445 protein-coding genes, 5 tRNA genes, 1 other RNA gene, 8 pseudogenes and 2 riboswitches (2 of these 461 running past the window's edge) are annotated in these 449599 nt (G+C 63.4%); of the genes and pseudogenes, 263 read left to right on the plus strand and 196 right to left on the minus strand.

The genetic code is table 11. The features are described from left to right. The 14 genes from murG to EB230_RS16505 form a co-directional block, all read left to right on the plus strand. Positions 1–776, plus strand: the 3' portion of a protein-coding gene (gene murG, locus EB230_RS16440) for an undecaprenyldiphospho-muramoylpentapeptide beta-N-acetylglucosaminyltransferase (protein ID WP_172373217.1). 352 nt of this gene lie to the left of the window's left edge; 776 of the gene's 1128 nt are visible here — the last part of the coding sequence; its start codon lies off the left edge, out of view; the stop codon is at positions 774–776. After that, the gene (murC, locus tag EB230_RS16445; protein ID WP_172373219.1) at positions 773–2173 is read left to right on the plus strand and encodes a UDP-N-acetylmuramate--L-alanine ligase; all 1401 of its coding nucleotides are present in this window, start codon (positions 773–775) and stop codon (positions 2171–2173) included. Before murG ends, murC begins: the two co-directional genes overlap by 4 nt. Then, positions 2170–3135: a UDP-N-acetylmuramate dehydrogenase gene (murB, locus tag EB230_RS16450; RefSeq protein ID WP_172373221.1), complete on the plus strand. Its 966-nt coding sequence runs from the start codon at positions 2170–2172 to the stop codon at positions 3133–3135. Before murC ends, murB begins: the two co-directional genes overlap by 4 nt. Before the next feature lie 302 nt (positions 3136–3437). Next, positions 3438–4364, plus strand: coding sequence for a D-alanine--D-alanine ligase (locus EB230_RS16455; RefSeq protein ID WP_056573258.1), 927 nt, complete (start codon positions 3438–3440; stop codon positions 4362–4364). After that, entirely contained in the window at positions 4352–5293 is a 942-nt protein-coding gene (locus tag EB230_RS16460; RefSeq protein ID WP_172373223.1) for a cell division protein FtsQ/DivIB, read from the plus strand. The genes EB230_RS16455 and EB230_RS16460 overlap by 13 nt, the downstream gene beginning before the upstream one ends. Then, on the plus strand, positions 5290–6597 hold the full coding sequence (gene ftsA, locus EB230_RS16465) for a cell division protein FtsA (RefSeq protein ID WP_010910249.1): 1308 nt from the start codon (positions 5290–5292) through the stop codon (positions 6595–6597). Before EB230_RS16460 ends, ftsA begins: the two co-directional genes overlap by 4 nt. 66 nt (positions 6598–6663) lie before the next feature. Continuing rightward, on the plus strand, positions 6664–8352 hold the full coding sequence (gene ftsZ, locus EB230_RS16470; protein WP_056573252.1) for a cell division protein FtsZ: 1689 nt from the start codon (positions 6664–6666) through the stop codon (positions 8350–8352). A gap of 279 nt (positions 8353–8631) precedes the next feature. Beyond that, positions 8632–9582 carry a UDP-3-O-acyl-N-acetylglucosamine deacetylase gene (gene lpxC, locus EB230_RS16475; protein WP_056573250.1) on the plus strand — a complete coding sequence of 317 codons (951 nt, stop codon included), beginning with the start codon at positions 8632–8634 and terminating at the stop codon, positions 9580–9582. 264 nt (positions 9583–9846) lie between these two features. Continuing rightward, positions 9847–10716: an outer membrane protein assembly factor BamD gene (locus EB230_RS16480; RefSeq protein ID WP_056573247.1), complete on the plus strand. Its 870-nt coding sequence runs from the start codon at positions 9847–9849 to the stop codon at positions 10714–10716. A gap of 308 nt (positions 10717–11024) precedes the next feature. Continuing rightward, on the plus strand, positions 11025–12698 hold the full coding sequence (recN, locus tag EB230_RS16485; protein WP_056573244.1) for a DNA repair protein RecN: 1674 nt from the start codon (positions 11025–11027) through the stop codon (positions 12696–12698). 111 nt (positions 12699–12809) lie between these two features. Next, on the plus strand, positions 12810–15014 hold the full coding sequence (gene ligA, locus EB230_RS16490) for an NAD-dependent DNA ligase LigA (RefSeq protein ID WP_056573533.1): 2205 nt from the start codon (positions 12810–12812) through the stop codon (positions 15012–15014). Continuing rightward, positions 15014–15706, plus strand: a complete 693-nt coding sequence (locus EB230_RS16495; RefSeq protein ID WP_056573241.1) for a TIGR02453 family protein — start codon at positions 15014–15016, stop codon at positions 15704–15706. Before ligA ends, EB230_RS16495 begins: the two co-directional genes overlap by 1 nt. A gap of 156 nt (positions 15707–15862) precedes the next feature. Beyond that, the gene (locus EB230_RS16500; protein WP_056573530.1) at positions 15863–16591 is read left to right on the plus strand and encodes an AzlC family ABC transporter permease; all 729 of its coding nucleotides are present in this window, start codon (positions 15863–15865) and stop codon (positions 16589–16591) included. Beyond that, positions 16588–16884: an AzlD family protein gene (locus EB230_RS16505; protein WP_056573238.1), complete on the plus strand. Its 297-nt coding sequence runs from the start codon at positions 16588–16590 to the stop codon at positions 16882–16884. Before EB230_RS16500 ends, EB230_RS16505 begins: the two co-directional genes overlap by 4 nt. A gap of 65 nt (positions 16885–16949) precedes the next feature. Here EB230_RS16505 and EB230_RS16510 read toward each other — a convergent pair whose 3' ends face one another. After that, a complete protein-coding gene (locus EB230_RS16510; RefSeq protein WP_056573235.1) occupies positions 16950–18794 on the minus strand; it encodes an aminopeptidase P family protein in 1845 nt (614 codons plus the stop codon). Between the two features lie 756 nt (positions 18795–19550). Between EB230_RS16510 and EB230_RS16515 the strand changes: the two genes are divergently transcribed. Further along, entirely contained in the window at positions 19551–22478 is a 2928-nt protein-coding gene (locus EB230_RS16515) for an autotransporter domain-containing protein (protein ID WP_162258929.1), read from the plus strand. A gap of 199 nt (positions 22479–22677) precedes the next feature. Here the strand turns inward: EB230_RS16515 and EB230_RS16520 are convergent, their stop codons facing one another. Next, the gene (locus EB230_RS16520) at positions 22678–23550 is read right to left on the minus strand and encodes a 50S ribosomal protein L11 methyltransferase (RefSeq protein WP_056573229.1); all 873 of its coding nucleotides are present in this window, start codon (positions 23548–23550) and stop codon (positions 22678–22680) included. Positions 23551–23635: 85 nt separating this feature from the next. Then, entirely contained in the window at positions 23636–24214 is a 579-nt protein-coding gene (locus tag EB230_RS16525) for an SCO family protein (RefSeq protein WP_056573228.1), read from the minus strand. A gap of 189 nt (positions 24215–24403) precedes the next feature. Between EB230_RS16525 and EB230_RS16530 the strand changes: the two genes are divergently transcribed. The 3 genes from EB230_RS16530 (at position 24404) to EB230_RS16540 (ending at position 26414) form a co-directional block, all read left to right on the plus strand. Further along, positions 24404–24907 carry a CreA family protein gene (locus tag EB230_RS16530; protein WP_056573225.1) on the plus strand — a complete coding sequence of 168 codons (504 nt, stop codon included), beginning with the start codon at positions 24404–24406 and terminating at the stop codon, positions 24905–24907. A gap of 86 nt (positions 24908–24993) precedes the next feature. Continuing rightward, positions 24994–25635 carry a DapH/DapD/GlmU-related protein gene (locus EB230_RS16535; RefSeq protein WP_056573222.1) on the plus strand — a complete coding sequence of 214 codons (642 nt, stop codon included), beginning with the start codon at positions 24994–24996 and terminating at the stop codon, positions 25633–25635. A 353-nt stretch (positions 25636–25988) separates the two neighbouring features. Then, the gene (locus tag EB230_RS16540; RefSeq protein WP_056573219.1) at positions 25989–26414 is read left to right on the plus strand and encodes a low affinity iron permease family protein; all 426 of its coding nucleotides are present in this window, start codon (positions 25989–25991) and stop codon (positions 26412–26414) included. A gap of 11 nt (positions 26415–26425) precedes the next feature. Here EB230_RS16540 and EB230_RS16545 read toward each other — a convergent pair whose 3' ends face one another. Further along, the gene (locus EB230_RS16545; protein WP_056573217.1) at positions 26426–27292 is read right to left on the minus strand and encodes an SDR family NAD(P)-dependent oxidoreductase; all 867 of its coding nucleotides are present in this window, start codon (positions 27290–27292) and stop codon (positions 26426–26428) included. 135 nt (positions 27293–27427) lie between these two features. Here EB230_RS16545 and EB230_RS16550 point away from each other — a divergent pair, with 135 nt between their 5' ends. After that, on the plus strand, positions 27428–27709 hold the full coding sequence (locus tag EB230_RS16550) for a hypothetical protein (RefSeq protein ID WP_056573213.1): 282 nt from the start codon (positions 27428–27430) through the stop codon (positions 27707–27709). 15 nt (positions 27710–27724) lie between these two features. Here the strand turns inward: EB230_RS16550 and EB230_RS16555 are convergent, their stop codons facing one another. Beyond that, positions 27725–28300 (minus strand): TMEM175 family protein, encoded by a 576-nt coding sequence (locus tag EB230_RS16555; protein ID WP_056573210.1) that lies wholly within the window; start codon positions 28298–28300, stop codon positions 27725–27727. Positions 28301–28538: 238 nt separating this feature from the next. Here EB230_RS16555 and EB230_RS16560 point away from each other — a divergent pair, with 238 nt between their 5' ends. After that, the gene (locus EB230_RS16560; protein ID WP_056573526.1) at positions 28539–28949 is read left to right on the plus strand and encodes an SH3 domain-containing protein; all 411 of its coding nucleotides are present in this window, start codon (positions 28539–28541) and stop codon (positions 28947–28949) included. 67 nt (positions 28950–29016) lie between these two features. Here the strand turns inward: EB230_RS16560 and EB230_RS16565 are convergent, their stop codons facing one another. Beyond that, the gene (locus tag EB230_RS16565; protein ID WP_056573207.1) at positions 29017–30489 is read right to left on the minus strand and encodes an MATE family efflux transporter; all 1473 of its coding nucleotides are present in this window, start codon (positions 30487–30489) and stop codon (positions 29017–29019) included. 482 nt (positions 30490–30971) lie between these two features. On the opposite strand from EB230_RS16565, the pseudogene EB230_RS32645 reads away from it, so the two are divergent. Then, positions 30972–31465, plus strand: a pseudogene (locus EB230_RS32645) (L,D-transpeptidase); the annotation flags it as partial. Between the two features lie 192 nt (positions 31466–31657). On the opposite strand, the gene EB230_RS16575 reads toward EB230_RS32645, so the two are convergent. Next, on the minus strand, positions 31658–33133 hold the full coding sequence (locus EB230_RS16575) for an esterase-like activity of phytase family protein (protein WP_056573200.1): 1476 nt from the start codon (positions 33131–33133) through the stop codon (positions 31658–31660). A 296-nt stretch (positions 33134–33429) separates the two neighbouring features. Here EB230_RS16575 and EB230_RS16580 point away from each other — a divergent pair, with 296 nt between their 5' ends. Together EB230_RS16580 and EB230_RS16585 are read left to right on the plus strand one after the other, a co-directional pair. Beyond that, positions 33430–35841 (plus strand): FAD-dependent oxidoreductase, encoded by a 2412-nt coding sequence (locus tag EB230_RS16580; protein WP_172373225.1) that lies wholly within the window; start codon positions 33430–33432, stop codon positions 35839–35841. Positions 35842–35853: 12 nt separating this feature from the next. Beyond that, the gene (locus EB230_RS16585; RefSeq protein WP_056573194.1) at positions 35854–37407 is read left to right on the plus strand and encodes a trimethylamine methyltransferase family protein; all 1554 of its coding nucleotides are present in this window, start codon (positions 35854–35856) and stop codon (positions 37405–37407) included. An 88-nt stretch (positions 37408–37495) separates the two neighbouring features. Here the strand turns inward: EB230_RS16585 and EB230_RS16590 are convergent, their stop codons facing one another. The 5 genes from EB230_RS16590 to EB230_RS16610 all read right to left on the minus strand — a co-directional run bounded on the left by EB230_RS16590 (position 37496) and on the right by EB230_RS16610 (position 43082). Then, positions 37496–38830 carry a nitrate/sulfonate/bicarbonate ABC transporter ATP-binding protein gene (locus tag EB230_RS16590; RefSeq protein ID WP_056573191.1) on the minus strand — a complete coding sequence of 445 codons (1335 nt, stop codon included), beginning with the start codon at positions 38828–38830 and terminating at the stop codon, positions 37496–37498. Positions 38831–38855: 25 nt separating this feature from the next. Further along, on the minus strand, positions 38856–40610 hold the full coding sequence (locus tag EB230_RS16595; protein ID WP_172373227.1) for an ABC transporter permease subunit: 1755 nt from the start codon (positions 40608–40610) through the stop codon (positions 38856–38858). A 153-nt stretch (positions 40611–40763) separates the two neighbouring features. Next, positions 40764–41015 carry a hypothetical protein gene (locus EB230_RS16600; protein ID WP_156394433.1) on the minus strand — a complete coding sequence of 84 codons (252 nt, stop codon included), beginning with the start codon at positions 41013–41015 and terminating at the stop codon, positions 40764–40766. Between the two features lie 364 nt (positions 41016–41379). Next, positions 41380–42015 carry a response regulator transcription factor gene (locus EB230_RS16605; protein ID WP_056573185.1) on the minus strand — a complete coding sequence of 212 codons (636 nt, stop codon included), beginning with the start codon at positions 42013–42015 and terminating at the stop codon, positions 41380–41382. Next, positions 42012–43082 carry an ATP-binding protein gene (locus EB230_RS16610; RefSeq protein ID WP_172373229.1) on the minus strand — a complete coding sequence of 357 codons (1071 nt, stop codon included), beginning with the start codon at positions 43080–43082 and terminating at the stop codon, positions 42012–42014. Before EB230_RS16610 ends, EB230_RS16605 begins: the two co-directional genes overlap by 4 nt. Positions 43083–43260: 178 nt before the next feature. On the opposite strand from EB230_RS16610, the gene EB230_RS16615 reads away from it, so the two are divergent. After that, a complete protein-coding gene (locus EB230_RS16615; RefSeq protein ID WP_056573522.1) occupies positions 43261–44016 on the plus strand; it encodes a DUF4239 domain-containing protein in 756 nt (251 codons plus the stop codon). A gap of 53 nt (positions 44017–44069) precedes the next feature. Then, on the plus strand, positions 44070–44384 hold the full coding sequence (locus EB230_RS16620) for a hypothetical protein (RefSeq protein WP_056573180.1): 315 nt from the start codon (positions 44070–44072) through the stop codon (positions 44382–44384). 40 nt (positions 44385–44424) lie between these two features. Here the strand turns inward: EB230_RS16620 and EB230_RS16625 are convergent, their stop codons facing one another. Then, positions 44425–47091, minus strand: a complete 2667-nt coding sequence (locus EB230_RS16625; RefSeq protein ID WP_056573177.1) for a UvrD-helicase domain-containing protein — start codon at positions 47089–47091, stop codon at positions 44425–44427. Positions 47092–47351: 260 nt separating this feature from the next. Here EB230_RS16625 and EB230_RS16630 point away from each other — a divergent pair, with 260 nt between their 5' ends. Further along, the gene (locus EB230_RS16630) at positions 47352–49670 is read left to right on the plus strand and encodes a glucose/quinate/shikimate family membrane-bound PQQ-dependent dehydrogenase (protein WP_281410904.1); all 2319 of its coding nucleotides are present in this window, start codon (positions 47352–47354) and stop codon (positions 49668–49670) included. Positions 49671–49709: 39 nt separating this feature from the next. Here the strand turns inward: EB230_RS16630 and EB230_RS16635 are convergent, their stop codons facing one another. Together EB230_RS16635 and EB230_RS16640 are read right to left on the minus strand one after the other, a co-directional pair. Beyond that, a complete protein-coding gene (locus EB230_RS16635) occupies positions 49710–50147 on the minus strand; it encodes a hypothetical protein (RefSeq protein WP_056573171.1) in 438 nt (145 codons plus the stop codon). Between the two features lie 9 nt (positions 50148–50156). Beyond that, the gene (locus EB230_RS16640) at positions 50157–50312 is read right to left on the minus strand and encodes a hypothetical protein (RefSeq protein WP_081295088.1); all 156 of its coding nucleotides are present in this window, start codon (positions 50310–50312) and stop codon (positions 50157–50159) included. A gap of 265 nt (positions 50313–50577) precedes the next feature. Here EB230_RS16640 and EB230_RS16645 point away from each other — a divergent pair, with 265 nt between their 5' ends. Then, complete coding sequence (locus EB230_RS16645; protein WP_056573168.1) at positions 50578–51471, plus strand: dienelactone hydrolase family protein; 894 nt, start codon at positions 50578–50580, stop codon at positions 51469–51471. Positions 51472–51475: 4 nt separating this feature from the next. On the opposite strand, the gene EB230_RS16650 is transcribed toward EB230_RS16645, so the two are convergent. The 3 genes from EB230_RS16650 to EB230_RS16660 form a co-directional block, all read right to left on the minus strand. Beyond that, positions 51476–51922: a response regulator gene (locus tag EB230_RS16650; protein ID WP_056573166.1), complete on the minus strand. Its 447-nt coding sequence runs from the start codon at positions 51920–51922 to the stop codon at positions 51476–51478. Then, positions 51915–53066, minus strand: coding sequence for a histidine kinase dimerization/phosphoacceptor domain -containing protein (locus EB230_RS16655; RefSeq protein WP_281410905.1), 1152 nt, complete (start codon positions 53064–53066; stop codon positions 51915–51917). Before EB230_RS16655 ends, EB230_RS16650 begins: the two co-directional genes overlap by 8 nt. Positions 53067–53209: 143 nt before the next feature. Continuing rightward, on the minus strand, positions 53210–54118 hold the full coding sequence (locus tag EB230_RS16660) for a DMT family transporter (RefSeq protein WP_172373231.1): 909 nt from the start codon (positions 54116–54118) through the stop codon (positions 53210–53212). An 89-nt stretch (positions 54119–54207) separates the two neighbouring features. On the opposite strand from EB230_RS16660, the gene EB230_RS16665 reads away from it, so the two are divergent. After that, positions 54208–54687 (plus strand): Lrp/AsnC family transcriptional regulator, encoded by a 480-nt coding sequence (locus tag EB230_RS16665; RefSeq protein WP_081295126.1) that lies wholly within the window; start codon positions 54208–54210, stop codon positions 54685–54687. Between the two features lie 52 nt (positions 54688–54739). On the opposite strand, the gene EB230_RS16670 is transcribed toward EB230_RS16665, so the two are convergent. Both EB230_RS16670 and EB230_RS16675 read right to left on the minus strand, forming a co-directional pair. Next, the gene (locus tag EB230_RS16670) at positions 54740–54937 is read right to left on the minus strand and encodes a hypothetical protein (protein ID WP_056573157.1); all 198 of its coding nucleotides are present in this window, start codon (positions 54935–54937) and stop codon (positions 54740–54742) included. Between the two features lie 260 nt (positions 54938–55197). After that, entirely contained in the window at positions 55198–55677 is a 480-nt protein-coding gene (locus EB230_RS16675; RefSeq protein WP_056573155.1) for a thioesterase family protein, read from the minus strand. A gap of 185 nt (positions 55678–55862) precedes the next feature. Between EB230_RS16675 and EB230_RS16680 the strand changes: the two genes are divergently transcribed. Next, positions 55863–57278, plus strand: a complete 1416-nt coding sequence (locus tag EB230_RS16680; protein ID WP_172373234.1) for an FAD-linked oxidase C-terminal domain-containing protein — start codon at positions 55863–55865, stop codon at positions 57276–57278. Positions 57279–57374: 96 nt separating this feature from the next. After that, positions 57375–57896, plus strand: coding sequence for a hypothetical protein (locus EB230_RS16685; RefSeq protein WP_172373236.1), 522 nt, complete (start codon positions 57375–57377; stop codon positions 57894–57896). Positions 57897–57930: 34 nt separating this feature from the next. Here EB230_RS16685 and EB230_RS16690 read toward each other — a convergent pair whose 3' ends face one another. Beyond that, complete coding sequence (locus EB230_RS16690) at positions 57931–58917, minus strand: Dyp-type peroxidase (protein WP_172373238.1); 987 nt, start codon at positions 58915–58917, stop codon at positions 57931–57933. A 132-nt stretch (positions 58918–59049) separates the two neighbouring features. Between EB230_RS16690 and EB230_RS16695 the strand changes: the two genes are divergently transcribed. Further along, positions 59050–62982: an AsmA family protein gene (locus EB230_RS16695; protein ID WP_056573146.1), complete on the plus strand. Its 3933-nt coding sequence runs from the start codon at positions 59050–59052 to the stop codon at positions 62980–62982. 79 nt (positions 62983–63061) lie between these two features. Here EB230_RS16695 and EB230_RS16700 read toward each other — a convergent pair whose 3' ends face one another. From EB230_RS16700 to EB230_RS16710, 3 genes are all read right to left on the minus strand, one after another. Next, positions 63062–63949, minus strand: coding sequence for an RNA polymerase sigma factor (locus EB230_RS16700; RefSeq protein WP_056573143.1), 888 nt, complete (start codon positions 63947–63949; stop codon positions 63062–63064). Positions 63950–63982: 33 nt separating this feature from the next. Next, positions 63983–64288, minus strand: coding sequence for a hypothetical protein (locus EB230_RS16705; RefSeq protein ID WP_056573141.1), 306 nt, complete (start codon positions 64286–64288; stop codon positions 63983–63985). A gap of 125 nt (positions 64289–64413) precedes the next feature. Further along, positions 64414–64851 carry a helix-turn-helix domain-containing protein gene (locus EB230_RS16710; RefSeq protein WP_056573138.1) on the minus strand — a complete coding sequence of 146 codons (438 nt, stop codon included), beginning with the start codon at positions 64849–64851 and terminating at the stop codon, positions 64414–64416. A gap of 150 nt (positions 64852–65001) precedes the next feature. Here EB230_RS16710 and EB230_RS16715 point away from each other — a divergent pair, with 150 nt between their 5' ends. Beyond that, positions 65002–66804, plus strand: coding sequence for a chloride channel protein (locus tag EB230_RS16715; protein WP_081295089.1), 1803 nt, complete (start codon positions 65002–65004; stop codon positions 66802–66804). On the opposite strand, the gene EB230_RS16720 is transcribed toward EB230_RS16715, so the two are convergent. From EB230_RS16720 to EB230_RS16735, 4 genes are all read right to left on the minus strand, one after another. Beyond that, positions 66801–67022 carry a ribbon-helix-helix domain-containing protein gene (locus tag EB230_RS16720; RefSeq protein ID WP_056573132.1) on the minus strand — a complete coding sequence of 74 codons (222 nt, stop codon included), beginning with the start codon at positions 67020–67022 and terminating at the stop codon, positions 66801–66803. The two genes, EB230_RS16715 and EB230_RS16720, sit on opposite strands and share 4 nt — an antisense overlap. Positions 67023–67032: 10 nt before the next feature. Further along, positions 67033–67227 (minus strand): DUF4169 family protein, encoded by a 195-nt coding sequence (locus tag EB230_RS16725; protein WP_056573129.1) that lies wholly within the window; start codon positions 67225–67227, stop codon positions 67033–67035. A gap of 17 nt (positions 67228–67244) precedes the next feature. Then, positions 67245–67781: an SspB family protein gene (locus EB230_RS16730; protein WP_056573125.1), complete on the minus strand. Its 537-nt coding sequence runs from the start codon at positions 67779–67781 to the stop codon at positions 67245–67247. Positions 67782–67927: 146 nt separating this feature from the next. Further along, entirely contained in the window at positions 67928–68617 is a 690-nt protein-coding gene (locus tag EB230_RS16735) for a TetR/AcrR family transcriptional regulator (protein ID WP_056573122.1), read from the minus strand. Between the two features lie 189 nt (positions 68618–68806). Between EB230_RS16735 and EB230_RS16740 the strand changes: the two genes are divergently transcribed. Then, positions 68807–70012 (plus strand): multidrug effflux MFS transporter, encoded by a 1206-nt coding sequence (locus EB230_RS16740; RefSeq protein ID WP_056573119.1) that lies wholly within the window; start codon positions 68807–68809, stop codon positions 70010–70012. A gap of 60 nt (positions 70013–70072) precedes the next feature. On the opposite strand, the gene EB230_RS16745 is transcribed toward EB230_RS16740, so the two are convergent. Next, positions 70073–70627, minus strand: coding sequence for an AAA family ATPase (locus EB230_RS16745; RefSeq protein ID WP_244494103.1), 555 nt, complete (start codon positions 70625–70627; stop codon positions 70073–70075). Between the two features lie 105 nt (positions 70628–70732). After that, positions 70733–71093: a transfer-messenger RNA gene (gene ssrA, locus EB230_RS16750) on the minus strand. A 168-nt stretch (positions 71094–71261) separates the two neighbouring features. On the opposite strand from ssrA, the gene EB230_RS16755 reads away from it, so the two are divergent. Both EB230_RS16755 and EB230_RS16760 read left to right on the plus strand, forming a co-directional pair. After that, complete coding sequence (locus tag EB230_RS16755) at positions 71262–71573, plus strand: DUF2853 family protein (protein ID WP_056573114.1); 312 nt, start codon at positions 71262–71264, stop codon at positions 71571–71573. A gap of 361 nt (positions 71574–71934) precedes the next feature. Beyond that, entirely contained in the window at positions 71935–72729 is a 795-nt protein-coding gene (locus tag EB230_RS16760) for a thymidylate synthase (protein WP_056573111.1), read from the plus strand. Between the two features lie 16 nt (positions 72730–72745). Here the strand turns inward: EB230_RS16760 and EB230_RS16765 are convergent. Both EB230_RS16765 and EB230_RS16770 read right to left on the minus strand, forming a co-directional pair. Then, a pseudogene (locus EB230_RS16765) lies at positions 72746–72931 on the minus strand (tRNA (N6-threonylcarbamoyladenosine(37)-N6)-methyltransferase TrmO); the annotation flags it as partial. Positions 72932–72936: 5 nt separating this feature from the next. Continuing rightward, positions 72937–73146: a molybdopterin-binding protein gene (locus EB230_RS16770; protein WP_056573106.1), complete on the minus strand. Its 210-nt coding sequence runs from the start codon at positions 73144–73146 to the stop codon at positions 72937–72939. 211 nt (positions 73147–73357) lie between these two features. Here EB230_RS16770 and modA point away from each other — a divergent pair, with 211 nt between their 5' ends. The 4 genes from modA to EB230_RS16790 all read left to right on the plus strand — a co-directional run bounded on the left by modA (position 73358) and on the right by EB230_RS16790 (position 76409). Beyond that, positions 73358–74152, plus strand: coding sequence for a molybdate ABC transporter substrate-binding protein (gene modA, locus EB230_RS16775; protein ID WP_056573103.1), 795 nt, complete (start codon positions 73358–73360; stop codon positions 74150–74152). A 20-nt stretch (positions 74153–74172) separates the two neighbouring features. After that, positions 74173–74877 carry a molybdate ABC transporter permease subunit gene (gene modB, locus EB230_RS16780; protein WP_056573100.1) on the plus strand — a complete coding sequence of 235 codons (705 nt, stop codon included), beginning with the start codon at positions 74173–74175 and terminating at the stop codon, positions 74875–74877. Then, positions 74874–75986, plus strand: coding sequence for a molybdenum ABC transporter ATP-binding protein (modC, locus tag EB230_RS16785; protein ID WP_172373240.1), 1113 nt, complete (start codon positions 74874–74876; stop codon positions 75984–75986). The genes modB and modC overlap by 4 nt, the downstream gene beginning before the upstream one ends. An 81-nt stretch (positions 75987–76067) precedes the next feature. After that, on the plus strand, positions 76068–76409 hold the full coding sequence (locus EB230_RS16790) for a winged helix-turn-helix domain-containing protein (protein ID WP_056573094.1): 342 nt from the start codon (positions 76068–76070) through the stop codon (positions 76407–76409). A gap of 75 nt (positions 76410–76484) precedes the next feature. On the opposite strand, the gene cobF is transcribed toward EB230_RS16790, so the two are convergent. Then, positions 76485–77246 carry a precorrin-6A synthase (deacetylating) gene (gene cobF, locus EB230_RS16795; protein WP_172373242.1) on the minus strand — a complete coding sequence of 254 codons (762 nt, stop codon included), beginning with the start codon at positions 77244–77246 and terminating at the stop codon, positions 76485–76487. A 129-nt stretch (positions 77247–77375) separates the two neighbouring features. Between cobF and EB230_RS16800 the strand changes: the two genes are divergently transcribed. The 6 genes and pseudogenes from EB230_RS16800 to EB230_RS16825 all read left to right on the plus strand — a co-directional run bounded on the left by EB230_RS16800 (position 77376) and on the right by EB230_RS16825 (position 83023). After that, on the plus strand, positions 77376–78395 hold the full coding sequence (locus tag EB230_RS16800) for a DUF4424 domain-containing protein (RefSeq protein ID WP_056573087.1): 1020 nt from the start codon (positions 77376–77378) through the stop codon (positions 78393–78395). Continuing rightward, positions 78395–78913, plus strand: a complete 519-nt coding sequence (locus EB230_RS16805; protein ID WP_056573083.1) for a dihydrofolate reductase — start codon at positions 78395–78397, stop codon at positions 78911–78913. The genes EB230_RS16800 and EB230_RS16805 overlap by 1 nt, the downstream gene beginning before the upstream one ends. 168 nt (positions 78914–79081) lie before the next feature. Then, positions 79082–80195, plus strand: a pseudogene (gene hflK, locus EB230_RS16810) (FtsH protease activity modulator HflK). After that, on the plus strand, positions 80195–81166 hold the full coding sequence (locus EB230_RS16815) for a protease modulator HflC (RefSeq protein WP_172373244.1): 972 nt from the start codon (positions 80195–80197) through the stop codon (positions 81164–81166). The pseudogene hflK and the gene EB230_RS16815 overlap by 1 nt, the downstream one beginning before the upstream one ends. 3 nt (positions 81167–81169) lie before the next feature. Further along, positions 81170–81358: a DUF2065 domain-containing protein gene (locus EB230_RS16820; RefSeq protein ID WP_056573074.1), complete on the plus strand. Its 189-nt coding sequence runs from the start codon at positions 81170–81172 to the stop codon at positions 81356–81358. 150 nt (positions 81359–81508) lie between these two features. Then, complete coding sequence (locus tag EB230_RS16825; RefSeq protein WP_056573072.1) at positions 81509–83023, plus strand: DegQ family serine endoprotease; 1515 nt, start codon at positions 81509–81511, stop codon at positions 83021–83023. Between the two features lie 32 nt (positions 83024–83055). Here EB230_RS16825 and EB230_RS16830 read toward each other — a convergent pair whose 3' ends face one another. Beyond that, positions 83056–83628, minus strand: a complete 573-nt coding sequence (locus EB230_RS16830; protein WP_172373246.1) for a GNAT family N-acetyltransferase — start codon at positions 83626–83628, stop codon at positions 83056–83058. After that, entirely contained in the window at positions 83625–84512 is an 888-nt protein-coding gene (gene serB, locus EB230_RS16835; protein ID WP_081295090.1) for a phosphoserine phosphatase SerB, read from the minus strand. Before serB ends, EB230_RS16830 begins: the two co-directional genes overlap by 4 nt. Here serB and miaA point away from each other — a divergent pair. After that, a complete protein-coding gene (miaA, locus tag EB230_RS16840; protein ID WP_172373248.1) occupies positions 84502–85467 on the plus strand; it encodes a tRNA (adenosine(37)-N6)-dimethylallyltransferase MiaA in 966 nt (321 codons plus the stop codon). The two genes, serB and miaA, sit on opposite strands and share 11 nt — an antisense overlap. A 105-nt stretch (positions 85468–85572) precedes the next feature. Next, the gene (locus EB230_RS16845) at positions 85573–86364 is read left to right on the plus strand and encodes a GGDEF domain-containing protein (RefSeq protein ID WP_056573060.1); all 792 of its coding nucleotides are present in this window, start codon (positions 85573–85575) and stop codon (positions 86362–86364) included. Between the two features lie 227 nt (positions 86365–86591). On the opposite strand, the gene EB230_RS16850 is transcribed toward EB230_RS16845, so the two are convergent. Continuing rightward, positions 86592–88424, minus strand: coding sequence for an ATP-binding protein (locus EB230_RS16850; RefSeq protein ID WP_172373250.1), 1833 nt, complete (start codon positions 88422–88424; stop codon positions 86592–86594). Between the two features lie 154 nt (positions 88425–88578). Here EB230_RS16850 and EB230_RS16855 point away from each other — a divergent pair, with 154 nt between their 5' ends. The 3 genes from EB230_RS16855 to EB230_RS16865 are packed head-to-tail and all read left to right on the plus strand — an operon-like array spanning position 88579 to position 90029. Continuing rightward, on the plus strand, positions 88579–89142 hold the full coding sequence (locus tag EB230_RS16855) for an XRE family transcriptional regulator (RefSeq protein WP_172373252.1): 564 nt from the start codon (positions 88579–88581) through the stop codon (positions 89140–89142). 4 nt (positions 89143–89146) lie between these two features. Next, positions 89147–89455 (plus strand): hypothetical protein, encoded by a 309-nt coding sequence (locus EB230_RS16860; protein WP_172373254.1) that lies wholly within the window; start codon positions 89147–89149, stop codon positions 89453–89455. Positions 89456–89501: 46 nt separating this feature from the next. Then, positions 89502–90029, plus strand: coding sequence for an N-acetyltransferase (locus EB230_RS16865; protein WP_172373256.1), 528 nt, complete (start codon positions 89502–89504; stop codon positions 90027–90029). A gap of 12 nt (positions 90030–90041) precedes the next feature. Here EB230_RS16865 and EB230_RS16870 read toward each other — a convergent pair whose 3' ends face one another. Continuing rightward, a complete protein-coding gene (locus tag EB230_RS16870; protein ID WP_056573048.1) occupies positions 90042–90929 on the minus strand; it encodes a LysR family transcriptional regulator in 888 nt (295 codons plus the stop codon). 121 nt (positions 90930–91050) lie between these two features. Here EB230_RS16870 and EB230_RS16875 point away from each other — a divergent pair, with 121 nt between their 5' ends. Together EB230_RS16875 and EB230_RS16880 are read left to right on the plus strand one after the other, a co-directional pair. Continuing rightward, a complete protein-coding gene (locus EB230_RS16875) occupies positions 91051–92202 on the plus strand; it encodes a gamma-butyrobetaine dioxygenase (protein ID WP_172373258.1) in 1152 nt (383 codons plus the stop codon). Then, positions 92199–92783 carry an HD domain-containing protein gene (locus EB230_RS16880; protein WP_056573046.1) on the plus strand — a complete coding sequence of 195 codons (585 nt, stop codon included), beginning with the start codon at positions 92199–92201 and terminating at the stop codon, positions 92781–92783. The genes EB230_RS16875 and EB230_RS16880 overlap by 4 nt, the downstream gene beginning before the upstream one ends. Positions 92784–93010: 227 nt before the next feature. On the opposite strand, the gene EB230_RS16885 is transcribed toward EB230_RS16880, so the two are convergent. The 3 genes from EB230_RS16885 to EB230_RS16895 form a co-directional block, all read right to left on the minus strand. Next, complete coding sequence (locus EB230_RS16885; RefSeq protein WP_056573042.1) at positions 93011–94819, minus strand: NAD(P)/FAD-dependent oxidoreductase; 1809 nt, start codon at positions 94817–94819, stop codon at positions 93011–93013. A 26-nt stretch (positions 94820–94845) separates the two neighbouring features. Beyond that, a complete protein-coding gene (locus EB230_RS16890; RefSeq protein ID WP_172375097.1) occupies positions 94846–95916 on the minus strand; it encodes a 2,3-butanediol dehydrogenase in 1071 nt (356 codons plus the stop codon). A 213-nt stretch (positions 95917–96129) separates the two neighbouring features. Beyond that, a complete protein-coding gene (locus EB230_RS16895; protein ID WP_056573038.1) occupies positions 96130–98052 on the minus strand; it encodes a sigma-54-dependent Fis family transcriptional regulator in 1923 nt (640 codons plus the stop codon). 354 nt (positions 98053–98406) lie between these two features. Here EB230_RS16895 and EB230_RS16900 point away from each other — a divergent pair, with 354 nt between their 5' ends. Then, positions 98407–100188, plus strand: a complete 1782-nt coding sequence (locus tag EB230_RS16900; protein WP_172373260.1) for an acetolactate synthase 3 large subunit — start codon at positions 98407–98409, stop codon at positions 100186–100188. A 77-nt stretch (positions 100189–100265) separates the two neighbouring features. Continuing rightward, positions 100266–100841, plus strand: a complete 576-nt coding sequence (ilvN, locus tag EB230_RS16905; protein WP_010910160.1) for an acetolactate synthase small subunit — start codon at positions 100266–100268, stop codon at positions 100839–100841. A gap of 22 nt (positions 100842–100863) precedes the next feature. Here the strand turns inward: ilvN and EB230_RS16910 are convergent, their stop codons facing one another. After that, positions 100864–101259 carry a metalloregulator ArsR/SmtB family transcription factor gene (locus EB230_RS16910; protein WP_056573030.1) on the minus strand — a complete coding sequence of 132 codons (396 nt, stop codon included), beginning with the start codon at positions 101257–101259 and terminating at the stop codon, positions 100864–100866. Positions 101260–101445: 186 nt separating this feature from the next. On the opposite strand from EB230_RS16910, the gene EB230_RS16915 reads away from it, so the two are divergent. The 8 genes from EB230_RS16915 to EB230_RS16950 all read left to right on the plus strand — a co-directional run bounded on the left by EB230_RS16915 (position 101446) and on the right by EB230_RS16950 (position 110807). After that, entirely contained in the window at positions 101446–102405 is a 960-nt protein-coding gene (locus EB230_RS16915; protein ID WP_065005572.1) for an acyl-CoA desaturase, read from the plus strand. 123 nt (positions 102406–102528) lie between these two features. Next, on the plus strand, positions 102529–103125 hold the full coding sequence (locus EB230_RS16920) for a LysE family translocator (RefSeq protein ID WP_056573508.1): 597 nt from the start codon (positions 102529–102531) through the stop codon (positions 103123–103125). A 216-nt stretch (positions 103126–103341) separates the two neighbouring features. Continuing rightward, on the plus strand, positions 103342–104607 hold the full coding sequence (locus EB230_RS16925; RefSeq protein WP_172375099.1) for an efflux RND transporter periplasmic adaptor subunit: 1266 nt from the start codon (positions 103342–103344) through the stop codon (positions 104605–104607). After that, a complete protein-coding gene (locus EB230_RS16930) occupies positions 104604–107765 on the plus strand; it encodes an efflux RND transporter permease subunit (RefSeq protein ID WP_056573023.1) in 3162 nt (1053 codons plus the stop codon). Before EB230_RS16925 ends, EB230_RS16930 begins: the two co-directional genes overlap by 4 nt. A 76-nt stretch (positions 107766–107841) precedes the next feature. Next, positions 107842–108447, plus strand: a complete 606-nt coding sequence (nthA, locus tag EB230_RS16935) for a nitrile hydratase subunit alpha (protein WP_172373262.1) — start codon at positions 107842–107844, stop codon at positions 108445–108447. Beyond that, positions 108444–109103, plus strand: a complete 660-nt coding sequence (gene nthB / locus EB230_RS16940; protein WP_172373264.1) for a nitrile hydratase subunit beta — start codon at positions 108444–108446, stop codon at positions 109101–109103. The genes nthA and nthB overlap by 4 nt, the downstream gene beginning before the upstream one ends. Next, complete coding sequence (locus EB230_RS16945; RefSeq protein ID WP_172373266.1) at positions 109090–109455, plus strand: nitrile hydratase accessory protein; 366 nt, start codon at positions 109090–109092, stop codon at positions 109453–109455. Before nthB ends, EB230_RS16945 begins: the two co-directional genes overlap by 14 nt. Positions 109456–109679: 224 nt before the next feature. Next, positions 109680–110807 (plus strand): ATP-dependent RecD-like DNA helicase, encoded by a 1128-nt coding sequence (locus EB230_RS16950; protein ID WP_140775885.1) that lies wholly within the window; start codon positions 109680–109682, stop codon positions 110805–110807. On the opposite strand, the gene EB230_RS16955 is transcribed toward EB230_RS16950, so the two are convergent. Next, the gene (locus EB230_RS16955) at positions 110808–111227 is read right to left on the minus strand and encodes an STAS/SEC14 domain-containing protein (protein ID WP_172373268.1); all 420 of its coding nucleotides are present in this window, start codon (positions 111225–111227) and stop codon (positions 110808–110810) included. A 158-nt stretch (positions 111228–111385) separates the two neighbouring features. Between EB230_RS16955 and EB230_RS16960 the strand changes: the two genes are divergently transcribed. The 3 genes from EB230_RS16960 (at position 111386) to EB230_RS16970 (ending at position 115224) form a co-directional block, all read left to right on the plus strand. Beyond that, positions 111386–112126: a pyridoxine 5'-phosphate synthase gene (locus EB230_RS16960; protein ID WP_056573004.1), complete on the plus strand. Its 741-nt coding sequence runs from the start codon at positions 111386–111388 to the stop codon at positions 112124–112126. A 103-nt stretch (positions 112127–112229) separates the two neighbouring features. Beyond that, the gene (locus EB230_RS16965; protein ID WP_056573000.1) at positions 112230–114149 is read left to right on the plus strand and encodes a potassium transporter Kup; all 1920 of its coding nucleotides are present in this window, start codon (positions 112230–112232) and stop codon (positions 114147–114149) included. Positions 114150–114189: 40 nt separating this feature from the next. Further along, positions 114190–115224 (plus strand): aldehyde reductase, encoded by a 1035-nt coding sequence (locus tag EB230_RS16970; protein WP_172373270.1) that lies wholly within the window; start codon positions 114190–114192, stop codon positions 115222–115224. A 34-nt stretch (positions 115225–115258) separates the two neighbouring features. On the opposite strand, the gene EB230_RS16975 is transcribed toward EB230_RS16970, so the two are convergent. Further along, entirely contained in the window at positions 115259–116149 is an 891-nt protein-coding gene (locus EB230_RS16975) for an SDR family oxidoreductase (protein WP_056572994.1), read from the minus strand. Positions 116150–116283: 134 nt separating this feature from the next. Here EB230_RS16975 and EB230_RS16980 point away from each other — a divergent pair, with 134 nt between their 5' ends. The 3 genes from EB230_RS16980 to EB230_RS16990 all read left to right on the plus strand — a co-directional run bounded on the left by EB230_RS16980 (position 116284) and on the right by EB230_RS16990 (position 120878). Next, positions 116284–116694, plus strand: coding sequence for a helix-turn-helix domain-containing protein (locus EB230_RS16980; protein WP_056572991.1), 411 nt, complete (start codon positions 116284–116286; stop codon positions 116692–116694). A gap of 52 nt (positions 116695–116746) precedes the next feature. Then, the gene (locus tag EB230_RS16985) at positions 116747–118033 is read left to right on the plus strand and encodes an NAD(P)/FAD-dependent oxidoreductase (RefSeq protein WP_172373272.1); all 1287 of its coding nucleotides are present in this window, start codon (positions 116747–116749) and stop codon (positions 118031–118033) included. 64 nt (positions 118034–118097) lie between these two features. Then, positions 118098–120878, plus strand: a complete 2781-nt coding sequence (locus EB230_RS16990) for a CHAT domain-containing tetratricopeptide repeat protein (protein ID WP_065005574.1) — start codon at positions 118098–118100, stop codon at positions 120876–120878. 33 nt (positions 120879–120911) lie between these two features. On the opposite strand, the gene EB230_RS16995 is transcribed toward EB230_RS16990, so the two are convergent. Continuing rightward, positions 120912–121643 carry a glutathione S-transferase family protein gene (locus EB230_RS16995; RefSeq protein ID WP_172373274.1) on the minus strand — a complete coding sequence of 244 codons (732 nt, stop codon included), beginning with the start codon at positions 121641–121643 and terminating at the stop codon, positions 120912–120914. Between the two features lie 99 nt (positions 121644–121742). Here EB230_RS16995 and EB230_RS17000 point away from each other — a divergent pair, with 99 nt between their 5' ends. The 3 genes from EB230_RS17000 to ilvC all read left to right on the plus strand — a co-directional run bounded on the left by EB230_RS17000 (position 121743) and on the right by ilvC (position 124051). Then, on the plus strand, positions 121743–122201 hold the full coding sequence (locus EB230_RS17000; protein WP_056572978.1) for a MarR family winged helix-turn-helix transcriptional regulator: 459 nt from the start codon (positions 121743–121745) through the stop codon (positions 122199–122201). A 152-nt stretch (positions 122202–122353) separates the two neighbouring features. Then, positions 122354–123013, plus strand: coding sequence for a TetR/AcrR family transcriptional regulator (locus EB230_RS17005; RefSeq protein WP_172373276.1), 660 nt, complete (start codon positions 122354–122356; stop codon positions 123011–123013). An 18-nt stretch (positions 123014–123031) separates the two neighbouring features. Beyond that, entirely contained in the window at positions 123032–124051 is a 1020-nt protein-coding gene (gene ilvC / locus EB230_RS17010; RefSeq protein WP_010910140.1) for a ketol-acid reductoisomerase, read from the plus strand. Positions 124052–124220: 169 nt separating this feature from the next. Here the strand turns inward: ilvC and EB230_RS17015 are convergent, their stop codons facing one another. Next, complete coding sequence (locus EB230_RS17015) at positions 124221–124784, minus strand: BA14K family protein (protein WP_056572971.1); 564 nt, start codon at positions 124782–124784, stop codon at positions 124221–124223. Between the two features lie 188 nt (positions 124785–124972). On the opposite strand from EB230_RS17015, the gene EB230_RS17020 reads away from it, so the two are divergent. Genes EB230_RS17020 through EB230_RS33050 form a run of 3 tightly spaced genes read left to right on the plus strand, consistent with a single transcriptional unit; the run spans position 124973 to position 127001 of the window. Further along, positions 124973–126085: an endonuclease/exonuclease/phosphatase family protein gene (locus tag EB230_RS17020; protein WP_056572968.1), complete on the plus strand. Its 1113-nt coding sequence runs from the start codon at positions 124973–124975 to the stop codon at positions 126083–126085. Positions 126086–126109: 24 nt separating this feature from the next. Next, positions 126110–126823, plus strand: coding sequence for a hypothetical protein (locus tag EB230_RS17025; RefSeq protein WP_172373278.1), 714 nt, complete (start codon positions 126110–126112; stop codon positions 126821–126823). Between the two features lie 13 nt (positions 126824–126836). Next, positions 126837–127001, plus strand: coding sequence for a hypothetical protein (locus EB230_RS33050; RefSeq protein WP_155772525.1), 165 nt, complete (start codon positions 126837–126839; stop codon positions 126999–127001). A gap of 168 nt (positions 127002–127169) precedes the next feature. On the opposite strand, the gene EB230_RS17035 is transcribed toward EB230_RS33050, so the two are convergent. Genes EB230_RS17035 through EB230_RS17045 form a run of 3 tightly spaced genes read right to left on the minus strand, consistent with a single transcriptional unit; the run spans position 127170 to position 130392 of the window. Then, positions 127170–128387 (minus strand): ABC transporter permease, encoded by a 1218-nt coding sequence (locus EB230_RS17035; protein WP_172373280.1) that lies wholly within the window; start codon positions 128385–128387, stop codon positions 127170–127172. 2 nt (positions 128388–128389) lie between these two features. Continuing rightward, positions 128390–129097: an ABC transporter ATP-binding protein gene (locus EB230_RS17040; protein WP_056572959.1), complete on the minus strand. Its 708-nt coding sequence runs from the start codon at positions 129095–129097 to the stop codon at positions 128390–128392. Between the two features lie 5 nt (positions 129098–129102). Next, positions 129103–130392 (minus strand): efflux RND transporter periplasmic adaptor subunit, encoded by a 1290-nt coding sequence (locus EB230_RS17045; RefSeq protein WP_056572956.1) that lies wholly within the window; start codon positions 130390–130392, stop codon positions 129103–129105. A 100-nt stretch (positions 130393–130492) separates the two neighbouring features. Here EB230_RS17045 and EB230_RS17050 point away from each other — a divergent pair, with 100 nt between their 5' ends. Next, a complete protein-coding gene (locus tag EB230_RS17050) occupies positions 130493–131401 on the plus strand; it encodes a PhzF family phenazine biosynthesis protein (protein WP_172373282.1) in 909 nt (302 codons plus the stop codon). Between the two features lie 106 nt (positions 131402–131507). Next, positions 131508–131583, plus strand: a tRNA-Lys gene (locus EB230_RS17055). A gap of 100 nt (positions 131584–131683) precedes the next feature. On the opposite strand, the gene EB230_RS17060 is transcribed toward EB230_RS17055, so the two are convergent. The 13 genes from EB230_RS17060 to EB230_RS17120 form a co-directional block, all read right to left on the minus strand. Further along, positions 131684–132184: a DUF1643 domain-containing protein gene (locus tag EB230_RS17060; RefSeq protein WP_172373284.1), complete on the minus strand. Its 501-nt coding sequence runs from the start codon at positions 132182–132184 to the stop codon at positions 131684–131686. Further along, positions 132181–132615 carry a hypothetical protein gene (locus tag EB230_RS17065; protein ID WP_172373286.1) on the minus strand — a complete coding sequence of 145 codons (435 nt, stop codon included), beginning with the start codon at positions 132613–132615 and terminating at the stop codon, positions 132181–132183. The genes EB230_RS17060 and EB230_RS17065 overlap by 4 nt, the downstream gene beginning before the upstream one ends. Positions 132616–132626: 11 nt before the next feature. After that, a complete protein-coding gene (locus tag EB230_RS17070) occupies positions 132627–132839 on the minus strand; it encodes a hypothetical protein (RefSeq protein ID WP_172373288.1) in 213 nt (70 codons plus the stop codon). Between the two features lie 14 nt (positions 132840–132853). Beyond that, a complete protein-coding gene (locus EB230_RS17075) occupies positions 132854–132997 on the minus strand; it encodes a hypothetical protein (RefSeq protein ID WP_172373298.1) in 144 nt (47 codons plus the stop codon). After that, the gene (locus EB230_RS17080; protein ID WP_172373301.1) at positions 132994–133227 is read right to left on the minus strand and encodes a hypothetical protein; all 234 of its coding nucleotides are present in this window, start codon (positions 133225–133227) and stop codon (positions 132994–132996) included. Before EB230_RS17080 ends, EB230_RS17075 begins: the two co-directional genes overlap by 4 nt. Continuing rightward, complete coding sequence (locus EB230_RS17085) at positions 133224–133478, minus strand: hypothetical protein (protein WP_172373303.1); 255 nt, start codon at positions 133476–133478, stop codon at positions 133224–133226. Before EB230_RS17085 ends, EB230_RS17080 begins: the two co-directional genes overlap by 4 nt. After that, the gene (locus EB230_RS17090; protein ID WP_172373305.1) at positions 133475–133717 is read right to left on the minus strand and encodes a hypothetical protein; all 243 of its coding nucleotides are present in this window, start codon (positions 133715–133717) and stop codon (positions 133475–133477) included. Before EB230_RS17090 ends, EB230_RS17085 begins: the two co-directional genes overlap by 4 nt. Beyond that, positions 133714–133914 (minus strand): hypothetical protein, encoded by a 201-nt coding sequence (locus EB230_RS17095; protein WP_172373307.1) that lies wholly within the window; start codon positions 133912–133914, stop codon positions 133714–133716. Before EB230_RS17095 ends, EB230_RS17090 begins: the two co-directional genes overlap by 4 nt. Before the next feature lies 1 nt (position 133915). Further along, entirely contained in the window at positions 133916–134278 is a 363-nt protein-coding gene (locus EB230_RS32655; RefSeq protein ID WP_246738805.1) for a helix-turn-helix domain-containing protein, read from the minus strand. A 9-nt stretch (positions 134279–134287) separates the two neighbouring features. After that, on the minus strand, positions 134288–135247 hold the full coding sequence (locus EB230_RS17105; protein ID WP_172373309.1) for a hypothetical protein: 960 nt from the start codon (positions 135245–135247) through the stop codon (positions 134288–134290). Continuing rightward, on the minus strand, positions 135248–136249 hold the full coding sequence (locus tag EB230_RS17110) for a YqaJ viral recombinase family protein (RefSeq protein ID WP_172373311.1): 1002 nt from the start codon (positions 136247–136249) through the stop codon (positions 135248–135250). After that, entirely contained in the window at positions 136246–136734 is a 489-nt protein-coding gene (locus tag EB230_RS17115; protein WP_172373313.1) for a hypothetical protein, read from the minus strand. Before EB230_RS17115 ends, EB230_RS17110 begins: the two co-directional genes overlap by 4 nt. 126 nt (positions 136735–136860) lie before the next feature. After that, positions 136861–137484, minus strand: coding sequence for a helix-turn-helix transcriptional regulator (locus tag EB230_RS17120; protein WP_172373315.1), 624 nt, complete (start codon positions 137482–137484; stop codon positions 136861–136863). Positions 137485–137566: 82 nt separating this feature from the next. Between EB230_RS17120 and EB230_RS17125 the strand changes: the two genes are divergently transcribed. From EB230_RS17125 to EB230_RS17190, 14 genes are all read left to right on the plus strand, one after another. Next, positions 137567–137800: a hypothetical protein gene (locus EB230_RS17125; RefSeq protein WP_172373316.1), complete on the plus strand. Its 234-nt coding sequence runs from the start codon at positions 137567–137569 to the stop codon at positions 137798–137800. Positions 137801–138118: 318 nt separating this feature from the next. Beyond that, the gene (locus EB230_RS17130) at positions 138119–139774 is read left to right on the plus strand and encodes a DNA methyltransferase (protein ID WP_172373317.1); all 1656 of its coding nucleotides are present in this window, start codon (positions 138119–138121) and stop codon (positions 139772–139774) included. A gap of 36 nt (positions 139775–139810) precedes the next feature. Further along, positions 139811–140299: a hypothetical protein gene (locus EB230_RS17135; RefSeq protein WP_172373318.1), complete on the plus strand. Its 489-nt coding sequence runs from the start codon at positions 139811–139813 to the stop codon at positions 140297–140299. Next, entirely contained in the window at positions 140300–141781 is a 1482-nt protein-coding gene (locus EB230_RS17140) for a DEAD/DEAH box helicase (protein ID WP_172373319.1), read from the plus strand. An 11-nt stretch (positions 141782–141792) separates the two neighbouring features. After that, positions 141793–142077, plus strand: a complete 285-nt coding sequence (locus EB230_RS17145) for a hypothetical protein (protein ID WP_172373320.1) — start codon at positions 141793–141795, stop codon at positions 142075–142077. After that, positions 142070–142912 carry a hypothetical protein gene (locus EB230_RS17150; RefSeq protein WP_172373321.1) on the plus strand — a complete coding sequence of 281 codons (843 nt, stop codon included), beginning with the start codon at positions 142070–142072 and terminating at the stop codon, positions 142910–142912. Before EB230_RS17145 ends, EB230_RS17150 begins: the two co-directional genes overlap by 8 nt. Beyond that, entirely contained in the window at positions 142909–143331 is a 423-nt protein-coding gene (locus EB230_RS17155) for a hypothetical protein (RefSeq protein ID WP_172373323.1), read from the plus strand. The genes EB230_RS17150 and EB230_RS17155 overlap by 4 nt, the downstream gene beginning before the upstream one ends. Continuing rightward, positions 143318–146206, plus strand: a complete 2889-nt coding sequence (locus EB230_RS17160; RefSeq protein WP_172373325.1) for a toprim domain-containing protein — start codon at positions 143318–143320, stop codon at positions 146204–146206. Before EB230_RS17155 ends, EB230_RS17160 begins: the two co-directional genes overlap by 14 nt. A gap of 160 nt (positions 146207–146366) precedes the next feature. Further along, positions 146367–146672 carry a hypothetical protein gene (locus tag EB230_RS17165; RefSeq protein WP_172373326.1) on the plus strand — a complete coding sequence of 102 codons (306 nt, stop codon included), beginning with the start codon at positions 146367–146369 and terminating at the stop codon, positions 146670–146672. A gap of 99 nt (positions 146673–146771) precedes the next feature. Then, a tRNA-Met gene (locus EB230_RS17170) sits at positions 146772–146848 on the plus strand. Between the two features lie 29 nt (positions 146849–146877). Further along, positions 146878–147156, plus strand: coding sequence for a hypothetical protein (locus EB230_RS17175; protein WP_172373327.1), 279 nt, complete (start codon positions 146878–146880; stop codon positions 147154–147156). After that, positions 147156–148679: an SGNH/GDSL hydrolase family protein gene (locus tag EB230_RS17180; RefSeq protein ID WP_172373328.1), complete on the plus strand. Its 1524-nt coding sequence runs from the start codon at positions 147156–147158 to the stop codon at positions 148677–148679. Before EB230_RS17175 ends, EB230_RS17180 begins: the two co-directional genes overlap by 1 nt. Positions 148680–148722: 43 nt before the next feature. Further along, positions 148723–149010 carry a hypothetical protein gene (locus EB230_RS17185; RefSeq protein ID WP_172373329.1) on the plus strand — a complete coding sequence of 96 codons (288 nt, stop codon included), beginning with the start codon at positions 148723–148725 and terminating at the stop codon, positions 149008–149010. A gap of 60 nt (positions 149011–149070) precedes the next feature. Continuing rightward, positions 149071–149322, plus strand: coding sequence for a hypothetical protein (locus EB230_RS17190; protein ID WP_172373330.1), 252 nt, complete (start codon positions 149071–149073; stop codon positions 149320–149322). Here EB230_RS17190 and EB230_RS17195 read toward each other — a convergent pair. From EB230_RS17195 to EB230_RS17275, 17 genes are all read right to left on the minus strand, one after another. Next, complete coding sequence (locus EB230_RS17195) at positions 149319–150173, minus strand: hypothetical protein (RefSeq protein ID WP_172373331.1); 855 nt, start codon at positions 150171–150173, stop codon at positions 149319–149321. The genes EB230_RS17190 and EB230_RS17195 overlap by 4 nt on opposite strands. A gap of 274 nt (positions 150174–150447) precedes the next feature. Continuing rightward, complete coding sequence (locus EB230_RS17200; protein ID WP_172373332.1) at positions 150448–150624, minus strand: hypothetical protein; 177 nt, start codon at positions 150622–150624, stop codon at positions 150448–150450. Between the two features lie 95 nt (positions 150625–150719). Then, entirely contained in the window at positions 150720–151067 is a 348-nt protein-coding gene (locus EB230_RS17205; protein ID WP_172373334.1) for a hypothetical protein, read from the minus strand. A 3-nt stretch (positions 151068–151070) separates the two neighbouring features. After that, the gene (locus EB230_RS17210) at positions 151071–151280 is read right to left on the minus strand and encodes a hypothetical protein (protein ID WP_172370957.1); all 210 of its coding nucleotides are present in this window, start codon (positions 151278–151280) and stop codon (positions 151071–151073) included. A gap of 11 nt (positions 151281–151291) precedes the next feature. Further along, on the minus strand, positions 151292–151531 hold the full coding sequence (locus tag EB230_RS17215) for a hypothetical protein (RefSeq protein WP_172373336.1): 240 nt from the start codon (positions 151529–151531) through the stop codon (positions 151292–151294). Between the two features lie 57 nt (positions 151532–151588). Further along, entirely contained in the window at positions 151589–151906 is a 318-nt protein-coding gene (locus EB230_RS17220; protein ID WP_172373338.1) for a hypothetical protein, read from the minus strand. A 488-nt stretch (positions 151907–152394) separates the two neighbouring features. Then, positions 152395–152688: a hypothetical protein gene (locus tag EB230_RS17225; protein WP_172373340.1), complete on the minus strand. Its 294-nt coding sequence runs from the start codon at positions 152686–152688 to the stop codon at positions 152395–152397. 41 nt (positions 152689–152729) lie between these two features. Next, a complete protein-coding gene (locus EB230_RS17230) occupies positions 152730–153164 on the minus strand; it encodes a hypothetical protein (RefSeq protein ID WP_172373342.1) in 435 nt (144 codons plus the stop codon). Positions 153165–153335: 171 nt separating this feature from the next. After that, entirely contained in the window at positions 153336–153647 is a 312-nt protein-coding gene (locus EB230_RS17235) for a hypothetical protein (protein ID WP_172373344.1), read from the minus strand. Positions 153648–153651: 4 nt separating this feature from the next. Beyond that, positions 153652–154515 carry a DUF6011 domain-containing protein gene (locus EB230_RS17240; RefSeq protein WP_172373346.1) on the minus strand — a complete coding sequence of 288 codons (864 nt, stop codon included), beginning with the start codon at positions 154513–154515 and terminating at the stop codon, positions 153652–153654. 97 nt (positions 154516–154612) lie between these two features. After that, on the minus strand, positions 154613–154801 hold the full coding sequence (locus tag EB230_RS17245) for a hypothetical protein (protein ID WP_172373348.1): 189 nt from the start codon (positions 154799–154801) through the stop codon (positions 154613–154615). Between the two features lie 62 nt (positions 154802–154863). Next, positions 154864–155325 carry a hypothetical protein gene (locus EB230_RS17250; protein ID WP_172373350.1) on the minus strand — a complete coding sequence of 154 codons (462 nt, stop codon included), beginning with the start codon at positions 155323–155325 and terminating at the stop codon, positions 154864–154866. An 89-nt stretch (positions 155326–155414) separates the two neighbouring features. Further along, positions 155415–155735: a hypothetical protein gene (locus tag EB230_RS17255; protein WP_172373352.1), complete on the minus strand. Its 321-nt coding sequence runs from the start codon at positions 155733–155735 to the stop codon at positions 155415–155417. Next, a complete protein-coding gene (locus EB230_RS17260; protein WP_172373354.1) occupies positions 155732–156295 on the minus strand; it encodes a hypothetical protein in 564 nt (187 codons plus the stop codon). Before EB230_RS17260 ends, EB230_RS17255 begins: the two co-directional genes overlap by 4 nt. An 11-nt stretch (positions 156296–156306) precedes the next feature. Next, entirely contained in the window at positions 156307–156552 is a 246-nt protein-coding gene (locus EB230_RS17265; protein ID WP_172373356.1) for a hypothetical protein, read from the minus strand. Next, complete coding sequence (locus EB230_RS17270; protein WP_172373358.1) at positions 156549–156812, minus strand: hypothetical protein; 264 nt, start codon at positions 156810–156812, stop codon at positions 156549–156551. The genes EB230_RS17265 and EB230_RS17270 overlap by 4 nt, the downstream gene beginning before the upstream one ends. After that, positions 156809–156976: a hypothetical protein gene (locus tag EB230_RS17275; protein ID WP_172373360.1), complete on the minus strand. Its 168-nt coding sequence runs from the start codon at positions 156974–156976 to the stop codon at positions 156809–156811. The genes EB230_RS17270 and EB230_RS17275 overlap by 4 nt, the downstream gene beginning before the upstream one ends. Positions 156977–157498: 522 nt before the next feature. Here EB230_RS17275 and EB230_RS17280 point away from each other — a divergent pair. The 3 genes from EB230_RS17280 (at position 157499) to EB230_RS17290 (ending at position 159701) form a co-directional block, all read left to right on the plus strand. Beyond that, on the plus strand, positions 157499–157726 hold the full coding sequence (locus EB230_RS17280) for a hypothetical protein (RefSeq protein ID WP_172373362.1): 228 nt from the start codon (positions 157499–157501) through the stop codon (positions 157724–157726). Positions 157727–157735: 9 nt separating this feature from the next. Next, on the plus strand, positions 157736–158284 hold the full coding sequence (locus EB230_RS17285) for a phage tail protein (RefSeq protein ID WP_172373364.1): 549 nt from the start codon (positions 157736–157738) through the stop codon (positions 158282–158284). 454 nt (positions 158285–158738) lie between these two features. Further along, positions 158739–159701 carry a glycosyltransferase family 4 protein gene (locus EB230_RS17290; RefSeq protein ID WP_172373366.1) on the plus strand — a complete coding sequence of 321 codons (963 nt, stop codon included), beginning with the start codon at positions 158739–158741 and terminating at the stop codon, positions 159699–159701. On the opposite strand, the gene EB230_RS17295 is transcribed toward EB230_RS17290, so the two are convergent. Next, positions 159698–160597 (minus strand): ATP-dependent DNA ligase, encoded by a 900-nt coding sequence (locus EB230_RS17295; protein ID WP_172373368.1) that lies wholly within the window; start codon positions 160595–160597, stop codon positions 159698–159700. The two genes, EB230_RS17290 and EB230_RS17295, sit on opposite strands and share 4 nt — an antisense overlap. 147 nt (positions 160598–160744) lie before the next feature. Between EB230_RS17295 and EB230_RS17300 the strand changes: the two genes are divergently transcribed. Further along, positions 160745–161533 (plus strand): hypothetical protein, encoded by a 789-nt coding sequence (locus EB230_RS17300; protein ID WP_172373370.1) that lies wholly within the window; start codon positions 160745–160747, stop codon positions 161531–161533. 92 nt (positions 161534–161625) lie between these two features. On the opposite strand, the gene EB230_RS17305 is transcribed toward EB230_RS17300, so the two are convergent. Continuing rightward, positions 161626–162426: a DUF3489 domain-containing protein gene (locus EB230_RS17305; protein WP_172373372.1), complete on the minus strand. Its 801-nt coding sequence runs from the start codon at positions 162424–162426 to the stop codon at positions 161626–161628. A 90-nt stretch (positions 162427–162516) separates the two neighbouring features. Between EB230_RS17305 and EB230_RS17310 the strand changes: the two genes are divergently transcribed. The 29 genes and pseudogenes from EB230_RS17310 to EB230_RS17460 all read left to right on the plus strand — a co-directional run bounded on the left by EB230_RS17310 (position 162517) and on the right by EB230_RS17460 (position 186734). Next, positions 162517–163080, plus strand: a complete 564-nt coding sequence (locus EB230_RS17310; RefSeq protein ID WP_172373374.1) for a hypothetical protein — start codon at positions 162517–162519, stop codon at positions 163078–163080. Then, positions 163074–165029 carry a phage terminase large subunit family protein gene (locus EB230_RS17315; RefSeq protein ID WP_246738806.1) on the plus strand — a complete coding sequence of 652 codons (1956 nt, stop codon included), beginning with the start codon at positions 163074–163076 and terminating at the stop codon, positions 165027–165029. Before EB230_RS17310 ends, EB230_RS17315 begins: the two co-directional genes overlap by 7 nt. A 5-nt stretch (positions 165030–165034) precedes the next feature. Next, entirely contained in the window at positions 165035–165250 is a 216-nt protein-coding gene (locus EB230_RS17320; RefSeq protein ID WP_172373375.1) for a hypothetical protein, read from the plus strand. Beyond that, the gene (locus EB230_RS17325; RefSeq protein ID WP_172373376.1) at positions 165250–166779 is read left to right on the plus strand and encodes a phage portal protein; all 1530 of its coding nucleotides are present in this window, start codon (positions 165250–165252) and stop codon (positions 166777–166779) included. The genes EB230_RS17320 and EB230_RS17325 overlap by 1 nt, the downstream gene beginning before the upstream one ends. After that, positions 166769–168139, plus strand: a complete 1371-nt coding sequence (locus EB230_RS17330) for a S49 family peptidase (protein WP_172373377.1) — start codon at positions 166769–166771, stop codon at positions 168137–168139. Before EB230_RS17325 ends, EB230_RS17330 begins: the two co-directional genes overlap by 11 nt. 24 nt (positions 168140–168163) lie before the next feature. Then, complete coding sequence (locus EB230_RS17335) at positions 168164–168808, plus strand: head decoration protein (protein ID WP_172373378.1); 645 nt, start codon at positions 168164–168166, stop codon at positions 168806–168808. 32 nt (positions 168809–168840) lie between these two features. Next, positions 168841–169923 (plus strand): major capsid protein, encoded by a 1083-nt coding sequence (locus EB230_RS17340; RefSeq protein WP_172373379.1) that lies wholly within the window; start codon positions 168841–168843, stop codon positions 169921–169923. 39 nt (positions 169924–169962) lie between these two features. Continuing rightward, a complete protein-coding gene (locus tag EB230_RS17345; protein WP_172373380.1) occupies positions 169963–170265 on the plus strand; it encodes a hypothetical protein in 303 nt (100 codons plus the stop codon). Positions 170266–170267: 2 nt separating this feature from the next. Beyond that, on the plus strand, positions 170268–170819 hold the full coding sequence (locus tag EB230_RS17350) for a hypothetical protein (RefSeq protein WP_172373381.1): 552 nt from the start codon (positions 170268–170270) through the stop codon (positions 170817–170819). Then, complete coding sequence (locus EB230_RS17355) at positions 170819–171388, plus strand: phage baseplate assembly protein V (RefSeq protein WP_172373383.1); 570 nt, start codon at positions 170819–170821, stop codon at positions 171386–171388. Before EB230_RS17350 ends, EB230_RS17355 begins: the two co-directional genes overlap by 1 nt. Positions 171389–171399: 11 nt before the next feature. Beyond that, positions 171400–171738 (plus strand): GPW/gp25 family protein, encoded by a 339-nt coding sequence (locus tag EB230_RS17360; protein ID WP_172373385.1) that lies wholly within the window; start codon positions 171400–171402, stop codon positions 171736–171738. After that, positions 171735–172583: a baseplate J/gp47 family protein gene (locus EB230_RS17365; RefSeq protein ID WP_172373387.1), complete on the plus strand. Its 849-nt coding sequence runs from the start codon at positions 171735–171737 to the stop codon at positions 172581–172583. Before EB230_RS17360 ends, EB230_RS17365 begins: the two co-directional genes overlap by 4 nt. Then, a complete protein-coding gene (locus EB230_RS17370) occupies positions 172580–173677 on the plus strand; it encodes a phage tail protein (protein ID WP_172373389.1) in 1098 nt (365 codons plus the stop codon). Before EB230_RS17365 ends, EB230_RS17370 begins: the two co-directional genes overlap by 4 nt. 2 nt (positions 173678–173679) lie before the next feature. Then, complete coding sequence (locus tag EB230_RS32985) at positions 173680–174702, plus strand: DUF4815 domain-containing protein (RefSeq protein WP_172373391.1); 1023 nt, start codon at positions 173680–173682, stop codon at positions 174700–174702. A gap of 90 nt (positions 174703–174792) precedes the next feature. After that, positions 174793–176901, plus strand: a pseudogene (locus EB230_RS32660) (DUF4815 domain-containing protein); the annotation flags it as partial. Between the two features lie 9 nt (positions 176902–176910). Next, complete coding sequence (locus tag EB230_RS17390; protein ID WP_172373392.1) at positions 176911–178257, plus strand: hypothetical protein; 1347 nt, start codon at positions 176911–176913, stop codon at positions 178255–178257. Between the two features lie 12 nt (positions 178258–178269). Further along, the gene (locus EB230_RS17395; RefSeq protein ID WP_172373393.1) at positions 178270–178617 is read left to right on the plus strand and encodes a hypothetical protein; all 348 of its coding nucleotides are present in this window, start codon (positions 178270–178272) and stop codon (positions 178615–178617) included. Positions 178618–178704: 87 nt separating this feature from the next. Further along, positions 178705–180102 (plus strand): phage tail sheath subtilisin-like domain-containing protein, encoded by a 1398-nt coding sequence (locus EB230_RS17400; RefSeq protein WP_172373395.1) that lies wholly within the window; start codon positions 178705–178707, stop codon positions 180100–180102. Then, complete coding sequence (locus tag EB230_RS17405; protein WP_172373397.1) at positions 180099–180611, plus strand: phage major tail tube protein; 513 nt, start codon at positions 180099–180101, stop codon at positions 180609–180611. Before EB230_RS17400 ends, EB230_RS17405 begins: the two co-directional genes overlap by 4 nt. Before the next feature lie 12 nt (positions 180612–180623). Further along, positions 180624–180896, plus strand: a complete 273-nt coding sequence (locus EB230_RS17410) for a phage tail assembly protein (RefSeq protein WP_172373398.1) — start codon at positions 180624–180626, stop codon at positions 180894–180896. A 139-nt stretch (positions 180897–181035) separates the two neighbouring features. After that, positions 181036–182913: a phage tail tape measure protein gene (locus tag EB230_RS17420; protein WP_172373401.1), complete on the plus strand. Its 1878-nt coding sequence runs from the start codon at positions 181036–181038 to the stop codon at positions 182911–182913. A gap of 4 nt (positions 182914–182917) precedes the next feature. Next, positions 182918–183316 (plus strand): phage tail protein, encoded by a 399-nt coding sequence (locus tag EB230_RS17425; RefSeq protein WP_246738807.1) that lies wholly within the window; start codon positions 182918–182920, stop codon positions 183314–183316. Positions 183317–183381: 65 nt separating this feature from the next. Next, positions 183382–183594, plus strand: coding sequence for a tail protein X (locus tag EB230_RS17430; protein WP_172373403.1), 213 nt, complete (start codon positions 183382–183384; stop codon positions 183592–183594). A gap of 2 nt (positions 183595–183596) precedes the next feature. Beyond that, positions 183597–184856, plus strand: a complete 1260-nt coding sequence (locus tag EB230_RS17435) for a contractile injection system protein, VgrG/Pvc8 family (protein ID WP_172373404.1) — start codon at positions 183597–183599, stop codon at positions 184854–184856. A gap of 10 nt (positions 184857–184866) precedes the next feature. After that, the gene (locus EB230_RS17440; RefSeq protein WP_172373406.1) at positions 184867–185127 is read left to right on the plus strand and encodes a hypothetical protein; all 261 of its coding nucleotides are present in this window, start codon (positions 184867–184869) and stop codon (positions 185125–185127) included. Next, positions 185087–185734 (plus strand): glycoside hydrolase family protein, encoded by a 648-nt coding sequence (locus EB230_RS17445; protein WP_246738808.1) that lies wholly within the window; start codon positions 185087–185089, stop codon positions 185732–185734. The genes EB230_RS17440 and EB230_RS17445 overlap by 41 nt, the downstream gene beginning before the upstream one ends. A 97-nt stretch (positions 185735–185831) precedes the next feature. Beyond that, a complete protein-coding gene (locus EB230_RS17450) occupies positions 185832–186194 on the plus strand; it encodes a hypothetical protein (protein WP_172373407.1) in 363 nt (120 codons plus the stop codon). A gap of 4 nt (positions 186195–186198) precedes the next feature. Next, positions 186199–186393: a hypothetical protein gene (locus tag EB230_RS17455; RefSeq protein WP_172373410.1), complete on the plus strand. Its 195-nt coding sequence runs from the start codon at positions 186199–186201 to the stop codon at positions 186391–186393. Between the two features lie 2 nt (positions 186394–186395). Then, positions 186396–186734, plus strand: a complete 339-nt coding sequence (locus EB230_RS17460; protein ID WP_281410924.1) for a DUF1515 family protein — start codon at positions 186396–186398, stop codon at positions 186732–186734. Positions 186735–186742: 8 nt separating this feature from the next. Here EB230_RS17460 and EB230_RS17465 read toward each other — a convergent pair whose 3' ends face one another. From EB230_RS17465 to cbiE, 11 genes are all read right to left on the minus strand, one after another. Next, entirely contained in the window at positions 186743–187009 is a 267-nt protein-coding gene (locus EB230_RS17465) for a hypothetical protein (protein WP_210261320.1), read from the minus strand. Between the two features lie 16 nt (positions 187010–187025). After that, complete coding sequence (locus EB230_RS17470; RefSeq protein WP_172373416.1) at positions 187026–188192, minus strand: site-specific integrase; 1167 nt, start codon at positions 188190–188192, stop codon at positions 187026–187028. A 1-nt stretch (position 188193) separates the two neighbouring features. Next, positions 188194–189510 carry a hypothetical protein gene (locus EB230_RS17475; RefSeq protein ID WP_172373418.1) on the minus strand — a complete coding sequence of 439 codons (1317 nt, stop codon included), beginning with the start codon at positions 189508–189510 and terminating at the stop codon, positions 188194–188196. Between the two features lie 290 nt (positions 189511–189800). Then, entirely contained in the window at positions 189801–190031 is a 231-nt protein-coding gene (locus EB230_RS17480; RefSeq protein ID WP_172373420.1) for a hypothetical protein, read from the minus strand. Between the two features lie 95 nt (positions 190032–190126). Continuing rightward, a complete protein-coding gene (gene cobT / locus EB230_RS17485; protein ID WP_172373422.1) occupies positions 190127–191137 on the minus strand; it encodes a nicotinate-nucleotide--dimethylbenzimidazole phosphoribosyltransferase in 1011 nt (336 codons plus the stop codon). Positions 191138–191185: 48 nt separating this feature from the next. Next, positions 191186–191962, minus strand: coding sequence for an adenosylcobinamide-GDP ribazoletransferase (locus EB230_RS17490; protein WP_172373423.1), 777 nt, complete (start codon positions 191960–191962; stop codon positions 191186–191188). Beyond that, positions 191959–193278, minus strand: a complete 1320-nt coding sequence (locus EB230_RS17495; protein WP_056572934.1) for a cobyrinate a,c-diamide synthase — start codon at positions 193276–193278, stop codon at positions 191959–191961. Before EB230_RS17495 ends, EB230_RS17490 begins: the two co-directional genes overlap by 4 nt. Then, a complete protein-coding gene (gene cobA, locus EB230_RS17500) occupies positions 193275–194093 on the minus strand; it encodes a uroporphyrinogen-III C-methyltransferase (protein WP_056572931.1) in 819 nt (272 codons plus the stop codon). Before cobA ends, EB230_RS17495 begins: the two co-directional genes overlap by 4 nt. After that, the gene (gene cobM / locus EB230_RS17505; protein ID WP_056572928.1) at positions 194090–194854 is read right to left on the minus strand and encodes a precorrin-4 C(11)-methyltransferase; all 765 of its coding nucleotides are present in this window, start codon (positions 194852–194854) and stop codon (positions 194090–194092) included. The genes cobA and cobM overlap by 4 nt, the downstream gene beginning before the upstream one ends. Beyond that, entirely contained in the window at positions 194851–195237 is a 387-nt protein-coding gene (locus EB230_RS17510) for a cobalamin biosynthesis protein (RefSeq protein ID WP_172373424.1), read from the minus strand. The genes cobM and EB230_RS17510 overlap by 4 nt, the downstream gene beginning before the upstream one ends. After that, positions 195234–196475: a precorrin-6y C5,15-methyltransferase (decarboxylating) subunit CbiE gene (cbiE, locus tag EB230_RS17515; protein ID WP_172373425.1), complete on the minus strand. Its 1242-nt coding sequence runs from the start codon at positions 196473–196475 to the stop codon at positions 195234–195236. Before cbiE ends, EB230_RS17510 begins: the two co-directional genes overlap by 4 nt. Position 196476: 1 nt before the next feature. On the opposite strand from cbiE, the gene EB230_RS17520 reads away from it, so the two are divergent. After that, positions 196477–197253 (plus strand): cobalt-precorrin-6A reductase, encoded by a 777-nt coding sequence (locus tag EB230_RS17520; protein ID WP_056572921.1) that lies wholly within the window; start codon positions 196477–196479, stop codon positions 197251–197253. On the opposite strand, the gene EB230_RS17525 is transcribed toward EB230_RS17520, so the two are convergent. From EB230_RS17525 to EB230_RS17560, 9 genes and pseudogenes are all read right to left on the minus strand, one after another. Further along, on the minus strand, positions 197217–197981 hold the full coding sequence (locus EB230_RS17525) for a precorrin-3B C(17)-methyltransferase (RefSeq protein ID WP_172373426.1): 765 nt from the start codon (positions 197979–197981) through the stop codon (positions 197217–197219). The genes EB230_RS17520 and EB230_RS17525 overlap by 37 nt on opposite strands. Further along, a complete protein-coding gene (locus EB230_RS17530; protein WP_056572915.1) occupies positions 197978–198736 on the minus strand; it encodes a precorrin-2 C(20)-methyltransferase in 759 nt (252 codons plus the stop codon). Before EB230_RS17530 ends, EB230_RS17525 begins: the two co-directional genes overlap by 4 nt. Then, positions 198733–199365: a precorrin-8X methylmutase gene (locus EB230_RS17535; protein ID WP_172373427.1), complete on the minus strand. Its 633-nt coding sequence runs from the start codon at positions 199363–199365 to the stop codon at positions 198733–198735. Before EB230_RS17535 ends, EB230_RS17530 begins: the two co-directional genes overlap by 4 nt. A 2-nt stretch (positions 199366–199367) precedes the next feature. Next, positions 199368–200888: a precorrin-3B synthase gene (gene cobG / locus EB230_RS17540; RefSeq protein ID WP_172373428.1), complete on the minus strand. Its 1521-nt coding sequence runs from the start codon at positions 200886–200888 to the stop codon at positions 199368–199370. Further along, positions 200885–203665 carry a cobaltochelatase subunit CobN gene (gene cobN, locus EB230_RS17545; RefSeq protein WP_246738809.1) on the minus strand — a complete coding sequence of 927 codons (2781 nt, stop codon included), beginning with the start codon at positions 203663–203665 and terminating at the stop codon, positions 200885–200887. Before cobN ends, cobG begins: the two co-directional genes overlap by 4 nt. Before the next feature lie 149 nt (positions 203666–203814). Continuing rightward, a pseudogene (locus EB230_RS32670) lies at positions 203815–204369 on the minus strand (cobaltochelatase subunit CobN); the annotation flags it as partial. Between the two features lie 19 nt (positions 204370–204388). Beyond that, a complete protein-coding gene (cobW, locus tag EB230_RS17550; RefSeq protein WP_172373429.1) occupies positions 204389–205441 on the minus strand; it encodes a cobalamin biosynthesis protein CobW in 1053 nt (350 codons plus the stop codon). Positions 205442–205443: 2 nt separating this feature from the next. Further along, on the minus strand, positions 205444–205872 hold the full coding sequence (locus tag EB230_RS17555; RefSeq protein ID WP_172373430.1) for a DUF1636 family protein: 429 nt from the start codon (positions 205870–205872) through the stop codon (positions 205444–205446). A gap of 39 nt (positions 205873–205911) precedes the next feature. Next, positions 205912–206117: riboswitch (cobalamin riboswitch) on the minus strand. A 29-nt stretch (positions 206118–206146) separates the two neighbouring features. Then, positions 206147–207346, minus strand: a complete 1200-nt coding sequence (locus tag EB230_RS17560) for a winged helix-turn-helix domain-containing protein (RefSeq protein WP_172373432.1) — start codon at positions 207344–207346, stop codon at positions 206147–206149. 388 nt (positions 207347–207734) lie between these two features. On the opposite strand from EB230_RS17560, the gene EB230_RS17565 reads away from it, so the two are divergent. The 23 genes from EB230_RS17565 to EB230_RS17675 all read left to right on the plus strand — a co-directional run bounded on the left by EB230_RS17565 (position 207735) and on the right by EB230_RS17675 (position 232723). Continuing rightward, positions 207735–208100 (plus strand): NADH-quinone oxidoreductase subunit A, encoded by a 366-nt coding sequence (locus tag EB230_RS17565; RefSeq protein ID WP_010910112.1) that lies wholly within the window; start codon positions 207735–207737, stop codon positions 208098–208100. Continuing rightward, positions 208091–208672 carry an NADH-quinone oxidoreductase subunit B gene (locus EB230_RS17570; RefSeq protein ID WP_015317338.1) on the plus strand — a complete coding sequence of 194 codons (582 nt, stop codon included), beginning with the start codon at positions 208091–208093 and terminating at the stop codon, positions 208670–208672. The genes EB230_RS17565 and EB230_RS17570 overlap by 10 nt, the downstream gene beginning before the upstream one ends. A gap of 4 nt (positions 208673–208676) precedes the next feature. Continuing rightward, positions 208677–209282 (plus strand): NADH-quinone oxidoreductase subunit C, encoded by a 606-nt coding sequence (locus EB230_RS17575; protein ID WP_172373434.1) that lies wholly within the window; start codon positions 208677–208679, stop codon positions 209280–209282. 9 nt (positions 209283–209291) lie between these two features. After that, positions 209292–210482, plus strand: coding sequence for an NADH-quinone oxidoreductase subunit D (locus EB230_RS17580; protein ID WP_027044896.1), 1191 nt, complete (start codon positions 209292–209294; stop codon positions 210480–210482). Continuing rightward, positions 210483–211763, plus strand: coding sequence for an NADH-quinone oxidoreductase subunit E (locus tag EB230_RS17585; protein ID WP_172373436.1), 1281 nt, complete (start codon positions 210483–210485; stop codon positions 211761–211763). 10 nt (positions 211764–211773) lie between these two features. Continuing rightward, on the plus strand, positions 211774–213078 hold the full coding sequence (nuoF, locus tag EB230_RS17590) for an NADH-quinone oxidoreductase subunit NuoF (RefSeq protein ID WP_056572885.1): 1305 nt from the start codon (positions 211774–211776) through the stop codon (positions 213076–213078). Positions 213079–213154: 76 nt separating this feature from the next. Then, positions 213155–213850 (plus strand): NADH-ubiquinone dehydrogenase, encoded by a 696-nt coding sequence (locus EB230_RS17595; RefSeq protein ID WP_056572882.1) that lies wholly within the window; start codon positions 213155–213157, stop codon positions 213848–213850. A gap of 73 nt (positions 213851–213923) precedes the next feature. After that, on the plus strand, positions 213924–216005 hold the full coding sequence (gene nuoG, locus EB230_RS17600) for an NADH-quinone oxidoreductase subunit NuoG (protein WP_172373438.1): 2082 nt from the start codon (positions 213924–213926) through the stop codon (positions 216003–216005). 2 nt (positions 216006–216007) lie between these two features. Next, complete coding sequence (gene nuoH / locus EB230_RS17605; protein ID WP_056572876.1) at positions 216008–217051, plus strand: NADH-quinone oxidoreductase subunit NuoH; 1044 nt, start codon at positions 216008–216010, stop codon at positions 217049–217051. Further along, positions 217051–217542, plus strand: coding sequence for an NADH-quinone oxidoreductase subunit NuoI (gene nuoI, locus EB230_RS17610; protein WP_172373440.1), 492 nt, complete (start codon positions 217051–217053; stop codon positions 217540–217542). Before nuoH ends, nuoI begins: the two co-directional genes overlap by 1 nt. A 130-nt stretch (positions 217543–217672) precedes the next feature. Further along, the gene (locus EB230_RS17615; protein WP_056572873.1) at positions 217673–218293 is read left to right on the plus strand and encodes an NADH-quinone oxidoreductase subunit J; all 621 of its coding nucleotides are present in this window, start codon (positions 217673–217675) and stop codon (positions 218291–218293) included. A 1-nt stretch (position 218294) separates the two neighbouring features. After that, on the plus strand, positions 218295–218603 hold the full coding sequence (gene nuoK / locus EB230_RS17620; protein ID WP_019858930.1) for an NADH-quinone oxidoreductase subunit NuoK: 309 nt from the start codon (positions 218295–218297) through the stop codon (positions 218601–218603). A gap of 10 nt (positions 218604–218613) precedes the next feature. Further along, positions 218614–220587 carry an NADH-quinone oxidoreductase subunit L gene (gene nuoL, locus EB230_RS17625; protein ID WP_172373442.1) on the plus strand — a complete coding sequence of 658 codons (1974 nt, stop codon included), beginning with the start codon at positions 218614–218616 and terminating at the stop codon, positions 220585–220587. Next, a complete protein-coding gene (locus tag EB230_RS17630) occupies positions 220587–222092 on the plus strand; it encodes an NADH-quinone oxidoreductase subunit M (protein WP_056572867.1) in 1506 nt (501 codons plus the stop codon). The genes nuoL and EB230_RS17630 overlap by 1 nt, the downstream gene beginning before the upstream one ends. Before the next feature lie 18 nt (positions 222093–222110). Then, positions 222111–223547: an NADH-quinone oxidoreductase subunit NuoN gene (gene nuoN / locus EB230_RS17635; RefSeq protein WP_172373444.1), complete on the plus strand. Its 1437-nt coding sequence runs from the start codon at positions 222111–222113 to the stop codon at positions 223545–223547. A 4-nt stretch (positions 223548–223551) separates the two neighbouring features. After that, positions 223552–224373, plus strand: a complete 822-nt coding sequence (locus EB230_RS17640; protein WP_056572862.1) for a biotin--[acetyl-CoA-carboxylase] ligase — start codon at positions 223552–223554, stop codon at positions 224371–224373. Between the two features lie 93 nt (positions 224374–224466). Then, positions 224467–226137: a ribonuclease J gene (locus tag EB230_RS17645; RefSeq protein WP_056572858.1), complete on the plus strand. Its 1671-nt coding sequence runs from the start codon at positions 224467–224469 to the stop codon at positions 226135–226137. 77 nt (positions 226138–226214) lie between these two features. Further along, positions 226215–226619: a methylmalonyl-CoA epimerase gene (gene mce / locus EB230_RS17650; RefSeq protein ID WP_056572855.1), complete on the plus strand. Its 405-nt coding sequence runs from the start codon at positions 226215–226217 to the stop codon at positions 226617–226619. Continuing rightward, positions 226616–226900, plus strand: a complete 285-nt coding sequence (locus EB230_RS17655; RefSeq protein ID WP_010910093.1) for a DUF1467 family protein — start codon at positions 226616–226618, stop codon at positions 226898–226900. The genes mce and EB230_RS17655 overlap by 4 nt, the downstream gene beginning before the upstream one ends. 654 nt (positions 226901–227554) lie before the next feature. Then, the gene (proS, locus tag EB230_RS17660) at positions 227555–228883 is read left to right on the plus strand and encodes a proline--tRNA ligase (RefSeq protein ID WP_172373446.1); all 1329 of its coding nucleotides are present in this window, start codon (positions 227555–227557) and stop codon (positions 228881–228883) included. Then, entirely contained in the window at positions 228880–230166 is a 1287-nt protein-coding gene (locus EB230_RS17665; RefSeq protein ID WP_056572849.1) for a lipoprotein-releasing ABC transporter permease subunit, read from the plus strand. The genes proS and EB230_RS17665 overlap by 4 nt, the downstream gene beginning before the upstream one ends. Next, entirely contained in the window at positions 230166–230846 is a 681-nt protein-coding gene (locus EB230_RS17670) for an ABC transporter ATP-binding protein (protein WP_056572847.1), read from the plus strand. The genes EB230_RS17665 and EB230_RS17670 overlap by 1 nt, the downstream gene beginning before the upstream one ends. 626 nt (positions 230847–231472) lie before the next feature. Further along, positions 231473–232723 (plus strand): site-2 protease family protein, encoded by a 1251-nt coding sequence (locus EB230_RS17675; RefSeq protein ID WP_172373448.1) that lies wholly within the window; start codon positions 231473–231475, stop codon positions 232721–232723. A gap of 20 nt (positions 232724–232743) precedes the next feature. Here the strand turns inward: EB230_RS17675 and lipB are convergent, their stop codons facing one another. Beyond that, a complete protein-coding gene (gene lipB, locus EB230_RS17680; protein ID WP_172373450.1) occupies positions 232744–233487 on the minus strand; it encodes a lipoyl(octanoyl) transferase LipB in 744 nt (247 codons plus the stop codon). Between the two features lie 225 nt (positions 233488–233712). Here lipB and EB230_RS17685 point away from each other — a divergent pair. Continuing rightward, positions 233713–233797: transfer RNA gene (locus EB230_RS17685), tRNA-Leu, on the plus strand. An 85-nt stretch (positions 233798–233882) separates the two neighbouring features. On the opposite strand, the pseudogene EB230_RS33055 reads toward EB230_RS17685, so the two are convergent. From EB230_RS33055 to EB230_RS17710, 6 genes and pseudogenes are all read right to left on the minus strand, one after another. Then, positions 233883–234140, minus strand: a pseudogene (locus EB230_RS33055) (sensor histidine kinase); the annotation flags it as partial. A 52-nt stretch (positions 234141–234192) separates the two neighbouring features. Further along, the gene (gene sucD / locus EB230_RS17690; RefSeq protein WP_056572683.1) at positions 234193–235092 is read right to left on the minus strand and encodes a succinate--CoA ligase subunit alpha; all 900 of its coding nucleotides are present in this window, start codon (positions 235090–235092) and stop codon (positions 234193–234195) included. Positions 235093–235220: 128 nt separating this feature from the next. Continuing rightward, complete coding sequence (locus EB230_RS17695; protein WP_056572681.1) at positions 235221–236405, minus strand: malate--CoA ligase subunit beta; 1185 nt, start codon at positions 236403–236405, stop codon at positions 235221–235223. A 38-nt stretch (positions 236406–236443) separates the two neighbouring features. Then, positions 236444–237397 carry a CoA ester lyase gene (locus tag EB230_RS17700; protein ID WP_056572679.1) on the minus strand — a complete coding sequence of 318 codons (954 nt, stop codon included), beginning with the start codon at positions 237395–237397 and terminating at the stop codon, positions 236444–236446. Positions 237398–237408: 11 nt separating this feature from the next. Then, entirely contained in the window at positions 237409–238599 is a 1191-nt protein-coding gene (locus tag EB230_RS17705; protein WP_172373452.1) for an aminotransferase class V-fold PLP-dependent enzyme, read from the minus strand. Between the two features lie 123 nt (positions 238600–238722). Next, the gene (locus EB230_RS17710; RefSeq protein WP_056573493.1) at positions 238723–239343 is read right to left on the minus strand and encodes a response regulator transcription factor; all 621 of its coding nucleotides are present in this window, start codon (positions 239341–239343) and stop codon (positions 238723–238725) included. Between the two features lie 421 nt (positions 239344–239764). Here EB230_RS17710 and mgtE point away from each other — a divergent pair, with 421 nt between their 5' ends. Continuing rightward, positions 239765–241177, plus strand: a complete 1413-nt coding sequence (mgtE, locus tag EB230_RS17715; RefSeq protein WP_056572675.1) for a magnesium transporter — start codon at positions 239765–239767, stop codon at positions 241175–241177. A 136-nt stretch (positions 241178–241313) separates the two neighbouring features. Next, positions 241314–241700 (plus strand): MerR family DNA-binding transcriptional regulator, encoded by a 387-nt coding sequence (locus tag EB230_RS17720; protein WP_006203215.1) that lies wholly within the window; start codon positions 241314–241316, stop codon positions 241698–241700. Between the two features lie 6 nt (positions 241701–241706). Here the strand turns inward: EB230_RS17720 and EB230_RS17725 are convergent, their stop codons facing one another. Further along, positions 241707–242183 (minus strand): isoprenylcysteine carboxylmethyltransferase family protein, encoded by a 477-nt coding sequence (locus tag EB230_RS17725; protein WP_056572673.1) that lies wholly within the window; start codon positions 242181–242183, stop codon positions 241707–241709. After that, a complete protein-coding gene (locus EB230_RS17730) occupies positions 242180–243178 on the minus strand; it encodes a DUF1624 domain-containing protein (protein ID WP_056572671.1) in 999 nt (332 codons plus the stop codon). Before EB230_RS17730 ends, EB230_RS17725 begins: the two co-directional genes overlap by 4 nt. Positions 243179–243408: 230 nt before the next feature. Here EB230_RS17730 and EB230_RS17735 point away from each other — a divergent pair, with 230 nt between their 5' ends. Further along, the gene (locus tag EB230_RS17735) at positions 243409–244608 is read left to right on the plus strand and encodes an MFS transporter (RefSeq protein WP_172373454.1); all 1200 of its coding nucleotides are present in this window, start codon (positions 243409–243411) and stop codon (positions 244606–244608) included. 3 nt (positions 244609–244611) lie between these two features. Here the strand turns inward: EB230_RS17735 and EB230_RS17740 are convergent, their stop codons facing one another. Next, entirely contained in the window at positions 244612–245781 is a 1170-nt protein-coding gene (locus EB230_RS17740) for an aromatic ring-hydroxylating dioxygenase subunit alpha (protein ID WP_065005575.1), read from the minus strand. A 144-nt stretch (positions 245782–245925) separates the two neighbouring features. Next, a riboswitch (cobalamin riboswitch) is annotated at positions 245926–246124 on the plus strand. Positions 246125–246159: 35 nt separating this feature from the next. Between EB230_RS17740 and EB230_RS17745 the strand changes: the two genes are divergently transcribed. The 4 genes from EB230_RS17745 to cobO are packed head-to-tail and all read left to right on the plus strand — an operon-like array spanning position 246160 to position 248312. Continuing rightward, the gene (locus tag EB230_RS17745; protein WP_027029535.1) at positions 246160–246339 is read left to right on the plus strand and encodes a CbtB domain-containing protein; all 180 of its coding nucleotides are present in this window, start codon (positions 246160–246162) and stop codon (positions 246337–246339) included. Positions 246340–246354: 15 nt separating this feature from the next. Continuing rightward, positions 246355–247173, plus strand: a complete 819-nt coding sequence (locus EB230_RS17750) for a CbtA family protein (protein WP_056572665.1) — start codon at positions 246355–246357, stop codon at positions 247171–247173. After that, positions 247166–247681, plus strand: coding sequence for a bifunctional adenosylcobinamide kinase/adenosylcobinamide-phosphate guanylyltransferase (gene cobU / locus EB230_RS17755; RefSeq protein WP_056572663.1), 516 nt, complete (start codon positions 247166–247168; stop codon positions 247679–247681). The genes EB230_RS17750 and cobU overlap by 8 nt, the downstream gene beginning before the upstream one ends. 1 nt (position 247682) lies before the next feature. Continuing rightward, positions 247683–248312 carry a cob(I)yrinic acid a,c-diamide adenosyltransferase gene (gene cobO / locus EB230_RS17760; RefSeq protein WP_056572660.1) on the plus strand — a complete coding sequence of 210 codons (630 nt, stop codon included), beginning with the start codon at positions 247683–247685 and terminating at the stop codon, positions 248310–248312. Here the strand turns inward: cobO and cbiB are convergent. Beyond that, entirely contained in the window at positions 248309–249283 is a 975-nt protein-coding gene (gene cbiB, locus EB230_RS17765) for an adenosylcobinamide-phosphate synthase CbiB (protein WP_056572658.1), read from the minus strand. The two genes, cobO and cbiB, sit on opposite strands and share 4 nt — an antisense overlap. Between cbiB and cobD the strand changes: the two genes are divergently transcribed. Then, a complete protein-coding gene (cobD, locus tag EB230_RS17770; protein WP_081295094.1) occupies positions 249282–250328 on the plus strand; it encodes a threonine-phosphate decarboxylase CobD in 1047 nt (348 codons plus the stop codon). The two genes, cbiB and cobD, sit on opposite strands and share 2 nt — an antisense overlap. Then, positions 250325–250834 carry a tyrosine phosphatase family protein gene (locus EB230_RS17775; RefSeq protein WP_056572656.1) on the plus strand — a complete coding sequence of 170 codons (510 nt, stop codon included), beginning with the start codon at positions 250325–250327 and terminating at the stop codon, positions 250832–250834. Before cobD ends, EB230_RS17775 begins: the two co-directional genes overlap by 4 nt. A 24-nt stretch (positions 250835–250858) precedes the next feature. Here the strand turns inward: EB230_RS17775 and EB230_RS17780 are convergent. The 4 genes and pseudogenes from EB230_RS17780 to EB230_RS17795 all read right to left on the minus strand — a co-directional run bounded on the left by EB230_RS17780 (position 250859) and on the right by EB230_RS17795 (position 252885). After that, positions 250859–251145 (minus strand): annotated as a pseudogene (locus tag EB230_RS17780) (type II toxin-antitoxin system RelE/ParE family toxin). Continuing rightward, complete coding sequence (locus EB230_RS17785; protein WP_056573487.1) at positions 251145–251399, minus strand: type II toxin-antitoxin system ParD family antitoxin; 255 nt, start codon at positions 251397–251399, stop codon at positions 251145–251147. The pseudogene EB230_RS17780 and the gene EB230_RS17785 overlap by 1 nt, the downstream one beginning before the upstream one ends. A gap of 90 nt (positions 251400–251489) precedes the next feature. Then, positions 251490–252293, minus strand: coding sequence for a creatininase family protein (locus EB230_RS17790; RefSeq protein ID WP_056572655.1), 804 nt, complete (start codon positions 252291–252293; stop codon positions 251490–251492). A 208-nt stretch (positions 252294–252501) separates the two neighbouring features. Then, positions 252502–252885: a RidA family protein gene (locus EB230_RS17795; protein ID WP_056572653.1), complete on the minus strand. Its 384-nt coding sequence runs from the start codon at positions 252883–252885 to the stop codon at positions 252502–252504. Between the two features lie 267 nt (positions 252886–253152). Between EB230_RS17795 and EB230_RS17800 the strand changes: the two genes are divergently transcribed. The 7 genes and pseudogenes from EB230_RS17800 to EB230_RS17830 all read left to right on the plus strand — a co-directional run bounded on the left by EB230_RS17800 (position 253153) and on the right by EB230_RS17830 (position 259703). Next, positions 253153–254157, plus strand: a complete 1005-nt coding sequence (locus EB230_RS17800) for an ABC transporter substrate-binding protein (protein WP_056572651.1) — start codon at positions 253153–253155, stop codon at positions 254155–254157. Between the two features lie 11 nt (positions 254158–254168). Beyond that, positions 254169–254991 (plus strand): annotated as a pseudogene (locus EB230_RS17805) (ABC transporter ATP-binding protein). Then, positions 254978–255826: an ABC transporter permease gene (locus EB230_RS17810; protein WP_056572647.1), complete on the plus strand. Its 849-nt coding sequence runs from the start codon at positions 254978–254980 to the stop codon at positions 255824–255826. Before EB230_RS17805 ends, EB230_RS17810 begins: the two are co-directional and overlap by 14 nt. Positions 255827–255830: 4 nt before the next feature. Beyond that, positions 255831–257132, plus strand: coding sequence for a cytosine deaminase (locus EB230_RS17815; RefSeq protein ID WP_172373456.1), 1302 nt, complete (start codon positions 255831–255833; stop codon positions 257130–257132). Further along, complete coding sequence (locus tag EB230_RS17820) at positions 257132–258535, plus strand: FAD-binding oxidoreductase (RefSeq protein WP_056572642.1); 1404 nt, start codon at positions 257132–257134, stop codon at positions 258533–258535. Before EB230_RS17815 ends, EB230_RS17820 begins: the two co-directional genes overlap by 1 nt. Then, a complete protein-coding gene (locus tag EB230_RS17825) occupies positions 258535–259116 on the plus strand; it encodes an NAD(P)H-dependent oxidoreductase (protein ID WP_056572640.1) in 582 nt (193 codons plus the stop codon). Before EB230_RS17820 ends, EB230_RS17825 begins: the two co-directional genes overlap by 1 nt. Then, on the plus strand, positions 259116–259703 hold the full coding sequence (locus EB230_RS17830; RefSeq protein WP_056572638.1) for an NAD(P)H-dependent oxidoreductase: 588 nt from the start codon (positions 259116–259118) through the stop codon (positions 259701–259703). The genes EB230_RS17825 and EB230_RS17830 overlap by 1 nt, the downstream gene beginning before the upstream one ends. Positions 259704–259815: 112 nt before the next feature. Here EB230_RS17830 and EB230_RS17835 read toward each other — a convergent pair whose 3' ends face one another. The 5 genes from EB230_RS17835 to EB230_RS17855 are packed head-to-tail and all read right to left on the minus strand — an operon-like array spanning position 259816 to position 267466. Beyond that, positions 259816–262278, minus strand: a complete 2463-nt coding sequence (locus EB230_RS17835; protein WP_056572636.1) for an FAD-dependent oxidoreductase — start codon at positions 262276–262278, stop codon at positions 259816–259818. Continuing rightward, on the minus strand, positions 262275–263456 hold the full coding sequence (locus tag EB230_RS17840; protein WP_056572634.1) for a pyridoxal phosphate-dependent aminotransferase: 1182 nt from the start codon (positions 263454–263456) through the stop codon (positions 262275–262277). Before EB230_RS17840 ends, EB230_RS17835 begins: the two co-directional genes overlap by 4 nt. Continuing rightward, the gene (locus EB230_RS17845) at positions 263449–264354 is read right to left on the minus strand and encodes a homocysteine S-methyltransferase family protein (protein ID WP_056572632.1); all 906 of its coding nucleotides are present in this window, start codon (positions 264352–264354) and stop codon (positions 263449–263451) included. Before EB230_RS17845 ends, EB230_RS17840 begins: the two co-directional genes overlap by 8 nt. Beyond that, on the minus strand, positions 264351–266804 hold the full coding sequence (locus EB230_RS17850; protein WP_172373458.1) for an FAD-dependent oxidoreductase: 2454 nt from the start codon (positions 266802–266804) through the stop codon (positions 264351–264353). The genes EB230_RS17845 and EB230_RS17850 overlap by 4 nt, the downstream gene beginning before the upstream one ends. 20 nt (positions 266805–266824) lie before the next feature. Continuing rightward, a complete protein-coding gene (locus tag EB230_RS17855) occupies positions 266825–267466 on the minus strand; it encodes an XRE family transcriptional regulator (RefSeq protein WP_246738989.1) in 642 nt (213 codons plus the stop codon). Positions 267467–267593: 127 nt separating this feature from the next. On the opposite strand from EB230_RS17855, the gene EB230_RS17860 reads away from it, so the two are divergent. Next, positions 267594–268298, plus strand: coding sequence for a nitroreductase (locus EB230_RS17860; protein ID WP_056573483.1), 705 nt, complete (start codon positions 267594–267596; stop codon positions 268296–268298). Positions 268299–268326: 28 nt separating this feature from the next. On the opposite strand, the gene EB230_RS17865 is transcribed toward EB230_RS17860, so the two are convergent. Together EB230_RS17865 and EB230_RS17870 are read right to left on the minus strand one after the other, a co-directional pair. Beyond that, positions 268327–269769: an MFS transporter gene (locus tag EB230_RS17865; protein ID WP_056572627.1), complete on the minus strand. Its 1443-nt coding sequence runs from the start codon at positions 269767–269769 to the stop codon at positions 268327–268329. A gap of 165 nt (positions 269770–269934) precedes the next feature. Continuing rightward, on the minus strand, positions 269935–270831 hold the full coding sequence (locus EB230_RS17870; RefSeq protein WP_172373460.1) for a LysR family transcriptional regulator: 897 nt from the start codon (positions 270829–270831) through the stop codon (positions 269935–269937). An 86-nt stretch (positions 270832–270917) separates the two neighbouring features. On the opposite strand from EB230_RS17870, the gene EB230_RS17875 reads away from it, so the two are divergent. Together EB230_RS17875 and EB230_RS17880 are read left to right on the plus strand one after the other, a co-directional pair. Next, positions 270918–271430: a DMT family transporter gene (locus EB230_RS17875; protein ID WP_172373462.1), complete on the plus strand. Its 513-nt coding sequence runs from the start codon at positions 270918–270920 to the stop codon at positions 271428–271430. Further along, positions 271427–271837, plus strand: a complete 411-nt coding sequence (locus tag EB230_RS17880) for a VOC family protein (protein ID WP_172373464.1) — start codon at positions 271427–271429, stop codon at positions 271835–271837. Before EB230_RS17875 ends, EB230_RS17880 begins: the two co-directional genes overlap by 4 nt. A gap of 21 nt (positions 271838–271858) precedes the next feature. Here EB230_RS17880 and EB230_RS17885 read toward each other — a convergent pair whose 3' ends face one another. Genes EB230_RS17885 through EB230_RS17900 form a run of 4 tightly spaced genes read right to left on the minus strand, consistent with a single transcriptional unit; the run spans position 271859 to position 276995 of the window. Beyond that, entirely contained in the window at positions 271859–272446 is a 588-nt protein-coding gene (locus EB230_RS17885) for a sarcosine oxidase subunit gamma (protein ID WP_172373466.1), read from the minus strand. Beyond that, on the minus strand, positions 272439–275432 hold the full coding sequence (locus EB230_RS17890; protein ID WP_056572616.1) for a sarcosine oxidase subunit alpha: 2994 nt from the start codon (positions 275430–275432) through the stop codon (positions 272439–272441). The genes EB230_RS17885 and EB230_RS17890 overlap by 8 nt, the downstream gene beginning before the upstream one ends. Then, positions 275429–275725, minus strand: a complete 297-nt coding sequence (locus EB230_RS17895; RefSeq protein ID WP_172373467.1) for a sarcosine oxidase subunit delta — start codon at positions 275723–275725, stop codon at positions 275429–275431. Before EB230_RS17895 ends, EB230_RS17890 begins: the two co-directional genes overlap by 4 nt. Positions 275726–275735: 10 nt before the next feature. Beyond that, a complete protein-coding gene (locus EB230_RS17900) occupies positions 275736–276995 on the minus strand; it encodes a sarcosine oxidase subunit beta (RefSeq protein WP_172373468.1) in 1260 nt (419 codons plus the stop codon). 206 nt (positions 276996–277201) lie between these two features. Here EB230_RS17900 and EB230_RS17905 point away from each other — a divergent pair, with 206 nt between their 5' ends. The 15 genes from EB230_RS17905 (at position 277202) to EB230_RS17975 (ending at position 295164) form a co-directional block, all read left to right on the plus strand. After that, positions 277202–279691, plus strand: coding sequence for a mechanosensitive ion channel family protein (locus EB230_RS17905; RefSeq protein ID WP_172373469.1), 2490 nt, complete (start codon positions 277202–277204; stop codon positions 279689–279691). Positions 279692–279949: 258 nt separating this feature from the next. Next, positions 279950–280213 (plus strand): hypothetical protein, encoded by a 264-nt coding sequence (locus tag EB230_RS17910; RefSeq protein WP_032930670.1) that lies wholly within the window; start codon positions 279950–279952, stop codon positions 280211–280213. Between the two features lie 225 nt (positions 280214–280438). Continuing rightward, on the plus strand, positions 280439–281872 hold the full coding sequence (locus EB230_RS17915) for a UbiA family prenyltransferase (protein ID WP_172373470.1): 1434 nt from the start codon (positions 280439–280441) through the stop codon (positions 281870–281872). Positions 281873–281874: 2 nt separating this feature from the next. Further along, complete coding sequence (locus EB230_RS17920) at positions 281875–283224, plus strand: FAD-binding oxidoreductase (protein ID WP_172373471.1); 1350 nt, start codon at positions 281875–281877, stop codon at positions 283222–283224. 124 nt (positions 283225–283348) lie between these two features. After that, positions 283349–283783, plus strand: coding sequence for an EamA family transporter (locus tag EB230_RS17925; protein ID WP_172373472.1), 435 nt, complete (start codon positions 283349–283351; stop codon positions 283781–283783). Beyond that, positions 283780–284787, plus strand: coding sequence for an NAD(P)-dependent oxidoreductase (locus EB230_RS17930; protein WP_172373474.1), 1008 nt, complete (start codon positions 283780–283782; stop codon positions 284785–284787). Before EB230_RS17925 ends, EB230_RS17930 begins: the two co-directional genes overlap by 4 nt. A 103-nt stretch (positions 284788–284890) precedes the next feature. Next, complete coding sequence (locus tag EB230_RS17935; RefSeq protein WP_172375111.1) at positions 284891–286321, plus strand: aspartate aminotransferase family protein; 1431 nt, start codon at positions 284891–284893, stop codon at positions 286319–286321. Positions 286322–286343: 22 nt separating this feature from the next. Beyond that, positions 286344–287576, plus strand: a complete 1233-nt coding sequence (locus EB230_RS17940) for a DUF2029 domain-containing protein (protein ID WP_172373476.1) — start codon at positions 286344–286346, stop codon at positions 287574–287576. Then, positions 287573–288331, plus strand: coding sequence for an FkbM family methyltransferase (locus tag EB230_RS17945; RefSeq protein WP_172373478.1), 759 nt, complete (start codon positions 287573–287575; stop codon positions 288329–288331). Before EB230_RS17940 ends, EB230_RS17945 begins: the two co-directional genes overlap by 4 nt. A 150-nt stretch (positions 288332–288481) precedes the next feature. Next, on the plus strand, positions 288482–291043 hold the full coding sequence (locus EB230_RS17950) for an FAD-dependent oxidoreductase (protein ID WP_172373480.1): 2562 nt from the start codon (positions 288482–288484) through the stop codon (positions 291041–291043). Between the two features lie 93 nt (positions 291044–291136). Beyond that, positions 291137–291985: a DUF1194 domain-containing protein gene (locus EB230_RS17955; protein ID WP_172373482.1), complete on the plus strand. Its 849-nt coding sequence runs from the start codon at positions 291137–291139 to the stop codon at positions 291983–291985. Positions 291986–292075: 90 nt separating this feature from the next. Then, a complete protein-coding gene (locus EB230_RS17960) occupies positions 292076–292417 on the plus strand; it encodes a peptidase inhibitor family I36 protein (RefSeq protein WP_172373488.1) in 342 nt (113 codons plus the stop codon). A gap of 138 nt (positions 292418–292555) precedes the next feature. After that, complete coding sequence (locus EB230_RS17965) at positions 292556–293506, plus strand: ABC transporter substrate-binding protein (protein ID WP_056572593.1); 951 nt, start codon at positions 292556–292558, stop codon at positions 293504–293506. 90 nt (positions 293507–293596) lie between these two features. Continuing rightward, positions 293597–294370, plus strand: a complete 774-nt coding sequence (locus tag EB230_RS17970) for an ABC transporter permease (RefSeq protein ID WP_056572591.1) — start codon at positions 293597–293599, stop codon at positions 294368–294370. Next, the gene (locus EB230_RS17975; protein WP_172373489.1) at positions 294367–295164 is read left to right on the plus strand and encodes an ABC transporter ATP-binding protein; all 798 of its coding nucleotides are present in this window, start codon (positions 294367–294369) and stop codon (positions 295162–295164) included. Before EB230_RS17970 ends, EB230_RS17975 begins: the two co-directional genes overlap by 4 nt. A gap of 5 nt (positions 295165–295169) precedes the next feature. Here EB230_RS17975 and EB230_RS17980 read toward each other — a convergent pair whose 3' ends face one another. The 3 genes from EB230_RS17980 to EB230_RS17985 form a co-directional block, all read right to left on the minus strand. Then, entirely contained in the window at positions 295170–296171 is a 1002-nt protein-coding gene (locus tag EB230_RS17980; protein ID WP_056572589.1) for a GlxA family transcriptional regulator, read from the minus strand. 280 nt (positions 296172–296451) lie between these two features. Next, a complete protein-coding gene (locus EB230_RS32995; protein ID WP_081295128.1) occupies positions 296452–296586 on the minus strand; it encodes a hypothetical protein in 135 nt (44 codons plus the stop codon). A 341-nt stretch (positions 296587–296927) separates the two neighbouring features. Then, positions 296928–297113, minus strand: a complete 186-nt coding sequence (locus EB230_RS17985) for a hypothetical protein (RefSeq protein ID WP_027061621.1) — start codon at positions 297111–297113, stop codon at positions 296928–296930. A 222-nt stretch (positions 297114–297335) separates the two neighbouring features. On the opposite strand from EB230_RS17985, the gene EB230_RS17990 reads away from it, so the two are divergent. Beyond that, positions 297336–298235 (plus strand): LysR substrate-binding domain-containing protein, encoded by a 900-nt coding sequence (locus tag EB230_RS17990; protein ID WP_027043894.1) that lies wholly within the window; start codon positions 297336–297338, stop codon positions 298233–298235. 27 nt (positions 298236–298262) lie between these two features. Here the strand turns inward: EB230_RS17990 and EB230_RS17995 are convergent, their stop codons facing one another. From EB230_RS17995 to EB230_RS18005, 3 genes are all read right to left on the minus strand, one after another. Further along, entirely contained in the window at positions 298263–299216 is a 954-nt protein-coding gene (locus tag EB230_RS17995) for an alpha/beta hydrolase (RefSeq protein ID WP_172373490.1), read from the minus strand. Between the two features lie 232 nt (positions 299217–299448). Further along, positions 299449–299634: a hypothetical protein gene (locus EB230_RS18000; protein ID WP_056573465.1), complete on the minus strand. Its 186-nt coding sequence runs from the start codon at positions 299632–299634 to the stop codon at positions 299449–299451. A 189-nt stretch (positions 299635–299823) separates the two neighbouring features. Next, positions 299824–301893, minus strand: coding sequence for an ASKHA domain-containing protein (locus EB230_RS18005; protein WP_172373491.1), 2070 nt, complete (start codon positions 301891–301893; stop codon positions 299824–299826). A 71-nt stretch (positions 301894–301964) separates the two neighbouring features. Here EB230_RS18005 and EB230_RS18010 point away from each other — a divergent pair, with 71 nt between their 5' ends. Beyond that, positions 301965–302159, plus strand: coding sequence for a hypothetical protein (locus EB230_RS18010; RefSeq protein ID WP_172373492.1), 195 nt, complete (start codon positions 301965–301967; stop codon positions 302157–302159). A 79-nt stretch (positions 302160–302238) separates the two neighbouring features. On the opposite strand, the gene EB230_RS18015 is transcribed toward EB230_RS18010, so the two are convergent. The 6 genes from EB230_RS18015 to EB230_RS18040 all read right to left on the minus strand — a co-directional run bounded on the left by EB230_RS18015 (position 302239) and on the right by EB230_RS18040 (position 306925). Then, the gene (locus EB230_RS18015) at positions 302239–303213 is read right to left on the minus strand and encodes a methyltetrahydrofolate cobalamin methyltransferase (protein ID WP_056572581.1); all 975 of its coding nucleotides are present in this window, start codon (positions 303211–303213) and stop codon (positions 302239–302241) included. A gap of 82 nt (positions 303214–303295) precedes the next feature. Then, positions 303296–304387, minus strand: coding sequence for a methylenetetrahydrofolate reductase (locus EB230_RS18020; RefSeq protein ID WP_056572579.1), 1092 nt, complete (start codon positions 304385–304387; stop codon positions 303296–303298). Further along, on the minus strand, positions 304384–304980 hold the full coding sequence (locus tag EB230_RS18025; protein ID WP_056572577.1) for a methylenetetrahydrofolate reductase C-terminal domain-containing protein: 597 nt from the start codon (positions 304978–304980) through the stop codon (positions 304384–304386). Before EB230_RS18025 ends, EB230_RS18020 begins: the two co-directional genes overlap by 4 nt. Next, positions 304973–305275 (minus strand): virulence factor, encoded by a 303-nt coding sequence (locus EB230_RS18030; RefSeq protein ID WP_056572575.1) that lies wholly within the window; start codon positions 305273–305275, stop codon positions 304973–304975. Before EB230_RS18030 ends, EB230_RS18025 begins: the two co-directional genes overlap by 8 nt. Before the next feature lie 204 nt (positions 305276–305479). After that, a complete protein-coding gene (locus EB230_RS18035) occupies positions 305480–306262 on the minus strand; it encodes a formyl transferase (RefSeq protein ID WP_172373494.1) in 783 nt (260 codons plus the stop codon). An 87-nt stretch (positions 306263–306349) separates the two neighbouring features. Then, positions 306350–306925 (minus strand): DUF4893 domain-containing protein, encoded by a 576-nt coding sequence (locus tag EB230_RS18040; RefSeq protein ID WP_172373495.1) that lies wholly within the window; start codon positions 306923–306925, stop codon positions 306350–306352. 152 nt (positions 306926–307077) lie between these two features. Here EB230_RS18040 and EB230_RS18045 point away from each other — a divergent pair, with 152 nt between their 5' ends. Then, on the plus strand, positions 307078–308001 hold the full coding sequence (locus tag EB230_RS18045; RefSeq protein WP_056572571.1) for an NAD(P)-dependent oxidoreductase: 924 nt from the start codon (positions 307078–307080) through the stop codon (positions 307999–308001). A 7-nt stretch (positions 308002–308008) separates the two neighbouring features. On the opposite strand, the gene EB230_RS18050 is transcribed toward EB230_RS18045, so the two are convergent. Then, entirely contained in the window at positions 308009–308638 is a 630-nt protein-coding gene (locus EB230_RS18050) for a DUF1638 domain-containing protein (RefSeq protein ID WP_172373496.1), read from the minus strand. 54 nt (positions 308639–308692) lie between these two features. On the opposite strand from EB230_RS18050, the gene EB230_RS18055 reads away from it, so the two are divergent. Further along, entirely contained in the window at positions 308693–308830 is a 138-nt protein-coding gene (locus tag EB230_RS18055) for an entericidin A/B family lipoprotein (RefSeq protein WP_019858698.1), read from the plus strand. Between the two features lie 85 nt (positions 308831–308915). Here EB230_RS18055 and EB230_RS18060 read toward each other — a convergent pair whose 3' ends face one another. Then, complete coding sequence (locus EB230_RS18060) at positions 308916–309614, minus strand: B12-binding domain-containing protein (RefSeq protein ID WP_027046950.1); 699 nt, start codon at positions 309612–309614, stop codon at positions 308916–308918. Positions 309615–309904: 290 nt separating this feature from the next. On the opposite strand from EB230_RS18060, the gene EB230_RS18065 reads away from it, so the two are divergent. The 10 genes from EB230_RS18065 to EB230_RS18110 all read left to right on the plus strand — a co-directional run bounded on the left by EB230_RS18065 (position 309905) and on the right by EB230_RS18110 (position 319474). Continuing rightward, positions 309905–311479, plus strand: coding sequence for a trimethylamine methyltransferase family protein (locus EB230_RS18065; RefSeq protein ID WP_056572565.1), 1575 nt, complete (start codon positions 309905–309907; stop codon positions 311477–311479). A 97-nt stretch (positions 311480–311576) separates the two neighbouring features. Beyond that, the gene (locus EB230_RS18070) at positions 311577–312260 is read left to right on the plus strand and encodes a hypothetical protein (RefSeq protein ID WP_056572563.1); all 684 of its coding nucleotides are present in this window, start codon (positions 311577–311579) and stop codon (positions 312258–312260) included. Between the two features lie 102 nt (positions 312261–312362). Beyond that, complete coding sequence (locus tag EB230_RS18075) at positions 312363–313040, plus strand: FadR/GntR family transcriptional regulator (RefSeq protein ID WP_056572562.1); 678 nt, start codon at positions 312363–312365, stop codon at positions 313038–313040. Then, a complete protein-coding gene (locus tag EB230_RS18080; RefSeq protein ID WP_081295099.1) occupies positions 313037–314344 on the plus strand; it encodes an MFS transporter in 1308 nt (435 codons plus the stop codon). Before EB230_RS18075 ends, EB230_RS18080 begins: the two co-directional genes overlap by 4 nt. 144 nt (positions 314345–314488) lie before the next feature. Further along, entirely contained in the window at positions 314489–315226 is a 738-nt protein-coding gene (locus EB230_RS18085; RefSeq protein ID WP_056572560.1) for a dienelactone hydrolase family protein, read from the plus strand. 35 nt (positions 315227–315261) lie between these two features. Beyond that, on the plus strand, positions 315262–315459 hold the full coding sequence (locus EB230_RS18090) for a hypothetical protein (RefSeq protein WP_056572558.1): 198 nt from the start codon (positions 315262–315264) through the stop codon (positions 315457–315459). Between the two features lie 78 nt (positions 315460–315537). Beyond that, on the plus strand, positions 315538–316098 hold the full coding sequence (locus EB230_RS18095) for an RNA polymerase sigma factor (protein WP_056573459.1): 561 nt from the start codon (positions 315538–315540) through the stop codon (positions 316096–316098). A 2-nt stretch (positions 316099–316100) separates the two neighbouring features. Further along, on the plus strand, positions 316101–318215 hold the full coding sequence (locus EB230_RS18100; RefSeq protein ID WP_056572556.1) for a VWA domain-containing protein: 2115 nt from the start codon (positions 316101–316103) through the stop codon (positions 318213–318215). 160 nt (positions 318216–318375) lie between these two features. Then, on the plus strand, positions 318376–319071 hold the full coding sequence (locus EB230_RS18105) for a glutamine amidotransferase (protein ID WP_056572553.1): 696 nt from the start codon (positions 318376–318378) through the stop codon (positions 319069–319071). Between the two features lie 133 nt (positions 319072–319204). Then, positions 319205–319474: a hypothetical protein gene (locus EB230_RS18110; protein ID WP_056573457.1), complete on the plus strand. Its 270-nt coding sequence runs from the start codon at positions 319205–319207 to the stop codon at positions 319472–319474. A 15-nt stretch (positions 319475–319489) separates the two neighbouring features. Here the strand turns inward: EB230_RS18110 and bmt are convergent, their stop codons facing one another. The 3 genes from bmt to EB230_RS18125 form a co-directional block, all read right to left on the minus strand. Continuing rightward, the gene (bmt, locus tag EB230_RS18115; protein WP_056573454.1) at positions 319490–320512 is read right to left on the minus strand and encodes a betaine--homocysteine S-methyltransferase; all 1023 of its coding nucleotides are present in this window, start codon (positions 320510–320512) and stop codon (positions 319490–319492) included. A gap of 100 nt (positions 320513–320612) precedes the next feature. Then, entirely contained in the window at positions 320613–321215 is a 603-nt protein-coding gene (locus tag EB230_RS18120; RefSeq protein ID WP_056572551.1) for an urea carboxylase-associated family protein, read from the minus strand. Positions 321216–321268: 53 nt separating this feature from the next. Continuing rightward, positions 321269–322126 (minus strand): helix-turn-helix transcriptional regulator, encoded by an 858-nt coding sequence (locus EB230_RS18125; RefSeq protein ID WP_056572549.1) that lies wholly within the window; start codon positions 322124–322126, stop codon positions 321269–321271. A gap of 230 nt (positions 322127–322356) precedes the next feature. Here EB230_RS18125 and EB230_RS18130 point away from each other — a divergent pair, with 230 nt between their 5' ends. Beyond that, positions 322357–323367 (plus strand): fatty acid desaturase, encoded by a 1011-nt coding sequence (locus tag EB230_RS18130; RefSeq protein ID WP_056572547.1) that lies wholly within the window; start codon positions 322357–322359, stop codon positions 323365–323367. Positions 323368–323456: 89 nt separating this feature from the next. Then, a complete protein-coding gene (locus tag EB230_RS18135) occupies positions 323457–324257 on the plus strand; it encodes a PhnD/SsuA/transferrin family substrate-binding protein (protein WP_056572545.1) in 801 nt (266 codons plus the stop codon). On the opposite strand, the gene EB230_RS18140 is transcribed toward EB230_RS18135, so the two are convergent. The 3 genes from EB230_RS18140 to EB230_RS18150 all read right to left on the minus strand — a co-directional run bounded on the left by EB230_RS18140 (position 324249) and on the right by EB230_RS18150 (position 329833). Beyond that, a complete protein-coding gene (locus EB230_RS18140) occupies positions 324249–325604 on the minus strand; it encodes a Xaa-Pro peptidase family protein (protein ID WP_056572543.1) in 1356 nt (451 codons plus the stop codon). The genes EB230_RS18135 and EB230_RS18140 overlap by 9 nt on opposite strands. 9 nt (positions 325605–325613) lie before the next feature. After that, complete coding sequence (locus EB230_RS18145; RefSeq protein ID WP_056572541.1) at positions 325614–328184, minus strand: FAD-dependent oxidoreductase; 2571 nt, start codon at positions 328182–328184, stop codon at positions 325614–325616. A 71-nt stretch (positions 328185–328255) separates the two neighbouring features. After that, complete coding sequence (locus tag EB230_RS18150) at positions 328256–329833, minus strand: trimethylamine methyltransferase family protein (protein WP_056573452.1); 1578 nt, start codon at positions 329831–329833, stop codon at positions 328256–328258. A 257-nt stretch (positions 329834–330090) separates the two neighbouring features. Between EB230_RS18150 and EB230_RS18155 the strand changes: the two genes are divergently transcribed. The 6 genes from EB230_RS18155 to EB230_RS18180 all read left to right on the plus strand — a co-directional run bounded on the left by EB230_RS18155 (position 330091) and on the right by EB230_RS18180 (position 337448). Beyond that, positions 330091–331272 (plus strand): MFS transporter, encoded by a 1182-nt coding sequence (locus EB230_RS18155; RefSeq protein ID WP_056572539.1) that lies wholly within the window; start codon positions 330091–330093, stop codon positions 331270–331272. After that, positions 331269–332444: an MFS transporter gene (locus EB230_RS18160; protein WP_171883301.1), complete on the plus strand. Its 1176-nt coding sequence runs from the start codon at positions 331269–331271 to the stop codon at positions 332442–332444. The genes EB230_RS18155 and EB230_RS18160 overlap by 4 nt, the downstream gene beginning before the upstream one ends. A 73-nt stretch (positions 332445–332517) precedes the next feature. Next, positions 332518–334575, plus strand: coding sequence for a prolyl oligopeptidase family protein (locus EB230_RS18165; protein WP_056573446.1), 2058 nt, complete (start codon positions 332518–332520; stop codon positions 334573–334575). A 258-nt stretch (positions 334576–334833) separates the two neighbouring features. Then, entirely contained in the window at positions 334834–336213 is a 1380-nt protein-coding gene (locus tag EB230_RS18170; RefSeq protein WP_056572536.1) for an aspartate aminotransferase family protein, read from the plus strand. A 140-nt stretch (positions 336214–336353) separates the two neighbouring features. Further along, complete coding sequence (locus tag EB230_RS18175; RefSeq protein ID WP_056572534.1) at positions 336354–336719, plus strand: hypothetical protein; 366 nt, start codon at positions 336354–336356, stop codon at positions 336717–336719. Positions 336720–336803: 84 nt separating this feature from the next. Further along, positions 336804–337448, plus strand: coding sequence for a cytochrome c oxidase assembly factor Coa1 family protein (locus EB230_RS18180; RefSeq protein ID WP_056573443.1), 645 nt, complete (start codon positions 336804–336806; stop codon positions 337446–337448). Between the two features lie 280 nt (positions 337449–337728). Here the strand turns inward: EB230_RS18180 and mmsB are convergent, their stop codons facing one another. After that, complete coding sequence (gene mmsB / locus EB230_RS18185) at positions 337729–338613, minus strand: 3-hydroxyisobutyrate dehydrogenase (protein WP_056572533.1); 885 nt, start codon at positions 338611–338613, stop codon at positions 337729–337731. A 26-nt stretch (positions 338614–338639) separates the two neighbouring features. After that, complete coding sequence (locus EB230_RS18190; protein WP_056572531.1) at positions 338640–339806, minus strand: isobutyryl-CoA dehydrogenase; 1167 nt, start codon at positions 339804–339806, stop codon at positions 338640–338642. Positions 339807–339944: 138 nt separating this feature from the next. Between EB230_RS18190 and EB230_RS18195 the strand changes: the two genes are divergently transcribed. Next, positions 339945–340559, plus strand: coding sequence for a dimethylsulfonioproprionate lyase family protein (locus EB230_RS18195; protein WP_056572528.1), 615 nt, complete (start codon positions 339945–339947; stop codon positions 340557–340559). Beyond that, the gene (locus EB230_RS18200) at positions 340559–342034 is read left to right on the plus strand and encodes a cobyric acid synthase (RefSeq protein WP_056572526.1); all 1476 of its coding nucleotides are present in this window, start codon (positions 340559–340561) and stop codon (positions 342032–342034) included. Before EB230_RS18195 ends, EB230_RS18200 begins: the two co-directional genes overlap by 1 nt. Positions 342035–342186: 152 nt before the next feature. On the opposite strand, the gene EB230_RS18205 is transcribed toward EB230_RS18200, so the two are convergent. The 4 genes from EB230_RS18205 to EB230_RS18220 form a co-directional block, all read right to left on the minus strand. After that, positions 342187–342606, minus strand: coding sequence for a VOC family protein (locus EB230_RS18205; protein ID WP_056573440.1), 420 nt, complete (start codon positions 342604–342606; stop codon positions 342187–342189). Positions 342607–342733: 127 nt separating this feature from the next. Next, positions 342734–343564 (minus strand): AraC family transcriptional regulator, encoded by an 831-nt coding sequence (locus EB230_RS18210; protein ID WP_172373497.1) that lies wholly within the window; start codon positions 343562–343564, stop codon positions 342734–342736. Between the two features lie 100 nt (positions 343565–343664). After that, positions 343665–343835: a hypothetical protein gene (locus EB230_RS18215; protein ID WP_081295103.1), complete on the minus strand. Its 171-nt coding sequence runs from the start codon at positions 343833–343835 to the stop codon at positions 343665–343667. Between the two features lie 52 nt (positions 343836–343887). Beyond that, a complete protein-coding gene (locus EB230_RS18220) occupies positions 343888–344673 on the minus strand; it encodes a TSUP family transporter (RefSeq protein WP_056572522.1) in 786 nt (261 codons plus the stop codon). A 121-nt stretch (positions 344674–344794) separates the two neighbouring features. On the opposite strand from EB230_RS18220, the gene EB230_RS18225 reads away from it, so the two are divergent. Further along, entirely contained in the window at positions 344795–345226 is a 432-nt protein-coding gene (locus tag EB230_RS18225; protein ID WP_056572520.1) for a TerB family tellurite resistance protein, read from the plus strand. A 15-nt stretch (positions 345227–345241) separates the two neighbouring features. On the opposite strand, the gene EB230_RS18230 is transcribed toward EB230_RS18225, so the two are convergent. The 5 genes from EB230_RS18230 to EB230_RS18250 all read right to left on the minus strand — a co-directional run bounded on the left by EB230_RS18230 (position 345242) and on the right by EB230_RS18250 (position 351811). Further along, positions 345242–346864 carry a dipeptide ABC transporter ATP-binding protein gene (locus EB230_RS18230; protein ID WP_056572518.1) on the minus strand — a complete coding sequence of 541 codons (1623 nt, stop codon included), beginning with the start codon at positions 346862–346864 and terminating at the stop codon, positions 345242–345244. Continuing rightward, positions 346861–347730 (minus strand): ABC transporter permease, encoded by an 870-nt coding sequence (locus tag EB230_RS18235; RefSeq protein WP_056572516.1) that lies wholly within the window; start codon positions 347728–347730, stop codon positions 346861–346863. Before EB230_RS18235 ends, EB230_RS18230 begins: the two co-directional genes overlap by 4 nt. Further along, a complete protein-coding gene (locus EB230_RS18240) occupies positions 347727–348674 on the minus strand; it encodes an ABC transporter permease (RefSeq protein WP_056572515.1) in 948 nt (315 codons plus the stop codon). The genes EB230_RS18235 and EB230_RS18240 overlap by 4 nt, the downstream gene beginning before the upstream one ends. A gap of 255 nt (positions 348675–348929) precedes the next feature. Continuing rightward, a complete protein-coding gene (locus tag EB230_RS18245; protein ID WP_056572513.1) occupies positions 348930–350408 on the minus strand; it encodes an ABC transporter substrate-binding protein in 1479 nt (492 codons plus the stop codon). Between the two features lie 125 nt (positions 350409–350533). Next, entirely contained in the window at positions 350534–351811 is a 1278-nt protein-coding gene (locus EB230_RS18250) for an acetylornithine deacetylase/succinyl-diaminopimelate desuccinylase family protein (protein ID WP_056572511.1), read from the minus strand. Positions 351812–352032: 221 nt separating this feature from the next. Here EB230_RS18250 and EB230_RS18255 point away from each other — a divergent pair, with 221 nt between their 5' ends. Further along, entirely contained in the window at positions 352033–352464 is a 432-nt protein-coding gene (locus tag EB230_RS18255) for a L,D-transpeptidase (protein WP_056572510.1), read from the plus strand. A gap of 66 nt (positions 352465–352530) precedes the next feature. On the opposite strand, the gene EB230_RS18260 is transcribed toward EB230_RS18255, so the two are convergent. Genes EB230_RS18260 through EB230_RS18280 form a run of 5 tightly spaced genes read right to left on the minus strand, consistent with a single transcriptional unit; the run spans position 352531 to position 357449 of the window. Then, positions 352531–353514 carry a lipid A biosynthesis lauroyl acyltransferase gene (locus EB230_RS18260; RefSeq protein WP_056573437.1) on the minus strand — a complete coding sequence of 328 codons (984 nt, stop codon included), beginning with the start codon at positions 353512–353514 and terminating at the stop codon, positions 352531–352533. Positions 353515–353527: 13 nt separating this feature from the next. Further along, positions 353528–354556 (minus strand): zinc-binding dehydrogenase, encoded by a 1029-nt coding sequence (locus EB230_RS18265; protein ID WP_056572508.1) that lies wholly within the window; start codon positions 354554–354556, stop codon positions 353528–353530. A gap of 36 nt (positions 354557–354592) precedes the next feature. Next, on the minus strand, positions 354593–355870 hold the full coding sequence (locus tag EB230_RS18270) for a beta-ketoacyl-ACP synthase (protein ID WP_056572506.1): 1278 nt from the start codon (positions 355868–355870) through the stop codon (positions 354593–354595). Between the two features lie 50 nt (positions 355871–355920). Continuing rightward, positions 355921–357111 carry a beta-ketoacyl-ACP synthase gene (locus tag EB230_RS18275; RefSeq protein ID WP_056572504.1) on the minus strand — a complete coding sequence of 397 codons (1191 nt, stop codon included), beginning with the start codon at positions 357109–357111 and terminating at the stop codon, positions 355921–355923. A gap of 56 nt (positions 357112–357167) precedes the next feature. Further along, positions 357168–357449, minus strand: a complete 282-nt coding sequence (locus EB230_RS18280; protein WP_010909964.1) for an acyl carrier protein — start codon at positions 357447–357449, stop codon at positions 357168–357170. Between the two features lie 363 nt (positions 357450–357812). Here EB230_RS18280 and EB230_RS18285 point away from each other — a divergent pair, with 363 nt between their 5' ends. Together EB230_RS18285 and EB230_RS18290 are read left to right on the plus strand one after the other, a co-directional pair. Further along, complete coding sequence (locus EB230_RS18285) at positions 357813–358103, plus strand: hypothetical protein (protein ID WP_056572501.1); 291 nt, start codon at positions 357813–357815, stop codon at positions 358101–358103. Then, entirely contained in the window at positions 358087–358557 is a 471-nt protein-coding gene (locus tag EB230_RS18290; protein WP_056572499.1) for a hypothetical protein, read from the plus strand. Before EB230_RS18285 ends, EB230_RS18290 begins: the two co-directional genes overlap by 17 nt. On the opposite strand, the gene EB230_RS18295 is transcribed toward EB230_RS18290, so the two are convergent. Continuing rightward, a complete protein-coding gene (locus EB230_RS18295) occupies positions 358554–359102 on the minus strand; it encodes a histidine phosphatase family protein (RefSeq protein WP_056572497.1) in 549 nt (182 codons plus the stop codon). The genes EB230_RS18290 and EB230_RS18295 overlap by 4 nt on opposite strands. Positions 359103–359201: 99 nt before the next feature. Continuing rightward, complete coding sequence (locus EB230_RS18300; RefSeq protein WP_056572495.1) at positions 359202–362222, minus strand: caspase domain-containing protein; 3021 nt, start codon at positions 362220–362222, stop codon at positions 359202–359204. Positions 362223–362349: 127 nt separating this feature from the next. Here EB230_RS18300 and EB230_RS18305 point away from each other — a divergent pair, with 127 nt between their 5' ends. The 3 genes from EB230_RS18305 (at position 362350) to EB230_RS18315 (ending at position 366051) form a co-directional block, all read left to right on the plus strand. Continuing rightward, on the plus strand, positions 362350–363300 hold the full coding sequence (locus EB230_RS18305) for an AEC family transporter (RefSeq protein ID WP_056572492.1): 951 nt from the start codon (positions 362350–362352) through the stop codon (positions 363298–363300). A 178-nt stretch (positions 363301–363478) separates the two neighbouring features. Continuing rightward, positions 363479–364936, plus strand: a complete 1458-nt coding sequence (locus tag EB230_RS18310) for an NAD-dependent succinate-semialdehyde dehydrogenase (protein ID WP_056572490.1) — start codon at positions 363479–363481, stop codon at positions 364934–364936. A gap of 92 nt (positions 364937–365028) precedes the next feature. Beyond that, complete coding sequence (locus EB230_RS18315) at positions 365029–366051, plus strand: aldose epimerase family protein (protein WP_056572488.1); 1023 nt, start codon at positions 365029–365031, stop codon at positions 366049–366051. Between the two features lie 12 nt (positions 366052–366063). Here the strand turns inward: EB230_RS18315 and EB230_RS18320 are convergent, their stop codons facing one another. Next, complete coding sequence (locus EB230_RS18320; RefSeq protein ID WP_056572486.1) at positions 366064–366984, minus strand: sugar kinase; 921 nt, start codon at positions 366982–366984, stop codon at positions 366064–366066. Positions 366985–367135: 151 nt separating this feature from the next. On the opposite strand from EB230_RS18320, the gene EB230_RS18325 reads away from it, so the two are divergent. Both EB230_RS18325 and EB230_RS18330 read left to right on the plus strand, forming a co-directional pair. Continuing rightward, positions 367136–367585, plus strand: coding sequence for a FixH family protein (locus EB230_RS18325; protein WP_056572484.1), 450 nt, complete (start codon positions 367136–367138; stop codon positions 367583–367585). Between the two features lie 7 nt (positions 367586–367592). Then, the gene (locus EB230_RS18330) at positions 367593–368792 is read left to right on the plus strand and encodes a cytochrome c peroxidase (RefSeq protein ID WP_172373498.1); all 1200 of its coding nucleotides are present in this window, start codon (positions 367593–367595) and stop codon (positions 368790–368792) included. Positions 368793–368856: 64 nt separating this feature from the next. On the opposite strand, the gene EB230_RS18335 is transcribed toward EB230_RS18330, so the two are convergent. Then, entirely contained in the window at positions 368857–369309 is a 453-nt protein-coding gene (locus tag EB230_RS18335; protein WP_056572481.1) for an Lrp/AsnC ligand binding domain-containing protein, read from the minus strand. Positions 369310–369471: 162 nt separating this feature from the next. On the opposite strand from EB230_RS18335, the gene putA reads away from it, so the two are divergent. Continuing rightward, a complete protein-coding gene (gene putA / locus EB230_RS18340) occupies positions 369472–373080 on the plus strand; it encodes a bifunctional proline dehydrogenase/L-glutamate gamma-semialdehyde dehydrogenase PutA (RefSeq protein WP_172373499.1) in 3609 nt (1202 codons plus the stop codon). 191 nt (positions 373081–373271) lie between these two features. Here putA and EB230_RS18345 read toward each other — a convergent pair whose 3' ends face one another. The 5 genes from EB230_RS18345 to EB230_RS18360 all read right to left on the minus strand — a co-directional run bounded on the left by EB230_RS18345 (position 373272) and on the right by EB230_RS18360 (position 377443). After that, positions 373272–373586, minus strand: coding sequence for an antibiotic biosynthesis monooxygenase (locus EB230_RS18345; protein WP_056572477.1), 315 nt, complete (start codon positions 373584–373586; stop codon positions 373272–373274). Between the two features lie 57 nt (positions 373587–373643). Further along, the gene (locus tag EB230_RS18350) at positions 373644–374546 is read right to left on the minus strand and encodes a TonB family protein (RefSeq protein ID WP_246738810.1); all 903 of its coding nucleotides are present in this window, start codon (positions 374544–374546) and stop codon (positions 373644–373646) included. Next, the gene (locus tag EB230_RS32675) at positions 374486–374686 is read right to left on the minus strand and encodes a hypothetical protein (protein ID WP_246738811.1); all 201 of its coding nucleotides are present in this window, start codon (positions 374684–374686) and stop codon (positions 374486–374488) included. The genes EB230_RS18350 and EB230_RS32675 overlap by 61 nt, the downstream gene beginning before the upstream one ends. Positions 374687–374777: 91 nt before the next feature. Further along, positions 374778–375221, minus strand: a complete 444-nt coding sequence (locus EB230_RS18355) for a hypothetical protein (RefSeq protein WP_172373500.1) — start codon at positions 375219–375221, stop codon at positions 374778–374780. A 5-nt stretch (positions 375222–375226) separates the two neighbouring features. Beyond that, complete coding sequence (locus tag EB230_RS18360; protein ID WP_172375113.1) at positions 375227–377443, minus strand: TonB-dependent hemoglobin/transferrin/lactoferrin family receptor; 2217 nt, start codon at positions 377441–377443, stop codon at positions 375227–375229. A 199-nt stretch (positions 377444–377642) separates the two neighbouring features. On the opposite strand from EB230_RS18360, the gene hemP reads away from it, so the two are divergent. Genes hemP through EB230_RS18385 form a run of 5 tightly spaced genes read left to right on the plus strand, consistent with a single transcriptional unit; the run spans position 377643 to position 381761 of the window. Continuing rightward, positions 377643–377849 (plus strand): hemin uptake protein HemP, encoded by a 207-nt coding sequence (hemP, locus tag EB230_RS18365; RefSeq protein ID WP_010909946.1) that lies wholly within the window; start codon positions 377643–377645, stop codon positions 377847–377849. Between the two features lie 21 nt (positions 377850–377870). Then, positions 377871–378932 (plus strand): hemin-degrading factor, encoded by a 1062-nt coding sequence (locus EB230_RS18370; protein WP_172373502.1) that lies wholly within the window; start codon positions 377871–377873, stop codon positions 378930–378932. Between the two features lie 11 nt (positions 378933–378943). Continuing rightward, the gene (locus tag EB230_RS18375) at positions 378944–379834 is read left to right on the plus strand and encodes a hemin ABC transporter substrate-binding protein (RefSeq protein ID WP_172373503.1); all 891 of its coding nucleotides are present in this window, start codon (positions 378944–378946) and stop codon (positions 379832–379834) included. Between the two features lie 11 nt (positions 379835–379845). Further along, positions 379846–380946: an iron ABC transporter permease gene (locus EB230_RS18380; protein WP_056572469.1), complete on the plus strand. Its 1101-nt coding sequence runs from the start codon at positions 379846–379848 to the stop codon at positions 380944–380946. 23 nt (positions 380947–380969) lie between these two features. After that, positions 380970–381761, plus strand: coding sequence for a heme ABC transporter ATP-binding protein (locus EB230_RS18385; RefSeq protein ID WP_172373504.1), 792 nt, complete (start codon positions 380970–380972; stop codon positions 381759–381761). A gap of 60 nt (positions 381762–381821) precedes the next feature. On the opposite strand, the gene rirA is transcribed toward EB230_RS18385, so the two are convergent. Next, entirely contained in the window at positions 381822–382283 is a 462-nt protein-coding gene (gene rirA, locus EB230_RS18390) for an iron-responsive transcriptional regulator RirA (protein WP_056572465.1), read from the minus strand. A gap of 341 nt (positions 382284–382624) precedes the next feature. Between rirA and EB230_RS18395 the strand changes: the two genes are divergently transcribed. The 3 genes from EB230_RS18395 to EB230_RS18405 all read left to right on the plus strand — a co-directional run bounded on the left by EB230_RS18395 (position 382625) and on the right by EB230_RS18405 (position 385144). Further along, the gene (locus EB230_RS18395; protein ID WP_056572463.1) at positions 382625–383920 is read left to right on the plus strand and encodes a DUF445 domain-containing protein; all 1296 of its coding nucleotides are present in this window, start codon (positions 382625–382627) and stop codon (positions 383918–383920) included. A 96-nt stretch (positions 383921–384016) separates the two neighbouring features. After that, entirely contained in the window at positions 384017–384445 is a 429-nt protein-coding gene (locus tag EB230_RS18400) for a phasin family protein (RefSeq protein ID WP_056573427.1), read from the plus strand. A 201-nt stretch (positions 384446–384646) separates the two neighbouring features. After that, positions 384647–385144, plus strand: coding sequence for a MaoC family dehydratase (locus EB230_RS18405; RefSeq protein ID WP_027043813.1), 498 nt, complete (start codon positions 384647–384649; stop codon positions 385142–385144). A 28-nt stretch (positions 385145–385172) separates the two neighbouring features. Here the strand turns inward: EB230_RS18405 and cml are convergent, their stop codons facing one another. Then, the gene (gene cml / locus EB230_RS18410) at positions 385173–386375 is read right to left on the minus strand and encodes a CmlA/FloR family chloramphenicol efflux MFS transporter (RefSeq protein ID WP_172373505.1); all 1203 of its coding nucleotides are present in this window, start codon (positions 386373–386375) and stop codon (positions 385173–385175) included. Positions 386376–386598: 223 nt separating this feature from the next. Continuing rightward, positions 386599–388044 (minus strand): MFS transporter, encoded by a 1446-nt coding sequence (locus EB230_RS18415; protein WP_056572459.1) that lies wholly within the window; start codon positions 388042–388044, stop codon positions 386599–386601. Between the two features lie 128 nt (positions 388045–388172). On the opposite strand from EB230_RS18415, the gene EB230_RS18420 reads away from it, so the two are divergent. Continuing rightward, entirely contained in the window at positions 388173–389063 is an 891-nt protein-coding gene (locus EB230_RS18420; RefSeq protein WP_056572458.1) for a LysR family transcriptional regulator, read from the plus strand. Positions 389064–389065: 2 nt separating this feature from the next. Here the strand turns inward: EB230_RS18420 and EB230_RS18425 are convergent, their stop codons facing one another. Beyond that, a complete protein-coding gene (locus EB230_RS18425; protein WP_056572456.1) occupies positions 389066–390484 on the minus strand; it encodes a PLP-dependent aminotransferase family protein in 1419 nt (472 codons plus the stop codon). A 105-nt stretch (positions 390485–390589) separates the two neighbouring features. Between EB230_RS18425 and EB230_RS18430 the strand changes: the two genes are divergently transcribed. After that, a complete protein-coding gene (locus EB230_RS18430) occupies positions 390590–391453 on the plus strand; it encodes a DMT family transporter (protein WP_056572454.1) in 864 nt (287 codons plus the stop codon). Positions 391454–391474: 21 nt separating this feature from the next. On the opposite strand, the gene EB230_RS18435 is transcribed toward EB230_RS18430, so the two are convergent. Further along, positions 391475–392515: a zinc-dependent alcohol dehydrogenase family protein gene (locus EB230_RS18435; protein ID WP_056572452.1), complete on the minus strand. Its 1041-nt coding sequence runs from the start codon at positions 392513–392515 to the stop codon at positions 391475–391477. Positions 392516–392625: 110 nt separating this feature from the next. Continuing rightward, positions 392626–393087: a helix-turn-helix domain-containing protein gene (locus EB230_RS18440; protein WP_056572450.1), complete on the minus strand. Its 462-nt coding sequence runs from the start codon at positions 393085–393087 to the stop codon at positions 392626–392628. A 99-nt stretch (positions 393088–393186) separates the two neighbouring features. On the opposite strand from EB230_RS18440, the gene EB230_RS18445 reads away from it, so the two are divergent. After that, complete coding sequence (locus tag EB230_RS18445) at positions 393187–394431, plus strand: MFS transporter (protein ID WP_172373506.1); 1245 nt, start codon at positions 393187–393189, stop codon at positions 394429–394431. 5 nt (positions 394432–394436) lie between these two features. Here the strand turns inward: EB230_RS18445 and maiA are convergent, their stop codons facing one another. Together maiA and EB230_RS18455 are read right to left on the minus strand one after the other, a co-directional pair. Beyond that, positions 394437–395087 (minus strand): maleylacetoacetate isomerase, encoded by a 651-nt coding sequence (maiA, locus tag EB230_RS18450; RefSeq protein WP_056572446.1) that lies wholly within the window; start codon positions 395085–395087, stop codon positions 394437–394439. Between the two features lie 11 nt (positions 395088–395098). Beyond that, complete coding sequence (locus EB230_RS18455) at positions 395099–395797, minus strand: fumarylacetoacetate hydrolase family protein (RefSeq protein WP_056572444.1); 699 nt, start codon at positions 395795–395797, stop codon at positions 395099–395101. A gap of 233 nt (positions 395798–396030) precedes the next feature. Here EB230_RS18455 and EB230_RS18460 point away from each other — a divergent pair, with 233 nt between their 5' ends. Then, positions 396031–396714, plus strand: coding sequence for a response regulator transcription factor (locus EB230_RS18460; RefSeq protein ID WP_056572442.1), 684 nt, complete (start codon positions 396031–396033; stop codon positions 396712–396714). Positions 396715–396749: 35 nt separating this feature from the next. Here EB230_RS18460 and EB230_RS18465 read toward each other — a convergent pair whose 3' ends face one another. Further along, positions 396750–398090, minus strand: coding sequence for a hybrid sensor histidine kinase/response regulator (locus tag EB230_RS18465; RefSeq protein WP_056572439.1), 1341 nt, complete (start codon positions 398088–398090; stop codon positions 396750–396752). A gap of 14 nt (positions 398091–398104) precedes the next feature. Continuing rightward, positions 398105–399241, minus strand: a complete 1137-nt coding sequence (locus tag EB230_RS18470) for an FIST signal transduction protein (RefSeq protein WP_056572438.1) — start codon at positions 399239–399241, stop codon at positions 398105–398107. Positions 399242–399553: 312 nt separating this feature from the next. Here EB230_RS18470 and EB230_RS18475 point away from each other — a divergent pair, with 312 nt between their 5' ends. From EB230_RS18475 to EB230_RS18500, 6 genes are all read left to right on the plus strand, one after another. Further along, complete coding sequence (locus EB230_RS18475; protein ID WP_056572436.1) at positions 399554–400054, plus strand: (2Fe-2S)-binding protein; 501 nt, start codon at positions 399554–399556, stop codon at positions 400052–400054. 108 nt (positions 400055–400162) lie between these two features. After that, complete coding sequence (locus EB230_RS18480) at positions 400163–402514, plus strand: xanthine dehydrogenase family protein molybdopterin-binding subunit (protein ID WP_056572434.1); 2352 nt, start codon at positions 400163–400165, stop codon at positions 402512–402514. 12 nt (positions 402515–402526) lie between these two features. Further along, on the plus strand, positions 402527–403324 hold the full coding sequence (locus EB230_RS18485) for a xanthine dehydrogenase family protein subunit M (protein ID WP_172373507.1): 798 nt from the start codon (positions 402527–402529) through the stop codon (positions 403322–403324). A 271-nt stretch (positions 403325–403595) separates the two neighbouring features. Next, entirely contained in the window at positions 403596–404618 is a 1023-nt protein-coding gene (locus EB230_RS18490; protein ID WP_056572430.1) for an acyltransferase, read from the plus strand. Positions 404619–404799: 181 nt separating this feature from the next. Then, positions 404800–405051 (plus strand): hypothetical protein, encoded by a 252-nt coding sequence (locus EB230_RS18495; protein ID WP_056572428.1) that lies wholly within the window; start codon positions 404800–404802, stop codon positions 405049–405051. Between the two features lie 8 nt (positions 405052–405059). Continuing rightward, positions 405060–406034, plus strand: a complete 975-nt coding sequence (locus EB230_RS18500) for an acyltransferase (RefSeq protein WP_246738812.1) — start codon at positions 405060–405062, stop codon at positions 406032–406034. Positions 406035–406189: 155 nt separating this feature from the next. On the opposite strand, the gene EB230_RS18505 is transcribed toward EB230_RS18500, so the two are convergent. Together EB230_RS18505 and EB230_RS18510 are read right to left on the minus strand one after the other, a co-directional pair. Further along, on the minus strand, positions 406190–406678 hold the full coding sequence (locus EB230_RS18505; protein WP_172373509.1) for a GNAT family N-acetyltransferase: 489 nt from the start codon (positions 406676–406678) through the stop codon (positions 406190–406192). Then, entirely contained in the window at positions 406675–407433 is a 759-nt protein-coding gene (locus tag EB230_RS18510) for a copper homeostasis protein CutC (RefSeq protein WP_172373510.1), read from the minus strand. Before EB230_RS18510 ends, EB230_RS18505 begins: the two co-directional genes overlap by 4 nt. 273 nt (positions 407434–407706) lie before the next feature. On the opposite strand from EB230_RS18510, the gene EB230_RS18515 reads away from it, so the two are divergent. Next, positions 407707–408162, plus strand: a complete 456-nt coding sequence (locus EB230_RS18515; protein ID WP_172373512.1) for a carboxymuconolactone decarboxylase family protein — start codon at positions 407707–407709, stop codon at positions 408160–408162. Between the two features lie 84 nt (positions 408163–408246). Here the strand turns inward: EB230_RS18515 and EB230_RS18520 are convergent, their stop codons facing one another. Together EB230_RS18520 and EB230_RS18525 are read right to left on the minus strand one after the other, a co-directional pair. Then, positions 408247–408678 carry a cupin domain-containing protein gene (locus EB230_RS18520; RefSeq protein WP_056572418.1) on the minus strand — a complete coding sequence of 144 codons (432 nt, stop codon included), beginning with the start codon at positions 408676–408678 and terminating at the stop codon, positions 408247–408249. Positions 408679–408892: 214 nt separating this feature from the next. Next, on the minus strand, positions 408893–409252 hold the full coding sequence (locus EB230_RS18525) for a helix-turn-helix domain-containing protein (RefSeq protein ID WP_056573425.1): 360 nt from the start codon (positions 409250–409252) through the stop codon (positions 408893–408895). A 159-nt stretch (positions 409253–409411) separates the two neighbouring features. Here EB230_RS18525 and EB230_RS18530 point away from each other — a divergent pair, with 159 nt between their 5' ends. Beyond that, entirely contained in the window at positions 409412–410146 is a 735-nt protein-coding gene (locus tag EB230_RS18530) for an SDR family oxidoreductase (RefSeq protein WP_056573422.1), read from the plus strand. 375 nt (positions 410147–410521) lie between these two features. Then, positions 410522–410716, plus strand: coding sequence for a hypothetical protein (locus EB230_RS18535; protein ID WP_056572417.1), 195 nt, complete (start codon positions 410522–410524; stop codon positions 410714–410716). Positions 410717–410850: 134 nt separating this feature from the next. Here the strand turns inward: EB230_RS18535 and EB230_RS18540 are convergent. Next, positions 410851–410925: transfer RNA gene (locus EB230_RS18540), tRNA-Asn, on the minus strand. 222 nt (positions 410926–411147) lie between these two features. On the opposite strand from EB230_RS18540, the gene EB230_RS18545 reads away from it, so the two are divergent. From EB230_RS18545 to EB230_RS18565, 5 genes are all read left to right on the plus strand, one after another. Then, positions 411148–411408 carry a PGPGW domain-containing protein gene (locus tag EB230_RS18545; RefSeq protein WP_056572415.1) on the plus strand — a complete coding sequence of 87 codons (261 nt, stop codon included), beginning with the start codon at positions 411148–411150 and terminating at the stop codon, positions 411406–411408. A 512-nt stretch (positions 411409–411920) separates the two neighbouring features. Beyond that, positions 411921–411994, plus strand: a tRNA-Cys gene (locus EB230_RS18550). Positions 411995–412085: 91 nt separating this feature from the next. Further along, positions 412086–412754, plus strand: a complete 669-nt coding sequence (locus EB230_RS18555; RefSeq protein ID WP_172373516.1) for a protein-L-isoaspartate O-methyltransferase — start codon at positions 412086–412088, stop codon at positions 412752–412754. A gap of 168 nt (positions 412755–412922) precedes the next feature. Continuing rightward, positions 412923–414314 (plus strand): TolC family outer membrane protein, encoded by a 1392-nt coding sequence (locus EB230_RS18560; RefSeq protein WP_171883302.1) that lies wholly within the window; start codon positions 412923–412925, stop codon positions 414312–414314. A 216-nt stretch (positions 414315–414530) separates the two neighbouring features. Then, a complete protein-coding gene (locus EB230_RS18565) occupies positions 414531–415370 on the plus strand; it encodes a PopZ family protein (RefSeq protein WP_056572409.1) in 840 nt (279 codons plus the stop codon). 58 nt (positions 415371–415428) lie between these two features. Here the strand turns inward: EB230_RS18565 and EB230_RS18570 are convergent, their stop codons facing one another. Further along, a complete protein-coding gene (locus tag EB230_RS18570) occupies positions 415429–416061 on the minus strand; it encodes a VOC family protein (protein WP_172373518.1) in 633 nt (210 codons plus the stop codon). Between the two features lie 265 nt (positions 416062–416326). On the opposite strand from EB230_RS18570, the gene EB230_RS18575 reads away from it, so the two are divergent. The 5 genes from EB230_RS18575 to EB230_RS18595 all read left to right on the plus strand — a co-directional run bounded on the left by EB230_RS18575 (position 416327) and on the right by EB230_RS18595 (position 425066). Further along, on the plus strand, positions 416327–419110 hold the full coding sequence (locus EB230_RS18575; protein ID WP_056572405.1) for a valine--tRNA ligase: 2784 nt from the start codon (positions 416327–416329) through the stop codon (positions 419108–419110). Between the two features lie 357 nt (positions 419111–419467). Beyond that, positions 419468–420610 carry an outer membrane protein transport protein gene (locus EB230_RS18580; RefSeq protein ID WP_056572403.1) on the plus strand — a complete coding sequence of 381 codons (1143 nt, stop codon included), beginning with the start codon at positions 419468–419470 and terminating at the stop codon, positions 420608–420610. A 396-nt stretch (positions 420611–421006) separates the two neighbouring features. After that, positions 421007–422212 carry an OmpP1/FadL family transporter gene (locus tag EB230_RS18585; RefSeq protein WP_172375115.1) on the plus strand — a complete coding sequence of 402 codons (1206 nt, stop codon included), beginning with the start codon at positions 421007–421009 and terminating at the stop codon, positions 422210–422212. Between the two features lie 291 nt (positions 422213–422503). Further along, the gene (gene ilvD, locus EB230_RS18590; RefSeq protein ID WP_056572399.1) at positions 422504–424228 is read left to right on the plus strand and encodes a dihydroxy-acid dehydratase; all 1725 of its coding nucleotides are present in this window, start codon (positions 422504–422506) and stop codon (positions 424226–424228) included. Continuing rightward, positions 424215–425066: a tetratricopeptide repeat protein gene (locus EB230_RS18595; RefSeq protein ID WP_056572397.1), complete on the plus strand. Its 852-nt coding sequence runs from the start codon at positions 424215–424217 to the stop codon at positions 425064–425066. The genes ilvD and EB230_RS18595 overlap by 14 nt, the downstream gene beginning before the upstream one ends. A 522-nt stretch (positions 425067–425588) precedes the next feature. Here EB230_RS18595 and EB230_RS18600 read toward each other — a convergent pair. Continuing rightward, complete coding sequence (locus tag EB230_RS18600; RefSeq protein ID WP_056572395.1) at positions 425589–426209, minus strand: ChrR family anti-sigma-E factor; 621 nt, start codon at positions 426207–426209, stop codon at positions 425589–425591. Further along, positions 426206–426757 carry a sigma-70 family RNA polymerase sigma factor gene (locus tag EB230_RS18605; protein ID WP_056572393.1) on the minus strand — a complete coding sequence of 184 codons (552 nt, stop codon included), beginning with the start codon at positions 426755–426757 and terminating at the stop codon, positions 426206–426208. The genes EB230_RS18600 and EB230_RS18605 overlap by 4 nt, the downstream gene beginning before the upstream one ends. 212 nt (positions 426758–426969) lie before the next feature. Here EB230_RS18605 and EB230_RS18610 point away from each other — a divergent pair, with 212 nt between their 5' ends. Then, entirely contained in the window at positions 426970–427803 is an 834-nt protein-coding gene (locus tag EB230_RS18610; RefSeq protein WP_056572391.1) for a hypothetical protein, read from the plus strand. Next, positions 427803–428342 carry a sigma-70 family RNA polymerase sigma factor gene (locus EB230_RS18615; RefSeq protein WP_056572389.1) on the plus strand — a complete coding sequence of 180 codons (540 nt, stop codon included), beginning with the start codon at positions 427803–427805 and terminating at the stop codon, positions 428340–428342. The genes EB230_RS18610 and EB230_RS18615 overlap by 1 nt, the downstream gene beginning before the upstream one ends. A 335-nt stretch (positions 428343–428677) precedes the next feature. On the opposite strand, the gene EB230_RS18620 is transcribed toward EB230_RS18615, so the two are convergent. From EB230_RS18620 to erpA, 5 genes are all read right to left on the minus strand, one after another. Then, positions 428678–428905 carry a hypothetical protein gene (locus EB230_RS18620; protein WP_172373520.1) on the minus strand — a complete coding sequence of 76 codons (228 nt, stop codon included), beginning with the start codon at positions 428903–428905 and terminating at the stop codon, positions 428678–428680. A 167-nt stretch (positions 428906–429072) separates the two neighbouring features. After that, a complete protein-coding gene (locus EB230_RS18625; RefSeq protein WP_172373522.1) occupies positions 429073–429390 on the minus strand; it encodes a hypothetical protein in 318 nt (105 codons plus the stop codon). A gap of 89 nt (positions 429391–429479) precedes the next feature. After that, on the minus strand, positions 429480–430274 hold the full coding sequence (gene xth, locus EB230_RS18630) for an exodeoxyribonuclease III (protein ID WP_056572380.1): 795 nt from the start codon (positions 430272–430274) through the stop codon (positions 429480–429482). A 6-nt stretch (positions 430275–430280) separates the two neighbouring features. Further along, positions 430281–430673 carry a VOC family protein gene (locus tag EB230_RS18635; RefSeq protein WP_172373524.1) on the minus strand — a complete coding sequence of 131 codons (393 nt, stop codon included), beginning with the start codon at positions 430671–430673 and terminating at the stop codon, positions 430281–430283. 4 nt (positions 430674–430677) lie between these two features. Continuing rightward, positions 430678–431025, minus strand: a complete 348-nt coding sequence (gene erpA, locus EB230_RS18640; protein WP_013531288.1) for an iron-sulfur cluster insertion protein ErpA — start codon at positions 431023–431025, stop codon at positions 430678–430680. 87 nt (positions 431026–431112) lie between these two features. Between erpA and EB230_RS18645 the strand changes: the two genes are divergently transcribed. The 13 genes from EB230_RS18645 (at position 431113) to EB230_RS18705 (ending at position 447055) form a co-directional block, all read left to right on the plus strand. Continuing rightward, positions 431113–432327, plus strand: coding sequence for a deoxyguanosinetriphosphate triphosphohydrolase (locus EB230_RS18645; protein ID WP_056572376.1), 1215 nt, complete (start codon positions 431113–431115; stop codon positions 432325–432327). Positions 432328–432389: 62 nt separating this feature from the next. Further along, positions 432390–434147 (plus strand): arginine--tRNA ligase, encoded by a 1758-nt coding sequence (gene argS, locus EB230_RS18650; RefSeq protein ID WP_172373526.1) that lies wholly within the window; start codon positions 432390–432392, stop codon positions 434145–434147. A 103-nt stretch (positions 434148–434250) separates the two neighbouring features. Continuing rightward, positions 434251–437619, plus strand: a complete 3369-nt coding sequence (locus EB230_RS18655) for an SPOR domain-containing protein (protein ID WP_172373528.1) — start codon at positions 434251–434253, stop codon at positions 437617–437619. A 167-nt stretch (positions 437620–437786) separates the two neighbouring features. Next, positions 437787–438806, plus strand: a complete 1020-nt coding sequence (nagZ, locus tag EB230_RS18660; protein ID WP_056572371.1) for a beta-N-acetylhexosaminidase — start codon at positions 437787–437789, stop codon at positions 438804–438806. Between the two features lie 63 nt (positions 438807–438869). Further along, positions 438870–439673, plus strand: coding sequence for a ScpA family protein (locus EB230_RS18665; RefSeq protein WP_056573419.1), 804 nt, complete (start codon positions 438870–438872; stop codon positions 439671–439673). Next, a complete protein-coding gene (gene scpB / locus EB230_RS18670; protein WP_172373538.1) occupies positions 439670–440437 on the plus strand; it encodes an SMC-Scp complex subunit ScpB in 768 nt (255 codons plus the stop codon). Before EB230_RS18665 ends, scpB begins: the two co-directional genes overlap by 4 nt. Before the next feature lie 180 nt (positions 440438–440617). Continuing rightward, positions 440618–440839: a twin-arginine translocase TatA/TatE family subunit gene (locus EB230_RS18675; protein WP_010909892.1), complete on the plus strand. Its 222-nt coding sequence runs from the start codon at positions 440618–440620 to the stop codon at positions 440837–440839. A gap of 30 nt (positions 440840–440869) precedes the next feature. Further along, positions 440870–441619, plus strand: coding sequence for a Sec-independent protein translocase protein TatB (gene tatB, locus EB230_RS18680; RefSeq protein ID WP_065005580.1), 750 nt, complete (start codon positions 440870–440872; stop codon positions 441617–441619). After that, on the plus strand, positions 441616–442491 hold the full coding sequence (gene tatC / locus EB230_RS18685) for a twin-arginine translocase subunit TatC (RefSeq protein ID WP_019858559.1): 876 nt from the start codon (positions 441616–441618) through the stop codon (positions 442489–442491). The genes tatB and tatC overlap by 4 nt, the downstream gene beginning before the upstream one ends. A 191-nt stretch (positions 442492–442682) precedes the next feature. Continuing rightward, positions 442683–443987, plus strand: coding sequence for a serine--tRNA ligase (gene serS, locus EB230_RS18690; protein WP_056572367.1), 1305 nt, complete (start codon positions 442683–442685; stop codon positions 443985–443987). Then, on the plus strand, positions 443987–444745 hold the full coding sequence (gene surE / locus EB230_RS18695) for a 5'/3'-nucleotidase SurE (protein ID WP_056572365.1): 759 nt from the start codon (positions 443987–443989) through the stop codon (positions 444743–444745). Before serS ends, surE begins: the two co-directional genes overlap by 1 nt. Continuing rightward, entirely contained in the window at positions 444742–445395 is a 654-nt protein-coding gene (locus EB230_RS18700) for a protein-L-isoaspartate(D-aspartate) O-methyltransferase (RefSeq protein WP_056572364.1), read from the plus strand. Before surE ends, EB230_RS18700 begins: the two co-directional genes overlap by 4 nt. A 127-nt stretch (positions 445396–445522) precedes the next feature. Then, on the plus strand, positions 445523–447055 hold the full coding sequence (locus EB230_RS18705; RefSeq protein WP_172373540.1) for a peptidoglycan DD-metalloendopeptidase family protein: 1533 nt from the start codon (positions 445523–445525) through the stop codon (positions 447053–447055). A gap of 110 nt (positions 447056–447165) precedes the next feature. Here the strand turns inward: EB230_RS18705 and EB230_RS18710 are convergent, their stop codons facing one another. Then, entirely contained in the window at positions 447166–448056 is an 891-nt protein-coding gene (locus tag EB230_RS18710) for an NAD-dependent epimerase/dehydratase family protein (RefSeq protein ID WP_172373542.1), read from the minus strand. A 109-nt stretch (positions 448057–448165) separates the two neighbouring features. Between EB230_RS18710 and EB230_RS18715 the strand changes: the two genes are divergently transcribed. Next, on the plus strand, positions 448166–448987 hold the full coding sequence (locus EB230_RS18715; RefSeq protein WP_172373544.1) for an AraC family transcriptional regulator: 822 nt from the start codon (positions 448166–448168) through the stop codon (positions 448985–448987). A gap of 27 nt (positions 448988–449014) precedes the next feature. Here the strand turns inward: EB230_RS18715 and EB230_RS18720 are convergent, their stop codons facing one another. Then, positions 449015–449599: the 3' portion of an ATP-binding protein gene (locus tag EB230_RS18720; protein WP_056572356.1), read on the minus strand. 306 nt of this gene lie beyond the right edge of the window; the window shows 585 of its 891 coding nt (coding positions 307–891); the start codon falls outside the window, past its right edge; it ends in the stop codon at positions 449015–449017.

Below are 449599 nucleotides of genomic sequence, written 5' to 3' on the forward strand. Positions count from 1 at the left end.
CGCTGATCCACGAGCAGAACGCGGTGATGGGGCGCGCCAACCGGGCGCTGGCCGGCCGTGTCGATGCCATCGCCGGCGGCTTCCTGCCGCAGGATTCGAGCGCCGTTGGTGCCAAGACGGTGACGACAGGCAATCCCGTCAGGCCGGCTGTGCTGGAAGCGGCCAAGACACCCTACGTGGCGTCGACCGGGGGGCAGCCCTTCCGCCTGCTGGTGTTCGGCGGCAGCCAGGGCGCCCAATTCTTCTCCGATGCCATGCCGGGGGCTATCGCACTGCTTTCGGATGCGCAGCGCAAGCGGCTTGCGATCACCCAGCAGGCGCGCGCCGATGATGTGGCGCGGGTCAAGGCGGCCTATGCCGCCCTTGGCGTCGCCGTCGAGGTCTCGCCCTTCTTCACCGACATGGCGGCGCGCCTGGCGGCGGCGCATCTGGTGATTTCGCGCTCCGGCGCCTCGACCGTCTCGGAAATCGCCGTCATCGGCCGGCCGGCGCTGCTGGTGCCCTATCCCTATGCGCTCGACCACGATCAGGCGGCGAACGCGGCTGCCCTTGCCGCCGCCGGTGGCGGCGAGGTGCATCCGCAATCGACGCTGTCGCCCGAGCGTATCGCTGCCTTGGTTGGCGGTCTGATGGACAATCCCGATCGGCTGGCGGCGATGGCCGCTGGCGCGAAATCGGCCGGCAGGCCCGACGCGGCACGGTTGCTCGCCGATCTCACAGAGGCTATTGCGTCCCGCAAAAGCGTATCGGATTTCAAGAAGGGGACGCACGCATGAAGATGCCGCAGACCATCGGCCTTGTGCATTTCATCGGCATTGGCGGCATCGGCATGAGCGGCATTGCCGAGGTGCTGCACAATCTCGGCTACAAGGTGCAAGGGTCCGACCAGGCCGACAGCGCCAATGTGCAGCGGCTGCGTGACAAGGGCATCGAATGCTTCGTCGGCCACAAGGCCGAGAATCTCGGCGACGCCGAGGTCATCGTCGTTTCGACGGCGATCAAGAAATCCAATCCGGAGCTGAAGGCCGCGCGGGAAAAATTACTCCCCATCGTGCGTCGCGCCGAGATGCTGGCCGAGCTGATGCGCTTCCGCCAGGCGGTGGCGATCGGCGGCACGCACGGCAAGACGACGACGACCTCGATGGTCGCGACCCTGCTCGAAGCCGGCGGGCTCGATCCGACCGTCATCAATGGCGGCATCATCAATGCCTATGGCACCAATGCCCGCATGGGCGATGGCGAGTGGATGGTGGTCGAAGCCGACGAGAGCGACGGCACCTTCCTCAAGTTGCCCGCCGACATCGCCGTGGTCACCAACATCGATCCCGAGCATCTCGACCACTATGGCAGTTTCGACAATGTGCGCGAGGCGTTCCGCCAGTTCGTCGAGAACGTACCTTTCTACGGCTTCGGCGTGATGTGCACCGACCACCCGGAAGTCCAGGCGCTGGTCGGCCGCATCGAGGACCGCCGCGTCATCACCTATGGCGAAAACGCGCAGGCCGATGTGCGCTTCACCAACCACCGCATGGCCGGCGCGACCTCCGAGTTCGACGTGGTGATCCGCGACCGCAAGACCGGCAGCCAGAAGACGATAGACGGCCTGCGCCTGCCGATGCCCGGCCGGCACAATGTCTCGAACGCCACCGCGGCGATCGCCGTCGCGCATGAGCTCGGCCTGTCCGCCGAGGCGATCAAGAAGGGCCTGTCGTCCTTCGCCGGTGTCAAGCGCCGCTTCACCCATACGGGGTCCTGGAACGGCGTCGACGTGTTCGACGATTACGGCCACCATCCGGTCGAGATCTCGGCGGTGCTGAAGGCGGCGCGCAGCGCCACCAAGGGCCGCGTCATCGCCATCGCCCAGCCGCACCGTTTCACCCGGCTGCATGATTTGTTCAACGAGTTTTCGGCCTGCTTCAACGACGCCGATACGGTGATGGTCGCGCCTGTCTACGCTGCCGGCGAAGATCCGATCGACGGTGTCACGTCGGACGAACTGGTGTCGCGCATCCGCGCTGGCGGTCACCGCGACGCGCGCTACATAGAGGGGCCGGCCGATATCGCGCCAATCATCCGCGATTTGGCCAAGCCTGGTGATTTCGTTGTCTTTCTTGGTGCCGGCAACATCACCCAATGGGCCTATGCCTTGCCCAAGGAGCTTGCCGCCTCATGATGCACGGCCAGGCCCTGATCGACGGACTCGGCGACCGGCTTGCCGGCCTGCGCGGCCGTCTCACGCCGAATGCCGAGATGGACAAGATCACCTGGTTCCGCGCCGGCGGCCTGGCCGAGGTGCTGTTCCAGCCGGCGGACGAAGAAGATCTTGCCGCGTTCCTGCGCGCGGTTCCTGAAGAGATACCTCTCACCGTCGTTGGCATCGGCTCGAACCTGCTGGTCAGGGATGGCGGCATTCCGGGCTTCGTCATCAGGCTTTCGGCCAAGGGCTTTGGCGAGGCGGAGGTCGTTTCACCGATCAGGATAAGGGCCGGCGCGGCGACGCCCGACAAGCGCGTGGCCGCCCTGGCGCTGGAAGCGGGCATTGGCGGCTTCCATTTCTATCACGGCATTCCGGGCGCCGTTGGCGGCGCGCTCAGGATGAATGCCGGCGCCAATGGCGTCGAGACGCGCGAGCGCGTCGTCGAGGTGCGCGCGCTCGACCGCAAGGGCAATGTCCAGAGGCTGAGCAATGCCGAGATGGGCTATGCCTATCGCCATTCGGCGGCGCCCGCCGGGCTGATCTTCACATCGGCCGTGTTCGAGGGCTTCGCCGAGGACAAGGCCACGATCAAGGCGGCGATGGATGCGGTGCAAAACCATCGCGAGACCGTGCAGCCGATCCGCGAGAAGACCGGGGGCTCGACCTTCAAGAACCCGGAAGGCACGTCGGCCTGGAAGGAGATCGACAAGGCGGGCTGCCGCGGCCTGATGATCGGTGGCGCGCAGATGTCGCCGATGCACTGCAATTTCATGATCAACACCGGCACGGCGACCGGTTACGACCTCGAATATCTTGGCGAGACGGTGCGTGCGCGGGTGCTCGAACATTCCGGCATCCGGTTGCAGTGGGAGATCAAGCGCATCGGCAATTTCCGTGCCGGACATGCAGTGCAGGAATTTTTGGGCCAGCTGCTTTAGCGCCGGTTGAAGTTCATGTGATGGATGAACTTCAACGCGTTCCCAGAACGCACAAACCGTTGCTCCGGGGACTCAGTGACGCGGTTTTCGCATCCATTTTCTCAGAAAGTGAATCTCTCGGAATCATAAGTACTTGCCAGTGAATCAACTCTCTGATTCTCTGCTCGAAAGCGTTTCCTGATTTGAGTCGTTCGACGCGTTACCCGCGTTTTCCGTCTGGGGGGGGCATCCTGCCGGGAGACTCGGACTCAATGTTGCGGAAATCTTGGTTTTTGGTCCGCCGTGAGAGGGGATGACGGGGAATGAAAAGCAAGCATGTGGCCGTCCTGCTGGGAGGTTTTTCGTCCGAGCGGCCCGTGTCCCTGTCTTCCGGAAAGGCCTGTGCCGATGCTCTGGAGAAGGAAGGCTATCAGGTGACCCGCGTCGATGTGGGGCGCGATGTCGGTTCCGTGCTTGCCGAGCTCAAGCCTGACGTCGCCTTCAATGCGTTGCATGGCCCTTTCGGTGAGGATGGTACCATCCAGGGCATCCTCGAATATCTCGGCATTCCCTATACTCATTCCGGCGTGCTCGCCTCGGCGCTCGCCATGAACAAGGAGCAGGCGAAGAGGGTCGTCAAGTCGCTCGGCGTTCCCGTTGCCGAATCGAAGGTCGCCAATCGCTTTGCCATCCAGAACAAGCACCCGATGAAGCCGCCCTATGTGATCAAGCCGGTCAGCGAGGGGTCGAGCTTCGGTGTCGTTATCGTCTCCGAGGGGCAGTCTCATCCGCCGCAGGTCGTTGGGTCGTCCGAGTGGAAATATGGCGATACCGTCATGGTCGAGCGCTATATCCATGGGCGGGAGCTGACCTGCGCCGTCATGGGTGACGTGGCGCTTGGTGTCTGCGAGATCATTCCGACGGGGCATTCCTTCTACGATTACGATTCAAAATATGTCGCGGGCGGATCAAAACACGAATGCCCCGCAAAAGTTTCACCGAATATTTACCAAAAAATACAGACACTGGCGCTCAAGGCTCACCAAGCTGTCGGCTGTCGGGGCGTTTCCCGGTCGGACTTCCGTTATGACGATCGTCACTCCGAAAATGGCGAGGTTGTATGGCTCGAGGTCAACACTCAGCCGGGCATGACGCCGACGTCTTTGGTGCCTGAAATCGCAGCCCATGCCGGGCATTCGTTTGGTGAATTGTTGAGTTGGATGGTGGAGGACGCTTCGTGTCTGCGTTGAAATGGGGACAAGGCAAGGAGAGGGGCGCGGCTGGGCCGTCGCTGTTCGGCTTGTCGCTGTCATCGGGCCATTTCGTGCTGCCGCGCGTGCTTCGCCGCCCGGTGCGCATCCTGGCGCGCCTGGGCGATGGCGAATTCGAGGCGCCGCGTTTCTCCGCGGCGATGATGTCGGCGGTGCTGCTCGCTTCGAGTGGCGCCTATGGCGCCTATCTCGGCGGTCACGCAGATGGCATCATCCAGAGCATCACTGCCCGCACCGGCTTTGCCGTCGATCAAGTCAAGGTGGTCGGCAATCGCCAGACCTCCGAGATCGACATTCTCGACAGGCTCGAACTTGATGGCTGGACGTCGCTGATCGGCTTCGATGCCGAGGCCGCGCGCGAGCGCATTTCCAGCCTGCCCTGGATCGAGATGGCGGCGGTGCGCAAGGTCTACCCGCATACGCTGGAAGTGCGCGTCGAGGAACGCGAGGCCTTCGCGCTCTGGCAGCAGGGCAACGATCTCTCGGTCATCGAGAGGGATGGTGCCGTCATCGCGCCGTTCTCCGGCGGCAAGCAGGTGCTGCTGCCGCTGCTGATCGGCGAGGGCGCGCCGGCCAAGGCGCCCGACTTCCTGGCCAAGATCGAGAAATATCCCGACTTCGCGAGCCGCGTGAAAGGCTATATCCGCGTCGGCGACCGGCGCTGGGACCTGAAGCTGGACAATGGTATCACGGTCAAGCTGCCCGAGAATGACGAGGACCAGGCGCTCGCCGAACTGATCAAGATGGATCATGACAAGGGGCTGCTGTCGCGCGACATCGCCGCAGTCGACATGCGGCTCACCGACCGGCTGGTCGTCGAGCTGACGCCCGAGGCGGCGACTCAGCGCGAGGCCGCCCTCAACGAGAAGCCGAAAACCCTCAAGCGCAAGCCGGAGACGAAGATATGAGCTGGCTTGGCGGTTCTGGCGATGCCTCGTCGCGCCGGTCCGGCACCCTCACGGTGCTGGACGTCGGCTCGAACAAGGTCTGCTGCATGGTGGCCAAGCTCAAGCCGAACGATGACGGCAAGCTCTTGCGCGGCCGCTCGCACCGTATCCAGGTGATCGGCATCGGCCACCAGAAGTCGCAAGGCGTGAAGTCAGGCGTGGTCGTCGATCTCGACCGGGCCGAGCATGCCATCCGGCTGTCGGTCGATGCCGCCGAGCGCATGGCGGGACTGACGGTCGATTCGCTCATCGTCAACATGACCGCCGGCCGGCTGAAGAGCGAAGCTTTCTCCGCGACCATCAATCTCGGCGGCCATGAGGCGGATGAGGCCGACATCAAGCGGGTGCTCGGCGCCGGCGCCAAGCAGGCGCTCAAGGCCGAGCGCGAGGTGATCCATTCGTTGCCCGTCGGCTTCTCGCTGGATGCCGAACGCGGGGTGCGCGATCCGCGCGGCATGGTCGGCGACGCGCTCGGCGTCGACATGCATGTGCTGACGGGGGACGCGGCACCAATGCGCAATCTCGAGCTCTCCATCAACCGCTCGCATCTGTCGGTCGAGCGCATGGTGGCGACGCCCTATGCCAGCGGACTGGCGGCGCTCGTCGATGACGAGCTGGAACTGGGTGCTGCCTGCATCGACATGGGCGGCGGCACGACCACGATCTCGGTGTTTTCGGAAGGCAAGTTCGTCCATGGCGATGCCATCGCGATCGGTGGCAACCACGTCACGCTCGACATGGCCAAGGGGCTCTCGACCTCGCTCGATGCCGCCGAGCGGCTCAAGGTGATGCATGGCTCGGCGTTGCCGGGCAGCGCCGACGACCGCGACCTGGTTTCGATCCAGCCGATCGGCGATGACGGCGACGTGCCGCTGCAGATACCGCGTTCGGTGATGACGCGCATCGTGCGCGCCCGCATCGACGAGACGCTCGAATTGCTGCGCGACCGGCTGAACAAATCCGGCTACGGCAATGCGGTCGGCAAGCGCGTCGTGCTTACCGGCGGCGCCAGCCAGCTGGCCGGCCTGCCGGAAGCGGCGCGCCGCATCCTGGGGCGCAATGTGCGCATCGGCCGTCCGCTCGGCGTGGCGGGCCTGCCCGAAGCGGCGAAGGGGCCGGCGTTCTCGGCCGCCGTCGGGCTTCTGATCTATCCGCAGATGGCGAGTTTCGAGAGCCATCCGGCGAAAGGCATTTCCGGTCTCAGGATGACTGGAACGGGTGGAAAACTGCATCGCATGAGTCAGTGGTTGAGAGACAGTTTCTAATTGACGGGGACAGCCCCATAGGCGGCCGCGGCGGCGAAGCGGCGTGAAAGGCAAAGGACGGAGACAATGACCATCAATCTGCAGAAGCCGGACATCACCGAGCTTAAGCCGCGCATCACCGTGTTCGGTGTGGGCGGCGGCGGCGGCAATGCCGTGAACAACATGATCACCGCGGGCTTGCGCGGTGTCGAGTTCGTCGTGGCCAACACCGACGCGCAGGCGCTGACCATGTCGAAGGCCGACCGGCTGATCCAGCTTGGCGCGCATGTCACCGAAGGCCTCGGCGCCGGCTCGCAGCCGGAAGTCGGCCGCGCGGCGGCGGAAGAATGCATCGACGAGATCATCGATCACCTGTCCAACACCCATATGTGCTTCGTCACCGCCGGCATGGGCGGCGGCACCGGCACCGGTGCTGCTCCGGTTGTTGCCCGCGCGGCGCGCGAGAAGGGCATCCTCACCGTCGGCGTCGTCACCAAGCCGTTCCACTTCGAGGGCCAGCGCCGCATGAAGACGGCCGACATGGGCATCGAGGAACTGCAGAAATGCGTCGACACGCTGATCGTCATCCCCAACCAGAACCTGTTCCGGCTGGCCAATGACAAGACCACCTTCGCCGATGCCTTCGCCATGGCCGACCAGGTGCTCTATTCCGGTGTTGCCTGCATCACCGACCTGATGGTCAAGGAAGGCCTGATCAACCTCGACTTCGCCGACGTGCGCTCGGTGATGCGCGAGATGGGCAAGGCGATGATGGGCACAGGCGAGGCTTCGGGCGAGGGCCGCGCGATGGCCGCCGCCGAAGCCGCGATCGCCAACCCGCTGCTCGACGAGACCTCGATGAAGGGCGCCAAGGGCCTGCTGATCTCGATCACCGGCGGCCGCGACCTGACCCTGTTCGAAGTCGACGAAGCGGCGACCCGCATCCGCGAGGAAGTCGACCAGGACGCCAACATCATCCTGGGCGCCACCTTCGACGAGGAACTCGAAGGCGTCATCCGAGTCTCGGTCGTCGCCACCGGCATCGACAAGTCGGCGGCTGAAATTGCAGCCGCGCCGATCTCGATCCGTACGGCGCCGCAGAAGCCGGCCGCCCGTCCGGCCGTGGCCGCGGTGGAAAGCCGCCCGGCACCAGTCCAGCAGCCTGTCTATGAGCCGCGTGCCGCCGACCCGGTCGCCGAGGCCATCCAGCTGGCCGAGGCGAACGCCGCGGCCATGGCGCAGGCTCGCCCGGCCCCGGTCGCCCATGCGGATGATTTCCGCCCGCAGAGCAAGATCTTCCAGGCGCCCCCGGCACAGCCGCAGCCCATGCCGCAGCCGGTCGTCCAGCAGATGATGCAGCCGGCCCCGCAGCCGCGCGAAATACTGCGTGAGGTCCCGCAGCCGGTGGCGATGGCGCCGCAGCGCATGCCGCGCGTCGAGGACTTCCCGCCGGTGGTCAAGGCCGAGGTGGACGCCAAGAGCCGTCCGGCGGACCACGAGAACAACAGTGGACCGATGGGTCTGTTGAAGCGCCTGACCAATGGCCTGACCCGCCGCGAAGAGGAGCCGGCACGGCTGCAGCCAGCCCAGCCGCGCGAGCCCAAGCTGCGCCAGGCGGCTCCCGAAGTGCGCCGTCTTGCCAGCCAGGACGCGCAGCTCTACGCGCCGCGCCGCGGCCAGCTGGATGACCAGGGCCGCCTGACGCCGCAGACCAGGGCGACTCAGGACGACGATCAGCTGGAGATTCCGGCGTTCCTGCGCCGCCAGGCCAACTGAACCGTTAACGGACTGTAACAATCGTTAACAGGCAAGCAAGGAATTGCTTGCCTGTTAACGTTTTAAATGCTGTAAAATCAATCGGTTATGGCTCCGTACATGTTCCAGTTCGCGGTTACAAAGAGTAAGAAACCGTGATTTGGAGTCTCCCGACCGGGACATTATCTTCGCTGCCTACCATAGTCGGTCTGCCGGGATTTCGGGGAAGTGGCCCTGCCTGCCGATTTCACAAGAGCCGCGCCCTCGGGCTGGAGAAGCGGACCTAGGCATTTCGGGCTTATGGGGATTGTCTTGCACGACTACCAGACGACAGTGAAGACGCGCGCGTCGCTTACAGGCACCGGCGTTCACAGCGGCAAAGAAGTTTCCATCAGTTTCCTGCCCGCGGATGCCGATACCGGCATCGTGTTCCAGCTGATCGGTGGAGAAGGGCAGGGCCGCGAGTTCCGTGCTCTGTTTTCCGAGATCGGCGCCACCGACCTTTGCACCATGCTTGGCGATCCCTCGGGCGAGCATATCGCCACTGTCGAGCACATCATGGCCGCGCTGCTCGGGCTCGGCATCGACAATGTCCTCATCGAAATCGATGGCCACGAGGTTCCGATCCTCGATGGCAGCGCCATCGCCTTCGTGGAAGCCATAGACCAGGCGGGCATCGAGACGTTGCAGGTCAAGCGGCGCTACATCAGGGTCGTCAAGCCGGTCCGCATCGAGAACGGTGCGTCCTGGGCGGAGTTCAGGCCCTATGACGGCACCCGTTTCGAGATCGAGATCGATTTCGAAAGCCCGGCCATCGGCCGCCAGCTCTTCGCCTCGGATATCAATGCGGACATTTTCCGCCGTGATATCGCGCGCGCGCGCACCTTCGGCTTCATGAAGGATGTCGAACGGCTGTGGGCCGCCGGCTATGCGCTTGGCTCGTCGCTCGAGAACTCGCTGGTGATCGGCGACGACAACCGGGTCATCAACATGGGCGGCCTGCGTTATCCCAACGAATTCGTGCGTCACAAGACGCTCGACGCCATGGGCGACCTGGCGCTGGCCGGAGCCCGTTTCATAGGCTGTTTCCGCTCCTATCGCGGCGGCCACAGGCTGAACGCGGCCGCGCTGCGCCGCCTGCTGTCGGACCGCACGGCCTTCGAGATCGTCGAGACCACACGCCGCGAGCGTGGCCGCGCGGCGGAGATGAGCGCCGTCAATGCGCCGCTCTACGCGCCCTGGATGATCTGAGTCCCGCGACGTTTTCGCCCCGATGACGGGGGAGCCGAGTGTTGCAGGAATGCATCACCAGCAGGCGAAATTGCAGGGATGTCTCGGCGCAGGCCGGCCGCCACAAAAATGCGCGATTGGCTAGACATAGCGTTGCCGGGCAAGGCGGTTATGGTTTATGGCTGCTGCCGTCGATTAGTGCATGTCGCTCAAAAGTGGGGACCAATTTTGGGGCAGCAGCATGCAAGAGGCATTAAAATAACGCCGAAAGGGCGCAATCCAATCATGTTCTTCAAGCGAGTCGGTCAATCGAAAGCGCCCCAGCGGTCTGTTCTCCTGGCGCTTTCGCTGGTTGTTCCATCGCTCTTCCTGTCGGCCTGCATGTCGTCGGAGAAAGACATCGACCTGTCGACCTATGTCGACCAGACCGAGCCGGCCGACGTCCTCTACAATCAGGGCCTCGCCAACATGAACGCGGGGCGCCTGGATGAGGCGAGCAAGAAGTTCGACGCCGTCGATCGCCAGCATCCTTATTCGGAATGGGCCCGTAAATCGATGGTCATGGGCGCTTTCGCCGACTATCGAAAGGGCAGCTACGACGACGCTATTTCGTCGGCCAAGCGCTATCTGGCGCTTTATCCGTCCACCGATGACGCGCCCTATGCGCAGTACATCATCGGCCTGAGCTACTATCGCCAGATCAAGGACGTGACGCAGGATCAAAAGGAAGCACGCCAGACCCTGCAGACGATGCAGGATCTCGTGACGCGCTGGCCGAATTCGGAATATGTCGACGACGCCAAGGAGAAGATGCGCTTCGCCAACGACCAGCTCGCCGGCAAGGAAATGCAGATCGGGCGCTATTATCTGGAGCGCCGTGAATACATCGCCGCCGTCAAGCGCTTCCGCACCGTGGTGGAGAACTATTCCAACACGCGCCATGTCGAGGAAGCACTCGCCCGCCTGACCGAAAGCTATTACGCGATGGGGCTGACCTCGGAGGCCCAGACGGCAGCCGCCGTGCTCGGCACCAACTATCCCGACAGCCCATGGTACAAGGATTCCTACAAGCTCCTGCAGAGCAACGGACTGGCGCCGCGCGAGAATGCCGGATCGTGGATATCCAAGGCCGGAAAGCTGATCACCGGCGCCTGATACTGGAGCGGTTCGCCGATTAACGGAGACGGCGACCCGCTCTATCTCTTTGTTTTTGACGCAATTCCCCGTTTCACACTTTTCTTGGAATTGCTCTAGAGCGCGTCGCGGCGAAGCGCATTTTCGGATTGATCCGACGCTGAAACAAAAAGATAGTGCGGCGCTGCGACTCCGGTTGGTCGCGTGCCGCTTCACGGGCGGTTCTGTGGTTTGATTGAGCCGCTGAACCGTTCTATCTCTTGTTGACGCGATTCCGGACGGAAAGCCGTTACGCACTTTTCCTGGAATTGCTTGAGGTCCGGGTTCTGATGCTTTCCAGACTGTCGATCCGCGATATCGTCCTGATCGAGAAGCTGGATATCGACTTCCAGCCGGGCCTTTCCGTGCTGACGGGCGAAACCGGCGCCGGCAAATCCATCCTGCTCGATGCCCTGTCGCTGGCGCTTGGCGCGCGTGGCGACGCCTCGCTGGTGCGCCATGGCGCGGCACAAGGCCAGGTCATTGCCGTGTTCGATGTGCCGCGAAACCATCCGGTGCGCGCGCTGCTCGTCGAAAACGCCATCGAGGATGACGGCGACATCATCCTGCGCCGCGTGCAGACGGCGGACGGCCGCACCCGCGTCTTCGTCAACGACCAGCCATCCAGCGTGACCCTGATGCGCGATGTCGGCCGCGCGCTGGTCGAAATCCACGGCCAGCACGATGAGCGCGCCTTGGTCGATCCCGGAGCGCACCGGGATGTGCTCGACGCCTTCGGCGGCCATCTTGGCGCGGTTCGGTCGACCGGCGAGGCCTGGCGGCACTGGCGCGGCTGCGAGCAGGAACTTACGCGCCACCGCGCCAAGGTGGCGGCGGCGGCCCGCGAGGCCGACTATCTGCGCGCCGCGGTCGCGGAACTGACCAGGCTCGATCCGCAGCCCGGCGAGGAAACGGAACTTGCCGAACTGCGCGCCCACATGATGCGCGCCGAGAAGATCGCTTCCGAAATCCATGATGCGCAGGATGTGCTGTCCGGTCCGTCGTCACCCTTGCCGCAACTCGCCAGCCTGCTGAGGCGCCTGCAGCGCAAGGCGACGGAGGCGCCGGGCCTGCTCGAGGACGTGGTCAAGTCGCTCGACGAAGCCATGTTGTCTCTCGACGCGGCACAGTCTGGCGTCGAGGCAGCACTTCGAGCCACCGAATATGACCCGCAGCGACTGGAGAAGGCGGAGGAACGGCTGTTTTCGCTGCGCGCGGCTTCACGCAAGCACAGCGTTGCGGTCGACGATCTGGCGCAATTGCGCGACACGATGGTGGCGGACCTCGCCGATCTCGACGCTGGCGAGGAGCGGCTGCATGGGCTGGAAAAGCAGGCCGCCGCGGCGCGTGAAGCCTATGACATCGCCGCCGCGCAGCTTTCCTCGCTTCGTCACGCGGCGGCCGTTGGCCTGACCAAGGCCGTGATGGCCGAATTGCCCGCGCTGAAGCTCGAACGCGCAGCCTTCATCGTCGAGATGAAGAGCGAGGCCGAGACCCGCATGGAAGAGGGCATAGACCAGATCGAGTTCTGGGTGCGCACCAATCCCGGCACGCGGCCCGGGCCGATGATGAAGGTGGCGTCCGGCGGCGAGCTGTCGCGCTTCCTGCTGGCGTTGAAGGTGGCGCTGGCCGACCGTGGCTCGGCGCCGACACTGGTTTTCGACGAAATCGACACCGGCGTCGGTGGCGCCGTGGCAGACGCCATCGGCCAGAGGCTGGCGCGGCTGTCGAAGCGCGTGCAGGTGCTGTCGGTGACCCACGCGCCGCAGGTGGCGGCGCGCGCGGCGACGCATTTCCTGATCTCCAAATCGGGCGGCGCCGATCGTGTGGCGACCGGCATCGCCGAGATGGACAGGACGGCACGGCAGGAAGAGATCGCCCGCATGCTGGCCGGCGCAACGATCACCGACGAGGCACGCGCGGCCGCCGAGCGGCTGCTGCGCGAAAACACAAACGCGGCGTAACAATATCCGGCGTCACGGATCGAGTCAGGATATGGCTCCATGCTGCTGGTCGGGAATGATTTTCCCAAAATCCTGATCTATTGTGACGCGCCACCGTTCGGGGACAAAAGCATGTCGGAAAAACCTGTCGATTCGCTCAGCGAAAGCGAGGCTGAAGCAGAGCTGAAGCGCCTTGCGGAGGAGATCGCCGAGCACGACCGGCGCTACCATACCGAGGACGCGCCGATCATCACGGATGCCGAATATGACGCGCTTACGCGACGCAATCTTGCCATCGAACAGCGCTTTCCGGGGCTGGTGCGCGAGGATTCGCCGTCGCGCAGGGTGGGCGCACCGCCGGCGGAGGGTTTTGCCAAGGTGCGCCATGCCGTGCCGATGCTCAGCCTCGCCAAGGCCTATACCGACGAGGACGTCGCCGATTTCATCGAGCGCGGCCGGCGCTTCTTCGACCGCGACAAGGATCTCGACATCGCTTTCACCGCCGAGCCGAAGATCGACGGGCTGTCGGCGTCGCTGCGCTACGAAAAGGGCGTGTTCGTGCAAGGCGCGACGCGCGGCGATGGTGCCGTGGGCGAGGATATCACCGCCAATCTCAGGACCATCGCCGACATCCCCGCCAGGCTGAAAGGCTCGGGCTGGCCCGAAATCATCGAGATACGCGGCGAGGTCTACATGACCTATGCGGAATTCGAGGCGCTGAAGCAGCGTTCGGCGGCGGCCGGCGGCCAGGATTACGTCAATCCGCGCAACACGGCGGCCGGCTCGCTGCGCCAGAAGGATCCCTCCGTCACCGCCACCCGCAACCTCAAGTTCTTCGCCTATGCCTGGGGCTTCACGACGGCGGATCCGGCGCCGACCCAGTACGAATCGGTGCAAAAATTCGCCGATTGGGGGTTCAAGATCAGCCCCTTGATGGTGCGGGCGAAGTCGGTCGAGGAACTGGTGGCGCATTATCATCTGATCGAGGAGCAGCGCTCGTCGCTCGGCTATGACATTGACGGCGTCGTCTACAAGGTCGACCAGTTGGAGCTGCAGCGCCGCTGGGGTTTCGTCACCGGCGAGCCGCGCTGGGCCGTCGCCCATAAATTCCCGGCCGAACAGGCAATGACGACGGTCGAGAAGATCGACATACAGGTCGGCCGCACCGGCACGCTGGCGCCGGTCGCGCGGCTGGCCCCTGTCACCGTCGGCGGTGTCGTGGTCGAGAACGTCACGCTGCACAATGAGGATTACATCAAGGGTTTCGACAGCAACGGCCTGCCGATCCGCGACGGCATCGATGTGCGCATCGGCGACACGGTGGTGATCCAGCGCGCAGGGGACGTCATCCCGCAGATCGTCAGCGTCGTCGTCGACAAGCGTCCTGCCAATGCCGTGCCTTACGAGTTCCCGCACACCTGTCCGGTTTGCGGATCACCGGCGACGCGCGAGATCAACGAGAAGACCGGCAAGGAGGATTCCCGGCGGCGCTGTACGGGCGAGCTGATCTGCGCGGCACAAGCCGTGGAGCGATTGCGCCATTTCGTGTCACGTGGCGCCCTGGATATCGAGGGTCTGGGCGCGGAGAACATCGACACCTTCTTCAATGCCGGACTGATCAAGACAGCCGCCGATATCTTCACGCTCCGGGACCGTCGACCCGCCGTCACCAAGGCGCTTGCCGAGCGGCGAGAGGAGCAGGCCAGGCAGCGCGAGGCGGCGTCCGGCAAGACGCGCAAGAATGTGCGCAGCGTCGAGGATCGCAACTATGAGGGCCTCGACAAGCTGTTCGCGGCGATCGATTCGCGCCGCGAACCGGAGCTCGACCGCTTCATCTTCGCGCTCGGCATCCGCCATATCGGCGAGACGACGGCGGCCGTGCTTGCAAAGACCTTCTCGACCATCGAGGAACTGATCCGCGTCGGCAAGGAGACGGCGGCGGCGGAGGATCCGCATGCCGTTTTCCCGTCGATCAACGGCATTGGCGACACGGTGATCGACGCGCTGCGCGACTTCTTCGGCAATGAGCGCAATGACGACGTGCTCGACAAGCTGCTCGAACAGGTCAAGCCGAAGCCGTATATCGTCACCGTCTCGGCCGACAGCGAGGTCGCGGGCAAGACCATCGTCTTTACCGGCTCGCTGGAAAAGATGACCCGTTCCGAAGCCAAGGCGATGGCCGAGCGTCTCGGCGCCAAGGTCGCCGGTTCGGTTTCGGCCAAGACCGATCTGGTGGTGGCGGGACCGGGTGCCGGCTCCAAGCTCAAGCTTGCCGGTGAACTCGGCGTCGAAGTGATCGACGAGGACACCTGGCTGCAGCGGGTCGGCAAGGCGTGATGGACGGAGCGTTCAAAGGGTTCGGCCCGAAGGCCATTCCGTTCCTGAAGGCACTGGATTTCCATCAGAGCCGGGAGTGGTTCCTGGAAAACCGCGATTTGTTCGAACAGGAACTGCGCGATCCCCTGGGCGATCTCGTCGACACGCTGACGCAGCGTTTCGCCGATGCCGGACTTGGCCTGCGCGGCGACCGCAAGAAATCGCTGTTCCGCATCAATCGCGATGTGCGCTTCGCCAAGGACAAACGGCCCTACAACCGGCATGTCTCGGCCATCCTGTCACCGGACGGCACCAAGATGTCGCAAGGCGTCTTTTATGTTCATATCGGGCTGGAGCGTTGTTTTGCCGACGTCGCCTGGTGGAACCCGGAGCCGGCCTTGCTGCTCGCCATGCGCAAGGCGATCGCAACGCGGCCGGATACATTTCGCGGCCTGGCGGCCGCCTTGAAGAAGGACCGGCTTGGGCTGGAGGCGGAGGGTCGCATGAAGCGGACGCCGCGCGGCTTCGAGCATATAAGCGATCCCGATTTGGCCGAGGCCATCCGCAACCGGCATTTCGTGGTCCAGCACGTCATCGATCCAGCGGGAATCCATACGTCCGCGCTGGTCGAGGAACTCGTCGATTTCGTCATGCGTTCCAAGCCGCTGCTCGACTGGGGCAGGGAGATAGAGGGTGGCGCGGCGAAAGACTGATCCCGCGGTGACGATCATTTCCGCTGATCGTTTGGCTCAAGCGAATTCGTGTGACAAGGCACGGAGTGCCACCTACATACCGCCACTCCTTGTTGTTGTGCATGTCGTATTCCCAAAACGCTACGCACTTTGGGCGAGATGCATCAGGAGTGGTCGATGGCGACGGACGTGATCTCGCAGAGCGGCGGCAAGAGCGACTTCTGGCAAGGCGTGCGGCTCTCCATGCCTGTCGTGGTGGCGTCGGCGCCGTTCGCGGTGCTGTTCGGGGCGCTTGCCGTTGACCAGGGTTTCTCTGTCTTCGAAGCCTTCCTGATGAGCGCGCTTGTCTTCGGCGGCGCCAGCCAGATGGTCGGCATCCAGCTGTTCGGCCAGCATGTCGCGCCGTGGCTGATCGTGCTGTCGATCTTCGCCGTCAACTTCCGCCATGTGCTCTACTCGGCCGGCATCGGCCGGCGCATCGCGCACTGGCCCGTCATCAGCCAAGCTCTCGGCTACTTCATCCTCACCGATCCGCAATACGCCGTGACAGAAGCGCGGGCGCAATCGGGCCAGACCGTCAGCTTTGCCTGGTATCTGGGGCTCGGCCTGCCGGTCTATCTGTTCTGGATCGTCGAAAGCGCGCTTGGCGCGGTGTTCGGAAAGCTGATCCCCGATACGCACGCGCTGGGTATCGATTTCCTGCTGCCGATCTATTTTCTTGGCCTCGTCATGGGCTTTCGCAAACGGCCGCTGTGGCTGCCGGTGGTCATCGCCAGCGCCGCGGCGTCCATCATCGCCTACAAGACGGTTGGCTCGCCCTGGCATGTCTCGATCGGCGCTGTTGCCGGCGTTCTGCTCGCCGTCATCCTGCCGCCGCACCATAGCGGCGTTGGAGAGCGGCCATGAGCACGACGTTCTGGATCATCATCGCGGGCGCGATCGCCACTTATCTCACGCGCGTCGGCGGACATCTGGTCATCTCGCGCTTCGAGAACATTCATCCGCGCGTGGAAGCAGGCCTCAATGCGGTGCCGGCGGCGGTTCTGACCACGCTGGTGGCGCCTGAACTGTTGAATGCCGGACCGGCGGAATGGGCGGCATTGGTCGTCACGGCTGTTGTGTCACTGCGTGGCGGGCTGATGGCGATGTTTCTGGCCGGCGCGGCGGTGCTGATCCTCGCGCGGCAGTTCGTGGGATGATCTCGTAGGCGCGATCGGTTTGGGCCGTTGGCAGCGCCAGCCTTCCAAGCTGAATATAGGCCGCCTCAAATCTTCGCGTCATGCGGTAGCGGTGCTGTCGCCTTTTCCAGCCAGGCCAGGGTTTCGCCGTCGAGCATCGGTCCGATCTCGGCCAGCACACGGGCATGGTAGGCGTCGAGCCAATGCAGTTCTTCGCGCGTCAGCAGGTCTGAGCGCACCAGCCTGATGTCGATCGGCGCCAGCGTCAGCGTCTCGAAGCCGTGCATGGCGATGTCGCCGCCCTCGATCTGTTCAGGCGGCGTCACCAGGATGAGATTCTCGATGCGGATGCCATAGGCGCCTTCCTTGTAGTAACCCGGCTCGTTGGACAGCATCATGCCTTCGAGCAGCTTTTCTGTGCCGGTGCGGGCAATGCGCTGGGGTCCTTCATGCACGGCCAGATACGAGCCGACGCCATGGCCGGTGCCGTGGGCGAAGTCGCAGCCATGCTTCCACAGCGCCATGCGGGCGACGGCGTCGATCTCCGAACCGCGCGTGCCGGCGGGGAACCGCAACGTGGAAATGCCGATCATGCCTTTCAGCACCAGCGTGAAGCGCTCGCGCATCTCCTCGGTCGGCTGACCAATCGGCACGGTGCGGGTGATGTCCGTGGTGCCGTCCTGATATTGCGCGCCGGAATCGAGCAGGAACAGCTCGCCGGCCTGGAGCTTGCGGCTGGTGGCGCGCGACACGCGATAATGCATGATGGCGCCGTTCGGACCGGCGCCGGAAATGGTGTCGAAGGAGACGTCGCGCAGCGGCATCTGCGTTTCCTCGCCGGTCTGCCGGCGGCTCTCTTCCAGCCGGGTGACGACCGCGATCTCGTCGAGCGAGCCGGGCTTCTGCCGCTCCAGCCAGCACAAAAGCTTTGCCACCGCCGCGCCGTCACGGCGATGGGCGGCGCGCGAGCCGGCGATCTCGGCCTGGTTCTTGGTGGCGCGCGGGATGCGGGCCGGGTCGGGCGCGGCAATCACCGTACCGCCATTGTCCTCGACCAGCATGCGCAGCCTGTCGGCCGCAAGCACCGGGTCGAGCGCGATCTTGGCGCCGCCCTTGGCAAGCGCTGCGATCGCCGCCTCGAATTCGCCGGGCTCATGCGGATCGGCGAGCTGGGTGAGATAGGCCGCGACCTGGCGCGAGAATTTGCGCTTGTCCATGAACAGCTGGTGCGACCCGTCGGCGGCCAGGATGGCGAAGCCGAGCGCCAGCGGCGTGTGCGGCACGTCGCCGCCGCGGATGTTGAAGACCCAGGCGATGGAAGAGGGGTCGGTCAGCACCGCATGGGTGGCGCCGTCCCTGCCGATCGCCGTTGCCAGCCGCGCCAGCTTGTCCTTGGCGAGCTCGCCGGCAAAGCCGATCGGGTGCAGCTCGACCGGGGTCACGGGTGCGGCGGGCTGATCCTTCCAGATGATGTCGATCGGGTTTTTGTCGAGCGGCACCAGCACGGCGCCGGTCTTGTCGGCCGAGGCCTGCAGCGCCTTGACCTCGCCGATCGTGTGCAGCCATGGATCGAAGCCGAGCCGCGCGCCTTTGCCGATATTATCCTTGAGCCAGACGGCGGGCGGGTTGTCGACCAGGCTTTCGATCGAAAAAATGTCGAGATCGACCTCATTGCGCACCTGCAGCGTGTAGCGCCCGTCGACGAAGACGAAGGCGCGGTCGCGAAGCACGATGGCGACACCGGCCGAGCCGCTGAAGCCGGTCAGCCATTTCAGCCGTGCCGAACGATCGGCGACATATTCGCCCTGATGCTCGTCCGCGCGTGGCACGATAAAACCATCAAGGCCATTCGCGGCCAACCATTGGCGCAGCAGCGCCACGCGCGGCTTTCCGACTGCCGGGTCGCCGGCGGAATCGAAGGTCTGGAACATGGTGGGCCTCCTTGGTAGTCGCGCGACCGTAGCCTATGGGTCGGGAAAGCGGAATCGATTTCCCGACCGGCGAAAACTGCTACAGCGCCGCCTGGCTGACAACCAGATGGGGCTGGTCCAGCCGCAGTACGAGGGCTGGCTTGTCGTTGTTCATCCCCGACACAACGCGGCTTTGCTGCGCTGCCCGCCGGCACACGGGAATTGTAACCAGAAAAAGTCAGCAACGCCTGCTTTTTGAGCGTGCGTCACTTCGCATGGCAAGTTATCTGGTTCGGGTTTTCTTGTCTTGACAGCCGGGGGTGGGGGCCTTCCGGTCAAGGTTGGTTTCGGGGCCAGTTCCGGCACGCTGTTGAAAGTGATGATGCCGGCCGCGCGCCGTTTGCAGGGTCGATGTTGAAAATGAGGACTATGTCTTGAGCCAGTCAGTCGGCAAAAACCGTGCTTGTTCGCGGTCTGGCGTCTGGTGTGGCCAACTGTTGATCGATGCAAATTCGCGACGGATTTGCTCTGATTTCTTGTCTGGGCTCCGTGTTGCTCGGTTCCGGTAATCTATACGGCTTACATTCGCTTGTCTCTCGGCAGCGGGTTTCGTAGCGTCGCCACGGGCTTAAAGGGTCGATTCAGCCAATGGATGGTTGGTCGGGGGGATTGTGGATGAGATATTCTGTTTCCGCAGCGCGTGCCAAAGGCGATGGCGAGGTGAATGCGCGGCTTGCGGGCTCGCTTCGGTCGTCCACGTCGCTTCCGGCTCTGCTGATGGCCGGGCTGATTGCGGCCGCTGTAACGCCGATCATGTCAGGTGGCGCCTCGGCCGAGGATTTCGCTCACAACAGCGGCGATTGGGGTTCGGCTGCGAACTGGACTCCCGCAACGGTTCCCGACGGCGTCGAGGCGGTCGCGAACTTCAACCATGATGCGCCGGACCAGGGGCTCGGCTATACCGTTCTCCTGACTGGTGGACCCTATACGGTCGGCACGCTGAACTTGAATGCCACGAGCACCTCCGGCGGTTACCGGTTTTCAAGCGGCGTTTTGAATTTCCAGGCCTCTGGGCAGGCCTCGATCAACGTGCAGACGAACAATTTCATTTCCGACCTGGACGCCGGCGCCAGTTTCAATTTCGTTTCCGACACTGTCGTCACGGTCGATGCCGGTGCTCATTTTACGGCCGATGGAGTGATCTCCGGCGCAAGCCTCACCAAGAGCGGTGACGGCTTGCTGACCTTGAATGGCGCAAACACCTACACGGGCGGCACCAATCTCTATGGCGGCACGCTCAGCCTTGGCAACAATGCGGCGCTTGGGACGGGGGCTGTCTACGCCAACGGCGGCACCACCATCGACATCCAGAACGGCATCACGATCAACAATGACCTGATCATGTATGCCGGCATGAATCTGAATGTCGGCTCGGGAGCAACCGGAACCTATGCCGGTCAGATTTCGGAATTCAGCGATCCAACCGCGATCGTCAAGACCGGCGCCGGCACGCTTGTTTTGACCAACAACGGCAACAGTTTCAGCTCCGGCGCCATCATCGATGAGGGAACGATCCGGGTCACGGCCGATCACGCGCTGGGCACGGGTCCGATCACACTGGATGGCGGCACGTTGCAGGCGGGTGCAAACCTCAACCTTCCGAACGTCTCGATCCTTTTTGGCGCTGCGGGCGGCACCATCGACACCAACGGTTTTGACGTCAGCACGACCGCCAGCATGGGTGACAACGATACGCCGAGCGGGACATTCACCAAAACCGGCGCGGGAACGCTGACGGTCGACGGTTACGCCGGCAACAACAATTACGCTACGGCCACCGATGTCGCCCAAGGCACGCTGAAGGCGGCCACGACCAACATCTTCAGCGCGAACAGCGCCTATACGGTGGCAAGCGGCGCAACGCTTGATCTCAACAATTTCGACCAGGCGATCGGCTCGCTTGCCGGCGCGGGAGCGGTTACCAGCGGGACAGGAAAGCTGACGACCGGAGGCAATAATGGCTCGACGGTATTTTCGGGCGTCATCACAGGTACCAACGGACTGATCAAGGACGGGACGGGAACCTTCGAGCTGTCGGGTACGAACGCGTTGTCGGGCGGGACCAAGGTGAAGGCCGGCACCTTGCTGGTCTCAGGTTCGCTGGCCAGTTCTGCCGTTACGGTCGACAGTGGCGCCACGCTTGCCGGCGGCGGCACGGTTGGCTCATTCGATGCTTCCGGCACGGTCGCGCCCGGCAACAATGCGATCGGTACGCTGACCGTCAACGGCACCGCCAAGTTCGAGTCCGGCTCGACCTATGCGGTGGAACTCAATTCGGCTGGTCTTTCGGATCTGATCGACGCATCCGGTGCCGCTACCATTACCAATGGCGCAGGCTTGACGGTGACCAATATCGGGCAGAGTGGCCTGGTCGCGGGTACCCGCTACACGGTGCTCGAGGCCACCAGCGTCAGCGGAACGTTCACCCTGGTGAGCGATCCACAGGTCTCCGCCTTCGTAAGTCTGAGCACCACATCCGACGCAACCCATGCCTATGTCGACGTCACCCAGACAAAGAGCTTCGGCTCCGCCGGCCTGACGCCGAACCAGATCGCCACCGGCGCGGGGCTGGACAGTGCCGCCAGCAGCGCCTTGGTCAGCGCGGTGCTTGGCTTGCCAAGCGACGCTGCCGCGCAGGCCGCTTTCGACCAGCTCTCCGGTGAAGTCCACGCCTCGGCCAAGGGCATGCTCCTCCAGGACAGCCACTTCCTGCAGGACGCGGTGACGGCGCGCCTGCGTGGTGCCTTCGGCGACAGCGGCAAGACAGCTTCGCTGCCGGTCATGGCCTATGGCGAGGACGGCGTTCAGTCTGTGCCCGCCGACACCGATCGCTTCGCCGTCTGGTCGCAGGGGTTCGGGTCCTGGGGCGGTACCGACAGCGACGGCAATGCGGCCGCCTTCGACCGGTCGACGGGCGGCCTGCTGGTCGGCGCCGACGGCCTGGCCGGCGACTGGCGCATCGGCGTGGTCGGTGGCTACAGCCGCACCAGCTTCAATGCCGACGACAGGGCCTCGTCGGGCGACAGCGACAATTACCATCTCGGTCTCTATGGCGGGACCAATTGGGGCGCCATCGCCTTCCGCACCGGCGCCGCCTACACCTGGCACCGGATCTCGACGTCACGTTCAGTCGCGTTCCAGGGCTTCACCGACGGCCTGTCGGCCGACTACGACGCCGCGACCGCGCAAGCCTTCGGCGAGCTGGCCTACAAGACCGATGCCGGGCCGTTTGCTTTCGAGCCCTTCGCCAACCTTGCTTACGTAAACCTGCATACAGACGGCTTCGCGGAGGGCGGCACCGCGGCGCTGACCAGCGGCAGTTCGTCGTCGGATGCGACCTTCACCACGCTCGGCGTCAGAGCCTCCACCGACGTTACCATCGGCGGCGTGGCGGCGACCGCGCGCGGCATGTTCGGCTGGCGCCATGCCTTCGGCGATGTGACACCGCTGTCGACCGTCGCCTTTGCCGGCGGCGACGACTTCACAATCGCCGGTGCGCCGATCGCCAGGGATGCGATGTTGGTCGAAGCCGGCTTCGACGTGCAACTGGCGCGCAACGCGACACTCGGCCTGTCCTATGCCGGACAGTTCGGGCCGGATGCCTTCGACAACGGCTTCAAGGCCAATCTGGGCATTAGGTTCTAAGCGACCGGGCTTTTTGCTGTTGGGGTGGAACATCCATGCCGTGGCGAAGTTTTGAAAGGCCTGTTTCCCTCACAGGCGTCTGAAGCTGGTAGAAAACAGCATTCAAGGCTCCGCCGACTCCGGTCGGCGGAGTTTTGGCTTTTGGCAACAATTTCGGAACGGATCTTTCGACTGCGGGCGCTGCGGTGCTCGACCTGTCTCAATGCTTGAGATGGATCGTCACCCAGCCTTCGCGGTGCAAGGTGCGCACGTGCCGGAAATTCTGGCCGACATAGGCCGAGATGACGGCGTCGCGCTGGCGATCGAGAATGCCTGACAGCACGATCGAGCCGCCGAGCGCGATATGCCTGGCCATTTGCGGCGCCAGCCGCATCAGCGGCCGCGCCAATATGTTGGCGACGATGAGATCGAAGGGAGCACGCTTGCCAAAGATCGGGTGGTGAAAGCCCGGCGCGGTCACCGTTTCGACAAGCGCCTTGACATGGTTGAGCCGCGCATTGGCGGCGGCGACCTTCACCGCCACGGGATCGATGTCGGTGGCGAGCACCGGTATATGCGCCAGCTTGGCGACGGCGATGGCCAGCACCGCGCTGCCGGTGCCGAGGTCGAGCGCATTGCGGGGATGCTCGCGCCGCACCACCTTCTCCAGCATTTCCAGGCAGCCGGCGGTGGTGCCATGGTGGCCGGTGCCGAAGGCGAGGCCTGCCTCGATCTCGATGGCGAGTTCGCCACTGTGACGCTTTGTGCGATCATGTCCACCGTGGACGAAGAAACGGCCGGCGCGCACCGGTTTCAGGCCTTCCAGCGAACGCGCCACCCAGTCGATGTCGGGCAGTGCCTCGCGCTCGACCGGCTTCGACAAAGCGAGGCCGGCAAGAATGTCCTTCACTCGCGCCTCGACGGCGTCGACGTCGCCATCGGCGTAGAGCGAGACCTCGTGGATGTCCTTGTCCTCGTCGACTTCGAGCACGGCAATCGGCAAGCCTTCATCCTCGAAGGCCAACTCAAGCGCCGCGAAGACGCGCTCCGCCTCGATCTTTCCGGTGGTGAAATGGATCCGCGTCTGGGTCATCGGGAGTTTCTTATTCGGGCTTGATCTTTGGACAAACGGAACCGTTTGTCCAAGAAAACCGGTTTCCACTTTTCGGGATCAAACTCTAGCCCTTCGCGGCAAGACGCTTCAGCTTTTCGACCGCGGTGCTGGCGCTTTCGCCATAGGCGATCGTGCCGGCAAAGTCGCCCTTGCCGTTGAGCAGCAGCACCGAGGCGGTGTGGTCCATCGTATAGTCGCCGTCGCCGGTATCAACCTTCTTCCAGTAGATGCCGAACGACTTTGCCATGGCATGGACCTTGTCCGGGTCGCCTGTGATGCCGGTGATGCGGTCGGAGAAGTTGCTGACATAGGCGTTCATGACCGCCGGCGTATCACGCTCCGGGTCGACCGAGACGAAATAGGCGTGCAGGGTCTTGCCGTCGTCGCCGAGCGTCTTCAGCCAGCCGGAGAGTTCGAACAGCGTGGTCGGGCAAACCTCGGGACAGTGGGTGAAGCCGAAGAAGACGACGCTGGGCTGGCCCCTGAATGCCGCCTCGGTGATCGGCGCGCCTTTCTGGTCGACCAGGGTGAAGGGTGCGCCGAACGGTTCGCCGCCATAGTGGCCGCGATACCAGTCGAAGGTCAGCCAGCCGATGCCGGCCGCCATCAGGACGAGAATACCGACCAGGATAGAACGCATCATCAGAAAAGTCCGTCCGCAGAAATCATCGCGCCGGCTCAATGCCGCGCCGGTGCGACTGTCTTAGCGGTTCGGCCCCGCGCAGGCAAAGTGCCGCGTTGCCGCAACCGCGGTGGCGTTGACGCATCCGCTTGCAAAGCGGCACAACGCGCCCCACCTGAAACCGGCAACTCGAACCGCGGGAGACCTCCTTTGCGCAAACTGATTGGGCGAAAAGTGATCGGCGGCGCCTTGGCCGCATGCCTTGCGCTCGGCACCGGCGGCGCCGTCGCCGAGGAAGTCGGCAAGGTGGGCGTCGACTGGGTCGGCAACGACATCAAGATCGACGCGATCAAGGACCCCAAGGTGGATGGCGTGACCTGCCATGTCGCCTATTTCGACCGCAGCGTCATCGATCGCCTGCACAAGGGCAACTGGTTCGAGGATCCCAGCGATTCCTCGATCTCCTGCCGCCAGACCGGTCCTATCACCATCGGCAACATCGACATGAGCGAGGGCGGCGAGGAGGTGTTCAAGCAAGGCCTCAGCCTGATCTGGAAGAAGCAGGTGGTGAACCGCATCTACGACAAGGCCAACGAGACGTTGATCTACCTCTCGCATTCCCGCCAGGTGCAGAACGGCTCGGCGAAAATGTCGGTCACGACAGTGCCGCTCTACGGCCAGAACGTGGTGTGGAGCAAGGGCAAGCCGAACTAGGCGGGGTGGACGTCATTCGTGCTGATTGCCCCACGGACAATTGCTCCTGCCTTGCGGGAGCAATTGCTCTGACGTAAAGCCGCCGCATGGACCGTTCCGAAGACCTCGTCCTCAAGGCCCCCGAGCCGCGCATCCATCCGACCGCGGAACTCAAGGCATGCAAGCTTGGCCGCTACGCCTCGATCGGCGAGCGGGTGGTGCTGCGCGAAGTGAGCGTCGGCGACTTCTCCTATTTCGAGCGCCATGCCGAGGCTATCTATACGAGCATCGGCAAATTCTGCTCGATCGCCGCCAACAGCCGCATCAATGCGCTGGAACATCCGATCGAGCGGCTGACGCAGCACAAGGTCAGCTATCGGCCGAACGAGTATTTTCGTTGGCTGGGCGTCGATGCCGCGTTCCGCGAGCGGCGGCGAGCGAATGCCGTGACCATCGGCCATGACGTCTGGGTCGGCCACGGTGCGGTGATCATGCCTGGCATCACTGTCGGCAATGGTGCTGTCATCGGAGCCAATGCGGTGGTGACGCAGGACGTACCGTCCTACATGATCGTCGCCGGCGTGCCGGCGAAGCCGCTGCGACGGCGCTTTCCCCCGGCTGTCGCGGCACGGATCGAAGCGCTCGCCTGGTGGGACTGGCCGGTCGAGAAACTCGCCAGGGCGGTTCCCGACATCCAGGCAATGCCGATCGAGGCCTTCCTCGACCGTTGGGAAAACGACGCCGCCTAGAAGAGTCACCGTCTCAAGGAAGCGGCGAGCCACTCATGGCGCACAGGCTGCGAAGCAAGTTGCGGGAGGCGGAGCCGACCGTCTGTCAGTGTGCCGGTCGGCGCTTTTCTGGAAACCCCTTCCGCCATGCGGGGGTGGCGCGGCGGAAGGGGCTGGAGTTAAACCGCCGTGAAGCGGAAGGAACAGGCTCTCTGCCTGCATGGTTACCATGACATTAAACCGATAAGGTGTGTTTTCCGTAGAATGCTCCCATTGCGTGCATTCAATTGCGCCTGACGTATTTGTTGCCGGTGGGAACCTGGAACGGTCGTCGGTTGTTTCTCATCGCGGCAGCCATTGAGGGTTCTCGACAGATGGAAAAGCTTTTCACCAAGGTCGCCAACTGGGTCGCCCACATAGCCGGCCTACCGTTGACCTTCGCCGCTTGTGGCCTGATCGTCGTCGTCTGGGCGGCAAGCGGGCCGTTCTTCGGCTTCTCGGACACCTGGCAATTGGTGATCAACACCGGCACGACCATCATCACCTTCCTGATGGTGTTTCTCATCCAGAACACCCAGAACCGCGACGGCGCGGCGATCCAGGCCAAGCTCGATGAACTGATCCGGGTCAGCGAGGGCCACAACCGCTTCATCGGCATCGAGCACCTGACGGAATCCGAGGTCGAGGAGATCCGCGACAAATGCGAACGGGCGGCGCGACGGCATGACGAAAAGATCGCCGCCATGGCCGCGAAGAAGGCCGTGGCGCAAAAACGAGCTCCGAAGAAGCGTGCGGCCTGAGGACGTGAAGATCAGTTTTTCATGAAGGCCGCGAAGGCATCCTTGTGGTCCGGGTGCCAGCGCGACAAGGCGGGGCGGTTTTCGATGATGTCGCCGATCGCCCAGGCCATGCGCTTTTCGTCCACGGGGCGCGCCACGTCATTGTCCGGACACAGGATGTAGAAATCGCCGCTGACCAGCGATTCCAACATGAAATCAACAACCTGCTCGCCGGTCCAGGCACCGGCCGGTTTTTCCGTAGCACCCTCGGTGAGGCCGGTATAGGTGAAGCCGGGGATGAGCAGATGCGCCGACAGGCGGGCACCAGGCTCGTTGCGTAGCGCATGCGCCAGGCCTTCGGTGAATGTCTTCACGCCTGCCTTGGAGACATTGTAGGCAAGGTTGCCGGGCGGCGTGGTGATGCCTTGTTTGGAGCCGGTGTTGAGGATCAGGCCCGGTCTGGCCGATGCCAGCATGCGTGGCGCGAAGGCCTCCACGCCATGCACGACACCCCAGAAATTGATGTCGAGCAGCCGCTTCCACGCATCACGGTTTTCCCAGGGCTTGCCCGGGTTATCGCCGACACCGGCATTGTTCATCAGCAGCGAAATCTCGCCGAAGGCGCCGAATGCCCGGTCGGCGAGACGATCGACCTCATCGGCCTTCGAAACGTCCGATGCAACGGCAAGCACGGCGTCGTCGCCGGCAATGGCCGAGACTGCCCGGGAGGCATCGTCAAGGCGGGTCCCGGCGATGTCCGCGAGCACGATCCTCATGCCCATCAACGCAAGTCGTTTGGCGGCCGCCAGCCCAATGCCGCTCGCGGCGCCGGTGATGACGGCGGTGTTGCCGGGGCTGAGCGCGGGCAGGGCGGTCTGGATTTCGGCGTCGGTGATCATGAGCAACGGGATCCTTTTCTCGATGGCGCAGAACTTAGTGCCGGAACAGGCTTGCGCAAGCCTGCGTCGGCACGTGTCCGGGTTGACCGGGCTGGTCGAGGCTGCGCATGCTATCCTGGTAAAGGAGATTTTCTATTGACGGATTGGGTTGCAATTCTGAAGGAACAGACCGCCACCGGCGATCAGATGGGGCGAGAGGTGCCGCAGATGCTGGCCAACCCCGATATCAGCGAAGCCCAGGTGAAGACGCTGTTCTCGGCGTTGGAAAAGCAGGCCGAATTCGTCGAGAAACTGCGTATGGCGCTGGAGAAATTCGGCCATGATTTCTCGATCATCAAGGCAGCCGAACGGCTGGAGGAGCGCTATGCCGACCTTGCCGCTTCGGTGGCGGAAACGCTAAAGGCGATGCGTAAATAAGGCTGGTTTCCCGCGCTATTTCTCGAGAACGCGCGAAAAGCGCGTGTCCGGCACCAGCCACACCAGGGCGATGGCAACATAGAGGCCCACGCCGATCCACCGGTTGAGGAAGGCAAGCGCGATCGCCGCCAGGTAGCCGGCAAGCGAAAGCCTTCCCTTGCGGTCACTGCCGATTGCCTTGGCGAAGGCGGTATCCGGCCCATGCAGACGGTGCAGGGCGATGACCAGGATGCCGTAGGCGGTCGCACACATTGCAAGATCGAAACCGTAGACCGCGACCGGAACCGTGGCGAAATGGTTCTCGCCCATGAAAGCCGTCGTTACCGGCATCAGGGACAACCAGAACAACAGATGCAGGTTTGCCCACAGCACGCCACCATCGACGCGCTGCACGGTGTGGAACATGTTGTGCAGATTGTTCCAGTAGATGCCGACATTGATGAATGAGAGCACGTAGCACAGGAAGATCGGCAATTGCGGCGCCAGGGCGGAAAAGTCCTCGCCCTCCGGCACCTTGAGGTCCAGCACCATGATGGTGATGATGATGGCCACCACGCCGTCGGTGAATGCCTCGACCCTGCCTTTGCCCATGCTCACCGCCTCCGCCCGCAATGAATTGTCGAAAGACAGTAAACTGTTAGCGGAAGTTTCCGGGCCGATAAACGGCACTCGGGAAATTCCTCAACCATGTCCGGGAAAACTCCCTTGCCGAAGTTGCCGATGTGATGATCGGCCTTGGCCGGTTGTTGACTTTCCCGCTGTTTTCTCTCCCTTCTGATGCAACCCTTGGTCGAGCCGTCGAACGGCCGGGGACCGAATGGAGGGACTGATGAGATTTCGATTTCTGCTTGCGATAGCGACCATGCTGGCCGCCGTCTTCGGAACATCCGCCGCGGCCTTCGCCTACAGCGCTCATACCACGACAAATCTCAACGTGCGTAGCGGGCCCGGCGCGGGATACGCCAGGGTCGGGACGTTGCCGGCCGGCTTCAGGGTCGACGTGGCCGGCTGCCAGCCGGGTTGGTGCCGGATCCATGGCGGTGGTGTCAGCGGCTGGGCCAGTTCCGGTTATCTTTCGCGCGCCCATGTCGTTCGTCCGCCGATCGTCATCGTTCGTCCGCCGCATCATCGGCCGCCGCACTGGCACAAGCCGCCCCATCACCGTCCTCCGCACCATCGCCCGCCGCACAAGCCGCGGCCCGGCAAGTGCAAGATCGCGCCCGGCTTTCCCTGCAAATAGGGCAGATCTCGAATGCCGTAACGAAAAAGGGCTGCGTCATCCGCGGCCCTTTTTTCCTTGTCGGTGATCAGCCGTTCGGCGTTTCAGGCGCCATGTTCGCGCGCTCACGCGGCACGCCAAGCCCGGTATCCGGCGGCTCGCCGGCGGCCGGCCTGTCCTCGATCATGTGCATGGTGCGCCAGCCGCCGAAGCGGTAATAGGCCGCGGCCAGAACCAGCGAGGTGATCGAGCCAGCCGGAAAACTCCACCACAACGCTTCCTCGCCGATCACGCCGCGCATGAAATAGGCAAAGCCGGTGCGTATGACGAGCACCGAGATCACCAGGATGATCAGCGGCGGCATCACCGCACCGGTGGCGCGCACCGTGGCGAACAGCACGATGGTGACGCCGAACAGGATGAACGACCAGGACGCCACGGTGTTGATATGGGCGGCGATATCAATCGCCGCGCTGTCGCTGCTCAGGAACAGGCTGAGGATCGAGCGGTCGAAGAGCCACAACAGCGCAACGAGAGCGCCGGTCAGGACAAGGTTGAAGCCGACGCCGGAGGCGGCGACGCGGCCGATCCGGTCCCAGCGGCCGGCGCCGACATTCTGCGCCGCCATCGAGGAGACCGCGGCACCGATGGCGAGCGCCGGCATCTGGATGTAGGTCCACAGCTGCGCGGCGATGCCGTAGGCGGCGGCTACTTGCGAGCCGTAGGAATTGACGATGCCCATCACCGTCAGCGCCGCCGCCGAGATGACGATCATCTGCAGCCCCATCGGCACGCCCTTGAAGACGACAATGCGCAGCAAGGCGGGGTCGGGCCACAGCAGCGTGAGATTGGCGCCGGCCAGCCGCAGCGGATGCTTGCGCGCATAGAGCACGACAAGGATGGCGATGACGCTCACGGTCTGACCGATCAGCGTCGAAGTCGCCGATCCGGCGATGCCGAGTTCGGGGAAGGGGCCGATGCCGCGGATCAGCAGGGGGTTGAGCACGATATCGAGCACGACCGCCAGCGCCATGAAGAAGAAGGGCGTACGCGAATCGCCGGCGCCGCGCAGCACGGTCATGACGAAGGACAGAAGGTTCATCATCGGCACGGCGATGAAGATGATGCGCAGATAGGACCGCGCCAGCGGCAAGGCGTCCGCCGGTGTGCCAAGCGTGTTGAGGATGGCGTCGACCCAGATCCAGCCGCATACCGCGAAGACTATGGAAACGAGGAAGAAGAAGGTGGCGCTGGTGCCGACGATGCGGCGCGCCTCGGGCAGATCGCGGGCACCGACCGACTGCGCCACCAGGATGGTCGCCGCCATGCCGATGCCGAACACCGTGCCCAGGATCAGGAACAGGACGAGGTTGGCGTTGGAGGTGGCCGTCAGGGCCGATTCGCCAAGGAAACGGCCGACCCAGACGGCATTGATGGACCCGTTGAGCGACTGCAGCACGTTGGAGCCCAACACCGGCAAGGCAAACAGCAGCAGCGTGCGTGGGATCGGGCCGCTGGTCAGGTCGCCGGTGCGCCGGCGCGTGGGCATTTTTTCGGTCATGGCTGGAGGCTTATCCCAACTCGGTCCGCGATGATTGCCGATTCAACGGCACAGGTCGATGCGGCGTCGGAAAATTCCGCTTGGCGTATCTTGAGCGGTTCACAGCTTCACGAAGCGGCGAACCGCTCAATCGCCCTGTTCGACGCAATTACAAAGGGGGAAAGCGCTATGCGCTCTGCCCGGCAGACCGAACGCATCTTCCTGGACTTGCCTTGGTCCGATCATGTTCTCAAAGCTCCCGGAATGGGTATTGATCCCTAGGCGTGGGGTCCGCATATCCTTATCAAATATGGACAAGCCGGGGGGATCATGTCCGATATTCCGCTGTTTTCCGAGCGCCTGAGCCAGCGCGCTTTTCTGGGTGCGTCCGCTTTGAGCGCGGCCTCATGGCTCTTTCGGCCTGCACCACGACGGATGTGGCGACGCCACCGCCACCGGTTGCCGCGGCGCCGCCCGATGCGGCGTTCGGCGATGCCGCAAGCATGTACGCGGCGCGCACCGATGAGGGTTATCAGTTGCCGGCAATCCCGGTGGCCAGGCTCGATCCGAAGTTCGTGCGCCAGATCGTGGCCGACCCGACCGGAGAGAAACCCGGCACAATCGTCGTCGATGTCTCCGAGCACTTCCTGTATCTGGTGCGCGACGGCGGCAAGGCCATCCGCTACGGTGTCAGCCTCGGCAAGGCCGGTTTTGGATGGACCGGCAGCGCGGTGGTGCAGGCGCGGAAGAGTGGCCGGTGTGGACGCCGCCGCCGGAAATGATCCAGCGCCGGCCGGAACTGGCGAAATACAAGGACGGCATGCCGCCCGGCCCGCAGAGCCCGCTGGGCGCCCGCGCCCTCTATCTCTTCCGCGACGGCAAGGACACGATGTACCGGCTGCATGGCACGCCAGAGTGGGATTCCATCGGGAAGAACGCGTCGCCCGGCTGCGTGCGCTTCATGAACCAGGACATCATCGACCTCTACAGCCGCGTCGACGGCCCCGCACAGGTCTTCGTTCGACCGAACCTGTCGGCCGCCGGCAAGATCATGGCTGTGTCGAGCAGGACGGCAGAGCCGATCGACGCGGGCGTGCCGAAGGACGCGGAGTTCTTGAAATAGGCGTCCTCACGGTCAGCCGTTTGACGTCGTTGAGGCGGGCGCGCTGGGCGCCCGCCTTTTCAGGCGTTACTTCTTGGCGAGGCCGGGAAGCGTGACCTGATAGACCAGGAACATGGTGTCGACATCGGCGCCGTCGTCGGCCTTGTAGGGCGCCCCGACCTGGAAACCGTCCTGGGCAAGGAAGTCGTTGTCATTGGCGACGAACAGGAAATAATCGTCGGGCAGCTTCGGATCGAGCACGCTGGCCAGCGACATCGCTTCCCACTTCTCGGACAGGTTGTTTTGGTCGTTGGGGGCGCCATTGTGCAGGCCGAAGCGGCCAAGCTCGGCATTGTCGTTGATGTCGATGAACGGCGTCAGCTTGGCCGGCGTCACCGACGGGTCGAGTACGCCCTTGGGGGCGAGCGGCTTGTCAGCGGCATCGAAAGGACCGCCGGCAATGTCGGTGGCGGACGAGACATCGACGATGCTGATTTCGCGGTAGAGCGACGTATCGCCCTTCAGGCCCTGGCCGTTGCCGCTGTCGCGCGCCAGCATCAGGAACGCCGTGTCCGACAACGCCACGATCTCGCTCTGGGCGGCGACCTTGGTCTTGCCCTTGGCGTCCTTGAACACAGGCAGCGGCACGACATATTCGTGCGCCAGCTTGAGATGGGCGAGGTCGGAGGCGTCATAGACCAGCGCCCGTGTGTTCTGCCGGGTCGAAGCTGAATCGCCACCGTCCTGCCTAGTCGCCGATTGCAGCACGGCGATCAGGAACTTGCCGTCCGGCGTCATCGCCATGCCTTCCAGGCCCTGGTTGTTCTGGCGGCCGGTATCGGGATCCTTCGGATCGGGGTCGGCTGCACCTGGACCGGGATTGTCAGAGGAGAAGTTCGGTGCGCCCTTGCGCATCGGCACCAGGGCCGCCGGCGGCTGGGTCGCCGACATCAGGCGGCCTTGCGCCGAGAACCGGTAGATATTCGGGCCATATTCATCGGAGACGAACATCGAACCGTCGGGCAGCCGCACGACCGCCTCGTTGTCGAGGGCGAGCTTGCCGTTGGTGGCGGCGGGCAGCATCGGCATGTCGCCAGCCGCGGCGCGCACATCCGACAGCGGATCGAGGCCGGTGGCATCAGTGCCCTTGTCGTCGGTGAGCAGCAAGGTGTCGGCAAGCGTTGCCTTCACGCCTGTCTGTTCCTGGCCAGCAGCACCCGGTGCCGCCGGCGTGAACTCGATGCCGATGGTGTTGAGGCGCGGCCGGTAGTCCGTGGTGCCGGCGACGTTGTAACCGCGGTCCGGCAGCAACCAGAGCGAACCCTTGTAGGTGCCCGCGTCATGCGTCCAGCCGGCGACGTCGATCGACATGCCGGAGCCTGAGCCGAACGTCTCGCCGAACTTGTCGCGCTGGGCGGCAGGAATGCGGCCAACGCCCACCAGGCCCTTGTTGACAAAGCTGGTGGCGCCGACGGTCGCGGTGCTGTCGGCGAGCGCCGGCGTCAAGGCGGTGAACAAGGTCAGCGCGACGCCGAGCGCGACGGTTCGGTGCAGGTGTTTCATGGATGGTCCTCTTGGTGACGGATGTGACGGAGCGGCCGAAGAACGAAGAAGCTCAAGGAGGCGGCACATCGATGATGCCGCGCGCCGCTCCCCGGAAAGCGGTCTACGGCGCGAACATGATGCTTGCGTGACAGCGCGGCACGTATGCCCGCCCGCGTGTTCATTGCCCTGCGAGGACGTGCGCTCGGGGCGAGAATTAGATCACCCCGAATCCATTTCGAGTCAGCAGGCGCAGCACTAGACACTTATGTACAGCGCGTATATGGTGCGGCTTCTGACAGACCGGGAGGGAAGCCTTGAAGCCGCACTACCGCGCAGTCGTCATCGGGGGTGGGGTGGTCGGCGCCTCGGTGCTCTACCATCTGACGCGGTTCGGCTGGTCCGATGTCGCACTGATCGAGCGCGCCGAATTGACGGCCGGTTCGACCTGGCACGCGGCGGCCGGGTTTCATGCGCTCAATGCCGATCCCAACGTCGCGGCGCTGCAGGATTACACCATCAACCTCTATCGCGAGATCGAGGCCGAGTCCGGCCAGGACATCGGCCTGCACATGACCGGCGGCGTCAACATCGCCAGCGACCCCCAGCGTTGGGAGTGGCTGAAATCGGCCTGGGCGGTGTTCCAGTCGGTCGGCATCGAAACCGCGCGGCTGGTGACTCCCGAAGAGATCAAGGCGATCTGCCCGATCGTCGATGTCACCGGCGTGCTCGGCGGCCTGCATGATTCCAACGAAGGCCATCTCGACCCCTACGGCACCACGCATGCCTATGCTGGCGCCGCGAAGAAGCGCGGGGCCGAGGTGATCCTGCGCAACCGTGTCGTCGAATTGAAGTCCCGCGCGGACGGTCGCTGGGACGTCGTCACCGAACAGGGCACCATCGTCGCCGAGCATGTCGTCAACGCCGGCGGGCTCTGGGCCAAGCAGCTCGGACGCATGGCCGGCGTCGACCTGCCGGTGACGCCGATGGAGCACCATTATTTCGTCACCGAGGACATTACGGAGATCGCGGCACTTGACCGGGAGATCGGCATCGCCGTCGACCTCGACGGCTTCTCCTACCTGCGCCAGGAGCGCAAGGGCGTGCTGCTTGGCGTCTACGAGCAGAACCCGAAGCACTGGAACATGGACGGCGCGCCTTGGGACTACGGGATCGAGCTGATCCCGGAAGACATCGACCGCATCAGTCCCGAACTCGCCAAGGCGCATGAGCGCTTTCCCTGCCTGGCGAGCGCCGGCATCCGCAAATGGGTCAACGGCGCCTTCACCTTCACGCCGGACGGCAACCCTATCGTCGGACCGGTGCGCGGCCTGAAAAACTACTGGGTCGCCTGCGGCGTCATGGCCGGCTTCAGCCAGGGCGGCGGCGTCGGCAAATCGCTGGCCGAATGGATGATTTACGGCGAGCCGCAGGCCGACATTTTCGGCATGGACATCGCCCGCTATGGCGCCTTCGCCGCCAATCGCGAATATCTGAAGCAGACGACGCGGCAGTTCTATTCGCGCCGTTTCGTCATGACCTTTCCCAATGAGCGTCTGCCAGCCGGCAGGCCCTTGAAACGCCCCGGCGCCTATGACGGCATGAGTGCCGCGGGTTGCGAGTGGACCGCATCGTGGGGGCTGGAGATCCCGGCCTATTTCGCGCCGATGGGGTTTCGCGAAAGCACCACGCTCAAGCGGTCCAACGCCTTCGACATCGTCGGCGACGAGGCGCTGCAGGTCCGGCGTGCCGCTGGCCTCGTCGATATCTCGGCCTATTCACGTTATGCGGTGTCCGGCGCGAATGCGGAGGCATGGCTCGACCGGCTGCTGGCATGCAAGCTGCCGAAGGCGGGACAGGCGCGGCTGGCGCCGATGCTCGGGCCGGACGGGCGGCTGAAGGGCGACCTCACGGTAATCAACTGGGGCGGCGACGATTATTGGCTGATGGGTTCCTACTATCTCAGGGAATTCCACATGCGCTGGTTCGAGAGCCAGGCAGGAGAGGGCGTCACGGTCACAGACATTTCCGACGCAACGGGCGGCTTCCTGCTGACCGGGCCGAATGCGCGGAAAATCCTGGAGCGTACAACACATCAGGACGTCTCCGCCGCCGCACTGCCGTTCATGGCTTGCGGCACGTTCGACATCGGCATGGTGCGGGCGCGGGTTGCCCGCCTCTCTATCGCCGGCGAGCTCGGCTTCGAGATCAGTTGCCCGGTAACCATGCATGCCACGCTGCGCGACACGCTGCTTGCGGCCGGTGAAGATCTTGGCCTGGCCGAGGTCGGCTACTACGCGCTCAATGCGCTCAGGTTGGAGAAAAGCTTCGGCATCTGGTCACGCGAATTCACGCAGGGCTACACGCCAGGCGAGACCGGCCTCGACCGCTTCATCGCCTTCGACAAGGGCGATTTCGTCGGCCGCGAGGCGGCACTGACGGAACGCCAGGCAGGTACCTCGCGGCGGATCGTGACGCTGGAGATCGATGCCGTTGATGCCGACGCAAGCGGCTTCGAGCCGGTCTGGCGCGACGGCCGACGCATCGGCTTCGTCACTTCGGGCGGCTTTGGCTACACGATCGGCAAGAGCGTCGCGCTGGCGTTGGTCGACGACGATTTTGCCGAGGAGGGGACGGCGCTTTCGGTGCACATTGTCGGCGTCGAGCGGCCGGCACGGATCATCGCGGCCTCGCCCTACGATCCCTCGGGCAAGGCGATGCGGCAATGAGGAGGATTTTCGATGGTCGATGACGCGGCACGAGACGGCAGGCGCGAGCGCCGACGTGGACGCACCGGCGAGGCCGGCAGCGAGAGCAGCCGCCGGCCCAATTACCGGTTGCTGAAGAACCCGTTCCTGCCGCAGCCGATCTTTTCGGATGACCAGGTGGCTTCGATCCACGACACGGCGCTGCGCGTTCTGGAGGAGCTCGGCATCAAGGTGCTGCTGCCGCAGGCGCGTGACTATTTCGCCAGTGCCGGCGCGCTGGTCGACCCGGATACCGACATGGTACGCATCGGCCGCGACATGGTGGTGGCGGCTCTCGCCTCGGCGCCGAAGTCGATCCATGCCCAAGCCGGCGACCGTTCCCGCGACCTGACGCTGGAACTCGGGTCGATGACCTTCCTGGCCGGGTGCGGCGCGCCCAACGTCACCGATCTCGAACGTGGCCGGCGGCCGGGCACGCTGGCCGATTTCGAGGATCTGCTGCGGCTGGTGCAGCATTTCGACGTATTGCACATGCTAGGCCCCTGCATCGAACCGCAGGATGTCGACAACCGCTTTCGCCACTATGCCGTCAACCGCGCGCAACTGACGCTGTCCGACAAGTTCCCGTTCGTCTTCGCGCGCGGCACGCCGCAGGTCGAGGACGGTTTCGAGATGATCCGGCTGGCGCGTGGCCTGTCGCAGGACGAGTTCCTGGCAAACGCGCATTGCTACACCGTCATCAACACCAACTCGCCGCGCCAGCTCGACATTCCAATGGCGCAAGGCATCATCGATTTCGCCAGGGCCGGCCAGGTCTCCGTCATCACGCCGTTCTGCCTGGCGGGTGCAATGGCGCCGATCACGGTCGCCGGCGCGCTGGCGCTGCAGCATGCCGAGGCGCTGGCGGGCCTGACGCTGGCGCAGATCGTGCGGCCCGGCGCGCCGGTCGTCTACGGCTCCTTCTCCTCCAATGTCGACATGAAATCCGGAGCGCCGGCCTTCGGCACGCCGGAGCATGTCAAGGCAACGCTGGGTGCCGGCCAGCTGGCGCGCTTCACCGGACTGCCCTGGCGGTCCGGCGGCGGCAGTGCCGCCAACATCTCGGACGCGCAGGCAGCACACGAAACGCAGTTCGCGCTGTGGGGCTCGGTGCTGGCCGGAGCGACGATGTGCATCCATGCCGCCGGCTGGCTGGAAGGCGGCTTGAGCGTCTCCTTCGAGAAGATGATCACCGACATCGAGGCGCTGCAGACGGTCGCCGAACTCTGCGCCGCGACGCCGGGCGACGAGGATGCGATCGGCTTCGAGGCGATCGCCGAAGTGCAACCGGGCGGCCATTTCTTCTCGGCTGGCCACACCATGGCGCGCTACCGCACCGCCTTCTACGAACCGCTGGTGGCCGACTGGTCGAACTTCGGCAACTGGACGCAAAGTGGATCGAAGACGGCGAGCGAACGCGCCACCGGGGTCTGGCGGCGCGCGGTTGCCGATTTCGAGCCGCCGGCATCGGCTGCGGCCACATCAGGCGTGCTCGACGAATTCATCGCGCGGCGCACCGAAGAGGGCGGCGCGGCACCGGTTTCGTGAGCGGTAGCCGCGACACCCTTGGGAATTGCGCAAAGCAAGAGAAATGCGCTTTCCCTGGAAAACCGCTTCGCACTTATCCTGGGATTGCTCATGTCGGGTTGTCGAGCGTGAAAAGATCGCTCTCCTCGTCATAGGCAAAATATTCGGCATAGCGAGCCCAGCTGATGACGGCGCGCACCGTCTGGTCGGCATAGCCCTCGGACATGTGGTCCTCCAGTTCGTCGCGGAAGCGGCGGGCTGGCGCCTTGTGGTTGGCGCGTTCGTCGAGCACGCGGCGGATGTGGCCGGCCAGCGGCACATAGGTCGCGAGCTGCTGCGCGAACAATTGCTTGCGCGCGTCGACCTCGCTTTCGGCGAAGCGTTTGCCGGCCAGGGTCAATTGGATGTCGCCCTCGGCCAGTTCGGCAAAGCGCAGCAACTGAAGCGTTTCGGCGATTGGGAACAGGTCATCGATCTCGAGCTGCAGGCTGGCGGCCAGCGGCGGCAGATCGGCATGCCCCTTGTAAGGCGCCGCCGCGACCGCCTCGATCAGGCCCGCGAGCAGGTTGGTCGAAACGCGCGGCAGCACCATGGCGATACCCGAACCCGGGAAGACGCCGTCGCGGGCAGGGCTGCCCGGCTCCTTCCTGGCGGTCATGCGGGCATAGATGTCCTCGACCAGCGCGCGGAACGCCGGATCCAGCCGGTTGCGCGGCTGCGGTAGGTCGATCCTGAGCTCGGCGACGACGCGGCCCGGATTGGACGAGAAGATCAGCACGCGGTCGCACATCAGCACCGCCTCCTCGATGTTGTGCGTCACCATCAGGATCGACTCGATCGGCATGCGGCCTTCCGACCAGAGGTCGAGCAGGTCGGTGCGCAGCGTCTCGGCCGTCAGCACGTCGAGCGCCGAGAACGGCTCGTCCATCAACAGCACCTTGGGATGCACCACGAGGGCGCGGGCGAGCCCGACGCGCTGGCGCATGCCGCCCGACAGCTCCTTCGGATAGGCGTTCTCGAAACCGTCGAGGCCGATCAGGTCGATGGCCGACAGCGCGCGCTTGCGGCGCACTGCCGGCGAGACGCCCTGTGCCTCGAGCCCGAGTTCGACATTCTGCAGGACCGTCAGCCAGGGAAACAACGCAAAACTCTGAAAGACCATGGCGATGCCGTCCGGCGTGCCGGAGACAGCCTTGCCCTCGAAGGTGATGGCGCCCTGGCTCGGCCGGATCAGGCCGGCGATCGAGCGCAGCAAAGTAGACTTGCCGGACCCGGAGCGGCCAAGCAGGCCGACGATCTCGCCGGAACCCAGCGTCAGCCCGACCTGGTCGAGGACGATGAGCTTGCCGGCGCTGCCCTTGTCATAGGTCTGGCAGACGCCATGGACTTCGACGAGCGGCCGGTTCTTGGTGATGACAGCTTGGGTGATGACAGCCTGGTTCATGATCAGTCTCCTGAAAGAGTGGGGGTCAGTCGAGCCGCATGCGGCGTTCGGCGTAGACATAGAGCGGACGCCAGAGGGTGCGGTTGAAGAGGGTGACGAAGAGCGACATCACGGCGATGCCGAGGATGACGCGCGGAAAATCGCCGGCCTCGGTGGCCTTGGCGATGTAGGAGCCGAGCCCGAAGGCTTCGAGCCTGGTGTTGCCCCAGCTTGCCAGTTCGGCGACGATCGAGGCGTTCCACGAACCGCCGGAGGCGGTCAGCGCGCCAGTGATGTAATAGGGGAAAATCCCCGGCAGCATGACGTTCTTCCACCACGACCAGGACCGTATCTTGAAGACCCTGGCTGCCTCCTTGAGATCGGAAGGGAAGGCGCTGGCGCCGGCGATGACGTTGAACAGGATGTACCATTGCGTGCCCAGCACCATCAGCGGCGACAGCCAGATGCTGGGGTTGGCGCCGGTGGCAACGATGGCGATCACCGCGAACGGGAACAGTACGTTGGCGGGGAAGGCGGCGAGGAATTGCGCCAGCGGCTGTACGCGTTCGGCGACCGCCGGCCGCAAGCCGATCCAGACGCCGATCGGCACCCAGATCACGCTGGCCACGGCGATCAGCACGACCACGCGCAGCAAGGTGAGCAGGCCACCGCTGAAGGCTTCGGCCACATCGTTCCAGCCAAGGGTCTGCCTGAGATACAGGACCGTCTCGACCACGCCCCACAGGGCCACAATCAGCACCAGTCCCACCCAGGCGATGTCGAGCGCGCGCGAGAAGCGGCGCGATGCGGCGGACGCTGCCGGCATGGCACGCTTGCCCAGTCGTAGCAGCATGGCGCGCTGCCAGAGCCATACGATCGGCAATCCCACGGTCTGCAGCAACCGGGCCCGGCGCAGGATATCGTAGACCCAGGAGCGGGGCTTTTCCTGCCCGGCGGTCTGCTCGAAACGGAACTTGTCGGCCCAGGCGACAACGGGCCGGAACAGCAATTGGTCATAGAGCAGGATGAGCACGCCCATGGCCATCACGGCCCAGGCGACGGCCCTGAAATCCTGCTTGTCGATGGCGAGCGCCAGCCATGAGCCGATGCCAGGCAGTTGCACGGTGGTGGTGCCGACGGTGATGGCTTCCGAGGCGACGACGAAGAACCAGCCGCCGGACATCGACATCATCGTGTTCCAGACCAGGCCGGGGGCCGCGAACGGCGCCTCCAGCCGCCAGAACCGCTGCCAGGCCGACAGGCCGAAGCCACGGCTGACCTCATCGAGGTCGCCCGGCACCGTGCGCAGCGACTGGTAGAACGAGAACGCCATGTTCCAGGCCTGGCTGGTGAAGATGGCGAAGATAGCCGCGCATTCAGCGCCGAGCTGGCTGCCGGGAAACAGGCCCATGAAGAAGGTGACGGTGAAGGTCAGGAAGCCCAGCACCGGCACTGATTGCAGGATATCGAGCGCGGGAATGATCACCATCTCGGCACGGCGGCTCTTGGCGGCCAGCGTCGCCACGGTGAAGGTGAAGATCAGCGACACGATGATGGCAGCGAACATGCGCAGCGTGGTGCGCAGCGCGTATTCCGGCAGGTTGGCGAGATCGAGCGTCACCGGCGAGGTGGTGAGCAGTGTCGTTGGCGCGCGCATGCCGGCGGCGCCATGCGCCAGAAGCACCAGCAAGGCCACCAGCATGGCGAAGGCGACGGTGTCGTAGATGTTGGGAGCGATGCGTCCACGCGCGAGGGCCGCGGCCTCGCCCAGGGAATTGCGGTTGTGAGGCAGGAAGATCATGATGGGCCTCCGGATGATGGGCCGATTGCGGTATGGCTTGGGAGAAAGCCCGGATGGTTGCGGGCATGCGAAAGGCTTCGACCGGGAGGCGGTCGCGCCGGGCGCCAGGGCGCGGCCGTCAGCGCGGAGGTTTGGACGGCGTCGAAGAGGGGCTCAGGCGGCGTGCCGTGGCAGGGCCGTTCGACGACTGACGCCCTCTTCGGAAACGGGTTTTTGCTCCTGCGTCCAGCGGCACTCCAGGCGGCCGCTCACCGTGCCGCGTCGCCAGACGCAGACGAGCCGGGTCGGCGGCATGGTGAAGCCGGCCTCGCCCGCCAGGCCGCGCGTTGTTGCAACAGACGGCCGTACAGTTGAAGCGGAGCGCGCGAAGGGGCGCGCGCGGAGGGGAATGACATTGGTGTTCATGGCTCACCTCTCGCGGTCCGGCGGGACGGCAAGGCGAGCCGCAGGCGGGTTATGCCCTGCCGAGGCCCGACCGGCGCCACATGCCGGAAACCAAATCTGTTGATGGGGCCAGTGTCCGGACCGTGCCTGGGGCTTGATCCGGACAGCGACTGGGATAGCTGTCCATAACCTGTTCGATCTCGAGTTGATGCCTCGGTCAGCCGAAGCCACGCCGCCTTACGCCCATGGCTTGCAGCGTGTCAACGCGAGCGCCGGAATCTTAGGTATATGGCTTGATACCAAGGCATAAGGAGGCAGATCCCGTGGAAAGGGACGCGCTGGCAACGCATTGGAAAATAACGGCTTATCCGCCGGCTTGAAGGGGTCAGATTCCGAGCTTGGCGGCCATTTTGATAAGCTCGGCCAGCGAGCCGGCCTGCATCTTGCGCATGGCGCGGGCGCGGCGGACCTTGACGGTGATCTCGCTGACGCCGAGATCGCCAGCGACCTGCTTGTTGAGCCGTCCCTGGACCACCAGCGCGACGACGCCGCGCTCGCCTTCGCTCAGCGTCGCCAGGCGTTCGCGCAGGATATCAATCTCGGCTTTCTGCGTCCGCCGCGACCGGTCCTTGTCCAAGGCGGCGGCTATGGCATCGAGCAGGTCCTGTTCTCGGAACGGTTTTGGCAGGAAATCGACGGCTCCGGTCTTCATCGCCTGCACCGACATGGCGATATCGCCGTGACCGGTCATGATGATCACGGGCAGCGGCGCATCGGAACGAGCGAGCTCTTTCTGGAAGTCCATGCCGCTTTTGCCGGGCAGGCGCACGTCCAGCACAAGGCAGGAGGGGATGTCCGGCCGCGGCGCTCCCAGGAATTCGGCGACCGAACCGAAGCAGCTGATATCCAGCCCGACCGAGCGCAGCAGGCTGTCGAGCGCCTCGCGCATGGCGGGATCGTCGTCGATGACGAAAACGATCTGTTCCGGTTTGCTCGTTTCCGATCCGCTGGCTTGCTTCATTGGTTCGACCCGCGCGATCCTGTCCGGCCTGCCGGCAGCAAAAAGAAGAATGCGGCACCGCGCGGCATTGCCGGCTGGGCCCAGATGCGTCCGCCATGGCTTTCGATGATCGAGCGGCTGATGGCAAGCCCCATGCCCAGGCCCTCGGGCTTGGTGGTGTAGAAGGCGTCGAAGACATGGTCGAGCTGGACGCCGCTCAGGCCACGGCCTGAATCGCGGACTTCGATCACGATCTCGCCGGGCTTGCCGGCACTGGTGACGATTGTCACGTCGCGCTCCTGCTCGCCGCTCGTCGCCTCGATCGCGTTGAGAATGAGGTTGAGGATGACCTGCTGGATCTGCACCGGGTCGGCCTCGGCTCGAGGCAGCTTGCCGGCGAGTTCTGTCCGCAAGGAGACATGGCTTCTGCCGGCCTCGTTCTCCACCAGGGTCAGCGTCTCGGCTATCAGCTGATTGACATCCAGCCGGACGGCCTTGCCGGCTGCCTTGCGCGTCAGGTCGCGCAGGCGCCTGATCAGCTCACTGGCGCGTTCGGCATCCCTGACGATGCGCTCGGCCGCCTTGCCGGCCTCATCCGGGTTGCCAGCCGCCAGCCAGCGCCGGGCGGCGTTGCCGTTCAACACGATCGCCGCCAGCGGCTGGTTGAGTTCGTGGGCGATCGAGGCCGTCAACTCGCCCAGCATCGTCACCCGCGTGATGTGGGCGAGCTGTGCCTGTGCTTCGCGGGCGGACGCCTCAGCGGCGGCGGTGCGCAGCGCCAGATAGGCGGTGACGGCGATCGCCACCAGGCTGATGGCGCAGTTGATCACGCCTGCCGGCACCGAACCCGCCCGCGTGAGGAAAAAACTCAGCACGGTCAGCGCCATGCAGGCCGCCGCGACCATCGCCACGCCGCGCTGGTCGAGATAGCGCACCGCGATCAGGACAATGGCGACATAGAAGACCGCGACCGCGATCTCCAGATTGGTGATCGTGTCGGCGAGGAAGATCGCCGCCGCCAGCAGCACAAGCAGGGCCGGCAGCAGCGGCCGGCGCCAGAGGAGCGGCAAGGATGATCTTCCAGACATGCCGGCCTCCTTGCTGCTCGAATTGCCCTGTTTGCGGACAAGAGGACACTAGCGTGCCACCTTTTGGCCCGGCAAGGCGCTGCCATATCGCATTGGAACCACGAATACCCTCGACTTTCGCCTTCGATGGGTCGCCCTGGCATTGGCAATTGGTGCGTCCCGTGCAGAAATGCGCTTCATGCGCGAAGCCTTGATCGCATTGGTGATTTTCCTGTGCCTGGCGGCGTCGGCGTTCGCCAGCATGACGATCTGGCCGAGATTGCCGGCCAGGCATCGTGATGACGACACGAACACGGTGGTTAGGCTCGCCGCCAATCTGTTCGGGGTCATGACCTCGCTGATACTCGGCCTGATGATCAACTCGGCCAAGAACACCTTCGAATCGATCGATCACAACGTGCACGCCTATGCGACGGAGCTGATCCTGCTCGACAGGACCTTGCGCCAGTATGGCCCGGAAACCGACGCGGTGCGCCAACCATTGGTCGCCTATGTGCAGCGGGTGGTGGAGACCTCGTCGCAAGATAGCGAAACGACCATCGCCGCCAATCAGCTGTCCGAACGCCTGCTGACGGAGATTGGCGTGCGGCTGAATGGGCTGACCCCTCCCGACGCTGTACGCGGTTCCCTTCTGCAGGATGGACGCCAGCGCCTGCAGAAGGTGCTGGAACTGCGCTGGGTCCTTGTCGAGCAGTCGGAGGGTACGATTCCCTGGCCGCTGATCGCCATGCTGGTCACCTGGCTGGCGCTGATCTTCGCCAGTTTCGGGTTCAGGGCACCGAAGAATACAATCACCGCCGGAACCCTCATAGTATCGGCCGCGCTGATCGCCGGGGCGATCTACCTGATCCTGGACATGGATGTGGCGTTCTCCGGACCGATCCAGATTTCGTCGGCGCCGCTGGAAAGGGCATTGGCCGAATTGCAGCGATGATGCGGAACCGGCACCATTCCCAGGCATTCATGGAGTGAACCACGGAGGACGACATGGGTTTCGACCAGTATCACGAGCCGCCTGAAGAACTGCCGCAGAAGGTGCGGACCTTTGCCCGCATGATCACCTCGCTGATCGAGGAGGCGGAAGCGATCGGCTGGTACGAACAGCGCATTTCGGTGGAGAAGGACCCTCAGGCCAAGGCGATCATGAAGAACGCACAAGGCGAGGAGTTCAAGCATTTCGGCATGGATCTGGAATTCCTGCTGCGCCAGAAGAAGGACTGGCGGGCGGAACTGAAGGAAATCCTGTTCACGACGGGCGATATCGTCAAGGCCGGCGAGCGGGGGGAGAAGAAGGTGGATTGATTGCCTTCGCCGGCTTTGCGCGAAGCCCGCAGGGTTCGGTTCACACCGCCGCGACGAACCCGTCCAGCACGCGTTTCTGCCCTGCCTTGTCGAAGTCGATGGTCAGCTTGTTGCCCTCGATGGCCGAGATATTGCCGTTGCCGAACTTCTGGTGGAAGACGCGGTCGCCGACGCTGAAGGCGGACGGCGTGTCGGAGACGGATTTGGCGACCAGTTCGCCGTCGATGGTGCGGCCCTTTACGCTCGTGCGGCCGGCGCCGTAGCCGCTGTCTGTCTCGCCATAGCCGATGCGCTCGACCTGGTGGCCGGAGCGCGAACCCCAGTTGCGGTCTGTCGCCTCGGTGCGGTTGGCCTGCGCGCGCTGCCAGCCGGGCGTAGAATAGGTGTTGGAGAAGGCGCCGGATTTCTCGGTGCCGCCATTGTTGGCGCCAACATTGTCGAAGCGCGACGCGCCGTAGGGGTTCTGGCGGCCGCCGCGGCCGGAGGCGAATGAGCCGCCGCCGTAGGAATTGCCATAGCCGCCATAGCTGTTGCCGCTTTCCGCGACCTCGACATGGGCCTCCGGCAGCTCCTCGAGGAAGCGCGACGGGATGGTCGATTGCCAGAGCCCGTGGATGAGGCGGTTGGAGACGAACCAGATATGCAGGTTCTTCTTGGCCCGGGTGAGGCCGACATAGGCCAGCCGGCGCTCTTCCTCCAGCCCGGAGCGGCCGCCCTCATCGAGCGCGCGCTGGTGGGGAAAGAGGCCTTCCTCCCAGCCGGGGAGAAAAACCGTCTCGAATTCGAGGCCCTTGGCCGAATGCAGTGTCATGATGGAGACGGCGTCCTGCCCGGCATTCTGCTCGGCATCCATGACCAGCGCCACATGTTCGAGGAACGAGCGCAGCGACTCGTACTCCTCCATGGAGCGGATCAGTTCCTTCAGGTTCTCCAGCCGACCCGGCGCTTCGGCCGAGCGGTCGTTCTTCCACATGTCGGTATAGCCGCTCTCCTCGAGAATGGTCTCGGCGAGTTCGGTGTGCGGCTTGGTTTCCAGCGCCTTCTGCCAGCGCTCGAAATTGGCGGCCACTTCGCGCAAAGCGGCGCGCGGCTTCGGCTTCAACTCGTCGCTTTCGGCGAGATTGCCGGCGGCCTCCAGCATCGGAATGCGCAGGGCGCGCGCCGTGTCGTGGATCTGGCGTATGGTGGCTTCGCCCAGGCCGCGCTTCGGCACATTGACGATGCGCTCGAAGGCGAGGTCGTCGCCGCTGTTGGCAACGACGCGGAAGAAGGCCAGCGCGTCGCGGATTTCCATGCGCTCGTAGAAGCGCGGGCCGCCGATAACGCGGTAGTTCAGGCCGAGCGTGATGAAGCGGTCCTCGAAGGCGCGCATCTGGAAGGACGCCCGCACCAGGATCGCCATGTCGTTGAGATTATGCTTCTGGCGCTGATAGGCCTCGATGGTCTCGCCGATGGCACGGGCTTCCTCCTCGGAATCCCAGGCGGCGTGGACATTGACCTTGCCGTCCTCGGGGTCGTTGCGGTCAGTAAACAGCGTCTTGCCGAAACGGCCCTCATTGTGGGCGATGAGATGCGAAGCAGCGCCGAGTATATGCGCGGTCGAGCGGTAGTTGCGCTCGAGCCTTATGATGGTGGCGCCGGGAAAATCCTTGTCGAAGCGCAGGATGTTGTCGACCTCGGCGCCGCGCCAGCCATAGATCGACTGATCGTCGTCGCCGACGCAGCAGATGTTGACTTTGTTTTCGCTCACGGCCGCACGCGAGCTTCGCTCGCGGGCCTCCGCGGGGGCGGCTTGGCCGGCCGACGCCTGGTCGGGCTTGCGGCCTTCGGCCGATCGCAGATCCGTCGACGTTGACCCACGCCCGCTGTCCGACCGCTGTGCCAGCAGGCGCAGCCACATGTACTGGGCGGTGTTGGTGTCCTGGTATTCGTCGACGAGGATGTATTTGAAGCGCCGGTGATAGTCCTTCAGCACATCCGGATTGGCCCGGAAGATGCGGATCGGGTGACAGAGCAGGTCGCCGAAGTCGCAGGCGTTCAGCGTCTGCAGCCGCTCCTGATAGGCCTTGTAGAGCTCGCGGCCCTTGCCGTTGGCGAAGCTGCGTGCGTCGCCCTCGGGGATTTCGGCGGGGCCGAGGCCCTTGTTCTTCCAGCCGTCGATCATCTGCGCGAACTGTTTGGCCGGCCAGCGCTTGTCGTCGAGGCCCTCGGCCTGGATCAGCTGCTTGATCAGCCGCACGACATCGTCGGTGTCGAGGATGGTGAAGTCGGAACGCAGACCCGCGAGCTCGGCATGGCGGCGCAGCAGCTTCACGCCGATCGAGTGGAAGGTGCCCAGCCACGGCATGCCCTCGACATTGCCTTCGCCGATCAGAATGCCGATGCGCTGTTTCATCTCGCGCGCGGCCTTGTTGGTGAAGGTCACGGCCAGAATCTGCGAGGGGAAGGCTTTCCCCGTGGCGAGAATATGGGCGATGCGGGTGGTGAGCACGCGCGTCTTGCCGGTGCCGGCGCCGGCCAGCACCAGAACAGGACCCTCGGTGGTCTCCACCGCCAGCCTTTGTTCCGGATTCAGCCCCCGGAGATAGTCCGGCGCATTGTTGTGGCCGCCGCGGGCAGCCATGGCGCGCGCGGCAATGCCCGACGGGGCCGTGGGCCGCGCATTGGGTTCGTCGAAAAAGGGCATGTCTTCGGAAAAGCCGGACATCGTCCCCGAATGTAGTGATTCGGTTGGGAAAGACCAGAACTGTCTACGTTTTGTTCCCGGTAAAGCCGCTTATCCGGCCACCTTGGCACGCATGACGCTCAACCCGCCGCGCATTTGCAGCTAGACCGAGCACTGCCCCTGGGCCCGTGGCACAAGCTTGACAGGCGAGGCGGGCGGGAGAAAGTTGTGTGCCGGGCAGGAACGCAATGCCGGGTTGCCCATGGCCGCGAGAAGCGCGCAACAGTCGAAGGAGTATCATCTTGGCTGTAACCATCACCTCCCTTGTTCTCTTTCTCCTCGGTCTGACAATTGGCGCTGGCGGCATCTGGCTGGCCTCGCTGGGCGGCAGCTGGTACTACATCATATCGGGCCTCGCGTTCCTGATCACCGCATGGCTGTTCTACCGGCGCCGCTCCACCGCGCTGTGGCTCTACGCGGCGATCGTGCTCGGCACGCTGGCCTGGGCGGTGTGGGAAACCGGCTTCGACTGGTGGGAACTCGGCCCGCGCGGCGGCATCATCGTGCTGGTGGCGCTATGGCTGCTGACGCCGTGGGCGCGGCGGGGCCTTGCCGGTCCTGACGGGCGCGCGCCGCTGATCCTGGCCGTGCTGGCCTCACTGGCGGTGGCCGGCTATTCGATGACCACGGACCCGAAGGACATCGCCGGCGCGCTTGACACCGACAAGGTGACCCCCAACGCCAATCTCGGCGGCGACGTGCCGGCCGGCGAGTGGCACTTCTATGGCCGCACGCAATTCGGCCAGCGCTATTCGCCGCTCGACCAGATCACGCCGGACAATGTCGCCAATCTGCAGCCGGCCTGGACCTATCGCACCGGCGACGTGAAGGGGCCGGACGATGTCGGCGAGACCACATACCAGGTGACACCGCTCAAGATCGGCGACACGCTCTATATATGCACGCCGCACAATTTCGCCATCGCGGTCGACGCCGCGACCGGCAAGGAAAAATGGCGCTACGACCCCAAGATCAAGCTCGACAAGGACCGCCAGCACCAGACCTGCCGCGGCGTGTCCTATTATGCCGATGCCGCCGGCGCCGCCGGCCAGCCTTGCGCGACCCGCGTCTACCTGCCGACCTCGGATGCCCGGCTGATCGCGCTCGACGCCGCCAACGGGCAGGTCTGTCCCGCCTTCGCCGAGGCCGGCACACTCAATCTCTTGACCAACATGCCATACCCCAAATCAGGCTATTACTATTCGACCTCGGCGCCGCTGATCGCGGGCGGCAAGATCATCGTCGGCGGCGCGGTCAACGACAATTATTCGACGCAGGAGCCGTCGGGCGTTATCCGCGCCTATGATGCGAGCACGGGCAAGCTGCTGTGGAACTGGGATTCCGGCAATCCGGACCAGACGACGCCGCTGCCGGCCGGCCAGACCTACACCGCCAACTCGCCCAACATGTGGTCGACGCCGAGCGCCGACGAGAAGCTTGGCCTGCTTTACGTGCCGCTCGGCAACCAGACGCCGGACCAGCTCGGCGCCGGACGCAGCGCCAATGTCGAGAAGTTCTCCTCCTCGATCACCGCGCTCGATCTCAATACCGGGCAGTTGAAATGGGTGCGGCAGACGGTGCACCACGACCTGTGGGACATGGACGTGCCGGCGCAGCCGAGCCTGATCGACATCACCAAGGCCGACGGCACGATCGTGCCCGCGCTGGTCGGGCCGACCAAGCAGGGCGACCTCTATGTGCTCGACCGGCGCACCGGCGAGCCGGTGATCGCGGTCAAGGAAGTGCCGGCGCCCGGCGGCGCCATCGAGGGCGACCATGCGTCGCCGACGCAGCCTTCGTCCGATCTCTCCTTCAACCCGAAGCCGCTGATCGAAGCCGACATGTGGGGGATCACCATGTTCGACCAGCTGGCCTGCCGCATCGCCTTCCACAAACTGCGCTACGAAGGCCGCTATACGCCGCCCTCGGTGCAGGGATCGCTGATCTATCCCGGTAATTTCGGCACCTTCAACTGGGGTGGCGTAGCGGTCGATCCGGTGCGGCAGGTGATGTTCGGCATGCCGACCTATCTCGCCTTCACGTCCAGGCTCGTTCCGCGCGCCGACGTGCCGGCGCCGGGCGACGACACCAAGGGCAGCGAGCAGGGGCTCAACCGCAATGAAGGCGCGCCCTATGCGGTTGTGATGGGGCCGTTCCTGTCTCCCCTCGGCGTTCCCTGCCAGGCGCCACCGTGGGGGTATGTCGCCGGGGTGGATCTCAGGACCGGCACGATCAACTACAAGCACCGCAACGGCACCGTCTACGACATGACGCCACTGCCGCTGCCGCTGAAGGTCGGGGTGCCCGGCATTGGCGGGCCGATGATCACCGCCGGTGGCGTCGCCTTCCTTGGTGCCGCGGTCGACGATTATCTGCGCGCCTACGACCTGACGTCGGGCAAGCAGCTCTGGCGGGCGCGGCTGCCTGCCGGCGGTCAGTCGACGCCGATGACCTATACGGTCGCCGACGGACGCCAGTTCGTGGTCATCGTCGCCGGCGGCCACGGCTCGGTCGGCACCAAGCCAGGGGATTATGTGATGGCTTACGCGCTGCCCAAGTAGGCAGTGGGTTGCCTAGGGGCAAGCTCGGCGAATTGACGATCAGCCGAGCCCGAGATGGCTTTTCAGGCTGGGCACCGAGCCCAGCACCTGGTTGGTCAGATCGGGGCCGGCCGCGGCTTCGGCTTGCTGGACCAGCGTCTCGCCAGCCTTCTGGATCTGCGCCAGATCGAGGCCGGATGCCTTGAGGGCAGCGAGGCCGTTGACCAGCGCGCCCGCCTTCTCGCCGAGAACGCCGCCAAGCGCGCCTTGCAGCGAGGACAGGAAGCCGCCACCGCCGCCGGCAGGGGCGGCGGCCATGACGTCATATTTCTGTGCCAGTGCATCGGCGCCCGGAATCTTGGCGAAGAAGGATGAGGCGCTGGTGCCTTCCGCCTCGTGCTCCAGTACCGAGAAAATGGTGCCGACGACCTTTTCCGTCGTTGCCTGGTCAAGGCCGGCCTTCTGCGAAACGGTGTTCACGATATCCTGTACGTCCATGACTTCACCTCAACCCTTGGTTTTCGTGTTTGCCGGATGGCGCTGGCGGACGCGGACCTTGACCATGGACTTCCGGCTCGCCGCTACAAAGGCCGCGCGCATCGCCAGGATCGCGGCTGCGGCAACGATAAAGGCGGTTGCCAGGATCGGCGAGGGCATGGTCATCGGCGGCTTCCTTTCAGATCGATCCTTTCAGGACCGTGGCCGCGCCATGGGGCGGCCGTATGGTCAGTTTCCCCCACTATTGTGGCGGTGCCATCAAGATTTGTCGTCGATGACAAAATTGTGATGACGCCAATTGGGATGATGGCGCCGCGCCTTGCCGGAGAGACGGGGCGTCACCGCTCCGTGACTGGACGATGCAAGGCCCACCCCTATCTTGCGAACGACGGGACGTCGCATCGAGATAGCGAGACCGAGGAGTGCGCCAATGACCAAATCCACCGCCACCGACAAGCCCGCCATCACCCAGGCGATGATCGACGCCTATGACGAATACACGCATCTGACGCTCGACCGCCGGCGCTTCATGGAACAGCTGACCAGGCTTGCCGGATCGGGTGCCGCGGCGGCCGCGATCGCGCCGATGCTGGCGGCGAACTCCGCCCACGCGGCAATCGTCGCCGACAACGATCCGCGGGTGAAAGGCGAGGAGATCACCTATCCGGGCAGCGGCGGCGAGATGAAGGGCTATCTGGTCAAACCGGCAAACCAGGCCGGCAAGCTCGGCTCCGTCATCGTCATCCATGAAAACAGGGGGCTCAACCCGCATATACGCGACGTCGCCCGGCGCGTGGCGCTGGAGGGGTTCGTGGCGCTGGCGCCGGATTTCCTGTCGCCGCTTGGCGGCACACCCGCCGATGAGGACAAGGCGCGTGACATGTTCACGAAGCTCGACCCGGCGCAGACTGTCGCCAACGGCGTCGCGACCGTCGCTTTCCTGAAGGCCGACAAGGACGGCAATGGCAAGGTCGGCGCCATTGGCTTCTGCTGGGGCGGCGGCACGGCCAACATGCTGGCCGTCAATGCGCCGGATCTCGCGGCGAGCGTCGCCTATTACGGCATGCAGCCGAAGGCCGCCGATGTGTCGAAGATCAAGGCCGCGCTGCTGCTGCACTATGCCGGCCTCGACGATCGCACCAATGCCGGCATCGACGCCTTCAAGAAGGAGCTCGATGCCGCCCATGTCGAATACACGGTCTATGTTTATGAAGGCGCCAACCATGCCTTCAACAACGATACGTCGGCCGCGCGTTATGACAAGAAGGCGGCCGATCTCGCCTGGGGCAGGACGATCGCCTTCCTGAAGGAGAAACTGGCGTAGGACGTCAGGCCGCTGGCGCCCAGACCGCCGCGTAGGCCGGCGACAGGGTGAATCCGGCTGGACGTGTCGAAACCGGAGGCGGGCGGCGCACGCCCTCCTGCAGGTACCGCAACGCCGACGTCAGCCCGTTCATCGTATAGGGCTTGGCGATGACGCCGATAGCGCCGGCGAAATGGTCGGGGATTCGCTTCGGATTGGCGGTCATGAACACCACCATCGAACGTTTCTTTTCGCCGATATAGTGGGCCACGTCGACGCCGGTCGGACCGTCGGTAAGGTGGATGTCGACAAAGGCGATGTCGGCATCCGTGGACTCGACCATGCTTTTTGCTTCCGCCGAAGACGTCGCCCAGCCGACGACGCTATGGCCGGCTTCCTCGACAAGGCTTTCCAGTTCCATCGCCAACAGCGCTTCGTCCTCGACGATCAGGACCTTGAGTGGTTCAGTCATGGGAGTGTCCTTTTTGCTGCGGTTCGTTTGGCATCGAGATCACGACCTTGGTGCCGGGGCCGGCGTCACGCCATTCGATATCGGCGTGCAACTGGCGGGCGAGCGATTTGATTAGCCGCATGCCGAACGAGGCATCGCCATTGGCTTCGGCCATGCCGACGCCATCGTCCGAGACCTCGATGTTGAAATGGCCGTCGGGCTGGCTCATCTTGATGCCGATACGGCCCGCCGTGGTCCCGTCCGGCCCTTCCTTGAAAGCATGCTTCAAGGCATTGGTGACGAGTTCATTGACCATCAGCGCGACAGGCGTCGCCTTCTCTGCCGAAATCACAATGGGTTCGAGCTCAAGGTTCGACTTGATCCCGGATCGCCCCGACGCCGTCAGAAGATCCGTCACCAGGTCCTTGGCGAAATCCGAGACGTCGAACCGGCTGACATCCTTCGACTGGTAGAGCCGGCGATGCACGGTGCTGAGTGCCTCGATGCGCTCCAGCATGGTGGTCAACGAATGCCTGATCGCTTCATCCTTTATGGTCCGGCGCTGCATGATGATGAGCGATGAGATCATCTGCAGATTGTTTTTCACCCGATGATCGACTTCGTGCAGCAAGGTGGTTTGCGCCTCAAGGGCTGCTTCCAGCTCGGCGGTGCGTTCCTTCACCGCTTTCTCGAAGCGATCCTTGTCGGCGGTGATGCGATGTTCCGAGCGCTTGCGATCCGAGACATCGAGTTGCGAGGCGAAAAAGAACTGCACCTCGCCTTTGTCGTTGGAGACAGGGCTGATGTAGAGCGCGTTCCAGAAGGTCGAACCATCCTTGCGGTAATTCAGGATGTCGACGCTGACATCGGCGTTGTCCGCGATCGCCGCGCGGATTTGCTCGACAGCGGCCTTGTCGGTTTTCGGCCCCTGCAGGAAGCGGCAGTTCTTGCCCAGCACTTCCTGTCGCTCATAGCCGGTCAGCCGCAGGAAAGCGTCATTGGCAAAGACAATCGGGTTATCAGGCCGCCGAGGATCGGTGATGATCATCGACATACGGGTAGCGCGAATCGCCGCCGCGAACGGGTCGCCCTTGCCATGCTCGACATGAAGGTCATCCGTCATGTGCCAAGCGTCGGCAGGCTCCCTGGTCCGTTTCCAGTCCATGGTGTCACTCCAAGCCGTTTTCGTAGGGGACAACGGCTTAAAGGCGAAATTGGTTCAATCTTAAGCGTCTTGTCGCAGTCAGGCGAGATCGGGAACCGACCCGGCAGTTCTGCAAGCAGTTGAAGATAAAGGCTTTCCTGCGACTAGCCGCTGGGCGCAGGCTTGTGAAAGGCGACACCGGCAACCACCAGTGCGATGCCGAGGCAATCGATCAGGCTCGGAATCTGGCGCAGCACGACGATGCCGATCAGCGTTGCCGTGACCGGCAGCAGCGACAGCATCAGGGCGAAACTCGAGCGCGGCAACCGCGACATGGCAAGCTGGTCGCAGATATAGGGGATGACCGAGGAGCAGATACCGACGCCGATGGCGGCGACCAGCAGCGTCGGTGAGAAAAAGGCGGGCAGCGCATCCGCGAAGCCGATTGGCAGCACGACGACGAAGGCGACCGCCATGGCGGCGCCGAGGCCCGCAATGCCGTCGCCAGCGCCGGAACGGGCGACGCGGTGGCCGAGCACGATGTAGCCGACAAACAGCGCGCCGTTGAGGAAGGCCCAGAACAGGCCGACGGGATCATCGGACCATCTGACGTCGATGAGCATCAAGGTGCCGGCAACCGCGACGGCAAGGGCAGTCAGGTTGCGGACGCTCCTGAGGCCGACGAGCGCGACGCCGATGGTGCCGACGAATTCGATCGCCGCCACCAGCGAGATCGGCAAGCGGTCGAGCGCAAGGTAGAACGAGCAATTCATCACCGCCAGGCAGGCGCCGAAAGCCAGCAGCAGCAGGCGCGTTGCGGGATCGGCGCGAGTGAAGCTTCGCCAGGGGCGCGTCAGCGACGCGAAGATTAGCGCCGCTGTGGCGATGCGCAGCCACGCCATGCCGAGCACGCCGACATGCGGAAACAGCAGCACCGCGAAGGCCGGGCCGAGATAGTGGAAGATTGCGCTGACGCCGAACCAGACATGCGGCGGCAACCTTCCCGCCAGGGTGCCGAGCACGGGGCCGTTGATGGCAGGGCCGGCAGCTGGCGCTTGCGTCTGATCGTTCATCGGATCAGTATCGCAGGCAGTTTTTCTACTTGATATGGCGAATGGCCGAATTCTCCGGCAATTTCGCTCCCGAAAGAAAGGAGTTTTCGTTGAAGCGCCTTCGAACTGAAAATGCCGATCTCGACGCGGCGGATGTGAAAATCCTGCGCCTGCTGGAAACGGATGCGCGCACCAGCACGGCGGAGCTTGCGCGCTCGGTTGGCCTGTCGGCGCCCAGTGTCGCCGAGCGCATCAAGCGGCTGCAGGAGAATGGCGTCATCGAAGCCTATTGCGTCCGGATCAATCCCGCCGCGCTTGGCCTGACGCTGTCGGCGTGGCTGCGCATCCGGCCGGTGCCGGGACAATTGTCGATCGTCGCCGACATCATTCGCGAGCTGCCGGAGATCGCCCAATGCGACCGGGTGACCGGCGAGGATTGCTTCATCGCGCTCGCCCATGTCGGCTCGGTGGCCGAACTCGAACGGGTGATCGACCGCATCATCCCCTATGCGATGACGAATACGGCCATCATCCAGTCATCGCCGGTGGCGGCACGTTCACCGCTGGCGGCAGTCAGGCGACCGCCGTGAAACGGTACGACCCATTCGGTCGCCCGATTTTTCTGATGCCGACTCGCGGACGCTATGCGTGGCCGCGCTTCAGGCGGGCGCGCTTCAAAATGCTGCGCCAGCGGATCATGTCGAACGGGATCGGCTCGTTGTTGTTGGCGATATGGAAGATTTCATTGTCGACGTTCTTGATCGATCGCCAGAAATCATAGTCCGATATGCGCGGATCAGCGGCCAGCCTGTCCACCTCGACCTTGATGTCGGTTTTCATGCACGTCCCTCGAACCGGCTTCGCCCCGCCGCTCGTAAACAGCTCTATGCGGATGGTTTTCGACCGCTCCGCTGAGTCGTTCAACGGCTCAATTGGCTTGTTCCCGTTAAAACCTCGGTAAGGTTAATGCCGGTCCAAACCCGCTTCAAGCACCGCTGCCGGTGGATATCGGGGGCTCCGCGATTTTGAGTTCAGGGTGTGGCTTTGAAGTCAGACCCAATGCCTGGCCGTGCCGAATCCGCATGGATATCGGCTTCGCCCTACTTGCGTTTGATGCCGATCGCGCGGCCGGCACGCTCCGGCATGGGCAGCACCGAATGGGCGGCGCGCATGGCTTCGATCCTGGCCAGCACATCGGCGGGGAAGGGCGCGACCTTCGGCCCCGCCATGTCGACATGCAGCGACAGCGTCTCGGAAGTGGCGGCGAGCCAGCCGTCGACATGGCGGATTTCCTGATAGGACCTGAGCCGCTTCGCGTCATGGTCGATGAGTTGGAAGGAGACCGTGACCTTGTGGTCGAGATGCAGTTCCTGGACGTAGCAGACATGGACCTCGGCGGTGTAGATGGTGAGACGGCGCCCCTTCACATAGTCCAGCCCCATGCCCATCGCCTCGAAAGCCTCATCCGAGCAGCGGTCGAACAGGACGTTGTAATAGGCCATGTTGAGATGGCCGTTGTAATCGATCCAGTCTTTCTCGATGTCCATGGGCCTGGAGACGAAGGGGGCGGGGATGGGCATCGAAACTTCCTTGTTCTGGTGCTGGACAGAGTGTGACTGCGGAGGCTCTTTTGTTCTGACGCAATTCCCCAGGGAATGCGCATGCGGCTTTCCCAGGAAAAGCGCTTCGCACTTTTCCTGGAATTGCTTTAGGCATCCATAGCTGCAAAACAAGCGTGGGCGCTGGTCCATTCGCGGAGGAATTCATGGCTCTGAGCGACCTCAATCCGGTCGAACGCAACGAGGAAGGCATCGCGGCGGTGCTCGGCATCCTCAAGCAACAGCTGGGCGAGCGCTTCCAGACGGGGCAGGCCATCCGCTCGCAGCACGCGCACACCACCACCTATATCCCGACGCAGGCGCCCGACGGCGTCGCTTTCCCGGAGACGACGGCCGAGGTGCAGGAGATCGTGCGCGCCTGTGCGGCGCATCGCGTGCCGGTCATCGCCTTCGGTGTCGGCTCCTCGCTGGAAGGCCACACCAACGCGCCGGGCGGCGGCATTTCGGTCGACACGTCGCGCATGAACCGTATTCTTTCGGTCAACCCGCAAGATCTCGACTGCACGGTCGAGCCTGGCGTGACACGCGAGGATCTGAACCGGCATCTGCGCGACACCGGCCTGTTCTTTCCGATCGATCCGGGCGCCAATGCCTCGCTTGGCGGCATGGCGGCGACGCGGGCTTCCGGCACCAATGCGGTGCGCTACGGCACGATGCGCGAGAACGTGCTGTCGCTGACGGCGGTCATGGCGGACGGCGAGACGGTGACGACCGGCAAGCGGGCCAAAAAGAGTTCGGCCGGCTACGATTTGACCAGGCTGCTGGTCGGCTCGGAAGGCACACTCGGCATCATCACTTCGCTGACATTGAAGCTGCAAGGCATTCCGCAGGCAATCTCGGGCGGCGTCTGTCCGTTCCCGAGCGTAGAGGCGGCCTGCAACGCCGTCATCGCGACGATCCAGATGGGTATTCCGGTGGCGCGCATCGAACTGGTCAACGGGTTGCAGATGCGGGCGATGAAGAATTATTCCAAGCTCGACTATCCCGAGAGCCCGTGCCTGTTCGTCGAGTTCCATGGCAGCGACGCCAGCGTAGCCGAGCAAGCCGAGACGTTCGGCATGATCGCCGAGGAAAATGGCGGCGGCCCGTTCCTGTGGACCAGCGTTGCCGAGGAGCGCACCAAACTGTGGAAGGCCAGGCACGATGCCTACTGGTCGTCGCTGACGCTGCGGCCGGGCGCCAAGGGCCTGTCGACCGACGTGTGCGTGCCGATCTCGCGCTTTGCCGAATGTGTCACCGAAACCGAAGCCGACATCGCCGAGATGGGCCTGATCGCGCCGATCGTCGGCCATGCCGGCGACGGCAATTTCCACGTGCTGGTGCTGATGGATGTGAACGACCCGAACGAGATCGCGCTGTCGGAAAAGTTCGTCGCGCGGCTCAATCTGCGGGCGATCGCCATGGATGGCACCTGCACCGGCGAGCACGGCATTGGCCAGGGCAAGATCGGCTTCCTGCGCCGCGAACTCGGCCACGGCGTCGACATCATGCGCACCATCAAGCAGGCGCTGGACCCGCAAAACATCATGAACCCCGGCAAGATATTGCCCGATATGGGGTAGGGCCTCACGAAAAGGCTCGTCTTGACCGCGCCACCATTCGGGCCGACGCTCCGAGGCGGCCTGAAAGAACAGGCACGTCAGCTGAGGAGGACCGTGATGGCCATTTCACGCAAGGAAGAAGCGCGCGCGCTGAGCGCCGATGAAAGGGAACTGGTGGAAAAGTCGCACCATCCGGCGGTGCAGGACCTTTCCGACGCCGACCTTTCCGGTCTGGTCAAGCTACTGCGGGAGCGGCGCGACAAGGCGCAGACCGAAGCGCACCGCCGTCGGCGCGAGATTCGTGGCAAGGGTGCGCCGAAAGGCACTACACCTTCAAAGTCCGATAGTGGCTCGCAAGTGAAGCTGGCGGTGCTGGCCATGGCCATGCGGCGGCTGAATGGCGAGGCCGAACGGCGACGCCAACTGGCGGCCCGCGTTTCCCTGGTCGGGAACGCACGCAAGGCGCTGGCCTTGAAGCAAGGTGCGGCAGCGGATGGTCCCGCGCACAATTCACGCACAGCTCACAACGGTATGCGGGCCGTAGCCAATGAGCGGGCGCCAAAGCTGGTCCGTCCGGCCGAACTCGGCCGGCAGCGCAAGGCAGCCAAGGTGGCGCAAGCCAAGCGCGACGCACGCTGAGGTCCCTGCGGACAATGGCTGTCGGCCCGCCGCTTTACCGTGCGGCGGGAATTTGGTCCTGCGCGTTCTGGACAAGGGTTTGCAGCATGGGACGGGTTGGCGCGAAGAATGTCGTGCCGGTCTGCGGTGTCGAGACGTCGAGCAGCCGGTCGTAAGCCCCCGGCGGGTCGCCGACATACATGCGCTGCAGCATTTTCTCCGTGACCCAGAGGTACCTGCTATAGCCGATGAAGTAGGTGCCGAACTCGTTCTGCCCGGGCCTGCCGAACGGCATGTTGTCGCGCAATATGTCGTACTCGTTGCCGTCGGCATCCTCGATCGTGGCCAGCGACTTGTGCGATTTGCGTGGCGCGTCGTCATCATCGATCTCGATGTTGTCGATCTTGGTTCGGCCGATGATCGCCTCCTGCTCGGGCGTCGGAATGCGCGCCCAGGCCTGCATATCGTGCAGATATTTCTGGACGACGACATAGCTGCCGCCGGCAAAATGGCCGTCTTCGTCGCCCACGAGCGCCGAGGCGGGCAGGTCGAGGCCGGTCGGGTTGGCGGTGCCGTCGACGAAGCCGAGCAGGTCGCGGGCATCGAAGTAGCGAAAGCCGGTCACCTCGTCGACGACGGTCACATCGGGACCAAGCCTGTCGAGCAGGATACGCTCGAACTCGAAGCACATGTCGGGCCGTTCGGACCGGATGTGGAAGAGGAGGTCCCCCGGTGTCGAGGGCGCCGAGTGGACCGCTCCCTTGATCGGCGCGAATGGTTTCAGTTCCAGCGGCCGCCGGCCCGGGCTGAGACGGTCCCAGAGATCGCGGCCGATGCCGGAAATGCACGACAGGTGGCCGCCGAGGTCGCGGAACCCGACAGTCTTGACCAGGTCGTCAAGCTCGCCGAGCACGGAACAAACCTTGGCCAGGGCCGGCTGTTCCGCGGCGACCGTGACGACGAGGAAAATCGCCGATTGCGAAAGCGGAGCATCGACGCTCTGCGCATCGATCGGCACACGGTCCCAATTCTTGCTCGACATCCGATAATCTCCGCTTTTCCCGGATTTGTTTCAGATCGCCCAGGATGACGCAATACTGGATGAATTGCCTCTTTATCGACACGCGGATGCGGGTAGAGTGCGGCAGAATTTCAATCAACCTGTTCGGAGCTGATGCTCGCACGCCTGTTCGTGATCTTCGGTGGCTTGTTCGTTCTGGTGCTGTGCGCGGCGCTGGTGGGACCGTATTTTGTCGACTGGACCGGCTACCGCGCTCAGTTCGAGCGCGAGGCAAGCGCCGTCCTCGGCCGCAAGGTGACCGTGCAGGGCGACGCCACGGCCAGGCTGTTGCCATTCCCCTCGGTGACGTTCTCCAACGTCGCCGTCGCCGGTGGCCCCAACGGCCAGCCGGCCATGACCGTCGAGACGTTTTCGATGGATGCGGAACTGGCACCCTTCCTGCGCGGCGAGGTGCTGATCTTCGACATGCGGCTGGTGCACCCGAAGGCAACCATCGATATTGCCAATGACGGCACGGTCGACTGGGCGATACGGCCATCCTCGCCCTTCGATCTCAACCAGATCTCGATCGAGAAGCTGACGGTGACGGAGGGGCAGGTCGAACTGCGCCATGCGGCGGGCGGGCGCAGCCACGTCTTTTCCGAAATCAACTCGACCATTTCGGCCAAGTCGCTGGCCGGCCCATGGCGCATGGACGGCACGTTGCGGCTGGACGGGTTGCGCACCACTGTGGCGGCGTCGACCGGCAAGGCCGAAGGCAATGGCCAGATGCGGCTGCGGCTGAAGGCCGATCCCGATGCTTATCCGCTGGTCATCGAGACCGACGGCAATGCCGGCATCGTCAACGGCGCCGCCGTCTATTCCGGCCAGTTCAAGATTTCGAGTGCTGACAAGAATGGCGCCGACAAGAACAGCGCCCAACTGCGCGGCAACGATGGCGAGACGGTGAAGGTCAGCGCCGGCAAGCCCGATCCGGGTTTCCGGCTGAACGGCAAGTTCTCGCTCGACCACCAGAAGCTCGGCGTCGACGAATTCCGCTTCGAGACCGGACCGCTGGACAACCCCTATACAGCCGACGGCAAGGCCTCGGTCGATCTCGGCCAGAAGCCCAGCTTCGCCATCGAGGCCAATGGCGCGCAGGTACAGTTCGACGAGGCGGTCGGCGCCCAGGCCGGGGCCGGCCTGACGCTCGAACAGCGCATTGCCGGGCTGGAGCAAGCGCTGCTCGGGCTGCCGAAGCCGACCATACCCGGCACCGTCGAGGTGAAGCTGCCGGCGGTGGTGGCCGGCGATACGACGGTCCGCGACGTCCATCTTTCCGCCGAGCCGGTCGAAGGGGGCTGGTCGGTGAAATCACTCGCCGCGACCTTGCCCGGCCGCACGACGCTGGAGGCCAATGGCATGCTGAGCGTCGAGGACCATTTCGGCTTCACCGGCTCGCTGCTGCTGGCTGTGGCGCAGCCATCCGGTTTTGCCGCCTGGCTGTCGAAGGATGTCGACGAGGCGATCCGCCGTCTGCCCGCCGCCGGCTTCAAGGCCAAGGTCGATCTCTCCGAGAAGCGCCAGGCCTTCAGCGACCTCGAACTGATCCTGGGCAAGGCGAAGTTTTCCGGACGCATCGATTCCAGCCAGCCTGACGAAGCCAGGCCATCGGTGCTGATGCGGCTTGAAGGCGGCGAGCTTGACGTCGATGGGCTGGCGGCCTTCGCCTCGATCTTCGTCAGCGACAAGGGGGCCAACCGCTTTGCCGACCGCGATCTCGATTTCCAGATCAAGGCCGGGCCGGTCAGCGCCGGCGGGTTGACCGCCGACACGGTCGACACCGCGCTCAGGCTGCGTGACGGTTTGCTTGAAGTCGACCGGCTGTCGGTCGGCGGGCTGGCGGGCGCCTCGATCAGCGCCACGGGCCGGATCAAGGATTTCCCGGCGAGCCCCACCGGCAAGCTCGACGCTTCCGTCGTCGCTGTCGACCTCAAGCCGCTGATCGACGTTGCCACGCAGCATTATCCCGACAGTGCGGTGCTGAAGGGGCTGTCGAGCCGTGCCGCCGCCTATCCGGACCTGTTCCAGGATGCCCGTGTCGACCTTGTGGCGAGCGCCGCCGACAATGGCGACGGCACGACGGGATTGGCAGTAAGCGGGCAGGGTAACGCCGGAGGCTCGGCCTTTTCGGCTTCGCTGTCGGGGAAGGGCGCGCTGGACAGACTGCTTGAGGCACCGGTGACGCTGACCTTCAACGCCAAGAGCCCGGATGCCACGGCACTGCTGGCGCTTTACGGCCTGCCGGCGCTGCCGCTTGGCATGCTGGGCGAGGCACACACCGACATCCAGGCCAAAGGCACGCTTGGCGGCGGTCTCGCGACGACTTTCAGCCTTGTCGGCAACGATTTCAAGGCCGGCTTCGAAGGGACGATCGCCGACACGCCGCAAGGGCCAACCGCCAAAGGCAAGATCGATCTCGATGCCGCCGACATCGAACCCTGGCTGATGACGACAGGCATCGGCCTGCCGGGCATGGGAGCGGGCATGTCGACGTCGCTCTCGGCCCAGGGCGACTATGGCAACGGTCTGCTGGTGCTGGACAGTGTCAGCGGCGCCGTCAACGAAGCGGCGGTCTCCGGCGACGTCAATATCGACACCAAAGACGGCGTTCCGCATCTGGCCGGCGCGCTGGCGCTCGATGAGCTCGATCTCGATCCGATGGCCGTGGCGCTGTTCGGCGATTCCGCTTTCCTTGTCGACAAGAAGAACGGGGCCGACAAGAGCGCGAGCGACAAGGGCGGCGTTTGGCCGTCCTCGCCCTTCAGCCAGAAATCCAGCCTGCCGTTCACGGCCGACCTCGACCTGACGACATCAGCGCTTGCCGCCGGACCGTTCGCCACCGCCTATGACGCCGCCTTTTCGCTCAAGCTCGACAAGGAAGGCATCCGGGTTTCGGACCTCAAGGCGAAGCTTCTTGGTGGTGCGTTGACCGGCCTGTTCGAGCTGAAGAACAATGAAGGCACCGGGCTCTTCACCGGCCAGATGAAACTGGCGGGCGCCGACCTGGCGAACGTGTTGCCGGATGCCGGCGTTGGCGGCATCGGCGATTTCTCGACGACGCTGTCGACCAGCGGCAAGTCGGTCGATGCGATGATCGCCGCTCTGTCCGGCTCCGGTACCGCGACGCTGAGAAGCTTGCAGATCGCCGGCGTCAATCCCGATGCGTTCAGCGCCTTCCTGGCCAAGGCGGATGCGATCGGGCGCGACATCGACGTGGCAAAGACCGCCGGCTTCGCGCCCGGGATCGCGGCCGATGGCAGTTTCGCCGCCAAGGATGCCGACATCGCCTTCACGATTGCCGGCGGCACGCTGCGGGCGCCGCCGATCAGCCTTGAAAATCTCGCGGCGACCCTGTCCACCGACATCACGGCGGATCTCAACACCAGCACGGTCTCCGCCAAGGGCGCGATCACCTATCGGCCAGGCGACGAGGCACTGGTCGGTTCGGAGCCGGTCGTCAATTTCACCGCCGAAGGGCCTTTCGGCGCCGTCACGCGGCGGTTCGACAGCGAGCCGCTGGCGCAGTTCCTGACCCAGCGCGCGCTGGAAAGAGAGCAGCAGCGCGTCGAGGCGATGCAGGCGGCGCTGCTCGAAAAGCAGAGGCTGCGGCGCGAGGTGCGCTACTACGCTGCGTTGCAGGACGCGCGCGACAAGGCCGCCGAAGAGTTGCGCCGGCAGGAGGAAGCGGCGCGGCTGAAAGCCGAGGCGGACGCCAAGGCGAAAGCGGAGGCTGAAGCCCAGGCTGAAGCGAAAGCGAAGGCCGACGAAGAGGCGAAAGCCCAGGCCGATGCGAAAGCCGCGGCCGAGCAGCAAGCCGCCGACGAAGCCGCCAAGGCACAGGCCGAACAGGAGCGGCAGACGGCGGAAGAAGCGCTGCGCGTTGCTTCGCGGGAAAGGGCCAGGCTCGAGGCCGAACGCAAGGCCGCGGAACAGGCACCCAAGGTCGAGCGTGCGCCGCTGCCTGAGGCCAACGACAATCCACCGCCGGCCAAGCCGAAGTCCAATCCGTTCACGATCGACAATCTGCTGAAGTCGTTGCAGTAGGGCAGTAGGGCAGTAGGGCAGTAGGGCAGTAGGGCAGTAGGACAGGCCTTCCCAGTTGCTCTCCCGAAGGGCGATCGTCTCAGGGAACGAACAACTCGGCACCGTCGGCAACGTAGCGGGCGTGGCGGAAATCGCGGATGGCGGCGAGCTTGCCGTCCTGCCAGGCCAGCAGGATGAAATAGGCGGGTCGCGCCATTGGGTTGCCAGGATCGCGGACAAGGATTGCCGGCCTGTTTTCGACGAAGCCCGGCACAAGACGCCAATCCTGCACCCGGGAATAGTTGTTGAAGTAGGTGCCGACGTCCTTGCGGCCGTTGAGCCGTGTCCTGGCCACCAGTTCCAACCGCACCTCTTGCGCCAGCATGTCGCGCACCGCGTCGAAATCACGGGCATTGAAGCGGTCGATGTAAGCATCGAGCAGCAGTCGTTCAGTGGCGCCCAGCCTGGGAAGAGGGCGGTCGTCCGGTTCGTCGGCGATCCGGCGCAGCCGGTCGCGGCCGCGATGCAGTGCCGCCTTGATTGCAGGAATGCTGGTGTCGAGCATCGCGCTGATCTCCTGCAGGGAATAGCCCAGGACGTCCATCATGACGACGCTGCTTCGCTGTGCGACGGGAAGACGCATGAAGGTATGCAGCCCGGCGGCCGCGGCCTGACGATCGATGGTGGGGTTTACCGGGTCGACGATCATGTCGGGGTCCTCATCGGCGGTGGTCTTTTCGCGGGAGCGCCGGCGCAGGAAATCGAGCGCCGTATTGTGCGCGATGCGAAACAGCCAGCCTTCCGGATTGGCGATCGGGCCGGCGTTGGGCAACGCCTCGAATGCCTTGGCCAGCGCCTCCTGCAGCACGTCCTCGCCGTCGATGACCGAGCCCGTCATGCGGGCACAATAGCGGTGCAGCTTGGGGCGCAATTCCCCAGACAGGCGCTCAAAGAGCCGATGCTGCTCGCCGGGAATGGGAATGTTCATAAGCCTCCCGTTCGATGACGCCGTCTGCCCCTGTCACTCATCCAGCATCCGATAGCTGCCCACCACGGTCATCTCGTCGCGTTGCGGACGTTCGCTGCAGCGATCCCTGATGCCGTTTTGAAAAGCCTCGAATGCGGCCAATCCGGTGATGATCTCGGCATGGGCATCGGTTTCCGTCTCGACCAGATGGACGAAAGTCCCGTCGCCGGATCGCAAGGTCATGTAGCGAACGCCGTCCGGCGATTTGTCATGCAATTCCTGGAAGACCGCCTTGATCAGCCGCTCATTCTCGTCGGCTCGTTCGGGTTTGGTCTTGTAGCGTATCAGATGACGTTTCATCGCTGGGCTTCCTTTCGATTGCGTCTCTCCCTTTGAGGCCTTCATCCCCTGGACGTTGCGGCGAGGTCAAAGGATTCGGGCGCCGCAAAAAATCACCATGCCATCCGGCGCAAGACGCCTGCGCGTCACTCGCGACCCTGGTCGAGCAGGCGCCGCAGCATGGGTTCGATGCGAGAAAGCTCGTCGAGATGCGCCGCCGACAGTTCAGCCAGGCAATCGTCGGCGCGCTCGGTCAGCCGCAGCAGTACACGGCGGTGGTCATCCTTGTCCTGATCCCGTGTGACCAGGCCCGCCTCGCTGAGGCGATTGACCAGTTCGACGGCACTGTGGTGGCGGATGCGCAGGCGTTCCGCCAGGTCGCCAACCGTCACCGGTCCGCCGCCCGGAAATCCCTTGATCGCCAGCAGGGCCTGGTGCTGGCGCGGCGTCAGGCCGGCGTCTTCCGCCTGCACCTGGCTGAATTCGAGGAAGCGGCGGATCAGGTAGCGGAACTCGGACAGCCGCTGGTAGTCGGACTGTTTGATGGCGGGGCGAGATTTTCCGGGCTGCGTCATTCCAGACATTTGTTCCATTCCGGCAAAAGGCTCAAACGGTTTTGGTGCAGACCGGCTTGAATTTATATCGTATTACGATACATAGCGAGCCGACAAAGCCGGCTGGCATCTTCGCCCGTGCCACATATCCGAGATCCGGCCGCCGCCAGAAAGCCAGCCATGAAGCCCCATCATTCCGAAAACGGTCACTTGCGCGATTTCACCACCGACGCGCGGGTCTTGACCATTGCCACCATAGCCGTGGTGGTCGCCACGGCGGGGTTGTTCGCCGGCATCGTGCTTTTGAAACTGATCCGGCTCGCCACCAACATCGCCTATTTCGGCCAGTTCACGCTCGACGACCTGAAATTGCAGGACACGCCGCTCGGTTACGCCGCGGTGGTGGTGCCGGTGATAGGCGCACTGATCATCGGCCTGATGGCACGCTATGGCAGCGAGAAGATCCGTGGCCACGGCATTCCCGAGGCCATCGAGGCGATCCTACTCGGGCGCTCGAAGCTCGATGCCAAGGTTGCGATCCTGAAGCCGCTGTCATCGGCGATTTCGATCGGCTCGGGCGGACCCTTCGGCGCCGAGGGCCCGATCATCATGACCGGCGGCGCGATCGGCTCGCTGATCGCGCAGATGCTGCCGGTCACCGACAATGAGCGCAAGACGCTGCTGGTGGCGGGAGCGGCGGCGGGCATGACCACGGTGTTCGGCACGCCGATCGCCGCGATCATGCTGGCGGTGGAACTGCTTCTGTTCGAATGGACGCCGCGCAGCTTCATTCCGGTGGCGGTGGCGGCCATCGTGGCCGAGGTCGAGCGCACCGTGCTGCATTTGCCCGGGCCGATCTTTCCGTTCCAGGGCGGCATGGCGGTGTCGTTCACCGGGCTCGGCGGCTGGGTTCTGGTCGGCATCTGCGCCGGCCTGTTGTCGGGACTGCTCACCCAGATGGTCTATGCCTGCGAGGACGCCTTCCAGAAATTGCCGATCCACTGGATGTGGTGGCCGATGATCGGCGGCCTGATGGTCGGCGTCGGCGGCTTGATCGAACCACGGGCACTCGGTGTCGGCTACGACAACATCGCCGACATGCTGGATGGACGCACGATCGCCACCGCGGCGCTTCTCCTGCTCGTGGTCAAGGCGATCATCTGGTCGGTGGCGCTCGGCTCGGGAACATCCGGCGGCGTGCTGGCGCCACTGCTGATCATGGGTGGCGCGATGGGCGCTGTGCTTGCCGGGATACTGCCCGCGGCGGATCCGGGATTCTGGGCGCTGCTGGCCATGGCGGCCACGATGGGTGGCACGATGCGCGCGCCGCTGACGGCTACTTTCTTCGCCGTCGAGTTGACCGGCAACACGCATGTGCTGGTGCCGCTGATCGCGGCCTGTGCGGCGGCGCATGCCGTGACGGTGCTCCTGATGAAGCGTTCGATCCTGACCGAGAAGATCGCCAGGCGAGGGCACCACCTCGTGCGCGAATATCGTGTCGATCCGTTCGCGCTGACCAGGGTGCGCGAGGTGATGACGTCGCAGGTCGAGAGCGTGCCGGCGACGATGACGCTGCATGGCGCGGCGGCCTTCCTGACCGCGCCTGAGACACGCCATCCGAGTTTTCCCGTGATCGATGACAACGGGCAGGTGCTCGGTCTCATCGATCCGCCGGCGATCCTGCGCTGGCGCCGTGCCGGCACGCACAGGACCACGACGCTCGGCGAGTTGCTCGCCGGAACCAAGGTAACGCTCGCTTTTCCCGACGAATATCTGGAAGGTCTGTCCGACAAGCTGTTGATGGCCAACGTGTCGCATCTGCCGGTCGTCTCGCGCGAGGACGCAAAGCTGGTTGGCTATGTCGGCTGGAAGGATCTGATGCGCGTGCGCTCCAGAAAACAGGCCGAGGAGCGTGATCGTTCAACCTTGCTTGGCTTCGGCACCAGGCGCGGGAAAAAGACGGACCCGGTCGAGAGCGCCTAGATCGGTCCGCGCTTCACCCACTGCAGTACGTACAGCCTCAGCGCCGAGGACAGGTTGGTGTCACGGGGCCGGGTCTCGTCGACTTCGGCCACGAGTGCTGCGAGCGTCAGCTTTCTCTGCGCCGCGATCGCGACGAGATCGTCGTAGAAGGGTTTTTCGAGGGAATAGCTGGTGCGATGGCCGCGAATGGTCACGGAGCGCTTTTCGACGACGCTCACGGCCGAACGCTCATTGCTCGTCCTTGCCGAACGGCTCGAGGCGATGGCCTTCGACAAATTTTTCGGCCTTGTCGGCGACCTGCCGATCGCGTTGCTTGTCCGCCTTGGAACGGCCGTGCAGGATCCGGTTCTGTTCGGCGACGCGCAGCTTCTCGTCCCGCGCCCTCTGCTTGCGAGCCTGGCGGAGATTGACGATGTCGGCCATGGCGAGAGCCCGGGAGCCTATTTCTTGCGGAAGGCGTCGAGCGAAACCACTTCGGCGCCCTTGGTGCCGGCTTCAGCCGCGGCGGGCTTCTTCTCCGCTTCGGCGGCGGCCTTCTTCTCGGCCTTCGGCTTCTTCTCGGAGACGATGGTCAGCGGCTCGGGCGCGGGCGCGGCTGGTTCCTCATCGGGCTGGGCGTCGGTCTTGACGTCGAACTCGAGTTCGAAATTGACCGAGGGATCATAGAAGCCGCGCACGGCCGAGAATGGGATTTCCAGTTTCTCCGGCACGTCGGAGAAGGACAAGCCGACCTCGAAGCCGGTGTCCGTCACCTTCAGGTCCCAATACTGGAACTGGATGACGATGGTCATCTGCTCGGGATAGCGCTCACGCAACCGCGACGACACGCGCACGCCGGGCGCACCGGTCAGGAAGGTAATGAAGAAGTGGTGGTTGCCGGGAAGGCCGGTGCGTGCGACCTCGGCCAGGACCTTGCGCATGACGCCGCGCAACGCCTCCTGGGCCAGAATGTCGTAGCGGATGTGGTCGTCGGCCATGTGGTGGTCGGGTTCCGTTGAATCGTCCGCATAGCTGTAATCAAGCTTGAGCGCGGCGTAAACCGCATATAGATCACCGCCGCGTCGAAGCGAGGACTATTGCCAACGATTTGATCGGCAAGCCGGCTTCATGGCAACCGCAAATGTTATGCGTTAGCCAGCGTGGCGTGCTTTTTCGCGCTGGCCGCCGTGGGCCGCTTGCCGAAAGCGCGCAGGAAGGTGCGCACGCCGTTTGTCGCCGATTGCACCACCTCGTCCTCGCGCGGTGTGCCGCCGAGCATGAAGGTGGTCTGCAGTTCGGCATTGACGAGGCCGAGGAACTGGCGCGCCGCGACGTCGGGATCATCGATTACGAGATGGCCGCCATAGGCGAGGCGGGCGAGGCGGGCGGCGATTGCCGGCCATGTCCTGCCCGGGCCTTGCTCGCGCCATTCGGCAAACAATTCGGGATAGCGCTCACCTTCGGTCTGGATCAGCTTGCGCAGGAATTTTCCGTCGCGGTTGCAGATGCAGTTCTGGTTCAGGCGCACGGCAAAGCCGATCAGATCGGCTTCGAGGTCCCCTGGCTGGTCGGGAAAGGTGGCTATGGTGGCGAAGATGCCCACATTGCAGCGCTCGGTGAGGTCGCGCACAACGGCCATGAAGAGCTTTTCCTTGTCGCCGTGGTGGTTGTAGACGGTTTGGCGCGAGACGCCCGCCTCGGCGGCGATCAGGTCGATGTTGGCGCCGGCGAAGCCCTCGCGGCAGAACACGCTGGCGGCGGCGTCGACAATCGATACGCGCTTGGCCTCGTGGCCGCGTGGCGGGAAAGTGTCAGGAGAAACGCCCGGTCTCATGAAATTCTATATAGAGGTGATTGACGATTTGGACAAGAGTGTCTAAATTTCTGGACAGGATGCAAAGAGATTTCGCATCGAGGAGACGAATAGAATTCGCTCCCGGCGAGTCGGAATCTCGCGGTATGGACCGTCCTAGGGTTAGACGTCGCCTGGCGGCGGCAGCCAGATTCGAAAGAAGCCAATATCATGAGTCCCAAATTCCTCCGCATCGCGGTCGTGCTCGGCCTGTTGTCCGCCATCGGCCCGTTCGCGATCGACATGTATCTTCCCGCTCTGCCGTCGATCGGCGCGGATCTGCACGCCGGCACGGCCGCCGTGCAGATGAGCCTGCTGATCTTCTTTCTGTCGATGGGTTTCGGCCAGATCGTCGTCGGGCCGATCTCCGACATGGTCGGCCGCAAGCTGCCGCTCTATGGCGGCCTTGCACTGTTCATGGTCGGCGGCATCGGTTCGGCAATGGCGCCGACGATCGAGTGGCTGATCGCCTTCCGCTTCCTGCAAGGCCTTGGCGCCAGCGCCGGCATGGCCGTGCCGCGCGCGATCGTGCGCGACCTGCACACAGGCAATGAGGCGGCCAAGCTGATGTCCTTGCTGATGCTGGTGTTTTCGGTGTCGCCGATCCTGGCGCCGCTGACCGGCAGCCAGATCATCGAGAATTTCGGCTGGCGTGCCGTGTTCTGGACGGTGACCGGCGCGGCGGCCCTTGCCACCATCCTGCTCGCGACCTCGCTCAAGGAGACGCGGCCTGCGGAAGAACGCGTCGGTTCTTCCTTCGGAACCGCGCTTGCCGGCTACCGCTTCCTGATGGGGGACCGCAATTTCCTTGGCCTCGTGGCGATCGCCGGCTTCGGCATTGCGAGCTTCTTCGTCTATCTGTCGAGCTCGTCCTTCATCCTGATCGACCATTACGGGCTGTCGCCTTCGGTCTACAGCGTGTTCTTCTCGATCAATGCGGTCGCCTTCATCGGCATGTCGCAATTGACGGGAGTGCTGGCCGAGCGTTTCGGGCTGCGGCGCGTGGTGCGCGTCGCGGTGACCGGCTATGCCTCGACGATGGTGGTGCTGTTCGCGGTGATGGCGGCGGGTATCGACCGGCTCGATGTGATGGCGGCCCTGCTGTTCGTCGGCTACGGCTTCCTCGGCCTGGTTATCCCGACCACCTCGGTGCTGGCCATGGAAGAACATGGCGAGATCGCCGGCACGGCTTCGGCCTTGATGGGCACGCTGCACTTCGCCATCGGCGCGCTCGCCATGGGCGTCGCCGGGGTGTTCTTCGACGGCACGCCGCTGCCGATGGTCGCCGGCATCACGCTCTGCGCGGTGATTTCGTTCACGCTGGCCAAGGTCACGCTTGGCCGCTCGCACGAGGCGGTCGAGGCGCCGGCGGAATAAGCAAACCAAACGCATGAAAAAGGCCGGGTTCATCCCGGCCTTTTTCATGCCCACGGGGCCTTATGCCCGAAGGCCGGCCTCGCCGATGATGAAGCGGACGCGCTCCTCCACCGGCACGAGCGGCAGGGGCACAAGTTCGTACCCCAGTTCGGCATAGACGCCAGCCACCGAGTCATGGGTGCGCCTGGCTTCGTCGAGCGTCTGTTTGCGCTCTTTGTCCTGCGTAAAGATCTCCGGCCAGGGCGGCGCGATGAAGACACGGCGCGCATAGCGGAATTTCCGCGCCGCGCTGACGGCGTGATCCGGCACCGGCAGGCCGCAGAGCCTGAGGTACCCGATCGTGTCCGGCACGCCGCGATCGAAGAAGACCGGACCGGATTCGGCATGCGCGGCATGCCAGGAGCGCAGCTCCCAGGAAAGCATCAGTTCGGCGAAGAGCGCGCGATCCCGCCAGGCAAGGGCAGGGCCGCCGATCGCCACCTGATCGCGGATGATGCCGCGTCCGGCCTCCGGCGCCGTCGGAAACCCTGCTTGTTTCAGCGCCTCGATCAAGGTGGTCTTGCCGGAGCCCGGGCCGCCGGTCAGCACGAAGAATCGATCGGAATCGTTTTGCAATGTCCCATCCATGGAGAAGGGGGCGCACGCATGGCTGCCGAAGGCATGCGAAGGGGCCGCCAGCGGAAGCACCATTTTGCGTGACGCAAATTGAAGGGAGGGAGAAGTGGAGGTTTCTGTTGCCAGGTACCTCCGAACCCCGCCTAGAAGTGCGAACCCCTAGGGCTTGATTTGAAGCGTTCGCACTGCATTAAGCAGCGAGACGAGCTTCCGCATAGTTGTCGTTGGCAACTATAAGTTTAGCCCGATGACGGTGGTACAATGCCGGGCAAAAGTACGATCTTTACACCTTCGTCGATCCTATTTCGCCCCCATCAAAAACCGCTCTGTCTTCAACAGCGGCTTTTGGTGGAGGCGCCGGGTACCGCCCCCGGGTCCGAACGGCTTATTTCATCGCCCATTTATCGCCATAGTCGGTCAAGCCGACAAAACGAATATAGGGGGCGTTTGACTGAAATGAAAGGCCGCAATGGACCTTTGTCCCTGTGTCAAATTGCGACGGCAAGGGTTGACTTGGGAGCGGTCTCAACCGAAGCTTTGCGGGCGGTGAGGGATTATCGACCTAGCGCACGGATTGCGAAGCGCGCCACAGCCCTCATCGATCGGATCCGTGGCGCCGACGAGGGGAAATTTAATGGCCGACTATCTTGCAGACGTGAAGAAGTACGACGCGGGCGCCAGCGCCGAAATTGTCGAAAAGATCGTCAAGCATCTGGGCATTGCGCTCAGGAACCGCGATTCCTCGCTGGTGTCCTGCACGGACCCGAAGGAGCTTGAACGCGTCAAGGAGAGCTGGGTCGCCAAGAAGCTCGGCATCAGCGACGGCGCGAAAGCCGACGCCTCGATCGAGAAGACCTGCAAGGCCATGCACGCCGACAACACCAAGAGCCGGGTGACTTTCTACTATCTGGTGGCCAAGGATCTGGGCAAGCTCGGCTCGCTGTGACGCTCGCGCATCAGTTTGCGAAGGCTGGTACACCGCAGAATAGCCGCTCCAGCCTTGTTTTCACTTTATCGCGCGTCAGCGCTGCCCCTCATCTGGCTGCCGCCATCTTCTCCCCGTGAACGGGGAGAAGGACGCTGTTGTCGCCATTTTTGCCAATCGCCAACGTTGCAGAAATGGCGCGGCGAAGCGGCCCAGCTTCTTTCTCCCCGTCACTATACGGGGAGAAATGCCCGGCAGCGCAATGAGGGGCGGCGCAAACGTTTGGAAGAGTGGTTCGCAATCGCTACTTACGCCGTTTTGCTGTGTTCGGCCGCCGGTCTGGCCGCTATAATGCCCAAACACTCGAATCGAGCCGGAACCGATGCGCCAGTATCTCGACCTCTTGCAGCATGTGCTGGAAAACGGCGCCGATCGCGGCGACCGCACCGGCACCGGCACACGCTCCGTCTTCGGCTACCAGATGCGTTTCGATCTGGCGCGCGGCTTTCCCGTCACCACGACAAAGAAGCTGCATCTGAAGTCGATCATCCATGAACTGTTGTGGTTCCTGGCCGGCGACACCAACATCAAGTACCTGACCGACCACGGCGTCACGATCTGGGACGAATGGGCCGACGAGAACGGCGACCTTGGCCCCGTCTATGGCAAGCAATGGCGTTCCTGGCCGGATGGCCATGGCGGCTCGATCGACCAGATCGCGGGCCTTCTCAAGGAGATACGCCGCAATCCTCAATCGCGGCGATTGATTGTCTCTGCATGGAACCCCGCCGAGGTGGAAGCCATGGCACTGCCGCCATGCCACTGCCTGTTCCAGTTCTATGTCTCCGAGGGCCGGCTTTCCTGCCAGCTCTACCAGCGCTCCGCCGACATCTTCCTCGGCGTGCCGTTCAACATCGCGTCCTACGCGCTGCTGACGCTGATGGTGGCGCAGGTGACCGGGCTGAAGCCGGGCGACTTTGTCCACACGCTGGGTGACGCGCATCTCTACTCGAACCATTTCGAACAGGCGCGCGAACAATTGCGGCGCACGCCGAGGGCGCTGCCGACCATGTGGATCAACCCCGAGGTGAAGGACCTGTTCGCCTTCCGTTTCGAGGATTTCCGGCTGGAAAACTATGTCGCCGACGCCTCGATCAAGGCGCCCATCGCGGTCTGAAGTGTGCTGATATTCAGGGATCGAAGATTTCGATGCGGCAGACCGTGCCGTCGTCACTGCCCTGTCGCGGCGTGACCACGCGCGAGGCCCAGAGGGTGCGGACGACGCCGATGAACACCAGGCCGGCGTCGGTCGCCGGCGGTGCCTCGATCGCGACCTCGCTCGGCCGGATCCCGTTTTCCCGAACCGTCTCTGGCCGCAAGCGGTTCAGTCGATGCCGACCATCACATCCGAGGCCTTGACCACGGCATAGGCCTGCTTGCCCTTTTCGAGCTTGAGGTCGGCAACGGCTTCATTGGTGATCGAGGCGGTGACGATGGCGCCGCCGCCAATGTCGATCCTGACATGCGAGGTGGTGGCTCCCTTGACGATCTCGGTGATCGTCCCCTTGAGGACGTTGCGGGCGCTGACCTTCATCGGGCTCTCCTTTGCTTTCATGCATGTCGTTCGCTCAAAACCGAGGTCGCTTTTGGGCGACATGCATCAGGTTTCCTGCTCGTCCTACCAGAACAATCGACGCCGCACAGGCGTTTTCGCGAGGTGCCGGGCCTTCCCTTGTTATATTCATGCGGATATATCGGATGGCAGGCCGTGAGCCGCACGGATTTCAAACCAGGGAGAGTTTTCGATGACGCGCAAAGGTTTCGGGTTGAGGGCGATCGCCATTGGCGGTTTTGCGGCGACGCTGATGGCGGCGATGCCGGCCGCCCATGCGGAAGACAAGGTCGTGGTGTTCGCGGCGGCCAGCCTCAAGGATGCGCTCGATGCGGTGAACAAGGCCTGCGAGGCTGATGTCGGCGAGGCCGCGACCGTCTCCTATGCCGCGAGTTCGGCACTGGCCAAGCAGATCGAGGGCGGGGCACCGGCCGACGTCTTCATCTCGGCCGATCTCGACTGGATGAAATATCTCTCCGACAAGAAGCTGACCAAGCCGGACACCGAGGTGAAGCTGCTCGGCAACGAGATCGTGCTGGTGGCGCCGAAGGATTCGACGGTCGATGCCAGGATCGAGAAGGGTTTTGACCTCGCCGAGCTGGTCGGCGACGGCAAGCTCGCCATGGGCGATTTCAAGGCGGTGCCGGCCGGCAAATATGGCAAGGCGGCACTGGAATCGCTCGGCGTCTGGTCCTCGGTCGAAGGCAAGGTGGCGCAGGCCGAGAATGTGCGCGCGGCACTCAAGCTGGTTTCAACGGGCGAGGCCGCTCTCGGCATCGTCTACGCCACAGACGCGCACGCGGAAAAGGGCGTCAAGGTGGTCGGCACATTCCCGGAGGATTCGCATCCGCCGATCATCTATCCGGTTGCCCAGACCGCCGATTCAAAGGACAAGGATACGCCGGCTTTCCTGAAATGCCTGCAGTCCGCCAAGGCCGGCGCGCTTTTCAAGGAACAGGGCTTCACCGTGCTCACGCCGAGCAACTGAGACGGGTCTGACATCGCAATATGAACTGGCTGCTGGACCTCACTCCCGACGAATGGAATGCGGTCCGGCTGTCCGTCAAGGTGGCGACTGTGGCGATGCTCGCCAGCCTGCCGCCCGGCATATTGATCGCGCTGCTGCTTGCCCGAGGACAATTCTGGGGCAAGACGCTGCTCAACGGCGTTGTTCACCTGCCGTTGATCCTGCCGCCCGTGGTGACCGGCTATCTCCTGCTTTTGACTTTCGGCAAGCGCGGCCCGGCCGGTGCCTTCCTGGCCGAGCATTTCGGCATTGTCTTCTCTTTTCGCTGGACCGGTGCGGCACTTGCCTGCGGCGTCATGGGCTTTCCGCTGATGGTGCGGGCGATCCGGCTGTCGATCGAGGCGGTGGACCGCAAGATGGAGGCGGCGGCGGGCACGCTTGGCGCCAATCCCTTGTGGGTGTTTGGCACCATCACGCTACCACTGATCCTGCCAGGGCTGATCGCCGGTTCCATCCTGGCCTTCGCCAAGGCGATGGGGGAATTCGGCGCGACCATCACCTTCGTCTCCAACATCCCTGGCGAGACGCAGACGTTGCCGTCCGCGATCTACACTTTCACGCAGGTGCCGGGCGGCGATGAGGGCGCATTGCGGCTGACATTGATCTCGATCGTCATCTCGATGGCGGCACTGGTCGCCTCGGAGGTGCTGGCGCGGCGCGTCGGGCGGCGGATGGACATCGAATGAGCGTCATCGTCGACATCAGCCACCGGCTGGGCGATTTCGCCATCGAGGCCCGTTTCGAGAGCTCAGGGCGGCTCACAGCGCTGTTCGGCCCATCCGGTTCGGGCAAGACCACGCTCATCAACATGATCGCCGGGCTGATCCGGCCCGACAAGGGCCGCATCGAGGTCGACGGCCGCGTGCTGGTCGACACAGGTGCCGGCATTTTCGTGCCGAAGCACAAACGCCGCATCGGCATGGTGTTTCAAGATGCGCGCCTGTTCCCGCATATGAGCGTGGCCGGCAATCTGCGTTACGGCCGCTGGTTCACGCCGGCAAAGGAGCGCTATGCCGACATGGATGGCGTCGTCGACCTGCTCGGCATCGGCCCGCTGCTCGGGCGGCGCCCGGTAAAGCTGTCGGGCGGCGAGAAGCAGCGTGTGGCGATCGGCCGGGCGCTGCTGGCCAGCCCCCGATTACTGCTGATGGACGAGCCGCTGGCCTCGCTCGACGAGGCGCGCAAGGCCGAGATCCTGCCCTATATCGAGCGGCTGCGCGACGAGACGAAAATCCCGATCGTCTATGTCAGCCATTCGGTCGCCGAGGTGGCGCGGCTGGCCAGCGACGTGGTGATGCTGGCGCAAGGCAAGGTCGTCGCCAGTGGCCCGACCGAGGCCGTCATGCAAAGGCTCGACCTGTTGCCGGCTGAAGAGCGCGGCGAGGGTGGCGCCGTGCTGGACACGAAGGTGCTGCGTCACGACGAGGTGTTCGGCATGACCGTGCTCGGCTCGGCCGCCGGTGAAATCCGCGTGCCGCGCCTTGCGACGATGACAGGGGCTCGCGTGCGTGTCCGCATTCGTGCCCGCGATGTGATGATCGCGACCGAGAAACCGACAGGCCTCAGCGCGCTCAACATCCTGCCCGGCATGATTGTGGCGATCAGTCCGGGCGAGGGACCGACGGTCGAAGTCGGCATCGATTGCCATGGCGCGACCGTGCTGGCCCGCATCACCGAACAGTCGCGGCAGGCGCTGAAACTGCGGCTTGGCGGCAAGGTTTTCGCGGTGGTCAAGACAGTGAGCTTCGACCAGGCGAATACGGGGGCAGGCCTGCCCGCCGAGGCGGATGGATGAGTGCGCTATGTCTTTTTGGAATAGCGGTATCGGCGAAGACCTTCTACTATGGGGACCGGGCGTGAGCGAGGAGGAGCAAAAATGCCATCGCTGAGCTTGCGGATAAATCTCGATCCTGACGGGCGGATCGGTCCGGGCAAGATCGAGCTTCTGGAGCATATCGCCACCTTCGGCTCGATCTCGGCCGCCGCGCGCGGCATGGAGATGTCCTACAAGCACGCCTGGGACCTGGTCGAGGACATGAACCGGGTGTTCGGCAAGCCGCTGGTTGCGGCGCAGACCGGCGGCCGCAAGGGCGGCGGCGCGCAGCTGACGGCCATCGGCCTGGCGGTGGTCAGCCGGTTCCGCGCCATCGAGCGCGCGGCGACCGCCGCGGCGGCGGCTCACATGGATGCACTGCAGGCGGAGATCGACGCGGGGTGAGAGAATAGTCAGTAGTCAGTAGTCAGTAGTCAGTAGTCAGTAGGGAATGATGCCGGCTTCCCTACTCCCTACTCCCTACTCCTGCTTGCGCAGCAGATAAGTGTCCATGATCCAGCCCTTTTTCCGGCGGGCCTCCTCGCGGACCTTTTCAATTTCGGCACCGACATCGCCCAGGCGGCCCGAGACAAGAATCTCGTCCGGCGTGCCGAGATAGGCGCCCCAGTGAATGATGAGATCATGGTCGGCCAGCGTGTTGAAGGCGCATTTGCCGTCCAGCATGACGACTGTGCTGCCGGCATTTTCCGCAAGGCCTTCCTCGGTCAGCCGTCGCCCGGTGGTGACCAGAATGGAATCGCCGATGCGGTTCAGCGCTGTTTTATGACTGGCGGCAAGTGCCTGGATGGCGGTGATGCCGGGGATGACCTCCAGCTCGAAGGCGACATTCTCTCTCAGGCGCACCCGCCCGAGAATACGCAACGCGCTGTCGTAGAGCGAGGGATCGCCCCAGATCAGGAACGCGCCGCATCCGTCCTCGGCAATCTCGTCGCGGATCAGGGCTTCGTAGAGGACGGCGATGGCTTCGTGCCAGTCGTCGACGGTCGAACGGTAGGAGGATGTCGGTTCAGCGCGCACCGGCACGTCGAACTCGACCCGGCGTGATTTCGGGTTGGTGACGAAGCGGTCGCAGATCTCGCGCCGCAGGTCGGCGAGGTCGTTCTTTTTCGCGCCCTTGTCGGGGATGAACAGCACGTCGGCGCGGTTCAGGCCTGATATGGCCTGCACGGTCATGTGGTCGGGATTGCCGGCGCCGATGCCGATGACGAGAAGCTTGCGCATGGGCGAACTCCTGCCCGATCGCAACCCGCGTGTCCAGACCGCCACTGCGTGTCCATGCGAGCGGAAGGGCTTTGAAACGCCGCATTGAAACGGCTAGGGTCATCAGGCATTCTTGCCGAGGGGGCTTCGATGTTGCGATGTGTTCTGACTGCGGCGCTGGCGCTTTCCGCCGCGCCTGCCTTGGCCAACGATTCTGTTGCCGAACTCGGCACAGGCGGCCTGATCCTGTCGCGCAGCGACGCGGTCGCGATGCAAAGCGAGGACCTCTTCATCTCGCCCGAAAAGGTGACGGTCGACTACGTCTTCCACAACAACACCGATAGGGATGTCGATTCGATCGTCGCCTTCCCGATGCCGGACATTTCGGGCGATCCCGAAGAGATGCCGGCAATCCCTGAAAACCAGAGCGACAATTTCCTCGGCTTCGAGGTGACGATCGACGGTGTCGCGGCAAAGCCGCAACTCGAGCAGAAGGTGTTCGCGCTCGGCATCGACATCAGCGCCGACCTGAAGGCGCAGAATGTGCCGTTCAACCCGTTCGGCGACGCGGCCAAGGCGGCACTGGCGAAGTTGCCGAAGGCGGTGGCCGACGACTGGGTCGATCGCGGCATCATCATCGAGGATCCGGAAGGCGACAGCGACCCAGGCACCAACCCGTCCTACGCACCTTTCTGGCAATTGCGCTCGACCTATTGGTGGCGCTCGACCTTTCCGGCCAACAAGGACGTCCGTGTCTCGCACCGCTACAAGCCCAGCGTCGGCGGCACGTCATCGGTCAGCTTCTTCAGTGACGGCCATTTCCAGGGCGCATACGCCGCCTACAAGACCCGCTACTGCATGGACGACACGTTCGAGAACGCGGTGCGCAAGGCGGCGAAGGACAGTCCGGACGGTTACCCGAAATACTACGAAAGCCGCATCGCCTATATCCTGACCACGGGCGGCAACTGGGCGGCGGGCACCATCGGCAAGTTCAAGCTGACCATCGACAAGGGCAATGCGAAAGCCCTGGTCTCGTTCTGCGGCGACAACGTAAAAAAGGTCGGGCCGACGACCTTCCAGATGACGGCGGACGATTTCTACCCGGAGCACGACATTGACATCCTGCTGCTCGAACCGTCGAACAGCAATGGCGGGGACGCGAACTGATGCATGTCGCCATCTATGTCGCCATTGCCGAGAACGGCGTGATCGGGCGGGACGGCGGGTTGCCCTGGCGGCTCTCCACCGATCTCAAGCGTTTCAAGGCCGACACGATGGGTAAGCCCATCATCATGGGCCGCAAGACCTATGAAGGCATTGGCCGTCCGCTGCCGGGCAGGCTGAACATCGTGGTCACGCGCGACAAGACCTGGCGGGCCGAGGGCATCGAGGTGGCGCACACGCTGGAAGCCGCCATTCAGCTGGCAACCGTGCGCGGACGCTGCATGGCTGGCGTGGACGAGGTCTGCGTCATCGGCGGTGGCGAGATCTATGCCCAGGCGCTGCCGCTGGCCGACCGGCTGCACGTCACCCATGTGCTGGCCACCGTCGATGGCGATGCGCATTTTCCGCCGATCGACCCCGAGATATGGCGCATGGTCAGTGCGCAGGAGGTTCCGGCTGGAGAAAAGGACAGCCACGCAACGCGCTATTCGGTTTACGAGCGCCGCCGCCAGATACTTTGATAGACAAAACGTGCATTGAGGGACGACAAAGGGTCGCTACCGGGCCAAAAGGGATGATGTCGGCGGCGCATCGCGTTGAAAGCGCGCCGTGGCGTCCCTATAGAAGAACAACACTGGATTTGCGCCGTAACTCCGGCGCTTGAGGGAATTCCAAGCGAAAGGACATTCATGCCCTGGAACGACAAGAGTGGCGGAGGCGGCGGCCCGTGGGGCGGCGGCGGTAACAATCTGGGCCCCTGGGGGCAGGGGCCAAAGGGCAAGCGGCCCGCAGGGCTCGCCGCCCGACCTCGAAGACATCATTCGCCGCGGCCAGGACCGGCTGCGGCGCGCTCTGCCCGGTGGCGGCGGTGCCAGTCCGGCCGTTTTCGGACTGATCGCCGCGGTGCTGGTGGTGCTGTGGGCTTTCCAGGCGGTCTACACAGTGCAGCCGGACGAGGTCGCGGTCGAACTGCGTTTCGGCAAGCCGAAGGCCGAGCTTTCCCAGCCGGGGCTGCATTTCCATTGGTGGCCGCTTGAGACCGTCGAGACGGCCAAGATTTCCGAGCAACTCGTCGACATCGGCGGCGGCAACACCAGCGGCAACGGCCTGATGCTGTCGGGCGACCAGAACATCGTCAACGTGCAGTTTTCGGTGGCCTATCAGGTCTCCGATCCCCGCGCCTATCTGTTCGACGTCTCCGATCCGGACGGCATGCTGCGGCAGGTCGCCGAAAGCGCCATGCGCGAAGCCGTCGGCCGCAGGCCGGCGCAGGATATCTTCCGTGACGACCGCCAGGGCATAGCGGCCTCGGTGCGCGAGATCATCCAGACCACGCTCGATGGCTACAAGGCCGGCCTGCAGGTGAACGCCATCTCGATCGAGGACGCGGCGCCGCCACGCGAAGTGGCCGATGCCTTCGACGAAGTGCAGCGCGCCGAGCAGGACGAGGACAAGTTCGTCGAGCAGGCCAACCAGTATTCCAACCAGAAGCTCGGCCAGGCACGCGGCGAGGCCGCACAGGTCCGCGAAGACGCGGCCGCCTACAAGAACCGGGTGGTGCAGGAAGCCGAAGGTGAGGCGCAGCGCTTCATCTCGGTCTACGACGAATACGCCAAGGCGCCCGATGTCACGCGCAAGCGCCTCTATCTGGAAACCATGGAGAAGGTTCTGAAGGACTCGAGCAAGGTCATCGTCGAACAGGGCAACGGGCAAGGGGTCGTCCCCTACCTACCGCTGCCGGCATTGCAGCAGAAAGCGCCGGCTCCGGCCGCGCTTGGCGCGAACACGGGAGGTAACCAGTGATGGGCAACCGTCTCCCCGTTTTCGTCGTCATCGCGGCGGTCATCCTGTTCCTCATCTATTCCTCGGTTTTCGTGGTCAATGCGCGCCAGCAGGCGCTGGTGCTGCGCTTCGGCGAGATCGTCGACGTCAAGACCGAGCCCGGCATCTACTTCAAGGCGCCGTTCTCGTTCTTCGACGCCGACACGGTGCAGCTGATCGAGAACCGGGTGCTGCGCTTCGACCTCGACAACATCCGCGTCCAGGTTTCGGGCGGCAAGTTCTATGAGGTGGACGCTTTCATCGCCTATCGCATTTCGGATCCGCGCGTGTTCCGTGCCGCGGTGTCCGGCCAGATCGAACTGGCCGAGGCGCGGCTCAGGACCCGTCTCGACGCTGCCTTGCGCCGCGTCTACGGTCTGCGCGATTTCGAGGCCGCTCTCTCGGAAGAGCGTGCGGTGATGATGCGCGAAGTGCGCGATCAGCTCCGGCCCGACGCCACCTCGCTCGGCCTGCAGATCGAGGATGTCCGCATCCGCCGCACCGACCTGACCGCCGAGGTCTCGCAACAGACCTTCGACCGCATGAAGGCCGAGCGCCTGGCCGAGGCCGAAAGGCTGAGGGCACGCGGCAACGAAGCGGCGCAGCGCATCCGCGCCCGCGCCGACCGCGAAGTTGTCGAGATCATCGCCGAGGCGCAGAAGGAATCGGAAATCCTGCGCGGCGAGGGAGAGGCCCAGCGCAGCGCCACCTTCGCGCAAGCCTATCAGCGCGACCCGGCCTTCTTCGATTTCTACCGGTCGATGAACGCCTATGGCACGGCGCTGGACAGCACCGGGACGACCATGGTGCTGTCGCCGAGCTCGGAGTTCTTCCGCTACTTCCGCGATCCCGACGGCAAGGAAGGGCCGGCGAAACAGACGCCGCCGGCACCGGCCGCACCGGCGACGGCACCCGCAGCGCCGACGACACAACCCAACACCGGCCAGCAATAGCCGGTGCAGGACTTCTTCGCGGCGATAGGCCTGGTCCTTGTCATAGAGGGCCTGGTCTATGGCGGCTTTCCCGGTTTCGCGCGGAAGCTCGCGGGCGAGGTGCTGTCGATGCCGGAGAACGCATTGCGGATCGCGGGGCTGGTCGCCATCGCCATCGGGGTCGGCATCGTCTGGCTGGTGCGGGGCGGATGAGAACCACCGGTTTTCATCTTCGGCAAAACGGAGGATTTATCCTCCGCCGCTGGTCGTAGCCGCAAACGTGCCGTATTTTTTGCCAACATGGCGCAACGCGGTGTTTTTGCCGTTGCGCTTTCTCTTTCAGAAATACCGGGAGGCTTCTCGATGACATCAACACTCCTTTTGCGCGCAGCACGGCGGACATTCATAGCCGGCACGGCGGCACTTCTTGTCGGCACCGTCGCCTTCCCGTCCTTCGTGACGCCGACCTTCGCGGCCGACGGACCTGCTTCGGTGGCAGACCTCGCGGAAGGCCTGCTCGGCGCGGTGGTCAACATCTCGACCTCGCAGACGGTGAAGGGTACGGAAGGGCCGGGTGCCGTGCCGATGCCGCAGCTTCCAGAAGGGTCGCCCTTCCAGGACTTCTTCGACGATTTCTTCAAGAACCGCGGCGGCGACAAGGATAATGGCGCGCAGAAGGTGCAGTCGCTGGGATCCGGTTTCGTCATCGACGCCGAGCAAGGCATCGTCGTCACCAACAACCACGTGATTGCGGACGCCGACGACATCGAGGTCAATTTCTCCGATGGCGTGACGCTGAAGGCAAAGCTGGTCGGCACCGACACCAAGACCGACGTCGCGGTGCTCAAGGTCGATCCGAAAGGCCACAAGCTCACCGCGGTGAAGTTCGGCGATTCCACCAAGATGCGCGTCGGCGACTGGGTGATGGCGATCGGCAATCCGTTCGGCCTCGGCGGCACGGTCACGGTCGGCATCGTCTCGGCGCGCAACCGCGATATCAATTCCGGCCCCTATGACGATTTCATCCAGACCGATGCGGCAATCAACCGTGGCAATTCCGGCGGACCGCTGTTCAACAGCGCCGGCGAGGTCATCGGCATCAACACCGCGATCATTTCGCCCTCTGGCGGCTCGATCGGCATCGGCTTCTCCATCCCCTCGCAGCTCGCCTCGGGCGTCGTCGACCAGTTGCGCCAGTTTGGCGAGACGCGGCGCGGCTGGCTCGGCGTGCGCATCCAGCCGGTGACGGACGACATCGCCGAGAGCCTCGGCATGACGACCGCCAAGGGGGCGCTGGTGGCCGGCGTCATCAAGGGCGGACCTGTCGACAACGGCACCATCCAGGCCGGCGACGTCATCATCAAGTTCGACGGCAAGGACATCCATGAAATGCGCGACCTGCCGCGCGTCGTCGCCGAAAGCCCTGTCGGCAAGGCAGTCGACGTGCTGATCGTGCGCAAGGGCGTCGAGCAGACGGTGAAGGTGACGCTCGGCCGGCTCGAGGATGGCGAGAAGCTCGCCAGCGGGGAGAATGGCAACACCGACCAGGACAAGGGCGACAAGGCTCCGGCCGTTTCGACCGCCTCGGTGCTCGGCATGACGGTGGGCGAGCTCAATGACGAGACGCGCAAGAAATTCAGCATCGCCGCCGATGTCTCCGGCGTCGTCATCACGGACGTGGCCAAGGACTCGGCCGCCGCGGAGCGTGGCATCCAGCCGGGCGAGGTGATCACCGAGATCGCGCAGGAATCGGTCGCCACGCCCAAGGATGTCATGGACAGGATCGGCGCGCTGAAAGAGCAGGGGCGCAAGAACGCGCTTCTGATGCTGGCGTCGAAGACCGGCGAGTTGCGCTTCGTGACGATCCGGATGGATTGAGTTTTCAATCCACCGATCTATCAAAAAGGCGGCTAACGAGCCGCCTTTTTTCTTGCCTGCCAACCGTCGCGAGAGAGCCGATAGAGCACATGCCGCTTGAGCGCGGGATGGCTGTCGGGAATGCCGGGATGATCGAAGTCAGCCGATGGATCGGCCGTCATGCCGAGGCGTTTCATGACGGCGGTCGAACGGTGGTTTTCCGCGACGGCGAAGGAGACGATTTCGTCGAGACCAAGCGTCTCGAAACCGTAGGCAAGCCATGCCTCGGCGGCCTCGGTGACATAGCCCTTGCCCCAGAATTCCGGAGCCAGCCGCCAGCCGATTTCGATCGTGCCGACCGGCAGGACGTCCATGTCCTCGGTTCCTGATAGCCCGACAAAGCCGATGCAGTCGCCCGTGGCGGCAATCTCGGCCGCGGCGAAGCCATAGCCATCCTCATCGATCCATGCGCGGACCTCGTCCATCTTGGCGTCGGCGGCGGCGCGGTCGCGACGGAACGGGAAGAATTCCATGACGCGCTCGTCGGAATTGATGCGATGGAAGAGCTCGCGGTCGCGCTCTTCCCAGTTGCGCAGGACCAGCCGCTCGGTACGCATTGGTTTCATTGCGCAAATTCTTCCTGGCGATAGCCCTGCAAATAGAGCAAGGCCGTCAGGTCGCCATGGTCGATGCGCACCTTTGCCTGCGCCGCCACCGTTGGCTTGGCATGAAGCGCCACGCCGGTGCCGGCGAGGCGGATCATGTCGAGATCGTTGGCGCCGTCACCGACGGCGATGGCGTCGGCGGGTGTCAGTCCAAGGCGCGCCGAAATTTCGAGCAGCGCGTCGGCCTTGGCGGCGCGACCCAGGATCGGCTCGCCGACCAGGCCGGTGAAGTGTCCATCCTGTTCGAGCAGGCGGTTGGCGCGGTTTTCCTGAAAGCCGAGCATCGCCGCGATGCGTGTGGTGAAGACCTCGAAGCCGCCCGAGACCAGCGCTGTCCAGGCGCCGTTGGCGCGCATGGTCTGGACCAGTTCGCGGCCGCCCGAGGCCAATGTCAGCCGGTTGGCGACGATGCGGTCGACGACGGCGGCATCGAGCCCCTTCAACAGCGCGACGCGTTCGCGCAGAGCCGGTTCGAAGGCGATCTCGCCGTTCATCGACCGCGCGGTAATAGTGGCAACGCGATCCTTGACACCGATCTCGTCGGCCAGTTCGTCGATGCATTCCTGGTCGATCATGGTCGAATCCATGTCGGCGATGAGGATTTTCTTGCGACGCGTGTCCGCCTGCTGGACGGTCACGTCGACCGGTTCAGCGGCCAATGCGGCGCGCAAGGCGTCGGTGATCCCGGCGATGTCAGCCCCTTGCGGCAAGGCAAGATCGCAGGCAATGCCTTCGGCCAGCCAGACGACGGTGCTTGCGCCCACCGTCCGCGAGGCCATATTCGCAAGCGACCCCGACAGAGCGCGGTCAGCGGGACGGGAAACAAGCGTGGCAATGAGCGGCATCGAGAATTCCGGCGCGGATGCGGGCGAAGGCCGCGTGAAGAATGCGATCCTGATAGCCGGGCCGACCGCCAGCGGCAAGTCGGCGCTGGCGCTCGATCTGGCCGAACGCACAGGCGGCGTCATCGTCAACACCGATTCCATGCAAGGCTATTCGGTTCTCGACGTGCTGACCGCCAGGCCGCAACCGGCCGACCTCGCGCGGGTGCCGCATTTTCTCTACGGCCATGTCCATCCCGGTACCGCCTATTCGACCGGCGCGTGGCTACGCGACGTGATGAAACTCATCGACGACGGAGCGCTGTCGCGGCGGCCGGTCTTCGTCGGTGGCACGGGCCTCTATTTTCGCGCGCTGGCCGAAGGCATTTCGGAAATGCCCGATATTCCGCCGCGCATCCGCGACCGCTGGCGCTACGAGCTGAAAGAGCAAGGCGCGGTCAAGCTGCACGGGCTGCTGCTGCGCGAGGATTCGAGAGCCGCCATCCAGCTGAAGCCAACCGACAGCCAGCGCATCGTGCGTGCGCTCGAAGTGCTCGACGCCTCCGGCCGATCGATCCTGGAATGGCAGGCAGAGCGCGGCCGGCCGCTCATCGACAGGCAGACGGCCCGTTTCCTGGTCATCGAGCCGGATCGGGCCGCGCTGGTCGATCGCATCGAAAGGCGCTTCGACCAGATGCTGGACAAGGGCGCGCTGGAGGAGGTCAGGCAACTTGCAGCCCTTCGCCTCGATCCGGACCTGCCGGCGATGAAGGCGATCGGCGTTCGCGAACTGCAAGCGGCGATGGCCGGCCTATCCAGCTTTCCCGAAGCGATCGAGCGCGCCAAGATCGCTACCCGGCAATATGCCAAGCGGCAAGCGACCTGGTTTCGGCACCAACTGGGGCCGGAATGGCAAAGATTGCGCCGGGATGACGATCTCGAAACCACGATCCAAACACTTGTTGCTAATACAACTTAAAAAGTTGACCTAGAGGGAACGGTTCCCGTCGAGGTTGTCGGAGTTAACGCTCCGTAAGGCGGTCCGTGCCATAAGGTCGACGGGCACTTTTCCATTGGGGAGCAGATGCGTTTCCATAAGGCGGAATCCGCTTTTTTCGTCTTTATTTTCGTGATCCTGGCCGCTGGTCTGGTGACGCTGCACGCCTATGGACTCATGCAATCCTTCGCCACGGAACTCCATACCCAGTCGGGCCTGGACAAGGTCATCTACCTCAACAAGCTGTTGTTCGCGACCGGCGTTCTGCTCGCCACAGCGCTGTTTTTCGGCATCTTCTTCATCTACCCGCTGATCCGCAAACAGGCGACGGAAGAAGGTAAGCTGCGCGCCATGACGGTTTCGCTCAGCGCCCGCTCCGAAACGCTCGAGCACGCCGCCCTGACGGATGGCCTGACCGGCATGCAGAACAGGCGCTATTTCGATGATGCGCTGAAGGAATATCTCGAGGAGTTCCGGCGCATCGAGAAGCCGGTCGGGTTGATGATCCTCGATCTCGACCATTTCAAGCAGGTCAACGACACGCACGGCCATGACGTCGGCGACGAGGTGCTGAAGGCCGTCGCCAGCTGCCTGAAGGACATGACACGCTTCCACGATGTGGTGGCTCGATTGGGCGGTGAGGAGTTTGCCGTGGTCACGCCCAATATGGAGGCGGAACTGCTGGGCAAATTCGCCGAGCGCATCCGCAAGGCCATCGCCAACATGTCGATCCTCTCGGGCAATGTCAGGCTCAAGATCACCACCAGCGTCGGGCTCGCGGTCTGGGACCGGAAGGAAACGGCGGAGGAGTTCTACCGCCGCGCCGACCGCCAGCTCTATGAGGCGAAGAGGCAAGGCCGCAACCGCGTCTGCGCCTAAAATCCCGCCACTAAATTCGTGATGCTGGCCGCTTGATGCCGACTTCTGCGCTTCCGGTGCTCACGGACCAAAAGTCCGCTTCGCTCCGGTTCTCGAAGGCGACACCAACCGACTCAGCCTGACGAATTTCCTGACGGGATTTATCCAAGCTGGCGAACGAAGCCAGGTACTTGGATCCCTTGAGGTAAATTCTCAGAAGTATCGGCAGATGGACGTAGCGCCCAGACCTAGTCGTTCTGGGGGCGCAGGCCGAAGGTGGCGGGCTTCAGGCCGTAGCGCATGTCGAAATCGTCGTCCGACGGCACGCGGGCGGTCGCCGGCTTTCGATAGTCGGGGTCGCCGGCCTGGCGGCCGGAATCGACCACCTCGGCGAAGGCCATGGCCTGCGGAGTCGGTTTGGGCACGTTGCGCAGCCGCTCGACGATCGCCACCAGATCGACATCGTCGCCGGCCTTCGGCGCCTCGGCTTCTTCGCGTTTGGCCGTACCGGGCAGCAGGTGGGCGGGCAGCTTTTCAAACTTCAGCCGCATGGTCGTCGCCACGCCTTCGCCGAAGGCAATGGCCTCGCGCTGGCCCATGGACGACAGGAAGGCAAGCGTGGAGGCGGAAGAGTCGGCGATGGCCGAGCGGATGATCGCCTGGTCCTGCTCGTTGGCGAGCCGCATAGCGAAGAAGGTCGAGCATTGCGACAGGATGGTCGGGTCGAGCTCGCCCGGACGCTGGGTGACGACGCCGAGATAGCAGCCATATTTGCGGCCTTCCTTGGCGATGCGTGACAGGGCGTGCCGGGTCGGCGCGAAGCCGAGACGCGGATCGGCCGGCATGTAACGATACGCTTCCTCGCACAGAAACAGGAGCTGCAGCTTGCCCTCGCTCCACAGAGCGAGATCGAAGGCCAGGCGCGCCAGCACCGAGCACACGGAATTGACCACTTCGGAGGGCATGCCGGCCATCTCGAAGCAGGTCACCGGGCGGCCGTGATGCGGCACGCGGAAGATGTTGCCGATCGTCTCGTGGATGGTGTCCTCGATCAGGCGCGAGCTGAACATGAAGCGGTAGCGCGGATCGGCGGCAGCCGATTCGATGCGCGTCTTCAGCGACTTCAGGATCGGACGGTCGTTCTTGCTTTCGAGCATCCCCATGCGCTCGTCGATCTGCTTGAGCAGGTCTGCGATCCGGTAAGGCACCGGCGTATCGGCTGTCAGCGCATCGTTGCCGCGCCTGAGATAGGCGCCTGAATTCGGGTTGCGGTAGAGGTTCTTGGCGAGCGGAATAAGGTCGCGCAGAGCGTCGATCTCCTCCGGGACCGTCTCACGGCCACGGAACAGCACTTCGGCGAATTCCTCGAGCTTGAACATCCAGAACGGCAGGTCGAGAGTCTTGGAATCGACCTTGACGCAATATTCGGGCAAAGAGCCGGCGAACTCATTGTGCGGGTCGAGGATCAGGATGCGCAGGTCGGGCCGCGCCGCGATCGATTTGCGCAGCAGCAGCGAGACAGCGGTGGACTTGCCGACGCCCGTGGTGCCGACAATGGCGAAATGGCGCGCCAGCGTGTCGTCGATCGCGATGTTGGCGGCGATCCCTTCGTCCTGGGACAGCGAGCCGATGGTGATGGAATGGCGGCCGGCCAGATCGTAGACCGCCTGGAGATCACGGCTGCGGATCCGGTGCGCGACGGCGCCGATATGCGGATAGGTGGTAATGCCGCGGTCGAATATCGGCTTGGCGCCCGGCTCGGCGGGGTCCCGCACTTCGCCGATCAGCTCGATGCTGACCTCGATGGCGTTCTGGCCCTCACTGCTCCAGGCACGGTCCGACTTGCCTATGGCATAGACCAGGCCGACGGTTCGCGTCGTGCCCAGATTGATCGAGATCATCTTGCCGACCGTCCACAGGCCGGTGACCGCACCGTCGACATCGTCGGCATAAGCGCTGATGGTGGCGCGCGCGCCGTCGCATTGCACGACGTTGCCCAGGATGCGCCGGTCGTTCTGCTCTGCGTTGCGGCGCTCCTGCGATGTCGGTTCTCCGACGGAAGCTTCGCGTTCGACATACATGGACAGGCCAATCCCCATTTCCCTGGAGATCGGATCCTACCGAAGCGGGGTTAAGGTCGGATGAGGCTGGATGGTGTAGAGAGGATTAAGCGCCTGTTGAAAATTGTCACGAGAGGGCGCTTTTCCATCGTCGGAATTTCGTTATAATGGACGAATGGATGATATAGCGAACGATATTTCTACGACTATCGGCAGACGAATTCACACCGAAAGGACCATGCGGGACTGGTCGCTGGCCGAACTCGCCGAGCGGTCCGGTGTCTCCAAGGCGATGCTGAGCACGATCGAACGCGGCATGACCAGTCCGACGGCGTCCCTTCTGGTGCGTATTGCGGCGGCCTTCGACATGACGCTGTCGACCCTTATCGCCCGGGCGGAATTGCAAGGCGGCGGGCTGCTGCGCGAGGCCGACCAGCCGGTGTGGCGCGATCCGGACACAGACTATGTCAGGCGGCATTTGTCGCCGGCCTGCGACATGCCGCTCGAACTGATCAAGGTGCATCTGCCCGCGGGCGCCAGGGTCAGCCTGCCGGCGGCCTCCTACGCCTTCATCAAGCAGCAGATCTGGCTGATTTCCGGACAGCTCGAATTCACCGAGGGCGATGTGGTGCACAGGCTGGAGCCCGGCGACTGCCTGGCGCTCGGGGCGCCGTCGGACTGCATCTTCCATGCCCTGGGGGCGGGCGCCGACTATCTTGTCGCGCTGGTCAGGGGCTGACACGATGGCAAGACGACCAAAACGCTCCCACAATGGGGGGCCGCCTCTTGACGACTACAAGGGGCCGCCATGGGGCAAGGGTGATCCCTTTATCTTCCTGGCCTGGCAGGCCGCGCATGCCAAGGCATGGAAGGCGCCAAGCCACGAAATCATGCTGATGCGCATGGACAAGGCCGAGCGGCTGGGCCTGACCTATGAGGAATACACACTCGAGATCCTCGAGCGCGGACGGCATCTCAAGGAAGAAGACACCGAGCGCATCAGCGCCATCAAGGCGGCGCGCAAGCGGCGGCGCGTGCGCCATCTCGACTGATGCCGGCGCGCTATCGACCCCATTCATCGTTTCCAGAGGACTGGCCATGAATTCCATCGAGATCGGTGCCCTGAGCGCCAGTGCGGAAACACTGGCAAAGCTCGCTGACCTGCTGGTCGCGACAGTTGCCGGCGGTGGCTCTGTCAGCTTCATGCATCCGCTGGCGCCGGAAGCGGCAAGCGCATTCTGGGAGAGGTCGCTGGCGGCGGCGGCAAAAGGCGAAAGGGTGGTGCTTGGCGCATGGGACGGTCATGTCCTGGCCGGCACTGTCACCTTGCTGCTCGACTGCCCACCCAACCAGCCGCACCGGGCCGAAATCGCCAAGCTGATGACATCGGTCGAATACCGGGGCAAGGGCATCGGAACGCGCCTGATGCGGGCCGCGGAGCGTCTCGCCGTCGAGAGGGCGCGCACGCTGCTGGTTCTGGATACGGCGACGGAAGAGGGCGCGTCAGGCCTCTACGAAAAACTCGGTTTCACCCTGGCTGGGGAAATTCCGGACTATGCGCTGAAGCCGCATGGCGGGCTGACTGGCACGCTGATCTACTGGAAGCGGATCGGCGCCGGGTCGTGATGGCTCACGCCGTCACGCAGAGGCTTCCCTGGACAGGTAGCTCAGCAGCCACTGGCGGAAATCCTGTTCGGCACTGGTCAGGCGCGCGGTCGAGGCCCTGGTCAGGAAATGGCCTGAGGTGCTGGAGAGCTCGAAATCGGAAAGCGGCACCAGGCTTCTGCTCTTGAGCGCTGCGTCGACAAGCGGCCGCGACCCCAGAAGCACGCCGGCTCCAGAACTCGCCGCTTCCATGGCGGCGACAAAGCTGTCGAAGCGATGCGACCGTTGGGGGTGGCCGGCCAGTCCGGCCGCCGCGAACCATTCCGACCACATTTCGCGCGCGCCCGCGACCAGAAGCAGCGGCAGGGATGTCCAGTCGGCGGCACCGGCCAGGGCCGGATTTGCCACCGGCACAAGGCGTTCGGCGGTCAGCCTTTCGGCCTCGCGCCCGGGAAAGGATCCGTTGCCGAAACGGATGTCGAGCGCGGAGCCCGGCAAATCGTAGTCGGTCGGCCGGTGGATCGTCACCAAATCGAGCTGGATACGCGGCAGCGCTTCGGCGAGATCGGGCAGCGCTGGAACCAGTATCAGCAGGGCGAAGGAGATCGGCACCCGGATCGAGACGGTCTGGACGGCGCGCGGCTCGAACAGTTCCGTCGTGCTGCTGGAGATGGTGGCGAAGGCCGACTGGATGTGGGGCAGGTAGGCGGCGCCCTCGGGCGACAGGGCGACACCACGCGCAAGCCTTGAAAACAGCCGCGTCTTCAATCGTTCCTCGAGCAGCCGGATATGCTGGCTGACGGCGGCCTGGGTCAGGCCGAGTTCGGCCGCTGCCGCCGTGAAATTCGACAGTCGCGCCGCAGCCTCGAAACTGCGCAGCCAGTCGAGCGGGGGCACTGCGGGAATGGGCTTTTGAGGCATTATAAATTTATGGTCTTTGGCCAAAAAATGATAATTTGAGTTATGCCTTTCCTGTCGCCAACATGCAATCGAAACCTCACGGATCGGGCCGTGGGGCGCAACGGACAGGAACGGCATTCCCATGCTCACCCACGCGCTGGTTGGCGACGAAGGCAGGACAATCGAACTCGGCTGGCAAGACGGGAGGCGCGCGCGCTTTCACGCCATGTGGCTGCGTGACAATGCGCTCGACGACAAGACGCGCAGCGCCGGCAACGGCCAGCGCCTGATCACGATTCTCGACATTCCGGCCGAGACGAGGATTGGCGCGGCCACCATAAAGGCCGGTGCGCTGGAGGTCAGCTTCGTGCCGGAAGGAAAAACGGTCAGCTTTCCAGCGCAATGGCTGAGCGCAAACGCCTATGACCGCGACGAGCCCCGCGAGCCCGGCTGGACAGGCGATATCATCCAGCGCTGGACCAAGGCGACGATGCAGAATTCGGTACCGCGCGCCAGATACGCGGCGGCCCTTCACGGCCGCAGCGTCCTGCGCGAATGGCTTTCGGCGGTGAGGACCTACGGCTTTGCCGTGATGGACGGTCTGCCGGCTGAATCCGGCGCACTGTGCAAGGTCTCCGACCTGTTCGGTTACATCAGGGAGACCAATTACGGCCGCTGGTTCGAAGTGCGCGCGGAGGTCAACCCGAACAATCTCGCCTATACCAATCTCGGGCTTCAGGCACACACCGACAATCCCTACCGCGACCCGGTGCCGACGCTGCAGATCCTCTCGTGCATCGAGAATACGGTGGAGGGCGGCGAGTCGAGCGTGGTCGACGGTTTTGCCGTCGCGGCCGCGCTGCAGGCTGAAAACCCCGACGGCTTCCGGCTGTTGAGTTCCTGTCCGGCACGCTTCGAATATGCAGGCTCCTCGGGTGTGCGGCTGCAGGCGAAGCGGCCGATGATCGAACTCGGGCCGGATGGCGAACTCATCTGCATCCGCTTCAACAACCGCTCGCTGGCGCCTGTCGTCGACGTGCCGTTCGCCGACATGGATGCCTATTATGGCGCCTATCGCCGGTTCGCCCAGCTGATCGAGGATCCCTCTTTCGAGGTGACGTTCAAACTGGAAGCGGGGCAGGCCTTCATCGTCGACAACACGCGCGTCATGCATGCCCGCAAGGCGTTTTCCGGCACCGGAAAGCGCTGGCTGCAAGGCTGCTACGCCGACAAGGACGGCCTGTTGTCGACGCTTGCCGCGATCGAGTACAGCTTCAAGGAGGCGGCGGAATGAGCGGCCGGGATCTGAACGCCGACAACATCGTCGAGTTTATCGCCGACATCTTTGAGCGCCGGGGCGCCGAATCCTACCTCGGCGAGCCGGTGACGATGTCCGAGCACATGCTGCAGGGGGCATGGCTGGCGGAACAGGACGGCGCGCCCGACGCGCTGGTGGCAGCCGCGCTGCTGCACGACATCGGCCATTACACCAGCGAATTCGGCACCTATTCGCCCGACGATGTCGAGGACAAGCATCATGACGAGGCCGGAGGCGAAGTGCTGGCGCCGTTCTTCCCGCCTGTCATCGTCGAGTGCGTGAGGCTGCACGTCGCGGCCAAGCGCTATCTCTGCGCCACCGACCCGACCTATTTCTCCAAGCTGTCGCCGGCTTCGGTGCATACTCTGTCGCTGCAGGGCGGACCGATGAGCGCCGACGAGGTGGCCGACTTCCGCAAGAATCCTTTCCATGAGGAAGCGGTGCGTGTCCGCATCTGGGACGAGGGCGGCAAGATCGCGAACATGAAGACGCGGGCGTTTCGCGACTATGTGCCGTTGCTGCAGCGCGTCGTGCGCGATTTCGCCAATCGCGCCTGACCGCGGTCCATCACCGGGAAGGACAGCCCATGTGTTTCTGCTTCAATGGCGCAAACGCGCTGGCTGCATTCCGGTCGGAGACCTGTCGCGAGCGTTCGCCTGACGCGTCGTTTTTCGGCCCATTGTCGATCGCGCCTAGCTGAAACGAAGCACCCGCGCGGCGGAAGCGCCGCGCGGGGCCGGCCTTGCTGATCGCAGGAGAGGAGGGGACTCCTGGGGATAGGCAGCTAGGCCTTGTGGTGAACCTGTTGCAGCCCATAGACCGGCGTCGGCAAGCCGACCTGCCGTGCTTTCAGCTGCAGCGACAGATACTGCGAATAGTGGCGCGACTGGTGGAGGTTGCCGCCATGGAACCACAGTGCCTCCTGCTGGGTCGGCTTCCACATGTTGCGCTGCTCGCCTTCCCACGGGCCGGGATCCTTGGCGGTGTCGGAGCCAAGGCCCCAGACCTTGCCGACCTTGTCGGCCACCTCCTGCGAGATGAGGTCCGCGGCCCAGCCGTTCATCGAGCCATAGCCGGTGGCATAGATCACGAGGTCGGCCGGCAATTCGGTGCCATCGACGAATTTGACGCCGGTCTGGGTCAATTCCTGCACCGCGGCACCTGGACCGCTCTTGAGCTTGATCGAGCCGTCGATGACGAGATCGCAAGCGCCGACATCGATATAGTAACCCGAACCGCGGCGCAGGTATTTCATGAACAGGCCCGAACCGTCATCACCCCAGTCGAGCAGGAAGCCGGCCTTCTCCAGGTCCGCGTAGAACTTCGCGTCACGTTCCTTCATCTGCTGGTAAAGCGGAATCTGGAACTCGTGCATGATGCGGTAGGGCAGGGAGGCGAAGATCAGGTCGGCCTTGCGCGTCGTCATGCCGTTCTCGACCGCCTGCTCCGAATAGAGCCCGCCGAGCCCGATATCCATCAGCGTGTCGGACCTGACGATATGGGTGGAGGAGCGCTGCACCATGGTGACGTCGGCGCCTCCCTCCCACAGTGCCGCGCATATGTCATGGGCGGAGTTGTTGGAGCCGATGACCACGACCTTCTTGCCGCGGTACTTGTCTGGACCCGGATGGGTCGAGGAATGCTGCTGTTCGCCCTTGAAGATGTCCTGGCCCTTGTATTTCGGCCAGTTCGCCTTGCCGGACATGCCGGTCGCGAGCACCAGCTGCTTGGGCTTGAGCACGATCTCCTCGCCGTCGCGCTCTACGACGACGGTCCATTCCTTGGCCTTCTCGTCGTACCTGGCGGATTTGGCTGTTGTGGAGGACCAGTAGTTCAGCTCCATCACCTTCGTGTACATCTCAAGCCAGTCGCCGATCTTGTCCTTCGGCGCGAAGACCGGCCAGTTCTTGGGGAAGTCGATATAGGGCAGATGGTCGTACCAGACCGGATCATGCAGGCAGAGCGACTTGTAGCGCTTGCGCCAGGAATCGCCCGGGCGTTCGTTCTTTTCGATGATGATGGCCGGCACGCCGAGCTGGCGCAGGCGGGCACCCAGCGCAATGCCGCCCTGGCCGCCGCCGATGATCACGACATAGGGCTGTCTGCTGCGGCCGAGTTCGGCGATCTCGTCGTCACGCTCCTCGCGCCAGGATTTCCTGTCCTTGCCGTGACCATGCTTTGCTCCGAGCGGTCGGGTGAAGCCGGACTTCTCCTCGTGTCCCTTCAGTTCAGCCATGGTGGTGAGCAAGGTCCAGATAAGGTCGCCCTTGAAGCGCACCAGGCCGAAGCCGCGCGCCGCCCTTGTCTCGAAGGTGATCCAGGCAGTGGTGACACCGTCCGCCTCGCTTGCTTCCTCGCCTTCGGCGACCTTCCAGTCGCTTGGTCCGGTTTCAGCCAAGGTTGCCGTCAGCATGTCGCGGACCTGGTCCTGGCCCTCCATCGTCTTCAGGTTCCAGGTAAAGGTGACGAGATCGCGCCAGTAGCAATCCGCCTGGAAACAATTGGCGGCTGCGTCTATGTCGCCGTCCGCAAGCGCCTTGCCGAACTTGTCGAGCAGCGCCTGCGCCTTCGTGGTGGGGGTTCTCTCAAGCATGGTTTCTCCTCCGGTTGTCAAATTGATCAGGAAAGGTCGATGAGGATTTTCAGCTGGGTTCCGGCAGGATCGAGCAGGGCATCGAAACCGCCGGACACCGCCTCCGCAAGACGTATGCGCCTGGTGACCACCTTGGAGGCAGGCAACTGTCCCGAACTGATGAGACGGATGACACGCGGCCACAGATGCGTTGGATAGGCCCAGGAGCCGCGGATATCGACGTCCTTGAACGTGACCTGGAACCAGTCGAGCGGGTTCTCGTGCGGATGCAGGCCGGTTTGCACGACGACACCCTGCTTGCGCACAGCCGCGAGGCAAGCCTTCAGCGCATGTTCGTTGCCGACGCATTCGATGGCGATATCGCAACCGACACCGCCTTCGCTCGCGGCGCGCACCGCCTCATCCACCTTGTCCCGCTTCGGATTGAGTGTCACCACGCCAGGCAGGATCGAACGCGCCATCTCCAGCCTGGTGTCGTTCAGGTCGGAGATGAACAGTTGGGTTGCGCCCGCGGCGCGCGCGGCCAGCATCGTCAGAATGCCGATCGGGCCGGCGCCGGTGACCAGCACAGAGCTTCCCGCGCTTACCCCACCACGGTCGCAGGCATAGACGGCGACCGCGGTCGGCTCGACCAATGCGGCTTCCTCATCGGACATTTCGTCTGGGATGCGCTCGACATTGTAGTCGTTGAGCAAGGCGGCTTCCGCCATGCCGCCGCCGATCCAGCTCAAGCCCGCCAGCGCAAGCTTGTCGGACAGATGGTAGAGGCCGCGCGCGGCATAATAGTCTCCCGAGCGCGGCATGATCAGCGGCTGCACCGCCACGCGGTCGCCAACCGAGACAGAGGTCACGTCGTCGCCGACGGCCTCGATGACGCCGCCGAATTCATGTCCAAGCACCTGCACGCCGCTGGCGCCGGTGAACGGATGCGGCTCCGTCGGTATGAAGATCGGCCCGTAACTGTATTCATGCAGGTCGGTTCCGCAGATTCCGACAAACCTGTTGCGGAGAACAACCTGTCCCGGCCCCGGCCTTGCCGGCCTGGGAATGTCCTCGATGCGCAAATCCCTGGCGGCATGAAAGCGCAGGGCCTGCATGCTCCGCGCCGCGGCTGCAAGATTGACCGCGTTCTGTGTCATGGCTTCTCCTCCAAGTTCCATGTGGGTACCTGGAACGCGAAGCAAGCAGCATGCCAACCGTACTGCTGAGTCGGAAATCGTAATAAAATCAGCATCATCTAGCGGTTTCTGCTGTCATGGGCTGTTGCGGCGGTGTTGCGCGTGCCATGGCGCGCCACAGCGGACGCAACACTAATTGGGCGCGTCCAGCCGCAGCCGCTTCATGCGGCGATGCACCGTCGTGCGGTCGACACCAAGACGCCGCGCGGCCTCGGAGATGTTCCAGCCAGCGGCCGCGAGAGCATCCAGCAGTGCCGCACGCTCGTCCTCGGGCGACGGAGCGCGCAGGGCAACCAGTCTGGCGGGCGCAGCAAGCGGCGTCAGGTATGGCAATGCGAAGTCGGGCAGGTCGGCTGGCTCGATCATCCCGCCCTCGCAAAGCGTCACCGCCAGATCGATGGCGTTTACGAGTTCGCGGATGTTGCCGGGCCAGCGGTGACGGATCAGCGCCAGGCGCGCCGCGGGCGAGAGCTTGGCTGTCCGGCCGGCAAGGTGGGCGCGCTGATCCACCAGTCGGTCCAGCAGCCATTCGAAATCGGTGCGTTCGCGCAGCGCCGGCAAGGTCAGCGAGGCCGCGTTCAGCCGGTAGAACAGATCCTCGCGGAAACGTCCCTCTTCGACCAGCTTGCGCAGATCATGGTGCGAGGCCGAGATGATCTTGATGTCGACCTGTCGCGGCTCGATGCCGCCGACCGGGACCAGTTCGCGTTCGGCGATCACGCGCAGCAGCCGCGATTGCAGGGGGTAGGGCATGTCGCCGATCTCGTCGAGGAACAGCGTGCCGCCGTTGGCGGCCTCGATCAGTCCCTTGCGCCCCTTGGCGGCGGCTCCGGTAAAAGCACCGGCGACATGGCCAAAAAGTTCGCTCTCGATCAGATGTTCAGGAATGGCCGCGCAGTTGATGGCGACAAACGGGCCGGGCCGCTGCGCACAATCGTGGATCGCGCGGGCGAGATATTCCTTGCCGGAGCCGGTCTCGCCATGGATCAGGATGGGAATGGTCGTGCGCGCCAGCTTGGCGGCACGCAGTTGCGTGGCAGCCATCGCCGGATCGCCGCCGGAAAGGTCGCCGATAGGCTTCGGTACCGCCTCGACCGGCGCGCGGCGTCCGGTCGCCGGCTGCGGTTCGATGGCGTGCGCGAACAGCGCGCTGCCGCTGCGGCCGAACACCAGCCGCTCCTCGGTCGGGCGGCCGCGTGTCAGGCTCGGCAGATCGTCGACGCTGACATCGAGATAGCGCGAGATCGACTGGCCAATGGGGGAGGGCGAGTGCCGCCAGTCGACACCTCCGGCCTGCGCCAGAAGCAGCGCTCCGCCACGCGTCGTGCCAAGGATGCGGCCCGAGGCATCGAGGGCGATGGCCGCCTCGGGGTCGACGTCGAGGAATTCCGGCGAACGGGAAAAACGCAGCACCCATTCGGAGTGCATCTGGGCCATCAGATTGGCGAGCTCGATGCGCCGCGCGGAAGCCGTCACCAGGTGCAGCGCCAGGTTCTGGCTGATCTTCGGCTGCGGGGAGCGCAGCAGGGAAATGTCGAGCACAGCGGCGAGCTCGCCATTGGTGTCGAAGATCGGCGCGGCGGTGCAGGAGAGCGGCGTGTGGGTCGTGTCGAAATGGTCGGTCTGGTGGATCGTCATCGCCTCGCCAGTGACGATGCAGGAGCCGACACCGCAGGTTCCGGTGCGGCTTTCCGACCATTCGGAGCCGAGATAAAGCCCTGCCGTGCGCAACTGGTCCATGAACAGGGGATCACCGAGGAAGTCGACGGTGACGCCCTTCGCGTTTGCCAGCAGCAGCACATAGTTCTGGCCCGCCACCTGCTTGAAGAGGGTTTCCAGGCCGCTGCGGGCGATCGCGATCAGCCGCTCGGACTGTTCGCGATGTTCGCGCAACTGGGTATCGGGGACGATATAGGCTTCCGTCGGCCGGGCCGGGTCGAGCCGGTGGGTGTCCACACAGCGTAGCCAGGACTTGACCACGACATCGTCGCGGGCCGATGTCCTGCCGGACAGGACCTGCTCTATTTCCCGGATATGCTCCCGTTCGCCAGCCACGCGTCCTCCTCCCAAGGCAACGTTTAGCCTGGCATAGTGGTGCGACGGCCGCATGGGCTCAACTGTACTATGGTAGCGCGTGGCTTATCGCGTTATCGCGAGACGGGGCCGATCTCACAGGCGAGTGAATTCGCATTATCCCCCATTGACGAGCCCGCGACTCCACCTTTATGGTTCGCCACCATGAAAAAGGCACTCATTCTCGTAGGAAGGCGCGTGGGCAAGGCGGTGTAACCGCCGGGCGAAATCCTACCATGCGCAACACACAGGCTCCCTCGGGGGCCTTTTTTATTGCCTGAAACACGACTAAACGACCAGCAATCGCCAGATGGCGGACAGTACGGGACCAGACCGATGAGCAATGGACAGAACGGGCGACGTGAAATGACGGGCGCCGAAATGGTGGTGCAGGCGCTGAAGGACAATGGCGTCAAGCACGTCTTCGGCTATCCGGGCGGCGCGGTCCTTCCGATCTATGACGAGATTTTCCAGCAAGACGAGGTCGAGCACATTCTGGTGCGGCACGAACAAGGCGCGGGCCATGCGGCCGAGGGCTATGCACGCTCGACCGGCAAGGCCGGCGTCATGCTGGTGACTTCCGGCCCCGGTGCCACCAATGCGGTGACGCCGCTGCAGGACGCGCTGATGGATTCGATCCCGCTGGTCTGCCTGACGGGGCAGGTGCCGACCTCGCTCATCGGTTCCGATGCGTTCCAGGAGTGCGATACGGTCGGCATCACGCGGCCCTGCACCAAGCACAACTGGCTGGTGAAGGACGTCAATGAACTCGCGGCGACCATCCATGAGGCCTTCCATGTCGCGACGACCGGCCGGCCTGGTCCGGTGGTGGTCGACATTCCGAAGGACGTGCAGTTCGCCAAGGGGTTCTACGTCCCGCCGCAGATCGCGCCGCGCACCAGCTACCAGCCAAAGGTCCAGGGTGATCTGGAGAAGGTCAAGGCGGCGGTCGATCTGATGGCCAATGCCAAAAGGCCGATCATCTACAGCGGCGGCGGCGTGATCAATTCCGGTCCGGAAGCGAGCCACCTGTTGCGCGAGCTGGTCGACCTCACCGGTTTCCCGATCACCTCGACGCTGATGGGGCTCGGCGCCTATCCGGCGTCGGGCAAGAACTGGCTGGGCATGCTCGGCATGCACGGCACCTACGAAGCCAACATGGCCATGCATGATTGCGACGTGATGATCTGCATCGGCGCGCGCTTCGACGACCGTATCACCGGCCGGCTCAACGCGTTCTCGCCGAATTCACGCAAGATCCACATCGACATCGATCCGTCGTCGATCAACAAGAACGTGCACACCGAAGTGCCGATCATCGGCGACGTCGGCCGGGTGCTGGAGGATATGGTGCGGTTGTGGCGGGCAACCGCCAAGGCCGACAAGAAGGCGCTCTATCCCTGGTGGGAGCAGATCGCCAAATGGCGCGCGCGCGATTCACTGGCGTTCAAGATGAACAACGACGTGATCATGCCGCAATACGCCATCCAGCGGCTCTACGAACTGACCAAGGACATGGACACCTACATCACCACCGAGGTCGGCCAGCACCAGATGTGGGCGGCGCAGCACTATCATTTCGACAAGCCGAACCGCTGGATGACGTCAGGCGGGCTGGGCACGATGGGTTACGGCCTGCCGGCGGCGCTCGGCGTGCAGATCGCCCATCCCGACGCGCTGGTCGTCGACATTGCCGGCGACGCTTCGGTGCAGATGACGATGCAGGAGATGAGTGCGGCCGTGCAGCACGACGCGCCGATCAAGATCTTCATCCTCAACAACCAGTACATGGGCATGGTGCGCCAATGGCAGCAGTTGCTGCATGGCAACCGGCTGTCGCATTCCTACACCGAGGCGATGCCGGACTTCGTCAAGCTGGCCGAGGCCTATGGCGGCCACGGCATTCGCTGCGAGAAGCCGGACGAGCTGGACGATGCCATCAAGGAGATGATCTCGGTCAGGAAGCCGGTGCTGTTCGACTGCCGCGTGGCGACGCTTGCCAATTGCTTCCCGATGATCCCGTCAGGCAAGGCGCATAACGAGATGCTGTTGCCGGACGAGGCCACCGACGAGGCGGTGGCGAATGCCATCGACGCCAAGGGCCGGGAACTGGTGTAATCGACGAGCCAAGGCAGGGCTTGTCGAAAGAAGCCGTGCGAAAACAATAATCAGATCAAGAATTTGAGATCCATGTCATGAACGCACAGCACCTTCAACCGACCGGCTCCGCCTACTTCATCGCCAAGGAAACGGAGCGGCCGGAGATCCATACGCTTTCCGTGCTGGTCGACAACGAGCCCGGCGTGCTCGCCCGGGTCATCGGCCTGTTTTCCGGACGCGGCTACAACATCGAGAGCCTGACCGTCTCCGAGACCGAACATGAGAAGCACCTGTCGCGCATCACCATCGTGACGCGCGGCACGCCACATGTGATGGAGCAGATCAAGAACCAGCTCGAGCGCATCGTGCCGGTACACCGTGTGGTCGATCTGACTGTCCGCTCGCACGAGCTTGGGCAGGAGCGGCCGCTGGAGCGGGAACTGGCGCTGGTCAAGGTAGCCGGTTCCGGCGAGGCTCGCGTCGAGGCGCTGCGGCTGGCGGACGCCTTCCGCGCCAGCGTCATCGACGCCAACACCGAGCATTTCATCTTCGAGATCACCGGCAAGGGCTCGAAGCTCGACCAGTTCATCGCCATCATGAAGCCGCTCGGCCTGGTCGAGATCTGCCGCACCGGCGTGGCGGCGATGAACCGCGGCCCGCAAGGCATGTAAGGCCCGTCACGTCGGCGTCGGATCAGTCCTGGGGTTTTGCCGGCGGGACCTCGCTTTTGCCGCTGGCCAGGGCCTTGCTTTCCCTTTTCAGTGGACGTGACACGGGGCAGACATCCTGAACGAAGCCGTTCAGGGTGTTCACCAGGTTGTTCTCGACCAGCGAGTAGTGGATGAACTGTCCCTGCCGCTCCCTGGCGATGAGGCCTGCCGTCTCCAGAATGTTCAGGTGCTGCGAGATCGATGGCTTCGACATGTCGAAGCGCGCCGCGATCTCGCCCGCGGTCAGCGAGGAATGGGCGAGATAGGCCAGAATCCTGCGCCGGGGTGCCGAAGAGAGCGCCTCGAACACGCGCTGTATCGCGCCGCTGGCGCCGATGCCGGCCTCAGCGTCCGATGCCTGTTCAGTTTTCTCGACCACTTTGCGACCTCGTAATCACAGGCGCCATGGAGACGCTTGTCGGAATTTTCCGGACATCATTTAGACTATTGCCTAAATACCTAATCTGGGCATAATAGATGATTAGCTTACTGCCTAAATATGGCGCGAGGCGCCGAAAGACAAGGCTGTGGTTCGGAAAATGTTCATGCGAGGGAGGGGTTCCCGATGAAGACCATATCCACGGGCAGAATGATTTCTCGACAAGACAGCGACGCGCGCGATGGCAGGGTTGTCTGGATGCCGGCCAAGTCGATCTGGGTCGGCGCGATGACTGTCGTTGCCATCGTGTTCGGGCCGCTCACCTTCAGCTGGAGCGCCCTTGCGCTGTTCGTGGTGACGACAGCGGTGACGATCTGCGCCGGACACTCGGTCGGGATGCATCGCCTGCTCATCCATCGCTCGTTCAAGGTTCATATCTGGATCGAACACGCGCTGGTCTATCTCGGCGTGCTGGTCGGCATGGCCGGCCCGTTCGGAATGATCCATGCGCACGATATCCGCGACTGGGCGCAGCGGCAGACGGCCTGCCACGACCTGCATGCCCACCGCCAGCCCTTTTTCATCGACGCCTTCTGGCAGATGCATTGCGTGGTCGCCTTGCGCAATCCGCCTGACTTCGTCATCGAGCCGTCGATCCGGAATGACCGGTTCTACAAATTCCTCGAGCGCACCTGGATGCTGCAGCAGCTGCCATGGGCCATTGCCTTCCTGCTGCTTGGCGGCTGGAGCTGGGTGGTCTGGGGCATCGCGGTGCGTGTTTCCATGTCCCTCACAGGACATTGGCTGGTCGGGCATTTCGCGCATCGGAGCGGCGACCAGGGATGGTGTGTCGATGGCGTGGCGGTGCAGGGCTACAATCTGCCGCGTTTCGGTTTGGTGACGTTCGGGGAGAGTTTTCACGGCAACCATCACGCATTCCCCGAATCCGCCAGGCTTGGTCTTGAACGGGGACAGATCGACCTCGGCTGGATCTTCATCCGGGTTCTTGCCGGCCTTGGTCTCGCGCACAGCGTGAAACTTCCGGAAAATACTCCAAGACGGAAGGGGTTGCGCCGCCTGCGCGGCGGGCAGCCGGCCATGACTGCCGCCGACAACCGGCTGCCGGCGCCGTCTCACGTCAGATGAAGGCGTCCCGGGTTCGACGGGCTGAGTTACGATCGACATGGCCGGCGACTGCTGGACCAAAGGATTGCGGTTGCGTCTGACGTGTTCGCTATCTATGTCAGCATTGCTGACCTTGTGGACCCGATGTCACTCGACGCATTCCTCGCACTGCTCGTCTATGCCTTCGTGACCTCGATCACGCCGGGGCCGAACAACCTCATGCTCTTGGCCTCCGGCGTCAATTTCGGCATCACCAGGACGATCCCGCACATGCTGGGCATCAGCATCGGTTTTCTCGTCCTGTTGCTGGCCGTGGGTTTCGGCCTTGGCGCGGTGCTGACGGCGTTTCCGGCGCTGCACAATGTCCTCAAGGTCGCTGGCGCCGCCTATCTGCTCTACCTCGCATGGAAGATCGCCACGTCGCGCTCACTGAGCGGCAAGGGTGAGGCGGAAGCGCGGCCGATGCGCTTCATCGATGCGGCGGCATTCCAGTGGGTCAATCCCAAGGCCTGGGTGATGGCGATCACCGCCATGGCTGTCTACACGAACCCCGACCACCCCTTCATCTCGGTAGCGCTGATCTCGTTCGCCTTCGCCGTGGTCAACCTGCCCAGCGTCTCGGTGTGGGCGGGGTTCGGCACGGCGTTGCGTGGATTTCTGTCGGACCCGGTACGGTTGAAATGGTTCAACATCGCCATGGGCGTGCTGCTGGCGGCGACGCTGTGGCCGATGCTGAAATAGGGGTCCCGACGGTTCGACGAGCCTCGCCCCCCTGTGGCGGCGACCGGCTGCCCACCTATTGTGCAGTGCACATTAAATCTTCGTAATGCCGTGTTTTGGCCCTTTTCCGACAAATGCCTGTCCTATCTATTCGGCTAAATCGCGGCAATCAGCCGTGAACGAGCTATGATACGACCACCTGGCAACGGCGTGTCGGACGGAGAGGGTGCTTTGACGATACGTGGAAAAGTCATTCTTTCATTGCTTGCCGTCGCCTGTGCCGGCGGGGCCTGGCTCTATCTGTCTCCCGATACGCTGGGCAAGGTTGAGCAACTGGTCGGCGTAAAGCCGGTCGCCGTTGCGGGCAAATCGGCAACCGACGAGCCGGCGGCAGGGGACAAGCAGGCATCAGGCGGCGGTGGCGCCCGTTCGGCCTCGATCGTTTCGGCAACGGCAACGACGGCCGACTTCCCGATCCGTCGCTATGCCATCGGCTTCGTCTCCTCTCCGGCTGTGGTCAACATCAACGCGAGGGTCTCCAGCCAGATCGTGTCGATCGAGATCAAGGACGGGCAGATGGTGAAGGCGGGCGACACGCTGTTCTCGCTCGATGACCGCTCGCTGAAGGCGCAACTCGCCAAGGACCAAGCGGCACTTGCCAAGGACCAGGCGTTGCTCGCCAGCTCGAATTCCGATCTTCAGCGCGCCAAGGATCTTGTCGCCAAGCAGGCTGGTACCCAGCAGACCTATGATCAGGCCATTGCCGCGCAGAAGGGGGCGGCCGCGACCGTGGATGCCGACAAGGCGACGATCGATGCCGACAACGTCCAGCTTGGCTTTGCCACGATCACAGCCCCGATCTCGGGTCGGCTGGGCGCCGTCAACGTGTCGGTCGGCGATCTCGTCACGGTCAGCAATGGCAACAGCAGTACGGCAACACCGCTGGTGACGATCACCCAGATGGACCCGTTGCAGGTCAACTTCAATCTGCCGGAAAGCAACCTTGCGCTGTTGCACAAGGCGCTTGCCAATCCGCAGCAAGGCGCGGTGACGTTGACCAAGGACGGCGACCCGACGCCGATCGGCAAGGGCACGCTCGATTTCGTCGATTCCAGTGTCGACACCGCGTCGGGCACGATCGCGACGCGGGCGAGCATACCGAATGCCGATCTGTCGCTGTGGCCCGGCCAGTATGTCAATGTCGTCCTCGACGCCGGGATCATGCCGCAGATGACCTCCGTTCCGACCGTCGCGGTCCAGCCCAGCCAGAAGGGCCCGTTCGTCTATGTGGTCAAGCCGGACAGCACCGTCGAGATGCGGCCGGTGCAGGTGGCTCTGACCGAGGGCCAGAACAGCGCCATCAGCCAGGGGCTGAAAGCCGGCGAGAAAGTGGTCACGGAAGGCCAGACAAGGCTGAAGAATGGTGCCGCGGTGCATGAGGGCAACTCGACGGCCGCGCCCAAGGTGGCCGAGGCGACCAACGCCGGCGAGGCGGCCCGATGATCTCCGAATTCTGCATCCGCAGGCCCGTCGCCACCCTTCTGATGTCGTTCGCCCTCGTGCTGGGCGGGCTGTTTGCTTACAAGTTCCTGCCCGTGGCAGCACTGCCCAGCGCCGAATTTCCGGTGGTCAACGTCTCGGCTTCACTGCCGGGCGCGTCGCCGGAAACCATGGCGACATCGGTGGCGACGCCTCTGATCAAGCAGTTCGCCACCATCGCCGGCATCGATTCGATCTCGACCACGAATTCGCTCGGCCAGACTTCGATCGCCATCCAGTTCGTGCTTAACCGGGATATCGACGCAGCGGCGGCGGACGTGCAGGCGGCGATCGCGCGAACGCAGAAATCGCTGCCGCCGCAGATGACGGCGCCGCCGAGCTATCGCAAGGTCAATCCGGCCGACGCGCCGATCCTCTTGATGTCGCTGGTCAGCGACACGGTTCCATTGACCGAGCTCGACGCCTTCGCCGAGAACGTGATCTCGCCATCGCTGTCGACCATCGACGGTGTGGCGCAGGTCTCGATCTTCGGTCAGCAGAAATACGCGGTGCGCATCCAGATCGATCCGACAGCGCTTGCGGCGCGCGGCATCTCGATCGACCAGCTGCAGGCGGCGGTCGCGTCGGCCAACAGCAACACGCCGCTCGGCGTGCTGCAGAACAACAAGCAGCAGCTGACCATCACCGCCAACACACAGCTCACCGATGCCGCCGGCTTCTCCAACCTCATCATCGCCACCAAGAACGGCCACCCGGTGCGGCTGGGCGAGGTAACCCGTGTCGTCGATTCGGTGCAGACCACGACGACGGCGAGCTGGTACGATGGTACCCGCGCGATCATCATGGCCGTGCAGCGCCAGCCCGATGCCAACACCGTCGACGTCGTCGACAAGGTCAAGGCGATGTTGCCGTCCTTCCAGGACCAGATGCCGGCCGCCGCGCAGATCAAGCTGCTGAACGACCGTTCGACGTCGATCCGCCAGGCCGTCGACGACGTCCAGTTCACGCTGCTGTTGACCATCGCGCTGGTGGTCATGGTTATCTTCGTGTTCCTGCGTCGGGTGACGGCGACCATCATCCCGGCAGTGGCGGTGCCGATCTCGCTGATCGCCACGCTTGGCGCGATGTTCCTGTTCGGATTCTCCATCGACAACATATCGCTGATGGGCCTGACGCTTGCCGTGGGCCTCGTCGTCGACGATGCCATCGTGATGCTGGAAAACATCTTCCGGCACATGGAAGAGGATGGGTTGTCGGCCTTCGATGCCTCACTCAAGGGCGCGCGCGAAATCGGCTTCACCATCATCTCGATCTCGATCTCGCTGGTGGCGGTGTTCATCCCGGTGCTCCTGATGGGCGGCGTGATCGGACGCATCTTCAACGAGTTCGCCGTCGTGGTGACCGTCGCCATCCTGGCATCGATGTTCGTGTCGCTGACGCTGACGCCGATGCTGTGCTCGCGGCTGCTATCGGTCACGAAGGCCGATCGCGACAAGCATGGCGCTGGCCATAAGCGGGATATCGTCACGCGTGGCTACGACCGGGTTCTGACCTTCTGCCTGCGGCACACCTTCCTGGTGTTTCTCGTCTTCGTGGGCACGGCCGCGGCGTCGGTTTGGCTGATCCAGATCTCGCCCAAGGGCTTCTTCCCGCAAGAGGATATCGGCCAGATATCGGTGACGACCATCGCGCGCCAGGACATCTCGTTCGACGCCATGGCCAAGCTGCAGGGCCAGGTGGCCAGCGTCTTCTCGCATTCGCCCTATGTCGATCACGTGGCGTGGTCGGCGGGCAGCGGCAACAATGCGCTCAACCAGGGGCAGCTCTTCGTCCAGCTCAAGGGCAAGGACCAGCGTCCCAATATCGAGAAGGTGCTTTCGGATCTGCGCAAGCAACTGGCCGGCGTGGCGGGCATCGAGACCTACATGCAGCCGGTGCAAAATCTGAGGCTGGGGTCGCGTTCGTCGGCCAGCGCCTACCAGCTCGTGGTTCAGGGCCTCGATACCGGCCTGACCGATACGTGGGCGCAGAAGCTGAACGACGCCATGGCGGCCGACCACGCGACGTTCACCGACGTCACCAGCGACCTGCAAAACAATGCGCTGCAAGCATCGCTGGTGGTGGATCGCGACAAGGCCGCCCAGCTCGGCATCGACACCGACACGCTGCGCACCGCGCTCTATGGCGGGTTCGGCACCGACCAGGTTTCGACGATCTTCGGTTCGGCCGACAGCTACGAGGTCATCACCGAGCTCGATCCCAAGATCGAATGGTCGCCCGAGCGGATGCTTGCCATCCAGATGCGGACGGCGAGCGGCTCCCTGGTTCCGCTTGGCGCTTTCGCCCGGGTCGACCGCACGGCCGGCGCCCTGACCGTCAACCAGCTCGGCCAGCTTCCCGCCGTGACCATCTCCTACAATTTGCCGCAAGGCGTGGCGCTGGGTGACAGCGTGACCCGCATCAACGCGCTCAAAGAGCAGATCGGCATGCCGACGGAGATCTCGACCACCTTTGCCGGCACCGCCAAGACCTTCCAGGATTCACTGGCCAACCAGGGGCTTCTGGTCGGCGGCGCGATCCTGACCATCTATATCGTGCTGGGTATTCTCTACGAGAGCTTCATCCATCCGCTCACCATCCTCACCGGCCTGCCATCGGCTGTGCTCGGAGCGGTGGTTGCCCTGCGCTTCGCCGGCATGGATCTGTCCGTCATAGCGGTGATCGGCATCCTGATGCTGATCGGCATCGTCAAGAAGAACGGCATCATGATGGTCGACGTCGCGCTTGAATTGCGACGAGAGGGCATGTCGGCCAAGGAGTCCATTCACAAGGCCTGCCTGATGCGTTTCAGGCCGATCATGATGACGACGCTGGCGGCGCTGATGGGGACGTTCCCGATCGCGCTCGGCACCGGCGCCAGCGCCGAGCTGCGCCAGCCGCTGGGCGTTGCCGTTGTCGGCGGCCTGCTGGCTTCGCAGGCGCTGACCCTGTTCGTGACGCCGGTGATCTACGTCTACATGGAGAATTTCTCCGGCTGGCTGGTCGGGCTCATGCCGAAGCGCAAGGCTGAACTGAAGGTGGTCGACAATGGCGACCAGCCTTCATTGTTCGGCACCAATGACGACATCCGGGCGGAGCCGCAGAAGACAGCGGCCGAATAGCTGCCTGATGGCCTGGATAAAGCTTGCCCAAGCCGTGGCGCTTGCCGCCGGCGGATCGGAACCGTAGTTTGTGGCCATGTCCCATGATCATGACCACGACAATGAGCTCGACCCGTTCGCGGCGCGCGTGCGTGCGCTGGAAACCATCCTGACCCGCAAGGGGCTGATCGATCCGGCCGCGATCGACGTCATCGTCGATACCTACGAGACCAAGATCGGCCCGCGCAACGGCGCGAGGGTCGTGGCCAAGGCGTGGAACGATCCCGCCTATGCCGACTGGCTGAAGCGCGACGCGACGGCGGCGATTGAATCGCTGAGCTATACCGGCCGCCAGGGCGAGCACATGCAGGCGGTGTTCAACACTGGCGACACCCACAACCTCGTCGTCTGCACGCTGTGCTCGTGCTATCCATGGTCGGTACTTGGCCTGCCGCCGGTCTGGTACAAGGCTCCGCCCTATCGGTCGCGCGCGGTGATCGATCCGCGCGGCGTGCTGGAGGAATTCGGCCTGACGTTGCCGGCCGCAACCAAGATACGCGTCTGGGATTCAACGGCGGAACTGCGCTATCTCGTGGTGCCGATGCGGCCGGGCGGTACCGAGGGCTGGAGCGAGGAGCAATTGGCCGATCTGGTGAGCCGCGATGCAATGATCGGCACTGCCCTGGCGAAAGAGCCGGCATGAACGGGCCCCAGGATCTTGGCGGACAGATGGGGTTCGGGCCGGTCGCGCCCGAAAAGGACGAGCCCTGTTTCCACGCGGCCTGGGAGAGGCGGGCGCTCGGCGTCACGCTTTGCGCCGGCGCCATGGGAGCCTGGAATATCGATGAGAGCCGGCATGCGCGCGAATCGCTGCATCCGGCCGATTACTATTCCTCCAGCTACTATCAGATCTGGATAAAGGCGCTGGAGACCCTGCTCAAGCGCCATGGCTTCGTCAGCGAGCGCGATCTCGCTGCCGGCGAGGCGATCGATGCGGCGGCGATCCCGAAGCGGGTGCTGAAGGCCGAAAACGTGCCGGCGGTGCTGGCCAAGGGTGGTCCCTGCGACCGGCCCGTTGCCTCGCCGGCGCGGTTCAAGGCCGGCCAGCAGGTGCGGACGAAGAATTTCAACCCCACCGGTCACACACGGCTGCCGCGCTATGCGCGCGGCAAGCTGGGCAGGATCGAGGCGGTGCGCGACGGCTTCGTCTTTCCCGACACCAACGCGCACGGGCGAGGCGAGAACCCGCAATGGGTCTATACGGTGGTTTTCGACGGCACGGAGATCTGGGGCGAGGGCGCCGATCCGACGCTTGTCGTCTCGATCGACGCCTGGGAGAGCTATCTTGAGCCGGCCTGACGGGACCGCCGCCGATTTGCCCGTTGGCCTCGACGCGCCGGTTTTCGCCGAGCCTTGGCAGGCCGAGGCGTTCGCCATGACGGTGGCGCTGCACGACAAGGGCCTGTTTTCGTGGGGCGAATGGGCACAGGCGCTGTCGGCCGAGGTGAAGAAGCCGGGCGCCGCGACGGACGGACACGATTATTACGAGCATTGGCTGGCAGCGCTGGAGCGGCTGCTGGCGTCGAAGGGACTGGCCGCCACATCCGATGTCGACGCGATGGCCCGAGCCTGGGAGCGCGCCGCGCACGCCACGCCCCATGGCAGGCCGATCCTGCTCGAGAACGACCCGGAGTTCCAATCCGCGAGTTGAGCGGATGTCCAGGACCGCCCCAAATCCTCGTGCTCGCCTTCGCCGGCACAGCCTTGATTGCCCTCGGCTGACAGCAACGATGGCCGGGCGTCTGTCTTTTTGTTCTCTTTACGTTCTTGTGTGCGCCTGATAGCCTCAGCTGTCGGAGGCGCTCGGTGCGTCATTGACGGCAGTCGATTGGCGGCTGTCTTGTGTTTCGCTTGCGAATCCGGTCTGTCGCACTGATGGAATTCTCACCCCAACAGGACGAGGCGCTGCAGGCGGTTGCCCGCTGGCTGCAAGCCGGCAAGCCGCAGCTGTTCCGGCTGTTCGGCTATGCCGGCACCGGCAAGACGACGCTGGCACGCTATTTTGCCGAACATGTCGACGGCCAGGTGCAGTTCGCCGCCTTCACCGGCAAGGCGGCCCAGGTGCTGCGCTCCAAGGGGGCGGTCAATGCCCGTACCATCCATTCGTTGATCTACAGGCCCAAGGGTGAGGAATCGGTCGAGGACGAGGTCACCGGCAAGACCTCGATGTCGCCGACCTTCTCGCTCAACCGGCAGAGCCCGATCTCGCGCGCCAAGCTGGTGGTCATCGACGAATGCTCGATGGTCGACGAGCAGCTCGGCCGCGACCTCATGAGTTTCGGGACGCCGATCCTGGTACTGGGCGACCCCGGCCAGTTGCCACCGATTTCGGGCGGCGGCTTCTTCACCGATCACGAACCCGACTTCCTGCTCACCGAAATCCACCGGCAGGCGCGTGACAATCCGATCCTGCGCTTGGCGCTCGACGTGCGCGAAGGCCGCGAATTCATGCGCGGCGACTATGGCACGGCGCAGGTGATCGGCAAGGAAGACGTCAACCAGGAACTGGTGCTGAGGGCCGACCAGGTGCTGGTCGGCACCAACCGCACGCGTCGCCGCTACAACCAGCGCCTGCGCGAGCTCAAGGGCTTCAATGCCGACTATCCGCAGGCCGGCGACAAGCTCGTGTGCCTGCGCAACGATCCCGCCAAGGGGCTGCTCAATGGCTCGCTGTGGAAGGTGATGACTTCGTCGCGCGAGACGGTGAAGCCCGGTATCAACCTTCTGGTCTCGCCGGAGGAGGACGATCCGGACCGTGGCGTCGCCAAGATCAAGCTGCTCAAGGCGGCGTTCGAGGATCCCGACGCGGATATCCCCTGGCAGCAGAAGAAGCGCTTTGATGATTTCGACTATGGCTATGCGCTGACCGTGCACAAGGCGCAGGGCTCGCAGTGGAACGAGATCGTGCTGTTCGACGAGAGCTGGGCCTTCAAGGAAACCCGCCAGCGCTGGCTCTATACCGCTATCACCCGGGCCGCCGAGCGGCTGACCATCGTCAGGTAGCTACGACGAGGGCTTTTCCCGTACGCCGACTTGCCGGACACCGAGCCATTCCCAGGCCTCGTCTTCGTCCTCGGCCTTGAAATGCCTGAATTCGATGGGTGACGACGCGGGCAAGGCGTGCCGTGCGTCCGGCGTCCAGTCCGGTGCGCCGATCGCCGCGCAGCGGCCTATATGCTCCAGTGCATGGAGGGCGCCCAGTTTGAGGGTCTCTTCGGAGATGTCGGCCCAGTCGACGCCGTCATGATCGACCATGCGCACAGCCACGTCGATTCGCTGATGGAGCGCGTAGGCCGCTTCCAGCAGGCCAAACAGGTTTTCCGCATCGGCCGCCGAGACATGCCCGACCACATCGATTGCGAACAGGTCGTCGCGACCGGTGTCGATGCGACGGATCGCCGGCACGGATTGCAGGAAATTCACGGCGAGGCCTCCTTTGGAAGAGAGTTGGTCTTCTGGAACACTGGAAAGCCCTATCTGTTCCCGCCAAAGACGCTATAGATGCCCGGTCTCAAGCGCGCCCAGGCTGAACGGATGGCCGCGGCGCGCCGCTAACCCGCCTGTTTCACGGACACCAGCCCATGCCCGCAAAGCTTTCCGTCAACCTCAACGCCATCGCCATGCTGCGCAACCGGCGCGACTTGCCGTGGCCCAGCGTGATCGGCATCGGCCGGCTCGCCCTTGCCGCCGGAGCGCATGGGCTGACCGTCCATCCGCGTCCCGACGAGCGTCACACGCGGCATTCCGACCTGCCGGAGATCCGGGCGCTGATCGACGACGAGTTCCCGCAGGCTGAATTCAACATCGAGGGCTATCCGAGCGAGGATTTCCTGGCGCTTGTGGAAAAGCATCAGCCCGAACAGGTGACGCTGGTTCCCGATGAGCCGGCACAGGCAACCTCCGACCATGGCTGGAACTTCGCCGCCGACGCGGCGTTCCTGACACCAATCGTCAGGCGCCTGAAGAAGGGTGGTTTCAGGGTGTCGCTGTTCTCCGATGCCGATCCCGCCGGCATTGCGGCCGCGCGCGATACCGGTGCCGACCGGATCGAGCTCTATACCGGTCCCTATGGCAGCTGCCATTCCGATTCCGCAAAGGCGGCCAACGAGCTGGAAAGATTGGGGAAAACAGCCGATGCGGCATCCGCCGCCGGTCTCCAGGTCAATGCCGGGCACGATCTGACGGTGGGCAATCTGCCCGCTCTGGCGAGGCGCATTCCGGCATTGGCCGAAGTGTCAATCGGACATGGGTTGACAGCCGACGCGTTGGAGTATGGCATGGCCGGCACGGTGGGTCGGTTTCTCAGGGCTTGTGGGTGGTAATGATGGCAGCCTCGCGCACCAGGCATGGCAGCCATAACGTGACGGTACTTGATATTGCATCGCAGCAAGCGTAGAGCACCGCGCGCTTATCGGAGTGTCGTCCATGGCCCTTGCCAATACTGGTAGTGAGGCAGAACCCGTCGAACAATCGAGCCATCCGGAAATCGAGCAGCACAGCACCAAGGTGCTGATGCTGGGCGCGCTCGGCGTTGTCTATGGCGATATCGGCACCAGCCCGATCTACGCCTTTCGCGAGGCCCTGGTGGCGTCTTCGGGCGGTCAGGTCGCGGAGCGTGGCGATATATTGGGCGTGCTGTCGCTTATCATCTGGTCGCTGACGATCATCGTCACCATAAAATACATCATGTTCGTGCTGCGCGCCGACAATCGCGGCGAGGGCGGCGTGCTGTCGCTGATGGCGCTGGCGCGCGGCAGTTTCCCGAAGCGCTCGGCGGTGATCCTTGGCGTCGGCATCGTCGGCGCCTCGCTGTTCTTCGGCGACGCCGTCATCACGCCGGCGATTTCGGTGCTGTCGGCGGTCGAGGGCATGAACGTCGTTACCCCCACCTTCCAGCCCTATGTCGTGCCGCTGACGCTGGTGATTCTTGCCATGGTGTTCGCGGTGCAACGGTTTGGCACGGGCGGTGTGGGACTGGTCTTCGGTCCGGTGACCGCAGTCTGGTTCCTGGCTATCGGCCTGTCCGGGCTCAAGCACATCATCGCCGATCCGGAGATCCTGTGGGCGATCAGCCCGCACTATATCGTCGCCTTCCTGATTCATTCGCCAGATGTCGCCTTCGTCACCATCGGTGCCATCTTCCTCGCCGTCACCGGCGCCGAGGCTCTCTATGCCGATCTCGGCCATTTCGGCCGCAAGCCGATCGTGCTGGCCTGGCTGTCGATCGTGTTCCCTTGCCTGCTGCTCAACTATGCCGGGCAGGGCGCCTTTGTGCTGGCCAAGAACGGGGTGGTCGGCCATCCGTTCTTCGAGATGAACGAAGGCTGGATGCTTATCCCGATGGTGGTGCTGGCGACCGCCGCGACGGTCATCGCCAGCCAGGCGGTGATTTCGGGTGCCTTCTCGCTGACCAGGCAGGCGGTGCAGCTCAACATGCTGCCGCGGCTCGAAATCCTGCATACGTCGGAAAAACAGTCCGGCCAGATCTACATGCCGCGCGTCAACCTCTTGCTGGCGCTGGTGGTGATGCTGCTGGTGGTCGGGTTCGGCGAGTCCAGCAAGCTCGCCTCCGCTTATGGCATCTCGGTGACCGGCAACATGCTGGTGACGACAGTACTGCTCTATGTCGTCATGACGCGTATCTGGAAATGGCGGCTGAGGGTGGCAATCCCGCTGACCGCACTGTTTGCCTTAATCGACATCGGCTTCTTCGCTTCCAACATCGTCAAGGTGTTCGAGGGCGGCTGGGCCTCGCTGGCGGTGGCCTTCACCATTGTCACAGCCATGTGGACCTGGGTGCGCGGCAGCCGCTACCTGTTCGACAAGACCCGCCGTAACGAGATCCCGCTCGATTTCCTCGCCGGCAATCTGTTGAAGAAGAAGCCGCAGCTGGTGTCCGGCACCGCGGTGTTCCTGACCAGCGATCCGCTCAGCGCGCCGACAGCGCTCATGCACAGCCTGAAGCACTACAAGGTGCTGCATGAGCAGAACGTCATCCTTTCGGTGGTGACGGCGCCGCAGCCGGTGGTGCCCGATAGCGACCGGGTCAAGATGGAGACGGTCAACGAACTGTTCATGCGGGTGACACTGACGTTCGGCTACATGGAACAGCCCAATATTCCGCGCGCGCTGGCGATCTGCCGCAAGCAGGGCTGGAAGTTCGACATCATGACGACATCCTTCTTCCTGTCGCGCCGGTCGCTCAAGGCCTCGCCCAATTCCGGCATGCCGGTGTGGCAGGACCGGCTGTTCATCGGTCTGGCGCGCACGGCCGCCGACGCCACCGAATATTTCCAGATCCCGACCGGACGCGTGGTGGAAATCGGTACGCAGGTGGCGATCTGACGACCTTGATCGCCTCGACCTAAGCTGGTGGAGGGCGGGCATGAGCGGCGAATTGGTGCTTGTCACCGGCGGATCGGGTTTCCTCGGCGCCCATTGCATCCTTGAACTCCTGAAGGGCGGCTACCGCGTACGCACGACGGTGCGCAGCTCCAAGCGGAAAGCCGATGTGCTGGCCATGCTCAAGGCCGGCGGCATCGAGCCGGGCGACAGGCTGTCCTTCGCCATCGCCGACCTCACGGGTGACGCAGGCTGGGGGGAGGCCGTCGCCGATTGCGATTACGTGCTCCATGTCGCCTCGCCATTTCCGGCCAGCGTGCCCAAGCATGAGGACGATCTGATCATCCCGGCTCGCGAGGGTGCGCTGCGGGTGCTGCGGGCTGCGCGGGACGCTGGCGTCAAACGCGTCGTGCTGACCTCGTCCTTCGCGGCCATCGGCTATGGCAAGATGCCGCCCGGACCGTTCACCGAGGAGAACTGGACCGATCCGACGGGCAAGGTCAGCGCCTATGTGAAGTCCAAGACGCTTGCCGAGCGCGCGGCCTGGGATTTCATCGCTGCCGAGGGCGGCAGGCTGGAGTTGGCGGTCGTCAACCCGGTCGGCATCTTCGGACCGGTTCTCGGCGCCGACCATTCGACCTCCACCGAATTTGTCCAGCGGATGATGAACGGCGCCATGCCGGGGTTGCCGCGTCTGTCCTTCGGCGTGGTCGACGCACGCGACGTGGCGGACCTGCATGTGCGTGCCATGACCAATCCAGCCGCCAAGGGCGAGCGCTTCCTCGCGGTATCAGGCGACTTCATGACCGTGCGGGAAATCGCGCAGACCGTGAAGGCGCGGCTCGGCGACGCGGCGTCGCGCGTCTCGACGAGGCAGCTTCCCGATTGGCTGGTGCGGATCGTCGGATTGTTCAACGCCGAAGCCGCGCAACTGGTGACGGAACTGGGCAAGGTCAAGAATGCCACCAACGCCAAGGCGGTGCGTGTGCTCGGCTGGGCGCCGCGCTCGCGCGAAGACGCGCTGGCCGCCACCGGTGAGAGCCTGGTCCGGCTCGGCCTGCTCAAGACATCGAAGTAGCGCGGCGGGAGGGTGACCTCCCACCGCTCTGGTTTCAACCAGCCAGCGCGGCTTTGTTGGCTTCCAGGAACTGCTTCAGCGATACCGACTTTCGACCGGAAAGCGTCTCGACCGAATCCGTCACCATGCCAAGGCCGCCGGCGCGCGTGGCGGCGTCGAATGACACCAGAAGCTTGGCGATCGGCTCGGGAAGCCCTGCGGCCTTCATGCCCTCCGTCAGTGCTTCATCGGAGAGCTGGACGACCTGGATCGGCTTGCCGGTAGCTTCGGTGACAAGCGCGGCGACTTCGGCTGTCGTATAGGCCTTGGGGCCGGTCAGCGTGTAGGTCTTGCTGTCAACGGTTTGCGAGGCCAGCCCCGCGGCTATGGCCGCGGCGAGATCGTCGCGCGCTCCATAGGAAATGGCGCCGTCGCCCGCGGACGTATACCATTGGCCCGATGCGAGGATCTGCGGCACCGCCATGAAGAGGTTCTCGTCGTACCAGCCATTGCGGAAGATCGTGTAGGGGATGCCGCTCGCCTTGATCGCCTGCTCGGTATCGTAGTGGTCAGGCGCGAAGAGGACCGGCGAGCCCGGCTCAGTGTTGGGCAAGGAGGTGTAGAGCAGATGCTTGACACCGGCTTTTCCGGCAGCGGCGACCGCCGCCAGTTGCTGCTCGCGACGCTTTCCCTGGATCGCCAACTCGTTGGTCGAGATGATGAGCGCCCGGTCGGCGCCTTCGAAGGTCTTTGGCAGCGATGCCGTGTCATCGAAGTCCGCCTGGCGGACGGTGACCCCGCGCGCTGCAAGATCCGCAAGGTTGGCGGGCGTGCGCGTGGTGGCGATGATCCGGGCCGCCGGTACCTTGAATGTGTCCAGCAGGTGGTTGATGACGCTGCGGCCGAGCTGGCCGGAAGCGCCGGTGACGAGAAGGGTTGCGGTCATGGAGGATCCTGACATTGCGCCGAAAGGCGGTTCGGTTGCTGGTCTCAAAAAGAGACCAGCACTAAAATAGGAATTGACCCGGTGCCGTAAAGAAGGCAGTTTTTGGGGAGGTAGGCACAGGCAGGGAACCAGCCGTGGACAGCAAGATCATCAATCTGAAATCCAAACTCGACATCTACAAAGCCATGACCGGCGGCGGCAATCTCGCCGATTGCCCGGTCCGAGACGTCATCCAGGGGCTTAACGGCAAGTGGAGTTCGCTGTTGATGGCGGCGCTGGCCGAGCAGCCTTATCGCTTCGGCGAGTTGCGGCGGCTGGTTCCCGACATCTCGCAGCGCATGCTGACCCAGACGCTCTACGATCTGCAGCGCGACGGCTATGTGCATCGCGAAGTGTTCCCGACCAAGCCGCCGAGCGTCGAATATAGCCTCACCGATCTCGGGCGCTCGATGTTCGATGCATTGCAGCATTTGTTGCAGTGGGCCGAATTCAACCATGATGCGGTGCGCGCGGCACGGGCCGGCTTCGACGCAACACAGGCTTGAACAGCCGGACAGGGCCGGCGCCGCGACTTGATTTCGCACAGCGGCTGAAGGATTGTCCCGGCCAGTTCGGCTTGGGGGCATCAGCATTTCCTACGACATCGCAATTGCAGGCGCCGGCCCGGCGGGGCTGGCCATGGCGCTTTATCTCAAGCGGGCAGGGCACAGGGTCACCATCTTCGAGCGCTTCGAGAAGCCGAAGCCGGTCGGCTCCGGGCTGATCCTGCAGCCGACCGGCTTGACGGTTCTGGCCGATCTCGGCCTGCTCGACGATATCACGGCGCTTGGCGCTCGGATCGACCGGCTGCATGGCGCCGATGCCTCGACCGGCCGCACCGTGCTCGACGTTCGCTATGATGCCCACCGCGGCCGCCGTTTTGGGCTGGCGGTGCACCGGGCGGCCCTGTTCGGTACGCTTTTTCGCGCCGCCCGGCGCGAGGCGATCGTCATCGAGACCAGCGTCGAGATCGAGACCATGGAGGCCGGCGAACGGGCGACGCTGATCTGTGGCAATGGACGACGGGCAGGGCCGTTCGATCTAATCGTCGACGCCAGCGGCTCACGCTCGAAACTGCGACAGAGCGTGGCCAATGCAGGTGCGCCACGGCCGCTCAGCTATGGCGCGTTCTGGGCATCGCTCGGCTGGCGCGGCGAAGGGTTTGACGAGCACGCGCTCTTGCAGCGCTACGACAAGGCCAGCGTGATGATCGGCGTGCTGCCGATCGGCCGGCCGGAGCCCGGCGCCGAAAAAATGGCGGCCTTCTTCTGGAGCCTGAAGCCTGATGATGCCGACGCGGTGCGCGCTGCCGGCCTCGACGCCTGGAAGGAGAGGGTGGTGCGGCTGTGGCCGCAAAGCGAGGCGTTCACCCGCCAGATCGACAGTTTCGACCAATTGTCGCTGGCCCGCTACGGCCACCACACGATGAAGCTTCCGGTCGGCCGAAGATTGGCCGTCATCGGCGATGCCGCGCATTCGACCAGCCCGCAGCTTGGGCAAGGAGCCAACATGGCGCTGCTCGACGCGGCGGCGCTCAGCCATGCGCTGGCACGCACGCGGAGCGTCGAGGCAGCACTTGAGGCCTATGCCAAGGCGCGGCGCTGGCACGTGCGTGTGTTCCAGGCGCTGTCGCTGGCGTTCACGCCGTTCTACCAATCGGATTCCGTGGCGCTGCCCTTCATCCGCGACAGGCTGGTGGCGACCATCGCAAAGATCCCGCCGGCGCCGCGGCTTCTGGCTTCGATGGTCGCCGGCACGGTGATCGATCCGTTCAGGCGGGCAGGGCTGAGGGAAGCGCGATGGGATTTCGGACAAAATCCAGGTCATGGTACGACTGCATCATAGAGTTTTCGCCAAGCCGATCCGCGTGAACACAGTGATGTCCATAGCCCGAGGTCCGAGAGGCCTGATGCGCGTTGCGGCTTCGATGCTGGCGATGTTGATCGTCGCGCTGTCTATGCCGAAGGCATACGCCCAGACGACAAGCCAGCCGGGCCAACAGCACCCATCGGACGGCCAGGCCGCGCTGGCCGCCCGCATCGACGCTGCCTACAGACTGATGATGGACGCGGGACGCTTCGACGAAGGCTATGCGCAATTGCGGGCAGCGCTGCTCGCCACCGCCAGAAGCGACCTCTACGAATTCACCGTGGAGAGTTACTCGAACGCGGGCGCGACTTTCCTCAACAACCAGATCCTCGACGAAGCCGAGGAGATTTTTGCCGAGGGGCTGAAGACGAGGGCCATGCGGCAGGATGTCGCCAAGCGCGCCGACTTTTATCTCAACTACGCAATGCTGAAGCAGGCGGAGAAGGATTATCAGGGCTTCGTGTCAATGTGCGCGACAGCCACCAACTTGTACGCCCACTATCACGGCAAGGAGTCGCAGGAACTCCTGTATGCCAACGACGTGTTGGCGACCGGGGTCGCGGCGTTCGGTCAGATCGCTTCAGCCATCAACATCGAGCAGCGCAATCTGAAGTTGGCCGAGCAGGTAACCGGTACCGATGATCGTTTCATCTGGAAACTGCAGAACAATCTGGCCGACATGCTGCGCCAGATGGGAGCTCCGACACGCGCCTTGCACTATGATCTGGCCGTTCTGGAGAAGCGGATCGGCTACTACGGCCCGGACCACTTCAACGTTCTGGTCAGCGCCAACAACACCGCGCAGGACTATCTGGACCTTGGCAAATACGACGAGGCCTTGCGCCACTTCCAGCAGAACCGGGACATTGCCGTCGTTCTCAAGCAGGAAGGCAATCTGGTCGAACAGGCCGATGCTTGGGTGCTCTATACCAGGGTGCTCTCTGGTGTCCAGCCGCTCGATCAGCCAACGCTGGCACAGTTGCGGCAACTGACCACCGACCCGAACTATCCCGAGATACTGGCAATCAAGATCGCCAACCTGCTGGCCGCGCATTTCACTGCCGTGGGCGACACCGAAAGCAGCATGGCCCAACTCGAACGGGCCTATAGCGTCGCCGGATCGACTTACGGGGTGGTGCATCCGCTGACATTTGCCGCGCGCCAGGCGATGGCCAATCTCAAGGCAAGGAGGAATCCTGCCGCCGCGGCCGCCGATTTCGCTGCTCTCGACGATGACATGCTGCGTTGGAATTGGTTCCAGGTGAGCACATCAGGCAATCCCGTCGTTGCCGAGGCCAGCCGCGCCCTGGCCGACGACATGCTCTACGACTATGCGCGCCTCGCAAAGGACAATGCGTCGGTGGTGCCGGCGTTTGCTGAAGCCGTGCGCCGCTGGCCGACGCTTGAAAATAAAAAACGCGACCTGTTGCGCAGGCTATACCGCCTGATCGATCCGAACGATCTGGAGACACGGCACTTGATCGAGGCCGGGATCCGGCTGTCCCTGGCCTATCAGGAGGCGGCTTCCAGTGGTGACAGTTCCGATGATCCGGGTGCGGTGCAGCCCGACCAGGTTGAGGCGGCGTACCAGAAGGCCATCGCCAAAGCCATGGCCAAGTACAGTTTCAGCCAGGGCCTGGTGGACAAGCCGCTACCTTCTGCCGGCACCCTGCTGAAGCCAAACCAGGCGCTGATCGATTACTTCATCACCCGCAAGTGGCGGGCGGATCGGGAGAGCGCCGAACCGCTGGAAGACGAGCGCCTCTATGCGATCGTCACACGCAAGGACCAGCAGCCGCGCCTCTACGATCTCGGCGATCCGCGCAGGCTCATCCCGGCCGCTCGCGAAACACGCATGGCAAACCTGAGGTCGACGCGTTCCGCGCAGGAGCGCGGTGCCGTGACGTTGGTCGACCTGAACGCCACATTCACCGGGCTTTATGCCGGTCTGATCGGACCGCTGGAGCCGTCGCTCGGTGGCGCCGACACGCTCTTCGTGGTGCCGGACGGCAAACTGTTTTCGGTGCCGTTCCCCCTGCTGCAGGACGGCAAGGGCGCGACGCTTGATGACCGCTTCGCCGTGCGCATGCTGACGCGGCCGGAATCGCTGCTGAACGCCGGCGTCGGCCAGAGTCTTCCCAGGACCGGCAGAGCCCTGCTGGCCGGCGGGTTGGACTATGCGCGAGGTCCCGAAAAGGGGGCGGAGCCGTTGCCGGGCACCCGCAAGGAGGTGGATGCGATCGCCTCGATCCTGCGCGCCGATGACTATTCGGTCCATATGCTGACCGGAACGGCGGCCAGGGAGCGGACGCTGCGCGAGGCTATGGAGCAGGCGACGGTCGCGCATCTGGCCACCCACGGCGCTTATCGTGACGAGAAAGAGGGCGGGGTGGGCGGCGTGAACGCCCTTTGGCAGAGCCAGGTCGTGCTGTCGCAAGCCGGAGACCGGCAGTCGATGAAACGTGACGATGATGACGGCCGGCTCTATGGCATGGAGCTGATGAGCTGGGATCTGTCGGGGCTCGACCTGCTTGTCCTGTCCGCTTGTGAGACGGCGCGAGGCCAGGAGACATTCGTCGGTGGCTTGCGTGGCCTGCCGACGGCAATCAACATTGCCGGCGCCAAGCGCTCGTTGCTGACGCTGTGGCCGGTGGACGACGCCGGTACCGCCGCCTTCATGGTCGGGTTCTACCGTTATCTTGCCGACGGACAGACCTATCCGGAAGCACTTCGCCAGACCCGCCGCGATGCCCGCGCAGGCAAGATACCGGGCGCCCAGGATCCGAGGGTCTGGGCCGCCTTTGTCATGTTCGAGAACTGAGGCCGCCCAAGGCGAGTGATTGCTCGCGGGCGCTCACGCGGATCGCGCCAACGCAAATGATCCGGCTGCATCGCTTCGGCGGATGAGGCTCGACAGGAAAGATCCCTTCGCTTGCAGGAAGGCATGCAGGCGTTGCGGATAGTCCGGCGCCACGGCGTTCCTGATCGACGGTCGATCATTCAAGGCTTTCCGCCAGGCCTGGACGCGCGGCTTGCCGTCCAGGATGCCGAAATCGCCGATCCGGTCGAAAGCGTCGAGATATCTGAAAATCGGCCCGTACACCGCATCGACGAGCGAGAACCGGTTGCCGGCGAACCACGGGCCGCTCCGGTCGGCGTTGTCAGCGAGTTCGGCTTCGAGGCGCTCAAACATGGCGGATAGCGCACCGGATTCGGCAAGGAAGCCGGCTTCGGCCGGGGCTGAATAGAAGCGACCGATGGCGTTGAGGATGGCCGAGCCGTATTCGATCCAGGCACGGTGCCGGGCACGAGCGTAGGGATCGGCCGGGTGGAGCGCGCCGGCCTGCGTTTCCTCCAGGAATTCGAGGATGACCGCGGATTCGAAGACCACAGTCTCCTTGCCATCTTGCTGAACGCGCAGCAGCGGCACCTTGCCGAGCGGCGAGATCGCCTTGAACCACACAGGCTTGTCGGCGAGGTCGATGTCGACGCGTTCGAACGGCACGCCTTTCTCGGCCAGCGAGATCGCGGCGCGCTGGACATAGGGGCACAGAGGATGGCTGACGAGAACGAGTTTGTCGGACATGATTTGCCTTTCGATAGTCAATGCAATTGCATCTATGTAGATGCAATTGCATTGATCGTCAAGCTTGATGCATTTGCATCTATCGCCTAAAGGTAGGCCATGACCGAGAAAGCCACGCCTTCGCCGGAGGCCATCAAGGCCTGGGCTCGCCTGATGCGTGTTTCGCGCCAATTGGTGGAGCGTGCCGAAGACGCCCTGAAAGAGGGCGGCCTGCCGCCGCTTGCCTGGTACGATGTGCTGCATGAGCTGGCCGAGGCGGGCGAGGGGGGCTTGCGGCCATTTCAATTGATCGAGCGCACCCTGTTTGCACAGTACAACATTTCGCGGCTACTGGCGCGGCTTGAGGCCGACGGCCAGGTCGAGAAGCTGCCGGTGGCGGACGATGGCCGCGGCCAGACCATCCGCATCACAGCCAAGGGGCGCGAGACGCGCCGCCGGATGTGGGCCGTTTACGGGCGGTCGATCGCCGAACTAGTTGGCGCCAGGCTCTCACCGGACGAGCTGAAAACGGTGTCGGCCCTGCTTGGCCGGCTGCGTCATCCGCCTGCCGGCGATTGAGCATGGGCGCCGCGCGCGTTTCGCGGATACTAGCGGATATTTTCGTCATATCCCCTTGCGCCGAGCATCGGATTGCGCAATATGCCGAACCGTAACGTACGGTACGGCTTCCGGGTGACCCCAAGGCCTCTACCTGTGAACAGGAACAAAGCGTGTTGCTGGCAAACGCCGACATCGACAACAGCCAGGCGCTGACGGAGCGGCAGAAGGCCGTTCTGGATGCGGCGTTGCGGCTGCTGGTCGAGGAGGGCGATCATCTGACCATGACCGCCGTGGCGCGGCGGGCCAGTTGCTCCAAGGAAACGCTGTACAAGTGGTTTGGCGACCGTGACGGGCTGCTGACGGCGACCGTGCAGTGGCAGGCCTCCAAGGTGCGCGTGGCTTCCGTCGACGGCAAGGGGCTCGACCTTGCCTCGCTGACAGCAAGCCTCGAGCGCTTCGCCTCCGACTGGCTCAAGGTGATCTCCAGCGACACCTCGATCGCGCTCAACCGGGTGGCGGTCGGTCATGCCGGGTCGGGCAAGGACAATCTCGGCGCTGTTGTGCTGGAAAACGGCCGTTTCGCGCTGGCGAAGCGGCTGAAGCCGGTGCTCGAGGCGGGGCGCCAGGCCGGGCTTTTGGAATTCACGGATGCCGAGACGGCGTTCCGTACCTTTTTCGGGCTGGTCGCCCGCGACGTGCAGATCCGTCTGCTGCTAGGCGACCGGCTGGAATTGACTGAGGCGGCGATCGGCGGCGATGCCGCGCGGGCGACGCAGCAGTTTCTCGCTCTTCATGGAGCAAAAACCGGCCGCAAGGCCTCTGATTCATAAAACGGGAAGGAAGACAAAATGCGTGTCTATTACGATCGTGATGCCGATCTCAACCTGATCAAGGGCAAGAAGGTCGCCATCATCGGCTATGGCAGCCAGGGCCGGGCGCATGCGCTCAACCTCAAGGATTCCGGCGCCAAGGAAATCGCCATCGGCCTCAAGGCCGGTTCGGCGACCGCCAAGAAGGTGGAGGCCGACGGGCTCAAAGTGATGAGCGTCGCGGACGCCGCCAAATGGGCCGACCTGATGATGATGGCGACGCCCGACGAGCTGCAGGCCGACATCTACAAGAACGAGATCGCGCCGAACATCCGCGACGGTGCGGCGATCGCCTTCGCGCACGGCCTCAACGTGCATTTCGGCCTGATCGAGCCTAAGTCGACCGTCGACGTCGTCATGATCGCGCCGAAGGGCCCGGGCCACACGGTGCGCGGCGAATACCAGAAGGGCGGCGGCGTGCCGTGCCTGGTCGCCGTCAACCAGGACGCTTCGGGCAATGCGCTCGACCTGGCGCTCTCCTACGCCTGCGGCGTCGGTGGCGGCCGTTCGGGCATCATCGAGACCAATTTCCGCGAGGAATGCGAGACCGACCTGTTCGGCGAGCAGGTCGTGCTGTGCGGCGGCCTGGTCGAACTGATCCGCGCCGGCTTCGAGACGCTGGTGGAAGCCGGCTACGCGCCTGAAATGGCCTATTTCGAGTGCCTGCACGAAGTGAAGCTGATCGTCGACCTGATCTATGAAGGCGGCATCGCCAACATGAACTACTCGATCTCGAACACCGCCGAATGGGGCGAGTATGTCTCGGGCCCGCGCATCATCACCGCCGAGACCAAGGCCGAGATGAAGCGCGTGCTGAAGGACATCCAGACCGGCAAGTTCACGTCGGAATGGATGCAGGAATACCGTGCCGGCCTGTCGCGCTTCAAGGGTATCCGCCGCATGAATGACAGCCACCAGATCGAGGAAGTCGGCGCCAAGCTGCGCGCGATGATGCCGTGGATTTCCAAGAACAAGCTGGTCGACAAGGCCAAGAACTGAGCCGATCCACGTTTCTTGCCTTTGCGCGTCCTCGGGCTTCGCCTGCGGGCGCGCGGGGATCTCGAAGAACAAGCTGGTCGACAAGGCCAAGACCTGAGCGAAATCCACGCTCGACAATAGAAACGGCACCGTGAGGCGCCGTTTTTCATTTCCGGATCGTCCAGCCAACTTACCTATAGGGCGACCAGCACTGCTGGCGGGGACCGTTATAGGGCTGGAACGTGTTGTCCCAGGCGCGATACGACCGGTAGCGGTTGTAGCACCATTGCACATGGGCGTTGGAAAGCCGTCCGGCGCGATAATAGCGGCGCGGCGGCGGCGCATAGTAATCGTAGTTGTTGTAGTTGTTGTACATGCTGCCAAGGCCGAGCCCCAGGCCCAGGCCAAGGACCGCGGCGGCGCCGTCGTCATAGTAGCCGCCGTGGTAGTGGCGACGGCCATGGCGCCAGCGCCAGTTGTCGCCGCCGTTCCAGTTGCCGCCCCCATTCCAGTGCCGGTTTCCGTTCCAATGGCCCGACCGGCGCCAGCGCCAGTCATCGTTGAAGCCACGGTTATTGTTGTTGCCGCCGGCCCAGCTGTCACGAACCGGCGTGACCGTCGGCGCCGCGGTGCTCGTGGGAAGCGACAGGTCCGGCTGCAGGATCGGTCCGGCGGCGGACGGCGCCGTGATGCCGGAGACGATGCCAAGGGCTATCAGCCCGGACTTGATGGTGGAAGAAAAGAGCGAGTTCATTGCACTCTCCAAGAGATACAGCCCCACGCCTACCCTGGGAATGGGTCCAATGTGGATGTTAGCGTCTGAACGGCGGATGAACGGAAAGGTTCCGTCAACCATGGCGCGAATGCCGTCAGGACCAACCGATCCCTGCTTGTGGTCCTGCGATCTTGTTTTCTGGCGCTCTTGCAGGCAAAGGTCAGGGCATGTCGCTGCGCCTTGCCACCTTCAATGTCGAGAACCTGATGAACAGGTTCGATTTTTCCGGCTACCGCAACCAGCTCAACGAGGATCGGACGCTGGCGCTGTTCGATATCCAGAGCGAGGCCGAGTACAAGATGCTGGAACAGGCCCGCGCCATCGCGCAGTCCGACGACACGCGCCAGCTCTCGGCGTTGGCGATTGCCGCCACCCGGGCCGACATCATCTGCATGCAGGAGGTCGACAACATCGAGGCGCTGAAGGCCTTCGAATATGGCTACCTGTTCAAGATGGTGGGGCAGGGCTACCGGCAGAAATACACCACATCAGGCAATGATTCGCGCGGCATCGACGTCGCCGTGATGATGCGCAACGAGACCGCGCAGGGACAGCCGATCGAATTCGTGCGCATGACCAGCCATGCCTATGTCACCTACGAGCAGTTCGGGCTGCATACGCCGGAACTGGCGGCCCTCGGCAGCCAGGCCAATGAACGCATTTTCCGGCGCGACTGCCTGGAAGTCGACATCACCGTGGGCGGCCTGCCGCTGACGCTTTATCTCGTGCATTTCAAGTCGATGGGTCCGGCGCGCAACGGGCTTGACGGACGCGAGGCGACGATGCCGGTGCGCATGGCCGAGGCGCTGGCCGTGCGCCGGATCATCGAGGAGCGCTTCGGTGGCGACCATGCCGCCGACAAGCGCTGGGCGATCTGCGGCGACATGAACGATTACCGGCAGCGCGTGAAGATCGCCGGCGACGATGTCGACGGCTACCGTTTCGAGGTGGTCGACGAGAACCAGTCCTGCATCGACGTGCTGACGGCTGGCGGCTTCTGCGAAAATGTCGTCGAGCGGCGGCCGGAAATGAACCGCTGGACCTTCTATCACACACGCGGGCCTGAAGAGCGGCATCTTTGCCAGCTCGACTACATCCTGCTCTCCAGGGGACTGGCGGCGAAGAATGCCACCGCCGTTCCCGACATCATCCGCAACGGCCAGCCCTGGCGCACGATCTTTCCGGCGGGCCAGGAGGTCGAGCGCTTCCCGCGTGCCGGCTGGGACCGGCCGAAAGCGTCCGACCATTGCCCGGTGGCGATCACGCTGGACATGGCTTGATAAAGGGACTGGGGCTTGATTGGCATGAGTTTCGACCTGCCGCGCAATGTCATCCTGGCTGTCGATGCCGTCGACGTCCGGCTCGACCCCGGCCCGCATCCTTTCGCCAGGGATAATGCGGCGGCGATCGCCGAGAACTGGCAGCGCGAGATGGCAGCCAATCCCGCGCTGTTCGACGGCACGGTGGTGCTGCTGTCGCAACTTGCCTGGCGCGACAACCGCCTCGTCGGCCGCTGCCATGCGGTCAACTACTCCACCTTCATGCTCTGGCGGAAGCGGCCGGAGAATTCCGGCGCCGAGCACGCCTATGCCCATGCCGTGCTGGTGGCGGGCGACAATGCGCTGGTGGCGATCCGCATGGGGCCGCGGACGGTCAATGCCGGCCGTGTCTATTTCGCCGCCGGCTCGTTCGAGCCTGTCGATTTCCACGACGGGATGGTCGATGTCGATTTCAACATGATCCGCGAGGTGCGCGAAGAGACCGGTATCGACCTGACGGATGCCAGACGCGGCGTGCGCTGGCACGCCCTGTCGACAGCAAGCGGCACGGTGATCTTCCGCCGCTATCATGTCGATGACCTGGCCGATGAGGTCGCGCGCCGGATCTCGGCCTTCGTTGCCGCCGAAACCGATCCGGAGATCGAAGGACCGGTGATCATCCGCCACGCCGCCGACCTGCCGGAGGGGCTGTCGCCGCACATGAAGCCGCTGATCGAGTGGCATTTCGCCAACAGCTAGATTTGTCTCCGTCTTGATTCCGATCTCGCTGCTGGCGATACGCCAGACCTTCTCGTCGGGATATGTTCCCGTGTTGACCTGGGGTGGCCTGCGCGGCGGCGTTTCGGTGGCGCTGGCGCTGTCCTTGCCGGACAGCGCGGCCAAACCCGTGCTGCTGCCGCGACCTACGCGGTGGTGATCTTCTCGATCATCGTGCAGGGACTGACGATGAAATGGGTGATCGGCAGGACGACGGACCCGGCCAACGTGTAGCTTGCCCGGTTTTTCACAGGCCTTGTCGGCGCGGCGTGTGCCCGGCCGCGCGGGCAAGCGCCCCAGGGTTGGGGATAGCCGTTGAAGCTGCTGCCTATTCGTGCCGTAGCGCGTCGATCGGATCGAGCCTGGCGCCGCGCATTGCCGGGAAGAAGCCGAACACCATGCCGATCAGCGCCGAAAAGCCGACGGCGAGCAGAATGACGGCCGGGCTCGGCGCAAAGGGTATCATCAGCGTCAGCGAGGCGAGGCCGGCCAGTGCCAGGCCGATCAGGATGCCGATGATGCCGCCGAGCAGCGACAGCACCGTCGCCTCGACCAGGAACTGGATGAGGATATGTTTCTCGTGCGCGCCGATGGCGAGCCTGATGCCGATCTCGCGGGTGCGTTCCGTGACCGAGACCAGCATGATGTTCATGATGCCGATGCCGCCGACCAGCAGGCTGACGCCGGCGACGGCGCCGAGCATGCCGGTCATCGTGGTGGTGGCGCTGGCCATGGCGTCGGCGATCTGCGTCATGTCGCGGATCGCGAAATCGCTCTCACGGTCGGGCGTGATCCGGCGCGCGTCGCGCAAGATGTCCTCGACACGCGGCTGCAATTCGCTGGTCGGCGTGCGGTCGTCGGCGGCGATGTAGATGTTGTCGATGTCGCGGTTGCCGGCGATGCGGCGCTGATAGGCGTGCAGCGGCATCAGCACCACATTGTCCTGATCCTGTCCGAAGCCCGTATAGCCCTTGGGCTCGAGCAGGCCGATGATCTTGCAGGAGGTGCGGTTGACGCGGATGATCTCGCCCTCCGGGTCGCCGGCGCCAAAGAACTGCTGGCGCACCGTCTCGCCGATCAGGCAGACGCCGGTGCCCGAGCGGGTTTCGGAATCGCTGAACGGGCGGCCGGACACCAGCTTCCAGTCGCGTGCGTCGAGATAGGCGCTGTCGGTGCCGGTGACACCGGAGGTCAGGCTTTCGGTGCCGAAGATGACGCGGACCTGCTTCTGCGAGGCCGGCGAGATGGCGCGCGCGCCGGTCAGATGCGCGACCAGTGCGGCAAGGTCCTTCTCCGCCAGTGGCCGCACCACCTGGTCGAGCCCGCCCGGGCCGCCGGGACCGGCCGGGCGACCGGCACGGACGACCAGCAGGTTGCTGCCGAGCTTGGAGATGTCGGCCTTGACCTTCTGCGTGGTGCCGGAGCCGATGGTCAGCATCGCAATGACGGCGGCGACACCGATGACGATGCCGAGCAACGTCAGGAACGAGCGCAGTACGTTGCGGCGGATCGAGCGCAGCGAGAGGCGGACGGTTTCCCAGATCATGATCAGGCCACCTCGACATTCATGGTGTCCGAGGCGACGTGGCCGTCGAGGAAGCGGATGGTGCGCTCGGCATATTCGGCGACGTCGGCCTCATGCGTGACCATGGTGACGGTCAGGCCGAGCTCCTTGTTGAGCTTCGTCAGCAGTTCCATGATCTCATGCGTGCGGGCGGTATCGAGGTTGCCGGTCGGTTCGTCGGCGACGAGCAGCGTCGGGCGGGTGACGATGGCACGCGCGATCGCCACGCGCTGCTGCTGGCCGCCGGAAAGTTCCGCCGGCGTATGATGCTCGCGACCGACCAGGCCGACCTGGGCGAGTGCTTGCATGGCAAGGTCGCGCCGCTCGCGGGCGGCGACGCCGCGATAGATTAGCGGCAGTTCGACGTTTTCGGCGGCCGTGGTGCGCGCCAGCAGATTGTAGCCCTGGAAGACGAAGCCGACATAGAGGTTGCGCAGCATGGCGCGGCGGTTGCGGTCGAGCCGGCCGGCGTCGACGCCCATGAAGGAGTAGGTTCCGGCCGTCGGCGTGTCGAGGCAGCCGATGATGTTCATCGCCGTCGATTTGCCGGAGCCGGACGGCCCCATGATGGCGACGAATTCGCCGCGCCTGATGGCAAGGTCGACTCCGGCCAGCGCATGGACCTTGGCTTCGCCCTGGCCATAGCTCTTCCAGACCTTGTCGAAGGTGATGAGCGTCGCGCTAGCGGCCACGGCCGTCAGCTCCGCGGCTGCGAGGCGGTGATGACCTGCGCGCCTTCGTCCAGGCCGGAGGTGATCTCGGTCAGTTCGCCATCGGTCGAGCCGATCTTGACGTTGACCGGATGCGGCCGGCCGTTCTCCAGCACATACAGCGTGCGCGAGCCATCGGTCGGGGTCGTCGCCTGGCGCTGGCGGTTGCCGCCCGGACGACCCATGCGGCCGGTGAACAGGTCGCTGAGGCTCCAGCCACGCGCGGCCTGCTGCGCCGGGCGGTAGCGGAAGGCGGAGGAGGGCACGGTAAGCACGCCCTTGGCCTCCCTTGTGACGACGGAAACGGTGGCGGTCATGCCGGGCCGCAGCAGCAGCTCGTTGTTGTTGACCTCGAGCCGCGCATTGTAGGTGACGACGCCGTCTGTCGTGACCGAGGCATAGGAGATGTCGCGGATCTCGGCATCGAACGGCCGGTCGGGGAAGGCATCGACGGTGAAACGGGCATGCTGGCCTGTCTTGACGGCGCCGATGTCGGCCTCGTCGACCGCCGCCACCAGTTCCATGTTACGCAAATCGGCGGCGATGACGAACAGCACCGGCGCCTGCAGCGAGGAGGCGACCGTCTGGCCGGGGTCGACCGAGCGCGTCAGCACGATGCCGTCGATCGGGGCATAGATGGTGCTGTTGGCAAGGTCGGTCTGCTGCGATTTGAGATCGGCATTGGCGATGGCGAGATTAGCCTGGGCGCTGTCAAGCGCCGCCTTGGAGCGGTCGCGCGTCGCGGTTGCCGCCTCGAGCGACTGGTCGGTCGCCATGCCACGCTTGGTCAAGGCGGCCGCGCGCACCAGCGCGCTTTCGTTTTCGGCCAGCGTCACCGTGGCGTCCTCGACATTGGCGGCCGCCACTTTCGCGGAAGCCTCGGCCCGTTCGATCTGGACCTGCAGCTTGGCGGTGTCGAGGGCCGCCAGCACGTCGCCCTTCTTCACCTGCTGGTTCTCGTTGACCGAGACCGAGCGTATGATGCCGGAAAGCTGGCTGGAAATATCGACCTGGGTGAGCGGCTGCAGCGTGCCCGTCGCCGAAACCTGGACGGTCAGATCGGCCTTGGCGGCCGGCACGGTGGTGTAATCGATCCTGGCGGGCGTGGCCGCATACCATTGATAGAGGCCAAGACCGGCGGCAAGCACGATCAGGGTCAGTAGCGCATAGAGCCAACCACGCCGGCGCGTCTTGCGCAGACCCTGTCGGTCGAGCCCAAGCGCCGTCTCGATGGCGGAATCCGATTCCGTCTTTGGCAGATTGACAATCTGGTCCACGTCGGACCCCTATGATGCGTATGTCCCTATCTGTGCACAGATCAGGCTTACCGGTTCAAATATCAAATTAAATTTCGCCCATGTTGGGATTGAGGCAGGAATGCAAACCCGGAGTTACTTGCTTTACGATGTGTTTACGACCGAGCGACTGGCCGGAAACCCGCTGGCCGTGGTGTTGGATTGCAAAGGTCTGAACACGGCGGCGATGCAGGCCATCGCGCGCGAATTCAACCTGTCCGAATCGGTCTTTGTGCTGCCGCCGGACAACCCCAAGCACAAGAACCGCATCCGCATCTTCACGCCCGACTACGAAATGCCGTTCGCCGGCCATCCGACGGTTGGATCGGCAATCGCGCTTGCCGAACTGGCCGGCGAAGGCGGTGCCGGCATCTTCGTGCTGGAAGAGAACATCGGCCCGGTGCGCTGCGCCGTCAGCACGCACGATGGCAACACCTTCGCCGAGTTCGATCTGGCGAAACTGCCGGAACCGCTGAAGCTCGAGGCCGATCCGGAAGCGATCGGGGCAGCCCTTGGCCTGGCGCCGCACGAGATCGGCTTCGAGAATCACCGCGTCTCGTTCTGGTCGGCCGGCGTGCCCTATGTGACCATTCCGGTCGCCAATCTCGAGGCGGCGGGCCGCATCCGGCTGGACAACCAGGCCTGGTCGGAGCTGGCGCCGCGCAAGAGCGAATGGGCCTTCGCCAGCCCCTATGTCTATTGCCGCGAGACGGTGAACCACGAAAGCGCCTTTCATGTCCGCATGATCGTGCCCGGCACGCCGTCCTATGAGGATCCGGCGACCGGTTCTGCAGCGGCCGCCTTCGCCGGCGCCATCATGCATTTCGACGGCCCGACGGACGGCATTTCACAGTTGTGGATCGAGCAGGGGCTGGAGATGGGCCGGCCATCGCGCATCCGCCTGGAACTGACCGTGCAAGGTGGAAAACTGGCCTCGGCGCGCATTGGCGGCAACGCGGTGAAGGTGGCGGAGGGCAAGCTTTTCGTCTGATCGCATCGAGGGTTGGTCGATTTGTCGGGAAATGATTCCGGCAGGGCTAGACATGGCCGATGGTGGCGGCTATATGCCCGCCAACGCCGGTTTTTGCCGGCCGAGTGGGTGCGTAGCTCAGTTGGTAGAGCAGCTGACTCTTAATCAGCGGGTCCACAGTTCAATCCTGTGCGCACCCACCAAAGCTTTTCAATGCTTTAGTGGTGATCCGAGTGTAGGGCGAAAAACGTCCTGCCAACACTCTGCCAACAATTTTCAGGGCCGTATTTTGCCCGTTTGTTCTCACCGGAAAGCCCTCGGAATGGTGTCCGCGCTGATATAGAGCGGATGCCCCGGAAATCCGGCGGCTGTCACCTTGAGCGCGAGCGGCGCGGCGCCGGCCTGGCGCATCACGTCGAGGGCGAAAGCGCCTCGGCCGTTCAATGCCCCGTGGGTTCCCCATCCGCAAATCACCTTCTCGGCCTCACGGGCGATATCGCGCAACGCGTCATCGTTTCCCGGCCCTATCGGGTCCGCATGGCTGTACAGCGCTCGCGGGTCCGTAGAGCGTAGCGCGAAGATATTCCCGAGCACAAGGCCGCCGAAGCCCCAGGCCTTCGCGAAGCCGATGCACCGGCGAATGGTGGGGTCGTCTTTCGTCTCATCTGCCGTGCTCGGGTTGAGCAAGATGAAAGCGGCCTTCGGCCCGGCGGACCATCGGCGCTCTAAACGAAACCGCCACGTTCGACAGGGCGAAAACGTGGCGGGTTCGAAGCGGTTGTCGCTGGCGAATAGGTCACTCATTCCAGCGCCCCGACCTGGCGGGCGAGCAACATATATTTCTCAACCCTCAACCGCTTCGCCTCTTTGCCGGCGTCAAGCTCGGCGGCTGTCATGAGCGGAAAGATGCCCTCGGCGGCCAGCATATCGAAAACGGCTTGCAGGTCGACGCACTCTTCGGCGATGCGCTCGGCATTCGTAAGAGACTGGCCGGGCTGCACCTCGCCTAGGCCGAAGCGTAGGGCCTTGGAAACACGGTGCCCGATCTCGGCGCCTTCCTCGGCGAGACAGGAAAGCAAGTGCTCGCGGCGCGTCATCGGGCGCAGCCCGGCAATCGCCCGCATCACCGCTTCCGCCTGCCATTGTGTTAGCGAGCGGTCGCCCTTGTAACCTTCCGTGAGGCCTGGGTCGGCGATGGCGCGGAAGATGACGCTTAAGAGGTTGTCATTGTCCAAGCGAGGGGCTGTCATTCTGAAACCTCTATGGTGTGCCAGTCATCGCCGCGCACGTCCGCGCCTTTGGCGGTGAAGGGGAAGGGCGGGACATCGCCGAGCTTGTTCTTGTCGAAGACGACCAGCGCTTCGTCGGTGCCGTTCCAAGGGCAGATGGCGAGGCGCACGGTGCGCCTCGGGTTCCATTCCGCCCGCTGGACAGTGGCCCCGGCGAGCACCGCCGCCATGGCCTCGGGGAAGTTCAAAGCGAGTGCAGGACGTAGACGGCTAGAAGCTCGCCCACGATGGGCGCCAGTAGCGTAACCGCCACCAAGCCGAGGCCGGCGCCGATGATTCCGCCGAAGCCGTAGGCCATGCCATTGATGATGCGATCAATCGTGTTCATGTGCTGGTTTCTCCCATGATTTCGGTGATAGCCTCGGCGAGGGCTCGGGCGGTTTGTGACTTGAGCCGGGCGAGGTGAAGGGGCTTCCAATAGTTTTCGCCCATGGATTGGTGGTTCTCACGCGCGTAGGCGAGGTCGTCATTTAAGGCGGCCTGTTCCATGGCGACCTTTGCCTCGGCGGCATCGGCCTTGCGCATCGCGGCGGCGTGCAGGTCGGCGAGCGCGATCATTTGCTCCGCCTCCGCATGACGACATCGAAGCCGAGCGTTTGCGCCACGGCGACAAGGCACCCAAGGGTCGGCTCCCGCAATCCGCCCTGCCAGGCATAGAACGAATTCATGGATACCCCGGAGGTGTCTTCCATCTGAAAGATCGGCATCCCGAGGCGCTTCCGTTCCGCGTTGAGGGCCGCCATTGCCCGGCGCTGTTGATTGAGGTCGAATTCGTCAATCAGGCTGTAATCTTCTGGCGCCGTGGTCATTTCTCGCCTCGCGTCCGTTTCATTGGTTCAAGGCTCGGCGTCCTGCCGGCGTTGTAGTCGCTCACGATGGCGAGAAGTTCTTGCGGCCAGCGCTGTTTGCCGTTCCGGTCCGCGTAAACGACATGCGTCCCGGTTGAGGTGCGAGCGCGCAAAATCACGCGCTCGCCGGTGATGTCCGAAACCTCGGCGCCGAGGTCGGAAAGCCAGGACTCGAAGTGGGCGAGGTCGCGGACGGTCACAACAAACCCGCTTCCCGCGCCACCGCCGCCGGCACCGTCAAGACGTGCAGCGGGCCGGCCGGCGAGAGGTCCGCGTGGGCAAGAGAAATCCAGCCCTCGCGTCCCGTTTCATTGACCCGGACAAGGGCGCCCCGGTCGTAGCTGTCCACGACCTTAACGGTGCGCGTGAACAGTTCGCTATCGGCGGTTGCTTCCATGTCACTCCCCGTCATCGCGCGTCTTGGTGCGCTCTTTTGAAGTCACGAACTTTTCGATTGTCTCGGCCCGGTACAGGACTCGGCCCTGTTTCTTGACGTAGCCGGGGCCGGTCCCGAGCACCCGCCAGCGGGCAAGCGTTGCCTTGCTGACCCGGAGCACCCCGGCGACATCGTCACCGGTTAGAAGCACCTCGCCCGTGGCAGCAAAGGCCACGGCGCGAGCTTCGTTGTTCTGGCCGAGTGACAAGGCCAGGGCCTCGGTTTTCTCGACCACGCTGGCAACGGCCTTCTCGCATATCGCCAAGGCCCGGCGGGCGCCGGACGTAGCGATTTGAAGGTCGCGAACTAGATCAACGCCTGACATCGCGACTCCTTAAGACGGGCTGTAATCGTCTTCGCCTTCGGCATCGCCGAGGTCGAAAACATCGTCTGCACCGGCGGCGCGGTCGCCATCGCCGTCAACGTCTTCGTCTTCCAACACCACGCCATCGGCGTCATGCGGGGGAAGCTCCTCCGAGGCCGCTACGGCTTCGATGACGGTCGCGGCGGGCTTCGCCTTCGGCTTCGGCTTGTCCGCTGCCTTGGCCGCTGCCATGGCGGCGTGAACGCCCCTCGGCCTGCCCTCGGGCTTGCCTTCCGTCGCCGCGTCCACGACCTCGGCCGCTGGCGTGATGTCTTTGATCGCGGCCATGTCCATAGCCTCGTCGGCGGTCGTCATGCCGTTAAGGAGGTGCGGGGCGTATAGCTTGCCGAAGAACGCGGCGGACCGATACATCAGCATGAGATCGTCCATCGTCACCCACTTCGAACCGGGGCGGAAATACCAGCCTTCCGCTACCGCCATGGCGATGGACACGGTCGGGCCTTCAAGCACGTCGCCGGTGGCCTTCTCCGTCGCGTAGGCGGTGCAGACCTTGTTGACGATTGTTGCCTTCACGACGCGGCTTACCCGGTTGCCTTTCGGGCCGCTCCATTCCGTTTTGGAAACCTCTTGCTCGCCGAGGTTTTCTTTGCGGAAGCGGATCGGCGAGAACAGGCCGCAGGCGTTGAGGGCTGCGATGATGAATTGCGATGCCCAGGAAGGCCGGCCTTCGATCACGTTGAGGTTTTGCATGACCATGATGGGCGGGATCTGCATCCGGTTCGCCATGTCCAAAGCGATCAGGGCGTTACCCATGTTGCCCTCGCCCCGGTAGTTTTCGGGAACAAGGTTCGATGATGTCAGGGCTTTGCAAAGGCGCTGCCCGGCGGCGAAATCGGCCTCGCTTGAGAATACGGAAATAGCGCGGTGAGACGGTGGGGTCGCCAGGGCGACAGCTTGTCCGGTGGTCATTTAGTTCGAACCTTTCTTGGCCTTCACGGCCTTCGGCTTCGGCTTGGACAGCCGAAGATTGCGGTAGGTGGTTGCGGGGTAGTTGATCGTTGACGCTTCGCGGTGGACCGTTCCGGCGGAAAGCTTCCAGCCGCCGCCGAACACGGTTTCGGTGTCTTTGACGAAATCGAGCAATTCCGCCGCCGCGCGTTTCTTGTCTTCCTCGGCCGCCTTGAAGGTGAGGTCGGCGTCGTACTTCGCCGCCATGAGGGCGTTGAGTTTCACCGGGTCCAGCTCGGGTTCATCGCCGGGGTGGTCGAGGTCAAAGGACTTCGCGACCGTGGCGTGCCGGTAGAGCGTGCGGATCGTCTCATAGTCCGCGAGGTAGTCCGCCGGTGGCGCTTCGTTGCGAGCGACCCGGCCGTGCATGTCATCGACCCGGATGATGATTTCCGCGATCACTTCGGCGTCACGGTCCCGGCGGAATACCCGAACCGTATTGCCGCCGATGAGGCCGGCGAGAACGCCCCACTTGAAGCCCGTAACCGCGAGCTGGTGTTGCACCTGAAACTCGATATGCGGCGGCGCCTCTTCGTCCGACCAGTCTTTGCCGGCGATGAAGAAATCAACGTTCTTGATTTCCAGAACGCCGAAGCCGATTTCGGGGCGAGCCGGATCAATGATGACGTAGTCGGGCGAAGCCCCCATGCCTGCCACGGTCTTGGACCTGGCGTAGAGGAAGGGGTGGGCGTCAACGATTTGCCAACCATTGTCAGCGCAGACGCCTTGAGCGATTGCGTTTTGCAAACGCTTACCCCAAAGCATTCGCTCGTTTTCCTCGAATTCAACGGTGATGTTGCCCGCCATCCGGTGGAACATATCGAACGGCGTCATATAGGGGCTGCAGCCGAAGAGCGTCGCGGAACCGGTGGCGGTGATGTCCGGTTCCCGCAGCTTGTGCCACGTCGACTCTTTGCGCGGCCAGAACCATTCGGCATCGGGGGAATAGGGGGTCTTGCTCATGCCCGCGCCTCGGCCAGGGCGGCGGCAACAATGATGCTTCGGAAGGTGCGCCAGCGGCCGGAAGCGAAGATGCCAAAACTGTCCACGGCGGAACCTTCAAGCGGGACGGGGGTGCCGCCGTGCGCGGCCTCAAGCCAAGCCCTGTCAATGGCGACCTCATCGCCGATCAACCGGACCTCGGCGAGCAAGACGCCGAGCGGAACGGACGTGCCCACCGTCAGCTCGCGGTCGTCTTCATGGCGCTCGATATGGCCGTCGATGCTGCCGAGCCCGTCCACCTCGGCGGTAAGGTCATTCGGGCATTCCGTGCCTCCGGTGAGATAGAGGCCGTGCTTATCGAATGCGCCCACGCCATCGGCGTAAAACCACGCCGAGCGCCCCATAATGTCAACGGCGGGGCTGTCTTCCTTATCTCGAAACGGGCGAAGCGGCCCGACCTTTTTTCCGCTGCGCGAACGGTAAATCCTACCCGTTGAAACCAACATGCTACCCGAATCCTTTGTTTGCATTTTGCTAACTGTTTGTAATATGCAAACACGCTACGGGCGGCGTCAACCGGAAACTGCGACCGAATGATAAAATTTGAATTTATTAAGTGGGTAGCTGCTTTATCAGGCCGTCGCGGGCTTCATAAGCAATATTGGCGCATACCATTCGACCTCTGCCTCGGTAGACTCGGGGATGCCGAGGCCGAGCAAGGTATGCGAGCCCGGCGTGTATCCGCGCCGAATCGTGCGCAGCATTACTTCTCCGGACTTGGTGCCAACCACGCAACCGCGACCGATCATTCTATCGTCAGGCTCACGCCTGGCGCCAGAAACTACGATCCACCCGTCGAGGATATCCATTTTTGTTTGTGGCGTCCGCCATTGCAGGGCGGTCGAACCGGGCTCAACGTTCACGCCTATGTCAATCATGCGCTTTCGCTTGCCGTTGCCTTCTGTCTGGACCCGCGCGCTATCATCGATCCAGCCTTCAAAAGGCAGCATGTGCGGAGAGGTGGCGTCGCCGGCTTTGATGCCGTCCGTTCGAACGCCCATGCGTTCCATGACCTCGGAAACGGTGACGCCGAGAAGCCGCGCCATATCGGCGGCGTGGGCAAGAGAAAGCTTCCGCTTGCCGGCAAGCATGAGGCTCATGGTGGATTTGTCTATGCCGAGCATCCGGCCGAGGCCGGATTGCGAAAGCCGGTGCTCTTCAAGTTTCCGGCGGAACCAATCAACGTCGGGTTTCATAAGGCACTCCATACCATGCACTGCTACCACATCTGATTCCGTCCATATCAAAGTTGTTAACATTTAGCAAACGATATCAAACATGACAGTTAATTCCCCTTTGCAATTTGTCACGGATTTGTTTGCAAACGGCAGACGTGCCGAATTGGCACGGCTACTCGGGGTGAACCGCTCCACTATCACCGGTTGGGATAATGCGGAGCGCCGCCCCGATGGAATGGGCGGGACGATTCCCGCTGCTTACGTGCCGAAACTGCTTAAAATCGCTGCACAACGTGGGATCACGCTGGACCTATCGAAATTGTTCCCGAGTTGATCTTTCTAATTTGTCAGAAATTTGACTTGCTTCCGCTGGCCGAACATGGTTTGCATTTTGTCAACGCTTATCGGGTTATATCAAACGTGACACGACTCGCCGGACCTGGGGACTTTGTTTGCGAAGTGTGCGGCGGCCTCGCCGGCTTCGGTTACAATGTCAAATTGAGGGTCGGACGGCTCGGGAACTGGCGTTGCTTCGCCCATCGTGTTGACGAAACGCAAACGATTTATCAGGCCGAGCCGGTTGAGAAGCCGGCGCCGCCCCCACCGCCACCGGCGCCGCCGGTAGCTCCAAACCAAGGGGATCTCTTCTAGCATGACAGCCTCAACCGTCTTTCTGGATGGCCGCGTTACGCTGCTTTCCGGCGACTGCTTTGCTCGCCTTGACGATATCGCCGAGGGCTCCGTCGACGCCGTGGTGTGCGACCCGCCCTACCATCTAACCTCAATCGTCAACCGCTTCGGCGGTGATGACGCGGCGCCAGCGACGCCAAAGGAAGGCAGCGCCGGGGCCTACGCCAGGGCATCCGCCGGCTTCATGGGTAAGACATGGGACGGCGGCGACATCGCGTTCCGGCCGGACCTTTGGGCGAAGGTGCTTCGCGTGCTGAAACCCGGCGGCTACGTGGTCGCTTTCTCGGGCACCCGGACCTATCACGATATGGCGGTTGCCATCGCTCGCGCCGGCTTCGAAGTCCGCGACAACATTCTCAACATGCTCGCCTCGGATACGGCGGTTGTCCAGTTTCTCGAAAGCCTTTCCCCGGCACAGGTGGAAGCGTTTTTCAAATGCGTTGAGGATAGCCAATTCGGCGGAATGCTGGCGTGGTGCTACGGCACCGGATTCCCGAAAAGCCATAGTGTTTCGAAGGGCATTGACGACCATTTGTTCCGGCAATGGCTGGACGAAAACGAAGCCATCCGCGCCCGCTACAATCGCCTGACGAAATGGGCGAAGAGCCGGGACAAGCGCGGGATCTCAACCGGGCTTCGCGGCCGGATTGAAACAGCGTTCAAGCGCATCGGCGACTTTCGCGGCGAATTCCTCGGCAAAGAAACGCTTGTCAATGACATGCGCAATTCCGCTCTTTTGAACGTGGGTAAGGGCGAAGAGCGCCCCGCCTATGATCGGGATATCTATTCCACCGGTACGCCCGAGGCCGCCGAGTGGAATGGATGGGGCACCGCGCTTAAACCGGCGTGGGAACCGATATGCCTGGCTCGGAAACCGATGATCGGAACCGTGGCCGCCAACACCCTGGCGCACGGCACCGGCGGACTCAATGTGGACGCCTGCCGGATCGACGCCGAGAAGGCAACGGGATGGGGCGGCAAGGCCAGCGGCGGCGGTACCTGGACCGACGAAAACAGCGGCCTTTGCAAAGATGGTGACGCCCGCCCGGTGCAAGGCCGATACCCGGCGAATATCGTAACGGACGGGTCCGCCGAGGTGGAAGCCGCGTTTCCTACTGCAGCCGGGGCGCAAGGCCGCGTCACGGGCAGGGAAGGCAGCGCCAGCACCAAGAACACGCACGGGGAGTATAACCGGGCCGCCAGCGAACCACGCGGCGACGCGGGCTCTTCTGTCCGTTTCTTCTACAGCGCTAAGGCGGACGGCGACGACCGCCTCGGCTCGAAACACCCTACCGTGAAGCCGGTCGACTTGATGCGCTGGCTTGTCCGTCTTGTCTGCCGGAAGGGCGGCACAGTTCTTGACCCCTTCGCCGGAACGGGCACCACGGGTGAGGCCGCGTTTTGGGAGGGCTGCAACGCCATCCTGATAGAGCGCGAGGAAGAATATCAACGGGACATCGCGAAGCGCATGTCGCTTGTGCTCGCCGGTCCCGAAACCAAGAAACGGGCGCGAACCGAACTAGAGCCCGCCGAGGGCCTTCCGCTCTTCGGCGACGCCACCGTTGCCCACGTCTCGAAAATCAACGCCGCCCGCGAGCTGGCTATTGCCGCGAACTAAGCGTTTGCAAAACGCAAACGATTTGGAGAATCCTTCATGAAATGGACCGCTGAAAACAAGGCCGAGGCTGCACGCCTTTGGTCGACGGGAATGAATGGCCCCGAGATCGCCGAACTGGTCGGCGCCACCCCGGAAGAGCTGTACGGCCTGGCCAGGCGCAACCCCGTGCTGTTTCGCCCTCGGGGCCACGGCAAGACCCGCTTTCGCAAGACGGCGGCGCCGCCACAGGTGGAAGGGCCGGCGCCGAAGCCGTTCAAGTCAGCGTTTCCCGCTAAGGCGCCAGGCTATGCCGGTGTCCCGAAAGGCCGGCTCACCTCTTGCCAGTGTGAGTTTCCGCTTTGGGGCCATCACGAAGCGTTTGACGCCGAGACTTCGCTGTTTTGCGGAGCACCGCGGATTCCAGATAGCCGCATCCCGTATTGCGGTTTCCACGCCATCGCCACCGCCGGCAAAGGCACCCCGGTCGAGCGCCGCGCCATCCGTGACGCCATAGCGATGGACGCCCGCGAGACGGTGGCGGCTTAAATGGCCTTCGTCCTTCGCCCCTACCAGCAAGAGCTAATTGTCGAGACGCGGGACGCGCTTCGCGAGGTCAATTCCGTTCTTGTCCAGATGGCGACCGGCGGCGGCAAAACCGGCCTCGCCGCGTTCATGGCGTCATCGGCGGCGAAGCGCGGGAAACGCGTCATCTTCGGTGTCCATCGCCGCGAGCTGATCAAGCAAACCGCGCTCACCTTCGACAAGGTCGGCATACCCTACGGCATCATTGCTTCCGGCATGACAGGGGACCGCCGCCAGCCGGTGCAGATCGCCAGCATCCAAACCCTCGGCAAGAGGATGGATCAACACGGCACGCCCGACCTGTATGTGCCGGACGAAGCCCACCACGCCGGGGCGAAGACGTGGGCCGATATCATCGAAGAATACGCGAACAAGAAATCCAAGATTGTCGGGCTGTCCGCGACGCCGGAACGCCATGACGGCACCGGGCTAGGGAAGTGGTTCGGCCGGATGGTGCAGGGGCCGCCGGTCGCCTGGCTAATGGATCAAGGCTACCTCTCCACCTATCGCGTTTTTGCCCCGTCATCGCCCGACCTCGGCGGCATCAAGCGTTCCGGCGCCGACTTCAATAAGGCCGACCTTGAGAAGCGCATGGGCGCAACCGCGATCACGGGCAACGCGGTCGAGCATTACCGCCGGCTCGCGCATGGCCGTAAGGCGATGATCTTTTGCGTGTCCATCAAGCACAGCTTGAGCGTGGTCGAGCAGTTCCAAGCCGCCGGCTACACCGCTGCCCATATCGACGGCGACTCACCGGACCGCGACGCCATCCTTCGGGCCTACGAGCGCGGCACGATTCAGATCCTGTCATCGGTGGACCTTGTTTCCGAGGGCTTCGATTTGCCCGCGATTGAGGTCGCCATTCTGTTGCGGCCGACCCATTCGCTGGCGCTGTTCCTACAGCAAGTCGGCCGCGTCCTTCGCCCCGTCTACGCGCCAGGCTTCGACCTCGAAACCCAGGCGGGCCGCCTCATGGCGATAGCGGCGGGACCGAAGCCTTACGCCCTCATTCTCGACCACGCTGGAAACAGCATCCCGAAAGACCAAGGCGGACGCGGCCACGGCCTGCCCGATGACGACCGGGAATGGACGCTTGAGGGCCACAAGAAAAAGAAACGGGCGAAGGACGAAGACGACGACGATGAGCCGGCGGTGACGACCCGGCAGTGCCCGAACTGCTTCCGCGTCCATCAACCCGCGCCGGTGTGCCCGCAATGCCAGCACGTTTATCCATCCATGGGCCGGACGGTGAAAGAGCTGGCCGGCGAGCTGGCCGAGATCGACCGCACCGCCAGGGTCGAGGCGAAGAAACAACAAAGCTCGGCGAAGAGCTTGGAAGACTTAGTCGCGCTCGGAAAAATGCGCGGCATGAAGAATCCGCTCGGGTGGGCGAAGCACGTCCACGCCGCCCGAATGTCCAAATCCCAAACCCGCTACGTCAGATGAAAGGTACACCTATGGCACGCTCCTATTCCGATTACATCAAAACCGGCCAGATGACCGACCTACAGGCCATCAAGCACAACACCGTGCGGACCCAGGGACGTAAGGCGATCGCTGGCGTGCTGGCCTCCCACGTAAGCGACGGCTTGCCCGCCGATGCCGCAGCCTTCGGCATCCTCGATACCATCGCCGTCAAGATGGTGGAGTGGTATGGCCCCGCCGCTGCCGGCGAGGTGTTCCGTCACTACGCCACCGTTTGCGAGCGCCAGGTTGCCACCGGCGGCCCCGTCAATGGCTAAGGCGAGGGCAGTATTCGAGTCCGAGGCCGCGCTTTGCGCCGCCTTCATCGCCCGGTTGCCCGAGGGCTGGACCGCCTACCCGGAAACCGCCGGTTTCGATATCCTCTTGGTGCGCGATGTTGACGGCGCCCAAATCGGCGTTGAGGCGAAAATGACCCTCAACGCAAAGGTGTTGCTGCAGGCCGTGGACGGCATCTATTCGGGCCGAGGCGGCGAGCGTTGCGGGCCTGACTTCCGGGCCGCGTTGGTGCCGTCTGGCGCCGCCGGGGTCGAGCTGAAAACCGTTGCAAGCTACCTCGGCGTTGCGGTGATCGTCATGACAAGCGAGGCGGAACGCGAGGCCGAGGAAAAGGCATTCGCCGAAAAGTACGGGTTACCATACCGCCGAGCCCATTCAAATGATAAGCCGTGGTTCGCCCCGGAACTACCGGAAATCGGCGGCTACATCTGGCGCGAGATTTGGGCGGATCATTGCCCGGCGGAACGGTGCAAGGTTCCGGCCTATGTGCCCGATGTCGTGGCCGGCGCCTCGGGGCCTTCGCAGCTTTCGGAATGGAAGATTAAGGCGATCAAGATTTGCATAATCTTGGAACGCCGGGGCTTCGTCACCATCGCCGATTTCAAGAAAATCGGCATCGACCGGAAGCGCTGGCTTGATATGCGGTGGATCTCGCATAGCGAGGAACGGGGCAGCTACATCGCCGGCCGAAGCGCCTTGAACCTTCGCGTCGCCCATCCCGTGAACTTCGGGCAGATCGAGGCGGACTTTGACAAATGGAAGCCAGGCGAGGTCGAGCTTAAGGCCGAGCTCAAAGCTATGCCGGCGCTGCTATGAGCACCGGCACAAACCTTATGAATCGCTGCCTCATCGCGTTGTCCAAGGCGGGCGCTACGGTGTGGAGAAACACCACGGCATCGGGGTGGGCGGGCAAATCGTTTTCATTGTCGGCCGGCGAGAAATACACTGCCCGAGGTGGCGAGCGAGTCGTGCTTGACGCCTACCCCATCAAGGCCGGGCTATGCCTCGGGTCCGGCGATATCATCGGCCTCAACTCAATCGTCATCACGCCCGAAATGGTGGGCCGCCGGGTCGCGGTATTCGGCTCTTGGGAAGTGAAAGACGGGACGGGTCGACCGACGAAGGAACAAACCCATTTCGCGGGTTTCATCGCTGGCGCCGGTGGCATCGGTACGATCATTAGAAGTGAAGCGGAAGCGCTCGAAACCCTTAAGGCATACCGTGGCGGACAGTGACGACAACATTCTCGCTTTCATCGAAGCGATGCGTTCCGCCGGTGTCCACCTGGACACCGCCAACGCTCGGGGCTCATCCCATCCCATAGCGGACGGCAAGATACACCGCGCCAACGCCCAGGGAAAAAAACAGGCTAAAAATCAGCACGTATGGTATGTGTTGCATCTGGATTCCCCGGCCTCGGGTGCCTTCGGCGACCTGCAAACTGGCGTTCAAGATACTTGGACCGAAAAGCGGCCGTCGACAATGACAGCAGCGGAACGGGCCGCCCTGAAACAGCGCATGGTCGACACGCAACGCCAGCGTGACGAAGACCGGGCCAAGATGCACGCCGCCGCTGCCGCCGCCGCTGGCCTCATCATGGCAGAAACAGAGAAGGCCCCGGCGACGCACCCCTACCTCGCCAAAAAGGGGTTGCCGCCTTTCCCCGGCCTTCGCCGCCTCAAGAAAAATGTGCGGTACGTCATCGACCCCGAGGAAGAGCCCCGCACCGCGCGGGCCGGTAGCCTTGTCGTGCCGATCTTCACCCCGGCCGCCGAGCTGGTAAGCGTCCAGCTCATCGCCGATGACGGCACGAAACGCTTTCTCAAAGGCACCGCGAAAGAGGGGAACTATCATTCCATCGGCAAGAAACCGGATGAGGCGGGGGCTGTTATCGCCATCGCCGAGGGCTACAGCACGGCGGCTCGAGTCCACCAAGCGACCGGCTACCTCACCATTGCTGCTTTCGATGCGGGAAATCTCGCTTCGGTGTCAAAGGCGATCCGGGTGAAGTACCCGGAGGCCCGGTTGCTTTTCGCGGCGGACAATGACCGGTTCACGAAGATGCCGGACAACCGGATGAATCCGGGCCTCACGAAGGCTCGCGAAGCGGCGGAAACGGTCGGCGGTGTGGTGGCGGTCCCCGAGTTCGACCCCGCCGATATCGAGCTAACCGACTTCGATGATCTGGCACAGAAATACGGTCTTGACCGGGTTCGGGCAGTCATCGCCGCCGTGGTTGAACCGCCTCAATCCGGGGCGGACGAAAACCCGCCGCCGGCCGAGGATGGCGGCGGGTATGATCCAGCCGACCGAGACTACGGCCAGGACCACGCCGCCGAGCACGAAAGCCGCGAGGCGACCCCGAGTGGAAAAGACGGCGCGGCAGAACATCCGCTGGCAAGTTTCGGCGACCCTCATTTCCGATGCCTCGGCGTTGACGAAACCATGTGTTTTTTCCAGCCCGCGAACGTGGCGCAAGTGATCGGGCTCAACGCCTCGGCGCTGTCATCATCGAACATGATGCGGCTTGCCCCGCTGCAATGGTGGGAAATGGAATTCCCCGGAGCGAAAACGGGTGTCGATTGGAGCGCCGCGATCAACGCATGCATGCAGGCCTGCATGTTCCGCCGCAAGTTTGTACCGCACAATTCGGTGCGGGGGCGTGGCGCCTGGTTTGAAGGTGAAACCGCAATCTATCATGCCGGCGACCGCCTCATTGTGGACGGGGAGGAAACATCGTTTCACGAACATAGGAGCCGGTTCGTCTATGACGAAGGCGAGTCCATGGCTGTTGAAATGGATGCGCCTATCTCGACCGCCGAGGCACGTAAGTTCCTGGCCCTTTCCAAGAGCCTACGGTGGGTTTCGCCGCTGTCCGGGTACTTGCTCGCCGGTTGGTGCGTGGTGGCCCCGGTGTGCGGCTTCCTGAAATGGCGCCCCCATGTTTGGGTCAATGGCCCCTCCGGTTCCGGCAAGTCGACGGTGATGGATCAGATTGTGAAACGCTGCCTCGCCGCCACCGCGCTAAGCGTGGTCGGCAACACCACGGAAGCCGGCGTCCGAGGGGCGCTTGGCATGGATGCGCTGCCGATCATCTTTGACGAAGTTGAGCCGAAGGATCAGAACAACCAAAACCGCATCCGGGCTATTATGGATCTCGCGCGCGTCGCCGCATCCGAAGGCGACGGCCTCATTCTCAAAGGCACCGCAAACCAGAAGACGAAGGGTTTCCGCGCCCGATCAATGTTTGTGTTCGCTTCCATCGTCACGCAAATCGAAGGCTACGCCGACGAATCCCGCATCACTCAATTGACGCTCGCCGATCCGGCGCAGGACACGGAAGAGGAAAAGGCGATCAACAAAAAGCACTATGAAAAGTTGCTGTCCGATATCGTGGACCTTCTCACCCCGGCCTTTTCAAAGCGGCTTCTCGCTCGCACCATCAAGCACTTGCCGACCCTTCGGGCTTATGTCGATGTCTTCACGGTGGCGGCGGCGCAACACCTCGGAAGCCAGCGCTTAGGCGACCAGCTCGGGCCGATGCTTGCCGGCGCCTATCTGTTGAACAGCACGAAGCCGGTGACGGTGGAAGACGCCTTGATATGGCTTCGGGCCAATGACTGGACCGATCACAGCGCGAAGGGCGCCACCAAGGATTCCGATAGGTTCTTGCAGCATATCACCGGCTACTTGGTGCGGCACAACACGCCCGAGGGCGGCACCTGGGAGCGGACAATAGGCGAGCTTCTAGAGCTGGCGGCCTTCGCCGCCGATATGCTGCCGCTCAATGACGGATACAACACCAAAGAGCCGAATAAGAAAAAGCAATCTGCAATCGCGGCCTTGGCCCGCATGGGGGTTCGGGTCTGGCGGGGTCAAGAGGCCGGCCTATTGGTGGACATCACGACCTCGCACGAAAGCTTCAAGCGCCTGGTGTTGAAAAACACGGAATGGGCGTCTTCGAAGTACCGGGACATTCTCAAGGCGATCCCAGGCGCCAGGGCAGGGAAGGGGAACCGCTACTTTTCCAGCGGCATCAACACGCCGTTTGTGACGGTCCCGCTTAATGCCCTTCTCGGCGAACGGGAGCCCGGTGAAGACTTGGATTGAGCGTTGACAAAACGCAAACGACTCGCGTCTAGTGGGGATGCAAAAGCACTGTACAGCCCGGCGGAAACGGCTCGGCGAGAAGCAGCTACGGCCGAGGGGTGAGGCAGTTAATTCCCTTGGCATCAACCCTCGCCAATTCCGGCGAGTAACGAGGAACCAGATGAACAAGACCAGATTCCTTATGTCTGCACTTGCCGTTGTCGCGCTCGCCTTTTCGGTATGCTCGGCACCGGCGGCCGAGTTCGAACGCGTCACCATCGCATCCGTCAGCTATGAACAGCCGCCGCGCGCTGTTGCCGGTGCAGCCGACTTCGACTTCGCCATCATGACGGCATCCGAAGACGCGGCGCGAATGCCTATCGCAGCCGGCGCCAGGCGTCCCGCCGTCGCAACGTTTGCCCTCTACCGCATCGCCAAGCCGGCCGCCGGCTCGCATCGCCCCTACGCCGTGCCCTGGCAGGCCTGACCGCCTCGGATTACAGGATACGGAGTAAAGCCCGGCAGCGATGCCGGGTTTTTCGTGTCTAGCGTTGACATATTGCAAACGACTCGGGCTTAGTCATCCGGCGGGGTAGCGCAGTCTGGTAGCGCAATCGGTTCATGCCCGGTAGGTCGGCGGTTCAAATCCGCCTCCCGCAACCAATTCGCCCCGAGGGGGCAAGGGGAACGTTATGGCGACAGCAACATTTGCAACGGACCTTGCGGCGGGCGCTTGGACTCAAATCGCGGACGGCGCCACCTCGAAAACGGTTTGCATTCAAGCCGCGCAGATCCCGGCGGTAGCAATCGCCATCGCCGCCGCCGCCCCTCTCATCGGGTCCGCCGCCTTCGTGGTGCTTTCGCCATACAGCGACCGCGCGCTCACCCTTGACATCATTGCCGGCGACAAGGTTTTCGCCCGAGGGCTGGACCGGGCCTCGCAAATCCGTGGCTACACGGTCGGGGTGTAATGTTCGGGCTCCCTTCGCCCTTTAGCAATTCCGGCCTCGGGCGCGGGCTGGCTTTATCGCCGAAGTTGACAGGTCCGGTGGAACTAGCCGGCCCCGCTCTTGTGCTGCCCGCCACGGGGGCGGGCGGGGCAATCTATTCGACCAACGCGGTTGCCGGGTCCGCCCTGGCGTGCTGCCGCATCGTTCGCGCTTCCGATAGCGCTGAAATGGATATCGGCTATCGGGCGATCAGCCGCAAAATCGATATCGCCGCCGCCATGGCCTTCAAGGCTTCGCCGTCCGATGTGATCATGGTCAAGACGTGGTATGACCAAAGCGGCAACGGCAACCACGCCACGCAAGCGACGCAGCTCAACATGCCTCGGCTGTTGCCGGACCGGAACGCCATCGTTCTCGGCAGTAGGCGGGCCGACAATACCTTGGCGAATGCGATCCCGCGTTTCATGAACATGCCGGCGGGTGTGGCGATCGATCGTCTCGGAAACACCAAGCTTGCCGTCTTCGCCTCGTCAGTCTCGCTTCAAGGTCTGACGGCATACGAGTTTCCGGCAACCGCTCAATCCGACACGTTGCTGCTATCGTCCAGTAGCGCGATGTCAATTCGCTGGTATCCGGGCGCCGTCAATGACAAAACGCCCGTCGCTAAAGCCGTTCCCGAATTCTACGGCATGAGCAGCGGCGCCGCCGGAAGCGGCATCTTCCGCACAACCGGCGCGAAAAGCACGGTCACCGCTCCGGTCGCTCTTGCGATGGCCGGCGGCTATATCGGTTACACTTCTGTTGCCAGCCCTTGGAACAAAGCCGGGCGGCAAGATTATTCGTTGCTTGCGATCTATCCGAGCCAGTTGACGGACACCCAAATAACCGATGCCAGGACTGCGGCAATTGCTGCCTTCGGCGTCCCGACCAGCTTTGACAACAATTTCGCTTTCGTCGGCGATAGCATAACCGAGGGTGTCTATACGGACGATAACAAGACCCTCCCGGCCTTGGCTATGGCCCAGGTGACGGCAACGAATAAGGCTATTTGGAACCTCGGAATCGCCGGGCAAACCATGGCCCAAATCATCACCGGGCGGGCCGCTCGCGAGGCCATTCTGTACAGTGGCGCGATATCCGGCAAGAACGTGTTTCACCTATGGGCAGGAACAAATGACATCGTGGCGGGCACCGGCGTCGCCGCCGCCGTCATGGCAAATATTCAAACCTGGGTGGCGGCACAGAAGGCCCTCGGGGCAAGCGTCCGCATCGTTGTTGGAACGTGCCTTCCGAGGGTAGCGTTTGGCGCGGCGGGTAGCGCTAAGGATCTCGACCGCCAAGACCTCAACACCCAAATACGGAACAACGCGGCGGCCAACGGCTACACCGTGGCCGACTTCGCGGCGGACGCGGTGCTAGGCCTCATCGCCACCACGGCGAACACGGCGATCTACCCGGATGGAACGCACCTATCAGCGGCGGCGTATGAACAGTACGCGGCCCCTATTACTGCGGCCGCAATCGGAACCGCCCTCGCGGCTTAGTGAGGCCTTGCAAGACCTGGCGAAACGACGCTACGGTCCCGCGATGAAAAAGATCCTCGCCGCACTCTTCGCCGTTGTCGCCACCTCGGCGGCTGCAGATGAAATGACGATGACTCCCGCTATGACAAAGGCCGCGACGGCCTTGATACAAGAGCAGGGTTTCAATTGCCCCATCGTCAAGATGGTGTCCCGAAAGGGGCCAGGCGCCCGAGGTGCCGTTATGAAGGTGTGGTGCGGCCCCGATGACGGCAGCGACAACGTTTATTCCGACTTCACTTTCCGGCTCATCGCTAGGCCTAACGGCAACTTTGAGGTCGCGGAATGGCAGTAGACGCTTGACCGATGTTCCTGGTGTGTTCACATAGGAATAAATTCAGTCGGGTGATCTTGGATGCCGAGGCGATGGGCCAATGAGGTCGAGCTTGCCGCGCTCATACTGGCGCGGGCCAATGCGGGGAAGCGGGTGACGCTATCGGCGGATACCGCATTGTTCGTCGGCCTCAAGCTCATAACGGCCTCGGCGAAACCCACCGCCGCCGAGGTCGCGTTTATGATCTGCGATAGCAAATGTGAGCGGCCTTGCTACCCGTGCCAGGGCAAGGCGAACGCCATAGTTCGGGCCTACGGGCAGCGCGCCGGCTAGGCTGCGGCCTCGCGTATCGCGTTGAGGCGGCCCGCGAGCTTGCCGACCTCTTCCTGGCGCTTGCACCGCTCCCGATCAATGGCGATGTCTACAAGGCCGTGCAGGGCTCGCCCTTCGCTCGGGTGCCCGGCATCCTTAAGCACCGCGCGCACCGCGTCACATTCGGCGATGACATCGGCGAGCGCCAGCTTGCAAAGGTGGTCGGCGGAATCCGCGGTGCTTTCCTGGCCCGGCGCCGTGACCTTATAGCCGCACTCGGAAAGAGCCTGTAGCACCAAGTCCGTTGCGGCATATTCCATGCTCGGGCCTATGGGTTGATCGCCGCGAGATTGCGAGCGGTTCCGCCGCCGAACCGCCGAGCCGATGGCGATGCAGATATCATCGACCACGTATGGCCCGACCTCGGCGTAGTCCGGGTCGGCGATTATCGGCCCAGGTCCGGCACGCAACACCGCTTCGCGGTCCTCGGCGGACAGATCGGGGATCAAGGGAGCCGGACGCTTTGCCCGTCCATATTGTTGGCAGAACAGCGGCGAGGGTGGCGACGGATCGAAGGGGCCAGCCCGCATCAATTCTTGGAGATCCCGGTCGATGCTGGCGCCGTTGTGGCCCCATGCTGGTTTCAGCAACAGAACCATGGCGACAAGCTTGTCATGCGCGGCCAGGGCACGGGCTACAGCGGCGGCGCGCTCCTGTGCGTCATCGCCTACCATCATGGCAACGACCCCGCTGTCCGCCGTCACGTAGGCGTTGCGGGTGCCTGGAGCCGTTGCCAGCGAGCCAGGGAACACCTTGGACATCGGGGCATGGTCACCGCTCAACGATTCCTGCACCGCTTGGGATGCGTTCATGATCTTTCTTCTCCTACGATGGTGAGACGGCCGGCGCGGGCCATGGTGCTGATTTCGCAGATATCCCGCCACGCGCACCCGAAACCGAGGTGGACCCGAAGGCCGCGCGGTCGGCCGAAAAGGGAGTCGACGCGGGAAGTATGCTCGACCCGCTCGCCCTCGGCTGTAATCCATATGGGGCGCTCGCTGGTGAAGCCTGGCGCTCGGGTCCAGCCCTTGTCGACGCGAGCAACGTTCTCGGCGTGCATCGCCGGGCAGAACAGAACAGCGGGGCTCATAGCGGGGCGCCGAAGAGCATGGCGCCGAGCGGGACACCAAGCATGAAGGTTCCGAGGAAGAGGGCGAGGCCGGCGGACCCGAGGCCGAGGCGGAACAAAAGCGTGGCGAGATCCGCGCCGCTGAATTCGTGTTCCGCCAGCTCGGCGTCGGTGAAGTGGTGGGACTTGTTCATGCGCTTTCCCCGTTTTGATAACGCTACGAGTATCATGACGTTTGCATTTTGCAAACGCTTGGGCCACGAAAAAGGGCCGCCCTCGGCCCTCGTTTTCAGTCTTTGCGGCCGGCCTGCCCGTGATTGCTGAATTCGTAGTCGCTGCCATCGCCCGCGTCCGTCCCGCCCCGACAGTCTTTCTCGCTCAAACGTTCGTAACTCGCCGTTTGCCCGTCGACAGCGGTGAGGCCGTAACCGCTCGGCATCCGGGCCAGCGCGGCGACGATTTGGGAGGGCTTATTGACGGCGGCGAGCAAGAATTCCCAAACGTCCGGGTCAACGATCAACCCGCCGCTTTCGTCGGTGATGATGACGGGATCGCCATTGGCGTCGACTAGGTCAGTCATGCCGAGGGTGTAGGCGCGGCGCCAGGGCAGAGGCGCGGATTCCGGGGGGTTGATCATATTTCACCTATCTGCCGAGATAACTGGCGCCATGGAATAAGACCCGTGAGGCTTCACGGTTTCGGACCCGCCATAGGAACCGATGCGAAGGGTTTTGCCATCGACCGTCTTGATGGTCTTGGCGGTGCGGGAAGCAACGGTGATCGAAAACCAGCAATTGCTATCGCAGATTGAGCGGGTCTTGTAGGTCTTTCCGGCTTCGAAAGCGATCATTTTCGTTGCTCCTAAAAAAGGGAAAGCTGGACGGATGCAGCGGCGCGGATCGCCCGCTTCGCCAGGTAGGCGGTTGCCGCCTCGACCCGGTAGGCGCGTTCCGAGATCGCCGCCTCGATGTCGATTGCGTCCGAACGTTCCGCCCTGAAAATCCAGCCCGCGACCTCGGCGGGCATGAGCTGGCAGAGGTAGACGCCGTCGCGGTAAATCGCGGTGCGGGTCTTGGAAAGCTTTTCAGTTGTGTAGGCCACGGCGTCATTCCCTTGTTTCTAAGAGAACTATACATCACGAATATCGTCATGCAACCGCTAAATTGAGAATTCTCGATCTATTTCAACGTGTTCTGCCGGCCACATGGCGACGCAGTCGAGCGGGCTATTCTCGGGAACACCAGACAGAAAACAGCCGTACCTATCGAAGGCGCCGACACCCTCGGCGAAGAACCATGCGGAGCGTCCGACCGCGTCTTCGGTAGCGCCGTCCTCTTCGTCTCGGAACGGTCGGAACGGTCCGATCTTCATGCCGCCCCTGCCGACGAAGCTGCCGCCAGTGTAAACGCTGACTGCTTGCCCGCACCGCTGTTCGGTGATCGTCTGGTAGGTCTTATGCGGGCTGGCATGTGTCACGGCTGGTTCCTTTGGCGCACGCGGCGCCGGCTTTAGAAAGATCATGCACGCTAGGCAGGCCAATGGACGGCCAGCCCTTGGGGGTAGGAATATGTTCCTGTTCTGTTCGTATATCGGGTTTGAGCATAACTCAAGAAAAATCGTCGTTCTTATACGATCAGCCGAGCTAAACTTGCATCGAACCGCATTCCGAGTTGGGGCATCGGCACCAAGCCGGGGGTTAGCAACTTGTCGAGACGACAAGCCGGCACGCCTTTAGCCGCTTGCGCAGCATTGGACATACGCGCGCCGCCCCCGGCCAAAGCCATGGGGTGCGCGGCGCCGCCAAGCGTCACGCTGTCTCGGCGCCCAAAGGCGCCATAGTCTCGATCCGGGTTGCTAAGCCCGGAGAGGTAACTATCACAAAGCCGTGACGCCGCAATGTGGATAAGATGACAGTGCACAGGTTGTAACAATTCGTGATGCAACCTTAAGAAAAGCTAAGTACTTCACGCGTCGCTAATATGGCTTAAGGCGATGCAGCCGCCGCCACCGGACACGAAAACAACGGCGGTGTGACCTCTTAGGATCTCGGCGGGCGCCTTGATGACGCGAAGCACCGGGGCGCCTTCACGCGGACCCGTCCAACACCGGATGACATCGCCGACCGCATGGGTGGCGTTGAACGCGTCGCACGCCGCTTGCATCGCGGCTTGCGCCTCGGCGGCCTCTTTCTGGCGTTCCCGAGGGGTGAGTGCGGTTCCGCATGTCCGGCACCGCGCCGTTGCGTTCGGCGCGATCATGAAGCACTCGGGGCAAATCTTGCAGGGGATATCGCGCCGGCTCATGATGCCACCTCGGCGCGGCGCATCGCGTCTATGGCGTCAACCAAGGTGGCGCCATCATAGGGGCGGCCACAGGGGGAACCATCACGCATCCGTTGCGCGGTGTAGCCGTCAACGACATAGAGGAATTCGACGGAGCCGTGCAGCGTGTGTTGTTCCTCAAGCCAGGCGAGGCGGGCGGCGTCCGCATCAGGTTCGGGGAAGAGCACGGCGCGGAACTGGTCGCGCACGGCGCGGTTCGCTTCCGTGGCCTCAAGCTCGATTGAGATATGATCCCATTGCGTCCGGTGCGGCTTCATGTGCCAAACCATGGCGGCGAACACCGCGACTTGATCGCTCGAAGACATCGCGGCGAACACCTCGCCGAAGGCTTCCGCGTCCGCCTCTATGAACAGCGGCCGGCTACTCGATACGTCAACCTTGATCTTTGTCATTTCAATAGCCTCGGCTCGGGTTGTCGCAATATCCGCTGCGATCATAGTGTTGATGGAAGCGCCACCATCCGGTTCGGGAGGCGTCAACGACGCGGCGTAGCTCCCCGTCATACATTTCGACCTCGCCGGGGATCTCGGCGGGCTCGCTCGGGGCGGCGGGCTCGGCCATGGTCATGCCCCGAGGATGGCGCGGCGCATCCGCAAAATCTGTTCGTAGGTGAGGTCGGAAACGAACCTGTGATGAGCGGCGGCGACCTCGGGCCTGCCCTGGCGTTCGAAGGTGTGGCATTCCGCGAGCATGGCGTTGCGCACCTTCGCGGCGAGCAAGGCGTGTTCCGCGCTTCGGACTTCGGTATCGGTAAGTTCTATCGGGGACAGTTTGCCCATGTGGCGGCCTCCTAGTGTCCAGTTGCGAATGATGGGCGCGCCCCCGCCAGGTTTGCGAAGGGCGCGGCCGATGGCTTGAAATTCTTTGATCGTCATGGGGCTAGATGCCCCATTTCGTGGCACAGATCGGACCGATGCCGGCTTTGACTGATTCCGGGTCGGTAAGCTCGCGGCCACAGCAACCGCATTCCCCGGTGGACCGGCCGTAGTCGGTGGCGGCCTTCATCGGGTCCGTCGCGATGGCGCAAAGCAGGGCCAGGGTATCCGGCGCGGCTTCCCGGCGGGCTTCGAACTTGCCGGCAACGATCTTGCCCACATAGGCACCGGCGAGCGCCTTGTCGGTAACGTAGAGGGTGCCGGGGTGCTGTTTCGCTGGCTTGATGACGAGGCGCGAGGTGCGGAACACCGGCTTTTTCAGGCCGGCTGCAGTGGCGGTTGCGAAAAGGGCAGTGATACGATCAACGCCGACCTCGCCGGACTTCCCCGCGTTCTCGGCCGAGCGGGCAGCGGCACGGGCGGCTTGCGCTTCCTTCACCTTAGCCAGCGATGCCAGCGCGGCGACGACCTGGCCGTCTGTCAGGGTGCCATACTCTTCGAACTTGCCGAGCAATTCGCGGGCGAAGTTATGCCAGGAAGAAATTTCACGAAGGCCGGCCATCAAGGCGGGATTCGCGGAAGCAAACTCGGCCTTTCGTTCCGCCAGGTTCACCGCCTTCGTTACCTTGCCCTTGGCGGCGGCGGCAACACCCTTGGAAACCTTGCCCTTGCCCTTGCAGGCGAAACAGGCCTTCCAATCGTAGGACCGGGCCGAGCCCCATTGGCCGGAACCTTTGCACTTCGGGCAGGGGAACAAGGCGTCGCCGCCGTTGGCGAGGTGGGCGGCGGCGCGGATCGCCTCGGCGGTCTCGCGGACCACAGGGGCCGAGGTGTTCGGGTCGGTGTCAAAGTCTGCAAAGTCGATCATGGCGGGTTCCCGTTTGCGTTTCGATAACGCTATATACATAGCGAATATCATGTTTGCAATACGCAAACGATATGAGCGTGATCTTTTTTCGGGCGAGCTAGACCAGCGCGCCCACGATGTCGCCGGCTACCAGCTTCGATTTCTTGGATTTGTTCTTGATCGCCTTCCGAGCCAGGGCGTCGGCCACGGCTTGAATATTAATTGTGATCTCGATGTTGCGGCTAACAAAGCTCTTGGTGCCGTCATCCCAAACGCGGACGGCACGCTTAAAGGTGGGGTTTTGCATGGTGGGACTCCTGGTCGGTTGAGAAGGGCGAGGGCGGCGAGGTCGGCGCCGCCCCGTGGGGCTCACTTCTGGATTGCGGGAAGGATGACGGCGCCCGAGGTCTTCGCGGCGAGCTTGCGGGCGAGGTCGTGGCGGCCGCACCATCCCAGGTTATGCCAGATCGTCCAGTCGGTGGCCTCGATACGGGCGAGGTGAGCGGCAACCTTGGCCTCGGCGTATTCGGCGGCAGTGGTGGCGCCGGCCAGGTTTCCAATCGCCTCGGCGACGTCTCGGGCCTGGCGGTCGGTGTCCGCGCGGTAGTGCTCAAAGCTCATGAGGTTTTCGTGACGGCCGTCGCGGATGCAATCGAGGTAGTATTGACCATTCTTGGCATGAAAGCCGCGAGCGCTCTTCGTGGTGGCGGCCTCAACCGCTGCAACCTTGGAACGCTGGTAAACAACGGTGTGGGTGTAGGTGCGGTCGGCGGTGGTGCGCTTGTGCTCAACGCCGGCCGGGTCAATCGCGGTGTAAATGGTCTTAGGCATGTGGGCTTCCTCGTTTGCGGTTTCGATATGCATGATATACGCTATGAATATCGTGTTTGCAATACGCAAACGGTTGATTGTTGATCTTTTTATGTGACGGCCTCGGCCTTCGCGATGGCGGCGACAAGCGCGGCGATCCTTCGTTCGCAGTAGGTTGTAGCCGGGGCGCCTGGCTTAAGCTTGGTGCGCCGCGCCAGCTCGGCGGCGAGACAGCTTTTCGCGGCGGCCAGAAGCTCGGGGGCAGCGGCCATCAAATTGCCATCGGCGACGCGGTCGCCCCATTCGTAGGCCTCGCCCTCGGCGAAACGGCGTTCCGTCCAGATCGCGAGCCCGTTGTGCAGGTCGGCGATCCATGCGCGGTGTTTCCCATCGGCCCCGGCGACCCATGGGCCTTGTGTGTGCTTGCTCATGCGCGGGCGCCCTGCATGATGTTGGCAAGGTGAATAAGCAGCTCGGGATCGAGCAAGGCAACGAAGCGGATGGCATGGGCATCCTGGCCCTTGCCCTCAAGTTGCATCCGGTCCGCCGCATGTTCGATGGCGTGACGGATACGGGAGACGTGAGCGGCGCGCCACCTCGCCTCCGTCGCCTCTTCGGCGGCGGTGTAGGCGGCAACGGCGGCCCGAGCTAAGGCACCATCGGCGATGGCGGCGCGGATCGCGGCAACGATGGGGGCATGAGCCTTCGCGTGCTGGCTCACGGTGCGGTGCGGGAAGGACTCGGGGTTTTTGCGGCGGGTCGAGCCCTCGCCGAGCCATTCCGGGGCAACGCTGTTTTTGTGAATGAAGGCGTCGGGGCCGATGACGGTTCCGGCGGCTTCAAGCCAGACGAAGAATCGCGCGGGGCCATCGGTCCATTTCGCCAGAATGCGGGAGTGCTCAACTAATTCGCCCATCGCTTGGATTTCGAAGGCGGGCAAAGGGCGAGGTGTGGCGCGGCGAAGCGCGGCGGGGCTGTAATCTTGGCTCATGCGGGTTGCTCCTAGTGCTTGGTTGCGGTGGCGAAGAGGGCGAGGGCGGCGTTGATGCCGGCGGCCTGGTAGACCGGTGTTCCCGCTACAGAGGTGTAAGCGACCTCGATAATCCCGGCGGCCTTTGCGGCGCGGAACGCGGCGGCCGAGGCGGCGCGGCCGAACTGCCAGGAAAACAGGGCGGGGACCAAGCGGGCTTGCCCGGAGGCAACGGCGGCGCGGATCTCGGCGAGGGCGGCGGCTGTTGCGGGGCTCATGGCTTCACCTCGGCGAGACGGTCATAGATGCAACGATCATCGGTGTAGCCGCCCACACGGTAGCGGGCCGCGTTGCCCTCTTCCGTCTCGCCCTTGAGCGTTGAGACGTAGAACACGGCGCCCTCGGCCACGATGACGACATGCCCGAACGTGGTTTCTTCCGACCAGTAGGGGAGGCCGTAACCGTCAATCTTCTGGACGGGCTCGCGGAAACGCTCGATCTCGATTGCAGTGATTTTGCAGTAGCCGGCGGCGTTCATGCGGACACCCTGGCATCAACAAGAGCGGTGACAGCGGCGGAATGCAGCGCGTTTGCCTCGGCGCGGGTGAGGTTGAAATAGGTTTCAATCTCGGCGAGGCGGGAAACTTCCATGCAGTTGGTCGAGGCGCGAGCCGCCCAGGTCGCGGCCTCTTGCTTCGTCATCGTGGCGAGCTTAGCGCGGTTCGGGCAGTCGGAACGGGTAGAGAAGTAAATCATTGCCGGGGCTCGTCGTTTGCGTTTCGATAACGACGATATACGCTGCGAATATCGATGGCGCAAGCGGAAAGTTTGCAAAACGCGGACAATTCGGCGATCCCAGGCGCGATTTCCGCATACATCGGCAAAAATACACCCTGAAATAGGGCCTGAAATACACCTAAGTCGCTGTAATCGTTGCGCTTATATAATGTATGGATTTTTGCCCGAAAACATAGAGCTATACATGCATAGCGCATAGCGGGAGCGCATAGAGGCATGCGTATAAAGCTCTATTTATATATATATTTTCATACAAATACATTTATATATATAGAACAGGGGTTTAGCTGTATTTTTGGGGTGTATGAAGCGCCTTTTAGGAAAATAGACCTAATACACCTTTCGCGAAGCGGGACCGTTGACGAACAGCAAACGATTAGGCTTTATGTGCGGACAGCCCGACTCGTCCGAAGAGGAATTCCTGTAATGGTTGACTTGATCCGCAACATGGTTGTTTCCGATAAGGGTTCCGCGCGCCAGTTCCTCAAAGGGCCGGTGCCTTCGGACATCGGACCCGGCACGCTGGACCGGTTGCGCCGTGCCGGTGCCATCGCTGCCGAGGTTGATGAGATCGCCGAGGTCGCGCCTGCCCCGAAGGGCAAGGCGAAGACGGACGCGGGGCGCCTTGTCCCCGAACATGGCTCCGGTCCGTAATACCCCATCATGTCCGACCTAGAGATCAAGGTTGATTGGCAAACCGCAGAAGTCAAAGCCTTGATGAGACGGTTGCAGCCCCCGAGGCTGAACCAAGCGCTGTCAGTTGGTGTAAACACGACAGCGAAACAGGTCCGCACCTTCGCGGCTCGCACCGTAGCGAAGGCAGGCGGATTGAAGCGAGGTGATGTCGATCCCTCGATCCGTATCTTCCCGTATTCGCAGCCCTCAACCCTCACCGCTACAGTGCGAGGCAGTGGGCGCCCCATAGCGCTGGTGAAGTTCGCGGCGAGGCAGACGAAGCCAGGTGTAACCGCGAACGCCTGGGGGGTCCGCAAGCTCTACAAGAACACATTCATTGCCACGATGAAGTCGGGGCACCGGGGGGTATTCGTTCGGGAGACGAAGAAACGAAACCCGATCAAAGAACTATGGGGTGCCGGTGTCACCCAGGTAATGAGCCAAGCGATCACGATGGGGCAGATCGAGGTTGATGCACAAGCCCGCCTCACCGCCAACGTGGTCAGGCAGTTGAAGCGATACGCCTTCAAGGGTTAAGGGTTGAGCCATCAATTATATTGATGACTGCGAATGATGCGTCCTCATTGATCCCCGTTCCCAATACGATCAACACACCTCGGCCTCATCACGAATATCATAATGATTTCAATGGCTTATGAAATTCGAAGGTACTTCCGGGGCGGGTGTCATGTGAGGGGAGCGCTGCATCGCACGTTCTTGCTAGCGACAGAAATCCCGAAAAGCATATCCGAACTATTCACCCCGAATAGAAGCCATCGCTTTTTCGAATGCGTCCAAGGTACCGCGGGCTTTCTTCCCCGGCGGAATTCTTCAATCCGATCAATCTGTTGAGGTAGGGGTGGGACGTGAGGCCACGGCTGTGACGATATGCGCGTCAGAAATGGCTATGTGTTGCCGCCTCGAATTCTTGCGCTTGCAACCGTGCAGAAATATTATATGACGTGCCGCCAAGCAAAAGTACAGAAGATCAATGATCCATTTATTCAACGGGTTTCAAGACCAATTTGGGGGCAGCGATCTTGAGACTCTGGACCTCTATCATTTGTTGAGACGGGAAGCCGAGGTGCGGCTTTGGGCGGCATCCTCAAGGGCTTCCGCCGAACTGAAACGCCGGTATCCAATTCGTCGGATCTCGCCGCTTTCGCGAAGCGTGCCCGATGGCGGCACCTATGTATTTCTCGGCGCGCATTGGCGAAACAAGGTATGGCCTTATCTCATTCCGAAACCGCGCCGGTTGATCTATGTCTTCAACACCTTTCACCCGAAAGTCATCGAGCTAACGACGCGCATGCCTCGCATGCTTGGCTGGCCGGCCGCCGAGATGGTGCTGATTTCCGATTTCCAAAAGCGCTTGCTGCAAATCGAGGGCACCGTGCATCCCTCGCCGATAGATATCGGGCGGTTTTCGCGCGGCCCCTCCAAGCCGGAAAGACCTTTCACAGTCGGTCGGTTGAGCCGTGACGCGCCCGGCAAGCACCATGCGGACGACTTGCCACTCTACCGGGAACTGCTAGCGGATGGCGCCGCCATACGAATCCAAGGCGGGATGCCGATCAAGGACAAGCTCGCCCCGCACCCGCTGCTCGCGATCCTGCCGCAGGGGCAGTTTCCCGCCGAACAGTTTCTATCACAGGTCGACGCCTTCTATTATCGGACCGACCCGCATGTGGAGACGTTCGGGCGGGTGGTATTCGAAGCGATGGCTTGCGGCTTGCCCGTGGTCTGCCATTCGCATGGCGGCTATTCCGATCATATCAGGCATGGCGAAAACGGTTTCCTGTTCGAAACAACGGAACAGGCGGCGCGAATACTGGCTGACCTCAAGGCCGACCCGGCGCTACGGGCAGCGGTCGGCCTCAAGGCACGGCAGACCGTTGAGCAGATGTTTTCGCCCCAGGCACAACGGGAGCGGCTAGATTTCTACCTCCGCTAATTGACCGTTCCTGATCCTTTGTCGCCATCCTCCAAAAGAGCTTTCACAGATGCGTGCCGCAAAATCTCTTCGCCGCGCAAGTGCTTCACGGTCGCCATCAAACCCGGCTTGATCCATTGAGTCGAGGGGTGCCGTTTGTTCATGTAGGCGTCGGGCGGGGCGCCGCCAGCCTTGGCCTGGACCCGCTGCCAGAGACGTTCGCGCATCTCGCCGCCGAGGGTGACGAATGCGGAGCCGACATACTTGCGGGTGCCCGGTTCCGCGAATAGGGCCATGGCTGCTTTACCCCGCTCCCGCTCGACCCCGATGAGTTCAAGATCACTGTACATATAGCTTTTGATCTTCAACCAATTGGTGGTCGGACCGCTGCGATAAACGCTGTCCGCACGCTTCGAAACCATGCCCTCAAGCCCTGCCTGGTCAATGAGGTAGAAGATCGATTTCGCGTCGCCTGGCAACGTCTCGCTGAACTGAATCCGGCTGTTCGGCTTCATGATGCTGTAGAGCATTTCACGGCGCGCTTTGCAGCCGATGTCGCGGAGGTCGTGGCCGTTTAAGTGCAGGATATCGAAGGCGCCGAGGATGGCGGTATAAGGGTCTTTGTGAATGATGCTTTGCAGCTTGTGGAAATCCGGCTGCCCCTTCGCGTTGGTAGCAACCGCCTCGCCGTCTATGATCGCGGACTCGACGCCAAGCTCGCGCGCCGCTTCAATGACGCCAGTATATTTCGCGGTCCAGTCCGCGCCGCTACTTGAGTAGGCGCGGATATCATCGGGGCCGTTGATAACGATTTGGGTTCGGTAGCCGTCAAGCTTGATCTCATGGGTCCAGCCATCCCCAAGAGGCGGGCTGTCTACAAGCTTGGGCCTCATCGGCGGGATGAAAGCTAAACGCATGAACTGACTCATGAAAACACGATTCAATCAGCATTAGCTAAAATAGTTCCAGATCCTTTGCCCTGCCAGGGGGCGCGGTGCTAAGCGTGGCCGCAACGCCCTATAATTTAGTGGACGACCGGCCGCCCGGGATGCAAAAGGGTCGGCATGGGTGACAGGCTTGGCTACATCGCTTTTGGCGAGGATGAACTGTATGCGCGCGGAGCGCTCTTCAGTGCGCTGCGGTTGCTGCACTTCTGCCCCGACGCCAAGATCAAGGTCTTGACCGACCGGCCCAAGATTTTCAGTGGATACCCTGTCGAGACCATCGAATTGACCGCTGCGCGCATGCGCGAGATGTCTTTCGGCGATCGATATCTGTTCGGGATTAAGGCCGCCGGCATCATCCAGCTATTGCAGGACTGCGACCGCCTGTTTTTCATGGATACCGACATGTACACGGTCGGAGACATCTCCCGATGCTTCAAGAAGATATCGCCGACCCATTCCGTGATGCGCAAGTGCGAGGGAAGGCCGAAGAAGGAATACCGCAGTCTCGCCGGCAAGGGGCTTAAGCTTGGCGATCAGGTTCTAACCGGCGAAGAGCCCATGTGGAACAGCGGCGTTCTTGGCGTCCACAGCGCCAACATCCCAGCTCTAACCGACGCCTATCATGCCATCGAACGAATGATTGGCGTCGTGAAGGTCCACACTCCTGAGCAGTTTTGCATCGGCATAGCGCTTTCCCAAGGCGGCCGGTCGATCAGCGGCCATTGGCTCCCCATCCGCAACTACAACACCAGGGGCAGGAAACTTTTTGCCAGACAGCGCATAGACGCGTTCTTTCAGAGAATTGGTCAGCTTGGTGTCCGCGAACAGGCCGAACAGGCGGCCCGATATAGGGTTTGGAGAGCGCCGACCGACCTGTTCATGCAGCGGGGCATCTGGCATTTCTAGATACTCAGTCGATAAAAGCGTAGGCGAACGCCTCGACCAGCGCCTGCCCTCGGCCGATGGCCTTGACCCGGCGCCCCGCCATTCCACGGCCGCTACTGCGACGCGGGCGCTCGTGCCTGTACCTCGGCCGCCGGGATCACATAGCGGGTTTCTTCGCCCTTGATCTTTTTCGCAACGATGTTGTGGCCGCGCTTCCGAAGCGTGCCCGCGATGTAGCCGCGCAATGTGTGGGCCTGCCATTCGGTGGCCGCCATGAGGTCGCGAAGGGTGGCACCATCCGCCGTGGAAACAAGTTCAATGATCGTGTCGGCCTTGGTTGTCTTCGCCACCTTCGCCGGCTTCGGTTCCGCCGCGCGTGCAGCTCGGGCGGCGCGGCGCGCCGCGATCTCTTCCGGCGTTGACTTCGTGAGGGGGAGATCAGCAACAGCCGCCTTCATCGCGGGGAGGGTCATCGTACGGGGATCTATCACCTCGGCTTTGTGGGCCTTGCTGGCGACCGCCGCTTTCATGGCGGGGAATGACATCACCACGGCGCCGGCCTCAATCGCGTCGACGGCCGCTTGCTGGTATGGGCGAAGCGCCGCCACCTTGGCGACCTCTGCTTCGATGCCTTCGCCGGTTTCGCCGCCGGAAATCGTGGTGTGGCCTTCGATGCGCGCTGCCGTCACCTCGGCGAGCTTGCCGTTGACGTATGCCGTTGAACTGATCTCTTCGGGGATGCCGGTCGCCAGCACCTTGGTCGGGGCGGCGACGCCGGGATACCATTCGGCCTTGCCCTCTGCCACTTCGATAGGGCAGCGCTCGACGGGCTCATCGGCGATGTAGCCGGGAAACTTTGCCGCGAGCTGGCGGGCGAAACGCTTCGCATTTGACTTGACATTGTACGACTTCATTGTCGGTTCCGATTCAGCTAGAGTGTTTGCAATTCGCAAACGATATGTAGCGCGTAATATGCGCCATGTATATAGCTAGGATCAGAAATAGTGAGCGGCAGGAAGAAACTCGCGGGCATCAGCCTTGCCGCTTTTGCCCGAGAAATGGGCGTTACGCCTAACGCGGTGCGCCAAAGAGTGCAGCGGGGAAGCCTCGCCGGTTCCATCTTCCCCGATGGTTCCGTTGATTCCGTGGCGGCTCGGGTCCAATGGTTTGCAAATAGCAATCCAAACCAGCAACGCCGCAAGGTGGTTCCGAAGACTTCGAAGCTTTTTAAGTCCGGCGAAGAGGCCACGGAAAACAGCGAATACGACCTCAAGGTCGAGCGGATGCAGGTCGACCTTGAGGCCGCCAAGATCAACCTTGAACGGCTTAAGGAAACCACGGTCGACAGGGAAGAGGCGAGGCGCGCGATCCGCTCGCTTATGCGCGTCTTCCGAGCCGCCATGTTGAATTTCGCGAACCGCTACGCGTCCGATATCTCGGCGGTGGTCGAGGCCGACCCGGTCCAGCTTGCCGGTGCCCTTGAAGAGCACATGCGCCTCGCCCTGGCCGAACTGGCGAAGACGCGGGCACCGATGGACGCCGGCACCTTCGGGGACTCCGAGTGCTAAGCGAGGGCGCATTTGAATACCTGTTTGAGGAAGGGATCGCGGCTATCGAGCCGGACCCGCCTTTCACCGTTTCGGAATGGGCGGACGAACACCGCTATCTGACTTCGGTTTCGTCTTCCGAGCCGGGCAAGTGGCGGACCTCGCGCACCCCATACCTACGCGAGATTATGGACTCGCTGTCCACCTATTCGGCGATTGAAACCGTAGCGCTCATGAAGGGCGTGCAGATCGGCGCCTCGGAAGGCGGGTTCAACTTCGTCGGCTACACAATCCACCATTCGCCTGGGCCGATTATGTACGTGCTGCCCACCATCGACATGGCGAAAAAGTTTTCAAAGACCCGCATCGACCCGATGATTGCGGAAAGCCCGGCGCTCGCCGAAAAGATCAAGCCGGCCCGCTCGCGGGACTCCGGCAACACCGTCATGCAGAAGGATTTTGACGGCGGCGCCTTGTTCATGACGGGCGCGAATTCGGGTTCCGGCCTTCGCGGCTCCCCGGTGTCCCGCTTGGTGCTGGACGAAGTCGACGCCTACCCGGCATCAGCGGATGACGAAGGCGACCCCGCGATGCTGGCGATCAAGCGAACCGCGAACTTTCCGCGCCGCAAAATCTTCATCACCTCATCGCCAAAGCTCAAGCTCAACAGCCGCATCGCGAAGTCATTCGCCGAGGGCGACCAGCGCTATTACAACGTGAAGTGCGAGAAGTGCGGGACGGCACAGCCTATTGTATGGGCCGCGATCAAATGGGAGCCGGGGCACCCGGAATCCGCGGCTTTCGTCTGCCAGGCCACGGACCCCGTAACCGGCGAGTTTTGCGAACACCGGCATACCGAAGCCCGCAAAAAGTTTCTGCTATCGGAAGAGCGCGGCGCCGCCTGGGTGCCGACCGCTACACCGATCCGCCCGAACATTCGCAGCTATCACCTTTCCGCGCTGTATTCGCCTTGGTTCAAGTGGGCGGAATGCGTGTCTGAATTCATGGCGGCAAAGGACGACCCCGCGCTGCTGCAGATCTTCATCAACACCGTTCTCGGCGAGCCCTGGGAAGACACTGGCGGCGAGAAGGCGGACCCCGACACGCTCATGGCGAAGCGGGAAGTATTCTCGGGTTGCCCCGCCGGTGCCGCCTTGCTCACCGCTGGCGTTGATGTCCAGCCCGACCGCCTTGAGGCCGAGGTCGTAGCATGGGGCCGCGATGAGGAATCATGGTCCGTTGACTATCAGATCTTTATAGGTGACCCGTCTCAACAAGAGGTTTGGGATCAACTTGACGATTATCTGTTTCAGCGCTTCCCGCACCCCGCATTCCCGAACGGGATGGCGATAGCGGCGACCTCCGTCGATACCGGCGGCGCTAACACGCAAGACGTTTACCGGTTCGTCAAGCCGCGTGAGGGTCGCCGCATCTGGGGTATCAAGGGCTACGCGGGGCGCCGGCCGGTGTGGCCGAAGCGGCCGACCCGAAACAACAAGGGCAGGATCAACCTTTATCCTATCGGCGTGGACAGCGCGAAGGAAACGATCACGAAGCGGCTTGAGAAAACCGGGGCGCTGGTCAGCGGCGCCGGGGCCTGTCACTTCCCGATGGAACGCGACAAAGAATATTTCGATCAGTTGACGGCCGAGATTAAGAAAACCCGCTACGTCAAAGGCTTCAAAGACGTGTATTGGTGGAAGCCTGACCACGCCAGGAATGAGGCGCTTGACTGCCGCGTCTACGCCTACGCCTCATTGCAAGGGTTGATCGCCGCCGGCTTCGTCTTGAACCGGGAGGCCGCCAAGATTGAACGGATGCTTTCCGAGCTTGGCGTCGCACCCGCCGAACCCGAGCCCGAGCCCGGCGAGGATGACGCCGGTTCGCAACATCGTGGAATCACGCCGCCGAAGGCCGGTGTTAAGGTGAACCGGAAACGCCGTCGCGTCGTCGGCAGTCCGTTCATGTGATATCAATGACCGATTTGGAATTGCTACAGGCACAAAGGGCGGCGCTGCTTAAGGCGATGCGGTCGGGTGCGCTCATCGTTCGCCACGGCGACAAGAGCGTCCAATATCGCAGCATGGGCGAAATGAAAGACGCGCTCGCCGATATCGACAAAGAGATCGCGGCACTGGAAGGCAAGCCCAAGAACCGTGTGTTCTACCTAGATATTCGGCGGGGCTATTGATGAGCATTTTTTCCGGCATCGGCACCCGTGTCGCCAGCGCGTTTCGATTGAACGGCGGCGGCAACAATACGTTTGAGGCCGCCGGAAACGGCCGGCGCTTGCGCGGCTTCAACCCGTCTCGCAACCATATCAACGTCGCGATCCGCGCCGCCGGACCGAACCTGATAGCCCGCGCCCGATGGCTGTATGAGAATGACGGTTACGCCGGCAACGCCATTGACGAATGGACAAGCCACGCCGTTGGTGACGGCATCAAGCCTCGGCCCCGGCTCAAGAAAGAGCGCAAGGCACAAAAGGCCGCATTGCTCGCCCTGTTCACGAAGTGGACGGACGAAGCCGACGCCGAGGGGATGACCGACTACTATGGCATCCAAGCCAAGGCGGCCCGCGAAGCCTACATGGCCGGCGAATGTTTCATTCGAATCCGCGCTCGGCGCCGTTCCGATATGTGGACGGTCCCTTTTCAGTTGCAGTTGCTCCCGGCGGAAATGCTCGACCTCGCCTTCACGGCCAGTCTGCCCGGCGGTAATTTCATTGTGGCCGGGATCGAATTCAATGCCATCGGCGCCCGCGTCGCTTATCACTTCTGGCGCTTCCATCCGCACGATATCCGGCCGCCGATGGCGACGGCCAGCCGTGACCGGGTACGGGTGCCAGCGGCCGAAGTGCTGCACGTTTTTGACGGGCGCCAGGGCGGACAGATTCGCGGCGTGCCCCGCGTGGCCCGCGTGCTGGTCAAGATCTTCGGACTCGAGGTCTACGACGACGCCGAAATCGCGCGAAAGAACAACGCCGCCTTGTTCACGGCGTTTCTTATCGGTCGCGGTGAAAACCCGATCACCGTCAACGATGACGAAGGCACCGAAGAATATGACGCGCCAATCGCCGGCATGGAGCCCGGCGCAATCGTTGACCTCGGCAACGACAAAGACATCAAGTTTTCTTCGCCCGTGGAAGTTGGAGGGTCTTATGAGGCCTTCCAATATCGCACGACCTTGAAGATATCGGCGGGCCTCGGCGTGCCGTATTCCATTGTTACCGGCGATATGACCAAGGGCAACTTCTCCAACGTCCGCACCGCCATTGTCGCGTTTCGGCGCCGGATTTCGCAGTGGCAGAATCATACGCTGATCCATCAGCTTTGCCGGCCCATCTGGATTGCTTTTGTTGAGCGCGCCGTGATGGCCGGTCTTGTGGACCTTCCCGGCTATGACGTGGACCCGACCGAATATTGGGCTTGCGATCACTTGCCGCCCCGGCAGGAATGGCTTGACCCCGCAAAGGATATCGCGGCCGAAAAGGACGCAATCAAGGGCGGCCTCAAGAGCCGGACGCAAAGCATTGCGGAACGCGGGTACGACCGCGAAGACATGGACGATGAGATCGAGGAAGAGCGCGCCGAGGCGGCGGGCCGAAAGATGCCACTTGTGTTCGACACAGATGGCAGCGTGCCGGCGCCGAGCCCCGCACCTGGCGCCCCGGCTCCCGTCGAAGACAACAACCCGGAGGATCTTCAAAATGCCGCGTGATCTCCCGCTAGTTGCCAGTTTGCTTTTCGACACGCCGCTGTTGATCCATCGTGGCAAGGCGAACACCATCCTTAACGCGATTGGGCCGCGAATCCTCGACGGCCTCGCGGTGTCGGCAAGCGAGCTGCCGCGCGCTCCTCGCGAGGCGCGGGCAGGGCAGGGCCGAGCCTTCCGCAGTGGCGGCTACATGGCCGACAACGGTATCGCGGTGCTTCCGGTCTTGGGAACACTGATCCGGCGTGGCTCATGGATGGACTCGGAGTCCGGGCTTACCAGCTATTCCGCGCTGGCCGATGCGGTCACGGAAATTATGTACGACCCGGCGGTGCGCGGGCTCATGCTCGAGGTGGACTCACCCGGCGGCGAAGCGAACGGCTGCTTTGACCTGGCGCGCTTCATTCGTAGCGCCAGCGAGGCAACGGGAAAGCCCGTTTGGGGGCACGCGAACGAAGTGGCGGCCTCGGCCGGCTACGGCGTCATAAGTGCGGCGTCTAAAATTTGGGCTGCTACCACAAGCGAACTCGGTTCCATCGGTTGCCTCGCCGCGCATGTCGATGTCAGCGAAGCCGACAAGATGGCGGGCGTTCGCTGGACGTATATTTTCTACGGTGCCGAGAAGGCGGACGGCAACATGCATGAGCCCTTGAGCAACCGTGCCAGGGACGCGGTGCAGGCCGATGTTGACGCCCTCGGCGAAATGTTTGTGCAGCTCGTTTCGCAACATCGTGGAATCGACGCCGCAAAGATCCGTGCTACGGAAGCTTGCATGTATCGCGGTGTTGATGCGGTCGAGTCTGGTCTAGCCGATAACTCCGGCACCTTTGACGAAGCCCTTCAAGCATTTGCCGATAGCGTTGACGATTTGCAAACGGCATCGCCGCAAGTGTTGTCAAAATCGAAATTGAAAGTTGGACTCATGACGAAGGTTCTTTCCGCCGCCGAGAAGACCGCAGCCGAGGCCGAGACGGCCCGACTCGCTGCCGAGGCCGAGACGGCGCGCGTTGCAGCCGAAGCCGAAACCGCACGGATTGCAGCCGAGGCCGAGACGGCCCGACTCGCTGCCGAGGCGAACGCCACGGACGCCGAGAAGGCCACCAAGGCCGAACGTACCCGATGCGAAGGCCTCGCCTCCATCACTGCCCAGGCGGACCGCCTCGGCGTCACGTTCAACGTGACCGAAGCAATCACCAAGGGCATGAGCGTCGCCGACGCCCGCTCCAAGGTTCTGGACGCCGCCGCCGCTGGCGATGCGGCGCCCGTTTCCACCATCGCGCAGCCCAAGGCGATCGCCGAGGCGAGCAAGGTTCTTGACGCGGGCCAAAAGGTTTCCGCGTGGGCAAAGGCAATGAAGCGCCGGTAAGCGCGTCAATAGGAGTCGACCGAAATGACAACCGTTCTTTCTGAAAACCGCCGCGCCGGTGCCTACATCGTAAGCGAGTCCGATGGCGCGACCGGCGGGATGCGTTCCCGTGACGCTGGCTCCCTCACGGGCGCCGCCAAGCTGGTCGACGGAACCGTGCTCGGCCAGATTGCAGTTGCCGCCGCCGTTGCTGCCGCCAAGGCCGGCAACACCGGCAACGCCACGATCAGCGCGGTTGTCACCGGCCCCGGCGCGAAAGCCGGCGTCTATTCCGTGGAATTCACGGCGGCGACCAAGTTCGACGTGACCGACCCGGACGGCTTCAAAATCAAGTCCGGTGCCACCGGCGCCGCTTTCGCCGACGACCTCGGCTTCACCATCACGGTCGGCGCCACCCCGATGGTTGCAGGTGACGGATTCAACATCACCGTGGCCGCCGGCTCCAAGAAATTCAAGGCGTTCGACCCCGCCGCCGTGGACGGATCGCAGAACGCCCGCGCCGTTCTCTTCGGCAACGTCGACGCCACTCTCGCCGACAAGAACGTGGTCGTTTCGATGCGCGAAACCGAAGTCAACGCAAACGAACTCACCTGGCCCGCCGGCATTTCGGCACCGAACAAGGCGACCGCAATCGCGGCCCTCGCCACCAAAGGAATCATCGTTCGCTAAGGCAGCGACGGGGAAAACGGGGAACTCGCACTATGCATATGGATATCTTCAACGACGACGCCTTTTCCGCCGTCTCGATGACCCTTGCGCTTGAAGATTACGAATTCAAGCCGAACCTGATCGGCTCGATGAACCTCTTCGGCGAGGTTCCGATTTCAACCGAATCCGTCTCGGTCGAGCGCCGCGCCGGCAACGTTCTTTCCATCATTCAGACTTCGGAACGCGGCGCGCCGCTGGCCGAGGGCAAGACGGATCGAGCTTCGCTCCGCAAATATGACACCTCGCGCATCGCCAAGGGCCACACGCTCAAGGCATCCGAGATCCAGAACATGCGCGCGTTCGGCACGGAGTCCGACCTGGAAACCATGATCGGCTATGTCGGACGCTACGAACAGCGCCTTATCGGCGATGTTGAAATGACGTGGGAGAACATGCAGCTCGGCGCCTTGCAGGGCGTTGTTCTGGACGCGGACGGCACCGAAATCGTGAACTGGTTCACGGAATGGGGAATCCCGGTTCCTGCCGAAATCGACTTCGCGCTGGACACCGCAACCACGGACGTCGAGTCCGTCTGCCGTGGTGTCATCCGCGCCATGATGCACGCCGCAAAAGGCGCCTGGACGATGGGCACGCGGGTCGTAGGCCTGTGCGGCGACAGCTTCTTTGACAAGCTGACCCGCCACAAGCTGGTTCGCGAGGTCTACCTCAACACCTCGCAGGCACAGGCGTTGAACCGCGCCTTTGGTGTGGCGACGCAATCCGTCATCGCTTCCGGCTCCTATGCCACCTTCGATTTCGGCGGGATCATGTTCATCAACTATCGCGGCACCGACGATTTCAGTGACGCGGCGGCGCCGGGCACGAAACAGGGCCTCGGCATCCGGTCGACCAAGTGCAAGTTCTTCCCGATGGGTGCGCCCGATGTCTTCCAGAAGGCTTTCGCACCTGGCGAAGCCTTCGACATGGTCAACACCCTGGGGCGGCCGCTCTACGCGATGATGATCCGCGACAAAGACCGCAATTTTTGGGTGCGCCCCGAGGTCTATTCCTATCCGCTGTACATCTGCACGCGGCCGGAAATGCTCTTGACCGCCAAAGAAAAGGCCGCCGGCTAACCGCCGCCTGCCATGGATTGGAGCGGCCTCCTAGACGATATGACCGGCGTTGTTCGGGATACCTTCGGGGAGGCCGTTTTCGTCATCTACAAGCGCGGCGAGTCTGGCGAGATCAAGCCCGACCTCACCGCGATTTTCGATTATGAGCACGTTTCCCTTGAGGCTGGCGGCAGGGTGCCGACCACGTCCAAGATCCCGGTGCTTGATGTCCGCAACGCCGACCTCGGCTTTGACCCGATGCCGGATGACGAAGTGACGATTTCCGGCTTCGGCTCATTCCGCGTCATCGACACCTTTCCCGACTCTTCGAAGAACACGAAGCTGCACCTTCGGAAGAAATAGCGATGGCACCGCACCCGCGAAAGATCATCCGCGCCGCAGTTGCCGCCTTGCTGGCGACACCGGACGCGGCCGACCCGCCGGTGTTCCCCACGGCGGCCAAGGCTCGCTTTTACAATAGCCGAGACTTTCCCGCCGATGCCCGCACCATGCCCGTTGGCGTCGTCTATACCGGCAAAGATTTGATCGACCCGGACTACCGCCACGATGGCGGAATCCGGCGCCGGTTCTTGAAGCTCATCGTTGAGTGCTACGCGGTGGGTGATGAGGGCGCCGACGCCGTGGACGATTGCGCCTTTCAGGTCGAAACCTGGCTGCACGCGAATCCCACGCTCGGCAATCTGGTCGAGTGGTGTACGATTTTCGAGACGGACACCGCTTTTGCGGAGCAAGGCGAGGTCGCGCTTTGGACCGCGATTCTAACGTTCGATATCATCTATTATACGCAATTGATCGAAGTTGACGGCCGGCCGCCGACGACTGTCTTGCTCGGGTTTGACCCGGAAACCGGCCCCGGCAATGAGCCGCTTTATACCGATGTCACGGCGTTGATCTAATGCTTGAACGCCGGGCAAAGGACATCACGGATCTTGAACGGCGCATGTCGAACACCGTCCTTATCGGGAAGGTTTCGCAGGTCGATCACAAGAAAGCTCGATACCGGTTCAAGGCCGGCGAATTCGAAAGTGACTGGCTACCGTTTACCAGCGCCAGGGCGGGCAACACAAAGACCTATGACAGCCTAGACGTTGGCGAACAGGTTGTCGCTGTCTCGCCCTCTGGCGACCCGTCACAGGCCGTTATCGTGGGTTCCATCGCCACCGAAAAAAAGCAGGCAGCGGACAAGGGCAGCATTCACCGGACCATTTACCCGGACGGCACGGTCGTTGAATACGACGACGAAGCCAAGGCCTACAAAATGGACGTCGCCGAGGGCGGCAGCTTCGCCCTCAACATCGGCGGCGGGGCCTCGATACACGCCACCGGCGGCGAACTCAAAATCAAAGCGCCAGGCGGAATCCAAATCGAATCCCCGACGCTCACCCACAACGGGAAAGACATTTCCGAGCTGCACGAACATACCGGGGTCGAGCCCGGCGGCAGCAACACCGGCCCGGTAGCGTAGGGGAAAAGATCATGCGCGGAATGGACGCCACCACGGGCAAAGAGCTTGAAGGCCTCGCCCACCTGAAACAATCGATCACAGACATTCTCTCGACCCGCATCGGTACGCGGGTGATGCGCCGCGACTACGGTTCGGACATTCCCAATCTGGTTGATCGACCTGTTACGGCGGACTTCGCGGTCGATATCTATATGGCGCTCGCCGATGCCCTCGGCCGGTGGGAACCGCGCCTAAGATTGCGGGAAGCTTCGTTTAATCCACTCGGCGACGGGGTTATAGAATTTGGTCTAACCGGCGATTATTTGCCGGACGGGAAGATCATTTCTCTTAGCGGAATCGTTGTCAAATGACACAGGCGCAATATACGCTGGAAGGGCTCCCCGTCCCGGCGATTATTGCGACCCTCTCATACGAAGAAATCCGCCTCGCGACGATCAATAAACTTGTTGATATCGACCCGAGCTATTCCGCGTTGCTCGAAAGCGACCCGGCGATCAAAGTAATCGAGGCTTCATCCTATCAAGACATCGTTTTGCGCGCTCGCGTGAACGACGCCGCTCGGGCCAATCTGTTGTTCTTTGCCGCCGGGTCCGACCTTGACCATCTGGCGGCCTTTTATGACGTGCTTCGCCTCGTGGGCGAGACGGATTCTGCACTTCGCTCGCGAACCGTCTTGGCGATTCAAGGCCGGTCCACAGGCGGGACGGAAGAACGCTATAAGTTCATCGCCCGTACCGCAGATGTCCGGGTCAAAGACGTGGCGGTCTATCAAGTCGACGGCGGGCCGAAGCTTCGCGTCGCCCTGCTTTCCCTTGTGAACGGCGGCGTGCCGGATGCGCCCATGCTGGCCGCCGTGCTGGCCGCCGTGACCGCTACGGACGTTCGGGCCATCAACGATGTCATCGAAGTTGTGCCCGCTACCCAGGCGCCGCAAAACATCGTCTTGAATGTCTGGCTTCTGCCGAACGCGCCGCTTGCCATCATCGACTCAATGGAAACATTGATCCGTTCCGCATGGTTTGACGAAAGCGGAATCGGCTTCGACCTCAACCCTTCCTGGCTCGCGGCTCGGGTTCACCTTCCCGGCGTCTCAAAGGTTGAGGTTGTCACCCCGGCGGCGCCGGTAGTGGTGAGCGACAATCAAGCCGCCACGCTCGGCACCATCACCGCCAACTTTGCGGGGAGGTTGCGTTGAGCGCGCTTCACCTTCTCCCGAACAATGCGTCGCCTCTTGAGCGGGCGCTTTCCGAGTCGCTGGACCGGACACCCTATTTCGGGCCGCTCATTGATAGCATCGCCGGCCTGAAATACGGGGCCACCATCCCGGCGGCTTTCTCACCTTGGGTCGTCGCGGAATACGGCCTTGGCCCGATTTCTGAATTCTTCAACGACGATGATGAATTGATCGCCGCCGGCATCCCGTGGCAGCGGGTCCGGGGTACGCCGGCCGCCCTGTTCATGGCGCTGTCATGGATCGGCTACCTGGCGCCCGAGCTTGAAGACCAGAACGACCGGCGCCGGAAATGGAACCGCTATCAGATCGGTATGGGCTTGGTGCCCGTGGCCGAGCTGCCGGTGCTTCGCGACGCCGAATACCTGGCCGGCATTTCGGACCCGGCGCGGTCGCGTTTCATTCGCGGGTGGCACGGCTATAACGTCCGCGCCCTCGAATGGAGTGAACAGAAGTGGGGCGAAGCTCTTTGGAGCGATGACAGCGGAATCCGTCTTCCCGGCGGAACTGTCAAATGGAGTCACGGCGAAGAGATCGACGGAAGCATCATAGCAGACGCCGCCGACCGTACCGCCCTCGGCGTCAACGTCACCTTGGGCGAGGTGCTGAATTGGGGCGACTTCCCTTGGAATGTGCCTGGCGTCTCATGGGATGGCGTTACGGACGTCGCCGCCTTCAAGCTGTTTCTCATCGGCCGCCTGTCCGTCTACGTGGGCTTCTACGACGCCGCCGGTGACGCCATCGGCTACCGCCGGCCGGTTGCTGTCCGCGACGTCTCAGCAAGCCATGTAGGCGGCCCCGCCGGGCATGTGTTTGTTGAGGTTGAAGCACGCACCGATTTCGGCGACGGCGAAGGTGCGGTTTGCGCATCCATCGCCCTGGTCTTCCGCGCCCACAACATCGACGCCGAGAAGCCCGGCAAGCTTTGGCTTGGCCCGGAAGAAATCGAATTCGAAGACGGCTTTGAAGCCGACGACATGACCCTCGGGCCGGTTGCGGTTGATTTCGCATTCCGCCGCACCGTTCGGCAGCACGTCACGCTCACCTTGGAAATCTGAAAATGGCGAATGAAGAATTTCTAGTGTTCGACCCGGCTCTTCGCCCGGACCTCGCGGATATCTATGATCGTTCGAAGGTGAGCGACCCGCGCGAGCGCGTGCTTTACAGGGAACGGCATTTTGCCCAGGCCGGCGAGATCACCGAAGGGCTTTCCATCGAAGCCCGCAAGCGTACCAATATCGGCAATATGGTTGCCCATGACGGCGACCGGATCAAGGGTTGCGACGTCATCGTGGACCCGCTCACCGGCGCCACCACGATTGCGGCCGGCGAGGTCTATGTGCGCGGCGATGTCCGCCCGGTGGGCTCGGCGGCCTTCGTGGGCTTGCCCATCGTGGGAGACGTTGTTGTCGGCGTCCGTGTGCTGTCAACCGTCATCACGCATGAGGATGACGCCTCGCTTTTGGGGCTTCATGAGGAAGCCATAGTTTCGTTCGGCGAGCCTGGCGCGGCGCGCGAAGTTCTTTCGCTTTCGTGGGGATGGGATGGCGACGGCGAGGTCGGCGACCTTTACCGGGTCTACCAGATCCGAAACGGCTTCGTTGTTGACCAGACGCCGCCGCCGTCCCTTGCTGGCTTCAATGCCGCCATCGCACCCTATGACTATGATGCGCACGAAAACTATATCGCGCGCGGCTGCAGGGTAACGCCCCTCGGCCTTTCGGCGGGAAAGCAATGGTTTTCAATCGAGGAAGGCACCGCCAATATCCTCGGCTACAAGCGGACCCGGAACACCGCGACGCGCTTCGGCCAGACCGAAGAGCCGGACATTCTCAACATCGCTTCCGAGCCCCATACGTTCGATGACGGCGGCACCGGAACGGCGGTTATCACCCTCAACCGGACTCCGATCAATTCGGTTGCGACTGTCATCATCACGAAGGAAGTGACGGAAACGGTCGTGCGCGGTGGCGTGGCGAATACGTCTGACCTTCTCGGGCATACCAGCGTTGTGTCGGTTTCGCTGGTAAAGCAGGGCGCCACGACCTACGCCTCGCCGGCCAGCTACACCCTTTGCAAATGATCGCGTCGATTGGGCGGGGGCGGGGGCGGAACCGGCGGGCGGGTCGTCCTATGATGTCACCTACCGTTACTAGCGGAGGTTCCTTCGGTCGTAACGTCCACCGGGATCACCGTTGCCGGCGGCGTCACCGGCGGGCCTGTCTTCGTCACATACAATTACAATCTGCCCCGTCACGACCTCATCTGTCTCGATAGAGACGGCAATATCATTTACCTCAAGGGCATTCCGGCGATTGAACAGCCGCAGCCGCCGGCCCCGCCGGCTACGCTTCTGGCGCTTTGCGTGGTCGAAAACGATTGGTTCGGAACGCCCGCCGTCATCAACAACGGCATCCGAGCCTATCCGTTTTCCACCATCGACCGCATGTACAATCGGCTTGTCGACGCGCTTGACTTGATCGCGCTTTCACGCCTGCAAATGGACATCACCGCGCGCGAGCCGGTGGCAAAAAAAGGCGTCTTCGTTGATCCTCTCAACGACGACCGCTACCGCGATGCCGGCGAGGTCCAGAACGGCGCCGTGTTCAACGGCACGTTTCAGATTCCGATCATCCCGACTTTCCAATTCTTCTCGCTGCCGGCGCCGCAATATCTCAATTTCACCGAAGAGGTGTTGATTGCGCAGGAAGCGGTTACGGGTTGCACAAAGATCAATCCCTACCAGTCGTTTGCGCCACTGCCGGCCAAGATGACTTTGACGCCCTCGCAAGATTTCTGGACCGAAACGCAAGACACCTCGCTTTCGCCCGTTACTCAGGTGTTCGGCCAGGGCAACAAAAGCCGTGTCACGAATGTTGAGATTATCACCTCGACTCGCGAAGTTACGGCCCGGTTCCTTCGGCAGATCAATGTTGCTTTCACCATTGACGGGTTCGGCGTGGGCGAGGTTCTGCAAACCCTCACGTTTGACGGGATCGACGTGACGCCGGCCGGCCCGCTTGTGGGTGACGCCAGCGGCCAGGTTTCGGGGAGCTTCGTCATCCCGGCGAACGTTCCATCCGGCACCAAGCACGTCGCCGCCGTGGGCGCCGGTGGCGACTACGCCAACGCCGAGTTTACCGGACAGGGCCGAATTGAGATCACAACCAATCAACAGTTGACAACCATCCAGCGATTTCAGGAGTCGCCGCCTCGGGCGCCGTCTCTTGGCGGCGGACACGGCGGCGAAGGTGGCAGCCGAGGGCATACCGACCCGGTGGCACAGTCATTCCAGTTCACCGAAGGCCGGCATATCGCCTCTATCGAGGTGAAATTTTGCGCCATCGGCAACGCGGCGCAACCGGTGCTTTGCGAGATCGTCACGATGGACAACGGCTATCCTACCGCCGATGTCATCGCTCAAACCGAAGTCGACATGCATCTTGCCTTGGTCGGCCCCTGGCAAAAGTTCTCGTTTGACCCGCCCGTCTTCATCCCGGCGGGCGTTGAAACCGCCTTTGTGCTCAAGACGAATGATCCGAACCATTCGGTTTCGTTCGCTTCGCGCGGCGGCTTCGATGCCGCGCGGCAGGAATGGATCGGCGCGCAGCCCTACACCGTTGGCGTTCGCTTCTCGTCTTCCAATGCGACGACTTGGACAGCTCACCAAGACGAAGATTTGACGTTCCGTCTCAACGCCGCGAAGTTCAATCCGGTGGCGAAGACGATTGCCCTTGGCACCGTTACCGCCGTGAGCCTTTCGGATTTCATCGCCGAGGCACAGGTGTTTCTGCCCACCGGCGACACCCGGTTGCAATTCGAAATCGAGCCCATCGGCGAGGCGGCGGTGCGCATCGAGCCCGGCCAGGTGTGGGAGCGCCAAAGCTTCTTCACCGGCAATGCAGCTTTGCGCGCCATCCTGACGGGCACAGAGAAGGTTTCGCCCGTCATGGGCCGCGATGTACTCGCCATCAAAGGAACGATGCAGGCGAGCGGCGTATACATCAGCGACGCCTTTGCGTTCGGGGCGGCGATCCGCTTGGACGGCGTGATGAAAACGCGGCTTCCCGCCGGCTCGACCCTTACCGTCAACTACGACAAGGCCGACGATAATTGGCAAGCACTGCCCCAGGTCCTGGCCGCCGCGCTGACGGATGGCACCTTTGAGCGGACTTATCGGGTTACCGGCCTCACCGCCACACAGGGCCGGCTACGGCTCACCGCAACGGGCACCCCGGCGGCGCGCCCGGCTGTTTCCGATCTCCGCGCCTTTTCGATTTGAGGATGACCTATGACCATTGATGCAGTCACCGCGAACCGAAACTGGCAACTCCCGAATGGCGGAAACAATCTTGGGCACGATGTCGCCCGGCTCATCGCGGCTTTGCAGGCCGCAGACGTTGACGTCGCCGCCATCCTATCAACGCTTGTGCAAAAGGCGCCGCTGCTCAACGCGGCCTTGAGCGGCACGCCTACGGCGCCGACGCCCGGTGTTGCTGACAACTCGACCAAGATCGCAACTACGGCATGGGCTCGGCTCTACTTCGCCGATTTCATCGGCGCGGCACCGGCGGCGCTCGATACCATCGCCGAGCTTGCCGCCGCGCTGCAGAATGACCCGGCGGTTATCACCAACTTGACGACCTTGGTCGGCCAGAAAGCTTCCAAGGCTTCGAACCTCGCGGACCTCGCGGATCTCACCGTCGCCCGCACCAATCTTTCGGTCTACAGCAAGGCGGAAAACGCGTTGCGGTGGGCGCTCGACGTCATCGGCGCGGCGGCAAAAACTACGCTGGCGGGCGCCGATCTCTTCGGCATTTCCGACAGTGTTGGCGGCCTGATCAAACAGGTTTCATGGACGAACATTCTTGCCGGTGTCCTGGCCTATTTCAACGCCACGAATAAGGTGACGCCGATTGACGCGGACCGCGTTTGGATCGGCGATAGCACCGCCGCGAACATTCCGAAATACAGCACATGGACCCAGGTCAAGGCGTTCCTGAAAACCTACTTCGATACACTGTATCCATGGGTCGGGGCGGCGGTAGCCGGCGACGTCATTTACGCGGCCGGGGCAGGCACCTGGGGCAGGCTGGCGAAGAGCACAGATGGTCTGTTCCTGAAGCTGGTCGGGGGCTTCCCCTCTTGGGGTCCCGGCCGCACCGTCGCTACGGCGGTGGCCACAACTTCCGGTGTAGCAATAGACTTCACGGGAATCCCATCGTGGGCCAGTATTATTCACGTCGCCTATGCTGGTGTGTCGGGTAGCGGAACCAGTATGCTTCTACTTAGGCTAGGCACCGCTAGCGGCGTTGAAACGACTGGCTATGTTGGCGCCTCAGTGTATGCGGCTGGCACCGGAGCGAGCAGCGTCGGCACCAACCCAACATCTGGCTTCGCGCTGACTGGTAACGCTGTGGCGTCTGAGGCAAACAGCGGAGTTGTTACATTAACTCTTCTGGACGCCGCGACAAATCAATGGGCGTGCGGGATTAGCTTCGCCAATAATAGCGTCGCGTACTCTGGAGGCGGCGGTGGGCATAAGACGCTTGCAGGCGCTCTTGACCGGGTTAGGCTTACTACATTGAACGGCACAGACACGTTCGACGCTGGCAAAATCAATATCTCGTACAGCTAAGGAGCCAGGATCATGGAACGCATTGAAGTCAACCTGGCGACAGGCCAGACGACGACACACACAGACTTCTTCCCGGCGCCGCCGACGCCCCTCACTGAGGATGAGGCCAGGGCACTCCTTCCCGCACTCACTCCACGACAGCTCTGCATGATGCTGCCCGTCATCGGCCTATCGGAGGCCACCATAGAGGGGCTGATTTCCGCGATACCCGGTGACGATGAAAAGTTGCGGGCCGACATCGAGTGGCGCAAGGCGACAAGTTTCCGCCGGAACCATCCCCTTGTGCTTTCTCTCTCGGCGGCCCTTCAATTTGAGCCTTCCGAGCTTGATACGATTTGGCTTTACGCGTCCACAATCTGAAAGGGGTGCGGGTCAAACCCCGCATCCTTCGTTTGCGAAACGTCAACGCGGGCCTATAGCAAATCTTGACATCGGAGATTTGCAAATATGGCTGGTACCGAATTCCTGCACGGCGTTGAACTCATCGAAATCGATGACGGCCCGCGCGCGATCCGCACCGTTCGCTCTTCCGTCATCTTCATCGTTGGCACCGCGCCCGATGCTGACCCGCTGGCCTTCCCGATTGGGGAGCCCGTGCTCATCGCCGGTAGCCGTGGCGAAGCCGCCAAGCTGGACGTATCGGTCGGGAAAACCCGTCTCGGAACTTTGCCGAACGCGGTCGACCTCATCCTTGACCAGATCGGCGCCGTTATCGTGGTATGCCGGGTCGAGGAAGGCGCTGACTCGGGCGAAACCCTCGCCAACGTTCTTGAAGGTGTCCACGCCGCCATTGGTTCGCAATCGGCGGTAGGCGTGACCCCTCGCATTCTCATTGCCCCCGGCTTTACCGGCGAACGTCCGGTCGGTGTGGCCGGCCACGGTGCCATCACTCCCGGCGCCGGTGGCGCAAATGGCACCTTCCCGCTTGCCTTCACCGGCGGCACCGGGTCCGGCGCGGCCGGCAACTTCACGGTTGCGGGCGGCGCACTGACTGCGATCACCATTACCTCGGCGGGCCGTTATACGGTTGCCCCGGTGTTCTCTTTCGCCGCCTCGGCTGGCCTGGTGGGAGCGGCTTCTGCCGTCACGCTTGCCGCCACGGCGAACGCGGTTGTTGCCGAGCTGATCGGCATCGCGGAACGCCTTAAGGCCGTCATCATCGCGGACGGCCCGAACACCACGGACGCCGCCGCGCTCACCTATGCCGGCGACTTCGGCTCCAAGCGCGTCTATGTGATCGACCCAGGTGTCAAGGTCGCGCGCGGCGCCAATGTGAACAGCGAGCCGGCTTCGTCCACCGTGGCCGGCCTCATCGCCAAGACCGACAATGACCGCGGATTCTGGTGGTCGCCGTCAAACCAGAATATCAACGGTATCGTGGGCACGGATCGCCCCGTCGACTTCGCCTTGGGTGATTTCAACAGCCGCGCCAACCTTCTCAACGAAGGCAACGTCGCAACCATCATTCGCGAAGACGGGTTCCGGCTTTGGGGCAACCGCACCCTGTCCAGCGACCAGAAATTCGCCTTCCTGTCCGTTGTTCGCACGGCGGACATCATCAACGACTCCATCCTCCGCGCCCACCTTTGGGCCGTGGATCGCAACATCACGAAGACCTATATCGATGATGTTGAGGAGTCCGTGAACGCCTACATTCGCACGCTGGTTGCGATGGGCGCCCTCATCGGTGGCCGCTGCTACGCCGACCCGGACCTGAATTCGCCGGCCTCGATATCCGAGGGCAAGGTTTGGTTCAACATCGATTTCACGCCGCCTTACCCGGCCGAGCACGTCATTTTCCGCTCGCGCATCGTCAACGACTTCCTTGAGGATCTTGTGATATGAGCAACGTTACCGCCGCTCTTCCGCGCCAGCTCAAAGCTTTCAACCTCTACTATGACGGCAACTCGTTTGCGGGGCGCTGCGATTCCATCACGCCGCCGACGCTCACGTTGCTCTTGGAAGAGCACCGCGCCGGTGGCATGGACGGCCCGAAGAAACTTGATATGGGCATGGAAGCGATGACGGCGACGCTCGTCATTTCCGACTATGATCCCCGCCTTGTCAGTCTCTTCGGCGTGGACAACGTGCCGCTTGTCGCGCGTGGCGCCGTGCAGGCCCAAGGCAAGGCCGCCGAGCCCGTTGTGCTCAACATGCGCGGGATGCTGACCGCCATGGAATTGAGCGAGTGGAAGCCGGGCAGCAAGTCCCTCAAGACCCTCACCTATGAACTCGATTACTTCCGCTACCGCCAGGCCGACGTCGAGTACATGGAAATTGACATCATCAACATGGTGCGCCGCATCGGCGGCGTCGACCAGCTCGCGTCGCAACGCACGGCCATCGGCCTGTAAGGGAAGCATGACATGACGACCGATATTCGTAAGCAGACGAAGTACACGCTTCTCGACCCGATCACCCTTGAAGGGCGGGAGGTCAAAGAGGCGATGTTGCGGCGCATCAAGGGAAAGGATATTCGCGATATGGAACGCGAGGATTCCGGCCTGGATAAAACCGCGCTCATCATCTGCAGCCTCGCCGGCTGGCCGCCCGAGGCGTTTGACCTTCTGGACGCCGCCGATATCGAAGGCCTCACCAAGATCATTGAGGGTTTTATGGGGAGGCGGAAACGGGCGTAACGCTCGAGTCCGTCTCTAACCTCATGGCGGATATCGCTTCTATCTTCCATTGGCCGCCGTCCGAAATGTGGGAAATGGACCTTTCGGAAATCGCCATGTGGCGCAAGCTCGCCGCCGAGCGGAATAAGGCGAAAAGGTAATGGCCGGTAAGCCCGTAGCAGAAGCCGCCGTAAGGCTTACCCTGATTGACCGGATCTCCGGTCGGATCAAGGCGATACAGGCACGCCTTGCCGCTCTTAGCTCCCGCCTCGGGTTCGACCGCATCAGTTCTGCCGTCTCCCGGCTCGGCAATAGCTTGAATGGCCTCGGCGCCGGCCTGGCGCGAACCACGGGGCGGCTTTCTTCATTCATCGGACTCCTCGGCCTCGGCGCCTCGGGCGCTGTTGCTGGCGCCTTCGCGCTGGCGAAGAGCGCGTCGGACCTCGGCAGCGAGATCGGCGAAGCTTCGTTCAAGCTCGGGGTCGGCGTCGAGTCGCTACAGGAATACCGTTTCGCCGCGAAAATGAGCGGCGTTGAATCGGAGTCCCTGACCAAGGGGATTCAGAAGCTCGGGATCAACGCGTCGCTCGCCACCCGAGGCAACAAGATCATGGCAAAGAGCTTCAAGGCGCTCGGCATCCCGTTGAAAGACACCAACGGCAAGATGCGGACGACCGAAGCCATTCTAAACGATACCTTTACCGGGCTCTCAAAGATCAAAGACCCGTTGCGGCGCAACGCGCTGGCGTTCCAACTCTTCGGCAAGTCCGGCGTTGATCTCGTCAAGATGCTTTCGGACGGTTCCGAGGGCTTGGCGGAAATGCGCCATCAAGCCAGGCTTACCGGGTCCGTCATGAGCGAGCGCGCGGCAAAGGCGGCCGATTCCTTCGGCGACGATCTTGACGCCCTTTTGATCCGCATCAATGGCCTAAAGCTCTTCCTCGGCGTGCAGCTCTTGCCCGTCATGGATGAGGTTATCAAGACGACCACGGAATGGTTTGACGCCAACGCCGACTTAGTCCGGTCCACAATCTCGGATTGGGTCAAGACCTTCGCGCAAGTGCTTCGCGACCTCATGAATCCCGCCTCGGAAATCCGGGTCGAAATCCGGCACCTCGGCGAAAACCTTGATTGGTTCCTCGGCGTCATCAAGCCGGTTGTCGACTTCCTCGGCGGCCCGATGCAAGCGACGCTAATCGCGCTCGGATTGTGGACTGCGGCTCCGTTGCTCGCCGCGCTGGCGTCCGTTACCGCCGCGTTCATTACCCTCGGCGTCGCTATCATGGCGACCCCGGTAGGCTGGTTCCTCGCTGCTGTTGCTGCCATCGCTGGCGCCGCGTACCTCATCTATAAGAATTGGGATGCCATCGCCAAATTCTTCGGCGACTTTTGGGATTATGTCACCGGCCTGTTTTCGTCGGCCGTGGCCTATATCCAGTCCATTCCCGCGAAGCTCTATGACGTTGGCGCCGCGATGGTGGAGTCCATCTGGAATGGCCTTAAATCGAAGTGGGGCGATGTCGTTACCTGGCTGAAAGGTGCCGTGGCGGACCTCATCGGCTGGCTTCCCGACAGCATCAAATCGACCCTCGGCTTTGACTTGAGCACGGTGACCCCTGGCGGCCCTGCCACCGTCAAGGCGGCCGGCGCCGGTGCCGCCGTGGGTGCATTGGTTGCGCCCGTGGAACAGCGTCCGGCGGCGACACCAGCGTTCGCCCCTACCGCTGCCCCGATGCAAAACGTGATGGATGGTTTCGCCTCGGCGTGGCGTGACCTCATGACGCCGATTGGCGACCTCGGCAAGGGCGGCGGAAAGACGGACAAGGTCGAGGCCGGGACAGTCACCGCGAATAGCTTCGTGATGCCTGACCCTTTGATTGCTCATGAGCCTCAACAGGTCAACGCGCCGTTTAGCGTTACCCTGACCATCAACGCCCCCGGTGCGGACGCCAAGGCGATTGCATCGGCCGTCAACGGCGCCCTCGCTGCCCAGGCTTCCGCCCACGCCGCCGCTGTTCAATCAAGCCTTTCGGATTGATGCCATGTCAACGATGATGGGCCTCGGGCCGTTTCGTTTCAGCTTGTCAACGGCGGCCTACCAATCGCTTGTTCAAGCGGTTGAATATCGGTGGGTTTCGCAAGAGCGCATCGGCCGAGCCCCGGCGATGCAATTCGTCGGCCCCGGCCATACGTCGTTCACCTTGAGCGGGGTTGTCTATCCCGCCTTCCGTGGCGGCCTCGGGCAGTTGGACGCCATGAGGGCGATTGCCGCCACGGGCGCACCTCAAATGCTGGTTTCCGGCCTCGGCGGGATCTTCGGCCTTTTCGTCATCATGGGTGTCGATGAAACGCAAACGTTCTTTCTCAATAACGGCGCGCCTCGAAAGCAGGAATTCAATCTTGATCTCAAGAGCTACGGCGCGGACGGCGGCCTTTTCTAAGTATCGTGGGTACGGCGCATGAGTTGGTTCGGGTATAGTGTTGGCGAATTGCAAACGGGTGGCAAGTGGACATTTACCGCGCCAGCGACGGCGACATGGTCGATGAAATTTGCTGGCGCTTCTATGAGAAGGGCCAGCAACCCCTTGCTGTCGAGCGCGTCTATGAGGCGAACCAAGGTTTGGCCGCATCGGGGCCGGTGCTCACGGCCGGAACTCTTGTCAATCTGCCGGAACTTCCGCGCCCGGAAGCAACCCCGATAATTCGGATTTGGGGTTAGCTATGACCCCGTTCGCTTCGTTCTCATCGGATGGCAAAGACATCACCGGCGGCCTCGCGGATCGGCTGCTTTCCGTGCAGTGCCATGACGAAGCCGAAGACAAATCCGACCGGGTCACAATCGAGTTGGACGACCGCGCCCGTTGGAGCGATGGCGGCGTCGCGGCGCTGCCTCTCATCGGCTCAAACATCACCGTAACCCTCGGCTACAGGGAAGGGGAATCGGCCACGTTCGGCCCGTACCTCATTGACGACTTGGACGTGGGCTCGCCGCCTCGGGTGCTCAAGGTGACGGGCAGGGCGGCGGCGATGCCGAAGTCGTTCCGCACCCCGAAAACGAAGAGCTATCACCAAAAGACGGTCGGCGCGATCATGCAGGAAATCGCCGGTCGGAACGGATATGAGGCGAAGCTTGATCCGGCGCTGTCCGGTATCGTCATGCGCCATATCGATCAGCGCAACGAGTCCGATATGGCTTTCGCGACCCGGCTCGCCGCTATGCATGACGGCGTCGCCAGGCCCGTAGCTGGCAAGCTGGCGGTCGCGAAGCGCGGCACCGGCAAGAGCGTCACCGGCGAAGCCCTCGCCACGGTGACGCTTGTCGAGACGGATTGTTCGACGTTCTCATTCAAGTATTCCGCCCGTGACGAAGCCGGAGAGGCCGCCGGCCTTGATAACGGCGGCGGGGACTCCGCACAGGGCGCCGCCGGTGCCGCTGGCGAAACCGCCTCGGGGCAGGCCGATGGCGAATTCATCATAGACGTGCCTGGCGACGAGTCCGGCGGCGCTCAAGAAAAGGGCGGGGTCCGGGCGTTCTGGACGGATATCCGCACCGGCGAAACCAAAGAGGCCACGGCCGGCAAAGAGCCGTTCCATGATCTTCGCTACACCCATCACAACGAAGCCGAAGCACAGGCCGCCGCCGACTCCTACAAGAACAAGAGTGACCGTGGCAAAGCTTCGTTCTCTTGCACCATCGGCGGACGGCCAGGCGTGCAGGCCGAGGCAAAGCTGATCCTTTCCAACTTTCGGCCATACATTCCGGCGGAATGGCGGATCAAGACCGCGACCCATACCTTCAACGCCAGCGGCTACAGCACCGCCATTGACGCCGAGCTGTTCGCCGAAAAGCAGGCGGACGTTCCGGCCGGCGTGAAGAAAACCAAGCCCACGGACGACGACAAGATCGACCCGGATGCCCCGCCCGAGCCGGTGGAATCCACGTCGCCGACCGATGGCTTTATCATTGATGTTCCGAGCTAGGGGGCGCGCCATGACCCCGTTCCCTAAGCTCATTCCAAACGCGCGCAAGGTGGCGCGGCACGCGTACTCATTCCACCTCAATATTGCCGGCGCCGTGTCCGGCTTGCTGTTCTTCCTCGATACCGCCTGGCCGTATTTCTATGGCTATCTGCCGATCCCGGCGCCGCTCTTCGGGGCGCTCGCCGGCCTGTTCTCGGCCCTGGCGGGGATTTTCCGTTTCATCCCTCAACATGCCGTTTCAGGAAAGAGGCGCCGCCATGCCCGTAGGTAAGATCATCGCCACCAAGCGCGGCAAGTCCGCAATCGCAGCGGCCATCATCGCGGCCGGCGTTGGCGGCTGGCAATCGTATCGAGACACCACGCCCGAGGTTCTACCGCCGGCCGTCATCCTCGCTACCGACAATCTGATCCTGCCTTGGGAGGGCATGGTTTTGGCTTCGCATTGGGATCGCTTCGCCAAGATTTGGGACATCTGCGGCGGCATCACAAAGATCAACGGAAAGCCTGTCTCGGCCGGAATGCATTTCACGAAGGCGCAGTGCGAGCAGATGACCCGTGAGCAGATATTCCACGACTACTATTTGCCGCTGGTCAAAGGCGTTCCGAACTTCCTCAACTTCCCGATCAGTGTTCAAGCCGCCATGCTCTCGGGCGCCTACAATTTCGGCGTCGGTTCGGTGGCATCAAAGAAAGGCATGGCCGGATCGAGCGCCACCCGCTGGCATATGCAGGGGCAGTACCGCAAGGGCTGCGAAGCGCAGACCGCGTTTAACAAGGTCGGTATCACCGTTGTTGATGGCCTGGTGAAACGCCGTGAAATGGGCGACGCGCAGCGCATCGGCGAGGCCGAGCTTTGCGTGTCGGGGTTGCCGTCATGACCCTCAAGACCTTTGCGCTTCTCGGGGCGGGCGCTGCCATCGGCGCCGGCCTTGTTCTGGGTATCGAGGCCGCCGTGTTTTGGTGGTGGTTGGCACAATGACACAGGTCAAACTCATCGTCGCCGCCGTCCTGGCGGTTGCCTTCCTCGGGCTCTTCGGCGCCGCTGCCGTCTATCGCGGCAACGCCATCGCCGCCGAGGCGGAAACCGCTCGGGTACAAGGCAACCTCGATAGGGCCGTCGACGCCAACGCTGTCAGCACAGACACGATTGCCCGGATGCAAAAGCAGGATGCCGCCAACGACAAGATAGCGGCCGACCTCGCCCTCAAGCTCGCCGCTGCCAATTCCGCATTGATCGACAAGACAACGGCTCGCGCCGACCTGAAAGGCAAAGATGAAAACGCTCGCGCTTATCTTAACACTCCTGTCCCTGACAGCGTGCGCCGCCTTTACCCCTAAGCCGGTGGTCGTCGTCAAAACCGTTGTTGTGCGGGAGAAGATCCCGGCGAACTTGGTGCAGCCGTGCCCGAAGAAATGGCGCAAGGCGGGCGCGTGGATCACAGAAGATTTTGCGGTGCGCGGCGACGTCAACGAAGCCGGGCTAGATACGTGCTCGGCCCAGGTTGATGGCGTCCGCGAGTGGAATGCGGGGCTGTAGCGATGGCGCAAACTTCCGTAGAGCGCACCCTCGGCATATTGCTTGCCAAGGTCGAGGGCATCGAAAAGAGCATAGCGGACGGCGACAAGCACCGCGCCGTTGTCCACCGGCGCGTTGACGAAGTCGTTGAAAGCCTTGGCGGGTTGAGCACAGAAGTTGCCACCATGAAGGCCGATGTTGTCGACTCGAAAAAGATCACCGATGAGGTGAAGCAATGGAAGCAACGCGGGATCGGCGCGTTGTTCGTCTCAGGCGTGGCAGGCTCGGCCATCGGCGGCGTCGCCGTGGCGTTCGTCATCTATTGGTGGGAGGCCATTATGCGGGCCATCCGCGCGGCCTAGAGTGCGGTCTAGGCCGCTTTCTTCGGATAGCTAATGATCCGCGTTGGCAGATGCGCCCGCGCCGAGGCCGGCAGCATCACATAGATCCTCAAGAATTGGATCGCGTAGAAGGGCGGCGCCCCGCTGTCCTTCCGCTCGGTAAGCCAGCGGTTCACCTGTACCGGCGTCTTGCCGAGCAAGCCGGCAAGCTGTTTCTGTTCAAGCCCTGATTTCTTAAAGAGCAATTCGAATTCGCGTTGGTCGTCGGCTGCAGTGTTCATGCCCGGAATATACATTGTGCATAGTGCCCCATCAACGCCGCAATACCGCAACCTTGCCGCCGCCGGTCATTATTTCCTTGACCGATTCCGCCGCCGTGTCCGCCATCTTTTGAGCGGCACCGGTGAGAAGGAAGGCGTAGCGCTTGGTTGTGGACGGGTCCATATGCCCGAGCAAGTTTCCAACGTGGGACAGCTCGAGTCCACCGGACAGGCCGGCCGAGGCAAAGAACCGCCGAAGATCATGGCGGACCAAATTGTCGGTTATGTTTGCCGAGGCCATAAGCCGCTTCCACGGCTTCGTGACGTTCACCAAATGGTGGCCGTGAAGCCGTCCGCAAATGATCCACGGGTTGCGCCGGAGTCGAGGAATATCCTTCAAGACCTCGCGGGCCAGGCCGGACAGCGGAAGGATCTTCACTCCACTCTTGGAGTCCGGCAAATGCAGCCCGTCCGGCTTCACCCACTCCCACCGGGCGCTCATGATTTCGTTGAGGCGGGCGCCGGTGAAGCACAGAAGCTCAACCAAGCCGACGAAATGGGGGTCCGTCTCGCGCATCGCGTTGAGGGCGATCAACAGCCGTATGGCCTCGTCTGCCTGGGGCAACCGCTTCCGCTTCCGTTCTTTGTAGCGCTCGACATGCACCGGGTTAGATTTGCGAGGCCGCCAGCCCCATTTTTCGGCCAGATTGAAAGCCTTGTGCAGGCACGCCGCGACCCGGTTCGCTTGGTTCGGCGTCGCCCTCATCTTGTGGTGCAGGGCCTCGATATGCGACTCCGTCACGTCCGCCACGGCCATATCCGCGCCGAGGTGGGGGATGATGTGATTGACGTAGAGCGCGGCCACGTCTTCCGCCCACGACTTTTTGTTCTTGGTTGCGGAGTGCCGTTCCGCGTGCCACTCCCGTAGCTGATCGATCGTCGGGCGGCTCGCCGCCACGGCCTTTTCCCCGGCGGGATCTTCGCCCTTCGCCACTCGGGCCAAAACGTCTTTCGCCGTGGTCCGGGCCTGGGTCAGGGTGACGAAGCGGAAGTCGCCTATTTTGTATCCGCGCTGCTTCCCGGTCTTGGTGCGGTAGGACAGGTAATAGACCGCCTTGGTCGCGAGGTAACGAAGCCGAAGGCCTGGAACCTTCGGGTCGTTCCATGCCGTGCCAGAAGCGCCCGAGGCGGCCGGCCGGTCTTTCGTGTCCTCGGCCATGCTACACGCGCATAGGCATGAGAATGGCGAATTCGCCGGCCGGTCCGCCGACACCCTTGATCATAACAGGGTCGCCGGCCGAGGTGACGCCGAAGCTAAGGCGCCGCGTTCCGAAGGCTTTTGCCATGTCCTTAAAATAGCGGCCGTTCATCCCGAAGGGCTGGACACCGGCCGGCGGGCTACTCTGCAGCTTGGCGGACACCGTTCCGAAATCGGGATTGTTCGCGCTCGCCAACATGCCGCCCTCGCAGGGCTCCACCGTCACGGCGGCGCTGTTGCGCTCGCCCCGGACACCCTTGCACGCCTGATAGAGCTTGATGATCTTGGCGCCGTCCAATTCGAACTCTTTGAACGGACCCTTGGGAACGACGCGGCGCCAGTCCGGGAAGGTGCCGTCGATCAACTTTGTACGGATGACGAAATCGCCGAAGGCAAGTTCGGCCTTGGTATCGTCAACCGAAAGAGTGACCTCTTTGCCGGCGGCGAGGGCGGAGATTGCCTTGATGGCGGCTCGCGGAATGATGATGGTTTCACGGCTCTTGATAGGCGCGCTCGGCGTTGTCTGCCGTGATCCGAGGCGGTGGCCGTCCGTGGCGATGGCGCGCACCATGCCATCATCGTCGTTCCCGAATTCGAAGGCGACGCCGTTGAGGTAGTACCGGGTTTCTTCCGATGAAACGAAAGGGGCGGTGAGGCCGATAAGCCATGACATCACGCCCTCGGCGAGCGCGACGCGGCGGAAACCGGCATCGGAAAATTTCGGCCCGGTGAGGGTTGGCGCATCCTCGGCAAGCATGGGGACAATGGCGGCGCTGAAATCGCCACAGGTGAAGGTGACGCGGGCGTCGGTGGCTGTCTTGCTGATTACCACGGTGTCACCATCGGCGCCGCTCATGAAGCCCGCCAGCGTCTTCAATGGCACCGCGAAGGCATCGCCGGTACCGCAGGCGGGCAGCGTGGTTTCTATCGACATGTCGATGTCGAAGAGCGAGACGCTGAGCCGTTGCGCCGTGGCGTCCACGGAGAGAACAACGCACCCGAGGATCGGGATTGTGTAACGCGCCTCGCAGTGCGGTAGCAGGGCCGCCAGCGCGCGGCGGAACGGGCCGGCCTCCACTGTCACGGAAAGAGATATGCCGGGCTTGACGGGCGCCGCAGCGGCCTTGCCGATGGACCTTGAGGGCGATGAAACCGGCGAATTATCAGCGTGCATATCTTCAAGCATGGCGGCATCCCTATTGATTATTTGCAAACTTCGATATGCACGATGAATACGGAAGTGTTTGCATAATGTCAACGTCTGCCAACACATTGCCATCAAATTTTTGGCAGCGGGTGCTAATTGGTGCTATCGGATGAATGCCGGAAAGCCCGGATATGATACGCGTTGAGCGCATCCGTGGCCGCTTGAAATAGTGGGTTCGATAACTCTTAATCAGCGGGTCCACAGTTCAATCCTGTGCGCACCCACCAAATTCCTAGAAGACTTGGTGGAAAGACCCTGAAAAGCGAGACGCGTGTGGCGCGTCTCGGGCCAAGTGCTGCGGCTTTTCAACCAGCAACGCTATTTCGTGCTCATGATGATCTAATTGCGTGCAAAAATGCGGCTTAGAAATCGGCCGAACCGAAAAGCAATGTTCTTTTCTGCGCTTTCAGCTTCGCTAGCGTCAGTTCCGCCTTTCCCGCCCGAGAAATCGCTGATGAGCCACCAGAAGAAAACCAGGAAAACAACGAAAATCGCGGTGTCGGGCCGTGGCTGGAGTATCCATCGCGCCGAAGCACAATGGCAAGCACAACGGCAATAGCCACAGCAGCGGCAGCGGGATGGAGTTTTTTCATCCGCCAGATCTATTCGAGAATCGCCGTAGCAGGAAGATGCCACTCCTGCCGATGACGGGAGCGGCTTCACGGACCCAACCGTAGGAACTCCGAAGCTACTTCTCCGAGACCCCAGCCTCGGCAAAGCTCGCCATTCTCGCATGACACTCCAGTGCCGAGCGCACGATGTTGACGGCGAGGCAGGCGCCGGAGCCTTCGCCGAGCCTCATGCCGAGATCGAGCAATGGCGGCAGGCTGAGGGCTTCGAGCAGCCCGCGATGGCCCGATTCGGCCGAGACATGAGCCGCGATCGTGTGCGCGAGCCCCGTCGGGTGCAGCCTTGCCAGCGGGGCCGCGGCGGCGGTGCAGACGAAGCCGTCGAGCAGCACGGGTATGCCGAGATGGCGGGCGGCGAGCGTGGCGCCGAAGATGGCGGCGAGTTCGCGGCCACCAAGGACGGCGGCAACGCCCAGCGGATCGGCGAGGGTGGCGGCGTGGCGCTTGAGGCCGGCCTCGATGGCGACAACCTTGCGCTTCAGGCCGGCATCATCGACACCGGTGCCGCGCCCGGTCCACTTTTCCGCGCCGCCGCCGAACAGTGCCGCCGAAATGGCGGCCGCCGGCGTGGTGTTGCCGATGCCCATTTCGCCGAAGCAGATCAGATCGAGATCATCAGTCACCGCGTCGTAGCCGGCCGAGACGGCGGCGAGGAAGGCTTTCTCGTCCATTGCCGGCACTTGCGTGAAATCGCCCGTCGGATGGTCGAGGTCGAGCGGGATGACATCGAGTTCGGCGCCGGCGATGCGGGCGAGCTGGTTGATGGCGGCCCCGCCGCCGGCGAAGTTCGCCACCATCTGCACGGTGACTTCCGATGGGTAGGCCGACACACCTTGTGCGGTGACGCCGTGATTGCCGGCGAAGACGAACACTTTCACGCGGTCGAGTTTCGGCATGTCGCGGCCCTGCCAGCGCGCCAGCCATGCGGCGATGGTCTCCAGCCGGCCGAGGCTGCCTTGCGGCTTGGTCAGCGTGTCCTGGCGGCGGGCAACGGCTTTTGCTGCGGAATCGCTGCCAGCCGGGAGATCGAGGCAGGCGGCGCGCAATTCATCAAGAGATTTGAAGGGCATGGGGGCAAGGTCTCCGGAAAGGAATCAAGGGGAATCAGGCCAAGGGGATCAAGAGAGCGCGACGGAAGCGACAAGAAGCACCGCGACTTCGCTGACCTGTTGCAAGGCGCCGATCGTGTCGCCGGTCTGGCCACCGATCTGGTTGAGGCAAAGGGCATGGAAGGCGGCAAACAGCAGGCCGAGCAGGATGAGCGCGGCGATGGCGCCGCCGAGCCCGAGGAGAAGAAGCGGGATCGCGCCAAGCACGGCGCCGGCGATGGCGATTTCCTGCGAGACCGTACCGGCACCCGCCGACAGGCCATCGGACCGTGCCGGCGGCAACAGGTGCATGAACGCGCCAAGCACACCGCGCGAAGCGGCGTGGGCAGCCACGAGAGCGAAGAGGGCCTGCGTGGGGTCGACGAATTCCGAAAGCACGTTCCAGCGGATCAGCAACGACAGGGTCAGGGCTGCCGCGCCATAGGCACCAATGCGGCTGTCGCGCATGATGTCCAGCTTGCGGCCGCGCGATTTACCGCCGCCAAAGCCGTCGGCGACGTCGGACAGCCCGTCCTCGTGCAGGCAGCCGGTGGTGATAACGGTTGAAACAAGGGCAAGGGCGGCCGCCGGGCCCATGGCAAGGCCAAACCGTTCCGCCGTGGCAAAGACGATGGCGCCGATCAGGCCGACGACGAGGCCGGCGACCGGCGCTGCCCAGATCGCGGCGGCAAGGCCGCGGCCGCGAAAATCGAGGATGGGCAGAGGCAGGCGGGTGAAGAAGACCAGGCAGAGCGCCATGTCGTCGAGGATTTGCCGAGGCGAAAGGGTCAAATTCGGGAGCTTCATGCGCCGCCCCTCGCTATCGCATGGAAGAAGGTGCCGCTGACATGGCCGCGCCGATAGCCGGAGGCGCCGATCGGATTGCCCTGACCATCGGCGAGGTCGGCCAGCGGCTCGTCATTGCCGGTTGCCGTCATCTGCGCATAGTGGAATTCGTGGCCCCGGATCAACGCGCCCTGCACGCCCAGCGGGCAATCGGCGCGCAGTCGCGCCTCGCGGTAGCCAAGGTTCATCTTCCGCCTTGCAAAACTGGTGGAATGGCCAAGCAGGCCAAGCATTCCGTGCGTTTCGCCCGAGGCATCTTCCAGCGCCTGGCCAAGCACCATGAAGCCGCCGCACTCGCCATGCACGGGCTTGGTCGCGGCGAAGCGCGCCATTCCGGCCTTGAAAGTCTCCGACGCCGCGAGCCGGCCGGCGTGAAGCTCGGGATAGCCGCCGGGAAGCCAGCAGACGTCACAATCCTCGTCGGGCGCCTCGTCGGCGAGTGGCGAGAACGGAACGATTTCCGCGCCCGCCTTGCGCCAATAGCTGGCGACATGCGGGTAGAGGAAGGTGAAGGCGGCATCTTCCGCAAGGGCTATCCGCTGCCCGGGCGGCTGCAGCGCCTCGTCGAAGCCGCCTTCCGCCGGGGTGAGGGGCGTTGCCAGCGCCATGACCGCGTCGAGGTCGAGCGACTTCTCCGCCATGTTGGCAAGGCGGTCGAGATGCGCCATCAGATCATCATACTCGCCGGCCTGGACGAGACCGAGGTGCCGCTCGGGCAGGTTCAGGGTGGGGTCGCGCAAGATGGCGCCGACGACAGGCAGGCCGATCGCCTCGATCGCATCGCCGGAGAGCCGGCGGTGGCGCTCGCTGCCCAGCCGGTTGAGCACGACGCCGGCCATGCGCACATCCGGATCGTAAGTGGCAAAACCCTTGGCGACGGCCGCCGCGGTGGTCGACTGGCCGGACACGTCGAGCACAAGCAGCACCGGCAGGCCGTAGAGCCGGGCGAGATCGGCCGCCGAACCGGTTCGCCCCCGCGCGGCCGGAATGCCGTCGAACAGGCCCATGGCGCTTTCGAGGATGACAAAATCAGTATCGTCAGCCGCTTGTGCGGCGAGGGCGTTGAGCAGCGATGGCGGCATCGCCCAGCTGTCGAGATTGACGCCGGACAGGCCCGTGGCGGCCGTGTGGAAACCAGGATCTATATAGTCGGGTCCGGATTTGGCGCCCCGCACCTTCAGCCCGCGTCGGGTGAGCGCGCGCAGAATGCCGATGGTGACGCTGGTCTTGCCCGAGCCGGAGCGCGGGGCGCCGATGATGATGGCGCGGGCCGTCATGCCTTGCCCGCCAATGCGGCGCGCATGGCGACGATGCCACCGACGACGATCAGTGCCGGCGAGGCAAGGCCGGCGGCGGCCACTTCCTCGGCAATGGTGGCGAGCGTGGCGACGACGGTTCGCTCCCGCGGTGTCGTCGCGGCGACGATCACCGCCGCCGGCGTCGAGGGCGCCAGCCCGCCGTCGAGCAGCGCTGCCGCGATCAGCGGCAGGTTCGCCATGCCCATATAGACGACAACCGGCTGGCCGGTACGGGCGATTGCCGCCCAGTCGATGTCGTCGTCGGTGCCGGCGGCGTGGCCGGTCGCCAGGATCACCGCCTTGTTGATGCCGCGCATGGTGGCCGGGATGCCGGTTGCGGCCAGCGCGCTGAGGCCGGATGTCAGGCCGGGCAAAACCCGGAAAGGGATAGCTTCGCGCGCGAGCGCCAGGGCCTCTTCGCCGCCACGGCCGAAAATATAGGGATCGCCGCCTTTCAGCCTGACGACGCGGCGGCCTTCGCGCGCCAGCCGAACCAGAAGAGCGGTGATATCGTCCTGCTTCATCGAAGGCTGGCCGCCGCGTTTGCCGGCGTAGAACAGTTCGGCTGCCGATGCCACCGCCACGACATCGGGTGAGACCAGCGCATCATAGACCAGCGCATCCGCCTCGGCCAAGGCCGCCAGGACTTCCAGGGTCAGGCAGCCGGGGTCGCCGGGGCCGGCGCCGGCCAGCCAGACATGGCCCGGTTCCAGCGAACGCGGCTTGAAGTTCAGCCGGGCAAGCGCCTGTTCGAGCGTGGCGTGTTCGCCTGTGTTCCTGGTGCTGCCGCTCACAATCCGTCCCGTCCGCGAAAACGCCGCTGATAGTGGGCGTCGTACAATGAACTCTCGCCAAAGCCTTCCGCCGCAAGCGAGCGGCCGACGAAGATGATCGCCGTACGCTCCATCGGATCGGCGGCCAGTTGCGCCTCGATCGTTTCCAGCGTCCCCGTCAGCACGCGCTCATCCGGCCACGAGGCCCGGAAGACGATCGCCACCGGACAATCGCCGCCATAATGCGGCGTCAATTCGGCGACGACACGGTCGATGGCGTGGATGGCAAGATGGATGGCCAGCGTGGCGCCGGTGCGGCCGAAGCCGGCCAGCGTTTCGCCGGGCGGCATTTTCGAGGCGCGGCCGGAGATGCGGGTCAGCACCAGGCTTTGCGCCAGTTCGGGAATGGTCAACTCGCGGCGCAGCGCCGCCGCGGCCGCGGCGAAGGAAGGAACGCCCGGCGTCAGCGTGTAAGGGATGCCGTGTTTTTCCAGCCGGCGGATCTGCTCGGCGACCGCACTCCAAACCGACAGGTCGCCGGAATGCAGCCGCGCTACATCATGGCCGGCCTTGTGGGCCTCGACATAGGCGGCCTCTATCTCATCGAGCGACATCGGCGCGGTGTCGATCAGTTTGGTCCCGGGCGCGCAATGCTGCAGCAATTCGGGTGCGACGATGGAGCCGGCATGCAGGCAGACCGGACAGCTTGCCAGGAGCTTGGCACCGCGCAGCGTGATGAGGTCGGCGGCACCCGGACCGGCACCGATGAAATGAACGGTCATGGCGCGTCTCCGCTGATGGCGATGGCGCAGGTGACCGGGCCAAGCACGGTGCGAGGGCCAAGCAGTTTCGCACCGGCCCCGGCAACGGCGAGGGCCGCCGCTTCGGAAACCGAGGGCGTGCCGGCCAGTTCCTGCGAGAGGCTGGAATGGCTGAGCGTGCCTGGCGAGGCGGCTTGAAGCGCTGCGTCATCGACGATGACAACCGGGAGGTTCAGCGAGCGGCCAGCGGCGGCGATCGCGTCTTCATCCTTCTTGAGCGCCGCGGTGGCCAGTGCCGAAAGCGCCGTCATTGCCAACCCATGCGTTTCGATCGCGGTTTCAATCGCGGCAAGCACGTCCTCGACGCCAACGCCTTTGCGGCTGCCGATGCCCGCGACCATCATGGCTTCACCCAGTTCCATTGCGTGACTGGCATGGCTGGCCGCCATGCCTGCATCGAACCGACCGGCGAGGCGCGCGAAATGTCTATCCGGGTAAGATCGCCGCCCAGCTTCAGGTGCTGGGCGAGAAGCAGCGTTTCCATCTCCAGTGTCACCGCATTGGCGACCAGACGGCCACCGGGGCGCAGCGCCTTGATGGCGGTGTTCAAGACACCGGTGTCGCTGCCCCCGCCGCCGATGAAGATAGCGTCCGGCATCTCCAGCCCGGCAAGCGCCTTTGGCGCGTTGCCTTCCACCACCACCAGGCCCGGAACGCCGCAGGCGGCTGCATTGCGGTGGATGCGAGCGGCGCGGCCCGGGTCGGCCTCGATGGCGATGGCGCGCATCAAGCGGTGGGCGAGCATCCACTCGATGCCGATCGAGCCGGAGCCGGCGCCGATGTCCCACAGCAACTCGCCGCGCCTGGGCGCCAGTGTCGACAAGGTGACAGCGCGGATTTCCCGCTTGGTGATCTGGCCGTCATGGTCGAACAGATGATCGGCAAGGCCAATCGTAAGCGGCAGCACACGGCCTTGCGGGTTCGAATCAATTTCGACGGCCAGCACGTTGAGCGGATTGACGTTTTCGAGGTCGAAGGCATCGGCGCGTGCCATGCGCTGTTTCTCGTTCGGTCCGCCCAAAGCTTCCAGGACCGTCAGCCGCGATGCGCCGAAATCGAGTTCTGCGAGCAGGCGGGCAATTGCCGCCGGCGCGTCGCCGTCCGATGTCAGCGCCAGGATGCGTGCATTGGGCTGCAGCAGCGGCCGGATCAGGTCGAGCGGCCGGCCATGCAGCGAGACGGTCTCGATGTCCTGCAGCGCCCAGCCAAGGCGGGCGGCGGCCAGCGAGACGGCCGACGGCGCGGGGATGACATGCATCTCCCGCGGCTCGACCTTGCGGGCGAGGGTGGCGCCGACGCCGTGGAAAAAAGGATCGCCGGAGGCAAGCACGCAGACTTTGCGGCCCGCCAGCGCCAGCACGTCAGCCATCCCGGCATCGAAGGGCACCGGCCAGGGGCACGGCTCGCCCTTGGCGAAGGACGCGACCAGCGCCAGATGGCGCTTGCCGCCGAAGATGAACTCCGCGTCGGCGATCCGCTGCTTGGCCTCGTCGCCGAGACCCGCTAAACCGTCCTCGCCGATGCCGATCACCGTCAGCCATTTCGACGCATAGCCGGCTCCGCGCGGACTTTCAGCAGGCATGATGACCCACCGTATCCTGATCCTCGGCGGCACCACGGAAGCCCGGCAACTGGCTGGAAAGCTGGCGGTACGCGCTTCGGTCACGCTGTCGCTGGCTGGTCGCACCGAAAGCCCCGTGGCGCAAGGCGTGCCCGTGCGAACCGGAGGGTTTGGCGGCGCCGATGGCCTGGCCGCCTACCTCGAGGAGACAAGCACCGACCTGCTGATCGACGCCACGCATCCCTATGCGGCGCGAATCTCCGCCAATGCCGCGCAGGCGGCGCGCGCGGCCGGCGTGCCGATCTTGGCCCTGCGCCGTCCGGGCTGGGAGCCCATCGAAGGCGACCGCTGGACTGATGTCGATAGCGTCACCGAAGCCGTGCAGGCACTTGGACCGGCACCGCGCCGCGTCTTCCTGGCGCTTGGCCGACAGGAGGTGGCGGCCTTCGAAGCCGCGCCCCAGCACCATTACCTCATCCGCAGCGTCGATCCGGTCGAGCCGAAGCTCGCCGTGCCCGACGCCGACTACCTGCTGGCGCGCGGTCCGTTCCGCGAAGCTGACGAGCGAGCGCTGCTGGAAAGACACAGCATCGACGGTGTCGTGTCCAAGAACAGCGGCGGCGCCGCCACTTACGGCAAGATTGCCGCCGCGCGGGCGCTTGGTGTCGAGGTGATCATGGTCCGCAGGCCAATGTTGCCGGAGGTGCCTTCGGCTGAAACCGTCGAAGCGCTGGCCGCGATTGTCAACCAATTCGGGGCCGATCATTTTGTCGAACCCGATGCCGAACGCGGCGTGTAGACCAGCGCCGGCTTGTCCGCGCGCTTGATGATCCGGGTTTCCGGCGACCCGATGATGATGCAGGTCGCCATGTCGGCCTTTTGCGCATCGACGTCGGCCAGCAGATAAACCTCGATGCGCTCGTCCGGACGGCCGGCGGCGCGGCCGAAGATGACCGGCGTGGTGCCGGGCAGGATCGCGGTCAGGCATTCGAAAGCGCGGCCAAGCTGCCAGGGGCGGGCCTTGCTGATGGGGTTGTAGAGCGCGATGACGAAGCCTGCGCCGGCCGCCGCCAGCAGGCGCAGTTCGATCAGGTCCCACGGCTTCAAATTGTCGGACAGTGAGATGGCGCAGAAATCATGGCCGAGCGGTGCGCCGATGCGGGCGGCGACCGCCAGCATGGCGGTGACGCCGGGCACCACGGCAACGTCGATAGCCCGCCATTCAGCCGGGCCGGCCTCGATTGCCTCGCAAACCGCGGCCGCCATGGCAAAGACGCCAGGATCACCGCCGGAAACCACGGCGACGTCGTGGCCTTCCGCGGCCTTGGTCAAGGCGTCCTTGGAGCGGGCGAGTTCCTCACGGTTGTCGGAGGCAACGCGAGTCTGGTCCGGGCGCAGGTCCAGCCGGTCGAGATAGGGCTTGTAGCCATAGAAGAACTTCGCCTCGGCCACGGCGCGGCTTGCTTGCGGCGTGACCTGATCGGCATTGCCGGGCCCGAGGCCGATGACGGTCAGGCGGCCGCTCATGCCTGTGCTCCCAATGCCCCTGGCCGGCCGGACCAGCCGGCGACCAGCACGATGGCGAAATAGGGGGCCTTGTCGTCCTGCTTGTCGGCGAGCTTCATCGAGACGCTGCCGGCCATGGTGCCGCGCTCGACATAGACGGCGCGCGTCAGCTTGCCGGTGGCTTCGAGCGCCCGCCTGATCTTGGGCAGGTTGCGGCCGACCTTCATGATGACGGCGGCATCGGTGTCGGCCAGGCGACGCGTCAGCTCGAACTCGCTCATCGTGCCGGGCAAAACCGTCAGCACGTCGTCGCCCTGGACGATCGGCACACCGGTCTGCGACCAGCAGCCGGACATTGCGGTGACGCCTGGAATGACTTCGGTCGCGAAGCGATGGGCGAGGCGGACATGCAGATGCATGTAGGATCCGTAGAACAGCGGGTCGCCTTCGGACAACACGGCAACCATCCTGCCGGCGTCGAGGTGTTCGGCGACCTTTTCGGCCGACTCCTCGTAGAAACCGGTGATCTGCGATCGGTAATCGTCGTGATCCTTGTCGATCTCGGTGGTCACGGGATAGAGCAGCGGCAGTTCCAGCATATCTGGTCGGAAGCGTGCCTCGACGATGGCGCGCGCGTTGCTGTTGTTGCCGCGCTTGGCGAAGTAGGCGACGACATCGGCCTCGGCCAGGGCGCGCGCGGCCTTCAGTGTCAACAGTTCTGGATCGCCGGGACCCGTGCCGACGCCGACAAGTCGGCCTTTGGGGAGCGCGTTCACAGGCCGGGCCTCGCCAATGAATTGAGCGCGGCGGCCGTCATGGCGCTGCCGCCAAGCCGGCCACGCACGATGGCATAGGGCACGCCATAGGAATTCTCGGCCAATGCATCCTTGGATTCGGCGGCACCGACGAAGCCGACCGGCATGCCGATGATGGCCGCCGGCTTCGGCGCGCCGTCGCGCAATTTTTCCAGGAGATAGAACAGCGCGGTCGGCGCATTGCCGATGGCGACGACCGAACCGGCCATGCGCTCGCCCCACAGGTCGATCGCGGCGGCAGAACGGGTGTTGCCGATCGCTTTGGCGATGTCGTGCGTGCGCGGATCGCGCAGCGTGCAGATCACCTCGTTGCCGGCCGGCAGCCGGGCGCGGGTGACGCCATGCGAGACCATTTCGGCATCGCAGAAGATCGGCGCGCCGGCGGCGAGTGCCTGGCGCGCGGCGGTGACGAATTCAGGCGAGAAAACGAAATGGCTTGATGCTTCGACCTGGCCGCAGGCATGGATCATGCGGATGGCGACATCGGCCTCGGCTTCGGAGAAGCGTTTGAGGTCGGCCTCGGCGCGGATAATGGCGAAGGAGCGCTCGTAGATCGCCGTGCCGTCGTGGATGTAGTCGTAGGCGGCCATGCTCATTTCCGTTTTTTAGTTTGGGCCTGTTGGTAAGTCTCGGCGATTGCCGCCGGCCCAAGCCTTGTCAGGCAAGCAGCGGCGGTCTCGTCCTGAAATCGTGCACTGCGGATCACCGCCGCGACGCGACCGAAGCCGCGCGCGGCGTCATAGCCCGGCCTGTAGCCGGCAGGAAGAGCCTTTGCCGTCGCGTTCACGACAAGTCCGGCTCCATTTTCGTCGCCGACGATCGTGAGCGCCGCCGGGCCGGGATGTGCACAGCCCTTGGCACAGCCGGAAATGTGCAGCGTGAAGTCGAGAATGTCCGCGTTTTCGGCGGCGATCGTCTCGGCGATGTCACGCGTGGCGATGCGGCCGGAGGCGCAGGCCGGCGTGCCGGGGCAGGCGGCGATGCGGGTGCGCGGATCGGTGTGGGAGGTGACGAAGCCGAGGGCGGCGGCGGCTTGCTGGAGGCGATGGTTCGCTGACTGTGGTTGGCCGAGGAAGAGCAAGGCGCGGCCCGGGGCGAGGCGGATTTCGGTGGTGCCCAGCGTGAGGGCGCTTTGCGTGAGAGCGATGAGCTTGTCGGCTGGCATACTGCCGTAGGGGAGAGCAATGCCGAGGGCGAAAGTGTCGCCGGCCAAAGGGAAAAGGCCGATAGGTTTGCGCGAGGCGCCCCCCTCTGTCCTGCCGGACATCTCCCCCACAGGTGGGGAGATCGGCTGCCCTGCCGGCGGCGTTGTTCTTGCGAAAGCGGACGTGTGCTGAGCCGTTTCGGCGTTGGAAATGGGCGAGGCCGAGCACGAATGAGCAATCTCCCCCCTTGTGGGGGAGATGTCCGGCAGGACAGAGGGGGGCGCCACAGAATGCCAGCCTGCGAGAGATACCAATTGCCTCTCCGACAAATCCCTCGCATGCGCTTCGCGGCCCTTTTCAGCGACCATCCTGAGCGTAGCGACGGCTATGTCTCTAGCGGCATCGGCATCGACTGTTGCCAGCACCTTCGCGTTTCGGCCGTCACCGGCAACCGATACGCTCCAGACGATGTCGTTGTCGGCTCGCACCGCCTTCAGCCGCACATCGGCCGTCACCGCATCCATCGTCAATTGTCCGCCACCGTCGACAACCACCGAAACCTTCGGCCCCAGCCGTTGCGTCAGCCCAGCGTCCTCGACCGCCACCCTGACCCGCTCCGCCAGCGGTCGCGGATCGGCGATCTCGCGAGGATCGATGCCCGCCAACGGACTGGTCTCCACCGGCACGCCGGTCCGCACCGCAATGCCCAGCGCATCGACCTCCGCCGCTAGCAGTGCTGCGGTCTCCGCTGTAAGGCCGCGTATCTGCAGACTACCCCGCGCCGTCACCTCCATGATGCCGTTGCCGTGCCGCTGGGCGGAGTCCGCCAGCTCGATCAAGAGCTTCGGCGTCAATCCTTCAAAAGATGGGGCTCCGGCAACCGGGTTGAGCCGCACCAGCAGCCCATCGCCGGTCTGCATTGGTGCCGACAGGGCCGGACAGGCGCCCCGGCGCGAGAAGGCGTTCATGCCGCCACTCCCAGCACCTCTGCCTCGGCAATCAGCGCCGCGAGATCGTCGTCGATGGAATTGCGCAAGGGATGCCAGAGGCCGCGCCGTCGCGCGGAGAGAAAACGCTCGGCGATGACCTTCGCGGCGGCCGGGTTTTCGCGCAGGATGAAGGCGCGAACTTCCGCGTCGCCAACATAGGCGTCGTGCACGGCCTCGATCAGCGCGCCCGAAATGGCATGGGTGGTCTCGGCGAAGCCGACCAGCCGGTCGACCGTCTCGGCGAATTCGGAGGCGCCGCGCGGGCCGTGCCGCATCTGTCCGGCGATGAAACGCGCATTGACGGCGCGGGCGCGTACCACCCGCGAGACGGCCTCGCCGACCGAACGCGGCTTCGGCTTTTGCGGGTCTGTCGTGTCGAGGACGATGACGTCGGCATTCCGGCCGAGCGCTGCAAGTGCTGCCGAAAAGCCGCCGATGAAGGCGACGTCGGCGGAGCCTTCGAGAATGTCGCGGCCGGGGTCGTCGCCGGTGTGGACCAGAAGATCGGCTTCGGCGATGCGGGTTTCGAACGCGCCGGGCACCGAGACGCCTTCGCCGCCGGCACCGCCATAGGCATGCGAGGTGGCGTCGAGATAGGCGCGGCCGATTTCTTCGCGCGCTGCCCAGTCGCCGCTCGACAGGAGGTCCTCGACGCCGGCGCCGTAAGTGCCGGGCGAGGTGCCGAAAATGCGTGGGCTGATCTTGCCATCCGCTCGGGTCCGGGCCGCGAGCGGGTTTTCCGAATCCTCCTCGTCGCGCGCGGCGACGGCATTGGCGGCGGCGTCGATCAGCGCGATCTGGGTCGGGAACATGTCGCGGAACAGGCCCGATATGCGCCAGGTGACATCGACGCGCGGGCGGCCGAGCGTTGCCGGCGGCAGCACCTCGATGCCGGTGATGCGGCCGGTGGCGGCATCCCATTGCGGCCGGCAGCCCATCAGCGCCAGGCCTTGCGCGATTTCCTCGCCGCCGGTGCGCAGCGAGGCCGAGCCCCAGAGGTCGATCACCAGAGAGCGCGGCCAGTCGCCATGCGTTTGCATATAGCCGCGCACGACCTCTTCCGCCGCCGCCTTGCCCAGGTCATAGGCGGTCGGTGTCGGCATGGTGCGTGGATCCGACGTGAACAGGTTGCGGCCGGTGGGCAAAACATCGGAGCGCCCCCGCGCGGGCGCGCCGGCCGGTCCGGCCTTGACGTGGCGGCCATCGAGCGCGGCGAGCAGCGCCGACCTTTCAGTCTCGGCACTTTGGCGGCGCATGGCGTCAGGCTCACCATCGGGCGCGCGGCCGTAGATATGCAACCCATCCTTGATGGCGAAGTCCTTGAGGTCGCAGAGCCAGGCGTCGATGCGGCGCAGCGCCTCGTCGGGCGCGTCGGTCCTGGCGACGCCGGCTTCGGCGGCGAGGCCGGTCTTTTGCGCGGTGTCGACGATCAGCTTTGCCAGGCGGTCGCGGCGGCGGCGGTCGAGGCCATCTGCCTGGGCATATTCGTCAACCAGGCGTTCGAGTTTGTGCTGGTCGTCGTCCAGTCCCGCGCCGGCCAGCGGCGGCGGCAAATGGCCGAGCGTGACGGCGGCGATGCGCCGCTTGGCTTGCGCTGCTTCGCCTGGGTTGGAGACGATGAAGGGGTAGATGACGGGCAAGGGACCGGTGACGATCTCGGGAAAGCAGCTTTGCGAGAGTGCAACCGTCTTGCCCGGCAGCCATTCCAGCGTGCCGTGCGCGCCGACATGGATGAGCGCATGGACGCCGAGGGATTTGCGCAGCCACAGGCCAAACGCGATCAGGGCGTGGCGCGGGGGGAGCGTCGGGTCGTGATAGTCGGCGCGGCGGTCGGCGGAGCGGCCGCGGTCGGGGGCGAGGGCGACAGTAATGTTGCCGAAGGTGGCGGCGCGGAAGGGGAAGCTTGCTGAGATCGTTTGTGAAGGTCTGTGCGCCTGGCGCAACCCTGCCTCGTCTTCTGCCTTGCCCCAAGCGCCTTCGACCCCTGCGATTGCCGCAATCGGCAACTCTGTCGAGAAGGCAATATAGTTGTCTAACGTCAATCCAGTATCGCTGACTTCCAGCAAATCCAGCAGCGCGCGCGGCGTTTGCGGAATCCCTTCAACGGCATAGCCCTGTCCCTTCAGGTCATGCAGCATGGCCAGCACGCTCGACGGCACATCGAGGCCGACAGCATAGCCGGTACGGCCGGGAGCACTGGGATAGTCGGGGATCAGGATAGCCAGCTTGCGCCCGGCTCGAGGCGTCTCTCGCAGCTTGATGAAGGCCGCGACGCGGTCGGCCACCTGCGCCACGCGATCCGACTCGGGCCGGTTGGCGAAGGCACGGTGGCCAAGTGCGGGATCGACATCGCTTTCGCCCTTGAAGGAAATGGCGCCGGCGAGGATGCGGCCGTCCAGTTCTGGCAGCACGACATGCATGGCGAGGTCGGCGGGCGCCAGGCCGCGCTGGTTGTTTTCCCAGACGTCGCGGCGGGTGGTGGCGACGATGACCTGGAAGACGGGCACGCCGGCACGGTCGAACAGGGTTTCGACGCCGGGCTCGGCGCCTGACGCGAAGGCGGTCGCGGTGATGATGGCGGCGGGCTTCAGCACGGCGAACGCGGTTTCCACAAAGGCCAGTGACGGCGGGTCTTTCAGACTGGAGACGAAGATGGGGACCGGGAAAACGCCGCGCTGCCGCAGCGCTTCAAAAAGGGCATCGATCGGCGCGACATCGGCGGCGAGAAGCATCGAGCGGTAGAAGAGGATCGGCACGACCTTTCCCTCCCCCTCGAGGGGAGGGTGGCGGCAGAGCCGCCGGGTGGGGTCGGTTCGACCGGGCTCGGCGCTCTTGCGGTGCCTTCTGAGAGGACCCCACCCCCGGCCTGCGGCCGGACCCTCCCCTCGAGGGGGAGGGGGACGCCGCCGCGTGTGGGCTCGTAGTAGCCGGCTTTTGGCACTGCCACCGGCTCAACAACGGCCGCATCCTGGCCCGCCAGCCGCGCCAGCCGCTGCACCAGCGCGCTCATATTGGCCGGGCCGCCTTCGCGGAAATAGCCGAGCAGACTATCCAATTCCTCACGCGGCAGCGTCGAGGCTTCGATCAGCCTGAGATCCTCGTCGTGGCTTTCACCGGGAAGCAGCGCCAGTTTTATGCCGCGCTCGCGGGCGACCGAGGCCAACTGGTCGCAGCCATAGCGCCACCAATCATGGCCGCCGAGGATGCGCACCAGGATGATCTTGGCGTGGCGGGCGACGCTGTCGACCCAGAGGTCGACGGACATGGGATGGCGAAGGTCGCGCAATGCCGCCAGCCGCATCGAGGGCAGGCGGCCGGCATCGGCCTTCCACGCCGCCGCCAACCCGGCAAGATCGCTGTCGGTGAAGGACAGCGCCACGATATCCGCCGGCGTCTGCCGCAGATCGACCGGCTCGGCGAGATCGTCGAGCGAGGCGGACGTCGTGGTGAGGATATGCATCGCGGCCCGTGTCTGAAAATCAGCCGGCGAGTATACGCTCGATTGCCGGGCGGTTCAGCCCCTTGAGGCCGATGACGACCAGGCGCGAGCGGCGGTCGTCCTCGGCCGTCCAGGCGCGGTCATAGTAATGATTGACGCGCGGGCCGACGGCCTGCAGGAGGAGCCGCATCGGCTTGCCGCCGACCTCGACGAAACCTTTCACACGCAACACATTTTCTTCTTCGGCGACAGTGGCGACGCGCCTTGCCAGCTCGTCCGGATTGGCGATCGAAGAGATGTCGACGATGAAGGTGTCGAAGTCGTCGTGCTCGTGGTCGAAAGCGCCGTCATGATGGGATTTGCGGTTCTCGATATCGTCCTCGACGGCGAGACCGAGCCCGAGCAGTATGGAAGGGTCGACCTTGCCGTGCGAGGTCGGCACGATCTTCACGGCGCGGGCGGAATGTTCGTTGACGATGGCGTTGGCCCGGGCCGAACCGGCGGCGTCCATCAGGTCGCTCTTCGACAGTATGATCAGGTCCGCGCAGGCGATCTGATCCTCGAACACTTCCTCGACCGGGTCGTCATGGTCGAGGCTCTCATCCCCGGCGCGCTGCGCTTGCAAGGCGTCCATGTCGTTGGCGACGCGGCCTTCGGCCAAAGCAGGGCCGTCGACCACGGCGATCACGCCATCGACCGTCACGCGGCTCTTCACCGTCGGCCACTGGAACGCCTGGACCAGCGGCTTGGGCAGAGCGAGGCCCGAGGTTTCGATCAGGATGTGGTCGACCTTCGGCGTCAGCGACAGGATCTGGTCCAGCGCCGGCACGAAGTCGTCTGCCACGGTGCAGCAGATGCAGCCATTGGCCAGTTCAACGATGTTCTCCTCGGGGCAGGTGTCGATGCCGCAGCCTTTCAGGATTTCGCCGTCGATGCCGATGTCGCCGAACTCGTTGACGATAATGGCAATGCGCTTGCCGCCGGCGTTTTCCAGGAGATGGCGGACCAGCGTCGTCTTGCCGGCGCCGAGGAAGCCGGTGACGACGGTGCAGGGGACGCGGGAGAGATTGCCGGTCGAATTTGGGGCGCTCATGATCAATCCTTCAACAGGTCGAGGGGAGGAATGCGGGCCACGAGGCCGCGCTTGAGGGAATCGGGCCGGCCACGCCATGGAATGAGGCCGTCCGTCGAGGTGGCGAAGAGTTTGGCGCCGGTGACGAGGTCGGCGCCGCTGGCCGCGGTCAGGTCGCCGAAGACATAGCTCCAGCAGCCGTCGCGCAGGATGGCGGCGCTCAGCCGGCGCTTGCAATTGCCGAGGCATTCGACGGTGCGGACGCGGATGTTGTCATCGGCCGCGGCATGGCGCGTGTCCTCGGCCAGCAGTTCGCCGGCGCGGGGATGGGCGTCCGAGCCGGCCTCGTCGCGACAGGAGGCGCAGACGATGACCGTGACGCCGGTCAAGGCTTCGCTGTCGGCGGACGAATTGTCCGCTGTACCAGCCGAAAAACTGCCGTTCTGGTCCAAAAAGCCGGGCTCCTTGCCCGGAAACCCGCCGGGCGATCGGATTCTCTTGTCACAGACGGCAGGTCTCCTGGCTCGCGGGTCATCGCCTTGGGTGCCGCCTTCCCAGGAATCCCCAGTGGCTTTCGGCCTAGGCTCTTCGCTTACAGTTGCGGGGACAGCCGCGGATTTGAGATCTTTCACCTCGCACCGCATTCCCTCTTAGCCCCTGCCGTTGCGGGCAAGGGACCGTCTGGACGGGATTTAGGCTTTTGCAGGCAGCGGTGTCAACGCGAGCTTACGACATGGCGATGTCGGCCAGCGCCGGGCCCAGATCGCCTGCCGGCGTCACGTCCATGCGTTCAAGGCCAAGCCAGCCCTGCATCTGCTTCAATTCCTCGAAGAGCTGCGCGGCGGTTTCAGGCGGGGCGCCGGGCTCGGGGTAGGCGGCATGGACGCGCAGGACGCTCGCCGGCCGGTCCGCCTTGAGGTCGACGCGCGCGACGATCCGGTCGCCGAGCAGGAAGGGGAGGACGTAATAGCCGTATTGGCGCTTTTCAGCCGGCGTGTAGATCTCGATGCGGTAGTGGAAGTCAAACAGCCGCTCCGAACGCGAGCGCTCGAAGACGACCGGGTCGAACGGCGCCAACAGCGCGCGGGCCTCGATTTTCCGGGGCAGGCGGGCGTCCTTGTGAAGGTAGGCCGGCTTGTCCCAGCCTTCGACGCGCACCGGCAGCAATTCGCCCAACTCGACCAGTTCCTCCAGCCGGCCCTTCATATCGGCCGGCGACAGCCGGAAATAGTCGCGCAGGTCGCCTGACGTCGCCACGCCATGGGCGCGGGCGGAAATGCGCAGCAATTCGCGATGCGCGTCCTCGGCCGGGGGCACCGGCAGATCGAGGATCGCCTGCGGCAGCACGCGCTCCGGCAAATCATAGAAGCGCTCGAAGCCGCGACGGTGCGCCGTGGTGATGCGCCCGGCCCAGAACAGCCATTCGAAGGCGTGCTTGGCATGGCTCCAGCCCCACCAGCCGCCCGAACCTTTCTGGCCTTCGAGCGCCGAAGCGGCGATCGGGCCGCGCTCGACGACCGCGCGGTAGATGTCTTCTATATAGGCGGCGTGTTCGCGGCCCCATTTGGCCAGCCCCAGATACATTTCATCGCCTTGCTCGGCCCGCTGCATGCGCCAGCGCATCAGCGGGTAGGTCTCGACCGGCAGGAACGAGGCCTCATGCGCCCAGTATTCGAACACAGTGCGTTTGCGCGTCACGGCGGCATTGTCGAGCAAAGCGAGCGGGTAGGGGCCCAGGCGCGAATAGAGCGGCATATAATGAGCGCGCACCACCGCGCTGACGGAATCGATCTGCAGCAGGCCGGTGCGGGACAGCACACGGGCGAGATGACGGCGGTCGGGTGTGCCATTTGGGCGCGGATCGAGAAACCCTTGAGCGGCGAGTGCAATGCGGCGGGCCGCGGCAAGAGAGATCTTTTCCTTCATGCAGGCATCACTCCGAGGGGGCTTCGGCTGTGGGTCGGTCTTTGTCTGGGCAGCTTCTTGTCGCAAAACCGGCGTCCAGTTTTGCGGAACCTGCGTGGTGATTCCAACCCATGCTAGCAGGGTTTTGGCGGCAACCATGTCAGGAGAGAAAAGTGGAGTAAAAAGCGAAGGAAATCAAACAGGAGCGGATCGGACCAGTTTCTCCGGATATGCCGTCCAGGTCGGCGTTTTGAACAAGGTTTGACTTGCTTCGCTGGAAGTGCTGCGCTAACCCTCGCCGCGTTGCAGCATAGGCCCTTAAAACGGTTCAGCGGTTAAACTGTCACGCTTCCGCAATAAGGTCCGGTGCTGTAATCAACGTGGATTGGCGCCAACGGAAAGCCGCTGCATGAACGCACTTCTCAGTTCGTACCTGCCTATCGTCCTGTTCATAGGCGTGGCACTGGTCGTCGGCCTGGCGCTGCTGGCCGCCCCGTTCCTGGTGGCCTACCGCAATCCCGATCCCGAAAAGCTGTCCGCCTACGAGTGCGGTTTCAACTCGTTCGACGATGCCCGCATGAAATTCGACATCCGTTTCTACCTGGTGTCGATCCTGTTCATCATCTTCGACCTGGAAGTGGCCTTCCTGTTCCCCTGGGCCGTGTCCTTCTCGAAGATCGGCATGCTCGGCTTCTGGTCGATGATGGTGTTTTTGGCAGTGCTGACCATCGGCTTTGCCTATGAATGGAAAAAAGGAGCGCTGGAATGGGATTGAACGACAGTTCAGGCACCCTCGTCGCGCCGAAGCCGAAGGGCATCATCGATCCCAACACCGGCAGGCCGGTGGGGGAGGACGATCCCTTCTTCCTCGAAATCAACAATGAGCTTGCCGACAAGGGCTTCCTGGTCACCTCGACCGAGGCGCTGATCACCTGGGCGCGCAGCGGCTCGCTGATGTTCATGACCTTTGGCCTGGCGTGCTGCGCGGTCGAGATGATCCACACCTCGATGCCACGTTACGACTCGGAGCGGTTCGGTGTCGCGCCGCGCGCGTCTCCGCGCCAGTCCGACATCATGATCGTCGCCGGCACGCTGACCAACAAGATGGCGCCGGCGCTGCGCAAGGTCTACGACCAGATGCCGGAGCCTCGCTACGTCATCTCGATGGGCTCCTGCGCCAATGGCGGCGGTTACTACCACTATTCCTATTCGGTGGTGCGCGGCTGCGACCGCGTCGTGCCGGTCGACATCTATGTGCCCGGCTGCCCGCCGAGCGCCGAAGCTTTGCTCTACGGCATTCTTCTCCTGCAGAAGAAGATCCGCCGCACCGGCACGATCGAACGGTAAATCCATGGCAGCATCCCTGAGCGAACTGTCGACCTATCTCGGCGAAAAGCTGATCGGTCGTGTCAATGACGCGGTGCTCGCCTATGGCGAGCTCACCATCCATGTCGAGCCGCGCGACCTGGTCGAGGTGGTGACCTTCCTGCGCGACGATGCGCGCTGCCAGTTCATCTCGATCATCGATGTCTGTGGGGCTGATTATCCGTCGCGGGCCAAGCGCTTCGACGTTGTCTACCATCTGTTGTCGCCGAAGCAGAATGTCCGCATCCGCGTCAAGGTGCAGGCCGACGAGGAGACAATGGTGCCGTCGATCACCGGCGTCTATCCCGGCGCCGACTGGTTCGAGCGCGAGACCTACGATCTCTATGGCGTGCTGTTCTCGGGCCATCCCGACCTGCGCCGCCTGTTGACCGACTACGGTTTCGAAGGCCATCCGCTGCGCAAGGATTTCCCGCTGACCGGCTTCGTCGAGGTTCGCTACGACGACGAAGCCAAGCGCGTGATCTACGAGCCGGTCGAGCTCAAGCAGGAATTCCGCAATTTCGATTTTCTCTCGCCGTGGGAGGGGACGGATTACGTCCTGCCGGGCGACGAAAAAGCCAAGACGAATTGAGGCGCCACAATGGCTGAGACCTCCGTCCGCAATTTCAACATCAACTTCGGTCCGCAACATCCTGCGGCGCACGGCGTTTTGCGCCTGGTGCTGGAGCTGGACGGCGAAGTCGTCGATCGCGTCGATCCGCATATCGGGCTCTTGCATCGCGGCACGGAAAAGCTGATCGAGGCCAAGACCTATCTTCAGGCGGTGCCCTATCTCGACCGGCTCGATTATTGCGCGCCGATGAACCAGGAGCATGCCTTCGCGCTCGCGGCCGAGCGCCTGCTCGGTATCGAGGTGCCGAGGCGCGGCCAGCTGATCCGCGTGCTCTATTGCGAAATCGGCCGCATCATGTCGCACATCCTCAATGTGACGACGCAGGCCATGGACGTCGGCGCGCTGACGCCGCCACTGTGGGGCTTCGTCGAGCGCGAAAAGCTGATGGTGTTTTATGAGCGCGCCTCCGGCTCGCGCATGCATGCCGCCTATTTCCGCCCCGGCGGCGTCCATCAGGACCTGCCGCGTCAGCTGGTCGAGGACATCGGCAAGTGGATCGACCCGTTCCTCAAGTCGATCGATGATCTCGACAAGTTGCTGACCGGCAACCGCATCTTCAAGCAGCGCAATGTCGATATCGGCATTGTGTCGCTGGCCGATGCCTGGGCCTGGGGCTTTTCCGGCGTCATGGTGCGCGGCTCGGGCGCGCCCTGGGATCTGCGCAAGTCGCAGCCCTATGAATGCTATTCGGAAATGGATTTCGACATTCCGATCGGCAAGAACGGCGACTGCTACGACCGTTATCTCGTGCGCATGGAAGAAATGCGCCAGTCGGCGCGGATCATGCGCCAGTGCGTCGATCTCTTGCTCGGCAAGGAAAGCACCGGCCCGGTGTCGAACCTCGACGGCAAGGTGGTGCCGCCGAAGCGCCAGGCGATGAAGCGCTCGATGGAAGCGCTGATCCATCACTTCAAGCTCTACACCGAGGGCTATCGCGTTCCGGCCGGCGAGGTCTACGCGGCCGTCGAGGCGCCGAAGGGCGAGTTCGGCGTCTATCTGGTCTCCGACGGCTCCAACAAGCCATACCGCTGCAAGCTGCGCGCACCCGGTTTCGCGCATCTGCAAGCCATGGATTTCCTCTGCCGCGGCCACATGCTGGCCGACGTCACCGCCGTTCTCGGCTCCCTCGACATCGTGTTTGGTGAGGTCGATCGCTAAATGTCAGTCCGCCGTCTCGCAGAAGCCAGCGTCCAGCCCGCCTCCTTCGCCTTCAACCGGGCGAACGCGGCAGCGGCGAAGCAATGGATCAAGAAATACCCGAAAGGCCGCGAGCAGTCGGCGATCATTCCGTTGCTGATGATAGCGCAGGAACAGGAAGGCTGGGTGACCAAGGCGGCGATCGAGACGATCTCGGACATGCTCGGCATGCCCCGCATCCGCGGGCTCGAGGTCGCGACCTTCTACACGCAGTACCAGCTCAATCCGGTCGGCACGCGTGCGCATATCCAGGTCTGCGGCACCACGCCCTGCATGCTGCGCGGCTCGGAAGCGCTGATGGATGTCTGCCGCTCGCGGATCCATCACGACCAGTTCCACACCAACGACAAGGGCACCTTGTCGTGGGAAGAGGTCGAGTGCCTCGGCGCCTGCGTCAACGCGCCGATGGTGATGATCTTCAAGGACACGTTCGAGGACCTGACGCCGGAACGGCTGGCCGAAATCATCGATCTTTACGATGCGGGCAAGGGCGCTTCGGTAGCGCCTGGGCCGCAGAATGGCCGCACCGGCTCGGAGCCGGCCTCTGGTCTGACAACGCTGAAGAGCGAAAAGGCGATCCTCAAGTCGACCCGTGACAGGGAGGCGAGGGAGGCGGCAAAGGCCGCCAAGGCGGCGCCCGACGCGATCATTGCCGAGCCAGTTCCGGCACCCGCTGCCGCGCCCGTCGCGCCGTCCAATGCCAGCAAGCCGAAGACCGACGCGCCCGAAACCAGCCCAGCCTTGAAGACGCCTTCGGCGACCAAGGTGGCGCCTGCGGCGGAGAAGGCGGCGAGCGTTTCGGCGCCGCTGCACTCGGCCGCCAACGCCAACAAGGCAGCGCCCGAGGTTGAGCAGGTTGCCAAGCAGCGCAATGGTCCGAAGGCCAAGGCCGAACCGGCCGCTGCCTTCAAGGCGCCGGAAGCCAAGGTACCGGCCGCCAAGCCGGCGAAACCGTCGCTGGACGACAAGAACCGTCCGGCCGGCATCGACAGGCCGGCCGCGGTCGACGATCTCAAGCTGATCTCCGGCGTCGGCCCGAAGATCGAGGGCATCCTGCATACGCTGGGCATCTTCACCTTCGCGCAGGTCGCGTCGTGGAAGAAGGCGGAGCGCGAGTGGGTGGACGGCTATCTTTCCTTCCACGGCCGCATCGACCGCGACGACTGGGTCAAGCAGGCCAAGGCGCTCGCCAAGGGCGGCGTCGCCGAATACATCCGCGTTTTCGGCAAGAAGCCGGTCTGAGGGACGAAAAATGCTTCAGGACAAAGACCGCATCTTCACCAACATCTACGGCCTCTTCGACAAGTCGCTGGCCGGTGCGATGGCGCGCGGCGCCTGGGACAACACGCCCGGCATCGTCGCCAAGGGGCGCGAGTGGATCGTCAACGAGATGAAGGCGTCCGGCCTGCGCGGCCGTGGCGGCGCCGGCTTCCCGACGGGCCTCAAATGGTCGTTCATGCCCAAGCAGAGCGACGGCCGGCCGAGCTACCTCGTCATCAATGCCGACGAATCCGAGCCCGGCACCTGCAAGGACCGCGACATCCTGCGCAACGACCCGCACACGCTGGTCGAGGGGGCGCTGCTCGCCGGCTTCGCCATGGGCGCGGTCGCCGCCTACATCTATGTGCGCGGCGAGTTCATCCGCGAGCGCGAGGCGCTGCAGCGGGCCATCGAGGAGGCCTATGAGGCCAAGCTGATCGGCAAGAACAACACATCCGGCTACGACTTCGACGTCTACATGCATCATGGCGCCGGCGCCTATATCTGCGGCGAGGAAACCGCGCTGCTGGAAAGCCTCGAAGGCAAGAAGGGCCAGCCCAGGCTGAAGCCGCCATTCCCGGCCAATGTCGGCCTCTACGGCTGTCCGACCACCGTCAACAACGTCGAATCGATCGCGGTGGCGCCGACCATCCTGCGCCGGGGCGCGGCCTGGTTCTCGTCCTTCGGCCGACCCAACAATGTCGGCACCAAGCTCTTCTGCATCTCCGGCCACGTCAACAATCCGTGCACCGTCGAAGAGGCGATGTCGATCCCGTTCCGCGAGCTGATCGAGACGCATTGCGGCGGCATTCGGGGCGGCTGGGACAATCTCCTTGCGGTCATTCCAGGCGGCGCCTCGGTGCCGCTGGTGCCGGCCGAGCAGATCATCGACACGCCGATGGATTTCGATGCGCTGCGCGACCTCAAATCAGGCCTCGGCACGGCCGCCGTCATCGTCATGGACAAGTCGACCGACGTTGTGAAGGCGATCGCGAGGCTGTCGTACTTCTACAAGCACGAGAGCTGCGGCCAGTGCACGCCGTGCCGCGAAGGCACCGGCTGGATGTGGCGGGTGATGGAGCGGCTGGTGCGCGGCGAGGCGCAGAAGCGCGAGATCGACATGCTGCTCGACGTCACCAAGCAGGTCGAGGGCCACACGATCTGCGCGCTGGGCGACGCGGCCGCGTGGCCGATCCAAGGCCTGATGCGGCATTTCCGCGGCGAGGTGGAGCGGCGCATCGACGAGTTTTCGCGCAACGCGCACCGAGCCGAGCCAGTGATGGTGGCGGCGGAATAGAGTTTGTGACCGCGGGCGAGAGCCCGAAGCGAGAATAACGGGGCGGGGCGAGCGAAGAAACGACCAGGAGAATTCTATGGCGCCGTATTCGACACCCAACCCATTGATGCCCAATTTGGACCAGCTCGAGAAGATGAACCAGGACCTGACCAGGATGATGCCGAAGGAGATGGCCAGCGCCGTCAACCTTTTCGTGCACCCTGTCGCGGGTGCGGCGGCGATGTCGGCGCTCGGCATCGGGCTCGCCAACCATGCGTTCGGCGTCTGGATGGGCGCGCTTTCGGGAGCCGCCGAGGCATCGCAGCGGCTCATGCAGCCGCTGATCGAGGATTTCGAGGCACGCATCGAGCAGCTCGAGGACGCGAACTCGTCGTCCATCAAGGCGCGGGCGACGGCGAAGACGCTGATTGCCGAGGCGCAGTCCTTTGCGCAGGAGGTCACCGACATCGCCGCCAAGGAAGCCGCCACCACGGCGCCCGCGGTGAATGCCGCTCCGGCAACCGGCGAGCCCGCGGATGTGCTGCTGCCCGAAGATTTCAGGCAGCCCAAGACCATGGACAGGCCTGCGAGACCCTCCAACCTCAAGGCGATATCGGGCATCGGCCCGAAGCTGGAGAAGGTGCTGAACGGGCTTGGCATCTGGACATATGCCCAGATCGCCGCCTGGTCGCCGCAAGAGATCGCCTGGGTCGACGATTATCTGTCGTTCAACGGCCGCATCGGCCGCGACGACTGGACTGCCCAGGCGGCGGCGCTGGCCGCGAAGAAGTGAACGAAATGTCGGGCGCTGCGTCTGTCGCGCCCGGAAAATGAGATTGCGGGAAATCCGCAGGGGTTTGAAGCGAATGGCAAAGCTCAAGGTCGACGGGAAAGAGATCACTGTACCCGACCACTACACGCTGCTGCAGGCGGCGGAAGACGCGGGCGCGGAAGTGCCGCGCTTCTGCTTCCACGAGCGGCTGTCGATCGCCGGCAATTGCCGCATGTGCCTGATCGAGGTGAAAGGCGGGCCACCCAAGCCGCAGGCCTCCTGCGCCATGGGCGTGCGCGACCTGCGCCCCGGCCCCAATGGCGAGCCGCCGGAAATCTTCACCAACACGCCGATGGTCAAGAAGGCCCGGGAAGGCGTGATGGAATTCCTGCTGATCAACCATCCGCTGGACTGCCCGATCTGCGACCAGGGCGGCGAGTGCGACCTGCAGGACCAGGCGATGGCCTTCGGCGTCGATTCCTCGCGCTATCACGAGAACAAGCGGGCGGTCGAAGACAAGTATATCGGCCCGCTGGTCAAGACGGTGATGAACCGTTGCATCCACTGCACGCGCTGCGTCCGCTTCACCACCGAGGTTGCCGGCATTTCCGAGCTCGGCCTGATCGGCCGCGGCGAGGACGCCGAAATCACCACCTATCTCGAACAGGCGATGACCTCCGAGCTGCAGGGCAATGTCATCGATCTCTGCCCGGTCGGCGCTTTGACTTCCAAGCCCTTCGCCTTCCAGGCGCGGCCGTGGGAGCTGACCAAGACCGAATCCATCGACGTGATGGATGCGGTCGGCTCGGCGATCCGCATCGATAGCCGTGGCCGCGAAGTGATGCGCATCCTGCCGCGCGTCAACGAGCAGGTGAATGAGGAGTGGATTTCCGACAAGACCCGCTTCATCTGGGACGGCCTGCGCACGCAGCGCCTCGACCGCCCTTATGCGCGCAAGGACGGCAAGCTGGTTCCGGCAAGCTGGGCGGACGCGTTCGCGGCGATCAAGGATGCGGTATCGAAGACGACGCCCGAGAAGATCGGTGCCATTGCCGGCGATCTCGCGGCGGTCGAAGAGATCTACGCCCTGAAGCTCCTGATGGCTTCGCTCGGCTCGAAGAACATCGACTGCCGCCAGGATGGCGCCGCGCTCGACCCGTCGCTCGGACGCGCCAGCTATATCTTCAACCCGACCATCGAAGGCATCGAGCAGGCCGACGCGGTGCTGATCATCGGCGCCAATCCGCGCTTCGAAGCCTCCGTGCTCAATGCCCGCATCCGCAAGCGCTGGCGGGTCGGCAACCTGCCGGTCGGCGTCATCGGCGATGTCGGCGACACGCGCTATGACTACGAATTGCTGGGTGCCGGTCCGGATTCGCTCAAGGATCTGGCGGACGGCAATGGCAAATTCTTCCAGACGCTGAAGAAGGCGACGCATCCGCTGATCATCGTAGGCCAGGGCGCACTGGCGCGCGCCGATGGCGCGGCGGTGCTCGGCCAGGCGGCCAAGCTCGCCACGGCCGTAAACGCCGCTCGCGCCGACTGGAACGGCTTTGCCGTGCTGCACAATGCGGCGGCGCGCGTCGGCGGCCTCGATCTCGGCTTCGTGCCGGGCGAGGGCGGCAAGGACGTTGCCGGCATGCTGGGCGAAACGGACGTGCTGTTCCTGCTCGGCGCCGACGAGATCGACATGGGCAAGACCGGCGGCGCCTTCGTCGTCTATATCGGCACGCATGGCGATGCGGGCGCCCACCGCGCCAATGTCATCCTGCCGGCCGCGGCCTACACCGAAAAGTCGGCCACCTACGTCAACACCGAAGGGCGCGTGCAGCAGACCAACCGCGCCGGCTTCGCGCCAGGCGACGCGCGCGAGGACTGGGCGATCCTGCGGGCGCTGTCCGACGTTCTGGGCAAGAAACTGCCGTTCGATTCGCTGCCGCAGCTGCGGGCGAAGCTCTATGGCGAATACCCGCATCTGGCCCGCATCGACCAGGTCGCGGCCGGCAATGCCGAGGACATCGCCGGCGTGGCGAAGCTTGGCGGGCGGCTGAACAAGGGCACCTTCACGTCGCCGGTCAAGGATTTCTACCTGACCAACCCGATCGCGCGGGCGTCGGCCGTGATGGCTGAATGCTCGGCACTGGCCAAGAGCGGCTTCAAGCAGGCGGCGGAATAAGCATGGAAACCTTCTTCTCCTTCTACGTGCTGCCGGCGCTGCTGATCCTCTTGAAGTCAGTCGTGCTGATCGTCGTGCTGCTGGTCTTCGTCGCGTATATCCTCTACGCCGACCGCAAGATCTGGGCGGCGGTGCAGCTGCGCCGTGGCCCGAACGTGGTCGGCCCCTGGGGCACGCTGCAGGCTTTCGCCGATCTGTTGAAATTCGTCTTCAAGGAACCGGTCATCCCGTCAGGCGCCAACAAGGGCGTATTCCTTTTGGCGCCGCTGGTGTCGGCCGTGCTGGCGATCTCGGCCTGGGCGGTCATTCCAGTCAACCAGGGCTGGGCGATCGCCAACGTCAATGTCGGCATCCTCTATGTCTTCGCCATCTCCTCGCTCGAGGTCTATGGCGTGATCATGGGCGGCTGGGCGTCCAACTCGAAATATCCGTTCCTCGGCGCGCTGCGCTCGGCCGCGCAGATGGTGTCCTACGAAGTCTCGATCGGGTTCGTCATCGTCACCGTGCTGCTGACAGCCGGATCGCTCAACCTCAGCGATATCGTGCTGTCGCAGCAGGGCGGGCTTGGCACGAGGCTTGGCCTGCCCAACACCTTCCTCGACTGGAACTGGCTGGCCCTGTTCCCGATGTTCATCATCTTCTTCATCTCGGCGCTGGCCGAGACGAACCGGCCACCCTTCGACCTGGTCGAAGCCGAATCGGAACTGGTCGCCGGCCACATGGTCGAATATTCGTCGACGCCGTTCCTGCTGTTCTTCCTCGGCGAGTATGTCGCCATCGTGCTGATGTGCGCGCTGGCCACCATCCTGTTCCTCGGCGGCTGGCTGCCGCCCTTCGACTTCGCGCCCTTCACCTGGGTGCCCGGCGTCATCTGGTTCGTGCTGAAAGTCTGCTTCGTCTTCTTCGGCATCTCCATGGTGAAGGCCTTCGTGCCGCGCTACCGCTACGACCAGTTGATGCGGCTGGGCTGGAAAGTGTTCCTGCCGATCTCGCTGTTCATGGTGGTCGCCACCGCAGCCTTCCTCAAGATCACGGGGTTTGCGTGATGTCCCCTCTTTCCCAGGCCGCAAAATCGCTGTTGCTGCAGGATTTCGTCAGCGCCTTCTTCCTGTCGATGCGCCAGTTCTTCGCGCCGAAGGAGACGATCAACTATCCGCACGAGAAGGGGCCGACCAGCCCGCGCTTCCGTGGCGAGCACGCGCTGCGCCGCTATCCCAACGGCGAGGAACGCTGCATCGCCTGCAAATTGTGCGAGGCGATCTGCCCGGCGCAGGCCATCACCATCGAGGCCGGCCCGCGCCGCAATGACGGCACGCGCCGCACGGTGCGTTATGACATCGACATGGTGAAGTGCATCTATTGCGGCTTCTGCCAGGAAGCCTGCCCGGTCGACGCCATCGTCGAGGGGCCGAATTTCGAGTTCGCGACGGAGACGCGCGAGGAACTTTACTACGACAAGGACAAGCTGTTGGCGAATGGCGACCGGTGGGAGCGCGAACTGGCGCGCAACATCTCGCTGGACTCGCCCTACCGCTGATATTTGACGCATGGACGGGGCGAGGGGCCTCGTCTAAGGACACAACGAAACTTGCCGACCGGAGGCGGTGGCAAGCAAGATCGGGCAGGACGCAAGCGTCGTGCTCGGACAGGAACCCGGGGGAACCCCAATGCTGAGTGGACTAGAGGCGGCCTTTTTCTACCTCTTCGCCTTTGTCGCCGTGGCGTCGGCGTTCATGGTCATTTCGTCGCGCAACCCCGTGCATTCGGTGCTGTTCCTGATCCTGACCTTCTTCAACGCCGCCGGCCTGTTCATGCTGACCGGCGCCGAGTTCCTGGCGATGATCCTGCTCGTCGTCTATGTCGGCGCGGTCATGGTGCTGTTCCTGTTCGTCGTCATGATGCTCGACGTCGATTTCGCCGAACTGAAGAGCGGCGCGCTGCAGTACGCGCCGATCGGCGCCTTCGTCGGGCTGATTCTCGCAGCGGAACTGATCGTCGTGCTGGGCGGCTACACCTTCGCGCCGCAGCTCGCCTCGACGATCTCGAAACCCATTCCGGATCTCGCCACGCGCTCCAACACGGCCGCGCTCGGCGACATCCTCTATACCGACTACCTCTACTACTTCCAGATTTCGGGCCTCATCCTGCTGGTCGCCATGATCGGCGCCATCGTGCTGACGCTGCGCCACAAGGAAGGGGTCAAGCGGCAGTCGATCGCAGCCCAGGTCGGCCGCACGCCGGCCACCGGCATGGAAATCCGCAAGGTCAAGTCGGGCGAAGGAGTCTGAGATGGTCGTCGGCATCGCACACTATCTGACCGTATCGGCGATCCTGTTCACGCTCGGCGTGTTCGGTATCTTCCTGAACCGCAAGAACGTCATCGTCATCCTGATGTCGGTCGAGCTGATCCTGCTTGCGGTCAACATCAACTTTGTCGCCTTCTCGGCGGCGCTCGGCGATCTGGTCGGCCAGGTGTTCGCACTGTTCGTGCTGACGGTCGCGGCGGCCGAGGCGGCGATCGGACTTGCCATTCTCGTCGTCTTCTTCCGCAACCGCGGCTCGATCGCGGTCGAAGACGTGAACATGATGAAGGGTTGACGGAACCACCATGTATCAGGCCATCGTCTTCCTTCCACTGCTCGGCTTCCTGATCGTCGGCCTGTTCGGCACGTCGCTCGGCGCCAAGGCGTCCGAATACATCACCTCCGGCTTCCTGGTGATTTCGGCTGTTCTGTCGTGGGTTGCCTTCTTCAGCGTCGGCTTCGGCCATGGCGAGGTTTTCACCGTGCCGGTGCTGCACTGGATCCAGTCCGGCGGGCTGGACGTCTCCTGGGCGCTGCGCATCGACACGCTGACGGTGGTGATGCTGGTGGTGGTCAACACCGTGTCGGCGCTGGTCCACATCTATTCGATCGGCTACATGCACCACGATCCGAACCGGCCGCGCTTCTTCGCCTATCTGTCGCTGTTCACCTTCGCCATGCTGATGCTGGTGACGGCGGACAATCTGGTGCAGATGTTCTTCGGCTGGGAAGGGGTCGGCCTGGCGTCCTACCTGCTGATCGGCTTCTGGTACAAGAAGCCCTCGGCCAATGCCGCGGCCATCAAGGCCTTCGTTGTCAACCGCGTCGGCGATTTCGGCTTCGCGCTCGGCATCTTCGGCGTCTTCGTGCTGTTCGGCTCGGTCAATCTCGGCACCATCTTCGCCAACGCGGCAACGTTCATTCCGGCTGAAGGCGCCCCGCAAGGTGCCGCCGTGCTGACCTTCCTCGGCCATGCTCTGGACAAGCAGTCGGCAATGACCGTCGTCTGCCTGCTCCTGTTCATGGGCGCCATGGGCAAGTCGGCGCAGGTGCCGCTGCACACCTGGCTGCCGGACGCCATGGAAGGCCCGACGCCGGTCTCCGCGCTGATCCACGCCGCCACCATGGTGACGGCGGGCGTGTTCATGCTGGCGCGGTTGTCGCCCCTGTTCGAGCTGTCGCATTCGGCGCTGACGGTGGTGACCTTCATCGGCGCCTTCACCGCCTTCTTCGCGGCGACCGTCGGCCTGGTCCAGAACGACATCAAGCGTGTCATCGCCTATTCGACCTGCTCGCAGCTCGGCTACATGTTCGTGGCGCTCGGCGTCGGCGCCTATGGCGCGGCGATCTTCCACCTGTTCACGCACGCCTTTTTCAAGGCGCTGCTGTTCCTCGGTTCGGGCTCGGTCATCCACGCCGTCTCCGACGAGCAGGACATGCGCAAGATGGGCGGCCTGCGGTCACTGATCCCGACAACCTACTGGATGATGGTGATCGGCACGCTGGCGCTGACCGGCGTCGGCATTCCGGTGACCGTCATCGGCACAGCCGGTTTCTTCTCCAAGGACGCCATCATCGAGAGCGCCTTTGCCGGCCACAATTCGGTCGCCGGCCTTGCCTTCGTGCTGCTGGTCATCGCCGCGTGCTTCACCTCCTTCTATTCCTGGCGGCTGATCTTCATGACCTTCCACGGCAAGCCGCGGGCGAGCCACGAGGTGATGCACCATGTGCATGAATCGCCGCCGGTGATGCTGGTGCCGTTGTTCGTGCTGGCCGCCGGCGCGCTGTTTGCCGGCATCATCTTCCACAATTCGTTCATCGGCGAAGGCTATGCCGAGTTCTGGAAGGCTTCGCTGTTCACGCTGCCGGACAACCACATCCTGCACGAGATGCATGAACTGCCGCTGTGGGTCGAGCTCTCGCCCTTCATCGCCATGCTGATCGGTTTCGCGCTGGCCTGGAAGTTCTACATCCGCTCGCCGGAAATGCCCGTCAATCTCGCCGCGCGGCATCGCGGGCTCTATGCCTTCCTGCTCAACAAGTGGTATTTCGACGAGCTCTACGACTTCCTGTTCGTGCGGCCGGCCAAGCGCCTCGGCCATTTCCTGTGGAAGACCGGTGATGGCACCATCATCGATGGCCTGGGGCCGGACGGCATTTCGGCGCGCGTCGTCGATGTCACCAACCGCGTCGTCAAGCTGCAGACCGGCTACCTCTACCATTATGCCTTCGCCATGCTGATCGGCGTTGCCGCACTCGTCACCTGGATGATGCTCTGATGACCGCCTGGCCAATCCTCTCGCTGGTCACCTTCCTGCCGCTGGTTGGTGCGCTGCTGATCCTGTTCATCAACGATGACAGCGAAAACGCACGCCGCAACATCCGCGCCATTGCGCTGTTGACCACGACGTTCACGTTCATCATCTCGCTGTTCATCTGGACCGGCTTCGACAATTCGCAGGCGGGCTTCCAGTTCGTCGAAAAGGTCGCGTGGCTCGACTCCGGCATCTCCTACCACATGGGCGTCGACGGCATTTCGATGCTGTTCGTCATCCTGACGACCTTCCTGATGCCGCTGTGCATCCTGGCGTCGTGGGAATCGATCGAGAAGCGCGTCAAGGCCTACATGATCGCCTTCCTGCTGCTCGAGACGCTGATGATCGGCGTGTTCTGCGCGCTCGATATCGTGCTGTTCTACGTCTTCTTCGAGGCCGGCCTGATCCCGATGTTCATCATCATCGGCGTCTGGGGCGGCAAGCGGCGCGTCTACGCCTCGTTCAAGTTCTTCCTCTACACGCTCGCCGGCTCGGTGCTGATGCTGCTCGCCATCATGGCGATGTTCTATCAGTCCGGCACCACCGACATCCCGACGCTGTTGACCCACAACTTCCCGGCCAACATGCAGACCTGGCTATGGCTCGCCTTCTTCGCATCCTTCGCAGTGAAGATGCCGATGTGGCCGGTGCACACCTGGCTGCCGGATGCACACGTCGAGGCGCCAACCGCCGGTTCGGTCATCCTGGCCGGTATCCTCCTGAAAATGGGCGGGTACGGCTTCCTGCGCTTCTCCCTGCCGATGTTCCCGCTGGCATCCGAAATGTTCGCGCCGCTGGTCTTCACGCTCTCGGTCGTCGCCATCATCTACACCTCGCTGGTGGCGCTGATGCAGGAGGACATGAAGAAGCTGATCGCCTATTCGTCGGTTGCCCATATGGGCTTCGTCACCATGGGCATCTTCGCCATGAACCAGGAAGGCGTTCAGGGCGCGATCTTCCAGATGCTCAGCCACGGCCTCGTCTCGGGCGCGCTGTTCCTGTGCGTCGGCGTCATCTACGACCGCATGCACACGCGTGAGATCGATGCCTATGGCGGCCTGGTCAACAACATGCCGAAATACGCCACCGTGTTCCTGATCTTCACCATGGCCAATGTCGGCCTGCCGGGCACATCAGGCTTCATCGGCGAGTTCCTGACCATGCTGGGCGTGTTCCGGGTCAACACGTGGGTGGCATTCTTCGCCGCTACCGGCGTCATCCTGTCGGCGGCCTACGCGCTGTGGCTCTACCGCCGGGTGATCTTCGGCGCGCTGACCAAGGACAGCCTGAAGGGGCTGCTCGATCTTTCGGCGCGCGAGAAGGTCATCATCTACCCGCTGGTCGTGCTGGTCATCTTCTTCGGCGTCTATCCCGCTCCCGTCTTCGACGCGACGGCCCAATCGGTCAAGTCGCTCGTCACCAATGTCACCGCATCCATCGGCGCCGCGCAGACCGCGGCGGCGAACTGACCAGGGGTTTTGCGAACCATGACGCCGGACCTTCTCTCCAGCCTGTCGCTCTCGACGCCCGAGCTGATCCTTGCCATCGGCGCGCTCGCGCTGCTGATGGTCGGGGCCTATTCGCGCTCCAACACCGCCAATACGGTGAGCGGCCTTGCGGTCGCCGTTCTGGTTATCGCAGGCGTCTGGCTGATCTTCCGGACCGGGCAGGGCAACGCCTATGGCAATGCCTTCATCCAGGATCCCTTCGCTCGCTTCATGAAGGTGCTGTCGCTGGTCGGCTCGGCGGTGACGCTGATCATGTCGATGCGCTTTGCCAAGGCGGAGCGTTTCGACAAGTTCGAGTATCCGGTGCTGATCCTGCTGTGCACGCTGGGCATGATGCTGATGATCTCGGCCAACGGCATGATCGGGCTCTATCTCGGCCTCGAGCTGCAGTCACTGGCGATCTACGTGCTGGCGGCGATCAACCGCGACAATCTGCGTTCGACCGAGGCCGGCCTGAAATACTTCGTCCTCGGCGCGCTGTCGTCGGGCATGCTGCTGTATGGCATCAGCCTGGTCTATGGCTATACCGGCAACACCGGCTTCCAGGAAATCGCCACGGCGCTGGGCAGCGGCGAGCGCCAGCTGGGCCTCGTCTTCGGTCTGGTCTTCGTGCTGGCCGGCCTTGCCTTCAAGATCTCGGCGGTGCCGTTCCACATGTGGACGCCCGACGTCTATGAAGGCGCGCCGACACCGGTGACCGCGTTCCTGGCGGCGGCCCCCAAGATGGCGGCGATGGCGCTGATCGTGCGCGTCACCATGGGCGCGTTCAAGCCGATCGCCGCCGATTGGCAGCAGATCATCGTCTTCATCTCGATCGCCTCGATGGCGCTCGGCGCCTTTGCCGCGATCGGCCAGACCAACATCAAGCGGCTGATGGCCTATTCCTCGATCGGCCATATGGGCTACGCGCTGGTCGGCCTTGCCGCCAACAGCCAGGCCGGCGTGCGTGGCGTCGCCATCTACATGCTGATCTACCTGGTGATGACGCTGGGCACCTTCGCGTTCATCCTCGCCATGCGGCGCAAGGAAGGCAATGTCGAACAGATCAGCGACCTGGCCGGCCTAGCCTCGACCAACCCGGTCATGGCGACCATCCTGACCATCCTGATGTTCTCGCTGGCCGGCATCCCGCCGCTCGCCGGCTTCTGGGGGAAGTGGTACGTCTTCCTCGCCGCCATCAACGCCAACCTCTACGCGCTGGCGATCATAGGCGTGCTGGCCTCGGTGGTGGGCGCTTACTACTACCTGCGCATCATCAAGATCATGTGGTTCGACGAACCGGTCGGCGGCTTCGTCCCCATGGCCGGCGAATTGCGCCTCGTGCTCGGCGTCTCCGGCGCCTTCGTGCTGTTCTATGTGCTGATCGGCGGGCCGATCGGCACCTATGCCGAAGCCGCCGCCAAGACATTTTTCTGACGGGATGGCATTTCGGCTGGCCCCAACCTCGGCGTCGGAAGGCTTCCGGCTCGAGGCCCATGACAGCGTCGGCTCCACCAATACGGTGGCGCTGGACCACGCCCGGGCAGGCGACCCGGGCAAGCTGTGGGTCGTTTCCAAAAAGCAGGAAAGCGGGCGTGGCCGGCGCGGTCGTGCCTGGGTCTCGCCCGAAGGCAATCTGGCAGCGACCCTGCTTGTCATCACCGGCGGTGAACTTCGCCTTGCCGCGACGTTGGGTTTCGTCGCCGGTCTGTCGCTCGCCGATGCACTGGATGCCGTGGTGCCGAAAGGCCGCATCGCCATCGGACTTGATGGCGCAAGCCAGGGACAAAACCGTTTCGAGTTGAAATGGCCGAACGACGTTCTGGCCTCCGGCGCCAAGCTGGCCGGCATCCTGCTGGAGTCGGCGATGCTGGACGGCGGCCGTTTCGCCGTGGCGGTGGGCATCGGCGTCAATGTGGTGGCGCATCCCACGGATTTGCCGTATCCCGCGACATCACTCCAAGCGCTCGGCGCGACATGCGATGCCGAAACGCTGTTCCTGGCGCTGTCGGATGCCTGGAGCGAGAATGCCCGCCTGTGGGATGAGGGGCGCGGACTTTCAGCCATCAGGAGACGCTGGCTGGCGCGCGCGGCGGGACTCGGCGGCGAGGTTGCTGTCAGAATTGACGGTAATGTGGTGCGTGGGGTGTTCGAGACCATTGACGAGGATTGCCGTTTCGTGATCCGCGACGATGAAGGGGCGGTTCTGACGATCGCTGCCGGCGATGTGCATTTCGGCGCGGTGGCTTCCGCCGGGGTATAGTTTGTCCTTGCGCAATTCCGGACGGAAAATCGTTAGACGCTTTTCCTGGAATTGCTTTAACGGCTTGGCCTGAGGGCCAGGAAGGGAAAAATCATGGCGAAAGCGGAAAACGCCGAACTCGTCTTCGTGCCGCTCGGCGGTGTCGGCGAGATCGGTATGAACTTCGCCCTCTACGGCTACGGCCCGCCGAGCGCGCGCGAATGGATTGTCATCGATGTCGGTGTCACCTTTCCAGACGCGGCGCATCCGGGCGTCGACCTGATCCTGCCCGACACGCGCTTCATCGAGGAGAACCTCGCCAATCTGCGCGGCATCATCATCACCCACGCGCACGAGGATCATTACGGCGCGCTGCTCGACATCTGGCCGAAGCTGAAGGCGCCGGTGTGGATGACGCCGTTCAGCGCCGGGCTGCTGGAAGCCAAGCGCCAGGGCGAGCAGGGAGCAGCCAAGATCCCGCTGACGATCTACCGGGCTGGCGAGAAATTCACCGTCGGCCCGTTCGAGATCGAGGCCATTCCGGTGGCGCACTCCATCCCCGAGCCGATGTCGCTGGCCATCACCACGCCAGCTGGTACCGTCATCCACACAGGCGACTGGAAGATCGATCCGGAGCCGACGATCGGACCCAAGACCGACGAGGCGCGTTTCCGCGCCTATGGCGACAAGGGCGTGCTGGCGCTGATCTGCGATTCGACCAATGCGCTGCGCGAAGGCGAGTCGCCTTCGGAAGTCGCCGTCGGCGAGGGGCTGAAGGGCGTCATCCAGGCCGCCAAGGGCCGCGTCGCCGTGACCACCTTCTCCTCCAATGTCGGGCGCATCGTTTCCATCGCCAGGGCGGCACGCGATGCCGGCCGCCAATGCCTGGTGCTTGGCCGTTCGCTGAAGCGCGTCATCGATGTCGCCGACGAACTCGGCTATATGGACGGCCTTCCGGAGTTCATCGCCGAGGAGGATTTCGGCTTCATTCCGCGCGAAAACCTGGTCATCATCTGTACCGGCAGCCAAGGCGAGCCGCTGGCGGCACTTGCAAAACTGTCGCGCGACGAGATGAAATCGGTATCGCTGACGGCGGGTGACACGGTGGTGTTTTCCTCGCGCACCATTCCCGGCAATGAAAAGGCGATCCTCGAGATCAAGAACCGCCTTATCGATCTCGGCATCAAGATCATCGAGGACGGCGACGCGCTGGTGCATGTCTCCGGCCACCCCCGGCGCAGCGAGCTGCGCAAGATGTATGAATGGGTGCGCCCACAGATCGGCGTTCCCGTGCACGGCGAGGCGGCGCATCTGGTGGCGCAGGGATCGCTGATGTCGACCTCCGGCATCGGCCAGGTGGCGCAGGTGCGCGACGGCGATATGCTGAGGCTCGCCCCCGGTCCCGCCACCATCATCGACCAGGTGCCGTTCGGCCGCATCTACAAGGACGGCAAGCTGATCGGTACCGACCAGGCGATGGGCATCCGCGACCGGCGCAAATTGTCCTTTGCCGGCCATGTCGCGGTCAATGTCGTGCTGGACGACAAATATGAGCTGGCCGGCGATCCCGACCTGGTCGCCATCGGCGTCGCCGAGGCCGATGCCAGCGGCGAGACGCTCGAAGACCTGATGATCGATGCGGCGGTCGGCGCGGTCGACTCGATTCCCCGTCAGCGCCGGAAAGACCTGGACCTCGTGCAGGAGGCCGTGCGGCGCGCGGTGCGCGGTGCGGCCAACGAAGCCTGGGGCAAGAAGCCGCTGGTGACGGTGTTTGTTACGAGATGAAGGGAGGGGGCAGTAGGAATGCGGTCAGCTCTGATCCGTCTTCCCTATTGCCACACTGCCCTGATACGGAGCATTCCATGCTTGGACGGTTGAACCATGTCGCGCTTGCGGTGCCGGATCTGGCGGCGGCGGTTGCCGCCTACCGCAACACGCTGGGCGCCGAAGTGACGGAGCCGCAGGCTTTGCCGGAGCATGGCGTCACGGTGGTGTTCGTCAATGTCGGCAACACCAAGATCGAATTGCTGGAGCCCTTGGGCGAATGCTCGCCAATCGCGGCGTTCCTTGCGAAGAACCCGTCCGGCGGCATGCACCACCTCTGCTACGAGGTCGACGACATCCTGGCCGCGCGTGATCAGCTCAAGGCCGCTGGCGCTCGCGTGCTGGGCGACGGCAACCCGAAGACCGGTGCCCATGGCAAGCCGGTGCTGTTCCTGCATCCGAAGGATTTCTTCGGCACGCTGATCGAACTGGAGCAATCATGAGCTGGGTTTCGTTCACCGCCCTGTTTTTCGCGACGTGGTGGGTGGTGCTGTTCGCCGTCCTGCCGTTCAGCGTCAGGACACAGGACGACGATCATGACGTGACGCTGGGCACGGTTCCAAGCGCGCCGCGTGGCCCGCACATGCTGCGTGCGGTCATCCGCACCACCATCGCCACGGCGATCCTGATGGGCATTTTTTATGGCCTGACGCATGGCCTGGGATACAGCCTCAACGACATCCCGCACATCGTGCCGGATTTCGGCCAGACACCGGCAAAATAGAGCACCCGGCTAGGGCGCTTCGATACCGTACGAGCCGCAGCGGAAGGGATCGGGACGTCGCCATGCTTGGCGGCTCCATGCTTGCTGACGCAGGGTAAAGTAGCCTGGCAACTCGCCGCGCTAACCAGATGATTGCACAAAAAAAATGCAAGGCACGAGGCCTTGCAATTAAACGCGTCCGATCTGTTTCCGGTTTCCGGCGGCAGCGAGTAACCGCGCCTAGATCGCATCCTCCCAAGACTTTGACCGCGTAGGAGGGCAGATTTTTCTCCGCCCTCTCGGTTATCGCGGCACACTAGCCTAAGCCGAATGAAAATGTCACGAAGAATTTTGCCTCGAAACAGGCATTCTCGTGCTGCACTGCACAATAGTATGGCATGCCTTGCTTTCGAAACGACCAGTAAGGCAAAGAGGAGCTGTTGCGGCATGTTTTGAATTGACGTGCGCAAAGAATTCGAGGCCGAACGCCAAGAGGTTCGGTGGCTGAACTGCCCGCGCGGCTTGGCCCGGAAACCGGAGGTTTCCGGGCCGCAACGCGCTGATGTGCCGCGATGGCCGGGTTTCCATTCCGCCATGAAATGGCTATGAAGCCGGGTCAAGCAAGCCTGCGTCGCACCGATTCTGGCGCGACCATTCTCATTCACGGACCAGTCCATGCGTTTGTCGCGCTATTTCCTGCCTATCCTCAAAGAAAATCCGCGTGAGGCCGAGATCGTCTCGCACCGGCTGATGCTGCGTGCCGGCATGATCCGCCAGCAGGGGCAGGGCAGTTTTTCCTGGCTGCCACTCGGCAAGCGGGTGCTGGACAAGGTTTGCCAGATCATCCGCGAGGAGCAGAACCGCGCCGGCGCGCTGGAGATCCTGATGCCGACCATCCAGTCGGCCGATCTGTGGCGCGAAAGCGGCCGCTATGACGACTACGGCAAGGAGATGCTGCGCATCAAGGATCGCCAGGACCGCGACATGCTCTACGGCCCGACCAATGAGGAAGTGGTCACCGAGATCGTCCGCGCCTACGTCAAGTCCTACAAGGACCTGCCGCTCAATCTCTACCACATCCAATGGAAGTTCCGTGACGAGGTGCGGCCGCGCTTCGGCGTCATGCGCTCACGCGAATTCCTGATGAAGGACGCCTATTCCTTCGACCTCAACTTCGAAGGCGCGAGGGCGGCCTACAACAGGATGTTCGTGTCCTATCTCAGGACCTTCACGCGCATGGGCCTTCAGGCAATCCCGATGCGCGCCGACACCGGGCCGATCGGTGGCGATCTCAGCCACGAATTTATCATCCTGGCGGACACCGGCGAGAGCCAGGTCTATTGCGATCGCGATTATCTGTCGCTCCAGGTGCCTGGCGAAAACACCGACTTCGCCAATAACGCCGAGATATCGGACATCGTCAAAACCTGGACGACGCCTTATGCCGCCACCGACGAGATGCATGATGAGGCGGCGTGGGACAAGCTCGGCGAAGCGGACCGGGTCTCGGCTCGGGGCATCGAGGTTGGCCACATCTTCCATTTCGGCGACAAATATTCGAAGCCTATGGGCGCCAAGGTGACCGGGCCTGACGGCAAGGATCATTTCGTCTCCGGCGGCTCCTACGGCATCGGCCCGTCGCGGCTTGTCGCGGCGATCATCGAAGCCAGCCATGACGAGAACGGCATCATCTGGCCGGACGCCGTGGCGCCGTTCGACATCGGTCTGATCAACATGAAGGTGGGCGACGCCGACTGCGACCGCGTCTGTGACGAGCTCCATGCCGCCTTCGCAGCCAGCGGCAAGGATGTGCTCTATGACGACACCGACCAGCGACCGGGCGGCAAGTTCGCCACAGCCGACCTGATCGGCCTGCCCTGGCAGGTGATCGTCGGGCCGCGCGGCGTGGCCGCCGGCGAGGTCGAGATCAAGAATCGCAAGACCGGCGAGCGGGTGACGCTGCCGATCGCCGATGCCAAAAAACGCTTCGGTGCCGCCGCATGAGCGAGGCGGCTGCGGCAAGATCGGCGGGCGCCGGCCCTTTCTCCATATTCGAACGCACGGTGGCGTGGCGCTATTTGCGCTCGCGGCGCAAGGAGACGGTGATCTCGGTCATCGCCTCGATCTCCTTCCTCGGCATCATGCTGGGGGTGGCGACGCTGATCGTCGTCATGGCCGTGATGAACGGGTTCCGGGCCGAGCTTTTGACCCGCATCCTCGGCGTCAACGGCCATCTGATCGTGCAGCCGCTTGATTCGCCGCTCGAGGATTACGCCCAGGTCGCCGGCCGCATCAACGGCGTGCCCGGCATCAAATACGCCATCCCGCTGATCGACGGCCAGGTGCTGGCGCAAGGCAATGTCGGTGGCGGCACCGGCGCGCTGGTGCGCGGCATACGCGGAGAGGATCTCGGCAAGATCGCCATCGTCGCCAGCAACGTCAAACAAGGCACGCTCGCCGATTTCGACTCGGGCGAAGGCGTCGCCATCGGCAAGCGCATGGCCGAGAATCTCGGGCTGACGCTCGGCGACACCATCACCTTGATCTCGCCCGATGGTGACGTGACGCCGCTGGGCACCACGCCGCGCATGAAGGGCTACAAGATCGCGGCGATCTTCGAAGTCGGCATGTCGGAATATGACAGCTCCATCGTCTACATGCCGTTCTCGGAAGCGCAGCTCTATTTCAACATGGATGGACGCGCGCAGACGATCGAGATCTATGTCGACAATCCCGACAATGTCGACGCGCTGAAGCCGAAGGTGGAGGAGGCGGCGCAACGGCCCATCGACATCGTCGACTGGCGCCAGCGCAACGAGACCTTTTTTTCCGCCCTGCAGGTCGAGCGCAACGTCATGTTCATGATCCTGACGCTGATCGTGCTGGTGGCGGCGCTCAACATCATTTCCGGGCTGATCATGCTGGTGAAGGACAAGGGGCACGATATCGCCATCCTGCGCACCATGGGCGCCTCGCGCGGCGCGATCTTGCGCATTTTCCTGATGACCGGCGCGGCGATCGGCGTCACCGGCACGCTCGCTGGCGTGCTGCTCGGGGTGCTGATCTGCACCAACATCGAATCGATCCGGCAGTTCTTCTCCTGGATGACCGGCAAGGTGCTGTTCAATCCGGAGCTCTACTTCCTCAGCCAGCTGCCGGCGAAGATGGATCCGCGCGAGACCACCTATGTCATCATCATGGCGCTCGGCCTGTCGTTCCTGGCGACCGTGTTTCCGGCGTGGCGGGCCGCCCGCCTCGATCCGGTCGAAGCCTTGAGGTACGAGTAGTGGCCGAGGTCATTATCGAGCTGAAGAGCGTCGAGCGGCACTATGTCCAGGGGCCGCGCAAGCTCACCATCCTGAACGGCGCCGATTTCTCGCTGCGGCGCGGCGAGATGGTAGCGCTGGTTGCGCCGTCGGGCACCGGCAAGTCGACGCTGCTGCATACGGCCGGCCTGCTGGAGCGCCCCGATGCCGGCGACGTGATCCTGTCCGGACGGGCCTGCGGTCGGCTATCCGACGACGAGCGCACGTCGATCCGACGCAACGATGTCGGCTTCGTCTACCAGTTCCATCATCTGCTGCCCGAGTTTTCCGCGCTGGAAAACATCATGATGCCGCAGCTGATCAAGGGCCTGCCGCGCAAGGAAGCGGCCGAGCGCGCCGCTCAGCTGCTCGATTACATGCAGATCGGCAAGCGCGCCTCGCACCGGCCGGCCGAATTGTCCGGCGGTGAGCAGCAGCGCGTCGCCATCGCGCGTGCCGTTGCCAATGCGCCGCTGGTGCTGCTAGCCGACGAGCCGACTGGCAATCTCGATCCGGTCACCGCCTCCTATGTGTTCGAAGCCCTGGAGGCGCTGGTGCGGCAGTCGGGTCTGGCCGCGCTGATCGCCACCCACAATCACGAACTGGCATCGCGCATGGACCGGCGCGTCACGCTCGCCGACGGCAAGGTCGTGCCGCTGTAGGGCACGTCGATGTTCGCCGCGGGAGTGGGGCCAACCTGGACAAGCTCCGGCGAGATTTCCGCGAATGCAGGTTGCCGTCGGGGATTCTGGCCTCTCCGAAGGTCACCCGGGCTCAGAACCGCCAGTGAGCATTCCGTGCGATCAGGGTGGAAGAGATCGCGATCATCACCAGGATCAGCAGCCAGGTTACAAAGTTGCGCGAGAGGCGCCACCGGCGGCCTTGTCTCATGCGCTTTCGCCAGCGGTCAGCTTTATTGGCGCCTTCGTGTTGGCCCACGTTCATCACTCGGTATAGTTCCCGCAGCGTCAACCTTTTCTTAACCCTGCCAATCCGATCGCCGGAGATTTCGGATGCGGTTGGATTCTGCTCGTTGACTTTGAAACAAAATTAGAACAAATTGCGAACATATCAACAACAGGAGAGAGTTATGACCGATCTGGTTCAGGATGTCATCTCACTGGTTTGCATGAGCACATTCCTCATTTCCATGGCGATCTGGATCGGCGCCATGTGACCTGGCGGCGTTGATCGCTGCTGTTTCCGCCGTCAAGCGGACCGCTCCTCCGTTAAACCTTTCTTGCCGCCTCGACGCTAGGATGCGCCTCAAGGCAGGAGCAACGTCCAGGTGTCGCCCATCGTCACGGCCATTCTCGTGGCCAGCAATCTCGGGCTGATCTTTCTCTTGATGACCGCGCCGCTTGGTTTGCGCACGGTCAGGATGAGCCGCTTGATTGCGACGGACCGCCAGCGCCTCTGGCAGGCGCTGTGGCCGCTTGGCAGCGATGCCGGCTGGTCCGGCGAGATCCTGTCGGCGCAGCCGCTGGACGGGGAGAGCGTGTCCCGCATCATGCTGTCGTGGGAGGGCCGCGACGGCAAGCCGATCGAACGCAGGGCACGGTTTGACGATGTCGTCGAAGGCAGCCGCTTCTCGATGCGTGTCGTCGAGGATACCGCGCTCGACGCCTCGTTCTGGAAAGACTATCGCGAAACCGCCGAACTCGTCTCCGAAGACGGTGGCACGCGGGTGACGCTCAGCCAGACGGATCGCTACCGCGGCGTTGCCTTTCTGGTGTTCCGTTACTTCGCCATGCGCCGCGAGCTGTCCAAGCTGCAACGCTGGGCGCTAACCGGTCAGTATCGCAAGGGCGGCTGGTTCGAGCATCCGCTCAGCCAGGTTGGGTTTGCCGTGCTGTCGGCATTGATGCTGTGGCCGTTCTTCGGGCTCCACCTCGGCGGGCTGGCGCTCGCCTCGATCCTTACCTCGGTCGTGGCCCTGCATGAACTCGGCCATATGGCGGCGTTCCGGCTGATGGGCCACCGCAAGGCGCGGATGATCTTCATCCCGCTGCTCGGCGGGGTCGCCATTGGCGGCAGGCCTTACAACAGCCGTTTCGAAGTGGCCTTCGTGGCGCTGATGGGGGCGGGCTTCTCCGCCTTCCTGGTGCCGATCGTCATTGCCGCCAGCGCGCTTGCGGGCGGCGAGGGGCACAAGGCCGCGGCCGCGCTGCTGGCGGCGCTGGCGGGCTGCGCCGCCTTGTTCAACATCGCCAATCTGGTGCCGGTGTGGAAGTTCGACGGCGGCCAGGTGTTGCGCCAGATCTGTCCGGGGCCGATCGCACTGGCGCTGGCCTCGTTCTTCCTGCTCTCGGCTTTCCTGGCGGTGGGGTGGCGGGCCGGCTTTTCCTCCGGCTTCCTGCTCGCGGCGGGAGCCGTCTTTTCAATCCTCAGCCTGCTGACCATGGGCAGCGGAGTGAAGCCACGCCACGAGCTGGAACCGATCCGCACGGTCGACCGCTTCGCCATCGCCGGTGCGCTGCTGGCGGTGTTCGTCATCCATGGCTGCGGCGTGCTGTGGGCGTCGGCGCAGTTGCTTTGAACCTGTTGAACCCGAAAGGTTCAACCAGTCCTTCGGACTGGCTCGGCGGGCGCAGCCACGGCGGGACCGAAAACATCCTCGAAGGCTGATTTCAGCGCCAGATCGAGGTCGGCCATGCCAATGGGAAGGCCGAGGTCGACGAGGCTGGTGACACCGTGGTCCTGCACGCCGCAGGGCACGATGCCGCTGAAATGGTCGAGATCCGGTTCGACATTGATGGCGATGCCGTGAAAACTCACCCAGCGCCGCAGCCGGATACCTATCGCCGCGATCTTGTCCTCGGCCGGCGAACCGTCCGGCAAGGCAGGGCGATCGGGCCGCACCACCCAGACGCCGACCCGGTCCTCGCGGCGTTCGCCGCGCACGTTGAAGGCGGCGAGCGTGCCGATGATCCACTGTTCGAGCGCGGCGACGAAGGCGCGCACGTCCTCGCGCCGCCGTTTCAGGTCCAGCATGACATAAGCGACCCGCTGTCCCGGCCCATGATAAGTGTATTCGCCGCCGCGACCGGCCGAAAAGACCGGGAACCGGTCGGGATCGATCAGGTCCTCGACGCGCGCACTGGTGCCGGCGGTGTAGAGCGGCGGATGTTCGACCAGCCAGACCATTTCGCCGGCGGCCCCGCCGCGTATCGCCTCGGCACGCGCCTCCATGAAGGCAAGCGCATCGGGATAGGGGGTAAGGCCAGGCTCGATGCGCCACTCGACCGGTGCTGAACCGGGGAGCGGCAGGAACGACGTGGCGATCTGGCTGCGTTCTGTCATGGCTTTTCGTTTTTCACTTATGCCGTGGCGATCCGCTTGCACTTCGGGCGGCATGCATCCGTCTCCATATGGCGTCAATCGCTGGAAACGTCCAGTTCCGGCCCTTCATTCCAATCCTGTGGACCGTTATGCCAATCGCCTGAGATTATTGCGTGCGGCGCACTTGTTTCGCCGGAAACGATTTGCTACACGCCGCGAGCCGGTCGGTTCCGGCTCCTACCACGTGCGGTCGTGGCGGAATTGGTAGACGCGCAGCGTTGAGGTCGCTGTGGGGCAACCCGTGGAAGTTCGAGTCTTCTCGACCGCACCAATATTTCCCGAAGCGGGCCTTCGGATCTCGTGAAATCACCTCCGGCAATCCTGCGATCATCGGGCCCGAGTGCGGCGCCGCTCTGTAGCGGCTGGACGTTTGGTTCGTTCGGCAGATCGACGGTAACGACGAGGCCGGTTGGCTGGTTGTCGTGCAACTCGATGCTGCCGCCGTGGCCCTGGATCTGTCCGGAATAGGAAACCGCGAACCCGACATCGGAGAATTCGGCGCAGACGGTTTGCAGCACGCTGGCAATATCGGCCCGCTGCAGCTTTCCGTCGATACGTCGTTGCGCAGATAGGTCAGGGGTCTCGTCGATCAGATCCTCGATGTGCCGGACATCAATGTTCCTCCCGCAAAAATGTCTGGCGAGCGACTGCCCAGATTTCTTGAGATCACGCCGCCTTCTTCATCCGCGCCAGCGTATCGGCCACCACTTCGCCAAACGTCGACGGCGTCGGCACGATGATGACGCCTGCCTCCTTCAGGATTTCGACCTTCTCCTGCGCCGACTCGCCGAAGGCCGAGATGATGGCGCCGGCGTGGCCCATGCGGCGGCCTTTCGGAGCGGAGAGGCCGGCAATGTAGGCGATCAGGGGCTTGCGCATGTTGTCGCGCGCCCAGATCGCGGCTTCGGCTTCCTGCGGTCCGCCGATCTCACCGATCATCACCACGGCGTCGGTGTCGTCGTCCTGCTCGAAGAGTTTCAGCATGTCCTTGAAGGAGGAGCCGTTGATCGGGTCGCCGCCGATGCCGACGCTGGTCGACACGCCGATGCCGAGCGCCTTCATCTGCGAGGCCGCTTCGTAGCCGAGCGTGCCGGAGCGGCCGACAATGCCGACGCGGCCGGGCAGGTAGATAGAGCCTGGCATGATGCCCATCAGTGCTTGCCCGGGCGTGATGACGCCGGCGCAGTTCGGGCCGATCAGCCGCATGCGATCCTCGAAGCGGTAGCGGCGCATGTAGCGCTTGACCTGCATCATGTCCTGCGAGGGGATGCCGTCGGTGATGCAGACGCAGAGTTTTATGCCAGCATCGGCGGCCTCCATGATCGAATCGGCGGCGAAGGGCGGCGGCACGAAGACGATGCTCGCCTCGGCGCGGGTTTCGCGCACCGCGCCCTTGACGGTGTTGAAGACGGGCAGGCCGAGATGCGTCTGGCCGCCCTTGCCGGGGGTGACGCCGCCGACAAGCTTGGTGCCGTATCGCTTCATGTCCTCGGCATGGAAGCTGCCGATCTTGCCGGTGAAACCCTGGACGATGACCCGGGTGCTGCGGTTGAGCAGGATTGCCATTTTTTCGACCTCCCTAGAGCATGATGCCGAAAAGTGTGAAGAGGTTTTCGGGCGACATCATGCTCTATCTGTTTGATTTTAGAGACGGATTCAGATTTCAGGTCGAATCGACCTGAAATCATCCGACTCTAGGCTGCTTTTTTCTTGGCGGCCGCGCGCCAGGCGGCGACGGCTTTTTCGGCGGCTTCGGCAAGTGTGTCGGCGACGATCACCGCCTCGCCGGAATCGGCCAGGATGCGGCGTCCTTCCTCGGCCTTGGTGCCGGAGAGCCGCACCACCAGCGGTACGGTGACGCCGACCTCGCGTATCGCCTTGATGACGCCCTCCGCGACCCAGTCGCAGCGGTTGATGCCGGCGAAGATGTTGACCAGGATGGTCTCGACATTCTTGTCGCCGAGCACGGCGCGGAAGGATTTCGCCACCCGCTCCGGCGACGCCCCGCCGCCAATATCGAGGAAATTGGCAGGCTCGCCGCCGGCGATCTTGATCATGTCCATGGTCGCCATGGCGAGCCCCGCGCCATTGATGATGCAGCCGATGTTGCCGTCGAGGCCGACATAGGAGAGGCCACGGTCGCTGGCGAAGGTTTCGCGCGGGTCTTCCTGGCTCTTATCGCGCAGTTCGGAGATTTCCGGGCGGCGGAACAGCGCGTTCTCGTCGAACGACATCTTGGCGTCGAGCGCGATCAGATTGCCGTCGCGCGTCACCACCAGCGGATTGATCTCCAGCATGGAGGCGTCGTAGTCGCGGAACACCTGGTAGCAACTGAAGATGGTCTCGGTCGCCTTGCCGATCAGGTCATGATCGAGGCCCAGCCCAAAGGCGATCTCGCGGGCCTGGAAACGCTGCATGCCGACGCCGGGATCGACCGAGGTGCGCAGGATGGAATCAGGGGCCTTCTCGACGATGTCCTCGATTTCCATGCCGCCGGCGGCCGAGGCCACGATCATCACGCGCTCTTCCTTGCGGTCGAGGACGAAGCCGACATAGAGCTCCTGCGCGATATCGACCGCTTCCTCGAGATAGAGCCTGGAGATCAGCTTGCCGCGCGGGCCGGTCTGCTGGGTCACCAGCTTGCGCCCGAGCATCGCTTCGGCGGCGCTGGAGATTTCCTCGTCATTGGCGCACAGTTTTATGCCTCCGGCCTTGCCGCGGGCGCCTGAGTGAACCTGCGCCTTCAAGACCCATTTGCCGCCGCCGATCTCGCGCGCCCTGTAGGTCGCCTGTTCGGGGCTGTAAGCCAGCCCGCCGCGCGGCACATGCACGCCATGCCGGGCGAGCAGTTCCTTGGCCTGATATTCGTGGATGTCCATTGTTGTCCTCCCTGAACCGTCAATGTGTGGCGCGGTCGTTAGCTGGTCAGTTGGCCCGCGCGTTCGATGGCCTCGTTGACCACCAGAACATTGCGCGCCATGCGTTCCGAGGCGGCGTCGATCATCTTGCCGTCGAGTGCGGCGGCGCCTTTGCCCAGGGCCTCGGCTTCCTTGAGCACCTCGAGAATGCGCCTGGCACGCGCGACTTCCTTTTCCGGCGGCGAGAAGACGTCGTTGGCGAGCGCGATCTGCGAGGGGTGGATCGCCCATTTGCCTTCGATGCCGAGTGCCGCCGCGCGCTTGGCACCGGCGATGTAGCCCTCCGGATCGGAGAAATCGCCGAACGGTCCGTCGATGGCGCGCAAGCCATAGGCCCGGCAGGCGACGGTCATCCGCGACAGCGCGAAATGCCACTGGTCGCCGGGATAATCGGGATTGAGGCCGCCAATATTGACGGTGCGCGCCTTGCAGCTCGCCGCATAGTCGGCAACGCCGAAATGCATGGCTTCCAGCCGGCCAGGCGTCGCGGCAATCGCCTCGACATTGGCCATGCCGAGCGCGGTCTCGATCAGGGCTTCCAAGCCGACACGGGTCTTGAAACCCTTGGCCATCTCGATCTGGTTGACCATGGCCTCGACCATGTAGAGATCGGCCGGCACGCCGACTTTCGGCACCAGAATGGTGTCCAGCCGGTCGCCGGCCTGTTCCATCACGTCGACGACGTCGCGGTACATGTAGTGGGTGTCCAGCCCATTGATGCGCACCGAGACGGTCTTGCCCTTGGCGCGCCAGTCGATGTCGTTGAGCGCCTGGATGATGTTCTTGCGGGCGCGTTCCTTGTCGGGCGGTGCGACCGCGTCCTCGATGTCGAGGAAGACGAAGTCGGCGGCGCTGTTGGCTGCCTTGTCGATCATCTCCGGGCTGGAGCCGGGAACCGCCAGCTCGCTGCGCTGGAGTCTCAATTTCCTGAGGTGGTTGATGGTGTGGCTCATCGTCTGGTCCCTCAGGCGGCTTCGGCGACCGGCACGGCGGCCGAGGCGCGGAAATGCTGGATGGCGGCGCCGACGCCGGAGCCAGGGGCCAGCCGCACGCCGCAATCGAGCAGCGCCATTTCGGCCGCCGAAAGCGAGGCGAGCACCATCACCTCGTTCAGCCAGCCGAGATGGCCGATGCGGAAGACCTTGCCCATCACCTTGTTGAGGCCGCCGCCGAGCGAAGTCTGGTAGGTGCGGTAGGCGCGCTTGACGACGTCGCTGCTGTCGATGCCTTCAGGCACCAGAATGGCGCTCACCGTGTCGGAATGCCATTTCGGCGCCTTGGCGCAGAGTTTCAGGCTCCAGGCGTCGACCGCCTTGCGCACGCCTTCGGCGAGGCGATGATGGCGGGCAAAGATGTTCTCCAGCCCTTCCTCGGCGATCAGGTCGAGCGAAGCGCGCAGGCCGCGCAGCAGCTGCGTCGCCGGCGTATAAGGGAAGTAGCCGGCGTCGTTGGCGCGGATCATGTCCTCGAAGGAGAAGAAGCAGCGCCGGTGGGTGGCGCTCCTCGAAGCGACGAGCGCCTTCTTGCTCACCGACAGGAAGCCGAGACCGGCGGGCAGCATGAAGCCTTTCTGCGAGCCGCTGACGGCGCAGTCGACGCCCCATTCTTCCTGCCGGAAGTCGATCGAGCCGATCGACGAGACGCCGTCGACGAACAGCAGGGCAGGGTGGTTTGCGTCGTCAAGCGCGGCACGGCAGCCGGCGACATCGCTGGTCACGCCGGTCGCGGTCTCGTTCTGCGTGCAGAAGACGGCCTTGATGCGGTGCGTCTTGTCCGCTTTCAGCCGTTCGGCATAAAGCTCGAGCGGTACGCCGGTGCCCCATTCGCAGTCGATCACGTCGACCTCGAAGCCGAGGCGCTCGGCCATGTCGACCCACAAATGCGAGAACTGGCCGAAGCGCGACATCAGCACGCGGTCGCCGGGGCTGAGCACATTGGTCATCGCCGCTTCCCAGGCGCCTGTGCCGGAGGACGGGTAGATGAAGACGCGGCCGGTCTCGTTCTTGAAGACGCGTTTGATGTCCTCGAACAGCGGCAAGGTGAGATCGGGGAAGGACGCGGCGCGCATATCCTCCATCGGCAGGTTCATCGCCTGCCGGACCTGTTCGGGGATGTTGGTCGGCCCGGGAATGAAAAGATGGGTGAAACCGGCCATGATGCGAACTCCTCCTGATCCAGCAAAGCGGTGGGGGGAGTTTCGTTTCGACGGCTAAAGCCAACAACACCTTGGCGGGTAAGATCTCGCCGCGCGCGGGTGGGGCGGGCCTACCCGGTCAGCCTACCCGAAAGGCTGCTTCTGGGTACGCCTCTCTCGCGCATAGAGCGCGACGGCCATCGCCCGGTTACGGACGTCGAGCTTGTCGTAGAGATTCTTCAGGTGATACTTCACCGTGTTCTCGGAAATGCCGGTCCGCGTGGCGATCTGCAGATTGGTCCAGCCGTCGGAAAGCACCGCCAGCAGCTCGCGTTCGCGCACGGTGAGCTGCGCGAGCGGCGTGTCGTTGACCTTGTTGATGTCGATATAGGGGATGCAGATGCGTCCATGCGCGACCGCCAGGATCGTGTCGAAGATGATGGCTGGGTCGTCGAACTGGAAACAGTAGCCCTGGGCGCCGAGCCGCACGCATTGCTTCAGGATGCCGATATCATGGTCGTTGGAAAAGACGGTAATGCGCACGTCGAGCTTGCGGCTCTGGACCTCGGCCAGCACATCGGCGCCGTCCATGTCGGCGAGCTTCCAGCCGATGACAGCGACGTCAAACCCACCCTTCGCCGCCAGGTCCAGGAACTGCCTGCCGCTCTGCACGGTGTTCAACAGGTCGAAGCGGCCGTCGCATTCGAGCATTTCGCGCAGCGCCGATATGACGAATGGATTGCGCTCGGCGACGACAATGCGCATGCGCCGGTCGCCAACTGCCTTGCTTGTTTTCCCGGGCTTGCTGTTCAAGGGCCGTTTTTGTCCTGGGCTGGTTATCCGCAACGCACAGGTCAGGCTTCAGGCCTGGACCCGTATCATGACAATTCTGCCCCAATCGCGCCGGGGTGCTCTTTCCCCAGCGACATCGGCTGTCGCGCCGTCTGAAGCCGGGGATTGGCTGGTCCTTGATGGATAGGCATTGCCAGGCCCGGCATCCGCGATACACTCATAGGGCGACGTGGAGCAGGCGTTTCGTTTGATATTCCGTGCCTTAGAGCGATAAGTTCTCGGATCGAATCGCGTCTGTACGCGAGATGTCGATTTCCGAGAAACCGGTTTCCGCTTTAGGGGCCGATGCTCTAGACCTGAAGGCACAATTTTTCCGGGATGGCGGGAGGCGGTGGTGGAGGACAAGCAGACGACCTCCGCCAAGGCGGCTGACGATGCCCGGGCCGATATCTATGGCGAGGACGGTGCGGTCCTTCCGTCCTTCCTTGCCCAGATCGGGGCCGCGATCGCCGATCGCGATACGCTGACCCTCAAGCATGAAGTCGACCATCTGCACCAGTCGGAACTCGGCGACCTGATCGAGGCGCTGCATCCGGAACAGCGGCAGGCCCTCGTCGAGTTGCTGGGCACCGATTTCGACTTTTCCGCGCTGACCGAGGTCGACGAGGCGATCCGCATGGAGATCGTCGATCACCTGCCCAATGCACAGATCGCGCAGGCGGTGCAGGAACTCGATTCCGACGACGCGGTCTACATCCTCGAAGATCTCGAAAAGGAAGACCAGGACGAGATCCTGTCGCAGCTGCCGTTCACCGAACGGATCAGGCTGCGCCGCTCGCTCGACTATCCCGAAGAGACCGCCGGGCGGCGCATGCAGACCGAGTTCGTCGCGGTGCCGCCGTTCTGGACCATCGGCCAGACCATCGACTACATGCGCGAGGACAAGAACCTGCCTGAGCGCTTCAGCCAGATCTTCGTCATCGATCCGACCTTCAAGCTGTTGGGGGCCATCGACCTCGACCAGATCCTGCGTACCAAGCGCGCGGTCAAGGTCGAGGACGTCATGCACGAGACGCGCCACGCCATCCCGGCCACCATGGACCAGGAAGAGGCGGCGCGGGAGTTCGAGCAGTACGATCTCTTGTCAGCCGCGGTCGTGGACGAGAATGAGCGGCTGGTCGGCGTGCTGACCATCGACGATGTCGTCGACGTCATCCAGCAGGAAGCGGAGGAAGATCTGCTGCGCATGGGGGGCGTCGGCGACGAAGAACTCTCCGACACGGTGTTTGCGACCTCGCGCTCGCGCGTTCCCTGGCTGCTGGTCAACCTTGTCACGGCATTTCTGGCGGCGTCGGTGATCGGCTTGTTCGACCACACGATCGAGCGGATCGTGGCGCTCGCCGTGCTGATGCCGATCGTGGCCGGCATGGGCGGCAATGCCGGTTCGCAGACCATGACCGTCACCGTGCGGGCGCTGGCGACGAAGGACCTCGACATCTACAATGCCGCCCGCATCATCCGCCGCGAAATGGGCGTGGGCTTCATCAACGGCATCGTCTTTGCCGTTCTGATCGGCATCGTCGCCGCCGTCTGGTTTCGCGATCCCAATCTGGGCGGGATCATCGGAGCGGCGATGATCATCAATATGTTCGCGGCCGCACTTGCCGGCATCCTGATCCCGCTGCTGCTCGACCGGTTCAAGATCGACCCGGCCGTGGCGTCGGCGGTTTTCGTCACCACCGTCACCGACTGCGTCGGCTTTTTCGCTTTCCTTGGCCTCGCAAGCTGGTGGTTCGGCGTGAGGTAGTCGCCTCAATTGACTTTTACGTAAATGCCGTGCGAGGCTCGCGCGGGGGCCATGTCGATTCCGGCGGCCGAGGGTTTGGTTCGGACAGAAGGCGGCGCCGCGTGGCGGTCGCCCGGAATTCCGACTTGGAGTGACAATGCGGGAATATTATTCGATCACCGAACTGACCCGCGAATTCGACGTGTCGACGCGGACGCTGCGTTTCTATGAGGACGAAGGCCTGGTGCAGCCGGTGCGGCGCGGCCGCACTCGGCTGTTTCGTCCCTCCGACCGCCATCTCATCCGGCAGATCATGCGCGGCAAAAGGCTCGGCTTCTCGATCAACGAGATCCGCGAAATCATCCAGATGTACAAGGAGCCGCCGGGCGAGGTCGGGCAGCTCAAGCTTATGATCAAGCGCATCGAGGAAAAGCGCGAGGATCTGAGGCAAAAGCGCCGCGACCTCGAGGAGACACTGGCCGAACTCGACCAGGCCGAGGAGTCATGCGTCGAGCGGCTCGTGGAGCTTGGCGTCAACACCTGACGAAGCTCAAATCCAGCGCCGCACCCGCTTCGCGTAGTCGCGGTATTTCTTGCCGAATTTCGCCGCCAGTATCTTTTCCTCGCCCTCGATCGCCAGCTTCTGGGTGAGGAAGGCGGCGATGAAGGCAAAGAGCAGGAACCAGGCTATCCCCGTGACAAAGGCGACGCCGATCAACAGCAGTGTGTTGGCCAGATACATCGGGTTGCGGGTGACGCCGAAAGGGCCCGTCGTGACGAGATGGTCGGGCACGGCATTGGGATTGAGCGTTGTCCTGGCCCGCATCATGGTGCGGATGGCGGTGAACCAGAGTACGGCGACGCCGAACAATGCCACCCAGCCCGCCGCGAACAGGAGGTCGCCCAGGAGATCGCCGATCCAGGGCAGGGGGTAGAGCATGCCGAGGATGACGCTGACGGCGATCGCCGCGGTGTAGATAACCGGCGGCCACGGGATCACCCCGGGCTTCGGCTGGGTTTCGGTCATTGCGTTCCTCCCTCATCCATCTTGTCTTCGGTCTGGGCCGTGCAGCTGCCGGCCAGATCGCCCAGATGCGCCCTGAACTCCGCAGTCTGGTCGTTGTTCTCGAGCCGATCAAGAGATGCTTCGCCCTCGAGCGTCGTCAGCATGCAGCCGCAATAGCTCGAACAGAAGGTCGCGTTGCGCGTCTGCTCGCACGAGCGCTGGCAGGTTTTGAGGAAATTGACCTGCGGGGTTTCGACCTGGGCCGGCATCACTTGCGAGAACAGCCAGACGCAGCCGATCAGCAGCGGCTGATGGATCAGGTAGAAGGCGAGGCTGTGGCGGCCGATGAAGACCAGCGGATTGGCCCAGCGTCCGGGTTTGAGGTTCGCAAGGCGGGCTCGCATGCCGGATGCGGAGGCGAGTTTCGCCACTGCGATGCCGACAAGCACCGCGCCGAACCATGGAAACAGCGGCACATAGTCGTTGGATCGCGGATTGATCGCCGACAGGCCGATCCACCACAGCCAGGGATGATCCAGCGCCTCGAAGCGCAGATAGATGGGCGCGGCGATGACGAGCGCGGCAATGACAAGCGTCAGCAGCGCGGGCAGCCGCAGGAAGGCAAGGCCGAGCAGGCTGGCGAGCGCGATCTGGTGCAGGATGCCGAAGAAGATGAAGCCGTCAGGCGTGGCGATCCGCGTGACGACCGAAATGGCGATCGCCGCTCCGGCAACCATGGCGAACCGTTTCCAGAAGCCGTTCCAGCGGATTTGCCGGCCGTGGGCAAGGTACAGGCTGACGCCGACCAGGAACAGGAAGGTCGAGGCGATGCAGCGCGCATAGATCTTCCACCAGCCGAAGGCCGTGAGGCCCGGGTCGGTGTAGCCGAAGAATTCCAGGTCCCAGGTGAAATGGTAGCTCGCCATGGCCAGCAGCGCGATGCCGCGCACGATGTCGATGGCGACGATGCGCCGGGATGGCTCCGGAACGGGTACGGTCGGCGTATGGATGGTCATGGTCTCGCGATCTGATTCAGCCCCGCTTGAGGACTATCACGGTTGGACGGGACAGAAGAAGGCCGCGAGCAGCGGCATGGGCGATGTCTCTTGCATCAGGCGCCGCTTTAGGCCAGCGCCGGGAAGTCTTTGACCGACTTCGCTTTTTGCCGGATATGCGTCGGTTTCCTCTTAATCGCCCGGAAGTGGCCAAGGCAGATTTGGCCGGTGATTCTGCTTTTGGGGAAGCAATGTCCACCCATGTGCGCCATCCGATCTGGCTCCCGGCCCTCAAGGCCGCGGATGCGCGCACCTTCACCTCGCTCTACGCGGTGGAGTCCTTTGCCCGAGCCACGGTGTCGAGCGTCATCCCGATCCAGGCCTACGAGATCCTGCACAATGAGCAGATCGTCTCGATCCTCTATACCATCGTGGCGCTGCTCGGCCTGTCGGTGACCTTGTTCATGCCGATGCTGATCCGCCGCTTTGCCCGGCGCTGGGTCTATACGGCGGGCGCCTGCCTGCTCGCCATCGGGTCGCTGTTCTTCGTCACCCATACGCTTGCCGGGCAATTGGCCGGGATGCTGTGCCGGGTGATGGGCGCCAGCGCGCTGTCGATCACGCTCAATCTCTACATCATGGACCACATCCGCAAGACCGACTTCATGCAGGCCGAATCGCTGCGCATGGCGTGGTCGATGTTCGCCTGGACCGGCGGGCCGACGCTCGGCATCTTCCTGTATACACGCTTCGGTATCTACGCGGCGCATGGGGCGGTGGCAGTGTTCGCGCTGGCCTTGCTGGCGCTGTTCTGGACCTATCGGCTGGGCGACAACCAGTCGATCCGGCCCGGCAAGACCCGGCCTGCCAATCCGCTCGCCAATATCGGCCGCTTCGTCGCGCAGCCCAGATTGAGGCTCGCCTGGCTGATCGCCTTCGGCCGCTCCTGCTTCTGGACGACGTTCTTCGTCTATGGGCCGCTGTTCATGGTGATCACCGGGCAGGGCGATATCGCCGGCGGCCTCCTTGTTTCGGCCGGCAATGCGCTTTTGTTCATGGCGATCTTCTGGGGCAAGGCCGGAAAACGCTTTGGCGGCCGGCGCACCATGACATTTGCCTATTTCGCCATGTCGGCCATGCTGCTGGCCGCGGGCACGGTGGGAGTGACCGCACCGTTGTTGACCGGCGCTTTCCTGCTTGGTGGCGCGTTCTTCGCCATCGCGCTCGATGCCCTGGGGTCGACCGCCTTCATGCGTTCTGTGCGATCTTATGAACGGCCGCAGATGGCTGCGGTCTACCGCACCTATCTCGATTTTTCCGAACTGACGCCGCCGCTGGTCTATTCGGTGGTGCTGGCCTTCTTTGGACTGGGCTCGGTGTTCGTCACGCTCAGCCTGCTGGCGGCGGCGTGCGGCTTCGTGACCTGGCGCTACCTACCGAAGTCGCTGTGAGGATCACCGTGAAAGTGCCGCATGGCGCTCGCGCACCCAGTTGTGGAAGCGGTGCAGTTCATATTCCTCGGGCATCAGCACGCCGGCGGCGTGGCGCATCGAGCGCAGGCCTTTCTGATTGACCTCGCAGATCGCCGCGTCCTCCTCCAGCACCTGTGTGCCGAAGGCGATGATGTTGTCGATGTCGGTCGCGGCCAGCGCCTCGGGCGCGAACAGCCATTCGGCGACAAGTTCCGTCTGTTCCGGCCCGAGCGGTACCAGCCGAACTGTCCTGACATAGTCGACATGGCCGACGATGAACATCGAGGGTAGGCTGGTGGCGTAGGTCTGGCCGGCGGCGCGTTCGGCTGGCGTCAATCCCGAGAAGACCGGCCCATGGGTCTTGCCGTCGCTAGACCAGGTTTCGGCGCCAGCCCGCAGGCCACCGGAAAACTCCGGCGCGTCATTGTCGGCGTGGCGGGTCCATTCGGGGTCGTCATGCCGGCTCATCAGGCCGCGGCCATAGATCGGCACCAGCCGCGACAGGTCCTTGTGGACGCCCGGACAATGCAGGCACTCGTTGAAGTTCTCCCAAAAGATCTTCCAGTTGCAGTGCATCACCTTGCGCAGCACATGGCCTGCCACCAGCGTTTCCAGTGGCCAATTGCCGAGATTGCCGGAGGCGGGGTCGAAGGATGCCTGCGCCGAGCCGGCCGCATCTTCCTGCAAATTGATGAACACGAAGCCGCGCCAAACCGAGAGCGCGACGCGATAGAGCGGATGGTCGGCCTTGTCGAAGCCGTCCGGCAATGATTTCGACGGCACGCGCACGAGGTCGCCGCGCAGCGAATAGGACCAGGCATGATAGGGGCAGGTGATCAGCCGCGCCTTCAGCCGGCCCTCGCTCTCCTGGCAAAGCTGCGAGCCGCGATGCCGGCACGTGTTGTGGAAGGCACGCAACGCGCCGGTGTCGTCGCGCAGAACGATGATGTCCTGCGTGCCGATGCGGAATCGGCGAAAGGCCAGCGGCTGGGCCAGATCGGCCTCGCGGCAGACCAGCAGCCAGTTCTTGTACCAGATGGCATCGAGGTCCAGTTGATAGGCCGCTGCGTCCCAATAGGCCGATGAGGGCAGGGTGGGTTCGGTCTGGGTCAGGCCGTTATAGGGATCGCGCTCGCTGGCAATGGGCTGCATGGCTGGCTTCCTGTGAAGTGGCCAGCCGACACCCGGCCAGCATAATTGTCAATTGTGGCGCCGATGACCGCTGATGTTGCCGGCATGGCGTAATCGCGCTGGTTACCGGCGGAATTTGGTTTGCCGGAGGCGGTGATTCTGCCTATAGTCGCTGATGTCGTCGGTTCCATTTTGGAGCCAAGAGGGAATGCGGTGCGGGCTGACTTGTTGCCCAATGCCGTTGCTGCCCCCGCAACTGTGTGCGGTAGTCCTCTCCATATGCCACTGAAGATTTGTCTTCGGGAAGGTGGGGAAGGGCGCTGATCCGTGAGCCAGGAGACCTGCCGGCGACAGGAAACTGACTTCGATGCCCTCGGGTGGAGGGTGAAAGGACAAGACATGACTACCGCTTCCGTCTCCCTCGGCGCTTCCGTCTCCTCGCAGTCGCGCTTCATGCAGCTGGCGCTCGCCGCGCTGCTCGGCACCTTCATCATCGGCTTCGTCGGCTTCTCGCATATCGATGCGGTCCACAATGCCGGTCATGACAACCGGCATTCGATGGCGTTTCCCTGCCACTGACGAGGACCTGACATCATGAATCTGTTTCGCAACGTCGTGTTCATCGCGGCGATCGCGGGGCTCGTGGCCGGCGTCGTTCTCGCCTGCATGCAGGCCTATGCCACCGTGCCGCTGATCCTCAAGGCGGAAGTCTACGAACAGGCCGAAGGCGGCCACAGCCATGACCATGCCGCGGCACCCGCGGCCTCGGCTGATGCCGCCAGCGGCAACGCAATGAGTTCCGCCGCGCCAGCGGCATCGAATGCCATGAGCGCCGCCGCCCCGGCTCCGGCCGCAGCGGCAGCTCCGGCCGAGGACGAGGGCTGGGCGCCGGCCGACGGCTTCGAACGTTTTGCCTTCAACGTGGTGTCCAACGTCGTCACCGGCATCGGCTTCGCGCTGATCCTGGTCGCTGTTTCGGAATTCGCCGGCGGCATCGGCAACTGGCGCCAGGGCGTGTTCTGGGGCCTGGCCGGCTTTGCCGTGTTCACACTGGCGCCCGGCCTCGGCCTGCCGCCGGAACTGCCGGCCATGCCGGCGGCCGACCTCACGCAGCGCCAGATCTGGTGGGTGGCGACGGTGATCGCGACCGCCATCGGGCTTGGCCTGATCGCGTTCCGCAAGTCGCTGCCGCTTGCCATCCTTGCGGTGCTGCTGATCGTGGCGCCGCATATCGTCGGGGCGCCGCAGCCCGACAGCTTCGAGACACCGATCCCGGAAGGCCTGCACCACCAGTTCGTGGTGGCGGTGACGCTGACCAATCTGGTGTTCTGGCTGGTGCTTGGCGCTGTCGTCGGCGTTGTGCGCGGACGCTTCACCGGCACCGCGAACAGCCTGCGCGACAGCTTTGCCTGATCGCGGCAAGCTGACCTTCATCATCGGTGGTGCGCGCTCGGGAAAGAGCGCGCACGCCGAAACCCTGGCGACGGCGTTGCCCTCGCCGTGGGCCTATATCGCCACCGCGCAAGCCTATGACGACGAGATGCGCGAGCGCATAGCGCTGCACCGGTCGCGACGCGGGGCGGGCTGGGCCACCATCGATGCGCCGTTCGACCTTGCCGGCGCGCTCGAGGCTTTGCCCGATAGCCGCCCGGTGCTGATCGACTGCCTGACGCTGTGGCTGACCAATCACATGCTGGCAGACCACGACCTGGGGCTTGAATGCCGGGGGCTGGCGGATGTGTTGTCGCGGCCGCGCGGGCCGTGGTTCGTGGTATCCAACGAAGTCGGGCAGGGCATCGTGCCGGACAACGCACTGGCGCGCCGTTTTCGTGATGAGGCCGGCCGGCTCAACCAGCAGATCGCGGCGATCGCCCATACGGTGCTGCTGATGGTGGCGGGGCTGCCGCTCAAGGTGAAATGAGATGACCGATATCGACGGCAAGACCAACGAAGACCGGGACGAAGAGCGCCACCGCGCCAAGATGGCCAAACGCAAGGCGGTGCAGGACGCCGAGGTGGCGAGCAAGACGGTCGAGAAAGGACTGCTGATCGTCAACACCGGCCCTGGCAAGGGCAAGACGACAGCCGCCTTCGGCTTGGCGCTGCGGATGCTTGGCTATGGCAAGCGGGTCGGCGTCGTCCAGTTCATCAAGGGCAAGTGGCACACGGGCGAGAAGGATGCTTTCGCTGCCTTCGGCGACCGCGTCGTCTGGCACGCGATGGGCGAGGGCTTCACCTGGGAAACGCAGGATCTGAAGCGCGATATCGCGGCGGCGGAAGCCGCCTGGGCCAAGGCGCTGGAGCTGATCGCCGATCCCTCCATCAGCCTTGTGGTGCTCGACGAGCTCAACATAGCGCTGCGCTACGACTATCTCGATCTCGACACGGTGGTTGCTGCGTTGAAGGCTCGTCGCGAGGACCTGCATGTCGTCGTCACAGGCCGCAACGCCAAACCGGCGCTGGTCGAAGCGGCCGACCTGGTCACCGAGATGGGCGTGACCAAGCACCATTTTTCGGCAGGCGTGAAAGCCCAGCAGGGGATCGAGTTCTAGAACACCAGAACCGCGATCACCGAGACCAGGCCGAACAGCGCGATCAGCAGATAGTCGGCGACGCGGTAGAGTTTCAGCGCCCGCCTGATGTCGCCGCTGTCGACGTCGCGGCGGCCGCCTTCACCCATGAAAACATCGTCGACCAGCACGCCGCCATAGCTGCGCGGCCCGGCCAATGCCAGACCGAGCGCGCCGGCCATGGCCGCTTCCGGCCAGCCCGCGTTGGGCGAGCGGTGTTTTTTTGCGTCTCGCCACACCGCATGCCAGGCGCTGCGGGGATCAGCGTCCCCGACCAGGAAAGCCGCCAGCACGATCAGCAGCGCCGTCAGCCGAGAGGCTGGCAGGTTGATCCAGTCGTCGAAGCGCGCCGCCGCCCAGCCGAAAGCCTCGTGGCGCGGGGTGCGGTGGCCGATCATCGAATCGGCGGTGTTGGCGGCCTTGTAGGCGGCGCCGCCGGCCAGCCCGCCGACACCGGTCCAGAAGGCGGGAGCGACGATGCCGTCGGAAAAATTCTCCGCCAGGCTTTCGATCGCCGCACGGCAGACGGCGGCGCGGTCGAGCGCCTCGGGATCGCGGCCAACGATTCGCGAGACGGCGACACGGCCCATGGCCAGCCCGCCTGTATCGAGCGCGTCGGCGACGGATTCGACATGTTCGAAAAGGCTCTTCTGCGACAGAAGCGATGTCGCCAGAAGGGCGGCAACGACCAGTCCCAGGGGAACGAACCAGAGCAGGACAAGCTGTACGCAAAGGCCGATCGCCGCCGGCACCAGCACGATGACGAGAAGTGCCTGGACACCGCGTTGACGACGCAATGCGTCGGGATCAGTGGCGCGGTTGAGCCTGCGATCGAGAAAGGATATCAGCCTGCCGAACCACGTCACCGGATGGCCGATGGCGCGAAACAGCCAATCCGGGTAACCGAGGGCGAATTCGACGGCCAATGACAGGAAAGCGATCAGGACTGACATGAAGCTTCTTGAAGGAGCGGTGGACCATGGTGGAAGTCTCGGCCGGGCGAGGGTGCTTTTCCCCAACGCCGTATTGCCTTTCGTCGACCTCTCTACCGGTATCAATCCGCTCTCCTACCCGCTTTTCGACCTGCCCGCCACCTCGCTGTGGCGATTGCCGGAAGCCGGGCGGGCGCGTGAGCTGACAGGGATAGCGGCCAGGACGTACGGCGCGCCGTCGCCAGCCAACGTCGTCGCTGCGCCCGGCACGCAGATCCTGTTGCCGCGTGTGGCCTCGCGGGTCAGGCCCGGCAAGGCGTTGGTGCTGGGGCCGACCTACGCCGAACATGCGCGTGCCGCGGCGATCGCCGGTCACGAGGTGAGCGAAGTCAGCGATTTCGCGGCGCTGGCGCAGGCCGACCTTGCCGTCATCGTCAATCCCAACAATCCCGACGGTCGCGTCATCGAGCGCGACCGGCTGCTGGCGCTGGCCGCCGGACTGCGTGCAAAAGGCGGGCTGCTGGTCGTCGACGAAGCGTTCATGGATGTCGGCCCGCGCCAGCACAGCCTCGCCGGTGATGTCGGTCAAGGCGGCATCGTCGTGCTGCGTTCGTTCGGCAAGTTCTTCGGCCTGGCCGGCCTGCGGCTTGGCTTCGCGCTTTCGGATGCAGCGACGGTGGAAGCGCTGGAAACGCAATTCGGGCCATGGGCTGTTGCCGGCCCGGCGCTCGAATACGGCATCCGCGCGCTTGCCGATATCGGCTGGCAGGACGCCATGCGGGCCTCCCTGACGGATGCAGCGGCGCGGCTCGACTCATTGTTCGACCGTTTCGGCGTGCCTGTCGCGGGTGGCACCACTCTGTTCCGCTATCTCAGCCTGCCGGATGCCGCCGGCCTGTTTTCAGCGCTTGGCGAGCGTGGCGTCCTGCTTCGGCATTTCTCCGGGCGGCCGCATGTCCTGCGCGCCGGCCTGCCGGGGAGTCAGGAGGAATGGCTGCGGCTCGAATCGGCCCTTGCCGATTGGGCGGCGCGGCGCGAGGATCGATCAAGGGGTTCAAAACCATGATCCATGTCTGTTCGCTGTCGAAGGTCGAGGAGACGGTGGCCAGGACCGGTGCCGAGCGTATGCTGTCGCTGCTCTCCGTCGGAACGGATGTGAGGCGTCCGGCGTCGATAGCGAGGGAAAATCATCTGCATCTGGTCATGCACGATATCGAAGTGGCTCAGGACGGCATGACCATGCCGGGCGAGGAGCATGTCCGCAATCTGCTCGATTTCGCGCGCCGTTGGGACCGGGCGAAGCCGATGGTCGTGCATTGCTACGCCGGCATCAGCCGTTCGACGGCTTCGGCCTACATCATCGCAGCCGCGCTCGCGCCGAAGCGCGACGAGGTCGAACTGGCCCGGACGCTGCGGACACTGTCGCCCTCGGCGACACCTAACCCGAGACTCATTGCCGTGGCCGATGCGCTGCTTGAGCGCAACGGCCGCATGATCGAGGCGGTCCAGTCAATCGGGCGTGGCGCGGATGCCTTTGAAGGAACGCCGTTCGCGCTGAAGATCGACAGCTAGCTGTGTCCATATACCGCTGTAGGATTATCGAGTGCCTTCACTCGCCCAATCTTCTTGCCCGTGGCGTACCCGGACAATGAACACGTCGCCGTCGGCTTCGATCTGGTAGACGACAGATGGGCCTTGAAGGGATGGATACGCATTGGTGGCGACAATTCAAGCCGCTCCCGCGCCATTCGGGGACTGGCAGCGATCAGGTCGAAGATCGCGAATAACTCGTCATGATACTGTCTGGCCTGCACAGCGCCGAACAGGCGCACCCCTTGCTCGGCAATGTCCTCTTCCGCAGCTAAAGAAAGGCGAAATTTCATTACCCGTTGCCGGGTGGCTTTCCAGCGCGTTTGACCGCCTCCGTAAAAAGCGCGTCCCTGGATCGATTGCCGATGCCACTCTTCAAGCCGTCGTCGACAAAGCGCTGCATGGCGGCAATGTTGTCGTTGCGCTCCTGATCCCGACGGATCAGATCGCGCACATAGTCGCTCGCGTTGGCGTAGCGACCCGTTTCGGTTTGCGCCTCAACCCAATCCTTCATCGGATCGGGCAATGATACGTTCATTGTTGCCATGTCGGCCTCCATATCCCGTCCAGTATGATCTATTTTGGCAAATCTCATATGCGGGAGCGTTTTTGCGGAGGCGCAATTGTGGCTAGGCGGCTACTTCAGCCAATCGGCGAGCTTTGCCTTGCGCACATCCCTGAGCAGGCTGATGAACCCGTCGGCTTGATGTTCCGCTGTCAGCCGGCCTTTTTCCGATGTCGCGATGCTGGCATCGCCGACCACGCCGTTCGGGTTGAGATCGCCGGCGATCCACGCAAAGGCGTGGGTGCCCGTATGGCGCAGCAGCGAGAATTCCTTCTCGGCCCTGGCGACGTTGGAAACGAAATTCTCGGCCTTGGCCATGTCGACGAGATCTGGCCGGAAATGCAGCATCAGCGAGGTCTCGACATCGCCGCCATGGATTCCGTGACGATCCTCGAGTTCGGTATACATGCCGGCAGGCCGCCCAAAACGCTGCCAGCTCGTCTTCACCGCCAGCATCCTTTCGCGCACCCGCAATTCGCGCGTGATGATGCCCATGATCTCTTCATTGCCGCCATGCGAATTGACGACGATGAGCTTGCGCACGCCGGCGCGCGCGATCGATACGCCAAGTTCGGTCCAGGCCTCGACCAGCGTCCTTGCCGGCAAAGTGAGCGTGCCCGGCGCGTGCAGATGCTCGTTCGACTTGCCGACCGCCTGAACCGGCAGGATGCGGATGTCCAGATCGCCGGGCAGGCGGGCGATCACCGTGTCGAGCATGCCGTTCATGATCGAGGTATCGGTCGAGACGGGCAGATGCGGGCCGTGCTGCTCGATCGCCGCCACCGGCAGAACGGCGATCGTCGCCTCCGGATCGATCGAGGCGTATTCCGTCGTCCGGTAGTCACCCCACCACACACGTCTTTTTGTCTCGTTCATTTTGTGCCTCGACGGAATTGATCTGGCGCCGGCGCTGCCCCTCATCCTTACTCTCTCCCCGTGAAGAACGGGGGAGATCGTCGGAGCGGTTCCCTTCTCCCCGTCTCCATACGGGGAGAAGGTGCCGGCAGGCGGATGAGGGGCAGCGCCAACTTCGCGTGACTTTAGACTATTGGACTGTCGATTCGTAGGGTTTCACTGGCGCTTCTTACCCGGCGGCGACGGCTTCGACCTCGACCTTGAATTCGGGCCGGGCAAAGCCGGAAACGATCATCAGGGTCGAAGCCGGCGCCGGGCTTGAAAACAGCCGGTCGCGGACATCCATATAGGGCCGCAGATGCGCGCGGTCGGTGACGTAGGCGTTGATGCGCACGATATCCCCAAGTCCCAGCCCGGCCTCTCCAAGGATCGCCTCGATGTTGCGGAAGCAGAGCTCGGCCTGGGCGCTGGCATCCTCGGGAATCTGATCGTCCGCCGTGATGGCGACCTGGCCCGAGCACAGCACCAGCCGCTTGCCGGCGGGCACTTCGACGCCGTGGCTGTAGCGGGCAAAGGGAGGCTTGATCGACTTGGGGGTGAGGAATCTGAACACGGCAATCTCCTGGATGCCGTCAGCCTAAGGCCGTATTCACTACAGCTTCAAGATGGCTTGGGATGTCGCCGGTGCGATTGTGGACAGGCGTTCAAAAAATAGGCACGATGCCTCCGGTGCAGCACGACCTTTCCGGCTTTCGCAGATGGCTGTGGTGCAGGCGGGCGGGTCCCGGCGCGAGACGCCGGTGGCATGTGTCTTGCTTCTTGAATCTCTGGTGTCGAGCCTGGCGCGTGGCGCGCCGGAGCAAACAAAGGATGGTTGTCGATGTACGCAAAACAGAAGACCTCGGTGGCGGTGGTGGCCTTGCTTGCCGCCAGCACACTGGGGGCCGCGGCGAACGAAAAAGTGACCTTCGGCACCAATTGGCTGGCGGAGCCGGAGCATGGCGGATATTACCAGGCAGTGGCGGACGGCACCTATGCCGCTTGCGGCCTCGACGTCACCATCATGCAGGGCGGCCCGCAGGTCAGCGGCCGGCCGATGCTGCTGGCAGGCAAGATCGATTTCTACATGGGGGGCAACCTGCTGTCGGCCTTCGATGCCGTCCAGCAAGGCATTCCGATGCGCGTCGTGGCCGCCGATTTCCAGAAGGACCCGCAGGTTATCATGTCCCATCCCGGCGAGGGCTTGGACAAATGGGAAGACCTGAAGAACGCCGACCAGTACATTCTGGGCGACGAAGGCGTGCAGACCTTCTTCCAGTGGATGGTCACGGCGCTTGGCTTCGACGCCGCCAAGCGCGCACCCTACACCTACAACACCGCTCCCTTCCTCGCCAACAAGAAGTCGATCCAGCAGGGCTACGTCACGTCGGAGCCGTTCGCGGTCAAGAAGGAAGGCGGCTTCGTGCCCAACCAGTTTCTGCTCGCCGACTATGGCTGGGACACCTACTCGACGACGATCGAGGTGATGCAGGACACGATCGACAAGAAACCGGAAGTGGTCCAGTGTTTCGTCGATGGCTCCGCCAAGGGCTGGTACAAGTACCTCTACGGCGACAACAAGGCCGCCAACGACATGATCAAGAAAGACAATCCTGACATGACGGATGAGCAGATCGCCTTCTCGATCGAGCAGATGAAGAAGTTCGGGCTTGCCGATTCCGGCGACACCGAAAAGCTCGGCATCGGCGCCATGACCGATGCGCGGATCAAGAGCTTCTACGACAAGATGGTCAAGGCCAAGGTCACGCCTGACGGCATCGACATCACGAAGGCCTACACGCTGGCCTTCGTCAACAAGGGTGTCGGGCTCGAGCTGAAGAAATAGGCCAGCCCGGCATGATAGGGGAAAAGGTGGCGCAAGCGCCGGCCTTGGATATCGCTCCGACCTTGCTGGCGCTGCGCGGCGTCGGCAAGGTCTTTTCCAATGGCGTGACGGCGTTGAGCGATGTCGGCCTGACGATCCGGGAAGGCGATTTCCTCAGCCTGCTCGGGCCGTCCGGCTGCGGCAAGTCGACGGCGCTGCGGCTGATCGCCGGCCTGTCGACGCCGACCTCCGGCGTGCTCGACTGGCGCGGCGGCGGTTCGCTCGACCGCGCCAATATCGGCTTCGTCTTCCAGGAGCCGACATTGCTGCCCTGGGCCAGCGTCTTCGACAATGTCTGGCTGCCGCTGAGGCTGAAAGGCATTTCCCGAGCCAAGGCTGCCCCTGCGATAAATGAGATGCTGGCGCGGGTTCACCTGACCGGCTTCGAGGATGCCGTGCCGCGCGAACTGTCCGGTGGCATGAAGATGCGTGTGTCCATCGCGCGGGCCATGGTGACCAAGCCACGCGTGCTTTTGATGGACGAACCGTTCGCGGCGCTCGACGAGATCACCCGCTTCAAGCTCAACAACGATCTGCTGGAGCTTTGGCAGGACGAACGCTTCACCGTCGTCTTCGTCACCCACAGCGTCTTTGAGAGCGTGTTCCTTTCCAACCGCGTCGTCGTGATGGCGGCGCGGCCGGGCCGGGTGTTCGACGAACTTGCCATCGAGGCTCCCTATCCGCGCGACGAGGTGTTTCGCACCTCGCCGGACTATGCGGCGCTTTGCCGGCAAGCCTCGGACGTGCTGGTCAATGCCATCAATTCAACAGCGGGCGCATCATGACGGCCATTGACGGCACGTTGAAACTCGACCCGGAGGAAGCGCGCCGTGTGCGCCAGGAGCGGCTCGAGCGGGTCGGCCGTTGGGTACTGCCGCTGGCGATCATGATCCTGGCGATCTGGTTGTGGGACCGCATCTGCGTCTGGAACGAGATCCCGCAATATATCCTGCCGCGCCCCGGCGTGGTGCTGCAGACGCTCTACAGCGATGCCGGCCTGCTGTTCTCCTCGCTGCTGGTCACCTTGCGTATCACCTTTCTCAGCCTGGCCCTGGCCGTCATCGGCGGTGTTGGCCTGTCGGTGCTGTTCGCGCAGTCGAAATGGGTGGAGATGTCGTTCTTCCCCTTTGCCATCGTGCTGCAGGTGACGCCGATCGTGGCGATCTTTCCGCTGATCAATATCTATGTGAACAACCAGACGACCAAGCTTCTGCTGTGTGCCTGGATCGTCGCCTTCTTCCCGATCCTGTCCAACACCACGCTTGGCCTCAATTCCGTCGACCGCAATCTGCGCGACCTGTTCAAGCTCAACGGCGCGACGCGCTGGCAACAGCTGCGCTATCTCAGGCTGCCGGCCGCAATGCCGTATTTCCTCGGTGGCTTGAAGATCGCCGGCGGCCTGTCGCTGATCGGCGCCGTGGTGGCCGAGTTCGTCGCCGGCGCCACCGGCCAGTCGTCGGGGCTTGCCTCGCGCATCATCGAGGCCGGCTACCGGCTGAACGCGCCAAGGCTGTTCGCGGCGCTGTTCCTGATCTCGCTGACCGGGATCCTGATCTTCCTCGTGCTGTCGCTGATCTCACATCTCATTCTGCGGCGCTGGCACGAAAGCGCGCTGAAGCAGGAGCGGTAGGCCCTTGATTCCGAACACAGGTTCATACCATCTCGCCAACGCTCGCGTTCATGCGTCACTGACGCCCGGACTTGCCGCTGCCTTCGACAGCGACGGCTTTGCGCTCGCCGATATTTCCGTCGCTGACGACAAGATTTCCGGTATCACCGCGCATGGCCGATCAAAGGCGCCTGCCGATGCGATCGACCTTCACGGCCGCATCATCTTGCCCTGTTTCGTCGACTGCCATACGCATATCGACAAGGGCCATATCTGGCCGCGAAAACCCAATCCCGACGGCACCTTCATGGGAGCGTTGAACGCCACCGGCGCCGACCGCGTCGCGCGCTGGAGCGCGCAGGACGTGGCGCGGCGCATGGATTTTTCGCTGCGCTCGGCCTACGCGCATGGCACCAGGGCGCTGCGCACCCATCTCGACAGCGTCGCGCCGCAGGAGGAAATCTCCTGGCCTGTGTTCGAGACGATGCGCGAAACATGGCGCGGCCGCATCGAGTTGCAGGGCGCCTGCCTGCTCGGCATCGAGGGCGTGCGCGACAAGAAATGGTTCGACAGGCTGGCGAAGCGGGTTGCCGCCGCCAAGGGCGTGCTCGGCGTCGTCACCTATATGGTGCCGGACCTGGAAGAGCTGCTCGACCATGTCTTCGCGCAGGCGATCAAGCACGGGCTCGACCTCGATTTCCATGCCGACGAGACCGACGACATTGCCGCCATCTCGCTGAAGAAGATCGCCGAGGCAGCGCTTTGGAGCGGCTTCGAGGGCAATATCCTCGTCGGCCATTGCTGCTCCCTGGCACGGCAGCCCGATCTCGAGGTTCTGGACACGCTGGACAAGGTGGCGAAGGCCGGGTTGGCGATCGTTTCTCTGCCGATGTGCAATCTCTATCTGCAGGACCGGCGTGGCGACGCCACCACGCCGCGCTGGCGCGGCGTCACGCTGCTGCATGAGATGAAGGCGAGGGGCATTCCGGTAGCGGTCGCTTCCGACAACACACGCGATCCCTTCCATGCCTATGGCGACCTCGACATGCTGGAGGTCTATCGCATGGCGACGCGCATCCTGCATTTCGATCATCCGGTCGCCGACTGGCCGAAAGCGGTCGCCGCGACGCCGGCCAAGGTGATGCGGCTTGATGGTCTAGGCACGCTTGCCGCCGGCGGCGATGCCGATTTCATTCTGTTCAAAGGTCGTAGCTGGACGGAATTGCTGTCGCGGCCCGAATCGGATCGCATCGTCGTGCGCGCCGGACGCGCGATCGACCGGCAATTGCCCGACTATGCCGAGCTCGACGAACTGATGGTGGAATGATGGACGTTTCGGCGCTCAAACGTGATCTTGACGGGATAAAGCTCGACGACAATCCGGCCATCGTCCAGCAGAAGAGCCGCGACTTCTATTGGTACAGCCCGGTGCTGAAGCAACAGCTCGACCATGTCACAGGCGACCTGATCGTGACGCCGAAGAATGAGGCCGAACTGATCCGCGTACTCGCCGCCTGTCATCGGCATGGCGTGCCGGTGACGCCGCGCGGCAGCGGCACCGGCAATTATGGGCAGGCAATGCCGCTGTCGGGCGGTGTCGTGCTCAACCTCGCTGAGATGAACGAGATCAAGTCGATCGCGCCGGGGCGCGTGGTGACCGGGCCGGGCGCGGTGCTGGCCGACATTGACAAGGCGACACGGGCGCATTCCGGCCAGGAACTCAGGCTCTCGCCCTCCACCTACAATACCGCTTCGATCGGCGGCTTCATCGCCGGCGGTTCGGGCGGCGTTGGCTCGATCAATTTCGGCGGGTTGCGCGATTTCGGCAATGTGCTGCGCCTGCGCGTGGTGACGATGGAGGCCGAACCGAAAGTGCTCGAGCTCACCGGCGAGGATTTGCACAAGGTGACCCACGCCTACGGCACCAATGGCATCATCACGGAGGTCGAGATGCCGCTGACCGCGGCCTATGACTGGGTCGATGTCATTGTCGGCTTCGGTGCCTTCATGGACGCGGCGCGCTACGGCAATGCGCTGGCCTGCCAGGACGGCATCCTGACCAAGCTGATCACCCCGATCGCCGCACCCGTGCCGCAGCTCTATTTCAAGCGGCATCAGAAGTTTTTCAGGGAAGGGCAAAGCATCTGCGTCGTCATGGTGGCGCAGCATGGACTGGATGCTTTCCTTGCCTTCACCCGGCGCGTCGGCGGTGAGGTGATCTTCAACGCGGCCACAGCGACGCCGGATGAGAAAAAAGGCCTTCCGCCGGCCTACGAGCTGGCCTGGAACCACACCACGCTCAGGGCACTGCGTGTCGATCCCGACATCACCTATCTGCAATCGCTCTATCCCTTTCCCAACCAGTTGGCGCTGGTCGAGAAGATGGATACGATGTTTCCGGGCGAAGTGTTCTCGCATCTCGAATTCGTGCGGCTGGACGGCAACATCACCTGTTTCGGCCTGCCATTGGTGAAGTTCACCACGGAGGCGCGGCTCGACGAGATCGTGCGGCTGCATGAGGAGAATGGCTGCCCGATCTTCAACCCGCACCGCTATACGCTGGAGGAGGGCGGCATGAAGCAGACGGATGCCGTGCAGCTCGCCTTCAAGCGCGAGACCGACCCGCAAGGCCTGCTCAATCCCGGCAAGATGATCGCCTGGGAAAATCCGGACTACGACTATCGTTCGGGGCGAACCTTCCTGTTCAAGGGGCTGCAAAAGGCAGGCTGATGAACATCCTCGTCCTCTATGCCCATCCGGTCGAGACCAGCTTCAATGCCGGCCTGCACCGGTTGGTCGTCGAGCGGCTGATGGCGGCGGGCCATACGATCGATGATTGCGACCTCTACGCCGAGAATTTCGATCCAAGGCTGACGCGCCAGGAGAGGCTGGACTACCACGACCAGCGCGGCTCCGCGGACCCCGCGGCACCCTATGTCGAACGTCTGCTGCGGGCCGATGCGCTGGTGCTTTCCTATCCGGTGTGGAACTACGGATTTCCGGCGATCCTGAAGGGCTTCTTCGATCGTGTGTTCCTGCCTGGAGTGTCGTTCAAGCTGGTCGACGGCAAAGTGCAGCCGTCGCTGCACAACGTCCGTAAGGTCGCCGCCGTCACCACCTATGGCGGCACCCGGTTCCGCGCAGTGCTGATGGGCGATCCGCCGCGCAGGCTGATCAAGCGTATGCTGCGCGCGACGGTAAAGCCCGGCGCGCCGGTGACTTATCTCGCGCATTACGCGATGAACCTGTCGACCGACGAAACACGGAAATCCTTCATGACGAAGGTTGCGGCGAGCATGGATGCGTTCTGATGCGGGTCCTCGTGGTCTACTGCCATCCTGTGCCGGAGAGTTTTTGCGCAGCGATCCGCGACACCGCTCTTGATGTGCTGAAGGCAAGGGGCTGGGAGGTGCGGCTGCTCGATCTCTACGCCGAGAAATTCGATCCGGTGATGGGTTGTGACGAGCGGCGCACCTACAATGACCAGGCGCCGCGCGATCCCGCGCTGAAGCCGCATTTCGAACTGCTCGCCTGGGCCGACGCGATCCTGTTCGTCTATCCGACCTGGTGGTACGGGCTGCCGGCGATGCTCAAGGGCTGGCTTGACCGGGTGTGGGCGACCGATGTCGCCTTCAAGCTGCCGGCGGGCAAGGGGCGGATCACATCGCTGATGAGGCATGTCACCAAGGTCGGCGTCATCACCACCTGCGGCGCGCCGACCTGGTGGAGCGTCGTCGTCGGGCAGCCCGGACGCAAGACCTTGCTGCGCGGCATGCGGGCGCTGTGCGCGACACGCTGCAAGACGTTTTTCCTGGCGCATTATCTGATGGATGCCTCGACGCCGGCAACGAGAGCGGCGTTTCTGGCGAAGGTGCGGGCAAAGCTGGAGCGGTTTTGAGGAATTAGATGGCGGCAGCCAAACGAGGGGCAGCGCGAGCTTTCGAATGCTGGCGCTGCCCCTCATCCGCCCTTCGGGCACCTTCTCCCCGTAAACGGGGCGAAGGAAGGCGCTACATCTTCACCCGTTCCGCCTTCGGATCATACATCGGCTTCAGCGATGCCTCCGCCGCGAAACGCTCGCCGGCGATTTCTATCTCATAGGATGAAGCCAGCATATCGGCCTCGCTCTCGCCCGGGCACGGCACATAACCCAGTCCGATGGCTCCGCCGAGATGGTGGCCGTAATTGCCTGACGTGATCGGGCCGACGATCTTGCCGTCGCGCAGGATCGCTTCGTTGTGGAAGAGCTGGGGCTGTGGGTCCTTCAGGCGAAACTGGACCAGCCGGCGTGACAGGCCGGCATCCTTCTTCTTCAGCACGGCATCGCGGCCGATGAACTCGCCCTTGGCCGCCTTCACCGCGAAGCCGAGGCCTGCCTCCAGCACATTGTCCTCGTCGGTGATGTCGTGGCCGAAATGCCGGAAGGCTTTCTCGATACGACAGGAATCGAGCGTGTGCAGGCCGCAGAGCTTCAGGCCGACATCGGCGCCGGCCTCGTCGATCGCCTCGAAGACATGGGCGGCCTGGTCGGTCGAGACATAGAGCTCCCAGCCGAGTTCGCCGACATAGGTGACGCGGTGGGCGCGGGCGAGGCCCATGCCGATCTCGATCTCCTGGAACGTGCCGAACGGATTGTTCTCGTTGGAGAAATCGTTGGGGCTGACTTTCTGGATCAGCTTTCGCGCATCCGGGCCCATCAGGCAGAGCACGCTTTCGGCCGCGGTGACATCCGTGATGACCACGAATTCCTCGCCGACATGCCGGCGCAACCAGGCCAGATCGCGCTGCAGCGTGGCACCGGGGACGACGAGGAAATAGGCTGTATCCGACAGGCGCGAGACGGTGAGATCGCTCTCGATGCCGCCGCGCTGGTTGAGCATTTGCGTGTAGACGATCTTGCCCGGCGCCACGTCCATGTCGTTGGCGCACAGTTTTTGCAGGAAGGCACAGGCATCGCGGCCCTCTACACGGATCTTGCCGAACGAGGTCATGTCGAACAGACCGACCTTGTTGCGGACGGCCAAGTGCTCGTCGCGCTGGTTGTCGAACCAGTTCTGCCGCTTCCAGGAATAGCGGTATTCGCGTTCCTGGCCTTCGCGGGCGAACCAGTTGGCGCGCTCCCAGCCGGCGACCTCGCCGAAAACCGCGCCGCGCGCTTTCAAATGCTCATGCAGGGGCGAGCGCCTGACGTTGCGCGATGTCGCCATCTGCCGGTAGGGGAAATGGTCGGCATAGAGCAGGCCGAGCGTTTCGGAGACACGCTCCTTGAGATAGCGGCGGTTCTTCTGGAAGGGCTGGGCGCGGCGGATGTCGACTTCCCAGAGGTCGAAGGGTGCTTCGCCGTCGTTGATCCACTGCGCCAGCGCCATGCCGGCGCCGCCCGAAGAGACGATGCCGATCGAATTGTAGCCGGTCGCCATCCAGTAGCCCCGAAGTTCCGGCGCCTCGCCGAGATAATAGCGGTCGTCCGGCGTGAAACTTTCAGGGCCGTTGAAGAAGGTGTGGATGCCGGCGGTCGCCAGCATCGGCATGCGGTTGACGCCCATTTCGAGGATCGGCTCGAAATGGTCCATGTCCTCGGGCAACTGGTCGAAGCAGAAATCCTCGCGGATGCCGTCCATGCCCCATGGCTTGGCCACCGGCTCGAAAGCGCCGAGCATCATCTTGCCGGCATCTTCCTTGTAGTAGGCGCACTCATCGGGAACGCGCAGCACCGGCAGGCGGGAGAGGCCGGGGATCGGCTCGGTGACGAGATAGAAATGCTCGCAGGCGTGCAGAGGGATGGTGACACCGTTCTGACGCCCGAGTTCCCGGGCCCACATGCCGGCGCAGTTGACGACGATGTCGGCCTCGATGGTGCCCTGGTCCTCACCTTGCGCCCAGGACACGCCGGTGACACGGCCGGCTTTGGTGTGGACCTTGGTCACCTTCACATTCTCGACGATGGTGGCGCCGCGCTGGCGCGCGCCCTTGGCCAGCGCCATGGCGATGTTGGCGGGGTCGCACTGGCCGTCGAGCGGCAGATGCACGGCGCCGACGACGTCGGACACGTTGAGATGCGGGTACATCTCCTTGACCTCGTTGGGCGAAATCTCGCGCACATCGACATCGAAGGCACGGGCGAGCGACGCCTGCCGGTAGATCTCGTGCTTGCGCTCCTCGGTCAGCGCCACGGTGATCGAGCCGACCTGGCGCATGCCGGTGCCGACCTCGGTCTCGGCTTCCAGCTTGACGTAGAGGTCGGCTGAATATTTCGCCAGCCGCGTCATGTTCTGCGAGCCGCGCAACTGGCCGATCAGGCCGGCGGCGTGCCATGTCGTGCCCGAGGTCAGCTGCTTGCGCTCCAGAAGCACGATGTCGGTCCAGCCGAGCTTGGCCAGGTGATAGGCGACCGAACAGCCGGAAACGCCCCCGCCGATGATTACCGCCCTTGCTTTGGTAGGAATGGCTTTGGTGGGAATGGTCTTGGTCATGCGGCCTCGCGGCGATAGGTGGAAGCAAAGCGGCGCAGCCGGGCTGCCGCTTCTTGCAGCACGGGCTCCGGCTGGCAGAGGCTGATGCGGATGTGACCGGCGGCGGCTTCGCCGAAGCTGGAGCCCGGCATCACGCCGACCTTCTCCTTGTCGAGGAAGGCGAAGGCGAATTTCTCGTCGTCGGGTTCGACCGCGGATATGTCGAGCATGACATACATGCCGCCTTCGGAACCGCGCACGCTGACGTCATTCATGCCACGCACGGCGTCGAGGAAGACGGTGCGGCGCGCCGCGTAGCGCTCGGCGATGTCCTTCACGCCGTAGTGGTTCTCCAGCGCCTCGGCACAGGCGACCGAGATGAAGGCCGGGAGGCCGTAGGTCGTCACCAGATTGAGATTGATGAGCAGCGTGATCATCGCTTCAGGACCGGTCAGCCAGCCCATGCGCCAGCCGGTCATGCCATGGCTCTTGGACATGGAATTGATGACCAGCGTGCGTTCGGCCATGCCGGGCAATGAGCGCGGCGAGATGTGCTCGCCACCGCCCAGCGTCCAGTAGACCTCGTCCGACAGCAGCCAGAGGTCGTGCTCCCTGCAGATTTCGGCCAGCTGTTCGAGCCGCTCTCGCGAATAGACCGCACCGGTGGGGTTGTTCGGCGTGTTGATCAGGATGGCGCGCGTGTTGGGCTTGAGTGCGGCGCGGATCATGTCGACATGCGGCTGGAAACCATCCTCGGCCGGCGTCTCGACGACGGTGAAACCGGCACCCGCGGCACTGAACGTGTTGGGGTAGGTGGCGTAGTAGGGAGCAACGACGATGGCATGGTCGCCCTGGTCGAGCACGGCCTGCACGGCCGCGTAGAGGGCCGCCTGGCCGCCAGGCGTGGCGATCACCTGATCCGGTGTCGTCTCGACGCCGGTGCAGGCGCTGGAGGCTGCCGCCATCGCCTGGCGCAGGCGCGGCAGGCCGGGCAGCGGCGTGTAGTGGTGGTTGCTGCCGCGGACCGCGGCGACGCAAGCCTCGATCGTTTGGGAGGGCGTGTCGAAATCATGGTCGCCGACCGACAGCATGATGATGTCCTCGCCGGCTTCCTTGCGGGCCCAGGCGGCGGAATGGACTTCCCAGCCATCCTTGCCCGACGGGACAATGCCGGAAATGCGCGACGATGGTCTAGGCATGCAAAACTCCCGAAATTTCGTGACCATCCTGCCGCAGACGGTCGCGCAGCGCGGCAATGTGCGGTGGCCCGACTTCACAGCAGCCGCCGACGATTTCGGCACCTGCCTCCACCCAGCCGATCGCCTGCTCGGCATAGGCGTCCGGGCCGAGGTCGTGGCGAGCGTGCAGCACATCGACGGTGCCGCCGTGCTTGAGCGCCTCCGTGGAGGTGAAGCCGTTGGCATAGGCGCCGACCGGGCCGCCGAGATCGATCAGTTCAGGCAAGGCGGCGGCGATCGCTTCCGGGCGGCAGCAGTTGAGCAGCCGCGCCGCTATCGGCAGGCCATCGAGCGCGCCGGCCGCGGCGGCTATTGTTTCGCCGCTGCGCAGCCGTGGCGCGCCGTGATCGGCGAGCGTCCACGACACCCAGACGGGCTTGCCACTCTCCGAAGCCGCGGTGACGGCCGCGCGCGCTTCATCGGCCGAAGCCATGGTCTCGCACAGGAAGAGATCGATGCCGTCCGCCTGCTCGGCAACGATGCGGCGGTAGATCTCGAGCGTCTCCTGGTAAGAGATGGTCAGCGCCGGGGCGTAGCTGCCGAAAAGCGGCGACAGGCAGCCGGCGATCGCTGCGTCGCCGGCTGCGTCGCGAGCCTGCCTGGCCAGTTCGATGCCACGTTTCTGCAGGGGCTTGAACAGGTCATCAGCGCCCTCGCGCGCCAGGCGTTCGGGTGTCGCCGAATAGGTATTGATGGTGATGACCCGGGCGCCGGCACGGATGAATTCGGCATGCAGGTCGCGCACCAGATCGGGTTCGTCGATCAGCACCCTGGCCGACCACAATGGCGTCGGCTCCGATTTGCTGCGCCGGACCAGTTCCTGGCCCATACCACCGTCGGTGAGGATGACTTTCTTCACGCTCTCAGTCTTTCGTTCTTCGGATCCCACAAAGGTTCATCCTTCTGCACGACCGCCTTGAAACGGTCGCCGAAGATTTCGACCTCGACCGATGTGCCGGGCTCGGTCAAATCCATGCGCAACATGCCGAGCGCGATGGACTTGTCGATGCGATGGCCCCAGCCGCCCGACGTGGTCTCGCCGACGATCTGGCCGCCGTGCCAGAGCGTCGACATGTAGGGCGCGTCGCAATCGCCGGGATCTTCGACGACCAGCGTGACGAAACGCTTCTTCACGCCTTGCTGCTTTTCGTTCTGCAGTGCGGCCTTGCCACGGAAGTCGGGCTTTTCCCATTTGACGAAGCGCTCGAGGCCGCCTTGCAGGATCGAATAGTCGGTCGACAGATCGCTCTTCCAGGTTCGGTAGCCCTTCTCGAGCCGGAGCGAATCCAGCGCGTACATGCCGAACGGCTTCAGACCATGCTTCTGGCCGGCCGCCCAGATGGCGTCGAAGATGGCTGATGTGTCGCCGACCTTGGTGTGGATTTCCCAGCCGAGTTCGCCGGCGAAGGAGACGCGCACCAGCTTCACCCAGCGACCGGCTATTTCTGCTTCCTGGTGTGTCAGCCACGGCAAGGCGAGGTCGGCGTCGCAGACATCGGCGAGAATCTTGCGCGAGTTGGGGCCGGCCAGGATCTGGGTGGAATAGTCCTCGGTGCGGTCGGTCAGCGTGAAGGCCGCATCCCCAGGCATGCGCGATTTCAGCCACTCGAAATCATGCCATTGCGCGACGGCCGCGGTGATCAGCGTCATCTGGTCCTCGCCATGGCGCACCACCGACATTTCGGTGACGATGCGGCCCTTGTCGTCGGCGAAATAGACCAGCCCGATGCGGCCGGGCCTGGGCACCAGTCCGGTGACCTGCAGGCTCAGCCATTCGGCGGCACCGGGGCCTTCCAGGTTGAAGCGTGAGAACCCCGGCAGGTCGAGTATGCCGGCGGCGTCGCGCACCGCCAGGCACTCCTCGCGCACGCGGTGTTGCCAAGGCCCGTCGCGCCGGAAGGTCAGCGTCGCCTCCTCGGAAATGTCGTCGCCGGGCTGCGCGTACCATGTGGCGCGTTCCCAGCCATTGTAGGCGTCGAAGCGGCCGCCGAGCGCCTTGGTGCGGTTGTGGATCGGCGACAGTTTCCTGTCACGGCCTTCCGGCCAGGCATGGCGCGGGAACTGGATGGCGTATTCATTGCCGTAGATTTCCAGGCCCTTGGCGACGCAATAGTCCGGCGCCGAGGCAAAGGACGTGAAGCGGCGCGGGTCGCAGGACCACATGTCCCATTCGGTCTGGCCTTGCGTGACCCATTCGGCCAGCACCTTGCCGGCGCCGCCGCCCTGGGCGATGCCGAAGGTGAAGACGCAGGCCTCGAAGGCGTTGGGCACACCGGGCATCGGGCCGATCAGCGGGTTGCCGTCCGGCGCATAGGGGATCGGGCCGTTGATGACCTTGGACAGGCCGGCGGTGCCAAGGATCGGCACGCGGGCGACGGCATCGGCCAGGTAATGTTCCAGCCGGTCGAGATCGTCGGGGAAGAGTTGGAAGGAAAAGTCCTCCGGCATCGGATCGTTGGGGGTGGCCCAATGCGCGCGGCAATTGCGCTCATAGGGACCGAGATTCATGCCGGCCTTCTCCTGGCGCAGATAGTAGGAGGTATCGACGTCGCGCAGCAGGGGCAGCTTCCTGCCCTGTTCCTTCGACCACGCGGCGAGTTCGGGGATCTCCTCGAAGAGGATATACTGATGGCTCATTACCATCATCGGCACTTCGCGGCCGAACATTTTGCCCACTTCGGCGGCGCGGTAGCCGGCGGCGTTGACGACGATTTCGCAGCGGATCTCGCCTTGCGGCGTGGCAACCACCCATTCGTCCTTCTCACGGCGCACGCCGGTAACAGGGCAGAACCGGATGATCTTGGCGCCCATGTCGCGCGCGCCCTTGGCCAACGCCTGGGTCAACTGCGCCGGGTCGATGTCGCCGTCGCTCGGGTCGTAGAGCGCGCCTTCCAGATCGTGCGTCTCGATGAAGGGATAGCGGCGCTTGATCTCATCGACACCGACCACGTCGATGTCCATGCCCTGGTAGCGGCCCATGCCCTTGGCGCGCTGGAACTCCTGCATGCGCTCCTTCGAGTGGGCGAGACGCAGGGAACCGGTGACGTGATAGTTCATGGGATAGTCGACAGCGTCGGCCAGGCCCCGGTAAAGCTCGGTCGAATAGCGCTGCATGTTCATCAGCGACCATGACGAGGAGAAGGTCGGTACATTGCCGGCGGCATGCCAGGTCGAGCCGGAGGTCAGCTCGTTCTTCTCCAGAAGCACGCAATCGGTCCAACCCGCCTTGGCCAGATGATAGAGCGAGGAGGTGCCGACGACGCCACCTCCGATGATCACCACGCGTGCCGTGCTCGGCAAACCCGCCATGTTCTTCTCCCAAACTGAACTTAGTATACGGGTGGTGAAACCACCCAGATGATCACTGCGGGCTCGGTGCCCGGATTGCGCCAGCGATAGGGCTTGCCTTCGAAGCGGAAGGAATCGCCTTCGCCGAGCCGGTGCCAGACGCCCGCTATCTCGATTTCGAAAATACCCGAGGCGATATAGCCTGCTTCCTCGGTCGGTCGCAGTTGCTCGGTCTTCATCTCCGCGCCCGCCGCGAAGATCGAGCGCACCATCTCGAAGCTACCACCGAGATCGGGCGACAGGAGTTCTTCCACCAAGCCGGTCTCGCTGGTGCCAAGCGTGCGGCGCCGGCCGGCGCGCACGACCACGCCGCGTTCGCTCTCGACAGGCACGTCGTGGCTGAAGAACAGGCTGATCGGCACGCCGAACAGCTCGGCGAAGGCCCTGAGATCGCTCAGCGATGGCGTCGACAGGCCACGCTCGACCTGGCTGACCCAGCCGACCGAGCGGCCAAGTTTCAGCGCGATCTCAGCCAGCGTCAGCCCGCGCGCGCGACGCAGCGCCCTGATGTCGCCGGCCAGAACGCGTTCGTCAGGTCCCTGCAATGTTCGTGCGGTAGTGGAGGGCAAAAACGCTCTCTTTGTGAAAATTTCATCCCGAATTTCATGAGAAATCAAGCTCATGAAAAAATCAAGTGGATTTTCACCGATGCTCAAGATTTGCTTGCAGGATTTTGGCGGTTCATGCAAAGGCTCCGCCGCGAGCGGCGAGTGGGGACGTCCGATCGACAAAAAGGCTAAGGGACGGCCCATGCTGGAAAAGAAGGCTCGAATCGCGGGGGATGCCGAGATCGTCGACGAGGCGATCATGTCGCGCCGTTCCGTGCGCGCATTCCTGCCCGACATGATCGACGACGACACAATCCGGGACATTCTGGCGGTTGCGGCGCGCGCGCCGTCCGGCACCAACATGCAGCCGTGGCGGGTCTACGTCACCAAGGGCGAGACCAAGCAGCAGATCTCCGATGCCATCCTGAATTCCGGCATCCGCGCCGAAAAGGCCGACTGGGACGAGTATCGCTACTATCCCACCCAGTTCTTCGAGCCGTATCTTACCCGCCGCCGTGCGAACGGTTTTGGCCTCTACGGCGCGCTCGGGATAGGCCGCCGGGAGGTGGACAAGATGCGCGCCCAGCATGACCGTAACTTCGTCTTCTTCGACGCGCCGGTCGGCATGATCTTCACCATCGATCGCCGGCTCAACCAGGGCTCGTGGATCGACTACGGCATGTTCCTGCAGAACATCATGGTCGCGGCGCGGGGCCGGGGCCTGCACACGTGCCCGCAGGCGGCCTTCGCGCCCTATCACCGGCAGATCCGGCCAGTACTCAACATTCCCGACGAGGAGATTGTCGTCTGCGGCATGGCGCTTGGTTACGAAGACACCTCCAAGCCGGAAAACGCCTTCCGTACCGACCGCGTGCCGCTCGAAGAGTGGGTGACGTTCAGCGAATAGAGCGCCGCCGAAAAGACTTGGCCGTCGGCTATTCCGTGTTCATCTGCATGCCGTGCCCGCTGACATGGGCGCCGTCCTGCGGCGTCAGCTTGAGGTAGGCGAGCAGCGCGCAGAGCGTGATGGCGCCTTCGATCGCGAACAGGATCCGGAAATCATTGGTCACGGCAGGGCCGCCGCCGGCCAGGAACGACAGCATGGCCGCCGCAAGGCCGACGCTGATGGCCACCGCCAGCTGCCAGAGGATGTAATAAAGGGCGCTGAAGCGGGCCAGCTGTTCGGGGGCGATGTCGGAATAGGCGAGGTTTCCGGTCGAGGCCCACTGGATGGAGCGGAAGACGCCGAAAACAAAGATGTAGCCAAGCACGATCCAGACCGGCGTCGTGGCCTGCATCAAGGCGAAGCCCGCGACCATCGCCGCCACAACAGGCGTGTTGAAGACCAATACGCGGCGAAACCCGAACCGGTTGAGAACGCGTGGCATGAAGAAACGCATGACGACCGAGCCGAGCGCGGCAACGAAGGTCAGCGATCCCGCCTGCACCGCGCTCATGCCGAAGCCGAGCTGGAACATCAGCGGCAGCAGGAAGGCGACGGAACTGAGCCCGATCGTGTCCAGGCCGCCGCCGGTGAGAAACGAGATGCGGAAGGTGCGGATGCGCAGCAGCTTGAGGTCGAGCAGGGGATTGGCCACGCGCAGGCAGTAGAGCGAGGCAATCGACAGGATGACGACAGCCAGCGCCAGTTCACCGGCGATCATGCCGCCGGCGGCATCCTTGGCGGCAAGCGAGTCCATGCCGAAGACAAGCAGGACCATGCCGCTGCCGACGAGCAGGAAGCCTGGAAAATCGAAGCGCGTGCGCACCGGCTTGGTCACTGTCGGGAACAGTGAGGCGGCAAGGATCGCCGCCGCCAGCGCGAACGGCACATTGATGAAGAAGATCCAGCGCCAGGAAATGTAGGTGGTCAGCGCGCCGCCGACGAGCGGCCCGACCAGTGGTCCGGTCTGGCTGGCCACCGAGATATACATGTTGATCTTCAGCGTCCGGTTGCGCGGAAAGCTCGACAGGATGACGACCTGGCCGAGCGTGCCCATCAGCGCGCCGCCAAATCCCTGCAGCGCGCGGGCGCCGACCAGCGTCCAGATGTCGTTCGACAGGCCGCAGAGCGCCGATGAGGTGGCGAACACCAGCAAGGCAAAGCAGTAGACGTTGCGCAGGCCGAAGCGGTCGGCCGCCCAGCCGCCGAGCGGCATCGAGATGATCAGGCTGGCGACATAGACGGTGATCAAGAGGCCAAGCTGGCTGGGCGGGCGAGCGAGGCTTTCGCCGATGCCGGGCAGCGCCGTCACCACGACATTCTGGTCGAGGCTGGTCATGAACACGCCGCAAGCGACCGTCAGCGGCAGCAGAAGCAAGGCTCTGGCCGACACATCGGCGCGATCCGTGGCGCCGGCGGATATTTCTGCGGTCATGGGGATGTTCGAACCAAACGACTGTGCCGACTCTTAAGACGGGATTTGTACCCCTTGGACCGTTTGGGCGGCCGCGTGGTTCATCATGGGCGCCTGCGGCAGGATTCTCTAGCGGCAGAACGCCTTGGCGTTGATGCCAGAGCGCTCCTTACGCCGCTCTACCGTTCAACCGTCAAGCAGATGCTGAAGCCGCGACCGCAACCATTGGTGCGCCGGATCGCCATCGCGTCGCTTGTGCCAGATTTGCGTGAATTGAAAGGCCGGAACTTCGAAAGGTGGAGCGAAGACGCAGAGCCCATCGCCGGGCGCCGGCAGTATCCGGCTGGCGACTGTAAGCACCAGGTCGGTGCCGGCGATCAGGCGTGGCGCCACGCCCCAATGCGGGAGGACGAGACACAGCCGCCGCTTGTGACCCAATTCGGCCAGGGCCTTGTCGACCTCGCTCTGACGCTCGGGCCGCAAATCGACCAGGGCGTGCGGCCGCTCCAGATAGGTAGCAAGATCCATCGTTTGCCTGCCGCCAAGGCTTGCGGTATCGGCGAGACAGGCAAAGTGCTCGTCGAACAGCCGATGCGAGCGCACGGATCGGTCCAAGCCCGGAAAAACACCAAAGGCAAGATCGATCTCGCCGTCGATGATTTGCGAAACCATCACTTCGCGGCTCGCCTGGCTGACCACGAGGTCGACATTCGGTGCCCGCGCCCGCATGAGCGGCAGAAGGGCCGGCAGGATGACCGCGGCGCCATAGTCCGACATGGCGAGCCGAAACGTCCGGCGCTCCCTTGCCGGGTCGAAGCCGGCCGGTGCCAGAAGGTGCCGCATGCGATCGAGCGCCTCGGTGAGAGCCGGCGCGATTTCCATGGCGCGTGCCGTCGGCTCGAGGCCACCTTGCCGCCTGACCAGGAGCGGGTCGTCGATAAGGTGGCGCAGCCTGGCAAGCGCATGGCTGACGGCGGGCTGGCTTTTGTTCAACCGGATTGCCGCCCGCGAGACGTGGCGTTCGGCCAGCAAGGCCTCCAGCACGACGAGCAGGTTCAGATCGATACCAGCGAGATCATTCATTTGATGCATACTATGCGTATGAAAATGGAATTTCCATACGCAAGGTTGATGACCTAATTCGGCATGATCGATATGGAGATAAGATCATGCCCAGCAGTTTTTCCTTTCTGATCGCCGCCTTGCTGGCCGGGGCGGCCGTCCCGTTCCAGGCAGGGGCGAACGCGATGCTTGGCCGCCTGCTCGGTCACCCCCTCTGGGCAACCTTGGTCTCGCTGGGTGTTAGCGTTGTGCTGATCGTTCCGGTCATGATCGCTTTCAGGGTGCCGGTTCCGACCGTCGGGATGGCGCTCAAAGGTCCGTGGTGGATCTGGATCGGCGGTGCGGCAGGCGTGGTCTACATCACCGCCGCATTGCTTCTGGCGCCGAGACTCGGTGCCGCGAGCTTCATCGTCGCCGTCATTGCGGGCCAAATGGTCGCGTCGCTGGTCATCGATCATTTCGCCTTGATGAGCTTTGCCCATCGGCCGGTAAACATTGCTCGGTTTGCCGGATTTGCACTGATCATCGGCGGGCTCGTCGTGACGCAATGGGCAAGCGCGATTGCGCCACGGGCGGCCCAGTCCGATTTCAATCCGGTCCAAAAAGGAGACAGCAAATGAAAACTCATCCCGTTCTGCGCGTGGCGCGGCCAACGAACGATCTCGCCGAGGTAGCCCGCTTCTACCGGGATGGTCTCGGTCTCCAGGAGCTGTTTCGCTTCAGCGACCACGATGGCTTCGATGGCGTTATGCTCGGGCAGCCCGGCGACGCCTATCATTTCGAATTCACCCACGCGCATGGCCACGATGCCGGCAAGGCGCCCACGGCAGACAACCTGGTCGTCTTCTACATTCCGGATAGCGACGCCTGGGAAGCCGCCATCCAGCGCATGAAGGACCACGGCTATGCCACAGTTCCGTCTTTCAATCCCTATTGGGACAGGCATGGCGTTACCTTCGAGGATTGCGACGGCTACCGGGTTGTGCTGCAGAACACCGAATGGCGCGCCGTCGCGCAGCAATCGTAGTCGACACCGGGCGAGGTGGACTTATTGCACCTCGTAGCCGACTTCCTCGCTGGCATGGCAAAGCGCCTTCCAGAACGAACGCGCGAAGGAGCGGAAGACATAGATGTCGAACTGGTCGGCGCTGGTGCGCTGGATCTGGGCAAAGACGTCGTGATGGCTGGTCGAGCGGCCCGCGCCGATGGGGAAGGCCGGCAGCGCGAAGTCGATGGCGAAGAATTTCGCCAGCACCCACTCCGCTTTCGGTCCGGCGATGCGGATGGCGGTGCGGCCATGCGACAGGTCCGTCACGGTGCCGATGGCCGGTGTCACCGCCTTGGCAAAGGAAGCGGCCAAGCCTTCGGCTTCGTCGGCCACGGTGAATTTTCCCGGTGCGAAGCCGAACACCGATTTCACGCCGTCGCTCAGGCCGCCGCCGGCGCCATCGGGCAATGCAAGCCCGGTGACGGTGCGGATGGCCGCGATCAACTTCTTCTCCTCTCCCGGCCAGGCGGCGAGCTGCACGATCGAACCCGGCCGCGTTTCGGTCAGGAGGATCTCGACGCCATGTTCGAAATTACCGTGCGAGCCGACATGAAACTCCGGCTCGAGGGGGGATTGGCGCTCAACCATGCATGCGGGTCCCTTCCGGATCGTAGAAATGGTTGGAGACGATCTCGACCGGCCCGAAGCGGTTGCGCAACGGATCGGAGACATGGGCACGCGTGCCGTGCCGAGCCTTGCCGCCCTCGACCAGCGCCAGCGCGATATGCTTGCCGAGCGCCGGTGAATAGCAGCAGGCGGTGATGTGGCCGATCGAGCCGTGTGGATTGGCCTCGTCCAACGTCTCGACAATGTGCGCGCCGCCATTGAGCGGCCGGTTGTCCAGCGCGATCAGGCCGACCAGTTCCAGACGGTCGGACGCGATGAGGCCTTCGCGGTCCATCATGGCCGAGCCGATGAAGGGCTTCTTCTTCGACAGCATCCAGTCGAGATGCAGGTCGCGCGCCGTGGTGCGGCCGTCGATCTCGGCGCCGGTGACATGGCCTTTCTCGATGCGCATCGTGCCCAGTGCCTCGAGCCCGTAGGTGACCAGCCCGAACGGCTTGCCGGCGTCGATCAGCGCCTCCCAGACATGGGTGCCATGGCCGGCACCGCAATAGACCTCGAAGGCCATCTCACCGGAGAAAGACAGGCGGCAAATCATCACCGGAACGCCTGCTATCTCGCCGCGGACGATGCCCATGAAGGGCAGGGTCGCATTGTCGACGGCGGTGCCGGTGACACAGGAGGCCAGGATCTGCCTGGCCTTCGGTCCGCCGATCGCGGCGCCCGCCCATTCGTCGGTCACCGAAGTGACATGGACTTTCAGCTCCGGCCAGATCACGTCGAGGAAATATTCCAGATGCTGCATCACCTTGCCGGCGTTGGCCGTCGTGGTGGTCATCAGGAAATCCTGTTCGCCGAGCCGCCAGGTGGTGCCGTCGTCGAAGGCAAAGCCATCCTCGCGCAGCATCAGCCCGTAGCGGGCCTTGCCGACGGCGAGCGTCGAAAACATGTTGGTGTAGACGCGATCGAGGAAGGCGGCGGCGTCGGGGCCCTGCACGGCGATCTTGCCCAGCGTCGAGACATCGACGATGCCGGCGCTTTCACGCGTCGCCCTGGCCTCGCGCACATAGGCCTGCTCGACCGTTTCGCCTGAAAGCCCGTAGATCATCGGTCGGTACCAGAGGCCGGCGGAGTACATGGTCGCGCCATTGTCGAGGTGCCAGTCATGCATCGGCGTCAGCCGCTCAGGCTTCAGGTCGCCGAAGCGCTCGGCCGCAAGCGAGCCGATCGACACCGGCGCGAAGGGCGGCCGGAAGCGTGTCGTGCCGACTTCCGGGATCGGCTTGCCCAGCGCCTCGGCCATTATGGCAAGGCCGGGAATGTTGGAGCTCTTGCCCTGGTCGGTCGCCATGCCAAGCGTTGTGTAGCGCTTCAGGTGCTCGACCGAGACGAAGCCTTCGCGGTGCGCCAGCCTTACGTCCTCGGCCGTCACGTCATGCTGAAAGTCGACGAAGCTCTTGCCCTTGGCCCTGATTTCGAAGACGGGCGCCGGATCGGGGTCGCCGGCCACTGCTTCCACAGTGGGCAACGCCGCGGGCGTGCCTGTTCCACCCGCGGCGGCAAGACCGGCGGCGCGGCCTTCGGCGATCGCCTCGACCGTCGAAAAACTGCCGGTGAAGGCGCCGGCCCCGATCCATTTCTGTGTCGGTTTTGGCGGCAGGAAGGCTTGCCGTGCGGCATTCCATTCCGCTTTGGCACCGGCCTGGCTGGCCAGATGGATGGTCGGCGACCAGCCGCCCGACATCAGCAGGCAGTCGGCATGGATGCTTCGCTCATCGCCGGTGAGCGCCCCGGTGACCATGTCGAAACGCTGGACCTTGAAGCCGGAAAGCGCCTTGCCGCCCTCGGTGGCGACGACGGCGTGGCCGGCAAGGATCTCGGCTTCGGCCTCGGTGGCCAGCTTGCGCATCTCGGCCGAAAGTTCGGACCGGACGTCGACGACGGCTACGATTGCTGCCCCCGCATTTTTCAGGGCAACGGCCGCGCGATAGGCGCTGTCATTGTTGGTGAACAGGGCGATCCGTTCACCCGGCAGCACGCCGAACTCGTTGGCGTAGCGCTCGGCGGCATGGGCCAGCATCACGCCTGGCCTGTCGTTGCCCGGGAAGACCAGCGGCCGTTCGAAAGCGCCGGTTGCCAGCACCACGGATTTGGCACGGATTGCCCAATAACGATGGCGCGGCTCGCCCTTGGCGGGCTGTTCCTTGTGGTCGCTGACCCGCTCGAGCGCGGCGAGTGTATTGTTGTCGTAGTAGCCCCAGACCGTGGTGCGCGGCAAAAGCCGGACATTGTCGCGGCCTTCGAGCTGAGTGACGGTGCGGCGCGCCCAATCGGCGGCCGGCGCGCCATCGATGGTTTCCTCGGACCAGTTGGTCGAGCCGCCGAAACGCGGCTCGAGATCGGCCAGCATGACGCGCGCTCCCTGATCGGCGGCGGCCTTGGCGGCCATCAGGCCGGCGGGGCCGGAGCCGACCACCAGCACGTCGCAAAAGGCGTTCATGCGCTCATAGCGGGCCGGATCCTTCGCCGATCCGGCGCTGCCGAGACCGGCGGCGCGGCGGATGAAGTGCTCGCAGAACATCCAGAAACGCGTGCCCTTGAGCGGACCGATCACCGGACCCATGAAGGTCTTGTAGTAGAAGCCGGCGGACAGGATCTTGCCGCCGAGCTGGTTGACGGCATTGATGTCCCAGGCGAGCGACGGGAAGCGGTTCTGGCTGATCGCCACAAGCCCATCGTGGATCTCGACCATGGTCGCCGGGATGTTGGGTTCGCGCACCTCGCCCTTCAGCACCGTCACCAGCGCGTTGGGTTCCTCCACACCGGCAGTCAGCAGGCCGCGCGGGCGGTGGTACTTGAACGAGCGCCCGAAAAGCGTGACGCCCTTGGCCAGCAGCGCGGACGCCAGCGTGTCACCGGCATGGCCGGTATAGGCGACGCCATCGAAGGTGAAACGGATTGTCTTCAGCCGGTCGACGCGGCCGCCAGTGTCGGTGCGGCGCGGGCTCATGCCTTGTCCTCCGCCTTGCGGCGCGCGGTCGAGACATGGTCGCCGCGCACGAAGGCGACGCTCGAAATCTCATGCGTCAGCGTGTTGCGCACGACCCTGAGATGCGCGCGGCAGCCGCCGGAATGCTGCCAGATTTCATTGTGGTCGCCGGCCGGGTTCAGCCGGTCATAGACATAGGTATTCCAGGCCTCGAAATTCTGCGAGGCGGGGTCTGGACGTTCGCGGTTGCCGTCACCTTGATAGGTGAACTCGATGACGTCGCGCGGGCCGCAATAGGGGCAAGTGATGAGCACGGGATGTTTCCTAATGGAGCCGCGGGTTCGCGCCCTGGCCCTTGTCGTCGATGACGAGGCCGCGGTGGAAGCGGTCGAGGGTGAACGGCGCGTTGAAATCGTGCGGCTCATCCTTGGCGATGGTCCAGGCGAAGGTCCAGCCGGAAGCCGGCGTCGCCTTGAAGCCGCCATAGCACCAGCCGCAGTTGAGGTACATGCCGGGCAGGGGCCCCGTGGTGATGATCGGCGAGCCGTCCATCGACATGTCGCATACGCCGCCCCAGGAGCGCAGCATGCGTACACGGGCAAGGCCCGGGAACAGCGCCAGCATCTCGCTCATCACCTCATCGACGATGGGCAGGTTGCCGCGCTGGGCATAGCTGTTGTAGCCGTCGATGTCACCGCCATAGACAAGGCCGCCCTTGTCGGACTGTGACATGTAGAAATGGCCCATGCCGAAGGTCACCACGGTGTCTATGAAGGGTTTCAGCGATTCCGTCACGAAGGCCTGCAGCACATGGCTTTCGATCGGCATCGTCTCGATGCCGGCCAACTGCATGACGCGCCCGGTGCTGCCGGCCACCGCGACCGCCACTTTCCTGGCGCGGATATCGCCGCGTGACGTGGTGACGCCGGTGACGCGGTCGCCATCGCGCAGGAAGCCCGTGACCTCGCAATTCTCGATGATGTCGACGCCACGCCGGTCGGCGCCGCGCGCATAGCCCCAGGCCACCGCGTCGTGACGGGCGGTGCCGGCACGCCGCTGCATCAGGCCGCCGACCACCGGAAATCGTGCATCGCCGGAAATGTCGAGCGCCGGTATCAGGCGCTTGATTTCGGCGGGCGTCATCAGTTCGGCGTCGACGCCGAGATGGCGCATGGCGTTGCCGCGCCTAGCATAATCGTCGAACTGGGCAGGGGTGTGCGCCAGGTTCAGGCAGCCGCGTTGCGAGAACATGACATTGTAGTTGAGCTCGTGCGACAAGCCCTCCCACAGCTTCATCGAATGTTCGTAGAAGCGGGTGTTGGCGGGCAGCAGGTAGTTCGAGCGCACGGCCGTGGTGTTGCGGCCGACATTGCCGGAGCCGAGCCAGCCCTTTTCGAGCACGGCGACATTGGTGATGCCATGTTCCTTGGCCAGATAGTAGGCGGTGGCGAGCCCATGGCCGCCGCCGCCGATGATGATGACATCGTAGGAAGCCTTCGGGTCGGGCTTGCGCCAGGCCGGCTTCCAGTCCTTGTTTCCCTTGAGCGCGTTCGCAAGCAGCGAAAAGGCCGAGTACTCTGCCATCATTGTCATCCGGTTCGGGCGATGCGGCAGACTATAGAGCAGGCTGTATCCGCAAAGCCAATATTGCGCCATTGCCTTTCGACTGGCCGACGCTCGGATCGCGATCCGAACGCGATCGGATGCGACGGCTTGCCCCAAGATATGGCCGTCTTTATCAAGGACAGGCTTTTTGAATGCCTTTGCCGCCCGTGAGTCGCCAATACGTCATGCCTTTGAGATTGCTCCGCCTCGTTCTGATCCTCGCGCTGGTTATTTCGGCGCCGCCGTCGTTCGAGGCGATGGCGCAGGCGCTTGGTCAAGGCTCCGCCGGATTGATCACCGATCAACAGAAGGTCATCCAGGGCCTGACGGCCAAGACCGACGATCTCGAGAAGAAAATACAGCAGGACGGTGACGACGATTCCTCGCTCGTGGATATCCGCCTGCAACTGGAGGATTTGTCGCGGGCGGCATTGACCAGTGCGCTGGCGTTCCGTCCGCGACTGACCGAAATCAACAATCGCATCGAAGTGCTAGGCCCGCCGCCGGCCGCGGGCCAGCCGCAGGAGCCCGACATCGTGACCGGCGAGCGTCAGGCACTGGCGTCGGAAAAGGCCGAGATCAACGCGGTCGTCGCCAGCGCGCAGAACCTGTCGATCCGTATCAGCGGACTGATCGACAAGATCGGCAATATGCGCAGCGAGCTGTTCCGCAACCTTTTGACCAAGCGCTACGTCCTGTCGGACGCACTGAGCCCGCAGGTGTTTTCCGACGCCCAGGACGAATACGCCAATTTCTACAAGGCGGTGTCGTCATGGCTGAGCTTCGCTTTCAAGTTCAAGTTCCAGGCCATTTTGGCGGCAACCTTCGTGGCGCTCGGGCTGGCGCTGGTGCTGCTGGTCGGCGGCAGGCGCCTGTTCGGACGCGTGTTCGAGGCAGACCCTTCCAACGAAGACCCGTCCTATCTCAGCCGCTTGTCGGTGGCCTTCTGGTCTACCTTGCTGCCGACGCTGGCGGTCGGCGCGTTTCTCGGCTCGACCATCTTCTTTTTCAATTATTACAATGTGTTGCGCGGCGACATTGGCCTGTTTCTCAATGCGTTGGCGACCGCCATCGGGGTGGTGTTCTGCGTCAACCGGCTGACCAATGCGGCACTGTCTCCGCGACTGCCGAACTGGCGTCTCATCCCGGTCGAAACCGGGCCGGCGCGCTGGCTGGTGCGCCTGGCGACCGCCATGGCCGTGGTCATCAGCGCCAACACATTCCTGTCCATCATCAACGACAAGATGGGATCGCCGCTGTCGCTGACCATCGCGCGCAGTTTCGTCGCCACCATCGTCGTCGGCATCATCCTGATCCTCATGGCGATGCTGCGGCCGTTCAAGGCACGTGACGGAAGCTGGCGGCCTTGGCCGGCATGGCTGCGCTACCTGGCACTGGCGCTTGGCCTGTTCACCATCACCGCGGCCTTGCTCGGCTTCATCGGCCTTGCGCTGTTCGTCTCGCTGCAGGTCGTGGTCACCGGCACGGCGCTGATCACCGCCTATATCGGCTTCCTCTCGGCGCAGGCGATCGGCGAGGAGGGGGCGTTCGCCAACACCACTGTCGGGCGCTGGCTGTCGACCAATTCCAGCTATGAGGATACGGCACTCGACCAACTCGGCCTTGTCGTCAGTGTAGCCATCAATCTGCTGATCATTCTGGTTTTCCTGCCGCTGATCCTGCTGATGTGGGGCTTCCAGCCCGGCGACATCCAGGCCTGGGCTTACAAGCTGGCGACTGGGATCAATATCGGGTCGGTGACGATTTCGGTCACCGGCATCCTTTCGGGCATCGTCGTCTTCGTCATCGGCTATTTCCTGACGCGCTGGTTCCAGGGCTGGCTCGACGGTTCCGTCATGGCGCGCGGCAAGGTCGATACCGGGGTGCGAAACTCGATCCGGCTGGCGGTCGGCTATGCCGGTGTCGCGTTGGCGGCGCTCGTTGGCATCTCGGCCGCCGGCATCGATCTCTCCAGCCTGGCACTGGTCGCGGGCGCGCTCTCCCTCGGTATCGGTTTTGGCTTGCAGAACGTGGTGTCGAATTTCGTCTCCGGCCTGATCCTTCTGGCCGAACGGCCGTTCAAGGTCGGCGACTGGATCGTCGCCGGCGACATCAGCGGCACGGTCAGGAAGATCAGCGTACGTGCCACCGAGATCGAGACTTTCCAGCGGCAGTCGGTGATCCTGCCCAATTCGAACCTGATCAACAACGCCGTCGGCAACTGGACGCACCGCAACAAGCTCGGCCGTGTCGAGATCAAGGTCGGCGTCGCCTATGGAAGCGACGTCAAGCAGGTGCATGCCATCCTGCTGGAAATCGCGCGCAGCCATCCGCTGGTGCTCAAGAACCCCGAGCCCTTCGTGCTGTTTTCCAATTTCGGCGCCGCCGCGCTGGAATTCGAGATCCGCGTGTTCCTGGCCGATATTATGAACGGCAGCGCCGTGCAAAACGACATCCGCTTCTCCGTTCTCGAAAAATTCGACGACCAGCATATCGAGATACCGTCGACGCCCCGCGCTGTCGTCGAGACCAAGCATACGAAGGCCTGGCCTACCGACGACGACAAGATCGAGGCCGACTTTGCCGAACAGGAACTGGCCAAGGCAGAAGCGGCGGCTGAAGCGAAAAAGCAGGCGAAATCAGGACGCAAACCGCGCAAGCCCGATCCCGACTAGCGCATTTCACCGTTTCCCGGAAACGGCGAACCGCTTTTCTTCGCGTGTGCCGCCTTGGGCATCATATTGTGCCGGTCGGGCAAACTAACAGGAGCCAGGCGTGAACCGGCAACCGGCGTTGGAGAGTGCCAAAGCCAATTGCGGCATGAATACGGCATTCAGTTGCGGTTCAGCTTCCATCTCATATAAGCTCCCAAGCAAAGGGCGAAAATGCCTTGCGAAATGCAACAGAGGCGGTGGGAACACCGATATTGCACCATGTGGAAGTCTCTCGTCGCTGCCGTCGCCTTGCTCGCCGTGAGCGGTTCGGCTCATGCCGCCAGCGCGGTCAACAAGGACGCCGAGACCCGTACGCTGGTCGTGACGGAGGGCGGCAGCAAGACCGACCTTGCCCTGGCCGGCGGTGAAACCGTTGAATTCTGCCAGAACGGCTGCTTCGTCACCTTGCCGAACGGTGACCTCGAAGCCCTGACCGGTTCGGAGACCGTCGAAATTTCCGGCGGCGTCGCCCGCATCAAGTAATTCTGGCGGTATCATTGGAAAGGCCGGGTATTTGCCCGGCCTTTTATCGTTTCCAGTAGCCTTTGTTTAACAATGACGCCGGAAATACCGGCGCGGCAGCCGCCTGCAACCAGACGTTTTAACGTTCGTTACGTCATCCCCCGCTATACCGGCATCAAGACGCCGAAACGCGGCGCGCAACGGGATTCCGGTTTTCCGGATCATACGCTGGCAGGGCAGGACGGCATGGATGCGCGGTCGGACAGGAACGCAATACCGCTTGCGGTCGATCTCGACGGCACGCTGATCGCGACCGACCTGCTGTGGGAAGGCTTGTTCCTCCTCCTCAAGAAGAACCCGCTCTATATTTTCCTGGTGCCTTTCTGGGCGGCCGGCGGGCCGGCGCGGCTAAAGCAGGCGATCGCGCAGCGCATCGACATCGATCCCGCGTCGCTGCCCTATCGCGCGCCGCTGCTCGACCGGCTCCGGACCGAACATAGCGAAGGCCGCAAGATCGTGCTGGCGACCGGCACGCCGCGCAAATTCGCAGACGCCATTGCCCGCCATCTCGGCATTTTCGACCGTGTGCTGGCGACCGATGGTCTCGACAATCTCACCTCGGGCAAGAAGCGCGCCTCGCTGGTCGCGGCCTACGGCGATGGCGGCTTCGACTATGCCGGCAACAGCCGGCACGATCTCCAGGTCTTCGACGCCGCGCGCAATGCAATCGTCGTCGCGCCCGATCGTCACGCCGCACGCTGGCAGGCGGCGAATGGCGCCGAAACCATGCCGGCGCCCAAGCCGACCTTGCGGACCATCATCAAGATGCTGCGCGCGCACCAGTGGCTGAAGAACTCGCTGATCGCCGTGCCGATGGTGCTGTCGCACGAATACTTCAACACCAACATGATCTGGCAGTGCGTACTGGCGTTCATCTCGTTCAGCGCGGTGGCCTCGGCTATCTATATCCTGAACGATTTCTTCGACCTCGCGCTCGACCGCAAACACGCCACCAAGCGCAACAGGCCGTTCGCCAGCGGTGCGCTGTCGATCCCGTTCGGCCTTGGCGCGATCGCGGTGCTGCTGGCGGTCGGCGTCGGCGCCGGGCTGTTCCTGGCGCCTGAATTCCTGGCAGTCCTCGGCGGCTACATGGCCGTCACCACGGCCTATTCGTTGTCATTCAAGCGCATGCTGCTGGTCGACGTGCTGACGCTTGCCGGCCTCTACACCATCCGCGTGCTCGCCGGTGCCGCCGCGACCGGCGTCGATGTCTCGTTCTGGCTGCTCGCCTTCTCGATCTTCTTCTTCCTGTCGCTGGCGCTGGTGAAGCGTTTTGTCGAACTGCGCACCACCGCCATTCCGCCTGGTGAGCGCATCGCCGGCCGTGGCTATCGCACCGAAGACCAGGAGATCGTCGCCCAGGCCGGCATGGCGTCGGCCTTTTCCTCGGCGCTGGTGCTGGCGCTCTACATGGACAGTGTCGCGGTGCGCGAACTCTACCCGCATCCATGGCTGATCTGGCCGCTGCCGCCGATCGTGCTTTACCTCACCATGCGCGTCTGGATCCTGGCGCGCCGCGACGAGATGCATGACGACCCGGTCGTCTTCATCATCCGTGACTGGCGTAGCCAGATCGTGGTGCTGATCGGCGCGATGCTGCTGATCATCGGGGGCTGGTAGGCATGGTCGAACGCTTCCGGACCTTTGGCCTTGCCACGCCGCCCGCGCCGCATGCCATCCACGCCGATGACGCCATCGCGCTGCTGAAGGGCGGCCAGGCGAAGGAAGCATCGCTGCTGGCCTATGGCAATGGGCGTTCCTACGGCGATTCCTGCCAGAACCACGCCGGTGCGGTCGTCGACATGCGGACGCTGAACCGCATCCGGGCCTTCAATGCCGAGACCGGTGTGCTCGAAGCGGATGCCGGCGTGCTGCTGGCGGATATCATCGCGCACGCAGCACCTTACGGCTTCTTCCCGGCTGTCGTTCCGGGCACGCAATTCGTGACGCTCGGCGGCGCCATCGCCAATGATGTGCACGGCAAGAACCATCACCGGCGCGGCACGTTCGGCTGCCATGTCGAAAGTCTCACGCTGCTGCGGTCCGATGGAAAGACCCATCGCTGCTCGACATCAGACAATCCGCGCCTGTTCCGTGCGACGATCGGCGGCATGGGGCTGACCGGCCTCATCCTGTCCGCGTCGATCCGGTTGATGCGGGTGCCTTCGCTCGACATCGTCGAAAAGACGACACCGTTTCGCGACCTCGCCGAGTTCTTTGACCTCGCCGAAGCGGCGGACCAGGCCAATGAATATGCCGTCGCCTGGATCGATCAACTCGCCGGCGGCCGCAACAGCGGGCGTGGCCTGCTGTTTACCGGCAACCACGCCGAACGCGGCTCGCACGCGGCCTCCCGCGCCGGCGGCAAGCTGGCGATACCGTTCCAGCCGCCCTTCAATGTGCTCAGCCGGCCGTTCTTGACCGCTTTCAACGCCGCCTACCGATGGAAGAAGGGCCGCGCCACCGTGCCGCGCCAGACCGGCTACCACGGCTTTTTCTTCCCGCTCGACGGTGTGCGTGAATGGAACCGGCTTTATGGCCCCAGAGGGCTGTTTCAACATCAGAGCGTGGTGCCGGAGGAGGCTGCGCGCATCGTTGTGCCGGAGCTGCTGACAGCGGCCCGACGAGCCGGGCAGGGCTCCTTCCTCACCGTGCTGAAGCGTTTCGGCGGGGTCCGCTCGCCCGCGCTGCTGTCGTTCCCGCGACCGGGCTACACGCTGACGCTGGATTTCCCCAACAGGGGGGCGGCGACGCTTGCCCTGCTTGGCGAGCTCGACCGCATCACCATCGCGGCCGGCGGGGCGGTCAACCCTTACAAGGATGCGCGCATGAGTGCCGCGACCTTCGCTGCCTCCTTCGCCGACTGGCCGAGGCTGGAAGCGCTGCGCGACCCTGCCTTCATGTCCGATTTCTGGGCCCGCACGGCCGGCAGCATCGATCCGCGGCGGCGTGGAATCGAGGCCGCTGAATAGATAAATTTGGAATGAATCGTGGTTATCGAATGATTAATCGCTGAATTTACTCAAAACATTCTTGTGAGTTCACGATATCTTTTCAGGTTTGTATTAGTCGATGACACCGGGTGGGTGAGCTGGCATGAAATATATCGTCTTCATTCTCTTTACGGTCATGACCAATGCCGCCGCGCAGCTCATGCTGAAGCAAGGCATGATGTCGCTTGGGCCGATCTCGTTCGAAGGCGTCAATCCGCTCCTCAAGTTGCTGCAGATCGTCTTCAGCCCCTGGGTGTTCCTGGGCCTTTGCACCTTCGTGATTTCCATGGCTTCGCATCTTTACGTGCTGTCCAAGGTCGAGCTTTCCTTTGCCTATCCGTTCCTCAGCCTCGCCTATGTCGCTGTCGCCGTCTTCGCCTACTTCGTCTTTCGCGAAGACCTCAATGGCTGGCGCATCGCCGGCATCGCCTTCATCTGCGTCGGCACCGTGCTGATCGCCCAAAGCGGGCGAGGACATGAAGACCAGACCGCTTCCATCGCGCCCGACAAGATCCCTGCAAACGAGACCGTTCGATGAGACATGTGATTTTCGGCGGTGACGGCTTCGTCGGCCGTCACCTTGCCCCGAAGCTTGTGGCCGACGGCGAAGAGGTCGTCGTCGCCGACATCCTCAAAAGCGATCTGGCGCACTACCGCAATGTCGGCTTTGTCAAGTGCGACGTCACCGATCCGGCGTCGGTCGCCGCTGTCGGGCTCAAGGCCGACGACATGGTCTACAATCTGTCGGCCAAGATGCTGTCGCCGATCCAGGTGCGGGCCAAGCGGCACGACTTCTTCTTCCCGGTCAATTTCCACGGCACCGAGCACATCATGCAGGCCATGGACAGGGCTGGTACGCCAAAACTCGTTCACTACACGACCGATATGATCTACGGACACACGGTCACACAGCCCATGACCGAGGAGCATCCCGTCGCGCCGCTCGGCGAATATGGCTGGTCGAAGCAGAAGACCGAGGAGCTCGCCGCCGAATGGCGCAAGCGCGGCATGTCGATCTCGTTGTTCCGGCCGCGCCTGATCATCGGCCCCGGGCGGCTCGGCATATTGGAGAAACTGTTCAAGCTGATCGACTGGAGCCTTCCGGTGCCGATGATCGGCTCGGGCAAAAACCCCTATCAGTTCATCTCTGTGTTCGATTGCGCGGAAGCTGCGCGGGCCGCCTGGAAGGCCGGCGTGCCCAACGAGGCCTACAATCTGGGCTCACTCAATCCGCCACCGGTGAAGAAATTGCTCGGCGACCTGATCCGGCATGCCGGTTCGAAGTCGATCCTGATCCCGACACCGGGCTGGGCGGTCAAGCGCACGCTCGATCTGCTCGACCTCGTGAACATGCCGATCATGGACCCGGAGCAATATCTGATCGCCGACGAGGAATGCGTGCTTGACGTGTCCAAGGCCGAGCGCCAGCTCGGCTGGGTGCCGCAATATCGCGACGAGGACATGCTGATCGCCGCCTACAGCGAATACCGCGCCAAGAAGGCCGGGCACGCCGTCGCCACCAAACATGTGCCGGCCGAATAGGCGGCTCGCCAAACAGTTTTATGGCGCACGACGCTGGTCGTAGCGCGGACAGGAGATTGAAATGACCGTCATGGCCAAGCCTGAACACACGAATGCGCGTACCATGGTCAATGCGCCGGCGCTGTCGCCCGCCACCATCGCCAAGCCCGATCTGATCAGCGTCGAGCAGGCCAAGGCGATGGATGTCGCCCGCATGACCGACCTGTTCAAGGCGCATCTCAATCCCGGCCAGCTGCATTTCATGAAGCTGCTCGGCTTCCACAAGATCAAGATCGAGCGCGCCGAAGGCATGTTCTACATCGACCAGAACGGCCGCAAGATCCTCGATTTCTTTGGCGGCTTCGGCTCGCTGGCCTTCGGCCACAACCATCCGCGCCTGCTTGAGGCGCGCAAAAAGTTCCAGGAGGAAAAGCGCCAGGAGATCGCGATCGCCTTCATGTCGCAATATGCGGCGGCGCTGGCGCACAACATCGCCAAGTGTTCGCCCGGCGATCTCGACATGGTGTTTCTGGGTTCGTCCGGCTCGGAAGCGATGGAAGCGGCGGTAAAGCTCGCCGAGCGCGCCGCCGGCCCGAAGCGGCCGAAAATCGTCTATGCCGAGAATTCCTTCCACGGCAAGACCAAGGGCGTGCTTGGCATCACCGACGGCCAGCTCTACCGCGCCGACTTCAGGATGGCGGACAATACGGTGCGCATCCCCTTCGGCGACATCGAGGCGGTCGAGCGGCTGTTCCGCTCCGATCCCGAGGTCGGCGTCATCGTGCTTGAAACCATCCAGGGCGGTGGCGGCATCATCCAGGCAGAGGCGGAATACTGGCAGAAGCTGCGCGCCCTGTGCGACCAGCATGGCGTGCTGTGGGTGGCCGACGAAGTGCAGTGCGGCTATGGCCGTTCGGGCCGCTTCTATGCCTTCGAGCATTACGGCGTCGTGCCGGATGTGACGGCGCTCGCCAAGTCGCTCGGTGGCGGCAAGGCGGCGGTCGGCGCGATGATCGCCAGGCGCGAAATCTACATGAAGGCCTATGGCACGCCGAAGACCGCGATGATCCATGCCATGGCGACTTTCGGCGGCATGGGCGAGGCCTGCGTCACCTCGATCGAGGCGCTCAACGTGCTCTATGACGAGGGGCTGATCGACAACGCTGCTGTCACCGGCGATTATCTGCTGCAGCGGCTGCAGGCGCTCAAGGACAAATACCCGAAGATCATCAAGGATGTGCGCGGCAAGGGCCTTATGGTCGGCCTGGAGTTCCACGACTTCTCGCAGACCTTGCCGATGGTGCTCAGGCCCATCGTCAGCGTGCTCGACGACAAGCTGAAGGGTTCACTGTCGGGTTTTGTCGGCGCGCTTTTGCTGCGCGACTACGACGTGCTCGTTGCCTTCACCGAATACAACCGCAACGTCATCAGGCTCGAACCGCCGCTGATCTGCCGGCGCGAACATGTCGACCGCTTCGTCGATGCCTTCGACAGCCTGCTGTCACGCGGCATCGTGTCGATCGTGAAGGACTTCGTCAAAAGCCAAGTTCGCTAAGAAAAGCTCATTGGGCAGAACGATGCTGACCAAGTCTCCCGCTGCGAAAACCCCGCTCGACCGGCTCACCGAGACCGGTCTGGCCTGGGGCGAGGGGACCTATGCGCGGCTGGCCGCACCGATCGGCGCGGCGGCTTTCGCGCTCTATATCGTTCTGACCGCGTTCACGGCCTGGGTGATGCCCGACGCCAATTGGGACATGCTGCCTTACCTCGCAATATCCGAGGAAGGCACCTATCCCGATCCGCAGGCGCTGCATGATTATGCCTACAGCACGGTCAAAGCGGGTGTTTCGGCCGCCGATTACAAAACGCTCACCGATGATGGCGGCGGCTTCCGCAGCCACATGACGGAGAATGCCGCCGACTTCCATTCGCTGCTCGGCATGTATCGGATCAAGTTCCTCTACGCCGAGATGCTGTCGACGCTGAGCGCGGTGATGTCGCCGGTCGAGGCGATGCACCTCGTGCAGGTGTTTTCGGTGCTGCTGTTCGGCGCGATCGTGCTGCACTGGCTGCGCTGGGAAAAGGCCCTGGCCTTGGCACCGCTGATCGGCGCGGTGCTGATCATGGCTGACTTCGGCGATGCGGCGCGTGCCTCGACGCCGGACCTGCTCACGTCGGCGCTGCTGCTCGGCGGGCTCTACGCCTATGTCAGGGGCCGCGAGGCGGCGACTGCGATCATGCTTTTCCTCGCCTTCATGGTACGACCGGACAATATTGTGTTCCTTGCCATTTTCGCGGTGCTGCTGGTCGCCTTCCGGCAGCGGGCATGGGGTGCGTTGGCCGGGTTCGCCGCGTCCTTCGTTGCCTATTTCGCCATTTCGCACTGGGCCCATCATCCCGGCTGGTGGCCGCATCTGTGGTTCTCCAGCATCGAACAGCGCTACAATATGGACGGGTTCGAGCCGGCGTTCTCGGTCACCGCCTATCTCAGGGCATTTGCGACGTCGCTGCTGCGCGCCGTCAACCTGAACAGCTGGGTCGGTGTCTCCCTACTGGCGCTGGCCGGCTGGTTTGCCGCCGGCCGTGCCGGCTTTCGCCTCGAGCGACGTGCCGGCATCCTGTTCGCGGCGCTGGTGCTCGGTGCGCTGGCGAAGTTCACGGTCTTCCCGATCCACGACACGCGCATCTATTTCCCGCATCTGATCCCGCCCTTCCTGCTGCTGGCGGCGCCCTTCATGGCGCTGTGGGCGGCATCGGTTCGAGGCCAACACCGCGCGGCCTTGCACGTCATTCCCGGAGACAAGCCATGAGTTCGCTATCCAGCCTGGCGCGCATCGCCTTGTCGCTCGGTCTTCCCTCCGGCCTGCTCGATCGCGGGCCGTCGCTGCGCGGCACGAAATTCCTCGCCAGGGCGGCGCTGAAGGCGCGCTTCGGTGGGGCAGGGCGGCCGTTCCAGATGGTCAATGTCGGTGCCTGCGACGGCGCGCTGTTCGACGATGTCACGCCGTGGTTGCACAGGATTGCCGGTGCCCGCGCCATGCTGGTCGAGCCGATCCCGTACAATCAGAAGCGGCTGCGCGCCAACTATCCCGACACGGACCGCTTCATCATCGAGCCGGTGGCCGTCACAAAAACCAGGGGCACGATCACCGTCCACACTTTCGACGCGGCCGCCCTCGAGGCCGGCACGCTGCCGATCGAGTTCATCGGCTGCTCGTCGGTCACCGACACCAATCTGATGTCGGGCAAGAATGCCTGGGGCGAGGCGGACGCCAACTTCAACAAATTCGCGCCGCACCTCAGGGACATCGAGGTGCCGTCGGAAACCTTGCAGACGCTGCTCGACCGCAACGGCATCAGCCATATCGACGCCTTCCTCGTCGATTGCGAGGGCGCCGACTGGATGGTCTTCGAACAGCTCGACCTCAAGCGTTATCGCCCGGGCATGATCAAGGTGGAGGTCGGTGCATTGCCGGCGGCCGAAATCGGCCAGGTCGTGGTCAGGCTGAAGACCGCCGGCTATCAGGTCGGCTTCCAGGCCGAAGACATCTGGGCCTTCGCCTGACAGGTCGCGATTTCTCCTGATCCATATCGGGTCGCGCCGCACCTGCAGCGTGTCGCAAACAGGCGGTAGCGCCGTGCCTGTCGTCTGCATATTGTGCGCCGATCAAACGGGCGCCGAAGCTGCCCGCATTAGCATCTGGAGTCGCGGGCAATGGCAGAGTTTCCGAAAAAGGCGAAGGTCGTCATCATTGGCCTCGGCGGTATTGTCGGCGCGTCGATCGCCCATCACCTGATCGAGCGTGGCTGGACAGATATTGTCGGCATCGACAAATCGGGCATCCCGACCGACATCGGTTCGACCGCGCACGCTTCCGATTTCTGCTACACCACCAGCCATGATTTCCTGTCCTGCTGGACCACGCTTTACTCCATCGATTTCTACGAGAAGATGGGCCACTACGCCCGCATCGGCGGCCTTGAAGTGGCCCGTGTCGGCGACGACGGCCGCATGGACGAGATCAAGCGCAAGATCGCGTCGGCGAAAGCGTTCGGCACACGCGCCCGCCTGATCGAACCGGCCGAGATCAAGGAAAAGTTCCCGCTGATCGAACAGGAGATGGTCCAGGGCGGCCTCTGGGATCCGGACGCCGGCCTCGTCATTCCGCGCTCGCAGACCGTTGCCGGCAAGCTGGTCGACCAGGCGGAGGCGTCGGGCAAGCTGAAATCCTTCGCCAACACGCCGGCCAAGTCGCTCGTGGTCAAGGACGGCCGCATCAGCGCCGTGGTGACAGACCGCGGCACCATCGAGGCCGACTATGTCATCGTCTGTGCCGGCATCTGGGGCAGGCTGATCGCGGAAATGGTCGGCGAGGACCTGCCGGTCATGCCGATCGACCATCCGCTGACCTTCTTCGGGCCGTACAATGAGTTCGCCGGCACCGGCAAGGAGATCGGCTGGCCGCTGCTGCGCGACCAGGGCAACTCGGCCTATATGCGTGACACCGGCGATCCCAAGACCGCCGAAGGCGGGCAGATCGAATGGGGCTACTACGAAGAGACCAACCCGCGCCTTTGTCATCCGCGCGACCTGCTGGAGAAGGACCAGGCCCGCCTTTCGCCGTCGCAGCGCGATCTCGACATGGAGCAGATCCTGGCGCCGCTCGAGCGCGCCATGGAGTTGACGCCGATCCTGGGCGAACTCGGCTACAATGAAAGCCATTCCTTCAACGGCCTGCTGCAGGTGACGGCCGATGGCGGCCCGTCGATGGGCGAGAGCCAGAAGGTGAGGGGCCTGTGGTATGCCGTCGCCATCTGGGTCAAGGACGGGCCCGGCATGGGCAAGCTGATCGCCGACTGGATGACCGACGGCCGCACCGCGGTCGATCATCACGCCATCGACTATGCGCGCTTCTATCCGCACCAGACCAAGGAGCAGTTCATCTGGGACCGTTGCACCGAGACGGCGATGAAGGTCTACAATCCCGCGGTGCATCCGCGCGAACCGTTCTCCAAGGGCCGCAACATCAGGCGTTCGCCGTTCTGGGAGCGCGAGAAGGAACTCGGCGGCTACTTCATGGAACTAGGCGGCTGGGAGCGCGCCCATGGCTATGCCGCCAACGAGCATCTTCTCGAGAAGTACGGCAACCGGGTGCCGGTGCGCGAGAACGAGTGGGACAACCGCCATTTCTGGCGCGTCTCGAACGCCGAGCATCTGGCGATGAGCGAGGATTGCGGCATCGTCAATCTCTCGCATTTCTCCATGTATGACGTCGAAGGGCCCGACCATGTCGCGCTGCTGGAATGGCTGTGCGCGGCCAAGATCGGCGGCGACAACAACATCGGCAAGGGCATCTATACCCACTTCCTCGACGAGGAAGGCATGGTGCGCGCCGACTTCACCGTCATCCGCATGGCCGATCGCTGCCGTTTGATCGACGGCGCCGACGCCGGCCCGCGCGACTTCCGCTACATGCAGCGGACCGCGCAGGACAAGGGTTTTGACGTCACCATCACCGATGTGACGGAAAAGTACGTCACCATCGGCATCTGGGGGCCGAATGCCCGCGCGACCCTGCAGAAGGTGGTCGAGACTCCGGACGGGCTCTCCGTTGAAAATTTCCCCTTCGCCGCGATCAAGCCGATCCGGATCGGCGGCAAGGATGTCACCGCTTTCCGCATCTCCTATGTCGGCGAGCAGGGTTGGGAACTGCACATGCGCTATGAGGACGGGCTGGCCGTCTGGGACGCGCTGCGCACGACCGGCGTCATGCCGTTCGGCGTCGAGACCTATGCCAATACGCGCCGCATGGAAAAGAGCCTGCGGCTGCAGAACGCCGACCTTCTGACCGAGTACAATCTGCTCGAAGCCGATCTCGCGCGCCCGAAGGTCAAGGAGAATGATTTCTGCGGCAAGGCCAAGCACCTGGAGTATCGTGCCCGCGAACACCAGCCGGCGACTTTGTGCACGTTGGTGATGACCGAAAACACCGATTCGAAAGGTGTGGCGCGCTATCCCGTGGGCATCATGCCGGTGCTCGATCCCGCTACCGGCGAGACGCTGGTCGACGAACTCGGCCGCCGCTCCTTTACCACATCGGTCGCCTATGGCCCGACCATCGGCAAGAACATCGCGCTCGCCTACCTGCCGCATTCGTATGCGCAGGAAGGCCGCAAGCTCAAGGTGGAATATTTTGGCGAGACCTACCCGGTCGAAGTCGCCGGCGTTGGCTACAAGCCACTCTACGATCCGGAGAACCTCAAGCCGCGCAGTTGATCGGCTGATCGAGAGAAAGACCGATCGCAAAAGCCTGGCCTTTGGCCGGGCTTTTGTCTTTTTAACAGCGCCGTTTTGGCTTACCCTTCCGGCATGTCTGCTTTCCCGTACGCAAGACATCTCATTTCCGGCTGCGCCGCGCTGGCGCTGATGCTCTGGCCGGCCCGGGGATCCCGCGCGGACGAGCCGGTCGATGTGGAGCTGGTGCTGGCGGTGGATGTCTCGCTGTCCATGTCGGCCGATGAGCTCGAGATTCAGCGTCACGGCTACGCGGCGGCCCTGACGCATGACAATGTGCTGCAGGCAATCGCCGATGGCGCCTATGGCAAGATCGCCGTCACCTATGTGGAATGGGCCGGCACCACATGGCAACGCGTCATCGTGCCGTGGACTGTCATCGCCAACCGCGCCGATGCCGAGCGAGTGGTGGCGCAATTGTCCGCCCAGCCGCCCAACAGCGCGCGCCGCACCTCGATATCCGGCGCGCTGGAGTTCGGCAGCGATCTTTTCGCCGAAAGCGGCTACCAGGGAACAAGGCGGGTCATCGATATTTCGGGCGACGGACCCAACAATCAGGGTGCGCCGGTCAATCTCACCCGCGACGGGGTGGTCAGGCAAGGCATCGTCATCAACGGCCTGCCGCTGATGACCCGAGGCGGATTTTCGGGCGCCTATGACGTCAGTGATCTCGACCGTTACTACAGCGACTGCGTCATAGGCGGCCCCGGTGCCTTCATGATCCCGGTCAACGACTGGACGCAATTTCCCGAAGCCATCCGTCGCAAGCTGGTGCTGGAACTCGCCGGTCCGGCGTCACCGCAATGGGCGGCGGCGGAGGCGGACCATCCGCCAGTGGTGCTGGCGCAGGACAAGCCGGCCGCCGACTGCCAGATCGGCGAGAAAATGTGGCGCAACCGCAGCTGGATGCTGGACAGTCGCTAGGCCTGGGCGATGGCGCGGCAGGCATTGGCAAAACGGCCGCGCCGCGCTATCCAGCAGGTGGGGGCCGCGGTCGAAACCGAGGAAGATCAGATGAAACGTCTAGCCATTCTGACAGCTGTCGCGTCCGTGCTTTTTGCCGGCGGCGCCAGCGCCCAGTACAATGACCAGCCCGCCTGCGTCATGTTCGAGCATGTGAATTTTCGCGGGCGGTCGATCGAAATGGGCCCCGACGATTCGGTGAATTTTCGTCGTGGCCAGTTCTGGAACGACCGCGTGTCGTCGGTGTTCGTTCGCCGGGGCTGCACACTTGTGGCCTATGAGGATACGAATATGGGAGGTCAATCGATCGAGATCAGGCGCAGGGCCCGCGAGTTGGGCGGCGACTGGAACGATCGCATCTCGTCGGCCGAGTGCTATTGCGACGGCTATTGAGAGCGGCAGGGCTTCAGCCCTGTCGAGCGTCGGCGACGGGGCGTGCCTGCCGGCAGGCCGCCAAACACGTTCCTGTTGATTGACAAGCCGATTGGCGTCAGTGAACAATTCCCCCAGAGAAACAAAAGGGGAACTCATATGAACAGGACCACCATTTTTGCCGCCACTTTGACGCTTGCCGCTGGCCTCTCCGCCCCGGTGATGGCCGCCACATCGGTCACCATCGGCATCAGCGGCTGGACCGGCTTCGCACCGCTGACGCTTGCCAAGCAGGCGGGCCTCTTTGAGAAGCACGGCCTCGACGTGACCTTGAAGAAGGTGCCTCAGGCCAGCCGGCCGCTTGCCATCGCCAGCGGCGACCTGCAATGCGCCGCCACCACGGTCGAAACCTGGCTGGTGTGGAACGCCAGTGGGGTGACCACCAAGCAGATCTTCCAGCTCGACAAATCCTATGGCGCCGACGGCATTGTCGTGCGCAACGACATCAAGACCGTCGCCGATCTCAAGGGCAAGAACGTCGCCTCCTCGGCGCCGGGCACGTCGCCCTATTTCCTGCTCGCCTGGGTGCTGAACAAGAACGGCATGTCGACCAAGGACGTCACGGTCGTCAATCTGGAGCCGGACGCGGCGGCGCAGGCCTTCCTTGCTGGCCAGAACGATGCGGCGGTCACCTATGAGCCGTTCATCTCGGCCGTGCGCGACAAGGCCGACCAGGGCCACATACTGGCGACCACGCTCGACTACCCGATGGTGCTCGACACGGTCGGCTGCACGCCCGAATTCCTCAAGGCCAATCCCGACGCCGCCAAGGCGCTCGCCGACAGCTATTTCGAGGCGCTCGACCTGATCAAGAGCGACCCGCAGAAATCCTACGAGATCATGGGCGCCGACGTGAAGCAGTCAGCCAAGGAATTCGAGGATTCGGCGAAATACCTGAAATGGGCCGACAAGGCCGAAAACAAGCAGTTCTTCACCAAGGAATTCCAGGATTTTTCCAAGACCGCCGGCGAGCTGCTGCTGCAGATGGGGCTGATCAAGGAGGCCCCTGATGTCGCTACGCTGGCCGATACCAGCGCGGTGGCGAACTGATATTTTCGGCCTTTGCCCCGTCACGGCGGCGCCTGGCGCCGCCGTTCTCTCCTCGGCACGTGACAATTTGAAGATGGGGACGATGTGAAGATGCGGCCGTTGCATCCAGTTTCGCCGGGCCTGCGAACCGTGCTCGGCGTTTCCTTCTTCGTGCTGTTCATCGCGTTCTGGGGCTGGATCACGCTTGGCGGTCACGTCAACCGGATTTTCCTCGCCGATCCGCTGTCGATGCTCCGGGACGGCTGGCGGCTGCTTGTCGAGGACCGTTTCTGGCTCGACATACTGATCACCATCTGGCGGGTCTTTGGCGGTTTTGTACTGGCGTCGGTCGTGGCCGTACCGCTCGGCATCGCCATGGGGGCATGGAAGCCCGTGGAAGCCTTCCTGGAGCCCTTTGTCTCCTTTGCCCGCTATCTGCCGGCCTCGGCCTTCATTCCGCTGCTCATCCTGTGGGCCGGCATTGGTGAGCTGGAAAAGCTGCTGGTCATCTTCGTCGGCTCAGTGTTCCAGATCATCCTGATCATCGCCGTCAAGGTGGGTTCGACGCGGCGCGACCTTGTCGAGGCCGCCTATACGCTTGGCTCGACGAACAACAGCATCGTCAGGCGGGTGATCATGCCGGCCAATGCGCCTGAAATCGCCGAGACGCTGCGGCTGGTGCTCGGCTGGGCGTGGACCTATGTCATTGTCGCCGAACTGATCGGTTCGTCCTCCGGTATCGGCTACATGATCATCAATAGCCAGTCGCGCCTGGCGACCGGGCAGATCATTTTCGGCATCATCGTCATCGGACTGATTGGGCTGTTGTCCGATTTCGCCTTCAAAGCGTTCAACCGCTGGCTCTTTCCATGGAGCCTGGCTTGAGCAAGCTTCTCATAGAGGGCGCTTCGCGCACCTTTGCCGGCGTGCGCGGCGGACAGCCGGTCAAGGCTCTGATGCCGATCGACCTGGCGGTCGCCGCCAATGACTTCATCACCATCCTTGGTCCGTCCGGCTGCGGAAAATCGACACTGCTCAGGATCGTCGCCGGCCTCGAGGCGCCTAGCGAGGGCCGCGTGCTGCTCCACGGCAAGGCGGTGGCCCGGCCGGGGCCGGATCGCGGCATGGTCTTCCAGTCCTACACATTGTTTCCGTGGCTGACGGTCGCCGAAAACATCGCCTTTGGCCTGCGCGAACGCGGCATGGCTGAAAAGGAGCGGGACGGAGTGGTTGCGTCCTATGTCGATCTCGTCGGCCTGAAGGGGTTCGAGAACCATTGGCCGAAGCAGCTCTCCGGCGGCATGCAGCAGCGCACGGCGATCGCCCGCGCGCTTGCCAACGATCCGGAGATCCTGCTGCTGGACGAGCCGTTCGGAGCGCTGGACAACCAGACACGCGGGCTGATGCAGGAGCTCCTGCTCGGCATATGGGAGCGGCGCAAGAAGACGGTGCTGTTCGTCACGCATGACATCGAGGAGGCGATCTTCATGGCCTCGCGCGTCATCGTGATGACGGCGCGGCCAGGCCGCATCAAGTCGGATGTCGCCATCGACCTGCCGCATCCACGCCATTACACGCTCAAGACCAGTCCGGAGTTCTCGGCACTGAAGGCGCGGCTGACCGAGGACATCCGCGTCGAGGCGATGCGGACGGCGCAGGGCCAGCCGGCGAAGGCTTGACCCGGTCAGGCCGCCAGCAGCTGCTTGCGGTCGACGCGCTCCTGCTGCGGCGAGCGGGCGTAGAGCTCGCGGTAGCATTTAGAGAAGTGCGAGGCCGAGACGAAGCCACAGGCGACCGCCACCTCGACCACCGGCAACGAGGACTGGATCAACAGGTGCCTGGCGCGGTCGAGCCGGATTTCCAGGTAGTAGCGGGCAGGGGAGCGGCCCATCTCGGTGCGAAACAGGCGTTCGATCTGGCGGCGCGACAGATCGACATGGTCGGCGATCTCGATCAGCGACAACGGCTCGGAGAGGTTCGCCTCCATCAATTCGATGATGGTCAGCACTTTCGAGTTCTGCACGCCAAGGCGAGCCCGCAGCGGCAGGCGCTGGCGGTCGGTCGGGCTGCGCACACGGTCGGTCAGCACCTGCTCGCAGACGCGATTGACGAGGCTCTCGTCGAAGTCGTCGCCGATCAGCTTCAGCATCATGTCAAGCGCGGCTGTGCCGCCGGCGCAAGTGTAGATGTTCTGATCGATCTCGAAGAGGTCGGCAAAGACATTGGCCTTCGGAAACGCCTCGGAGAAGCCCGGCAGGTTCTCCCAATGGATGGCGCAGCGCTTGTTGGACAGCAGGCCAGCGGCGGCGAGGATATGTGCCCCGGTGCACAGGCCGCCGACGGCGACGCCGCGATTGTACTCTTCGCGCAGCCAGGCGAAGGCCGACTTGTTCTGGTAACGCTCGACATTGATGCCGCTGCAGACGATGGCCATGTTGGGCCGATCGGGGCCGGCCATCTTCTTGCGCTCGTCCTCCAGCGAGGTGTTGACCGCGCATTCGACGCCGTTCGAGGCACGCACCGGCTTGCCATCGATGCTGGCGAGGCGCCAGCGATAGGCTTCGTAGCCGAGCATGCGGTTGGCGGAGCGTAGCGGGTCGAGCGCGGTCGCAAAAGCGATCATGGTGAAATCGGGGATAAGGAAGAACACAAACGATCGCTTGATCGGATGCTTGACGGCGTTCACGGGAACCTCATCTGGCCATGACGCGAACAGGATGTCGCGAATAGCATAGCGACATCAGGAAAAATCATGCTTGTCAATCGGCTACGCCGCCTGGGCAAGATTAAATTTGCGACATGGGTCGCAAATGGGCAATTGCTTTGCGGCGATGCCCCCGGGCGCGGCAGCAACTGTCCAAACGACAGGCAAAACGCGCAAAGACGAACAAAAACGCCGCCGTGGCCGGAGCCAGGCGGCGTTACAGTCTTGAAGCAGCGGCAGGGAAGCGCTGCCTGGAAAAATGTCAGGCGACGAAGCCGAGGCGCGCCGCAGCCATCGCGCCAGTCTGGCCAGGCATGGTGTTGGCAAGGCGCTGACGCTCGAGAGCGGTGGTCAGGTTCATTTCGCGGCGGGCAAAGAGGCGTGAAAAAAGCTTCATGATCATCTCCAATCGGTTGCTCAGACGGGTCGCCTTCGCTTGATGGAGTGGGGCAGCTCGTTTGCTGGCGCTGATATAGGCTTGTGTGAGCAAAAACTAAATCGCAAAAGCGAAGCGCTTGATATGAAATGCGACACCGAATGCGACAAATTTGGGCAAGCTGCCTGAAATTTGCGATTATTTACAGAGTGTTAGTTTGAAGTCCGCGCCGCTATGCGGCTTGCTCATATGCGCCATGCAGCGCTCGCATGGCTTCGAAACTCATTTGAATGCAAATAAGATAGAGAAGGCCTGCCGGGCTGGGTCCGCGCGGCAGGCCTTCAGCGCTTGATACACACGATCTACTTTGCTCCAGCCCAGGATCCGATGCCGTTGCGAATACCGGTCTTGGTGTCGGATGCCTCAGGCCAGCCGATATCCTTCTGCAGTTCGATCGGCAGGGAACGGATGGCGCGTTCGGTCTGGTAGCGGGCGCGGGCCGCGCTGAATTCGGTCGCGATGCGGCCGAGGGACGACAGGATAGACATTTTCATTTCTCCTTGCGCGCCTGGCAGGGATGCCAGGGGCGACTGCTAAGTCAGGTTTGTTTCAGCTTCATTTCGTGTCGATTGCAGGTCTGTGTCGTGGTCGTTTCATGGCTGCTTGTGGCAGCATCCTCAATCGATGCAGTTGACTATGCCCCCGATCTGATGTTCAATCAAACGAAATGGAATGATGCTTTGTATCAGAAAAATTGAAGGCTGATCGCCATGAACGCCCCGCTTAATCATCCGCTGCCACTGCTCGATCTCGACGTTTTGCGCACTTTCGTGGCCATTGCCGAGACCGGCAGCTTCACCACCGCCGCCAATGCCGTCTTTCGTACACCCTCGGCGGTGTCGATGCAGATCAAGAAGCTGGAGGACATTCTTGGCCGCTCGGTGTTCGCGCGCGACGCCCGCTCGGTATCGCTGACCACGGACGGCGAGATGCTGCTCGGCTATGCCCGCCGGCTGCTGTCGATCAACCGCGAGGTGGTGTCGAAATTCATCATTCCCGAGATTGTCGGTGTGGTGCGGCTCGGCTCGCCGGATGATTATGGCGAGCGCGTGCTGCCGCATGTGCTGAAGCGCTTCGCGCAGTCGCACCCCTCGATCGCCGTCGATGTCACCATAGACCAGAGCAGCAATCTGCGCCGGCGCATGGACGACCGCGCGCTCGACATCACGCTTCTGACCAACTCCTACAAGACCAGCGCGCTCGGCGCCGAGGTGCTTTTGACCGAACCGATCGTGTGGGCCGGCGCCAAGGGCGGCTGCGCACATCTGCGCGAACCGTTGCCGGTGTCGCTGTGGGAGGAGGGCTGCGCCTGGCGGGCCGGCGCGCTCGATGCGCTGGGGCGCGAGGGCCGCAATTATCGCGTCGCCTATATGAGCGCGCACACGGCTGGCCAGCGTGCCGCGATCATGGCCGACCTCGCGGTCGCGCCGTTGCCGCGATCATTCCTCGGCAACGACATGGTCGAACTCTGCCCGAAGGACGGCATGCCTGATATCGGCACCTACAATCTTGCCATGGTGGTGGCTCCGGACGCCAGCGCGCCTGTCAAGGCCGTCGCCGACCACATCCGTGCGACGTTCGAAGTGTTCCGGGAAACCGGCAAGTTCTGATCCGCCGCCGGATCGAAAGGACAAGCGTTACTCCGCCGCCTCGGCGGAGGGCGCCTCCAACCCTGTTTTCATGTCTTGCCTGACCGGTGAGCGGCTCTCGCTGAGGAACGCAACGATGTGCTGGCGAGCGCGTCGTGATTCCGGCATGTCGATCAGCGGCCAGACGTGGAACATGCCTTCCTCATGGACGACATCGACCTCGACGCCGGCTGCCCGCGCCTTTTCGGCGAAGATCAGATTGTCTGGGGTCAAAAGATCACGCGAGCCCGTCAGCATCAGTGTTTTCGGCAGCACCGAGAGATCGCCGTAGACCGGGCTGATATGCCAGTCGCAGCGGTCCATGCCGGCACTGTACATCCGGATCGCCTCGAGGCCGCCCGGGATGCCGAGCCAGGGGTCGTTGCGCTCCGCCTCGAACAGGTCGGGATTGGAAAGCGACATGTCGAGCCCGGGCGAAATCAGGACATGACGCGACGGCAAGGGCAGGGCCTCTTCGGCAGCCATCATGGTCAGCACTACGGCCATGTTGCCGCCGGCGGAATCGCCCATGAAGATGATGTCCTCCGGTTCCGACTCGTCGAGCATCTGACGATAGACATCGCCGACCATGCCGAACATGGCGTGGAAATCGTGTTCCGGGGCGATGGGATAGATCGGCACGGTGATGCCGTAGCCCAGCCGGTCGGCCATCTCGGCGATCAGATGCCAGTGGTAGGGTGTGATTTCAAAGACATAGGCACCGCCATGCAGGTAGAGGATCCGCCTATGCTCTCCGGCTCTGGGGGCAATTTCGTAGACCGGGAAGCCGTCCACGGTACGTGTCTCGATGTCGAAGCGCTGGTGCAGCGAGGCCGGCGGATGGTGATCCTCGGTCTTGCGCGCGGCGGCGATCCAGCGCTGCAGGTTCTCAGGGCTGGAAAACGCCTTCTTGCGGCTGTGCCTGAGCACGAAGGAAACGACGTGGCTTTTCAAACTTGGCATGCGGATACACGAACTTCGGCTGCAGCCGACTAAGAGAATTCCCCCTCTCTTGCGAAGATCGTGCGTTGGCCAAGAATGTCAAGATTTACGCTGTCTCCACACGCCGGTGTGATGCGCGCTCCGTGTCAGCGGCGCGGCAAAAGCGCCACGCGCAGCCGGTTGCTGGTTCGGGCCGGGGATGTGCGAGACCCCCGGCGCATGCCGAGCAGTTTGCATTTGTCGGCGAAGGTCATCAGCGCGGCGTGCCCAGAAGCAGCGACGTGAGCGCGGCCTGTGGATCGCTCGGCGGCGAGGCCGGCCAGCCAATATCCTTCTGGACATGCGCCGGCAGGCTGTTCAGCGCACGGATCGCCTTGTTCCTGGCATGGGTCTGCCTGATGGTCACACCGAAGCGGCCAAGATTTTCGAACATCGACATTTTCATCTCCCTTGAAGGACGACGGCAGCCGAGGATCGTCCCTGGCCGTCGTTCGATGTCCGCTAAATGCGCTCGTTATGTATCGGATGGATTTCGCGAAAACAGCGTTTCGGTTTCCGGATCGGTTCGATCCGGAAACATTTGCATGCAAATGACTTTGAAGGTTGAAACGCCTTGCGGAAGTCGCGTCTATTCGCGGCCGCGTCGTGCAGCGTGGCCTTCGCGCGAGCGCCGGCGCGGGGTGGCGTCGCCGGCGACACCATCCTCGCTGACCGTCTTGCGTGGCGGCAGTTTCACCGCCGCCGACAATTTCGGGAACGGATCGACCTTGTTGGGCAGCGCCATGGCGTAGACGAAATGCTCCTGGAATTTCGGCTCCAGGGCAGTCTCGATCTTCTCGATCTGGCTTACCGTCTCCTCGATCTCGCGGCGATAGCCGCGGTTCAAGAGCGCCATGCGCGCACCGGCGCCGGCGGCGTTGCCGACGGCCGAGACCTTGTCGAGGTCGCAATCGGGGATCAGGCCCAGCACCATGGCGTATTTCGGATCGATGAAGGAGCCGAAAGCACCGGCGAAGTGGATGCGGTCGACGTGCTCGGTGTTCTGCTTTTCCATCAGCAGCTTGGTGCCGGCGTAAAGGGCGGCCTTGGCGAGCTGGATGGCGCGCACGTCGGTCTGGGTGATGGTGATCTTTGGTTCGCCTTCCTTCAGCACGTAGGAGAAGGTTCGGCCGTTGGCGGCGACCCGGGGCGAGCGCAGGCTGAGCGATCCGTCGACGACGCCATCCTCGGAAATAATGCCGGCGAGATACATCTCCGCCACGATCTCGATGATGCCGGAACCGCAAATGCCGGTAACGCCCGTTGCCTGCACGCTGTCGAGGAAGCCTGGCTCGTCGGACCACAGTTCGGAGCCGATGACGCGGTATTTGGGCTCCAGCGTTTCGGGGTCGATGCGCACGCGCTCGATGGCGCCGGGCGCGGCACGCTGGCCGCCGGAGATTTCGGCACCCTCGAAAGCGGGGCCGGTGGGAGATGAAGCAGCCACGACCCGCGCACGGTTGCCGAGCACGATCTCGGCGTTGGTGCCGACGTCGACGATCAGCATCATCTCGTCCTGGCGATGCGGGCCTTCCGACAGCGTGACCGCCGCCGCGTCAGCGCCGACATGGCCGGCGATGCAAGGCAACATGTAAAGGCGCGCGCCCTGGTTGAGCTTGAGGCCGACATCGGAGGCCTTGATGCGCACCGCACCCGAGACGGCGAGCGCGAAGGGGGCGCCGCCGAGTTCGGTCGGATCGATGCCGAGGAACAGATGGTGCATGATCGGATTGCCGACGAAGACGGAATCCAGGATGTCGTTGCGCTGGACATTGCCTTCCGCGCAGACCTTGTCGACGAGGCTGGAGATCGCCTCGCGCACGGCCACCGTCATGCCTTCGCGGCCATCCGGGTTCATCATCACATAGGAGACCCGGCTCATCAGATCCTCGCCGAAGCGGATCTGCGGGTTCGACGTGCCGGACGAAGCGGCGACACGCCCCGAGAGCAGCGACACCAGATGCATGGCGATGGTGGTCGAGCCGATGTCGCAGGCCAGGCCATAGGCCTCGTTCTTGAGGCCCGGCCACAGCGCGATGACGCGTGCGATGTCGCTGTCGGCATCCTTGTGGATGGCGGCGGTGGCGGTCCAGTTGCCCTTGCGCAATATGCCCTGCACCTGCGGGAGCAGGTAGAAATCGAATTCGAGGTTTTTAAAGCCCCAATCCTTCATCAGCGCGATCTTCAGCCGGTCGAGGTCGCCGAGCGGCTTGTGCATGTCGGGCTCTTCGATCTCGACATAGCACATGCGGATCGCCGTATCGCGGGCGATCACCCTGGTATCGGCATCCTTGCGGATGGTCTGGGCATTGATGACGGTATCCTGCGGTACGTCGATGACGAGGTCGCCGAGGATCTGCGCCGAGCAGGACAGGCGGCGCCGTTCGGGCAAGCCGCGCACGCGCTCATAGCGCTCTTCCTTGGGTCCCTTGGGCGAAATGTGATCGTTGGAGGAGACAATCTTGTGCTTGGCGAAATTGCCTTCCTGCACCTCGATCTGGCAACGCCCGCACGTGGCGCGGCCGCCGCATACGCTTTCGACATAGACGCCGAGCTGGCGCGCGGCATCCAGCACCGGCGTGCCGACGGGAAACCGGCCGCGCTTGCCCGACGGCATGAACAGCACGAGCGGATCGGTGATGTTGGCGGGAGAATTCATGCTTGCACGTGTCTCGGTAAGAATTGTCGATACCGTTTAACGGATCGTCTCAGGATTGGGCGGAATGTCTGATGGTCCAGAGACCGATCATGTCGGATCTCCTGCTTGCCGGCATATTCACCGCCTTCACCATGGTGCGGCTGCTCAAGGGCCCATGGCCGCGCATTTCGCAATGCCTGGCCACCGGATTCACAGGCGGCGTGACCGGTATATTCGGATCGTGGACGGGAATGACGTTGTTCGACGCCATACCGGGCATCGCCTGAACGCAAAGCAGACGCGTCCGACCGCATCAATGATGCGATCGGTTCAGCGTGGTTTGCAGTTCGGTTCACGATTGCGCGCTTATCCCCTGGCCATCCGGGCTTCACGGCCACCGCGCCGGCGTCCGCCATTGCCGCCGCCTTCGCCGGGAGCATTGACCTGCGTCGGCGCCGCAACCGCCTGGCCGCCTTCGGCGGGCTTGTAGTCCTTGTAGGTCCTGATCCAGTTGGTGCAGTTCTCGTCGGTGCCGTTCAACACATTGGCGCCGCGCACGGCTTCCATTTCCTGCGGTCGCACCGGGTTCATGATCGCCGAGGTCATGCCGGCGCCGATCACCATCGGGATGAAGGCGGCGTTGATGCCATGGCGATGCGGCAGGCCGAAGGAGATGTTGGACAGGCCGCAGGTGGTGTTGACCTTGAGCTCTTCGCGCAGGCGGCGCAGCAGCGCGAAGACCTGGCGGCCAGCGTCGCCTAGCGCACCGATCGGCATGACCAGCGGGTCGACGACGACGTCGTGCGCCGGGATGCCGAAATCGGCGCAGCGCTGCACGATCTTCTTGGCGACGGCGAAGCGCACGTCCGGATCCATCGAAATGCCGGTCTCGTCATTGGAGATGGCGACGACCGGGACGTTGTATTTCTTGATCAAAGGCAGGATGGCCTCGAGCTTCTCTTCCTCGCCGGTGACGGAGTTGACCAGCGGGCGGCCCTTGGCGACCTTGAGTGCCGCCTCGATCGCGGCAGTGACCGAGCTGTCGATCGACAGCGGCAGGTCGACGAGACCCTGCACGATCTCCAGCGTCTGCACCAGCAGCGCTGGTTCGGTCGCGTTGGGGTCGACCGCGGTGACGCCGGCATTGACGTCGAGCATGGTGGCGCCGCAGGCGGCCTGCTCCAGCGCGTCCTTGATGACGGTCTCGAAATTGCCAGCCACCATCTCGGCGGCGAGCTTCTTGCGGCCGGTCGGGTTGATGCGCTCGCCAATCACGCAGAAGGGCTGGTCGAAGCCGATGATGATTTCTCGTGTCGCCGAGGCAACGATGGTCCGGGTCATGAAATCTCTCCGTCGTGATATAAAGAGTTCTTTATATCGTTATCTCTTTTCGATCAAGCGAATGCTCGTGCTCCGTGCAGGATCAGTGCGCGGTCTTCACCATATCCACCTGGGTTTCGGTAATCTCGTCATGCAGGATGTGGTCCAGCCGATCGGCAACCATCTGGTCGTCGCGACGGATTTCGCGCTTCCAGGGCTGGCGGCCCTTGAGCACGCCGGATTCATCGACGATCTCGGCGACATATTCCTCCTGGCGGTAGGCCATCACATGGATGCCCGAAATACCGGGGATTTCCTTCACCTCGTTGATGATGTCGATGCAGAGCTGCTTGCCTTCCTTCTTCTGGTCCTGGGCACCCTCCAGCCGCTTGATGACGGCGTCCGGGATATGGATACCCGGCACGTTGGAGCGGATCCACTTGGCGGTCTTGGCCGAGGCCAGGGGGCCGACGCCGCACAGGACGAACACCTTCTCGGTATGGCCGAGGTCGCGCGCCTTCTGCATGAATGTCCTGAACATCGGCACGTCGAAACAATACTGCGTTTGCACGAACTGCGCCCCGGCGGCGATCTTCTTGCCAAGATGGATCGGGCGGAAATCGAAGGGCGGCGCGAACGGGTTGACGGCAGCGCCCAGGAAGACCTGCGGCGGCGTCGTCAGCTTGCGGCCGGACAGGAACTTGCCGTTGTCGCGCATGATGCGGACGGTTTCGAGCAGCGACATGGAATCGAGGTCGAACACCGGCTTGGCGCCGGGCTGGTCGCCGGCCTGCACGCCATCGCCGGTCAGGCACAGCATGTTGGCGACACCCATGGCGGCGCCGCCCAGCACGTCGCCCTGGATGGCGATGCGGTTCTTGTCGCGGCAGGCGATCTGCATGATCGGGGCATAGCCCATGCGGGTCAGAAGCGCGCAGATGCCGACCGAGGACATGTGGCAGTTGGCGCCCGAGGCATCGACGGCATTGATGGCGTCGACCCAGCCATCGAAAATCTTCGCCCTGTTGTAGACGTCCTCGGGATCGGCGCTGTCCGGGGGATTGAGCTCGGTCGTCACCGCGAATTCACCGCGCCGCAGCACGCGCTCCAGCCGGCCGCGGGACGAGTGGCCGGGCAGGGGATCGAGCGGCAAGTGAATGCCGGCCGGGTTTTCGTCGCGCTGGCGAGCGGTCATGCGGCGGCTCCGGTCTTTGGCGCGGCAGCGGCTTCACGGGCTGCCGCCGCCTGCGCGGTGACCCGCAGCCAGGCCGACGTTTCGCGCAACGACTGGTCGACCGGCTTCTGCACGGCCAGGATCTTGTCCGAGTTGACCATGTTCTGCGAACCTTCCCAGGCCTTGACCCAGACGCAGGGCATATCGGGCTCGACCTCGCAATTGCCGTTGGCACGCACGCCGCCGCAGGGACCGTTGCGCAGTTGCTTGGGGCAGTTCATCGGGCATGACATGCCGGTCGAGGACAGGATGCACTGGCCGCACATGCGGCAGTCGAACATAAAGCCTTTGACGCGCTTCTCGACGAATTTGATCGGGGCCTCGACGCGACCGTAGCCTATGCCCTTCCACAGGGGGTGCAGGAGCAGAAACATGTCGGCGAAACGGGAATAGAACCATTCGAGCAGGCGCGAATGCCGGATCGACCACAGCCTCACCGCGAAAGAACGCTGCACGCGCCGCTGCGGCGACACGTCGGCCGGCTTGTAGTCGGATTTCGGCGCTGCCTTCTTGACCAGGGTGGCCTGGGTAACCGCCGGGTTCGTCTCAGACATTTTCTTTCCCGCCCGCCTTGACCAGAGCGACGAGCCGCTCGCGGTCGTATTTCGCATCGAGCTCCTGAAAAGCCTTTTCGACCTCGGCTTCGAGGTCGTCGCCAACCGGGACCGGATCGGCCTTGCGCCATTCGGCCAGATAGTCGTCGGTGCCGCCGGCGCCGGTGCGCATGGCGCACATGTCAATGGCCTCGGTGAAGCGCAGCGGCAGCTCACGCTTGGCGTTCTGCCGGCCCTTCTTGACGATGACCTGGGCAGGGATGTCGCGCCAGTAGACGACGATAAGATCGGCCATGAATTCTCGCTCCTCGAACTATCGAGCATTGCCGCATGCGCAATGGGCCCGCTTGTTATGGGACGACGCGCGCGCATTCAAAAGCGACGCATTTCAATGTCGTAAAATGAAAGGTGTCTTTATTCGTTTGCGACGCGCACCGGCGGCGGGTTCGGCATGCCGAAAAAGCCGTCCTGCCTTATGCGGTGCCGGGCTGAAAAGACCCTACCAGATTCCGGTTCTGAGGCCGGTCCAGACGTAGAACCAGATCGTCGGGTGATACCATTGTTTCGAAGGCAGGCCCGGGTCGATCGTCGTGAGTTTTCCGGCCAGTGCATCGCGCACGGCCTCGACGCAGATGTCGCGCGAGAACGCCGCCTGGCGCAGTGCGTGAGTTGAGATGGTGTCGCCTTTTTTCGGTTTGCCACGCGCCTGCCTCAGCACGCCGCCAGTGTCGACGCCAGCATCGACGAGATGGACAGTCGTGCCGAAATTCTGCGCGTCACCTGATACCAGAGCCCAATAGCCGCCATTCATGCCGCGATATTTTGGCGTGATGCCCGCATGGTAGTTGAGCACCGGGCAGGGCATCTTGCTCAGCATCCCGGCCGAAATCAGCCGGCAACCGTTGAGCAGCACGACGCCTGGCTGGATCTTCTGGATCGCCTGCAGGCACTCGGGCCCATTGGCCGAAGTCACGTGGATGATCTCCTGGCCCGGTCGCGGCTCGACCTCCAGTTTCTCCTCCGCGATCAATCGCGCGCCATGGCTGGCGAGAATCCGCTTGCCCAACCTGCTCAGCACCATCGTGCCAAGCTGGCCCATGGCCGAGATCCAGCCCTGGCGCCGAGCCCGGCCACGCAGCAATTGCTTTTTGGATTCAGGGATTTCGAGGATGACGCTGACAGGACCTACGCGATCGGCGATTGCGTTGATCATGGCCCAGACATGCTGGCCGCCGCCGGTCACGACGACGATCGGCGCGCTCGTTGCTCCCGATGAAGACATTGCCCGTTTTCCTGCCTTGCATGCGGCCGGCTGCCGCGTGCTGGCCGGATTTTGTGCCGGAAGGGGGTTAAATCTTGATGACCACGCTCAGCGCTTGAACTCGATGATGTCGAGCTTCGATTCGTAGTGGGGTGCGGGAAGTTCGATGCGCCATTCGCCGGCGCCGGTGCGGAAGGCATAGCCGACCTGGTCGGTCTGCGGGCCGCTGCCGTAAGGTTTGGCCCGATCGTTGTTGACGGAGGCGGAGCCGAGATAGATGGCGCGTTTCTCGTTGTCGTCGAAGAAGCGGCCTTGGGTTCGCTGGGACCCGCTGATCTTTTCCAGCCGCCAGCCGGAGCCGTCGTCGGTCACCTTGCACTTGAACCAGCCATAGATGACGAGCGGGCTCAACCCGCCTGCCTTGATGGTGCGGCACTTCCAATTGCCGGTCAGGTCCTTGTCGGAGAACGAGACCAGCGGCTTCGCCAGCAAGGCATCGAGCTGTTTGACCTCGGCCGGATTGCCCGCCTTCGCCTCGGCAAGCGCCGCCTTGCGCGTCTCGCCATACTTGTCGAGACGGGTCTTGTCGGCAGGCGTGATCAGCTTCTGCACCTCGCCGTCGGCAAGGGTTGGCAAGGTGCAACAGAGCAGGCCGATGGCCGCAAGCAGTGGGCGAAGGATCATCTGGAACTCCCCGTGTCTCTAAAATGGCGTTTGAAAATGGCAGTTAATGTCCGGAGCGGCGCCTCTGCCGGCTGATGGCTGACTTTACCGGGTCGCTCGCGCCTGTCATCCGTGCTTAACAGCGTCACCGTCAAAAATCATGGTGGGGGCGCATGCGAATCTTGCTCACGGGATCGTCGGGTTGGCTGGGCGGCACCCTGGCGCCGCGCTTGCGCGCGCTTGGTCATGAGGTGATTGGCCTCGACCCTGTTCCATCGGTCGAAACGCGGATGATCGGCTCGATCGCCGATCGTGACATGGTCATGCGGGCGGTCAGGGATAATGGTATCGAAGCCATCATCCACAGCGGCGCGCTGCACAAGCCCAACATAGAGAGCCGCGCCAACAGCGATTTCGTCGCCACCAATGTGCAGGGCACGCTCAACCTGCTCGACGCGGCGGTGGCGACCGGCGTCGAGCGCTTTGTGTTCACCTCGACAACATCGCTGATGATCTCGCAGGCGATACGCGACGGCTTCAAGGGTGGCGCGCGCAAGGCGGCGTGGCTAACCGAAGCGATGTCGCCGGAGCCGCGCAATATCTATGGCGTCACCAAGCTCTCGGCCGAACATCTTTGCCGCCTCTATCATCTTGAGCACGGCCTGCCGGTGGTCGTCCTGCGCACGGCCCGCTTCTTTCCCGAAGCCGATGACATGGCGCATGCGATCGAACAATCGGATGCCAACACCAAGGCGAACGAATTGCTGTTCCGGCGGTTGACGGTGGAAGATGCGGCCGAGGCCCATGTCGCCGCGCTGGAGAAGGCGCCACAGCTTGGCTTCGATGTTTTCATCGTCTGTGCGCCGACACCGTTCCAACCTGATGATTGCGCGGCATTGATCAGGGATGCGCCGTCGGTGGTCGCGCGGTATTTCCCGGACTTCGCGGCGCTCTACGCGCGCAAGGGCTGGACGATGTTTTCCTCCATCGACAGGGTCTATGACGCGTCGCGGGCGAGGGACAGGCTGGGTTTTGTCTGCAGGACGAGCTTTACCGATGTGCTGGCGGCGTTAAGGGCTGAGAACGGGCCAGGTTAGATTGCGCTCAGGTGACCTTCGCCGCCTGCGCCATTCCCGCGGTCAGGTCGCCATAACCGGTCGCGCGCCGCTCATAGGCGAGGCCAAGCAGTGCGGCGGCCTTTTCCGCGACCTTGTCGAGTTCAGGATCATCGGTCTGGGCGAGATAGATCAGCTTCTCGTAGTTGCCGAAATAGTCCTTGATCAGCTCCGGATGCTTGTCGAGGCCCAGCGGCTTCATGAAGAAGGCATCGAACTGGCGGCAGAGGAAATCCGTCATGTAGAAGGACATCATGTCGTCGTCGGCAACCTTGGCATAGGCTTCCATGCCTTGATAGAAGGCGAAGCAATGCGGGCCGGCCATGCGCGCGACGCCATGCTTCTCGATGACGCGGTCGAGCAGGCCACCGGTGCCGCAATCGGCATAGCCGACGAAGATGTGCTCGTAACCCTCCGCCCTGGCCTTGCCGATCGCCTTGTCCATGGCGGGCGCGATACGGTCGGGATAGAAGTGAAACTCCGCCGGCAGGCAGGTCAGGTCAAGGTGATCCAGCCCGAGCTGTTCCTTGACGGCCAATACCTCGCGCGCAATCATTCCGCAGGCGATGACGAGCAGCCTGTGTGTCTGATTCGGTTTCGTTTTTTGCGTCTTGACCAAGTCGAGCCGGCTTTCGCTGCGGGGCTAATTTATCTGTCGAGGGAGACACCGTCCATGAAACTGCTGCGTATCGCGCCGATTGCCATTCTTGCCTGTGCCCTGGCCCTTACGGCCTGCGCCAACACCATTCGGGGCGTCGGCAAGGATGTCAAATCGACGGCAAGGGCTGTCAAAGACACTGTCGCCAACTGATCGGCGGCCTCTTCCATCATCTGGGAACAAAAAAGCCGCGCTGCAAGGCGCGGCTCTTTCTGTCTGTCCATCCTGATGCCTTGGATCAGGCGGAAGCGCGCACGTTATGCTTGCGCTTCATGAAGTCCTTGGCGGTCTCGACCGCCACCGCGGCATCGCGGCAATAGGCGTCGGCGCCGACGGCCTTGCCGAATTCCTCGTTGAGCGGGGCGCCGCCAACCAGCACGACATAGTCGTCGCGGATGCCCTTTTCCTTCATCGTATCGATGACGACCTTCATGTAGGGCATGGTCGTGGTCAAAAGCGCCGACATGCCGATGATGTCGGGCTGATGCTGCTCGATCGCATCGAGATATTTCTCGACCGCATTGTTGATGCCGAGGTCGATGACGTCGAAGCCGGCGCCCTCCATCATCATGCCCACCAGGTTCTTGCCGATGTCGTGGATGTCGCCCTTGACGGTGCCGATCACCATCTTGCCTTGCTTGGGCGCGCCGGTGGCGGCCAGCAGCGGGCGCAGGATGAACATGCCGGCCTTCATGGCGTTGGCGGAGAGCAGCACTTCGGGAACGAACAGGATGCCGTCGCGGAAATCCTCGCCGACGATGCGCATGCCTTCGACAAGCGCCTCGGTGAGCACCTTGTAAGGCACCCAGCCGCGCTCCAGCAGAATGCGCGTGCCTTCCTCGATCTCTTCCTTCAACCCGTCATAGAGGTCGTCGTGCATCTGCTGCACCAACTCGTCGTCGGAAAGTTCAGAAAGGATGATCTCGTCGTCGGACATTTTAATCCAGCTCCTCACGGCATCGCGACTGTGTCGCAAGGCACAAAATATTGGCGTTCATACCTAACCCGCAACGGGCGAGTATCCATAGCTGATTTGCGACTTCCCGCAAAAGGAAAGCGACTGGAAAATCTATTGGTTTTCTTGTCGATTTTGCGACAGGCGTTGGCGCGGACGGGCCGTTTCGAATAGGGTGCATGGCTACGATCCGGCGAAAGCCGCGCCATGCGGCCGCAACGGTTACGGACCGGCCCATAGTAAGGCCAGGCCATATTCAGGGAAGAGCGATCATGAGCGAACACGCGGCAGTCGACCAGGAAGCGTCAAACGCGCGGCGTGGGCGCGGCGCCAGCGGCGGAGCGGCGGCCAGGCGCGCGGCGCGCTCCGGCGGCGGGCCGGGCACCCAGCTCACCTACATCAAGCGCAAGATCAACGTCTATGAGGTGCTCGACGAGGAAGGGCTGGCGCTGATCGAGAAGAACACCGACACGGTGCTCGAGGAAATCGGCATCATCTTCCGCGACGACGCCGAAGCGCTGCAGCTCTGGAAAGAGGCCGGCGCCGACGTCAAGGGCGAGCGCGTGCATTTCCCCAAGGGGCTTTGCCGTTCGCTGCTGAAGACCGCGCCTTCCGTCTATACACAGCATGCCCGCAATTCAGAACGCTCGGTGCAGATCGGCGGCAACGCCACGGTGTTCGCACCGGTCTACGGCCCGCCCTTCGTGCGCGACCTCGATGGCGTCAGGCGCTATGCGACGATCGAGGATTTCCGGAATTTCGTGAAACTCGCCTATATGGCGCCGTCTATCCACCATTCCGGCGGCACTGTGTGCGAACCGGTCGACGTGCCGGTCAACAAGCGCCACCTCGACATGGTCTATGCGCACATCAAATATTCGGACAAGCCGTTCATGGGGTCGGTGACCGCGCCGGAGCGCGCCGAGGACACGGTGGCGATGGCCAAGCTCGTCTTCGGCGACGACTTCGTCGAGAACAACACGGTGCTGACCAGCCTGATCAACGCCAACTCGCCGATGGTGTTCGACGAGACGATGCTCGGCGCACTGAAGGTCTATTCGCGGCACAACCAGGCCTGCATCGTCACGCCGTTCATCCTTGCCGGCGCGATGAGCCCGGTGACGGTCGCCGGCACGCTGACGCAGGTCCTGGCCGAGGTGCTGGCCGGCGCATCGTTCACGCAGCTGATCCGGCCGGGCGCGCCGGTGCTGTTCGGCACCTTCGCCTCGTCGATCTCGATGCAGTCGGGTGCGCCGACCTTCGGCACGCCCGAACCGTCCCTGGTCTCCTACGGCGCGGCGCAGCTCGCACGCCGGCTCGGCCTGCCGTTCCGTACCGGCGGTTCGCTCTGCGCGTCCAAGGTTCCGGATGCGCAGGCCGCCTATGAAAGCGCCAACACGCTGAACTCGACCATGCTTGCCGGCACCAACTTTGTCCTTCACTCGGCCGGCTGGCTCGAGGGCGGGCTGGCGTCATGCTACGAAAAATTCATGATGGACGTCGACCAGCTCGGCATGCAGCAGAAATTCGCCGAAGGCGTCGACCTGTCGGAGAACGGCCAGGCGATGGACGCCATCCGCCAGGTCGGGCCGGGAAGCCATTATCTCGGCTGCGACCACACCCAGGCCAATTTCCAGACCGCCTTCTACCGCTCCAACATCGCCGACAACAATTCCTATGAGCAGTGGCTGGCCGAAGGCGAAAAGACCGCGCCGCAGCGCGCCAACGAACTCGCCCGCCGCTGGCTGGAGAGCTACGAGGCGCCGCATCTCGATCCCAGCATCGACGAAGCCCTGAAGGACTTCATCGCCAGGAAGAAGGGGTCGATGCCCGACGCCTTCACCTGAAAGGAGCCCGAGTCAGGCGGGGCTAAAGTCGCCAACATCATCCACAAGGAAGTCTGGCGGAGCGCCTTCTCCGATCCGGACAAGAAGGGATGATTCTATGCGCGGCATGATCGAAAGGATCACGTCCGCGCTTGACGCCAACGGCCTCATGCTGCGCGGCGGCTTTGCTTTTCCTGATAGCGATGCCCCTCATGGCGCATCGGGCGCACCGGCAAGGTCCATCCTGCTGGTGGGGCAGGCGGGTGCCGCACCCTGGCGGCATTTCCTGCGCTGGCGAGAGCAACAACCCCAGGCAATCGCCAATCCGCTCGACACATGGTCACGCGAAACGATCGGCACGGTCGCGGAAAAATTTGGTGCCCGTGCCGTTTCGCCCTCGGACAAGCCCTATCTGCCGTTCCAGCAATGGGCGATGCGGGCGGAGGGATTAAAACCGTCGCCGCTCGGCATTCTCATGCATCCGCAATACGGGCTCTGGCATGCCTATCGCGGCGCGTTGCTGTTCGAGGACGAGATCGAGCTTTCGGAGCGGGCTGATGCAATCCACCTTTGCGATGCCTGTGTCGAGAAACCCTGCCTGAAATCCTGTCCGGTCGATGCCTATTCCAGGGAGGGGTTTGCCTACCAGACCTGCCTTGCGCATGTGCGTGGCGGGAATGGCGAACCGTGCCGGAGCGGCGGCTGCCTCGACCGCAATGCCTGTCCCTATGGCACCGCCTATCGTTATCCGCCGGAGGTTCAGGCCTTCCATATGGCGAGCTTCGTACGGGCCGCCAGCTGATCAACGCCATCGTGTGGCGCTTGGATTTCCCGATGCGTGTCTTGACGGTGGACAAAAGCAGGCCTATTCATCAAGTCATCAGATGACTTGATGAATAGGCCGATGCAACCCGCCATCCGAACGAATCTTGCCGACAGCGCAGCCGGGAGCCTGCGTGCCGAAATCGTCGGCGGCCGCTGGGGCGTGGGCGAACGCATTCCCAATGAAGCGGCGCTCAGTGATCTGCTGTCGGTCAGCCGCGGCACTGTGCGTGAGGCGGTGAGGGTGCTGGTCTCGCAAGGATTGCTGGATACGCGCCAGGGCTCGGGCACCTATGTGCGCTCGACCGTCGATTCATCGGCCGCGCTCGACCGCGTCAAGCGAACCGGCTTGCGCGACCAATGGGAGGCGCGCGCAGCGCTGGACCTGGAGGCGGCGCGGCTTGCCGCCTTGCGCCGCACACCCGCCGATCTCGACCGGATGCGCCTGCTGCTTTCCGAGCGCGGCTCGGTCGCCGATGGCGGGAGCAACGCTTTCATCCGGCGCGATCTCGCCTTCCACAAATCGGTCGTCGCGGCGTCCGGCAACAAGGCGATGATGGAGCTCTACGACTTCTTCACCGCGGCCATCACCGAAACCATCCACGCCACCATCGACGGCGAACTGCCCGAGCCGGACCAGCAGGCGCATGCGGCGATCGTCGACGCCATAGCCGCGGGTGACCCCGACCGTGCGGTTTCCGCCGTCCGCGCTTTCATGGCGCCGGTTCTGGCCCAACTTGAAAGACTGCTTTCCCAATGAACCAGACGTTTCGTCAGCCCGTTCCGACGGCGCAATCCAACGCCATCGAGGGGCTGGACCTCATCGATGCCGAAGCCGATAGCTTGCCGAAGCCGCGGCCACCCGAACTGCGTAGCCGCTCCGCGCGCATCGTGCTTGGCGCAAGCCTTGTGCTGATCGCCTTCAATCTGCGGCCGCTATTTTCCAGCCTGTCGGTGCTGCTGCCCGAGGTGATGCAGGCGACCAGTCTTTCGACGACCGGCGCCAGCCTGCTGACCACGCTTCCGGTCTTGTGTCTCGGCCTTTTCGCCCCCTTTGCTCCCCGGCTTGCCCAGCGCTACGGGGCTGAACGCACCTTGCTTGGCGCGCTTGCGCTGCTGGCGCTGGGAACCGGGCTGCGCTGGTTCGGTTCGGTGCCGCTGCTGTTTGTCGCCACCTTCCTTGCCGGCGGCGCCATCGCCATCGGCAACGTGCTTTTGCCGGGTCTGGTCAAGCGCGATTTTGCCGGCAGCGCCGCCGTCATGACCGGGCTCTACACGATGGCCCTGTGCGCCGGTTCAGCCGCTGCCGCCGGCCTCACCTTGCCGATCGAGCATTTTGTCACGGGCTCATGGTCGGGCGCGCTCGCCGCATGGGCAGCGCCGACATTGGTCGTGCTGCTGATCTGGATCCCGCAGGCGCTGGGCAGCCGGCGGCAGGCCAGCCATCGCGGCTTTCGCGTCGTCGGCCTGTGGCGCGATCGCCTGGCCTGGCAGGTGACGCTGTTCATGGGGCTGCAGTCGGCGCTTGCCTACTGCATCTTCGGCTGGCTGGCGCCGATCCTGCGCGAGCGCGGCTTCGACGCGGCCACCGCCGGCGCCATCGCTTCGGTGTCCGTCATGGCGCAGGTCATCACCTGCCTTGCCGTGCCCTCCGTCGCGGTACGGCTCAGGGACCAGCGCGGCATCAACGTGGCGCTTGTTGGCGTGGCGGTGGTCGCGCTGCTCGGCATTCTCTTCGCGCCGACTTCGACCGTGCTTTTCTGGGCGATCCTGCAAGGCATCGGGCAAGGTGGCCTGATCGCTGCCGCCATGACCCTGATCGTTCTGCGTTCGCCGGATTCGCATGTCGCCGCGCATCTTTCGGGCATGGCGCAGGGCGTCGGCTATGTGCTTGCGGCAACCGGCCCGCTGTTGGTCGGCCTGATCCGCGGCTGGACCGGCAGTTTCTCGGAATCCGCCTTCCTGTTCGTCGCGCTTGGGCTGGGTGCCGCCATCATGGGGTTCGGCGCCGGACGGGCGCTGCATGTCGGCGCCAGGACCATGCGCATCGATGGGGAAGGCTGATCCAAGCCTTCCATGTCGCGGCCTCGGGCACCCGCCAACGCGTCACGCGGTCCTGCACGAAATGTTGACCATGGAGATCAGGGAACGCCTTGCCGTGGCGGTTTGCGCGGATATGTATCGCTGCTCTGATCAACGGAGCAGGCAATGACGAAGCAGGACCTTCAGATCAAGACCCGTGACGGTGTGGCGAAGGCTGGCCTGTTCCGCTCGGCCAAGAGCTCTCCAGCCAAGGCCGGCGTCATTGTCTACCAGGATGCGTTCGGTCCGCGCGCCGCGCTCGACGGCATGGCCGCGCGACTGGCGGGCGAGGGCTATGCGGTGCTGGTGCCCGATCTCTTCCATCGCAACGCGCCTTACGGGCCGTTCGATGCCAAGACCGCCTTCGTCGAGGAAAAAACCAAGGCAGCGCTGATGGCGCTGGTCACCGGCACGACACAGGAGATGACGATCAGCGACAGCGCGGCCTTTCTCGATGCGCTCGCCGGCGAAGACGTCACCGGGCCGATCGGCACAGTCGGCTATTGCATGGGTGGTGCGCGGGCGCTGAACGCCGCCGCGTCCTATCCCGAAAGGATCAAGGCCGCCGCGAGTTTCCATGGCGGCAATCTTGCCAGCGACGCCGCCGACAGCCCGCACCGCAAGGCCGCGTCCATCAAGGCGCGTGTCTATGTCGGCATGGCCGGCGTCGACAGGAGTTTTCCGCCCGAACAGTCGACGCGGCTGGAGGAGGCACTGCGGAACGCGGAGGTCGACCACACGATCGAGAACTATGTCGGCATGGCGCACGGCTGGTGCGTGCCGGATCACAGCGTCTACAACGAAGCCGGCGCCGAGCGGCATTGGCAAAGGCTGATCACGCTGTTTGCCGAAACACTGATCTGAGCCGTCGAGCGGATCGCCTGAACCAGGCCGATCGCATGAAGTCCGATAGCCACGCCTGCGCCGATCAAAAGCAGGGATTGACCTTGGTTAGAAGAAGCGTGGCGGTAGATGCCAATGCGATGGCGCGCAGAGACCCAAGTCGATACGGAATTGCCAGCATCATGCTTGATGCCAGCGGGCCCCTCTTTCTTGTTCTTGCGCCGGATGTGAAGGCGTCCCGGCAGGCGATTTGAGTGTCAAAGCGCCGGGCGGAAAAAAATCTTTGCATCACCCCAAGGATCGGCCATTAGCCTTCGTCCAACAGGCAAATGATGGCGATGATGCTGGATGAGAGCGAAGCCTCCGACGCCGAACTGATCGGGCGGGCGAAGGGCGGGGACAGAGGGGCCTTCGGCAAATTGCTGGAGCGTCACTACGACTTCGTCTATCGCGCCGCCTATCGCTGGTGCGGCAAGAAGGCGGATGCCGAAGACATCGCCCAGGAAGTCTGTGTCCGGCTTGGCAAGGCGATCCGCGACTATCGCGGTGGCGGCGCCTTCACGACATGGCTCTACACCATGACGATGAACGCGGCGCGCGACATGATGCGCAAGACCGCCCGCGAGACGGTCAAGACCGAGGCCTATGGCGTCCATGCGCTGATTTCGGGCGAGGTCCTGGCCGAGAGCGAGGATCCGGCCGAGGCGCTGTGGGCAGCGGTGCGGCAGCTTCCGGACAAGCAGCGCGATGCCGTACTGCTTGTCTATGGCGAGGGCCTGAGCCACGCGGCCGCCGCCGAGGCGATGGCGATCTCGGAGACGACGGTTTCCTGGCACATCCATGAAGCGAAGAAACGGCTGAAGACGCTGATGCGCTCGGCCGGGGAAGTGTGACCATGGTCGACGACAACGAACTTAACAGACTGCGCGATATCGCAGCACCGGTGCCGGGCGAGAGCGCGAAGGCGCGCGCCTTCGAGGCTGCCATGCACGCCTATGATCAGGAAAATATTTCTGCCGTCACCCAAGGATCGGTCGGCGGTCTTCGTCTCACAGAGCGAGCACAAAAGCTCTGGAGCGAGATCATGCAAAAGAAACTCATCGCCACGCCGGCCCTTGCCGGGCTCGTCGCCCTGCCGATCGCCGGATACGCCACTTTCCACCTGCTGAGGGAACAGCCGCCCAAATTCGGCGGCGACGAAAAGATCACCGAGACGCTGGCCGACAAGCCGGCGACCGTGAAGCCAGTCGTGGCAGAGCCGAAGCAAGCTCCGACCGAACTGGCGAAGGACAAGAAGGCCGATGCCGATGTGGAGAGCCGCGACGCCGCCGATGCGCTTGTCGCGCCGACCGCTCCGCCGAAACCCGAATCCGCCCAGGCCGGTGGCTCAGCCCAGCAGACCGCCGCGGAGCGCGGGGCGGTGGCCGAGCCGGCACCGCCAGCGCCGACGGGTAAATTCGCACTGGACGGAACTGTAAGCGCGCCCAGCACATCGCGGGTCGCCCGCATGCCGGCTGCTGAATCCAAACTGATGGCGCCGCTGCCCACCGCACCGACGGACCAGATTGCGCCACAAGAGGAAAATCGCAACCGCATCGAGGATTTCAAGACCAATCCGGTGCATGCGGCACTCGCAGACCCGGTCTCGACCTTCTCGATCGATGTCGATACCGCCTCCTATTCCTTCGTGCGCCGTTCGCTGAAGGAAGGGTCCGTGCCGCAGGCCGATACAGTGCGCGTCGAGGAGATGATCAACTACTTCCCCTATGACTGGAAGGGGCCGGACTCGGCGTCGACGCCTTTCAACTCGACCGTCAGCGTGATGCCGACGCCGTGGAACGAGCATACCAAGCTGATGCATGTCGCCATCAAGGGCTTCGACATCAAGCCGACCGAGCAGCCGAAGGCCAATCTGGTGTTCCTGATCGATGTCTCGGGTTCGATGGACGAGCCGGACAAGCTGCCGCTGCTCAAATCGGCATTCCGGCTGCTGGTCAGCAAGTTGAAGGCTGACGACACCATCTCCATCGTCACCTATGCTGGAGAGGCCGGCACGGTGCTGATGCCGACCAAGGCTGCCGAAAAGGACAAGATTCTCAATGCCATCGACAATCTGACGCCCGGCGGTTCGACGGCCGGTGAGGCCGGCATCAAGGAAGCCTACAAGCTTGCCCAGCAATCCTTCATCAAGAACGGCGTCAACCGGGTGATGCTGGCCACCGATGGCGACTTCAATGTCGGCCAGAGCGACGATGATGATCTGAAGCGCCTGATCGAACAGGAGCGCAAGTCGGGTGTCTTCCTGTCGGTGTTCGGCTTTGGGCATGACAATCTGAACGACCAGATGATGCAGACCATTGCCCAGAACGGCAACGGCACCGCCGCCTATATCGACACGCTGGCCGAAGCCGAAAAGGTGCTTGTCGAGGATGCCTCCTCGACGCTGTTCCCGATCGCCAAGGACGTGAAGATCCAGGTCGAGTTCAATCCGAACAAGGTCTCCGAATACCGGCTGATCGGTTACGAGACCCGGGCGCTCAGCCGCGAGGATTTCAACAATGACCGTGTCGATGCCGGCGACATCGGCTCCGGCCATTCGGTCACCGCGATCTACGAGATCACACCAAAGGGCAGCGGCGGCGAGCAGATCGACCCGCTGCGCTATGGCCAGGCCACGGTCAACAATGGCGGTGTCGCCAACGCGGATGAATATGCCTTCGTCAAGATCCGCTACAAGCTGCCCACCGAGGACGTCTCGAAGCTGATCACCACGCCGGTGACATCGGCCAACGAGGTGGCGTCCTTCGACCAGGCGAGCACCGACCAGCGCTTTTCCGTCGCGGTCGCGGCCTTTGGCCAGAAGCTGCGCGACGAGGATGCGACCGCGAAGTTCGGTTACGACAGGATCATGGAGATTGCCACTGCCGCCCGAGGAGCCGATCCGTTTGGGTACAGGTCTGAGTTCCTCTCGCTCGTGCGCCTTGCCTCGGCGCTGGGCGGTAACCGGTAGTGGTGATACGGCCGGTTTCTTTCAGATGGGATCGTTCTGATACGGGAAACCGGCCCACGGGCGGGTGAGGCAGGCCGGCGAGGGATTTTTCCCTTGCCGGCCTTTTTTTGTTGTGTGGCTGCCTTGCGCCACCCATGCTGGCGAGGGGAAAGGCAGGATCATGAAGAAGCGTATTATTCTCGTGCGGCACAGCGACGAGCCCGCAGACGACCGCATGTTCGCCTACCTCCAGAAGAACGGCTACGAACCGGTCTTGCGCCGCGCCTTTGCCGGAGAGGCGCTCGATGCGGATGATACTGTCGCAGGCGGCGTGATTTATGGCGGAATGTACAATGTATATGATACCTCGCTGCATCCGTTTTTGCTGGACGAATACCGGTTTATCGACTTCTGCATGAATGCCGGCATCCCGTTGCTCGGTATTTGCCAGGGCGCTCAGCAAATTGCCTGGCTTCACGGCGCGCAGGTCGGTCCGCCGGCAAGCGGGGTACACGAATTTGGGTGTTACCCACTTTATCCCTCGGCCGGAGCTGAGGATTTCCTGCCTGCGCCGATCCATGTGACGCAGTCACACTGGCATGGCTTCGAACTGCCGGAAGGGGCCCAGCATCTTGCCTCGAGCGACCTTTTCCCCAATCAGGCTTTCCGTATCGGCGACAAGGTGTACGGCCTGCAATTCCATGCGGAAGTAACGCCAATAGGATTTCAGCGTGTGCAGAACCGCCCGACAGCGAATTATGACAAGCCGGGCGCACAGACGCGCGAGGAGCAGGATCGCCTCATGGTCCTGCACGATGCGGCGCAAGCCGCCTGGTTCAATGGGTTCTTGCGCAAGCTTTTTCCGCCGTTGATTTAGCCGCCCCAACGACGGCGGCATCGCAGGTTCATAGCTATCTGCCGGATCGTTAAATTGCGCGGTATTTCCGGTACCGGATCGCAATGTCCTCTCGTTACACCGGGCTTGTTTACAGGGCTTGAGGGAGCCGGAATTGCAGATCAGGACTATCGCCAACGCGCCCCCGCCGGCGCGAGACGCTTCGCCGGTTTCATCAGCCTCGTCAGCCGAAACCAGACGCATCAGCGACGATGTCGCGCAGGCGCGTGACACCGCAATGTCGGCGCTGACCAACGACCGCTTCCGCCTGATGCTGGAACAGATCACCGACCCGGGTTCATCCGGTGCCCTGATGACAATGCGCGGCGACAATGTGGTCGATTTCAAGTCGGCGCAGTCGAGCTACGCCGACAATAGCGATTAACCCAAGGATATTGCCTCAGGCCCGGCTGCGGCGGCGTTCGCGGCGGGCTTCGCTTGTCTCGGCGGTGTTTTCCGTCGCCACCTTGTTGCGCATCGGACCGATGCGCTCGACGATCGTCTCGACCGTCGGGCGGCTGGCCTTGGTATGGGCGTCGAGCGCCTTGCGCATGGCGGCAAGGTGCTGGAACGAGGTGCCGCAGCAGCCGCCGACGATTTTCGCGCCGGCATCGACAGCGAGACGCACATAGTCGGCCATCAATTCCGGCGTGCCGGAATAATGGATCTCGGTGCCGCGGAATTCGGGAATGCCGCAATTGCCCTTGACGATCACCGTCGCCTGCGGCTTCGCCTCGGTCATGTCGAGCAGCGAGGCCAGGATATCGGAAGCGCCGACACCGCAATTGGCGCCAACGCCGAGCGGGGCCTGCGACAGGCCATCGGCGACGCCGTGGATGTCTTTCGGCAACAGGCCCATCATGGTCCGGCCGGCCGTGTCGAAGGAGCCGGTATAAGTGTAGGGCAGGCCGACGCGAATTGCCGCCTCGGCGGCGGCGCGGATTTCGTCGGGCGCCGACATGGTCTCGATCCAGGCCACTTCGGCGCCGCCTTCCTTGAGACCCTCGATCTGCTCGGCAAAGGCGTCGACCGCCTCGTCATAGGTCATGGCGCCGAGCGGCACCAGCAACTCACCGGTCGGGCCGACGGAGCCGGCAACGATGACCTTGCGGCCGGCCTTGTCGGCAACCGCCCGCGCAATCTCGGCGGCGCGCTTGTTCAGCGCATGGACACGGTCCTGCGCATGGTGGAGCTTCAACCGATGACGGGTGCCGCCGAAGGAGTTGGTCAGGATGATGTCGGCGCCGGCATCGACGAAATTCTGGTGCAGGCTGGTGATGGTGTCGGGCGCGGTCTCGTTCAGCAGTTCCGGCGCCTCGCCGGCCTCCAGACCCATGGCGAACAAATTGGTGCCCGTGGCGCCATCGGCCAGCAGCACGCCCTTTTCAGCCAGCAAGGCATCGATCGGATTGGTCGTCGTCATCGGATTGGCTTTCATATTTCGAAGTCAAATAAGGATATAAAGAAGTCTTTATGTCCAGTCAATGATTTGCCACGATGACCCGGCCAGATTGAAAGACTGTCTACGATCCGCTTATGATCTCGACCTCGATCTCGGTGCAGACCCCGCCATTGGTCGGGTAATAGTCGACCGAGCAGGCGGTGACCACCAGCAGCAGGTCCAGTTCAGCGCGCAGCGTCACGTTACCGCCGGGTGGATTGATCGAAGCCTCGACGATCAGCCTGCCATCGGGTTGCGGCAGGGAATTCTGGAAGAGGTCGACGGGGTCGGGTGCGAAGGGCAGCGATATGCCCTCGACGGCCAGCGCCTGCATCAGATTGTCCCGGCAGTTCGGGTGGTTGGGAAAGCCGGCGCGCTCATAGAGCGCGCTGTCGCAGGCCGGATAGAGCATGTCATGCGGGCCGGGCGATGCGTTCTCCACCAGTGTCAGCATCGGCCTGGCGGCCGCGCTGTAGAAATGGTCGCCGATGCGGGGAAAAAGCCGCTCGGTGATGTCGCGGGTCTGCGACGTGCTCAGCCAGTCGAGCGCCGGCTCGGTGGCGAACGCCCAGAGATCGGCGACCTGTTGTCCCCTAGGGTCGATGATGCGGATGAGGTCTCCGCGCCAGACGCGGATGGAACGGCCAGACTGGGGAGGGACGACGATGCGGCGCGGCTCTGACATGGGCTGTCCTTTTTGAGATGCGGATAGTCTCGAATGACCACGATTGCGCCGGATCAGACAGAGCCTGACGGGAACGACATGCTGGCCAGATTGCGCGCGAAGCTTGCTGCCTCGTGCGGGTTGACGTCGGCGGCCCGGATCAGGTTGTCGAAGTGCTGGGTCAGTGCCTGAACCGGCTGGGTGGCGTTCAGCACGACGTACATGTCACCCACATAGATGGCGGCGCGATAGGGCCCGAAGATGGTGAGCGGGATCGAATAGCGCATGCGGCCGTCATAGAGAAACAGCCGGAAGGTCGGGTAGAGATCGTCAAGCAGCGTCGCCATATGGGCGAGCTGCTGCTGGCGATCGGCCTCCGGAAAACGGTCCCAGACGCCGAGGCCGCGGGCGAAAATCTCCAGCGTGTGGCGCGGCATGCAGACTTCCATGTCGGTTTCCGGGCGCCGGTTGTATTCGATGCGGTACTGCGTCTCGCTGGCCTGCGCCAGGCGGCTCCGGTTGGTGATGTTGGCCTCGTAGTCGACCAGGGCGCGGGTCCGCAGCAGGTCGGGGATGCCGGCCGGCACGTAGCGGATCTTGGTGCCTGCGGCCTCGGCGAACCATTTGGCGAGCAGCGTGCGGTCGAAACCATCGGGCGCTTCCTCGATCTCGAGGCTTTCACGGATTTCCCCGGTGACGCCTTCGTCCTGGCTAAGGCCGAGCAGCCAGTCGAGCGATATCTTGAATTCCGCGGCGATGTTGAGCAGCGTTTCGGCCCTCGGCAGGCGCGTCGAGGCACCCGACATCAGCTGCGACAGTGCCGACCGGTCGATGCCGACCGCTGAAGCGAAGGCGGACTGGTTGAGATCCGATCGTGTCAGGAGCAGCCTCAGGCGCTCCCGAAAGATTGCTGACAGGTCGCGTTTGTCCATCGTCCGGTCCTCCGAATCTTGAGGAAAAAATTTGCGCCGAAGCGACCCAAGGGGCGTCTCAGGCGTAAATGAATCCCTAAGGCTGTTTACAATGTGTAACATGTGCGGTCAAAAATGCGCAATCGCAACATTTTGTATACTTTGTCGCGTTGAGTGGAATCGTTTCTCCTGACACTATGTTGTCAGGAACCATTGGGGGTTCCGGCGACTGAGGGGCAGTGGTCGATAGCATGACAGGCAAGAGCATCAAGCGACGCAACGCACCGGCCATCGAGTGGCCGACCACGGTTCTCGCTTTCTTCTGTTACGGAACGTGGCTTGCCACCGGTTTCCTGCTCTGGCCTTCCTATCCCATTGTGGCGCTCCTTCTCCTCGGCTTTGTCCTGGCACTGCAGTCGTCGATCATGCACGAAGTGCTGCATGGTCATCCGACGCGCAATGCGTTGATCAACGAAGCCTTCGTCTTCCTGCCGATCGGTCTGGTCTGGCCGTTCCGGCGCTTCAAGACGCTGCACTTGCGCCACCATGCCGACGAGCGGCTGACCGATCCGCTGGACGATCCGGAAAGCTACTATCAGGCGCTGTGGCAGCACGACGAATTGCCGCCGACGATGAAATTCCTGCTCAAGGTCAACAACACCATGGCCGGCCGGTTCTTCCTCGGCCCCTGGCTGTCCTGCATCGGCTTCTTCATCGACGACGCCAAGCAGATCATGGCCGGCGACAAGGCGATCCGCAAAGCCTGGCTGTTGCATGCGATCGGCCTCGCCATTGTGGCGCCGATCGTGCAGTTCGGCTTCGGCATTCCGTTGTGGCTCTACATCCTGGCACCGGTGTGGCTCGGTCAGTCGCTGATCGCGATCCGCACCTTTGCCGAGCATCAGTGGTCCGAGCATCCGGAAGGCCGCACGGTGATCATCGAGCGCTCGCCGCTGTCGTTTCTGTTCCTCAACAACAATCTGCACTTCGTCCACCACAAGACGCCGACCGTGGCCTGGTACAAGCTGCCCAAGCTGTTTCGCGAGCGCCGGGACGAGTGGCTGCGGATGAACAATGGCTATGCCTATCCGAACTATTTCGCGCTGATCAAAGCCTATGCCTTCAAGGCAAAGGAGCCGATCGTGCACCCGGTGCTGCGTCGTGCGCCTGAGCACGGCCGGGCGTTCAAGCCACGCATCCGGGCCCGCAACATCAATGGGCTCGGCACCGCGCCGGTGCCCGCCGAGCCGCCCAAGGAATAGCCCGGGCATCCCGGGATAGGTGTCGGCCAATTCTGATTGGACGCCGCGTTTTTGCGATCCTTTTCCAGAGATGATGATTTGATATCGGCATGAGTGAATCGATTGCTGCCCTGCCAATGTATGACTGGCCCGAGGCGCGCGGCGAGGTCGACGCGCAATGGGTGCTGCTGCGGGACGCCTTCCGGCAGAAGGGCATCGATGCGCCGCAGACCATCGTGCGCCGCAACGGTGACCTGCCGCCCGTGCCGGGTGGCATCCGCGATGGCCAGGGGGCCTTGATCGCGCCGGACCCGGCGACATTGCCGCCGGATGAACTCGATTATCACAAGCTCTGGCTGCATCCGGCACTGCTGTTCGCGCAGACCTGCTGGGGACCGATGGAACTCGGACTGTCGAGCCATGTGCAGGTGGTCGGCCAGCCAAGCTATGACACCTATGAAGGCGGGCAGGGCGAACTCTATTCGAGCGCGCTGGTGATGCGGGCGGGCGAGGGGCCGGAGGCTCGATCGCCCGCGGATGGCAAGGCCTTGCTGCCTCTCGATCTCATCCGTGGCAAGCGCTTCACCTTCAACAGCCTCGATTCCATGTCGGGCATCATTGCCCTGACGCGCGACCTGCAGGCGGCGGGCGAAAGCCTCGACATCTTTTCCTCGCGTAGCGAAAGCGGTGGCCATCGCGGCTCGATCGTCACTGTGGCCGAGGGCAGGGCCGATATAGCGGCGATCGATTGTGAGAGCTGGGCGCTGGCGCAACGTTTCGAGCCGGCGGCGCGCAAGGTCGTGATCGTCGGCTGGACGGCACGGCGCAAGGGCCTGCCGTTCATTACCGCCCGGACGACGCCTGAAAAGACAATCAAGGCAATGCGCGACGCCCTTGCAGGGTTAGCCTAGCAGCCTCGCATCCAACGGGTAGGTTGAAAGCTGCTCGTTGCCGGTCTCGGTGATCAGGATCTGCTCCTCGATCTTGACGCCCTCACGGGCGCCAAGCCTGCCGATATAGCTTTCCACGCACAGCACCATGCCGGGTTCGAGCACGCCGTCCGGCGTGTCCGGCGTCCAGTCGCTGGCATGCGGCAGTGTCGGGTACTCATCGGCCAGGCCGACGCCGTGATAGAGCACGCCGTAGCGGGTCGGGAAACAGTCTCCCGGCGGCACCGCCGAGCGTTCGACAAGGTCGCGGAACGAAATGCCGGGCTGCATCAATTGCGTGTTGTGTTCGATCTGCTCGGCGGCCATGCGGAACAGGCCGCGTTGTTCGTTGGATGGTTTTGCATCGCCGCAAAGCCAGGTGCGCGACAGGTCGGCGCAGAAGCCATAGGGGCCGATCAGGTCGGTGTCGAAGGCGACGAGGTCGCCCGCTTCGATCAGGCGCGACGAGCATTCCTGGAACCAGGGATTGGTGCGCGGGCCCGACGCCAGCAGGCGCGTCTCGATCCATTCCCCGCCGCGCGCAATATTGCCGCGATGCAGTTCGGCCCACAGTTCGTTCTCGGAGATGCCGGGCTTCAGTGCCTGTTCCATCTCGCCCATTGCCGCCTCGCAGGCGACGATGGCACGGCGCATGGCGAGGATTTCATCAGGCGATTTGATCAGCCTGGCGTTTTCCATCACCGCTTCGCCATTGCCGATGGAGACACCTAGCCGCGCCAACTCCTCGACGCCTTCCGGATTGAGGTGGTCGACCGCGACGCGGTTGTTGCCGCCGCCATGCTCCGTTACCAGATCGGCTATGCCTGCGGCCCAGCAGCGGACTTTTTGCTCCGTGAGTTCGCCGCCATAGAGATACATCCACGATACGGCCGGACGCACCTCGTCGACGACGCCGGAATGATCGGACAGATGCTCGCAGGAGAAATAGTCGAACAGAACCACCGGTCCGTCGGTGGCGACGAAACAATGCCGCGTCGGGTTGTGCGCCACCCACAGCTGCATGTTGGTGCTGTCGGTCGCATAGCGGATATTGACCGGATCGTAGAGCAGGGCACCGGCATAGCCGCGCCGCTTCAGCTCGGCGCGGATGCGCTCCAGCCGGTATTTGCGCATCGCCGGAAGATCGGGGGCGGCAATGCCCGCCGCCGCCCATTCCGCTTCAGCCTGCGCGCCATAGCCCAGCACATGCTGGTTGAGCGAAGCCGCCTTCTGGCGGGAGCCTTCACGCAATTCCTCGATCGAGCCAGGCTCGAACGGCATGATCTTGCGGTGGCGGCCGAAGCTCCCCTTTGGCGCCGCGCTGTCCATCGTCGACCCTCAGGTCCGCATCTTCTCGCCGCTCGGATCGAACGGTGCCTCGACATTGATGCGGGCCGGACGCCGATGTCCGAGGATCTCGATCTCGAACAGGCCGGCGCTTTCATCCTCGGCCAGCGCCGCCGGAACGTAACCCTGCGCCATCGACTTCTGGACATAATGGGCATAGCCGCCCGACGTCACCCAGCCGACGACGCGCCAGTCGCCATCAACGATGCCGCGCACGGCGGAAGCGCCCTCGGCGGCCTTGGAGCCACGCACTTCCTTGCCCTTGTCGTCGAAGCGGGGCGCGCCGTAGCCATGCGGCTTTTCCACCGTGCCAAAATCCTTGCTGACCTTGGCCCAGATCGGTTCGTCGCCCATCACGTCGGCATCGGCGGCATCGACGATGAAGGAGACACGGCGCAGTTTTGGTCCGTCCGCCTGTTCCTTGGCAGCAGCCTCACGGCCGATGAAATCGTTCTTCTCGAGCTTGATGAAGCGGTCCATCGAGCCTTCGAACGGGCCGTAGATCGGCCGCAGCTCGCGGAACCAGGTCGGGAAGTTCTTCTCGAGACGCATCGACAGCAAGGCGCGCATGCCGAAATCGACCAGGCCGAATTCTTCACCGGCGTCCTTGATCGCCTTGTAGACCAGGCGCTGATAGGCCGGCGCCATCCAGATCTCGTAGCCGAGGTCACCGGTGTAGGTGATGCGGTTGACCATGCAGGGCGCGCCGCCGACGGCCATCTCGCGGAAATCCATGAAGCGGAAGGCTTTTGTCGAGATGTCCGTATCCACGAGCTTTTGCAGCAAATCCCGCGCGCTCGGTCCGGCGATCGACAGGCCGACCAGCGTCTGGTCGAAGCGGTGGATGCGCACCGAACCGTCCTTCGGCAGGTGCTTCTCGAACCAGCGCATGTGATATTTCTGCGCGGCCGAAGAACCCCAGATCATGAAGCGGTCTTCACCCGCCTTGGCGATGGTGAAGTCGCCGATCAGCTTGCCGAACTCGTTGATCATCGGGGTGAGCACGATGCGGCCGGTCTTCGGCATGCGGTTGGTCATCAGCCGGTTGAGGAACTCTTCCGCCCCCGGTCCCGACACTTCGTATTTGGCGAAGTTGGCGATCTCGGTCACGCCGACGCGTTCGCGCGTGGCGCGCACTTCCTCGCCGATCGGGCCGAAATCATTGGAGCGATGGAAGGAAACGATGTCCTTCGGCTCCTTGCCCTTCGGCGCGAACCACAGCGGGGTTTCCAGGCCCCAGCTATCGCCCATGACGGCGTTGTTGGCGAGCATGATGTCGTAGAGCGGCGTCGTCTGCGCAGGACGCGCTGCCGGCAATTCCTCGTTGGGGAAACGGATCGAGAATCGGCGCGAATAATTTTCGCGCACCTTGGCGTTGGTGTAGCGCAGGCCGGCCCATTCGCCGAAGCGGGCGACATCCATGCCCCAGACGTCGAAGCCGGGATCGCCGTGCACCATCCAGTTGGACAGAGCGAGGCCGACGCCGCCGCCCTGGCTGAAGCCGGCCATGACGGCGCAGGCACACCAGAAATTGGTCAGGCCCTGCACCGGGCCGACCAGCGGGTTGCCGTCGAGCGCGAAGGTGAAGGGGCCGTTGATGATCTGCTTGATGCCGGCTTTCTCGATGCCGGGGAAGTGCTTGAAGCCGATCTCCAGCGACGGCGCGATGCGGTCGAGGTCCGGCGGCAGCAATTCATGGCCGAAATCCCAGGGCGTGTTGACCGGCGACCACGGCTTGCAGGCCTTTTCATAGGTGCCGAGCAGGATGCCGTTGCGCTCCTGGCGGGTGTAGATCTCGCCCTTGAAATCGAGCACGCCGATCATCTCGCGGCCGGTCGACTTGTTGAATTCCTCGACCTCCGGCATCGGCTCGGTGAGCAGGTACATGTGCTCCATCGCAAGAACCGGCAGCTCGACGCCGACCATGCGGCCGATCTCGCGCGCCCACAGGCCGCCGCAGTTGACGACGTGCTCTGCATGGACAGTGCCCTGTTCGGTGACGACGTTCCAAGTGCCGTCCGGCTGCTGCGTCAAGTCGACGACGCGGTTGCGCAGCACGATCTCGGCGCCGAGCTTCTTGGCCGCCTTGGAGTAGGCGATCGTCGTGCCCGAAGGGTCGAGATGGCCTTCAACCGGATCCCACATGGCGCCGACGAAGTTCGTCTCATCCATCAGCGGGAACATCGCCTTGGCTTCCGAAGGCGTGATCAGCTCGGTGTCCATGCCGAGATAGCGGCCCTTGGCGTGGGCCAGCCGCAAGAAGTCCATCCGCTCGGGCGTATCGGCCATCATCACGCCGCCGGTCAGGTGCAGCGAGCAGGACTGGCCTGATATTTCCTCGATCTCCTTGTAGAGCTGCACGGTGTAGGCCTGCAGCTTGGCGACGTTGGGGTCGCCGTTCAGCGTGTGGAAGCCGCCCGCCGCGTGCCAGGACGAGCCGGAGGTGAGCTCCGAGCGCTCGATCAGCATGATATCGGTCCACCCGGCCTTGGCCAGGTGATACAGCACCGAGCAGCCGACGACGCCGCCGCCGATGACAACCGCTTTTACATGGGATTTCATGAAGATAGGTCCGTTTTTGTGTAAATTGAATCAGAGGTTTGGGGCTGGCGTGACGACGCACGCCAGCATGATCAAAAATCTGTCGGCGCGCCGCCTTCGGCCGTGCGCTTCTGGACGAAGTCGTTGAGTTCCTCGCGGATGGCCGGATCCATGTAGGGCTCGTCATAGGACGCCAGCCGCTCTTTCCAGACCTTGTTGGCTTTTTCCAGCGCCGTCGGCGAGCCGGCTTCCGCCCATGTCTCGAAGTTGCGCCAGTCGGAAAGGATAGGCGAATAGAAGGCGGTCTTGTAGCGGTCCTGCGTGTGCTGGGTGCCGAAGAAATGGCCGCCCGGGCCAACCGACTGGATGGCGTCGAAGCCTAGCGCTTCCTCGGACAGATCGAGCGGGGTCAGGAATTCCGCCACCATCTGCAAGAGGTCGATGTCGAGAATGGTCTTTTCGTAGGAGCAGCGCAGGCCGCCCTCGAGCCAGCCGGCCGCGTGCATCATCAGGTTGCCGCCGCCCTGGATGGCGCCCCACAGCGAGAACACGCTTTCATAGGCCGCCTGCGCGTCGACCGTGTTGGCGGCGCAGGTGTTGGAGGTGCGATAGGGAATGTTGTAGCGGCGGGCAAGCTGGCCGCCGACAAGCTGCGCCTTCATGTATTCGGGCGTGCCGAAGGCCGGCGAGCCGGACTTCATGTCGACATTGGAAGTGAAGCCGCCATAGCCGACAGGCGCACCCTTCTTCACCATCTGGGCAAAGGCAATGCCCGACAGCGCCTCGGCATTCTGCTGCACCAGCGCACCGGCGATGGTCACCGGCGCCATCGCACCCGACAGGGTGAAGGGCGTGACGATGACGACCTGGCCCTTGCTCGACATCTGGATGATGCCTTCCATCATCGGCACGTCGAGCTTGAGCGGCGAATTGGTGTTGATGATGGTGAAGACGGACGGCTCCTCGAGCAGCTGCTCGTGGCTGATGCCGCGCGCGATGCGGGTGATTTCAATGCCGTCGACATTGCGTTCCTTGCCGAGCGAATAGATGTGGAACACCTTGTCGGTCAGCATTGCAAGGTCGCGAACGCATTCGAGGTGGCGGACGGACGGATGGATATCGGTCGGCTCGACCGGATAGCCGCCGGTGCAGTTCAGGATGTTGTGCATCTGCGCAAGGCGCAGGAAATTGCGATAGTCCGCCTGGTTGCCCGGCCGGCGGCCACGGTCGATGTCGGAACAATTGGGTGCCGACGCCATCATCGAGATGATCAGATTATCGCCGCCGAAGCGGACATTGTGCGCGGGATTGCGGGCATGGATGGTGAATTCGGACGGACAATGCGAGACGAGTTCGAGGATCATGTCGCTGTCGAAGCGGACGCGTTCCGAACCTTCGCGCACGTCGGCGCCATGCGCCTTCATGATACGCCGGGCCTCGTCGTGCAGGACGTCGACGCCGATTTCCTTGAGCACACGCAAGGAGGCGAGGTGGATCGACTCCAGCTCGTCATCCGAAACCAGCTTCGTGGGCCGCAGCGGGATCTTCAACTGCCGAAACGGCGGCTGCTCGAACGCGGCCGAGCCTCCGGCGCGCTTTCCGGCGCGGCCGCCACGGCGGGCACGGTCGGGTGCCAAGGCCGGTTCTGCAGGGTTTAGGGCGGCGGTCATGATGGTCCTCGTAGGATGCGAATAGCGGGCGGCATAATGGACCGGCGGCCGGCCGGCCATTGCGGAGGCGGCGACCACTAGGGCGAGGGAAGCGACATGCCGGAATGGCAGTTGCGCGGCGGCGCGATTCGCCGGATCGCCGTCGAGTTGGCGCAAGCGGATTTCCCTTGCCGGCACTTTCTTTCCCCTGATCGAACCAGTAGCTAGTGACGCTTGCCGGCCGGGAGGTCTGCCGGCACCTCACATGGAATGACGGAATGGTCGCAACCAGCTCGAGCGAAGGCGAAGCGGGGACGCAGTGGGCGGCGCTCGCCGGCGTGACCGCGGCGCTTGCCATGTTCGGCGCCGCGCAAGGGCTGAGTTCGCCCCTGTTCACGCTCCTGATGCAGAAGCAAGGCATGTCGCCCGGGCTGATCGGCCTGTCGGCGGCGATGATGCCGCTCGGCCTGATCCTGTCGGCGTCGTTCGTGCCGGCGGCGGTACGGCTGGTCGGTGCGCGAAACCTGGCGGTCGGCTGCTCACTGGTTGGAGCGCTGTGCTTCCTGGGCATCGGCTACCTGCAAAACTGGGTGGCCTGGTACGTCATCCGCTTCATCATCGGCGTCGTCATCAACCCGCTCTATATCCTCGGCGAGGTCTGGGCACTGTCGCTGGCTCCGCCCTCACGGCGCGGTCGTGTAATGGGTGTATTCAACACGCTGATGGGCGCCGGCTATGCGGCCGGCCCGTTCACCTTGACCCTGGTCGGCACTTCGGGCTGGGGGCCCTTCAGCGTCGGTGTCGGCGGTTTCGTGCTTTGCGCGATCATCCTGCGCCTTGTCTCCTCGAAGCTCACCGGTTTCGAGGATGACGGCCAGCCCGCCGGCAGCTTTATCGGTTTTGCACGGCTGGCACCGGCGCTGCTGCTGGCCGTGCTGGTCTCGGCCGCCGTCCAGCAAAGCACCTATGCGCTGGTCCCGGTCTTCGGCGCCGGCTATGGCTTGCCGGAAGCCGTGCTCGCCGCGCTGGTGATGGCGCTTTCCCTGGGCAACATCCTGCTGCAGATCCCGCTTGGCCTGCTCGCTGAGCGGTTCGGCGGCCGCCCGATGATCTTGGCTTGCGCGATGGCTACGACCGCCTGCGCGATTCTGCTGCCGCTGCTGATCTTGACTCCCCTGATCTGGGGCGTGCTGCTGGTGATGGGCGCGGTCGGCTACGGCGTCTATACGATGGCATTGGTCGAGCTCGGCAGCCGGTTCAAGGGCACGCTGCTTGTCACTGGCAACGCCGCCTTCGCCTTGCTGTGGGGCGTTGGCGGTATCGTCGGCCCGCCCGGCGCCGGGCTGCTGATGCAGGGCATCGGTCCGCTGGGCCTGCCCGTGGTGATCATCGGCCTCGACGCCTTGCTGGTGATCTTCGCGCTCTATCGCGCATCGGTTCGCCGGAGCGGCCAGGCATGATGGCGGCCGGTTCGGACAACAGCCAGGTCGGGATGCAATGGGCGGCGATCACCGGCGTGATCGCGACCGTCTCGGTGTTCGCGATCGCGCAAGGGCTGTCCTATCCGCTGTTGAGCTTCATCCTGCAGCGACAGGGCGTCTCGCCGGCAATGATCGGCTTGTCGGCGGCGATGACGCCGATCGGCTTCATCGTCTCGTCGCCGCTCATCCCCGGACTGGCGCGGCGGTTCGGGGCAGGGCGGACGGCGCTTACCTGTGCGGCGCTTTCGGCCGTCGTGCTGGCGCTGATTGGCTGGACGCAGAATGTCTATCTGTGGTTTCCGCTGCGCTTCCTGATCGGCGCGGTGACCAATCCGCTCTATGTGCTGAGCGAAATCTGGGTGATCGCACTGGCGCCACCGGCGCGGCGAGGGCGCATCATGGGCGTCTATTCGACGATCATCTCGGCCGGATTCGCGGCTGGCCCGCTTTGCCTGCTTGCCGTCGGCACCGAAGGCTGGCCACCCTTCATCGTCGGTATTTCCGCCTTCGTTCTATGCGGCATCTGTCTGGCTTCGGTGCTGCCGCGCCTGCCCAAGGTGGACGAGGCCGGTCATCAGGTCTCGGTCCTGGGCTTCGTACCGATGGCGTGGCTGCTTCTGTTCGCGGTCATCGTCGCCGCGGGTTTCGAACAGGGGGCGCTGGCCCTGCTGCCGGTCTACGGCACCCATTACGGCATCGCGGAGGTGCGCATGTCGGCGCTGCTGTCGATGATGATCGCCGGCAACATCGCCATGCAGGTGCCGCTTGGCCTGTTGGCGGAGCGGATTTCCGCGCGTCTGGTGCGGCTTGCCTGCGTTTGCTTGACCGTGCTCGGATGCGTGCTGCTGCCGCTTCTCATCGAAACGCCGCTGATCTGGCCGATGATCTTTGTCTGGGGCGCGGTTTCGTATGGCATCTACACGATGTCGATCATTGAGCTTGGCGAGCGCTTCACCGGCTCGACACTGGTCGCCGGCAACGCCGCCTTCTCGCTGATGTGGGGCGTCGGTGGCATCGCCGTGCCGCCGCTGGCGGGAGGCGCGATGGATTTGCTGGGCGCCGGTGGCCTGCCGATCACGCTGGGCCTGATGTGCCTGGTGCTGGCGGTTGCGAGTGTCGCCGGTCGCGGTAAGGCCCGAATCCTCTGCTGAGATGCCGCAGCTATTGAATATCGGACAAGGCATGTCGATGTTGCATGCCGAAGCATTGCCTATCGGAGATTCCATGACCAAGCCCATCGCCAAGCCAGAAGCCGCCGATCCATTCCTCTGGCTGGAAGACAGGACCAGCAAACAGTCGCTGGACTGGGTGCATCGCCAGAACGAGATCACGGTTGGCGAATTGCAAGGCGATCCGTCCTACCAGGCGTCATTCCAGACCGCACTCGACCTGATGACGGCCGAGGACAACATCGCGGTCGGCGCGGCTATCGCCGGCCATGTCTATAATTTCTGGCAGGACAAGGCCAATGCGCTCGGGCTGTGGCGCCGCACGACGGTCGCTTCCTACAAGACCGAGAAGCCGGTGTGGGAAACAATCATCGACTTCGACCAGCTTGCGGCGAAGGAGGGGATAAAATGGGTGTTCAGCGGCGCCAGCCGGCTCTATCCGGATTTCAGCCGCTGCCTGCTGTCGATGTCGCCGGATGGCGGTGATGCCAGCGAAATGCGCGAATTCGACATCGAAACCAAATCGTTTATCGAGGGTGGGTTCCGGGCTCCTGCCTCGAAGTCGAGTTTCGGCTGGCTGGACAAGGACACGGTCATCGTCTCGGCGGCCCTCGAAGACGCTGACAAGACCGAGTCCGGCTACCCGCGCGTGATCAAGCTCTGGAAGCGTGGCACCAAGCTGGAAGAGGCGACGCCGATATTCGAGGCGCAGAAAGACGATCTCGCCGCCGGAGCCGGCGTCGAGTTCGACGGCGACAAGCGTCACGTGTTTCTGGCGCGGGCTATCAATTTCTTCGCGTCGCACAGCTTCCTGCATCTCCCGTCTGGTGAAAACAGGCGCATTCCGCTGCCCGACGACGCCACCGATACATCGCTTTTCAAGGATCAACTGGTGTTCGGCGTGCGCACGCCATGGACGGCGCCTGACGGCACGGTGTGCCAGCCGGACGGGCTCTATTCGTTCGACTTCGCCCACTGGATCGAAACCGGCGGTTTGGGGGCCATCGAGACCCTGTTGGCGCCGGCCTATCGCGTGTCGATCGCCGGTATTGCCCGCACGCAGGACCGGCTGTTCATCAGCCTGATGGACAATGTGCGTGGCAAGGTCCTCGTCTGCGAACGTAAGCAGGGCACCTGGTCCATGAAACCGGTGGCTTTGCCTGAAAACGGCACTGTCGGCATCAGCCATGCCGAGCATTTCGGGTCGAGCGTGTCCTTCTCCTTCACGGATTTCCTGACGCCGAGCTCGATCATCTGGTCGGATGACGATGGCGAGACGCTCGCCACGGTGAAGTCGCAGCCGGCGCGGTTCGATGCCGCGCCGCTGATCTCGGAGCAGTTCGAAGCGCGCTCGAAGGACGGCACGATGATCCCGTATTTCGTCGTCAGGCGGCGCGACCAGAAGGGTCCGGTGCCGACGCTGCTCTATGGCTATGGCGGCTTCGAAGTGCCGCTCTTGCCCGGTTATGCCGGCGTGCGCGGCAGGCTGTGGCTGGAGAAGGGCAACGCCTATGTGCAGGCCTGCATCCGCGGCGGCGGCGAGTTCGGGCCGGCCTGGCACCAGGCGGCGCTGAAAGGCAATCGCCAGAACGGTTTTGACGATTTCGCCGCGGTCGCCGAGGACGTCGTGAAGCGCGGCATCGCGACAGCAAGCTCGCTCGGCATCCAGGGCGGCTCGAATGGCGGCCTGCTGACCGGTGTTTCGCTGACGCAGCATCCCGAGCTTTTCGGCGCCGCCATCATCGAGGTGCCGCTCCTCGACATGCTGCGTTACACCGAGCTGCCGCCCGGCGCTTCATGGATGGCCGAATATGGCGATCCGTCGAAGCCGGAAGACGTCAAGTGGCTGTCCGCCTATTCGCCCTACCAGCACGTCAAGGCCAATCCCGCCTATCCGCCCGTGCTGTTGACGACCTCGACCGCCGATGACCGCGTTCATCCCGGCCATGCGCGCAAGATGGCGGCTCGCCTGCAGGAGGCCGGCCACGCCAGGACGCTGTTTTTCGAGGAAACCGAAGGCGGACATGGCGGGCGTGGCGACCGCCGGCCGCAGGCGGCCCAGACGGCGATGAAATATGTCTTCCTGCAGCGGGCGCTGACCGCCAAGGCCTAGAATCATTCGTTCATGGGCCAAGCAAAGGGTGGTTCACCTCGACCAGCCTTTGCTCTAAGGTGCCGGAATGGCTCTCGTCAGGACCTTGGTTGGCGCATTTGAGGCTCGCGCATCGCGGGTCGCGGTGACACCGTCACCGCGCACGCTGCGCGCCGAGCTTTTGCGGCTGTGCGCCCGCATCGGTTATTCACCGCCCGTAGCCCTCTGATGCATTCGCCCCGGCGCCAGCCGGACAGAATCCAGAGGAAAGATCCAGACATGACCTATCAGAATTATTCGCTGAAGCAGCTTCAGCAGATCGACGCCGCGCATCATCTTCATCCCTTCACCGACCACAAGGAACTGCGCGAAGCCGGCTCGCGCATCATCACCCACGCCAACGGCCCGTTCATCTACGATTCCGAAGGGGCCGAAATCCTCGACGGCATGGCTGGGCTGTGGTGCGTCAACATCGGCTATGGCCGTGACGAACTGGCCGAGGCCGCTTACGCCCAGATGAAGGAACTGCCCTACTACAATTCCTTTTTCAAATGCTCGACGCCGACGCCGGTGCTGTTGTCCAAGAAGCTGGCCGAGATCGCGCCGAAACACGTCAACCAGGTGTTTTATGGTTCCTCCGGTTCGGAGGCCAACGACACGGCGCTGCGCCTCGTGCGCCACTACTGGGTGCTGGAAGGCAAGCCGGAAAAGAACCGCATCATCTCGCGCAAGATGGCCTATCATGGCTCGACCATCGCCGGCACCTCGCTCGGCGGCATGGATGCCATGCACAAGCAGCTCGGCGGCGCCGTGCCCAACATCGTCCATGTGATGATGCCCTATGCCTATGAACTGGCACTGCCCGGCGAGAGCGACCATGATTTCGGCCTGCGCGCGGCAAAGTCGGTCGAGGACGCCATCCTCGAGGCCGGCGCCGACAAGGTCGCGGCCTTTATCGGCGAGCCGGTGATGGGGGCGGGCGGTGTCAAGATTCCGCCTGCGAGCTACTGGCCGGAAGTGCAGCGCATCTGCCGCAAATATGATGTTCTGCTGATGCTGGACGAGGTTATCACGGGCTATGGCCGCACTGGTGAATGGTTCGCCGCGCAGACGCTTGGCATCGAACCGGACACCATCACCACGGCCAAGGCGCTGACGTCAGGCTACCAGCCGTTGTCGGCCTTGCTGGTCGGCGACCGCATTGCGTCGACGCTGGTCGAGAAGGGCGGCGAGTTCAATCACGGCTACACCTATTCCGGCCATCCGGTGGCTTGCGCCGTGGCGCTGAAGAACCTGGAAATCATCGAACAGGAAGGCCTCGTCGACCGCGTCAGGAACGACACCGGGCCTTATTTCGCCAAGGCCCTGCAGGAGCGCATTGCCGGACATGATCTCGTCGGCGAGGTGCGTTCGATCGGCCTGATGGGCGCGATCGAGATCGTCAAGGACAAGGCGACCAGGGAACGGTTCCTGCCGTCGGGAAGTGCCGCGGTGACGGTGCGCGACCACGCGATCGCCAACGGCATGATGCTGCGCGCCACCGGTGACACGATGATCCTGTCGCCGCCGCTGATCTGGACCCGCGACACGATCGACATGGCCTGCGAGCGCATCGGCAAGGCGCTGGATCTGGCGCAAGCGGATCTGCGCAAGCGTTGAGAGCGAACCTCGACCCGGGCGTTTCCTGGAGGAACGCCCGGCCTCGAGAAACATGCTGCCGTGATGGGGAACAAACTTCATCCCCCGCGCGTAGTGTGTGAGGCAGCGGCCAGCCTGGCTGCGACAAGGGGTTCATTTCCATGAGAAAAACCGGCAAGAGTCGACGCGCGCAAGAAGCAGCCAACATCGGCGCCGACCTGATGCTGGCGCCGCTGGTGGCGATGATGCGCATGCCGTTGATGGCGATGGACGCGGGCAGCAGCCAGCCTTGGGGCACCGAAACCGCCCGTGCGGTGAACGAGAAGACCGCCGCAATCGCCGAGGGCGTGTTCGCGGCGCAAATGTCTGTCCTGCAGTCCGCATCGCGGTTCTGGCCGGAACTCCTTTCCGGTCGCACGCCGTCGCTGTTCAACGGCGTCGCGACGGAACGGTCGATCAATGCCGGGCTGAAGCCGGCCAGCCGTGCGGTGAAGGCGAATTTTCGCCGGCTTTCGTCAAAGGCTTGAAATAGGCCCTGCGGAACTTTGATTTTGCGCATTGTCGGGATCATGCGCTAGAACCGATCGGTATACGCACCGATGGGGGATTTCATGGCCGGACAACCGCTCAACCAGCCCGCTGAAATTCCGCCCGAACTCGATCGCTGGAATTGGGGCGCCTTCTTCCTCAACTGGATCTGGGGTATAGGCAACAGCACTTTCATCGCGCTGCTGGCGCTGATCCCGGTCGTCAACCTCATCGTGATCATCGTGCTCGGCGCGCGAGGCAGCCGCTGGGCGTGGCAGAACCGGGCCTGGCGCGACGCGGAACAGTTCCGCAAGACGCAGCGCAACTGGGCGATCGCCGGCCTTGCCGTCTGGGTGGTCAGTATCGGGGGCTGTGCGACGATGGTCGGCAGCATCCCCTTCATGCTCAAGGGCAATGACGCCTACCACATGACCATGGATGCCATTCGCGCCGACACCCGTGTGAAGGCTGCCATTGGCGACGACGTGATCGACAATTTCTGGGTCGGCGGCCATCTCAACGTCAACGCGAATGGGACGGGCGACGCCCAGTTCAGTATTCCCGTCCACGGCGCCAAGGGCAAAGGCACCGTGTTTTCCCATCTGGTTCGCAATGCCGGCACTTGGAGCATGCGCCTGCTCGTGGTCAGGGTTGATGGAGTGGATGCGCCGATCGTGCTGATCAACGAAGACCACGTGCCAATCCCGAACGCGGCGATCGGAATATAGATGTCGGCCTGGATTGAGCGGTGCACAAATGCAAAAACCGCGCTCCATCGGAACGCGGCTTTGCCAGATACGCATGGCGCTTCGCTACTCGAACACTTGGCGAAACTTACGGGCTCCGGTACGCGAGACCTGATCCGGAGCGCCGGGCGGATGCGATATGTCCGCCTCACGATCAGTTTTATACCGACATCGTTACCGCGGAGTTATCGAGAGCTTAAGCAAATCTAAATTTGCGGTTTTTCTGCAGGAGGAGTCCGGAAAAGTCTGTCAAATCCGTTGGTTACGCTAGGTTACCCCTGAGAAAATTAATTATGCCGGAGAAATCGGCGCCGCCATGGCCCTGGGCGCTGAACAGGGCGTAGAGTTGCGCCGCCTCGGCGCCAAGCGGGGTCACCGCCCCAGCGCCGAGTGCGGCCTCCTGGGACAATTTCAGGTCTTTCAGCATAAGGGCCGCGGCAAAGCCCGGTTTGTAATCCCTGTTGGCGGGTGAGGTCGGCACAGGGCCGGGAACCGGACAATAGGTGGTCAGCGACCAGCATTGGCCTGAGGATGTCGAGGCGACGTCGAACAGCGCCTGATGCGACAGCCCGAGTTTTTCCGCCAGCACGAAGGCTTCGGCGACGCCGATCATCGAAATGCCGAGGATCATGTTGTTGCAGATCTTCGCCGCCTGGCCGGCACCGTCGCCGCCGCAATGGACAATGCGGCCGGCCATTGGCTTCAGGATCGGCTCGGCGGCGGCGAAGGCATCGTTGGAGCCGCCCGCCATGAATGTCAGCGTGCCGGCCGTGGCACCTCCGGTGCCGCCCGAGACGGGCGCATCGATCGAGGGCAGGCCGTGTTTCGCAGCGAGCGCATGCGCCTTGCGCGCCGATTCGACATCAATGGTCGAGGAATCGATGAACAGTGCGCCCTTCTTCGCCTTGGGCGCGATGTCCTCATAGACCGAGAGCACATGCTTGCCGGCCGGGAGCATGGTGATCACCACATCGGCGTCTTTCACCGCCGCCGGCGCGTTGGCCATGACGACGATGCCATGCTCGCGCGCGATCGTCAGATTCTCGGGCACGAGGTCGAAGCCGTGCACTTGATGCCCCGCCTTGACCAGATTCGCGGCCATTGGATTGCCCATGTTACCGAGGCCGATGAAGGCGATCGTCGTCATTGTCTCACTCCCGGAGTTTGCTGGCTTCAGCGGCCGATCAGCGCCCGCGCGATGATGACGCGCATGATCTCGTTGGTGCCCTCGAGGATCTGGTGAACGCGCAGGTCGCGCACCAGTTTCTCGATGCCGTAGTCGTGCAGATAGCCGTAGCCGCCGAGCAGCTGCAGCGCATTGTTGGCGACATTGAAGCCGGTGTCGGTGACGAAGCGCTTGGCCATGGCGGACCATTTGCCGGCATCGGGCGCCTTGCGGTCGAGCTTGGAGGCGGCGGCATAGAGGAAGATGCGCGACGCCTGCAACTCGGTCTCCATGTCGGCCAGCCTGAACTGCAGCGCCTGAAATTGATTGATCTTCGAGCCGAAGGCCTTGCGCTCGGCGGTATAGGACAGCGCCTTGTCGAGCGCCGACTGGGCGCCGCCCAGCGAACAGGCGGCGATGTTCAGCCGGCCGCCATCGAGGCCGGCCATGGCAATGCCGAAGCCGGCGCCCTCATCCGACAAGAGGTTTTCCGCCGGCACCTTGCAGTCCTCGAAGATGACCTGGCGGGTCGACTGCATGTGCCAGCCCATCTTGTGCTCATTCGCGCCGAAGGAGAGCCCGGGCGCATCTTTCGGCACGATGATCGTGGAAATGCCTTTCGGCCCATCGGCGCCGGTGCGCACCATGACTGCATAGACATCGCTGTCGCCCGCACCGGAGATGAACTGCTTGGCGCCGTTGAGGATATAGTCGCCGCCGCTCTTGACCGCGCGCGTCTTCAACGCCGCTGCATCCGAGCCGGAGCCTGGCTCGGTCAGGCAGTAGCTTGCCAGCCATTCCATTGAGGTCAGCTTCGGCAGGAAGCGCTGGCGCTGCTCGTCATTACCGAACCTGTCGATCATCGAGGCCACCATGTTGTGGATCGAGATGAAGGACGAAAAGCCTGGGTCGGCGTGCGACAGAGCCTCGAAGATCAGCACGGCGTCGAGGCGGCCGAGAGCCGAACCGCCGACATCGTCCCTGACATAGATGCCACCGAGGCCGAGCGGCCCGGTCTCGCGGATCACGTCGGCGGGGAAGTATTTCCTGCGGTCCCAGTCGAGCGCATTCGGCGCGACGCGGTCGGCGGCGAAGGCCTGCGCCATCTCCTGGATGGCACGCTGTTCCTCGTTGAGTTCGAACTGGCTGGTGCTCGCATCGACCGCGGCGTCCATGGCGTGCTCCCTGATGGTTTCGGCTTGCTGGCCTGTCGTTTTTGGCTTTGCGCGCGCACTAATCTAGACCAATGATGCCGCCGCGCAACCCGACCCGCTGCGGAGCGGCTGTGCACCAATGCATGTCCGGAGCAAGATGTGACGACAAAATTCGATGAGCTGCTGGGACGGTTCCACGCCTATCTCGCCTCAGTGGATGACGCGCTGGTGCGCGGCGCCGTCGCGCGCATTGGCTGGGATATGCCGGCGCGCGCGCTGGCGCCGCATGCGCTCGGTTGCCTGCGCCATCTCGATCGAGCGGCTGACCTGGCGCCGATGGCTGCGCAACCGCTGATCCAATGGCTGGCGCAGCGGCGCTACGAATCGCATTGGGGGCAGACCTATACCGAGGCCGATTTCGGCAAGACCTTCATCGACAATTACGGCTGGCTGGAATTGTTCGGCACGCGCGGCCATTTCGCCAATGATGAGGTGGCGGCCGGCCTGCTGATCCTTGGACCCGAAATCGTCTACCCAGACCACCACCACGTCGCCGAGGAGATCTATATCCCGCTGACCGGCGGCACGGCATGGCGCATGGGCGAGGGCGGTTTTCGCAAGCGCGAGGCGGGCGAGGTCGTCCACCACGCCTCGAATGTCAACCACGCCATGCGAACCGGCAGCGAGCCGCTTCTGGCGCTCTATATCTGGCGCGGTGGACCGCTGGCGCAGAAATCCACGATCACCGGAACCGCGGCGCAGGGTCGGAACTGATGGCCAAGGCGATCATGCTGCAAGGGACGGGTTCGGATGTCGGCAAGACGGTGCTGGTCGCCGGCCTGTGCCGCGCCGCGAAAAAGCGCGGGCTGAAGGTGCGGCCGTTCAAGCCGCAGAACATGTCGAACAACGCCGCCGTCGCCGACATTCCCGGCGACAACAGCAAAAGCGGCGGCGAGATCGGCCGCGCGCAATGGCTGCAGGCAATCGCTTGCGGCGTCGCGCCGTCGGTCCACATGAACCCGGTGCTGCTCAAGCCGCAGACCGATATCGGCGCGCAAGTCATCGTGCAGGGAAAAGTGTTCGGCGAGGCGCGGGCCCGCGACTACCAGGCGCTGAAGGGCCGGCTGATGGATGCGGTGCTGGACTCCTGGGCCAAGGTCGGCGAGGGCGCTGATCTCGTCATCGTCGAGGGCGCCGGCTCGCCGGCGGAAATCAATCTAAGAAGCCGCGACATCGCCAATATGGGTTTTGCCACGCGTGCCGATGTGCCGGTGGTGCTGGTCGGCGACATCGATCGCGGCGGCGTCATCGCCTCGGTAGCCGGCACGCATCTGATCCTGCCGGAAGAGGACCGGCGCATGATCGTCGGTTACCTCATCAACAAGTTCCGTGGCGATGTCTCGCTGTTCGATGACGGCATCAACGCAATCGACAGTTTTACGGGGTGGCGCTGCTTTGGCGTCGTGCCGTGGCTGAAGGCGGCGGCGCGGCTGCCTTCAGAGGATTCGGTGGTGCTGGAGCGGCTGGCATCCGGCGAGACGCGTGCGTTGAAAGTGGCTGTGCCGATGCTTGGCCGCATCGCCAATTTCGACGATCTCGATCCGCTCAAAGCCGAACCGCAGGTCGAAGTGGTGTTCGTACCCCCGGGCAAGCCGTTGCCGGGGGACGCCGGACTGGTGGTCATTCCCGGCTCCAAGTCGACGATCGGCGATCTCCTAAAATTCCGCGAGAACGGTTGGGACAGAGACCTTGCCGCGCACCGCAAGCGTGGCGGCCATATTGTCGGCATCTGCGGCGGCTTCCAGATGCTTGGGCGTGTGGTGCGCGATCCCGACGGGATCGAAGGCAGCGTCACCGAGGCCGAGGCGCTTGGCCTGCTCGATATCGAAACGGTGATGGAGCCGGAGAAAACCGTGCGCAATGTCAGTGCGCGCTCGGTCCAGTTCGACCTGCCACTCGAAGGCTACGAAATCCATCTCGGCCGTACCACCGGCCCGGATACGCTGCGGCCGTCGGCGGTCATCAATGGCGTCGAGGATGGCGCGATCTCGGCCGATGGCAAGGTGATCGGCACCTATATGCATGGCCTGTTCGGCGCCGATGCCTTTCGCGGGAAATTCCTGGAAAGCCTCGGCATCAGGGGCGGTGGCATCGACTACCGAGCCGAAGTCGAGCGGGCGCTGGACGAGGTCGCTGCCGAATTGGAAACCCATCTCGACTGTGACGCGATTTTCGGGCTGGCTCGGTAGGGGCCTGTTGGCGAACCACCTTGCCAATTAGCGTAAACGCCCCCGCGTCGTCATCCTCGGGCGGAGCGAGGAGCGTAGCGACGCAGTGCAGACCCGAGGATGACGAAGGTGGGGGCGCTCCCGGCCAATCTCGAACTCGCAGCGCGATCAGCTCAGCCCTTATCCCCCGCCTTCGGCCAGTAGGTGCCGAACGACCAGACGCTGCCTTCCGGATCGCGGCAGATGAATTCGCGGCTGCCATAGTCGCGGTCCGTCAACTCCTGGATGATCGTTGCGCCGGCCTTCTTCGCCTTGGCATACGCGGCGTCGGCATCGTCGACGGCGATATAGATCGATTTGCCGCCGCCGGTGCCGGGTTCGCCGACCATCTTGCCGTAGTCGTCGTCGCGCGCGCTGCCCAGCATGATCATCGAGGCGCCGAAGACCAGTTCGGCATGGTGTACGACATCGCCTTCGCCATAGCGGGCGCGGACGCTGAAGCCGAAGGCTTCGCAGAGCCAGTCGATCATTTTCGCCGCGTTCTTGTAGCGCAGGGCAGGGTACAGGCGCGGGGCTTCGTTGCTGGTGGCCATATCGATCTCCTTCAACGGGGTTGGTCGATGAATCTTGTTCGTGCATGTCGTCGCCCAAGACCGCTGCGCACTTTTGGGCGACATGCATCAATCTGGGTGAAGGCCGTTCCCGCGTCTTGAAGAAATGTTACCTGACCGGAAGTGCCGTCGGCGTGTCGCCGGCAAGGTCGCGGAATTCGCGCACCAGATGCGCCTGGTCGGCATAGCCGCAATCGGCGGCGATGTCGGCCCAATCGGCGGCCTGCCGCCGCGACAGGCCGAGCGCCCGGTTGAAACGAACGATACGCGACAATGTCTTTGGGCCGATGCCGATCGCATTGGAAAAGCCGCCGGCGAGATGCTTTCGGCTCCAGCCCAGTTTTTCGGCAATGGAGGAAATGCGGGCCCGACCGCCTGATGCGATGATGCGGTCATAGGCCCAGGCGATTTCGAGCGGCGTTTCGGCGGCGCCGGCAAGACGGGCGGTGACGAAGGCTTCGGCGAGGTCGAAACGTGACGCCCAGTCTGGCGCGTTGCCGAGCCGTTCGCGCAGCGCCCGGCCCTCGGCGCCCAGCACGTCGTCGAGGACGACCATGCTGTCGGTCAGTTCGCTCATCGGCAGGCCGAAGAAACGCCGCGCGCCAAGCGGCGTGAAGTTGACTTGCACGCAGCAGGCGGCACCGAAGGATTCGATCATCACCGGTCCGGCGAAGAGGCCGGCGGCGAAACTGGCGATGCGGTCATTGTCGCCGGGCGCCTTGCCGAGGCCGATGGCGAAGGGTTCGGCGAAGCTGATCACCAGCGGCACGGTGAGCGAAGCGTATTCGACATTACGGAAATGGCCGGGTGCCGTTTCGCGGTAGCCGCAGATTTCGGTGACGATCCCATCAAGCACTGGATCGGGAAGGCGCCGGCGCATCTCGAAGCGCCCTGCGATGGAGCGGTCCTGTTCCTTGCGGAGCTGCATCTCGATCGGCATCGGCCATCCTTCTGCTCGGGAATCTAGCAGACCGAAGGTCAGAATCAAAAGCGCCCGGCTTTTGGCCGGGCGCTCTCCGTCCCCACTTCAAGGGGACTTGTCAGGCGCCGCGCATCAGGCAGCCGGCGGCGAGCACGATGTAGGCAATCAGAATGATCCACACCGATGCGAGCGGGATAAAGGCGAGAACGCCAAGGGCGGCGAGAATGCCGATGATGGCAATGACGAGAGAAATGATGAAAACAATCTGGGTAGGCGCGCTGAGATTCATGTCCGGGCTCCTCCAACATGATTCGAACAACGGCATGGTAACAGGCGCGTGATCACACACCAATCATGACGCGCAGCGGGTTGGCCGGGTCGGCCAGCAGTTTCACCGCCAGCGCCAGGCAGACGACCACCAGCAGCGGCTTGATCAATCTGGCGCCGATGCGCATGGCGAGGCTCGCACCGACGCGGGCGCCGAGGAACTGGGCAACGCCCATCATCAGCCCGATCTTCCAGGAGATGACGCCGACAGCAGCGAAGACGATGAAGCCGCCGATATTGGAGGCGAAGTTGAGCAGCTTGGTATGCGCCGTCGCCTTGAGCACGCCGTAGCCGGCAAGAGCGACGAAGGCCAGCATGTAGAAGGAACCGGCGCCGGGGCCGAACAGGCCGTCATAGAAGCCGATTGCCGGCACCAGGGTCAGTCCGAACAGGAACGGCGACAGGCGCTCGGCCCGGTCGACATCGTTCATATTGGGCTTGAGCGCGAAATAGAGTGCGATGGCGATCAGCACCAGCGGCAACAGGGCGCGCAACAGGTCGCCCGGAACAATGGTGGCCAGCAAGGCGCCAACGACACCCCCAGCGACCGCCAGCAGGGCCGACGGCAATTGTCGGCGCAGGTCGACATGACCCTTTGAGGCATAGTGGATCGTCGCCGATCCGGAGCCGAACATGCCTTGCAACTTGTTGGTCCCAAGCGCTTCGACCGGCGAGAGCCCGGCAAGCAGCAGTGCGGGGATGGTGATCAGTCCGCCGCCACCGGCAATCGAGTCCACAAAGCCCGCCGCAAAGGCGGCCAAGGCGAGCATGGCGACAGTCTGGGTGGTGAGGTCGATCATCTGATGTGTGGAGATGTCTGGTAGACTGGAGATAGCGGGGCGTTCGACCACGACGGCCCCGTTTGCGCAAGGCCGATTCCGCGCTAACTCTATTGAAGAGGAATCGGAAAAGGACCGCCCCATGGCATTCGCGTTGCTGGACCAGATACGCTCAATCTTCGACGGCGACCCCGGTGTGCGCAAGGTCGCGGACGATCCGGTGCTGTCGGCCGAACTTCTGATGCTTTTCCGCATGATCCTGGCCGACGGAACGGTCAGCGAGAGCGAGATGGTTGCCTTCCGCCGCATCTGCAAGGATGCCTTCGGCATCCAGGAAACCAGCATCGACGCCGTCATCGAATATCTCAACGAGTTCGGCTACGAGACCAACGGCTCGCAAGCGATGGCGCTGTTTCGCGATCTCGACGTCGAACGGCGCAAGCAATTGGCCCGGCACATGGCGGAAATCGCCAAGGCGGATTCGCAACTGGCCGAGAGCGAGGTGCGCCTCTTGCGCCGCACGCTCGACCTGCTCGACATCAGCCCGGTCGATGTGGTGAAGCCGGAAGAATAGGGGCTGTCATCCCGCTCACCCTTGCTCCTGCATCTTCCGAGCGATCGCTCGGTGTAAATCGGGGGCCGCGGTAACCAATGCCCTGGCGGCCTCGGACTGCGGATGGTCCAGCACCTCGTGCGTCTTGCCGCGCTCGACGATCTTGCCTTCATGCATCACCAGCACCTCGTCGGTGATGGCACGGGCGACGGTCAGGTCATGGGTGATGAAGAGATAGGCGATGCCGAGCTTCTGGTTGAGCTCGGCGAAGAGATCGAGGATCTGGGCGCGGATCGAGACGTCGAGCGCCGAGACCGGCTCGTCGGCGACGACCAGCTTGGGGCGGGTGATGATGGCGCGGGCAATCGACAGGCGCTGGCGCTGGCCGCCGGAGAACTCGTGCGGGTACTTCTCCATGTCGCGTTGGTCGAGGCCGACCTCGTGCAGTGCATGCGCCACCATCTCGCGGCGCTCGGCGCGTGTCGGTTTTTTCTCCAGCACATGCAAGGGTTCCGAGACCAGTTTCTCGACCTTCTGGCGCGGGTCGAAGGAGCCGTAAGGATCCTGGAAGACAACCTGCATGTCACGCCGGGCCGGCTTCAAATCGGCCTCGCTCTTGCCGGTGATCGTTTCGCCGCGAAACCGGATCGTGCCTGAACTCGGCCGGTCCAGTGCCAGGATCATGCGCGCGAGCGTCGACTTGCCGCAACCGGAGCGGCCTACCAGCGCCACCGACTGGCCTGGCGTCATCGACAGCGAGACATCGTCCACGGCGCGGATGTCAGGCGCGCGGCGGAACAGCGAGGCGCGGCGGCCGCGATAGTCGCGGGTTACACCTTCCACCTGAAGCAAGGGCTTGCCCTGGCTGGCGTCATGTCGTCTGGCGCGTGCCGGCACATGCATCGAGGCTTGCGCCAGCTGGCGCGTGTAGGGGTGGAGTTGTTCGGACAGCGTGCGCGCGGTGTCTCCGGCCTCCATCACCTCGCCGCGGCGCAGGATGGTGATGCGGTCGGCCATCTCGGTCACCACGGCGAGGTCGTGCGAGATCAGCAGCAGGCCCATACGGCTCTCCGCGACGAGGTCACGCAGAAGGTCCAGGATTTGCGCCTGCAGCACGACGTCGAGCGCCGTCGTCGGCTCGTCGGCGATCAGCAGCTTCGGTTTCAAGGCGCAGGCGATGGCGATGACGACACGCTGGCGCTGGCCGCCGGACAGTTCGTGCGGATAGCGCGACATCGGGAATTCTGCCGAGGGCAGACCGACCCGGTCGAGCATTTTGCGCGCCCGCTCTTCGGCTTGCGCGCGCGTCGCCCTGGTGTGCCAGCGTATGCCCTCGGCTACCTGTTCGCCGATGGTCTTGACCGGGTTCAGCGCCGTCATCGGCTCCTGGAAAACCATGCCGATGTCGTCGCCGCGCAGCGCGCACATCTGGTCCTCGCTTGCCGCGAGGATATCGATGCCGTCGAACGATACGCGCCCGGTGGCGCGCGCTGCATGGGGAAGAAGACGCATCATCGTCAGCGCGGTCATCGATTTGCCGGAGCCGGATTCGCCAACCAGCCCCATGACCTCGCCGGGCGCGACGGAAAGCTCGATGTCCTTCAGGATCTGGGTGTCGCCGATGGACAACGACAGGTTCTCGATCTCCAGCAGGCTCATCGCTGCCGCCGTGATTTCGGGTCGAGAATATCGGCGATGCCGTCGCCCAGAAGATTGAGCCCAAGCACGGTGATGACGATCGCCATGCCGGGGAAGATCGCCATCCAGGGCGCCACCACCATGCGGGTCTGGGCGTCGAACAGCATGCGGCCCCAACTCGGCATTGGCGGCTGCGCGCCAAGGCCGAGATAGGAAAGCCCGGCCTCGGCCAGGATACCCAGCGCGAATTGGATGGTGCCCTGGACCAGCAGCAGCGTGGCGATGTTGGGCAGCACATGTTCGACGCTGATCTGCGTGCTGCTCTTGCCCGCGGCGCGCGCGGCGAGGATGAATTCGCGCGGCCAGATCGCCAGCGCGCCGGCGCGAGCGACACGGGCAAAGACCGGGATGTTGAAGATGCCGATGGCGATGATGGCGTTGACCGCGCCCGGCCCGAAGATGGCGGTGATCATGATCGCCGACAGCAGCGCCGGGAAGGCGAAGACCAGATCGTTGACGCGCATCAGCACCTCGTCGACCAAGCCGCCGCGTGCCGCGGCAAAGGCGCCGAGCGGCACGCCGATACCCATGCCGATGCCGACCGCGACCAGCGCCACGGCGATCGAATTGCGGGCGCCAACCATGACCATCGACAGGATATCGCGGCCGAAATGGTCGGTGCCGAACCAGTGGCCCAGCGAGGGGCCTTGCGTCTTGTCCGCAATGATCAGCTTCGTCACGTCGTATGGCGTCCAGACATAGGAGACTAAAGCCATCGCCAGGATCAATACGGTGACGACGAAGCCGGTGACGAAAGCCGTGTTTCGGAACGCCTTGGCCAGAATGGAGCTGAATGTCTCCTCGGGGATATCGAGGTGCAAGGTCATTGCAGGCCTCTCAAGCGCGGATCGACGACCGCGTAGGAAAGGTCGACAACGAGGTTGACGGCAATGACGGCGGCGACCAGCAGCATGACGACGCTTTCGACGACGATCAAATCGCGCTGCGTGATCGCCTGGAACACCAGCCGGCCGAGGCCGGGCAAATAGAAGACGTTCTCGATGATGATGGTGCCGGCAAGCAGGAAGGCGAATTGCAAGCCAAGGATGGTCAGAACCGGGATCATGGCGTTGCGCAGCGCATGCCGCCACAGTACGGCGCGATAGGGCAGGCCCTTGGCGCGGGCGGTGCGGATGTAGTCCTCGTTCAGCACTTCGATCAGGGCAGAACGGGTGACGCGCGCCAGGATCGCTGCTTGCGGCAGCGCAAGGGCGATCGCCGGCAGCAGTAGCGATTTCAGCGCAGGCCAGATACCGGCACCCCAGCCGGGAAACCCGCCGGCCGGCACCAGCCGCAGCCAGACGGCGAAGACATAAATCAGCATCAGCGCGAACCAGAAATTGGGCACTGCGACGCCAAGCTGTGCCGCGCCCATGGAAATCGTGTCACCGGCGCGGCCGCGCCGGCTGGCGGAAAACAGGCCGACCGGAATGGCGATGAGGGTGGAGAGCGCGAGCGCGATCAGCGCCAGCGGCAGGGAGACGGCCAAGCGTTCACGAACGAGGTCGATGACCGGCACCGAGTAGGTGTAGGAGCGGCCGAAATCGAGGCTGAGCAGGCCGCCGGCCCAGTGAAGGTAACGCCAAGCCAGCGGCGCGTTGAGACCCATCTGGTTACGCAGAAGCTCCACCTGGTCGGCGCTCGCATTCATGCCCAGCATCAGCCGCGCCGGATCGCCGGGAAGGATCTCCAGCACCGCGAACACCACGATGGAAGCCAGCGCCAGCGTGGCGAGGGAGATGGCGAGGCGCTTGAGCAGGTAGGCTGTCATGGGAGGTCGACGCTACTAGCGTCGTCATCCTGGGGTGGAGCAGGAGCGAAGCGATGTCGCGGAGGCCCCAGGATCCATGCTGTGAAAGAGATCGAAGGGCGCGACGGTGCAAAGCCAGCGTCGCCTCTCTCTACCTTCAAAGCTATCTCCCAGATTCTGCGCCGCGGGGGCGCTCGTAAGTCACGGAATGGATCCTGGGGTCCACGCAGCCGCTGCGCGCCTGCTTTGCCCCAGGATGACGAAACCGAGAGAGCCTCACTCGCTCCACTTCACCTTGGTCAGGTCGTTGGCGGGGATCGGGGCGTTTTCCCACAAGCCTTGCAGCTTGGCGTCCCAGACCCCGACCTTGGGCAGTTCGTAGAGGAAGCCGACCACGGCATCGTCGGCCAGGATCTTTTGTGCCTCGGCATACAATTCCTTGCGCTTGGCTTCGTCGGACGTCAGTTCCAGATCGGCAATGACCTTGTTGAAGGCGGGGTTGTCGTAGTTGAAGTAGTAGTCCTTGCGCGCGTAGATATCGATGTCGTTCGGCTCGGTATGGGACACGATGGTCAGGTCGTAGTCCTTCTTGGTGAACACCTGTTCCAGCCACTGCGCCCACTCGACGGGGATGATTTCCAGGTTGATGCCGACATCGCGGAGCTGCGAGGCGATGATCTCGCCGCCGAGCCGCGCATAGGTCGTCGGCGGCAGCTTCAACGTGGCCTTGAAGCCGTTCTCCAGTCCCGCCTCCTTGAGGAGTTCCTTGGCCTTGGCCACGTCGTGCGGATAGCGGCCGGTCAGGTCGACATAATATTTGTTGGCCGGCGACATATGCGAGCCGATCGGCAGGCCGAGCCCGGCCGAGGCGCCATCGACGATCGCCTTGCGATCGAGCGCGTAGGAGATCGCCTGCCTGACCTGCAGCTTGTCGAAGGGTGGCTTCTTGTTGTTGATGGACAGGATGGTCTCGCCTTCGGTCGCGCCAACCACCACCTTGAAGCGCGGATCATCCTTGACCTGGGAAACGCTGTCGGGATCGAAGAAGGGGAAAGCCTGGATGTCTCCGGAAAGCAGAGCCGGCACCGCGGCCGCGGCATCGGGAACGATGCGGAATTCGACCTTTTCGAGGAAAGCAGGCGTGCCCCAGTAATGATCTGATTTCACCAGGGTGATCGACGAGCCCTTGGCCCAGTTTTGGAATTTGAAGGGGCCGGTGCCAACGGGCTTTTCCTTGTTGGTGTCGGCGGATTTCGACGAAACGATCACCGCATCGCCCCAGCCCATATTGTAGAGGAACGAGCCCTGCGGGTGGGTGAGCGTCACCTTCACGGTGGCGGGGTCGACCACGTCGACCTTGTCGATGGCGGCAAAGAGCTGCTTTTGCGCGTTGACGGAATTTTCCGCGCGGGCACGGTCGAGCGAGAACTTCACGTCGTCGGCGCTGAAATCGGCGCCGTCGTGGAATTTCACGCCGGCGTGCAGCTTGAAGGTGTAGACCTTGCCGTCATCGGAAATGGTCCAGCTTTCGGCGAGATCCGGCAGAACCTCGCCATTGGGGCCGATCCGGGTCAGGCCCTCGAACACGTTGGCGTAGGTGACCTCCCGGATTGCCGCGGCCGCTCCCGCCGTCGGGTCGAGATGCGGTGGTTCAAGCGGAATGCCGATGACAAGATCGGCCCGAGCGGCAAACGCCGAAGTGGCGGTTGCGACCGCCAGCACGGCAGCGGCCAGAAGGGTCTTCCACAGTTTCATCGCTGAACTCCCCATGTGCTCAAATGCTCAAGCCAGCGGATAGAAGCGTGATTTGGCGCGGGAGTAAATTGCGTTTCGTGCTGTCGCGTCGCGCCAGGAGAAATGTTTTTTGCGCCGCAGGCCGATCATCCGGTTGTGCCGCGCAGCAGCACGTTGAGCCCGATCGCCATCACCTTGGCCGCTTCCACCATGTCCTCTATGCCGACCCACTCGTCCGGCCGGTGGGCGAGGTCGAGAATGCCCGGTCCATAGGCGATACAGTCGTAAATATGGCCGATGCGGGCAATGTGCTTCTGGTCGTACGTGCCGGGCGAGATGACGTAGTCGGGCTCGCGGTCGAAGATCGCGTGAATGCCTTGCGCCACGGCCTTGACCACCGGCGCGTCGCGCTCGGTCATCAACGGCAGTACTTCCATCAGGTCGCGGATCTCGTAGTCGAATTTCTTGCGCTCGCGCTTCAGCCGCTCGAGAATGTCGGTCACTTCGCCCTTGACCGTGGCGAGATCTTCCTCGAGCAGGAAGCGGCGGTCGATGGTCAGCCGACAGGAATCGGGCACGTTGGGCGAGGGCAGGCCAGGCCGGAAATCCTCGGTCTGGCCGCCATGGATGGAATTGATGTTCATGGTCGAGCGCCTGGCGCCTTCGGGCACGACCGGCATGCGCGTCACCTTGCGGTCGAGCGCCGGGAACAACTCGTCCTCGAAAGCCTTCAGCACGGCGCCCATATGGCGCACCGCATTGTCGCCCAGAAACGGCATCGAGCCATGCGCGATCTCGCCCTTGGTCTCGATCTCCGCCCACCAGACACCGCGGTGGCCAAGGCAGATGCGGTCCTTGTTCAACGGCTCGGGGATGATGACGTGGTCGACCTTGGGCTTGGAGAAATAGCCGAGGCCGGCCAGATGGGCGACGCCGCCGAAGCCGCCGGATTCCTCGTCGACCGTGCCCGATATTTCGATGGCGCCGGGGAAATCGGGATAAACGTCCATGAAGGCTTCGGCCGCGATGATCGACGCGGCCAGGCCGCCCTTCATGTCGCAGGCGCCACGTCCATAGACCTTGCCGTCCTTGACGATGCCGGCGAACGGATCGACGGTCCAGCCGTCGCCGGCCTCGACGACGTCGATATGCGAGTTGAAGTGGACGCAGGCACCGGGCGAGCGGCCGTCGAAACGGGCCACGACATTGACGCGCGGATAGCGGTCGGTGTCGCCGGGCGTGCCTTCGGCGCGGATGAATTCGGTTTCAAAACCGCGCTTTCTCAGCCGCGCGCCAAGATATTCGGCGCATGGCCGGTAGGCTTCGCCCGGTGGGTTGATGGTCGGAAAACGGATGAGGTCGGCGGTCAGCGCGACGACATCGTCGCGCCTGTCATCGATTGCCTTGAGGAGTCGTTCGTTCATCCGCTGAGTTGAGCAGCGATCCCGGCGGTTTTGCAAGCCCACCGACCATCAAGTCCGTGCGACGTGTCGTTGCGGCAACTATCGCGGGAAATCGTTCAAATTCGCTGCTTTGGATTGGGGAATTGATCAAGGAGTGTGTGTTATCCGTTCACTGCCATTAAAAATGGTGAAAAACAACGTGATGGCGAGCCGGCAAGGGGCAATCAAAGGGGTTTGATCGCATGAAGAAGTTCTTTCTCGTGGCAGCGGCGATGTTGGCAACCGCGCTGTTGGGTACGCCGTCCGCAAGTTACGCGGCGATGTTGGAAGCGAAGATCGACGTGTCGTCGCAGACGATGACGGTGCGGTACGGGTCGGAGGTCTATCGCTGGGCCGTGTCGACCGCCCGCTCGGGTTATTTCACCCCGCGTGGCACATATCGGCCGCAGCGAACCGCCAAGATGTGGTATTCGCGCAAATACGACATGTCGCCGATGCCTTATTCGGTGTTCTTCCATGGTGGATATGCCATCCATGGGACGGGCGCTGTCAGGCAACTCGGCCGTCCGGCCTCGCATGGCTGCGTGCGGCTGCACACGGCCAATGCGGCTGCCTTTTATTCGATGGTGCGGGAAGTGGGCTTCGGCAACACGCGCATTGTCGTGGCGAACTGAAACGTCCCGGATTCGCCGGTGGCATCAATCGCTGGCGCAGAGTCACTTTCTCGCCAGCAGCTTGGGCTAGGCGCTTGCGGCAGGAGCCGGCTTCGGCCGCTTCTTGCGCCGCCAGTTGCTGATTTCCCACCTTTTGTGAAACCACATCCACTGGCCGGGATCCTCGCGCACCCAGCGTTCGACCACATCGTTCAGCATCTGGGTGGTGGCGTGGACGTCGACGCTGCCGTCAGCGGTACGCGGCAAGACCAGTCTGTCCTCGATCTCGAGCCGGAAGCGGTTGCCTGGCAATCTGATGCAACGCGCCGGATAGACGTCGCAGTCATAGTGGCGGGCAAGGGTGCCGAGCACCCGGTTGCTTTGGCAGGGGCGACCGAAGAAGGTCGTCTCCAGGCCGTTGGAGAATTTCTGGTCGACAAGGACGCCGATATTGCCGCCGTTTTCCAGCACGGAGGCCAGGGCAAACGAGGCCCCCGCCATCGACGGCAGCAGCGCGCCCATGGTCGAGCGCCGCGTCGAAAGAATGTAGTCGGCAAGGTATGGGTTGTTGGGCGGGCGGAACAGCGCCGTGATGTTCATGCCGAAAGTGGCCGCCGCCACCGGCAGCAGTTCGAAATTGCCGAGATGGCCGGTGAAGACGATATGCGGCTGCTTTTCGGCGGCGATCTCGACGAAATGTTCTACTCCCTTGACCTCGACGCGGCCGGGCTTGCTGGCGGCCGGATCATAGTCGAACAGGGCGTCGAGGAAGATGTATTCGGCGGCGAGCCGGGCCATGTTGCCCCACATGTCGGAGGCGATGGCCTCGATTTCGTCCTCGCTCTTTTCCGGATAGGCCTTGCGCAGATTGTCGATGGCGACCTGATGGCGTCCGACCCGGGGGCCAATGAGGCGCGCGACCCGGTCGGCGAAATTCAATGCGCTGTCGACCGGCAACAGGCGCAGCACCGAAAGGATGATCATCGCCGCACGCGCAACCAGCCAGTAGTTCGCTTGGCGCAACTGCCGACCATAGCGAAATTTGACGTCGCGGCGAAGCTTCTTGAGCACCGAGGTCAAGGCCCTAGGCGACGCGCAGGATGATCTTGCCGAAGACGTCGCGGCCTTCCATGCGCTTCAGCGCGGCGTCGATATCATCGAATCCGACCTCGGTGTCGATGACCGGTGCGACCTGTCCCGCCGCCATTTTCTGCATGGCGTTGGCCATGTTTTCCATGCGGCAACCGAAGGATCCGAGCAGCTTCAGTTGCTGCTGGAACAGCTGCATCAGGTTGATCTGCGTCGACACGCCGGAGGTCGAGCCGCAGGTCACCAGGCGGCCGCCGCGTTTCAGGCACAGCATCGAGCCGGCAAAGGTGTCGGCGCCGACGTGCTCGAACACGACGTCGACGCCCTTCTTCTTTGTCAGCTTGCGCACGACGCCTTCGAAGCGGTCGTCGCGATAGTTGATGACATGGTCGGCGCCGAGCGCCTTGGCCTTGTCGATCTTGTCGTTCGAGCCGACCGTGGTGATGATGGTGCAACCCATCCGCTTGGCCAGCTGAATGGCGGCCGAGCCGATGCCGGAGCCGCCGGCATGGACAAGGATGGTTTCACCCGGCTGAAGCCTGGCGTTGTCGAACAGCATGTGCTCGACCGTGCCGAAGGTAACGGGCGCCACCGCGGCGCCAATGTCGGTCACGCCGGGTGGAGCGGGGACCAGCAGGCGTGCGGGCAGGTTGATCTTTTCCTGCGCGAAGCCGTCGAGATGGAAACCGTGAACGCCGGAAACATGTTCGCACAGATTGTCGCGGCCTTCGCGGCAGGCGCGACAAAGGCCGCAGGTGCGCGCGCCATAGATCGACACCAATTGTCCGGGCAGCAGGCTGGAAACGCCAGGGCCGACCGCCTCGACCTCGCCGGAGGCCTCGGCGCCGACGACCAGCGGCAGCTTGCGCTTGGCGAAGGCCATGCCGCGCCAGCCCCAGACGTCGATATGGTTCAGTGCCACCGCCTTGATGCGCAGCGTGACTTCGCCGAGTGCGGGGGGCGGCGGGGGCGGCAGGTCCACCGTCTCAAGACGGCGGTCCTCGATAAGTTGCAATGCGCGCATTGGGCCTGTCGGTTCAGTGGGACTGAAAAAGGTCGCTTAGACCGGTTCCCGTGTCATGACAAGGCAAGTGTTCTGGCCGCCGAAGCCGAAGGAGTTCGACAAAACGCTCCGAACCTCGGCATTGCGCTTCTTGTTGGGCACCACGTCGAGCACGATCGCCGGATCGGGATTGTCGTAGTTGATGGTCGGCGGAATGACGCTTTCGCGCATCGTCATCAGCGAAAACGCCGCCTCGACGGCGCCGGCCGCCGACAGGGTGTGGCCGATCATCGACTTGTTCGACGACACCGGCATGGAGCTTATGCGCTCGCCGAATACGGTCGACAGTGCCAGATGTTCCATCTTGTCGTTCTCGGGGGTCGACGTGCCGTGGGCGTTGACATAGTCGATCTCGTCTTCACCCAGGCCGGCATCGGCGAGGGCGGCGCGAACCGCGGCGATGGCGGGCGAAGCGTCCGGCTTCGAGCGGGTGCGGTGGAAGTCGTCGGCCTTCTCGCCGCAACCGCTGAGGACGCCAAGAATGGTCGCGCCGCGAGCCAATGCCGCCTCAAGCGATTCCAACACCAGCGCCCCGGACCCCTCGGCCAATACGAAGCCGTCGCGATCCCTGGAGAAAGGCTTCGATGCCTTTTCGGGAATGTCGTTGTGCGTGGAGAGCGCCGAAAGCAATGAGAAGCGAATCAATGCCTCGGCGGTGGCAGAACCGTCCGCGCCGATCGATAGCGCACGGTCGCATTCGCCGCGTCGGATCGCCTCGACACCGAGCTGGATCGCGGTGGCACCCGAAGCGCAGGCCGTCGACAGGGTGATCGGCAGACCGCGTGTGCCAAGGCGGTCGGCAAGGCGGTCGGCGATAGAACCGAACTGGGTGGTTTCGAAAATATCCAGCTCTTTCAAGCTACGCGCCACCCGAAGCAGTCTTTCGGCGGCGGTGTCGTCCTTGTCCTTGTCGGAATTGTAGAGCGAGAAGCGCTCGGCCCAGTCGAGTTCAACCGGCGGCGATGCGAGGAAAAGCGGTCCGCCGAAGTCGCTGGAATCAAGACCGGATTCGGTCACCGCTTCGAGGCCGGCAAGCTCGGCCAGCTCATAGGTGAGCGGGCTGGCACCTTTCGAACTCGACGGCAGGAAATCGACCATGCCGGAGATGCGGGTGTTCAGTTGATCGATGGGAAAGCGGGTGATCGGGTGGATGCCCGACTTGCCGGAGGTCAACGCCGCCCAATTGTCGGTCTTGCCGACGCCGAGCGAGGTGACAACGCCGATGCCGGTGACGGCGACAATTGGCCTGCCCATGTGATCGTTCAGATTGGCCATCCGGGAGCCCTCGAGCGTTTATCGTTGCAGCATGGATCGCGAGCGCCGCGTTATGCGGCGTTGACCAGCGCCATGCCCTCGAATTGGTGATAGCCGATCGCCGTTGCAAGGACGCTTGCGGGAATGCCTTTGAACGGCTTCTCGGCGGCGGCATCGAAAACAGGGTAAGCGGCCTTGCGGTCGACGGCGAGTGCCGCCAGCGCCACCGCGAAAGGAAACTGCGCTTCCTTCATGTGCCCGGTCAGTGTCGAGAAGCCGCGCGCGGCGATCCCGGGATTGGCATCGAGCACCGTCTTCTCGGCGGTGGTTGCGGCATGCGCGCCCGAGGCACCCGACAGGGCAAGCAGCTTGCCGTTCGGCAGCGCCGCCTGGCCGAGCAGCGCGGCGATCTCGGCATCGAGCTCTCCGCGTGGCCGCCTGGCGCGGCCTGAAACGACCGGGCCGAGTTCGGCGTAGATCTTGCGCCCACGGCTCACGGCGTGTTCGCGCTGCTCCAGCACCAGGAAGGCACCGCCGGATCCCGTGACGACGCCGCCACCCTCGGCACCCTGTCTTTGCCACACAGGTTTCCACGGGCCGCGATGCAAATAGCCGGCAAGCTCGTAACCGAGCAGCATGTCGGAATGTTCGGTCTGGAAGGCGCCGCCGACCAGAATGTGCGTCGACTGGCCGGAGCGGATGCGGGCAGCGGCCGTTTCGACGGCGGCGACGCCGGCACCTTCCTCGCCCATGAAGGTGCGTGACGAGCCTGTCACCTTGTGGACGATGGAGATGTTGCCAGCGAGCAGGTTGGAAAGCTGCGCCAAAAACAGGGTCGGCCGCAACTCGGTGGTCAGCTTCTCGTTGAGCAGCACGTCGCGGTCATTGCGGCTCTCGGATGCGGCGAGAATGGCGGCGTCAACCGCCTCGTCGCGCTCGCCGCCGCCGGCGGCCACCACCATGTCCATGGTCGCGCAGAGCTCGTCATTGCCCTTGATGCCGGCATCGTCGAGCGCAAGCCCGGCGGCATAGGTGCCGAGCCGCTGCCAGGTTTCCATCTGCCGCTGGTCGCCACGCTTGGCGATCTGCAGGTTCCAGTCGATTTCGGGCAGCGGGTGGACGGTGTAGGGCGCGAAGCGCGCGGCTTCGAGCACCGGCTGCAGGCCCGGCTGCGCCAGCTTCTGCCAGTGGGCGTCCGGACCTTCTCCTAGCGAGGAGACAAGGCCGATACCAGTGATGACGACGTCGCGGGGGCTGCTCATGAGCGGCTTTGTGGGTCAGGCGGCAGAGCGCGTCAAGGTCGCGCGCTCAACTGACATCAGGCGGTCTTGGCGGCGACCAGTGCGTCGATCTTGGCGCACAGGTTCTTCATGACGAAGTAGTCGTCGGTCGACGCCTTGCCGTCATTGACTTCCTGGGTCCACTTTTCCAGCGGCACCTTGATGCCGAATTCCTTGTCGATGGCGAAGACGATGTCGAGGAAATCGAGGCTGTCGATGCCGAGATCGTCGATCGTGTGGCTCTCGGGTGTGATGGTGTCGATATCGATCTCGCTGGTGTCGGCAATGATCTTGGCGACTTTGTCGAACGTGGTGGACAAGGGCTTTTCCTTCTTTGCGGGCGGAATCTGTCCGCATCTTGTTTGGGCGCTGTCTAATCGGTTTTTCCCGGCAGGAAAAGGCCTGATAAGCCGGGCGCAGATGGGTAGGCTGCCCAAGAAACGCAAGAAGGGCCGCCGGTCAACCCGGCGGCCCTTCCCATTACGTCACGTCAGTCGCTGTTTCGATGCCTGTCGTTTTCCCAAAACCGGAACCAATTTTGGACGATACGCATCAGTTGTCGCGGGTTGTCGCAGGCGGCTGTCGGGGCGAGTTCGCGGCTTTTTTCAGCGGTGGCCTTCGGCAACACCGCCAGATGTCGCGAGAGGCTTGATGGTACCAATGTACCATGATACCAATTCACCATGAACATTGAACGCGTGCAGACGGGCGTGCGCCTGGAAAAGCGGCTGGTGAAGGTGCTCAAGGCGCTGGCCGAGCATCGCGACATGAGCCTTGGCGATCTCATCGAAGGCATCGTGCTGCATGCCTTCGAAGGGCAGGCGCCGTTTTCGCCAGCGACCCTGGAAACGATCAGCCAATTGAAGCGCATCTACGGGCTGGAGCTTGGCGCCGCGGACAGCCACGGTCTGGCTGAAGCGCCGCCGTCGGACGGAGTGGAAAGGGAAGGAAAGGCGGATGACGAGCCATCTTGAGCGCAGCCACAGCATCGTCCTTTCCGGTCCGGTCGACCGCGTCTTCCCGCTGTTCACGCCGATCGGCGAGACCCTTTGGGTGGAGGGCTGGGATCCGGAATTTCTGCACCCGCAAAATGGAGATACGCGGCAAGGCATGGTCTTCCGGACTGTCCACGGCGACGAGACGACGCTCTGGGCCTGCGCCGACTGGGATCCTGTCGCGCATCGCGTCCGCTATGTCAGGGTTACGCCGGATTCACGTTTCGGATTTGTCGAGGTGGCCTGCCGCCCGGCCGCCGACGGTGGCACGCAGGCATCGATTGCCTACACGTTCACGGCTCTGACGGCAGCAGGGGACGCGTATCTGTCGGAATTGACCGAGGACGCGTTCGTACACATGATCGAGGCGTGGAAAGTCCGCATCGATACGTGGTTGCTCACCGGTTCGTCAGCCGGCTCCGGCCATGATTAGAACGTAACACGGCCGAGCACACGCAGGCCGTCGCCCTGCGGCTCGACGACCACGGCTTCGCCCTCTCGCGGCGAAACCCCGGTCAGCGCCACGATGTCTTCCAGATGGGTGACCATGATCAGGTTGTCGGAACCGGAATAGGCGCGGATTTCCTTCATGATGGCGGCGATCTGGGCGGCCTTCTGCGCATCGTCGCCTTTCAGCAGATCGAGCGGCGCAAACAGCTCCGGCTCGGCCTCGAAGGCGATGCGGGCGGTGTCGAGGCAGCGGCAGTAGCGGCTCGACAGCACGCGTTCGACCGGCGCGGCGCGGGCGGCAAACAACGCGCCGATCTTGCTCGCCTGCTGCTTACCGCGCGCCGAGAGGTTGATCTGGGTGGCGCAGCTGTCGATGTCGAAATTGGCCGGATCGGTGGTGCCGGTGACCATGGCATGGCGCAGCAGCACGACATGGCCGCCATCGCGCAGCAACGCCCAGCCGGCATCCGTGGCATGCGCCGCGAAGGGAATGACGAGCAGGAACAAGGCCAGGGCAAATCGAATCATCGCGGTCCTTCCATGAGCCTGGCATCAGACTCCGACCATTCGCATATAGGGATCGGAAGGCCGGCACAAAGACAAGCGGGCGTCGCGGACGTCCCAGCCTCACTTTTTGGCGAGCTGCTGCTTCACCAGATCGATCTTCTGGTCGGTGAGCGGGATGGGTATGGTGTAGCCGGCTTCGGTGAAGCCCTGCTTGGCGTTCTCGAAGAACTCGATGGCCCTGAGATATTCCGGCTTGCCGCCGCCATAGCTGGCGCGGTTCCAGTGGATGTCGCCAAGATTGTTCTGTTCAAAGGCCCATTGCATGGGCTGACTTTCGCGCGTGAACACCTTCAGTGTCGCGGTGAAGGCCGCCTCGGCCTCGTCGAGATATTTTCCGGTCCGTTCGATGTTGCCGAGGTTGAGCAGGCTCATGCCGATGCCGTTCTGGGCGTTGGCCCAGTCGACCGGCGCGGACTCGATGGACAGCACTTCAAGTGCCGCCCGCCGCGCCGCGATAGAATCTTGCAAGGTTTTCGGATCGGCATTGCTCATGCTCAGCCAGTGCAGCGTCGAGCCCAGACCGGCCTGGGCCAGCGCCCATTGCCGAGGGTTCGTCTCGCGCTTGTATTCGCGCAACGCATTCCGATAGGCGTCGACCGCCTCGCTGTAGTGCTCGGGCTTGTCCGTGACGCCGCCAAGAAGCTGCAGCGTGTTGCCGAGATTGTAGTAGCTCATGGCCCAATCCTGCGGGAATTTCCGCCTGACATAGACCTGCCGGGCGGCCTGGAAGGCTGCCGCCGACTGTTCGAGCTTGGCCGCATCGCGGGTTCGCTGGCCAAGCGTCTGATAGATCGAGCCGAGATTGTTCTGCGCCGACGCCCAATCCATCGGGAACCGCTGGCGGGTAAACACGGTGAGCGCGTCATCATAAGCCGCGGCGGCCTCTTCGAGCGTGCCCGTGCCGATATCGAAGCGGGCAACCCCGCTCAGCGCGTTGCCGAGATTGAGCCGGCTGGTTGCCCATGACACCGGGAAGGTCTCGCGGGTCCGCACCTTCAGCGCCGCGCGAAACGCATCGGCCGCCTCGTTGATCTTGGCCTTGTCGTTGAGCTGGATGCCTGAAGTCACAAGGGTATTGCCGAGATTATTCTCGACCATCGCCCATTCCACCGGCGTTTTCTCGCGCGTGTATTCCTCGAGCGCCAGCCGGTAGGCGGCTTCCGCTTCCTTCAGGTGCTCGCCGGCAGGGTCGCGCTCGGAAAGGGCGTAGAGCGCGAGGCCGAGATTGTTCTGCGAGGCGGCCCAGTCGAGCGGCAGCTTGTCGCGTGGGCGCTTTTCGAGCGTGGCGTGCATCGCCGCCACCGCTTCATTGAGTCGTTTCGGATCGCTTTCCCGCTCACCGATCTTCAGGAGCACATTGGCGAGGTTATTCTGCGCGGCCGCCCAGTTGCGGTCGTCCTTCTCGTGCTCGAAAACGGCAAGCGAATCGCGAAAGATCCGTGCCGCTTCTTCGAGACGGGCGGTTTCGGTCTCGCGTTCACCGATGGTCTGCAACACCACCGCCATGTTGTTGCGAGTGATGGCCCAGTCACGGTTCTGCTCGCCATTCGGGATGAAGTTCAGGATGACGCGATAGGCTTCGATCGCGTGCTGCAGCGCATCGAGGTCGCCGGTGGCATAGCCATGGGCATTGAGTGCCTCGGCTTCCTGGTTCTTGTAGTTCCAGCGCAGCTTCTCGTCCCATTTCTCGGCCAGCGAGAATGCCTTGGCGTAGTCGTTGGCGGCGGATCTGTAGTCGAAGATCAGCGCCGACGCGTCGGCGCGCTTGGCGTAGATGGCGGCGTCGGCGATGCGTTTCTGCCGGACCAGGTCCTCGGCCTCGTCAACAGCGTCGCCGTTCTGCTCGACCCTGCCGACCGCGTCATCGAGGAATTTGCGCGCCGTCACCATTGCGCCCTGGCTGATGGCCTTGTCGGCGGACGCGACCAGCCGCTTGATCTCCGGATCGTCCGTACGCAACGCCGCGCGCTCGGACATCATCTTCTTCAGCCGCTCGGCCTGTGCGTCGAGCACCTTGTGCAGGTCGGCCGGATCCTCGGGGATCTTTTCCGTGCCGAGTGCCCTGAGTACCCCATAGAGCGCGTCGAGCGGCACCCCGTCCTGCAGCGAGGCCAGTTCCACTTGCGCCCTTTTGGGATCGGGCAGGTCGGAAATGGTCAGGAGCAGTTGCCGCCGTTCGCCGGTGATCAGCCCGTCATCGCCTGTCGGTTCCGGTGGCGCGACGCCGAAATAGAGCAGCCGGCGCAGGCTTTCATTGACCCAGGGGCGCTGCTTCGCCTTGGTGTCGAGATAGACTTCCTCGGTCACCATGCGCATGACCGAGCCGAACTCCGTGCCTTTCATCGCCGCGAGGTGGCGTAGCAGCGCGGCTGCGTAAGGGCTGTTTTCCCCGGGGGCACCATCCAGAGCCGGGCGCCCCGGTTCGGCGGCGAAGCCGACCACAGTGCCCAGGCTCGCATCGGCCGCCGGTGCGTTGCCGAGGGCCTTGGCGCCACGGACCGGTTCCAGCCCGCCGGCACCGATCGGCTCGGCGGAAGCGGTTGGTGCGCGCCGCACCACGGCGTCGGCGGGAAACGGATTGGTGCGGCAGGCGTCGAGCAGCATGATCGTCACCGGCACGGTCTTCTTCAATTCATCCATGACGGCGGACATCGGCACCAGCGCCTGACCGGCATCCTTGAGCGACGAGACGTCGGCATCGACCGGAACCAGATAGTTCTCGCCGCCGGCTTCGATGCCGTGCCCGGAATAGTAGATGAAGGCGACGTCGACGCCTTCGGCATCCTCGACGAACCGTTCGAGGTCGCGCTTCAACCTGGCGGCATCGCGATCGGTGACGTTGCGGGCGTCGAAACCGAGGTCTGTCAGCATCTTGGCCATGTCGCGGGCGTCGTTGGCCGGGTTGGGCAGGGCGGCGATGTGTTCATATTTCGACTGACCGATAATCAGCGCCACGCCCTTGAGGTTTTTCGGTTCGGCAAGCGCAAACGCCGTCGCGGCAAGACAAAACAGCGCGGCGACGAAGGCCGTCAGCCACATCCGCGCAAAAAGATTGCGTCCTGAGGTTTCGACAAAGGTCATTTGTCGTTCGTGTCCGCCCTGATGTTCCAAACCCTCTATAACGCTGCCAGCAGACCATGATCAAATTCGGGCATGATCAAATTCGGGCGCGATTGCGCCACGGGCGTGGCTCGCCTATCCCTGAAAAATGTCCCCACTCACAGAAACCGTCCTTTTCGTCTTCAGCCTCGTCGCGCTCGGCTATCTCGCCGGGCTCACCGGTTATCTCAGGCCGGCGAGCGGTGAGGGGATATCGGACTTCGCGGTCTCGGTGGCGATGCCGCTGCTTCTGTTCCAGACGATGGTGAATGCCGATTTCCACGGCGTGGCGCCATGGCCGCTGTGGGGAGCTTATTTCACGTCTGTGGCGATAACCTGGGCCGTCGGCCATCTCGTCACCACGAGGATCTTCGGACGTGATGCGCGCGCCGGCGTCGTCGGGGGCGTGTCGTCGGCCTATTCCAATGTCGTGCTGCTCGGCGCGCCGTTCATCCTTGGCGTATTCGGCCCGAGCGGCTTCGAAGTGCTGTCGCTTCTGGTCTCCGTGCATCTGCCGGTCATGATGATGGCCTCGATCGTGCTGTTCGAGATGTTTGGCCGCGGCAGCGGCGACCATGTCCATCCGCTGCGGGTGCTGCGCAGCTTCCTGCGGCGGCTGTTCATGAACCCGCTGATCATCGGCATTCTGCTGGGGCTGGCATGGCGCCTCAGCGGCGTGCCGCTGCCTGACCTCGCCATGCGGCTGGTCGATGCGCTGGCCGACACGGCCGGGCCGGTGGCGCTGTTTGCCATGGGGCTCAGCCTGCGTCGCTTCGGCGTTTCCGGCAATGTCAGGCCGGCCCTGGCGCTTTCGGCGCTGAAGCTGTTCCTGATGCCTGCGCTGGTTCTCGCCTTCGTATGGCTGCTCGGCCTGCCGCCGATGACCGCCAAGGTGGCGGTCGTGGTCGCGGCGCTGCCATCCGGGATCAATTCCTATCTCATCGCCGTGCAGTTCAACACCGGCCAGGCGCTGGCTTCGAACCAGATGACCATCGCCACGGCCTGTGCCGCCATCACCACGGCTTTCTGGCTGACCGTGGTTCTCCACGTCTACGGTTAGTTCGTCTTCGGCTGGTTTCGTGCTGGCCCAAAGCCTATATGCCATCTTGCAATTGATTGCGTGGCTTGCCCTAGGTAAAGAGCACTGGCTCCAGTGTCCCGGCCTCGATATCATCGGGCACGCCCATCGAAGAAAATCCAGATACCGGCCCGTCAGTGCGCCGAGCGGAGGCTAGACCATGCTTCAGAAAACCAGCCATTTCATGCGGCAGGCCAATCTCATCAACGGCGAATGGGTGCAGGCCGACAGCGGCCAGACGGTCGACGTCAACAATCCCGCCACCGGCCTCAAGATCGGCACCGTGCCGAAGTCGGGCAAGGCCGAGACCCGCCGCGCCATCGAGGCGGCCGATGCCGCCTTCAAGTCGTGGCGCAAGACCACCGCGCTCGAACGCTCGAAGCTGCTGCGCAAGCTGCATGACGCGATGATGGACAATCAGGACGTGCTGGCCGAACTGCTGACCATCGAGCAGGGCAAGTCTCTGTTCGAATCGAAGGGCGAGATCGGCTCGGCCGCGGCTTATATATTGTGGTTCGCCGAGGAGGGCCGCCGCACCTATGGCGACGTTGTGCCGTCACCATGGGCGGATCGCCGTATCCTGGTGACCAAGGAACCGGTCGGCGTCATCGCCGCCATCACGCCGTGGAATTTCCCGTCCTCGATGCTGGCCCGCAAGCTCGGTCCCGCACTGGCCGCGGGCTGCACCGCCGTCGTCAAGCCGGCCTCGCAGACGCCATATTCGGGCCTCGCCTGGGGCGCGCTGGCCGAGGAAGTCGGCTTCCCCAAGGGCGTCGTCAACATCCTGACCGGTGCCGCCGGAGAAATCGGCGACGAGATCTGCGCCAATCCGCTGGTCAAGAAGATCACCTTCACGGGCTCGACCGAAGTCGGCAAGATCCTGATCCAGAAGTCGTCGGTCACCGTCAAGAAAGTCTCGATGGAACTTGGCGGCAACGCGCCGTTCATCGTCTTCGACGACGCCGATATCGACCGTGCCGTCACCGGCGCCATAACCGCCAAGTACCGCAATTCCGGCCAGACCTGCGTGTGCACCAACCGCTTCCTCGTGCAGGCCGGCGTCTATGACAAGTTCGTCGAGAAACTGGCCGCCGCCAGCAACGGGCTGAAGGTCGGTTCCGGCCTCGAGGAAGGCGTGCAGCAGGGACCGCTGATCGACGAGAAGGCGGTCGAGAAGGTCGAGGAACTGATCGCCGACGCCACCTCGAAGGGGGGCAAGATCGTCGCCGGCGGCAAGCGTCATGCGCTCGGCGGCTCGTTCTTCCAGCCGACGGTCATCGCCAATGCCACGCCCAAGATGCGCTTCATGAAGGAAGAGATCTTCGGCCCGGTCGCACCGGTGTTCAAGTTCGAGACCGAGGAAGAGGCGGTGCAACTGGCCAACGACACCGAGTTCGGCCTTGCCTGCTACTTCTACACCGGTGATCTCGGCCGTGCCTTCCGGGTCATGGAAGGGCTGAAATACGGCATGGTCGGCGTCAATGAAGGCCTCATCACGACGCCAGAGGCGCCGTTCGGCGGCGTCAAGGAATCGGGTCTCGGCAAGGAAGGCGGACATCAGGGCATCGAGGATTATCTCGACACCAAATATGTCTGCATTGGCGGCCTCGGCCTCTGATAGACTGGTCTTGAGATGGGCAGGCCAACGGGCGGCCCATCTTTTCTGGGAAATCCTCCCGAAGTCCTCTGGATCAACTGGCATTTGCGGGCATGGCGATGAAGGACGGCGAGGTCTTCGGCACGACACAGACGGGCGAGCCCGTGCGCCGCTTCGCCATCAGGGGCGGCGGCCTCACCGCCAACATCATCGGTCTCGGCGCCATCATCCAGGATTTGCGCCTGACCGGCCACGATGCGCCGCTGGTGCTCGGCTACGGCACCCTGCAAGAGTATGAGGCCGACAACGCCTTCTTCGGCGCGGTGGTCGGCCGCTATGCCAACCGCATCCGCGACGGCCGCTTCACCATTGGCGGCAACCGCTACCAGACCGAGCCGAATTTCCTCGACAAGCACACGCTGCATGGCGGCTCGCAGGGTTATTCGCACCGGCCATGGGCGGTTTCGCTGCACGGCCGGGACTTCGTCACGCTGACGCTGCACGATCCCGACGGCGCGATGGGCTTTCCCGGCGCGCTCGACGTCACCTGCACCTACCGGCTGAAGATACCCGGCACGCTCAGCGTCGAACTGACGGCGACCTGCGAGGAGCCGACGCTGTGCAATCTTACGCAGCACTCCTATTTCAACCTGGATGATGGCGGGGCCGGCGACATTCTCGATCACAGGTTGATGCTGAACGCCGGTGCCTATCTGCCGGTCGATGGCGACATGATCCCGACCGGCGTGGTCAAGCCGGTTGACGGCACGCCTTTCGATTTCCGCCAGGCGCGGCCGTTGCGCATGGAGACCGAGGGCGAACAACTGCCCTACGACCAGAATTTCTGCCTCGCCTCGGCGCGCGGACCGCTGCGGCAAGCGGCATGGACGCAAGGGGCAAGCTCCGGCGTCGAGATGGAGGTCTGGACGACGGAGCCCGGCGTCCAGCTCTATACAGGCCAGTATGTGACGCCCCGCAAGGGCCTGGAAGGGCGGGATTACAAAGCCTTTAGTGGCTTCTGCCTGGAACCTCAGATATGGCCGGATGCGCCGAACCGGCCGTATTTTCCACAGGCGACGCTGTGGCCAGGTGCAATTTATCACCACGTGACGGAATATCGTTTCCGCCTTCCATAGTTTCTCCAAGCGCTAGTTTTCAAACGCAGTCCGCAATGTATCGAACGGCGCCAGCGCGCCGCGAACCTGCACCACGGCGGCGGCGACGCGATGGGCTCGGCGGACAGCTTCCTGGGGGCCATGACCGGCAAGACGCGCCGCCAGATAGGCGCCGTTGAAGGAATCGCCGGCTCCGGTGGTGTCGATGGCGGCCGCGACATGGATCGCCGGCACGTCGTGCAACGTTCCGTTTTTGGCAATCAGCGCCGGCTGTTCGCCGTTCTTGACGACGATTTCGCTGACCCATTGTCCAAGCCGCTCGGCGGTCGCCTGCGGCGTTGCATCCTCAAACAGCATCTGCTCGTCGGGGAAGGTCGGCAGTGCGATGTCGGTAACGGCAAGCGCCTCTACGATGGCCGTTTGCGCGTCCTCGCGCCGACGCCAAAGCCGCGGCCGGTAGTTGGGGTCGAAAGCGATCAGCGACCCCGCCGTGCGCGCCTTGGCCACAGCGCTCAGCAGTGTGGCGCGCGCGGCATCGTCCAGAATTGCCAAAGTGATTCCGGAAAAATACACAAGCGCCTGATTCTCAAGGTTTTTCGACAGTGCGGCTGGATCGGAAGCAAGCTGCCGGGCGGCGGCGTCGCCGCGCCAGTAGGTGAAGGAGCGTTCGGCCCCGGTCAGCGTTATCGCGTAAAGGCCGGGGCGCGCCCCCGATATCACCGGGCTGGAGCCGATGCCGATGCCGTTTTCGGCGAAGAAGCCGATCTGGCCTTGCGAGAAGGGGTCGTCGCCGAAGGCCGAGACATAGGTCGCCGGCCGGTCCTGGCTCAACGCATGCAGCGCCCACAGCGTGTTGAACGTGTCGCCGGCAAAGCCCATGCGCCAGTTCGTGCCGGTCTGGCCCGACAGTTCGAGCATGCATTCGCCGATCGAGGCGACGCCGTTTCCCGCCATCTGCTATCCTCCAGTGATTTCCGTGCTGTAGCTTTTTGCCGGTGGCGGCGCCATGCTTGGCAAGCAGGCATTTTTGCGCCACAGCGTTTTCCCACAGGCTGGCGGGAAGCGATCCACCCGGGAGAACGTTGTCTGCAGAAGAGGAACCGGTTTGGCATCGATATGGCGTTATCTCCTGGCGGGTCTTGGTCTGGCTGCTCTGCTGGTCGGCGTTCTCGCGGTCGTCTACCTGACCGCGCCGCAAAGCGCGCAGCTTGCCGGCCCGGATCTCTCTCGGACGAAGAAAACCGACAACGGGCTGTACATTGCGAGCTTCGTGCCGGAACGGGGCGTGGTGCGGCAGGGCGAACTGGAATCCTGGCTGCTGACGCTGAAAACAAAGACAGGGGCTTCGGTGGAGCGAGCCGCGATCGCCATCTCCGGCGGCATGCCGCAACACAATCACGGCCTGCCGACGAGCCCGCAGGTGACCGATTATCTGGGCGAGGGCCGTTACCGCATCGAGGGGCTGAAATTCACCATGAGCGGTTGGTGGCAACTTCGTTTCGCCATCTCGTCCGGCGCTGGCTCCGACACGGTGCTGTTCAACGTGGTGCTGTGAGCGATCGATGACGCGCCTTTTCTGTTTTCTGGCGCTGACGGCCGCCGTCATCCTCGTTGGCTGCGGCAAGCCGGATTTTTCCGACGCCGAGAAGAAGACCATCGCTTCGCTGGCCCTGAACACCTTGCCGTTGCTGAAGCCCGACACGACCAATCGCTTCGCCGACGTGCCGGCCGCGGCGGCGCTTGGCTCGACGCTGTTCTTCGATCTGGGCATGAGCCGCGACGGCACCGTGTCGTGCTCGACCTGCCACAAGATCGACCGCCAGTTCCAGGACGACCTGCCGCGAGCCGTTGGCGTCGGCCGCACCAACCGGCGCACCATGCCGCTGGCGGGCGTGGCGCGCGATCCCTTTTTCTTCTGGGACGGCCGACGCGACAGCCTGTGGGCGCAAGCGCTGACACCGCTGGAAAACCCGCTGGAGCAGGCCGGAAACCGCACCGCCTACGCGCATTACATCAAGGCGCGCTTCGGCGAGCGCTATGAGCGGATCTTCGGGCCGCTGCCCGATTTTTCCGGCATTCCTTCCAATGCCAGCCCGCTGGGAACCGATGCCGAGAAGGCCGCCTGGAATGCAATGAGCGATGGACAGCGCGACGCCATCAACCGCGTCTATGCCAATATCGGCAAGGCGATTGCTGCCTTTGAACGCTCGATCGAGCCGGCGCAGACGCGTTTCGACCGCTTTGCGCTTGACCTTGCCACCGGTGCCGAGCCCAAAGGCGATGCCATCTTTTCCCGGGAGGAGATCCTCGGGCTGAAGCTGTTTATCGGCAAGGCCAATTGCGTGACCTGCCACAACGGCCCGCGCTTCACCGACAACGGTTTTCACAACACCGGTGTACCGCCCGTCGCGGATCTGCCGCCGGATCGCGGGCGTGTCGACGCGGTTGCTCAGGTCGAGGCCGACCCGTTCAATTGTCTCGGCGCCTATCGCGACGGTGATGTGAGCGCCTGCGGCGAATTGCGCTTCATGGTCAAGGACGGACCGCAATTGATCCGCGCCTACAAGACGCCGTCGCTGCGCGGCGCCGCCACGCGGCCGCCCTATATGCATGCCGGGCAGTTTTCGTCGCTGGACGACGTGGTGGCGCACTACGCCAAGGCGGCTCCCAGCGTCGAGGGGACATCCGAGATCCATCCGCTGGAGCTGTCGGATCGCGAGCGTGCGGCGCTGGTGGCGTTCCTGAAGACGCTGTCGGAGTAGGCCCTGTTTTCTTGCTTGACCATGATCCCGGCCGGTAACCGGCGTCCGTGTTTCGGGATCATGGTCAGCGGTCCTTCACCGTCTCCATCGCCACGAAGGTCGAGGTCTGGGCGACGTGGGGAAGGGCCGAGATGCGCTCGCCCAGCACACGGCGGTAGGCGGCGATATCCCTGGTGCGGACCTTCAGCAGATAGTCGAAGCTCGACGCCATCATGTGGCACTGCTCGATCTCGGGCACGGACTGTACCGACCGGTTGAATGCGTCGAGTGCCGCTGAACGGGTGTCGGACAATTTCACCTGGACGAAGGCGACATGGCCTTCGCCCATGCGCTCGCGGTCGATGATTGCCTGGTAGCCCCTGATATAGCCGTCCTTCTCCAGTCGCTTCACCCGCGCCTGCACCGGTGTCTTCGACAGCCCCACCTTTGCCGCCAATTCCGACATGGAAAGCCGGCCATTGCTTGCCAGCGCCGACAGGATGTTCCGGTCGATGCGGTCCAATTGGTCTTCTGTCATGGAAATCGCAGTCCAAACTTTGTCAGATTGGCAGAATGATAGATCGATTGGTTTATCTTGTCGATTTCTTTGGACCGATGGAAATTCGCAGCTGTGCTAGCTTGCGCCATTCGGTCCGGTGACCGCCGGCCCGCTCCCCGATGCTCGTTCCGCAGGACCGCCATGCCGCTCGACACCATCCGCCAGCAGATCCGTGCCAACTATTTGCCTGACGAAGACGAAGCCGTGAAGCGGCTGGCCGAAGCGACGGGACTCTCGGCAGAAGATCGGAATGCGATCTCGGCCCGCGCCGCCGATCTGGTGCGGGCGGTGCGCGGCTCGTCGGATCCCCGGCTGATGGAGGTCTTTCTCTCGGCCTACGGTCTCTCCACCAAGGAAGGCGTGGCGCTGATGTGCCTGGCCGAGGCGCTGCTGCGCGTGCCGGATACCGAGACTATGGACGATCTGATCGCCGACAAGATCGCGCCGCATGATTGGTCCGCGCATTCCGGTGGTTCGAGCTCGATCTTCGTCAACGCCTCGACCTGGGCGCTGATGCTGACCGGTCGTGTCCTCGACGAGGGCGAGGGCGGTATCGAAGGCACGCTGCGCTCGATGGTGCGGCGGCTGGGCGAGCCGGTCATCCGCAAGGCGGTGGCCGCCGCCATGCGTGAAATGGGCGAGCAGTTCGTGCTTGGCCGCACCATCGCCGAAGCCGTCAAGCGCGGTCGGCAGATGATCCAGAAGGGCTATCTCTATTCCTTCGACATGCTGGGCGAGGCGGCCCGCACCGAGGCTGACGCGCTGCGCTACCACAAGGCCTATGCCGATGCGATCTCGTCGCTCGATTCCGGCTCGAACGGTCCTGACATCAGGCAGAACCATGGCATCTCGGTGAAGCTCTCGGCGCTGCATCCACGTTACGAAGTGGCGCAGAAAGAAGAGATGCTGCCTGTCATGGCCGAGCGGCTGTTGTCGCTGGCGCTCGCGGCCCGGCATTCGCGCATGGGCCTCAATATCGACGCCGAGGAGGCGGATCGGCTCGACCTCTCGCTCGACGTCATCGAGCGGGTTCTGGCCGAGCCGGAACTCGCCGGCTGGAACGGCTTTGGTGTCGTCGTCCAGGCCTATGGCCCGCGTGCAGCCTTCGCTATCGACTGGCTCTACGCGCTGGCGAAGAAGTACGACCGCACCATCATGGTGCGGCTGGTCAAGGGCGCCTATTGGGATACCGAGATCAAGCGGGCGCAAACGCTCGGGCTTGACGGCTATCCCGTCTTCACGCGCAAGGCCAACACCGACGTTTCCTATATGGCTTGCGCGAAAAAACTGCTCGGCATGACCGACCGAATCTATCCGCAATTCGCCACCCACAATGCGCATACCGTCGCCGCCATCCTGTCGATGGCGGGCGATCGCAATTCCTTCGAGTTCCAACGCCTGCATGGCATGGGCGAGGCATTGCACGAGACGGTGCGCCAGGCCGAAGGCACGCGCTGCCGTATCTATGCGCCGGTCGGCGCGCATTCCGACCTGCTTGCCTATCTGGTCCGCCGGCTGCTCGAGAACGGTGCCAACTCTTCCTTTGTCCACCAGTTGACCGACGAAGACGTCGAGCCGGAGGACATCGCGCGCGATCCGCTCGAAACGATCGAAAGCCAGGGCCCCGCCGCCAATCCGGCGATAGTCCGGCCTTCCCAGATTTTTGGCGCTGGCCGCCGCAACTCGAAGGGATTCGATATCACCGACACGGTGACGCTGGCGGCGATCGACAGGGCCAAGGCGGCCTTTGCGGGGCCGGACCGCTGGCATGCCAAGCCGATTACGCGGGCCGCCGGCTATGGCAAGCAGCGCCCGGTGGTCAATCCGGCCAAGCCTGCCGAAGTGGTGGGCACCGTTCACGAGGCCGCGGCCAAGCAAGTCGCGACCGCCGTGCGCATTGCGGTGGAAGCGCAGCCGGCCTGGGCAAAGCGCCCCGTTGCCGAGCGCGCCGCCATTCTCAACCGCGCCGCCGACCTCTACGAGGCCAATGCCGTGGAGTTCTTCGCGCTGGCCACCCGCGAGGCCGGCAAGTCGCTGGCCGACGGTGTGGCGGAAGTGCGCGAAGCCGTCGATTTCCTGCGCTATTACGCGACCGAGTCGGCAAACGCCGAGACGGGCACGCAGGCGCGGGGCGCCATCGTCTGCATCTCGCCGTGGAATTTCCCGCTCGCCATCTTCACCGGCCAGATCGCGGCAGCGCTGGTCACCGGCAATTCGGTGATCGCCAAGCCGGCCGAGCAGACACCGCTGATCGCCTTCCGCGCCGTCGAACTGCTGCGCGAGGCCGGCGTTCCGGAAGACGTCATCCAGCTCCTGCCCGGCGACGGCCCGTCGGTCGGCGCGCCGCTGACCGCCGACCCGCGCATTGCCGGCGTCTGCTTCACAGGCTCGACCGAGGTCGCCAAGCTGATCGAGAAGCAGCTTGCGGAGACCGCGGCACCGGACGCCATGCTGATCGCCGAGACCGGCGGCCTCAACGCGATGATCGTCGATTCCACCGCGCTGCCCGAGCAGGCGGTGCGCGACATCCTGGCCTCTGCGTTCCAGAGCGCGGGCCAGCGCTGTTCGGCACTGCGCGTGCTCTATGTGCAGAAGGATGTCGAGAAGAAGATGCTGGAGATGCTGAAGGGCGCCTTGGAGGCGCTCAACATCGGCGATCCCTGGCAAATTTCGACCGATGTCGGCCCAGTCATCGACGATGAGGCACAGGCTTCGATCCGCGACTATTGCACCAAGAAGGGCCTCGAGGGCCGGCTGATCGCCAAGCTCGAGGCGCCGAAGGATGGCCGCTTCGTCGCGCCGCATGTGTTCAGGGTCAAGGGCATAGAGGAGATGGAGCGCGAGGTGTTCGGGCCGGTGCTGCATGTCGCGACATTCGACGCCGATGAGATCGACGCGGTGATCGCCGCGATCAACCGCAAGGGCTATGGCCTGACTTTCGGCTTGCACACCCGCATCGAAGGTCGCGTGCAGCATTTCGTCGACGGCATTCACGCCGGCAACATCTATGTCAACCGCAACCAGATCGGCGCTGTCGTCGGTTCGCAGCCCTTTGGCGGCGAGGGACTGTCTGGCACCGGGCCGAAGGCCGGCGGACCGCATTATCTCCGGCGCTTCCGCAAGGGGCCGGAGGCGGGCACCCATTTGCAGGATGGCCACAAGGTGACGGCGACCGAGCTGGCCGACAATCTGCCCGATCCCACGCTGGGCGGCTGGTCGACGCGCCCGGACCGGATCGCCATTCTGAGGAAGCACCTGCGCGGCAAGGGAGCTGCCGCCATCGGAGCCGCCGCCAGTATCGATTTCGGTCAGGTCGATCTGCCCGGGCCGACCGGCGAGGCCAACACGCTGTCGCTGTCGCCGCGCGGCCGCGTGCTGTGCCTGGGGCCGGATGCCGACACGCTGCTTGCCCAGACGATCCAGGCGCTTGCCGCCGGCAATGCGGTGCTGGCCGTTGCGCCCGGGGCGCCAGCGGCGCTTTCGGCGTTGACCGGCAAGGGGCTGCCGCTCGCTGCAATAGATGGCCTGCCTGATCCGGTCGAGGCGCGCTCGCTGCGCGTCGATGTCGTCGCTTTTTCGGGAACGCCGGAAGCCGCGCGCATCGTGCGCAAGGTCATTGCCGAGAGGACTGGTCCGATCGTGCCGTTGGTCAGCGAAGTGCTCAACCCGGCGGCCTATGCGCATGAGCGGGCCGTCTGCGTCGACACGACCGCGGCCGGCGGCAATGCCAGCCTGTTGGCGGCGGCATAGGGACTGTTCGCACCTCGCTTGCCTTATGTCGAGTTGCCGGGGATAAACACGGCCGGCAATTCGAGCGGGGCAACCGATCAGATGAATGCGCATGCACATTGCCCAATGGCTGCGTCGGCTGGGTGGGCGCGGTTCCACGCGATCATGACGATGGTGGCAGAGATCGTCACAGTCGCTCGGGCAAAGGGACGTCAGGCACCCTCGACGACGGAAAAGCCCTCGAATTGCGGATGGCCGAGATAGTGGACTTTCGTCGTGCCGACATTCCTGTGGGCCGCGCGGAAATTCTCCGATCTTGTCCAGGCGACGAAATCGTCCTGGCTCGCCCACACGGTGTGCGAGGCAAACAGCGTGTAGCCTTCGGCCTCGTTGACAGGGCCGCGCAGCAGGTGGAATTCCCGAAAACCCTTCATTTCGGCAAGGCTGGAATCGCGGTTCTTCCATACGGCTTCGAAATCGGCTTCCGAGCCGTTCTGAACCTTGAAGCGGTTCATGGCGATGTACATGGGGTTTCCTTTTTCAATCAATGGATCGTGGACTGTTGATGGTTGAAGGCGGGACATTCAAAACGGCCCGATAGCGCCGGTAAACTCCAGGCTGCTGCCGATTTTGGGCGGAATAGGCGGGAACGGCGCCGCCTTGCGGACGATGCCAAGCACGATCTGGTCGAAGTTTGGCGATCCGGAGCTTTCCAGGATGCGCAGGTCATCAATGCCGCCTTTGCTGCTGATAACGAATGTCACAACGGCATTGTTGCGCGCTGTCAGTTGCAGGGAAGGCGGTACGGCCCGATTGACGCGGCTGAGCTTCCTGATCACATCGCCGCGATAGCTGTCTTCCGCGGCGCTGCCTGGCTCTTCCTGCTTTTTGCCCTTGCTGGCCGCCTGCGCCAGCCGGTCCTGGCCATCAGCGGTGCCGCGCTTCTCGTCCTCCGCTTTTGAAGGCGGCGCCACCGGCGTTGGCCTGGCGCTGGGGATCGGCGGCTGGTTCGGAACGGCGACAGGCATTTCGGTGGTTTCAGGCTGAGCGCTTGGCTGAGCCGGCGCTTCGGCCTTGGCAGCCACGCTTTGGTCATCGGGGCGCGGGGCCGCCGCCACCAGTATGTCCGGCGTGACCGCTTGCTGTTTGACAGCTTCCGGCAAAGGCTGGGGCGGTTGCCTTGCCGCTTCCTTTGTCGGTTCGGGAGGTTGGTTCACGGCTTCCTGTTTGGGCTGCGAAGGTTTTGCAGGCGGCGCTGGTCTGGCGGCCTCTGCCTGTGGCTTGGCCGGCTGAGAGCTTGGCACCAGCCTGACGTTCACTGTCGAAGGGTCCTTGTCCAATGCGCTGCCGGCGACCTTGTCACCTGTCCGATCACTGCCTTCCGATTGCTCCGCGTCCTGGAAATCGAATGTGCCGGCGGGCGAGATCAGAAATGCCTGGCTGCCGCGGCATGGAGCAGACCGGAGATGATAATCGCCGTCGCCCACTTGCCGTTGCCGGCTTGCGGTCGCGTCTGGGCAAGCGGCTCGGCCGGCGCTATCGCCAGCTCGCCGCCAGCGTCGGGGAGGGGACTGACTTCCTGCATGTTGCGGGCCGGAAACTGCAGCGGCCCACGCAGTGTTGTCAAATCAAGATCGTTTGCCCCGCACGGCAGCGGACCGCAGCCGGCCACGGACCATGCCGCGGTGTCTTGTGCGAAGGTGGTGTGCAGCCCCACCTCAGACGCCGAAAGCGATGCCGGTCTTGGTCTCGGTCTTCAGCTTGCGCATGCAGGCATTCGGCTCGACGCCGGTGCCGGCGCATTCGGTCGCGCTGTTGATCAGAACGCGGCTGACCTTGGTGCAATCGGTGCCGGCGAGATCAAAGCGCGTCACCTTGGTCTTGCCTTCCGGCAGATCCTTGAAGTCGAGCACGGTCAGCCGGTCGACGACGCCGGCCTCGTTGAACAGCGCGATCTCGAATGCCGCCTTGAAAAGGCCGGCGCCAAGGTTGTTGTTGACCACGAATGTAAGCCGGCAACCCTTGTCGGAAGGTTGCGCGGCGTTCAATTCGAGGGTCAGTGCGGGGACCGGCGCGGACCCTTCAGCCCACGCCGGAACCATCGTCAGCGACATCGCAAACGTCGAGGTCAGCAGACGAAGGGATGTCGCCAAGCTCTTCATGATCATCAGCCTCCAAAACGCATGGTTGCCGCCAACTTCAATGTTATGCCCGGCTCATAGACCGCAACTGTCGTACTGCCGTTCAACGGGTTGGCGTATTTGACGTCGAACAGATTGTCGGCCCGGAAATCGACCTTCAGATTGTCCGTCGCCTGATAGCTGGCGAAGGCGTTGACCAGCGTATAGTCGGTGGCCACGGCATTGCCCTTCGGCTTGCCATTGTATTGCACTTCGCCGCCGACGGTCAGCTTGTCCTCGAGGAAACGCAGGCCAAGCTGGGCCGTGACCTGGGAGGACGGTATCGTGGCGAGGTCTGCTCGAACGCCCGCGTAGGAAATGGTGTGACCATTTGTTATCGAGGCAGAGAGGCCAGCATATCCCCAACCGGCGTCATAGACGCTTTCAAACTCGAAGCCGTTTATCTTGGCCTTGGCAAAATTCTGATACTGGTAGCAGATCGGGATGTAGCCGGGGTTGTTCATGAGCTGGTCCCAATCGACCGGGCAAGCGCTCGCTGGATTGGTAAAGGAAGCCCCGAAGGATGTACCCTCTATGTAGTCGTCCACATTGTTGTTGAAGTAGGCCGCCTTGATGCGAAGCGCGTCGCCGGCTTCAAGGATGTCATTCTGTTTGTAGTTGACGCCGAATTCCACGGTCTTGCCGGTCTCGGGCTTCAGGTTGGGATTGGGCAGGAACGGGAAAGTAACCCCCGCCGGATGGTTGCCGCTGATCAGCGTCTCGGTCAGCGATGGAGAGCGGTAGCCCTCAGCATAGGTGCCGTAGAACTGCAACCCCGACAGGCTTGGCGTGTCGAACGGCGTGACGCCGACGGTGATGCGCGGCGAAAGACGCTCACCTGACGTTTCATGGGTGCCGTCCTTGAGGCTGTAGCTGTCGTAGCGCAGCCCGGCGATGACTTCGAGCCATTCCCAGGTGAGCTTGTCCTGAACGTAGGCTCCAGAGACGTTACGCTTTCCCGAAGGGGTGTAGAAACTGTCTCCGCCCGCGGTGCCGCCGGTTTTGACGTCATCATTGACCCAATCGCCGCCATAGGTCAGTTCGTGCGCCACGCCCCTAGTCTCGAATCTCGATGTATTCCAGATGTCTATCGCCGTCGTGCCGACGTCGAATGTCGATGTCGATCCAGCCGGAAGGATTATGGAATCGCCCGTGGTGGGATCGAATCGGCTGAGAGGAACAAGGCTGGTCAGGCCGAGATTGGTCTTGTTGTAGGAGGTGTTGATGTGGAGATCGAGCCAGCTCTTGTCTTCGTCGGTAATGTTGTAGCGAGCCGTGAAAGTGTTGGATTTCAGATCCGCATCGTTGGTCGGCACGCCGCCGCTGATCTCGCTCCAGCCGTCGCTTGAGCCGACCCAGCCCAGTTTCAGTTCGCTGTTGTCGGTCGGGCGGATGGTGGTCTTGAGCAGGCCGCTCAGCACGTCGAAGCCGGTGCCCTTGACGGTGTCGCCGCCGCCATCCTTGTAGTCGTCATAGTCGCGGTAGACGATGTTGCCCAACACATCCCAATTCTCGTTGAGACGATAGGCGCCGGTGGCACTGGTGGTCCAGCCCTTGCCGTTGCTCTCGTAACGTCCGGTGATGGAGCCGGCCCACGTCTCTTCGGGCTTGAGAAAATCCGAGGCATCCTTTGTGTCGAAGAAGACGACACCGCCAATGGCGCCCGAACCGTAGGTGTTCGCGACAGGACCACGGATCACATCGACCGATTTGACGAGCTCGGGATCGATATAGAAGGTCGACTGCGTGCCGTGGTCGGACCGCTGGAAATCCTGGCGTGCGCCGTCGACGATAACCGCGACACGGCCAAAATCCTGCAAGCCGCGGATGTTGATGCTGGTGCTGACACGCCTGGCGTCGGCCTGCGCGGCGACACCGGGCACGCCGAGCAGCATCTCGTTCGGCGTCGTCGCCATGCGACGGTCCAGCTGTTCCTGATCGATATGGCTGGCCGAGGCCAGTGATTCGATCGCTGTTTCGCCGGTGCGGCTGAGCACCAGGATCTTGTCGAGCAGCGTCGCGCCCGCGGGTGCTGCTTTTTCCTGGTCAGCCTTCTTCGACTGATCCGTTTGATCGCCCGCCGGCTGCGTTGCCTGGGCGTAGGCTGCTGGCGCGGACAGGGCGATGACCGCCACGCTTGCCAACAAAGCCGCCATGCCGCTCGCCGCCGACCGGCCGCGCGATTCCCAGTTCACCAACCCCATGCCCCAACTCCAAATTCCAGGTTTCATGCTGGCTGGCCCGGGGCTGGCTGGCATTTTTCATCGTGTCCGGCGTGTTAAATGTTGACTCATTTGCTCCGGTATTGCACTGACTAATAAACATGATTATTCGAGTCAAGAAATGAATCGGCAATATGCAACGCCTAGCCAGATGCCCGGCACAGGAAAGGGATCGACCCAGATGAACACGCACAATCCCAACGATTTTCGTTATCGCGTCCGGCGTTCCGATGATGCCTCCACCCGCTTCGACCGGATCCCGCTGGCCGTGCGAACGCTGTCGAGCAACACGCTGTTCCAGGGCGAGCACGAGATCGGCATCGAGCATCATGGTGCGCTCTACCGGCTGAAGATCACCCGGCAGGGCAAGCTCATTCTCAACAAGTAAAAAGGTATCAGGGGTTAAGACATGGACCAGCGCGTAAAACCCGCCCCGCATGAAATCCGGCGGGCACGGACCGACAATCCGAAAGCGCGCGAGCGTGACCTGGCGGCCCAGCTCGGCATTTCGGAGGCCGAACTGGTGGCCGCGCATTGCGGCGACGGCGTCGTGCGCGTCGAGCCGCGCGTCAACGATCTTCTGACCGGCCTCGAGGCCGTCGGCGAGGTTATGGCGCTGACACGTAACGAAAGCGCGGTGCACGAAAAGATCGGCGTCTATGACAAGGTGGTTACCGGCAACCACAATGCCATGGTGCTTGGCGAGAACATCGACCTGCGCATCTTCCCGAAAGTCTGGGCGCATGGCTTCGCTGTGGAAAAGCGTGACGGCGAAGAGATCCGCCGCAGCCTGCAGTTCTTCGACGCGGCGGGCGAGGCGGTGCACAAGGTGCATCTGCGTCCGGCTTCCAGCCTCTACGCCTACCAGAAGCTGGTCGCCGCTCTGGCATCGTCGAACCAGGAGCCGACGATCGATATTTCGGGGCCAATCCCCGATGATGAGAGCGACGCCGAAGCAACCACTGCCAATCTTGACGACCTGCGCGACCGCTGGAGCCGGCTGACCGATGTGCACCAGTTCTTCGGCATGCTGAAGACACTGAAGCTCAGCCGCCGCCAGGCAGTGCGCATGGTCGGAACGGACTATGCCTGGCCGCTCGACAATGACGCGGTCCGCGCCATGTTCCATCACGCCTCCGAAGGCGAGATGCCGATCATGTGCTTTGTCGGCAACCGCGGCTGCATCCAGATCCATTCCGGACCGGTCAAGTCGATCAAGCCGATGGGGCCGTGGATCAATGTGCTCGACGAGACCTTCCATCTGCACCTGCGCACCGATCACATCCATGAAGTCTGGGCGGTGCGCAAGCCGACCAAGGATGGCCATGTCACCTCGCTCGAGGTCTATGCCGCCGACGGCGAGATGATCATCCAGTTCTTCGGCAAGCGCCATGAAGGCGAAAGCGAGCGCGACGATTGGCGATTCCTGGCAGAAAATCTGCCGCGTATCCCAAATCCGACAGCAGCCTGAGGAGAACGACAATGGGCTGTTTTTCCAGGATCGTCGCCGGCCCGATGGTCGGCCTTGCCTTGGCTTTCACCGCGCTGCAACCGGCTGGTGCCGCCGAGGGCGTTTCCGTTTTCTCCGATCCGTCGAAGATTGCCGCCATAGGCGGTTCGATCACCGAAATGGTCTATGCGCTTGGCCAGGAGAAGCATCTGGTGGCGCGCGATTCCACCAGCCGATATCCAAAGGCGGCGCTCGACCTGCCCGATGTCGGCTATATGCGCGCGCTGTCGCCGGAGGGCGTGCTGTCGGTCAATCCGACCGGCATCCTGGCGTTGCAGGGCAGCGGTCCCAAGGAAGCGGTCGACGTGCTGAAGAAGACGAGCATCCCCTTCATCGAAGTGCCTGAACATTATAGCCGTGAGGGCATCCTGGAGAAGGTCCGTATCATCGGCAAGGCGCTGGGGGCCGACGCCAAGGCCGAGGTGCTCGCCAGGGACCTCGATGACAGGCTGACATCAGCCGAAAAGCAGACTGCCTCGATCAAGGAACGCAAGCGGGTCCTGTTCGTGCTGTCGGTCCAGGGCGGCAAGATCCTGGCGGCCGGCAGCGAAACCGCGGCCGACGGCATGGTCAGGCTGGCCGGCGGCGTCAATGCCGTCGAAGGCTTTTCCGGCTACAAGCAGATGTCCGACGAGGCGATCATCACCGCCAGGCCGGATGTGATCCTGATGATGAGCAATGCCGGGCCGCCGGTATCGGACGATGAATTGTTCGGCAATCCGTCCGTCGCCTCGACGCCGGCAGGTGCCGCCCGCAAATTGATCCGCATCGATGGCGCCTATCTGCTCGGCTTCGGGCCGCGTACGGCCGACGCCATCCACGACCTCGCCGTCTCGCTCTATGGCGGGCAGGTCACGGACTGAGCGTGCGCATCATGGTCGATCAATCGATCGCCGGCCCGGTGAAGGCGATGAGTGTATCCGAAGGCGATCGCTCGGGCCGCGCCCGTATCGTCATCGTGCTGCTGTGCCTCGGGCTCGCCGCCGCCGTATTTCTATCGCTTACGTCAGGCGCATCGGACGCATCGGCCGTCAATGTCATCAGGGACTGGCTGTCCGGAGCTGTTCCATTTGATGCGGCGCTGAGCGCGCGTGACAGCCTGATCGTCTACGATATCCGACTGCCGCGCATCATCCTCGGTATACTGGTCGGCGCGGCGCTCGCGGTCTCGGGTGCCGTCATGCAGGGGCTGTTCCGCAATCCGCTGGCCGATCCCGGCCTGATCGGCGTTTCGGCCGGCTCCAGCCTCGGCGCCGTGGCCATTATCGTGCTTGGCGCCACCATTCTGGCGCCGGTAACGGCTTTGTTCGGCACGCTTGCCCTGCCGATGGCGGCGTTCTTCGGCGGTCTCGCCACGACCCTGGTGCTCTACCAGGTCGCCACGCGGCGCGGGCAGACCTCGGTAGCCACCATGCTGCTCGCCGGCATCGCGCTGGCAGCGCTTGCCATGGCGCTGACCGGCATCCTCATCTTCATGGCTGACGATCGTCAGTTGCGGGACTTGACCTTCTGGTCGCTGGGATCCCTTGGCGGCGCAACCTGGGCGAAGATCGCGTCCGTCGGGCCGATCATCATATTGGCTCTGGCGGCAATGCCTTTCCTGGCGCGGGGTCTCAACGCCCTGGCGCTTGGCGAGGCGACCGCCGGCCATCTCGGCATACCCGTCCAGCGGTTGAAATACACCGCCATCATCGGTGTCTCGGCGGCGGTCGGTGCGTCCGTCGCCGTCAGCGGCGGCATCGGCTTCGTCGGCATCGTCGTGCCGCATCTGCTGCGCCTGCTGATCGGCCCAGACAATCGTTATCTTTTGCCGGCCTCGGCACTGCTTGGGGCCTCGCTGCTGCTGCTTGCCGATGCCGTCGCACGTACCATCGTGGCGCCGGCGGAACTGCCGATCGGCATTGTCACCGCGGTCGCCGGCGCGCCGTTCTTCCTATGGATCCTGCTGCGCAAGCGAGGCGTCGTTGACCTGTGAAGTTCGGGATTTGTGAGGCTGGGATGATCGAGGCAAGGGATGTTTCGGTTGATATCGCCGGCAAACGTATCGTCGGCGGTGTCGATTTCGATGCGCGACCCGGCGAAATCGCGGCAATCGTCGGCCCCAACGGCTCGGGCAAGACGACCTTCCTGAAGGCGTTGTCCGGCGAGCTTGCCCATGCCGGGCGCGTCGCCCTCAACGGCCGCGACCTTGCGGCGATGAAGCCGGTCGAGATTGCCGTCCATCGCGCGGTCCTGCCACAGGCGACGACGCTGTCGTTTCCATTCACCGTGCGCGAGGTGGTCAAGCTCGGGCTTGTCGGCGGCCGCTCGGGTGCCTTGCCTGGCGAGGATGCGCGGCTGCCGGAACGGGCGTTGGCACGCGTCGACCTCGACGGTTTCGCGGGGCGGTTCTACCAGGAGCTTTCGGGCGGCGAGCAGCAGCGCGTCCAGCTTGCGCGCGTGCTGTGCCAGGTCTGGGCACCGGTGCTCGACGGCAAGCCGCGCTACCTGTTCCTCGACGAGCCTGTTTCCAGCCTCGACATCAAGCACCAGCTGATCATCATGAACATCGCCCGCGACTTCGCCAGAAGGGGAGGCGGCGTGGTCGCCATCCTGCACGACCTCAACCTGACGGCCATGTATGCCGACCGCATCTTCGTCATGCATCTCGGCCGGCTGGCCGCGACCGGCTCGCCGCAAGAGGTGCTGAGCGATGATTTGATCGAAAAAGTGTTCGATTGCCGGCTCAGGGTCGGTGTGTTGCCAGCCGGCAATATGCCGTTCGTGCTGCCGCAATCCTCGGTCGGTTGATATTCAGGTGAGGCCGGCCTGCGAACGGTGGTTTCCTGCGCTTCCGGTACTCACGTACCCTCAGGCGGCCGGGGCGCGGCGTTCCAGCATGTCGATGCCAAGCAGGTTGCGCACATTCGGCCTTGCCGCCACCATATCGGCGATCGTGTAGCGGGAAAGCACGGCGAAGAAGGCGTTGAGCGCCTCGCGCAGCGCTGAATTCAACGCGCAGCTGTCGACCAGCGGGCACTCGGCCGCATCGTTCTCGAAGCATTCGGCCATGGCGAAGCTTTCCTCGGTGACGCGCACGACGTCAAAGAGGCTGATCGCCTCGGCGGCACGGCCAAGCCGGACACCGCCATTGCGGCCGCGCACGGTCTCGACCAGGCCATGCTCGACCAGCGGCTGCAGGATCTTGAACAGGAAAAGTTCCGAAACGGAGTAGGCGGTCGCGATTTCGGGAATGCGGCTCAACCGGTCATTGTTGGCGGCACAATACATCAGGATACGCATGGCATAGTTGGTCTGGCGGGTAAGCCGCATTTCGTCCTCGCTAGGCGCCGGCGTGGTGCGACCACGCCAGATTCCAGAACTTTGCCGACGCGGCTGTGACCCGGAATTTCGGAGTCGCCACACTGGCCTCGAGCGAATATGGCCTATACCTTGGAATAATTCCAGACTAGCTTCGCGTTATAGATGAATATTCTCGTCAACTTTATGTGCGCAACCGGGCGGAACGCGGGGAAAACCGGTCGTCACGGGCATTTCGGCTGATGAAACCCTAGATAGGCCGGAGATCGACCAGTGGTCGACCAGAGACCGATCGGTGGTCGTCCAGAGATCGACCAGCGGTTGACCAGAGATCGGCGAGGAGCAGTTCGTCCATGTCACAATCGGCTTCGTCCCTGGCGCCTGTCCGTTTCGATGCCGATGCGGCAGCCAAGCTCTCGGCGCTGCGGCGGACCAAATTCATCGCCACGGCCGCGCTGGCGCTTTGCGTGTTGGTGTTCGCCCTGGCCAAGTCGTTCGAGAGCTCCTATCCATGGCTGGGGTTCGTCGCCGCGTTCGCCGAGGCGGCGACCATTGGCGGCCTGGCCGACTGGTACGCGGTGGTGGCGCTGTTCAGGCGGCCGCTCGGGCTGCCGATCCCGCACACCGCCATCATCCCGGAAAACCAGAACCGCATCGCTGACAATCTCGGCCGCTTCATCGAGGCCAATTTCCTGGCGCCGGAGCCGGTGCGGGAAAAACTCGCCGAGGTGGATTTTGCCGCACTCGTCGCCGACTGGCTGACTGATGTCGAACGCGCCGCCGGCCTGTCGCGCTTCGTCGTGCGGCTGGTGCCACAGACGCTGGCCGCCGTCGAGCAATCCGGCCTGCGCGGCTTCGTCACCAGCCGCATGCTCGAACAGATCGAAAAGGTGCCGCTGGCGCCGCTGGCGGCGGAGCTCCTGTCGGCGCTCACCGACGACCGCCGCCACCAGAAACTGTTCGACGAGTTCATCAAGGTGGTCGGCCGCTTCCTCAATGATGAACAGGCGCTGGCGACGATGCGTGAGAAAATCCGCGAGGAATTGCCGTCGCTGTTCAACCTGTTCAGAGCCGACGCCTATCTTCTGAAGAAGATCGTCGCGTCTGCGAGCTCTCTGCTAGAGGAAGTGCGCGCCGATCCGGACCATCCAATGCGCGCCGAGTTCGACCGTTTCGCGCAAGGCTTCGTCGAACGGCTGCGGACGTCCAAGCAATATGCAAAGCGTGCCGAGAAGATGAAACACGATTTCCTCGCCCGCCCCGAAGTCAGGGCGCTGGCCGGGGACATGTGGCAGAGCCTCAGCCTGTTCATCGAGCAGGACGCCAAGGCGCCGAATTCGGTGATCCGCGCGCATCTCGCCAACATGTTCGTCGAGGTCGGCCGCCATCTTGCCGGCGATGCGCGGATCCGGGCCGACATGAACCGGGGGTTCGTCGTGGCGCTGGCCTCCTTCGTCGAGAGCCAGAAGAGCGGCGTGTCGAAATTCATAGCCGACCAGGTCAAGCGCTGGGACCTTGGCCAGCTGACGCGGCTGATCGAGATGAACATTGGCCGAGACCTGCAGTACATCCGCTTCAACGGCATGATCATCGGCGGGCTGGCGGGCATAGTGCTTTATACGATCGAGTTGCTGCTCCCGGTCAATTGATTCCGCGTCCATCGCCATGCCTGTGTCCGAATGGACACGCGAGTGCTATTCTCCGACGAGGGCGCCCGCATCCGCGGCGACAGGGGAGAAGACGTCATGGCAAAACAACCGGAATCCGATTCCTTCATGGACATGTTCGGCAAATTCGGCCGGGACCTGAAGGTGCCCAATGTCGATGTCGAGGCGATCCTCGCCCATCACCGCAAGAACCTGGAAGCGCTGGAGAAGGCGGCGCGAGCCAGCGCAGCCGGAGCGACCTCGCTGTTGTCAAGGCAACGCGAGATGCTGCAGGACACGTTGCGCGAGGTTGCCGACGTGGCGCAGGGCTACAGGGCGCCGGGCAATCCGCAGGAACTCATGGCCAAGCAGACGGAGTTCGCCAGGAAATCATTCGAGGCGGCGCTCAAGAATGCAGGCGAAGTGGCTGAATTGGCCCGGAAATCCGGCAGCGAATCGATCGACATCCTGCGCGCGCGCATCAAGGAGGCGATGGAGGAAATCCGCGCCGGCTACGAGAAGAAATAGGTCTGCGTGGGCCGTTGTCCGCATTCTCCACGCGGATCGTCGGCACTCCTTACCCGCTTGCGCATAGTTGCATCGGCGCCACGCGTCAGGCGGCATGGCACGATTCAGCCGGAATTCGGCGGAACGGATTCACGCAAGGCGAATTGACAGGAGCCGTCCGTTCGTGGTCCGGAGGCACTGCAAGCTATCGGGAAAGCAGGAATGACTGAAGTACGGCCTAAAACGCCGCCGACCTACGAGCAGTTGAGGACGATGTCCGGGCAGGAACTGGGCGTCTCGGAATGGACCACGGTCGACCAGAACCGTATCAACCAGTTCGCCGAATGCACCGGCGACCATCAATGGATCCATGTCGATCCCGAGCGGGCGCGGCGGCAAAGCCCGTTCCGCACGACGATCGCGCACGGCTACCTGACGCTGTCGATCATCGGCGCGCTGGCGCTCGGCATGGGCATAGTGCCCGAGAATACGCAGGCCGCCTTCAACTACGGCTTCGACAAGGTGCGCTTCCTCGCGCCGGTCAAGGTCGGCGCACGCATCAGGCTGCGCACGGTCCTGCTTTCCATGGAAGACAGAGGGCCCGGCCAATACCTGATGAAGGCAGCCAACACCGTTGAGATCGAAGGCGAGGAAAAGCCGGCACTGACGGCCGAAACGCTGGTCATGCTTTACGAGCGCCGCAAACGCGCGGGGGCCTGAGCGCACCCGCCCAAGCCCCTGCGGTTTTTCAGCTGACTGCGCCTTGCCGGCTCCGCAAACGCTTCAGCGCGCATAATGTCGTTACCGCGAGCACCGTGGCATAGAAGGCCAGCGGCCATGCCGTATCGCCGCCCAGCAGGATGACGAAGAACGTGCCTGCGATGCCCGTGATCAGGCTTTGGGCGCAGAAATAGAGCGCCACAGCGGTTCCCGCGACATCCCCGAACGCTTCGAGCGCGCCGTTCGCGGTGACCGATCCAGCAAGGACGATGCCTACCGCCATCACCCACATCGGCAGGACGAAGGTGACGAAAGAGGGCGCGGCGAATACCTGTCCGATCACCAGCATCGATGCGCCGAGAAGCAACATCGCCATGCCGCGTGCCAGGCTGCCCGCGGTGCCCCAGCGCGCGATGAATGGCCTGGCAAACCGGGTGGTTGCGATCATCACCAGTGCCGCCGTCGCAAAGGCAAGGCTGAAGCCGACCTGCGTGAAACCGGCACGATCGATGAGCACGCGCGGTGCCGTCGAGAAGAACACGAAGAACGTGCCCATGGCCGCGGCGAAGCCGAGCGTATAGGTCCAGAAGGCAAAGCTGCGCAAGATCGGGCCGAAAGCCGGTCGCGTTCCGGAGTCATTCAGGGCGCGCGTCTCGTGCCAGCGAAGCCAGGCATTAAGTGTGGCAGCCGTGGCCAGAATGCAGAGTGTGACGAAGATCGCACGCCAGCCGAAACCCTTGGCGATCACGGCGCCGGCGACCGGCCCCAGCGCCGGCACGAAGGCCAGCATGGAGCTGAACAGACCATAGATGACCGTGCCTTCAGATCGCTCCGCGTACACATCCCGAACCGTGGCGAAGGTCGCGACCAGTACGGCGGACGCACCCATGGCCTGGATGACGCGGAGCACGACGAAGGCAATGGCAAGTGACGTGCCGGCAAGCGCGATGGAAGCGCTTGCGAACAGGAGGCCGCCGCCGAGCAGCACCGGGCGCCTGCCGATCCGATCGGAGACCGGGCCGAAGACGATTTGGCCGAGGCCAAGGGTGATCATGTAGAGGCTCAGCGTCAGCTGAATGACCGAAGGCGATGTCCCGAGAGCCTCCGGCATCAGCGGAACGACCGGCAGGTAGATGTCCATGGCCAGCGAGGCCAGGATATCGAAAGGCGCCATCAGCAGCAGCGCTGACGGCAAGGAATAGGCCCATATCGGGCGTTTTGGAAAAGGCATGATTGAGCATCCGCACAAATGGTGAGATTTGGCGGCGATCTGCCGTTTCCTGGATGGTCTGATTTGACGGGGCAGAAGGCCGCAACAACGAGATGTTGTCGCGGCTTATTTGTCTGCTGACTTTGTGGTTCCCATACCGCTGTCCCGAAATTGACGTTGCAGGCATTCGCCTGCGCGCCGTTCAGTAACAGCCCGGGATCGGCTCGGCAACCGCCCGGGCAGGTCAGGAATTCCTGGGACGGGCACGGCCGGCAAAGCGGGGCGAGAACAGGGCGAGCAGCAGCGCAACCAGCGCCAGGGCCGTTGCCGTCTCAAAAGTGACCTGCATGCCCCGCGCGGCCGAGGCGGAGCCGAGAACATTCTGAGCACCAGCCGACGCAACCGCGAATATGGCGCCCATCAGGGATGCGCCGGTGATGAGGCCGAGATTGCGCGACAGGTTGAGCAGGCCCGACATGACGCCGCGTTCGCCGGCGCCGACACCGGTCATGACGGCCGCATTGTTGGAGGTCTGGAACAGGGCATAGCCGAAGCAGGTGACGGTGATCGGAACGACATAGCTGGCAATGCCGAGTTTCGTCATGGCGAGCGAGAGCAGGAACGTGCCCGCGGCAAGGCTGGTGAGCCCGGCGACCATCATCCTGTTGGCCCCGAAGCGATCGGAAAGCCGCCCAGCCAGCAGCGCCGACAGGGTCGAGACCAGCGGCCCGGTTGAAAGCACCAAGCCGACCATCGCGGCATCGAGCCCCAACCCTCGCGACAGATAGAACGGGGCAACCACCAAGGTTGCCATCATCACCGTGGCGACGATCAGGCTCATGGCCAGGCTGGCGCTGAGCCGCGGATCCCGGAAGCTGGCAAGCTGGATCAACGGGGTTTTCACTCTTGATTGCGTGACGACGAAGAGAACAACGCCGATGCCGGTCGCAACAAGCAGGCCAATTTTGAGCGCGCCGAAATTGCCTCGCCCAAGCGTCATGGCCAGTGCATACGCAGCCAGGGTCAGGGCCAGCAGGACAGTGCCTATCGCGTCGAACCCGCCTTGAGCGGTCTGCGCGTTCTTGTTGCTCGCGGGCAAGCCACGCCAGGCGAGGGCGAAGGTCAGGAGACCCAGCGGCACATTGACGAGAAAGATCGCGCGCCAGCCGAGGCCGGCGATCAGCAGGCCGCCGAGCGAGGGACCGAGGGTGGTGCCGATCGCCGACATGGCGCCGAGCAGGCCCATGGCGCTGCCGGTCCGCTCCTTGCTGACGGTTTCGGCGACAAAGGCCAGCGTCAGCGCCATCATCAATGCGGCGCCAAGCCCCTGCACGGCGCGCGTGGCGATCAGCAGCCAGAGCGTCGGCGCCAAGCCGCAGAGCGCCGATGCCGATGTGAACAACGCGATGCCGCCAAGCAGCAGCGGCCGGCGTCCGAACATGTCGGCCAGCCGCCCGGCGCTGACGATCAGCGTGGTGATGGCGAGGAGGTAGGCCAGAACCACCCATTGCACGGCCTGGAACGACGCCCCGAACGTCTGCATCAGCGAGGGTAACCCGACACTCGCAATGCTGGTCCCGAGCGACGACAGCAGCGTGGCGAGCGACAGGCTTGCCAAGGCCCAGCCGACCGCTTCTTTCTCTTGCGGGGCCGATGTCAGCCCATCTCGACCTTGTGTGGCGACTGCCATGGCGATCTCCTTTCATTCGCTCCGGAACCGGAGCCATCGGAGATCTAGTCTTGTGGTTGATATGGCGGAAGGCGCAGCATTTGCATCATATTCATGCGTCAAACGCCACATCATGTTATGATCCAAAGATGGCGTCTCCTGATCTCAATTTGCTGTTTGCTCTCGACGTGCTGCTGGCGGAAGGCAGCGTGGCCCGCGCCGCGCGCCGCCTGCGGCTCAGCCCCTCGGCGATGAGCCGGACGCTGGCGCGGCTGCGCGAGGCAACGGGCGATCCTCTGCTGGTGCGGGCCGGGCGCGGCCTGGTGGCGACGCCGCGTGCGGAGGAATTGCGGCGGCAGGTCGGCCCCGTCGTCCAGGACGCGGAGGTGCTGCTGCGTCCTGCTGAGTTGCTCGATCCCGCAAGCCTGGACAAGGTCTTCACCCTGCGCACCAATGAGGGTTTCGTCGAGGAATTCGGTCCTCGTCTCGTCGCGCGCATCGAGGTCGATGCGCCAGGAGTACGGCTGCGTTTCGCGCCGAAATCCGACAAGGATGTGCTGTCGCTGCGCGACGCGGCGATCGACCTGGAAATCGGCGTCGCCGGCGAAACCGGACCCGAAGTGCGCATCCAGGCCCTGTTTCGCGACCGCTTCATTGGTGCTGTTCGAGCCGGCCATCCCTTGAGCGAAGGCACGGTGACGCCAGAGCGTTATGCGGCGGGCCGGCATATCAGCGTTTCGCGGCGTGGCCGCGAGAAAGGGCCGATCGACGAGGCTTTGAGCGCGCTTGGCTTGCGGCGGACGGTCGTGTGCATGGTTTCGGGTTTCTCGGCGGCACTCGCCATGGCGCGCGCCTCGGACCTGATCGCCAGCGTGCCCGAGCGGCACACGGCCGGCGCGCGCGCCGGCATGCACAGTTTTCCACTGCCTGTCACGACCGTGGAGGTCACCATTTCGATGCTCTGGCATCCGCGCCTCGATGCCGATCCGGCGCAGCGCTGGATGCGCGACTGCGTGCGGGAGGTCTGTACGGGGCGCTGAGATCAGCGTGCCATCGCGGCCTCAAGCACCTTGAAGATCCGCTGGTCTTCGCACTGGGCGACGTTGAAGCGCAGGAAACGGCTGGCCGTCTGCGACAGGCTGAATGCGTTGCCAGGCGCCAGCACGACGTTGTCGGCCAGGGCATGGCGTGCAACGTCGGCCGCGTCCACGCCGTCGGGCAGGCCGCACCACAGGAACAGGCCGGCCGGCTGGTCGATCCAGGGCGTGACGCCGATCGCCTTCAGGCGAGTGCCGGTCTCGGCCATGGCGCGCGCAAGCTTGGCGCGCAGCAGATCCATATGCTTGCGGTAGCTGCCGTCCTTGAGCAGCGTCAGCACCAGTTCGGCCGCCAGCCGTCCGCCGCCGAAGGTGGTGGCGATCTTGAGGTCGGTCAGGCCCTCGATCCAGTCGCGGGGCGCTGCGATGAAACCGCAGCGGACCGAGGCCGACAGCGTCTTGGAGAAGCTGCCGATCTGGACGACGCGATGCAGCCCATCGAAGGCCGCCAGCCTGGGGGCAGGGGTGTGCTCGAAATCGGCGAAGATGTCGTCCTCGACGATGGTCAGGTCCGACTGGTCGGCGAGCTTGAGCAGACGATGCGCGGTGACCGGTGACAGGATTGCGCCGGTCGGGTTGTGGATGGCGGAGTTGGTGATGTAGAGGCGCGGCCGGTGTTCGGCGAGCGCCTGCGCGAACAGCTCGATATCAGGCCCCGACGGCGTGTAAGGAACACTGACGACCTTGGCGCGGTGGGCGCGCAGCAAAGCGTGGAAATTGAAGTAGCAGGGATCGTCGACCAGCACCGTGTCGGCGGGCTCGATCAGGAACCGGCACAGGAGGTCAATGGCCTGCGTGCCCGATTCCGTCAGCATGATCTGTTCAGGCGAGGCTTCGATGCCATGCCCGGCCATGCGCCGCGCCAAGAGTTGCCGCAGCGGCGGCAGGCCGAGCGGCGTGCCGTAGTCGGCAAGCGCGGCATCATCGGCGCGCGCTGCCGTGCGTAGCGCGCGACGCAGTCCGGCCTGGGGCATCCATGCGGCCGGCAGCCAGCCGCAGCCAGGTTTCAGCACCTCGTCGCCGGCGTCCAGCGACTGGCGCGAGACCCAGAGCGGATCGACGGCACGGTCGAGCCGGGGACCGATCTCGGCCAACGACAGCGGCGCTAGCGAGCCGGCGGCATAGAAGCCTGAGCCCGGCCGGGAGCGGATCGTGCCTTCGGCGGCCAGCCGCTCATAGGCTTCGACCACGGTGGACTTGGACACCTGCATGGATTGCGCGAAGGCGCGGATCGACGGCAGCCGGGCTCCCGGCGTCAGGCTGCGCGCGGCGATCCTTTGGCGGATGGCCGCCATGACGCTTTCGACCAGAGTGGGGGCGCCCAGGGCGCGCGCGCCATCAGTTTCCAAGGCGAGGTTGCTCATCCGTACTGCCCGTGATGCCATTACAGTTTCGCTGAATTGTACCCCATTGTCTCTGGCTGTGCCATGGCATCTGCCAGATACAGGGCGAAAGACATGGAGCCTGGAATGGACAAGACCGCGAACGGTTGGCTGAACGGATTTATCGGCGTGCTGATCTTCTCAGGCTCGCTGCCGGCGACGCGCGTTGCCGTGATGGATTTCGATCCGACATTCGTGACGTCAGCCCGCGCCGCGATTGCCGGATTGCTTGGCCTGGCAATGCTGCTCTTGTTCCGGCAGAAACGCCCGGAACGGGGCGATCTCTTGTCGCTGGCGATCGTCGCGCTTGGGGTGGTGGTCGGCTTTCCCTTGCTGACCGCGCTGGCGCTGAAGCACGTCACCTCAGCCCACTCGATCATCTTCGTCGGCCTGCTGCCACTGGCAACGGCGATCTTCGGCGTGCTGCGCGGCGGCGAGCGGCCAAGACCGGCGTTCTGGCTGTTTTCGTGCATCGGCAGCGCGCTCGTCGCTGGCTTTGCGTTGATGCAAGGCGTGACCGCGTCACCGCTCGGCGACGGCCTGATGCTGGGCGCCGTCGTCGTGTGCGGATTGGGCTACGCCGAGGGCGCCGCGCTGTCGCGCAGGCTCGGCGGCTGGCAAGTGATCTGCTGGGCGCTGACGCTGTCGCTGCCGATCATGCTGGTGCTGACTTTCGTGACGCTGCCGCCGTCCTTTGCCGCCGTCGGCGCCCACGCCTGGATCGGGCTCGCCTATGTCTCTCTGTTCAGCATGCTGATCGGCTTCGTGTTCTGGTATCGGGGGCTGGCGCAAGGCGGCATTGCCGCGGTGGGCCAGCTGCAATTGCTGCAGCCCTTCTTCGGCCTGGCGCTCGCGGCGAGCCTGCTGCACGAGCAGGTCAGCCCGCTGATGGTGGTAGTCACGCTGGGCGTCGTGGCGTGCGTGTTCGGGGCGAAGAAGTTCGCGCGCTAGTTCGGCAAACGACGCCCGCCTCTAGAACTTCGTCACCACGCCGATACCGATGCCTTCGAAACCGCCCATCGCCATCAAGGCGGCGGGCGCTTCGTCGAGGCTGATCTTCTTGCCGACTAGCAGTTCGGGCTTGAGCTTGCCGGTGCGAATCATCTCCATCATCGCCTGGTAGCGGTAAGCCTGCATGCCGTGGCTGCCGAGGATCTCCAACTCGAAAGCGATGATCTTGCTCATGGGCACCGCAGCCTTGGCATGGTCGCCCAGCATCAGGCCGACCTGCACATGGCGGCCGCGCCGGCGCAGGTTCGAGATGGAGTTGAACGAGGTGGTCGGATGGCCGAGCGCGTCCATCGACATGTGAACGCCGCCATTGGTGAGCTGCTTGACCGCTTTCACCACATTGGGGGTGGTCGATGCGTTGATGGTCGCCACCGCGCCGATCTTGCGGGCAAACTCCAGTTTCTCGTCGGTGAGATCAATGGCAATGACATTGGCGCCCATGGCGCTGGCGATCATGATCGCCGAAAGCCCGACGCCGCCGCAGCCATGCACGGCAACCCATTCGCCGGGCTTGACCCGTCCCTGGTCGACGATCGCCCGGAACGACGTGACGAAGCGGCAGCCTAGGCTGGCAGCGGTGGCGAATTCCATCTCTTCCGGTAAGCGTACGAGATTGGTGTCGGCGAAGTCGATGGCGACATATTCGGCGAAAGAGCCCCAGGCGGTGAAACCGGGCTGGAACTGATGCTCGCAGACCTGATGGTTGCCGGACGTGCATTCGAAGCAGTGGCCGCAGCCGCCGACAAAAGGCACCGTGACCCGGTCGCCTGCCTTCCAGTGCGTCACGCGCTTGCCGGCCGCCACAACGACGCCTGCCAATTCATGGCCCGGCACATGCGGCAGCCGGATATCATCGTCATGGCCCATCCAGCCATGCCAGTCGCTGCGGCAGAGCCCGGTTGCCTCGACCTTGATCACGACGCCATCGGCGGCCGGCTTCGGATCTGGGACGGTCTGGATCGTCGGCGCTTCGCCGAATTTCTCGAAGACGACGGCTTTCATCGGTCACTCCACCCTGCGTACTGTCCGTGGAAACGATAGCCGATTCCCTGTCCGGTCAAGCGGAAATCGATTCCGCCAGCCTTGCCAGCCCGCCGAACCAGCCCGGGCGCTCAGCCGTTTTCGCGGTCGCGGAAATCGGCAAGTCTGGTGTCCCCGGGAACAAGCACCCGACCATCCTCGGCATGCACTTCCAAGCGCCTGATCGGCCGTCCGCTCCGCGTATCGACCATGAAAGTATAGGGCTCGCCCGGTCCGGAGAAATAGGTTTCGCCCCATTGCCGCAGGGCGACCAGGACATAGAACAGGCCGCGCCCCTTTTCTGTAAGCACATATTCATGGTGCGCGCTGCCGTCGGGAGCCGGCACTGTCTCGAGAATGCCGTGCGCAACCAGATTGCGCAGCCGCGCCGACAGGATGTTCTTGGCGACGCCGAGGCTCTTCTGGAATTCGCCGAAGCGGCGCAAGCCGTCGAAGGCGTCGCGCACGATGAGCAGAGACCACCAGTCGCCGATCGCATCCAGCGGCCGCGCGATCAGGCAATCCGCCTGGTGGTGGCTCGTTCGTTTCACCATGGCAGTCGTTGGTCCAGAACAATCATGTCGGTTGCAAGATAAAACTGATTTGGCTATCCAGCAAGTGGTTTCAAGTTGAAACCTATTGTGGAGAGCGACATGAATCTGCAGGTTGTGGACGGCGTGGCAACAGGAGCGGAGCGGGCTGACAGGCTGCCGCGGGCAATACCAGCTTCGCCACCGGGATTGTCGGGAATGACGGCGCTGGTCTTCGCCATTGCCTGTGGCCTGAGCGTCGCCAACGTCTATTTCGCCCATCCGCTGCTTGACGCCATAACGCATGATTTCGCCATCGCGCCGGCCTCGGTGGGCATTGTGGTGACGGTCACGCAGATCGGCTACGCGCTCGGCCTGTTCTTCATCGTGCCGCTTGGCGATCTCTTCGATCGCCGCAAGCTCATCGCCGGGCAGGCGGTGCTTTCCGCCGTGGCGCTGGGTGCGGTCGGGATTGCGCCGAGCGCCGCGATGCTGCTGGCAAGCCTCGCGATCGTCGGGCTCCTTGCGGTAGTGGTGCAGGTGCTGGTGGCTTACGCCGCCGATCTCGCCGTGCCATCCGAGCGGGGGCGGGCGGTCGGCACCGTCACCAGCGGCGTCATCCTTGGCATCCTGCTTGCACGCTTCGTCGCCGGCGTCGTCGCCGACTTCGCCGGCTGGCGCTGGGTCTATCTTGTCTCGGCGGCGCTGACGCTCGTCATGGCGGTGGTTCTCTACCTTATCCTGCCGCGCCACGAGGCGGCGCGGCCCCACACATCCTATCCGCGCCTGCTGGGCTCGGTGGTGCTGCTGTTCGTGCAGGAACCGCTGCTGCGCGTGCGTGCGGTGCTGGCCATGCTGATCTTCGCCACTTTCAACGTGCTGTGGGCGCCGCTGGTGCTGCCGCTGAGCGCTGCGCCATTTTCACTCTCGCATACCGAGATCGGGCTGTTCGGCCTTGCCGGCGTCGCCGGCGCATTGGGCGCGCGCTGGACGGGAGGCTTGGTCGATCGCGGGCGCGGGCACCTGGTCACCGGCCTCAGCCTGCTTCTGATGACGGCCGCCTGGCTGCCGATCGCCTTCATGGGTCTGTCGCTGTGGTTGCTTGTCGCCGGCATCGTCATGCTGGACCTGGCGATCCAGGCCGTCCATGTCACCAATCAGAGCCTGATTTTTTCGCGCCGGCCGGATGCGCGCAGCCGGCTGGTCGGCGGCTACATGATCTTCTATTCGCTTGGCAGCGCGCTCGGCTCGATCGCTTCGACCATGACTTACGGCGCCTTTGGCTGGAGCGGCGTCTGTCTGCTTGGGGTGGGCATCGGCCTGTTCGCTTTGGCTTTCTGGGCGCTCACGCTGCGCGTGGGTCGGTAGAGGCCCTATTCGGCATCGATCTGGTTCTGCGGCGCGGCTTTCTGGAAGGCTGGCAGTGCCATGCAGGCGGCATGGATGCGGGCGATTGTCGGGTAAGGCGCCATGTCGACGCCGAAGCGGGCATTGTTGGTGACCTGCGCGGCCAGGCAGATATCGGCCAGCCCCGGCGCCTCGCCGTGGCAGAAAGTTCCGGTATCGGGCGACGAAGCCAGAATCTTTTCAAGCGGCTGAAAGCCTTCGTTCACCCAGTGGCGGAACCAGTTGGTGATGTCCTGGTCGCCGGCGCTGAACAAAGTGCGCAGCGAGGTCAGCACGCGCAGATTGTTCACCGGGTGGATGTCGCAGGCGATCGTCTGTGCCAGCATTCTGACGCGCGCCCGGCCAAGTGCGTCTTTCGGCAGCAGCGGCGGTGCGGGCTGGAGTTCGTCGAGATATTCGATGATGGCCAGCGACTGCGTTAAAAGCGTGCCGTCGTCGAGCACCAATGCCGGCACCAGCCCCTGCGGGTTGACCGCGAGATAGGCCGGCTCAAGATGCTCGCCATGGCGCAGATGATGCGGGACGTAGTCGTAGCTCATCCCCTTCATCTCCAGCGCGATCCGCACCCGATACGAGGTGGAGGAGCGGTAGTAGTTGTGCAGGACGATGTCGCTCATGGCTCTGTCGTTCAAGATTGCGGCTGGCCGATCGTCACTTCGATCGTGCCGATGCCGTCGACGCCGCCGGTCATCGTCTCGCCGGGCTTGACCGCGCCAACGCCGGCAGGCGTGCCGGTGAAGATCAGGTCGCCCGGTTGCAGTTCGACTGCTTCGCTGCAGATCGAGACGATGTCGGCGATTGGCCAGATCAATTCGGCGAGGTCGGCATCCTGTTTCACCGCGCCGTTGACGGCGAGCCAGATACGCCCCTTCGTCGGGTGCCCGGATTTCTGCGCGGGAACCAGCGGGCCGCAAGGGGCTGAACGGTCGAAGGCCTTTGACCAGTCCCACGGCCGCGCCGCCTTCTTGGCCTCATCCTGGAGATCGCGGCGGGTGAGGTCGATGCCGACGGCATAACCCCAGACATGATCCAGCGCCTGGTCACGCGCGATGCGGAAGCCAGGTCTGCCGATCGCGGCCACCAGTTCGATTTCGTGGTGCAGATTGGCCGTCAGCGGCGGGTAGGGGATATCGGTGCCGGAATCGACCACGGCGTCGGCGGGCTTGGTGAAGAAGAAGGGCGGATCGCGTTCGTCGTTGCCGAACTCGCGCGCGTGCGCCGCATAGTTGCGGCCAACGCAGAAAATGCGCCGTACGGCAAAGCGCTCGGCCGATCCGCTGACGGCGACGGAAGGTGTTGGCGGCACGGGAAGGACAAAGGCGGTCATGGTGGTCTCTGCGTTTGGATATCGGGATGAATGGCGGTACCTTCGACCGATTTCGGGGGGCGGGCAAGGCGTCGCTTTTCATAAAGCAAGGGCTTTGCCTGGGCTGTATGAGGAATTCAGGGTTTCCATTGCTTTTACAGCGGTGCATCCTGGCAATTGGCGATAGACTATTTGCCAATAATCCGGCCATGGTCGCGGGACTATGGTGTGGCGGGTAAACCGGAACGAGCCACATGACAGCACCCAACGATCGCGCCCGGTTCCTGATCATCGACGACCATCCGCTGTTTCGCGAGGCGCTGCACAGCGCCGTCCAGATGGCCTATCCGGAAGTCGATACGGTGGAAGCGCGCTCGATCACCGAGGCGGTGGAATTGCTGGCGGACGCCAAGCCGTTCGATCTTGCGCTTCTCGATCTCTCAATGCCCGACGTGCACGGTTTCGAGGGCCTGCTCCAGCTCAGGACCCGCTATCCGCGCCTGCCGGTGGTGATCGTGTCTGGATATGAGGAGCCAAGGATCATTTCCGAAGCGCTGTCCTATGGTGCCGCCGGCTTCATCCCGAAATCGGCCCGCAAAAGCGATCTGGCCGCCGCCATCCGGTCGGTAATGGACGGTGCGATCTATGTGCCGGAAACCTATGAGGGCCAGCCGGCGGACGCCGACAGCATCGACCGCGCCGACATGGTCCAGCGCCTGTCCAAGCTGACGCCACAGCAGCTGCGCGTGCTGCAGATGCTGCGCCAGGGCCTGCTCAACAAGCAGATCGCCTACGAACTGCAGGTCGGCGAGACCACGGTCAAGGCGCATGTCTCGGAGATATTGCGCAAGCTCAATGTCTACAGCCGCACGCAGGCGGTGATCGAGGTGTCGAAGCTGGACAATGCCGAGCTGTTCAGGGATCAGGCGGGTTTTTGAGCTTTTACCCTCCCTATCAAGGGGAGGGTAAACCCCTAAGCCAGCAAATGCGCCAGAAGCGCGCGCAGCTGCGCCGGTTTCAGCGGTTTGCGCATCAATTCGATGCCGCCGGCGCGTGCCGCCTTGGCGACGGCTTCGGAACTGTCGGCGGTGACGATGAGCGCCGGCACGGCGCGGCCGAGATAATCGCGGACTTCCGATATGGTTGCGGTGCCAAGATCGCCGCCGTCGAGATGCTGGTCGGCAATGACGATGTCCGGCACCCAGTCGGTGTCGCCGAGCAGGTCGAGCGCATCGTCGGTCGAGGTCGCGGCCCGCACCAGGCACTGCCAGCGCTCGAGCAGGAAGGTCATGGCCTCCAGCACCTCGATGTCGTTCTCGACCAGCAGCACCTTGGTGCCGAACAGGCCGTAGCCGCGCGACCGCTCAAGGCCGGTGGCGCTGGCGATGGCGTCGGCGGGCGCCCCGATGCCGACGGGGACATCGATGTGGAAGATCGTGCCGCGCCCGACCTTCGACGAGAAAGTCACGGGGTGGCCGAGCGCGCCGGCCATGCGGCGCACGATGGCAAGTCCGAGCCCAAGGCCTCCGCCGTCGAGTTCGGCGCTGGTCGGCGAAGTGCCGCGATGGAACTCCTCGAAAACCGCCTCGCGCTGGTCCTCGGGAATGCCGCAGCCGGTATCGGCGACATCGATGCGGATCGTGTCGCCGCGATGCCTGGTGCCGACAAGGACGCCGCCCGAGCGGGTGTAGCCCAGTGCGTTGGAGAGAATGTTCTGCAGGATGCGGCGCAGCAGCGTCCGGTCGGAGCGGACGACGGCGTTGACCGGCCGGAATTTCAGCGACAACCCCTTCATTTCCGCGACCGGCTGGAAATCCGAGCGCAGCGACGAGAACAGCGCCTCGAGGCTGACATCGCCAATGTCGGGCTGCACCACACCGGCATCGAGCTTGGAAATGTCGAGCAGCGTGCGCAGCAGGTCCTCCATCGTTTCCAGCGAGCGCTCGACCTGCCGCACCAGCTTCCTGCCCTCGTCGCTGGTCTGCACCTCGGCGAGTGCGGAGACGGAGAGATGGGCCGCGTTCAGCGGCTGGAGCACGTCATGGCTCGCGGCGGCGAGGAACCTTGTCTTGGACAGGTTCGCTAGTTCGGCGTTTTCCTTGGCGGCACTGAGATCTATGTTGGACTGCTCGAGCCGTCGCAAGGTCGAGTGCAGCTCCTCCGTGCGCGTGCGCACGCGGTTTTCGAGCGAGATCGCGGTCTGGAACAGCGAGAAGGCATTGCCTTGCTGGTCCATCGACCGTTCGACGCGGCTGACCAGGGCGGCGTTGATCTTCTTCAGCTTTTCGAGATCGTTTATGTCCCTGAGCGGCATCTTATTTCGCCGCCCTATTCTGCCGCTTGCCGTTCGCCGAAAGCGATGCCGGTAAAGGTCTGGTTGAGGTGCATCGACCGGTACTGCTCGCCATAAGTGCCGAAGCCGATGACGTTGTTGACCCGGTAGAGCTCCGAAATGTCACGAAAGACCTGGCGGTTGCGTGCATCGAGCCGGCGCAGCACGCAGTCGAAGCCGAGGATCATGTCGATACCGCCAAGCCTCTCCTCGACCTCGCGCAGGGCGGCGCGTGTCGATTCCACCATATCCTTGGGCTGGGCGATCGACAGCACGACGCCGTCGTCGATGGCGCAGAAGAACGATAGCGAACCGTCCGGGTGCATCTTCTGGATGGAACGGCAATAATATTCGCCGCCCACCTTCACCACCACCGGATGCGAGGCGAAGCTCAGCGGCGTCAGGGTCTGCGCGACGATTCCAACGGAAGCGGCATATTCCTCGGCCGCATTGGTGGCGTTGAATTCGCGCACGATGCGGTGATCGGCATCGGACGCCGTCACCACCAGCTTTTCGTCGGTCGGAACGAAATTGTCGGTCTTGAAGACGTGGAACGGAATCTCCGTGGCGATCAACACGATGATGGCGCTGTCAGAGGTGACCCTGCCGTTCGAGATCAGGCGTGTGGTCTCGAACTTCAGATCGTCGCCGGCCGACCCGCCGAGCAGCGGTATGTCGTCAAGTCCCCAGTGGATGGCGGAGCTTACCGCTTCCTCGGCATAGGATAGCCCATCGATGAAACAGAGCGCGAAGGTGTTCCTGGTCTGCTCACCGCCGAGCCGGCCGCGCAGCGCGCGCCGCAAGGCCTCGACCTCGCCGGTGATCCTGTCCATGCCCGATGTGGACAGGTTGCCGACCATGGTGCTGACCGCGGTGAACGACGCCGACGGCAGCAGCATTGCCAGCATATGGCCTTCTTCGAGCCCCTGCGGCGTGATCTCGCCGGCTGTCGAGCAGCCCGCATGATGGAGCCCCGGCGCGTGGGCAGAAAGCGCCCGCGACAAGGCACCGGCCTCGACGAGGCTCTGGGAAAAGAACAGCAGCGCAAAGCCGGCGTTGATTGCGGCGGCCTCGGCGGCCACCGCGCGCGCGAAAACATCCGGGTTGGGCTCGTCCGTGGTCAGCGCCGACAAGCCGCATGCGTAGCGCGTCCGTGAACTGGTCAGCGGCGTCCTCCCGCACTTCCTCCAACGCTGTTTTATGCGCGGCTGTTTTTACCAAGCTTCTGGCGCGCGGCGTCGAAGATATTGTTGCTTCCAATAGGCGTTTTGGCAATGGGGGCGAGGGGAGTGCGCCTTTGGCCTTGGCCATGACCGAAAGTACAATGATCCGCCTTTTCCGTCGCGCTGTTTTTTGTGCGTTGTGCGGTGTACGAATAACGCATGGCCGAAGCGCCAGCGGCGTGTCGGCAGGTGAGGACCAAGGTTGATACCCAGGGAGGGACCATGTCGGACGTTTCGTTTGTTGTGAACGGGAGGCGCGTCAGCGGCGTTGCCGAGGATCGAACGCTTCTGGTCCATTTCCTGCGCGAGAATCTCGGCCTTACAGGCACTCATGTCGGGTGCGATACCTCGCAATGCGGGGCCTGCGTCGTCCATGTCGACGGCAAGGCGGTGAAGTCCTGCACCATGCTTGCGGTCCAGGCGTCCGGCTCGAGCGTCGTGACGATCGAAGGTCTCGCCAACGGCGCCGACCTGCATCCGGTGCAGGCGGCCTTCAAGGAACATCACGGGCTGCAGTGCGGTTTCTGCACGCCAGGCATGATCATGACTGCGACCGACATGATCAACCGCCACCCCGAAGGCCTCGACGAGGCGACGGTGCGGGCCGAACTGGAAGGCAACATCTGCCGGTGCACCGGCTACCACAACATCGTCAAGGCGATCCTCGCCGCATCGAAGACGATGTCGAAGGGAGCCAAGGGCAAGGCGAAGCAGGCTGCGTGAAGAGTGAGCGGTAGAGTAGTGAGTGGTCAGTTGCCGGTCTGAACCGGCGGCGATCTTCACTATTCAGGTACTCGCTACTTCATACTCACCATTTCGGGAGGAATTTCTATGGGCATTGAAGGTGTTGGCGCTCGGGTCGCGCGCAAGGAAGACAAAAGATTCATCACCGGCGCCGGCCGCTATGTAGACGACATGGTGGTGCCCGGCATGAAGCATGCGGCCTTCGTGCGCAGCCCGCACGCGCATGCTCAGATCAAGAAGATCGACGTCAAGAAGGCGCAAGCCATGCCCGGCGTCATCGGGGTGCTGACCGGCAAGGAGCTCAAGGCCGATGGCATCGGTAACCTGATCTGCGGCTGGATGATCCACTCCAAGGACGGTTCGCCGATGAAGATGGGCGCATGGTCGCCGCTGGCCTTCGACAAGGTTCGCTATGTCGGCGACGCGGTCGTCATCGTCGTCGCCGAGACCAAGGGCCAGGCACGCGATGCGGCCGAAGCGGTCGAGATCACCTACAAGGAACTGAAGGCGGTCGTCGACGCCTCGAAGGCGATGGACAAGGGCGCGCCGCAGATCCACCCGGAGGCCGACAACAACCTGATCTTCGACTGGGACATCGGCAATGCCGACGAGACGGCGGCTGCCTTCAAGAAAGCATCCCATGTCGTCAAGATGGACATCATCAACAACCGGCTGGTTCCCAACGCCATGGAGCCGCGGGCGGCTCTTGGCCACTACGACAAGGCCGAGGATCACTACACCTGCTGGACCACGTCGCAGAACCCGCATGTCGCGCGGCTGGTGATGAGCGCCTTCTACAATGTAGCGCCGGAGAACAAGCTGCGTGTCATAGCGCCGGATGTCGGCGGCGGCTTTGGCTCCAAGATCTATATCTATCCCGAAGAGATCGTCTGCCTGTGGGCGTCGAAGAAGACCGGTGTGCCGGTCAAATGGGTAGCCGACCGCACGGAGAGCTTCCTCACCGACGCGCATGGCCGCGACCATCACACCCATGCCGAAATGGCCTTTGATGCGAACCACAAGATACTTGGCCTGAAGGTCGAGACCAAAGCCAATCTCGGCGCCTACATGTCGCTGTTCTCGTCGGCGACGCCGACCTACCTCTACGCGACGCTGCTGTCGGGCCAGTACAACATTCCGGCGATCCACGCCAATGTGAAGGCGATCTACACCAACACCGCGCCGGTCGACGCCTATCGCGGAGCGGGGCGTCCAGAAGCGACCTTCGTCATGGAGCGCATGATGGAAACCGCCGCTCGCCAGTTCGGCGTGTCGCCGGCCGAGTTGCGGCGCAAGAATTTCGTCACCTCGTTCCCGCACCAGACGCCGGTCATCATGTGCTATGACGCCGGCGACTATGCGGCTTCGCTCGACGCGGCCATGAAGGCTTCGGATTATGCCGGCTTTGCCAAGCGCAAGGCTGCTGCCGCCAAGAAGGGGCTGCTGCGCGGCATTGGTATGAGTTGCTACATCGAGGCCTGCGGTATCGCGCCGTCGGCGGCGGTAGGCAGCCTTGGCGCCGGCGTTGGTCTTTGGGAATCGGCGGAGGTGCGGGTCAACGCCGTCGGCACGATCGAGGTGCTGACCGGCTCGCACAGCCACGGCCAGGGCCACGAAACGACGTTCGCGCAGCTGGTCAACGAGCGTTTTGGCGTGCCGATAGATTCGGTTTCGATCGTCCATGGCGACACCGACAAGGTGCAGATGGGCATGGGCACCTACGGTTCGCGCTCGGGAGCGGTCGGCATGTCGGCCATCGTCAAGGCGCTCGACAAGGTGGAAGCCAAGGCCAAGAAGATCGCGGCTCATCTGCTCGAAGCAGACGAGGGCGATATCGTCATCGAGAATGGTGCGCTGAAAGTCGCCGGCACGGACAAGAACGTGCCGTGGTTCCAGATGGCGCTCGCCGCCTACACCGCCCACAATCTGCCCGGCGGCATGGAGCCCGGGCTGAAGGAGACGGCGTTCTACGATCCGTCGAATTTCACCTTCCCGGCGGGCTGCTACATCTGCGAGGTCGAGATCGATCCGGAAACCGGCCTGACCGAGATTGTTCAATTCGTTGCGGCCGACGATTTCGGCAACATCATCAACCCGATGATCGTCGAAGGCCAGGTGCATGGCGGACTGGCGCAAGGCATCGGCCAGGCACTGCTGGAAGGCGCCCACTATGACGCCAGCGGACAGCTGCTGACGGCGAGCTACATGGATTACACCATGCCGCGCGCCGGCGATCTGCCGTCGTTCACGGTCTCGACCTCGAACACCCCATGCCCGGGCAACCCACTTGGGATCAAGGGCTGCGGCGAGGCCGGCGCCATCGGCTCGCCGCCGGCGGTGATCAACGCCATCACCGACGCCATCGGCATCGCCGATATCGCCATGCCCGCTTCGCCGTCCACCGTGTGGGCCGCGATCCGCGCCGCGACGAAGCACTGAGGAGGAACAAACATGTACTCGGTCAACTATCACCGTGCCGCCTCGGTCACTGAAGCCGCCAAGCTTGTGAAGAGCGGCGACGCCAAGCTTTTGTCGGGGGGCATGACCTTGATCCCCGCCATGAAAACGCGTCTGGCGGCTCCTTCGGATCTCGTCGACCTCTCGCGCATCAAGGAACTGCATGGCGTCAAGGTGTCGGGCAAGACGGTCACCATCGGTGCCGCCACGACCCACTATGATGTCGCCAATGACGAGAAGCTGCGGAAGGCGTGTCCGGCGCTTGCCCATCTGGCGTCGCTGATCGGCGACCCGGCGGTGCGTTACAAGGGCACGATCGGCGGCTCGATCGCCAACAACGATCCGGCGGCGGACTATCCGGCGGCCCTGCTGGCGCTGGGCGCCACCATCGTCACCAACAAGCGCGAGATATCAGCCGACAAGTTCTTCAAGGGGCTGTTCGAAACGGCATTGAAGGACGGCGAGATCATCACCGCGGTCAGCTTCACCGCTCCGGCAAAGGCCGCTTACGAGAAATTCCGCAACCCGGCCTCGCGCTACGCGATCGTCGGCGTGTTCGTGGCCAAGGGCAAGGATGGCGTCAGCGTTGCCGTCACCGGCGCCGGCGATGACGGTGTCTTTCGCTCGAAGGAAATCGAGGCGGCCCTTGCGAAGAATTTCGACGCCGCATCGCTTGCCGGCGTCAAGGTGCCGGCCAAGAACCTGATGAGCGACATCCACGCTTCCGCCGACTATCGCGCAAATCTGATCGCGGTCATGGCCAAGCGCGCCGTGGCAGCCGCCAACGCCTGACACCGGCGCGTTTCATGGTTTCACGGAAAGGGGCCATGGCGGCCCCTTTTTCGTGGTGCCTGTAGTGGCCACTTGCTGATGGATTCAGCCGCAGCGCAACATCCTTTGCTTGAAGCAATTCCGGGCCATACCGCCTGAAAACCGTGTCGGCGGCAATCTCGCACTTGCACAAATTTATATTGCACTGCAGTATGGACGGGGGCGGGAATGCGAGCCGGGTTCGGAATGCGTACCGCTTTGCCCTTTCGCATGCCAATGCGAAAGGATCGGCATGTCCGAAATTTCCGCGACCCACATGGTTCCGTCCCGGGCCGTCGTAGACAGATCGGCCAGGACAAGGTTGGCCTATCTCGATGGCTGGCGCGGCCTGTCGATCGCCCTGGTGTTGATCGGCCATTTTTTCCCGGTCCCCGGAATCAACCTCGGCGTGCTCGGCGTCGAGTTCTTCTTCGTGCTCAGCGGCCGGCTGATGGCCGAGATCCTTTTCATCGAACGGTATCCGCTGAAGAAGTTCTTCAAGCGCCGTTTCTCGCGCATCTATCCGGCGCTCCTGGTCTTCGTCATCATTGCCATGATCGCGCTGTCCGGCACATTCATCGCCTTCAAGTGGAAGGCGGCGCTGACGGCGCTGACATTCACCTACAATTACGCGGGCATCCTCGTCACCCGCGCCGGGGCGCTTGACCATATCTGGTCGCTCTGTGTCGAGGAGCATGCCTATGTCATCCTGGCGCTGATCAGCGCCACGGTCGTCAGCCGCGACCGCGTCCTCCCATTGCTGGTAGCGCTGGCCTTGCTTGCCATGGCCAATGGCGCGGTGTCGTACTGGGTCTTCAACCTGGACTACGAGGCCACTTACTGGCGCACGGATGTGCACATCGCATCAATCCTGCTGTCGGCGTCCATCTGCCTGCTCAAGGCCGAGGGCAGGCTGCCGGACGTGCTGAAAGGGCCTTATGTCGCCCTTGCAGCGGCGGTTGGCGCGGTTTTCCTGTTCGTGGACCCGGTGCCGACGCCGATCCATTATCTCCTGGCCACGCCCCTGCTGGCGCTGGCCGTCAACGCGCTCGATTTCAGCAACCGGCTTTTTTCCGGTCTGCTGTCGTCCTGGCCAATGACGACATTGGGCCTGTGGTCATATTCGCTCTATCTGTGGCAGCAGCCATTCTACAAATTCGTCTATGAGCAAGGCAGCAACCCCTGGCCGATGCTGGCCGGCGCCTTTGCCTGCGCGCTCTGCAGCTACTACCTCATCGAGCGCCCGGCGCGCGAATGGCTCAACCGCAACTGGTGAGTACGGCAACGCAGTTGCGGCGGAGCGGACATGGTGACTGCAACCGGCCGGCCAAATTTCGTGTTGCGGTCAAGCGAAGCCGGAAGGCGTTCCTGGCGGCCGCCGGGGCTAGCGGCATGCTTCGCACCAACCGTTAAGCGTCCACCTTCACCTGCGCTCCCCCGTTAACCGCTCGGAAACCATGTCCTTGCGCGACCGGCGGAGGAGTGGTTTGATTTTGGCGGGGGTTCTTTTGAAGCCAATCCTGAACAGAGCATGGCGCGAGCGACTGACCTTGGTCATCGTCGTCTACGCGATGAGTGCCCTGGTTGCGTGGGCATTGAGCGTGGCGGCGGCCAGCATGGTGCCGGCGCGCGCATCGTTCGTGGCGAGGATATTCGGCGAATGCCTGATTGACGGTCTTATCTGGCCGGTCCGACTGGCGCGGCTATGATTTGGTCGTTGCAGATCCTTCGCTTTGTCGCGGCGCTGATGGTGGTCTACTCCCATTCAGTGAAGATCGCCGTCGAGGTGACGAGATCGAATGGCCTTTTGCCCCTGAGCGTACAGATGGTCGGACGGGCCGGTGTCGATATCTTCTTTGTCATTTCCGGCGTCATCATCAGCCGGGTATCGATCGGGTTGTCGTGGCAGGAATTCGCGTGGCGGCGACTCCGCCGCGTTGTCCCGATCTATTTCGTCGCCTGCGTTCCAACGGTTGTGATCGCGGCCAAGGATGGCTTCGGCTGGCGCGATGTGCTCGCCACATTCCTGCTTTGGCCGGCGACCGACGTAATGACAGCGCCCCTGTTGACGGTCGCATGGACCCTTTGTTTCGAAACGCTGTTCTATGCTGCGGCAACCCTGGTGCTCTGGAACCGAAACGCGCTCTATGTCCTGCTCGGACTATTCATCGGCGCGATGCTGCTTCGCCCGATAGGTCCGGTGTTCCAGTTCCTCGGCAACCCGATCATTCTGGAATTTCTGCTCGGTGTCGCTATCGCTCGATTGCCGGAGTGGCGATCGGCCAGATGGGCTATAGTCGTTGGCGCGGGGATGATCGTGCTGGCCGGCCCAATCGGGTTCGCCCCCTCGGGCGATCCTATCGACTATCTGGTTGGCGTTGGCGTAGGACCGCGGCTGCTGATCTACGGCATCCCGGCAGCGTTGATCGTGTATGGGACGATGCAAATCAAGGCTGGCCCTAGTTTCTGGACTGCGCAAGGCGACGCCTCATATTCGCTTTACCTCACGCACATCCTGATCCTGTTGACCCTACTGCAATTCTGGCTTGCTTTCCCGATCGCCCCGGACCTGATCATCATCCTGTCGACGCTCGCCTGTGTGCTCTTTGGATGGGCGGTTCACACCAGGGTCGAGAAGCCGCTTCTGAATGCGCTTCGGGGTCAGCGTGAGAAGACTCTGAGGCCCGCTTAGATCGACCGGCGGAGATATTCAGAGCGGTGCCGATCGCATAGGCGCCGTTGACGAGGTGTGCTTTTCGGGAATGTGCCAGCTTGGCATCGCGGTTCCCCTGGTTGGCGGAACGGCTATCTTAGTTGTCGCTTTTTCATGTGGCCAGCGCCAGCGGATCAGGCGACGATCCGCCTGACGTAGTAGCGCACGGCTTTCTTGCCGCCATGGATGACCGCGTCGCCGACTTCGGCGAAACCGAGAGCGGCGTGGAAGGCATCCGAGGCCGGGTTGGGCGGGTCGATGTTGACCTCGCAGGTGACCAGCGCGTAGCCGGCGCGCTCGGCATGGTCGAACAGATCCTGATAGAGCCGGCGCGCGTGCCCGCGGCCCCTTGCGTGCGCCGCCACGACCACGCGGTCGACATAGATGAAGCGTTCGTAGCGTTCGCGGAACCAGACGAAGTTCGGGCTGTCGTAGTTCGCGTCCTGGTCGAAGGTCATGATGAAGGCTTCGAGATCGCCGATGCGCCGCGCGTAGAATGCCTCGCCGAGCAGGAACGACAGCCGCTCGGCTTCGAGCCAGGAGAGTTCCGCCGCATGTTCGTTGTTGAGCGCCAGTATGGCCGCTTCGTCGTCCTGCGCTATGCGGTCTATCGGAGAGGTCATGCCTTGGCCGCCGCGATCGTCGCCGCCACCAGCGGTGTGTCGGTCAATGTGTTGCGGTATTCGCGGTCGAGATCGGAGCCGCCCATGCCGACCTTGGGATTGCGGTAACCCATGGCGCTTGGCACATCCATCAGCGCCGCGAAATGCATCTCCGCCAGGCCGGTCTTTTTGCGCACCTCGGCGATGTTGGCGAGATCGAGCCCGCCGCAGCCGAGGATGATTATGCGGTCGCCCGCTTGCCGCACCAGATCGGCCAGCAATGGCAGGCCTTCGAGCGCGGTGTCTCGCTGGCCGCTGGTCAGCACGCGGCCGACCTTGCAGCGGATCAGCGCTTCCAGCGCCTCGCTGGGATCGCGTGTCATGTCGAACGCGCGGTGGCAGGTCACATTTAAGGACCCGGCAGCCCGCGTCAGCTCGCCCATGCGCTTCTCGTCGATGGTGCCGTCGGGGTTCAGGCAGCCGAACACCACGCCGGCCACGCCGAGATCACGCAGCGCCGCGACGTCGGCGAGCATCGAGCCGTATTCGGTCTCGCTGTAGAGAAAATCGCCACCGCGCGGCCGCACCATGACATGAAACGGCACCGTCGCCTGGTCCAGGGCCGCGCGCACCGTGCCCAGGCTCGGCGTGATGCCGCCTTCGACCAGGCTGGCGCACAGTTCGACCCGATCGGCGCCGGCAGCCTGCGCCGCGAGCAGGCCATCGATGCCTTCGACACATATTTCGATCAGCGGTGGGCGGGGTTGTGTGGTCAAGGGGCGATCCTGTCCATGATGGTGGTCAATGCCCTAGCACCCGAGCGGCTGACGCGAAAGCGTGAACGAAACAAAGCCATTTGGACCAGGCGCCATTTCCCGGCTTGACAGTCTTATAACCGTGTAGTTATGAATTAAACCCATAGCTGAAGGGTTATCGATTGATCGTCAGCGATGCGGCGGCAGCCGAAAATCCCATCGAGTCGAAGCTGGATGCGTGGCATCCGGGCTCGGCAAGACATGCCCGCGAAATGCCTTCAATGGAGAAAGACAATGCAAGCTCGAATCAAGAACCCGGTCATGCTCATCCCGGGCGCCCTGCAAGCGCTGCTGGCCCTGGACAAGTCGACGGAGGCGGCCGACCTGCCTTATGTGACGCGCAAGCTCATTCATCTGCGCGCCAGCCAGATCAACAATTGCGCCGTCTGCGTCGACATGCACGCGCGCGAACTGAAAAAGGCAGGTGAAAAGGACGAGCGCATCTTTGCGCTGGCCGCATGGCGGGAGACGCCGTACTTCAGCGAACCCGAGCGGGCGGCCCTGGCGCTGGCCGAGGCAGGCACAAGGCTCGCCGACCGCCCGGACGCCGTGCCGGACGATGTCTGGGGCGAAGCCGCCAGGCACTATGATGAAAAGGCGCTTGCCGCCCTGGTTGTCCAGATCGCCTTGATCAACGCCTTCAATCGCCTGAACGCGACGACTCGTCAGATGGTCGGAAGCTGGAGCTGAGCGCTCTTTGAAACGCTTGGGCAGGGTGGTGTCCGCGACGGCGGGGGAAAGCGGATTGCTTTTCCGCTTTTCAGGCATGGGCGGCTACTGCCGCAATTCCGTATTCTTGGCGCCTTCCTCGACCTGATCGATCACCAGCAGCTTGACCGGGCCATCGCCGATATTGGTGGCTTGATGCCACTGCCCGATCATTTCGATGATGAAATCGCCTGTCTTGTAGGTGTTGCTGTTGCCGGTCTCGACATTGGTGACCTTCAGCGTTCCGGCCTCGACATAGGCATAGCGCGGGAAGGGGTGCCGGTGCACCGGCAAGGTCGCGCCCGGCGCGATATCATAGGTCGATACCAGCACCTGCACATTCTTTTGCGGCAGCGTGATCGGCTGGCCGGACGCGGTTGTCGTGCGCGATGCAAGCGGTGTCACCACGACAGGCGTGCCGCTGCTGTCGAGTGCGAGAGCACAATTTGCATAAAGTGCGGCTGCGGACAGCAGCGCCGATGCCAGGATCTTCCGCATGATTCCTCCCTGAACCGACGCATCTATCGCGCGGCGGACAACCGCGCGCAAGCGCCGCCAGACGTTGGCGGATATTCCGGATCGGGCCTTTGGAAATGCCGGCGCGCCGGAGCCGACGAAGCAGAGAATTACGAGTCGGCTACCGACGACATCGACCCGCGCTGTTGAAGGCGCGCCGAGCAAAGCGGATGGCCATCGTCTCCGCCAAGAAGGATCACCGTATCTTGCCGTTCAACGCCTCGCGCAGGGCGAAGACGCGCGTGACCTCAGCCATGTTTTCCGTGCCCCAGATGCATAGCGGCACGAGGGCCTCTGCCAGGCTGAGGCCGAGCGGGGTCAGACTGTAATCCACCCGAGGAGGGATCTCCTTGTAGTCGGTCCGCTTCACGAGGCCGTCGGTCTCCAGCTCCTTGAGCTGCTGGATCAGCATCTTGTCGCTCACGTCGCGCACGGCTCGTCGCAACGCGCCATAGCGGATGGGGCCGCCCTGCGCGAGGAAATACAGGATCAGCGGCTTCCACTTGCCCGCGATGACTCTCAGGGTGGCATCGAGGCCGCAGGTGAAGCCTGGCAATGTCGGCGTGCAATTCTGGGCCGACGAGAGAATCTCGATCGGCGACGAGGTTGGGTCTGAGCGATCTAACGACATTCCATAGTACTTACCAAAAGGTGCATACTTGTCAATAGGTGGGTATGTCGCCAAGTCTGTGTAACCTCAATGAAGGAGCACATCATGAGCAGACTACAGGGTAAGACGGCCGTGGTGACGGGCGGCGGAAGCGGCATCGGGTTTGGCGCCGCCAAACGGTTCGTCGATGAAGGCGCATTCGTCTACATCTTCGGGCGGCGGCAGAAGACGCTCGACGCGGCCTTGGAGCAGCTGGGCCCCAATGCGCGGGCGGTGGGCGGGTCCGTAACCGATCAGGCTGACCTCGATCGGTTGTACGAGACGGTGAAGGCGGAGCGGGGCGGCCTCGACATCCTGCTCGCCAACGCCGGGACCGGAGCGTTCGCGCCGCTCGGCGAGATCACGACCGAGCACTACGACCGGATCTTCGATCTGAATGTAAAGGGGCTGGTTTTCACGGTGCAGAAGGCTCTGCCGCTGATGGGCGAGGGGGCGTCGATCATCCTGACAGGTTCCAGCACGGGCGTGATGGGGACCCCGGCGTTCAGCATTTACAGCGCAACGAAGGCGGCTGTCCGCAATCTGGCGCGTAGCTGGGCGCTGGACCTCAAGGGCACGGGCATCCGCGTCAACGTCCTGTCGCCGGGACCGACCACGACGGAGCTGGCACTGGAAGTGCTGGGCGACGAAGGCATAGCCGCTCTGGGGGCCAGCACGGTCCTCGGGCGGATGGGCGATCCGTCGGAAACCGGCGCCGTGGCCGCCTTTCTTGCATCCTCGGACAGCAGTTTCATGACCGGCGGCGAGGTGTTCGTCGACGGAGGCTTGGCGCAAGTCTGAGCTGCCAAGCGGCTGAGCGCGAGGGCTTCGGTGATCGAGATCGAAGCCCTCGATGCGTCCCGTGGGCTTGTCTCGACGGAATGGCGCGCGACGGCATCAACTCACGACACGCCGCGACGGTCGATCCCGCGCGCTGGCGAGGCTGGCGGAGGCCTAACGCCTCACTTGAGGATGAAGTAAAGCGGGACGAGAATCGCGAATGCCGCGACAGCGGCGAGAAACAGGTCTGTGGTCATGAGCCCCCGCTCGAAATTCCATGACCATCTCCCACATTTAATTTGGCTAAAATGCAAGGCGTCACATCGCGCCGATAGGAACGGAAGCGGGAGTTCGAAGTTTACTGATCGCTAATGCAACCTTGTGCGGAGGTGGCAAATGGAAACAGCGGTTGGACCCGACACAGTCGACGTGGCCATGGTGGTCGAGACGATGCTGGGTGAACATGACCTCCAATCCATGGCCGAATTTATCGAATTGCTGCGCCAAAGGACTGGAACGCAACGTTCTGATGCGGATCTGAAAGCTCTGATCTTGAAGAAGGCGGCAGTGCTTGGTGTCGTTGTAGAGTGAGACGCCTGACGTTTCGGGTAACGGTGACTACCCTGAAAACTGGTCGATTCTCTCGCGCCGGCACTGGATTGTTGCCCAAGGCAGAGCTTGGCACTGTTGTGTGCGCTAAAATATCACAAGTGCATGGAAATGATTGGCTCCCCGGGCCGGATTCGAACCAGCGACCAACCGGTTAACAGCCGGTTGCTCTACCACTGAGCTACCGGGGAACGGAGGCTCTTTCAGCAAGTGGCGCAGCCTATAGCAAACCCCTTTCGGCTTTGCAAAGAAGCATTTCGTATTTTTCCGAGACTTTTTCGCGCGGCGGTTTCTCGCAATCGCCGGTGTCAGTCCTCATATTAGCCGTCTTGGCGACGGGCGCGGAACCGATAGGGCGGTCGCGGCTTTCGTAAACTGACATTGTCGAGCCACCAGATGGGCAGCCATTCGCGATGACGGCAGCAGACGAAAACCGGATACCGGCACGAAAGATCTCGATTTTCGGGCGCGAATTCACCATGCCGCAATCGCGGGGCCTCAGAATCACGATCGGCATTCTTTTGACCATCGGCGGCATTCTCGGGTTTCTGCCGATTCTTGGCTTCTGGATGGTTCCGATCGGACTGCTGGTGCTTTCTTATGAATTCGCCATGGTGCGGCGCCATCGCCGTCGCCTCGTCGTCTGGTGGGAGCGGCGGCGGCGTCCGGACTGAACGTCGCCACCAGCCGTGTCCTTGATCGGGTCTTGCAGGCGCGTCATGCCCTTGTTCGAGTTTCGGATTTTCGCGAATCCGCTCGTCGGTCCGCACTTCTTTCCAGGTCCTCGCGGATTTCCCTGAGAATGGTGGCGGCCGAGGCGAGGCGCGCGCGGTCACGCGGTGAAAGCTTGGCGGCGCCGTCTATCGCAAGGCAGTCGATGGCATGCCGCAGCAATGCGTCGCATCCCGATCGCGACAAGCCGTCCCAGGCGTTCATTCCGTCGTTCGGGCTTGCAGACCGCATGGAACAGTCCTCCCGTTTCCCAACGGCGGCCGGGGCGTGGAGTTTCGCGTGATCTGCTGTTATACCTAATGCCATGCTAATATGCGTCGTGGTCATCGCGGCCGCGACGCTCGATATGGGTGTAAGGATTCATTCAGAGGAAACCGCGAGGAATGCATGGAGGCCGCTTGACGCCATTTTCGCCGCAACCTATTGGAACCGGGTGGAACGCCGGGAGCAATGAGGCCTCGTGGCGGAGTGGTTACGCAGAGGACTGCAAATCCTTGCACCCCGGTTCGATTCCGGGCGAGGCCTCCAATGCCCCAGGCTCCCGCGCACAAGCGCCGGGGGCTGAAGTTCCAGTCGAAATGAGCCGCGTTCTTGACGCGGCAAGCGGATTGGTTGGGACATGAGCGCTGATTTCTCCGAGCTTCGCGTCAAGATGGTCGACGGCCAGGTTCGCACCACCGACGTGACCAGCGCCCCGTTGCTGGAAGCCTTGCTTTCCGTACCGCGCGAGCTCTTCGTCGGCGACCAACAGCGCGATCTCGCCTATATCGATGAGGACATCCGCATCGGCGGCGGCGCCGATGGCGCGCGCTATCTCATGGAAGCATCGCCGCTGGCCAAGCTGATGCAACTGGCCGAGATCAACCCGACCGATTCGGTGCTCGATGTCGGCAGCGGCAGCGGCTATGCCTCGGCCATCCTGTCGCGGCTGGCGAGATCCGTCGTTGCGCTCGAAAGCGATTCGGTGTTGGCGCAAACCGCGGCGTCGACCCTTTCCGGCCTGGGCTGCGGCAATGTGACCGTGGTCCAGGGCGCGCTGGCGCAAGGTCATGCGGCCAAGGCCCCCTATGACGTCATCTTCATCGGCGGCAGTGTCGAGAAAGTGCCGGCGCCGCTGCTCGATCAGCTCGCCGATGGCGGCCGACTCGTCGCGGTCGAAGGGCAGGGTAATGCCGGCGTGGCGCGACTTTTTTTCAAGGCTGGGGGGGTTGCAACCGGGAGACGGGCATTTAATGCGGCAATTAAGCCACTACCCGGATTCGAACGTGAGCATGCTTTCGAATTCTGAATGGTTTGGCCTTGCAGCAAAGGCTTTGTCATGGTCGCTTGCATTTGAACAATCGTTGCTGATCCCGGACTGGGGGCACTTTGGGACCGAGCGACAGGGAACATCGAAACACGTCACTCCGGCTACTCTAGCGAGAAGCTGGCGCGGCGCGGTTCCCATGGAAAACGAATGAGGGATATACCCGTGCCGTCTGTATCCAAGATCCTTTTTGCCGCTGTCCTTGTTTCCGCGACCGCGCTGTCTCCACTGACCGCCTCCGCGGAAACCATCACCGGCGCCCTCGCCAAGGCCTATCAGTATAATTCCTCGCTGAATGCGTCCCGTGCCGGCGTGCGCGTCACCGATGAAGGCGTGGCCATCGCCAAGTCCGGCTGGCGCCCAACCATCGCCGGGTCCGCCGACGCCAACTATGTGAACACGCGCGCCAGCGGTGCCAACAGCAAGACGTCGTCGGCCAGCGTCGGCATCACCATCAACCAGACCCTGTTCGACGGCTTTCAGACCAGGAACAATGTGGCGGCCGCGGAATCCCAGGTGAAGGCGTCGGTGGAGAGCCTGCGCAACACCGAAGAGAACACGCTGTTCAGCGCGGCCACGGCCTATATGGATGTGATCCGTGATCGGCAGATCGCCGTGCTGACCGAACAGAACCTGCAGTTCCTGACCGAACAGGCGCGCGCCGCGCGCTCGCGTTTCGAGGTTGGCGAGGGCACGCGCACCGATGTCGCCCAGGCCGACGCGTCGCGCGCCTCGGCGGTGGCCTCGCTCAGTGCCGCCCGTGCGCAGGCGCTGGCGAGCGCTGCAACCTATCACCAGGTGGTCGGCGACGAGCCGGGCAAGCTCAAGCCCGCTTCGCCATTGGGGAAACTGTTGCCGGCGAGCCTCAATTCGGCGATTGCCATTGGTTCGGCCGAACATCCGGCCATCCTCGCCACCCAGCATCTGGTCGACGCGGCCGCGTTTTCGGTGAAGTCGGCGGAAGGCGCGCTGTTGCCGCAGCTTTCCGCATCGGCCGGCATCTCGGATGACTATCTCAACCGCAATCCGAATGTCGGAACGAACGGCAATTCGACGTCGGCCAATATCGGCGCGACGCTGACCATTCCGATCTATTCGGGCGGGCGGACATCGGCGGTGGTGCGGCAGAACAAGGAATCGCTTGGCCAGGCCCGCATCCAGGTCGATGTCAGCCGTGACCAGGTGCGCCAGGCCGTTGCCACCGCATGGTCGCAATACACCGCCGCCCAGCAGAGCGTCTCCGCCAACAAGCAGGTGATCGATGCCGCGCAACTGGCTCTGAATGGCGTCATCGAGGAGCGCAATGTCGGCCAGCGCACCACGCTCGACGTGCTCAACGCGCAGGCCGCCGTCATCACCGCCAAGATCAACCAGGCCAATTCCGAACACGATGTGGTCGTGGCAAGCTATGCCATCCTGTCGGCGATGGGCCGCCTGTCGGTCGACCGGCTTGGCTTGCCGGTGACCAAGTACAAGCCCGAAGAGCACTACAACGCCGTCAAGGACAAGTGGATCGGCGTGCGGACGCCGGATGGCCGATAAGGCCATCGGCTGGAATTCTCGCCTTCCGCCGGGACGGGATTTTTTGAAAACCCCGTCCGGCTTTTTTCGGCTTCACGCTCTAATCTGTTGAAATCCCACGTGTCCCCAGATTGGGGATTCTCGTTCGGCGATCCGTCGGTTACGCTGTCGCCATGATTCGAATCCGGCTTTGCCGGAGTGGAAATCTGCAGGGTCACCAGGGCGGCGGATGTGACGATGGCAACGGCAAGCAGCGCACAGCGCGAACCTTCCATGGAAGAGATACTGGCTTCCATCAGGAGGATCATCGAGGATAGCGATAACGGCCGCAAGCAGCCGGGCGAGACCGATGAGCTGCGGCAGGACCTGGAGCCGTCGCCGGGCGAAGCTCCGGCGGCGGACGTCGATGCGTTTCGCGCCGAACTGCATGCTGCGCCCGAAGTCAGGACGCAGGTCGCGCTCGCGGAAGTCCGGGCACCGTCGCCAGAGCCGGTGATCGCGCGCATGGAATCGCAGACGCGCGCCGATCCCGTTCCGGCCAGGCCTTCGATGACGCTTGCGGAGGTCAGTGCCAGGGTCGCCGCCGAGCCGGCGCCTGCCGCCAGGATCGACGCGCCAGCGGCGCCAGAGGCCAGCGCGACAAGCGATAGCATCGTTGCCGATTGGCGGCGCGAGATCGCCGCGGTTGGAGAGCAGGCGAAGGCGATGCCGGACAGGAGCATCCGCAAGCCCGTTGCCCAGCCCGAGGCCCCGGCGAGCGAATCGGTGGTTGAGGGCGCGTTCGGACAGCCTTCTTCAAGCGACGCTTCGGCCGGCGCCGCTCAGGCATATGCGGCGACAAATGAAGCGCCTTCGGCTCGTCCGGCAATTCTTTCCGAACACACGGGCCGGCAGGTCGCCGCGGCCTTTGGCGAGCTGTCCGATGCCTTTGCCAGCCGCAGCAAGAAAACGTTCGACGAGATGGCCGAGGAGATGCTGCGGCCGATGCTGCAGGACTGGCTGGACAACAATCTGCCGACGCTGGTGGAGCGCCTGGTGCGCGAAGAAATCGAGCGCGTCGCACGCGGCGCGCAGTAATCTCCTCCAACGATCATTTTCGAAACGCCGCCATGAGGCGGCGTTTTTGTCGATGAGGTCAGCCCGCGCTGGACGCGAAGCAGACAAGGTTGCCGTCGGGATCCGTGACGATGAACGTGCGGGCCCCCCAGGGTTCGGTCCGCAATGTCTGATGGAACGGGGCCGTGGCCTTCTGATACTCCAGAAACAGAGCCTTGATGTTGTCGACGACGATCGTCGCCGCCAGCAGGTCATCGGTCGAATTGGCGGCGAGTGGAGGCTTGTCGACATGGCGCAGGTTGAGCCGTGCGCCATCGCGAATGATTTGGGCGTAGAAGGGCGGCTCGCCATATGTGAAGCGCGTCTCGAAGCCAAGCTTTTCCCGATAGAAATTACAGGCCGCTGCGATGTCGCAGACAAAGAGCTGTGGCTCGGCAAAGGCGAGATGCGGTTTTGCGGCGTCTGTTGCTGCATGATCGGTCACGGTTTGAAGGCCTTCCTTCAGCGCCTGCCAGCTCTCGAAACCTGACTTCCTGGCGACGAGTTCCTGGGCATCGGTCAGCTTGAAGTCGTGATCGAGGATTTGGCTGTCGCTGAAATGGCGAAATCGCGGCAAGAGCCATCCAATCACAGCGGCGACGGGGTAATACCGCTCGCGGTGCCATTTGAGATAGAGCTTGGCCTGTTTCTTGTGGTGTTCGAGAGTCGGCATGGGCGCACTGTGGGGTTGAGGTGGCGTAGGCGGGCAATGCCCCCTCCGGCCGGAAGCCGATGCGCCCTACAGCAGCACCGACAAGGTATTGCCGGGACGGCCGCGGGTCAAGGCGCGGTGCCGTGCGGCATGGCTCCCGTTGAAATGAACACCGCCGCGCCTATCTGCTTCTCATGAACCGAAGCGGGCCTTGCGGTTGACTTGGCCAAGACCTTCCGATTTACACCGAACCAGCAAAAATCCCGACAGCGCGGACCGTTTTCCCATGCTTGAAAAGACCTACGACGCAAAGACCGTCGAGCCGAAGATCGCCAAAGTGTGGGAAGAGGCCGACGCGTTTCGCGCCGGCGCCGGCGCCGAGGAGGGGGCCGAGGCCTTCACCATCGTCATCCCGCCGCCCAATGTCACCGGCTCGCTGCATATGGGCCATGCGCTGAACAACACGCTGCAGGACATATTGATCCGCTTCGAGCGCATGCGCGGCAAGAACGTGCTGTGGCAGCCGGGCATGGACCATGCCGGTATCGCCACGCAGATGGTGGTCGAGCGCCAGCTGATGGAAAGGCAGATCCATCGCCGCGACCTGACGCGTGAGGAATTCATCGAGAAGGTTTGGGAGTGGAAGGCCGAATCCGGCGGCGCCATCTTCAATCAGCTGAAGCGGCTCGGCGCCTCGGCCGACTGGTCCCGCGAACGCTTTACCATGGATGAAGGCTTGTCCAAGGCCGTGCTTGAAGTCTTCGTCACCCTCTACAAGGAAGGCCTGATATACAAGGACAAGCGCCTTGTGAACTGGGACCCGAAACTCTTGACCGCGATCTCCGACCTCGAGGTCGAGCAGCAGGAGGTCAACGGCAACCTCTGGCATTTCCGCTACCCGATCGAGGGCGAGACCTTCGACCCGGAAAATCCGAAGACCTTCATCACCGTGGCGACGACACGGCCCGAAACGATGCTGGGCGACACGGCCGTCGCGGTGCACCCGGACGACGAGCGGTACCGGCATCTGGTCGGCAGAAACGTTGTGCTGCCGATCGTCGGCAGAAAAATCCCCGTCGTGGCGGACGAATATTCCGATCCGGAAAAGGGTTCGGGCGCGGTCAAGATCACGCCAGCGCATGATTTCAACGACTTCGAGGTCGGCAAGCGTCACAAATTGCCGGCGATAAACATCCTGACCGTCGAAGCCGCCATCAAATTGAAGGACAATGAGGACTTCCTCGCCGGCCTCCAGGTCACGCCGGAACGCCAGGCTGTCTGGGCCGAGCTTGAAGGGCTCGACCGTTTCGTCGCGCGCAAGAAGATCGTCGAGCTGATGGAAGCCGGCGGCTTCCTCGACAAGGTCGAGCCGCATCGCCATGCCGTGCCGCATGGCGACCGCGGTGGTGTGCCGATCGAACCGTTCCTGACCGAGCAGTGGTATGCCAATGCCGCCGAACTCGCGAAGCCGGCCATTGCCTCTGTGCGCGAGGGCCGCACCAACTTCGTGCCGAAAAACTGGGAAAAAACCTATTTCGACTGGATGGAGAACATTCAGCCCTGGTGCATTTCGCGTCAGCTGTGGTGGGGTCACCAGATACCGGCGTGGTACGGGCCGGACGGACGCGTCTTCGTCGAGAAGTCGGAGGAAGAGGCGCTGAGTGCGGCTATCGAATACTATCTGGCGCTTGAAGGCCCGTGGAAGGCCTGGGTCGAGGACAAGTTGGAGAACTTCAAGCCCGGCGAGATCCTAACCCGCGACGAGGACGTGCTCGATACCTGGTTCTCCTCGGCACTTTGGCCGTTCTCAACTTTGGGCTGGCCGGACCAGACGCCTGAACTGAAGACGTATTACCAGACCGACGTGCTGGTGACCGGCTTCGACATCATCTTCTTCTGGGTTGCCCGCATGATGATGATGGGCCTGCACTTCATGGACGAGGAGCCGTTCCATACCGTCTATGTGCACGCGCTGGTTCGCGACAAGAACGGCGCCAAGATGTCGAAGTCGAAAGGTAACGTCATCGACCCGCTCGACCTCATCGACGAGTACGGCGCCGACGCGCTGCGTTTCACGCTGGCGGTGATGGCGGCACAGGGGCGCGACGTGAAGCTCGATCCGGCACGCATCGCCGGCTATCGCAATTTCGGCACCAAGCTGTGGAACGCAACGCGCTTCGCCGAGATGAACGAAGTCGCCCGCAATGACGATTTCTGGCTGAACGATGCCAAGCTGGCGGTGAACCGCTGGATCCTGACCGAACTGACACGCGCTGCGCGCGAGGTCACGGACGGCATCACCTCATACCGCTTCAACGAAGCGGCCGGGGCGGCCTACCGCTTCGTCTGGAACCTGTTTTGCGACTGGTATCTCGAGCTGCTGAAACCGGTGTTCATGGGCACGGACGAGGCGGCCAAGGCCGAAAGCCGCGCCTGCGTAGCCTTCGTGCTCGACGAGATCTACAAGCTTCTGCATCCGATGATGCCGTTCATGACGGAAGAGCTGTGGGCGCAGACGGCGGGCGAGGGCAAGGAGCGCGAGTCGCTGCTTTGCCACGCCGCCTGGCCGGCGCCGGATTTCGAGGACGCGGATGCCGCCGCCGACATCAACTGGCTGGTCGACCTCGTCTCTGGCATCCGCTCGGTGCGCTCGGAGATGAATGTGCCGCCGGCGGCCATCGCGCCGCTGGTCGTGGTCGGCGCCAACGATCTCACGCGTGAGCGGCTGGTTCGCGAGGACTCGGCGATCAAGCGGCTGGCGCGTGTCGGTGACATCTCGCTCGCCGATGCGGCGCCCAAGGGCGCGGCGCAGATCGTGCTCAACGAGGCGACGATCTGCCTGCCGCTTGGCAGCTTGATCGATCTCGCCGCCGAGGCCACGCGGCTGCAGAAGGAACTGGCCAAGGTCACAGAGGAAATCGCGCGCTTGCACAAGAAGCTGTCCAACGAACGGTTCGTTGCCAGCGCGCCGGCCGAGATTGTCGAGGCCGAGCGCGAAAAGCTCGCCGAATACCGCGATGCGCAGGACAAGCTTTCGGTGGCTTTGACCAGAGTTCGCGACGCCGGTTGAAGGACAGATTCGTGCAGGCCATGAGGGGTGTGCCCAAACGTCAGCTGCCTCGAAAACAGGCATTCCGCTACGTTAATTTTGACGTAAACGGAAACTTTGCGTCCATTGTTGCCATAATGTAACAATGGGGCCATAGCCCCCTTAAAAGTGGCTGTCTTTGAGCCTTTTGGGGCGAATTTTGGTTATTTTCTGTTCGGACAGGCACGCCTCGATCCGTTTTTCGGCCTTACGGTGCTTATCTGCATTTTGTCGAAAGTGCGTTCGCCGAGCATGTACATGTACGCCCGCTAATTCGTTGTTGCGCCGTTAACCTGAATTGGTTCTAGCTTGATGCACTCGAATTCGGGGAGGACATTCATGACCAATCTGCGACTGAAAGCGCTACTGGGGGCGGGGTGCTTTTCACTTGCTTTGATGGGCTCGGCGCACGCTGGCGGCTTTTCGCGCGGCACGGCTGATACCGATATTCTTTTTGAAGACGGCAATTTCAACATGCGCACCAGCGTGACCTATGTCGCGCCCACGCGAAAATATTCGGTGGACCAGCTCAATCCCAATTTGGTGGGCGTGAACTATTCCGACAGCTACGCTGTCCCTTCGGCCGCGGTAAAATTCAAGCTGTCGGACAACCTGTCTTGCGCAGGTACCTACACAGAGTCTTATGGTGGTGGAGCGACATGGCCCTCGCCGAGTGGGACTCTTGCCAAGCTGAGAGAAAATTTCACAATCTACGAAGGTGCTGTCACCTGCGGCATAAAATTCGATTTGAGCAAAGGTCGCATTTGGATACTCGGTGGCGTCTACCATGAGGATGTTGACTACAACCTTCTTGCGGTCGCAGGATTGCTTGATGTCGGTCTGAAAGACAGCAATGTGGGGTGGCGTGCAGGCGTTGCTTACGAGATCCCCGAGATCGCGTTACGCGCCCAGCTGATGTATCGCTCAGGTGTATCCATCGACGCGTCCGGGTCGGCGGTCGCAAGTCCAGCTCTGATTCCATTCCCGGTCCCAGGGCCGGTCACGGTGGACGCGACGGGTGACACGAAGTTCCCGCAGTCGCTGGAGTTCAAGGCTCAGACCGGTGTCGCACCAGGCTGGTTGGTCTATGGCAGTGTGAAGTGGACTGACTGGTCGGTTACCAAGCAGCTCAATCTTCATATCCCGTCCTTGGGCATCGAGAACGGCAACGACTATTTCTGGCGCGATGGCTGGACCGTCACTGGCGGTGTTGGCCACAAGTTCAATGATCAGTTGTCCGGAACTGTGTTTGCTTCCTATGACCGGGGCGTAAGCACGGGTTGGGATTTGACCGGAGACACCTACACGATCGGTACCGGCGTTGCGCTTAAGGACAAGCTCGGTGGGGAGCTTCGATTTGGCGTTGCCGCCATCTATCTCGCATCGGTGTCCGAGACCCAGTACACGCCTTCTTTGCTCAATCGTACCGTTCAGGGCGATTGGGGCTACGCGCTGTCGGGTGGCTACAGCGTCAAGTGGTAAGTCCTTACATTGTCGACCAAAAAAAGGCCGGGCAATGCCCGGCCTTTTTGGTTGGCCAGGTCTTTCCCGTGGACCACGTACTCCGTGGCAATACATTAGCTTGCGCGCAAATGTTGTCGTTGACGTAAACGGAAGTTTCTGCCGCGATGTTGCTATAATGTAACAGCGGGCAGACCGGCCGTCAGGACGCTATTTTTTGCGATGATGTTGGCTGTTTTTTTGGGTTTTTCGAATTGGCGCACGCAGATTGGCTGTTTTTATGACGGTGAGGGCCTTAAGCGGCTCGACGGAGAAGGCACCAAGAAAAACATGTACATGTACACCCTCGAAATCGCTGTTGCACTACCAGCACAAAGCGGTCTTGCTTGGTTGTACTCGAATCCGGGGAGGAGATTCATGTTCGATGTGCGTCTGAAAGCGCTGCTGGGGGCGGGGTGCTTTTCGCTTGCTTTGATAGGCACGGTGATGGACACGGCGCATGCTGGTGGCCTGGAGCGCGGCGGCTACGACATCGACCTGTTGTTCGATCCGGGCCCCTTCGCTTCGGACGTCAGTGGAACCTATGTCATGCCGCAGCGCGATCTCAAGAACGCGACGGACACGTCCGGCGGCGGGCTAACGGGCAAGAGTACCGCCCGTAACGCCGAGGGCTACTGGGTGCCGTATGTCGGCATCAAGGCAACGGTTGGCCATGGCGTTGACTGCATGCTTGACTATTCGCAGCCATGGGGTGCGAGTTCAAACCCCGGTATCTGGAACGGCTCCTATTCCAACATCAACACCCAGATCAAAAGCAACAACTATGCCGGCACGTGCTCCTACAAGATGGATGTCGGCAAGGGGCAGCTTCGCTTCATCGGCGGCGTTTTCTATCAGGAAGTCTACGGCTTCAAGGAGAGCTATGCGAACCCGGCCTTGGGTACCACAATCGGCCGTGTCGACCTGAGCAGCAGCGGCTGGGGCTGGCGCGTTGGCGTCGCCTACGAAATTCCAGATATCGCGCTGCGCGCCAGCCTCGTCTACAATTCGCAGGTGAAACTCGACAACATCGCGGGCACCTTGAATATTGTCGGCGATATATACGGCGCAACGCAGTCGATGCCGGATTCGCTGGAACTGAAATTGCAATCGGGCATCGCGCCCGGCTGGCTCGCATTCGGTTCAATCAAGTGGGTCAACTGGAGCCTGCTGCAAAGCATCCCGATCTGCCCGCAGGGGGTTCCGGCTTCCGTGTGCGTTACGGGTTCGGCGGCGGCTGTGACCTCGCTGGATCTGATGTATCGGGACGGCTGGACGGTCACCGGCGGCATCGGCCACCAATTCAACGAACAGTGGAGCGGCGCGGCCCAGATTTCATGGGACCGCGGGACCTCGCATGGCTATGGCGACCAGACCGATACCTGGACGATAGGTGGCGGCATCGCCTACACCCCCAAGCCCAACATCGAGTTGCGCCTGGCCGGCGCGATCGGCGTGCTGACCAGCGGCCACTCGGGTGTTGTGAACGGTGAGAACGGATTTCAAGCCGGTACGGACGTCAGCTACGACTTCGGGAACGATCTGGTCTCCGCGATTTCGGGCGGCCTCAAGATCAAGTTCTAAGCTTATGAAAATACTGGCAAAAGGCCGGGCATTGCCCGGCCTTCTTCGTTTGGGCGGGCATTGTTGGCGATGCCGCTATCCAAGCTGCGTTGCATATAAGCCGCACTGGGACTGCTTCGTGCAATTGTGACGTTTTGGCAACACTTTCTGAACAACCCCCGCGCTAAAAGTCAGGCCGGGGAAATTGCCTATTTCCCGCCATAAACCCGGCGCACCTCGAACCTGTCTCGGGACACGTGCCAAGAAGGCCCGGTGACGAGGCAGGCCGCACCGCCCGCGGCAAGGATGAGAATGGACGCCAAGGTCATTTCAAAGGCTAAGCTCCCTAGCCGCTATGTGACTGTCGGTCCGGCGCGCGCGCCGCACCGGTCCTATCTCTATGCCATGGGGCTTTCCGCCGCCGAGATCGCACAGCCGCTGGTCGGCGTAGCCTCGTGCTGGAACGAAGCCGCCCCCTGCAACATCTCGCTGATGCGCCAGGCGCAGGTGGTCAAGAAGGGTGTGGCGGCCGCCAACGGCACGCCGCGCGAATTCTGCACCATAACTGTCACCGACGGCATCGCCATGGGCCACCAGGGCATGAAGTCTTCGCTGGTGTCGCGCGAGGTCATCGCCGATTCGGTCGAACTCACCATGCGCGGCCATTGCTATGATGCGCTGGTCGGCCTCGCCGGCTGCGACAAGTCGCTGCCAGGCATGATGATGGCCATGGTGCGGCTCAACGTGCCATCGATCTTCATCTATGGCGGTTCGATCCTGCCCGGCAGCTATCGCGGCCGCCAGATCACCGTGCAGGATGTGTTCGAGGCTGTCGGCCAGCATTCGGTCGGCACGATCGGTGATGCCGAACTGCTCGAGATCGAGCAGGCCGCCTGTCCCTCGGCCGGCTCCTGCGGTGCCCAGTTCACCGCCAACACCATGGCTACCGTTGCCGAGGCGATCGGCCTGGCGCTGCCTTATTCCTGCGGCGCGCCGGCCCCCTACGAGATGCGTGACCGTTTCAATTTCGCCTCCGGCGAAAAGATCATGGAACTGATCGCCAAGAACATCCGGCCGCGCGACATCGTCACGCTGAAGGCACTGGAGAATGCGGCGACCGTGGTTTCGGCCACCGGCGGCTCGACCAACGCAGCGCTGCATCTGCCTGCGATCGCGCATGAGGCGGGCATCAAGTTCGATCTGTTCGACGTGGCGAAAATCTTCGAGAAGACGCCTTATATCGCCGATCTCAAGCCCGGCGGAAAATATGTCGCCAAGGACATGTTCGAGGCCGGCGGCATTCCGCTGTTGATGAAGACGCTGCTCGATCACGGCTATCTTCATGGCGATTGCCTGACGGTCACTGGCCGTACTTTGGCCGAAAATATGGAGCACGTTGCCTGGAATGAACACCAGGATGTGGTCCGCCCGGCCAACAGACCAATTACCCAAACCGGCGGTGTCGTGGGGTTGAAGGGAAACCTTGCCCCCGAAGGCGCGATCGTGAAGGTCGCGGGCATGGCGGAGTTGAAATTCTCCGGCCCGGCGCGCTGCTTCGATTCGGAAGAGGAATGTTTCGAGGCGGTGACGCATCGCAACTACAGGGAAGGCGAGGTTCTCGTCATTCGTTACGAAGGGCCGCGCGGCGGCCCGGGCATGCGTGAGATGCTGTCGACGACGGCGGCGCTCTACGGCCAGGGCATGGGTGGCAAGGTGGCGCTGATCACCGACGGCCGCTTCTCGGGCGCGACGCGCGGCTTCTGCATCGGCCATGTCGGGCCGGAAGCGGCGGTTGGCGGTCCGATCGGTCTTATCCTGGATGGCGACGTGATTTCGATCGATGCCGTGAACGGTACGATCGAGGTGGCGCTGACCGACGCCGAACTGGCGGCGCGGGCAAAGACATGGAAGGCGCGCACGACCGACTACCAGTCGGGCGCGATATGGAAATACGCACAGACGGTCGGGTCTGCCAGGGATGGTGCTGTCACCCATCCGGGCGGTGCGAAAGAAACACACTGTTATGCGGATATCTGAGTTGTTGAAGTCAACACCAGAGTTGTTGAGGTCATCTGTCCTTCCGGCACTGGTCGCTGTTGCGATCTTTGGCGCCGTGGGCCAGGCTTTGGCCTTCGACGACAAGGTGTTCGACGACAAGACCGGCGTGAAGCCGCAGTCCAGTCCCTGGGCGGTGTTCCAGTTCGGCTTCTCCGCCTACAAGAACGGCCACAAGGAACAGGCCGCCGAGGCCTATAAATACGCCGCCGAAAATGGCCAGATCGGCGCCACCTGGAAGCTTGCCCGCATGTATGCCGAGGGCGATGGCGTGGCCCGCGACGACTATGAGGCGTTCAAGTTCTTCTCGGAAATCGTCGACCAGGATGTCGAGCCCGGTTCTCCGGAAGAAAGCTACGTCTCGGACGCGCTGGTGGCGCTCGGCGACTATCTGCGCAAGGGCATTCCCGGCAGTCCGGTCACCGAGAACGAGGTGGCGGCCCAGGAATATTACATGCGCGCCGCCGCCAACTATCGCAACCCGAACGCCCAGTTCGAGATGGGGCAGATGTTCCTGAAAGGCGAGGGCGGCGTGAAGGCCAGCGTCAAGCAGGCCGGGCGCTGGTTCCAGCTCGCCGCCGAGAAGGGCCATGCCGGCGCGCAGGCGACGCTCGGCCATCTCCTGTTCCAGAGCGGCAAGATCGTTCGCGGCCTGGCGATGATGACCGCGGCGCTCGAACGCGCGTCGCCGGCCGACCAGCCCTGGATCCGAGGCATGCAGGAAGAGGCTTTCGCCGCGGCCGGCGAAGCCGACCGGCGCACGGCGATTTCGCTGGCGGATGACATCCTTACCAAGGGCACCACCAACGCCGACCAATAGCGGCTGACCGCGTCTTGGCTCGAGGTAGCGACCTTTCGCGCCCTCCGTTCACGTTGGCGAACTCCCTGACATCACAAATGATTGGAACGCGTGAGGTTCGATCACGTTATGTGACATCGAGTTCTCAATGGTGTCCTCATGGTCATGTTCAGCGATCCGCAACTTCGAGAGGTGGCAGAAGGAAATGGCATGACGACCGATCAGAAGGTGCTGTTTCTGGTGCAATCCGGACACCTGGGTCCTACTCTTCTTCCCGGTAAGCTGTCGAGCACCGTTGCGGCACGCCCACACCCTATTCTCCTGATCCTTGCTTCGATTCTTTCGTCGGTAAGATGGCGATTGCGTTCGATGCGACAAAGGCCGGGTCGCGGCTTTTAAAGCGCGTCGCCCTGAAGCCGATTCAGGCGACGCGCCTTAAAGTCTTTGTTTTGGTTCATGTCGTCGTCCCAGAACCGCTGCACACTTCTGGGCGACATGCATCAGGCCCGCGAACGGTAACGATTGCCGCACTCCCAGCAGCGATCAGAACCTGAGGATTGGCTGTATCAACTGGCCCAAAAAGCTTTGAAGCCTGATGCTTCCTTGAAGCGCGACTATGCAGACGCAGGGCACGTCACTGCAAATGCGTGGCTTGTGGTCGACGGTTTCGTCCGCCTCGTCGAAGTCGCCAGGACCGTAACGGCCGAATTGGTGTTCAAAAGCGCCCTCCAGAACACACGTCCATTCGTCACCGGTATGCTTGTGGTGCGGAAGCGTGATTCCGGGTGCCGCCTTCAGCATGAAGACCTTGATATCGGAATCGCCGGCGACGGAGACGGCGCGTTGCTGCAGACCGGGCCACACCCGGCGCCATGGACCGAGCTTATGACGGTCGAGCAGCTGCTCGGATGCGATCTCCGCGCCCTGGGCGCTCGTACCGATCGATCCCAGCGCCGCCTGGAGCGCGCCGGGCCTCATCGACACTGGCAATGCCTGCTCAAGGAGCGCTCCACCGATCGCTTCATATTGATCGACCGCGTGGCCACAGGCGGCGCACAAGGATCGATGGATCGAGACGACCAGGCTACGCGCTTCATCAAGCGTGCCGGAGGCGAAGGCGGCCAGAGTCTCGTCGCTCGGATGGTGGGTAATGTCGTTCGTCATCTCAGCTCACCAAGCTTCCCTCTCAATCGATGCAGAGCCAGCCTCATCCGCGACTTTACGGTGCCGAGCGGTATCCCAAGCAGTTTGGCGATCTCGGCATGCGCCAGGCCGTCGAAAAACGACAATCGGACAACGCGCAATTGGTCGCTGGGCAGCGTTGCGATCGAGGTCCTGACCAGGTCTTCGCGCTCGGCCGCGAGAAGCTGCCCTTCTGGCTCGTCCGGATCTGCCTCTTCCTGAACGGCTTCGTCTTCCAACCATTTGGCGGCTCGAAGGTCACGACGGCCGAGATCGATGCCTACATTGCGCGCGATGGCATAGACCCAGCTCGATGCCGTAGCGCGTCCGGGGTCGAACTGGCTGGCATTTCGCCAGAGCCTGAGCAGGGTTTCCTGCGCGAGGTCTTCCGCACGGTCGGGGCTTGCGCCGCGTCGGATCATCATGGATTTCACGCGTGGCGCGTAGTGCTCGAATAGGCTCACGAAAGCATCCCGATCCTGGGTTGCCGCAACGCGAGTGATTAACCAGGCTGGATCGAATTCAACCATCGCCTTGCAGTATACGCTCAAACTTGCTCCGGCTGACCAGGCAGCTCTTTGGGTCGTTGGTCTTTTTACGAACTGCGCGCGGGTTCGGATCACATTCCCAGGCAAAATGATTTTTGTTCGTTTGATCGGCAGTGATCCAATTCGGTTCTTGAGCCGTAACCAGAACAAATCAATCGCTTCGCAAGCGACCAGCAGTCAGGAGCCCGCGTGAGATGCCTAAGATCTCGCTGATAATCGGCAGCGCGCCCGACGCGGTCAGGGCCAGGGACTGGGATCGCTCGGCCTTCACCGACATCGTCGCGATAAACAACGCCTGGGCCGTGCGGCCCGATTGGGACTATCTGATCCACCCAGACGATTTTCCCGAGGGACGGTTGCCGGATAGCCCGAGCCCGCGGTTTGCATCGATCATAACATCCGCCGAGTTCGTGCCCGCGCAGAACCTGTTCGGTGGATTCGTCTACGCCGGCGGGACAATGGCATTTACCGCGGGCTACTGGGCGCTGAAGGCGCTGAAGCCCGACATCATAGCCTTTTTAGGCTGCGATATGGTGTATCCCGCGAACGCGCCTACGCACTTCTACGGGGTTGGCACGGCAGATCCGCTGAGGAACGACGTAACTCTGAGGGATCTGAAGGCGAAGTCGGCAAGGCTGTTCGCCCAAGCCCTGCGTCACGGAACGCTGTGCCTCAACCTGTCTGAGCTTCCGGTAACGCGTCTTGCCCTACCGCGCGTGACGCTGCCTTTAATCGAGCGGCTTACCTCCGCCCGCATCAAAGCCATCAGGGCGAAGTTCAGATCGGCGATCGACGATACGTCGATGGAGAACGCCATCAGGCTCGAAAGTGAGCTTGGCTATTTTGTCCAAAATGGGCGGTATTGGGAAAGTATCTCGGACTTCGATGGAGTCTCTCTCTCTAAAATCGACGGTCACTGGAGATCTTCTGTAAGGAACATTCCCAACTCGGCATTTCCAAGCGATTTTTGCGGCGCGCGCGGATCCAAGGTTGTTTCACCTCCGGTCGAGATCGAGCGATTCCCGTGATGAATCGTGATGACATATCAAGGCTGATCCTGCGGACAAGCATGCAAGACCGGGCCGCGTTCGATCTTCTCTATCGGCATACGAGCGGGAAACTATTCGGAATTTGCTTGGGCATACTTGGTCATCGGTGCGAAGCGGAGGAGGCGTTGCAGGAGGTTTACGTCAAGATCTGGTCCAAAGCAGACCGCTTCGTGATTTCGGAACTCAGTCCCATTTCATGGCTTGCGGCAATCGCTCGCAACCATGCGATAGATCGGGTCCGGTCGCGCCGGCCAGCTACCGCCGACCTCGCTGCCGCGGACGATGTCGCCGATCCGACCCCTTTGGCCGAAGCTTTGCTAATCGCAGCCGACGATACGAAGCGCGTGCATCGATGCATCGATGCACTGGGAAGGGAAAAGGCGGAAGCCGTGCGAGGCGCTTACATCGAGGGCCTCTCTTACGCGCAATTGGCCGAGCGTCATGACGTGCCGATAAACACGATGCGGACTTGGCTTCGTCGCGGGCTGATAAATATCAGAGCCAATTTTGGCAAATAAAATGCCGCACGGTTGCGCAAGCGGCTGCGGCTGAATTGTGAAATTAGCGATGGCCGATAATGAATAAGCCTGCGGTCGAACTTTTTGTGGATAGCTATCTATGGTTGAGTGGTTGTCTCGACGCGTGATTTCTCCGGAGTGACAAATGACTGACATGCCTACGCTCGCCGCGACGCTTCGGGCCACCAGCGAAACGTTGAAAACCGTTCGAAACATGGTTGTGCAATCCGGTCATCTTCATGAGATGTTGGACATAGACACGTTGGTCAACGTCGCCCAGGTCGAGGCCGAACGGCGGGCGGTGATCATGGAAGTCACCAGCAGCCGACGCCAGATCAGCCCGCGAGACGATAGGGTTCCGTGAGGCGCGCCTCCGCCGCAATTCTGAGCGCCGTTTCGCCTGTCATGCCGGACTGGAACAAGCGCACCAAATCCGCGGCTAGGTCGAGAGCGGCTTCGGGATCCGGCAAAATCCGGTAACGGTCACACACAGCCTCAAACACGGCGCAAAGACGGTCGATATCCTCGGGATACAGAATTTGGCTGCTGTCTTGTCCAAACATCTCTACGCTCCGGCAAGGGCGAGAGTGCGATGGTCGCTCCCAAGCAGCGGAGCCCATTTAACTGGCCGCTGACTGGCGCACCTTGTACCGATCCGAGGTCTGCGTCTTTAACATAAGACATAACGATGAAAATAGTCGGCGGCGAGGTCGATAGCCTGATGAGAAAATCAGTTCTCGGTCGGTTCGGTCGGCACCATGCTTGGCGCGGGTGTCGAGATCGGCGTGACATGCAGATGCGGCGCCATCTTGTTTTCAGGGCAGCTGTCGCCGACCTTGGTCCATGACGTGTTGTTGAGCACCATGTCGCAGCGCGCCAGATGGCTCTGGTCGCCAACAGTCAGGCAGGCGACCTGACCGACCGGATAGGATTTTCCATTGGCGAGACATTCCGGAGCGGCGAAGGCCGGCGGCATGACGACCGTGGCGAATGCCAGGCCGATCGGACAAGCAACAGATCGAATAGTCATGGGAACCCCGGCCGCCATGATGATTTTCGATCATGAGCCTGATTTGTGGCGACACAACGTCGTCGTGGCGAAACAAAGCCCGGCGATTCGACGGCGGAAGGGGCCGGTCAGGCTGGCTGCAGCGCGAGATCGATCGCCACCGGCACGTGATCGGATGGCTTTTCCCAGGCGCGCACATGCTTTTCGATCGAGGCCGACGAGAATCGGTTGGCGGCTTCCGGCGACAGCAGCAGATGGTCGATGCGGATGCCGTTGTTCTTCTGCCAGGCGCCGGCCTGATAGTCCCAGAAGGTGTAGGTGTCGGGCGCATCGGTCACCGCGCGCACCGCTTCGGTGAAGCCGAGATTGAGAAGTCGCCGGAAGGCCTGCCGCGTCTGCGGTTGGAACAGCGCGTCGCCCAGCCAGTTCTCCGGAAAGCGCGCATCGATCGGCTCGGGAATGACGTTGTAGTCGCCGGCCAGCACCAGTGCCTCTTCGAGCCTCAGCCGTTCCTCGGCCCAGCGTTCCAGCCGGGCCATCCAGGACAGCTTGTAAGGAAACTTCTTGTCGTCATCGATCGGATTGCCATTCGGCAGATAGAGGGAGGCGACGCGCAGCGCGCCCTTGTCGGTCGAGAATACGCCTTCGATGAAGCGCGCCTGTTCGTCGGTGTCGTCGCCCGGCAGGCCGCGGTTCACTTCATCAAAGCGCAGCTTCGACAGGATGGCGACGCCATTAAAACCCTTCTGGCCATGGGTTTCCACATTGTAGCCCAACGCCTCGATCTCGGCGCGCGGGAACTGCTCATCGACCGTCTTGATCTCCTGCAGGCAGACGATGTCGGGCGCGCTTTCGGTCAGCCAGTGGGTGAGGTTGCCGATGCGGGCGCGGACGCCGTTGATGTTCCAGGTGACGATTTTCATGACGGTCTATTCTTCCTGCGGCGGGTGGCGTTGGACCAGGCCGATCGTATTGCCTGCCGGGTCCTTTAGGAAGGCCATCCACTCGCTTTCCCCCGCCGGACCGAACTGGCCCTCCGTGTCGCGATGCACCAGCGTCGGCGGCGCGGTGAAGGGGACTCCCGCGGCTTTCGCCCCGGCGTGGAAGGCTTCGAGGCCCGTTATGTCGAGATAGACGGTGCCGGCCGGTATGCCGTCGGTGAACAGCAGCCGCACGCCGCCTGCCATGATGAAGGCGATACCCGGTGGGTCGAAGCGCGCGTGCACATTCATGCCGAGCACATCGCGCCAGAAGGCGAGCGTCGAATCAAGATCGCGTCCGGCCGACAGCGCGACCTGACGGACCGCGCCGACGGCAGGCATGCCGCTAGATGGAGAAACTGGTGCCGCAGCCGCAGGAGGCGACCGCGTTCGGATTGCGGATCTGGAACGACTGGCCCATCAAATCGTCGACGAAGTCGATTACCGACCCGCCCATATAGACCAGAGACAAATCGTCGATCAGAACCGTGGCGCCATCCTTCTCGATGGCGACGTCATCGTCGTTGCGCGTATCGACCAGATCGAACTTGTATGAAAAGCCGGAGCAACCGCCGCCTTCGACGGAGACGCGCAAAGCCGTTTTGCCGGCTTCGTTGGAGACAATCCTGGCGATCCGCTTGGCGGCAGCCTCGGTCATATCGACTTTCATGGCAGTCTTGGCATCCGCGCCCATGGGCGTCACCTTGCTTTCGGTTTCACATGATAGGTATGAAGCGCAAGCGGCCAAGTCAACTAGACCAGTCAACCTGCGGCATCGACCATGACCAACGAGTTGGGCGACATCGGATTCGGCTACCGGCCGCGCGCGGCCTATGCGACGGATCCGGCGCGCTCGCGCGGCCGGCTGTTCGACGAGGTCGAAAGCCCGACCCGCACGCCATTCCAGCGCGATCGCGACCGCATCATCCATTCGACGGCGTTCCGGCGGCTCAAGCACAAGACCCAGGTCTTCATCGCCCATGAAGGCGACCATTATCGCACAAGGCTGACCCATTCGATCGAGGTGGCCCAGATCGCGCGCGCCCTGGCGCGGGCGTTGCGCGGCGACGAGGATCTGGCCGAAGCCGTGGCGCTGGTGCATGATTTCGGCCACACGCCCTTCGGCCACACCGGCGAGGACGCGCTGAACGACAAGATGGCTGCCTGGGGCGGTTTTGATCACAACGCGCAATCGCTGCGCATCGTGACCCGGCTGGAAGCGCGCTACGCCGAATTCGACGGGCTGAACCTGAGCTGGGAGACATTGGAGGGCCTGGTCAAGCACAATGGCCCGCTGACGGACAGCCGCGGCAAGGGCCTGAAAGGGCCGGTGCCGCAGGCGATCCGCGACTACTCGGAGCTGCAGGATCTCGAACTCGACCACTTCGCCGGCATCGAGGCGCAATGCGCCGCCATCGCCGACGATATCGCCTACAACACACATGACATTGACGACGGCTTGCGGGCAGGGCTGCTGACGCTCGACATGCTGGAGGACGTCTCGCTGCCGGGAGCGATCCTGCGGGGCGTGCGCCAACGCTATCCGGCGCTTGATGGCGTGCGCACCGGCCACGAACTGATGCGGCGGCAGATCACCGCGATGGTCGAGGATGTCATCGTTTCCGCGACCGCCAATCTGGAGCGTATCGCCCCACGCAGCGCCGATGCGGTGAGGGCGGCCGGCGAGACGATGGTGACCTTTTCCACCGAGATGGCCGCGGCCGAGAAGGAACTCAAGGCTTTTCTCTACAAGCACCTCTATCGGCACAAGGAGGTGATGCGGGTGCGCGCCGGCGCCGAGCAGATCGTCAGGGACCTGTTCGATGTCTATTTCGCCGACCCGCGCGCCATGCCCGACGGCTGGCGCGAGGGGCTGGACCGGGCCGAGGATCGCATCAAGGCGCGCAGCGTGGCCGATTTCCTGGCAGGGATGACCGATACCTACGCACTCAAGGAACATCGGCGTTTGTTTGACCGCACCCCGGATTTGAGCTAGGGCGGGCGCGATTTTGCCGGCCAACGAGCCGGATTCGCCATAAAGCCGCCAGAGCAATACCCATGAACATCTTCGCCGATTTCACCGCGCGAGTCACAAAGGCTGTCGAAGCGCTCGATCTGAAAGACAAGGATGGCGTTTCGCCCGACCTGTCGCGCATCGCAGTCGAACCGCCGCGCGACGCCAGCCATGGCGACCTCGCGACCAATGCGGCAATGGTGCTGGCCAAGCCCACCGGCCAGAACCCGCGTGCGCTGGCCGAAAGGCTGGCGCTGGCGCTGCGCGACGACAAGGATGTCGCCGCCGCCGAAGTTGCCGGCCCTGGCTTCGTCAATCTCCGCCTCAAGGACGGCTTCTGGCAGGCCCATCTGGCGGCCCTTCTGGGCGAGGGACGCAATTATGGCCGCTCGACGGTCGGCGCCGGCCGGAAAACCAATGTCGAATATGTCTCGGCCAACCCGACGGGGCCGATGCATGTCGGCCATTGCCGGGGCGCCGTGGTGGGCGACGCGCTCGCCAATCTGATGGCGTTTGCCGGTTACGACGTGACCAAGGAATATGTCATCAACGATGCCGGCTCGCAGATCGATGTGCTCGGACGCTCGGCCTTCCTTCGCTACCGCGAAGCGCTTGGCGAGGATATCGGCGAGATTCCGCCCGGGCTTTATCCCGGCGACTACCTGGTCCCGGTCGGTCATGCGCTGGTCAAGGAGTTCGGCCGTTCGCTGCTGCAGATGCCGGATGACGAAGCACTGGCCGTCGTCAAGGACCGGACCATTGACGCGATGATGGCGATGATCCGCGAGGATCTGGCGCTGCTCAACGTGCATCACGACGTGTTCTTCTCCGAACGCACGCTGCATGCCGACAATGCCAGGAAGATCCGCTCGGCGATCAACGACCTGACGCTGAAGGGCCATATCTACAAGGGCAAGCTTCCGCCGCCCAAGGGAGAGAAGCCGGACGACTGGGAAGACCGCGAGCAGACGCTGTTCCGCTCGACCGCGGTCGGCGACGACATGGACCGGGCTTTGGTCAAGTCCGATGGCGCGTTCACCTATTTCGCCGCCGACGTGGCGTATCTGAAGGACAAGGTCGATCGCGGCTTCGTCGACCTGATCTATGTGCTTGGCGCCGACCATGGCGGTTACGTCAAGCGGCTGGAGGCGCTGGCACGGGCCATCGCGGGCGACGAGGTCAAGCTCACCGTCCTGTTGTGCAATCTGGTCAAGCTGTTTCGTGACGGCGAGCCGGTCCGCATGTCGAAGCGGTCAGGTGATTTTGTCACGCTTCGGGAAGTGGTGGAAGAGGTTGGCCGCGACGCCATCCGCTTCATGATGCTTTACCGCAAAAGCGATGCGCCGCTCGATTTCGACTTCGCCAAGGTGACCGAGCAGTCCAAGGACAATCCGGTGTTTTACGTGCAGTACGCTTCGGCGCGCTGCCATTCGGTGTTCCGGCAGGCAAGCGAGCAATTGGGCGAGGCGAATTTCGACCGCAACAGCCTGGCGGCCGCCGTCGCATCGCTGACCGACGAGGGCGAGATCGGCCTGATCCGCAAACTCGCCGAATATCCACGCCTGATCGAATCCGCCGCTCTTGCGCTGGAGCCGCATAGGCTGGCATTTTACCTCTATGATCTGGCTTCCAGTTTCCACGGACACTGGAACCGGGGCACGGATAATCCGGACTTACGTTTTGTTAAGGTTAACGACCGACAATTGACGCATGCCAGACTAGGGCTGGTGCAGGCTGTTTCGGACGTTCTGACGTCCGGCCTGACGTTGATCGGAGCGGCAGCGCCCACCGAAATGCGTTAGGTTTGACTAAAAAACCTGTCACCTTTTGCCCACATTGCGCTGGTAAGGGCCAACCCTGCGCGACGTCCATGGCGTCCGAATGAGTGCGAGTTCGGGAACAATAATGGCAGACAGAACCCAGCTGAGAGTAGCCGACAACAACGACATCGCTGACGATGATCCGTTCGCGGAGCTGACCAGGATCATGGGATTCGACCCGCGCCAGCCGGTCAAGCAACCGGAGCCGGCCCAGGCTCCTGTCGCCAGCCAGCCCGTGCAGGAGGACGATTTCAATATCGACCTCGAAAAGGAGTTGATGGGCGAGTTCGACGCCGGCGACGGTGCGGCCGCTCCATCCGTCGATGTTCATGAGCCGGCATTCGAAACGGCGGCCACGCACGCGGCCGACGATGATCTTGCGCTGTCCCTCGACGACGATTTCCATCTGGACTTCACGGGTGCCGATGATCAGGGGCTGGTCGCCAGCCATGCCAACCCTCACGCTGCCGAAGCCGCGCCATCCGTCGAACCTGCCTTCGACGCCGATTTCGACAATGCCGTTGCCAGTTCGCTCGAAGACGTTTCGCCCTTCGAAGACGATCTGCCGATGGAGGACGAGCTTGCCGCGTCGCTCGATCAGGATTTCCACATCGAGGGCGATACCGTCGAGGCTCGGCACGCGGTGGCCGAAGCGCCGGCGGCTGTCGAGCCCGATCATCAATTCGACGATGCGGTCGCGCTTTCGCTCGAAGACGAGTTGATGCTTGACGACCATCCGGCGGATCAGCGCCATGTGGCCGCATCCGCCGTCGACTATCCTGAGCCGGCACTGGCCGTTGCGAATGAGGTCCAGGCGACTTCCGACGAGGATTTCGCGGGTCATTTCGACGACGCCATGGCTGATGTCGATATGGATTTTGACGTTCAGGCAGACGAGCCGGTGGCCTTTGATGCAGCGGAAGCGCACGACGTGCTCGCCGATGCCGTGGACACGGAAGGGGAGTTCTCAAGCCCCGATGCCGCTTCGGATGATGACGCTTTCGACCTAAATTTGGGCGATGCGTTCGCCGAGCCTGCCGAAGAGCCGGTCGCCGAGGTTGCGGCTGCGGTCCAGCCGATGGCTCCGGCAGCGGTCATGGCCGAGCCCGTGCGGGCCCACGCGGCGGACGAACGGAGCCTCGAAGACGAATTGAACGCGCTTCTGGGCGCCATGACGGCGCGCACGCCGCCGGCGGTCAACGAGCCTGTCGTTGCTCGGCCTGTTGTAGCCCAACCGGATATTGCTCCCGCCCAGGTCCATGCCGCCGCACCGGCGAAGAGCGCGGAGGAAAATGCCGATCTCGTTGGCGATCTCGACTGGGATCTCGACGACCATGCGCCCGAGGATCCGCATCGTTCGAGTGCCGCCCACGCCGCCGATGCCGATCTCTACAATCTGCAGCTCGACGAACTTCAGGACCAGGATCTTGGTTCGGATGCCGCGGATCATATCGATCTCGACGATGATGCGTTCGATGCGGCCCTTGCCAGGAGTCTCGATGCGCGCCATGAGACGGCTTCCCAGCAGGATCGGGCCGATTCCCTCGATTGGTTGGCCGAACGCTCGGCGCCGACGGAGCCAACCCGTTCGTGGAGCCGCGTGACACCGGTTCCCCAGCAGCCGGCATTTGCCACGCAGCCGGCCGCTTCGATGGCGGCCAGGGCCGCCGCGCCGGAAGTGGCCCCGGCAGTGGCTGTGGTGCCGACCTATCGTGCACCCGAGCCGGTTGCGGCTGCTCCCCATGCGGCCCCTGTATCAGCGCTGCAGCCGCGACAGCCGTCGCGCTATGAGGAGATGCCTGATGTCGAAACGGTCGATGTGCCGGAGCGCGTCGTGGCGCTGGCGGACGATCTCGACATTCCGGAACTGCATTTCGAGGAAGACGAGCCGGCCGCGCCTGGCTATGACGATCTCGACGCCGAGTTCGCCAGCCTTCTGACGGAAATGAATTCGGTGGAAGTCGCGCCTGCTCCAGCTGCTCCCGCAAGCAGCGCTGCCTACGCCGACGAATCCTACAATGCAGGATACAGTTCGGGATATGAGGGGCTCAATCCGGGATATGGGAGTCTCAATCCGGGATATGAGAAGTCTAACGCGGGATACCAGGCGCCGGCATACGAAGAGCCCAAGCCTGCCTACCAGCCTGAAGCGCGCACCTATGCGGCGCGGCCGACCGAAACGCCTGCTCGTGCGGCCGCGAACACTGGCTATGCCGATGCCGCGGACGGCTTCGACCTCGACAATTTGCCCGGCAGCCAGCCGGTCTCGCAGGCGGACGATTTCACCGTCGATGAACTCGACTATGATCCTGAACTGGACGAGGCGATGTCCGTTCCGGGTCTCGGCGAGCGCGAAGCGGCCAGCTCGTCGGGCCGCCGCGGCCTGTTCATCGCCGCGATCGTCGGCGCCGTTGCGGTCGCGGGCGGTCTTGGCGCCTTTGCGCTGTCCTTCGGCGGCAAGGGCGGCAGCGAAGCTCCGGTGATCGTCAAGGCCGACAATTCACCGATCAAGGTCAAGCCGGAAAATCCGGGCGGCACCGTGGTGCCGAACCAGGACAACAAGGTTTACGACGCGGTGGTCAAGGGCGCGAAGCCCGCCGAACCGGTGCAGCAGAAGCTTGTCACCAACACCGAGGTGCCAGTGGACGTGCAGGCAAAGGATCCGGCTCGCGCCATAGATCTTTCTCCTGACCAGAGTGCCGCCGTTGGCGGAGCCGATGACGGCAACGCCTCGCCCACCGCCAATGCGGCCCCAACCGCCAATGCGGCGCCGGCGCCCAAGTCCGAGGATCGCATCGCGCAGGTGCTGCAGGATGCCGACAAGGGCACCAACACCGATGTCGTCGCCGTCGCGCCGCGCAAGGTGAGGACCATGGTTGTCAAGTCGGATGGCTCGCTGGTGCCGCGCGAGGACCCGGCGCCGGCCGCGCCGCAGGTCGCGGCCGCTGAGCCGACCGATCCGGCGCCGCAGCATGTCGCACCCTCTGCCGATACCGATCAGACCGGCACCGTGGCGCCTGCCGCCGCCCAGTCGGGCGACGAGCCGGCCCTCAAGCCGGCGGCCAAACCGGCCAAGGCGCAGTCGGCCAACACCCCGGCCAAGGTTGCGATCGCACCGCAGCGCCCGTCCGACCAGCCGGTCGACGTCGTCGGCGAGGTTAAGCCCGATCAGGTCGCTTCCATCGATCCGGCAACGACGGCGACCGGTGGCGGTTCGTGGTCGATGCAGGTTGCTTCGCAACCGACGGTGGAAAGCGCCCAGTCGACCTACCAGGATCTGCAGCGCCGCTACGGCAGCGTGCTTGCCGGCCGCACCGCCAACATCGTCAAGGCCGAGATCGCCGGCAAGGGCACGTTCTACCGTGTCCGCGTCGCGGCCCAGTCGCGCAACGATGCCATCAACCTGTGCACCAGCTACAAGGCGGCTGGCGGCAACTGCTTCGTCTCCCGCTAGGCGCCGATCAATCAATCAAGCCGGCGTGGGTCTTTGACCGCGCCGGCTTTTTCATGCGCCCAGCGTTTTCATGTGCCCAGCGCTTTCATGTGGAAGCAGTTCCGGCGTTGGGCCGCATGTGATCGCAAGCGATTCCCTTTGATCGCGCGAAGCCCTAAACTCCTGACATGACCGAATCAAAATCCATGATCCTCGGCTGTGCCGGGAAGTCGCTCACCCGCGAAGAAATCAATTTCTATCGCAATGAATGCCCGTGGGCCTTCATCCTGTTTGCCCGCAACATTGGCGAGACCGAGCAGATCCGCGATCTGGTCGCCGAGATGCGTGATTGCATCGGACGCCCCGACGCGTTGGTGTTCATCGATCAGGAGGGCGGCAGGGTGCAACGCCTGCGGCCACCGCTGGCTCCCAACTATCCGGCCGGCGGGGCGCTTGGCGCGCTGTGGCGCGACGATCACGACGCCGGCGCCCGTGCCGCGTGGCTGATGGCGCGCCTGCACGCCTTCGACCTGCTGCGCTACGGCATCACGGCGGATTGCCTGCCGGTGCTCGACGTGCCGATCGAAGGCGCCAGCGACGTGATCGGCGCGCGCGCCTATGGCAAGGAGCCGCGCGCGGTCATCGAACTCGGTCGTGCCGCCGCCGAAGGCCTGATGTCAGGCGGGGTCCTGCCGGTGATGAAGCATATTCCGGGGCATGGCCGGGCCTTTGCCGACACGCATTTCGAGCTGCCGACGGTCGATGCTTCGCTCAGCGATCTGCAGCGGCATGATTTTGCGCCGTTCCGGGAGCTCAACGACCTGCCGATGGCAATGACGGCGCATGTCGTTTATAGCGCCATCGACCCGAAGAACCCGGCGACGACATCGGGCAAGGTCATCGACGAGATCATCCGCCGCGACATCGGCTTTGACGGGCTCCTGATGAGCGACGACACCTCGATGAAGGCACTTTCTGGGGATTTCCCGACAAAGGCGGCCTCGATCCTTGCGGCGGGCTGCGATCTGGTCCTTCACTGCAACGGCGTTTTCGAGGAGATGGTGGGCATCGCATCGCGCACCACGGGGCTTGAAGGCAAGTCTCTGGAGCGTGCAAAGCGGGCTCTGACCTATATAAGGAAACGCGACGCGGCCGAGGAAAACGAGATACGCGCCGAATTCGCCACCTATTTCGATGCGGTGGCCTAACGACAAGGAAGTGACAAGGCTGTGGCGGAAACATTGGAGAGCAAGGCCGCGAAGGCCGCACCGATGGACCGCCTGTGGGCCGAGAACGATGATTCACGGCTGACCGGCGACCCATCGCTGGTCGTCGACGTCGCCGGCTTCGAAGGTCCGCTCGATCTCTTGCTGCATCTTGCCCGCAACCAGAAGGTCGATCTGGCACGCATTTCCATCCTGGCGCTGGCAGAGCAATATCTGGCCTTTGTCGAGACGGCGAGGACGCTGCGCCTCGAGCTTGCCGCCGATTATCTGGTGATGGCGGCGTGGCTGGCGTTCCTGAAGTCGAAGCTCCTGATCCCCAAGCAGCCTGGCGAAGAGGGCGAAAGCGGCGAGGAACTGGCGGCGGTGCTGCAATTCCGCCTGAAGCGGCTAGAGGCCATGCGTGACGCGGCGTCGCGTCTCGTCAATCGCAACCGGCTCGGTCGAGACGTGTTCGCGCGCGGCATGCCCGAAATGGTCATTATCGAGAAGCGCAACACCTATTCGGCGTCGCTCTACGACCTCTTGACCGCCTATGCCCAGCAGCGGCAGAAGCAGGCGATCACAAATGTGACGATCGCCAGGCGCGGCGTCTGGTCGCTCAAGGACGCGCGCGACATCCTGACCCGGCTGATCGGCTCGTTGCGGGACTGGACGGCTCTCGACAGCTTCCTCATCCAATATATGACCAGCCCTGAAGAGCGGCGCACGGCGATCGCCAGCTCATTCGCGGCGACACTGGAATTGGTGCGCGAGCGCAAGATGGATGTCCGGCAGGACGAAGTGTTCGCGCCGATCTATCTGCGCGATCACCGCGCACCGGCAATCAAGGCAGTCGAGGTTGCATCATGAGCGAACGCGCCAACGCTTCGGTTATCCCCTTCAAGGTGGATGATGGGCCGGATGAGGGCGATCTCGACCAGGCTTCGCCCCAGAATCAGCCCCAGAATCCGGCCGAGCGCCTGCATGTGTCGGAGGCCGTGCGCATGGCCGAGGCGATCGTGTTCGCCAGCGCCGAACCGGTAAGCGAAAAGCAGCTCGCCGCGCGCCTTCCCGACGGCATCAACATCGCCCTCGCAATGGACGAGTTGCAGCAGATCTACGCCCGGCGCGGCGTCAATCTGGTGCGGGTCGGCGACGCCTGGGCGTTCCGTACCGCCGGCGATCTCGCCTTCCTGATGAGCCGTGACACGGTGCAGCAGCGCAAGTTGTCGCGCGCGGCGCTCGAAGTGCTGGCGATCATCGCTTACCACCAGCCGGTGACGCGCGCCGAGATCGAGGATATCCGTGGTGTCGAGACTTCGAAGGGCACGCTCGACACGCTGCTCGAGACGGAATGGGTGCGCATGCGCGGCCGTCGCAAAACGCCCGGCCGTCCCGTCACCTACGGCACCACCGAAACCTTCCTCGACCATTTTGCGCTCGAGGAAATCCGCGATCTTCCCGGCATGGAGGAACTGAAGGGCGCCGGCCTGCTTTCGGGCCGCATGCCGTCGAATTTCTCCATTCCGCAGCCGCCGGCCGACCCCGACACGCTCACCGAGGACGAGGATCCGCTGACCGATATCGACCTCGAGGAACTCGGCTTGCTGACGCCGCGCGTCACGGAAGATTGACCACTGGCGCTCTGTCCAAGCGCGCCGATAGATCGTAGATGCGCCGATTGGTAGCGGGCCAGTGAGTCGAAAAAGCGTGACATCCGTCACCCTTTCATAAACTCTGTCGCTGTTGTGTTTGAATCCCAACGCGAAAACGCATAGATCATCGCCAGGGAAAACATTCGAGAGAGATTTGCTATGGGTTCATTTTCGATTTGGCACTGGATGATCGTGCTGGTGATCGTGCTGCTGGTGTTCGGCCGCGGCAAGATTCCCGAGCTGATGGGTGACATGGCCAAAGGCATCAAGAGCTTCAAGAAGGGCATGGCCGACGATGACGTCGCCGACGACAAGCGTACCGTCGAACACCGTGCCGACGAGACCGTTTCGGCCGTGAAGGAAAAAGCCAGCAAGAGCTGAGCCAAAAAGTTCTAGTCGGAACAAAGTGCCATGTTTGAAGTCGGCTGGACCGAAATGCTGGTGATCGCGATCGTCATGATCGTGGTCGTCGGGCCGAAGGATTTGCCCAATATGCTGCGCACCTTCGGCCGCACGACGGCGAAGCTGCGCGCCATGGCGGCCGATTTCCAGAAACAGTTCAACGACGCGCTCAAGGAAGCCGAGCTCGACGACGTCAAGAAGTCGGTCGACGAACTCAGGGGCCTCAGCCCTATTGCCGAGATCAAGAAGCAGCTCAACCCGTTCGAGCAGGCGGCGGCCGATGTGCGCGCCGGCGTCGATGCGGCGATGAAGCCGAAGCCTGCCGCCGATCCGTCCACGCCAGCAGCTTCGACGCCGCTGCCGGCCGAGCCGTTGAAGAATGGTGCAACGGAAATGCCTGGCGTCAGTGTGGCGGGAGCCGCGGCGCCAACACCGATTTTCCCGGCGATGACCGATGAATCGGTCGTATCGGCACCCACGGAAGCGGCCGCGGCGCCAAAGGCATCCGCGGCCAGGAAGGCTTCCAAGTCGGCACCGGTGGCAAAAGCGCCGGCCAAGGCCTCGACATCCGCGAAGACTGTGACGGCAAAAGCCGCACCAGCGACAAAGGCCGCGACAGCAGCAAAGCCTGTGACCGCCGCTGCGAAGAAGCCCGCCGCCGCCAAGGCGACTGCCGCCAAGGCCGTGGCGAAAGCCGAACCGAAACCCGCGCCCGCGAAGAAGCCGGTGACCAAGAAGACGGCTGGAGCCGCCAAGTGAGCGTTTCGGACAAGGAAAAGGACGAGATCGAGAAGTCGTCGGCACCGCTGATCGAGCATCTCATCGAGTTGCGCCGCCGGCTGATCTGGTCGCTTGGCGGCTTCTTCGTCGCCTTCCTGGTGTGCTTCTTCTTCGCCAAGAAGCTGTTCAACCTTCTGGTCGTTCCGTTCAAATGGGCGACCAAGTGGGCGGGTCTCGATCCGCACAAAGTCGAACTGATCTATACCGCGCCGCAGGAATTCTTCTTCACGCAGGTCAAGCTCGCCATGTTCGGCGGCATGGTGATCGCCTTTCCGCTGATCGCCACGCAGATCTACAAATTCATCGCGCCCGGCCTCTACAAGAACGAGCGCAACGCCTTCCTGCCGTTCCTGATCGCGTCGCCCATCCTGTTCCTGATGGGCGCCTCGCTGGTCTATTTCTTCTTCACGCCGATGGTGATGTGGTTCTTCCTCGCCATGCAGCAGGCCGGTACCGACGAGCAGGTGCAGATTTCGCTGCTGCCGAAAGTGTCGGAATATCTCAGCCTGATCATGACGCTGATCTTCTCCTTCGGCCTGGTGTTCCAGCTGCCGGTGGTGACCAGCCTGATGACCCGCGTCGGCATGTTGTCGTCCAAGGCGCTGGCCGAGAAGCGCAAATGGGCGATCGTCATCGCCTTCGTCGTCGCGGCGGTGCTGACGCCGCCCGATCCGATGAGCCAGATCGGTCTCGCCATCCCGACCATCCTGCTCTACGAGGTCGCCATCTGGTCGGCCCGGCTGATCGAGCGCAGCCAAGAGCGCGAGCGCCTGGCACGCGAGAAACAGGAAGCCGGCGAGACCGTGGCGGACAAGGCACCGGACGAACCTCCGGCGCCGGCAGCCTCGTAAGACATCGGCTGCCGCGGAAAACGACAACCGCCGCCCAGCCTCATCTTGCATCGATCAAGGATGCGGTTTACGCCCTCTGACTGAAACGCATCGCCATCAAGGCGGTGCGTTTCAGTTTTTGTTTTGAGCATGTCGTTGTCCCAAACCGCTGCGCACTTTTGGGCGACATGCCACCCGAGGACGGATAGACCATGCTTGACATCAAATGGATTCGCGACAACCCGAAGGCCCTTGTCGAGGCGCTGGCCAAGCGCTCGTGGTCGGCGGCGGAGGCGCAGTCCACGGTCGATGATTTGATCGCCAGGGACGAGGCGCGGCGCGAGCACGTCACCGAGCTGCAGACCAAGCAGGAGCGCCGCAACGCCGCCTCCAAGGAGATCGGCAACGCGATGCGTTCGGGCGATGCCGCCCTTGCCGAGAAACTCAAGGCCGAAGTTGGCGAGATAAAAACCTTCATCCAGAACGGCGAGGCGCGCGAGCGCGAGCTCGACAAGGCGCTGAACGACGCGCTGGCTGTGCTGCCCAACGTGCCGCTCGATGACGTGCCGGTCGGCAAGGACGAGCACGACAATGTCGTCAAGCACATCGTCGGCAAGGTGCCGACGCGGCCGAACTGGGTGAAGGAGCATTTCGAGATCGGCGAAGCGCTCGGGATGATGGATTTCGAGCGGGCGGCAAAGCTGTCGGGCTCGCGCTTCACGGTGCTGAAGAGCGGCCTGGCGCGGATGGAACGCGCGATCGGCCAGTTCATGCTCGACCTGCACACGACCGAGCATGGCTATGAGGAAGTCATCCCGCCACTGATGGTCCGCGACGAGGTGCTTTTCGGCACCAACCAGCTGCCGAAGTTCGAGGAGGATCTGTTCTTCACGCCGCACGGGGAGGGCAGGCTTGGTCTGATCCCCACCGCCGAGGTGCCGCTTACCAATCTCGTGCGGGAGGAAATCACAGCGCATGAAAAACTGCCGCTGCGCTACACGGCGCTGACGCCTTGCTTCCGCTCGGAAGCAGGCTCGGCCGGACGCGACACGCGCGGCATGCTGCGCCAGCACCAGTTCTACAAGGTCGAGCTGGTGTCGATCACCGACCAGGAATCATCGCTTGCCGAGCATGAGCGGATGACCGAGTGTGCCGAGGAAGTGCTGAAGCGGCTCGAACTGCCGTTCCGCACCATGGTGCTGTGCACCGGCGACATGGGTTTTGGCGCGCGCAAGACCTATGACATCGAGGTCTGGCTGCCCGGCCAGAACGCCTATCGCGAAATCTCGTCCTGCTCGGTCTGTGGCGATTTCCAGGCGCGCCGCATGGACGCCCGCTACAAGGACAAGGATGGCAAGGGCAATCGCTTCGTCCATACGCTCAACGGCTCGGGCACCGCTGTTGGCCGCGCTCTCATAGCTGTCATCGAAAACTACCAGAATGAGGATGGCAGCGTAACCATTCCTGAAGTGCTGCGGCCTTACATGGGCGGTCTGGAAAAGATCGAATCGAAATAATGCGCATTCTTTTGACCAATGACGACGGCATTCATGCCGAGGGCCTGGCGTCGCTCGAACGCGTCGCCCGCACGCTCTCCGACGATGTCTGGGTGGTGGCGCCGGAGCAGGACCAGTCAGGCTATGCGCATTCGCTGTCGATCTCGGAGCCGTTGCGGCTGCGCAAGATCGGCGAGAAGCATTTTGCCGTTCGCGGCACGCCGACCGACTGCGTCATCATGGGGGTGAAGAAGATCCTGCCCGGTGCGCCCGACCTGATCCTGTCCGGGATCAATTCCGGCGCCAATATCGCCGACGACGTGACCTATTCGGGAACCGTCGCCGGCGCCATGGAAGGCGCGCTGCTCGGCATCCGCTCGATCGCGCTCAGCCAGGGCTACTCCTATGTCGGCGAGGATCGCGTCGTCCCCTACGAGACCACCGAAGCGCTGGCGCCGGCACTGCTGAAGAAGCTCGTCGCGACGCCGCTGCCGGACGGTGTGCTGCTCAACGTCAATTTTCCGAACTGCCTTCCAGAGGAGGTTGCCGGCACGGTGGTCACCTCGCAGGGCAAGCTCGTGCACAGCCTGTGGGTCGACGAGCGCCGTGATGGGCGCGGGCTGCCTTACTATTGGCTGCGATTTGGCCGCGAGCCAGTCGAGGGCAAGCGAGGCACCGATCTCTACGCCCTGCGCAATCGCCTGGTGTCGGTGACGCCCTTGCAGCTCGACCTCACCGCGCATGAGATCCGTGACCAGCTGAGCAAGGCGCTTGCATGAACCTGCCAATCGATGACCGCGAAGGATTTGCCGCTTTCCTCCTGCGCCTGCGCGGCAGGGGAACCGTGCCGAAGGCATTGATCGCGGCTTTCGAGGCGACGCCACGGCGAGGTTTCCTGGCGGCGCAGTTCCATCAGATCGCCTGGTCCGACCGCATGCTGCCGATCGAGTGCGGCGAGGCGATCGAAGGCGCGGATATGCAAGCAGCTGTTATCGCGGCGCTTGCCATCGAGCCCGGCAATCGCGTGCTCGAGATCGGTACCGGCTCCGGCTACACGGCGGCGGTGATGTCGCGGCTGGCGGCACGGATCGTCACCATCGACCGCTACAAGACGCTTGTCGAACAGGCCAGGCAGCGCTTCGAGGCGCTTGGCATCGGCAACGCCATAGCGCGCCAGGCTGACGGCTCCGGCGGTCTGCCTGCCGAGGGGCCATTCGACCGCATCGTCGCCTGGGCTGCCTTCGACAGCCTGCCGCGCTTCCTGCTCGACCAATTGTCGAGCGGCGGCATCGTCATCGCACCGATCGGGCCGGAAGAGGGCGAGCAGGTGCTGGCCAAGCTCACCAAGGTCGGCAGCCGTTTCGAGCGTGAGGATATCGGTCTCGTGCGGCTGCAGCCGATCCTGCGCAGCGTCGCCGCGGTGATCTAGGCGCCTCCGGCGCACTCGAAAATGTTTTAAGAAAATTTTCGTCGGATTCTAATGGGTTAACCGCCCAGTAACATTAACGCGCTTTAATCCTGTCTCAGTTGGTGCAGAGTTTGTGCGGGTTAGTGCGATGCAACTCAATGTTTTGAAGGCAAATGGTCGCAATCTGGCGCGGGGCTGCGCCGTTCTCATGATTGCAGGCGCGGCCGCCGGGTGCAGTTCCCAGGCGTCGCGGTTCAACAGTGTCGACGACGTCTTCACTTCCTCGACCAACAATCAGCGCACCATCATCAACAAGCAGGATGCCGTGCAGCCCTATCCGGGCGATGTCTCGGCAGCCCCGCTCGACGGCACCCACACGCAGTCGGTCAGCCGCTCCAGTCTAGAGCCGGTCTCCAGCCGGCCGCTGCCTCCGCCCCTTTCAGCCCAGGCGCAACCCGCTCCGGCACTCGCGCCTGCGGCCAATCCCGTGCGTGTCGCATCGGCGCCGGCCATGGTTCGGCCCGCTCCTCATCTCGACAGGACGACGACCAGCACTGTCGAGCCGGCCGCGAAGCCATTCAAGAGTGCCCAGCCCGACGCGCCGAGGATGGCGCAGGCCGGCACACCGCATGCGACCGAGATCGTCGTCAGGGACGGCGAGACCATTTCCGGCCTGGCGGCGCATTACAAGGTGCCGGCCGATGTCATCATGAAGGTGAATGGCCTGAGCCCGACCAAGGGGCTGAAGACCGGCCAGAAGATCGTTATCCCGGCCTATGCTTATTCCAGCAAGGCTGAGCCGAAAGTCGCTGATGGGAAGCCGGTAAAGGATGGCAAGCACGACTTGCCGGCCACCGCGCCGGACAAGGTTGCCGTTCTGCCGCAACAGCCGAAACTCAAGGAGGGCAAGTCCGCCGCTCAGGTCGATGCTTCGGCCGCCGCGAGCCAGCCCAAGGAGCCCAAGCCCGCGCAAGTGGCCAAGGCAACCGGCGGCGCCGGCACCTACACGGTCCAGTCGGGCGACACGATGTCCTCGATTGCCAGGAAGACCGGCGTTGGCGTCGTGGCGCTGAAGCAGGCCAACGGCATGAAGGACGGTTTGCTCAAGATCGGCCAGACCCTGAAAGTGCCGGCCGGCGGAACGGCGACGGTCGCCAGTGCAAAGCCGGCGAAAGTCGATCCGGTGACCACGGCAACCACGCAGCCTCCTGCAAAGACCACGCCGTCGGAAACGCTGGCGTCCTACACGCCGCCGAAGAAGGATGCGAAAGTCATCCAGCAGGCCGAGGACGATGAAGCGGTGGCGCCCGACGCCACGGGTATCGGCAAGATGCGCTGGCCGGTGCGCGGCCGGGTGATCTCAGGCTTCGGATCCGGCAAGGATGGCGTCGACATCGCCGTGCCCACGGGCACGCCGATCAAGGCGGCCGAAAACGGCGTCGTCATCTACGCCGGCGACGGTCTCAAGGAATTCGGCAACACGGTGCTGGTGCGCCACGAGAACGGCCTGGTCACCGTCTACGGCCATGCCAGCTCGATCGAGGTGCAGCGCGGCCAGAAGGTCAAGCGCGGCCAGGAAATCGCGCTGTCGGGCATGAGCGGCACGACGGACTCGCCGAAGCTGCACTTCGAAGTGCGCAAGAACTCGGCGCCGGTCGATCCTTCGACCTATCTCGAATAGAATAAAAAAAGCGATTTGCGGGCCGTCTGACCTCCAGTCCGGCCCGCCGGCTCAGCCCGTTCCGCGAGGAGCGGGCTTTTTCAGTTGTGAAAAATGCCCGCCCGCAAGCCTCAGAGATGATCAAGGAGCGTGTCGGCGATCATCTCCTCAAGGCTGCTGGCCTTCACGCCGAGAAGCGTCTCGGCGTCCGAGGAGTCGACCAGCAAGGGACGTTCAAAGAGGTAGCTCATTTCGATGAGTTCGTGCATGCCCAGAGCCTCCATCTCGGGGACGGAGTAGGAACGTGTCTCTGGGATCTCTTGCCCGAGCATCGCCGCGGTTTTCTGGATGAGTTCCCGAGGGGAGGCGTATTGCGAGGGAACGTGAAACGCCCGTCCCCATTCACCCGTGTAGCGGGTGGCCGCGACCAGTGTCCTGGCGACGTCCTTGGTGAAGGCCCAGGCGTGGGTTGCGTCGAGGTCTCCAATGAAGGCGGTAGGCTTGCCCTCGATGATGGAGGGCAGCGCGACCAGTGAGAAATAGCTGATTGCGCCATGTCCGAGATAGTCGCTGGACCGTACTTCGATGGCCGGTACATTGGCGCGGACCGCCCGCTGCCACATGATCGTCCGGGCGGTTCCCTTTTTCGAAGTCGGGTCCAGAGACAGGTCGGAGCGAAGCGGGCTATCGGCATTTGCCCCGTAACCATAGAGGTTTCCGAGCACGATGAGCTTCGCGCCGACCGCTTCCGCCGCGCGCACGGTGCCGTCGATGATGGGGAAAAAGTCGGTCGGCCACCGATGATATGTGGCCATGGCACACATGAATATGGCCTCGGCGCCCTGGCAGATACGCGCCAGTTCCGAGGCATCCGTGGCGTCGGCCTGTATGGCCCGCACGTTGCGCAGTGCGTTCGAGCCGACGCTTCGGCTCGTGAGCACGACGTCATGTCCTTCTTCGCCAAGAAGGCGAGCGGTCTCGCGTCCAACCGGGCCCGCGCCGACAACAACATAGAAACTCATGGCAACCTCTCTTCAAGCTGATGGAGAGGCGTGAGTACCGGTTGCCGGCATTGAAAATCGCGCGGGAATTGCCAAATCTTGGACAGGTTTTGCCATGAATCGAGAGAGCATGCGTCCGCAATTCGCTCCGGCCCGATCCTCCTCCGACCTAACAATGGTTTCCCGGCATATCGAGGCCGGTGTCCATCGTCTGCCGCGGGCGCCACACCACCGCATCATGGTGCATGCAAGCGCGGCGACGCGCTCCTACTGCAATCAGGTTGGGCGATATTTCGTCAGGCGCGCCGGCGACATCGACCTGGTGCCGGCTGGCGAGGAGGGCGGCTTCGAGGCTGAAACCCCGTTCGACACGATTGAGATTGTCTTGCAGCCAGCCCTGATGGAAAGGGTGGCGGCGGAACTTGGCGGCAAGGCGCTGACAACGCGGCTCGACACACGCCATTTGCTTCGTGACCAACGCATCGAACATCTTGCTCGAGCACTCCAGAGCGATCTCAATGCCGGCGCGCCGAGCGGCTCTCTGTTTGCCGACAGCATTGGCGCCGCACTCGCGGTCAGGCTGCTTGGCCTTGATGTTTCAGACATCGATCGAACAAACCGGCTGTCGGATACCCAGCTCAAGCGCGTCCTGGAGCACATTGAAGTCGCCCTCCATGAGCCGCTTTCGATTCATCGCCTGAGCAGGGTTGCCGGCGCGAGCAGCTCGCACTTGCGGACATGGTTCAAGGTGGCAATGGGCATCACCCTGCATCGCTATGTGTTGCGACGCCGCGTCGAACGCGCGCGCGTTCTGCTGCAGCAGGACGATCTCAGCACAAGCGAGGTCGCGGAACTGACGGGCTTCGCGCACCAGTCACACCTGGCGCACTGGATGCGCCGCGAGATTGGCCAGACGCCGCGCGACTTGCGACGGGCGCGGCTGCCCAAGTGACATCCCGGAATTTGCCTTGGCGATGCCTCAATCCTTCAGCGGCCTGCCAAGCCGGCCGGCTAGGTCCTGTGTGAACTGCCAGGCGACGCGACCCGAGCGGCTGCCGCGTGTCGTCGCCCATTCCAGCGCCTCGGCGCGCAGCTGCTCGGGATCGATGTCGAGGCCATGATGGCTGGCATAGCCGTTGACCATCTCGAGGTAGTCGTCCTGCGAGCATTTGTGGAAGCCGAGCCAAAGTCCGAAACGATCGGACAGCGAGACCTTTTCCTCGACTGCCTCGGACGGGTTGATGGCTGTCGAGCGCTCATTGTCGATCATGTCGCGCGGCAACAGATGGCGGCGGTTCGAGGTGGCGTAGAAGATGACATTGGCCGGGCGCCCCTCGACGCCGCCCTCAAGAGCTGCCTTCAGCGACTTGTAGGACGTATCGTCGTGATCGAAGGACAGATCGTCGCAAAACAGGATGAAACGGAAGGGGGCTGCCTTCAGCAAACCCATCAGCTTCGGCAGCGTGTCGATGTCCTCGCGGTGGATCTCGATCAGCTTCAGCGGCAGGTCGGATTTGGCGTTGTGTGATCTGGCCTTGGCATTGATCTCGGCATGCACGGCCTT

The organism is Mesorhizobium sp. NZP2234, assembly GCF_013170765.1.
Taxonomy (GTDB): domain Bacteria; phylum Pseudomonadota; class Alphaproteobacteria; order Rhizobiales; family Rhizobiaceae; genus Mesorhizobium; species Mesorhizobium loti_D.

What these genes read in the sequence shown, in the direction of transcription:
- murC (WP_172373219.1), top strand. Translation starts at nt 773, where the DNA reads ATGAAGATGCCGCAGACCATCGGCCTTGTGCATTTCATCGGCATTGGC.
- murB (WP_172373221.1), top strand. Translation starts at nt 2,170, where the DNA reads ATGATGCACGGCCAGGCCCTGATCGACGGACTCGGCGACCGGCTTGCC.
- EB230_RS16455 (WP_056573258.1), top strand. Translation starts at nt 3,438, where the DNA reads ATGAAAAGCAAGCATGTGGCCGTCCTGCTGGGAGGTTTTTCGTCCGAG.
- ftsA (WP_010910249.1), top strand. Translation starts at nt 5,290, where the DNA reads ATGAGCTGGCTTGGCGGTTCTGGCGATGCCTCGTCGCGCCGGTCCGGC.
- ftsZ (WP_056573252.1), top strand. Translation starts at nt 6,664, where the DNA reads ATGACCATCAATCTGCAGAAGCCGGACATCACCGAGCTTAAGCCGCGC.
- lpxC (WP_056573250.1), top strand. Translation starts at nt 8,632, where the DNA reads ATGGGGATTGTCTTGCACGACTACCAGACGACAGTGAAGACGCGCGCG.
- EB230_RS16480 (WP_056573247.1), top strand. Translation starts at nt 9,847, where the DNA reads ATGTTCTTCAAGCGAGTCGGTCAATCGAAAGCGCCCCAGCGGTCTGTT.
- recN (WP_056573244.1), top strand. Translation starts at nt 11,025, where the DNA reads ATGCTTTCCAGACTGTCGATCCGCGATATCGTCCTGATCGAGAAGCTG.
- ligA (WP_056573533.1), top strand. Translation starts at nt 12,810, where the DNA reads ATGTCGGAAAAACCTGTCGATTCGCTCAGCGAAAGCGAGGCTGAAGCA.
- EB230_RS16495 (WP_056573241.1), top strand. Translation starts at nt 15,014, where the DNA reads ATGGACGGAGCGTTCAAAGGGTTCGGCCCGAAGGCCATTCCGTTCCTG.
- EB230_RS16500 (WP_056573530.1), top strand. Translation starts at nt 15,863, where the DNA reads ATGGCGACGGACGTGATCTCGCAGAGCGGCGGCAAGAGCGACTTCTGG.
- EB230_RS16505 (WP_056573238.1), top strand. Translation starts at nt 16,588, where the DNA reads ATGAGCACGACGTTCTGGATCATCATCGCGGGCGCGATCGCCACTTAT.
- EB230_RS16510 (WP_056573235.1), bottom strand. Translation starts at nt 18,794, where the DNA reads ATGTTCCAGACCTTCGATTCCGCCGGCGACCCGGCAGTCGGAAAGCCG.
- EB230_RS16515 (WP_162258929.1), top strand. Translation starts at nt 19,551, where the DNA reads ATGGCCGGGCTGATTGCGGCCGCTGTAACGCCGATCATGTCAGGTGGC.
- EB230_RS16520 (WP_056573229.1), bottom strand. Translation starts at nt 23,550, where the DNA reads ATGACCCAGACGCGGATCCATTTCACCACCGGAAAGATCGAGGCGGAG.
- EB230_RS16525 (WP_056573228.1), bottom strand. Translation starts at nt 24,214, where the DNA reads ATGATGCGTTCTATCCTGGTCGGTATTCTCGTCCTGATGGCGGCCGGC.
- EB230_RS16535 (WP_056573222.1), top strand. Translation starts at nt 24,994, where the DNA reads ATGGACCGTTCCGAAGACCTCGTCCTCAAGGCCCCCGAGCCGCGCATC.
- EB230_RS16540 (WP_056573219.1), top strand. Translation starts at nt 25,989, where the DNA reads ATGGAAAAGCTTTTCACCAAGGTCGCCAACTGGGTCGCCCACATAGCC.
- EB230_RS16545 (WP_056573217.1), bottom strand. Translation starts at nt 27,292, where the DNA reads ATGATCACCGACGCCGAAATCCAGACCGCCCTGCCCGCGCTCAGCCCC.
- EB230_RS16555 (WP_056573210.1), bottom strand. Translation starts at nt 28,300, where the DNA reads ATGGGCAAAGGCAGGGTCGAGGCATTCACCGACGGCGTGGTGGCCATC.
- EB230_RS16560 (WP_056573526.1), top strand. Translation starts at nt 28,539, where the DNA reads ATGAGATTTCGATTTCTGCTTGCGATAGCGACCATGCTGGCCGCCGTC.
- EB230_RS16565 (WP_056573207.1), bottom strand. Translation starts at nt 30,489, where the DNA reads ATGACCGAAAAAATGCCCACGCGCCGGCGCACCGGCGACCTGACCAGC.
- EB230_RS16575 (WP_056573200.1), bottom strand. Translation starts at nt 33,133, where the DNA reads ATGAAACACCTGCACCGAACCGTCGCGCTCGGCGTCGCGCTGACCTTG.
- EB230_RS16585 (WP_056573194.1), top strand. Translation starts at nt 35,854, where the DNA reads ATGGTCGATGACGCGGCACGAGACGGCAGGCGCGAGCGCCGACGTGGA.
- EB230_RS16590 (WP_056573191.1), bottom strand. Translation starts at nt 38,830, where the DNA reads ATGAACCAGGCTGTCATCACCCAAGCTGTCATCACCAAGAACCGGCCG.
- EB230_RS16595 (WP_172373227.1), bottom strand. Translation starts at nt 40,610, where the DNA reads ATGATCTTCCTGCCTCACAACCGCAATTCCCTGGGCGAGGCCGCGGCC.
- EB230_RS16600 (WP_156394433.1), bottom strand. Translation starts at nt 41,015, where the DNA reads ATGAACACCAATGTCATTCCCCTCCGCGCGCGCCCCTTCGCGCGCTCC.
- EB230_RS16605 (WP_056573185.1), bottom strand. Translation starts at nt 42,015, where the DNA reads ATGAAGCAAGCCAGCGGATCGGAAACGAGCAAACCGGAACAGATCGTT.
- EB230_RS16610 (WP_172373229.1), bottom strand. Translation starts at nt 43,082, where the DNA reads ATGTCTGGAAGATCATCCTTGCCGCTCCTCTGGCGCCGGCCGCTGCTG.
- EB230_RS16615 (WP_056573522.1), top strand. Translation starts at nt 43,261, where the DNA reads ATGCGCGAAGCCTTGATCGCATTGGTGATTTTCCTGTGCCTGGCGGCG.
- EB230_RS16620 (WP_056573180.1), top strand. Translation starts at nt 44,070, where the DNA reads ATGGGTTTCGACCAGTATCACGAGCCGCCTGAAGAACTGCCGCAGAAG.
- EB230_RS16625 (WP_056573177.1), bottom strand. Translation starts at nt 47,091, where the DNA reads ATGTCCGGCTTTTCCGAAGACATGCCCTTTTTCGACGAACCCAATGCG.
- EB230_RS16635 (WP_056573171.1), bottom strand. Translation starts at nt 50,147, where the DNA reads ATGGACGTACAGGATATCGTGAACACCGTTTCGCAGAAGGCCGGCCTT.
- EB230_RS16640 (WP_081295088.1), bottom strand. Translation starts at nt 50,312, where the DNA reads ATGACCATGCCCTCGCCGATCCTGGCAACCGCCTTTATCGTTGCCGCA.
- EB230_RS16645 (WP_056573168.1), top strand. Translation starts at nt 50,578, where the DNA reads ATGACCAAATCCACCGCCACCGACAAGCCCGCCATCACCCAGGCGATG.
- EB230_RS16650 (WP_056573166.1), bottom strand. Translation starts at nt 51,922, where the DNA reads ATGACTGAACCACTCAAGGTCCTGATCGTCGAGGACGAAGCGCTGTTG.
- EB230_RS16655 (WP_281410905.1), bottom strand. Translation starts at nt 53,066, where the DNA reads ATGGACTGGAAACGGACCAGGGAGCCTGCCGACGCTTGGCACATGACG.
- EB230_RS16660 (WP_172373231.1), bottom strand. Translation starts at nt 54,118, where the DNA reads ATGAACGATCAGACGCAAGCGCCAGCTGCCGGCCCTGCCATCAACGGC.
- EB230_RS16670 (WP_056573157.1), bottom strand. Translation starts at nt 54,937, where the DNA reads ATGAAAACCGACATCAAGGTCGAGGTGGACAGGCTGGCCGCTGATCCG.
- EB230_RS16675 (WP_056573155.1), bottom strand. Translation starts at nt 55,677, where the DNA reads ATGCCCATCCCCGCCCCCTTCGTCTCCAGGCCCATGGACATCGAGAAA.
- EB230_RS16680 (WP_172373234.1), top strand. Translation starts at nt 55,863, where the DNA reads ATGGCTCTGAGCGACCTCAATCCGGTCGAACGCAACGAGGAAGGCATC.
- EB230_RS16685 (WP_172373236.1), top strand. Translation starts at nt 57,375, where the DNA reads ATGGCCATTTCACGCAAGGAAGAAGCGCGCGCGCTGAGCGCCGATGAA.
- EB230_RS16690 (WP_172373238.1), bottom strand. Translation starts at nt 58,917, where the DNA reads ATGTCGAGCAAGAATTGGGACCGTGTGCCGATCGATGCGCAGAGCGTC.
- EB230_RS16695 (WP_056573146.1), top strand. Translation starts at nt 59,050, where the DNA reads ATGCTCGCACGCCTGTTCGTGATCTTCGGTGGCTTGTTCGTTCTGGTG.
- EB230_RS16700 (WP_056573143.1), bottom strand. Translation starts at nt 63,949, where the DNA reads ATGAACATTCCCATTCCCGGCGAGCAGCATCGGCTCTTTGAGCGCCTG.
- EB230_RS16705 (WP_056573141.1), bottom strand. Translation starts at nt 64,288, where the DNA reads ATGAAACGTCATCTGATACGCTACAAGACCAAACCCGAACGAGCCGAC.
- EB230_RS16710 (WP_056573138.1), bottom strand. Translation starts at nt 64,851, where the DNA reads ATGTCTGGAATGACGCAGCCCGGAAAATCTCGCCCCGCCATCAAACAG.
- EB230_RS16715 (WP_081295089.1), top strand. Translation starts at nt 65,002, where the DNA reads ATGAAGCCCCATCATTCCGAAAACGGTCACTTGCGCGATTTCACCACC.
- EB230_RS16725 (WP_056573129.1), bottom strand. Translation starts at nt 67,227, where the DNA reads ATGGCCGACATCGTCAATCTCCGCCAGGCTCGCAAGCAGAGGGCGCGG.
- EB230_RS16730 (WP_056573125.1), bottom strand. Translation starts at nt 67,781, where the DNA reads ATGGCCGACGACCACATCCGCTACGACATTCTGGCCCAGGAGGCGTTG.
- EB230_RS16735 (WP_056573122.1), bottom strand. Translation starts at nt 68,617, where the DNA reads ATGAGACCGGGCGTTTCTCCTGACACTTTCCCGCCACGCGGCCACGAG.
- EB230_RS16740 (WP_056573119.1), top strand. Translation starts at nt 68,807, where the DNA reads ATGAGTCCCAAATTCCTCCGCATCGCGGTCGTGCTCGGCCTGTTGTCC.
- EB230_RS16755 (WP_056573114.1), top strand. Translation starts at nt 71,262, where the DNA reads ATGGCCGACTATCTTGCAGACGTGAAGAAGTACGACGCGGGCGCCAGC.
- EB230_RS16760 (WP_056573111.1), top strand. Translation starts at nt 71,935, where the DNA reads ATGCGCCAGTATCTCGACCTCTTGCAGCATGTGCTGGAAAACGGCGCC.
- EB230_RS16770 (WP_056573106.1), bottom strand. Translation starts at nt 73,146, where the DNA reads ATGAAGGTCAGCGCCCGCAACGTCCTCAAGGGGACGATCACCGAGATC.
- modA (WP_056573103.1), top strand. Translation starts at nt 73,358, where the DNA reads ATGACGCGCAAAGGTTTCGGGTTGAGGGCGATCGCCATTGGCGGTTTT.
- modB (WP_056573100.1), top strand. Translation starts at nt 74,173, where the DNA reads ATGAACTGGCTGCTGGACCTCACTCCCGACGAATGGAATGCGGTCCGG.
- modC (WP_172373240.1), top strand. Translation starts at nt 74,874, where the DNA reads ATGAGCGTCATCGTCGACATCAGCCACCGGCTGGGCGATTTCGCCATC.
- EB230_RS16790 (WP_056573094.1), top strand. Translation starts at nt 76,068, where the DNA reads ATGCCATCGCTGAGCTTGCGGATAAATCTCGATCCTGACGGGCGGATC.
- cobF (WP_172373242.1), bottom strand. Translation starts at nt 77,246, where the DNA reads ATGCGCAAGCTTCTCGTCATCGGCATCGGCGCCGGCAATCCCGACCAC.
- EB230_RS16800 (WP_056573087.1), top strand. Translation starts at nt 77,376, where the DNA reads ATGTTGCGATGTGTTCTGACTGCGGCGCTGGCGCTTTCCGCCGCGCCT.
- EB230_RS16805 (WP_056573083.1), top strand. Translation starts at nt 78,395, where the DNA reads ATGCATGTCGCCATCTATGTCGCCATTGCCGAGAACGGCGTGATCGGG.
- EB230_RS16815 (WP_172373244.1), top strand. Translation starts at nt 80,195, where the DNA reads ATGGGCAACCGTCTCCCCGTTTTCGTCGTCATCGCGGCGGTCATCCTG.
- EB230_RS16825 (WP_056573072.1), top strand. Translation starts at nt 81,509, where the DNA reads ATGACATCAACACTCCTTTTGCGCGCAGCACGGCGGACATTCATAGCC.
- EB230_RS16830 (WP_172373246.1), bottom strand. Translation starts at nt 83,628, where the DNA reads ATGAAACCAATGCGTACCGAGCGGCTGGTCCTGCGCAACTGGGAAGAG.
- miaA (WP_172373248.1), top strand. Translation starts at nt 84,502, where the DNA reads ATGAGCGGCATCGAGAATTCCGGCGCGGATGCGGGCGAAGGCCGCGTG.
- serB (WP_081295090.1), bottom strand. Translation starts at nt 84,512, where the DNA reads ATGCCGCTCATTGCCACGCTTGTTTCCCGTCCCGCTGACCGCGCTCTG.
- EB230_RS16845 (WP_056573060.1), top strand. Translation starts at nt 85,573, where the DNA reads ATGCGTTTCCATAAGGCGGAATCCGCTTTTTTCGTCTTTATTTTCGTG.
- EB230_RS16850 (WP_172373250.1), bottom strand. Translation starts at nt 88,424, where the DNA reads ATGTATGTCGAACGCGAAGCTTCCGTCGGAGAACCGACATCGCAGGAG.
- EB230_RS16855 (WP_172373252.1), top strand. Translation starts at nt 88,579, where the DNA reads ATGGATGATATAGCGAACGATATTTCTACGACTATCGGCAGACGAATT.
- EB230_RS16860 (WP_172373254.1), top strand. Translation starts at nt 89,147, where the DNA reads ATGGCAAGACGACCAAAACGCTCCCACAATGGGGGGCCGCCTCTTGAC.
- EB230_RS16865 (WP_172373256.1), top strand. Translation starts at nt 89,502, where the DNA reads ATGAATTCCATCGAGATCGGTGCCCTGAGCGCCAGTGCGGAAACACTG.
- EB230_RS16870 (WP_056573048.1), bottom strand. Translation starts at nt 90,929, where the DNA reads ATGCCTCAAAAGCCCATTCCCGCAGTGCCCCCGCTCGACTGGCTGCGC.
- EB230_RS16875 (WP_172373258.1), top strand. Translation starts at nt 91,051, where the DNA reads ATGCTCACCCACGCGCTGGTTGGCGACGAAGGCAGGACAATCGAACTC.
- EB230_RS16880 (WP_056573046.1), top strand. Translation starts at nt 92,199, where the DNA reads ATGAGCGGCCGGGATCTGAACGCCGACAACATCGTCGAGTTTATCGCC.
- EB230_RS16885 (WP_056573042.1), bottom strand. Translation starts at nt 94,819, where the DNA reads ATGCTTGAGAGAACCCCCACCACGAAGGCGCAGGCGCTGCTCGACAAG.
- EB230_RS16890 (WP_172375097.1), bottom strand. Translation starts at nt 95,916, where the DNA reads ATGCAGGCCCTGCGCTTTCATGCCGCCAGGGATTTGCGCATCGAGGAC.
- EB230_RS16900 (WP_172373260.1), top strand. Translation starts at nt 98,407, where the DNA reads ATGAGCAATGGACAGAACGGGCGACGTGAAATGACGGGCGCCGAAATG.
- ilvN (WP_010910160.1), top strand. Translation starts at nt 100,266, where the DNA reads ATGAACGCACAGCACCTTCAACCGACCGGCTCCGCCTACTTCATCGCC.
- EB230_RS16915 (WP_065005572.1), top strand. Translation starts at nt 101,446, where the DNA reads ATGAAGACCATATCCACGGGCAGAATGATTTCTCGACAAGACAGCGAC.
- EB230_RS16920 (WP_056573508.1), top strand. Translation starts at nt 102,529, where the DNA reads ATGTCACTCGACGCATTCCTCGCACTGCTCGTCTATGCCTTCGTGACC.
- EB230_RS16930 (WP_056573023.1), top strand. Translation starts at nt 104,604, where the DNA reads ATGATCTCCGAATTCTGCATCCGCAGGCCCGTCGCCACCCTTCTGATG.
- nthA (WP_172373262.1), top strand. Translation starts at nt 107,842, where the DNA reads ATGTCCCATGATCATGACCACGACAATGAGCTCGACCCGTTCGCGGCG.
- nthB (WP_172373264.1), top strand. Translation starts at nt 108,444, where the DNA reads ATGAACGGGCCCCAGGATCTTGGCGGACAGATGGGGTTCGGGCCGGTC.
- EB230_RS16950 (WP_140775885.1), top strand. Translation starts at nt 109,680, where the DNA reads ATGGAATTCTCACCCCAACAGGACGAGGCGCTGCAGGCGGTTGCCCGC.
- EB230_RS16960 (WP_056573004.1), top strand. Translation starts at nt 111,386, where the DNA reads ATGCCCGCAAAGCTTTCCGTCAACCTCAACGCCATCGCCATGCTGCGC.
- EB230_RS16965 (WP_056573000.1), top strand. Translation starts at nt 112,230, where the DNA reads ATGGCCCTTGCCAATACTGGTAGTGAGGCAGAACCCGTCGAACAATCG.
- EB230_RS16970 (WP_172373270.1), top strand. Translation starts at nt 114,190, where the DNA reads ATGAGCGGCGAATTGGTGCTTGTCACCGGCGGATCGGGTTTCCTCGGC.
- EB230_RS16975 (WP_056572994.1), bottom strand. Translation starts at nt 116,149, where the DNA reads ATGACCGCAACCCTTCTCGTCACCGGCGCTTCCGGCCAGCTCGGCCGC.
- EB230_RS16990 (WP_065005574.1), top strand. Translation starts at nt 118,098, where the DNA reads ATGCGCGTTGCGGCTTCGATGCTGGCGATGTTGATCGTCGCGCTGTCT.
- EB230_RS16995 (WP_172373274.1), bottom strand. Translation starts at nt 121,643, where the DNA reads ATGTCCGACAAACTCGTTCTCGTCAGCCATCCTCTGTGCCCCTATGTC.
- EB230_RS17000 (WP_056572978.1), top strand. Translation starts at nt 121,743, where the DNA reads ATGACCGAGAAAGCCACGCCTTCGCCGGAGGCCATCAAGGCCTGGGCT.
- ilvC (WP_010910140.1), top strand. Translation starts at nt 123,032, where the DNA reads ATGCGTGTCTATTACGATCGTGATGCCGATCTCAACCTGATCAAGGGC.
- EB230_RS17015 (WP_056572971.1), bottom strand. Translation starts at nt 124,784, where the DNA reads ATGAACTCGCTCTTTTCTTCCACCATCAAGTCCGGGCTGATAGCCCTT.
- EB230_RS17020 (WP_056572968.1), top strand. Translation starts at nt 124,973, where the DNA reads ATGTCGCTGCGCCTTGCCACCTTCAATGTCGAGAACCTGATGAACAGG.
- EB230_RS17025 (WP_172373278.1), top strand. Translation starts at nt 126,110, where the DNA reads ATGAGTTTCGACCTGCCGCGCAATGTCATCCTGGCTGTCGATGCCGTC.
- EB230_RS17035 (WP_172373280.1), bottom strand. Translation starts at nt 128,387, where the DNA reads ATGATCTGGGAAACCGTCCGCCTCTCGCTGCGCTCGATCCGCCGCAAC.
- EB230_RS17050 (WP_172373282.1), top strand. Translation starts at nt 130,493, where the DNA reads ATGCAAACCCGGAGTTACTTGCTTTACGATGTGTTTACGACCGAGCGA.
- EB230_RS17060 (WP_172373284.1), bottom strand. Translation starts at nt 132,184, where the DNA reads ATGAGTGACCTATTCGCCAGCGACAACCGCTTCGAACCCGCCACGTTT.
- EB230_RS17070 (WP_172373288.1), bottom strand. Translation starts at nt 132,839, where the DNA reads ATGGCGGCGGTGCTCGCCGGGGCCACTGTCCAGCGGGCGGAATGGAAC.
- EB230_RS17075 (WP_172373298.1), bottom strand. Translation starts at nt 132,997, where the DNA reads ATGAACACGATTGATCGCATCATCAATGGCATGGCCTACGGCTTCGGC.
- EB230_RS17080 (WP_172373301.1), bottom strand. Translation starts at nt 133,227, where the DNA reads ATGATCGCGCTCGCCGACCTGCACGCCGCCGCGATGCGCAAGGCCGAT.
- EB230_RS17085 (WP_172373303.1), bottom strand. Translation starts at nt 133,478, where the DNA reads ATGACCACGGCGCCAGAAGATTACAGCCTGATTGACGAATTCGACCTC.
- EB230_RS17095 (WP_172373307.1), bottom strand. Translation starts at nt 133,914, where the DNA reads ATGGAAGCAACCGCCGATAGCGAACTGTTCACGCGCACCGTTAAGGTC.
- EB230_RS32655 (WP_246738805.1), bottom strand. Translation starts at nt 134,278, where the DNA reads ATGTCAGGCGTTGATCTAGTTCGCGACCTTCAAATCGCTACGTCCGGC.
- EB230_RS17105 (WP_172373309.1), bottom strand. Translation starts at nt 135,247, where the DNA reads ATGACCACCGGACAAGCTGTCGCCCTGGCGACCCCACCGTCTCACCGC.
- EB230_RS17110 (WP_172373311.1), bottom strand. Translation starts at nt 136,249, where the DNA reads ATGAGCAAGACCCCCTATTCCCCCGATGCCGAATGGTTCTGGCCGCGC.
- EB230_RS17115 (WP_172373313.1), bottom strand. Translation starts at nt 136,734, where the DNA reads ATGTTGGTTTCAACGGGTAGGATTTACCGTTCGCGCAGCGGAAAAAAG.
- EB230_RS17120 (WP_172373315.1), bottom strand. Translation starts at nt 137,484, where the DNA reads ATGAAACCCGACGTTGATTGGTTCCGCCGGAAACTTGAAGAGCACCGG.
- EB230_RS17125 (WP_172373316.1), top strand. Translation starts at nt 137,567, where the DNA reads ATGACAGTTAATTCCCCTTTGCAATTTGTCACGGATTTGTTTGCAAAC.
- EB230_RS17130 (WP_172373317.1), top strand. Translation starts at nt 138,119, where the DNA reads ATGACAGCCTCAACCGTCTTTCTGGATGGCCGCGTTACGCTGCTTTCC.
- EB230_RS17135 (WP_172373318.1), top strand. Translation starts at nt 139,811, where the DNA reads ATGAAATGGACCGCTGAAAACAAGGCCGAGGCTGCACGCCTTTGGTCG.
- EB230_RS17140 (WP_172373319.1), top strand. Translation starts at nt 140,300, where the DNA reads ATGGCCTTCGTCCTTCGCCCCTACCAGCAAGAGCTAATTGTCGAGACG.
- EB230_RS17145 (WP_172373320.1), top strand. Translation starts at nt 141,793, where the DNA reads ATGGCACGCTCCTATTCCGATTACATCAAAACCGGCCAGATGACCGAC.
- EB230_RS17150 (WP_172373321.1), top strand. Translation starts at nt 142,070, where the DNA reads ATGGCTAAGGCGAGGGCAGTATTCGAGTCCGAGGCCGCGCTTTGCGCC.
- EB230_RS17155 (WP_172373323.1), top strand. Translation starts at nt 142,909, where the DNA reads ATGAGCACCGGCACAAACCTTATGAATCGCTGCCTCATCGCGTTGTCC.
- EB230_RS17165 (WP_172373326.1), top strand. Translation starts at nt 146,367, where the DNA reads ATGAACAAGACCAGATTCCTTATGTCTGCACTTGCCGTTGTCGCGCTC.
- EB230_RS17175 (WP_172373327.1), top strand. Translation starts at nt 146,878, where the DNA reads ATGGCGACAGCAACATTTGCAACGGACCTTGCGGCGGGCGCTTGGACT.
- EB230_RS17180 (WP_172373328.1), top strand. Translation starts at nt 147,156, where the DNA reads ATGTTCGGGCTCCCTTCGCCCTTTAGCAATTCCGGCCTCGGGCGCGGG.
- EB230_RS17185 (WP_172373329.1), top strand. Translation starts at nt 148,723, where the DNA reads ATGAAAAAGATCCTCGCCGCACTCTTCGCCGTTGTCGCCACCTCGGCG.
- EB230_RS17190 (WP_172373330.1), top strand. Translation starts at nt 149,071, where the DNA reads ATGCCGAGGCGATGGGCCAATGAGGTCGAGCTTGCCGCGCTCATACTG.
- EB230_RS17195 (WP_172373331.1), bottom strand. Translation starts at nt 150,173, where the DNA reads ATGAACGCATCCCAAGCGGTGCAGGAATCGTTGAGCGGTGACCATGCC.
- EB230_RS17200 (WP_172373332.1), bottom strand. Translation starts at nt 150,624, where the DNA reads ATGAACAAGTCCCACCACTTCACCGACGCCGAGCTGGCGGAACACGAA.
- EB230_RS17205 (WP_172373334.1), bottom strand. Translation starts at nt 151,067, where the DNA reads ATGATCAACCCCCCGGAATCCGCGCCTCTGCCCTGGCGCCGCGCCTAC.
- EB230_RS17210 (WP_172370957.1), bottom strand. Translation starts at nt 151,280, where the DNA reads ATGATCGCTTTCGAAGCCGGAAAGACCTACAAGACCCGCTCAATCTGC.
- EB230_RS17225 (WP_172373340.1), bottom strand. Translation starts at nt 152,688, where the DNA reads ATGATCGCGCCGAACGCAACGGCGCGGTGCCGGACATGCGGAACCGCA.
- EB230_RS17230 (WP_172373342.1), bottom strand. Translation starts at nt 153,164, where the DNA reads ATGACAAAGATCAAGGTTGACGTATCGAGTAGCCGGCCGCTGTTCATA.
- EB230_RS17235 (WP_172373344.1), bottom strand. Translation starts at nt 153,647, where the DNA reads ATGACGATCAAAGAATTTCAAGCCATCGGCCGCGCCCTTCGCAAACCT.
- EB230_RS17240 (WP_172373346.1), bottom strand. Translation starts at nt 154,515, where the DNA reads ATGATCGACTTTGCAGACTTTGACACCGACCCGAACACCTCGGCCCCT.
- EB230_RS17245 (WP_172373348.1), bottom strand. Translation starts at nt 154,801, where the DNA reads ATGCAAAACCCCACCTTTAAGCGTGCCGTCCGCGTTTGGGATGACGGC.
- EB230_RS17250 (WP_172373350.1), bottom strand. Translation starts at nt 155,325, where the DNA reads ATGCCTAAGACCATTTACACCGCGATTGACCCGGCCGGCGTTGAGCAC.
- EB230_RS17255 (WP_172373352.1), bottom strand. Translation starts at nt 155,735, where the DNA reads ATGAGCAAGCACACACAAGGCCCATGGGTCGCCGGGGCCGATGGGAAA.
- EB230_RS17260 (WP_172373354.1), bottom strand. Translation starts at nt 156,295, where the DNA reads ATGAGCCAAGATTACAGCCCCGCCGCGCTTCGCCGCGCCACACCTCGC.
- EB230_RS17265 (WP_172373356.1), bottom strand. Translation starts at nt 156,552, where the DNA reads ATGAGCCCCGCAACAGCCGCCGCCCTCGCCGAGATCCGCGCCGCCGTT.
- EB230_RS17270 (WP_172373358.1), bottom strand. Translation starts at nt 156,812, where the DNA reads ATGAACGCCGCCGGCTACTGCAAAATCACTGCAATCGAGATCGAGCGT.
- EB230_RS17275 (WP_172373360.1), bottom strand. Translation starts at nt 156,976, where the DNA reads ATGACGAAGCAAGAGGCCGCGACCTGGGCGGCTCGCGCCTCGACCAAC.
- EB230_RS17280 (WP_172373362.1), top strand. Translation starts at nt 157,499, where the DNA reads ATGGTTGACTTGATCCGCAACATGGTTGTTTCCGATAAGGGTTCCGCG.
- EB230_RS17285 (WP_172373364.1), top strand. Translation starts at nt 157,736, where the DNA reads ATGTCCGACCTAGAGATCAAGGTTGATTGGCAAACCGCAGAAGTCAAA.
- EB230_RS17290 (WP_172373366.1), top strand. Translation starts at nt 158,739, where the DNA reads ATGATCCATTTATTCAACGGGTTTCAAGACCAATTTGGGGGCAGCGAT.
- EB230_RS17295 (WP_172373368.1), bottom strand. Translation starts at nt 160,597, where the DNA reads ATGCGTTTAGCTTTCATCCCGCCGATGAGGCCCAAGCTTGTAGACAGC.
- EB230_RS17300 (WP_172373370.1), top strand. Translation starts at nt 160,745, where the DNA reads ATGGGTGACAGGCTTGGCTACATCGCTTTTGGCGAGGATGAACTGTAT.
- EB230_RS17305 (WP_172373372.1), bottom strand. Translation starts at nt 162,426, where the DNA reads ATGAAGTCGTACAATGTCAAGTCAAATGCGAAGCGTTTCGCCCGCCAG.
- EB230_RS17320 (WP_172373375.1), top strand. Translation starts at nt 165,035, where the DNA reads ATGACCGATTTGGAATTGCTACAGGCACAAAGGGCGGCGCTGCTTAAG.
- EB230_RS17325 (WP_172373376.1), top strand. Translation starts at nt 165,250, where the DNA reads ATGAGCATTTTTTCCGGCATCGGCACCCGTGTCGCCAGCGCGTTTCGA.
- EB230_RS17330 (WP_172373377.1), top strand. Translation starts at nt 166,769, where the DNA reads ATGCCGCGTGATCTCCCGCTAGTTGCCAGTTTGCTTTTCGACACGCCG.
- EB230_RS17335 (WP_172373378.1), top strand. Translation starts at nt 168,164, where the DNA reads ATGACAACCGTTCTTTCTGAAAACCGCCGCGCCGGTGCCTACATCGTA.
- EB230_RS17340 (WP_172373379.1), top strand. Translation starts at nt 168,841, where the DNA reads ATGCATATGGATATCTTCAACGACGACGCCTTTTCCGCCGTCTCGATG.
- EB230_RS17345 (WP_172373380.1), top strand. Translation starts at nt 169,963, where the DNA reads ATGACCGGCGTTGTTCGGGATACCTTCGGGGAGGCCGTTTTCGTCATC.
- EB230_RS17350 (WP_172373381.1), top strand. Translation starts at nt 170,268, where the DNA reads ATGGCACCGCACCCGCGAAAGATCATCCGCGCCGCAGTTGCCGCCTTG.
- EB230_RS17355 (WP_172373383.1), top strand. Translation starts at nt 170,819, where the DNA reads ATGCTTGAACGCCGGGCAAAGGACATCACGGATCTTGAACGGCGCATG.
- EB230_RS17360 (WP_172373385.1), top strand. Translation starts at nt 171,400, where the DNA reads ATGCGCGGAATGGACGCCACCACGGGCAAAGAGCTTGAAGGCCTCGCC.
- EB230_RS17365 (WP_172373387.1), top strand. Translation starts at nt 171,735, where the DNA reads ATGACACAGGCGCAATATACGCTGGAAGGGCTCCCCGTCCCGGCGATT.
- EB230_RS32985 (WP_172373391.1), top strand. Translation starts at nt 173,680, where the DNA reads ATGGCGAATGAAGAATTTCTAGTGTTCGACCCGGCTCTTCGCCCGGAC.
- EB230_RS17390 (WP_172373392.1), top strand. Translation starts at nt 176,911, where the DNA reads ATGACCATTGATGCAGTCACCGCGAACCGAAACTGGCAACTCCCGAAT.
- EB230_RS17395 (WP_172373393.1), top strand. Translation starts at nt 178,270, where the DNA reads ATGGAACGCATTGAAGTCAACCTGGCGACAGGCCAGACGACGACACAC.
- EB230_RS17400 (WP_172373395.1), top strand. Translation starts at nt 178,705, where the DNA reads ATGGCTGGTACCGAATTCCTGCACGGCGTTGAACTCATCGAAATCGAT.
- EB230_RS17405 (WP_172373397.1), top strand. Translation starts at nt 180,099, where the DNA reads ATGAGCAACGTTACCGCCGCTCTTCCGCGCCAGCTCAAAGCTTTCAAC.
- EB230_RS17410 (WP_172373398.1), top strand. Translation starts at nt 180,624, where the DNA reads ATGACGACCGATATTCGTAAGCAGACGAAGTACACGCTTCTCGACCCG.
- EB230_RS17420 (WP_172373401.1), top strand. Translation starts at nt 181,036, where the DNA reads ATGGCCGGTAAGCCCGTAGCAGAAGCCGCCGTAAGGCTTACCCTGATT.
- EB230_RS17425 (WP_246738807.1), top strand. Translation starts at nt 182,918, where the DNA reads ATGTCAACGATGATGGGCCTCGGGCCGTTTCGTTTCAGCTTGTCAACG.
- EB230_RS17435 (WP_172373404.1), top strand. Translation starts at nt 183,597, where the DNA reads ATGACCCCGTTCGCTTCGTTCTCATCGGATGGCAAAGACATCACCGGC.
- EB230_RS17440 (WP_172373406.1), top strand. Translation starts at nt 184,867, where the DNA reads ATGACCCCGTTCCCTAAGCTCATTCCAAACGCGCGCAAGGTGGCGCGG.
- EB230_RS17445 (WP_246738808.1), top strand. Translation starts at nt 185,087, where the DNA reads ATGCCGTTTCAGGAAAGAGGCGCCGCCATGCCCGTAGGTAAGATCATC.
- EB230_RS17450 (WP_172373407.1), top strand. Translation starts at nt 185,832, where the DNA reads ATGACACAGGTCAAACTCATCGTCGCCGCCGTCCTGGCGGTTGCCTTC.
- EB230_RS17460 (WP_281410924.1), top strand. Translation starts at nt 186,396, where the DNA reads ATGGCGCAAACTTCCGTAGAGCGCACCCTCGGCATATTGCTTGCCAAG.
- EB230_RS17465 (WP_210261320.1), bottom strand. Translation starts at nt 187,009, where the DNA reads ATGTATATTCCGGGCATGAACACTGCAGCCGACGACCAACGCGAATTC.
- EB230_RS17470 (WP_172373416.1), bottom strand. Translation starts at nt 188,192, where the DNA reads ATGGCCGAGGACACGAAAGACCGGCCGGCCGCCTCGGGCGCTTCTGGC.
- EB230_RS17475 (WP_172373418.1), bottom strand. Translation starts at nt 189,510, where the DNA reads ATGGCAATGTGTTGGCAGACGTTGACATTATGCAAACACTTCCGTATT.
- EB230_RS17480 (WP_172373420.1), bottom strand. Translation starts at nt 190,031, where the DNA reads ATGAAAAAACTCCATCCCGCTGCCGCTGCTGTGGCTATTGCCGTTGTG.
- cobT (WP_172373422.1), bottom strand. Translation starts at nt 191,137, where the DNA reads ATGCCCTTCAAATCTCTTGATGAATTGCGCGCCGCCTGCCTCGATCTC.
- EB230_RS17490 (WP_172373423.1), bottom strand. Translation starts at nt 191,962, where the DNA reads ATGAAGCTCCCGAATTTGACCCTTTCGCCTCGGCAAATCCTCGACGAC.
- EB230_RS17495 (WP_056572934.1), bottom strand. Translation starts at nt 193,278, where the DNA reads ATGACGGCCCGCGCCATCATCATCGGCGCCCCGCGCTCCGGCTCGGGC.
- cobM (WP_056572928.1), bottom strand. Translation starts at nt 194,854, where the DNA reads ATGACCGTTCATTTCATCGGTGCCGGTCCGGGTGCCGCCGACCTCATC.
- EB230_RS17510 (WP_172373424.1), bottom strand. Translation starts at nt 195,237, where the DNA reads ATGATGGTCGCGGGCATCGGCAGCCGCAAAGGCGTTGGCGTCGAGGAC.
- cbiE (WP_172373425.1), bottom strand. Translation starts at nt 196,475, where the DNA reads ATGCCTGCTGAAAGTCCGCGCGGAGCCGGCTATGCGTCGAAATGGCTG.
- EB230_RS17520 (WP_056572921.1), top strand. Translation starts at nt 196,477, where the DNA reads ATGACCCACCGTATCCTGATCCTCGGCGGCACCACGGAAGCCCGGCAA.
- EB230_RS17525 (WP_172373426.1), bottom strand. Translation starts at nt 197,981, where the DNA reads ATGAGCGGCCGCCTGACCGTCATCGGCCTCGGGCCCGGCAATGCCGAT.
- EB230_RS17535 (WP_172373427.1), bottom strand. Translation starts at nt 199,365, where the DNA reads ATGGCCGCCTACGACTACATCCACGACGGCACGGCGATCTACGAGCGC.
- cobG (WP_172373428.1), bottom strand. Translation starts at nt 200,888, where the DNA reads ATGAACGCCTTCTCGCGCCGGGGCGCCTGTCCGGCCCTGTCGGCACCA.
- cobW (WP_172373429.1), bottom strand. Translation starts at nt 205,441, where the DNA reads ATGAGCGCCCCAAATTCGACCGGCAATCTCTCCCGCGTCCCCTGCACC.
- EB230_RS17560 (WP_172373432.1), bottom strand. Translation starts at nt 207,346, where the DNA reads ATGAAGGAAAAGATCTCTCTTGCCGCGGCCCGCCGCATTGCACTCGCC.
- EB230_RS17565 (WP_010910112.1), top strand. Translation starts at nt 207,735, where the DNA reads ATGAACGCACTTCTCAGTTCGTACCTGCCTATCGTCCTGTTCATAGGC.
- EB230_RS17570 (WP_015317338.1), top strand. Translation starts at nt 208,091, where the DNA reads ATGGGATTGAACGACAGTTCAGGCACCCTCGTCGCGCCGAAGCCGAAG.
- EB230_RS17575 (WP_172373434.1), top strand. Translation starts at nt 208,677, where the DNA reads ATGGCAGCATCCCTGAGCGAACTGTCGACCTATCTCGGCGAAAAGCTG.
- EB230_RS17580 (WP_027044896.1), top strand. Translation starts at nt 209,292, where the DNA reads ATGGCTGAGACCTCCGTCCGCAATTTCAACATCAACTTCGGTCCGCAA.
- EB230_RS17585 (WP_172373436.1), top strand. Translation starts at nt 210,483, where the DNA reads ATGTCAGTCCGCCGTCTCGCAGAAGCCAGCGTCCAGCCCGCCTCCTTC.
- nuoF (WP_056572885.1), top strand. Translation starts at nt 211,774, where the DNA reads ATGCTTCAGGACAAAGACCGCATCTTCACCAACATCTACGGCCTCTTC.
- EB230_RS17595 (WP_056572882.1), top strand. Translation starts at nt 213,155, where the DNA reads ATGGCGCCGTATTCGACACCCAACCCATTGATGCCCAATTTGGACCAG.
- nuoG (WP_172373438.1), top strand. Translation starts at nt 213,924, where the DNA reads ATGGCAAAGCTCAAGGTCGACGGGAAAGAGATCACTGTACCCGACCAC.
- nuoH (WP_056572876.1), top strand. Translation starts at nt 216,008, where the DNA reads ATGGAAACCTTCTTCTCCTTCTACGTGCTGCCGGCGCTGCTGATCCTC.
- nuoI (WP_172373440.1), top strand. Translation starts at nt 217,051, where the DNA reads ATGTCCCCTCTTTCCCAGGCCGCAAAATCGCTGTTGCTGCAGGATTTC.
- EB230_RS17615 (WP_056572873.1), top strand. Translation starts at nt 217,673, where the DNA reads ATGCTGAGTGGACTAGAGGCGGCCTTTTTCTACCTCTTCGCCTTTGTC.
- nuoK (WP_019858930.1), top strand. Translation starts at nt 218,295, where the DNA reads ATGGTCGTCGGCATCGCACACTATCTGACCGTATCGGCGATCCTGTTC.
- nuoL (WP_172373442.1), top strand. Translation starts at nt 218,614, where the DNA reads ATGTATCAGGCCATCGTCTTCCTTCCACTGCTCGGCTTCCTGATCGTC.
- EB230_RS17630 (WP_056572867.1), top strand. Translation starts at nt 220,587, where the DNA reads ATGACCGCCTGGCCAATCCTCTCGCTGGTCACCTTCCTGCCGCTGGTT.
- nuoN (WP_172373444.1), top strand. Translation starts at nt 222,111, where the DNA reads ATGACGCCGGACCTTCTCTCCAGCCTGTCGCTCTCGACGCCCGAGCTG.
- EB230_RS17640 (WP_056572862.1), top strand. Translation starts at nt 223,552, where the DNA reads ATGGCATTTCGGCTGGCCCCAACCTCGGCGTCGGAAGGCTTCCGGCTC.
- EB230_RS17645 (WP_056572858.1), top strand. Translation starts at nt 224,467, where the DNA reads ATGGCGAAAGCGGAAAACGCCGAACTCGTCTTCGTGCCGCTCGGCGGT.
- mce (WP_056572855.1), top strand. Translation starts at nt 226,215, where the DNA reads ATGCTTGGACGGTTGAACCATGTCGCGCTTGCGGTGCCGGATCTGGCG.
- EB230_RS17655 (WP_010910093.1), top strand. Translation starts at nt 226,616, where the DNA reads ATGAGCTGGGTTTCGTTCACCGCCCTGTTTTTCGCGACGTGGTGGGTG.
- proS (WP_172373446.1), top strand. Translation starts at nt 227,555, where the DNA reads ATGCGTTTGTCGCGCTATTTCCTGCCTATCCTCAAAGAAAATCCGCGT.
- EB230_RS17665 (WP_056572849.1), top strand. Translation starts at nt 228,880, where the DNA reads ATGAGCGAGGCGGCTGCGGCAAGATCGGCGGGCGCCGGCCCTTTCTCC.
- lipB (WP_172373450.1), bottom strand. Translation starts at nt 233,487, where the DNA reads ATGACAGAACGCAGCCAGATCGCCACGTCGTTCCTGCCGCTCCCCGGT.
- sucD (WP_056572683.1), bottom strand. Translation starts at nt 235,092, where the DNA reads ATGGCAATCCTGCTCAACCGCAGCACCCGGGTCATCGTCCAGGGTTTC.
- EB230_RS17695 (WP_056572681.1), bottom strand. Translation starts at nt 236,405, where the DNA reads ATGGACATCCACGAATATCAGGCCAAGGAACTGCTCGCCCGGCATGGC.
- EB230_RS17700 (WP_056572679.1), bottom strand. Translation starts at nt 237,397, where the DNA reads ATGAGCCACACCATCAACCACCTCAGGAAATTGAGACTCCAGCGCAGC.
- EB230_RS17705 (WP_172373452.1), bottom strand. Translation starts at nt 238,599, where the DNA reads ATGGCCGGTTTCACCCATCTTTTCATTCCCGGGCCGACCAACATCCCC.
- EB230_RS17710 (WP_056573493.1), bottom strand. Translation starts at nt 239,343, where the DNA reads ATGCGCATTGTCGTCGCCGAGCGCAATCCATTCGTCATATCGGCGCTG.
- EB230_RS17720 (WP_006203215.1), top strand. Translation starts at nt 241,314, where the DNA reads ATGCGGGAATATTATTCGATCACCGAACTGACCCGCGAATTCGACGTG.
- EB230_RS17725 (WP_056572673.1), bottom strand. Translation starts at nt 242,183, where the DNA reads ATGACCGAAACCCAGCCGAAGCCCGGGGTGATCCCGTGGCCGCCGGTT.
- EB230_RS17730 (WP_056572671.1), bottom strand. Translation starts at nt 243,178, where the DNA reads ATGACCATCCATACGCCGACCGTACCCGTTCCGGAGCCATCCCGGCGC.
- EB230_RS17735 (WP_172373454.1), top strand. Translation starts at nt 243,409, where the DNA reads ATGTCCACCCATGTGCGCCATCCGATCTGGCTCCCGGCCCTCAAGGCC.
- EB230_RS17740 (WP_065005575.1), bottom strand. Translation starts at nt 245,781, where the DNA reads ATGCAGCCCATTGCCAGCGAGCGCGATCCCTATAACGGCCTGACCCAG.
- EB230_RS17745 (WP_027029535.1), top strand. Translation starts at nt 246,160, where the DNA reads ATGACTACCGCTTCCGTCTCCCTCGGCGCTTCCGTCTCCTCGCAGTCG.
- EB230_RS17750 (WP_056572665.1), top strand. Translation starts at nt 246,355, where the DNA reads ATGAATCTGTTTCGCAACGTCGTGTTCATCGCGGCGATCGCGGGGCTC.
- cobO (WP_056572660.1), top strand. Translation starts at nt 247,683, where the DNA reads ATGACCGATATCGACGGCAAGACCAACGAAGACCGGGACGAAGAGCGC.
- cobD (WP_081295094.1), top strand. Translation starts at nt 249,282, where the DNA reads ATGAAGCTTCTTGAAGGAGCGGTGGACCATGGTGGAAGTCTCGGCCGG.
- cbiB (WP_056572658.1), bottom strand. Translation starts at nt 249,283, where the DNA reads ATGTCAGTCCTGATCGCTTTCCTGTCATTGGCCGTCGAATTCGCCCTC.
- EB230_RS17775 (WP_056572656.1), top strand. Translation starts at nt 250,325, where the DNA reads ATGATCCATGTCTGTTCGCTGTCGAAGGTCGAGGAGACGGTGGCCAGG.
- EB230_RS17785 (WP_056573487.1), bottom strand. Translation starts at nt 251,399, where the DNA reads ATGGCAACAATGAACGTATCATTGCCCGATCCGATGAAGGATTGGGTT.
- EB230_RS17790 (WP_056572655.1), bottom strand. Translation starts at nt 252,293, where the DNA reads ATGAACGAGACAAAAAGACGTGTGTGGTGGGGTGACTACCGGACGACG.
- EB230_RS17800 (WP_056572651.1), top strand. Translation starts at nt 253,153, where the DNA reads ATGTACGCAAAACAGAAGACCTCGGTGGCGGTGGTGGCCTTGCTTGCC.
- EB230_RS17810 (WP_056572647.1), top strand. Translation starts at nt 254,978, where the DNA reads ATGACGGCCATTGACGGCACGTTGAAACTCGACCCGGAGGAAGCGCGC.
- EB230_RS17820 (WP_056572642.1), top strand. Translation starts at nt 257,132, where the DNA reads ATGGACGTTTCGGCGCTCAAACGTGATCTTGACGGGATAAAGCTCGAC.
- EB230_RS17825 (WP_056572640.1), top strand. Translation starts at nt 258,535, where the DNA reads ATGAACATCCTCGTCCTCTATGCCCATCCGGTCGAGACCAGCTTCAAT.
- EB230_RS17830 (WP_056572638.1), top strand. Translation starts at nt 259,116, where the DNA reads ATGCGGGTCCTCGTGGTCTACTGCCATCCTGTGCCGGAGAGTTTTTGC.
- EB230_RS17835 (WP_056572636.1), bottom strand. Translation starts at nt 262,278, where the DNA reads ATGACCAAGACCATTCCCACCAAAGCCATTCCTACCAAAGCAAGGGCG.
- EB230_RS17840 (WP_056572634.1), bottom strand. Translation starts at nt 263,456, where the DNA reads ATGCCTAGACCATCGTCGCGCATTTCCGGCATTGTCCCGTCGGGCAAG.
- EB230_RS17850 (WP_172373458.1), bottom strand. Translation starts at nt 266,804, where the DNA reads ATGGCGGGTTTGCCGAGCACGGCACGCGTGGTGATCATCGGAGGTGGC.
- EB230_RS17855 (WP_246738989.1), bottom strand. Translation starts at nt 267,466, where the DNA reads ATGAGCTTGATTTCTCATGAAATTCGGGATGAAATTTTCACAAAGAGA.
- EB230_RS17860 (WP_056573483.1), top strand. Translation starts at nt 267,594, where the DNA reads ATGCTGGAAAAGAAGGCTCGAATCGCGGGGGATGCCGAGATCGTCGAC.
- EB230_RS17865 (WP_056572627.1), bottom strand. Translation starts at nt 269,769, where the DNA reads ATGACCGCAGAAATATCCGCCGGCGCCACGGATCGCGCCGATGTGTCG.
- EB230_RS17870 (WP_172373460.1), bottom strand. Translation starts at nt 270,831, where the DNA reads ATGAATGATCTCGCTGGTATCGATCTGAACCTGCTCGTCGTGCTGGAG.
- EB230_RS17875 (WP_172373462.1), top strand. Translation starts at nt 270,918, where the DNA reads ATGCCCAGCAGTTTTTCCTTTCTGATCGCCGCCTTGCTGGCCGGGGCG.
- EB230_RS17880 (WP_172373464.1), top strand. Translation starts at nt 271,427, where the DNA reads ATGAAAACTCATCCCGTTCTGCGCGTGGCGCGGCCAACGAACGATCTC.
- EB230_RS17885 (WP_172373466.1), bottom strand. Translation starts at nt 272,446, where the DNA reads ATGGTTGAGCGCCAATCCCCCCTCGAGCCGGAGTTTCATGTCGGCTCG.
- EB230_RS17890 (WP_056572616.1), bottom strand. Translation starts at nt 275,432, where the DNA reads ATGAGCCCGCGCCGCACCGACACTGGCGGCCGCGTCGACCGGCTGAAG.
- EB230_RS17900 (WP_172373468.1), bottom strand. Translation starts at nt 276,995, where the DNA reads ATGGCAGAGTACTCGGCCTTTTCGCTGCTTGCGAACGCGCTCAAGGGA.
- EB230_RS17905 (WP_172373469.1), top strand. Translation starts at nt 277,202, where the DNA reads ATGCCTTTGAGATTGCTCCGCCTCGTTCTGATCCTCGCGCTGGTTATT.
- EB230_RS17910 (WP_032930670.1), top strand. Translation starts at nt 279,950, where the DNA reads ATGTGGAAGTCTCTCGTCGCTGCCGTCGCCTTGCTCGCCGTGAGCGGT.
- EB230_RS17915 (WP_172373470.1), top strand. Translation starts at nt 280,439, where the DNA reads ATGGATGCGCGGTCGGACAGGAACGCAATACCGCTTGCGGTCGATCTC.
- EB230_RS17920 (WP_172373471.1), top strand. Translation starts at nt 281,875, where the DNA reads ATGGTCGAACGCTTCCGGACCTTTGGCCTTGCCACGCCGCCCGCGCCG.
- EB230_RS17925 (WP_172373472.1), top strand. Translation starts at nt 283,349, where the DNA reads ATGAAATATATCGTCTTCATTCTCTTTACGGTCATGACCAATGCCGCC.
- EB230_RS17930 (WP_172373474.1), top strand. Translation starts at nt 283,780, where the DNA reads ATGAGACATGTGATTTTCGGCGGTGACGGCTTCGTCGGCCGTCACCTT.
- EB230_RS17935 (WP_172375111.1), top strand. Translation starts at nt 284,891, where the DNA reads ATGGTCAATGCGCCGGCGCTGTCGCCCGCCACCATCGCCAAGCCCGAT.
- EB230_RS17940 (WP_172373476.1), top strand. Translation starts at nt 286,344, where the DNA reads ATGCTGACCAAGTCTCCCGCTGCGAAAACCCCGCTCGACCGGCTCACC.
- EB230_RS17945 (WP_172373478.1), top strand. Translation starts at nt 287,573, where the DNA reads ATGAGTTCGCTATCCAGCCTGGCGCGCATCGCCTTGTCGCTCGGTCTT.
- EB230_RS17950 (WP_172373480.1), top strand. Translation starts at nt 288,482, where the DNA reads ATGGCAGAGTTTCCGAAAAAGGCGAAGGTCGTCATCATTGGCCTCGGC.
- EB230_RS17955 (WP_172373482.1), top strand. Translation starts at nt 291,137, where the DNA reads ATGTCTGCTTTCCCGTACGCAAGACATCTCATTTCCGGCTGCGCCGCG.
- EB230_RS17960 (WP_172373488.1), top strand. Translation starts at nt 292,076, where the DNA reads ATGAAACGTCTAGCCATTCTGACAGCTGTCGCGTCCGTGCTTTTTGCC.
- EB230_RS17965 (WP_056572593.1), top strand. Translation starts at nt 292,556, where the DNA reads ATGAACAGGACCACCATTTTTGCCGCCACTTTGACGCTTGCCGCTGGC.
- EB230_RS17970 (WP_056572591.1), top strand. Translation starts at nt 293,597, where the DNA reads ATGCGGCCGTTGCATCCAGTTTCGCCGGGCCTGCGAACCGTGCTCGGC.
- EB230_RS32995 (WP_081295128.1), bottom strand. Translation starts at nt 296,586, where the DNA reads ATGAAGCTTTTTTCACGCCTCTTTGCCCGCCGCGAAATGAACCTGACC.
- EB230_RS17985 (WP_027061621.1), bottom strand. Translation starts at nt 297,113, where the DNA reads ATGTCTATCCTGTCGTCCCTCGGCCGCATCGCGACCGAATTCAGCGCG.
- EB230_RS17990 (WP_027043894.1), top strand. Translation starts at nt 297,336, where the DNA reads ATGAACGCCCCGCTTAATCATCCGCTGCCACTGCTCGATCTCGACGTT.
- EB230_RS17995 (WP_172373490.1), bottom strand. Translation starts at nt 299,216, where the DNA reads ATGCCAAGTTTGAAAAGCCACGTCGTTTCCTTCGTGCTCAGGCACAGC.
- EB230_RS18000 (WP_056573465.1), bottom strand. Translation starts at nt 299,634, where the DNA reads ATGTCGATGTTCGAAAATCTTGGCCGCTTCGGTGTGACCATCAGGCAG.
- EB230_RS18005 (WP_172373491.1), bottom strand. Translation starts at nt 301,893, where the DNA reads ATGAATTCTCCCGCCAACATCACCGATCCGCTCGTGCTGTTCATGCCG.
- EB230_RS18010 (WP_172373492.1), top strand. Translation starts at nt 301,965, where the DNA reads ATGGTCCAGAGACCGATCATGTCGGATCTCCTGCTTGCCGGCATATTC.
- EB230_RS18015 (WP_056572581.1), bottom strand. Translation starts at nt 303,213, where the DNA reads ATGACCCGGACCATCGTTGCCTCGGCGACACGAGAAATCATCATCGGC.
- EB230_RS18020 (WP_056572579.1), bottom strand. Translation starts at nt 304,387, where the DNA reads ATGACCGCTCGCCAGCGCGACGAAAACCCGGCCGGCATTCACTTGCCG.
- EB230_RS18025 (WP_056572577.1), bottom strand. Translation starts at nt 304,980, where the DNA reads ATGTCTGAGACGAACCCGGCGGTTACCCAGGCCACCCTGGTCAAGAAG.
- EB230_RS18030 (WP_056572575.1), bottom strand. Translation starts at nt 305,275, where the DNA reads ATGGCCGATCTTATCGTCGTCTACTGGCGCGACATCCCTGCCCAGGTC.
- EB230_RS18035 (WP_172373494.1), bottom strand. Translation starts at nt 306,262, where the DNA reads ATGTCTTCATCGGGAGCAACGAGCGCGCCGATCGTCGTCGTGACCGGC.
- EB230_RS18040 (WP_172373495.1), bottom strand. Translation starts at nt 306,925, where the DNA reads ATGATCCTTCGCCCACTGCTTGCGGCCATCGGCCTGCTCTGTTGCACC.
- EB230_RS18045 (WP_056572571.1), top strand. Translation starts at nt 307,078, where the DNA reads ATGCGAATCTTGCTCACGGGATCGTCGGGTTGGCTGGGCGGCACCCTG.
- EB230_RS18055 (WP_019858698.1), top strand. Translation starts at nt 308,693, where the DNA reads ATGAAACTGCTGCGTATCGCGCCGATTGCCATTCTTGCCTGTGCCCTG.
- EB230_RS18060 (WP_027046950.1), bottom strand. Translation starts at nt 309,614, where the DNA reads ATGTCCGACGACGAGATCATCCTTTCTGAACTTTCCGACGACGAGTTG.
- EB230_RS18065 (WP_056572565.1), top strand. Translation starts at nt 309,905, where the DNA reads ATGAGCGAACACGCGGCAGTCGACCAGGAAGCGTCAAACGCGCGGCGT.
- EB230_RS18070 (WP_056572563.1), top strand. Translation starts at nt 311,577, where the DNA reads ATGCGCGGCATGATCGAAAGGATCACGTCCGCGCTTGACGCCAACGGC.
- EB230_RS18075 (WP_056572562.1), top strand. Translation starts at nt 312,363, where the DNA reads ATGCAACCCGCCATCCGAACGAATCTTGCCGACAGCGCAGCCGGGAGC.
- EB230_RS18080 (WP_081295099.1), top strand. Translation starts at nt 313,037, where the DNA reads ATGAACCAGACGTTTCGTCAGCCCGTTCCGACGGCGCAATCCAACGCC.
- EB230_RS18085 (WP_056572560.1), top strand. Translation starts at nt 314,489, where the DNA reads ATGACGAAGCAGGACCTTCAGATCAAGACCCGTGACGGTGTGGCGAAG.
- EB230_RS18090 (WP_056572558.1), top strand. Translation starts at nt 315,262, where the DNA reads ATGAAGTCCGATAGCCACGCCTGCGCCGATCAAAAGCAGGGATTGACC.
- EB230_RS18095 (WP_056573459.1), top strand. Translation starts at nt 315,538, where the DNA reads ATGGCGATGATGCTGGATGAGAGCGAAGCCTCCGACGCCGAACTGATC.
- EB230_RS18100 (WP_056572556.1), top strand. Translation starts at nt 316,101, where the DNA reads ATGGTCGACGACAACGAACTTAACAGACTGCGCGATATCGCAGCACCG.
- EB230_RS18105 (WP_056572553.1), top strand. Translation starts at nt 318,376, where the DNA reads ATGAAGAAGCGTATTATTCTCGTGCGGCACAGCGACGAGCCCGCAGAC.
- bmt (WP_056573454.1), bottom strand. Translation starts at nt 320,512, where the DNA reads ATGACGACGACCAATCCGATCGATGCCTTGCTGGCTGAAAAGGGCGTG.
- EB230_RS18120 (WP_056572551.1), bottom strand. Translation starts at nt 321,215, where the DNA reads ATGTCAGAGCCGCGCCGCATCGTCGTCCCTCCCCAGTCTGGCCGTTCC.
- EB230_RS18125 (WP_056572549.1), bottom strand. Translation starts at nt 322,126, where the DNA reads ATGGACAAACGCGACCTGTCAGCAATCTTTCGGGAGCGCCTGAGGCTG.
- EB230_RS18130 (WP_056572547.1), top strand. Translation starts at nt 322,357, where the DNA reads ATGACAGGCAAGAGCATCAAGCGACGCAACGCACCGGCCATCGAGTGG.
- EB230_RS18135 (WP_056572545.1), top strand. Translation starts at nt 323,457, where the DNA reads ATGAGTGAATCGATTGCTGCCCTGCCAATGTATGACTGGCCCGAGGCG.
- EB230_RS18140 (WP_056572543.1), bottom strand. Translation starts at nt 325,604, where the DNA reads ATGGACAGCGCGGCGCCAAAGGGGAGCTTCGGCCGCCACCGCAAGATC.
- EB230_RS18145 (WP_056572541.1), bottom strand. Translation starts at nt 328,184, where the DNA reads ATGAAATCCCATGTAAAAGCGGTTGTCATCGGCGGCGGCGTCGTCGGC.
- EB230_RS18150 (WP_056573452.1), bottom strand. Translation starts at nt 329,833, where the DNA reads ATGACCGCCGCCCTAAACCCTGCAGAACCGGCCTTGGCACCCGACCGT.
- EB230_RS18155 (WP_056572539.1), top strand. Translation starts at nt 330,091, where the DNA reads ATGGTCGCAACCAGCTCGAGCGAAGGCGAAGCGGGGACGCAGTGGGCG.
- EB230_RS18160 (WP_171883301.1), top strand. Translation starts at nt 331,269, where the DNA reads ATGATGGCGGCCGGTTCGGACAACAGCCAGGTCGGGATGCAATGGGCG.
- EB230_RS18165 (WP_056573446.1), top strand. Translation starts at nt 332,518, where the DNA reads ATGACCAAGCCCATCGCCAAGCCAGAAGCCGCCGATCCATTCCTCTGG.
- EB230_RS18170 (WP_056572536.1), top strand. Translation starts at nt 334,834, where the DNA reads ATGACCTATCAGAATTATTCGCTGAAGCAGCTTCAGCAGATCGACGCC.
- EB230_RS18175 (WP_056572534.1), top strand. Translation starts at nt 336,354, where the DNA reads ATGAGAAAAACCGGCAAGAGTCGACGCGCGCAAGAAGCAGCCAACATC.
- EB230_RS18180 (WP_056573443.1), top strand. Translation starts at nt 336,804, where the DNA reads ATGGCCGGACAACCGCTCAACCAGCCCGCTGAAATTCCGCCCGAACTC.
- mmsB (WP_056572533.1), bottom strand. Translation starts at nt 338,613, where the DNA reads ATGACGACGATCGCCTTCATCGGCCTCGGTAACATGGGCAATCCAATG.
- EB230_RS18190 (WP_056572531.1), bottom strand. Translation starts at nt 339,806, where the DNA reads ATGGACGCCGCGGTCGATGCGAGCACCAGCCAGTTCGAACTCAACGAG.
- EB230_RS18200 (WP_056572526.1), top strand. Translation starts at nt 340,559, where the DNA reads ATGGCCAAGGCGATCATGCTGCAAGGGACGGGTTCGGATGTCGGCAAG.
- EB230_RS18205 (WP_056573440.1), bottom strand. Translation starts at nt 342,606, where the DNA reads ATGGCCACCAGCAACGAAGCCCCGCGCCTGTACCCTGCCCTGCGCTAC.
- EB230_RS18210 (WP_172373497.1), bottom strand. Translation starts at nt 343,564, where the DNA reads ATGCCGATCGAGATGCAGCTCCGCAAGGAACAGGACCGCTCCATCGCA.
- EB230_RS18215 (WP_081295103.1), bottom strand. Translation starts at nt 343,835, where the DNA reads ATGAATCTCAGCGCGCCTACCCAGATTGTTTTCATCATTTCTCTCGTC.
- EB230_RS18220 (WP_056572522.1), bottom strand. Translation starts at nt 344,673, where the DNA reads ATGATCGACCTCACCACCCAGACTGTCGCCATGCTCGCCTTGGCCGCC.
- EB230_RS18225 (WP_056572520.1), top strand. Translation starts at nt 344,795, where the DNA reads ATGGCATTCGCGTTGCTGGACCAGATACGCTCAATCTTCGACGGCGAC.
- EB230_RS18230 (WP_056572518.1), bottom strand. Translation starts at nt 346,864, where the DNA reads ATGAGCCTGCTGGAGATCGAGAACCTGTCGTTGTCCATCGGCGACACC.
- EB230_RS18235 (WP_056572516.1), bottom strand. Translation starts at nt 347,730, where the DNA reads ATGACCTTGCACCTCGATATCCCCGAGGAGACATTCAGCTCCATTCTG.
- EB230_RS18240 (WP_056572515.1), bottom strand. Translation starts at nt 348,674, where the DNA reads ATGACAGCCTACCTGCTCAAGCGCCTCGCCATCTCCCTCGCCACGCTG.
- EB230_RS18245 (WP_056572513.1), bottom strand. Translation starts at nt 350,408, where the DNA reads ATGAAACTGTGGAAGACCCTTCTGGCCGCTGCCGTGCTGGCGGTCGCA.
- EB230_RS18250 (WP_056572511.1), bottom strand. Translation starts at nt 351,811, where the DNA reads ATGAACGAACGACTCCTCAAGGCAATCGATGACAGGCGCGACGATGTC.
- EB230_RS18255 (WP_056572510.1), top strand. Translation starts at nt 352,033, where the DNA reads ATGAAGAAGTTCTTTCTCGTGGCAGCGGCGATGTTGGCAACCGCGCTG.
- EB230_RS18265 (WP_056572508.1), bottom strand. Translation starts at nt 354,556, where the DNA reads ATGCGCGCATTGCAACTTATCGAGGACCGCCGTCTTGAGACGGTGGAC.
- EB230_RS18270 (WP_056572506.1), bottom strand. Translation starts at nt 355,870, where the DNA reads ATGGCCAATCTGAACGATCACATGGGCAGGCCAATTGTCGCCGTCACC.
- EB230_RS18275 (WP_056572504.1), bottom strand. Translation starts at nt 357,111, where the DNA reads ATGAGCAGCCCCCGCGACGTCGTCATCACTGGTATCGGCCTTGTCTCC.
- EB230_RS18285 (WP_056572501.1), top strand. Translation starts at nt 357,813, where the DNA reads ATGAACATTGAACGCGTGCAGACGGGCGTGCGCCTGGAAAAGCGGCTG.
- EB230_RS18290 (WP_056572499.1), top strand. Translation starts at nt 358,087, where the DNA reads ATGACGAGCCATCTTGAGCGCAGCCACAGCATCGTCCTTTCCGGTCCG.
- EB230_RS18295 (WP_056572497.1), bottom strand. Translation starts at nt 359,102, where the DNA reads ATGATTCGATTTGCCCTGGCCTTGTTCCTGCTCGTCATTCCCTTCGCG.
- EB230_RS18300 (WP_056572495.1), bottom strand. Translation starts at nt 362,222, where the DNA reads ATGACCTTTGTCGAAACCTCAGGACGCAATCTTTTTGCGCGGATGTGG.
- EB230_RS18305 (WP_056572492.1), top strand. Translation starts at nt 362,350, where the DNA reads ATGTCCCCACTCACAGAAACCGTCCTTTTCGTCTTCAGCCTCGTCGCG.
- EB230_RS18310 (WP_056572490.1), top strand. Translation starts at nt 363,479, where the DNA reads ATGCTTCAGAAAACCAGCCATTTCATGCGGCAGGCCAATCTCATCAAC.
- EB230_RS18315 (WP_056572488.1), top strand. Translation starts at nt 365,029, where the DNA reads ATGGCGATGAAGGACGGCGAGGTCTTCGGCACGACACAGACGGGCGAG.
- EB230_RS18320 (WP_056572486.1), bottom strand. Translation starts at nt 366,984, where the DNA reads ATGGCGGGAAACGGCGTCGCCTCGATCGGCGAATGCATGCTCGAACTG.
- EB230_RS18330 (WP_172373498.1), top strand. Translation starts at nt 367,593, where the DNA reads ATGACGCGCCTTTTCTGTTTTCTGGCGCTGACGGCCGCCGTCATCCTC.
- EB230_RS18335 (WP_056572481.1), bottom strand. Translation starts at nt 369,309, where the DNA reads ATGACAGAAGACCAATTGGACCGCATCGACCGGAACATCCTGTCGGCG.
- putA (WP_172373499.1), top strand. Translation starts at nt 369,472, where the DNA reads ATGCCGCTCGACACCATCCGCCAGCAGATCCGTGCCAACTATTTGCCT.
- EB230_RS18345 (WP_056572477.1), bottom strand. Translation starts at nt 373,586, where the DNA reads ATGTACATCGCCATGAACCGCTTCAAGGTTCAGAACGGCTCGGAAGCC.
- EB230_RS18355 (WP_172373500.1), bottom strand. Translation starts at nt 375,221, where the DNA reads ATGAAGAGCTTGGCGACATCCCTTCGTCTGCTGACCTCGACGTTTGCG.
- EB230_RS18360 (WP_172375113.1), bottom strand. Translation starts at nt 377,443, where the DNA reads ATGGGGTTGGTGAACTGGGAATCGCGCGGCCGGTCGGCGGCGAGCGGC.
- hemP (WP_010909946.1), top strand. Translation starts at nt 377,643, where the DNA reads ATGAACACGCACAATCCCAACGATTTTCGTTATCGCGTCCGGCGTTCC.
- EB230_RS18370 (WP_172373502.1), top strand. Translation starts at nt 377,871, where the DNA reads ATGGACCAGCGCGTAAAACCCGCCCCGCATGAAATCCGGCGGGCACGG.
- EB230_RS18375 (WP_172373503.1), top strand. Translation starts at nt 378,944, where the DNA reads ATGGGCTGTTTTTCCAGGATCGTCGCCGGCCCGATGGTCGGCCTTGCC.
- EB230_RS18380 (WP_056572469.1), top strand. Translation starts at nt 379,846, where the DNA reads ATGGTCGATCAATCGATCGCCGGCCCGGTGAAGGCGATGAGTGTATCC.
- EB230_RS18385 (WP_172373504.1), top strand. Translation starts at nt 380,970, where the DNA reads ATGATCGAGGCAAGGGATGTTTCGGTTGATATCGCCGGCAAACGTATC.
- rirA (WP_056572465.1), bottom strand. Translation starts at nt 382,283, where the DNA reads ATGCGGCTTACCCGCCAGACCAACTATGCCATGCGTATCCTGATGTAT.
- EB230_RS18395 (WP_056572463.1), top strand. Translation starts at nt 382,625, where the DNA reads ATGTCACAATCGGCTTCGTCCCTGGCGCCTGTCCGTTTCGATGCCGAT.
- EB230_RS18400 (WP_056573427.1), top strand. Translation starts at nt 384,017, where the DNA reads ATGGCAAAACAACCGGAATCCGATTCCTTCATGGACATGTTCGGCAAA.
- EB230_RS18405 (WP_027043813.1), top strand. Translation starts at nt 384,647, where the DNA reads ATGACTGAAGTACGGCCTAAAACGCCGCCGACCTACGAGCAGTTGAGG.
- cml (WP_172373505.1), bottom strand. Translation starts at nt 386,375, where the DNA reads ATGCCTTTTCCAAAACGCCCGATATGGGCCTATTCCTTGCCGTCAGCG.
- EB230_RS18415 (WP_056572459.1), bottom strand. Translation starts at nt 388,044, where the DNA reads ATGGCAGTCGCCACACAAGGTCGAGATGGGCTGACATCGGCCCCGCAA.
- EB230_RS18420 (WP_056572458.1), top strand. Translation starts at nt 388,173, where the DNA reads ATGGCGTCTCCTGATCTCAATTTGCTGTTTGCTCTCGACGTGCTGCTG.
- EB230_RS18425 (WP_056572456.1), bottom strand. Translation starts at nt 390,484, where the DNA reads ATGAGCAACCTCGCCTTGGAAACTGATGGCGCGCGCGCCCTGGGCGCC.
- EB230_RS18430 (WP_056572454.1), top strand. Translation starts at nt 390,590, where the DNA reads ATGGACAAGACCGCGAACGGTTGGCTGAACGGATTTATCGGCGTGCTG.
- EB230_RS18435 (WP_056572452.1), bottom strand. Translation starts at nt 392,515, where the DNA reads ATGAAAGCCGTCGTCTTCGAGAAATTCGGCGAAGCGCCGACGATCCAG.
- EB230_RS18440 (WP_056572450.1), bottom strand. Translation starts at nt 393,087, where the DNA reads ATGGTGAAACGAACGAGCCACCACCAGGCGGATTGCCTGATCGCGCGG.
- EB230_RS18445 (WP_172373506.1), top strand. Translation starts at nt 393,187, where the DNA reads ATGAATCTGCAGGTTGTGGACGGCGTGGCAACAGGAGCGGAGCGGGCT.
- maiA (WP_056572446.1), bottom strand. Translation starts at nt 395,087, where the DNA reads ATGAGCGACATCGTCCTGCACAACTACTACCGCTCCTCCACCTCGTAT.
- EB230_RS18455 (WP_056572444.1), bottom strand. Translation starts at nt 395,797, where the DNA reads ATGACCGCCTTTGTCCTTCCCGTGCCGCCAACACCTTCCGTCGCCGTC.
- EB230_RS18460 (WP_056572442.1), top strand. Translation starts at nt 396,031, where the DNA reads ATGACAGCACCCAACGATCGCGCCCGGTTCCTGATCATCGACGACCAT.
- EB230_RS18465 (WP_056572439.1), bottom strand. Translation starts at nt 398,090, where the DNA reads ATGCCGCTCAGGGACATAAACGATCTCGAAAAGCTGAAGAAGATCAAC.
- EB230_RS18475 (WP_056572436.1), top strand. Translation starts at nt 399,554, where the DNA reads ATGTCGGACGTTTCGTTTGTTGTGAACGGGAGGCGCGTCAGCGGCGTT.
- EB230_RS18480 (WP_056572434.1), top strand. Translation starts at nt 400,163, where the DNA reads ATGGGCATTGAAGGTGTTGGCGCTCGGGTCGCGCGCAAGGAAGACAAA.
- EB230_RS18485 (WP_172373507.1), top strand. Translation starts at nt 402,527, where the DNA reads ATGTACTCGGTCAACTATCACCGTGCCGCCTCGGTCACTGAAGCCGCC.
- EB230_RS18490 (WP_056572430.1), top strand. Translation starts at nt 403,596, where the DNA reads ATGTCCGAAATTTCCGCGACCCACATGGTTCCGTCCCGGGCCGTCGTA.
- EB230_RS18495 (WP_056572428.1), top strand. Translation starts at nt 404,800, where the DNA reads ATGTCCTTGCGCGACCGGCGGAGGAGTGGTTTGATTTTGGCGGGGGTT.
- EB230_RS18505 (WP_172373509.1), bottom strand. Translation starts at nt 406,678, where the DNA reads ATGACCTCTCCGATAGACCGCATAGCGCAGGACGACGAAGCGGCCATA.
- EB230_RS18515 (WP_172373512.1), top strand. Translation starts at nt 407,707, where the DNA reads ATGCAAGCTCGAATCAAGAACCCGGTCATGCTCATCCCGGGCGCCCTG.
- EB230_RS18520 (WP_056572418.1), bottom strand. Translation starts at nt 408,678, where the DNA reads ATGCGGAAGATCCTGGCATCGGCGCTGCTGTCCGCAGCCGCACTTTAT.
- EB230_RS18530 (WP_056573422.1), top strand. Translation starts at nt 409,412, where the DNA reads ATGAGCAGACTACAGGGTAAGACGGCCGTGGTGACGGGCGGCGGAAGC.
- EB230_RS18535 (WP_056572417.1), top strand. Translation starts at nt 410,522, where the DNA reads ATGGAAACAGCGGTTGGACCCGACACAGTCGACGTGGCCATGGTGGTC.
- EB230_RS18545 (WP_056572415.1), top strand. Translation starts at nt 411,148, where the DNA reads ATGACGGCAGCAGACGAAAACCGGATACCGGCACGAAAGATCTCGATT.
- EB230_RS18555 (WP_172373516.1), top strand. Translation starts at nt 412,086, where the DNA reads ATGAGCGCTGATTTCTCCGAGCTTCGCGTCAAGATGGTCGACGGCCAG.
- EB230_RS18560 (WP_171883302.1), top strand. Translation starts at nt 412,923, where the DNA reads ATGAGGGATATACCCGTGCCGTCTGTATCCAAGATCCTTTTTGCCGCT.
- EB230_RS18565 (WP_056572409.1), top strand. Translation starts at nt 414,531, where the DNA reads ATGGCAACGGCAAGCAGCGCACAGCGCGAACCTTCCATGGAAGAGATA.
- EB230_RS18570 (WP_172373518.1), bottom strand. Translation starts at nt 416,061, where the DNA reads ATGCCGACTCTCGAACACCACAAGAAACAGGCCAAGCTCTATCTCAAA.
- EB230_RS18575 (WP_056572405.1), top strand. Translation starts at nt 416,327, where the DNA reads ATGCTTGAAAAGACCTACGACGCAAAGACCGTCGAGCCGAAGATCGCC.
- EB230_RS18580 (WP_056572403.1), top strand. Translation starts at nt 419,468, where the DNA reads ATGACCAATCTGCGACTGAAAGCGCTACTGGGGGCGGGGTGCTTTTCA.
- EB230_RS18585 (WP_172375115.1), top strand. Translation starts at nt 421,007, where the DNA reads ATGTTCGATGTGCGTCTGAAAGCGCTGCTGGGGGCGGGGTGCTTTTCG.
- ilvD (WP_056572399.1), top strand. Translation starts at nt 422,504, where the DNA reads ATGGACGCCAAGGTCATTTCAAAGGCTAAGCTCCCTAGCCGCTATGTG.
- EB230_RS18595 (WP_056572397.1), top strand. Translation starts at nt 424,215, where the DNA reads ATGCGGATATCTGAGTTGTTGAAGTCAACACCAGAGTTGTTGAGGTCA.
- EB230_RS18600 (WP_056572395.1), bottom strand. Translation starts at nt 426,209, where the DNA reads ATGACGAACGACATTACCCACCATCCGAGCGACGAGACTCTGGCCGCC.
- EB230_RS18605 (WP_056572393.1), bottom strand. Translation starts at nt 426,757, where the DNA reads ATGGTTGAATTCGATCCAGCCTGGTTAATCACTCGCGTTGCGGCAACC.
- EB230_RS18610 (WP_056572391.1), top strand. Translation starts at nt 426,970, where the DNA reads ATGCCTAAGATCTCGCTGATAATCGGCAGCGCGCCCGACGCGGTCAGG.
- EB230_RS18615 (WP_056572389.1), top strand. Translation starts at nt 427,803, where the DNA reads ATGAATCGTGATGACATATCAAGGCTGATCCTGCGGACAAGCATGCAA.
- EB230_RS18620 (WP_172373520.1), bottom strand. Translation starts at nt 428,905, where the DNA reads ATGTTTGGACAAGACAGCAGCCAAATTCTGTATCCCGAGGATATCGAC.
- EB230_RS18625 (WP_172373522.1), bottom strand. Translation starts at nt 429,390, where the DNA reads ATGGCGGCCGGGGTTCCCATGACTATTCGATCTGTTGCTTGTCCGATC.
- xth (WP_056572380.1), bottom strand. Translation starts at nt 430,274, where the DNA reads ATGAAAATCGTCACCTGGAACATCAACGGCGTCCGCGCCCGCATCGGC.
- EB230_RS18635 (WP_172373524.1), bottom strand. Translation starts at nt 430,673, where the DNA reads ATGCCTGCCGTCGGCGCGGTCCGTCAGGTCGCGCTGTCGGCCGGACGC.
- erpA (WP_013531288.1), bottom strand. Translation starts at nt 431,025, where the DNA reads ATGGGCGCGGATGCCAAGACTGCCATGAAAGTCGATATGACCGAGGCT.
- EB230_RS18645 (WP_056572376.1), top strand. Translation starts at nt 431,113, where the DNA reads ATGACCAACGAGTTGGGCGACATCGGATTCGGCTACCGGCCGCGCGCG.
- argS (WP_172373526.1), top strand. Translation starts at nt 432,390, where the DNA reads ATGAACATCTTCGCCGATTTCACCGCGCGAGTCACAAAGGCTGTCGAA.
- EB230_RS18655 (WP_172373528.1), top strand. Translation starts at nt 434,251, where the DNA reads ATGGCAGACAGAACCCAGCTGAGAGTAGCCGACAACAACGACATCGCT.
- nagZ (WP_056572371.1), top strand. Translation starts at nt 437,787, where the DNA reads ATGACCGAATCAAAATCCATGATCCTCGGCTGTGCCGGGAAGTCGCTC.
- EB230_RS18665 (WP_056573419.1), top strand. Translation starts at nt 438,870, where the DNA reads ATGGACCGCCTGTGGGCCGAGAACGATGATTCACGGCTGACCGGCGAC.
- scpB (WP_172373538.1), top strand. Translation starts at nt 439,670, where the DNA reads ATGAGCGAACGCGCCAACGCTTCGGTTATCCCCTTCAAGGTGGATGAT.
- EB230_RS18675 (WP_010909892.1), top strand. Translation starts at nt 440,618, where the DNA reads ATGGGTTCATTTTCGATTTGGCACTGGATGATCGTGCTGGTGATCGTG.
- tatB (WP_065005580.1), top strand. Translation starts at nt 440,870, where the DNA reads ATGTTTGAAGTCGGCTGGACCGAAATGCTGGTGATCGCGATCGTCATG.
- serS (WP_056572367.1), top strand. Translation starts at nt 442,683, where the DNA reads ATGCTTGACATCAAATGGATTCGCGACAACCCGAAGGCCCTTGTCGAG.
- surE (WP_056572365.1), top strand. Translation starts at nt 443,987, where the DNA reads ATGCGCATTCTTTTGACCAATGACGACGGCATTCATGCCGAGGGCCTG.
- EB230_RS18700 (WP_056572364.1), top strand. Translation starts at nt 444,742, where the DNA reads ATGAACCTGCCAATCGATGACCGCGAAGGATTTGCCGCTTTCCTCCTG.
- EB230_RS18705 (WP_172373540.1), top strand. Translation starts at nt 445,523, where the DNA reads ATGCAACTCAATGTTTTGAAGGCAAATGGTCGCAATCTGGCGCGGGGC.
- EB230_RS18710 (WP_172373542.1), bottom strand. Translation starts at nt 448,056, where the DNA reads ATGAGTTTCTATGTTGTTGTCGGCGCGGGCCCGGTTGGACGCGAGACC.
- EB230_RS18715 (WP_172373544.1), top strand. Translation starts at nt 448,166, where the DNA reads ATGCGTCCGCAATTCGCTCCGGCCCGATCCTCCTCCGACCTAACAATG.